The sequence below is a fragment of the Streptomyces tendae genome, from assembly GCF_008632955.1.
Taxonomy (GTDB): domain Bacteria; phylum Actinomycetota; class Actinomycetes; order Streptomycetales; family Streptomycetaceae; genus Streptomyces.
This window is the reverse complement of the sequence record NZ_CP043959.1, coordinates 4,159,776-4,613,229: the sequence shown is the minus strand read 5'-3', so window position 1 is coordinate 4,613,229 and position 453,454 is coordinate 4,159,776. Positions and strand designations below refer to the sequence as shown.

Sequence of the window (453,454 nt, the reverse complement as noted above, 5' to 3'; positions counted from 1 at the left end):
CAAGGGGGTGCCGATGGACGACTCCGTCGTCTGCCTGGCCGCACGACGCGGGACCTCGACCGGCTCTGACCCGGGTGGATGAGTGCGCGGAGGTTCCAGGGAGCGGCGCCGAGCCGATACGCGTGCCGAAGGAGAACGTGCGCCCGCTGCCCGACGCGGCCGGGAAGGCCCCGGCGCGCTGGACGGCGCTCGGCGTGTCCGTGATCCCCTACGGGGGATGCCGGCGGGCGGCCTGGAGGCGCGCGCCTGGTGAGCGGGGCCGCCGGCACGGGGCGGCGGCGCGGTGGCCGTGGCGCCGGTGATGGGGCGGGGACGCGTCGGGGCACCGGGCCGTGATCGCGCCGAGCCCGCGCTGATAGGCAACTCGGTGACGGTGCTCGGGCAGTGGATGTGTCCGCGCTCCGCCGACGTCGGCGTCATCCGGCTCGCCGCGTCCCGAGCGCCGGACCTGTCCGGTGACCAGGTGCGGACGTCCGGTCTGCACCATGTCGACGAGACCGTCGGGTGCGCCGCCGCACACCCGGGTCCCTTGGACCGCACGGTTCTCCTGCCGCGCTGACACCCGGCCGCGCGCAGTTCCCGGTTTCCCGCAGGACGCACCCCGTCCGGCGGGGCTCGTGCGGCTCAAGTGGCCTGCGGTTGCTGAGATTTCCGGAAGAAGTCGTGAGCCGGTTGAACACAGTGCGCTCCGCCTGCGTATGGGGCGTGGGAATCGAATGCCCCACCCCCCGCGACAGAAGCGTAGGAGTACTGCCTTGGCACGCAACACACGCAGACGCCCCAAACAGCGCGCGACACTCGCCGCTTTCGCCTTGATCCTCGGCGGCGGCGGCATGATGGCGGCCAACGTCTACGCTTCCGCGACGGACGGCGGGACGGGTGACGCGCAGGTCCTGTCGGGCGCCGCCACCATCGACTGCCCCGACGTGGCGACCCGGCTGACCGCGGTGCCGGACCAGGCCCGCGGCGAGGTCGACAAGGAACTCGCCAACCTCGACGGGCAGATCGCCGAGGCCTACAAGCGGCTCGGCGAGTCGGCCGACGCCATCCGTCAGGACCCCGGCTTCGCCGAGAACGCCATCGCCGGCCCGCTGAAGGACAAGCGCGCCGCGGTGCTCGCCCGCATCGGCACCGCCATCGAGCGGGTGGGCGGTGAACGGCCGCAGGGCCTGGACGAACTCGCCGGCTGCGCCGTGCGCGACTCCGGCAACGCCCCCGCCGGCAACGGCCAGGACGACGGTGGCAACGGCGAGCAGGCCGGTGACGGCCAGGACCAGCAGGGCGGTGACGGCCAGGACGGCCAGGACCAGGGTGGTCAGGGCCAGGACGGCCAGGAGGGCCAGGACGGCGGCGACCAGCAGGGCGGCGGCGACCAGGGCGGCGGCAACGGCGGCCAGGCCGGCAACGGACCGGTGCCCGGCGACTACGTCTCCATCGAGAGTGTCCAGCCCAACGTCTCCACCCCGCAGCCGTCGGGGAACGCCTCCACCGGCACCTTCACCAGCGAGTGCGGTGTCAACGAGAACGGCGTGTTCAACTCGGACAACGTCATCGCGGCGCCCGGCGTGAGCAACGGCGCCCACCACTTCCACGACTACATCGGCAACCAGGCCACCAACGCCTTCGTCAGCGACGACGACCTGGCGCGGGCGGACACCAGCTGCCAGGACCAGCGCGACAGGTCCTCGTACTACTGGCCGGTGCTGCGCCTGCAGAACGGCACCGAGGAGCGGGACGCCAACTCCCCGGGCGGCGGCATCGAGGGCAACGCCGGTGAGATCGTCACCCCCAAGGACGTCACGCTGACCTTCGTCGGCAACCCGCAGGGCAAGGTCACGGCCATGCCCCGGCTGCTGCGCATCATCACCGGCGACGCCAAGTCCTTCGTCAACGGCCCCGCCAACGCCAACGCCTCCTGGAGCTGCACCGGCTTCGAGGACCGGCAGCTGAAGGACAAGTACCCGCTGTGCCCGCAGGGCAGTGACGTGGTCCGCACCTTCGCGTTCCAGAGCTGCTGGGACGGCCGCAACATCGACAGCGCCAACCACCGCACGCACATGGCGTTCGCGGACGCCGAGGGCAACTGTCCGGCCGAATTCCAGCCCATCCCGCAGCTGGTGCAGCGGATCGTCTACGACGTGGACGCGCCGAGCCTGAACGACGGCGGCAAGACCGTCCCGCTGTTCGCCGTGGACTCCTTCCCCGAGCAGCTGCACAAGCCGATCACCGACCACGGTGACTTCATCAACGTCTTCGAAGAGGACCTGATGAACGAGATGGTCGCCTGCATCAACGAGGGCCGCACCTGCGGCGCCGGCGCCGACGGCGGCAACGGTGGAGGTGACACCGGTAACGGCGGCGACAACGGCAACGGCGGCGACAACGGCAACGGCAACGGTGGAGGTGACACCGGTAACGGCGGCGACAACGGCAACGGCAACGGTGGCGGCGAGGAGCCGACCGCGACGCCCACCGAGCCGGGCCAGGGCGGCGACGGCGACCAGGACGACGGCAACCAGGGAGGCGACCAGGGCGGCGACCAGCAGGGCGGCAAGGACGACCAGGGCAACGGCCAGGAGCAGCCCCCGGTGACCGAGAAGCCCGCGGACGACAAGGGCACGGCCCAGCCGCAGCAGCCCGACGTGAAGGTCTCGACCCCGGCCGTCGGCGGCGACGCCGGCGACCAGGGCGGTGCGGACGACGGGAACCAGGACGGCGGCGGCCAGGAGGCGCAGGCCGCCCAGGTGCCCGGCAGCCTTCCCGAACTGGACGACCGGACCCAGGCTCAGGCCCAGGGCGGGAGCGGAAGCCTCGCCGAGACCGGCGCCCAGCTCTGGCCGGCCGCCATCGGCGGAGTGCTGGTGATCTTCGGCTTCTTCGTCCTGCGCAGCGTGCGGCGCGGCGCCTGACCCTCGGCACCCTCGGTACATGAGGGCGGCAGGACCCCGAGGGGTCCTGCCGCCCTCATGCGTTGCGGGCGGGCGCGGCACTCAACGGTGCGCCGCGCCGCGTGCCTCTTCGCCCTCGGCGTCGATGTGCGGCAGGACGCGGTCCAGCCAGTGCGGGGTCCACCAGGCGTGCGGGCCCAGCAAGGTCAGCACGGCCGGCACCAGCAGCAGCCGTACCACCGTGGCGTCGATCAGCACGCTGACCGCCAGACCCCGGCCCAGCATCTTCACCACCACGTCGTCGCTCACCACGAACGCCGCGAACACGCTCACCATGATCAGCGCGGCGCAGGTGATGACCCGCGCGGTGATCTCCAGGGCGTGCGCGACCGAAGCCCGGGCGTCCCCGGTCCGCCGCCACGCCTCGTGGACCCGGGAGAGCAGGAAGATCTCGTAGTCCATGCTCAGCCCGAAGACGATCGCGAACATCATCATCGGCACGTAGCTCTCGATCGGCACTGTCCCCGAGACCCCCAGCGCGGGCCCGCCCCACCCCCACTGGAACACCGCGACGACCACCCCGTACGAGGCCGCGATGGACAGGACGTTCAGCACGGCCGCCTTCACGGCGACGAGCAGCCCGCGGAACACCGCGAGGATGATCAGGTACGCACCGCGTCTCGACGGCATCGGCGCGTTCTCCTCCGCCCGGCCGGGCGGATCCCGGCGCCTGCCGCCCATGAGAGGGCGGGCGGATCACCCCGGCATCCCCGTGCGGCGGGGCGGGGGAGGGGGCTCACCTGCTCGGCGGGCGGTCGTCCTCCCCGGCCGCCGGGGCGGCGAACACCCCTGCTGCGTTCGGCCGTCGGTGTGTGACACTGGTCGCAGGTGGCCGCGGTGCTGTCCGAGGGGGGAGCGCCGTCCGGCCGGAGAGGGGAAGTCGCCGTGAGCCGGGACCTTGTTCGCGCACATCAGGACGACGACGTGGCCGCGGAGGCCCGCCACGCCCGTTTCGGACGCCTGCCGGAACCCGTCCGGGTGGAAGACCTGATCGAGGAACGACCCGCAGCCGCCCCCGACCCGGCCCGCTTCGCCTACAACTCCGACGAGTGGCTGGTCCGCTACTGCGCCTGACCGGCCGCCGGGCCCGGCTCCGTGATGCCGCACTCCGGTGTGGCGGTACGCGGACCGAGGGGGACCGCGTCGTGTGCGGTCAGTCGTAGGCCGTCAGCAGGAGTGCCACGTCGTCGGGGCGGTCCTCCGCCCGGCGGGCCGCCCCCAGCAGCCGGTCGGCCAGTTCCTCCACCGAGCCCGTCCGGTTGTCGGCCAGACAGCGGCGGACCGTGTCGATGCCTGTCGCGATGTCGCTGCCGGGCACCTCGACCAGCCCGTCCGTGTACAGCGCGAGGACGCTGCCGGGCTCCAGGGTGAGCGTCGTGACCGGGTACTCCGCGTCGGGCTGGACCCCCAGCAGCACCCCGCCCGCCAGTTCCACGGTCTCCGTGGTCCCGTCCGGGCGCCGCAGCAGCGGCGGGGGATGACCCGCCCGCACGGCCTCGGCGCGTCCGGTCGCCGGGTTCAGCTCGATGTAGCAGCAGGTCGCGAAGACGTCCGTCTCCAGCTCGGCCAGCAACTGGTTGGTGTGGGTGATGACCTCCTGGGGCGGCCGCCCGCTCGAGGCGAAGGCGTGCACGGCGCTGCGCAGCTGCCCCATGACGGCCGCCGCGCCGACGCTGTGCCCCTCCACGTCGCCGATGACCAGCGCCACCCCGTGTCCCGTCCGGATCACGTCGTACCAGTCGCCGCCGATGTCCATGCCCTTGGTGCCGGGCAGATAGCGGCCGGTGGTGCGCAGCCGTTCGATGGCGGGCAGCCGGTGCGGCAGCAGACCCTCCTGCAGCCCGCGCGCCACGGCCGACTCGGCGTCGTAGAGCCGCGCCCGTTCCATCGCCTGCGCGGCCAGACCGGCCAGCGCGGTCAGCGCGCTGCGCTCCTCCGTGGTGAAGCGGTGCGGCGCGCTCCAGCCGAGGATGCAGGAACCGATCGGATGGCCGGAGGCGATCAGCGGCAGGAACGCCCAGGAGGACATCGGGTCCAGCGTCAGCCGCGGGTAGGCGCTCACCAGGTCCTCGGGCGACTCGAAGAACAGCGGCAGACGCGTGGTCAGCGCGTGCACACCGGGCAGCTCCGCCTCCAGTGGCACCCCCTCGAAGGGATCGAGGAAGTGCTGCGGGTAGCCGTCCTCCCACAGCAGGTACATCCGCCCGTCGCGCACCGTGTACAGGGCGACCTCCGTGGCCCCGAACGCAGGCAGCAACTGTTCGGAGACGGCCCGGCACACGTCCCGCACGGTGACGGACTCGGTCAGCACGCTGGCCATCTGCACCACGTGGTACAGCGCTCCCGCCCGGGTGGTCGTGACCAGCCCCGTGGGCGGTGCCGCCGACGGGGCGGCGGACGGCGGCAGGGCCCGGCCCGGCTCCGCCCCGGCCGGCGCGGACGTCCGGAACACCCGGCCGGTCAGCCCGTGCACCCCGGGGTACAGCACGAACCCCAGCCAGACCCCGTCCGGGGCGTGCACCAGGTACGACACCGGTTCCTGCGTCAGCATCGCCGCCCGGTAGCGGTCCTCGTAGGCGGGGTCCCGCAGCCAGGTGAGCACCCGCCACGGATGGTTCCCGAGCAGCTCCTCCAGATCGCAGCCGAGCAGGTCCTGGCAGCGGCGGTTGGCGTAGATGACCCTGCCGTCCTGGTCCAGCGAGAACAGGCCGTCGGGCAGCCGCTCGGCGGCCTCCGCGGCGGTGACCCCGCCGGCCACGTCCACCAGGGCGCCGACCAGCAGCCGGGCCGTCCTCTCCGCCCGCACGACGTGCCCCCACAGCTCGACGGGCCGGTAGTGGACCGCTTCGACGTCGTCCTGCGACTCGCCCCGCACCCGGAAGTGCCGGCCCCGGATCTGCCCGGTGTCCTCGGCCTCCCGCCGCGCCGCCCGCAGTTCGTACAGGTCGTCCGGGGACACCCGCTGCTCGACCGCGGTCATGGTGCCGCCGAACTCCTCCCGGGACACGCCCAGAAGGGCCAGCGCGTCGTCGTCACCCGACCAGCGGTCGCTGTCCAGGTCCCACTCGACCATGCCGACCGACACCTCGTGGGCGGGCGGTGTGGGCAGCCGCACGCTGACCGGCTGGTCGTCGTACTCGATGCCGTACGCCACGGCGTCCGCGTCCGTCCGGCCGGGCACGCCGCGGGCGAACTCGGTGAGGCGCTCCTCCATGTCGTGGCCGGCCCGCAGCAGTCCCGTGCGCACGGCCTCCTCCCGGGCCGGCCGCCGGGCGGAGGAGTGCAGGACCGCCAGGACGCCCACCGTCTCGCCGCCGACCCGCACCGGCTGGTGGGCGTGCGCGAACGAGTACGGCAGGGCGGCGGTGAACTGCGGGAAGCGCAGCATCGTCGCCCGGTCGTCGGGCAGGTACTGGGTCTCCCCGCTGCGGTACGCCTCGCACATCGGCAGCGCGCCGCTCACCGGGATCCGCCACCACGGCTTCAGCAGCGAGCGGGGGACGCCGGACATCACGCACAGCACCAGCGACCTGCGGTCGCGTGAACGCAGGTACACCGCGCCGCCGTAGCCTTCGGTGGCCCGCACCGCCGCCACGAGGGCGCCCGCGAGCGCGTCCTCGACGCGCTCCCCGGGACGCCGGGGCCGGCTGTTCTCCGCGTCGGGTACGGGCAGGCCCGCCGGCCGCTTCCCGCGCGGTGCGGCGGCTGCACCACCCATGTAGCGCCCTCCCGGTGCACTGGGGAACGGGACGTTCGTCCGCTCCCCACCAGGATGTGCCATGCCGGCCGGTACGGCGACCGGCCGGAAAGCACCGCAACCATCGGGGCATCCCGGTCGTCTCACCCGATATCAGAACGTTGGCGTCCCAGGGGGCCGAAAATGCTTCAACCAAGAACAATCTGCGCGACAGTGGTGCTCCTCGGCGCCACGCTGGTGACGGCGGCGGCTCCGGCCGTGGCCGCCCCGGCGACGGCGACGGCCGCCACCACGGCCTGCCCCTCCGGCTGGGGCAGTGGCGGCAAGTCGGCGACCGCCGCCACGACCGCGTCCGTGAAGGACGTCAGGACCGGCCGGCACGACTGCTACGACCGCATGGTCGTCGACGTGCCCGGCGCGGCGCGCGCCGACCTCGGCTACGCGGTGCGCTACGTCGACCGGCTGTACCAGGACGGATCCGGCCGGCACATCCCCGTCGCCGGCGGCGCCGTCCTAGAGGTGCGGGTCACCGCCCCCGCGTACGACCCCGAGACCGGCGCGGCCACCTACCCCGCGCGCGCCGGGGCCGCCCTGCCCGGCGTCGACCTGACCGGGTACCGCACCTTCCGTGACGCGCGGTTCGCCGGCAGCTTCGAGGGTGAGACCCAGCTCGGCCTCGGCGTGCGCGGCCGGCTGCCGTTCCGTGTGCTGCAGCTGGACGGCCGCCTCGTGATCGACGTCGCCCACACCTGGACCGCCGCCCGCTGAGCACCGGGGCGGGCGGCGCGGTCAGCTCTTCGCGCCTCCCGCCTCGCAGATCTGCCGCGCCACGTCCCGCAGCTTGGTGTTGGTGCGCTGCGACCGGGTGCGCAGCAGGTCGAAGGCCTGGTCCTCGGTGACGTGGTGCCGGCCCATCAGGATGCCCATCGCCTCGCCGATCAGATGCCGGGTGGCGACGGCCTCCCGCATCTGCTCGTCGGTGCGGGCGGTGGCGAAGGCGACCGCGGCGTGGGAGGCCAGCAGCCAGCCCGCCGTCTCGCTGTCCTCGGTGAACACTCCCGGCTTGCGCGAGTACATGTTGAGGGCGCCCAGTTCCTCGTCCCGCGTGTACAGCAGGAACCCCATCATGCTGCCCACCCCCAGCTCCCGGCAGCGGGGCACGAACCGCGTCCACCGCTCGGGGGACGCCGTCAGGTCGGGGATGCGGAAGACCCGCTCGGGACGGTCGGGCCGCGCCGCGTCGAAACACGGCCCCTCCCGCAGCTCCCCCTGAAGGTGGTCGCTGTCGGTCACGAACTGGTCCGTGGGGGCCAGCGACGTCACCCGGTCCCCGCGCAGCACGAGAATGCCGGCGGCGTCGCAGCCTTCGACCAGGTCCACGGCCGAGCGCGAGATCTGCTCCAGCGTCGCGTCGAGCGTGTGCTCCGCGAGCAGATCCCGGGCCATCGACGCCATGCGCCGTGCGAAGCCTTGCCAGTCCACCGTCCGCCTCCTCAGTGCGGCCATACCCGCCCCCGGCCATCCTTGCATGCCGCCCGGGCCGCCTCTCCCCCTCTCCGTCCGCGAAGCACGCCGGCCGCATCGCCCCCGGTGAGAGCGCCGATCCCGGGCACACGGCGTACGTGATCTTCGGCGCCCCCGGCCACCGGGGGCGCCGGTGTCCGGCTCGCGACAGAGAGGAATCACCACGGTGACCATGCCCGAGCGTCGTACCCGTCCGGTGCGCCCCGGCCGGCGCTTCGATCTGCGTTCCACCGCCATGTTCTTCGGCCTGCTCGCCGCGGCACTGGTCATCGGGGGGCTGGCGGTGCGCGCGCTGGCCGGGGTGGTGCAGCGGCGCCCGGTGTGGGCGGTCGTCCTGCTCTGTGTGGCCCTCGCCGTCGTCCTGGCCCGCGGCCGCAGGAAGCGGCGGCTCTCGGCGGCACGGCTCGCCCGGCAGGCCGGGCACGCGCTGGCCCGCGGTACCTCCACCGCGCTCGACGCCCTGGACACCCCGGCGCCGGCAGCACTCACCATCCCCGCCCAGGCCGGTCCGTGCGAGGACGACGCGCGGTACCCGGGCGAGCTGCCGCCCGGCGAGGTCACCTCACCGCTGCCCGTCTCCCAGGGCATCGACCACGAGGCCATCACGCCCGACGAGTTCGAGGCCGCCACCGCGGAGCTGTGCGCCCGGGACGGCTGCACCCAGGTCCAGGTCGTGGGCGGCGCGGGGGACCTGGGCGCCGACGTGACGGCGCTGACCCCCGACGGCCGCCGCCTCGTCGTCCAGTGCAAGCGCTACGGCGAGGACAACAAGGTCGGCTCGCAGGACCTCCAGCGCTTCGGCGGCACCTGCTTCACCGTCCACGAGGCGGACGTCGCCGTCGTCGTCACCACCGGTGAGTACACCACCCCGGCACTGGAGTACGCCGAGCAGTGCGGCATCGTCTGCGTCGACGGCGACGGCCTGCTCGCCTGGAGCCAGGGCCGGGCGCTCGCGCCGTGGGCGGCGGTGCCGCGGGAGGAGCCGGCGTAGCGGGCCGGTCCGCCGGTTCGTGTCCGCGGGAGCGTCGTGGCTGCGGCGCGGTTCCCCGCGCTTACGAAGAGACGCCGGGAGCCCGCGTGGCGGGTCGTTGTCAGTGCCGGATGCCACCCTGCCGGTATGGACGAGCTGGAGTTCATGCGCGGCAGGGTGTATGGAGCGGACCACGACGACCCCGGTCCGCGCGACGGACGGGTGTACGCGGAGCTGTCCGGCGGCCCGCTGGACGGCCTGCTGCTGGACGTCACCGACCACGGCCCGGCGGAGCGGCGGCACGGCGTGGGCCTGCCCACCGAGATAGGCCGCTACGGTCCGGGCGGCCGCGCGGTGTACGGACCCCGCGCGGCCGGCGACCGGGTGTACGAGTGGCGGGGCGACGTCCCCTGACCCGTCCCCTCGCGGGTACGGAGGGGGTCACCGGGGCAGACGTAGCGGTAGGACACCGGCCGTCCTCGCCGCCGACGAGAGGGAGGTGCGGCAGGCCATGAAACCGCTCACGGACAGCGGCTCGGCGCTGCGCGGCCGGATCGGCCAGGCGATCTTCTCCCGGGTGGCCGGACCGGACGGCCCCGACAACCGCGCCCGCATACACGGCACACCGGGCCCCCGCTGGTTCGGCCCCGAGCGGCCGGTCCGCCGGGTGCACGGCGACGCGTCGATGTTCATCGGCGGACTGTCCGCGCTGCTGCTCCAGTCCCTCCACCCGCTGGCCATGGCCGCCGTCGCCGGACACTCCGGCTTCCGCGGCGACCCCTGGGGCCGGCTCCAGCGCACCAGCACCTTCCTCGCTGTCACCACCTACGGCACCGCCGACAGCGCCCAGCGGGCCGTCGACCGGGTGCGCGCCGTCCACGACACGGTCCGCGGCACCGCCGCCGACGGCCGCGCCTACGTGGCCTCCGACCCGCACCTGCTGTGCTGGGTGCACGTTGCCGAGGTCGACATGTTCCTGCGCGCCCACCAGCGCTACGGCGCCCGCCCGCTGGACGACGCCGGCTGCGACGCCTACGTCGCCGACATGGCGCGCATCGCCTCCGCCCTCGGCGTTCCCGACCCGCCCGTGGACCGCGCCCAGCTCGCCGAACGGCTGGCCGCCTACCGCGACGAGCTGCACGCCACCCCGGAGGCCCTGTCCACCGCGCGGTTCCTGCTGCTCGACCCGCCCGTGCCGCTGCTCGCCCGGCTGCCCTACGGCGTCCTCGCCGCGAACGCCGTGTCCCTGCTGCCGCCCTGGGCGTCCCGCGCGCTGCGGGTGCCCCGCGTGCCCGCCGAGGGCCTGTGCGTCCGCCCCCTCGGCACGGCCGTCACCGCCGGCATCCGATGGGCGCTGGCGCCCACCCGCCCCGCCGCGTGACCCGTCCGGCGGGCACTTCCGGTTGACGCCGGGCAGACGGGGCACTCAGTGCTGACCGGCGGCGCTCAGGGACACGGCCGTGCCGACCGGTGGCGTTCAGGACACGGGAGGCAACAGTGGCGGTTCGTCATCGTCTGATCCGTACCGACCCACGGTCCGTGTGGGCCGTGCTGGAGGACGGCACCCGCTACGCGGACTGGGTGGTGGGCACGTCCGAGTCGAAGCCGGTGCGCGGACACTGGCCGCAGCTCGGGTCCGCGATCGGCTACGAGGTGCGCATCGGCCCGCTGAGGCTGCACAACGAGACCGTCGTCCGGCGCTGCATTCCCGGCGAGGTGCTGGAACTGGAGGCGAAGGCCGGGCCGATGGGCACCGCCCGCATCGCCATCGAGGTGCAGCCCTGGGGCGACCAGTGCCTCGTCAAGGTGGACGAACATCCCCTGCGCGGGGCGGGCGGCCTCGTGCACAACGTGGCCGTCGAGGCGATGATCCAGATCCGCCACCGCGCCATGCTCGCCCGGCTGGCGCACCTCGTCGAGGCGGAGGCCGCCGAGGCGGAGGAGCACCGGCCGCTCGGCCAGGTCGTGCCGGAGCCCGAGACGGGAGGCGCCCGTGGCTGACGCCGTCGTCATCGGCGCCGGGCCCAACGGCCTCGTCGCGGCGAATCTGCTGGCCGACGCCGGCTGGAGCGTGCAGGTACTGGAGGAACAGCCCGAACCCGGCGGCGCCGTCCGCCACGACCACGGCGTCCACCCCGACTTCGCCAGCGACCTGTTCAGCTCCTTCTACCCGCTCGCCGCCGCCTCCCCGGTGGTGTCCGGACTGCACCTGGAGCGGTACGGGCTGCGCTGGAGCCACGCCCCGCACGTCGTCGCCCACCCGCTGACCGACGGCCGCTGCGCCGTCCTGGACCGGAGCGTCGGCGTCACCGCCGCCTCCCTGGACGCCTTCGCGCCCGGCGACGGCGACGCCTGGCGCCGGCTGCACGCCGTGTGGGAGAGCCTGCGCCCCGACCTGCTGGACGCCTTGTTCACCCCCTTCCCGCCGGTCCGCTCCGGACTGCGGCTCGCCGTACGGCTGCGCGGCACCGGCGGGCTGCGCATGGCCCGCACCCTGGTGCTGCCGGTGCGCCGCATGGCGGAGGAGGAGTTCCGCGGCGAAGGCGGAGGGCTGCTGCTCGCGGGCAACGCCCTCCACGCCGACCTGGCGCCGGAGGCCGCCGGCAGCGGCGGCTTCGGCTGGCTGATGTCCATGCTCGGACAGACGTACGGCTTCCCCGTGCCGGTGGGCGGCGCGGGAGCCCTGACCGACGCCCTGGTGCGCCGCCTGGAGGCACGCGGCGGCGTGCTGCGCTGTGGGCGGCGCGTGGAGCGTGTCGTCGTGCGCGACGGACGGGCGGTCGCCGTGCGCCTCGCCGACGGCGAGACCGTCGCCGCCCGGCGCGCCGTCCTCGCCGACGTGGCCGTGCCCGCCCTCTACGGCGACCTCGTCGCCCCCGAGGACCTGCCGCACCAGCTGCTGTCCGACCTGGAGAACTTCCAGTGGGACTTCGCCACCTTCAAGGTCGACTGGGCCCTCGACGGTCCCGTCCCCTGGCAGTGTGAGCAGGCCGCGGGCGCCGGCACCGTCCATCTCGCCGACGGACTCGACGAGCTCACCCGCTTCGCCGCGCAGCTCGCCACGCGCCGCGTCCCGGACCGCCCGTTCTCCCTGTTCGGCCAGATGACCACCTCCGACCCGACCCGCTCCCCGCAGGGCACCGAGTCCGCCTGGGCGTACACCCACGTTCCGCACCGCGTCGTCGGTGACGCGGGCGACGACGGACTCACCGGCTCCTGGGACACGGACGAGCAGGAACGCATGGCCGACCGGGTGGAACGGCAGGTGGAGCGCTTCGCACCCGGTTTCCGCGACCGCGTCAGGGCCCGGCGGATCCTCGCCCCGCCGACGCTCCAGTCCCTGGACCGCAACCTGTACGGGGGCGCCATCAACGGCGGCACCGCCGCCATGCACCAGCAGCTGTTCTTCCGCCCGGCCCCCGGCACCGGGCGGCCCGAGACCCCCGTCAAGGGGCTGTACCTGGCGTCCGCCGGCGCCCACCCGGGCGGCGGTGTGCACGGCGCTCCGGGCGCCAACGCGGCCCGCAGCGCGCTGCGCCGGTCCTTCGCCCCCGGCCTTGCCGGGGCCCAGCGGCTGCTGGCCCACCGCGACCGCACCGGAAGCCGCCAGCCGGACCGGGGCGGGCGGCGGCCCTGACAGCGCCGTACGACCATCGACCACAGAAGGAGGCGAGACGATGAGCGGACACGACGACGGACGGCGCGACGGACCCGACCAGGAGCACCTGCGCCCCGAGGGCGTCAGCGACGAGACGGTGGAGGCGCTCGGATCCCTGTCGAAGGCCCTGGAGACCACCGAGCGGGCCCGGGGCCACCTCTACAGCTTCCACCAGCTCACCGGCACCGCCGACCTGGAACTGGACCGGGCGGTGGACCTGCTGCACAAGGCCGGGCACGGGGACTGGGCGGAGACCGTACGGACCCAGGTGCTGGGACGCAACGTGATCCCCGGCCACTGGACGTTCCAGATCGTCGAGGCCTACGACCGCACGTACTACCAGCCGTTCCGGGAGCTGGAACAGGCAGCCGTGGAGGAACTGGCCGACGGCCGCGACCACCTCTTCGAGGCGGAGATGAAGGAGGCCCGCAGGACCGCCGGGCACCCCCACCACACCGCCCGCCCGGACACCGACCCGCAGGTGACCGGCGGGAAGGGCGGGGACGACGGATGAACGGCGGCCCGCTGCGCGGACGTACCGCCGTGGTCACCGGGGCCGCGCGCGGGATCGGCGCCGCGCTGGCCCGCGACCTCTCCGGCCGCGGCATGCGCGTGGCGCTGCTCGGCCACGAGGGCGAGCGGCTGCGGGACCTCGCGGACGCGCTGCCCGGTCCGGCCCTCGCCTGCGAGGTCGACGTCACCGACGACGCGGCGCTGGCGGGTGCGGCGGAGGCGGTCCGCGCGGGGCTCGGGACGCCGTCCGTCGTCGTCGCCAACGCCGCCGTGGCGGACGGCGGGCTGTTCGCCGACTCCGACCCGGCCCGGTGGCGGCGGATCATCGACGTCAACCTCACCGGCAGCGCGGCGACCGCCCGCACCTTCCTGCCGGACCTGACGGCGACCAAGGGCTACCACCTCCAGATAGCCTCCCTGGCCGCGATCGGCGCCGCCCCGATGATGAGCGCGTACTGCGCCTCCAAGGCGGGGGTCGAGGCGTTCGCCCACTCCCTGCGCGCGGAGGTCGCCCACCAGGGTGTGGCCGTGGGCCTCGGCTACCTGACGTGGATCGGCACCGACCTGATCCACGACGCCGACCGCCACACCGTGATGCGGGAACTGCGCGGGCACATGCCGTGGCCGGTGCGGAACGTGTACCCGGTGGACCGGGCCGCCGCCCGCCTAGCCTCGGCCGTCGAACGGCGCCGCACGGCCGTCTACTTCCCCCGCTGGCTGCGGCTGGGCCAGCCGCTCCGGCCCGCGATGCCGTCCGTGGTCACCAGGGCGACCCGCTACTACCTGCCCCGCCTGCAGTCCCGCGAGCCGCTGCCCCCCACGGACCTTCTGGGTGGGGGAGGCCGCGCGGACGCGAAGGCGACGACGCGACCGCCCACGTGACGCCGTCCACCACACCGCTCTCCCGCCCCGCACACGGTCCCCAATGGCCCGCGGCACCGACATCCCGTCGAGCACTGGCGCGGTCGGTCCGCCGTCGGCCGTGAGTGGCGTCGGACGCGCGGTACGTGCCCGAAGTCGTCGGCGCCTCCCACCTTACGCGGCCGCCGTCGGCCCGAAGGCCCCGCGCGGCCGGAACGCACCGGTGGTCCGGACGGCGTGCGACGCGGGGCGCGGGGGAAGGCGTCACCACGACCGGCGTCAGGCCAGGTGCCCGGAGCTGGTCTCCCCGGCCTTCGACGCGTGCGGCGTCGACGAGTTCACCGCCCCGCCGTACGCGGCCGTGCGCCAGGCGATTTTGTACGCGGGCGGCGCCGAGTACGGCTTCCAGGAACCGCAGGAGTACCTGCACCGCTGGGCAGGGGGCTTGAGCCCGGTGCCCTCCGGATGGCCGGGGGTACCCGGTGGGCTTGCTGCGGGCTCGGTGCCCGACCGGATCGGCTCCGCCGGTGACACGGCCGGGCCGCACGGGCTCTGTCCGGCCGTAGTCCAAACCCGTTGCGGACCCGCGCGGCACAGGCGCCCTTCGGCCGGCTCCAGCAGTGCGGTGCCGTCGGACGGGGTCCCGTCCGGCGAGGGGTGCCGTCCGACGGCGTGCGCCTCGACCGGGGCGGCGCCCCGCCCGGTGGCGCCCCCCGGTGGCGCACCGGGCGCGGGCTCTCATGCGCCCGGGAAGCGGCCCGTGGAGCGGAGGGTCCAGCGGCGTTCCGCGTAGGCGAGGTCGTCTCGCCAGAGGCGGGCCGAGGCGGTCCGCACGAGGGGGCGCAGGAGCGGGGCGGCGGCGCGGGCCAGGGCGAAGCCGCGACGGTCCGAGGCCGCCACCACCGCCTCGACCACCGCGGTGCGCGGCCTGCCCGACGCGTCCGGCCCCAGCGGGGTGGCGTGCGTCTCGACGACCGACCCGACCCCCTCGCCCTCGGTGATGTGCATGACCACCGTGCGCGGCTCCGGAGCGGTGAACACCGCCCGCACCGGTACCACCAGACGGCCCGCCACCTTGAAGGACACGTCCACGGCGAACGCGTCCTCGTCCGGATCCCCGGATCCGTCCGGGCCGTCCGGCGCGTCGGCCACCGTGAGGTCGACGAACGAGTACGGGTGGAACCAGGCCCCGTGCCAGGGGTCGAGCCGGTTCGCCACGACGTCCTCCGGCTCGCAGACGCCCACCCCCGCGTACACCGCCGTCAGGGCACGCGCCGGTACCGGCCGGCGCGGCACCACCGGCGCGTCGAGCGGCTCCTCACCGCCCACCGCGTCCAGCCGCACCCACACCAGCACCCCGTCGTCGTATGCCGGGAACGGGTCCCAGCCCGCGAACGGGCCGCCGTCCAGGGAGAGTCCGTGCCAGTGGCACACGAGGGTCCCGCACCGCACCGGGCTGTCCCGCAGCGGCGCCCCCAGGTGCGGGCAGATGCCCGGCCCGGCGACCACACCGCCGCCGCCGTCCCGCCAGACCACCACCTCCTGCCCGGCGACGGTCCGGCCCAGCGGGCGGTCGCCGCCGACGTCACGGGAGGCGCCCACGACGTACCAGTTGCCCGAGGGGCGCGCCTGCGCCCGCTTCAGCGCCCCGGCGATGACGGCGGGTCTGGCGTCCCGCCAGGTGGGGTGCTGCCGCTCCCAGGCCACCGCGCCGCGGCGCAGCGACAGCGGCAGCCGCCCGCGGCGACGTCCGTTCCCGGCCATCAGGCGACCTCCTCCACCATCCGCGGGGCCGCCGTCTCCGCCGCCGTCAGCGGAGGACGGCCGGGCTCCCCGGCGGCGGCACCGCGCGCCTTCAGCCGGGCGGCGGCCACCCGTGCCAGCCCGTCCGCGGCGACCACGGCGCGCCGCCGGCGAGGCACCACGGCCCGCCGGTGCAGCACCGCGTACCCGTCCTCGGCCACCGCGTCCAGGATCCCGCCGTACAGCACGAAGGCGGTGCGGATGCAGGGCCGGGACACCGGTTCGAGCATCGCGAGGCCCGGTGCCGCCTGCCGGTACACGCCCCGCGTCAGCGCCTCGAACGCGCGCAGCGCGGAGGTGATGCGCCGGTCGCGGCGGCCGGTGTCCCGGCTCCACCGCAGCAGCTCCCGGTCGGTGCCGTGCGCGGCGAGCAGGTCGGCGGGCAGGTACACCCGGCCCCGGTCCAGGTCCTCGCCCACGTCCCGCAGGAAGTTGGTCAGCTGGAAGGCGACACCGAGCGCCGCCGCGTGGGGCGCCGCCGTCACGCGGTCGGTGACCGTGCCGAGGACCGGCAGCATCTGCAGCCCGATCACCGCGGCCGAGCCGTGCATGTACCGGCGCAGGGCCGCGTAGTCGGCGTAGTCGGTGACCACCAGGTCGGAGCGCATGGCGGTCATGAAGTCGGCGAAGTGACCGTGGTCGATGCGGTACCGCCGCGCCGTGTCGGCGAGCGCCCGCACCACCGGTTCGGCGCTCCCGCCGTCCCGCAGCCCCTTCTCCAGCTCCGCCTCCAGCAGGGCCAGTTCGGCGTCGCGGCGGGTGGTGTCCGCGCCCGTGCCCAGCGCGTCGACGATGTCGTCCGCCCAGCGGGCGAAGCCGTACAGGGCGTGCACGGCGGGCCGCCGCTCCACCGGCAGCAGCCGGGTGGCCAGGAAGTACGTCCTGCCGTGCCGGGCGTTTAGCCGGCGGCAGTGGCGGTACGCCTCGCGCAGCGCCGGATCGGTGACGCCGGCCGCGTCCAGTTCACGGTCGGTCATACGGGCCTCCTGTGCGGAAGTGAGGGGAGACGCGTCCGGCGGAGCCGCCGGCGCCGGTGATGCGCGCCGCGGCCAGCTTCCCGGACAGCAGCACGGTGGGCACGCCGACGCCGGGCGTGGTGCCGCAGCCGGCGAGCACCGCGTTCTCGGCGGAGCGCACCAGGTTGCGGGGCCGGAACGGACCCGTCTGGGCGAAGGTGTGCGCGGTGGCGAACGGCGTACCCGCCGCGTGCCCCTGCGCGGTCCAGTCGGCGGGCGTGACCACGCACTCCGTCTCGATCGCGGAGGCCAGCCCGGTCAGGCCGCGCTCCTCCAGCGTCCGCAGCACCGCATCGCGGTAGCGCGGCGTCAGGTCCGCCCAGTCGGCCGCGCAGGGCCCGATGTCGGTGTTCGGGCACGGCGCCAGGACGTAGTGCAGATGGCGTCCCGGCGGCGCGAGCGTGGGGTCGGTGGCGGTGGGCCGGGTGATCAGCAGCGACGGGTCGCTCATCAGCCGGCCCGCGCGGGTCAGCTCGTCGAACGTGCCGCGCCACGCCTGCCCGAAGGAGATGGTGTGGTGGGCCAGTTCGGGCCACGTCCGGTCGGTGCCGAGGTGCAGCACCACCGCCGACGGCGAGTGCCGCAGCCGCACCGGCCGCCGGGGCGCCCCGCCCAGCAGCCGGTAGGTGACGGGCAGGTCGGGGGTGAGGACCACCGCGTCGCAGGGGATCCGCTCGTCGCCCGCGACCACCGCCGTGACCCGGCCGCCGGAGCGCTCCAGCCGGGTCACCTCCCGGCCGAACCGCAGGTCGGCGCCCGCGTCGGCGGCGGCGTCCGCCATCGCCCGGGGCAGCGCGTGCATGCCCCCGCGCGGGAAGTACACGCCGGCGACCGTGTCCATGTAGGCGATCACCGCGTACGCGGCCAGCGCCCGCGCCGGGGGGACGCCCGCGTACAGGGCCTGGAAGGAGAACACCCGGCGCAGCCGCTCGTCCTTCAGGAAGCCCCCGATGCGCGCGTCCAGCCGGCCGAAACCGCCGAGCGCCGCCAGCCGGAGAAGGTCCGGGTGAAGCAGACCCGCCGGCGAGTCGAAGTTGGCGTCGATGAAGCGGCGCATCTGCGCCCGGTACAGCCGCTCCAGCCACTCCCGCATCCGCAGGTAGCCAGCCGCCTCCCGCGCCCCGGCGAACCGCTCCACCTCCGCGGCCATCGGCTCCGCCCGGGTGAGCACGTCGAGGCTGCTGCCGTCGGCGAACCGGGCCCGGTAGGCCGGGTGCAGCGGCACCAGCTCCACCCGCTTGCGCAGGCTGTCGCCGACCGCGGCGAACGGCTCGTCCGCCAGGTCCGGCATGGTCAGCACGGTGGGCCCGGTGTCGATGCGGTACCCGTCGAGGTCCAGGCGCCCGGCGCGCCCGCCCGGCAGCTCGTCCCGCTCGACGACGGTGACGCGCCGGCCCGCGCCCAGCAGGTGCAGTGCCGCCGACAGACCGGCGAGCCCGGCCCCCACGACGACGACGTGGTCCGTGCGCCCGGGAACGGTACGGGTCACCGCCAGGCCCCCGCTCCGGTCGCGCGCCCGCACGGCTCGCCGCACGCCGCCGTACGCCCGTACGGCGGCCGCGCCGTCACGCGACCGGACCGCACCCGGACGGTGTATCCCGGCGGGTGAGCCGGGCGCGGCGCACGCGGCCCGTCCGTCGCACGGTGTCTCTTGGCCCCTGTGGGGAGCATCCGGTGTCTTCCTCTCATCGGCACGCACATCGCTCCGGTACGCCGGACGACCGGCGCATGCCTTCCCGATCGCGCCCGTCGTCTCACGCCCGAGTGACCCGGATCCGACCGGGCACACGGACGGAACAACTGGTCGAACGCAGGAGGGAGGTGACGCCGTGCTGCAGGCGGACGTCGCGATCGTCGGGGCGGGTGCGGCGGGGCTGTCCCTCGCCCACCGGCTGGCCGGCCCCGGCAGCGGCGGCACGGTGCCGTCCGTCGCCCTGGTGGACGCACCGCCCGGCCCGCTCCGGCCGCCGCGCCGCACCTGGTGCTTCTGGGAGGCGGGACCCGGCCGCTTCGACGCCGCCGTCACCGCGTCCTGGCGGCATTTGCGGGTCCGCGACCCCTCGGACACGGTCATCGACGGGGACATCGCGCCGCTGCGCTACAAGATGATCCGCTCCGACGACTTCGAGCACCTCGTCGCGCGCGACCTGGCGGACCGTGAGGACGTACGGCGTGTGGAGGGGACCGTCGACACGGTCGAGGACGTGCCCGGCGGAGCGGTGGTCCGGCTGCGGGACGGTGCCGGCCACGCCCGCGCCGTACGGGCCCGCTGGGTGTTCGACTCACGCCCGCCGGGCAGCCTGCCGGCCGCCCGCACCACGCTGCTGCAGCACTTCCACGGCTGGTTCGTGCGCACCGCCCGGCCCGCCTTCGACCCCGGTACCGCCGAACTGATGGACTTCCGCACCCCGCAGCCCGCCGACGGCCTGTCGTTCGGCTACGTCCTGCCCCTCGGCCGGCACGACGCCCTGGTGGAGTACACCGAGTTCTCCCCCCGCCCCCTCACCCCCACCGCCTACCACGCGGCCGTACGGCACTACACCGACGACGTCCTGCGCCTCGGCGACCTGGAGGTGCTGTCCACCGAGACGGGCGTCATCCCGATGACCGACGCGGTGATGCCCCGGCAGACCGGCCAGTCCGTGTTCCGCATCGGCGCCGCCGGCGGTGCCACCCGCCCGTCCACCGGCTACACCTTCGCCGGACTGCAGCGCCAGACCCGGGCCGTCGCCGCCGCCCTGCGCGCGGGCCGCCGCCCGATGCCGCCGCCCGCCCACTCGGCCCGCTCCCGCGCCATGGACGCCGTCCTGCTGCGCGCCCTGGCCGGCGGCCGGGCCGACGGGCCCGCCCTGTTCTGCCGCCTGTTCGACCGCGTGCCCATGCGCCGGCTGCTGCGGTTCCTCGACGGCCGCACCCGGCTGCACGAGGACCTGGCCGTCGGCCTGCACGCGCCGGTCGGGCCGATGCTCCGCTCCGCGCTGGAACTGCCCCGCCTGCCCCGCCGCCCCTACGAAGGCCCCTGACCACCCGCCACCCCCTACGACGGCCCCGACCCGCCCGCCCCCGCCACCCCGGAGAACCCATGACCCTGCTGCGCGACGAGCACCTCGCCGCCGCCTTCGACCACGCCGCCCGCAGGTACGACACCCTGGTTGCCGCCAACCCCGGCTACCACGCCCACCTGCGCCGCTCCGCACGGCGGCTCGGACTGCCCCGCGGCGGCGACGGCCTGCGCGTGCTCGACCTCGGCTGCGGCACCGGCGCCTCCACCGCAGCGCTCGCCGAGGTGCTGCCGGGCGCGGACATCACCGCCGTCGACGCCTCCGCGGGCATGCTGGAGCGGGCCGCCGCCAAGACCTGGCCGCCGAACGTCACGTTCACCCACGTACCCGCCGAGCGGCTCGCGGAGGCCGGCGTGACCGGCCCCTTCGACGCGGTTCTTGCCGCCTACCTCTTCCGCAACGTCACCGACCCCGACGCCGTGCTGCGCACCGTGCGCGGGCTGCTCGCGCCCGGCGGACGGCTGGCGGTGCACGAGTACACCCTCGGCGGGCGCCGGAGCGACCGCGCCGTGTGGACCCTGGTGTGCCGGGGCGTCGTCCAGCCCGTGGCCACCCTGCTCGGCGACGGCGACCTGTACCGTCATCTGTGGCGCAGCGTCGTCGACTTCGACACCGCCGACCGCTTCGCGGACCGGATGCGGACGGCGGGGTTCGACAACGTGCGCCGTCTGCCGCTGCCCGGCTGGCAGACCGGCATCACCCACACCTTCACCGGGCGCCGTCCCCGCACCGCGGAGGCCGCGCGATGACCCGGCCGTCCCGTCCCGCCGCCGCCCGCCGAGGACGCGACCGCCGCGCCCGGGTGCTCGTGGCACCGCCCGGCGCGCCACGCGTCGACGGCGACCGCCGGCCCAGCACCGCCGTCGTCGGCGGCGGCATCGCCGGACTGGCCGCCGCCACCGCCCTCGCCGAACGGGGCGTCGCCGTCACCCTGTACGAGAGCCGCCCCTACCTGGGCGGGCGCGTCGGCGGCTGGCCGGTCGACCTCGAGGACGGCACGCCCGCGACGATGAGCCGCGGCTTCCACGCCTTCTTCCGCCAGTACTACAACCTGCGCGGACTGTTGCGCCGTACCGACCCCGCCCTGGAACGCCTCACGCCGCTGCCGGACTACCCGCTGCGGCACAGCGACGGCATGCACGACAGCTTCCGGCACGTGCCGCGCACCCCGCCGTGGAGCGCGCTCGGATTCGCCGCGCTCAGCCCGTCCTTCCCGCTGCGCGAGCTGCCCCGGATGAACGCGGCGGCCGCGCTGCCCCTGCTCGACGTCCGTGTGCCCGACGTGTACGACCGTCTGGACCCGGTCAGCGCGCACGACCTCCTCGACGCGGTGCGCTTTCCGCGCGGCGCGCGGCATCTTGCGTTCGAGGTGTTCTCGCGCAGCTTCTTCGCGGACCCGAAGCTGCTGTCGGCGGCCGAGATGGCGCTGATGTTCCACATCTACTTCCTCGGCTCCTCCGAGGGCCTGCTGTTCGACGTGCCCGGCGCGCCCTTCCCCGCCGCCCTGTGGGAACCCCTCGCCGCGCTCCTCGGACGGCACGGCGCCGAGCTGCGGACCGCCACCCCCGTCGAACACGTCGAGCCCCTCGCGGACGGCGGACACGTCGTCACCACCGCCCGGGACGAGCGGCGCCACGACACGGTGGTGCTCGCTTTGGACGCCGCGGGGCTGCGCGGCCTCGTGGAGCGTTCCGAGCGGCTCGGCGACGCGCCGTGGCGGGAGCGCGTCGCCCGCCTGCGCAACGCCCCGCCCTTCCTGGTCTCCCGGCTCTGGCTGGACCGGCCGGTCGCCTCCGACCGCCCCGGCTTCCTCGGCACCAGCGGCTACGGCACCCTCGACAACGTCACCGTCCTGGAGCGCTACGAGGACGAGGCGGCCCGGTGGGCGTCCCGCACCGGCGGCTCCGTGGTCGAGCTGCACGCCTACGCCCTGCCCGCCGGCTCCGCCCCGGAGGTCGAACAGAAGCGGCTGCTGGACCAGTTGCACCGGGTCTACCCCGAGACCCGCCGGGCCGGCATCGTCGACGCCCGCCACGAATGGGCCGCCGACTGCCCGCTGTTCCCGGTGGGCGGCTACGAGGACCGGCCGACGGTCCGCACCCCCGACCCGGGGGTGGTGATGGCCGGCGACCTGATCCGCACCTCGCTGCCCGTCGCCCTCATGGAACGCGCGGCGACCACCGGATTCCTGGCGGCGAACGCCTTGCTGGAACGCTGGGGCGTACGCGGCCAGACCCTCTGGACGGTCCCCGACCGCGGCCGCAGCGCACCCCTACGGGGCCTGGCGGCGGCGCTGGGACGCCGCAGCGCGCCGCACGGAGCCTGACCAGGCGACGGCCCCGGCCACGCGCACCCCGTGACCGGGCCGCCCGTGCGGCGAGGGCGTGCGTGCCCGTGGCCGGGCGAGGGTCCTGCCGCGGTCACGGCGCGCCCCGGCCACCTGGCGGCGCCGAGGTCGGGTGTGCCCCGTGGCCGGGTCCGGCGCTTCGGCCGTCACCGCGGTCGTGGCGCGGCCCGGCGAAGGGCCGGCCGCTGTGGTGGCGGGCCGGGGAACGGTGTGCGCGCACCGTCGCGGGTGTGCGGCCCGGCCGGGGAGACGCGGCGGGCCCGGTGGGCGAGGCGTGCGTGCCCGTGGGGCCGGTGTGCGAGGGGTCACCGTGAGGCTGCCGCGGTCGTAGCGCCGTATCCGGGCGCGGTGGCCGCGTGGGCGGGACGTCGGAGCGTGGCGGACGGTGGTGTGCCGGACCCTGCCACCGCCCCTGCGGGTCGGGCCCGGCGGCCCGGTGCTCCGCCTCGGGCCGGTCCGGGGCCGGCCAGGCTCGCTCAGACCACCGTGTCGGTGACCGCCGGGTCCGTTCTGCCGGTGAGGTGCGCCGCACCGGCGCGGACGATGGACAGCGCGCGCGGGAAGTCGTGCAGGTGCTCGCCGATGATGTCCAGGCCGGTCACCAGCGAGTGGGGCGGGACGCTGCGGGCCGACAGCACGTCCGCCGTCCAGCCGAGGAAGTCGGTGAACACCTCCACGTCGTCCACGTAGAGGGCGGTGGCCAGGAAGTCGACGACGTGCGCCAGGTCCTCCGCCGTCCGCTCCCGCTGGGTCTCGTCGTACTCCCGCATCGGGGGGAACCGGCGCTCCAGCTCGGTCAGCGTCTCCTTGACCAGCCGGCCGCGCGACTGGGCGACCATGCTGTACTCCTGGTCGGCCAGGTGCGGCAGGTCGTCGATGGCCTGCCGGGCCCCCGTCGGCCGTGCCAGGCCCGCCTCCAGCACCGCCGCCGCGCCCCGCGCGTCCGGGGCCCACGCGTCGGCGCCCAGGGCACGTGCGTACCGCCCGTCCACGCCGAACGCCCGGCCCCCGGCGACCACCGGCACGCCGACGGACCGGCAGGCGGTGATCGCGGTGTGCGCCCGCGGCAGGTGGGTCGGGATGGACCCGGAGAGCAGCACGGCGTCGGAGTTGGTGTGGTGCTGGTGCGCGACCAGATGGGGCGTCGGCGTCTGGGCGCCGAGGTAGTCGACCTGCCAGCCCCGCAGCCGCAGCGTCTCGGCGACCAGCCGGGCGGGGAACGCGTGCCACTCGCCGTCCACGCAGCTGACCGTCACCCGGCCCCGCCGCACGGTGGGGCGGGTGCTCGCCGGATGGTGCGCCAGCGCGGTGATCACCCGCTCGTTGATCGCCGTGGCCGCGTGCTCCTGCGCGACGGTGATCCGGTCGGCGGCCCACTCGACGCCGATCCTCGCCTGCACGGCCGCGACCACGTCGAGCAGCAGGTCCTCCTCGTGCCAGCCGTCGGCCAGGGCGGCGCGCACCACGTCGACGGCGTCGTACTCGTCGCCGTCGATCACCGCCCGCCACAGCGCCTCGGCCGGCTCGGTGGCCGAGGCCCGCGGGCCGCTCATCCGTTCCTCCCCGTTCGTGCGTCCGCAGCGGTCGCGTCGTCGTCCGTGGCGCGACCCGTGCGCGGGGCGCCGATGGCGACGACGGCCATGTCGTCGTGGCGGCTTCCCGGCTCCAGCCACTGCGCCGCCAGCATCTGTACGTGTTCCACCATGGCCTCGCCCGGCATGCCTCCGCACCCCGCGAGGGCCTGCCGCAGGCGCTCCTCACCGAACAGCTCGCCGCCCAGCGGTCCGCCGCGGGCCTCGGTGATGCCGTCGGTGTAGAGCAGGCAGATGTCGCCCGGCGCGAGGACGGTCTCCACGGTCCGGGCGGTCACCTCGGGCAGCGCGCCCACGAGGGTGCCCTGTGTGGGTACCTCCTCGACCCGGCCGTCGGTGCGCACCACGAGCGGCGGGAGGTGCCCGGCGCCGGTCAGCCGCAGCCGTACGGAGCCCTCCTGGCGCTGCACGGAGGCCAGCACCAGCGTGGCGAACCGGGCGTGGTGGGAGGTGAGCAGGGCGCCGTTGAGCATGCGCAGCACCCGGAGGTGGTCGGAGGCGAGCGGCTGCAGCGCGTGCAGCGTGTTGCGGATCTTCCCGGTGAGCACCGCCGCGTCCAGTCCCTTGCCGGCCACGTCACCGAGCGCCACGAAGGTCTCGGCGGAGGCGTCGGGCCCTGGGTGGACGTCGTAGAAGTCGCCGCCGACCCGTTCGTGGTCCATGGCGGTGCGGTAGCGGCCCGCGTAGTCGACGCCGTGCACGCGGCTCAGCGGCGGCGGCAGCAGCTCCCGCATGAGGGTGCCGGTGATGGCGGTCTGCTCGCCGTACAGGCGGGCGGCCGACAGGGCGGTGCCCGCGCGTGAGGCGAACAGCCGGGCGAACGCCTCCTCCTCGGTCGTGAACCCCTTCTCGGTGTGCGACCGCAGCAGGACCAGCGCGCCGGCGGGGACCCCGTGCCCGGGCAGCGGGGTGACGAGCACGGAACCGAGCGGTCCGGAGAAGCCGTCGGGGACCGCCCAGTCCGGTATGGCGGCCGGGTTGATCCAGCGGGCCGGCACCGGCGGGAAACCGCGCAGGGCCTCGTCCAGGCCGGGGACGGAGAGTGGGTCGATCTGCCGGGTCTCCTGCACCACCCGCCGCCCGCGCAGGGCGTGGGTGACGGCGTACCGGTGGCCGGTCGGCGGGGTGATCAGTACGGCGGCCTCGGCGAGGTGGTCGGCCGCCATGCGGGCGGCGACCTCCGCGCAGCGCGGCACGTTCAGGGAGGACAGGAGGGTGCTGAAGAGGTCGGAGGTGGCGTCGGCCCGCCTACGGGTCTCCCGCGCGGCGGTCTCGGCCCGTACGAGGTCGGTGCGGTCGAACAGCCACCAGGCCACCGCACCGTCGTCGGTGGGGGAGGGCCGGGCCTCGTAGGCGCGGTCGCCGAAGGTCCCGGTCGGCGTGGCCGCCGCCGGGTCCGAGGTGCCGGCGACATGGCGCCGGTGCGCGTCCGCCAGCCACGACGGCGGGAGACCGGTGGTGGGGGAGGCCGCGGTGAGGCGGCGCGCGGCGCGGTTGCGGCCGACGAGCCGGCCGCGTGTGTCCAGCACCAGAACAGGGCAGGGCGCGTCGTCCCACGTCGGAGTGGACCCGTCGCGCGGTATGCCGCACGGATCGGCGCTGGAACCGGGGGAGGAAATCACGAACGAGGTGCGCGCCGCGCACCCACCCCCTCTCTCGTCGGCGTGAGCAGGTACGGCGGCAACGGTTCCCCATCCGTACGCGCGAGGCAACCTGCCTGGTCGGCGAGGAAGTCCATGGGACGCGGGGTACCCCCGAACAGGTGTTTCATGCCTGGCCACGGACGGTGGGGCCGTCCCGGCCGGCGGTGAGCACGGCCTGCCGCACGGCCCGGTGCACGGCGCGCGCCAGCCGCGCCCCCCACAGCGACCGGGGCCCCGCGAAGGCGTATGCCTCCCGGTGCGGGCCCGGGGCGTCGGCGACCACGCACACCGCGTCGGTGGGCGTGCCGGAGCAGTCGTACCCGCTCTCCACCAGCGCCTGGACCTTGGCCTCCGTGGCGGTGGCCACCGCGTTCACCAGGGCCGCGTCGGTCAGCGCGGCCGGTACGGCCACCACCACGTTGATCGTGCCCGGGTCCTGCACGCCCGCGGCACCCTCCCCGGGCCGGGCGGCCCAGCCGCGCACGTCCACCCCCGCTGTGACGAACGCCCCCACGCCGCCGTCGTCCGCGTGCGCGTACGCGGACACGTCGGCCGCCGTCATCAGCCCCACCCCGTCACCCCGCACCCCCGCCGTGGCGGCGAGGCAGGCCAGGTGCCGTTCGGGGTCGGTGCGCCGGTAACCGTGCGCGACCTGGGCGTTGAGGATCCAGTCCCGCTCGCCGATGCCGCCGCCCAGCACCGCGCTGCTGATCGTGCGCCGCCCGGGCCCCGCGGTCCACAGCAGCGCGTGCAGCAGCTCACCGTCCTCGGTGCGGGTCAGGAGGCGCGGGGCCGGCAGAGCGGGGGTCGTGGCGTGCGGGGGCAGTACGGCGGTCACCGGGCGGGGCTCCTTGCGGGGGTCGGCCCGACCGATCGTAGGCCGGGCCGGCTCCGCTCCCCGCGGCGGGGTTGATCACACGGCGGTGGCGTCCTGCGGAGCGCGGAAGCAGGCGGTGACCGTCTTCCCGTGCGGGCAGGGGCGGGCCTCCCACGTGTCGGCGAGGACGTCGACGAGGAACATGCCGCGTCCGCCGACCCGTTCGTCATCCGGTTCCCGGGGCGTCGGCAGCGCGGTGGAGCCGTCGTGCACCGAGATGTGCAGGCAACGGGTGTCCCACGACATGACCAACTGCGCGTCCGTACGGGCGTGCACATGCGCGTTGGTGACCAGTTCCGACACGGTGAGCAGCACGGCGTGGGCCGTGTCGGGCGCGGTCTCGTCCCATCCCAGGGAATTGAGGTGTTCCTGCGCCCAGTCACGGGCCGCCTTCACCCCCTGGCCCATCGGCAGGGAGCGGGCCCAGCCCACGGTGCGCACCGACTGTTCGTTCATGGAGTCCTCTCGGATCTACGGCCGGCGGTCCGGACGGGTGTGTCCCGGACCGCTCGGGCAGGGGGACGGCTCAGCGCCGGCCGCCGCGCAGCCGTCCCAGCAGCCGCTGGGCCTGCGCCCGCCGGCGGGGGTCGGACGCGGCCCGCCGCACCTGCTCGGCCGTGCGGCGTCCCTGGGGGCTTCGGGCGAACTGTTTGATGCGCTCCACCATGCCGGGCATGGTTGCTCCTCTCGCTGGGCGTCGGCGGTGTACTCGCCGCTCTCCACCTACCCGCTGGGGGCGGGTACAGCCCTGGGCCGGGGCGGTGATTCGCTGCCGGCTGCCGGACGCGACGGCACCAGGGCGACGGAGGTTGCGCCGGGTGCGCGTGGGGCCGGGCGGGGGAGAGGCGGAGCGGGGCGCGCTGCTGGGGGCGCTGGACGGCGCGGGCAGGACCCGGCGGGGAGGGGCGCTGGGGGGGGCGCTGCTGAGGGGCAGGGGTGTCGGCAGGCGGACGGGGGATCCTCGGGAGCGGGTCGGGGCCGGCCGGCTGCGGGAGGCGGGTTCGTCGCCCGCCGAGGCGAACCGGCTCGGAGCTCCGCCGCAAGCGGCCGTCGCGGGACCGGAGTTCGGCCCGGCGGGGCGGTCGGCCGCTCCAGCCGTCCCGGCGTCGCGTGGTCCGGCACGCGCATCTGCGGCGTTGTCGTCGGTTGCCGACGCTCCGCGTCGACGCCCTCCTCCGCCGCCGGCGGCGCGCCCGGCGACGTGCCCCACGGCGTGTCCGACGACACGCCCGGCGGCGCCCCGGAGGTCCCGCCGCGTACGGCGCCGTCGTGCACGCCGGCGGTGCCCTCCGGTCCGCGCGGGCAAGGGGGGCGTCGGAACACGGCGCGCGTGCGGCAGGCCCCGGGGCCCACGGTGGGTGGCGGCGGGCGTGCCGGGGCCTCACGGCGGGAGGCGCCCGGCGCGCGCGGGAGCTCGGTCCCGGGCGCGTGAGAGGGTGCCGGGCGTGGCCGGACGCGGACCGGCGGGCGGGGCACCCGACGCCGGGCGTCCCCGTCGACACGCCCGGAGTCCGACGGCGCTCGTCGCCAAGCCCCGCTCCGGTCCCCTCCGTTGACGCAACCGCGCTCGCGGACCCCGCTGTGTCACGGATGTGTTTGCCGGAGGAGTCAGCGGCAAACCGGTGTCCATGACCGAACAGAACAAGAATGCCAACCGGAAGACCTCGACCGCCGCGTCCACGGCGTCCAAGGCCAAGTCGGCCACCGACAAGGCGACCGAGCCCGCGAAGAGCACCGCCAACGGCGTGGCGAACAAGGCGGGTGACGCCGCGTCGGCGGCCGCATCCGGCACCGAGCGCGCGGCTCGGGTGGCGAACGGCGCCGCACAGTCCGCCGCCAAGGGCGTGGAGGCCGGCCGCCGCGCCGTCGTCAGCGCCACCGGACAGGTCGCCGCGGGCGCCAAGACCGCCTGGACGGTCGTCGCCAACCGCCGCCTCGTCGCCGCCGGCGCGGCCGCCGGACTGACCGCGCTGACCGCCGCCTCCTACGCGGTGGGCCGCCGTGCGGAACGTCACACCCACGGTCCGCTGACCCGGATGACCGGCGGCCGTATCTGACACCACGGGGGCCGGAGCGGACCGAGCCCACTCGCGCGGCGACGCTCCGGCGGGGAAAGATGTCTCCGCAAGCGTAAGAACCGACCTTTGCGGAGGAGTGGGCACATGCAGCACGAGCGAGCGGGCGGTCCGGCCGGCCCCGAGGACCTCGTCGACGTCGCTCGGCTGGTCACGGCGTACTACGCGCTCCACCCCGACCTGGACGACCCGGGGCAGCGCGTCACGTTCGGAACCTCGGGGCACCGCGGCTCGTCGCTGGCGGCCGCGTTCAACGAGGACCACATCGCCGCGACCAGCCAGGCCATCTGCGAGTACCGCGCCGAACAGGGCACCGACGGGCCGCTCTTCCTCGGCGCGGACACCCACGCCCTGTCCGAACCGGCCCGGGTCACCGCCCTGGAGGTGTTCGCGGCCAACGGGGTGACGGTGCTGATCGACGACGCCGACGGCTACACGCCCACCCCGGCCGTCTCGCACGCCGTACTCAGCCACAACCGGGGCCGCGGCACGGGACTCGCCGACGGCGTCGTCGTCACCCCCTCCCACAACCCGCCCGCCGACGGGGGCTTCAAGTACAACCCGCCCAGCGGCGGCCCCGCGGGCTCGGACGCGACCGGCTGGATCCAGGAGCGGGCCAACGAGATCATCCGGGGCGGCCTCAAGGACGTCCGCCGCATCCCGTACGCCCGCGCCCTCGCCGCGCCCGGGACCGGCCGGTACGACTTCCTCGGCACCTACGTCGCGGACCTGCCGAACGTGCTGGACCTGGACGCGATCCGCGCCGCCGGCGTCCGCATCGGCGCCGACCCGCTGGGCGGGGCGTCCGTCGCCTACTGGGGCCGGATCGCCGAGCAGCACCGCCTGGACCTCACGGTGGTGAACCCGCTCACCGACCCCACCTGGCGGTTCATGACGCTGGACTGGGACGGCAAGATCCGCATGGACTGCTCCTCGCCGTACGCCATGGCGTCCCTCATCGGGCAGCGCGACCGCTTCGACATCGCGACCGGCAACGACGCCGACGCCGACCGGCACGGCATCGTCACCCCGGACGCCGGCCTGATGAACCCCAACCACTACCTGGCCGTCGCCATCGGCTACCTGTACGCGCACCGCGAGCGGTGGCCGTCCGGCGCCGGCGTCGGCAAGACCCTGGTGTCCTCCGCGATGATCGACCGGGTCGCCGCCGACCTGAAGCGCGACCTGGTCGAAGTGCCGGTCGGCTTCAAGTGGTTCGTGGACGGTCTGGTCGACGGCACCCTCGGCTTCGGCGGCGAGGAGTCGGCCGGGGCGTCCTTCCTGCGCCGCGACGGCTCGGTGTGGACCACCGACAAGGACGGCATCATCCTGGCGCTGCTCGCCTCCGAGATCACCGCGGTCACCGGGAAGACGCCCTCCCAGCACTACGCCGCACTGACCGCACGCTTCGGCGAGCCCGCCTACGAGCGCATCGACGCCCCGGCGACCCGCGAGGAGAAGGCGCGCCTCGCGAAGCTCTCGCCGGCCCAGGTCACCGCGGACACCCTGGCGGGGGAGGCGGTCACCGGCGTGCTCACCGAGGCACCGGGCAACGGCGCGTCCATCGGCGGCATCAAGGTGAGCACGGAGAACGCCTGGTTCGCCGCCCGGCCGTCGGGCACCGAGGACGTGTACAAGATCTACGCGGAGTCGTTCCGGGGCGCCGACCACCTCCGCCAGGTGCAGGAGGAGGCCAAGTCGGTGGTCCTCACCGCGCTGGGAGGCTGAACCGGCGCACCCCGGCCCCGTCGCCGTGCCCCTGGTGGCCGGCCCGGGGCCGGCGGTGTGTCAGCCCGCCTGGATCCCGGAGGCGGACGGGCTGGTGAGACCCGCCGGCCGGGACGTCACCGCGGGCAGGGTCGCCGGGGCGTCCTCCGACTGCTGCAGCACGGTGTCGCCGGGCCCCTCGGCCGGGGTGCCCGCGCCGGTGGACAGCTGGGACCAGGCGCCCAAGGCCAGGGCGATCGCGGCGGCCGTGCCCACGACACGGCCGACCCGGCGTATCCGGGCGCGCCCGTCCAGGTCCCGCCAGGACGGGCCCTCCCCCGGGTCGTCCGGATGCCACAGGTCACCTACCGCGTCCGCCGCGTCGTACCGCTGCCCCGTGCCGTCGTCGGTGCGGGCCGGCTGCGGCAGGCGCCCGAAAGCCCGCTGCCGCGCGGAAGGTTCCTTCGGGGCGGAGGCCCGGATGGCGTGCTCGTCGTCCATGAGGAACCGCTGCCAGACGTCCTCGGGCAGCGACGGCACGCCGTCGTCCCCGCCCTGCGGTGCCCCGCCGTCGTCCGGTCTCTGCGCGGTCACGTCCGTCCGTTTCCTCTCGTGTGCCGGAGCCGGCCGGCGGCACCGCGGCTCACGCGCACCCGGCCCGCCAGGATCATTGCACAGCGCAGGAACACCGGAACAGCGGACCGCCGCCCCGCCGTGTCCCGGCGCGTCCCACCTCGCCCCGATGCCCCGGCCGCTCCGGCGACCGCGCATGCGGAACGGTGCCGGCCCCCCTCGTCACGAGGAGGGCCGGCACCGTGATGTGCGGTGGGGTCAGCCGATGGTGACCAGGGTGCCGGCACCGTTCGGGTAGGCGATGTAGGCGGTGGCGGGCCGGTCGGACGGGACCCCCTGCCACGAGGCGGTCAACGTCAGCGGAACACCCGGCTTCGTGGTGGCGTGCTGCGGGGTCACGGTGAAGGTGCCGCCCGCCGGGGTGGCGGCCGGGCCGACCAGGTTCGACTGGAGGGAGAACGTCATGTCCCCCAGCTGCGGCTTACTGCCCAGCGTCATCACCACGACCTGGTACGTGCCGGGTTTCATGGTCGGCACGCTCACCACCGGACGCGTCATGTCCAGTGCCAAGTCCCCGACGATGGACGGGTTGTGCCCGTCGCCGGGGTCGTGGATGACGACCATGCTGAGCTTCGCCTCCGGGTTGTCGGGCGTCACGAAGAACTGCCCGGCCTCCGTGCCCTCCGGCACGGTGAGCTCGAAGTACTTCTCGGGGTCGTCCGTGGACACCGTGCCGCGGACCGGAGCGCCCGTCACCGGGCCGCGGGCGGTCGGGGTGAGCGAGGTGGAGCCGGGCGTCACTTCGAAGGAGACGCTGCCGCTCCCCGCGGGACCGGACACCTTGTCGGGAGCGATCAGGCTCCACGGCGTCAGCACGATCGGGCTGCGCACCTCGGTACGGCCGTGCCGCCAGGTGAGGTCACCGGTGACGGTGTCGCCGGAGCGCCCGGTCGTCAGCTGGAAGGTCACCGTGAACGTGGCCTTCTGGCCGGCCTTGCCGAAGTGCAGCACGGACGGGCTGACGGTGGCCTTCACCCCGGGCACGGAGACCGAGGCCCGGTAGGTGCCGGGAGCCACGGCGGTGACGGTGCGGGTCACGGTCTGCGAGCCGACCATCCGGCCGATCGCGATGGACGGGTAGTTGAGGTCGCTGGGGTCGACCGCCTGCACGTCCGTGCCGGTGTCGACGCCGAGCCCCGCGAGGTAGGCCAGCCACTCCTTCTCGGTGGAGTCGTAGACCAGGCCCGGTTCGAACATGTCGGCCGGCTGCACCTGGCCGGCGCCCTGGGCGAAGGCGTCGGTGCTCTCGCCGCCGCTCGCCGTCCTGGTGGCGGAGGCGGTCGTCATCATCGCGGACTTCACGGCCATCGGCGACCACGCGGGATGCTCGGCCAGGTACAGCGCGGCGAGGCCGGCGATGTGCGGGGTCGCCATCGAGGTGCCGGACTCGAAGTCGAAGTCGTGGCCGTGGTGGGAGGCGGGTGCCACCGCGGCGAGGATGCCCACGCCGGGGGCGGCGATGTCGGGCTTCAGCAGGTCACCGTTGTTCTGCGTCGACGGCCCCCGCGAGGAGAACGGCGCGATCTGCGGGTACGGCAGCCCGCTGCTCCCGCCCGGCTCCAGACCGGCCTGCGCTCCGGCGGTGGCGGCGTAGGCCCGTACGGCGGTGGCGTCGGGCGTGTTGAGGTGCACCGTGGGCACCGCGTGCAGGTCGCCGCTGGTGTCGAGGTCACTGGTGTTCACCAGGATCATGCCGACGCCGCCGGCCCGCTCGACCTCCTGGGACTTGTCCACCCGCGGGTTGACACCCCGGTCGCAGACGACGATCGTGCCGGCGGCCTTCGCCGGGTCGAGCGTGCCGTCCTTGCACAGGGCCGCGTCGCTCGTGGCGGTGGCGGCGTTCCTCACCTTCTCCGCCAGCACCAGCGGCTTCGGGCCGAGCGCGGACCGGACGGTGGTGCTGCCGCCGACGTAGGTGGCGCCGTTGCCCAGGCGCGCGGTCGCCTCGTACGGCGCCAGGGTGCTGGCGGCGACCGTGGTCGTCCACGGGGCAACGTTGTCAAGAGAGGCGGTGTCCGGACCGGCGTTGCCGGCCGCGGCGGCGACGAAGACGCCCGCGGCCGCCGCTGTGCGGAAGGCACCCTGGACGGGGGAGTCGGGGCCGGTCTCGATGATCGAGCCGGCCGAGTAGTTGATGACGTCGACGCCGTCGGCGACCGCCTGGTCGATCGCGGCGACGATGTCGGAGGTCATGGCTCCGGAGTCCGAGGGCGACTTGCCCGTCCAGAACGCCTTGTAGACCGCGACGGCGGCGCCGGGCGCGACGCCGGAGACCTTCCCGAGGCGCTGTCCCTCGACGGTGACGTCGACACCGCTGTCGCCGGCCGCGGTGGACGCCGTGTGGGTGCCGTGGCCCTCGCCGTCCCGGGGGGAGACGTAGTCGGCGCGGCGTTCCGGCGGCACCATGTCCAGCCAGGCGTCACCGAAGTAGCGGGCGCCGACCAGCTTGCTGTTGCAGGCGCGGGCGGTGAACTCCTCGCCGGTCTGGCACGTCCCGGTGAAGGTGCCGCCGTCCGCCTTCCGCATGACGACGTCGTCACCCTTGCGGTAGGGACGGTAGGGATCCTTGGCGGTGGGCGGCGCGGCGCCGAGCGGAGCGGCCGCGAAGGAGCGGCTCTCCGGCCAGACGCCGGTGTCGATGTCGCCGATCACGACGCCTCGGCCGGCCGCCTTGGTGCCGCCGAGGGCCTCCCACAGGCCGTGTCGCCCCGTCAGGCCGAGGAAGTCCTGGGAGTTCGTGTCGTCGGCGACCTTGTTGAGGGTGTCCGGCGTGACCGAGAGCACCCTCGGGCTCTTGGCGAGCAGGGCCGCCTGCGTGGCGGACAGGTCGGCGGAGAAGCCGTTGGTGACCACCGCGTAGTGGCGCTCGATCCGCGCGCCCACCGACGCGGCGACGGCGCGGTGTTCGCCGGTGAGGTGCGTGCGGTAGCGCACGGCGTCGGCGTCGGCAAGGTCGACCTTGCCGCCGGGCGCGGGGGCGGTGCCGGGTATGCCGTCGACCCCTCCCCGGTAGGCGGCTATCGGTTGGTCGGCGAGGGTGACGACGTAACGGCCCGCGGGCAGGTCCTTCACCGGCACCGGAGTGGGACCGGACGGCGGAGCCGCGTGGGCGGGAGCGACGGACGACAGGGACAGGGCGAAGAGGGAGGCCGCTACGAGGGCGGCCGGTCTCACGCGTGACTTCGGGGCCAAGATCGGTCCTCCAAAAGGGGAAAGGCCGGACAGCACGGGACACGTGGGCGTGACGGGGTGCGGGTGGAGGCCACGTCCGGGGCGCTGCGGGGGATCCAACGGTTCAGAAGTGAACGGCTTCCGAAGGGCCGGTGTCCAGATAATCTTGTGGCGTCTTCGGACATCTGGCGGATCACGCCATCGCGAGGAGCGCACACGTGTTGGAGCCACTGGGCATCTGCGAGTTCGACGAGGGCGTCTACCGCGCGTTCCTCACCAGGGCGGACCTCCGCCCGCAGGAGTACGCCAGGACGGCCGGCGTGTCCCCGGACCGTGTCCGCCGGGCCGTGAACCGGCTCGTCGGTATGGGGCTGTTGCGCCCTGACGGCAGCGGAGGCCACCGGCCCGTCGGGCCGGGCACCGCACTGACCGCCCTGCTCAACCAGCGGCGGCTGGCGGCGGAGGCGGCGTTCGCCGCGGTGGGGACGGTCGTCGAGGACCTCGAGGAGGAGTACCGGGCGGGCCGGCTGCGTACCGATCCCGGCAGCCTGGTGGAGGTCCTGTCGGGACGCGACGTCGTCGCACAGCGGATCGACGAGCTCAACCAGTCGGTCAGTTCGCACCTATGGATCCTCGACCGGCCGCCGTACCACGACCGTGCCGACGGTCTCCCGCACACCAACGAGGCGGAGAAGGCGACGACCGCCGCCTGGGCGCGCCGCGGCGTGGACCTCCGCTCGGTCTACTGCCCGGACTCCATGGGGCGTCCGGGCCGCTTCGAGACGGTGCTGGAGATGGTCGAACTGGGCGAGCAGGCCCGGATGCTGCCCAGCCTGCCCTTCAAGCTGCACATCATCGACCGCCGCGTGGCCCTCGTCCCCTTGGTCGGCGGCGCCTACGACAACCTCGCCGTCGTACACCCCTCGGGACTCCTGGACGCCCTGATCGAACTCTACGAAACGTACTGGGACAAGGCGTTGCCCATCGGTACACCCGGCCCGGACACGGACAGGAGCAAACCCACCAGCGAGGAGGTCGCCTTGCTGACGATGCTCCGCGCCGGGCTCAAGGACCAGGCCATCGCCCGCCAGTTGGGGCTCAGCACCCGCACGGCGACGCGCCGCATCGCCGCGCTGATGGCGCGTCTCGACGCGACGACACGCTTCCAGGCCGGCGTGGAGGCCTGCGCCCGCGGCTGGATCTGACGGCGGAATCCTGCGGGCGAACGCGGCGGCCTTCGGCGACCGACGGCGGGCAGGGCCGGCGCCGTCGCGGCCGGCGCCGGACGGCGGGCGTTTTGCGGAACCGGCAACATCGCTCGCCGTCCCTCCGCCGAGGGGACCATGCTCGGAAACGTCCTCGGGGCCGCACCGGCCCCGAGCCCGCGCACCCGGAACGACCCTGGAGCAGCCGTGCCCGAGCCCACGTCCTCCCGCCCCGTGGCACCCCCCGTCCACCGTCTGGTCCCCTCGCCCGCGGGCCGGCTGCACCTGGTGGAACAGGGCAGCGGACCGCTGGTGCTGCTCGTCCACGGCTTCCCGGAGGGCTGGTACTCCTGGCGCCACCAGCTGCCGGCCCTGGCCGCCGCCGGCTACCGGGCGGTCGCCGTCGACGTCCGCGGCTACGGCCGGTCCTCCCGGCCCGCCGCCACGGACGCGTTCCGCATGCGGGAACTGGTCGCGGACGCCGTCGCCGTGGTCGACGCCCTGGGGGAGCGGACCGCCGTCGTCGTCGGCCACGACTGGGGCTCGGCCGTCGCCGCGAACGCCGCCCTGATCCGGCCCGACGTCTTCCGCGCGGTGGCCATGCTCAGCGTGCCGTACGCCCCGCGCGGCGGTCCGAAGCCCAGCACGGTCTTCGCCTCGGTGGGCGGCGACGAGGAGTTCTACGTCTCGTACTTCCAGGAGCCGGGGCGCGCCGAGGCCGAGATCGAGCCCGACGTACGCGGCTGGCTCGCCGGCTTCTACGCCGCCCTGTCCGGCGACACCATGCCGGGGCCCGGCGCGCCCCCGCCGTACTTCGTGGGGCCGGGCGGGACCCTCCGCGAACGTTTCCCCACGGGCCGGCTGCCCGCCTGGCTCGACGAGACCGATCTCGACGTGTTCGCCGGGGAGTTCGAGCGCACCAGGACGAGGGGGGCGCTGGCCCGCTACCGCAACCTGGACCGGGACTGGGAGGACCTCGCGGAGTACGACGGCGTTCCGCTCACCCAGCCGTCCCTGTTCATCGGCGGTGGCCTCGACGCGTCCACCACGTGGATGGCCGACGCCATCGCGGCCTTCCCCCTCACGTTGCCCGGCCTGGTGTCGTCCCACATCCTCGACGGCTGCGGCCACTGGCTGCAGCAGGAGCGGCCCGAGGAGACCAACCGCCTCCTGACGGACTGGCTCGCGGCCCTGCCCCCGGCCGCGTGCTAGGTTCCGGCACGACAGCGAGCGCGTGACACCCGGCGCGGCCGGGACGCGGGGACGGACGGCGGCGGACCATGACGTCGGAGCACACCGGCACACCTGACGGCGGGACACCCCTGCCGCGCATCCTCTGCGACACGGCCGCGCTGGCGGCCGTCGACGACGCGGCGGCCGGCGCGCTGTGGCGGCTGGCGGAGTCCGGCCGGCAGCTCGACGCCAACGTCGTCCGTCTGCCGCCCGGCCACCGGGTGGACACCCACCGCGAGCCCGACCTCGACGTCCTGCTGCTGGTCCTGTCCGGTCACGGCACCCTCACCGCCCCGGACGGCGAACACCCGCTGCCCGCCGGCACCCTGACCTGGCTGCCCCACGGTTCGACCCGCTCCCTGGCCGCGGGCGACGACGGCCTCACCTACCTCACCGTCCACCGCCGGCGCCCGGGCATGACCATCCGCACCCGCGACGCCTGACGCCCGCCGCCACGGCCCCACCGCCCCGCTGCGCACGGGACCGGGACGCCCGTCGGAGCGATCGTTATGATGCCCGCATCGCTCAAACGAACATTCCGTCGCGGGGAGGGCCTCATGCGGGAGCCGGCCGAGGTCAGAAGGCAGCGGATCCTGGCTGCCGTGGAGTCCCGGGGCTCGGCGCGGGTGACCGACCTCGCCGCCGAGCTCGAGGTGTCGGTGGTGACCGTGCGGCGGGACGTGGAGGAACTGGCCCGCGAGGGCCGGCTGCGCCGCGGTCACGGTGTCGTACGCTCCACGCTCGCCGTCCGGGACCTGCCCGCGCCCCGGCCGCCGGACGGCGACACGGTGGCCGTCGTCGTCCCGGAGCGCCACAGCTACCTGTACGAGTCGCTGCACGGCGCCCGCTCGGTGCTGGAGGCGGCGGGCAAGCGCATCGCCCTGCACATCGCGCCGCAGGCATCCGGTGCCGAACGGCCGCTGGTGGAGCGGGCGCTGGAGGACGGCGCAGCGGGCCTGCTGCTGGCCCCGCGCTGGCGCACCCTGGCAGACGAGGAGGCCGACCACCCGTGGCTCGCGGCGCTGGAGGTGCCCGCGGTGCTCATGGAGCGGCGCCCCGGTCCGGGCACCCCGCTGCACGCCATGGACTCGGTCTGCTCCGACCACGCCTACGGCGCCCACCTGGCCGTGGAGCACCTGGTGGGCCTCGGCCACCGGCGGATCGTGTTCGCCACGCGCGACGACAGCCCCACCGCGCGCACCCTGCGCTCGGCGTGCGCGCGGATCGCGGAGGCGCATCCGCTGGTGGAGGCGTGGGCGTGGGCGCTGAGCGCGCCCGAGGCCGGCCGGGAGGGCCCGTACGCCCCCCAGGAGACGGCCGAACCGCACGAGGTGCTGCGGAGGACGGGCGCCACGGCGGCCGTGCTGCACGGTGACGTCGACGCGCTGATGCTGGTGCAGCGGCTGGCGGACCAGGGGGTGCGGGTGCCGGAGGACTGCTCCGTCGTGGCCTACGACGACGTGGTGGCCGGCCTGGGCACCACACCGCTGACGGCCGTCGCCCCGCCGAAGGCGGAGGTCGGCAGGGCCGCCGCCGAACTGCTGCTGGAGCGGCTGGAGTCGGAGGCGGGCGCGCGGGCCCCGGTGCGCAGGACGGAACTGCTGCCCTCCCTGTCCGTGCGCGGCTCCACGCGCGCCCTCTGACCACCCGCTCCCGCAGATGAGCGTTTGAACGATTCATTTTCTTCTGATCGCTCTATTGACCGTTTCCCGGTCGAGCCCCGACGATTCCCGTGTCCCGAACAGCCGTGTCCCCGACACGCCAGGAGCCGCGGGAGGCGCCATGCCCGGTCGACACCGCCGTCGATCCGTGCTCGCCGCGATGGCCGCCGCGCCGCTTGCAGGAGCCCTCGGCGCCTGCAGCGGGGGCGCGGACGACGCCCCATCAGGCAGCAGCACCGGCAGCAGGAGGGCCGTACGCGTCACCTTCTGGTCCGCCCTGCGCGGCAGCCAGGAAGTGGTCGACGCCTTCAACCGCACCCACGACCGCGTCCAGGTCGACTTCCAGCAGATCCCCTCCGGAGGGCAGGGCGGCTACGCCAAGCTCAGCAACGCCGCCCGGGCGGGCAACGCCCCGGACGTCGCCACCATCGAATACCCGCAGGTGCCGGGGTTCGCCATCGACGGCGTCGCCCGCGACATCACCGACCTGGTCGACGACCGGCTGCGGGCGCGGCTGCTGCCCCAGGCGTTCGGCCTGACCACCTTCCAGGGACGCGTGTTCAGCGTCCCGCTCGACGTCGAGCCCATGGTGATGCACTACCGGGCCGACCTGTTCGACCGCTACGGCCTCCGGGTCCCGCGCACCTGGGACGAGTTCGCCGACCTCGCCCGCGTGGTGCGGCGCACGGCGCCCGAGCAGCGGCTCGTGCTGTTCCCCACTGACGGCGCCACCCAGTTCGCCGCCTACTCCTGGCAGGCGGGCGCCCAGTGGTTCGACACCCGCGACGGCGCCTGGAACGTCTCCCTCGCCGACGCCCCGACCCGGCGGGTCGCCGCGTACTGGCAGGACCTCATCGACCGCGACGAGGTCTTCGTCAACGCTGTCGAGAGCCGGCAGTCCGACGCCCAGATCGGCGGCGGACTCGTCCTCACCCGGCTCAGCGGCGCGTGGGACGCCGGCGCCCAGATGAACGCCCGACCCGGCCAGAAGGGGCAGTGGCGCATCGCACCACTGCCCCAGTGGGACACCGGCCGCCCCGCCGTCGGCACCCACGGCGGCTCGACGTTCGCCGTCACCAAGGACAGCAAGCACCCCGAGGCGGCGATGGAGTTCATCGCCTGGCAGGTTTCCCACCCCGACGCCCTGCGTGCCCGCCTGTCCAGCGGCACCAGCAGCCAGTACCCGGCGGCCTCCGCCCTCGTCGCGGTCGGCCGGGACGCCTTCGACCGCTCCTACTACGGCGGCCAGGACATCTACACCCTCTTCGAACAGGAGGCGGACAAGATCCGCGACGGCTGGGTCTGGGGCCCGCGGATGACCGCCACCGGCAGGGTCATGCAGGACTCCTTCGCTCGGGTCGGAGCGGGCCGTGGCTCGCTGGCCGACGCGGTGCGCGCCGCCCAGGACGGCACCATGCCCGACCTCAGGGCCCTCGGCCTGTCGACCACCCAGCACAGCACCTGAGCCGCCCGAAAGGCAGGTGACCCCCTCATGACCGCGACGACCGGGCACACCGTGCGGGCCCCCGTCCCGCGCGCCGCCGCCCCCTCCGCCCGCGCCCGCGGGACCGCCCGGCGCCGCCGGCTGGGCGCCGCCGGCGTGCTGATGGCCCCCTTCTTCCTGCTGCTGGTCACCGTCTTCCTGATCCCCGTCGGCACCGCCGCCTACCTCAGCTTCTACAGCGACGACCAGCCCGGACTCGGCTTCGGCCCCGAGCGCACCGTCTTCGTCGGCCTGCGCAGCTACGCCGCCGTCCTCACCGACCCCACCTTCCTCGGCGGACTCGGCACGGTCGCCCTCTACTGCCTGATCTACATCCCGCTGATGGTCGTCGGCGCGCTCCTGCTCGCCCTGCTGCTCGACTCGGGCGTGGTGCGCCTGCGCGGCTTCGCCCAGCTCGGCCTGTTCCTGCCGCACGCGGTGCCCGGCATCATCGCCGCCCTCATCTGGCTGTACCTCTACACCCCCGGCATCAGCCCGGTCGTCGACCTGTTCGCCCGCGCCGACGTCACGATCGACTTCCTCGGCGTGCACACCGTCCTGCCGTCCATCGTCAACATCGCCCTGTGGAGCAACCTCGGCTACAACATGGTGGTCTTCTACGCCGCTCTCCAGGCCGTGCCCCGTGAGGTGATCGAGGCCGCCGTCGTCGACGGGGCGGGACCCGTGCGCACCGCCCTGCGGGTGAAGACCCCGCTGGTGCGCGCCTCCATCGTGATGGTCGCCATGTTCACCCTGATCTGGGCGCTGCAGCTGTTCACCGAGCCGATGCTGCTCAGCCAGTCCTCCCCGATGATCAACTCCCGCTTCTCGCCCAGCATGTACATCTACGACGCGGCCTTCACCCGCACCAACTACAGCCTCGCCGCGGCCGCCTCCGTCGTCCTGCTGCTGTGCACCATCGCCCTGTCCTACGGCGTCACCCGTTTCACCAGCCGCGACTCCACCGCCGAGGAGGCCCGATGAGCGCCACCGGCTCCACCCTGCTGCGTCCCCGTCTGCTGGGCCGGGCCACCGTCAACGCCGTCGTCGGCCTGTCCGTGCTCTACACCCTGCTGCCCGTGCTGTGGCTGGTGCTCGCCGCCACCAAGAGCCGGGACGCCCTGTTCGGCAGCGACCTGCTCTCGCCCGGAGACTTCTCCTTCGGACAGAACCTCACCGACCTGTTCGCCATGGACGGCGGCCAGTACGGACGCTGGTACGTCAACAGCCTGCTGTACGCGGTGCTCGGCGCCGCCGTCGGCGCCCTGGTGAGCGTCGCCTGCGGCTACGCCTTCGACAAGTACCGGTTCCGGCACAAGGAGAAGCTGTTCGGGCTGGTCCTCGCGGCCGTCATGGTGCCGCAGACCGTCCTCGCCCTGCCGCTGTACCTGATGGCCTCCGAGGCCGGACTCGTCAACACCTTCTGGGCGGTGTTCATCCCGGTCCTGTTCAACCCGTTCGGCGTCTACCTCGGCCGCATTTTCAGCCAGGGCTACGTCCCCGACGAGGTGCTGGAGGCCGCCCGCATCGACGGAGCGGGCGAACTGACCCTGTACGCGCGGGTCGCGCTGCGCATGCTCGGACCCGGCCTGGTGACCGTCTTCCTGTTCCAGCTCACCGCCATCTGGAACAACTTCTTCCTGCCCATGGTGATGCTCTCCGACCAGGACCTGTACCCGGTCAGCCTCGGGCTGTACGCGTGGAACAGCTCCGCGTCGGTCTCACCGGAGTACTACCCCGTGGTCATCATGGGATCGCTGCTCGCCGTGGTGCCGCTGATCCTCGCCTTCGCCCTGCTCCAGCGCTTCTGGCGGAGCGGCCTGACCGCCGGCGCCGTGAAGTGACCCCGTACGCAAGGAGTTTCCGCACCACATGACCGAGCCCCTGCCCGGCCTCCGCCCCCGCGCCGCCCTGGCCATGTCCCCGGACGTCGCCTCCGCCGTCCTCGACCCCGAGTCCCGCGCCGCCCTCGGCGCCCTGTGCGACCTGGCCCCGACGGTGCTGGAGGACCTCACCGCACCCGCCGCCCGCGCCGTGCTCGCCGACGTCGACCTGCTCGTCACCGGCTGGGGCTGCCCGCCCCTGGACGACGACGTCCTGCGGGCGGCGCCCCGGCTGCGGGCCGTCGTGCACACCGCCGGCAGCGTCCGCGGCCATGTCACCGACGCCTGCTGGGAACGCGGCATCGAGGTGTCGTCCGCCGCCGCGGCCAACGCCCTGCCGGTCGCCGAGTACACCCTCGCCATGATCCTGCTCACCGGCAAACGGGCGCTGGAGAGCGCCCGCGACTACCGCACCGCCCGCGCCCGCACCGACTGGCTGCGCACCCCCCGCACCGTCGGCAACCACCGCCGCACCGTCGGCGTCCTGTCCGCGTCCCTCATCGGCCGCCGGGTGATCGACCTGCTCCGCCCGCACGACGTCGAGGTGCTGCTGCACGACCCCTACGTCGACGACGCCGAGGCCGCACGGCTCGGCGTGCGGCGCGTGGACCTCGCGGAGCTGTTCCGGCGCAGCGACACGGTCAGTGTGCACACCCCGCTGCTGCCCGAGACGCGCGGACTGGTCTCCCGGGAACTCATCGGCTCCATGGGCCCCGACGCCGTACTCATCAACACGGCACGCGGCGCGGTCGTCGACCAGGACGCACTCACCGACGCCGCCGTGGCCGGGCGCATCCGGGCCGTACTCGACGTGACGGACCCCGAAGTCCTGCCGCCCGAGCACCCGTTGTGGGACTGCGAGCACGTGCTCCTCACCCCCCACCTCGCCGGCTCGCAGGGCAACGAGTGGCGCCGGCTCGCCGACACGGCCGTCTCCGAGATCGCGCGCTGGGCCCGCGGAGAGGGCTTCCTGCATCCCGTCCGACGCGAAAGGCTGGCCTTCCAGGCATGAGTATCCCGTTCGAACTGCCCGCCGACGACCGCGACATCAGTCCCCGCACCGGCTACACCCGCGCCCACTGGGAGGCGGTGGCGGACGGACTGCTCACGGCCGCCTGGCGCCGGAGCACCCCCGGCGGCGCCCTGCTGCACCTGCCGGGCCGCCCCTCCCGGTCGGGTGTGCGCTCCGACGGTCTGGAGGGCTACGCCAGGACGTTCCTCGCCGCCGCGTTCCGGGTCGCGGGCGCGGGCGGCGACGATCCGCACCACCTGCTGGAGCGGTACGCCGACGGGCTCGCCGCCGGCACCCGGACCCCCGGTCGGGACGACACCGAGTCCTGGCCGGTGATCCTCGACTTCGACGTCCAGGGCCAGCCGATGGTCGAGTCCGCGTCCGTCGCGCTCGGCCTGCGGCTCACCAGGCCCTGGCTGTGGGACAAGCTCGACCCCGGGGTGCGGGACCGGGCGGAGGAGTGGCTGAGGGGCGCCCTGCGGCACACCCCCGCACCCAACAACTGGTACCTGTTCCCGTACACCGTCGCCGGGTTCCTGGAGTCCGTCGGCCGGGGCGACGCCGAGACCGCCGCCGCACGGCAACGCGCGCTGGAACTGCTGGAGGGCTGGTACCGGGGCGACGGCTGGTACGCCGACGGCGACGGACGCGCCTTCGACCACTACAACGGCTGGGCCCTGCACCTGTACCCGGTCCTGGACGCCCACCTCTCCGGCGACGGCGAGGCCCTCGCCCACCACGGCGGACGCCTGCGCGCCCACCTGGACGGCCTCTCCCTGATGTTCGGCGCGGACGGGGCCCCGCTGCACTACGGCCGCTCCCTGACCTACCGCTTCGCCGCCTCCGCGGCCGTCTCCCTGGGCGCCGTCACCGGCCACACCCCGCTGACCCCGGGCGCCTCGCGCCGGATCGCGAGCGGCAGCCTGCGCCACTTCCTCGACCGGGGCGCGCTCACCGCCGACGGCCTGCTGTCCCTCGGCTGGTACGGCCCGCACGAGGCGAGCCTCCAGGAGTACTCCGGTCCCGCGTCGCCGTACTGGGCGTCGAAGGCGTTCGTCGCGCTGCTCGCCCCCGCCGGCCACGCCCTGTGGACGGACACCGAGGAACCCGCCCCGGTGGAGGAGGCCGACCGGGTGCTGTCCCTGCCCGGCCCCGGCCTGCTCCTCCAGGCCACCCGCGCCGACGGGATCGTACGGCTGCACAACCACGGCAGCGACCATGTGCGGCCGCACGAGGGGGAGTCCGCGGCCGGGGACGACCCGCACTACGGCCGCCAGGCCTACTCCACCCGCACGGGACCCACCGCACGCGGCAACGTCGCCGACAACCACCTGTCCGTGGAGGTGGGCGGACGGCGAAGTGTGCGGCGGCGCGTCCACCCCCTGGGCGCCGGGCACGGCGACGGCTGGGGCTGGGCCGCCTCCTGGCACCGGCCGGTCTTCGCCGAGGGGCCGCCGATGGTGCCGGGCCTCCGGGTCGAGAGCGTCGTCGTCGCGCACGGCCCCCTGGAACTGCGCGTGCACCGCGTGGTGGGGGCGCCGCCCGGATCACGGGTCGCCCTCACCGGCTGGGCCACCGGCCCCGAGGAGCCGTCGACGTCCGCCCTGCACGGCCTGTACGGCTGGGACGCCCCGGCTCCGGAGCTGCTGCCCGCCCCGCAGGGCACCGCCCGGACCCCGTGGGCGCGCGTCCCCCGCCTCACCGGCGGATGCGGGGGCACCTCGGTGCACGTCGGCCTGGCGGCCCTCACCGCCGCCGGCTCCGACGCCCCGCGGCTGTCGCGGGTGGTGACCGACGTGCTGGTGGACGACGGGACGGTGGAGGTCGTCTGGGCGCGGGACGCCTCCCGCACCCGTGTCTCGTTCGAGCCGCTGGAGGTCCGGCACACGCGTCCCTGAACGCGGCCGGCCGGCCTCAGGCGCGTGCGTCCCCCGCGCGCTCCGGGGCAGGCCCGGTGCCGTCGGGCGTGGTGTAGAACACCGACGAGCCCTGCTTGGAGCGCTGGGCCTGGTTGCGGGCCACCAGACCCTCCAGGGTGCTGCGCACGACCGTGGTCTTGATGCCGCGTCCGGGATGCGCCTCACCCAGCGCCGCGGCGACCTCCGCCGCCGAGCGCGGTTCCTTCTGCTCGCCCAGGTGCCGGCGGACGAGGTCGACCAGCTTCGGCGCGTCGCCCTTGGCCGGGCGCGCCTCGGCGGGCTTCGCCTTGGCCGCCTTCGCCGGCGCGGTACGGGTGGCCTTCGCCGCCGACGGCTTGCCCGCGGGCTTGGCGGTGGACGGCTTGCGCGCCGTCTTCGCCGATCCCACGGGGGCGGACGTGGCCGCACCGGCCTTCTTCCTCGTCCGCTTCGGCTTCTCCGCGCCGGACGTGACGCTGTTGCGGCTGCGCGGGGCGGGCACGGTCGCACCGCCGGACACGGCCGGTTCCTCGGCGGGCTGCGCGGGCTCGGCCGCCTCCGGGGACTCGGTGAGCGCGGCGGGCTCGGTGACCGCGGCGGCGGACGCGACGGGTTCCGCGGGCGTGACGGGCTCGGCCTCGACGGCTGCCGCGGCCTCGGCGGGCGCCGTGGCGACCTCCAGTGCCTGCTGCATCTTCACCAGCAGGGCGTGGTCCCGCTGGAGCACGGCCAACTGCTGCTGCAGGTCGGCGATCTCGGTACCGACCCGCTCCTGCTCCTTGACGTTGCGCTCCAGGTCGCTGGTGACCTGGGCGACGTACTGCGACGTGAGATCGGTGGCGACGGTCGATTGGTCGGACATTTCGGAGCCCCTTCGTCGGGTGGTCTGCCGGTGGCCAGCCATGGTACGGCCGGGCGGGGTTGACCGTTTCTCCTTCGTCCCTCCCCCGTGCGGTGCGCTGTTGACGTCCCCCGCGTCGCGAGGCCCCGTGATCCGCTGCGGATGCTGTGTTCATGCCATTGACAAGCCGGGCCCGAGCCGGAAACTTCAATGCGAGAGCCGCAAGAAGCGAACGAACGCCTGCAAAAGTCGAATCGGGCGATGGCAATCCATGGCAGAGGCTTCGCGCTGCCCGGGTGGCCGCGCGCCCCAGCACCCGCCGCGGAACGAGGACTTCATGAGACGCACGCGTTTCGGCCTGTGCACGATCACCGGCCTGCTCCTGGCCGGACTGATCGCCGTCGGCCTCTCACCCGGTACGGCCGGCGCCGCCGCCCAGGCGGTCCGCGGACCCGATCTGGCGCTCGGCAGAAGCGCCACGGCCACCGGGTCCCACCCCGAGCACCCCGCCCCACATGTCACCGACGGCAGTCAACTCACCTACTGGGAAGGCCCGTCGGGGCTGTTCCCGCAGTCCGTCCGCATCGACCTCGGTGCCACGGTGAGCGTGGACGAGGTCGTCCTGAAGCTGCCGGCCGCCTGGGAGGCCCGCACTCAGACCCTCGCAGTGGAGGGCAGCACCGACGGCAGCTCCTTCACCACGCTGTCCGCCTCCGCCGCCCACCGCTTCGATCCCGGGCAGGGCAACAGCGTCACCCTCGCCTTCCCGGCGCACGACGTACGCCACCTCAGGGTGCGGGTCACCGCCAACACCGGCTGGAACGCCGCCCAGCTCTCCGAGATCGAGGCGTACGGCGAGGACGCGGGGGGCGGACCCGGTCAGCCACCGGCCGACGGGACCAATCTGGCGCTGGGCAAACCGATCGAGGCGTCCTCCGTGATTCACTCCTTCGTGGCAGCCAACGCCAACGACGGGCAGACCGGCACCTACTGGGAGTCCGGCGGCCACCCCGCCACCCTCACCGTCCGTCTCGGCGCCGAGGCCGACCTCACCGGCGTGGTCGTCAGGCTCAGCCCGGACGCCGTGTGGGAACGGCGCACCCAAAGCATCGAAGTCCTCGGCCGCGACCGGTCGTCGAGCACGTTCACCACGCTCAAGGCCCGCGCCGACTACACCTTCGACCCGGCCGGCAACGGCAACGGCGTCACCATCCCGGTGAGCGGCCGGCACGCCGACGTCCAGCTGCGGTTCACCCACAACTCCGCCGGATATGGCGCCCAGGTCGCCGAACTGGAGCTCCGGGGCACCGCCGCGGCCAACCCCGACCTGCTCGTCACCGGCCTGGACTGGACGCCGGCCGCCCCCTCCGAGACGGACCCCGTCACCGTCCGCGCGACCGTGCGCAACGCCGGTACCGCCCCTTCCGCCGCCGCCACCGTGGACGTCACCCTGGAAGGCACCGTCGTGGGCAGCGCCCCCGTCGGCGCGCTCGCCCCCGGTGACTCCACCACCGTGTCGGTGAACGCGGGCACCCGCGCCCGGGGCAGCTACACCGTGTCCGCAGTGGTCGACCCCACGGACACCGTCCCCGAGCTGGACGAGACCAACAACAGCCGCACCGCCGCTGACAGGCTGACCGTCGCTCAGAGCCCCGGACCCGACCTGGAGGTCACCGCGATCCGGACCACCCCGGCCACCCCCGCCGCCGGAACACCGGTGTCCTTCACCGTGTCCGTGCACAACCGGGGCACCTCACCGGCCCCCGCCGGCTCGGTCACCCGGCTCACCGTGGCCGGCCGCACCCTCGACGGCACCACCGGGGCGATCGCCGCGGGCGCCACCGCCGAGGTCGCGACCGGCGGCACCTGGACCGCCGCCGCGGGCCCCGCCGTCCTCACCGCCACCGCGGACGCCACGAACACGGTCACCGAGACCGACGAGACCAACAACGTCCTCAGCCGCTCCCTCGTCGTCGGCCGCGGCGCCGCCGTCCCGTACACCGAGTACGAGGCGGAGGACGGCACCTACCGGGGCACACTCCTGACCGCCGACGCCAAGCGGACCTTCGGACACACCAACTTCGCCACCGAGTCCTCCGGCCGCGCGTCCGTCCGGCTCGACTCCACCGGCCAGTACGTCGAGTTCACCTCCACCGGAGCCTCCAACTCGGTCGTCGTGCGCAACTCCATCCCCGACGCCCCGGGCGGTGGCGGCACCGAGGCCACCCTCAGCCTCTACGCCGACGGGAAGTTCGTCCGCAAGCTCGGTCTCAGCTCCAAGCACAGCTGGCTGTACGGCAGGACCGACGACCCCGAGGGACTCACCAACACCCCACAGGCGGACGCCCGCCGCCTCTTCGACGAGTCCCACGCGCTGCTCGACGGCACCTACCCCGCGGGCACCGTGTTCCGGCTCCAGCGCGACGCCGACGACAGCGCCGCCTACTACGTCGTCGACCTGATCGACCTGGAGCAGGTGGCCCCGCCCGCCGGGAAACCGGCAGGGTGCGTGTCCATCACCGAGTACGGCGCCGTCCCCAACGACGGCATCGACGACACCGCCGCCATCCAGCGCGCCGTCACCGCCGACCAGCGGGGCGAGATCGACTGCGTGTGGATCCCCGCCGGACAGTGGCGCCAGGAGCGGAAGATCCTGACCGACGACCCGCTCGACCGGGGGCAGTTCAACCAGGTCGGCATCCGTGACGTCACCATCCGGGGCGCCGGCATGTGGCACTCCCAGCTGTACACCCTGACGCCCCCGCACCAGGCGGGCGGCATCAACCACCCGCACGAAGGCAACTTCGGCTTCGACATCGACGACAACACGAGGATCTCCGACATCGCGATCTTCGGCTCGGGCACCATCCGGGGCGGCGACGGCGGAGCCGAGGGCGGCGTCGGTCTCAACGGACGCTTCGGCAAGAACACGAAAATCAGCAACGTGTGGATCGAGCACGCCAACGTCGGCGTCTGGGTGGGCCGCGACTACTCCAACATCCCCGAGCTGTGGAACCCCGCCGACGGACTGGAGTTCACCGGCATGCGGATCCGCAACACCTACGCGGACGGCATCAACCTCACCAACGGCAGTCACGACTCCACGGTGCAGAACTCCTCGTTCCGCAACACCGGCGACGACGCGCTGGCCGTCTGGTCGAGCAAGTACGTCAAGAACCCGGCGACCGACACCGGCCACGACAACCACTTCCGCAACAACACCGTCCAACTGCCCTGGCGCGCCAACGGCATCGCCGTCTACGGCGGACACGGCAACACCGTCGAGAACAACCTCGTGTACGACACGATGAACTATCCCGGCATCATGCTGGCCACCGACCACGACCCGACGCCGTTCTCCGGCCGGACCCTGATCGCCGGCAACGGGCTGTACCGCACCGGCGGCGCCTTCTGGAACGAGGACCAGGAGTTCGGGGCCATCACCCTGTTCGCGCAGGGCTCCGACATCCCCGGCGTGGTGATCCGCGACACCGACATCCACGACTCCACGTACGACGGCATCCAGTTCAAGACCGGCGGCGGCGCCATGCCGGACGTGCGGATCTCGGACGTCACCATCAGCGAGTCCCGCAACGGCTCCGGCATCCTCGCCATGAGCGGGGCCCGGGGCAGCGCCACCCTGTCGAACGTCACCATCACCGGTTCGGCGGAAGGTGACGTGCTGATCGAACCCGGCTCGACCTTCGTGATCAACCGGTAGGCGTTCACACGCCGATTGCTCCGTCCGGCGGGCCCGCACCCCACGCCCGGGTGCGGGCCCGTCACCCGTACGGTCCCTTGCCGGAAGCCCCGCCGGTGCCGGCGGCACCCGTTCCGGTCGGCGCAGACGGGGGACTTCGCCCGGACGCGCGCGGGGAGCCGAGGCGTACAGGGGAGGACGAAGTCACGCTGAGGGCATGGCTTCATCGATCGACTGCCCGGACCGCCCGCGCCGCGCCGTGTCCGGCGCCGCCCGGCGGCCGGCTCCCGCCCCCGTCCGCGCCCGCACCCGGGCGTGGTGGCCGGCCGTCGTCCTCGTCGTCCTCACCGTCCTCGCCGGGTGCGGGACGGGCGACGGCACCGGCGCGCGGGAGGACCCCGCCGCCACCGGACACACCGCACGCGAGGCGCCGTCCCGGGCCGCCCCGGCGGACGGCGTCCCCGGAGCCGCCGGCACCGCACAAGGCCGCCCGGCCACCGAGGCGCCCGCCGTCATCCCCGGACTCGGACCGCGGACCCGCGCCTGGATCCCGGCCGGCGCCCGCCAGGTGGTGGTGGTCACCGGACGCGACCGGGACGCCAACCACTCGCAGGCGGTGCTGTACCGGCACACCGGAACCGGCTGGGCGGCCGGTGCGGCCTGGCCCGCCCGCAACGCGCTGAGGGGCTGGACCGACGACCACTGGGCGGGCGACCTGCGCTCACCCATCGGGGTCTACACCCTCTCCGACGCGGGCGGACGGCTGCCCGACCCCGGCACCCGGCTGCCGTACGACCGGTCCGAGGGCTTCACCGTCAGCGGCACCGGCTTCGAGGGCGAGCCCCTGGAGGGGTCCTTCGACTACGTCGTCGCCATCGACTACAACCGCGAACCGGGCACCTCCCCGCTGGACCTGACCCGGCCGCTGGGCGGCGACCGGGGCGGCGGGATCTGGCTGCACGTCGACCACGACGGCCCCACCCAGGGGTGCGTGAGCCTGAAGAAGGAGCACATGCGGGACCTGCTCCTCGCGCTCGACCCCGAGGCACACCCCGTGGTCGTCATGGGCGACGCCGCCTCCCTGCGCCAGTGACCGCACGGGTCCGCTGATCAGGGGGCGATACCGACCCCCGGGACCCGGCTCCAGGCCTTCTCCCGCGCGGCCGTCATCGCCGGCCAGGTGGTGCCGCCCGGGCGGGGCCGCACCCGCGAGGCGTAAGACGCGGGCCGGTACCCGACGTCGTAGAAGCACCCGGTGGCATACGCCCGGTCGAACGCGGCGCAGGACGCGGCGACCGAACGGGGCGTGGGCCGCTGACCGGTGCGCACCCAGCGGTCCAGCGCCGCGAGCGAGCCGGCGTACTCGGAGGTGCTGAGCCCGGAGTGCTCGTGCTCGTCGGTGAACGTCTGCACCAGGTACCGGTCCCGGTGGGCGCCCCGCAGCGTGTCGCGGTAGGCCGCCTCGTGCTCGACGAACGCGGTGGGGTCGTCCTTGGCGTGCAGCGTGAGCACCGGGATGGCCACCCGGCCGGTGAGGTCGCTGTCGTAACTCAGGTCGCGCACGGCCGCGGGATCGGCGGTGAACCGCTCCACGCCCGCGTTGAGCGCCTTGTCGTCGTGCGAACCGGAGTAGCGCACAGAGCGGTTGGAGAACGGGTTACGGCCGCCCAGCCGCCCGTGCACGATGTCCCGGAAGGTGAACACCGAGAAGCGCAGGTGCGACTCCAGCGTCCGCTCCGGGATGCCCGTGACGTTGAGGATGTCGTCCAGGTTGCGCTGCTGGAGAGCGGTGCGCTCCCCGGGCGGGGAGGCGAGGCCGGTGCACTCCTGGAGGCGGGCGCGCAGCCCGGCCGTGGTCAGCGTCGAGTCTCGGCGCAGGCCCTGCCACAGCGGGTACCGCGGCTCCTCGGGCCGGGGCAGGTTGGCGCAGTAGTACTGGTAGACCACGCGCAGGTCGACCCGGTAGTCGTACCCGCGCGAACCGCCGGCCAGCACGCCGTTGGTGAGCAGCGCGCCGTCGTACGGGCCGTGCGGCCCCGCGTAGGTCTCGACGACCTTCGCGGCCACGTCGCCGCCCCAGGACTGGCCGTGGACGTAGGTGCGCAGCGGCCGGCCGAACTCCTCCACGAACAGCCGCCGCACGCTCTCGGTGTCGGCGGCGGCCATCCGGGTGCCGTACCCGCCCCTGCGGTACGACGACCCGGCCCAGGCGTACCCCTGGTCCACCACGACCTGCCAGCGCTCCAGGTCCTCGACGCTGCGCGCGGGGTCCGAGGCGTCCCCGAGGTCCGGGCCGCCGTGGGCGTGGACGACGAGACTCCCGTTCCACCGCTTCGGTACCGCGATCGCGTAGTGGGCGCCGTTCGCGTCCGTGCCGGTGTAACACGTGGCGTTGTCCGCCAGACCGGCGGGACAGGGGGCGGGCTCGGGCGGCGCGCTGCGGGCCTGAGCGGCGGGCGCCTGCGCGAGGGTGCCGGCGAGCACCCCGGCGAGGCACAGGCCCAGGGCCCGCCGGCGGGCACGCGGCGGGCGGAGGGACCGGGGGAGACGGAGGGCAGGGCGGAATCTGTTCACGGTGCGGCTCCTGGTTCGGCGGCGCGTTGCTGCGCACGCGCGGCGATGCTAGGAACGCCGGCCTCCGGAAACCATGGACAGAACGGTTGCGTTCATACTGTTCGGCCGCAACGGCTCCGCGCACGCGACCGGTTCACCTCCGTCGCTCAGCCCGCGCCGGGTCCTTCCTCCCGCGACACCCGCCCCGGCGGGGGCGCCTCGCCCGCCGTCAGGTGCTCCAGCACCTCCACCAGTTCCTGGCAGGCCCGCTCCACCGAGCGCCGGGTGTTGTGCTGCTCGGTGATGACCGCGGACAGCAGCAGGGAGGTCAGGGCCGCCGCCGCGTTGAAGGCATGCAGATTGATCATCACCTGCACGTTCGACAGGTGCTCGAAGGGGCCCGTCCGTTCGGTCGCCGCGCGGGTGGCCAGCACGGAGGCGAACAGGGCGCACAGAATGCTGCCGGGCAGCTCGAAGCGCAACGCCGCCCAGATCAGCAGCGGGTAGACGGAGAACAGCAGACTGGCCGGGCTGTGTGTGGCGAAGGGCACCAGGGCGGCCGCGATCACCACCAGGCCCAGGGCCTCCTTCCAGCGGGACCAGTGGACCGGGGAGCGCACCCGGGGCAGGAGCAGCAGCACGGGCGTGATGAGCAGCACCCCCATCGCGTCGCCCACCCACCAGGCCAGCCACACCGACCAGAAGTGCCCCGGCGGCAGGTCGCCCGTGCCGACGAGCAGCGCGGTGCCGATGGACGAGCTGACCAGCATGGCGGTGAAGGCGCCGAGGAACACCAGGCCGAGGCAGTCCCGTAATCGGGTGAGGTCGGTACGGAAACCCATTCTGCGCAGCAGCAGGTAGGCGCACACCGGTGCCGCGGTGTTGCCGAACAGCACCCCCAGCGACGACCACTGCAGCGTGCCGGTGAGGTGGACGAGCACCAGCAACGCCCCCAGGGTGATCCCCGGCCAGCAGCGTGGTCCGAGGAGCAGCAGCGAGGCGACGGCGATCCCGGTCGGCGGCCAGATGGGGGAGACCACCGAGCCGTCGAGGGTCAGGTCGTACAGCAGCCCGAGCCGCGCCCCGGCGTAGTAGACGGCGGCGACGGCCGGCGTCCCGAGCACGAGCACGAGGACGGCCGGTGTACGGAGATCCTGGCGAGCCACCACACGTGCCATCAGACACCGAGGCGGCCGCGTCGGCGAGGTGGGAGGCACAGCGCTGTCGGCCCTATGGCTGACCGTCCAGCCGGTCGTGCCCGATCACCAGGACCGCCGCGTCGTCGTCGTGCCCCACCTCCTCCGCCCCCTTGATCACGGCGGCGGCCAGCGCGTCCGCGTCCATGCGTGCGACCGCCGCGACGCCCGCGAGCCGCGCGACCTGGTCCAGCCCCTCGTCGAGGTGCATCGACGGGCCCTCCACGACCCCGTCGGTGACCATCACGAACACCCCGCCGGAGTCGAGCCGGTGCCGGGTCACCGGGAAGACCGCCCCGGACTGGACGCCCAGCGGCGGGCCGCCCTCGTCCTCGGTGACGCCGGAGCGCCCGTCCGCGGTGGCCCACACACAGGGCAGGTGACCGGCGCGGGCGCTCTCCAGCAGCCGCGTCGCCGGGTCGAGCCGCAGGAAGGTGCAGGTGGCGAAGAGGTCCGAGCTGAGGGTCAGCAGCAGTTCGTTGGTCCGGGCGAGCAGCTCACCCGGATCGCTGTCGACGGAGGCGAGCGCCCGCAGTCCGACCCGGATCTGCCCCATGAAGGCCGCCGCCTCGATGTTGTGCCCCTGGACGTCGCCGATGGACAGGCCGATCCGCCCGTCGGGCATGGTGAAGGCGTCGTACCAGTCGCCGCCCACGTTGAGCCCCTGGTTGGCGGGTACGTACCGCACCGCGAGGCGCACCCCGTCGGCGGTGGGCAGCCCCCTCGGCAGCATCCCGCGCTGGAGCGCGACGGCCAGCTCGACCCGGGAGCGCTGCACCTCCGCCTGCGCCCGTGCCTGGGCCGTCAGCGTGCTGAGCCTGGTCAGCAGCTCGTCACCGTCGTCCTTGGAGCCGGTGCGGGACATGGATCACTCACTCGGGCGAGGACTTCCCCACTCGGGGTTCGCCCCCGGGAGGGACAAACCGCAGGAAAGGCGCATTCACCAGGATGATAGGCAGAACGCGTTTGGCCGGGCCAGTCCGTGTCAAGGCTGGCGGCATGGAGCAGCGCGAGATCATGCAGCGGGGCGTCGGCATTCTCACCGAGGCCCTGGAGATGCGGCGCCGGCTGCGGGCCGACCCGACCGCCGACGTGACCGCCGGCAGTGCCGTCGCCGGGCTGCTGGAGGAGATGCTGCCGCGGATCCAGCTCCCTTCCGACGCCACCGCGCGCGAGGTGGCGGAGATCGTCACCGCGAAGCTCGGACCCGCCATCGTGCAGATCACCTCCGCGCTCACCTTCGCCTTCGTCCAGCTCGCCGAGGTCCACGACGAGGGCCGCACCGACGTGTCCTCCGCCGACGTCCTGCGCTCCATCTCGCTGCACTACGAGGGCGGCGGAGAGTCCTGAGCCGCCCGACCCCGTCGTGAGGGACGCCAACCTCCCTGTGGCGCACGGTGGTTGAGAAGCCGGTGAGCGGGAAGGGATGACCCGGAACCAAGAACGACAACGATGTCACCTCTTGGACGGAGGCCCCCGTGCCCAGATCGTCGCGCATGTCGCCAGGCGGCCCGCGCCGGACGCTCCTCCCCGCTCTCCTCACCCTGCTCCTGTCCGCCGCGCTCGCCCTGACCACCCTCACCGCGCCGGCCCGCGCCGCCGGACCGGGCGGCAGCTGGACCGTGCGCGAGCCCGGCGGGCCCCGGGACGCCGTCACGGCCGTCGTCCGCCTCCACCCCGCGGACGGCACCCTCACCCTGACCGCCCGCAAGGGCGCCACCACGGTGCTCGAACCGTCCCCGCTCGGTGTCGTCACCTCCGCCGCCGACCTCACCGCCGGTCTGCGGCCGCTCTCCCGGCACACCCGCCAGGTGACCGAGCGGTACTCCATGACCACCGGCAAGCAGCTGCGCCGCACCGCGCGCATGACGGAGACCCGGTTCACCTTCGCCGGACGCGACGGCGCCCTCCTGGGCCTGGTGGTCCGGGTCGCCGACGACGGCGTCGCCTACCGCTACGTCCTGCCCGGCAGCGGCACGGTCACCGTCGAGCGGGAGACTTCGGCGTTCCGGGTGCCCGGCTCCGCGCGGGCCTGGCTCACTCCGTACTCGCCCAACTACGAGCGCCTCTACGCCCCGGCCACGGCGGCGGACGCGGACTCCGGCGCCTACGCCTACCCGGCGCTGTTCCGGGTCGGGGACACCTACGCCCTGCTCACCGAGTCGGACGTCGACGGGCGGTACGACGCGAGCCGCCTGGCCCACACACAGGGCGACGGCACGTACGAGGTGCGGCTGGCCGACCCCGCCGTGACCGCCGCAGGACCGCTGGCCACCCCCTGGCGCACGGCCGTCGTCGGCGACCTCGCCACCGTCACCGAGTCCACCCTGGTCGACGACCTCGCCCCGCCCTCGCGCATCACGGACACCTCCTGGATCCGGCCGGGCGCGGTCGCCTGGTCCTGGCTGGACGGCTTCGGCGCCGCCCAGCGCAGCCTCGCCGCCCAGCAGCGCTTCGTCGACCTCAGCGCGGCCCGCGGCTGGCCGTACACCCTGGTGGACGACGGCTGGAAGACCACCGACTGGATGCCCGAACTCATCGCCTACGCACGCCAGCGGGGCGTCCAGGTCCTGCTCTGGGTGCACTACGGCGACCTGGACACGGCCGCCGAGCGCGCGGAGTTCCTGCCCCGGGTGAAGAAGTGGGGCGCGGCCGGACTGAAGATCGACTTCATGGACTCCGACTCCCAGGAGCGCTTCCGCTGGTACGACGACATCCTCCGGGACACCGCCCGGCACCGGCTGCTCGTCAACTTCCACGGCGCGACGCTGCCCAAGGGCATCCAGCGGACCTGGCCGCATGTGATGACCCTGGAGGCGGTTTACGGCGCCGAGCAGGGCACCGTCCCCGCCGCGGGGCTGACGGCGTTGCCGTACACCCGTAACACGGTCGGCTCGATGGACTACACCCCCATGGGGTTCCAGTTCGGCACCCGCACCGTCTCCGACGCCGCCGAACTCGCCCTGTCGGTGGTCTTCGAGTCCGGGTTCCAGAACTTCGCCGGGTCGGTGACCGCCTACCGGGACCGCCCGGAGCTCACCCGGTTCCTGGAACAGGTGCCGACGGTCTGGGACGAGACGCGCCTGCTGTCCGGGCGGCCCGGTGAGAGCGCGGCGTTCGCCCGGCGGCACGGCGACCGCTGGTTCCTGGGCGCCGTCCACGCCGGAGCGGCCGGCACGGACCGGGTGCCGCTGGACTTCCTCGGCGGCGGACGCTGGCTGGCGGAGGTCGTCCGGGACGGCGAGGACGGCGGACTGCTGCGCGAACGGCACGTCGTCACCCGCCGGGACACCCTGGACGTGCCCAGGGCCGAGCACGGCGGCTTCGCCGGACAGGTCTGCCGGTACGTGCCCGGCCGCGACACCTGCGACCGTGCGGTGACCCGGCTTCCGATGACGGCGCTCACCGCGGGCCCGGCCCGCACCGAGGCGGAACCGGGCGGGGCCGCCGGCGTCACCGGGCGCTTCGGGGTGGAGGAGACCGGTCCGGCCACGGACGTACGGCTGTCGCTGCGCGCCCCCGAGGGCTGGACCGTCGACGGCGCCGACCCCACGGCCGCCGAACTGGCCACGGGGGAGGGGCTGTCGGCCGACTGGACCGTGCGGGTGCCGCGGGACGTGCGCCCCGGCGGGTACGACCTCGCCGTGCGCGTGGAGTACCGCGCGCCGGACCGGCCCGGCTCCGGTGTGCTGCGGGTGGAGCGCCCGGTCCGGGTGTTCGTGCCGGAGCCGGGGGCCGTCTACGTGAGCGACCTGCCGTTCGCCGCCGAGCGCAACGGCTGGGGGCCGGTCGAGCGGGACATGTCCAACGGTGAGCGGGACCCGGGCGACGGGGGACCGCTGCGGCTCGGGGGCACGGTCCACGACAAGGGGATCGGGATGCACGCGGCCGGGGAGGTCGTCGTCGAACTCGACGGCGGGTACCGGCGGTTCACGGCCGACGTGGGGGTCGACGACGAGGTCGGCGGCAAGGGCACCGTCGCCTTCGAGGTGGTCGGCGACGGCACGACCCTGCTGGCCACCGAGGTGCTCGGCGGAGCCGACCCGGCCCGCCGTGTCGACGTGGACGTCACCGGCGTACGGCGGCTGACCCTGCGCGTCCTGGACGGCGGGGACGGCGTCGACTCCGACCACGCCGACTGGGCGGACGCGCGGCTCACGCCGTAACGGAGACGGGGGCCGGTGCGGCGGGGCGGGGTCCAGGGACGGACGGTCCGTGGACCCCGCCCGCTCATGAACTGCTCCGCCGCCGCGCGGGGTTCCGCGGATGAGGTGTGCGCGGGTACTTGACGGCTTACGCGCCGGTAGCGATTCTCGCCGAGGGGGAATTGCACAGGTCATGACAACTCCGTCGACGGAGGGACCCGCCGGTGACCACCTCTCGTACAGGACGACACCTCGGGGTCGTGACGCTGCTCCTTCTCGTCCTGGCCGCCGCCCTCACCCCCACGGCAGGCGCCGCCGCCGACGGCGCCTGGTGGGACCCGGTCGCCCGGCCCGCGCCGGACTCGGAGATCGGCGTTACCGGCGAGCCGTTCAAGGGGACCGACTCCGCCGGACGGGTGCGCGGCTTCGTCGACGCGCACAACCACATCATGTCCAACGAGGCCTTCGGCGGCCGCCTCATCTGCGGCAAGGCGTTCTCCGAGAAGGGCATCGCCGACGCCCTGAAGGACTGTCCCGAGCACTACCCCGACGGCTCGCTCGCCGTCTTCGACTTCATCACGGGCGGCGGCGACGGCCGGCACGACCCGGACGGCTGGCCCACCTTCGCCGACTGGCCCGCCCACGACTCGCTGACCCACCAGCAGAACTACTACGCCTGGATCGAGCGCGCCTGGCGCGGCGGCCAGCGCGTGCTGGTGAACGACCTCGTCACCAACGGCGTGATCTGCTCCGTCTACTTCTTCAAGGACCGCAGCTGCGACGAGATGACGTCCATCCGGCTCCAGGCGCAACTCACCTACCGGATGCAGGATTACGTCGACGCCCTGTACGGCGGGCCGGGCAAGGGCTGGTTCCGGATAGTCACCGGCAGCGCGCAGGCCCGCGAGGTGATCGAGCAGGGCAAGCTCGCCGTCGTCCTCGGCGTCGAGACGTCCGAACCCTTCGGCTGCAAGCAGGTCCTGGACGTCGCGCAGTGCGACAGGGCCGACATCGACGCCGGACTGGACGAGCTGTACGCCCTCGGCGTGCGCAGCATGTTCCTGTGCCACAAGTTCGACAACGCGCTGTGCGGCGTCCGCTTCGACTCCGGCGCGCTCGGCACGGCCATCAACGTCGGGCAGTTCCTGTCCACCGGCACCTTCTGGCGCACCGAACCGTGCACGGGCCCGCAGCACGACAACCCCATCGGCCTCGCCTCCGCCCCCGGCGCCGAGCAGCGCCTCCCGGCGGGCGTGGAGGTGCCCTCGTACGACGCCGACGCGCGGTGCAACGCGCGGGGGCTGACCGAGCTCGGCGAATACGCCGTGCGGGGCATGATGCAGCGCAACATGATGCTCGAGATCGACCACATGAGCGTCAAGGCCGCCGGCCGGGCGCTGGACCTCTTCGAGGCCGAGGCGTACCCCGGTGTCCTCTCCTCGCACAGCTGGATGGACCTGAACTGGACCGAACGGGTCTACCGGCTGGGCGGGTTCACCGCGCAGTACATGAACGGCTCCGAGCAGTTCGTCGCCGAGGCCGGCCGCACCGAACACCTCCGGGACACCTACGGGGTCGGTTACGGCTACGGCACGGACATGAACGGTGTCGGCGGCTGGCCCGCCCCGCGCGGCGCGGACGCCCCGAACAAGGTCATCTACCCCTTCCGCAGCGCCGACGGCGGCTCGGTCCTCGACCGGCAGACCACCGGACGGCGCACCTGGGACCTCAACACCGACGGAGCCGCGCACCACGGGCTCGTCCCCGACTGGATCGAGGACATCCGGCGCGTCGGCGGACAGGACGTGGTGGACGACCTCTTCCGAGGTGCCGAGTCCTACCTCGGCACCTGGGGCGCCACCGAACGGCACCGCCCGGCGGAGAATCTGGCCCGGGGCGCGCACGCCACGGCGTCCTCCGCCGAGTGGAACCCGTTCACCAGCTACGCGCCCGCCCGGGCCGTGGACGGCGACCGGGGCACCCGCTGGGCCGCCGACTGGAGCGACGATCAGTGGCTCCGTCTCGACCTCGGCGCCACGCGGCGGGTCGGCCGCGTCACGCTGGACTGGGAACGCGCCTACGCGACCGCGTACCGGGTCGAGTTGTCGTCCGACGGCACGAACTGGCGCACCGCCTGGTCCACGACCGCGGGCGACGGCGGACTGGACACGGCCGTGTTCACGCCCGTCGACGCCCGCCACGTCCGCGTCGTCGGCACGCAACGCGGAACGCGGTGGGGCTACTCCCTGTACGAGGTCACCGTCCACGCGCGCTGACGCGCCGCTGCCGCCCTGGCGTCACCCCTGTCGTGCCGCCGTCCCGTCAAGCAGCGTGCGCACCGCGTCCCGAGCGGCGGCCCGGTCGGCGGGGACGAGGCCGATGCGGGTGCGGCGGTCCAGGACGTCCTCCTCGTCGAGGGCTCCCTCGTGCCGTACGGCCCAGAGGAGTTCGGCGCCGGTGACCGGATACCCGGGCAGCACCGGCTCGGCCAGCCGGGGGTCGCGCGCGGCGAGCGCCCGCACGGCCGGTGCCTCGGCGCCGTAGAGGCGGACGAGCCGGCGGGGCGTGGGCAGGGCCGCGAGGACGTGTGGTGCGGCGGCGCCCACCAGGGGCAGGGACGCCGTGGGGGACGGGCCCGCGTCCAGCCCGCGGAGGCGGACGGCCACGTCGACGGCGTCCTCGGCCATGCGCCGGTAGGTCGTCAGCTTGCCGCCCACGACGGTGACGACGCCCTCCGAGGAGGTGAGCACCGCGTGCCTGCGGGACAGGTCCGCCGTCCTCGCCCCGGCGCCCGGGCGGTCCCCGGCGGTGTCCAGCAGGGGACGCAGCCCGGCGAAGGCGCCCACCACGTCGGCACGGTGGACCGGGACGTGCAGCACGGAGCACAGGACGTCGAGGAGGAATCCGATGTCGGTCTCCGGGCCTCGGCGACGTCGGGGACGTCACCGGCCACGGGCTCGTCGGTGAGCCCCACGTAGACCCGGCCGTCGTCCTGGGGGAGGACGAGCACGAAGCGGTTGGTCTCCCCGGGGATCGGGATGTGCAGGCCCGCGGTGAGGGTACCCAGGCTGTCGGGCCGCAGGACGAGATGGGTGCCGCGGGAGGGCCGGATCCGTACGCCGTCGACGAGGCCGCCCGCCCACACCCCGGCGGCGTTGACCACCGCCCGGGCACGGATCTCGCCCTCCTCGCCGGTCAGTTCGTCCCGGACCCTGGCTCCCGTCGAGGTCAGCTCCAGTGCCCGGACCGGGTGAGGACGCGGGCGCCGCGCGCGGCGGCCGTGCGGGCCAGGGCGGTCACCAGCCGGGCGTCGTCGGTGAGCCGTCCGTCCCACGACAGCAGCCCGCCGCGCAGTCCGTCCGCCGCAGTGCGGGCGCGAGGTGCCGGGTCTCCACCGCGCTGAGGCGGCGCGGCGCGGGAAGTGTGGCCCGGGCCGTGCGGGCGGCCAGGCGCAGCGTGTCACCGGCGTGGAACCCGGCCCGTGCCAGGGCCGCCTGGCCGCGCGAGACCAGCGGGGTCAGGGGCAGTACGAACGGCTGGGGGTGCACGAGGTGGGGCGCGGTGCGCTCCATCAGCACCCCGCGCTCCACCGCGCTCTCGTGGGCCACGTCGAGCCGGCCGGAGGCCAGGTAGCGCAGCCCGCGTGACCAGCTTGCTGCTGAAGCGGGAGGTGCCGAAGGCCAGGTCGTGGGCGTCGATCGCGACCACCCGCAGACCGCGCGCCGCGGCGTCCAGGGCGGCGCCGCGCCCGTGACGCCGAGGCCGACGACCAGCATGTCCACCGGCGCACCCCCCACGGAGTCGGTCAGTTCACGGGCGCGGCGGGCGGCGGACAGGGACGAACCGCTGAGGGGGGTCATGGCGTGAGGGTCCTCTCCAGGACGGAGCGCAGCTCGCCGAGGAACGCCTCGGCCGAGAGCTCGGGGTCGTCCTCGTCGGTCATGGTCCGCAGGGACAGGGTGAAGGACTGCACGATCAACAGCACCGCACGGGCCTGGCGTTCGACGTGCGCGATGCGCACCGAGCCGTCGGCGTGCCCCTCGCGCAGCACCCCGGCCAGCAGCTCCAGCAGCGCCTCCTGGCTCGCCCCGCGGCGGTCCAGCACGTAGGGGAGGAGCAGTTCGGGGTCGACGTCGAGGATCTTCCGGAACAGCGGGTGGGCCACGAAGTCCCGCACCGCGTCCACGAGCCCCTCGGTGAGCAGCTCCCGCGCGGACGCGTCCGGTCTGCGCTCGGGCATGGCCCCGGTGGCCACCGCGATCCACTCCCGGGTCATCAGGTCGCCGACCAGGGAACGCACGTCGGGCCAGCGCCGGTAGAGCGTCATGCGGGAGACACCGGCGCGGCGGGCCACGTCGGTGAGCGTGGTGCGGCGGACCCCGACGGCCAGTACGCAGTCGCGTACCGCGTCCAGCACCGCGTCGTTGTCCGAACCTGCCGAGCCGTTGTGACGAATAGGCGTCATGTGTCACAGTGTAACGCCACGTGAGGCCGTCGGTCGACGGCACCGCACAACCCGACCGGTGAGGACGACAGTCATGGACATGCTGTGGAGCGGCTGGGGTGACCCGGCGCAGGCGGCCCCGCTGCCCGACTCCGTGATCGGGCTGCTGCGCGATCTGCTCGGCGTCAAGCCGCACGAGGCGGCACCCGTCGCCCTCGACGACCTGACCGTCCCCGCGAGCCCCCTCGCACCCGCCGCGCACCGCGCACTGGCCGCCGCCCTGGGTGACGAGGACCACGTCCGCACCGACGCCGAGACCCGCGTCCGCCACACCCGCGGCAAGTCCACACCCGATCTGCTGCGCATCCGCGGCGGCGACCTCGCAGCCGCCCTCCCCGCCGCCGTCCTGCTGCCCGCCACGCACGAGGAGGTGCTGGCCGTGCTCCGCCTGTGCGCCGAACACGGCCTGATCGCCGTCCCGTTCGGTGGCGGCACGTCCGTCGTCGGCGGCCTCGCCCCGCAGGCGCACGGCGCGTTCGTCGCCCTCGACCTGCGCCGCATGAACCGGCTGCTCGACCTCGACCCGGTCTCCCGCACCGCCACCCTGCAGCCCGGCCTGAAGGGCCCCGAGGCGGAGGCGCTGCTCGCCGAACACGGCTACACCCTGGGCCACTTCCCGCAGTCCTACGAGTGGGCCACCGTCGGCGGCTTCGCCGCCACCCGCTCCAGCGGCCAGGCCTCCGCCGGCTACGGCCGCTTCGACGAGATGGTGCTGTCCCTCACCCTGGCCACCCCCGAGGGCACCCTCGACACCGGCCGCGCCCCCCGCTCGGCCGCGGGACCCGACCTGCGCCAGCTCGTCCTCGGCTCGGAGGGCGCCTTCGGCGTCATCACCTCCGTGACCGTACGCGTCCGCCCCGCGCCGCGGACCCGCGTCCACGAGGGCTGGAGCTTCCCCACCTTCGACGCGGGCGCCGCCGCCCTGCGCCGGCTCGCCCAGGACGGACCCCGGCCCACCGTGCTGCGCCTGTCCGACGAGACCGAGACCCTCGTCGGCCTCGCCCACCCCGAGGCGATCGGCTCCGGCGACCCGCGGGCCACCGGCTGCACCGCCGTCGCCGGCTACGAGGGCACCGAGCAGGACACGGCCCACCGGCGCGAGGGGGCCGCCGCCGTCCTGCGGGAGTGCGGCGGCACACCCCTCGGCGAGGAGCCCGGCCGACGCTGGGCCCACGGCCGCTACGCGGCGCCGTACCTGCGGGACGCCCTCCTCGACGCCGGAGCCTTCGCGGAGACGCTGGAGACGGCGACCTTCTGGTCCCGGGTCCCCGAGCTGTACGCCGCCGTGCGCGACGCGCTCACCGTCACCCTCACCGAGGCCGGCACCCCGCCGCTGGTCATGTGCCACATCTCCCACGTCTACGAGAACGGCGCCTCGCTGTACTTCACCGTGGTGTCCGCACAGGGCGAGGACCCGGTGGCGCACTGGACCCGCGCCAAGCACGCCGCGAACGAGGCGATCCTCGCCGCCGGCGGCACCATCAGCCACCACCACGGCGTCGGCACCGACCACCGCGACTGGTACCTCCGCGAGGCCGGTCCGCTGGGCGTCGAGGCGCTGCGCGCCGTGAAGCGCCGGCTGGACCCGGACGGCGTGCTCAACCCCGGCGTCCTGCTGCCCGCCGACTGACCGGCGCCGTCCCTCCCGGGCCGCCGTGGCGGTCACCGCGCCCCCTGAGGTCCCCGTACGTCCCCCGTACGTCCCCGTCCCGTCGGCCGCCCCGGAGGCACCCCGATGCGCCAGTTCACCGCCGTCGTCAACCCCACCGCGGGCGCGGCCGGCTCCGCGGCCGCGCTGCTCGCCCTCGCCCGGCACCTGCGCGAGGCGGGCGCGGAGCTGGTGACCGAGTACAGCCGCAGCCTGGCCCACGCCCGCGAACTCGCCCTCGCCGCCGGGCGGGAGGGGCGCGTCGTCCTGGCCGTCGGCGGGGACGGCATGGCGGGCGGCGTCGGCGGCGCCCTCAGCGGGACCGGGGCGACCCTCGGCCTGGTCCCGGCGGGCCGGGGCAACGACTTCGCCCGGGCGCTGGGCCTGCCCGGGGACCCGGAGGCGCTGGCCCACGTCCTGCTGCACGCCGAGCCCCGCCCGGTCGACACCGTCGAGGTCCGCTCGGCCGTGCACGACCGCACCGTCGTGCTCGGCAGCGTCTACGCCGGGGTCGACGCGCTCGCCAACCGCCACGCCAACCGCTCCCGGCTGCTGCGGGGTTCGGCGTCCTACTACGCGGGCGGCCTGCGGGCCGTCACCACCTGGCGCCCGGCCCGCTACCGGGTCACCGTCGACGGCGAGGAGCACGCGCACACCGGCTACACGGTGGTCGCCGCCAACTCCGGCACCTACGGCTCCGGCCGTCTCATCGCCCCGGACGCCCGCGTGGACGACGGCCTGCTGGACGTCGTCATGATCCGGGAGGCACCCCGGTGGCTGTTCTTCACCCTGATGAACGAGCTGCGGACCGGAGCCCACGTCCACCGGCCCCAGGTGCGCATCCTGCGCGGCCGGGAGATCCGCATAGAGGCCGACCGGGCCGTCCCCTACGGCACGGACGGAGAGGTCGACGCCGTCCTGCCGGTCACGGCGAAGGTCCTGCCGGGCGCGCTGAACGTTCTGTACTGATCCGCGCCGGGACGTCTTCGGGCAGGTGAGAGGCGCCGCCGGCGGTGATCGGTGCGCAACCCGGGAGCCACCGCCCGTTACCGGACACGCCCCAAGAATGGATCCGTTCGTTCTCTGGAATTGTTCGCGTCTTCAGCGGTAGGTTCGGCGCATGACCGCATCCCGGCCGTCGACCACCGCCGAGGAGTTGCGCAGTGCGGGGCTCCGCGTGACGGCCGCCCGCGTGGCGCTCCTCGACACCGTCCGCCAGGGCGGTCATCTCGGCGTCGAGACCGTCGCCACCGAGGTGCGCCGGCGCATAGGGCATGTGTCCCTGCAGGCGGTGTACGAGGGGCTGAACGCGCTGAGCGCCGCGGGCCTGGTGCGGCGCATCGCACCGGCGGGCGGCGCCGCCCTCTACGAGGGACGCGTCGGGGACAATCACCACCACCTGGTGTGCCGTACCTGTGGCGCCGTGGCCGACGTCGACTGTGCGGTCGGCGAGGCACCCTGCCTGACCGCGTCCGACGGTCACGGCTTCGCGATCGACGAGGCCGAAGTCGTCTACTGGGGCCTGTGCCCCGGATGTTCCACCTCCCGCAGTGCCTGAACTGCGCGAACCTTTTTCGCCCGGAAGGACTCCCATGACCGAGAACCATGACGCGATCGTCACCGAACCCAAGGCGGAGGGGACCGGCGGCTGCCCGGTCGCGCACGGTCGCGCCCCGCACCCCACCCAGGGCGGCGGCAACCGTCAGTGGTGGCCGGACCGCCTCAACCTGAAGATCCTCGCGAAGAACCCGGCGGTGGCGAACCCGCTCGGTGAGGACTTCGACTACGCGGCGGCGTTCCAGTCCCTGGACCTGCCGGCGGTGAAGCGGGACATCGCCGAGGTCCTCACCACCTCGCAGGACTGGTGGCCCGCCGACTTCGGCCACTACGGCCCGCTCATCGTCCGCATGGCCTGGCACAGCGCCGGCACCTACCGCATCAGCGACGGTCGCGGCGGCGCCGGAGCCGGCCAGCAGCGGTTCGCCCCGCTCAACAGCTGGCCGGACAACGCCAACCTGGACAAGGCCCGCCGCCTGCTGTGGCCGGTCAAGAAGAAGTACGGCCAGAGCCTGTCCTGGGCCGACCTGATGATCCTCGCGGGCAACGTCGCCCTGGAGACGATGGGCTTCGAGACCTTCGGCTTCGCCGGTGGCCGCGAGGACGTCTGGGAGCCGGAGGAGGACGTCTACTGGGGTCCCGAGACCACCTGGCTGGGCGACGAGCGCTACACCGGCGACCGTGAGCTGGAGAACCCGCTCGGCGCCGTCCAGATGGGCCTCATCTACGTCAACCCCGAGGGTCCCAACGGCAACCCGGACCCGATCGCCGCGGCCCGCGACATCCGTGAGACGTTCCGCCGGATGGCGATGAACGACGAGGAGACGGTCGCCCTGATCGCCGGCGGCCACACCTTCGGCAAGACCCACGGCGCCGGCCCCGCCGACCACGTCGGCGACGACCCCGAGGCCGCCTCGTTCGAGGAGCAGGGCCTGGGCTGGAAGAACACCTTCGGCACCGGCAAGGGCGGTGACACCATCACCAGCGGTCTCGAGGTGACCTGGACGCCCACGCCGACCCGGTGGGACAACAGCTTCTTCGAGATCCTCTTCGGCTACGAGTGGGAGCTCTTCAAGAGCCCGGCCGGCGCCAACCAGTGGCGGCCGAAGGACAACGGCGGTGCCGGCACCGTCCCGGACGCGCACGACCCGTCCAGGAAGCACCAGCCGACGATGCTGACGACGGACCTGTCGCTGCGCTTCGACCCCGTCTACGGCGAGATCTCGCGGCGCTTCCTGGAGAACCCTGACCAGTTCGCGGACGCCTTCGCCCGCGCCTGGTACAAGCTCACCCACCGTGACATGGGCCCGAAGTCCCTCTACCTGGGCCCCGAGGTCCCGGAGGAGACGCTGCTGTGGCAGGACCCGCTGCCGGAGCGGACGTACGAGCTGATCGACGCCGCCGACGTCGCCGTCCTCAAGGAGCGCGTCCTCGCCTCCGGTCTGTCGGTGTCCGACCTGGTGTCGGCGGCGTGGGCGTCGGCCTCCTCCTTCCGCGGCAGCGACAAGCGCGGCGGTGCCAACGGCGGCCGCATCCGCCTGGAGCCGCAGCGCGGCTGGGAGGCCAACGACCCCGACCGCCTCGCCGGTGTGATCCGCACCCTGGAGGGCGTCCAGGAGGCCTTCAACGCCGAGCAGACCGGCGGCAAGCAGGTCTCGTTCGCCGACCTGGTCGTGCTCGGCGGTGTCGCCGCCGTGGAGAAGGCCGCCAAGGACGCGGGCCACGACGTCCAGGTGCCCTTCACGCCGGGCCGCGTGGACGCGACGCAGGAGCAGACGGACGTCGAGTCGTTCGCCGCGCTCGAGCCGACCGCCGACGGCTTCCGCAACTACCAGGGCAAGGGCAACCGGCTGCCGGCCGAGTACCTGCTGCTCGACAAGGCCAACCTGCTCGGCCTGAGCGCCCCCGAGACGACGGTGCTCGTCGGTGGCCTGCGGGCCCTCGGCGCCACGTACCAGCAGTCCGTCCAGGGTGTGCTCACCGCGACGCCGGGCGTCCTCACCAACGACTTCTTCGTCAACCTGCTCGACATGGGCACGGCCTGGAAGTCGACGTCGGAGGACCAGTCCGCCTTCGAGGGCAGCGACGCGGTCACCGGCGAGGTGAAGTGGACCGGCTCCCGCGCCGACCTGGTGTTCGGCTCGAACTCCGAGCTGCGCGCCCTCGCCGAGGTCTACGCGAGCGACGACGCCAGGGCGAAGTTCGTCCAGGACTTCGTCAAGGCGTGGGACAAGGTCATGAACCTCGACCGGTTCGACCTCGTCTGATCCGTACGGCCCGTCCGGTCCCTCCGGCGCGCCGATCCACCGTCCGGGCCGGACCCCTCGTGGGGCCGGCCCGGACGGCTGTTCGTCCCGAGATGCGCGCGGGCGCCGCTGCGACCAGGGTGGGAAGCGGCCCACGGTCGACACGGAGGAGGCGTCGGGCATGGCGAAGGACGGCAGGAAGTCCGGGAAGGACCTGCACGAGGGCGACCACGTCGCCTGGAGCAGCCACGGCAGCGAGACGACGGGCGAGGTCGAGAAGAAGATCACCGAGCGGACCGAGGCGGCGGGACGCACCGTCGCGGCCTCCGAGGAGGAGCCGCAGTACGAGGTGCGCAGCGACAAGTCCGGGAAGTCCGCCGTGCACAAGCCGTCCGCGCTCAAGAAGAAGAAGTGAGCGCCGTGGCAGCGGACGACGAGGAGACCTGGAAAGAGTTCCGGGAACTGGTCAACATGAAGCCGGCCGACCTGGAGAAGTGGCTGGGGACGGACGACTCGCGCGCCGCCGGCCAGCACAAGGACGGCGGTGAGTCGACCGGGCACGCCTCCGGCCGGCGCATCGTGGAGATCCTCCGCGCCAAGCGGGGTGACCTCTCCGAGGACGACTACGCCCATATGCGCAAGGTCGTCGGCTACATCCACCGCCATCTCGCCCAGCGGCCGTCCGGTGACGTCACCGGCACGCGCTGGCGCCATTCGCTGATGAACTGGGGCCACGACCCGCTTGTCGACACCTGATCGCATCGGCATGTCGACAAAACGACGGGGAACGACTGAAAAGCTTCGCGCGTTGTCGGTGTGAGGCTGCACAATGATCAGAAAAGGAGATCAACTCCGGCTCGGTGCTGGGTAGACGGTCTCGTGTCCGGCTCCGGAAAGGTCCTGTTGATGCTTGCCACCGTCGACCGCTCGAACTCCCTCGTCGACCTGCCGACCGTCCGCCGACGGCGCGCCCGGGCGGCCGCCGCCCCGGCCGCGGCCGGGGTGCCCTCGTCGTCGGGTACGACGGCCGACGTGCTGCGCGTCATCGCCGACCCGCGCACCCCGACGTACGTCACGGTGTTCGCGGGCGGCCGCCGCCGGTACAGCTATTGGCGCCCGATCGACCCGGCCACCGGCATGGGCGGCTGCTACGCCGCGCTGCCCACCGCCGAGTGCGACGAACTGCAGGCGGCCGGCCGCATCACGCTCGGCGAGCCGGTCGTGGACCCCAACCGCACGACGTACCGGGTCCGTGCCGCCACCCGCGTCCCGCAGGCGCCCGCCCGCGCCGCGGCGCCGGAGCGGCGCCGGGCGCCCGAGCGCCGCCGCGTGGCCTGACGGCCCGCCGGCCGGACGGGGTGCGCGACGCCGGCGAGACGGGGCTCGCGCACCCTTGACGTGCCGTCAGGCTATGGACGCCGAAATGACGGCCGAGACCGCGATGTTGCAGGACGCGGTCACCCAGACCGCCGGATGCGGCTCGACCTCCACCAGCGTGGCGCCCAGTCGCCCCGGGGTGATCAGGTCCACCACGAAGAAGGCCACCGCCATCATCAGCAGCCCCAGCACGCCGAACACCGCCGTGGACACCAGGCCCTTGCCGAAGTCGTCGTAAGTGGTCCAGATCGAGGTGAACACGATCATGCCGATGCCGAACAGTGAGGAGCTGAGCACCACGGCCGCGTTGCGGTTGCGCTCCTGCCAGATCTGCCGGCCGAGCTTGCCGGGCAGCAGCAGGTCCACCAGGAAGATGCCGAGGACCAGCAGGACCAGGCCGAGTGCGCCGTAGGCGGTGGCCCGGCCGAGTCCGTTGACGATGTCGCTCATGGGTGTGCCGGCTCCGTAGCGTGAGGGATCGTGAATGATCGCGGTCAAGGGCGTGCAAAATCTAGCGCACCCGCCCGCCCCGCCGGAGGGCCCCGCCCGTCGTCCGACGCCCCTCGACGGAACTTCGCAATGTGTGAGGTCCCGTTTCCGGTCCACTGTCATGCGCGGCCGTTTACGGGGCATCAGATGTCCGTCGGACAGGCCGTGAAGGAGCGTCGCCATGACCAGGGGCAGTCGGGTTCTCACCGTGATGTACGTCGCCGTCGCCCTCTGGCTCGCCTTCTGCACCGTGCGCACCTGGGGGACCGTGCCCGCCTGGACCAGTGTCGCCATGGCCGCCGCCTCCCTCGCCCCCGTCCTGGGTGTGGTGCGGGAGACCGTCATCGCCGACGAACGCCGGGCCGTCGCCGTGCTGCGCGAGCGGGAGGGCCGCCGGGCCGCCTGGCGCGACGCCGCCGCCGCGGCCCTCGCCCGGGCCGAGGTCGAGATGGCGTGCTGCGAGCGCTGGTGGACGTCGTGCGCCACCGAGCACGACCCCGCCTGCGCCCACCGCACCTCGTGGGGCACCACGGCCTGACGGCCCCCGCCGCTTCCGCCGCCCGCCCCACGGCTCACTCCCGCCCCGCGCGGATCACCACACCCACGCTGTGAATTCCTGGTCCGTACCAAGGGGTTGACGGCTGCTTATCTCACATCTTGAATCAAGTGGTTGAACCTTCACCCCCCACCACCACGTCCGGCGCACCCGACCCCACGGGCCGCCGTACGGAAGGGAGAGTCATGTCCTCTCCGCGCACGCGCCGCAGATGGCTGGTCGCCGCTCTGTCCGCCGCACTCCTCGCCTCGGGCGTCGCCGGTACGACCGCGCAGGCGGAACCGGCCCGGACGGTCGCCGCCGCCGACGTCTCCGCGGCGGCCGTCACCTTCTCCGACACCTTCGACGGGCCCGCCGGCGCCGCGGTCGACTCCTCGAAGTGGCAGATCGAGACGGGCGACAACGTCAACAACCACGAACGGCAGTACTACACGTCCGGCAACAAGAACGCGGCGCTGGACGGCCAGGGCCACCTGGTCATCACCGCCCGCAAGGAGAACCCGGCCAACTACCAGTGCTGGTACGGCACCTGCCAGTACACCTCGGCCCGGCTCAACACCTCCGGCAAGTTCACCGCGCAGTACGGGCACGTCGAGGCACGCATGAAGGTCCCGCGCGGGCAGGGCATGTGGCCCGCGTTCTGGATGCTCGGCACCCCGGTCAACTGGCCCGACTCGGGCGAGATCGACATCATGGAGAACGTCGGCTTCGAGCCGTCCACGGTGCACGGCACCCTCCACGGCCCTGGCTACTCCGGGTCCGGCGGCATCGGCGCCGGCTACACGCTGCCGGGCGGACGGGCCTTCGCCGACGACTTCCACACCTTCGCCGTCGACTGGGCGCCGGACCGCATCACCTGGTCCGTGGACGGCAACGTCTACCAGACCCGCACGCCCGCCGATCTCGGCGGCCGGCAGTGGGTGTTCAACAGGCCGTACTTCCTGATCCTCAACCTGGCGGTCGGCGGCTACTGGCCCGGCGACCCGGACGGCTCCACCGTCTTCCCGCAGCAACTGGTCGTCGACCACGTCACGGTGACGACGAGCGACACGTCGACCGGCGGCGCGATCCGGGGCCTCGCCGGCAAGTGCGTGGACGTCGCCGGGGCCGCCACCGCCAACGGCACCCCCGTCCAGCTCTACGACTGCAACGGCACCTCCGCGCAGCGCTGGACGGTCGGTTCCGACGGGACGATCCGCGCCCTCGGCAAGTGCCTGGACGTCGCCTCGGGCGGCACGGCCGACGGCACACCCGTCCAGCTGTGGGACTGCAACGGCACCGCGGCCCAGCGGTGGGTGGTCACCGCAGCCCGCGACATCGTCAACCCCCAGGCCGACAAGTGCCTGGACGTGACCGGCAACAACTCCGCCAACGGCACCCGACTGCAGATCTGGACCTGCACCGGCACCGCCAACCAGAAGTGGACCGTGGGCTGACGGCGTAGGGCTTCACGAAGGCGGAGGGGGTCTCGACGGCCGGCGTCGGGACCCCTTCGGCGTTTCCCCGCGTGCGCGTGGACCTCAGATGCCGCAGGTCGGGGCCGACCAGTAGCGGCTGCCGCGGTGGTCGACGTGCGTGTGGTCGTCGTGGCCCGGGTAGCCGGGGCCGAGGATGCCGTTGAAGCCGTGGTTGCGGGCCTGTTTGGCCAGGGTGCACAGGGAGTGCGATCCCGCGCCGAGGTCGGCCGCGTCGCCGTACAGATGGCGGCTGTTGCTCGCGCCGCCCACGGCGCTGTTGCAGGACTGGGAGCGGAAGCCGCTGGTGACCCGGATCGGCTGGTCGCCGAGCGCGTGCCGCAGCGCCTCCAGCTTCCACATGGTGCGCAGGGCGTTCGCCTTGGCGGTCGCCGCGCCGACCGCGCCGCCCGACCAGGTCGAGTTGCAGCGGTTCAGCTCCGCGTAGTCGAAGTGGACAGGGGTGCAGTCGTCGTCCTGGAGGGCGTACAGCTTGCTGAAGGTGTTGGGGCCGGCCACACCGTCGGAGGTCAGGTCGTAGGCGGACTGGAAGCGCTTGAGCGCGGCGGTGGTCGCGGGGCCGAACTCGCCGTCGACGGCCAGCACGGCGCCGTAGCCGGGATAGCCGCTCAGCCGGATCTGCAGCTGGGTGACGTCGGCGCCCGAGGCGCCCTGGGACAGGGTGCGGTTCCAGGTGTAGCAGCCGTCGGCGTGCGCGGTCCCGGCCGTGGCCAGGGAACCCGCCGCCAGGCCAGCCATGAGCATGACAATCGAGAGTACGAGTCTCAGCGCGCGTGTGAACATGCGGTCTCCGCTTCCGGTACGAGAGATCGGGTGTGGGCCACGAGCCGTGTGACGCGCGTCAACCATGGGGCAAACACCCGGCCGGGCGCAAGGCCACCCTGGCCGGAGCACACGGCCGACGCGTGAGCCCTGTACGCGCCCCCGGTCCGCTGCGGAGAATGCGGTGCCGGCCCTCCTCTCCCGCGAAGTGCCGTACTGCCCGCTCCCGTCGCACCCTTTCCCGAGGAAAGCAGGTCGATCGCCGTGCTGTTACGTCTGCCCACGTCCCTGTCCGAAGCCCGGCGGTGTCTGGCCGAGGGAGCGGTGCCCGTCGGCGGGGCCACCCTCGTGTGGGCCCAATGGCAGCGCGACGGTTTTCCCGAGCAGGCGCTGTCCCTGCGCCGGCTGCCCGAGGCCAACGCGGTGGACGGTGAGGCCCTCGGCGCGGCCGTGCTGCTGCACCAGGTGGACGACCGGGTGCCGGAGACGCTGCGTCGGGCAGCCGCCTCCATAGGCACCGGGGCGGTGCGCCGGACGGCCACCGTCGGCGGCAACATCGCGGGCAGCACACTGCGCTGCCTGCTGCCCCCGGCGCTCGTCCTGGACGCGCGCGCGACCGTCCTGGACCACGACGGCGCGTACGAGGCCGACCTCGCGGAGGTCGTGGCGAAGCGCCCCCTGATGCTGGGCATCCGCTGGCGCCGCCCGCTGACCAGCGCCTACTACAAGGCGCCCGGTGACGTGGGCGGACCGCCGCCGCTCGTCGTCGCCACGGCCGTGCATGCCGAACCGGACGGCGGACGGCGGCTGTTCGTCGCGGTGCGGGACGGCGGCGAGGTCGTCGGCGAGAGCATGCCCGCCGGGACGGACGTCGCTCGGACGCTGGACGCCCTGGACGGGACGGCCCTCGGCGGCCTTCCCCCTACGGCCCGGGAGGCGGTGCGCCGGGAGGTGACGGGCGTCCTGGAGCGCCCCGCCGCCGGCTGACGGGACCGCCGCTCCCACGGGTCACTCCACGGGCCAGGTGTGGACCGGGGCGTTGAGATGCATGTAGTCGATGTACTGCTGCGTCATGCGGCGCAGCGCCTCGTGCCGCCCGCAGTGCGACGTCGCGTCGATGTGGTGGAACATCTCCTTCTGCCACACCGCCCCGTTGCGCCCCGTCACACACCGCTGCTCGATGATGCCGAGCAGCGGCTCCCGCCACGCGTCGTCCATGCCGGACAGCTCCAGCCCCCGGTGCGCCAGCGGCAGCAGACGCCGCAGCACCAGCTCGGCCGCCGGGACCTCGCCCATCCCGGGCCAGTACAGCCGCGCGTCGATGCCGTACCGCGCCGCCGTCCGCAGGTTGTCCTCCGCCGCCGTGAAGGACATCCGCGACCACACCGGCCGCTCCTCCTCCACCAGACCCCGCGTGAGGCCGTAGTAGAACGCGCCGTTGGCGAGTGTGTCGGCGACGGTCGGGCCCGCCGGCAGCACCCGGTTCTCCACCCGCACGTGCGGCTTGTCGCGGGTGACGGCGTAGACCGGCCGGTTCCAGCGGTAGATGGTGCCGTTGTGCAGCGTCAGCTCGCCGAGGTCGGGAATGTCGCCGCGCAGCAGGGTCTCGGCGGGGTCCTGGTCGTCGCACAGGGGGAGCAGGGCCGGGAAGTAGCGCAGGTTCTCCTCGAAGAGGTCGAAGACACTGGTGATCCACCGCTCCCCGAACACACCCGGGCCGCACCCCCTGCACCTTGATCTCCTCGGGGCGGGTGTCCGTGGCCTGCTCGAACAGCGGGATGCGGGTCTCGTGCCACAGCTCCTTGCCGAACAGGAAGGGGGAGTTCGCCGCGAGCGCCACCTGCACCCCGGCGATCGCCTGCGCCGCGTTCCAGTGGTCGGCGAACTGGTCCGGGTCGACCTGGAGGTGGAACTGCGTGCTGGTGCAGGCGGCCTCCGGCGTGATCGTGTCCGCGTAGGTGCGCAGCCGGTCGACGCCGGTCACCTCGATGTGCAGGTCCTCCCCGCGCGCCGCGAAGATCTGGTCGTTCAGCAGCCGGTAGCGCGGGTTCTCCGACAGCGCCCCCTCGCCGACGTCCTCGTGGCGCAAGGTGGGGAGGATGCCCGTCATGATCAGATGCGTGCCGATCGACCGGGCACGCTGCTCCGCGTGGTTCAGGGCGGAGCGGATCTCCCCCTCCCAGGCGTCGGGACCGCCCTCGGTGAGCCGGCGGGGCGCGATGTTGATCTCGAGGTTGAACCGCCCCAGCTCCGTGTCCCAGGCGGGGTCCGCGATGGCTTCGAGCGCGTCGGTGTTGCGCATCGCGGGTTCGGCGCGGTCGTCGACCAGGTTCAGCTCGATCTCCAGTCCCACCTGGGGCCGCTCGGCCTCGAAACGCGACTCGCGCAGCATCTGCGCCAGCGCGTCGAGGCACTGCTGCATCTTGATCCGGTAGCGGCGGCGGTCCTCGCGGGTGAAGGTGAGCGCCGGGACGTCCCGTCCCATCGGTCTCCCTCCAGGATGCTCGTCCTCGGAACCTGACCACCCCAGCGTCGCACCGGTGCGCGCCCGCGACCACGCGAGTCGCTCAGCGCGCGGGTCCTTCGGACAGGAAGCGCGTCAGGCTGTCCAGCAGCATGGTGCTGCCCTGCTCGGCCGCGTCGCGCTCCTCCACGGTGTCGCAGGTCTGCCGGATCTCGATGCGGGTCCGCGGTCCGTCCTCGCCGAGTTCCATGGCCATCGTCGCGGGCTCGTCCCTGCCGGGGACGTCCATGCCGAGGACCAGCAGGCGGTTGACGTCGACCTCCAGGTAGGACCCGGTGAGCGGCACCCGGGTGCCGTCGGGCGTGACCACGGTGGCCTTCCATCCGCCTCCCGGCCGTACGTCCATCTCGACCGAGCCCGGGGCCGCGTACGCCCACCGGGCGTAGTGGTCCGGCGTGGTCCACGCCTCCCACACGGCGCCGACGGGGGCGTCCAGGGTGCGGGTCAGGGCGTAGGAGTGGCCGTTTCCGTCGCTCATGGTGTCGTCCTTCGTGATGTGTGCGGCTGCCCCGTCGGGGCCTGTCGGGAAGATGGACGGGGGCGGGCGCGAAAACTCATCGGCCGCACCCGGGCCAGGTCGCGGAGCCACCCGCCTGACCCGCCCCGCACTCGGCCGGACCTGCGAGGACGGGTGAATCGGCTCCCGGAGCGGGGGGTACCCGCCAGGTCCTCGCGCGGACCCGCCGCGCCGCTTCGTCAAGGGAGGCTGTCATGGCCGACCTCAGCCCGATCGACCTGCAGAAGGCACTGAAGGGCGCCGACTACCCCGCCGCCATGGACGACCTCGTCTCGGTGGCGAAGAGCAACGGTGCCGACGACAACCTCGTCAAGAAGCTGTCGCAGACCGGGACCAAGCAGTTCGACGGCCCAACGAGGTGCAGAAGGCCGTCTTCGGCAACGAATGACCACGCGTGCCGGGTCCGCCCGCCGCCGCGGCCGGCCCTGGACCGCCCGTGACCGACCGAGGACGGTGTACCGATGACCGAGTACGAGCGCTCCCACACCATGCCGGCCCCGCCCGAGCAGGTCTTCGACCAGGCGGCCAACATCGGCCAGATGGGTGACTGGCTGCCCGAGGAGCTGCATGTGCGCGCCGAGCGGCTGCCCGCCGTGACCGTGCACGAGGACCGCACCGACGAGGACACCTCGGCGCTGCTGCGCCCCGAGCGGGACCAGATGCGGATCGAATGGGGGACGCGCGAGCAGGGCGGCTACGCCGGCTGGCTCCAGGTCGCCGGCATCGACAGCGGGGCCAGCGAGGTGACCGTGCACCTCTCCTTCTTCGAGGAGGGCCACGACCCGGGCGAACGGCAGGTGACCGACGCGCTCGAATCCAGCCTGCGGCGGCTGGAGCGGCAGGTCCGGCTACGCGTCGACAACGCCGCCGGCTGACTCCCAGTGGGCGGGGCGGGACAGGGACGGCGGCAGCGTCGTCGCGGTGTCGCCCCGCGCCGCGTTCACCTGCGCCTGGGTGAGGAACAGGGCGCCCGTGAGGTCGGCGCCCGCCAGGTCCGCGCCGCGCAGGTCGGCACCGATCAGGTCGGCGTCGCGCAGGTCCGCGTCCGAGAGGTCGGCGCCGATCAGCAGCGCGCCCCGCAGACTCGCTCCTCGCAGAGCGGCGCCGGACAGCCGCGCGCCCGTCAGGTCGGCGCCGCGGTGCTCCCGCCTGCGGCCCGGCACCCGGGCCCGGGTCAGCTCACTGGCCCGCAGCAGCAGGGGATTGACCTCGCCGCGCAGCGCGTTCACGTCGAGCGCGACCACCGACTCGGCCGTGCCCCGGGTCAGCCCGTCGATCCGCTCCAGCGCCCGGCGCAGCTCAGCGTGGAGGGGGCGGGCCGCCGGGAGCGCCAGGGCCTCGGCGGTGTACGCGAGCAGTTCGTGCAGCTGCCGCATGACGGGGAACACCGCGAACATCGCGGACGCCGAGCCGGGGTCCCGCCGCCAGTCGGTGCCGCCGAAGGTGACCTGGGAGACCTTCTGCCCGGCGCCGAAGCAGTCGAAGACGGTGCAGCCCGGATAGCCCTCGTCGCGCAGCCGGGCGTGGATGCCGCAGCCGAAGTCGGACCGCAGATGACCGCAGGGGCGCCCGGCGGGTTTGTCCTCGGCGAAGTCGGAGGAGCGGGCGAACGGCAGGGCCACGCAGCACAGGCCGAAGCAGGCGGAGCAGTCGGCGCGCAGCGCCTCACGGTCCACGGCGACGGGTCCCGGTTCCGCACCGGGTTCCGGTTCGCGTTCCGATGCGGCCGTGGCGGTGGGCCGGACCGGTCCGGGAACGCGGTGCGTGCGCCGACGGGGCCGTCCGCCCCCGTGCGCGGACGAGCGGGCTCCGTGCTGTGGCGACACCGTGAACGCTCCTGGACGACGACGGGCACCCCACGCCGGGGCGCCCCGAGAACGCCGCCCATTCTCGCAGACGGCTCGGTCGACCATCCGGCTGCCGGAACCCGGGACTCACGTTCTGCCTCCCTCTCCTGCCCCGGGGCCGAGTCGAGCGGCGGACGGCGGCCGGCTCAGGTCGAACGCAGGCAGAACGAACGCAGACAGAAGGGGTGTCCGGCCGGGCCGGCGTGGACGCGGCTGCCGGTGCGGGCTCCCGGGACGACCTCGTCGGTGGGACGCAGTCGGGTGGCGCCGGCGTCGGTGGCCGTGCGGTCCGCGATGGCGAGGTCGTCGACGCCGGAGGGGGCGTCCTGCCCGTCACCCGGTCCCGGCCGCCCGCTGCTTGCGGCGGGCGCGTGACGCGCGCAGGTTCGCGGCGTTCCCGCACCGGCGTACGTCGTGCCAGACCCCGCTGTTGTTGCGCGAGCGGTCGTAGAACGCGGACCGGCAGGCGGGCTTGCGGCACAGCTTGAGCCGTTGCCAGGTGCCTTCCGCCTGGGCGAGCAGCACCTGGGCCCAGACGGCGGCCTCCAGCCACTCACCGGGGCCGCCGACGGGCACCAGGGCGACCCGGCCCTCCTCGTCGAGGCCGGGCCGCAGGGAGACGTCGGTGGGTGCCCGGACCGGTTCCGCCTCACCGGTGACCAGGCCGGCGAGCCGGTCCCGCAGTTCCCGCACCCGCCGCAGATCCTCCGTCCCCGGCAGGCCCGAGGGGCCGGGCCACCCCTGGGCCTCGGCCCACGCGGCGGTGACGTCGGACAGCCACCGGCCTCCCGTGGCGTCGTCGGCGAGCACGTCGTCGCCGTACGGAGGGATGGCCAGGGTGTTGAGGAGTTCCTGCACCAGAGCCAGGCCGCCCGGGGCGGGGCTGATCCGGTAGCGCTCGGTCGATGTCCAGGACATAGGTCAATCCTACTTGACTCTGTCGCGCAGGGTGTGCACGCTAGCGACACAATCAAAACGCTTTTGACTATGTCGCCCCGGTGGCGCAAAGCAACGCAAGGAGTGTGGAGCGGTCATGACCGAGATCAAGGGAGCCCGTGTACTGGTCACCGGCGGCCAGCGAGGGCTGGGCAAGGCCTTCGCGGCGGCGCTGCTGGAGGCCGGCGCGGCCACGGTGTACGTCACGGCACGCCGGCCCGTGCCGGAGACCGACCCGCGGCTGGTGCCGCTGGCCCTGGAGGTCACCGACGAGGCGTCCGTCGCCCGACTGGTGGAGCAGGTTCCGGCCGTCGACATCGTGGTGAACAACGCGGGCGCGACGATCCCCGGGGGCCTGCTGGGCAACGACACCGACCAGGTGGCGCACCTGTTCGACATCAACGTCCTGGGCCCGCTGCGTATCGCGCAGGCCTTCGCCCCGGTGCTCGCCCGCAGGGGCGGGGGAGCCCTGGTCAATGTGCACTCCGTGCTGTCGTGGGCGGCGGGCACCGGGGCGTACGGCGTCAGCAAGGCCGCGCTGTGGTCGCTCACCAACTCGCTGCGCTCGGAGCTCGCCGCACAGGGCACCCAGGTCGTCGGCGTCCACCTCGGCTACACCGACACCGACATGGTGCGGGCGCTCGACGTGCCGAAGAACGATCCGCGTGACGTGGCGGACCAGGTGGTTCAGGCGCTGCTGAAGGGCGAGAGCGAGGTGCTCGCCGACGAGGTGACCCGCCACTTCAAGGCCGCGCTGTCGGGCCCGGTCGAGGGACTCGCGGTGGCCTGACACGTCCGCCGGGACCCACTCGCGAAGCACGGGACGGCGCCGCCCACCGGCTCGGTGGGTGGCGCCGCCCCGTGGGTGACGCGGTGGCGGCCGCCGGGTCAGCGGGCGGCGCGCTGCTGGGTGAGGACCGCCGACAGCAGCTCGGGGTCGAACAGCGAGACGTCGGCCAGCCGGGTCGGCGCGGCGAGGGAGTTGAGCATCGCCTTGGTGACCCGCACCGCCGGCGCCGGCCGCCGTACGACGGGCCTGGCCCACGCCATGACGGCGGCGTCGAGCTCCTCCGCCGGCACCACCTTGTGCAGGACGGACAGCGCGAGGGCCTCCTGGGCGTCGAAGACCCGGGCGGTGAGGATCAGCTCCCGCACCCGGGCCACGCCCACCTCGCTGATCAGCCGGGGGAGCAGCCCGCCCCACGCGGGCGGCACCCCCAGCGCGAGCTCGGGCAGCCGGAAGGTGGCGGTGTCCACGCCCACCCGCAGATCGCAGGCGAGCAGGAGTCCCACGCCCGCGCCGACCGCCCGGCCCTGGACCCGGGCGACGGTGACGGCGGGATGGGTGGTCAGGGCCTCGCACACCCGCAGCGCCTTCGTGCCGGAGACGCGTATGCCGCCGCCGGTGGGGTCGTCGTCCAGGTGCCGGGGGAACTCCCGCCGGTCGCCGCCGAGGCAGAACTCCTCCCCGGCCGCCGCCAGTACCAGGACCCGTACGTCGGGATCCTGGTCGTCGAGGACGGTGAGGAGGTCGTCCAGCATGGCGTCGCCGACCGCGTTCCCCTCCTCCGGGACGTTCAACTCGACGGTGAGGACTGGCCCCTGTCTGTACGTGCGCACGGTCTTGAGCACCCGGTCGGCGGGGAGTTCGGTGAAGGGCTGGGCGGTCATACGGTCACCTTCAGGGACGTGATGCGGCGGAAGACGAGACGGGAGTTGTCGTAGGCGGGCGGTCCGGCGGGCCGCAGCGTGGGGAAACGTTCCAGTACCTGGGCGACCGCCTCGCGTGCCTCGAACCGGGCGAGGGGAGCCCCGAGGCAGTAGTGCGGGCCGCTGCCGAAGGTGATGTGGCCGCCGTCGCGCAGGATGTCGAAGACGTGCGGGTCCGGGTTGCGCCGGGGGTCGTGGGCCGCCGCGCCGTACAGGATGTGCACGGTGGTGTCCTTGGCGAGCGGGGTGCCCGCGAGGATCGTGTCCTCCGCGGCCACATGGGAGTTGAGCCACACCGGCGGGTCGTAGCGCAGCGTCTCCTCGATCAGGTCGTCGATGTGCTCCGGATGCGCCCGGAGCCACTCCGCCCGGGCGGGCTCCTGGGTGGCGTACCGCACCGCGTTGGTCAGCAGCACCGCGCTGGTCTCCAGCGAGGCGATGGTGATGAACATGGTCAGGTGGTAGATGACCCGTGCCGCCGCCTCCGGGTCGTCCGGGAACTGCGCGTCCCAGTGGTGGATCCAGCCGGTGAGGACATCGTTGCCAGGGCGCGCCCGCCGGTCGGCGATCAGCTCCCCGAAGAAGGCCCTCATCTCCATCGTGGCCTGGCCCGCGAGCGCCAACTGCTCCTTGGTGGGGAACAGTTCCTGCGCGTACGCCTGCCGGTGGGCGAAGTCCAGGACGTACGCGTGGTGCCCCTCGGGGATGCCCAGCCACTCACCGACCGTGCGGACCGGGAGGAGTTCGGCGACCGTCTGGACGAAGTCGGCCTCCCCGTCCTCGCGCAGGCGCCGCTCCAGGTCGTCCAGCAGGCCGGAGACGAGCCGGGCGATCGTCGGACGCATGCCCTCCAGGGTGCTGCGGTCGAAGGGGTTGCCCAGCGCCCGGCGCTGGCAGGTGTGCGACGGGGCGTTGATGCGGGACAGGGTGCCGGTCAGCTCCTGGGTGGCGAGCTCCTGCCAGCGGCGCGGGTCGGGCTGGCGCTCCTGCCAGGCGAAGTCCGGCACCAGCCAGTTCCTGGCGCGCAGCACCTGGCTGCATGCCTCGAACGAGGTGACGAAGTAGGCGCCCCAGGGGGCGCGTACCACGTCCCCCAGAGAACGCAGCCCTTCCCAGACGGGCAGGGGGTCGGCCTGCCCCTCCGGCGAACGAAGGTGACGGAGAAGGGAAATGACGGCTCGGCGGTCACTGGTGGTGCCGCTTATGTCGCCAACGGCGGTCACGTGGTGCTCCTTTGGCTGGACGCTACCGTTACCGCCGGAACCTACCCCTCCACCTGCGTGGGTCATGTGTCGTTGAGTGTTGCACCTGTCACATGACCGTCAAACGCGGAAGACGTCCAGGAAGCTGCTCCAGAACCCCTTCCTGCGCGTGGAGGCCTGCCGGGACGGCTCGGACGGCGCCGCGGGCCCGGGCAGCACATCCGGGGCGGCGTCGGCCCGCTCGCGCAGCGCCGCGGCCGTACGGGTGGCCGGGGTGGGGCTGAAGGTCACCGGCAGCGACACCAGGGCGCGGTGGAACGGCCCCGGCCGCCATTCCAGTTCCTTCTCCGCCACCGCCAGGGTGAGGTCGGGCAGCGCGTTGAGCAGCCGCTCCACCGCGGTGCTCGCGATGACCTGCGCCGGGTCCTTGGCCGGACAGGCGTGCGGGCCCGCGCCCCACGCCAGGTGGGCACCCTTGCTGTGCGCGCGGCGGGCCTCCGCCAGCGCGGGGTCGGCGTTGGCGCCGGCGAAGGAGATGACGACCGGGGTGTCGGCCTCGGCCACATGACCGCCCAGATCGACGTCCCGCACCGGATAGTGGGTGGCGTAGTTGGCGATCGGCGTCTGGTTCCACAGCACGTGGTCCATCGCCTCCTCGATCAGCATGCCGCTCTGCCGGCCGCCCGCCCCGGACAGCAGCAGCATCAGCGAACTGCTGATGAGGCTGCGCTCCGGCTCGATGCCGGCCCCCATCAACAGCACCAGCTGGTCCTTGAGTTCCTCGTCGGTCAGCCCGGCGGGGTGCTGGATCAGCCAGGAGGTGACGTCGTCACCCGGCTGCCGGCGCTTCAGCGCGATCAACTGCATGAGCGACGCGGTGAGTTCCTCGTTCGCCCGCAGCGCGTCCTTGCCGTCGAAGATCGCCGACACAGCGGAGGTGACGGTGTCGCCGATGTCCGCGGGGCAGCCGAACAGCTTGTTGAACAGCAGCAGCGGCAGCAGCTTGGCGTAGTCGCCTATCAGGTCGGCCCGGCCCAGCTCGCTGAACCGGTCGATCAGGTAGTCGGCGATCGGTTCGACGTCACGCCGGATCCGCGTGGTGTTGAGCCGGGCCAGGCTGTCCACCACGGCCTTGCGCAGCCGCAGATGCACGGCGCCGTCGGTGAACAGACAGCTCGGCCGGTACGCCATCATCGGCAGCACCGGGCTGTCCAGGGGGACACCGCCCTCGTTCAGGGCCTTCCAGCGGCGGGCGTCACGGGCGAACAGCTCCGTGTTCTGCAGCACCCGCAGCGCCATCTCGTGCCCGACCACCAGGGTGGCGTCCACACCGGGGGCGAGCTCGACCGGACCGGCCGGGGCGTGCTCACGCAGCCCGTCGTACACCCGGTGCGGGTCGGTGGCGAAGGCCGCGTCGTGCATGGGGCATCTGCCGCCACCCGACGCGGACGTGGAGTGAGGTTCCATGAAGTCTTCCTTAGTGATCCGAAGGACCGGTGCCCCCGGCCCGGGCGGACGCGAGGAGGTCAGGCCGTGCGTTCGAGCAGGTGCCGCACCAGGGAGATCAGCGCCGTGGCGGACGACCGCTGGTCGCGCGCGTCGCAGTAGACGACCGGTGTGTCCGGCAGCAGGTCCAGCGCCTCGCGCACCTCCGCCTCCGCGTACGTGGTGGCGGGGTCGAAGCAGTTGACGGCGATGGCGTACTCCAGGCCGTACCCTTCGACCAGGTCGATGACCGGGAAGGTCTCCTCCAGCCGCGCCGGGTCGACCAGCAGCAGCGCCCCCAGTGCCCCGCGCGCCATGTCCTCCCACAGCTGCATGAAGCGCTGCTGGCCCGGCGTGCCGAAGAGGTACAGCACCAGGTCGTCGCTGAGGGTGAGACGGCCGAAGTCCAGGGCGACCGTGGTGGTGGTCTTGTCGGTGACCCCCCTGAGGTCGTCGACGTGGACGGACGCCTGGGTCATCTTCTCCTCGGTGCGCAGCGGAGTGATCTCCGACAGCGAGCCGATGAAGGTCGTCTTGCCCACGGCGAAGTGCCCGACGACGAGGATCTTTGCGGCGTTGGTCACCGCGCTGGAGACGTAGATGGACTTCTGGGCCGTCTCAGCCGATGAGGGATTGGAGTCCATTCAGAACCTTCTCGAGGGTCGCTCTGTCAACGTTCTGGGCCCGGGGCGGCTCGGCCCGGCGGAGCAGGTGCCCCTGTTCTGCTAAATCCGTGAGCAGCAGCCGGGCCACCCCGACCGGCAGGCCGAGGTGGCCCGCCACCTCGGCGACCGACAGGTAGCCACCCGAGCACAACTCCCAGATCGCCCTCACCTCGGGGCCGGCACCGAGCGGCATCGTCCGCTCGGGGGCCAGCGTGACCAGCGTGTGCAGCGCCAGTTCGTCCGAGGAGGGCAGGCTCCGGCCGCCGGTGATGACGTAGGAGCGGACGAAGTCACTGGTGACGGGTGATTCCTCGCCGGGTGCCGTCATCAGCCGACACCGTTGTCGGAGCGAGGCGCGATGCTCATCGCCTTGTTCAGCGCCGTCACCGTCTTCTGCATACGGAACGACATGGCCTCCATGTCGACGTCCACCGCCGCCGAGACCGCCAGGTAGGAGCCCTGTCCGGCCGCGATGAGGAAGATCCAGCCGCCGTCGTACTCCAGCAGCGTCTGCTTCCAGATCCCGTGCCCCGCACCGACGAAGCCCGCGACCGCACGGCTGAGGGACTGCATCGAGCTCATCGCGGCGGCGTTGGTCTCGGCGTCGTCGCGTGAGATGTCGTCCGAACGCTGGAGCAGCAGGCCGTCACCCGACACGAGGATCGCGTGCCGGGCGCCGCGCACCTCGAGGACGTCGTTCAGCACCCACGACAGGTCGGTGTTCACTGGTGGTCAGGTCCTTCCGTGGTGTTCGTGGTCCGTCCGAGCTGGGTGCCGCGTGCGAACGCCCCCAGGCGCGACGCGGTCACCTCGCCCGACGACTCGGTGGTCTCCTCGTCGAGGTCGGTGGTTTCCGGCGGGGCCGGCACCACCGCGATGGGGCCCTGGCGGCGGCGCCGCTTGGGCAGCCCGCCGGACGTCGTGCCCACCACGCGTGACGGGCCCACGGGGACCGGCGTCAGGCGCTGGGGGGTGCTCTCCTGCTCCTGCTCGGCGGGCTCCTGCTCCGGCTCGGCAGGCGCGACGACATCGGCGGACAGCAGCTCGTCGGGGACCCGGATCACCGCGCGCACACCGCCGTACGGGGACACCGAGCCGACGGAGACGGCGAAGCCGTAGCGGTTGGCGAGCATGCCGCACACCGCGAAACCGAACCGGGGCGGGTCGCCGAGACCGGTGATGTCGACCGGGCCGTCGGCGGACAGCAGCGTCGCCGCCCGGTCCTTGGTCTCCTGGTCCATGCCCAGACCGGCGTCGTCGACGATGAAGCACACACCCGTCGGCACGGCCTGGATGTTGACCTCCACCGGGGTGCCGGGGGCGCTGTACGTCGTGGCGTTGTCCAGCAGTTCGGCCAGCACCACGGCCACCGGTTCGACCGCCTTGCCGGCCACGGCGACGCTCACCTGGGCGTGGATGCTCACCCGGTTGAAGTCCCTGATGCGGCCCTGGGCGCTGCGGGCCACGTCGTAGACGGTCGCCGCGCCGTCGCGCCGGCCCAGCCAGCCGCCGCACAGCACCGAGATGCCCTTGGCGCGGCGGCTGAACTGGCTGCCGGTGTGGTCGACCGACATCAGGTCGGCCAGCACCTCGCTGTCGTTGCCGTACTTCTTCAGCAGTCCGTCGAGGAGCAGTTGCTGTTCCTCGGCCAGCGACTGCAGGGTGCCCATGGCCGACTTGAGCACGGCCTTGGTCGACGACTCGGCGTCCGCCCGCACCTCGGCGAGCTCACCCCGGTGACGTGTGTCCAGCGAGGTGATGTGGGTCTGCAGTTGCTCGATCCGGCCCTGGGCCTGGCCCAGACCCGATTCCAGGTCCTTCCTCGTTCTTCGGAGAGCCAGATTGGTCCTCCGGGCGCGCAGCACTGCGAGGACCGCAGCGGCGAGCACCACCAGCAGGATCCACAGCAGTGGATCCTCGATCAATGACGTCATGAGACTCTCTTCAAGTCGCATCGCGTCGGCAGCATGACAGGTCCGCACACACGGGAATCCGGTCCGGGCCGTCGAGCGGCGCGGACCCACGGCGGGACAAGCCTCAACTCCTCAGCGATGGGGCCTTAGAGACTGTCCCCCGTACGCGTTCATGACGCGTCGCCAGCCTGCTGAAAGTCCGATGATCGTATCAGGATCGGGGTGGCAACACGCCTGGTCCCGATGCTACTTGACAACCCTTACGAGACGTTCACACAGAGGGCTTGCGCCGCGCCGTGGACGAACCTCCTGACCGGGCCCGCGAGTTCGCCGGCCGACATGTCGCCGTTGCGACATGTCCCACCTGTGCCACGGCGAAACGGTGACACCGCCTCCGTCCGCGGCGGACTCTGTGCAGCACCGACGGCACCGCGGGCCGCGTGAACAGCAGGAGAACGCGACGTAGGACACGCCGCGTACGACGGAGGGCACAGAAGTGAAAAGACGGATGCGTATCGCGGCGGCCGTCGCGGCGGGGCTGACCCTGTCCGCCGGCGCCGTGACACCGGTCGCGGCCGACCCGGGGGGCGGCCCGGCGGCCGCCACCGACCGGACGGCCGCCACCCGGGGCACGGCCGCCACGGCAGCGGACACCGGCGCCACCGTGCGCCTGATCACCGGTGACCGGGTCACCGTCCGCACGGACGCGAACGGCCGGCACACCGCCTCGGTGGTGCCGGGGGAGGGACGGCGGCACATCCTCTTCCGCACGATCGAGGAGGACGGACAGCTCACCGTCCTGCCGTCCGACGCGGCCGGGCTCGTCACGGCCGGGCGCCTGGACCGCGGCCTGTTCGACGTCACTTCGCTGATCGCCCAGCGCTACGACGAGGCGCACAGCGACACCCTGCCGCTGATCGTCGGCGACGGCGCGGGCGTGCCGGACTCCTCGCTGCGGCGCCTCACGGGCCTGGCCGCCGAGGGGACACCGGTCCGCCGCCTGGAGACCATCGACGCCGACGCCGTACGGGTCCCGGCCGAGGACCTCGGCGCGTTCTGGAAGCGTCTCGCCCCCGCCGGCGACGGCTTCTCCCGCGCCGCCGCCGTGCCCCGCGTGTGGCTGGACGGCCGGGTGCGCGCCGCCCTGGACCGCAGCACCGCGCAGATCGGCGCCCCCGAGGTGTGGAAGTCCGGTCACCGCGGCGAGGACGTCAAGGTCGCCGTCCTGGACACCGGCGTCGACGCCACCCACCCCGACCTGACCGGACGCGTCAGCGAGGCGCAGGACTTCTCGGGCAGCTCCGGCACCGGCGACGCCTTCGGTCACGGCACCCACGTCGCTTCCATCGTCGGCGGTTCCGGCGCCGCCTCCGGAGGCTCCCGCAAGGCTCCCGCAAGGGCGTCGCCCCGGCGCCGACTGCTGATCGGCAAGGTCCTCGGCGACGACGGCTTCGGCACCGAGTCCCAGGTCATCGACGGCATGGAGTGGCCGTCGCCCGGGCGCCGACGTGGTCAACATGTCCCTCGGCTCGGACGCGCCAGCGACGGCACCGACCCGATGAGCCAAACCCTCAACGAACTCTCCGCGCCTCCGGCGCGTTGTTCGTCGTCGCCGCGGGCAACGCCGGCCCGGCCCAGGGACGATCGGATCCCCCGCCGCCGCGGACGCCGCCTCACGGTCGGCGCGGTGGACCGGGACGACTCCCTCGCGGACTTCTCCAGCGCGGCCCCCGGACCGGTGACGACGCGGTCAAGCCCGACGTGACCGCGCCCGGCGTCGGCATCGTGGCCGCACGCGCGGCCGGCACCACCATGGGCCAGGTCGTGGACGCCTCGTACGTGGCCGCCTCCGGCACCTCGATGGCGGCCCCGCACGTGCGGGCGCCGCCGCGCTGCTGGCCCAGCAGCACCCCGACTGGACCGCGAGCCGCATCAAGGACGCGCTCACCAGCACCGCCCGCCCAATCGAGGGGCAGCTGGTCACCGAACAGGGCGGCGGCCGTATCGACGTCGCCCGGCGGCCCGCACACCGGTCGTCGCCACCGCGACCCTGGCCCTCGGCACGTACGGGACCGACGACACCGGCACCCGCACGCACACCGTGCGCTACACCAACGTCTCCGGCTCGGACGTCACCCTGGGCCTGCGCGCCGCCCTCGCCACCAGCACCGGACGGCAGATCGCCGACGGCGTGCTGACCCCCGGCTCCCGCACCGTCACCGTCCCGGCCGGCGGCACCGCCGAGGTGCCGCTCACCGTGGACCCGGCGCGCGCCGCCAAGGGCGACTACTACGGCCACCTCACGGCCACCGCCGCCGACGGCTCGGTCAGCGTGCACACCACGCTCAGCCTCGTCGTGCGCGGCCCGGTGCACCGGCTCAAGGTCGTCTCGTACGACAACGACGGCAACCGCGTCGACGCCCTGCCGATGATCTGGGGCGCCGAGGGCTTCGTCGGCTACACCGACCGGGACAACGCCGTCGCCGAGGTGGAGGAGGGCACCTACCAGCTGACCTCCGGCAGCATCGAGCGGGTGGACGGCGAGGAGGTCCTGCGGCAGGTCGTCCTGCCGGACATCAAGGTCACCAAGGACACCACCGTCGTGGTCGACCCGCGCAGGACGGTCAAGGTCGAGATCCGCACCCCGAGGCCCGCCGAGCAGCGCGGTGTCCTCAGCTACCAGACGTACCGCAAGATCGACGGACACGCCTGGATCGACGGCACGATGTACTTCGACATCGCCACCGCGCTCTACGTCAGCCCCACCCCCGAAGTCACCGACGGCACCTTCGAGTTCGCCTCCCGCTGGCAGCTCGTCGCCCCGCTGCTCGAAGCCGGCGTGGCCGGCGGGGCCGGTCTCGACGCCTACTACATGCCCCAGTCGCCCCTGTTCGACCAGCGGGGCGAGCGGCTTCGGGCGGTGGACGCGGGCACCGTGGAGTCACCCGACTTCCGCCGGGCTCGCGGTCTGCTCGCCGTCGTCACCGACGAGCGGGGAGAGGCCGGCCCGCAGCTGGCGCAGCGGGCGGCCGCGGCCGGCGTCCGCGCCGTGCTGGTCGTGAACTTCTCCACCACCGGCTGGACGCGCTGGACGCCGCACGGGGAGCGCTGGGAGGTGCCCGTCGTCCGCATCGGCTCCGACGCCGGTGCCGACCTGCTGAAGCGCATCCAGCGGCGCACCACCACCGTCGCCTTCGGCGGCACCGCGCGCAGCCCCTACCTGTACGACGTCATGCAGATCAGCGAGGGGCGCATCCCCGAGCGCGTGGTCCACTCCGTGTCCGGACGTAACAGCGCCGTGGTGCGCTCCGAATACCCGGACAACGGCGGGGTGGAGTGGGCCGCCGAGCAGCGGTTCGCCCGTCGGCCGTACCAGGAGTTCACCTGGTTGCAGTACACCCGCCACGTGCCGACCGCGTTCACCCGCACCGAGTACGTCAGCTCCGGCACCACCGAGTGGGAGCACCTGGTGCACCACCGGACCGTCGGCGACGTCGACTCGCCGCTGAACGCCGGACTCAGGGACACGCCCCGCACCTACCGCGCCGGTGAGCAGGTGCGCGAACGGTGGCAGGGGGCCGTGGTCCGGCCCTCCGTCCCGCGCGCGGGCGTCCCCGCCACCGTCCGGGACGGGAACGTGATGCGGCTGCGCGTCCCGGAGTTCACCGACTCCGCCTCCGGCCACTGGTCGCGGCTGACCCCCGGCGACGGCACGGGCATCGGCGTACGGGCGCCCGCGCCGGAGACCGCCTCGGCCGAGCTCACCCGCGACGGCAGGAAGCTGGCCGACCTCGCCGACGCCTGGCAGGAGGTCGAGGTGCCCGCCGGCGACGCCGAGTACCGGCTGCGCCTGCGCACCACCCGCGACTCGGCGGAGTGGACGTACGGCACCGCGACCGACACCACCTGGACGTTCCCGTCCGGCCCGACCGCCGCCGCGGCCGCGCTGCCACTGCTCCAGGTCGACTACGACGTCCCGGTCGACGAGCACAACGCCGTCGGGCGCGGCAGGTCCCACACCCTGCTGCTGACGGTCCGCCACCAGGACGGTCTTGCCGCGCCGCGCGGGGTGCGCACGACGGTCGAGGTCTCCTACGACGACGGCCGGCGCTTCACCGAGGTGCCGGTGCGGGCCGGCAAGGAGGGCACCTTCGCGGCCACCGTCACCCGGCCGGCCGGCGTCCGGGGTGACGCGTTCGTGACCCTGCGCGTCACGGCGCGGGACGCGGCCGGTGCCTCGGTCCGGCAGACCGTGACCCGGGCGTACGGGCACCGCGGCTGACCCACGGGAGTCGCCTGAGGTCCCGGGTGCGGCGGGGGAGCGGACGTCACGGTCCGTCCCTCCGCCGCACACCGCGATGTTGTACGGTATTCAACGGTTCAAGCGATTGAATACCGCCGTCCGGGGAGGGCGCCGTGACGTTGGAGGCCGCCGGAGTCACCGGGCCCGAAGAGACCGTCTACCGTCTGCTGGTGACGATGGGCAGGGCCACGGCCCAGGAGGTCGCCGACCGGTCCGGCCTCGACCTCGCCCACACCCGGCACGTGCTGGACGCGCTGGCCGCCAAGAACATGGCCAGCCAGAGCGACGGACTGCCCCGGCACTACCGCGCCACCCCTCCCGACGTGGCGCTGCTGCCCCGCCTCAAGCGCCGGGCCGACGCGCTCGACGTCGCCAGGGCCGAGGCGACCGGCCTGCTGGAGTCCTACCGCGAGACCATGCGCCGTCAGGACCACGGCCAGCTCATCGAGGTCATCACCGGCGCCGAGGCACTGCGCCAGCACCTGCGGCAGATCCAGGACGGCGCCCGCGACGAGATGCTGTGGTTCTGCAAGGCCCAGTACGTGGCGATGCCGTCGGGCAGCAACCGCTCCGAGTACGAGGCACTGGGCCGGGGCGTGCGCTACCGCGTGCTGTACGAGAAGGCGTTCTTCGACGACGAGGGCGCCGTGGATAACGTTGTCGAGGGCGTCCGCGCAGGGGAACTGGCCCGTGCCGTGCCCCATCTGCCGCTGCGGCTGGCCGTGGCGGACCGCGCCATCGCGATCTGCCCGCTGGTCCCGGGCGGCCCCTACGGCAGCCCCGAGGAACCCACGTCCGCGCTGGTCCGGGACAGCAATCTGCTCGCCGCCTTGATCGCCCTCTTCGAACGCTACTGGGAGGACGCCGTCCCCCTGGTCGTCGACGACACCGGCGCCGTCGCGGGCACCGACGGAGCCGGCGGCCCCGACCCGCTCGGCGCCACCGACCGGCGGCTGCTCGCGCTGCTGGTCGCCGGGGTGGCGGACAAGGCGGTCGCCACCCAGATGGGGCTCAGCCGGCGTACCGTGCAGCGCCGCATCCAGCGCATGATGGAACTGGCCGGGGCCACCACCCGGATGCAGCTCGCCTGGCAGGCAGCCCGGCGGGGCTGGCTCTGACCCGGAGCGAGGCGGGCGCCGACAGACGCCTCCGGGCGGGTGGAGACGGCAGGGAATCGGCGGAACAGGGCCGAACGGCCCTGGCCGTCCGGCCCTGGACCGGCGAGGATCCTGACGGAACACGCCACGCGCAGAGCAAGGAGCACTTGATGGCGGACGGCGAGCAGCCTGGACCCGACCACCCGATCAGGGTCTTCCTCCTGGACGACCACGAGGTGGTCCGGCGCGGGGTGCACGACCTGCTGAACGACGAACCCGACATCACGGTGGTCGGCGAGGCCGCCACCGTCGAACAGGCCCTGGTCCGCGTCCCCGCCCTGCGTCCGCGGGTCGCCGTCCTCGACGTCCGGCTGCCCGACGGGGACGGCGTCACCGTGTGCCGCGAACTGCGCTCCCGGATGCCCGACCTGGCCTGTCTGATGCTCACCTCCTTCGACGACGAGGAGGCCCTGCTGGACTCGATCATGGCCGGCGCCTCCGGCTACGTCCTGAAGCAGATCCGCGGTTCCGACCTCGTGGAGGCGGTCCGCACGGTCGCTCGCGGCCAGTCGCTGCTCGACCCGAGCGCCACCACCAAGCTGATGGCCCGGCTGCGCGGCGGCCCGCAGCAGGAGCCGGCGGAGCCGGACGCCCTGCCGGGGCTCACCGACCGGGAACGGGAGATCCTCGCGCTGATCGGCGAGGGGCTCACCAACCGCCAGATCGGCCAGCGCCTCTACCTCGCGGAGAAGACCGTGAAGAACCACATCTCGCGGCTGCTGGCCAAGCTCGGGGTGGAGCGGCGCATCCAGGCCGCCGTGATCGCCACCGAGGCCCGTGACCGCCTGCGGCACGGAAACGGCCACTGACCGACGGGCGCGGCGACGGCCACCGAACGCCGTGGGCCCCGGCCGGACGGATGTCCGGCCGGGGCCCACGGCAACACGGTCCCGACGCGTCAGTCGCGGGCGATCTGCGGGGCGATGTCCTCGGTGAACCGGCCGGTGGACGCGGCGGCGCGCCGGACGGCCGCGGCCGGGTCGGTGCCGCAGAACGAGGCGTCCAGCGTGGCGCCCAGCGTGGTGTTCACCGTGCCGTTGTTGGACGTGTTGGCCAGCGAGGCCATGCTGCGGCGGCCGTCGCTCGTGGTGAAGGCGTACGTGTAGTAGCCCTGCACGGTGCCCGTGTGCCCGTAGACGGTGGTGCCGCAGGACAGCGTCCGGCCGCGCAGCCCCAGCCCGTAGGACTGCTTGCCGTCCGCGGTGACCGGGACCATGGCGGTCATCTCGTCCAACTGCTCGGCGGGCAGCAGCTTTCCGGACAGCAGCGCGGAGAAGAACCGGTTGAGGTCCCTGGCGTCGGAGATGACCGCGCCCGCGGACTGCGCCCAGGAGACGGTCTGCTCGGTGGAGTCGACCAGCGGCAGCGTGGTGTCGTCCTGACGGAGGTAACCACGGGCGTACGTACCGGAGATGGTCGTCCGCGGGTGGACGTACGACGTGTTCCTCAGCCCCAGCGGCTTGAAGATGCGCTTCTGGTAGTGGGTGGCGATCGGCGTCCCCGTGACGTGCTCGACGAGCGCGCCGATGACGACGAAGTTCGTGTTGGAGTAGCTGTAGGCGGCGCCCGGCGTGTTGTTCAGCGGCCGCTCGGTCGACAGGTCGATGAGTTCCTGGTAGCTGAAGACCTTGGTGCGCACCGCCTCGAAGCCCGGCACAGTGTTGTAGAACATGTCGTTCGTGTAGTCGTACAACCCGCTGCGGTGGCTGAGCAGATGACGCACCGTGATGCGGTCGTCGGGCAGCGGCTGCGGCAGGTAGCGGTTGGCGGGGGCGTCCAGGTCGACCCGTCCCTCGGCCGCCAGCTGGAGCAGCACCACCGTGGTGAAGGTCTTGCTGACACTGCCCACGCGGAACCGCCGCCCCGTGTCCATCGGCGTGTGGGCGGCGGTGTCGGCCTCACCGGTGGCGACGTGGTAGCTCTTGCGGCCCTCGTCGATCCGGGTCAGGGCACCGGGAGCGCCCTGGGCCAGCGCCTTCTCGTGCACCGCGGCCACGGCGGCGAGGTCGGGCGCGGGCAGGGACGTGCTGTCGGCGAGGGCGGGGGAGGCCGCCAGTGTGACGATCAGTGTGGAGCCGGCGAGCGCGACGCTCACGTCTTTGATCCGCATCCGCATCTTTCCTGGGTGTGGGGGACGGACAGGCACCTGCGGCCGGAACACCGATTCAACTTCCCTTGGTCGCAGGGAAGTTGACTGAGTCACAGAAGGCCACGGCGGCAACGTCTGCATCGTAGTCCACCCGCGCCACGGTGATCCGGGGAACGACGCACCGCCGCGCCGGATGGCCGGTTCTCGCGGGTGAGCCCCGGACCTGGGAAAAGCGGCACCGATGTGTTCCCCGCTTCGTGCCGGGACGGCCGTTCACGCGCGCTCGGGCGTCCCCCCGTCGATCCGGTAGTGACGCGTTCCGGCCGCCCCGCGGGGAGCCGGAGCCGGCCACACGCAGTCCAGCACCGAGGCCGACGGGCCGAACAGCGCGGACGGCACCTCGTCGCGCGGGAACCACTCCCAGCGCACGATCTTGTCCGGCTCGGTGACCACGGGCGTGCCCGCCGCTCCCTCGGCGACCGCCGCGGCCGTGACCCGGGTCAGTCCCTGGAGGCCGTCCACCACGAGCGCCAGGACCCGTACGGCCGTCACCGGCACGGACAGCGCGGTCTCCTCCGCCAGTTCCCGCGCCGCGGCGGTCTCGAAGTCCTCGCCCGGGTCCACCTTGCCGCCCGGCAGCTCCCACCGGCCGTCGTGCCCGAGTCCGAGCAGGACGCGCCCGGTGTCGTCGAGGACGGCGACGCCGACCCCCGTCATGCTGTGGGGCGCGGGGCGGGCGCGCTCGGGGCGCTCGGCGGCGTGTTCACTCCTGTTCACCGGTCCCTTCTACACCCCCGCGTGGGGGAGGGGAGCCGCGACCCCCACGATGTCCGTGGGGGTCGGGAGCCGGGGACGGGGGCCAGGGGGTCAGCCGAACTGGCCGGGCTGGTAGTCGCCTGCGGGCTGCTGGTTGATGACGTTGATGCGGTTGTAGGCGTTGATGATCGCGATCAGGGAGATCAGCGCGGCGAGCTGTTCCTCGTCGTAGTGCTTGGCGGCGTCGGCCCAGACCTCGTCGCTCACTCCGCCGGCGGTGTCGGCGATGCGGGTGCCTTCCTCGGCGAGTGCGAGGGCGGCGCGCTCGGCGTCGGTGAAGACCGTGGCCTCGCGCCAGGCGGCGACCAGGTTGAGGCGCTGCTGGGTCTCGCCCGCGGCGGTGGCGTCCTTGGTGTGCATGTCGGTGCAGAAGCCGCAGCCGTTGATCTGGCTGGCGCGGATCTTCACCAGCTCCTGGGTCGCGACGGGCAGCGGCGAGTCGTGCACCGCCTTGTTCGCCGAGTTGATGTGCCGCAGCACCTTCCCCGCGAGCGCGTTGCCGAAGAAGTCGATTCGAGCGTCCATGGTCTGTTTCACCCTCCAAGATGCGGTTGCACTCCGTTGACCGCGCAGGCACCGGACCTGTGACCGCCCTGCGGTGTGACGCACGTCACTGATCCGGGCTTGTGCAGGTGGGAGACGCGGTGGCGAGGCTGGTGAGGGGGCGCCGCCGCCGGGGACACCCCCCGCGAGGGTGTCCAGGTGGCCGCCGGAGTCGTGATCGGACCTTTGCCTCCCGACCCTTGACGCGCGCCATGGCTGAAAATATCTTTCAGGCTCAAGTGAGCTACCGAAAGTAAATTTCGACATCGAGGAGTGTGACCGTCGTGCCCGCCGCAGACGCCGTGGAGAACGGCCGGTTGCGTGAGCAACTCGCCACCATGACCACGGAGGCCCACCGCCCCGAGCTGGCGGACATCGACCGCCTGCCCACCCTCGACATCGCCCGCTTCATGAACGCGGAGGACGCCACCGTCACCACGGCGGTCGCCGCCCGGCTGCCGCAGATCGCCGCCGCGATCGACGGCGTCGCCGAGCGGATGGCCCGGGGCGGCCGGCTCGTCTACGCCGGCGCGGGCACGGCCGGCCGGCTCGGCATCCTCGACGCCTCCGAGTGCCCGCCCACCTTCAACACCGACCCCGCGCAGGTCGTGGGGCTGATCGCGGGCGGTCCGACCGCCGTGGTCAACGCCGTCGAGGGCGCCGAAGACCGTGAGGACGCCGCCCGCGAGGACCTGGACGCCCTGGCCCTGACCGCCGACGACGTGGTCGTCGGCATCTCCGCCTCCGGCCGCACGCCGTACGCCGTCGCGGCGGTCCGGCACGCCCGCGCCCTCGGCGCGCTCACCGTCGGCCTGTCCTGCAACGAGGACAGCGCGCTCGCCGCCGCCGCCGACCACGGCATCGAGGTGGTGGTCGGCCCCGAGACGCTGACGGGCTCGACCCGGCTCAAGGCGGGCACGGCGCAGAAGCTCGTGCTCAACATGATCTCGACCATCACCATGATCAAGCTGGGCAAGACCTACGGGAACCTCATGGTCGACGTCCGGGCCTCCAACGAGAAGCTCAGGGCGCGCGCCCACCGCATCGTCTCCCTCGCCACCGGTGCCCGCGACGAGTCCGTCGAGACCGCGCTCGCCGACAACGAGGGAGAGGTGAAGAACTCCATCCTCACCCTCCTGGCGTCCGTGGACGCCCCGACCGCAGCCCGCCTGCTGCAGGACGCCCACGGGCACCTGCGCAAGGCCCTGGAAGCCGCAGCCGCCTGACGCGGCCTGCCCCACCTCACAGCAAGGCATGACCGCACCATGAGCGAAGAGAACAAGCATCGCGCCACTGCTGCCGCCATCCTTCCCCTCGTCGGAGGCGCGGGGAACGTGACGTCGGTGGCCCATTGCATGACCCGGCTGCGGCTCGGGCTGCGCGACCGGTCCCTGGTACAGGAGGAGGCACTCAAGGCACTGCCCGCGGTCATGGGGGTCGTCGAGGACGACACCTACCAGATCGTGCTGGGCCCGGGCACCGTCGCCCGTGTCACCCCGGAGTTCGAGGCCCTGGTCGAGGAGGGGCGCGCCGGCGCCCCCGAGGAGCCCGCCGCTCCCTCGGGCGGGGCCGACCCGGTGACCGCCGAGGAGCTGGCGGCGCAGGGCGCGGCGCTCCGGGCGGAGCGGAAGGCGAAGAACGCCACGCCGTTCAAGCTGTTCCTGCGGCGCATCGCGAACATCTTCGTGCCGCTGATCCCCGCGCTCATCGGCTGCGGCATCATCGCCGGCCTCAACGGCCTGCTCGTCAACCTGGAGTGGCTGCCCGCCGTCACCCCGGCCCTGGCCGCCATCGCCTCCGGCTTCATGGCGCTGATCGCCGTCTTCGTCGGCTACAACACGGCCAAGGAGTTCGGCGGCACCCCGATCCTCGGCGGCGCCGTCGCGTCGATCATCGTCTACGCCAAGGTGGCCGACGTCGAGGCGTTCGGCCAGCACCTGTCCCCGGGCCAGGGCGGTGTGCTCGGCGCGCTGGGCGCGGCCTGCCTCGGCGTGTACGTCGAGAAGCGGTGCCGGCGCTGGGTCCCCGAGTCCGTCGACGTACTGGTCACCCCCACCGTCACGGTGCTGGTCTCCGGTCTCGCCACGCTGTTCGGGCTGATGTTCCTGGCCGGTGAGGTGTCGACCTGGATCGGTGACGCCGCCGACTGGCTGCTGGCCCACGGCGGCGCGGGCGCCGGGTTCCTCCTCGGCGGTCTGTTCCTGCCGCTGGTCATGCTGGGCCTGCACCAGGCGCTGATCCCCATCCACACGACGCTGATCGAAGGGGACGGCTTCACCGTCCTGCTGCCGATCCTCGCCATGGCGGGTGCGGGACAGGTCGGCGCGGCCGTCGCGATCTACTTCCGGCTGCCCCGCAACACGTCGATCCGCACGACCATCAAGTCCGCGCTGTGGCCGGGCTTCCTCGGTGTCGGCGAGCCGCTGATCTACGGTGTCTCCCTGCCCCTCGGCCGGCCGTTCGTCACCGCCTGCGCGGGCGGCGCGTTCGGCGGTGCCTTCGTCGGCCTGTTCAACCAGTTGGGCACGGACGTGGGCTCCACCGCGATCGGCCCGTCCGGCTGGGCGCTCTTCCCGCTCCTCGACGGCAACCACGGTCTCGGACAGACCATCGCCGTCTACGCGGCCGGCCTGGTCGTCGGCTACGTGGCGGGCTTCGTCGCGACGTACTGGTTCGGCTTCACCAAGACCATGCTCGCCGAACTGAACGTGGCCCCCGACGCGCCGACGCAGGAGCGGCCCGCGCCGGCTCCGGCGCCGGCTCCCGCGGGCGAGCGGGTCGCCGAGAAGGTCTGACCCCCGGCCGGGACCCCGGCCGACCGCACGCCACTGGGCCGTCCCCGGCAAGGGGGGGGCGGCCCGGTGCCGTTCGCGCGGCGGGCCGGGACCGCGGGGCCGCTCAGCGGGAGACGAGCGAGGTCTCGGACTCGACCCGCGTGAGCTTCTCCGGGTTGCGCACGTAGTAGAGGCGCGTGACCCGGCCGTCCTCCACCCGGGCGGTCAGCACGCCGTCGATCCCGCCGTCCAGGCGCAGGACGAGTCCCGGGTTGCCGTTGACCGTGGTGGCCTCACCGGTGAGGACGCCGCCGGCCTTGCCGAGGCTGCCCGCCATGTAGCGGAGCACCTTGCCCGCGCCGACGACCGGCCGCAGGGCCGCGAGCCTGAGCCCGCCGCCGTCGCTGACGAAGACGACGTCAGGGGCGAGCACGTCGAGCAGCCCCCGCAGATCGCCGGTTTCCAGAGCCGACCGGAACGAGGCCAGCGCCGCCCGGGTCTCCTCCGCGGACGCCGTGGTGCGCGGGCGGCGGGCGTTCACGTGCTGCCGCGCGCGGTAGGCGATCTGACGTGCCGCCGCGGGGCTCCTGCCGATCGCGGCCGCGATGTCGTCGTGCTCGAAGGCGAAGACCTCGCGCAGGACGAAGACGGCACGTTCCACCGGGGACAGGGATTCCAGGACGTACAGCAGCGCCAGGGACAGGTTCTCGGACAGCTCGGCGTCCTCCGCCACGTCCGGCGCGGTGAGCAGGGGCTCCGGCAGCCAGGGGCCGACGTACGTCTCCTTGCGCCGTTTCAGGGTGCGGAGCCGGTTGAGCGCCTGCCGGGTGGTGATCCGGACCAGATAGGCGCGTCGGTCCCGCACCTGGTCCAGGTCGGTCCCGACCCACCGCAGCCAGGTCTCCTGGAGGACGTCCTCGGCGTCCGCCGCGGATCCGAGCATCTCGTACGCGACGGTGAACAGCAGGTTCCGGTGGGCGAGGAAGGCCTCGGTCGCGGGGTCGGTGACGTGGTCGTTCATGGGGTGTGCCGCTCTCTCGTGGCCGGCCCCGCGACGGAGGCCGCCGGTGTTCAGGCCGAAGCGTCGCGGAGGTCGGGTCCGCCGCGGGGCGTCCGCGGACCGGCCTTGCGCGCGCCGGACGCCAGCTGGCGCAGGGGGAACCGGCAGGCGATCTCCTTGACGCGGGCAGCGGGCCGCCCGCTGAGGTGCAGCGCGTTCACCCGGTCGTCCAGGGAGGAGAACTGGGTGACGCCCTCCGCCCGTCCGAGGCTCAGGCACTGCCCGGCGAACAGCGGCCGCACGGGCGTCGGCGTCTTCCCCGCGATCCGGCGTAGGACGGTGTCGGCGGCCCCCGTGCCCAGCTGCACGGCGGCCTGGCAGCTCATCCGCACCGGCCGGCCGAGGATCGTCCCGGCGTCCCCGGCGGCGACGATGCGGACGTCGTCCACGCTGGTCAGCGTCGCGTCGGTCACCAGACGGCCGTCCGCGTCCGTGGTCAGCCCGCTGCGTGCGGCCAGGTCCGGAACCCGGAAACCGGCGGTCCAGACGGTCACCGCGCCGGGCACGTCGCGGCCGTCGTCGAGCCGGACACCGTCGCGGGTCACCTCCGTCACCCGCGTCCCGGCCCCTTCCAGCACGGCCACCCCCAGCGCCGCCAGACGGCGGGCCACCCGGCGCCGGCTCCCGGCGTGCAGCGAGGGAGCGAGCACACCCCCGCAGACCAGGGTCACGAAGCGTCCCGCCTCCGCCAGTTCGGCCGCGGTCTCCACGCCGGTCAGGCCCGCCCCGACCACGGTCACCGGAGCGGTCGCCGGCACCTCGGCCAGCGTCGACCGCAGCCGTCGCGCGCCGTCGAGGTCCGCGACCGCATGGGCGAACTCCGCCGCTCCGGGCACGCCGGGGACGGAAGCGCCGCTGCCCACGGCGTGGACCAGGTAGTCGTACGACAGGGTGGCACCGCCGGCCAGGGACACGCGCCGCTCCTCGGCGGCGATCCGGGTCGCGGCGTCGACGACCAGGCGGACGTCGCCGCCCAGCACCTCCCCGAAGCTCTCGACGGCGTCGTCGGAGCCGGTGACCACCTGGTGCAGGCGGATCCGCTCGACGAAGTGGGGCCGCGGATTGACCAGCGTCACCGACACGCCCGCCCGCCGCGCCAGGCGGTTGGCCGCCTTGACGCCGCCGTACCCGCCGCCCAGGACGACCACTTCGATGTTCTTGCTCACGTTGTCTCCTGTCGTGAAATCGGACCTCGGCCTGGAGACACCGGCCGGGCCTCCGGTGTCACACCCGCTGAGGTATGGCGTGGCTCACGCCGGTCCGGCCGCCGGGGGAGGGCGGTGGCCGTCACGGGCGCCCGGGATTGAAGGAGCGGAGCTTGTCGGGGTTGAGGACCACCCAGACCTGGACCACGTGGCGGTCGGCGACGTCCAGGCTGATGACCGCCGCCACCTGCTGCTCGTAGCGGACCACCAGACCGGTGCGCCCGTTGACGGAGTGCGTGTCGAGGGTGGTGCGCGGATGCCGGGCCAGCAGCCGCAGCACGCTGCGGGCGACCTGGGCGTCGCCGTGCACCGGTCCCACCAGTGCCCGCACCTTGCCGCCGCCGTCGAAGACGGCTGTCGCGTCCGGAGCCAGCAGCGACGCGAGCAGTGCCTCGTCCTCCTCGGCACAGGCCCGCCGCACCGCGTGCGCCATCACCTCGTGCTGCCGGGCCGACGAGGACCGCACCGGGCGCTCCGGCACGACACGCTCCGCTTCGTCGGCCGGGGTGGTGGGGCCGGTGTCCGGGAGCCGTCGTACCTCGGCGACCGTCTCCCGCGTCGTTCCGAGGACGTCGTCGAGGACCAGGCCGGCCCGTTCGGCGGGTGTCAGGGAGTCGAGGGCCGACAGGCGGAGGCCGGCGGGCCGCTCTTCCGGCCCGCTCTCCGCCCCGGGCAGGCCGCCGTCCCGGTCGGGGAGCGCCAGGCGGGACAGACAGAGATCACCCACGACACCGGCCAGCCAGGAGCGAGGCGTCCCGATACGCTCCCGCTCGTCGTCGGACAGCCCGTACCAGCGGCGGTAGCACTCGTCGACGGCGCTCTCCGCTTCACGGCCGCTGCCGAGGAGCCAGCGCGCCATGGCCACGAGCTGCCGCCGCTCGTCGAGGAGGTCGGCGATCGGCAGGCCGTCGTCGATGCGGCTCATGCCCACCTCCCTCGCGCGCCCGCACAGCGGCGGAAACCGCTGGACCAGGGAGACCGGACAGGCGCCCGTCCTGTGACACCCGGGGCGCGGCGATCCGCCCCGGACCCACCGGATGTCACACGAAAAGCCGCGTTCCGGACAACGGGTCGAAAGGTGACGACGTTCCGCCGGCCTCGGCGGGCCGCCTTCGACGAGAGGTCTCCCATGACCAGCCGTTCCCCTTCCCGCAAGCCCACCGTGGTGCTCGTCCACGGCGCCTTCGCCGACTCCACCAGCTGGAACGGTGTGGTGCGGACCCTGCGGCACGAGGGCCACCCGGTGGTGGCCGCCGCCAACCCGCTGCGCGGACTGCGCAGCGACGCCGCCTACGTCGGGGAGGTCCTGGCGGGTGTCGACGGTCCCGTCGTCCTCGTCGGCCACTCCTACGGAGGGTCGGTCGTCACCGCCGCCGCACGGGCCGCCGACCACGTGCAGGCGCTCGTCTACGTCGCCGCGTTCATCCCCGACATGGGCGAGAGTGCGCTCGACCTGGCGGCCCGGTTCCCCGGCAGCAGCCTCGGGGAGGCGCTGCACCCCATGCCGGTCACCCTGCCGGACGGCTCGCCGGGAGTGGACTTCACCATCGAACAGGACCTGTTTCCGCACCAGTTCGCCGCAGACGTCCCGGAGGACGTGGCCCGGCTCATGGCCGTCACCCAGCGGCCCGTGACCGGCGCCGCGCTGGAGGAGGCCGCACCCGAACCCGCCTGGCGGACGCTGCCGTCCTGGGCGGTGGTGGCCACCGAGGACCTCAACATCCCGCCGGCCGCCCAGAGGTTCATGGCCGAGCGGGCCGGCGCCCACGTGGTGGAGGTCCGGGCCTCACACGCCGTGAGCGTCTCCCGCCCGGAGGACGTCGCCAGGACGGTGACGGAGGCGTCGTCCGCGACCACCTGACCGCCCCCGCCCCGGAGGGCGGGCCGGGACACGCACCGGCCCGCCCTCCTCGGCCGCAACCCGCCACGCGGGAGCTTCGGACCTCTGCTCGAAATGGTTTCGTTTCGTCCATGAAACCTGCACCCCCACCGCCTACCTTTGGGAGCGCTCCCATCACGTTTCACCCACAGGATTGGAGTCATCCCCCCATGCACAACTCGCATTTATCCGCCGGTATCCACCGGCCGGCACGCCGTCGCCTCTTCCAGGCGTTCCTGATGCTGTTCGCCGTGGTGGCCGGCGCACTGTCGTGGTCGGGCACCGCCCAGGCCCACGGTTCGGTCGTCGGTCCCGCCTCCCGCGCGTACCACTGCTGGGAGGCATGGGGCAACGACCACATGAACCCCGCGATGGCGGAGCAGGACCCCATGTGCTGGCAGGCCTACCAGGCCAACCCCAACACGATGTGGAATTGGATGAGCATGCTCCAGGACGGGCTCGGCGGCCAGTTCGAGGCGCGGATCCCCGACGGCAAGCTCTGCAGCAACAACCTCTCGAACTTCGAGAGCCTGAACCGGCCCGGTGCGTGGAAGACCACCACCGTCGGTGACAACTTCTCGGTCCACCTGCACGACCAGGCGTCCCACGGTGCGGACTACTTCAAGGTCTACGTGAGCAAGCAGGGCTTCGACCCCAAGACCCAGACGCTGGGCTGGGACGACCTGGACTTCATCACGCAGACGGGCCGCTTCGCCCCGGCGCAGGACATCACGTTCCCCGTCCAGACCTCCGGGTACTCCGGACACCACATCGTCTTCACGATCTGGCAGGCCTCGCACCTCGACCAGGCCTACCTGATGTGCAGCGACGTGAACTTCGGCTGAGCCGCCCGGCGCACGACGGCCCGGTCCGGTGAACAGTTCACCGGACCGGGCCGCTCCGCGCACGGCTCCGGGTCAGGCCGGGAGGAACGCCGGCCACCAGGACGGGACGTTGCCCGGACAGTACGGCGCGGGATAGTCCGGCATGCCGAGCCACGTCACCACGAACCAGGTGAACGACAGGGTGAAAAGCACCCCCGCCGTCAGGGCCGCCCCGCGACTGCGCCTCACGAGAGCGCCGTACAGGATCGCGCACGGTATGGCGGCCGCCACCCATACAAGAGGCACGAGGAACAGCAACGTCATGCCGTTGGCCGCCGAGCCCGAACCGACGTCACACGCGGCCCACGCCCTCCCGACGACGGCAACGGACACCACACAGGTCAGTCCCCCGAAGAGCACACCAGGACCGACGCCGCGAGCCCAGAAGCCCGACGAACTGGCCGCGCGCACACCCACGTTCCCCCCCCCGTTCAGCTGTGCGGGTCGTCAGCCGACAGTAACCCGACAGGAGACCTGTCCCGTGGTGATCAGGGTCCGGCCGGACGTCTTCCCGTGCCCGTGGGCCCCCGCCCGGTGGCGGGGGCCCACGGGAACCGGCGGGCGCTACTGCTGTGTCGCCAGCCAGTCCGCGTACGTCGTGGTGGAGAGTTCGGCGTCGGGGCCCGGGAGGAGGGTGGACTCCTCCACGGGGGCACCCGAGTAGCCGGCCTCGGGGTCCGTCACGATCGGGCGGGGATCGCCCGCGGCCGTGAGTGCCGTGCGCAGCGGCTCCTCCAGCGGCACCGCCTCCGGGCCGCCGATCTCCACCATCCCGTCGACGGGCGTGGCGACAGCCGCGCGGGCCACCGCCGCGGCCACGTCGTCGGAGGCCATCGGCTGGAACTTCGCCGGAGGCACCCGCACCGTGCCGTCGACCGTCGACAGGTCCGCGAGCCCCTTCATGAACTCGAAGAACTGCGTGGCGTGGACGATCGTGTACGGCATGCCGGAAGCGGTGATCAGGTCCTCCTGCGCCTGCTTGGCACGGAAGTACCCGCTCGCCTGCAACCGGTCCGTGCCCACCACGGACAGGGCGACATGGTGGGCCACGCCGGCCTCCTCCTCGGCCTTCAGCAGATTGCCGGTGGAGGTGCGGAAGAACTCCATGACGGCGTCGTCCGCGAAGGAGGGCGAGTTCGACACGTCCACGACGACCGAGGCGCCTTCCAGGACCTCGGCCAGGCCCTCACCGGTGAGTGTGTTCACCCCGGTGTTGGGCGCGGCCGGGACCGCCTGGTGACCCTGTGCGTCGAGCTGGGCGACGACCTTGGAGCCGATGAGCCCGGTACCGCCGATCACTACGACCTTCATGACGGAATCCTTTCGATGGTGATGGTGATGGTGAGGAAGTGGAGCTGTTCGAAGGGGAGTCGCATCGCCTACTCCGCGAGCTTGCCGTCCGTCGGCACCTCCTCCATCAGGGAGGCGATCTCCGGCGGAACGGGCGGAATGCTCTCCCGGGTGATGCCGCTGACCGGCGACCACACGAGGTTCACCCGCAGCCCCGGATCCATGTCCGGGTAGTCGCTGCGGTTGTGACAGCCGCGCGTCTCACGGCGCTCCAGCGCCGCCTCGAGGGTGGCCCGCGCGGCCAGCGCCGCCGCCTTGAGGTCGAAGGCGTGCGCGAGATCCTGGAAGCCGGCGATGTCCGGATGCACCCCGACGTCCTCCATCCGCTTCTCGATCGCGGCGAGTTCGTCCAGCCCGGCCCGCAGCCCCTCCTCGTCGCGTACGACGCCCGCATGCTCGGTCATGGTGTTGCGGAGGGCGCGCTGCAGCGCGCGGACGTTCTCCGGACCGTCCGCGGCCAGCAGACCGTCGACCTCCGCCCGCGCCTCGGCGACGGCCGCCGCCGAACGGGGCTGCGCGGTCAGTGACTCCGAGTACGCGGCGGCCGCCTGCCCGGTGATACGGCCGTAGACCAGCAGCTCGATCAGGCTGTTGCCGCCGAGCCGGTTGGCGCCGTGCAGACCGCTGGACGCCTCGCCGATGGCGTACAGCCCGCGGACGTCGGTGCTGTGGTCCTCCGGCCGGACCCACACGCCGCCCATCGAGTAGTGCGCCGTGGGGGCGACCTCGATCGGGTCGCGGGTGATGTCCCGCATCTGCAGGTCCAGCAGCGTCTGGTAGACCCGCGGCAGCCGCTTCATGATCGTCTGCCGGGGCAGGTGGGAGACGTCGAGCCACACACCGCCCTTCGCCGTGCCACGGCCCTCCTTGATCTCCGTGTACGACGCCAGGGCGACCCGGTCGCGGGTGGACAGCTCCATGCGCTCGGGGTCGTAGCGGCTCATGTACCGCTCGCCGAGCGCGTTGCGCAGGATGCCGCCCTCGCCGCGCGCGGCCTCGCTGACCAGGGTGCCCGCCGCGTTCTCCGGCTCGATGATCCCGGACGGGTGGAACTGCACCAGTTCCGGGTCACGCAGCCGGGCCCCCGCCTCCACGGCGAGCCGGAAGGAGTCCCCGGTGTTCTCGTCGCGCCGTGACGAGGTGCGCCGCCAGATCCGGGTGTGCCCGCCCGCCGCGAGGACGACCGCGTCGGCGTGGACGAGGTAGCGGGTGCCGTCCGTCAGGTCGAAGCCGTACGCACCGAACACGGCGCCCTCATGCGTCAGGATCCGGGTGATGTACACACCCTCCAGCACCGGTATCCGCAACTGCTCGGCCCGCCGGACGAGGGTGCGCTGGATCTCCAGGCCCGTGTAGTCACCGGCGAAGGCGGTACGGCGGAACTTGTGCGCGCCGAAGAAGCGCTGGGAGATGCGGCCGTCCTCCTCCCGGGCGAAGGCCATGCCGTAGCGCTCCAGGTCGTCGATGCCCCGCGCGGCGCCCCGGGTGACGATCTCGGTGGTGCGGGGGTCGCCCAGCAGGTAGCTCTCCTTCAGCGTGTCCGCCGCGTGCTGCTGCCAGCTGTCCTCGGGGTCCATCGTGGCCAGGGCCGCGTTGATGCCGCCGGCGGCGAGGGAGGTGTGCGCGTCGTCCTTGGGGCGCTTGCCGACGGCCAGGACGTCGACACCGGCCTCGGCCAGTTCGATGGACGTCCGCAGGCCGGCCCCGCCGGTGCCGATGACCAGCACCGTGGTGGCAAGACGTTGTTCGGTGGCAGCCACGATTGCTCCGATCGTTGAGGTGTTTCACCGACTACGACCGGACGGCCGCACGGGTTGTGACACCTCGGCGCCGCGCACACGCTCCCAGGATGCGCCCGCCGGGAGCCTGGAGCGACTCGTGCACGGACGCGCACCCGCCGTCCGGCGCGGGCCGGCGGGTGCGCGGGCCGGCTGCCCCGGCCCCCTCCGGGCACGGGGACGGCCGGACCCGCCGGGCACGGAGACCGCCCGGACCCGTCCTCCGGGTCGCACCCGCACGCCCGCCTGGCCCCGGGCCCCGCCCCGCGCGGGCGTCGCCCGGCGCCGAGCGCCGGGGCGGAGCACTCGCGGCCGGCTCCGCCCCGCTCACGGCAGGAGCGGTACGCGCCGCGAACCTGCTGCCCGCAGTCCGCCCCGGCGTCACTCGGGCAGCGGCCTCGGCGCCGCGATCCGGCGCACCGTCGTGACCACCGTGGGTACGGTGGCCACCGACACGTCCCCCGTGATCAGGCGCTGCACCGGGCAGCGGCCGGCCACCTTCAGCAGCCGCTCCACCTGGGAGGGCTCCAGTTCACCGGTCAGCCTGACGTGCTTGACGATCTGGCCGCGCGACCCGAACCGCACGTCCACGCCGACGTGGTCGAGCCGCCAGCCCTGCCGTCCGGCGTACGCGCGGACGGCCATCGAGGTGCACGACCCGAGGGCGGCCAGAAGCAGTTCCCCGGGGGTGGGGCCGGTGTCCGAGCTCAGCGGTTCGGGCTCGTCCGCGGTCAGCAGATGCGGTCCGACCGTGATGGAACGGGCCAGGCGCCCGCCCTCACGGACGGACACGGTGCGTCCGGTCATGATCCTGCCTCTCGGTGGTCCTGCGGGTCACCCACCAGACAGAAAGGATCACGCGCTTGTGACATGCCGCCCGCGAGCGCGGGCGCGGGACGGGACCGCATGCACGGAAGAGAGCCATGTGACGCGGCACGGGACCGTCCGCACGCGGGGACGACGCGCCGAACGGAACGGCCCACCCGCGCGCCGGGAGGGTCAGGCGCCGAGCGACTCCACGTACGGCGCCAGCTTCTCCGGGTTCATCACCCACATGATCCGGTCGATGCCGTCCGCGGACGCGTCGACGGACAGCAGCGCCACCGGGCCGCCGCCGGCGGTGACGAGGACGGCCGGGCGGCCGTTGGCCTCCACCCAGCGGGTCTCGGCCGGCGGCCAGAAGCGCGGTGCGAAGGCGGCCAGGTACTTGGACACGTGCGGCCGTCCGACCACCGGGATGCGCGAGGCGCCGCGGATGCCGCCGCCGTCGGCGTAGCTGACGACGTCGGCGGCCAGGACGTCCTCCAGCACCCGCAGGTCGCCCGTCTGGGCCGCCGCGAGGAACACCTCGAGCAGCCGCCGGTGATCGGCGGGACTGACCGGCTCCTTGCGCTCGGCCGCCAGGTGCTTGCGCGCGCGGCTCACCAGCTGCCGGGTGTTGGCCTCACTGGTCTCCAGGATCTCCGCGACCTGCCGGTACGGGTAGTCGAACGCCTCCCGGAGCACATAGGCGGCACGCTCCACCGGGTTCAGCTTCTCCAGCAGGAGCAGCACCGCCATCTCCAGCGCCTCGGCCCGCTCCGCGCCCAGCTGCGGGTCGTGCCGGGTGTCGACCGGCTCGGGCAGCCACGGACCGACGTACGACTCGCGCCGCACCCGCGCGGACTGTGCCACGTTGATGGCGAGCCGCGCGGTGATCGTGGTCAGGAAGGCGGTCGGTTCCTTGACGCCGGACCGGTCGGTGTTCTGCCACCGCACCCAGGTCTCCTGGAGGACGTCCTCCGCCTCCGCGGAACTGCCGAGCACCCGGTACGCGATCCCGAACAGCTGCGGGCGGGCCGTGAGGAAATCCTTCGTCGCCCGCTCAAGGGAGTCCGCCTCGTCCCGAGCGTCCATGGTCGTCCTTCCGGCTCCGGGATCACCATGCTACGCGCCGCCTCCACCAGGTGCGTCCGGGGCCCGGGCGTCCCGCACGGCACCCCGACGCGCACAACACACCGTGTCACCCGCTGGTTCCGGGCACCGGCTCGCCCGGGTCCTGCCACCCGTGAAGGGCCCGGGCCCGGACGGCCGTCGCGGGGGAGACCTCCCCGGCGCGCGCCAGCCGGTCCAGGGCCGCCACGACGATCGAGCCCGGGTCGACGCGGAAGTGGCGCCGCACCGCCTCCCGGGTGTCGCTCAGGCCGAAACCGTCCGTGCCCAGGGACGCGTAGTCCTGCTCGACCCACTGGCTGATCTGGTCCGGCACCTGCCGCATCCAGTCACTGACGGCCAGCACCGGACCCGGCGCCCCCGCGAGCGCGCGTGCCACGTACGGGACACGCTCCTCCCCGCGCAGCCGCGCCTCGTCGGCGAGCAGCGCGTCCCGGCGCAGCTCCGTCCAGGAGGTCACCGACCACACGTCGGCCCGCACCCCCCACTCCGACGCCAGCAACTCCTGCGCCTGAAGCGCCCAGTGGATCGCCGTCCCCGACGACAGCAGCTGGATCCGCGGCCCTGCCTCCGGCGACGGCGCCTCCCGGTAGCGGTAGATGCCCCGCAGGATGCCCTCCTCCACCGAGGGGCCGGACGGCATGGGCGGCTGCCGCTTCGACTCGTTGTAGACGGTGAGGTAGTAGAAGACGTCCTCGGGCCGCTCGCCGTACATCCGGCGCAGCCCCTCCCGGACGATCACCGCGATCTCGTAGGCGAAGGCCGGGTCGTAGCTGACCGCCGCCGGGTTGGTGGACGCCAGCAGGTGCGAGTGCCCGTCGGCGTGCTGCAGGCCCTCGCCCGTCATCGTGGTGCGCCCGGCCGTCGCGCCGACGACGAAGCCGCGCCCCAACTGGTCGGCCAGCGCCCAGAACTGGTCGCCGGTGCGCTGGAAGCCGAACATGGCGTAGAAGATGTACAGCGGGATCATCGGCTCGCCGTGCGTGGCGTACGAGGTCGCCGCCGCCGTGAACTCGGCCAGCGAACCCGCCTCGGTGATGCCCTCGTCGATGAGCTGTCCGTCCTTCGCCTCCCGGTACCGCAGCAACTGGCCGGCGTCGACCGGTTCGTAGGACTGCCCCTCGGGGGCGTAGATGCCCGCCGTCGGGAACAGGGACTCCATGCCGAAGGTGCGGGCCTCGTCCGGGACGATCGGCACCCAGCGGTGCCCCGTTCCCTTGTCCCGCATCAGGTCCTTGACCAGCCGGACCAGCGCCATGGTGGTCGCCACCTCCTGCTTGCCGAAGCCCTTCCGCAGCGCCTCGAAGGCGCCCGGCGGCGGCTCCGGCAGGGGCCGCGCCACGACCCTGCGCTCGGGGACCGGTCCGCCCAGGGCGGCGCGCCGCTCGCGCAGGTAGCGCACCTCGGGGGCGTCCTCGCCCGGGTGCCACAGCGGCACCTCGCCGCCGTCCAGCGCACGGTCGGGGATCGGCAGGTCCAGCCGGTCGCGCAGCTCGCGGAAGTGCGCCGTGGTCAGCTTCTTCATCTGGTGGTTGGCGTTGCGCGAGGCGAAGTCCGGGCCCAGCGTGTGCCCCTTCACCGTCTCACCGTCTGCGCGAGGACCACGGAGGGGGCTCCCCGGTGCTCGACGGCCCTGCGGTAGGCGGCGTACACCTTGAGTGGTTCGTGGCCGCCGCGCGAGGCGCCGAACAGGTCGGCCAGCCGGTCGTCGTCGAGCCCGGCCGCGACGCCGGAGAGGGTGTCGCCGGTGAAGAAGTGCTCGCGGACGTAGGCGGCGTCCCGCGCCGCGTACGTCTGCAGCTGGGCGTCCGGCACCTCGCCGAGCCGGCGCACCAGGGAGCCGTCGGTGTCCTGCCGGAACAACGGGTCCCAGGCCTCGCCCCACAGCGACTTGACCACGTTCCAGCCCGCCCCGCGGAACCGCGCCTCCAGTTCCCGCACGATCTGCGTGCCGGGCCGCACCGGGCCGTCCAGCTTCTGCAGGTTGCAGTTGACGACGAAGGTGAGGTTGTCCAGCCCCTCTCGGGCCGCGAGCGCCAGCGCCGCGGTCGACTCGGGCTCGTCCATCTCGCCGTCGCCGAGGAACGCCCACACCCGGGAGGCGGAGGTGTCCTTGATGCCCCGGTGGTGCAGATAGCGGTTGAACCTGGCCTGGTGGATCGCGGCGAGGGGGCCGAGGCCCATGGACACGGTCGGGAACTCCCACAGCCACGGCAGCCGCCGGGGGTGGGGGTAGGACGGCAGCCCGTGGCCGTCGGCCTCACGCCGGAAGCCCGCCAGGTGCCGTTCGTCGAGGCGTCCTTCGAGGAAGACGCGGGCGTAGACGCCGGGCGACGCGTGTCCCTGCAGGAACAGCTGGTCGCCGGAGCCGTCGCCGTCCTTGCCGCGGAAGAAGTGGTTGAACCCGATCTCGTACAGCCAGGCGGCGGAGGCGTACGTGGAGATGTGGCCGCCGAGGCCAAGCGCCGAGCCGCGGCTCACCATCGCCGCCGCGTTCCACCGGTTCCACGCGGTGATCCGGGACTCCGTCGCGAGGTCGCCGGGGAAGTCCGGCTGCGCCCACGCCGGGACGGTGTTGATGTGGTCCGTGGTCAGCAGGCCGGGCACGGTCAGCCCCGACCGGGCGGCGTGCTCGTGCACCCGGCGCAGCAGGTACACGGCCCGGTCGGGACCCGCGTTCCGCACGACCGCGTCGAGGGACGCCCGCCACTCGGCGGTCTCCTCGGCGTCACGGTCGGGCAGTTGGTCGAGCTCGCTCGCCGCGGAAAGCTCCGGGAGCCGGAACGGGTCACTCATGGCGCATTTCCTTCGAGTCGCACAGGCGGGCGCGGGGACACGCCCGGGCGGCCCGTTGCCCCGCCGGCTGTCCGGCGGCGGCGCCCGCGGCCGCTCACCCGTACGACCGGCCCGCGTCCCGCGCTGTGACAGCGCGGGACGTGACGCCCGACACGTCCCCCGGCCCCCGCACGGTGCCACCCCGGCACGCGCTGTCACAGACGGGACGGCTGTCCGGTCCATCAGGAGAACGCGAACGCGTCGACCGAGTGAGGAGAGAGGACGAAACGATGAGTGGCTCGGGTCTTCGAGACCTTCCCCGGCCCGCGACACCTCCGCCCGGGGGCGTGACCGGCTGCGGGCGTGCCGGTGCCGGGTATCCGCCGGACCGGCGCGGTCGCGGCGGCCGGCACGGCTACGGTGCGGGGGCCGCACGGTGAGCACCATCGCGTTCTTGAACGTCCCGCTGCGCGGTCACATCAACCCCACACTGCCGGTCGTGGCCGAGCTGGTGCGCCGCGGCCACACCGTCACCTACCACACCACCGCCGCGTTCGCGGAGGAGACGGCCGCCGCCGGCGCCGTCGTGCACCTCTACCCGGGGGACGGCCCGCCGCTCGCCGGTCCGCCGACGCCCGTCACGCTGCTGGAGCAACTCGCCCGCACGGCCGTCGAACTGCTGCCGTCCGTGCTCCGCGACCTGCGGCACATCCGGCCCGACCTGATCGTCCACGGCGCCGCCTGCCCCTGGGGCCACGTCGCGGCGAGCGAACTCGACGTACCCGCGGTGTCGGTGTTCACCACCATGGCGTTCGGCCCCGGCGCCCCCAGCCCGACGCGCCCCTCGGCCGAACTGCTGGCCAAGGCCCTGGCCCGGCCCCGCAGCCTCCTGGGCTACGCCCGGGCACGAGCGCTGCTCGCCCGCCGCCACCGCACCCGCGGGCTGCCGCTGGTCGACCTGGTGAACGTACGGCAACCGCTCAACCTGGTCTTCACCTCGCGCGCCTTCCAGCCCGGCGCCGGCTCCTTCGCCCGCACCTACCGCTTCGTGGGCCCCAGCGTCGGCGCCCGCCCGCACGATCCCGCCTTCCCCCTCGACGGCCTGCGGGCCCCGGTCCTGTACGCCTCCCTGGGCACGGTCTTCGACGCCGGACCGCGGGCACTTCGGGGGTTCGCCACCGCACTCGCGCCGCTCGGCGGCACCGTGGTCCTCGCCACCGGACGCACCGACCCCGCGGCCCTCGGCGCGCTCCCGGACAACGTGCTCGCCCGCCGCTTCGTTCCGCAGCCCGACATCCTCGGACAGGCCGCGCTGTTCGTCACCCACGGGGGCATGAACAGCGTCAACGAGGCCCTGTACGCGGGCGTCCCCGTGCTGGTGGTCCCGCAGGGCGCGGACCAGCCGCAGGTGGCCCGCCGGGTCGTGGAACTCGGCGCGGGGCTGTCCGTCCGCCCCGGGGACGCCACCGACGCGACGGTGCGCGCCCTGGCCCGCCGCCTGCTCACCGAGCCGCGCTTCCGGCAGCGGGCCGCCGCCCTGCGCACCGCCCAGCGACAGGCCGGCGGACACCGTCGCGCCGCCGACGAGATCGAGTCCCGTCTGCGCACGCCGGCCCCGGCGGACGAACCCCGGACAAAACCCTCACAGGAGCGGGAGCACTGAACCATGTCACCCCTCGTCCTCACCCTGGTGGTGCTCGCCGGGCTCTCCGAGGCGGCCGGGCGGATCCTGCCCCTGGTGGCCCGCCGCCGGACGGTGTCGCCCCCGGTCGTGGCCGGACTGCTGCTCACCGGCACCGCGGTGGAGAGCGCCATGATAGCGCTGTGGCCGCTCACCGCCTGGACCCTCGCCGAGATGCTGCCGCACGCCACCGAAACGGCCGCCGCGCCCGGCTGGACGGCCGCACAGGTCGCGCCGATGCTGCTCGGTGCCGTCATCGCGTTCCCGCTGCTGGGCCCATTGCTGCACCTGATGCTGCTGACCGGGGTGGGCGCGGGACTGGTCGGCCCGGTCGCCGCGGCGAGCGGCGTGGGCGGCTGGGCCGCCGCGGGCTGCGTGGCCGTCGCGGGAGTCGGACTGGCCGCGGCCGTCGAGGCGGTACGGCGCCTCGTCGGCCGGATCGGCACGAACGCGACGCGGGAGCTGCCGGCATGACCTGGTTCCCGCTCGTCGCCCTGGTGCTGGGGCCGCTCCTGCTCGTCGAGGCGCTGCTCGCCCGCTACGAGGTGATGCTGTACACCGCCGGCTGGCGCACCCCCGTCACCGACCTCCCGCCCGGCCTGCCCTACGCCCGGGGCGCCGGCCCCGACCGACCGCCCGCCGCCTACCTGGTCTACCTCGACGGCATCGGCAAACGGCGCTTCACCGACACGCGCGACGGCGGCCAACTGGTCAAGGCACTGATCGCCGCCGCCCCGGAACTGCGGGTGCTGGGACAGGTGCAGCCGTACTCGCCGCTGGCCGCACCCCTCGCCGACCGGCCGGTGTGGGTGCGGATCCGCAGACACGCCGGACTGCTGCTGTTCCTGCACAACGTCATGCAGATCTTCGTGGCCGCCGACCGCCGCTACCGTCCCCTCTACAACCGCGCCGTGGGCGCCCAGATCGCCGGCCAGCTGCGGCGGGCCGGATACCGGCCGCACAGCGGCGTCCCCGTCGTGCTGCTCAGTTACAGCGGCGGCGCCCAGGTCGCCACCGGCGCCGTACCCGAACTCCACGCCCAACTGCGCTCCCCGCTGCTGCTGATCACCCTCGGAGGTTTCCACAACGGCGCCAACGACCTCTCCGACGCCCTGCACCTGCACCGGCTCACCAGCGCCCACGACCGGATCGAACGGGTCGGCACCTGGCTGTTCCCGCAGCGCTGGCCCCTGCTGCGGGGCAGCGGCTGGAACCGAGCCCGGCGCGCCGGACGAGTCACGGTGCACCGCATGGACCCGGCCACCCACCTGGGCAGCCGCAGTTACATCAGCCCTCGCTCCCACCGCCCCGACGGCCGCAGTCACCTGGAGCACACGACCGACACCGTGCTGGCGCTCATCCGCACGGTCACCGCAAGCGACCGGCCGTCAGAACCGGGGTGAGGAACGGCGTTCCGGGGACCACGGGGCCCACGCGCAGGGAAAGGATCGGCCAAGGCACCCGGCCGCCGACCCCGCCTGTGCTTCCATGCGAGGACGCACCGACCCGTCAACAGCGCGTCCGCGCACAGGAGAAGGCATGCAGCCCGGTTCCAGACCTCCCGCCCGCCCCGCCCGCGCCGTCGCCGTGCTCCTCGCCGCCGTCCTGTCGCTCGCCGCGGCGCCGGCCGCCGCTGCGGAGGAGGCATCCGCGTCCGGTTCCGTGCCACTCCGCGTCGCGACGTACAACATCCACGCGGGGGCGGGGGAGGACCAGGTCTTTGACCTCGACCGCACCGCCGCCGCCCTGCGTGGCCTGCGCGCCGACGTCATCGGGCTCCAGGAGGTCGACGTGCACTGGGGCGACCGCAGCGCGTTCGCCGACGAGGCCCGCGCGCTCGCCGGGAGGCTGCGCATGCGGGTGTTCTTCGCGCCGATCTACGACCTCGACCCGGCCGTCGAGGACGGTGAGCGCCGGCAGTACGGGGTGGCCGTACTGAGCCGCCACCCGGTGCTGTACGCCGAGAACCACGAGATCACCCGTCTGTCCACCCAGACACCCGACCCGGTGCCCGCCCCGGCGCCGGGCTTCGCCGAAGTGGTGATCCGGGTGAAGGGCGTACCCACGCACGTCTACACCACGCACCTCGACTACCGGGCCGACCCGTCGATCCGCGCCGCCCAGGTGGACGACATGCTGGAGGTGCTGGCCGCCGACCGGGGACCGCGGATTCTGGTCGGTGACTTCAACGCCGAGGCGTCGGCACCCGAGTTGGCGCCGCTGTGGCACACCCTGCGGGACGCCGCCCCCGACGCCGGCCCCACCTACCCGGCGATCGAACCGGAGAAGCGCATCGACCTGATCACCGTCTCGCACGGCGTCGCCGTGACCGGTGCCCGCGTCCCGGAGACCGACGCGTCGGACCACCGACCGGTCGTCGCCGACCTGCGTCTGCCCCGCAAGGGGCGCTGACCGCGCGACGAGAACCGCTCGCCGGGCGCGTCACACCGACCGACGGCGTGGCCTCACCCCGGCGGGGCGCCCGCCCCGCCGCCCTGGAGGCGTTCCAGGTCCGAGGGACGGACCTGGATCGCCACCACCGCGACCAGCGCGGCCAGGCCGGCGAAGACCGCCGCCGTGACGAACGCGGCGGAGACCCCGGAGGTGAGCACCTCGGCGCCCCACGGCGCGGGCAGTTCACCCGTGCGCTGGAACTGCAGCCGCTCGGCCGGGGTCGCCTGTTCCAGGAAACGCGGGACCTGTTTCTCCGCCTCGTTCCGGCTGGCGGTGCCGTACATCGTCACCAGGATGGACAGCCCCAGGGAACCGCCGACCTGCTGGGTGGCGTTGAGCAGACCCGAGGCGGCGCCGGTCTCCTGCACGGGCACGTTGGACAGCGCCATCAGGGTCAGCGACACGAACTCCATGCCCATGCCGAGGCTGAAGACCAGCATCGGACCGAGCACACTGCCGGCGTACGTGGAGTGCACGTCCGTGAGGGTCAGCCAGCCCAGGCCCGCCGCCGCCAGGAGGCCGCCGCCCACCATGAACGGCTTGGGCCCGTACACCGGCAGGAACCGCGAGGCCAGCCCGGCCCCGATCGCGATGACCGCGCTCACCGGGAGGAAGGCGAGACCGGCCCGCAGGGGGCTGAACCCCAGCACGTTCTGCACGAACAGCGTCAGGAAGAAGAACATGCCGAACAGCGCCGCCGCCAGGAACAGCATGATCCCGTAGGTGCCCGCGCGATTGCGGTCCGCGAACATGTGCAACGGCGTGATCGGCTGCCGTGATCTCCGCTCGACCATGACGAACCCCACCAGGACCACGACCGCCACCGCGAACGAGGCCAGGGTGAGCGGGTCCCGCCAGCCGTCCTGCCCGGCCCTGATGAACCCGTACACCAGCAGCACCATGCCCGCGGTGGACATCAGCGCGCCGGTGAAGTCGAAGCGGCCCGGGTGGCGTTCGGACTCCTTGATCCAGCGCGGGGTGGCGAAGGCGATGAGCAGACCGATCGGGACGTTGACGAACAGCACCCACCGCCAGTTCAGCCACTCGACGAGGACGCCGCCCGCCAGCAGGCCGATCGCGCCGCCGCCCGCCGAGACCGCGGCGAACACGCCGAAGGCGCGGTTGCGTTCCGGCCCCTCACGGAAGGTCGTGCTGATCAGTGCGAGGGAGGTCGGGGAGGCGATGGCGCCGCCCACACCCTGCAGCGCCCGGGCCGCCAGCAACTGACCCGAGTTCTGCGCCAGCCCGCCCAGCAGCGACGCCAGCACGAAGAGCAGCACACCGAAGATGAACACCCGCCGTCTGCCGAGGATGTCACCGGCCCGGCCGCCCAGCAGCAACAGGCCGCCGAACGTGAGGGTGTAGGCGTTGACCACCCACGACAGACCGGTGGTCGAGAAGTCGAGGTCGCGCTGGATGTGCGGCAGCGCGATGTTCACGATGGTGATGTCGAGCACCACCATCAGCTGACACGAGGCGATGACGAACAGGGCCATCGCGTTGCCGCCGCCGCGGCCGCCCTGGGCGGTGTCCTGCGCGGAGGCCGCCGGTCGCGGACTTTCGGTCATATCGGGTCGCCCTTCCGGGAGTCCACCGTACGACCGTACGCGCGCCCCCCGGAGGCCACCACTCGATCACCAAGGCCCCGGACGGTAGCGCCTGCACCACCTGAAGCCGGTCGCCGGCTGCATGGGCGGCGGGCCGCCGCCCCTCTAGCGTCGGTGGGGTCCCGCACAGCTTCACCCGGAAGGCCCACCATGGCACTGACCCCGGACGGCGTCGCCGTCGGCCTCGAGCGCGTGCGCAAGACCTACGGCGGTGAACAGCCGGTCGTGGCGCTCGACGACGTGAGCGCCGTGTTCCCGCGCGGCACCGCGACCGCCGTGATGGGGCCCTCCGGATCAGGCAAGAGCACGCTGCTGCACTGCGCGGCCGGGCTGGACCGGCCGGACTCCGGGCGGGTGCGGATCGGGGACACCGACCTGTCGTCGATGTCGGAGAAGCGGCTCACCGAACTGCGGCGCGCCCGGGTCGGGTTCGTGTTCCAGGCGTTCAACCTGGTGGGCGCGCTGAACGTGGAGCAGAACATCCTGCTGCCGTCCCGGCTGTCGGGCCGGCGGCCGGACCCCGCCTGGGTCGACGAGGTGATCCGGCGGGTCGGCCTGGGCGAGCGGCTCGGGCACCGGCCCGCACAGCTCTCCGGCGGCCAGCAGCAGCGCGCCGCGATCGCCCGGGCCCTGGTCACCCGGCCGGAGGTGATCTTCTGCGACGAGCCCACCGGGGCCCTCGACACCCGCTCCGCCGCCGCCGTCCTCGACCTGCTGCGGTCCGCCGTCGACCAGTACGGGCAGACCGTCGTGATGGTCACCCACGACCCGGTCGCGGCATCCTACGCCGACCGCGTGCTGATCCTGGCCGACGGGCGGATCGTCCGGGACCTGGAGCGGTCCGGGCCCGAGCGGATCGCCGAACAGCTCGCGATGCCGGGCCTCCGCCGGCCCGCGGCGAGCCGGGAGGGCTGACGCGTGCTCCGACTGGCCGCGCAGACACTGCGGTACCGCAAGAGCGGCTTCCTCGCCACGTTCGTCGCCCTCTCCGTGGGGGTCGCCGTCCTGATGACGTGCGCCCTGCTCATGGAGTCCGGGTGGCGGTACAAGGGCGATCCGCGGGGCTACGGGGCGGCGGTCGCCGTGGTGGCCGACCGGGACCTGACCGTCGACGGGCCGACGCTGTTCGGCGAGACCGAGCGGACCACCCTGGTCCTGCCCGAACGGGGCAGCGTCCCCGGGGCACTGGCCGCCGAGCTGGCCGAGGTGCCCGGCGTGGCCCGCGCGGTGGGCGACCGCCGGCTCGTGGTGGCCACGACGGCCGCCCCGGAGCTGCCGACCACCGGTCACGGCTGGTCGAGCGCCGCACCGGCCCCTTACCGGCTGGTGGCCGGCGGCCCGCCGCGCTCGGACCGGGACGTCGCCGTCGACGCCCGCATCGCCGACGGCACCGGGCTCGCCCCCGGCGGGACCACACAGGTGATCACCGGCGGAGTGAGCCGCACCTACCGGGTCAGCGGTGTCGTCGACGCGGGCGGGACGGCGAGCGGCCCCGCGGCGCTGTTCTTCACCGACGCCCACGCCGCCGCACTGGACCCGCACCCGGGCCGCTTCGACGCCATCGGCGTCCTCACCGCACCGGACGCCGACCGGGACACCGTCCTCGCCGCCGTACGCCGGATCGCCGACGCCGCGGGCGCCACCACGTACACCGGTGACGCGCGCGGACTGGCCGCCGAGCCCGAGGCCGCCACCGCGCGGGCCCCCACGCTCGGCGCCGGTGGCGCGTTCGCCGGTTACGCGGCGGCGATCGTCGGCTTCGTGGTCGCCGGGACCGTCGGCCTGTCCGTACGGCACCGGCGGCGTGACCTCGCCCTGCTGCGGGCCGTCGCCGCCACCCCGGGCCAGGTACGGCTGATGCTGCTCGCGGAGGTCGGCCTGCTCGGTCTGCTCGCCGCCGTCGTCGGTGTCCCGGCCGGGCTGTTCGCCACGGGCCTGGTCCGCGGCGAACTCGTCTCCCGGGGCTTCGTGCCGGAGAACTTCGCCGTCCAGGGCGGAGCGCTGTCCGCCGCGGCCGTCACCGTGGCCGTCGCCGCCGTGGCGCTGCTGTCCGCCTGGACCGCCGCGCTGCGCGTGACCCGGATCCGCCCCACCGAGGCGCTCGGGGAGGCCGCCGTGGAACCCGGCTCCGGCAGCAGGGCGCGCCTGGTGAGCGGGCTGGCGTGCCTCGCCGGGGCGGCCTCCCTGACCGTCCTCACCGGCGCCGCCGACGGGCAGAGCGCGCTGGGCGCCGCGATGGGCATGCTCTACACGTTCGTACTGGGTGTCGCCCTGCTCGCGCCCTGGATCAACCAGGGGGCGGCCCGGCTGCTCGGGCCCGTGCTGCGCGCCGTGTGGGGGAACAGCGGGTACCTCGCCGCCGCCAACCTGCGCGCCAATGCCCGCGGCATGGTCGCCGTGCTCACCGCGCTGGTGCTGTCCGTCGGCCTCGGCGGCACCGTCTGGTTCCTCCAGGACAACCTCGAACGGCAGACGGTCACCCAGAGCCGTGACGGCACCCTCGCCCAGTACGCGCTGACCGCCGGCGCCGGACTGCCCGCGTCCGCCGCGGCCGAGGCCCGCCGGATCCCCGGGGTGCTCGCCGCGACCGGCGTGCGCCGCACCTCGGTCGTCGTGCCCGACCGGCTGGAGCCGCAGACCGTGCCCGCGCTGGGCATCGACCCTCGGGGCGCGGAACGGACCCTGGACCTGCGGGTGCGGTCCGGCAGCCTCGGAGACCTGCGCGAGAACACCGTCGCCGTGTCCACCACCCGGGCGGACGCCGCCGGCTGGCGGCTGGGGGACCGGGCCCGGCTGTGGCTCGGCGACGGCACCCCCGTCACCCTGCGCGTCGTCGCCCTGTACGAGCGCGGCTGGGGCTTCGGCGACGTCACCCTGCACCGGGACACCCTCGCCGGGCACACCGTCACCGGCCTCGACGACCAGGTCCTCGTCCGCACCGCCCCGGACCCCGGGGCCGAGCGGGACCTGGCCGGGCTGGCCCGCCGCCACCCGGGCGGCGCGCTGGTGGACGCCGGCGCTCTGACCGGCGCACTCGCCGAGGACGTCGCCGTCAGCGGCTGGCTCAACAAGATGCTCGTCGCCGTGCTGGTCGGCTACGCGGTCCTGGCCGCCGCCAACACCCTCGTCATGGCGGCGCTGGCCCGCACCCGGGAGCTGTCCCTGCTGCGCCTGGCCGGCGTCACCCGCGGCCAGGTCAGGCGGATGGTGCACGCCGAACAGGCGGGTCTGCTGGGCGTGGCGCTGCTGATAGGGGCCGGGATCGCCGCCGTCACCCTCACCTCGGTCGTCCGTGCCGTGACCGGGGCGGGCGTACCCCATGTGCCCGCCGCCGGCTGGGCGGTCCTGCTGGGCGGGACGGCCGTGCTGGCGCTGCTGGCCACGGTGCTCCCGGTCGGCCGGATCCTGCGCACCGCCCCCGTCGAAGGCATCGGCGTCCGCGAGTGAGCGCACGTGCCCGGGCCCGCACCCGCCCCGCGCCCCCCGGCCGTGGGCGCCCGTCGGCCGGACGCGTCGGCGGGCCGCGGCCCGGGCGTTCTATCCTCCGTGCCTGGGAGGTGCGGATGGTGGTGACCCACGACCGCCCGGCGGACGTACGGCCGGGGCGGCGCCGGGCCGGGTCCGCCCGCGCCCGGGCGGCGCTGGACGCGCTGGAGCACCTCGTCGGGGGCCTGGGCACCGGACTGCTCGCCCTGCTCGCGACGCTGTGGCTGGCCCTGACCGCGGCGGCCTGCCTCGTCGGGGTGGGCCTGTGGCTGCTGCCGTCCGCCCTGCACGCGGTCCGTGCCGTCGCCGACCGGGAACGCGGCAGGCTCTCCCGCTGGGGTCCGGAGATCGTCGGCCCGGCGCCGCCGCCGTCCGGGCTGCGGGCGATGCTCGCCGACCGCGCCCTGCGCCGCGAGGTCCGCTGGGTGGCCACGCACACGGTGCTCGGCCTGTTCCTCGGGCTGATCGGGGCGACGCTGCCGCTCAGCGCGGCCCACGACATCAGCTTCCCGCTGTACTGGCGCTTCCTGCCGGAGAGCGAGGCCACCTCCGCCGTCGGCTGGTGGACCGTGCGGGACTGGCCCGGCGCCCTGGCCATCAGCCTGGTCGGCGCCGCGCTGGTCGGCGTCGTCCTGGTGTGCGCCCCCGCCCTCGCCCGCCTCCAGGCCTGGCCCGGACGGCGGCTGCTGCGCCCCGACGCGGGCACCGACCTCGTCCTGCGGGTCGCCGAGCTCACCGCCACGCGGGCGGCCGCGCTGGACGCCCACGTCACCGAACTGCGCCGCGTGGAAAGGGCGTTGCACGACTGCACACAGAATCGCGTCGTCGCCGTCACCGTGCTGCTCGGGGCCGCCCGGCGCGCCCTCGCCCGGAACCCGGAGGAGGCCGCGGCCCTGCTGGACCGCGCCCAGGACGCCGCCGAGCAGGCACTCACCGAACTGCGCGCGGTCGTCCGCAGCATCCTCCCGCCGGTCCTCGCCGACCGGAGCCTGCCCGACGCCCTCACCGCGCTGGCGGCCGGCTGCCCGGTGCCGTGCCGGGTCGACGCGGACGTCCCCGCGCGGTGCCCGGCGGCGGTGGAGGCGACGGCGTACTTCGTGGTCGCCGAGGCCCTGACCAACATCGCCCGGCACAGCGGCGCGGGCGAGGCGTGGGTCGCCGTCCGCACGGCGGGCGGCCTGCTGCGCGTCGAGGTCCGCGACGACGGCCACGGCGGCGCCGACGAGCGGGGCGGGTCCGGGCTCACCGGCATCCGCCGCCGGGTCGAGGCGCACGACGGAACACTGGAGCTGGCCAGCCCCCGGGGCGGCCCCACCACCCTGAAGGTGACCCTGCCATGCGGATCGTGATCGCCGAGGACGACGCCCTGCTGCGCGAAGGGCTGGCGCTGCTGCTGCGCGCGGAGTCCCTGGACGTGGTGGCCACGGCCGAGGACCCCGGCGGCTTCCTGGACGCCGTGGACGCGCAGCGGCCGGACGTCGCCATCGTCGACGTGCGGATGCCGCCCACCCACACCGACGAGGGGATCACCGCGGCGGTGGAGGCCCGGCGGCGCCTGCCCGGCCTCGCGGTGCTCGTGCTGTCCGCCTACGTCGAGCAGGCGTTCGCCGGCGACCTGCTCGCGCAGGGCAGTGCCAGGCTCGGCTATCTGCTCAAGGAGCGGGTGGGGCGGGTCGAGGAGTTCCTCGAGGCGCTGTACCGGGTGGCGGACGGCGGCACCGCCATCGACCCGGAGGTGGTCGCCCAGCTGCTGACCCGTGGCAGGCCCGACACCCGGCTGGAGCGGCTCAGTCCCCGGGAGCGGGACGTGCTCGCGCTGATGGCGGAGGGACTGGGCAACGCGGCCATCGCCGAACGGCTCGTCGTCAGCGACGGCGCCGTGCACAAGCACATCCGCAACATCTTCGCCAAGCTCGACCTGCCCCCCACCGACCGCACCGACCGCCGGGTCGCGGCCGTCCTGCACTTCCTGGAGGACACCCGCCGCCGCGGCTGACCCGGCACGGCCACCTGGCGGGTTCCGCCGCACCTTCGCGGCGCACCCGGTGAGGTGTGTCAGGCCGCCTGCCGGTGCCCGAGGGCCCGGGCGCGGGCGGTCGCGTCCTGGTGGGCGCGCTCGCGGGAGCTCTCGAACAGCGGGACCAGGTCCGCCATCGCCGGCACCCGCGGAGCCATGGTCAGCTCGGGGACGATGAAGTCGACGTCGAGCCCCATCATGTCCCCGAGCACCGCGCGCAGGTAGTTCTGCACGTACTCGTAGCCCTCGCGGGGCGTGCCGGGGGCGTAGGAGCCGCCGCGGCTGGCGACCACGGTGACGGGGGTGCCCTTGGCGGACGGCGCGTCACCCGCGGTGCGGCCCACCAGGATCACGTTGTCCAGCCAGGCCTTGAGCGTGGACGGGATCGTGAAGTTGTACATCGGCGCGCCGATCAGCAGCGCGTCCGCCCGCTCGATCTCCTCGATCAGCAGCAGCCGCCGGGCGAGTGCGGCGGCCTGCTCCGGGGTGTGCTCCGCGGGGTCGGTCACGGCCGCCAGGTGGGACTCCGCGGTCAGGTGCGGCACGGGGTCCGTGGCGAGGTCGCGGTGGATCACCGTGCCCTCGGGGTGCTGCTCCTCCCACGCCTGGCGGAAGGTCCGCGCCACGGCCCGCGACGCGGAGGCGGAGGCCGGGAAGACGGAGGAGTCGATGTGCAGAAGCGTGGCCATCTGGGGTTTCTCCCATGGTCGGAGGAGCGGAGACGTGTGTCACGTAACCGCTGCGGATTCGTACTGGACTATGAATAACACAGGTACTTACCTTTTTTCACCTCCTGTGGACGGCGGTACCCTGAGGGCATGGCGGCGGAGCAGGTACACGGGACAGAGGCGTGCAAGAAGGTCGACGGCGGTATCACGCGTGTGTTCCAGCTGCTCGGCAAGCGGTGGACCGGCCCGATCGTGGCCGTGCTGGTGGAGCAGCCCGCCTACTTCGCCGAGCTCCGCAGGGCCATCCCCGGCATCAGCGAGCGCATGCTCTCCGACCGGCTGGCCGAACTGGGCGCGGCGGGACTGCTGGTCCGTGAGGTCGACGAGGGTCCGCCGCTGCGGGTCGCGTACCGCCTCACGGAGTCGGGGGCCGCGCTGGAACCGGCGTTGAAGGAACTGGGCAGGTGGGCGGAGACCCACCTGCCGGAGGACACTTCCTGCTGAGGAGGCGCCGCGTACGGCGGCGGGCGGCGGGACGGCCGCGGGGGTCACGCCCCCATGGGCGGCCCGTGGAGGTCACGCCGCCACGGGCCGACCGCGGGTGTTCACGCGCCCAGTGACCGCTCGGTGATGCGGTCGAGGTGGCGGGCGAAGACGTCCCGCGCCTCCGGGGTGAGGGTGCGCAGCGCCACCAGGGCCGTGACGGCGACGTCGCACAGCTCGGCCCGCACGTCGTCCCAGCTGTGCGTGACGCCCTTGCGGGGGTTCTGGCCGGTCACGCCGACCAGCGCCTGCGCGACCTCGCCGACCTCCTCGGACAGCTTCAGGACGCGCATCAGCAGACGCTCGGGGCCGTCGACGGGACTGTTCGCGTCCAGCCAGCCGCACAGTCCGTCGATGGACTCCCACAGACCCGCGGCGGAGGCCGGCGGGGAAGACAGGTGCTCGCTCATGGGCGCAGAGCCTGGCACAGGCCACCGACAGTGCCCGCCCCGCCGTGACGCGCTACTCGAACAGCACGCCCTGCTGACCCTCCCGGGCCTTCCGCAGCCGCCGGCTGCGCGCCCCCACCGCCACCGCCGTGGCCGCCGCCGTCGCCGCGAGGGCCGCCGGGACCATCCAGCTCCGGTCGGCCGTGTGCCCGAGCAGGTGGTCGAGGGAGAGCCGGCCCGGTCCCGTCACCGCGAGACCCGCCGCCGTCAGGCCCAGGGACGCGGCGTACTCGAAGCCGCCCTCCTGGTTGAAGAAGCCGTTCGGCGCGTGCACGGCGGAGGCGCCCGCCATCGCCCCGGCCGCCGCCGCACCCGCCGCCGGCGTGGCCAGCCCCAGCGCGAGCAGCAACCCGCCGCCGGTCTCCGCGAGGCCCGCCGCCGTGGCGCTGACCTTGCCGGGCGCGTACCCGATGGAGTCCATGAACTGGCCGGTGCCCGCGATGCCGCCACCGCCGAACCAGCCGAACAGCTTCTGCGAACCGTGCGCGGCGAGCACCCCGCCGGTTCCCAGCCGGAGCAGCAGCAGTCCCAGGTCACGTCGGTCGTAACAGGTCACGTCGTCTCCCCGTGCACGGTGGTCTGGCCCCGACCACCGTCCCACCGGAGCCGTGGGCCCGGCCCGCCACCGGCGCCGATCGGGTGACGCGGGTGGCGGGGGCCGGGCATCGGTACGAATCTGACGGCATGACCATTCAGATCACCCGCCTCAGCGACCCGGCCGTCCGCGCCTTCGTCGCGGCCGTCAACAACCATGACCGGGAGGCGTTCATGGCCCTCCTGGCGCCGGGCGCCACCATGGCGGACGACGGCACCGAGCGCGACCTCGCCGAGTGGACCGACCGGGAGATCTTCTCCTCGCACGGCCACATGGAGGTCGACAACGAGTCCGACGGCGGCCGGCGCCTCGTCGCCCGCTACAGCAACGACACCTGGGGCGAGATGCGCACCAGCTGGTCCTTCACCGTCGACGACGACGGCCGCATCTCCCGCTTCGAGACCGGCCAGGCCTGACCGCCCGGCAGACGGCTCACCGCGGCGGACAGTGCGGCGCCGGAGAGTCGCCCGTAGGCGTGCAGGGCCCACAGCACCGGAGTCGTCCAGCGGCTGAACACGATGTCCACCACCGGGCTGACGGTGCAGGTGTTCATGTTCATGGTGGCCGGGGCGACGGGGAACGTCGGCCGGGAACTGGTCCGTTCCCTCGCGGCGGACGGCGAGCGGGTGACCGCGGCGTCGAGGGGGACCACGGCCGCGCGGGTACCGGACGGCGCGCGGCCGGTGCGCGCGGACCTGACCGACGAGGCGGGTCTGCGCGAGGTGCTCGAGGGCACCGACGCGCTGTTCCCGGGGAACGAGGGCGCCTCCGCCCACCTGATCGACCCGCACGCCGTCGTCGAGACCACCCTCGGCATCCTGGGCGAGCCCGCCGATGCCGAACTGCGTCCCGGGCTCGGCGTCCAGGACGTCCTCGGCCGCCCGCCGCGCGCCTTCGCGACTGGGCCCGGCGTCACGCGGACCTGTTCCGCTGACCTCCGGCGACGCCCCGGAACGCGAGAGTCCGAAACACCGGCCGGGTGAGGGTTGGGTGAGGGGATGGTCACGAATCTCGCCCAGGCGCTGGTTGGCGCGTTCAAGCACCCCGCTCAGCTCGGCTTTTGCCGAGCGGTTGGCTCCGGCATGGGCGGACGTTGTGGAGATGTGCCCTCGCACGGCGTCCGCCGCCACCGGCCGCCATTGATCTGACCGCGACAACTGGTCAGTCTTCTCGTCAGCCTCCCCGTGACGTCGCGCCGGAGGTCAACCCCCCACACCTGACGAGGAGATCCCTCTTCATGACGCATCGGATGCGCACCGTCGCACTGAAGGTCACCGCCGCCGCCTGCGCGGTGACCGCCGCGAGCACGGCAGCCCTCTTCGGGGCGGCCTCCGCCCAGGCGGCCCCACCCGCCGAGGGCACCGTCCTCGGCCTCGGCGCCGCGAACGCCGTCGCCGGCAGCTACATCGTCCTGCTGGACGGGAGCACCACGTCCGCGGACCGCGAGGAACTGGCGCAGGAGTACGGCGGCGAGCTCAGCCGGTCGTACACGGCGGCCCTGAACGGGTTCGCCGCGGACGGCCTCAACGCGACGGAGGCCAAACGGCTCGCCGCCGACCCGGCCGTCGGCGCCGTGGTCGCCAACCGCACCTACCGCACCACCGCCACCCAGGAGAACCCGCCGTCCTGGGGCCTGGACCGCATCGACCAGGCGGACACCGCGGGCGACAGCGCGTACACCTACCCCGACCAGGCCGGCGAGGGCGTCACCGCCTACGTCATCGACACCGGCGTGCGCATCACGCACCAGGACTTCGAGGGCCGGGCCCGCCACGGCTACGACGCCGTCGACAACGACGACAGCGCCGACGACGGCAACGGCCACGGCACGCACGTCGCCGCCACCATCGCAGGGGCGGAGCACGGCGTCGCCAAGAAGGCGAACGTGGTCGCCGTCAGAGTGCTGGACGACAACGGTTCCGGCACCACCGAGCAGGTCGTCGCCGGCATCGACTGGGTGACCGAGAACCACAAGGGCCCCTCCGTCGCCAACATGAGCCTGGGCGGCGCCGCCGACCCCGCGCTCGACGCGGCCGTGCGGAAGGCCATAGCCTCCGGCGTCACCTTCGCGGTCGCCGCCGGCAACGAGTCCGCCGACGCGAGCCAGGGATCGCCCGCCCGGGTGCCCGAGGCCCTCACCGTCGCCTCCAGCACCGAGGACGACGCCCAGTCCGGCTTCTCGAACTTCGGCGAGTCGGTCGACCTGTACGCGCCGGGCTCCGACATCACCTCGGCCTGGAACGACAGCGACACCGGCACCAAGACCATCTCCGGCACCTCGATGGCCTCCCCGCACGTGGCCGGCGCCGCCGCCGTCTACCTGACCGGCCACCCCGACGCCGACCCGGCCGCCGTCGCCCAGGCGCTGACCGAGGGCGCCACCGCCGACGCGATCGGCAACCCGAGCACCGGCACGCCCAACAAGCTGCTCAAGGTCACCGAGTAGCACCGCACCGCACGGGCGCACACCGGCGCCCGGCACCGGGGCCACAGGGGAAACGTTCCTCTGTGGCCCCTTTCGCGTCATGACGTGCCGGGGCGAGTGGCCCGGCTCACATGGCGTACCGGACCGGCCGCAGACACGATGGTCATCGTCACCGGCAGGCTGAAGGGATCGACCATGTTCCGCAAGGTGCTCGTCGCCAACCGCGGCGAGATCGCGATCCGGGCGTTCCGCGCGGGCTACGAACTGGGTGCGAGGACCGTCGCGGTCTTCCCGCACGAGGACCGCAACTCGCTGCACCGTCTCAAGGCCGACGAGGCCTACGAGATCGGCGAACCGGGGCATCCGGTCCGGGCCTATCTCTCCGTCGAGGAGATCGTCCGCGCGGCGCGCCGGGCGGGCGCCGACGCCGTCTACCCGGGCTACGGCTTCCTGTCGGAGAACCCCGAACTGGCCAAGGCCTGCGAGGACGCGGGCATCACCTTCGTCGGTCCCGACGCCCGCATCCTGGAGCTGACCGGCAACAAGGCCCGCGCGGTGGCCGCCGCCCGGGAGGCGGGCGTCCCCGTCCTCGGCTCCTCGGCGCCCTCCACCGACATCGACGAACTGGTCCGCGCCGCCGAGGAGATCGGCTTCCCCGTGTTCGTCAAGGCGGTCGCGGGCGGCGGCGGGCGCGGCATGCGCCGTGTGCAGGACCCCGCCCAGCTGAGGGAGTCCATCGAGGCGGCCTCCCGGGAGGCCGCCTCCGCCTTCGGCGACCCCACGGTGTTCCTGGAGAAGGCCGTCGTCGAACCCCGCCACATCGAGGTGCAGATCCTCGCCGACGGTCAGGGCGACGTCATCCACCTCTTCGAGCGGGACTGTTCGGTGCAGCGCCGCCACCAGAAGGTGATCGAACTCGCGCCCGCGCCCAACCTCGACCCGGAGCTGCGCGACCGCATCTGCGCCGACGCCGTACGGTTCGCCCGGCAGATCGGCTACCGCAACGCCGGCACCGTGGAGTTCCTCCTCGACCGCGACGGCAACCACGTCTTCATCGAGATGAACCCGCGCATCCAGGTGGAGCACACGGTGACCGAGGAGGTCACCGACGTCGACCTGGTGCAGGCTCAGCTGCGCATCGCCGCCGGCGAGACACTCGCCGGTCTCGGGCTGTCGCAGGAGACCGTCACCCTGCGCGGCGCGGCCCTGCAGTGCCGCATCACCACCGAGGATCCGGCCAACGGCTTCCGCCCGGACACCGGCCGCATCAGCGCCTACCGCTCGCCCGGCGGTTCCGGCATCCGCCTCGACGGCGGAACCACCCACGCGGGTACGGAGATCAGCGCCCACTTCGACTCGATGCTGGTCAAACTGACCTGCCGGGGCCGCGACTTCGGCGCCGCGGTGGGCCGCGCCCGGCGCGCGGTTGCCGAGTTCCGCATCCGCGGCGTGGCCACCAACATCCCCTTCCTGCAGGCCGTTCTGGACGACCCCGACTTCCAGGCCGGGCGGGTCACCACCTCGTTCATCGAGCAGCGCCCGCAGCTGCTCACCGCCCGCCACTCCGCCGACCGCGGCACCAAGCTGCTCACCTACCTCGCCGACGTCACCGTCAACAAGCCGCACGGCGAGCGGCCCGAGCTGGTCGACCCGATGACCAAACTGCCCGAGGTGCCGGCGGGGGAGCCGCCGGCCGGCTCCCGGCAGCGGCTCACCGAGCTCGGCCCGGAGGGCTTCGCCCGCCGGCTGCGCGAGTCACCGACCATCGGCGTCACCGACACCACGTTCCGCGACGCCCACCAGTCGCTGCTGGCCACCCGGGTCCGCACCAAGGACCTGCTCGCCGTGGCGCCCGTGGTCGCGCACAGCCTGCCCGAGCTGCTCTCCCTGGAGTGCTGGGGCGGCGCCACCTACGACGTCGCCCTGCGCTTCCTCGCCGAGGACCCCTGGGAGCGGCTGGCCGCGCTGCGCGAGGCGGTGCCGAACATCTGTCTGCAGATGCTGCTGCGCGGCCGCAACACCGTCGGCTACACGCCGTACCCGACGGAGGTGACCGACGCCTTCGTGCAGGAGGCCGCGGCGACCGGTATCGACATCTTCCGCATCTTCGACGCGCTCAACGACGTCTCCCAGATGCGGCCCGCCATCGAAGCGGTGCGGGAGACCGGCACGTCCGTGGCGGAGGTGGCTCTCTGCTACACCGCCGACCTGTCCGACCCCTCCGAGCGGCTCTACACGCTTGACTACTACCTGCGCCTCGCCGAGCAGATCGTCGAGGCCGGCGCCCACGTCCTGGCCGTGAAGGACATGGCGGGCCTGCTGCGGGCACCCGCGGCGGCGAAGCTGGTGTCGGCGCTGCGCCGGGAGTTCGACCTGCCCGTCCACCTGCACACCCACGACACCGCGGGCGGGCAGCTCGCCACCTACCTCGCCGCGATACAGGCGGGCGCGGACGCGGTGGACGGGGCGGTGGCCTCCATGGCCGGCACCACCTCGCAGCCCTCGCTGTCGGCGCTGGTCGCGGCCACCGACCACTCCGAGCGGCCCACCGGCCTGGACCTCCAGGCGGTCGGCGACCTGGAGCCGTACTGGGAGAGCGTCCGCAAGGTCTACGCGCCGTTCGAGGCGGGCCTGGCCTCGCCGACCGGCCGCGTCTACCACCACGAGATCCCCGGCGGCCAGCTGTCCAACCTGCGCACCCAGGCGATCGCGCTGGGCCTCGGCCACCGCTTCGAGGACATCGAGGCGATGTACGCCGCCGCCGACCGCATGCTGGGCCGCCTGGTGAAGGTCACCCCGTCGTCCAAGGTGGTCGGCGACCTGGCCCTGCACCTGGTCGGCGCGGGCGTCGACCCGCGGGACTTCGAGGACGACCCGGACCGCTACGACATCCCCGACTCCGTGATCGGCTTCCTGCGCGGCGAACTGGGCACCCCGCCCGGCGGCTGGCCCGAGCCCTTCCGCAGCAAGGCCCTGCGCGGCCGTGCGGAACCCAGGCCGGTGGCGGAACTGTCCGCCGAGGACCGCGACGGCCTGGCCAAGGACCGGCGCCCCACCCTGAACCGGCTGCTGTTCCCCGCCCCGACCCGTGAGTTCGACGCGCACCGGCAGTCGTTCGGCGACACCAGCGTGCTGGACAGCAAGGACTTCTTCTACGGCCTGCGTCCCGGCAAGGAGTACAGCGTCGACCTCGACCCCGGGGTCCGGCTGCTGATCGAGCTCCAGGCGGTGGGTGACGCCGACGAGCGCGGCATGCGCACCGTGATGGCCACGCTGAACGGCCAGTTGCGGCCCATCCAGGTCCGTGACCGGGCCGCGGCGTCGGACGTTCCGGTCACCGAGAAGGCCGACCGTGCCAACCAGGGCCATGTCGCGGCCCCCTTCGCCGGTGTGGTGACCCTCGCGGTCGCCGAGGGTGACGCGGTGGAGGCCGGCGCGACGGTCGCGACCATCGAGGCGATGAAGATGGAGGCGGCCATCACCGCGCCGAAGTCCGGCACGGTGTCCCGTCTGGCGATCAACCGCATCCAGCAGGTGGAGGGCGGCGACCTGCTCGTCGAACTCGCCTGAGCAACGGGCCTGACCATGCCTGGGGCATATGCCCCCGCCGGGGCCCCCGTCACCGTGACGGCGGCCCCGTACGAACGTCCGGCGCACCTTCGAACAAGCCTGCGCCGATGAGCTGTGGGACCGTAGATTGAGCGGCGACAACAGCTCTCGGATCATCACGGACGGTACCCATGACCGACCCTGCGACGGCACCCGGATCAGCACAGCAGAAGATCGACACCTCGGTGCCGCACTCGGCCCGCATCTGGAACTACTGGCTGGGAGGGAAGGACAACTACCCCGTCGACGAGGAGGCCGGCGACGCCTACACCGGCGTCTTCCCCGGCATCGTCACCATCGCCCGCAGCAGCCGCGCCTTCCTGCGCCGCAACATCACCTACCTGGCCGGCGAGCAGGGCATACGCCAGTTCCTGGACATCGGCACCGGCCTCCCGACGGCCGACAACACCCACCAGGTCGCCCAGCGGATCGCACCGGACGCCCGGATCGTCTACGTCGACAACGACCCGATGGTCCTCGCCCACGCCCGCGCGCTGCTCTACTCCACGCCCGAGGGTGCGACGGCGTACGTCGACGCGAACGTGCTGGAGCCGGAGCGCATCCTGGAGGCCGCGGGCAGGACCCTGGATTTCACCCGGCCCACCGCGCTGATCCTCAGTAACATCCTGGGGCACATCGCCGACTACGACGAGGCGCGGTCCGTCGTCGACCGGCTGATGTCCGCCCTGCCGTCCGGCAGTTACCTCTCGATCAACGACGGTTCGCGTGGCATCGACCCGGAGTTCGAGCGCGCCCAGGACGGCTACAACTCCAGCGGCGCGGTGCCGTACAACCTGCGCACCGTCGAGCAGATCACCTCGTTCTTCGACGGGCTGGAGCTGGTCGAGCCCGGCGTGGTCTCGGTGCAGCAGTGGCGTCCGGAGGCCGACGCGCCGGCCCCGAAGGTCATCGCCGAGCACGGCGGTCTCGCCCGTAAGCCCTGAGCCGTCCGGCGTTCCACGAAAGGCGGGTCCCGTACGTGCCGGGGCCCGCCTCTTCGTTGCCCGTCCGGCGAACTTTGAACTCATCGATGACAAAGTATGGACGGACTGAGCAGAAGTCTCCTACCGTGTCGGCGCAACCGTTGGCGTAATCACGTACTCGCCCATTCGGCACCGGAGTTGATCCGGCCCTCCGGTCGACCCAGCAGGAGGAAGCATGGACGCACGGCTATACCGGCATGTCCGAAGATCCCTCACAGGTCTGATCGTCGGCGCCTTCCTGGCGGGCGGGGTGTGGGGGTCGCCCCTGGCCTCCGCCCGGCCGGGCGCCGCGCCGCGGGCCGAGGTGCCGCCCCAGGAACCCGGCGTCACACTCCGCGTGTTCGACGTGCAGGTCCCGCTCGAGGAGATCTGCACGCTCAAGCCCGGCCAGACGCCCAACGTCGACCGGCTGGCACCGGTCGTCGACTTCAGCTCCACGGACGACTTCGGCGGGTTCGCGGACAACTTCGTCAGCCAGGTCACCGGCAACGTCCAGGTGCCGGCCGACGGTTCGTACACCTTCCGGCTGATCAGCGACGACGGCTCGCGACTGCTGATCGACGACCGGGTGGTCGTCGACCACGACGGACTGCACGGCGCGGAGCCCAAGGACGGCACCGTCGAACTCACCGCGGGCCTGCACGCGTTGCGCATCGACCACTTCGAGCGCGGCGGCGGCCAGCAGCTCACCCTGGCCTGGCGGCCGCCGGGCGCCGACGGCTTCACGACCGTGCCGAACGAGGCGCTGAGCACCGACGCCGGGGTGGTCCGGGTGACCGCGCCGGGCCGCAAGGAGTGCGAGGGCGTCCTCGACTCGCCCGGCGACGGCCTGCCGCTGAACGCCGTACGCCCCGACCACACGCTCACCGACCTGCGCCCCGATGGCTTCGAGCCGCAGGTCACCGGCATGGACTGGCTGCCCGACGGGCGGCTGGTGGTGAGTACCTGGGGCGGCACCGACAACACGGCCGGCGAGGTCTACGTCCTCGACCACGCGACCGGCTCCACCGGCCCCGACCAGGTGCGGGCCACGAAGATCGCCGACGGGCTCAAGGAGCCGATGGGCCTGAAGGTCGTCGACGGCACGGTCTACGTCTCGCAGAAGCACGAGCTGACCGAGCTGCGCGACAGCGACGGGGACGGCTTCCTGGACCGGTCCCGGACCGTCGCCACCTGGCCGTACGGAGGCAACTTCCACGAGTTCGCCTTCGGCCTGCTCTACGACAAGGGCTACTTCTACCTGAACCTGTCCGTCGCCATCGACTACGGCGGAGCCACCACCGACCCGCAGCCCGCACCCGGCCGGGGCGTCACCGTCAAGGTGAACAAGAAGACGGGCAAGGTCAGTTACCTGGCCGGCGGCCTCCGCACGCCCAACGGCATCGGCTGGGGACCCGGCGGCGGCATGTTCGTCACCGACAACCAGGGCGGCTGGCTGCCCGCGTCGAAGCTGGTCCACGTCCGGCAGGACCGCTTCTTCAACCACTACACCAACCCCGTGGGCCCCTTCGACAAGGAGCCGGTGACGCAGCCGGTGCTGTGGCTGCCGCAGAACGAGATCGCCAACTCGCCCAGCACGCCGCTGTACCTGACCAAGGGACGCTTCAAGGGGCAGATGCTGTTCGGTGACGTCACCTACGGCGGCCTCCAGCGCGCCTACCTGGAGAAGGTCGACGGCCAGTACCAGGGCGCCGTCTTCCGCTTCACCCAGGGACTCGAGGCGGGCGTGAACCGCATCAGCATGGGCCCCGACGGCGCGATCTACGTCGGCGGCCTCGGCGCCGACGGCAACTGGGGCCAGGAGGGGAAGCTCAAGTTCGGCCTGCAGAAGCTGACGCCCAACGGCGGCAACACCTTCGACATCCAGGCCATGCGAGTGCGCAAGGGCGGCTTCGAGCTGGAGTACACCCAGCCGCTGTCGCAGGAGACCGCCGAGGACCTGGTGAGCCACTACCGGGCCGAGCAGTGGCGCTACACCCCGACCCGCGACTACGGCGGCCCGAAGATCGCCGAGGAGACCCTGGAGGTGACCTCGGCGAAGCTGTCCGCCGACCGCAAGAAGGTCACCCTGGCGATCGACGGCCTCAAACCGGGCCGCGTGGTGCACGTCCGCTCCCCGCGCCCGTTCAGCTCCGCGTCCGGCGAGACCCTGTGGAGCACTGAGGCCTGGTACACCCTCAACGCCCTGCCCGGCCCGCAGCCCGCACCCGGCCCGGTGTACGAAGCGGAGGAGGCGTCCCTCACCGGCGCGGCCGGCATCAACACCGACCACCGCGGATATTCCGGCAGCGGCTTCGTCGACCGGTACGGCACCCAGGGCGCCACGACCACCTTCGACGTCACGGCCGGCAAGACCGGCAGCTACGACGTGGGCCTGCGCTACTCCAACGGCCCGAACCCCTTCCAGGGCGCCAAGTCCCTCTCCCTGTACGTCAACGGACAGAAGGTGAGGCAGACACAGCTGCGCAGCACCGGTGACTGGGACACCTGGTCCACCCAGCGGGAGACGGTGCGCCTGCGCGCCGGGCACAACACCGTCGCCTACCGGGTCGACGAGGGCGACACGGGGCACGTCAACCTCGACCTGATCACCGTCGACCGGCACGGCGCACCGGTCACCCTGTTCGACGGCCGGGGCCTGGACCGGTGGCAGCACACCGACGGACGCCCGGTGCAGTGGCCGGTCGCCGACGGGGCGGCGGAGGTCTGCTGCGGCGACATCCGGACCAAGGACAGCTACGACGACTTCCGGCTGCACGTCGAGTACTGGCTGCCGAAGCTGCCCCCGGACGTCACCGGCCAGGACCGCGCCAACAGCGGGGTCTACCTCCAGGACCGCTACGAGATCCAGATCCTGGACTCCTACGGTGACACCACCCCCGCCACCGACGAGGCTGGCGCCGTCTACCAGAAGAAGGCGCCCGACGTGAACGCCGCCCGCCCGCCGGAGACCTGGCAGTCGTACGACATCGTCTTCCGCGCCGCGCGCTACGACGCCGAGGGCCACAAGACGTCCGACGCCCGGATCACGGTGGTGTGGAACGGCAAGAAGATCCACGACGACGTGGCCGTCGACGGTCCCACGGGCGGCGGCGCCCCCGAGGGACCGGCGGCCGCGGCGATCCGGCTCCAGGACCACGGCAACACGGTGCGGTACCGCAACATCAGTATCGAACCGCTGAGTTGACGTCATTGAGGTGAGAAACGAGGGTGTGGCCGGGGACACGGGTGACCCGGCCACACCCTTGTGAGGGGCTACCTCGCCGCGGGGCTGCGGTGCGGAGGCCCGGCCGGACGGCACCATGTCGAGCGAGTCCGCCTCGGCGGAGCCGCCGCGGGCGCGGAAGCCGAGCATGCCGACGGCGGTGAGCATCGCGGCGACCGCCGCCGCGATGCCGCACACCAGGTAGGCGGCGGAGAAGCCGCCGCCCAGCGCCTCGGCGAACGCCGACCCGGGGCACAGCTCCCGTCGCAATCGGCGCTACCTGCGAAGACGCCGCCTACGTTGTCCACGGCACAGTCACGGCCACGCACCACTTCGGCCAGTTGATCGACCGTGATGTTGTCCGGCCGGATCCAGGGGCGCTTCGTCGGGTCGAACACCCCGGGCAGCCCAGCACGTCTTCTCAGTCACTGACCTGGCTTCGGGACTGGTACAGCAGGTCCTGGTACTCGGGGTGCCGGGCGATCCAGCCCGCGAAGAAGGGGCAGGTGGCGAGCACCCGCAGCTCCGCCGCGCGTGCCTCGTCCAGGGCGGTGCGGGCCAGCGCGGATCCGACTCCCCTGCCCTCGTACCGCGGCTCGACCTCGGTGTGCACGAACGCGATGAGTTCCGCCGTACGGATGTACTGCGCGATGCCCGCAGGCTTGGACTCCCCGTCGACGCGGGCCTCGTAGCGGTTTGCCTCGGGAGCGTCGCTGACCTCGACTGTCATGTGCCCTCCATGTGAGCCTGCTACCAGGCCTGCTACGACTCGGCTCGACGGCTTTCCGTCGGCCAGATCTTCACCCTAACCTCGTTCGGTTGATGCGTATCCTTCGGCTCGCGTTGCTGCACGCGGTCGCGGAACTGGGCGGCCTCGGTGGTGCGGTGCACCTCGCCGATCTCCGTCCAGGTTGCAGCTGGTGGCCACGTAGGGGCTGCCGCCTGCCGATGCCCGGGCCTGGGAGGCGCTCGGCGAGGGTCCGCCGGACTCGGGCTCGCGGTCGTCACCGTCCTGAACGGAGACCGCCCCGACCGTCGTGACGACAGGCGCTGACGACAGGCGCTCGCCCGACCCCAGGGCACTGAGACTCCCTCTGTGCCGTGTTGCCGCCACTGACTTCACGAACGACCTGGCTGGGCGCCCGCGATTCGGCTGACCGCGACGCTGTCAGGCCACTTTGACCGGATGACCACTCATGATCGACGCGGCCGAACGCGTTGATGCTGATCGCGACCCGCAGGACGGCCGAGATCTGCTCGTCGGTGAGGCCGGCGCGTGCGGCTGCTGCTGCGGCCCCTCGCCTGACTTCGTCGGCGTGAGTCGACACGGTCGCGCTCTTGGCGAGATCGCGCTGCTCGAGCAGCCGGTTCTTGTGCGGACTGCGATGCCGCGCGACGTCACGCGACGTTTCCCCGTCGGCGGTCCGGCAGCAGTGTGCCTGTGCCGAGGGCGTGCCGGAGCCGTGCCGGCATGATCATGTCCGCTGCGCGGGTGCGGGATTCGGGCGGTGATGCCGCACCCGCCATCAGACTGCCGACGCGTCCTCTTCAGGCCTTCGCCGTCGACATGGCGGCGGCCCGCCTCACACCTCGTCGGCCGACAGGACAGCGGCCCACTGGCGGCCTCGATCACGAACCCCACCTACTCACAGCACGAGATCTGTTGTCGGTCTAGAAGACGTCGCGCAGGGTATCCAGGAGGCACGCTATGTTCTCTTCGTCGCGGCGGTAGTAGGTCCACTTGCCTCGCCGGGTGGCGACCACCAGCCCTGCCTGCCGCAGCGTCGTGAGGTACTGAGAGGTGGTCGGCTGACTCAGGCCGGCGCGCCGCTGGATGTCACTCACGCAGACGCCGATCTCGACGTCCTCGGGCTTCTGGCCGGGGAAGCTCATCGGCTCCTTGAGCCACACCAACATCTGGCGGCGGGCTGGATTGGACAGAGCCCGGAACACAGCTAGCAACTCCGTCTCCGAGAACACGCGCTCATCGTAACGCAGTAATGTATTGACGATTTGCAATGTGTCGATTTATGGTTGTCGCATGTCCTCTTCGATGCGAGTGATCGAACTTGTCCGCTTCGGTGACCCCAAGGCCGCGTTCGCCGCCCGAGAGGTGCCGCTGCCTTCTCCGGGGCCGGGCCAGGTGCTGGTGCGGGTGATGGCCACATCCGTGAACCCCCTCGATCTGCAGACCCGGCGCGGCGACTACCAGGACCAGGTCGCGTTGCCCGCGGTGATCGGCAACGATGTGTCCGGCGTGGTGGTCGAGACCGGTCCCGGGGCAGATGGTTTCGAGCCGGGTGACGAGGTCTGGTACCTGGCACCGATGTTCGCCGGGCAGGGCACCTATGCCGAGTTCCATGTGGTCGACGAGGCACTGGTCGCCCGCAAACCCGCAGGGTTGTCGCACATCGAGGCCGCCGGTCTCGTGCTCGTCGGCATGACGGTGTGGGAGGCGCTCGTCGAACGCGCCGGGGTGCGGCCCGGGGAACGGGTCCTGGTGCACGGCGGAGCGGGCGGGGTCGGTTCGGTCGCCGTCCAGATCGCCGGCGCGCTCGGAGCCGAGGTGATCACCACCGCGCGGACCAGGGATCACGAGTTCGTCACCGAACTCGGCGCCGACACCGCGATCGACTTCTCGGCAGGTGACTACGCGCCGCAGATCCGCGCGATGGGCGGGGCGCACGTCGTCCTGGACACCGTGGGCCGGGACACCCTCAGCCGCAGCCCGGATGTCCTCGCCGACCGGGGCCGCGTGGTGTCCATCGTGGACACCCCCGAACCCCAGAACCTGCTCGCCGCGTGGGGCGTGAACGCGACCTACCATTTCGTCTTCGTCAGTCCCGGCCGGGCGAAGCTCGACGCCCTCGGCCGACTGGTCGACCAGGGGCGACTCCGACCGGTGATCGGCGCCGTGCTGCCACTGGCCGAGATCACGCAGGCACACGTACTGCTGGAAGGCGGCTCCGTCGGGGAGGGCCGTAGCCGCCCTCGCGGCAAGATCGCCATCGCCGTGCATCCCCCGGACCAGCCGACGCACGGGACGGGGGCCGCGGGCCGAGGGGAGTAGCGGAACCCCTTGCCCCCTCCCGGCTTCTCCTGTCGTTCACCACGGGTCCGTCGAAGCCGGAGGCGTGGGAGCACCGTCGTTCTCGCCGTCCGGGACGCCCGGACGGCGAGGCCGGAGGGCGCGTACCGGCGCCCGGTGGCAGGCTGAGGCCATTGGCAAGCTCCGAAAGGACCTCGCGGTGATCACCACTGACTTCGCCCCCGGCTCGCCCTGCATGCTCGACCTCGGCGTCCCCGACGTCCCGGCCGCCGCCGCCTTCTACGGCGCGGTCCTCGGCTGGGACTACGAACCGATGGACGAGGATATCGAGGGCGGCATGTTCCGCAAGGACGGCAAGATGGTCGCCGGCCTCGGCAAGCTCACCGAGGAGGGCGCCCGGCCGGCCTGGATGATCTACTACACCGTCACCGACGCGGACGCCACGACCCGGGCCGTGGAGAGCGGCGGGGGCACCGTCCGCGTCGCGCCGATGGACATCGAGCAGTGGGGCCGGATGGCGCAGTACAGCGACCCGCTGGGCGGCCAGTTCGCCGTGTGGCAGCCCAGGGAGAGCGCCGGCGTCGACCTGGTCGACGAGCCCGGCTCGCTGTGCTGGACCGAGCTGTACACGAGCGACGCGACCGCGTCCCGGCAGTTCTACGGCGACGTCCTCGGGTGGCGGTTCAGCGACATGCCGATGCCGGGCGGCGAGGGCACCTACACCCTGATCACGCCGTCCGGGCTGCCCGAGGAGCGGATGCACGGCGGCCTGCTCCAGGTCGGCGAGGACGCCCTGTCGCTGGCCGGCGGGCGGCCGTACTGGCACCCGGTGTTCGCGGTCGCCGACTGCGACGCGGCCGTCGCCCAGGTCAACGGGAAGGGCGGCAGCGTGCAGATGGGCCCCGTGGACGCGGAGGGGGTCGGCCGGATGGCCCTGTGCCTCGATCCCTTCCAGGCCGACTTCGTCCTGCTCACCCCGTCGGAGAGCTGACGGACCGGGCGGTCACCCGGCGGGGTCGGCCCGCCGGGCCTCCACCTCGATCTCGATCTTCATCCGTGGATCGGCGAGTCCGCAGACCATCATGGTCGCGGCCGGCCGCACCTGCCCGAAACAGCGACGCAGTACCGGCCAGCACGGCTCGAAGTCCCCGCGGTCCGGCAGCAGATAGCGCACCCGCACCACGTCGGCGAAACCGCACCCCGCCTCCGCCAGCGCGGCTCCGACGTTGCGCAGGCACTGTTCGGCCTGCTCCACGACGTCGTCGGAGATCGTCATGGTGGCGTAGTCGAACCCCGTCGTGCCGGACACGTGCACGCGGTCCCCGTCGACCACGGCACGGGCGTAACCGATCTGCTCCTCGAACGTCGAACCGCTGAGAATCGCACGTCGCCGCGTCATGGGCGGCACGCCGGGGCAGGTCGTCGCGGATCATCCGAATGGCGGATCATGTCGGCATCGTAGGTCGTCGGCAACCAACCGTGCCATGATGGGGGAACAAGAGACTGGTCGGCGTCACGGTGCCGGCTCGGGGCTCCGGTCGTCGCCCCCTTCCAGGGCAGTCGGATCCCTCCATCGTCGGCTTGCCCCCCACCGGGGCGCATCGCCTTTGGGCTCACCACCCCCTTGAAGGGGGCTGCCCACCATGCACTTCACCACACGGATCGACGGCTCCACCGCGCGGATCACCGTGCACGGAGACATCGACTACGACACACTGCCCACGCTCCGGGCCGCCGCCGCAACGCTGCCGCCGAGCGTGACCGAACTGGTCTGGGACCTGGAACACGCCCGCTTCATGGACGTCGCAGGTCTTCACCTGCTGTTCGAGCAGCAGGCACCGGAGTATCCGCCCCGCAGGACGACGGTGACCAACCTCGCCCCCCAGCCGCTGCGGCTGCTGCTCCTCGCCGCCGAGCTCAAGCCCGACCTGGAACTCACCCGGCTCTTCCCCGACACGCCGACGGCCCTGCTCGACGACTGACACGGAGCAGGCCGCCCGCCCCGTCCACCGCGGCACCGATGACGCGGTACGCACGGACGTGCGGGGGTACACGGCAGCCCTGGCGGCCCCCGAGGGGCCGCCGGCGTGTCCGTGAGACGAGGGAAGCCGGAAGCGGGGAACCGCCATGGAGCCTGACGAGCAGATCATGCAGGGCCCGGGGGAGCGGCGCGTCGCCGAGGCCGCGGAACGGATGGTGGCGGAGGGGCGCCCACGTCTGCACCGCACCTGGCTCGCGCTGGTGGCCACCTCGCTGCTGGGCGGCATCGACGTGGGCGTGGGCGTCATGACGCTGCTGTTCGTGCAGCACGAGACGGGCAGTGACCTCCTGGCCGGCCTGGCCTTCTCCGTGGGGCTGATCGCCCTGCTGCTCGGGCACAGCGAACTGTTCACGGAAGGCTTCCTGGTCCCCGTCGCCACCGTGATTGCCGGCGCGGCCACCTGGCTCGGCCTGCTGCGGATGTGGGCGACGGTCCTGGTGATGAACCTGGTCGGCGGATGGGCGTTCGTCTGGATCGTGATGCGGGCCTTCCCGGATCTGCACGGCACGGCGGCCGAGACAGGCGCGAAGTTCGTCGACGGCGGGTACTCCCTGAGCACCTTCTGCCTGGCCGTGCTGGGCGGCGGCGTCATCACGCTCATGACCCGCATGCACCAGGGGACCGAATCCATGACCGGGAAGATCGTCGCATCGGTGTCGGCGGCGTTCGTGCTCGCCGGGCTCGGACTCTGGCACTCCGTCCTGGACTCCCTGATCGCGTTCGCAGGCCTGCACGCCGGCGGCACGTCCTACGGGTACGGCGACTGGGTGGTATGGCTGGGCTGGGCGGTCCTCGGCAACGTCGTGGGCGGCCTGCTGCTGACGACGGCATTGCGCCTCGTACGCAGTGCGCCGGTGCTGAGCGAGGACAAACCCTCGACGAAGGCCGGCGGCGCCTGAGCCCTGGCGGTCGCCGGCCCTTCCCGCTGGGGGTTTCAGCGGTCCTGCGACAAGTGCAGCAGGTCGGCGAAGGTGCCCCCGGCGTGGACCAGATCGTCGTAGGTGCCGTGCTCGGTGATGCGGCCCTGCTCCATGACGACGATGTGATCGGCGATCCTCGTGTTCTCCAGGCGGTGGGTCACCACGATGGTGATGCGGTCGCCCGCGATCGCCTTGATCCGCTCGAAGATGCCGTGCTCCCCGCGCGGGTCCATCTGCGACGTCGGCTCGTCGAGGATGAGCAGCGGCGGACGCCGGAACAGGGCCCGGGAACAGGCGAGCCGCTGCCACTGGCCGCCGGACAGTTCGGCGCCACCGAAGATCTCCCGGGCCAGGAGCGTGTCGAGACCGCGGGACAGGCCCTCCACCGCGTCGCGCATCCCGACCGCGTCGACCGCCTCCCACACCTCGTCGTCGCCCGCGCCGCGCGGCTGCCCGAGCGTCACGTTCTCCCGGACCCGCAGCGGCCACTGGGCGAAGATCTGCGGCACCAGACCGGTGCGGCGCCACACCCACGCGGGGTCGGTCTCCGCGAGGTCGACGCCGTTCCAGGTGACCCGGCCCTTGTCCGCGAGGTGGATGCCGGTGATCAGCCGGGTCAGGGTGCTCTTGCCGGACCCGTTGACGCCGACGACCGCGAGGATCTCGCCGCGTCGCAGCGTCAGCGACACGCCGTCCACGGCGGGCTTCTCCTTGCCCGGGTAGCGGTAGGTGACCTCCTCGAGGCGGATCTCCTCCACCGGGGTCCCCAGCTCTTTTCGACCCCGCCGCGGGGCCCGCGCCGCGGCGTCGTCGAGGAACGCCTGCATGTCGCTGAGGTACAGGCTGGTGTGGAACACCGCCGCGCCGTTCATGACGACCTGGGACAGCGCGGCCAGCGTCGTCTGCACGGCGATCACCGCCGTGGCGGCGACGGCCGGGGCGATGCGCCCGGTGGCCGCGAGCCAGGCGAGCATCCCCCAGGTCAGCACCAGGAACCCGCCGCCCGCGAGGGACGACAGCAGGGTGATCCGCAGGGTGCGCGGGGCGGCGGACAGCGACCGCCGGTCCACCCGCTCGGACAGGGCGCGGTACCAGTGGAGGATGTAGTCCGTCATGCCGTTGGCGCGGACCTCGTCGGCGTACTTCGGGGTGGTCGCCCACCAGCGGGTCATGCCCCGCACGGTGCGGTCGGCGACGTTCGCGTAGTGGATCTCGTAGTCGACGCGGGCGGTGAGGACGGCTCCCGCGCCCGCCGGGGCGACGGCCAGCAGGAGCAGCGGCAGCATCAGCGGGTTCAGCACCGACAGGACGCCGCCGGCGGTGACCATCTTGATCAGCGCGGCCATGAAGCGCTGGGCGTCCGTCACCATGACGTGCGTGCGCATCACGCCCATCTCGGCGGCCTCCTGACGGTCGGCGAAACCGTCCACGGCGTACGCCTCGGCCTCCACCCGGCACACGGCCTCGACCAGCGCGCAGTCGGTCTCCGTGGTCAGCCGCGGGGTGATCCGCCGCTCGGCGTACGTGGCCAGCGCGACCGACGCCCGGGCGACGGCGCTCGCCGCCGCGACGACGACCAGCGCCGGCAGCGCACCGCGCAGCCGGTCCTCGACCGCCCCCGGGCCGAGCAGCGGGCCCATCGCCCTGGCCGTCGCGGTCAGCAGGAGGGCCGCGGACACGCCGGTCACCAACTGGCAGGCGAGGAGCAGCAGCACGGCCCGGCGGTCGGTCCGCCACGCCATGGCGCAGATCCGCCGCAGCACCGAGGGGAGCTGGGAGCACAGGGCGCGGAAGCCGACCTGGCCGAGCGGGTTCACGGAGTGGTGTCCCGAGAAGGTGATCTCGGCGGGCGGCGGGGGCGGAACGGCCTGGGCGGTCGGTCGGGTCACGGCACTTCTCCCTGCTGGTCCGAGGGGTGAGGGCGACGGCACCCGGCTCAACGAGGAGGCCGCCGGTATCGAACACACGTGTTTCGGACGACGTCCTGCCCGTGCGGGACGCGGTGGCGCGGGTACGAGTGCCTGGATCACGCGGCCTCCCGAGGCGCGGCGGGTGGCCGAAACGCCGATCGCCGATGGGTGGGGGACCAGAGGGTTCCCCCGCACTGCGTGTGAGCGGCTTCACCGGTACGGGTTTTGCCTAAAACCTTTAGGTAGGGACATACTCGCTATAGCCGAAGGAAAGGATGGCTATGGTTCCGCGCGCAGGACTGACCACCGAACGCCTGACGAGAGCGGGGGCGGAACTCGCCGATGAGGTGGGGTTCGACCAGGTGACCGTCTCGGAGCTCGCCCGGCGTTTCGACGTCAAGGTGGCGAGCCTGTACTCGCACCTGAAGAACTCGCACGACCTCAAGACCCGCATCGCGCTCCTCGCCCTGGAGGAGCTGGCCGACCGCGCCGCCGACGCGCTGGCCGGACGGGCCGGCAAGGACGCCCTGGTCGCCCTGGCGAACGTCTACCGCGACTACGCCCGGGAGCACCCCGGCCGCTATGCGGCGGCCCAGTTCCGGCTGGACCCGGAGACCGCCGCGGCCAGCGCGGGAGTGCGGCACGCCCGGATGACCCGGGCCCTGCTGCGCGGCTACGACCTGGACGAACCGGACCAGACCCACGCCGTCCGCCTGCTGGGCAGCGTCTTCCACGGCTACGTCAGCATCGAGATGGGCGGCGGCTTCAGCCACAGCGCCCCCGACACCGAGGAGACATGGTCCCGCGTCCTCGACGCGCTGGACGCCCTCCTGCGCACCTGGCCGCCCGCGTCCTGACCCCGCGGTGCCCCCTCTCACCCATCCACCCCCACCACGGACGGACCGAGACATGCCCTCCGCACCCCTTGCCCACACCACTCCCGTCACCGCGGACCTCGTGCGCGGCGCCCTCGATCTGGAGCAGACACCCGACGGTCTGCTGCCGCACCGCCTGCCCGCCTGGGCGCGCGCGCAGAACACCGACGGACAGCTCGCCATGGCCGAGTCCCAGCCCTCCGGTGTCCGCCTGGTCTTCCGCAGCCGGGCCACGGTCGTCGAACTCGACACGGTCCCCACCAAGCGCGTCTACGTGGGTGCCCCGCCCCGCCCGGACGGCCGGTACGACCTGGTCGTCGACGGCGAGCACGCGGGACAGACGTCCGCGACCGGCGGCAACACCGTCACCATCGACATGTCCACCGGGAACGCCGAGATGAACTCCGGGCCCGCGGGCGGCGTGCGCTTCGACGGCCTGGCCGACCGCGACAAGACGGTGGAGATCTGGCTGCCGTACAACGAGATCACCGCGCTCGTCGCCCTGCGCACCGACGCCCCGGTGGAGCCGGCACCGCCCTCGAACCGACGGACCTGGCTGCACTACGGCAGCTCCATCAGCCACGGCTCCGACGCCGCGAGCCCCACCACCATCTGGCCCGCGCTCGCCGCAGCGGCCGGCGGGGTGGAACTGGTCAACCTGGGCTTCGGCGGCAGCGCCGTGCTCGACCCGTTCGTCGCCCGGACCATACGCGACACACCGGCCGACCTGATCAGTCTGAAGATCGGCATCAACCTCGTCAACGGCGACGTGATGAGGCTGCGCGCGTTCGGTCCCGCCGTGCACGGCTTCCTTGACACGGTCCGGGAGGGTCACCCCGACACCCCGCTGCTGGTCGTCTCACCGATCCTGTGCCCCATCCACGAGGACACCCCCGGCCCCACGGCCTTCGACTTCAGCCGGCTCGCCGAGGGGAAGCTGTCGTTCACCGCGTCCGGCGACCCGGAGGAGCGGGCCGAGGGCAAGCTGACGCTGAACGTGGTGCGCGAGGAGCTGGCACGCATCGTGGAGGAGCGCGCGAAGGACGACCCGCACCTCCACCATGTCGACGGCCGCGTGCTGTACGGCGAGGCGGACCACGCCGAACTGCCGCTGCCGGACCGGCTGCACCCCGACGCCGCCGCCCACCGCCGCATCGGCGAGCGCTTCGCCGCCCACGCCTTCGCGGACGGCGGCCCCTTCGCCGACGCCGCGAGCTGACCTGGCCCGGCCGCCCTTGGGGCCCGGCCGCCCCTCCCCGCGCCCGGCCGTCCATGGAACCTGGCCCTCCTCGCCACCGGCCGCCCTCTCCTGGGGGGCGGCCGGTGGCGTTCGCTTCACCATCCGCAAGCCCGGCCGCTGTTGACGCACAGTCACCTCTGCGCAAAGCCTGGACAGCCGCCGCACCTCGTGTTGTCATTCCGCTGCACACCGGATTTCCAACGTTGGAATAACTCCCGGCGGAGCTGACGGCCACCCCCGTTCCGCCGTGGCCCCATGCCCCCAGCGCGAGGAAAGGTTCGATGACCAGACAACACCCCCGCCCGCGGTCCAGATGGTGGGCCGTGCTGACCGTGACAGCCCTGGCCCTGTCCACGGGCGCCCTGGCACCCGCGGCGACGGCCGCGGCACCGGCAGCCGACGGCGCGTCCGCCGCCCGGGCCGCCGACAGCGACGTGACGGTGCACGGGCTGAAGGGCGAGTACTTCCGCATGTCGGCGCCCGGCGCCCGGGACTTCGCCGAACTCGGTGGCACCCAGCTCGAGCCGCAGATCAACCTCGCCGGCCTGACCGGCACGTTCGAGGAGCTCACCGGGCGGACGGAGCACACCACCGCCCGGTGGACCGGCCAGATCGAGGTGCCGAAGACCGACGACTACACCTTCTACGCCATCGGCGACAACGGCTTCCGTCTCTTCATCGACGGCGAGCCGGTCATCGACCACTGGGAGCCCGACTGGGACCGCGAGCAGACCAGCGCCCCGGTCACCTTGACGGCCGGCAAGAAGTACGACTTCCGTATGGAGATGTTCCAGGACGTCGGCGGGGCGAACATGTTCCTGCGCTGGTCGACGCCGACGCTCCCCAAACAGCTCGTCCCCATGACGGCGTTCACCCCGCCCGCCGACTTCGAGGTCTACCCCGTCGAACTGACCGTGGGTCAGGACGGACGCACGCTGCGCGCCCGCTTCGGCGGCCGGGTGAGCGACCTCGCGCGGGCGGCCGAGCACCTCAAGGTCGAGGCCGACACCACGGCCATGCCGATCACGTCGGTGAAGACCGTCCCCGGTGACCGCAACTCCCTCCAGGTCACCCTCTCCGAGGCGATCCAGAAGAACCAGACGGTCCGCGTCGTCTACGACGGCGAGGGCGGCCTCAAGGCCGGCGGCGAGACCGTGCCCCGTGTGGCCCGCTACGCCGAGAACGTCTCCACCCACCGCCTCACCACCCCGTGGGGCGACAAGGTGGACAAGAACAACCCGCTGCCCGAATACCCGCGCCCCCAGCAGGTCCGCAAGCAGTGGAAGAACCTCAACGGCCCGTGGCAGTTCGGCGCCGCGAAGGCGGGGGAGCAGCCCGTCTTCGGCAAGAACCTCGACGAGAGGATCGTCGTGCCGTTCCCGGTGGAGTCGCAGCTCTCCGGGATCGAGCGGCACGAGGACCACATGTTCTACCGCAAGCTCGTGGACGTGCCGAAGAACTGGAAGGTCGGCAGGAGCGGCAAGGAACGACTCAAGCTGAACTTCGGCGCCGTCGACTACCAGGCCCGCGTCTGGGTCAACGGCAAGAAGGTCGCCGAACACCGCGGCGGATACAACGCGTTCAGCGCCGACATCACCGACGCGCTCACGAACAAGGGCCCCCAGGAGATCGTCGTCGCCGTCACCGACACCGGCGGCGCCGACCAGCCGCTCGGCAAGCAGTCCACGAGCCCCGGCGGCATCTGGTACACCCAGTCCTCCGGCATCTGGCAGACCGTGTGGATGGAACCCGTCGCCGAGACGTCCATCGACAACGTCGTCACGACGCCGGACATCGACACCAGGTCGCTCGCCGTGACCGTCGAGTCCGCCGGCGCGTCCGCCACGGCACGCGTCGAGGCCGTCGCCCGCGACCACCGCGGCAAGGTCGTCGGCAAGGTGTCCGGCCCCGCCAACAAGAAGCTCCGCCTGCCGGTCGCCCGTCAGCACCTGTGGAGCCCGGACGACCCCTACCTCTACGACCTCGACGTCACGCTGAAGGACGGCCGCTCCACCGACACCGTCGACAGCTACTTCGGGATGCGGAAGATCGGCATCGAGGACGTGGGCGGTTACAGGAAGCTCGTCCTCAACGGCAAGCCCGTCTTCTCCCTCGCCACCCTGGACCAGGGCTTCTGGCCCGACGGGCTCTACACCGCACCCAGCGACGACGCCCTGGCGTTCGACCTGAAGGCGCACAAGCAACTCGGCTTCAACGCCGTCCGCAAGCACATCAAGGTGGAGTCGCCGCGCTGGTTCTACCACGCGGACCGGCTCGGCCTGCTGGTCTGGCAGGACTTCGTCTCCGGCAACATCACCAACGCCACCGGTCAGAAGGCGTTCGTCGACCAGGGCCGCGAGATGATGCGCCAGCACCACAACTCGCCCTCCGTCATCGGCTGGATCGTCTTCAACGAGGGCTGGGGCGAGTGGAACCGCGAGGAGACCGGCAAGCTCACCGACGCCGTCAAGGCCGCCGACCCCTCCCGCGTCGTCAACGCCCACAGCGGGGTCAACTGCTGCAACAGCAAGGGTGACTCCGGCCGGGGCGACATCATCGACCACCACGACTACACCAACGAGGACCCGCCCTTCCCGGACCACCGCGCGGCGATGGACGGCGAGCACGGCGGCTTCACCCTGCGCTCCCCGGGGCACATGTGGCCCGGCCCGCCCACCGTCATCTACAGCGGCGTGGACAGCAAGGAGGCGCTGACCCGCAAGTACGTGGAGAACACCGAGAGGTTCTACCTCGACCAGGCCGGCGCGGAACTGTCCGGATCCGTGTACACCCAGATCACCGACCTGGAGAACGAGCTCAACGGCCTCTACACGTACGACCGCCGGGAGATCAAGGTCGACCCGAAGCAGGTGCGGGAGATCAACCTCAAGGTGATCGCCGCCGGCGCCTCCGCCGGTCAGAGGGAGCAGCTCAAGGGCGGCGGCCACTGGTCCCTCGACGAGGGCACCGGCTCCACCGCCGAGGACGACGGTCCGAACGGCAAGGCGCTGAAGCTCACCCCGGGCACCACCTGGACCACCGGGGTCGACGGCGGCGCGCTGAAGTTCGACGGCAGCGGGCAGTTCGCCCAGACCGACGGGCCGGTGCTCGACACCACCGGAAGTTACACGGTCTCCGCCTGGGTCACCCTCGACGCGCTGCCGGGCAACTACGCCACCGCCGTCAGCCAGGACGGCCGGCGCCAGGCAAGCCCGTTCTACCTCCAGTACGGTCAGGGCGCGTTCGCCTTCAGCGCCCCCGACGGCAAGCGGGCACGCCTGGAGACCCGGCCCGAACTCGGCCGCTGGTACCACCTGGTGGGTGTCCGGGACGGCGCCACCAACCAGATCACGCTGTACGTCGACGGACAGAAGGCGGCGACGGTCACGGGCGGTCCCCACTACGTCGGCTCCGGTCCCCTCGCGGTGGGCCGCGCCAAGTGGAACGGTGACGACACCGACTTCTGGAACGGCTCCGTGGACGAGGTCCACGCCTACGACAAGGCGCTCAGCGCCGAGGAGGTGACCGCCCTCCACCAGGCGGAGAGGCCGTAACACCGGCAACGACGAGGGGGCGGACGCCACGGCGTCCGCCCCCTCTCGCGTGCCCGTCACTCCGGGGCCGGCGTACGGATCAGGGAGTCCAGGGCGCCTCCACCGCCCACGTCGTGTCCTCGGTGAACAGGACGGGGGAGTCGTAGGCACGCGTCCCGCCCGGGACCGCCAGCCACAACTCGGCGTCGTAGTGGCGCAGATACTGTCCGGGGAAGTTGTACGCGGACAGCCGGAACCCGCCGTCGGCCCCGCGCACGGGGCAGAACGTGGCGTCCGCGCGGAACAGGTCACCGCTGCCGCCCTCCTTGTACACACGCGAGTTGCGGTGCCGCAGGTACTCGCCCGGGTAGTTGCGCGACTCGAACGAGTAGCAGGAGGTGTCCGCCAGGCCGGGAACGATCCGCCAGGTGGCGTCGGCCTTCAGCAGCGCACCGCTGCCGCCGCTCACCACCTCGGTGAAGGCGGCACCGTCCCTGTGGCGCAGGTAGCGGTCCGTGTAGCCGGGTGTGGTGACGCGCAGGGACCTGAACTGGCCGGCGGGCAGGGTCACCGGGGCGGCCGGTGAGCGTGAGGCGTCGATCAGGGCCCGGTTGGCCGCCCGGACCCGTGCCTCGTCCACCTTGACCACCTGGCGGTCGTAGGTGAGCAGGCCGTTCGCCTCGTTCTCCACGTCGGTGATCTCGGTGTAGACCGCGGCGGACAGGCCACGGGGCAGGCGCACCTCGCGGATGCCGTCGAGGAGCCCGACGAACCGGTTGTTCAGATGGGTGAGGTCCGGCTGGTCCTCGTAGCTGAAGCCGCCGCCCGGGTACCACTCGTGACCCGTGACCTCGAAGCCGAGCCCGCCGTACTCGCCGAGCACCGCGGCCCGGGTGGAGCTGGGCACCGTCGTGCCGGGTCCGACGTAGACGTGGTGGTCGACGACGTCGCCGTTCCCGCCGTCGACGGCACCGCAGCAGTTGACCCCGCTCATGTTGTCCACCAGGCGCGACGGGTCGTACGCCTTCACCTCGTTCGCGATGCGCGCCTGGTCGTACTGGCCCCAGCCCTCGTTCTGGTTGACCCACATGACCAGCGCGGGGGAGCTGCGGTGCTGGTCGATGACGCGGTCGTACTCGGTCTCCCACTGCGCGCGCGCCGCGGCGTCCGGAGTGCGCTCCATGGACGGCATGTCCTGCCAGACGAGGAGCCCGAGCCGGTCGGCCCAGTGGAACCAGCGCTGCGGCTCCACCTTGATGTGCTTGCGCACCATGTTGAAGCCCAGGTCCTTGTGCTTCTGCAGGTCGAACCGCAGGGCCGCGTCCGTCGGAGCGGTGTAGATGCCGTCCGGCCAGTAGCCCTGGTCGAGTGTGCCGGTCTGGAACACGAACCGGCCGTTGAGCACGGGCCGCAGGACGCCGTCCACCCGGGCGAGACCGACGGTGCGCATGCCGGTGTAGCTGCCGACCGTGTCGACCGTCGCCGAGCCGGACAGCAGGTCGGCGCGCACGTCGTAGAGGAAGGGATCGTCGGGTGTCCACCGGTGGGCGTTCGGCACCGGGACGGTGAACTCCGTGCCGACGGGACCGGTGGCCGTGCCGACCGTGGTGCCGCCGGAGGACACGGTCACGCGGGCCTGGTGTCCGCTCGTCCCGGCGCCCCGCACGGTCACCTTGAGCCGGCTGTTGGTGAGGTCGGGCACCATGTCGAGCCGGGTGATGTGCGCCGCCGACGTGGGCTCCAGCCACACCGTCTGCCAGATGCCGGAGGCGGCCGTGTAGAAGATGCCACCACCCGGGTGCGGGGTGACGTCGTTCAGCCGCTGCTTGCCGACCGCCTGGGTGCCGTTCTGGGTGGGGTCCCACACGGAGACGACGATCGTGTTGGAGCCGCCCCGGTTCAGCAGGTCGGTGATGTCGTACGAGAAGGCGTCGTAGCCTCCGTCGTGCACGGCTCCCGCCTGCCGGTCGTTGACCCACACGGTGGTGCGCCAGTCACTGGCGCCGAAGTGCAGCTGGACGCGCCGGCCGTCCCAGCCGGCCGGGACGGTGAACGTGCGTTTGTACCAGAGCTTGTCGTTCTGGGTGATACGGCGCTGGATGCCGGACAGCGCCGACTCGGCGACGAACGGCACCCGGATCTGCTCCGGGAACGCGGCGGGCCGGCCGGCGTTCGCCGCGGTGACGGCGAAGTCCCAGACGCCGTTGAGGTTCGCCCAGTCGGGGCGGGTGAGCTGTGGGCGCGGATACTCCGGCAGCGGGGTGTCGACGGGGACCTGGTTCGTCCAGGGCGTGGTCATCGGCGCGGGCTTCGGCGTCCACGCCGCGGGTGCCGCGGTCGCGGCCCCGGGGACGGTGAGGGCGGTGCCGGCCAGCAGGGCCAGCACCGCCAGAACGGTCGCCGTCCACCGCGGTCTCGGGCGGGCGGCGGGTGGGACGGGTGCGGGTGTCCTACGCATCGTCACTCCTCGGGAAGTGGGGGTGGGAGACGTGCGCGTGCGAGAAGCGGCCGGCCGCGCGAGGAGCGTGACCGGCCGCCGTACCGGACGCGGCGGCGGGAGCCGGAGGCAACCCGCCACCGCGTCCGGGGTCTACAGCAGTTGCCGTCGGCGCCCCAGCCATGTCTGGGCGACGACCACCACGGCCAGGAAGGCACCGCTGACGACCTGCTGGTAGGAGGAGTCCAGCGAGCCGATCTGGTTGATGACGTTCTGGATCACCTTCAGCAGCAGCACCCCGACCAGCGACCCGCTGACGTAGCCGAGCCCTCCGGTGAGCAGCGTGCCGCCGATGACGACGGCGGAGATGGCCTCCAGCTCCATGCCGTTGCCGAGGATGGTCACCCCGGAGGCGAGCCAGGCGGCGTTCAGCGCCCCGGCGAGGCCCGCCAGCACCCCGGACAGCGCGTAGACGAGGATCTTGGTGCGTGCCACCGGGGCGCCCATCAGCGCCGCCGCGTCCTCGTTGCCGCCGACCGCGTAGACGTGCTGTCCGAACCGCGTCCGGCGCAGCACGACCGCCCCGGCGACGAACAGTGCCAGCATGATCCACACCGGGTTGCCCAGGCCGAGCGTGCTGCCCTGCCCCAGCTCGGCCAGGAACGAGCCCTTGCCGATGAGATAGGTGTCGGCGCCCTCGTCGGTAATCGCCAGCATCAGCCCCCGGGCGCCGAGCATGGCCGCCAGGGTGACGATGAACGGCGCCAGGCGGGAGCGGGCCACCAGCAGGCCGTTGACCACGCCGATCGCGCCGCACACCACCAGCGGCAGCAGCAGCGCCACCAGCGTCCCGTGCCGGGAACCCCAGGCCGCGAGAACGCCGCCGAGCGCGAACAGCGAGCCGACCGACAGGTCGATGCCCCCGGTGATGATCACGAACGTCATGCCGAGCGCGACGATCGCCAGGAACGCCGAACTCGTGGCCATGTTACTGACGTTGTCGCCCGTGGCGAACGAGTTGAAGCTGAACGTCGCCACCAGGGAGACGATCACCAGCACCGCCAGCGCGCCGTGCTGCTGGACCAGGGCGGTCAGCCGCTCGGACCGCGCCGGCCCCACGGGCCCGTCGCCCGCAGGCCGGCTGCCGTCGTCCACGCTCACCGGCGCCTGCGTCTTCGTGACGGTCATCGCTTCCCCCGTCCCCGCGCCGCGTAGACCGCGGCCACGATCACTACGGCCTGCGCGATCTGCGTCCACGAGGGCGGCAGATCGTGCTTGATCAGGGTGGCGGTGAGCAGCTGGATGAGGACCGCGCCCGCCACCGTCCCGGCGATGTTGACCCGGCCGCCGGTGAGCGGCGTCCCGCCGACCACGACGGCGGTGATGGCGGACAGCTCCATCAGGTTGCCCAGCGACGTCGGGTCACTGGCCTGCAGCCGCGCCGTGGCGAGCACCCCCGCCACGGCGGCGAGCAGCGCGCAGATCACGTACACGAGGATCAGCACGCGGCGCACCGGCAGCCCGGCGAGCTGCGCGGCCGGACGGCTGTCGCCGATGGCGAGTAGCTGCCGTCCGAAGGTGGTGCGGCGCACCACGAACGCCACCAGCAGCGCCAGCGCGGCGGCGATCAGGATGAGGTACGGGATCCCCAGCACGTCACCGGAACCCAGCGACGCCAGCTGCGGGTTGCGCAGGTCCTCGAGCTGTGGCAGCAGCACCAGGGCCACGCCACGCCCGCCCACCATCAGGGCGAGTGTCGCCACGATGGGCTGCACCCCGACCAGCGCCACCAGCGCCCCGTTCGCCAGCCCGACCGCGGCGGCGAACACCGCCACCACGAGCAGCGCGGGCACCAGGCCGTAGCCCAGGTAGAGGGCGGTTACGGAGGCCGCCAGCGCCATCACGGCACCCACCGACAGGTCGACGCCCTCGGTGCCGATGACCAGGGCCATCCCCAGCGCGACGATGATGACGGGCGCCACCTGCACGGCCTGGGTGCGGAAGTTCTCCGCGGACAGGAAGTGCGGCGTGATGGCGATGTTGACGACCAGCAGCAGCGCCACGCCGGCGTACACGCCGTACTTCTGCAGCCACTGCAGGGCGCGGGCCTTGTCCAGCGGGACGGTCTTGAGTGCGGCTTCAGCCATCGGTGGCCGCCTCCTCGACCGCGTCCCCGTCCGGGGAGTGTCCGGCGATGGTCCGCATCAGCTTGTCCTCGGTGACCTCGTCGCCGGTCAGCTCGCCGACGACGGCACCGTCCTTCAGTACGACCACGCGGTCGGACCCTTCGATCAGTTCCTCCAGGTCGGAGGAGATGAGCAGGACGCCCAGGCCGTCGGCGGCCAGTTCGTCCACGAGCTTCTGCACCTCGGCCTTGGCGCCGACGTCGATGCCCCGGGTGGGCTCGTCCAGGAGCAGCACCTTCGGGTTCATCGCCAGCCAGCGGGCGAGCAGCACCTTCTGCTGGTTGCCGCCGGAGAGTTCACCGACCTTCTGCTGCGGCGATGACGCCTTGATGCGCAGCCGCTCGACGAAGGTGTTCACAATGCTGTCGACGCGGGCCTCGGAGACCAGTCCGAAGCGGGAGAGCCGGGGGAGCACGGCCAGTGAGATGTTCTCGCGGACCGACAGCCCGGGCACGATGCCCTCGCTCTTCCTGTCCTCCGGCAGCAGACTGACGCCCGCCCGGATCGCGGCCGGTGTGGAACCCCCGCGCAGGGGCACCCCGGCCACCGTCACCCGGCCCGAACTCGTCGCCAGCGCACCGGAGATGGCCTTCGCGGTCTCGGTGCGCCCGGAGCCGAGCAGCCCGCCGAGGCCCACGACCTCGCCCGGCCGGATACTGACCGACACGCCGTGCAGCTGGTGGGGGACCGTCAGGTCCGTCGCCTCCAGCACCGGCCGGGTGTCGGTGGCGTGGTGGTCACCGGTGAACTTCGTCAGTCCCTGCGACCGCACCTCGCCCAGCTCCCGGCCCAGCATCGTGGACACCAGGGAGAGCCGGTCCAGGTCGGCCAGGCGGCCGTGGTGGACGCGCCGGCCGTCGCGCAGCACGGTGACCGTGTCGCACACGGCGTACAGCTCGTCGAGCCGGTGGCTGACGTAGACGACGGCGATGCCCTCGTCGCGCAGCCGGCGGATGACCGAGAACAGCGTCTCGACCTCCCGCGGTTCGAGGGACGAGGTCGGCTCGTCCATGATGACGATGCGCGCCTCGCTCGCCACGGCCCGGGCCAGCGCGACCATCTGCTGGGCCCCGACGCCGAGGCTGCGCAGCGGCCGCCGTACGTCGACCCGGACGCCGTAGGCGCTCAGGGTCTCCTCGGCCTCGCGGTGCATACGGGCGAAGTCCAGCAGGCCGAAACGGTTCCGCGGCTCGCGGCCCAGGAACAGGTTGCGGGCCACGCTCAGCAGCGGGATGAGGTTGACCTCTTGGTAGATCGTCGAGATGCCGGCCTTCTGCGCCTCCAGCGGGGTCGCGAAGGAGACCTCGCGCCCCTGGAAAACGATGTCACCGGCGTCGGGCCGGTACACCCCGGTGAGGAGCTTGATGAGGGTCGACTTGCCGGCGCCGTTCTCGCCGATCAGGGCGTGGACCTCACCGGCGTGCAGGGTCAGGTCCACGTCGTCCAGGGCCCGGACGCCGGGAAACGTCTTGCTCAGTCCGCGGACGGCGAGGACTTCGGCGGGGGGAGCCACCTGTGCCTCCAGGATGAAAAAGGGGTGACGGACGGACGGGGGCCCGGGGGCCGGGCCCCCGGCCGACAGGCTCAGTAGGCCTTGCCGAGGTCCTGCTCGGCGTTGTCCGGGCCGTAGGCGCCGTCCTGGATGATGATGTCCTGGTGGACTTCCTTGCCCTGGGTGAAGTCGTCGAGGGTCTGGAAGGCCAGCGGACCGAACCGCGGGTTGGACTCGACGACGCCGCTGATCCAGCCGTCCACGACGCCCTGGACGGCGTTGCGGGTGCCGTCCACCGTGACGATCTTGACGTCGCCCGCCTTCTTGCCGGCGCCCTTCAGCGCGGCCACCGCGCCCAGGCCCATCTCGTCGTTCTCCGCGTAGATGCCCTTGATGCCGGGCTTGGACTGGATGAGCTGCTCGGTGACCTGCTGGCCCTTCTCCCGGGCGAAGTCGCCGGTCTGCTCGAAGACCACCTTCAGGCCGGGGGCCTTCTCGGCGACCCGCTCCTTGAAGCCCTTGGTGCGCTCGGTGGTGACGTTGTTGCCGGCCGAGCCGAGCAGGATGGCGACCTCGCCCCTGCCACCGGTGGCCTCGATCATCTGGTCGGCGGCGCGGCGGCCCTGCTCGACGAAGTCCGAGGCGATGAAGGAGACGTAGTCCTTGCAGGGGGTGGCGTTGATCTTGCGGTCGATGGTGACGATCGGGACCTTCTTGGCGGCGGCGGCCTGCAGCACCGGGTCCCAGCCGTCGGAGTTCAGCGGGGCGATGACGAGGAGGTCGGCACCCTTGGCGAGCAGGTCCTGCACGTCGCTGATCTGCTTGGAGAACTGCGACTGGGCGTTGGCCGTGAGTAGCTTGACGCCTCTCTTGGCCGCCTCGTCCTTGATGGACTGCGTCTCGGCGATGCGGAAGGGGTTGGCCTCCTTCTCCGACTGGGAGAAGCCGACCGTGGCGCCCTTCAGGTCGATCTTCTTGCCGCCGTAGGCGTCGACGGTGCAGGTCTTGCTGCCCGGCTTCGGCTCGGCCACCTTCTGGCCGGCGTCGGCCGCGGCCGTGGGCTTCTTGCCGTCCGCCGCGTCGTCCTCCGACTTGGCGCAGGAGGTCGCGGTGAGGGCCACGGAGGCGGCCAGGGCCACGACCACGGGACGGGCGAGGAGGAGGGAACGGTGAGTGGTGCGCTGCATGGTGACCCCGATCCGGGTGACGCTGAAAGGGAACTGGGGAGCCGAAGGACGCGGGCGGTGGAGCTGCTCCCCCTGTGCACAACGGCGTCCGGTGCGCCGCCAAGGAGGTTTTACATCGTTGGAAGGAAGCTGTAAACCCCTCGTGCACAAGGTCCGGACGGGCGGAGCGGAAGGGGCGTCACGGGGGTTTCGCGCCCACGCCGAAGGCGCGCCTCACGGTAAGCGCGTGCGGTGACGGTGCGTGAAGTACGCCGCGAGTGCGGCGGGTTGAAGGGACCGGGACTCCGGGTGCCCGGCCATACGTGTCCCGCACGTGAGAGCGAAGCCGGCGGCGCGGGGGAGGAAGTCGAGCGGGCGCGTACGGCAGGTCAGTCCGGCCGTACGCCCGCCGCCGGGCGGCCCAAGGTGCTTTCTCGTTCGACCAGTTGGTAGTCCGCCCAGATGCGCCGCGGCTCCGGGGCCCGGTCGCCCAGGCGGGCCAGCACCGACTCCACCGCGAGGCGGCCGATGGCGGCCTTGTCCGGTGACACCGAGGTGAGGGTGACCGCGCCGAAACGGCCCTCGATCACGTCGTCGAAGCCCACCACCGCGATGTCGTCGGGCACTCTCAGTCCCCGTTCGTGCAGCACCCTCATCGCGCCGATCGCCATCGGGTCGTTGTAGGCGAACACCGCGTCCGGCCGGCGGCCGCTGTCCAGGATGTGCCGCATCGCCCGCGCGCCGTCGGCGTGCCCCCAGCCGTCGACGGCCGCGACCAGCCCCTCGTCCGCGGGCAGCCCCTCCGCCGTCAGCTCCTCGCGCCAGCCGCGGACGCGGAGCTGGGCCGGCTCGCTGCGATCACGCCGCGCCCCGATGAACGCCACCTCCCGGCGCCCGAGGCCGATCAGGTGCCGTACGGCGTCACGGGCGGCGGCCACGTTGTCGATCGCGATGTGGTCGTACGGCAGGTCGTAGTCCCGCTCGCCGAGCAGCACCAGCGGCACGTCCTGGTCGCGGTCGCGCAGGTCCTCGGTCCGCAGCTCGATGGGACTGAGGATCAGTCCGTCGATGACCCGGGCCCGGAAGCCCTGGCTCACCAGCAGCTCCTGGTCGCGGGATCCGCCGGTGTGGTCGAGCAGCACGATGTAGTCGTGCTGGGCCGCCGCGTCGATGACGGAGGCGGTCAGCTCGGCGAAGTACGGGTTGCCGAGCTCGGGCAGGGCGAGCGCGATGATGCCCGTACGGCCCTTCCGCAGGTGGCGGGCGGCGAGGTTGGGCTGGTAGCCGAGCGCGTCGATGGACCGCTGGACCCGCTCGCGCATGGCCGGCGTGACGTGCTGGTAGTTGTTCACCACGTTCGAGACGGTCTTGATGGAGACCCCCGCGTGCGCGGCGACGTCCTTGAGGCTGACCCGCACGGCATTCCCTTCGTGAGCGGCCCGACTCGGTTGGCCGGTGCGGATGCGGTGCCGTCACCATGAGTCGTGTGCCGAGCCGCTGGGCTCAAGTTTTACAACGTTATACACGCCGTCACCGGACGCTGACAAGGCGTGGGACGACGGCGCGGGAGGCGTCGTGCGGGCGCTACCGACCGCCCCGCTTCCGCCTCCGGCGCGGGACGGAACCGGTCCCGTGAGCGACCGACCACACCGCCGTTTCTCTCACCTCCCCCATGACCGCGGGCCCTCGCCGGTGGCGGCCGGGCCCGGCTGCCCGGGGCGTCGCGCCGGACGGGGCCGCCCACCCCGTGGGCGGCCCCGTCACCCGCCCGAGCTCTCCCGCACGATCAGCCGGTGACCCGCCGTCTCGTCGACTGCCGGGCCGCCGGGGCCGGCCGCCTCGATGCGGGCCCGCAGCAGTTCCACCGCCCGGCGGGCGATGCCCGGCTTGTCGGGGGCGACCGTGGTGAGCGTCGGGATGCTGTACCGGGTGGCCTCGATGTCGTCGAAGCCGACCACGTCCACGTCGCCCGGCACCGACCAGCCGTCCTCGTGCAGGGCGCGCACCGCGCCGAGGGCCAGGTGGTCGTTGAGGCAGAGCAGCGCGTCCGGCGGCTCCGGCAGCCGCATGAGGGTGCGCGCGGCGGCGGCGCCGTCGGCCCAGCGGAACGCGGGCACCGGCAGGATCAGCTCCTCGGACACGGCCAGGCCGGCCTCGGTCAGTGCCTGGCGGTGGCCGACCGTGCGCAGCCGCCCGGTGTTGTGCGTGCCCCGCAGATCGCCGCCGACCACCGCGATGCGGCGCCGGCCCCGCGCCAGCAGGTGCGCGGTCGCCTCACGGGCCGCCGCCACGTTGTCGATCGCCACGTGGTCCGCGCTGCCGGGCAGGTTGCACTCGCCGAGCAGCACCAGCGGCAGCCGGGTGTCCCGGCCCTCCAGGTCGCGCGGCAGCAGGGCGAGCGGCGAGAGGATGACCCCGTCCGTGAACTGGGCGTCGAAGCCCTGCACGGCGGCGAGTTCCTTCTCGCGCCGGCCGCCGGTCTCCAGCAGCAGCGTGGTGCTTCCCTGCCGTTCGGCCTCGGCCATGACGTGCTTGGCCAGCTCGGCGAAGTAGGCGATGTCCAGGTCCGGCACGGCCAGCGCGATCACCCCCGTCCGGCCCCGGCGCAGCTGACGTCCCGCGATGTTGACCCGGTAGCCGAGAGCGTCGATGGCCTCGCGCACCGCGGTCCGGGTCCGTTCGGAGACGTGCTCGTAGTCGTTGAGGACGTTGGACACCGTCTTCGCCGAGACGCCCGCGTACTCCGCGACGTCCTTGATCCTGGGCCTGCCCATGCTTCCCTTCTCGCCCTCCCTGCCGCCTCCGGGATCGTAACGGCAGCCCCTCGGGGCGGGACCGTCGGCGGGGGAGGGCCGTGCCGAAAACTTCCCGCCATCGCCATTTACATCGATGTAATCGTATGGTCGCATGGCCCCTGTACGCAGCGCACCCGCAGTGACGAGGAGCAGCATGAGCACGCCCCTGCCCCTGGACCCCCCGCGTCCGGAGTACCCCCGGCCCCAGTTCGCCCGCGAGGCGTGGCTGAACCTCAACGGCCGCTGGCAGTTCGAGACCGACCGCGGGGACAGCGGACTGGAGCGGGGCCTGCTCGGCCGTGACCTCTCCGGTGAGATCGTCGTGCCCTTCTGCCCGGAGTCCGAGCTGTCCGGGATCGGCGACACGGACTTCATGGAGGCCGTCTGGTACCGCCGCACGGTGACCGTCCCGGCCGAGTGGGCCGGCAACGAGGTGCTGCTGCACTTCGGGGCCGTGGACCACGACGCCACCGTCTGGGTCAACGGCACCGAGGTGGCCCGCCACCGCGGCGGCTTCACCCCCTTCACCGCCGACCTGCGCGGCGTGGCCGGACCCGGCGACGAGGCCGTGATCGTGGTCCGCGCCCGCGACTCCCGCCACGGCCCCCAGGCCCGCGGCAAGCAGGCCACCTGGTACGCCAACACGCACTGCCACTACACCCGCACCACCGGGATCTGGCAGACGGTGTGGCTGGAGCCCGTCCCGGCCGCCGCCCGCCTCAAGCGCCCGCGCATCACCCCCGACCTCGGCTCGGGCTCCTTCCACCTCGACCTCCCGGTCACCGGCAACCTCCCCGGCCACGAGGTGCGCGCGGTGCTCGGCGACAGCGAGGGCGAGGTGGTCACCGCCTCCGCCCGCGCCGACCTCGACCTGTGCCCCCGCCTGGTCCTGGCCGTCCCCGAGGACCGGCTGCGCACCTGGTCGACGGCCGACCCGCACCTGTACGACCTGCGCCTGCAACTCCTCGACGCCGACGGCGCGGTGGTCGACGAGGCCACGTCGTACGCGGGCATGAGGTCGGTCGCCCTGCACGGCAAGCGGGTCCTGATCAACGGCGAACCGGTGTTCCAGCGGCTCGTCCTCGACCAGGGCTACTACCCCGACGGCCTGATGACCGCGCCCACCGACGCCGACCTGGTCCGCGACATCGAACTCGGGCTGCGGGCCGGCTTCAACGGCGCCCGGCTGCACCAGAAGGTGTTCGAGGAGCGCTACCTCTACCACGCCGACCGGCTCGGCTACCTGGTGTGGGGCGAGTTCGGCGACTGGGGCTGCGAGACCGGCGTGCGCGACGACAACCAGCGCCCCGACGCCAGTTACGTCGCCCAGTGGCTGGAGGCCCTGGAACGCGACCACTCGCACCCGTCGATCATCGGCTGGTGCCCGCTGAACGAGACCTACCAGCACCTGCACGACCGCATCACCCAGCTCGACGACGTCACCCGGGCGATGTTCCTGGCCACCAAGCAGGCCGACCCCAGCCGTCCGGTGATCGACGCCTCCGGCTACGCCCACCGCGTGGCGGAGACCGACGTCTACGACTCCCACTGCTACGAGCAGGACCCGCAGGCGTTCGCCAGGACCATGGCGGGCCTCGCCGAGGACCGCCCCTACGTCAACACCGGCCCCGACGGCCGCCCCTGGTCGGTTCCGTACCGCGGACAGCCGTACTTCTGCAGCGAGTTCGGCGGCATCTGGTGGGACGCGGAAGCCGCCGCCACCGCAGCCGGAGACGAGACCGAGTCGTCCTGGGGCTACGGCGAACGCCCGCGCAGCGCCGAGGAGTTCCTCGCCCGCTTCACCGGTCTGGTCGACGTCCTGCTCGACGACCCGGACATGTTCGGCTACTGCTACACCCAGCTCACCGACGTCTTCCAGGAACGCAACGGCGTCTACGGCTTCGACCGCGCCGAGAAGTTCGACACCGCCGTGCTGCGCCGCGCCCAGCAGCGCCCCGCGGCCGCCGAGTCCACCCGCTGACGACGTCCCGCCCGGCCGGAGGAACCCGCCGACCGGCTTCCCGCACCACGCGCCGGTGCCGGCGTACCCGGTGATGTACATCGATGGAGAAAGAAAGGTAGCGTCATGGACGACCTGCCAGGCCCACGAGCCGCCTCCGCCCGGCCGGAGAGCGGACGCGCCGCACCGTCCCGGCGCGGTGTGCTCCGCGCGTCGCTGGCCTCCGCCGCCGCCCTCCTCGGCGGCGGCGCCCTGGCCGGCTGCGGGGCCGCCGCGGCCTCGGACCCCGACACCGTGCGCATGTGGGACCTGTTCAGCGGGGCCGACGGTGCGCTGCTCGACGAGCTGATCGACATCGCGGCGCCCGACATGGGCGGCACCGGAGTCGACCGGACCGTCCTGGAATGGGGCACGCCGTACTACACCAAGCTCGCCATGGCCTCGGCCGGCGGGCGCGGACCGGACGTCGCCGTCTGTCACATGTCACGCCTGGCCGGCTACGCCCCGCTGGGCCTGCTCGACCCCTGGGACACGAGCCTGCTCGCCGAGTTCGGCATCCGCGAGGAGGACTTCGCCGACGCGGTGTGGCAGCGCACCCTGTACCGCGACCGGACGTACGCCGTGCCCCTGGACACCCACCCGTTCATCGTGTTCTTCCACCCGGGACCCGTCCGCGAGGCCGGACTGCTCACCGCCGACGGCGACCTGGACCAGGACGCCTTCTCCAGCCCGGAGCGCTTCCTGGAGGCGGGCCGCGAACTGGCCCGCGCCACCGGCGAACAGGGCATCGCCTTCGGCTACGTCAACGACACCGCGCAGTGCTGGCGGCTGTTCTACGGTCTCTACCGGCAGACCGGCAACGACCTCGAGCTGCCCGTCGGCGGCACCGTCACCGCCGACGTCGACGCCATGACCGAGGTCATCGCCTTCATGCGCAAGCTCGTCGACGGCCGCGCCAACCCCCACCGCCTCGACTACCCGGCCGCGCTGGCCAACTTCACCAACCGGCAGACCGGCATGATCCTCTCCGGCGAGTGGGAACTCGGCACCTTCCGCGGCGCCGACCCCGACATCGGAGCCGCCTCCTTCCCCACGGTGTTCGGCACCCCCGCGGTCTACGCCGACTCCCACTCCTTCGTCCTGCCGCGCCGCCCCGACCCGGACGAGGCGCACCGCAGGCGCACCCACCGGGCGGTGGCCGCCATCCTCAAGGCCGGCCAGACCTGGGCGAAGGCCGGCCACATCCCGGCGTACCGGCCGGTGACCCGCACCCGTCAATACGCCCGTCTGGAACCGCAGGCCCGGTACGTCGTGGCAGCCGACCACGTGGTGCTCGACCCGCCCGTGTGGTTCGCCGGCGCGGGCTCCGACTTCCAGAACGCCATGTCCCAGGTGCTCCAGCAGGCCCTGCTCGACGGCCTCGCGCCCGACCGCGCGGCCCGGGCCATGGTCGAGCGCGTCAACACCGCCCTGTCCCAGCCCAGTCCGGCCTGAACCGCCGCGAAGGAGGCAGCAGATGTCCACCCCACTCGCATCGCCGGACCGGGCGCCCGCCGGCGACAGGGCCCAGGGCCTCGGCGCGGCCGCGCGCCGGCTCGTCCCGCCGGGCCTGCTCTTCGCCCTGCCGTTCCTCGTCCTGTTCGCCCTGTTCATGGTCTGGCCCCTGGTCCAGGGCGCGTGGATGAGCCTCACCGACACCTCCCTGTCCGCGCACGACCCGTCCTTCGTCGGACTGGACAACTACGCGGAGGCCCTCGGCGACGCCGGGATGTGGCAGGCGGTCGGCAACACCGTGTGGTTCACCGTGGTCTCCACGGTGCCCCTGGTGGCCGTCGCCCTCGGCATGGCGCTCCTGGTGCACACCGGGCTGCCCGGCCAGTGGGTGTGGCGCCTGGCCTTCTTCGCCCCCTACCTGCTGCCGGTCGGTGTCATCGGCCTGCTGTGGGGCTGGCTGTACCAGCCGGACCTCGGACTCTACAACCATCTGCTCCAGGCGATGGGCCTGGACGGGTTCGCGTGGCTGAGCGACAAGGACGTCGCCCTGTACGCCGTCGTCATCGCCACCCTGTGGTGGACCGTCGGCTTCAACTTCCTGCTGTTCCTGGCGGCGCTCCAGGCCGTGCCCGACCACCTCTACGAGGCGGCGGCACTGGACGGGGCGGGTGCCTGGCGCCGGCTGTGGCACGTCACGCTGCCCCAGCTGCGCCGCATGACCGGCGTGGTCACGGTGCTCCAGATCCTCGCCTCGCTGAAGGTCTTCGACCAGGTGTACCTGCTGACCAAGGGCGGGCCCGACGGCTCCACCCGCCCCGTCGTCGAATACCTCTACGACATGGGCTTCACCGGTTACCGGCTCGGCTACGCCTCGGCCATCAGCTATGTCTTCTTCGCCCTCGTCGTCCTCGTCTCCGCCGCGCAGTTCGCCGCCTTCCGCCGCAGGGAGAAGTGACATGACCTCCGTAGACCTCGGGACACGGCCCGCGCGCCGCACGGTCTCCCCGCTCCCCGCCTCCCGCCGCGCCCGGCCGGCCGGCGGGCGGGGCCCGAACCTCACCCTCGGCGCCGGCCGGACGGCCCGCGTCCTGGCCCTGGCGGTCCTCGCGGTGCTGGCCCTGACCTGGCTGCTGCCGATGGCGTGGGCGGTGCTCACGGCGTTCAAGTCCGAACAGGACGCCAGCGACCCCCTGCACTGGTTCTGGCCGCAGGGCGGCTTCACCCTCGACGGCTTCCGCACCGTCGTCGAGCGCGGCGACCTGCCGCTGTGGATGTGGAACAGCTTCTTCGTCGCCGCGGCCGTCACGATCGTCACGGTCGCCGTGTCGGCGGCGGCGGGCTACGCCTTCTCCCGCACCCTGTTCAAGGGGCGCCGCGGGCTGTTCGCGCTGACGGTCGCGTCGATGCTCGTCCCGCCGCAGATGCTGATCGTCCCGTGGTTCCAGCAGATGCTGACGCTGAACCTGGTGGACACCTACGCTGCGGTGATCCTGCCGCAGACCGTCGCCCCGGTGATGGTGTTCATCCTGAAGAAGCACTTCGACACCATCCCCCGCGAACTGGAGGAGGCGGCCCGGCTCGACGGCGCCGGGCACGCGCGGATCTTCTGGTCGGTGATGCTGCCGTTGTCCCGCCCGATGCTCGCCGCGGTGTCGATCTTCGTGTTCATCGGGGCGTGGAACAACTTCCTGTGGCCGTTCGTGTCGACCTCCGACCCGGCGCTGATGACCCTGCCGGTCGGCATCACCGCGGTGAAGGACGCCTACGGCGTCAACTACGCCCAGACGATGGCGTCGTCGGTGCTGGCCGCACTGCCCCTGGTGCTGGTGTTCGTCTTCTTCCAGCGCCACATCGTGAAGTCGGTGGCGACGACGGGCCTCGGCGGCCAGTGACCCGCCCCGTTCCGCGGACAGAAGGGAGCGCCCCCCGGCCGTGCGGGCCGCGGGGCGCTCGCTTCTCGTGCGCTACGGGATTCAGCTCCCGACGACGGTCTTGTCGCCCGCCTCCTCGGCGAGGCGCTCCATGCCGCTGGTCGTCTTCAGCGGCTTCTCCTTGATGAAGACCACGGTGATCAGGGCCAGCAGCGCGCAGGGCGTGGCGATGAGGAACAGGTCGGCCGTGGCGACGCCGTAGGCGTGCTCGACGATCTGCCGCACCGGCTCGGGCAGGGTGCTCATGTCCGGCACGCTGCTCTCACCGCCGCCGTCGCCGGAGGGGATGCCCGCGGCGTCCAGGCCCTTGGTCATCTCGGAGGCGACCCGGTTGGCGAGGATGGCGCCGAGGACGCTGGTGCCGATGGTGCCGCCCATGCTGCGGAAGAACGACAGCACGGACGTCGCGGCGCCCAGCTCACTGGCCGGCACGTCGTTCTGGGCGGCCAGCACCAGGTTCTGCATCAGCATGCCGACGCCGACGCCGAGCACCGCCATGTAGGCGCTGAGCAGGGTGAAGGAGGTGTCCGCGTCGATGGTCGCGAGCAGCCCGAGGCCGACGGTCATGATGACCGCGCCGGCCACCAGGTAGCGCTTCCACACGCCGGTCTTGCTGATGATCTGGCCGGCGACGGTCGAGGAGACCAGCAGGCCGAGGATCATCGGCAGGCTCATCAGGCCGGCCACGGTGGGGGACTTGCCCAGGGAGACCTGGAAGTACTGCGAGAGGAACACCGTGCCGCCGAACATGGCGACACCGACCAGCAGGCTGGCGACGGTGGTGAGGGTGACGGTGCGGTTGCGGAAGATGCCCAGCGGGATGACCGGCTCGGCCGTCCGCGCCTCGACGAACACCGCGGCGGCCAGCAGCAGCACGCCGGCGCCGGTGAGGGCGGCGGTCTGCCAGGAGACCCAGTCGAACTCGTTGCCCGCCAGGGTCACCCAGATCAGCAGCGCGCAGACACCCGCCACGATGAGGAAGGCGCCCAGGAAGTCGATCTTCGCCTCGCGGCGGGCCACCACGGGCAGCCGCAGGGTGCGCTGCAGCAGCGCGATGGCGAGCAGCGCGAACGGCACGCCGATGAAGAAGCACCAGCGCCAGCCGAGCCAGGAGGTGTCCACCAGCAGGCCGCCGACCAGCGGTCCGGCGACGGTGCCGATGGCGAACACGGCGCCGAAGATGCCGGCGTACTTGCCGAGCCGGCGGGGCGGGATGATCGCCGCCATGACGACCTGGGCCAGTGCGGTCAGACCGCCCGCGCCGATACCCTGCACGACGCGGCTGAAGATGAGCAGATCGACGCCGTGGGAGAAGCCCGCCAGCAGCGAGCCCACGACGAACATGCCCAGCGACAGCTGGAGCAGCAGCTTCTTGTTGAACAGGTCGGACAGCTTGCCCCAGAGCGGCACGGTCGCCGTCATGGCCAGCAGCTCGGCGGTGACGACCCAGGTGTAGGAGGACTGGCTCGCCCCCAGGTCGGCGATGATGGTGGGCAGTGCGTTGGCCACGACGGTGCCCGCCAGGATCGCCACGAACATGCCGGCCATCAGCCCGGACATGGCCTGGAGTATCTGCCGGTTGGTCATGGCGGCGGGTGGCGCCGCGTCGGGCGCCTGTGTTGCGGTCACGGTCGTCTCTCTCACGGGATCGGTGGTGAAAGCGGGATCGCGCCCCGGGCGGGGCGGGAGTGGGGGAGGGCCGGGGCCGCCGCGAGGGGCCCGGCCGGCGAAGGGTCCGGCGCCTACCGGGCCGGGGTCGGCAGTCCGGCGGCGAGCAGCGCGAACACCTCGTGGAACACGTCGGCGAAGGCGGCGTCGTCGGGCCGTTCGCACCAGTGCTGCACGCTCACCCGCACCGCCGCGCCGGCCACCGCGGCGAGCAGCCGTGGGTAGAGGCCCGGGGCGGCACGGTCCACGCCGTCCTCGGGCGGGGCGGGGGTCTCACCGGCCCGGCCGCCGGCCCGGATGCGCGCGGCGATCGCCTCGGCGAGGCCCGTCTCGTCGGCCATCTGGGCGCCGAGGTTGCGCACCAGGAGGTGCGGGGAGGCCCGCAGCACCCGGGCGTGCAGGCTCCACAGTTCGTGCTGCCGTTCCGCCTCGCGCAGTTCGGTGGCGAGCGCCTCGCGCAGCGCCTCCAGCGACGAGAGGCCGGGCGGCGCGGCGAGGAGCGACCGGCGCACCCGCTCGCTCGCGTCGGCGTCCACGACGACGAAGGCGTCGTCGCGTGAGTCGAAGTAGTTGAAGAAGGTCCGCACGGACACGCCGGCCGCGGCGCTGATCGCCTCGACCGTGACCTGGTCCGCCCCCTGCTCGGCGGCCAGTCGCACCGCCGCCTCCGTGAGCGCGGCACGCGTGGCGCGCTTCTTACGCTCCCGCAGTCCGCCACCCGCGGTGTCCTTCCCCGTCATGAAATGCATGCTATGCAAAAATGCACGGCATGCAAAATTGCGTTCGGGTGCTCACGCCGGTGGCGTGGTGAGGGGGGCCTCCGGCCGGTGCGCGGCTAGCGTCATGGCATGACCGGTGACCGGCTCGGATGGCGCGCGTGCCTGCTCGGCGGCGCGGTGTTCGCGGTGTGCATGGCCGGGACCACGCTCCCGACCCCGCTGTACCCCCTGTACCAGGACAAGTTCGGCTTCTCCGAGCTGACGGTCACCGTGGTGTACGCGGTCTACGCCTTCGCGGTCATCGGCGTCCTGCTGCTCGCGGGCAACGCCTCGGACGCCGTGGGCAGACGCCCGGTCCTGCTGTGGGGACTGGCCTGCTCGGCCGCGAGCGCGGTCTGCTTCCTCCTCGCCACCGGCCTGGGCTGGCTGTACGCCGGGCGGCTGCTGTCGGGCCTGTCGGCCGGACTGTTCACCGGCGCCGCCACCGCCTACGTCATGGAGGCGGCCCCGCCCGGCCGCGCCTCCCGGGCGACGTTCGTCGCCACCGCCGTCAACATGGGCGGGCTCGGCTGCGGCCCGCTGCTCGCCGGGGTGCTCGCCGAGTACGCCGCCGGGCCGCTGTACCTGCCGTTCGCCGTCCATCTGGCCCTGGTGGTCTGCTCGGTGGCGGTGCTGCTGCGGCTGCCGGAGACCGTACGGGACCTGCGCCCGCTGAGGACGGTACGGCCGCAGCGGCCGGGGGTGCCCGCACAGGTGCGCCCGGTGTTCGGAGCGGCGGCGACGGCCTCGTTCGTGGGCTTCGCCCTCTTCGGCGTGTTCACCTCCGTCAGCCCCGCCTTCCTCGCGGAGTCCCTGGGTGTGACCGACCACGCGGTGAGCGGCACGGTCGTGGCGGCGGCGTTCTTCGCGTCGATCGCCGGACAGACGGCCGTCGGCCGGGTGGGCGTGAGCCGGTCGCTGCCGCTGGGCTGCGCCGTTCTGCTCACCGGCCTCGCGCTGCTCGCGGGGGCCCTCTACTGGGACCAGTTGGCGCTGGTGGTACTGAGCGCGCTGGTCGGCGGCTTCGGGCAGGGTCTGGCGTTCCGCGGGGCACTGTCCGCGGTGGGCGCGGCGTCCCCGGCGGACCGGCGGGCGGCGGTGATCTCGTCGCTGTTCGTCGTGGCGTACACCGGCATCTCGGTCCCGGTCATCGGCGTGGGCCTGCTGTCGGAACCCCTGGGGCTGGAGAACGCGGGGCTGGTGTTCATCGCCTGCATGGCCGTCCTGATCGTCATGGCGGCCGGCTACCTGCTGCGCAGGCCGGTGCGGGCCGGGTCGTGAGGGGTCCCGGGCGCCCGGGAGATCCTGTTCCGCGAGCGATTTCCCGGGCGACGGCCTATAGTCGTCCATGAATGTTGAATATCGAACTTCTTTTCACTCTCGAACGTCCTCGGTGGGAGGCACGCGGCATGAGCAACACGGAGACACGCCCCGCGGAGGTCAGGTGCGGCGGCGGGACGGACGCGGACTTCCCGGGGGAGGTCGAGATCCTCACGGCACGTGACGTGCCGCTCGGCGGACCGCGTGCCATGCGCGTGCGGCGCACCCTTCCGCAGCGGGCGCGCTCGCTCGTCGGTGCCTGGTGCTTCGCCGACCACTACGGCCCCGAGGACGTCGCCGCCACCGGCGGGATGGACGTCGCCCCGCACCCGCACACCGGTCTGCAGACGGTCAGCTGGCTGTTCAGCGGGGAGATCGAACACCGCGACAGTCTGGGCAGTCACGCCTACGTCCGGCCCGGCGAGCTGAACCTGATGACCGGCGGTCACGGCATCAGCCACTCGGAGGTGTCGACGCCGGACACCACGACCCTGCACGGTGTCCAGCTGTGGGTTGCTCTCCCCGACGAACACCGGGACACCGCACGGGACTTCCAGCACCATGTCCCCGAACCGGTCGCGCTGGGCGGCGGCGAGGCACGCGTCTTCCTCGGCTCGCTCGCGGGCGTCACCTCACCGGTACGCACCTTCACCCCACTGCTGGGCGCCGAACTGACCGTCTCCCCGGGTGCCCGGCTGGTGCTCGACGTCGACCCCGCCTTCGAGCACGGCGTCCTCGTCGACGCCGGCGACGTCCTTGTCGAGGGCACCGCGGTGGACCGCGCCGAACTCGGCTACACCGCCCCGGGCCGCTCCGCCCTCACCCTCACCAACCGGGGAGCCGGCACGGCCCGCCTGATCCTCCTGGGCGGTCCGCCCTTCGGGGAGGAGATCATCATGTGGTGGAACTTCATCGGCCGCACCCACGAGGACATCGTCCGCGCCCGTGAGGACTGGACGACGGGGACGCGTTTCGGCGAGGTCCACGGCTACGACGGCGATCCGCTGCCGGCACCGCAGCTGCCGACCACGCCCTTGAAGCCCCGGAGGAGCCCGCGCTGACCCGCGCAGCGAGGGCGGCGAGCCGGACGGGCGCATGAGGACCTTCTCCGTACCGGGGGCGAGGCGAGTCCTGCGCGTCCTCGTGGGGCGGTGCCCGGAGGGCGCGGTTCAACCCCCGTCCGCCGGCGGCTTCGTGCCGGGCGACGGGAGCGCGGCGTGCTCGAGGGCCGATCGAAGCGCCGTCAGTCTCCGGTGCAGGTCGGGGTCGTGAGCCGGGGACGGCGTCCGGGGGGAGTGGGAGAGCGCGGAGCCGATGCGGGCGGAACCGGGCAGGTCCGTGCGTGCCGCCTCGGCCAGGGCGTGGAGGAAGCCGCCGACCCGTGCGCCGTCGTCGGGAGCGGGAGCCGCGGGTCCGGCGAGAAGGTTCCAGGCCAGGAGGCGGCGGACCGCCAGCAGTGCCGGCCAGAGCCGGTCGGCCGTATCGGTCGAACGGATCTCCTCGGCGGGCACCGAGGCGTGCATGGTCCACAGGTCGCCCGTCCGCCGCCAGGCGGTCCCTCCGGACGCGGCATGGGGCGTTCCCGTCCGCAGACGTATCGCGAGGGCCGGGCCGGTCGCCCCCACGGCGGCCGAGACGGCGGCGCACACCCGGCGTCGCGGCACACCGCGTACCAGCAGGGCCGCCGCCATGCCGAGACACATGCCGAGGGTGAGGTCGAGCAGCCGGTAGGCGGCGAGCGGTCCCAGACCGGGCCCCGGGAAGACTGCGTTGACGAGCAGCAGGGCGACCGGGGTGTTGAGCAGGGTGCGCAGGAGGAGGGCGCTGGGGGGCAGGGCCCGCGAGACGCCGTGAAAGACCGTGACCATGATCACGGTGGCCCATTCACCGGGCTGGTAGACCTGCGCCAGCAGGACCGTGACGGCCACCCCCGCGACCGTCCCGACGAACCGGGCGCCGGCGCGCTGCGAGGGCTGCCGGCCGGGCCCGCCCTGGAGCGACGCGGCCGCTCCGACGGCCACCCACGCCGGGTGCAGGAGCGGGAGCGCCCAGCCCAGGACGGTGGCGACCGCGACGGCGAGCCCGACCCGCAGGGCGATGGTCGGGGCGGGTGAGGTCGACGACAGCGCCTGCCGCAGTTCGGCGCCGATGCTGCGGCGCGGGGGCAGCGGCGCCGGCCGGGGCGCGTGCGAGGGCCGCGGGCGTGGCCGTGAGGACGACGGTGGGGAGGGTGGTGAACAGTCGGCGGTGCCGCCCGGCGAGGGGGCGCCTTCCTCACCCGGGCCGGCGGGCCAGGAGCCCGGCGTCCGGCCCGCTCGCACCTCGGCCGCCGCCTGCCGGAGTCCGGGGGCCCACGCGGCCGGTACCGGGGGGCCGCCCCGCTCCGCCGCGTTCTGCACCGCGTCCAGCACGGTCTCCAGGCGGACCATGAGGGCGTCCAGTTCCTGCCGCCGAAGGGCCGGTGCGGCGCGGCCTCGGGTGTCGTCGAGCGCCGCCCACGCGGCGTGCACCGCCGTGCAGGCGCTCCGTTGTGCGGCGGAGGTGTCGCCCCGCGGCTGCCCGACGGCGGCCGTGAACGCCGCGACCGACCTCAGTGCGGCCGAGACCGAGCGCTCCTCGGGGGCGTACGGCCGTACGAGCCGGCCCGACATGGCGGACAGCCAGGACACGGACGCGCCGACGGCGACGAACCCGGCCCGGGCCGCCGTCTCCGTGAGGCTCACCGGAGGCAGGAAGGCGGCCAGGGCCGAGACCAGGACGACGAAGTAGCTGCCGGGTCCGCTCAGGCGGAGCGTGTGGACGAACAGGGTGGCCGCCGCCGCGACGACGGCGAGCACCGCCGTCATCGCCCACACGTCTCCGGCGGCCAGCGAGCCCGCCGCGAACGCCAGGACGAGACCCGCGCAGAGCAGCGCGAGGACGGGGCCGCGTCGAGGATAGGGGTCCCGGGTGCCGTAGGCGTCGACGTAGCAGCCGATCGCGGCGAACACCCCGTAGTGGATCCCGGCGACCGCCGTGACGACGGTGAGGCAGGCGCCGAAGGCCAGCGTCGAGCGGACGGCACGCCACCGGTCGAGCGCGGGCAGCGCGGTGCGCCGCCGCCGGGCGGCCCGGGTGACCGCAGTGATCACCACAGGGCCTGGGCGAGCGCACCGCCCGCGAAGGACAGGGCGAGCCCGAGGGCGACCGTCACCAGCAGGTAACCGGCGGCCTGGGCCGTCCGTCGGGCGTCTGCCATCGCCAGGAGCTCGTTGGAGAACGTGGACCAGGTCGACAGTGCGCCGCAGAATCCCACGGAGAGCAGCGCCTGCCCGTCGGCGCCGAGCGCGCCGTCGGTGCCGGCCTCGACCAGGAAGCCCAGGAGCAGGGATGCCGCCATGTTGGCGAGGAAGGTCCCCCAGTGGAAGGCGGACGGCAGAGACCTGCGGGCCGATTCGCCGATCAGGTAACGGGCCGGGGCGCCGATCGCCCCGCCGGCGAGGACCAGGAGCCACTCACCCATCAGGAGGTCCCCCCGGGGCCGGTCCCCGCGTGCCGCGCACGCATGAGGGCGGCGCGGGTCAGGGCCACGCCGAGGGCCACACCGGCCAGCGCACCGGCCACGGTCAGGACGAGGTAACCGAGGGCGGTGGCCGGCTGGTCGTTCTCGAACAGCCGGCGGGTGTCGTCCGTGTAGGACGAGAACGTGGTGAAACCACCGAGGACTCCGGTGCCCAGGAAGGGGTTGACCAGCCGGGAGGCATGGGTGAACCGCTCCTTCAGTGCGACGGTCAGTACTCCCATGAGGAAACAGCCGACGGCGTTGACCACCAGGGTCGTCCAGGGGAAGGCCGCCTCACCGGTCCGCCAGATCGCATGGGCGTCGCTGCCGTTGCGCCACAGGCGGGAAGCGACATAGCGCAGCAGGGCACCCACCGCCCCGCCTGCCGCAACGACCGCGACGACGGGCCACCTTGAGCCAGGCGTGTGGTCCGGGTGGGGGTGGAGATGTGTGTCTCCCATAAGGTGCATATCGTCACATTAGTTCTTGCCTGACGATGTGGCGCCGGACGGATCACCCGTCCCGCCCGGTGAAGGAGTGCGCGTGGCTTCCCACGTGAACGAGGCTGCCACCGCCTCCATGCGGGGATCCCTCAAGGACACCGCCCTCGGTGCCCTGCGGGGGGTGGGCCAGGTCGACTTCCAGGCCGCTGTCCCGACCTCGCTGGTCATCCTGGCCGCCCTGTGGGTGGAGAGCTGGGAGATGGGGCTCTTCGCCGTCATCGGCGCGGTGGTGTCGACCGTCACCGCACGCCTCCTGGCGGTCCCCCGCGACACCCTGAGCCAGGGCCTGATGACCTACTGCGGAGTGCTGGGTGCCATCGCGATGGTGGTCTACCTCGGCAACCACCCGTCGACGTACGTCATGGCGGTGGCCGCCGCCGTCGCGTGCACTCTCGTCACCGCGACCCTCAACCACCTGCTCAACCCGTTCGGACTACGGGCGTTCACCGGGCCGTTCTGCCTCGTCGCCCTCGTGATGGTTCTGGGAGCCCCTTCGTTCGAACGCGTCTGGCACGGGACGCCGGCGACGGCCGTCACCCCGGCGACTCCCAGGAGCCCGGTCGTCAGCTGGACCGACCTGTGGCAGGGCTTCTTCGCGAACGTGTCCCAGATCTTCTTCGCCGGGACCTGGTACGTGGGCCTGATCATGCTGGTCGGCCTCTTCCTGGCCGGCTGGAAGGTCGGTGTGTTCACCGTGGTGGGCAGCGTCGTGGGCCTGCTCACGGCGTGGGCGCTCGGCGCACCCGCCGCACTGATCGGTGAAGGGATCTACGGCTACAACGCCGTCCTGACGAGCCTGGCGTTCGGTGTCGTCCTGTTGCGTCCCACCGCCTGGAACCACGGCTTCACCGTGCTGGCGGCCGCCGCCAGCACCGCGCTCACCGCCTCTCTGTCGGTCCTCTTCGAGACGTTCGGCAGCCACACCTTCACCTGGCCGTTCAACATCACGACCTGGGTGCTGCTGGCGGCCGTGCCGCTCCTGCCGCGCATCACCCGACTGACCGACGACTCATGAGGCCCGCCCGGCTCTCGAGAGCCGGGCCCGCATCCGCATCCAGACCGAGGAAGGCGCCACCACCGTGAACCTTGCCCCCCGAGAGATCGACAAACTGCTGGTGTACGTCGTGGCCGACCTGGCCCGCAAACGCCGTGAGCGCGGACTCAAGCTCAACTACAGCGAGTCGGTCGCGCTCATCACCGAGGCCATCCTCGAGGCGGCCAGGGACGGGAAGACCGTCGCCGACTGCATGGAGCTGGGCCGCACCGTGCTCGGCGAGGACGACACCATGCCCGGCGTGCGGGAGATGCTGCCGCTGCTCCAGGTGGAGGCGACCTTCGACGACGGCAACAAGCTCGTCTCCTGCCACGACCCGGTCGGCGGCTGAGCCGTGACTCCGGACGAGGTGGTCGCGGTCGGCGGACACGAGAGCGACGGCGGACGGGCCCTGCGCGGCCTCCTGGACCCCCGGGTTCCCTGTGTGTCCGGCGGGCGCGAACTGCTGCGGTGCGTCCGCGCGTCGCGCGCCCGGGGCGCGTCCGTCTGCGTCGTGCCGATGACCCTGGGAAGAGACCCCGAACTGGTGGCCGACACCGCCCGCACCCTGCTGGCCCTCTCCGCGGAGGACCGCGCCGGAACCGTCCTGGCCGCGCCCTTCGGCACCGCGGACCACCTGGTCGGCTGGCTCCGCGCCGCGGCCGCCCGGGTGGCCGACGACAAGGCGCTGCTGGTCACCGCGCCGTCGGGCGACCCGTTCGTTGACGCGGACCTCTTCCGGATCGCGCGCCTGGTACGGCAGTACGGCCGGCACCGCACGGTCGAGACCGCCCTGATCGGCGGCGATCCGGACCCGGCCGAGGGCGTGCGGCGCTGCCGCGCCCTCGGCGCGGGGCACGTCGTCCTGCTCCCCGCCGCGTGGGTGACACCGGAGGTACCCGGCTGCGGGCACTGCGAGCGGGGCGGGCCGCTGCTTCCCGCGCCCGCCGTGGCCGGCGTCGTCGAGGCGCGCGTACGCGACGCGTGGGAGCGGCACCACCGATTCGGGGACGACGGCCTGACCCGGGCGCTCACGGCGGCCCACGACCACGGTCACGCCCACAGCCACGGACCGGGCGGCCACACACACGAGCCCCCCGGCACCGTCGGGCCGCACGGCGTGCACTCCCACGACCACGAGACGCCCCCGCACGGCCACGGCCCTCACCCCCACGCGGCGGGCGCCGCGGCGGTCCCGCGCAACGGCCACCGTCCTGCGGACGGCGCCCCGGCCATGCCCCGCCGGACTGACGCCGTCCCGCACCGGGGTGCCGATCATGTCCTCCCCTTCCACAGGAGCCTTCGATGACCCTTCCCCCGCGCTACCAGTACGGTGACGGCCCGATCGAGATCAACGCCGGCCGGCGGACCGTCAAGGTCACCGTCCGCAACACCGGCGACCGGGCGGTCCAGGTCGGTTCGGACTACCACTTCTTCGAGGTGAACTCGGCGCTCGAGTTCGACCGCGACGCCACGCTCGGCATGCACCTCAACATCGCTGCCGGAACCGCAGTCCGCTTCGAGCCCGGCGGCACCCACGAGGTGGAGCTGTGCACCTACGCGGGCACCGGGCGCCTCCACGGCTTCAGCGGCCTCCTGAACGGCAGCGTGAGGTCGCACCCCGCCCGGGTCGAGGCCGTCGGGCGGGCGATGCGACAGGGGTTCCGCGGGGCGGGGCAGGAAGGTCCGGGGGGCGACTCCGGCGGTGAGGCAGGCAAGGCGGCACCGGGCAAGTCCGGCGCCGGGAAGAAGACGAAGAAGGGATCCCACTGACATGCCGACCCTCTCCCGCAAGCAGTACGCCGACCTGTTCGGCCCCACCGTGGGCGACCGGTTCCGGCTGGCCGACACCAATCTCGTCGTCGAGGTCGAGAAGGACTTCCGCGAGGGTTCGTACGGTGACGAGGTGGTCTACGGCGGTGGCAAGACCATGCGCGACGGCATGGCCTCAGACCCGCAGGCCACCGCAGCACAGGGCGCGCTGGATCTGGTGATCACCAACGTCGTGGTCATGGACCCGGTGGTCGGTGTGGTCAAGTGCGACATCGGCGTCAAGGACGGTTTCATCGCGGGCATCGGCAAGGCCGGCAACCCGCAGACCCAGGACGCCGTCGATCCCCGTCTCGTCATCGGCGCCGGTACGGAGGTGATCGCCGGCGAGCACCTCATCGCGACCGCCGGGGCCATGGACTCCCACGTCCACCTCATCACCCCCCAGCAGTGCGAACAGGCCCTCAGCAACGGCATCACCACCCTGTTCGGCGGCGGCACCGGGCCGACGGACGGCACCAACGGCACGACCTGCACCCCCGGCCCCTTCAACCTCGCCCGCATGCTGCAGGCCGCCGAGGACCTGCCGGTCAACCTCGGCATCATGGGCAAGGGCAACTGCAGCCTGCCCGGAGCCCTGGACGAGCAGCTCGAGGCCGGAGCCGCCGCCCTCAAGGTCCACGAGGACTGGGGATCCACGCCCGCCGTCATCGACAACTCCCTGGCCGTCGCCGACCGGCACGACGTCCAGATCGCGATCCACACCGACACGCTCAACGAGGGCGGCTTCTTCGAGGACACCCGTTCCGCGATCGACGGCCGCACGATCCACACCTTCCACAGCGAGGGCGCGGGCGGCGGCCACGCCCCCGACATCCTGCGGGTCACCGGCGAGCCCAACGTCCTGCCGTCCTCGACCAACCCCACGCTGCCGTACACCAAGAACTCCGTGGACGAACTGCTGGACATGGTGATGGTGTGCCACCACCTCAGCCACGACATCCCCGAGGACGTGGCCTTCGCGGACAGCCGGGTGCGGGCGGAGACCATCGCGGCCGAGACGGTCCTGCACGACCGCGGCATCATCAGCATGATCTCGTCCGACTCCCAGGCCATGGGCCGCATCGGCGAGTCCGTCACGCGCGCCTTCCAGATCGCGCACGTGTGCAAGGAGGCGTTCGGGCCGCTGCCCGAGGACTCCGAGCGCAACGACAACCAGCGCGTCCTGCGCTACCTGGCCAAGGTCACCGTCAACCCCGCCATCGCCAGCGGTGTCTCGGACTACGTGGGCACGATCGAGCCGGGCAAGCTCGCCGACATCGTCCTGTGGCCGATGCACTCCTTCGGCGCCAAGCCGAAGATGGTCATCAAGGGCGGCATCATCTCCTGGGCCCAGATGGGCGATCCCAACGCCTCGCTGCCCACACCGCAACCCGTCTACTACCGGCCGTCGTTCGGCCACTACGGACGCGCCATGCAGGCGACGCACGTCACCTTCATGTCGCAGGCCGGCATCGCGGCCGGTGTGCCCGGAAAGCTCGGCCTGGAGCGGAAGGTGCTTCCGGTGCGCAAGACCCGCACCATCGGCAAGCACAACATGGTCCGCAACGACGCCGTGCCGCGCATCGAGGTCGACCCGGAGACGTACAAGGTCACCGTCGACGGGGAGGTCGTCACCATCGACCCCGCCCAGAAACTCCCGCTCAACCAGCTGTTCTTCCTGGCCTAGCCCATGTACCACGACGAGAGCGCCGAGACGGCCGCAGCGGGCGGGGCCGCCGGGGGCACAGAGGAGCCCGACCAAGGGCTGGGGCACCTCCTGGTCAGCCTGCAGCTGACCGACTCGGCGTTCCCCAGTGGGTTCTACACCCTGTCCCACGGCCTCGAGGGCTTCCTCCAGGAGAGCGCCGTCGACCGCGAGTCCCTGCCCGTACTGCTCCACGACCTCCTCCGGCACGGCGTGGGCCCCTCCGACGCCACCGCGCTGGCGCTGGCCCACCGGGCCGCCACGGCGGGGGACTGGGAGGCGGTGGCGGCGACGGACCGGCGGCTGCACGCCACGAAGCTCAACCGTGAGATGCGGCAGGCCGCCACCCGGACCGGACGCCAGCTGCTGGACCTCGCCGCCGAGGTGTTCGGCGCGGCCGGCGTCGCCGCGTACCACCGGGAGGTGACGGCCCGTCGGGCACCGGGCACGCAGGCCGTCGCCGCGGGGGTCGTGTACGCGGAGGCCGGGGTACCGGTGCGCCAGGCCGTCGCCGCCGACCTGTACGCGTTCTGCGCGAGCTTCGCCGGCGCGGCGCTGAGACTGCGGCTGACCGACCACCGCCTGGCCCAGGTCCTGCTGCGGCGGACGGCCCCGGTCATCGAGGAGACCACACGACGGGCACTGGCCCGCGGCCCGGAGGACCTCGGAGCGACCACCTTCGCCGCGGACGTCATGTCCGCACGTCACGAGCGGGCCGAGGCCCGCCTGTTCGCCAGCTGAACCCCCTGGACCGGAGGAGAACACCATGCGAGACAACGTCCTGCGCGTCGGCGTCGGCGGCCCCGTCGGATCGGGGAAGACCGCCCTCGTCGAGGCGCTCGTCCCGATCATGATCGGACAGGGCCACCGTCCCGGAGTGATCACCAACGACATCTACACCCAGGAGGACGCCCAGCACATCCGCCGCACACTCGACGGGGTACTGGCGGGCGACCGTGTCGTGGGCGTGGAGACGGGAGCCTGCCCGCACACCGCCGTGCGGGACGACCCGACGATGAACCTGGCGGCCGGCGCCGAGATGCTCGAACGTCACCCCGACATCGACGTCCTCCTCTACGAGAGCGGGGGCGACAACCTGACCCTCACCTTCAGTCCGGCCCTGGTGGACGTGTTCGTCTTCGTCCTGGACACCGCCGAGGGCGAGAAGATGCCGCGCAAGCGGGGGCCGGGCATCACCGACTCCGACCTGCTGGTGATCAACAAGATCGACATCGCCCGGTACGTGCGCACCGACATCGGCGTGATGGAGTCCGACGCCCACCGGGTGCGCGGCGACGGGCCGGTGGTGCTGACCGACTGCCTGACCGGCAAGGGGGTCGACGAGGTCGCCGCCTTCCTCGAGTCCCGGCGCAGGGTGCTGGTCTGACGTGCGGGCCGTCCGAGACCGGCTCGCGCCGGAGTACTACGAGCCCGTCCGGCTCCCGCCGGAACTGTCCGCGTTCTCGGCGATGCCCGAGACACTCGGGCCGGGCTCCGCTGCCAAGGTCGGCATCCTCGACCTCGGATACGCCCTGCGCGGTGACCGGACGGAGCTGGTCGAGCGGTACCAGAAGTCACCTCTGGAGATCATGCGTCCGCTGTACGTCGACCCGGAGCTGCCCGGCATGGCGTTCACCTACGTGATGGCCACCGGCGGCGGCATCGCGCAGGCGGACCGGTACCGCCAGGACCTGCGTTGCGGCCCGGGCACCCAAGCCCTGTTCACCACCCAGGCCGCCACGAAGGTCTACCGGATGGAGCAGGACTACGCGACCCAGCGCGTCCACCTGACCGCGGACGACGGCGCCTATGTCGAGTACCTGCCCGATCCGCTGATCCCCTTCGCGGGGGCGCGCTTCCACCAGAGCGTGGTCCTGAGCGTCGACGAGAACGCCACGGTGGTCTACGGCGAGACCGTCACAGCGGGCCGGATCGCCCGGGGGGAGCGGCACGAGTACGCCGTGCTCAGCAACGACCTGGAGATCCGGCGGCCCGACGGGACGCTGCTGGCGGTGGACACCTTGCGACTGCGGCCGGAAGGGCCCGGCGGGGTGACCGGGCCGGGCGTCTTCGCCGGTTACGACCATGTCGCCTCGCTGTTCGTGGTGAGCGGCCAGCGCCCCGCCGACGAGATCGCCGACACCCTGCACCGGGCCCTGACGGAGAGCCAGGTGCTGCACGGGGCGAGTGTGCTGCCGGACGACTGCGGGGCGTGGGTGCGGATCCTCGCCCGTGAACAGCCCCGTGCCGCGGCGGCCGTCCGCACCGCGTGGGACGCGGTGCGGCGGCTGCTCATCGGTCATCCCGCCCCCGACCTGCGCAAGCAGTAGCACGCCCGACGCGACCAGGAGGACCGTGCCCGTGATCACCGCGCCCGCCCCCATGCCGCCCGCCTACGACTCCGGCGACACCGCCTGGATGCTCGCCGCGGCCGCCATGGTGCTGCTGATGACCCCCGCCCTCGCCTTCTTCTACGGCGGCATGGTCCGCACCAAGCACATCCTGGTGATGCTCAAGATGAGCTTCGCCTCCCTGTGCTTCGTGAGCATCGTGTGGTACATGATCGGTTACTCGCTGGCCTTCGGCCCGGATGTCGGGGGCGTCGGGCTCATCGGCAACCTGGACCACGCCTTCCTGCGCGGCATCGAGCCGAACACCCTGACCGGAACCATCCCCACGTACGTGTTCGCGACGTTCCAGATGGGCTTCGCCATCATCACGGTGGCGCTGATCAGCGGATCCATCGCCGGCCGGGCGACGATGCGGGGGTGGCTGGTCTTCTCGGTGCTGTGGCTGCTGATCGTGTACGTGCCGACCGCGCACTGGGTGTTCGACACGGAGGACGGCTGGATCACGAGACACCTGGGCGCGCTGGACTTCGCCGGCGGGTTGCCGGTGGAACTCAGCTCGGGCATCGCCGGACTGGCCACGGCCCTGGTCGTCAGGAGCTCGGGGGACTTCCGGCGCAAGGAGCCGACGCCCAACAACATCCCCCTGGTCATGATCGGTGTGGCCCTGCTGTGGTTCGGCTGGCTCGGCTTCAACGCCGGATCGGCGATCCGTGACACCGGCACCGCCGCCACGGCCTTCATCAACACTCAGCTCGGCGCGGCCGGCGCCATGGTCACCTGGCCGCTCGTGGAGTACTGGCGCACCCGCAAGGTCACCATGATGGGGGTGGGCTCGGGCGCGGTGGCCGGCATGGTGGCCATCACCCCCGCGTGCGGTGAGATCGACCCCACCGGCGCGCTGGTGACCGGTCTCGTCGCGGGCGCGGTCTGCGCGTACGCCGTCATGCTCAAGTACCGCTTGAACGTGGACGACACGCTCGACGTGGTCGGTGTCCACGGCGCGGGCGGCCTGACCGGACTGCTCATGGTCGGCCTGTTCGCCACGGCCCAGGTCAGCGGCAAGGAGGGCCTCTTCTACGGCGGCGGCCTCTCCCTGCTCTGGCGGCAGATCGTCGCCATCCTCGCCGTCGCGGCGTTCTCCTTCGTCCTGACGTGGCTCATCGCCAAGGCCGTCGACAGCGTCATCGGCTTCACGGAGAAGGAGGAGTACTCCGCCGTGCCGGGCCAGGACGAGGAACGCGCCTACGATCTGCGCACCGCCGAACGCCTGGACGCCCTGACGAGCGGGGACAAGGACCGGGTGGCCGAGATCCAGCGGCTTCTGCGCGACCAGCGGGACGGGTGACGGAGCCCGGCGGGCCGAAGCGCGGTCCGACGTACGGCGCTGCCTTTCCGGAGCCGCCGGACGTCGGCGGAGGTACGCCGGAGGGCTTCGGCGATCGAACACCACACGGGTTTGACGGGCCGTGCGGCTGTCCACGACCGGCCGTGGCCGGCCCGCGTGGCCGGGGTCCCTGGCCGCCGGCCGCCGCTGGGCGTGTCATGTCGCCGCCCGACACCCGGGGGCCCGCTGTCTTCCCCGGGCCGCCGGGCGTCGGCGGAGGTACGCCGGGAGGCTTCCCGATCGAACACGACACGGGTTTGACGGACCGTGACTCGCCACGACCGGCTCTCCCCGGCCCGGCCCGGCCCCGCGCGGCCGCGGTGCCTCGCGGCGCCCGGCCCGCCACGGAGGCGCGGCACGGTGACGTGCCTCCGCGGCGGGCCGGGAAGCCGCCGTGCGCCGCCGGTCAGGCGGCGGGCGGTGCGAGGGCCTCGCTGATGTCCTGATGCAGATGCGCCATGAGATCGCCCATCTCCTCGATGTCGGGAGCCGGTGCGGCCGTGCGCCGGACGGCGTCGCGCAGCCAGCCCGTCGTCGCCAGGGCGAGTCGTGCCGCCTCCTGCGTGTTCCGGTCGAAGAGGAGTTCGTCGATGCGGTAGGAGATGTCGCTGAGCGTCTCGTCGTCGGTCTCCGGCGGCAGGATGCCCCTCAGTTCCTCGGGAGCGGCTCTTCCGCTCGGGACGAGCGCAGAATCTCGACGACCGCGGTGTCCTCGCTGTACCGGTCGAGGCTGCCCGTCAGCACCTGCAGCCGTGCGGTCAGGCGCGGAAGACCGGGGTGACGGTCCAGCCAGTCCAGCAGGCCGGCCTCGCCGCCGAGGTGTTCGCTGACCGTGTGCAGCTGCTCCTTGGCCTTCGTCGTGAGCGACCAGCCCAGAGGCAGGATCTCGGCGACCTCCTCCGCGAGCCGTGCCTCCTCGGCGGGGTCCACCCGGTCGTCGGCGAACCGGAGGGCCAACCCGTCATCCAGACCGACCGTGTCCGGTCCGACCGGTCCCGGGCGGGACGTGAGGCGCCCGCCCGCCGGTGCAGGAGATGACCGGCGATCTTGCTGAGCGACTTGTCGTGCATGGGGCCCTCCCGACGGACTCCTGTGTCGACGTCTTCCGGCCGATGAGTCCCCGCCGGGGACAGGCGCTGACGGCCCTGCTCGTCGACGGTTGCACCCACTGTGCCTGGCCGTGTGTGCGGGCGCGCGCCCGGTGGCCCGGTCGGGTGAGGCGGCTGTCCACGGCGCCCCCGTTGATCGGCCGCCGCCGGGGAGTCGGCCTGGTGATCGTCGCCCCACACACCGTTCTCCCTGGTGATGCCCAACAGCCCCAGGGCGACGGCCGGCACCGGGGGCGCCGGCACGACGACGGCCGGGGCCGGACCCGACGACGGCCGGAGGGCGGGGGCGGACGGGGGACCGTACGGACCTCGACGGGCGCAGGTTCACCAAAGACCATGTGCCCGGACCCCGTTGGGGCCTGCTGATCCAACCTGACCGGCCGGTCAGGGAAGTGGGCCGGAGCCGTGCGAGGCTGCACCGCATGCGGATACTGGTGGTCGAAGACGAGGTGGACCTCGCCCGCACCCTGCGCGCCGGCCTGACCGCGGAGGGCTACGGCGTCGACCTGGCGCACGACGGCCGGCAGGGGCTGTGGATGGCCCGGACCGGCGAATACGCGCTGATCGTCCTGGACTTGATGCTGCCCGGGCTCAACGGCTACAAGGTGTGCGCCCAGTTGCGCCGGGAGGGCAACGCGACCCCCATTCTGGTGCTCACCGCCAAGGACGGGGAGTGGGACCAGGCGGAGGCCCTGGACACGGGGGCCGACGACTACCTCGCCAAGCCCTTCTCCTATCCGGTGCTCGTCGCACGGCTGCGGGCGCTGGTCCGGCGCTCCGCCACGGTCGCGCCGCCCGTCCTCGCCGTCGGCGACCTGTCACTGGACGTCGCCGGCCGGGTCTGCCGCCGGGCCGGAATCCGGGTGGACCTCACCCCCCGGGAGTTCGCCGTGCTGGAACTGCTGGCCCGCCGCGCGGGTGAGGCCGTGCCCAAGTGGGACCTGCTCCACCACGCGTGGCCCGACGAGGCCCTGGACCCCAACCTCGTCGAGGCGCGCGTCAGTTCCCTCCGCAAGAAGATCGATGCCGCCTTCGAGCGGCGGTCCCTGCAGACGGTACGAGGTACCGGATACCGATTGGTGGACGACCGTGAACGCGACTGAGCCCCGACGCCGCCGCTGGTGGCCCCGTTCGGTACGGGTCCGAGCGGCCCTGGCCGCCGCCCTGACCGCCGCGGTCGTCCTGACCGGCATCGGCTGGTGGGTGCACGAGGAGGTGTACGACGAGAGCATGGTCACCGTCCACGGACAGGCGGCGCAGCACCTCGCCGCGCTCGTCCATCAGGTGGAGGACGGCTCGGTTCCCAGCCGCCGGAGCGCCGCGCCCTACGAGGTCGTCGCGACCGGCAGGAGCGGCGCCGTGGCCGCCGGCGGAGGCATGGACGCCTTCGACTCCGGTGCCCGCCACGTCCTGCCCGCCCCCTCCGACCCCGCGGGCCTGGTGCTGAACGACGACGCCTGGGGGTACGCCTATCGGCCCCTGCGCATACCGAACCGCTCCGACTACGACCACGGGGGCGGCGACGCCCCCTACCTGGCCGGCCGGACCTATACGATCCTCTACCTCGACGTCCGGGCCGCCGACCTGGGCCGCGACAAGGCCGCCGCCCTGGGCGTCGCCGCCGACGCCGCCCTGCGGGTCTACGTGGTGGTCCTCCCGGACACGGCCGAGGCGATGGCCGCGGCCACCGACGGCACGTTGCTGCGCGCCGGCCTCCTCGGCGTCGTCCTGATCGCCGGCGTCGCCTACGTCACCGTCCGCATCGCGCTGCGGCCGGTCGAGGCGATCCGCACCCTCACCGCCTCGGTCGACGCCAAGGACCCACGCGAACGCGTCACCGTCCCCGCCTCCGGTCACGAGATCGCCGCTCTCGCCACCACCATCAACACCACCCTGCAACGCCTCGACACCGCCGCCGCCCAGCAGCGCCGCTTCGTCGCCGACGCGGCCCACGAGCTGCGCAGCCCCCTCACCACCCTGCTGACCAGCCTGGAGGTCGCCCTCGCCTACCCGGAACGCGCCGACTGGCCCGCCACCGCCGCCACCGCCGCACGGCAGACCCGCCGCCTCCAGGCACTCGCCGAGGACCTGCTGCTGCTCGCCCGCCTCGACACCCGCGCCCCCGAGGCCGACAGCGGGACCGTCGACCTGAGCGCCCTCGCCTCCCGGCTGACCGAGCAGTACCCGCTCGACGACCGGCCGTCGACGCTCACCTGCGACGGCAGCGCCGCCGTGCACGTCCGCGGCGACCACGACGGGTTCGAACGGCTGCTGCGCAACCTCCTCGACAACGCCGTCCGCCACGCCGGGAACCGGATCGAGGTCACCGTGCGCGGTGAGGGTGACCGGGCCGTCCTGACGGTGCGGGACGACGGACCGGGCGTGCCCCCCGAGGACGCCGAGCGCATCTTCGAACGCTTCGTCCGGCTCGACGACGCCCGCTCCCCTGACCAGGGCGGCGCCGGCCTGGGCCTCGCCATCGCCCGCGATCTGGCCCAGCGCCACGGAGGCACCCTCACCCTCGCCCCGGAGACGCCCGGAGCGTGCTTCGAGCTGAACCTTCCGGCGGCCCCCGCCCCGAAGGAGGAATGAAGCGGCGGGCGTCGGCACATCCCCGACCGGAGCCCTCTCCGCGCTCAGTCGTGCGGCGGGGGCTCCTCGCGCGGCGGTGCCGTCGAGGCGCGGACCACGAGTTCGGTGGCAAGTTCGACGTGATGGGACTCGAGCTTCTCGCCGTTGGCCAGCCGGAGCGCGGTGCGCAGGGCGGCGGCGCCCATCTCCCGCAGCGGCTGGCGCACGGTGGTCAGCGGCGGGGAGGCCATCTGGGCGAGGCTCGTGTCGTCGAAGCCGACCACGCTCAGGTCCTCGGGCACGCGCAGACCCCGGACGCGGGCGGTCTCGACGACGCCGAGGGCGATCTCGTCGTTGCCCGCGAAGACCGCCGTCGGCGGCGCCTCCAGGTCCAGGAGCGCCGAGGCACCGGTGAGGCCCGTCTCGTAGGTGAACTCACCGGGCCGGACGTACGCCTCCGGTACCCGCTGCCCCTCGGCTTCCATGGCGGCGCGGTAACCGTGCATACGGGCCTGGTTGCAGACGGCCATGGCCGGTCCGCCGAGGTAGGCGATACGACGGTGTCCCAGCGACAGCAGGTGCCGGGTCGCGGCCAGACCGCCGCCGAAGTTGGTCGCCCCGACGCTGTTGACCCTGCTGTCCGGCAGGTGCAGCGGGTCGAGCACCACCAACGGCAGCCCGGAGCGAGCGAGTTCGTTCAAGTGGGCCGCGGTGTAGACGCTGGTGACCGCGATGACGGCGCGCCGCCCGGCCGAGACCAGGTCCCGCGCCCAGTGGGGGGCGCTGGACGCCTTGCTGACCACCACCGAGGCTCCCGACTCGGCCGCCGCGTCGACGATGCCCTCCAGGGTCTCCGCCACGTACGACTTGAGACCGCCCTTGAACTGCACCTCGATGGTCGGGGTCTCGACGGCCTCGGTGTGGCGGAACACCGGTGCCAGGTAGTCGTGCTGATGCAGCAGCTCCTGCACCCGGACGCGGGTGTGGGGCGCCACGTCACCGCGGCCGTTGACCACTTTGGACACGGTCGCGACGGAGACCCCGGCCGCTTGGGCGATGTCCGCCAACGTGGTGCGCCTGGCGTTCGGTCGCATCGGTTCCTCTCAGCTGTGGGCGCCCGAGGAGGGCGTCGACGGGGTCCGGCGCGGGCGGCACCGGGCCCCGACGGCCCGGCATGACCTGCACCGACAGTTTGTCAGCCCGCGGTCACCACGTCACCACCGCCTCCGACCGACCGTTTTCGAAAACCTTTCGCTCTCTCCTGGCGCTTCGACGGGTGGCTCCCATGCCGGTGCAGACCTGAAGCTGCCCGTCTTTCAAGGCCCCGTGCACACGTATTGACAGGGCATCAGCGCGAAACCTAGCTTGCACGGACAGAGCAAGAAGAAGTGATTTTCGAAAACCTTTCACCATGACTCACGAGAAGCCGACGGCTCTCGAGTGCGGAGAAAATCATGGCGCTCTCTCGACGTACCCTCCTCGGCCTGGCCGCCGCCGTGCCCGTCTCCGCGGCGCTGACGGCCTGCGGCGGCTCGTCCGGACCCGGCAAGAGCAGCGGTGCCACGTACTGGTACCTCAACGGACAGCCGCAGGAAGGGGTCAGGGCCGGAGCCGTGGACGCCTTCAACAAGGCCCACCCCGACACCCAGATCGACGACACGACCTACCAGAACGACGCGTACAAGACGAAGATCAAGACCGCCATCGGCGCAGGCAAGGCGCCCACCATCATCTGGGGCTGGGGCGGCGGGACGCTGCGCGCCTACGCGGAGGCCGGCCAGGTCGAGGATCTCACCCCGTGGTTCGACGAGCACCCCGACGTCAAGAAGGGGCTGTTCCCGTCCTCCTTCGGCGCGGCGACCGTCGACGGCAGGATCTACGCGATGCCGAGCGAGACCGTCCAGCCGATCATCCTCTACTACAACCGCAAGGTCTTCGACCAGATCGGGGTGGAGCCGCCCGAGACCTGGGACGACATCATGGCGCTGGTGCCGAGGTTCAACGCCAAGGGCATCGCGCCCTTCGCCCTCGGCGGCCAGTCACGGTGGACGAACATGATGTGGCTGGAGTTCCTGTTCGACCGCATCGGCGGTCCCGAGGTCTTCCAGGCCGCCATCGAGGGCGAGAAGAACGCCTGGTCCCACCCGGACGCCATCAAGGCGCTGACCGCGCTGCAGGACCTGGTCAAGGCCGACGGGTTCGTCAAGGGCTTCTCGTCGATCACCGCGGACTCCAACGCCGACCAGGCGCTGCTGTACACCGGCCGGGCCGCGATGATGCTGCACGGCGCCTGGTCGTACGGGATCCAGCAGGCCGACGGCGGGGACTTCGTCCCCAGCGGCTCGCTGGGCTTCATGAACTTCCCGGCCGTCGACGGCGGCAAGGGCGACCTCAGCAACACGGTCGGCAACCCCGCCCAGTACCTGTCCATCTCCTCGAAGGCGAGTGCGGAGGAGAAGAAGGTCGCCAAGGAGTTCTTCGCCACGGGCCTCCTCCAGGAGGAGGAGGTGAAGAGCTGGATCGGCAACGGCTCGGTCCCGATCCGGCTCGGCACGGAGAAGCTGCTGGCCGCCTCCGACAACGCCGAATTCCTCCAGTTCACCTACGACCTCGCCAGCAAGGCCAAGGTGTTCGTCCAGTCCTGGGACCAGGCACTCAGCCCGACGGCCGCCGAGACGCTGCTGGACAACATCGTCAAGTTGTTCCAACTGTCGATCTCACCGCAGCAGTTCGCGAGCAACCTCAACGCGGTCACCGGCGCATGAGCGCGGCCACCGGCGCGACACGGCGTCGCGAGCCACGCAGCGTCCTGCCGTGGCTCGCGACGCCGGCGCTGCTGCTCTTCGTCGGTTTCGCCGTGGTCCCGCTCGTCGGCGTCTTCGCGCTGAGCTTCACCACCTGGGACGGCATCGGCTCCATCCGCGTGACCGGACTGACCAGTTGGCGTGCGGTGCTCACCGACCCCGGGCTGCCGCACGCCCTCTGGGTGACGTTCCTGGTGATGGCCGTGTCCTGGATCGTGCAGACACCGCTGAGCATCCTCCTCGGCACATTCCTCGCGGGCCGCCAGCGCTACCGCGCGGTGCTGGGCGTGGTGTACTTCGTCCCGCTGATGCTCAGCTCCGCGGCGATCGCCATCGCCTACGAGGCGCTGCTGGACCCCAACTTCGGGCTCGGCGCCGGACTCAAGATCCAGGCGCTCAGCCAGGACTGGCTCGGCCGGCCCTGGCTGGCGTTCGGGGTCGTCGTCTTCGTCGTCTCCTGGCAGTTCGTCCCGTTCCACTCCCTGATCTACCAGGGCGGCGTCCAGCAGATCCCGACGTCCCTCTACGAGGCGGCACAGTTGGACGGCGCCGGACGGATCCGGCAGTTCTTCAGCATCACGCTGCCCCAGCTGAAGTACACCGTCATCACCTCGTCCACACTGATGGTCGTCGGGTCGCTGACCTTCTTCGACCTCATCTTCGTCCTGACCGAGGGCGGCCCCGGCGACGCCACCCGGGTCCTCGCACTCGACATGTACAAGCGGGGATTCCAGGCCAGCCTGATGGGACCGGCCAGCGCCATCGCGGTCATCCTGGTCCTTGTGGGCCTCGCCCTCGCCCTGCTGCTGCGCCGCCTCGGAGGCCGGGACGCCGGTGCGAGCCAACTCGAGGGGGCCTCCTGACGTGACCACCACGCTGACCAAGACGCGACGGCCCGAGAAGACCACCCCGCGCGCGCAGCCACGCCGCTCCCGGTCGGCGACCGCCCGGCGCAACTGGGCCGGAGGGCTGGCGGGGTGGCTGTGGCTCGCCGTCGTCGCCGTGCCTCTGTACTGGACCCTCATCACCAGCCTCAAGGACCGCAGCCGCTACTACGCGAGCAACCCCCTGGTGCCGACGGGCGACCCGACACTGGAGAACTACCGGCTGGTCGTCGAGTCCGACTTCCTGCAGTACTTCGTGAACAGCGTCGTGGTGACCGTGGGCGCGGTGGTGCCCGCGGTCGTCGTGTCCTTCATGGCGGCCTACGCGATCGTCCGCGGCTGGCGTATGCGGGTCCTGCGCGCCATGAACGGGCTGTTCCTCATGGGACTCGCGATCCCGCTGCAGGCGACGGTGATCCCCGTCTACCTGATCATCATCAAGCTGCACCTGTACGACAGCCTCGCGGCGCTGATCCTCCCGTCGATCGCCTTCGCCATCCCGTTGTCCGTGCTGGTGCTCGCCAACTTCATCCGTGACGTGCCCAAGGAGCTGTTCGACTCCATGCGGGTCGACGGCGCCACCGAATGGACGACGCTGTGGCGGCTGGCGGCGCCCCTCACCCGGCCGGCCATCCTCACCGTGAGCATCTTCAACGCCCTGACCATCTGGAACGGATTCCTGCTGCCGCTGGTCCTCACCCAGAGCCCCGACCGCCGGACCCTGCCGCTGGCCCTGTGGACCTTCCAGGGCCAGTACGGGGTCAACGTCCCCGCCGTGCTGGCCGCCGTCGTCCTCACCACGCTGCCCGTCCTGGTGCTGTACGCCTTCGGCCGCCGCCAGCTGCTGAGCGGACTGACCGCGGGGTTCGGCCGGTGACCGGCGCAGGCACCCACCCATCCGTCCACCGGCTCGCCCGTACCGTCCCTGTCACGGGGCGGACGGGCGGAGGAGGAAAGTGAACGCCGACGTGGCCGCGGAGAACACCTCCGCACTCCCGCTCTGGAACGACCCCACCGCCTCCGTCACCGCCCGCGTCGACGCGCTGATCGACGCGATGACCCTGGAGGAGAAGACCGCCCAGCTCTACGGAGTGTGGGTGGGCGCCTCCGACGAGGGCGGCGAGGTCGCCCCGCACCAGCACGAGATGGAGGAGCCCGTCGATCTCGAGGCGCTCCTGCCCACCGGACTGGGCCAGCTCACCCGCCCCTTCGGCACGGTCCCCGTCGACCCCGCCCTGGGCGCGCTCTCCCTGGCCCGCACACAGGCCCGGATCGCCGCCTCCAACCGCTTCGGCATCCCGGCACTCGCGCACGACGAGTGCCTGGCCGGCTTCGCCGCCTGGGGCGCCACCGCCTACCCCGTCCCGCTGTCCTGGGGAGCCGCCTTCGACCCGGACACGGTGCGGCGCATGGCCGCCGCCATCGGCCGCGACATGCGCGCCGTCGGTGTCCACCAGGGTCTCGCCCCCGTGCTGGACGTCGTCCGCGACGCCCGCTGGGGACGTGTGGAGGAGACCATCGGCGAGGACCCGTACCTCGTCGCCACCATCGGCACCGCCTACGTCCAGGGCCTGGAGTCCGCCGGGATCGTCGCCACCCTCAAGCACTTCGCCGGCTACTCCGCCTCCCGCGCCGGCCGCAACCTCGCCCCCTCGTCCCTGGGTCCGCGCGAACGCGCCGACGTGCTGCTGCCGCCCTTCGAGATGGCGATCGGCGAGGGCGGCGCCCGGTCGGTGATGAACGCCTACACCGACACCGACGGCATGCCGTCCGCCGCCGACGAGGACCTGCTCACCGGCCTGCTGCGCGACACCTGGGGCTTCGACGGCACGGTGGTGGCCGACTACTTCGCCATCGCCTTCCTCAGGACCCTGCACGGCATCGCCGGCGACTGGGCGGAGGCCGCCGGAACGGCGCTGCACGCGGGCATCGATGTCGAACTGCCCAACGTCAAGACCTACGGGGCGCCCCTGACCGCGGCCGTCGCCGACGGCCGCGTCCCGGAGAAGCTGGTCGACCGCGCCGTACGCCGGGTGCTCACCCAGAAGATCGCCCTCGGACTGCTCGACCCGGACTGGAACCCCGTCCCCGCCGCCCTCGGCGCGACGGACCAGGACGACCCGGAGGCCCTGCGCGGCCGGATCGACCTGGACGGCCCGGAGAACCGCGCGCTGGCCCGCACGCTCGCCGAGGAAGCGGTCGTCCTGCTCGGCAACGACGGCACGCTGCCGCTTCAACGGCCCCGCCGCATCGCCCTGATCGGCCCCAACGCCGACGAGGCCGCCGCCGTCCTCGGCTGCTACTCCTTCCCCCAGCACATCGGCGTCCGCCACCCCGGCACCCCCCTCGGCATCGAGCTGCCCACCCTGCGCGACACGCTCGCCGCCGAGTTCCCCGACGCCGAGATCACCCACGCCCGCGGCACCGGCGTCGACGACGGGGACCTCTCCGGTCTCGACGAGGCGGCGCGGCTGGCGCGCGAGGCCGACATCGCCCTGGTGGTGCTCGGCGACCGCGCGGGACTCTTCGGGCGGGGTACCAGCGGCGAGGGCTGCGACGTCGAGACGCTGGCGCTGCCCGGCGCGCAGCAGCACCTGCTCGACACCCTGCTCGACCTGGACACGCCCGTGGTGACCGTACTGCTGGCGGGGCGCCCGTACGCCCTCGGCCGCGCGGCCCGGGAGTCCGCGGCGATCGTGCAGTCCTTCTTCCCGGGCGAGGAGGGCACGCGCGCGATCGCCGGGGTGATCAGCGGCCGGGTCAACCCCTCCGGACGCCTCCCGGTCGGCATACCACGGGGTCCGGGCACCCAGCCGGGCACCTACCTCGGGGCGCGGCTCGCGCACGCCAGCAAGGTGTCCAGCATGGACCCGACCCCCGCGTTCCCCTTCGGCCACGGACTGTCCTACACGCGGTTCGACTGGACCGACCTGACCGTGGAGGTGCGGGAAGCCACCACCGAGGGCGAGTTCGCCCTCTCGTTCACCGTCCGGAACACCGGGGGGCGGTCCGGGACCGAGGTCGTGCAGCTGTATCTGCACGACCCGGTCGCCTCCGTCGTCCAGCCCGTGCAGCGCCTCATCGGCTACACCCGGGTCGCCCTGGAGGTGGGGGAGGCCCGGCGTCTGGGCGTCACGGTCCCGGCCGACCTCGCCTCCTTCACCGGGCGCGACGGCCGGCGCGTCGTCGAACCGGGCGAACTGGAACTACGGCTGGCCGCGTCCAGCGCCGACCCGCGCCTGACCGCCCGGGTCACGCTGACCGGGGCGGAGCGCCAGGTGGACCACACGCGGCGGCTCCACGCCACGATCGTCCAGGAGCCGCTCGCCGGCTGACCCCGGGGTGCGCGGCGCACGTCAGGGGCCCGCGCACCCCGGCCCGCCGGGAGAGTCCCGCAGCAGGCCGCGCCGGGCGAGGCTGCGCATCAGCGCGCCCACGCCGAACGTCCACGGCGCGGCCTCCTCGCTCGGGACGACGGTGTTCACCAGGGCGCCGAGCCGCGGGCTGGAGATCCGTACGACGTCGCCGTAGGCGTGGGTGAAGCCCGCGCCGGGCGCGTGCCGGTCCTCGGTCGGCGCGAACAGCGTGCCGGTGAACAGCACGAAACCGTCCGGATACTGATGGTGTGCGCCGTGCGTGGCGGCCACCAGGTCCAGGACGTCACGGCTGATCTCGCGCAGGGAACTGCTGCCCCGCAGGACGTAACCGTTCGCACCCTCGACCCGCAGGTCGATGTCGAGCCCGCGGACGGCGTCGAGGCCGAAGTCCCCGTCGAGCACCCGGACGAACGGGCCGATGGCGCAGGAGGCGTTGTTGTCCTTCGCGCGGGACAGCAGCAGCGCGCTGCGCCCCTCGATGTCGCGGAGATTGACGTCGTTGCCCAGCGTCACGCCGCGCACCCGGCCGTGCGCGTCCACGACGAGGACCGCCTCCGGTTCGGGGTTGTTCCACACGGAGGCCCGCAGTACGCCGATGTCGGCGCCGGTGCCGACCGCGGACAGCACGGGGGCCTTGGTGAACACCTCCGGGTCCGGACCGATCCCGACCTCCAGGTACTGCGACCACAGCCCCTCGGCGACGAGCAGCTCCTTGACCTTGACCGCCTCCGGTGATCCGGGACGGATGCCGTCCAGCCTGCCGCCCACCACCTGCCCGAGGTGCGCGCGCACCCTCGCGGCCTGCGCCGGGTCACCTCCCGTCCGCTCCTCGATGACCCGCTCCAGCAGGCTCCGGGCGAAGGTGACGCCCGCCGCCTTGATCACCTGGAGGTCGACGGGGGCGAGCAGATGCGGCACGTCCCGGCGGCCCGGCGGCGCGCCGAGCAGGTCGTCCAGACGCCAGACGCGTCCCCCGTCGGCCTCGCGGACGACCCGCGCCGCGTCCTCGCGCTCCATGAGGTCGGAGACGGTGGGGGCGAGGGACGTCAGGTCGACGACGTGCTCGCCGCGCACCGCGGCCACGCACGGTCCGTCCCCGTCCGGGTCGTGGACGCGTGCGACGAGGGCGGCCCGGCCGGCGTCCTCGGGAAGGACGGAGCCGGCGGTGAGGTGCGGACGGGGGCGCGCGGGTGTGGATTCCACGGTCGATGCACTCCTGGAAGACGAGAGGGCCGGCTCAGTGGGAGTCGCGGGGGACCTCGTGTCCGCGGCTGCCGCGCAGGAACCCGAAGTCGGCGCCCCGGTCGGCCTGTTCGACGTGCTGGGTGTACAGCCAGGTGTAGCCGCCGGCGTACCGCTCGGCGGGCGGCGTCCACTCCTGCCGGCGTCGGGCGAGTTCCGCGTCGTCCACGTCCAGGCGCAGGGTGCGGCGGGGGACGTCGAGGACGACGGGGTCCCCGTCGCGCACCAGGGCGAGCGGTCCGCCGACGGCGGCCTCCGGCGCCACGTGCAGGACCACCGTCCCGTAGCCGGTGCCGCTCATCCGCCCGTCGCAGACGCGCACCATGTCGGTGACGCCGGCCTTCAGCAGCTTGGCGGGCAGCGGCACGTTGGAGACCTCGGGCATGCCGGGGTAGCCCTTGGGACCGGCGTTGCGGATGACGACGACGGTGTTCTCGTCGACGTCGAGGTCCGGGTCGTCGGCGACCGCGTGGTACGCCTCGGGGGAGTCGAAGACACGGGCGGGGCCGCGGTGGGTGAGCAGATGCGGTGACGCGGCCGACTGCTTGATCACGGCCCCGTCGGGGCACAGGTTGCCGCGCAGGACGGCGATGCCGGTGCCGGCCGGCTGGAAGGGGGCGTCGAGGGGGGTGATGACGTCGGAGTCGACGCGCTCGGCGCCGTCGGTGTTCTCGGCGACCGTGCGTCCGGTGACGGTGACCGGCTCCCCGTGCAGCAGCCCGCCGCCGAGGAGTTCGGCCATGACGGCGGGCAGTCCGCCCGCGTAACAGAAGTCCTCCATGAGGTACGTGCCGCTCGGCATCAGGTTCACCAGGGTCGGCACCGCGCGGACCAGCTCGTCGAAGTCCCCCAGGTCCAGCTTCACTCCGACGCGCCCGGCGAGGGCGGTGAGGTGGATGACGGCGTTGGTGGAGCCGCCGATGGCCGCGTTCACGCGGACGGCGTTCTCGAAGGCCTCACGGGTCAGGATCCGCGAGGGCCGCAACTCCTCCTCCACCATGGCCACGATGCGCCGGCCGGCCGCCTGCGCGGTCTCCATCCGGCGCGAGTCGACGGCCGGCCAGGCCGCCGAGCCCGGCAGCTGCATGCCGAGCGCCTCGGCCACACAGGCCATCGTCGAGGCGGTGCCCATCGTCATGCAGTGCCCGTTGGAGCGCGCCATGCATCCCTCGGCGAAGAAGCACTCCTCCTCGGTCATCCGACCGGTCTTCAGGTCCTCCTCGAACTTCCACACATGCGTGCCCGAACCCACGTCCTGGCCCCGGTACTTGCCGTTCAGCATCGGCCCGCCGGTGACCATGACCGCGGGCAGGTCGACACTCGCGGCGCCCATGAGCATGGCGGGAGTCGTCTTGTCGCAGCCGGACAGCAGGACGACACCGTCGAGCGGGTTGGCCCGGATCAGCTCCTCGACCTCCATGGCCATGAGGTTGCGGTACAGCATGGCGGTGGGGCGCATCAGCGTCTCGCCGGTGGCCATGGTGGGGAACTGCAGCGGAAAGCCGCCCGCCTGCCACACCCCGCGCTTGACCGCCTCGGCGACGCGGGTCAGATGGGCGTTGCACGGGGCGAGTTCGGAGGCGCTGGTCGCGATGCCGATGACGGGACGCCCGTCGAACACCTCGTGTCCGAAGCCCTGGTTGCGCATCCAGGAGCGGTACAGCATCCCGCTGCGCCCCGTGGCGCCGAACCATGCCTGACTGCGGCGGTCCGTGCTCCGGTCGTCGGTCATGTACTCACTCCCGTGGCTCCGGCGTCGTCGGTCGTCCGCTGTGCGAGGGGGCGTCGCGGGGCGCGGCCCCGCTACCCTGGCGCTCAATCATTAAATGATTCGATGAATGGCGTCCAGAGGGCGAGCGGAGATCATGACGAAGTTCCCGACCATGCATCAGCGCGTGGTGGACGAGCTCGGCCGGCGCATCGTGGGCGGCGCGTGGGGGCCGGGCGACCCGCTGCCGGTGGAGGACGCCCTCGCGGCCGCTATCGGTGTCAGCCGGGGGGTGCTGCGGGAGGCGGTCAAGTCGCTGGTGGCCAAGGGGATGCTGCACGTACGTCCGCGCACCGGCACGCGCGTGCTGCCCCCGGAGCACTGGAACCACCTGGATCCCGACGTCCTGCGCTGGAAGCAGGCCGAGGACGCGGCGGCCCTGCTGCGTGACACGGGCGAACTGCGGCGGATCGTCGAGCCCGAGGCGGCCCGCCTCGCCGCCGAGCGGGCGGGCCCCGAGGACGTGCGCGTCCTGTACGACGCGCTCGCCGCCATGGAGGCCGCTGCGGCGTCCCCCGGCCGCGCCGGTTACGTCGAGGCGGACATCGTCTTCCACCGGGCCCTGCTCGACGCGGGCGGCAACCGTCTGCTCGGCTCGCTGGGCCGTGCCGTGGAGATCGCGCTGCAGCACAGCTTCGTGATCAGCACCCAGACACCGGGCGCGGTGGAGGGCTCGCTGCCGGGCCACCGCGCCGTCGTGGAGGCCGTCGAGGCCCGCGACCCCGACGCGGCGGCGGCCGCCGTGCTGGCCGTCATCGAGGCCGCCGGCCAGGAGATCGCCCGGTCGCCCGGCCTGCCGGACGACGACGGCTGAGTGTCCCGCTCACCCGTTCCGAGGGCCGTTCGGCCCGGCACGGGGGACGGTCGTCCCGGGGCAGGGGGACCGGTCGGATCTCTCGCGGCGGCGGCGTGCGCGAGATGGTGTTGTGTGACGGAGCGGCGCCGATCCCTCGCGGCGCCGCTTCCCTTGCTCCCCGCGCTGCTCAAGGCACGCGCGCCCCGCCGACGTGCGCCGGCACCTGCCGTCGCGGACAGTGGAAGACAGGAAGGGAGCGTTGCGCGAGCCGCCGGCTCGGACGGACCCCGCCGCCCCAAGCCCGCCGACCGTGACGGTGGCGTACCGCGGCCCGAGCCGGCCACCACCACGGCGACCGATCCGTACGAGATCACGGAAAGGGCGATCGATCATGGCAGCACCCGTCATGCAACTGCCCGTCATCAGCGAATGCGCCGCCGAGAGCTGCGCCTACAACCACGACCACGCCTGCCGCGCCGCGGCGATCACCGTGGGGGACCTCGACAGCCCCGTCTGTGACACCTTCATGGGCGCCGACCTGGAGGGCGGCGAACCGTCGACCACCGGCCGGGTCGGCGCGTGCAAGATGGCCGACTGCCGCCACAACTCGGGGCTGGAATGCCACGCACCGGCCATCTCCGTCGGGTACGAGCAGGAGCAGGTCGACTGCCTCACCTACGCGCGGCAGTGAGGGCGCCTACTCGGGCCAGGCCGAGTTCTGGATGACCTCCACGAAGTCGGTGCGGCGGAAGCCCGGCACGAAGTGCTCCAGCACGTCCGCGTTCACCGTGCCGAAGGTGGTGTCCGGGCGGTGCTTGAAGCCGTCGGTGAACGCCTGGAGGATCTGGCGCTTGAAGTCCGGGCGCGGGTGGGCCGCGGTGACCTCGTCGATCTGGGCGGCCGTGACGTTGTCCAGGTGCAGGCCCAGCACGTCCGTCTCCACACCCGCCGTCGTGGCCGCGATCTCCGGCGCCAGCTTGTAGGGCACCTCCGGGGTCGTGTGCAGCGCGACGGCCGTCCACACCTTCTCGGCGTCCCCCTCGGACAGCCCGTGGCTCAGCAGGAACGCGCGTGCCTGGTCCGCGCCGTCCATCTCGAACCGCTGGTCGTCGCTGCGGTACGGCGCCACCAGACCGGTGTCGTGGAACATGGCCGCCACGTAGAGCAGTTCCGGGTCGGGCCGCAGTCCGCGCGCCGCCGCCTGCAGACTGCCGAAGAGGAACACCCGGCGGGAGTGGTGGAAGATCAGCGGCGGCGTGGTGTCGCGGATCAGATCGGTGGCGGCCTGCGCCAGCTTGCTGTCGGGGACCGTGATTCCGGCGATCGTCTCACTCATGACTGCCTCCTGGGGCTGGTGGTGACCTCTGCACCTCCACCCTGCGGCCCCCGGGCCTCCGCGTCCGCTCGGGGACGGCCGACAACCCCTCGGAAACGGACACCCGGAAGGCCTGGGCCGTCACGTACGCGGGCCGCGCGGCCCGTCCGCTCCGGTGGTCGAGAAGCGCTGCCGGTACCGGGTCGGGGACAGGCCGAGATGGCGTGCGAAGGCGCGGCGCAGGCTCTCGTAGCTGGGGAATCCCGACAGGGCCGCCGCCTCCGTGGCGTTGCGGCCCGCGTCCAGCAGGGCCTTCGCCAGGTCGAAGCGGATCAGTTCCACGTACTTCATCGGGGTGGTGTCCAGTTCCGCCCGGAACATCCGGGTCAGATGCCGGGGACTCACCCGGACGCGCGCCGCGAGCGCCTTCAGGCTGTGGTCGGCCGTCGGATCCGCCTGCACCGCGTCCTGCACGAGCCGGAGCACCGGGGTCTGCGGTGCCGGACCCTGGAGCGAGGCGGAGAACTGCGACTGTCCGCCCGCCCGCTGCATGTACACCACCAGTGACCGGGCGACGTCGCGCGTCAGGTCGGGCCCGTGGTCGTCCTCCACCAGGGCCAGCGCCAGGTCGATGCCCGCGGTGACCCCGGCAGAGGTGTACGTGGTGCCGTCCCTGACGAAGATCGCGTCGGGTTCCACACGGGCCTCCGGGTGGCGCCGTGCGAGCAGCGCGGTGTGCTGCCAGTGCGTGGTGGCCCGTCTGCCGTCGAGCAGACCGGCCGCTCCGAGCACGAACGCGCCGGTGCAGATCGAGGCGACCCGGCCCGCCCGCGGGGCCAGGTCCGCCGCGGCCGCGCCGAGACCGGGGTCGACGGGGAAGGTGGGCAGCGCGTCACCGCCGACCACCAGCAGGGTGTCGAAGGCGGGGGCGTCCGAGGCGTCCGCGTCGACGGGCACCTGGACACCGATCGAGGAGCGCACGGACTTCCCGCCGACCGAGACGAGACTCAGCCGGTAGCCGGCACCGAAGCGGTTGGCCTCGCTGAAGACCTCCGCGGGACCGGACAGGTCCAGCATCTTCATCCCGTCGAAGACCAGAATGCCGACGCGGTGCTCCCGCCGTTCCATCCGCCTCACTCCACCCGCTCACGGCCGCCGCTCCCACGGCGGCCTTCTCACCCGCATTCTCCTCCCGCCGGGGTGCGCCGTCCGGTCACGCCGACGCGGCCGCCTCCGCGGCACGCCGTGAGACCTCCTTGGCCGCCCGCGCGGCACGCCCCGTCACCTTCCAGCCGGCCAGGCGCAGCGCCACGCCCGGGGTGGGCGGGAAGACGCCCAGCTGCTGCAGCATCGTCACGTCGTCGCGCACCGCCTCGTGCCGCAGGACCAGACCGTCGCGCAGGTCGAGCACATGGATCTGCTCGAAGTCGACGTCCCGGCCGGTCGGCGGCACCGCCTGGTCGAGCGCGCCGTCACGGAACCGGACGAACGGACCGGTGTGACGTCCCTGCATCCGCAGGCGTACCCACACCCGGTCGCCGTCGTGACCGATGTCGTCGATCGGGAAGCGCAGTCCGTCGAAGGCGCCGCGCAGCCACGCCGAGGAGGCGAGGACGCCGGCGCGCCCCCTGAGCGAGCACGCCGCCGGGGCGACGTCCGCCTCGCGGTTGCCGAACCGGTCGTGGACGACGTCCGCGGCGAGTGCGGCGTCACCGGTCTCCAGGACTCGGAAGAGTCCGCGTGCCAGTTCTCCGGGGTCCATGCCCATGAGTCGTGCCTTCCCTGAGGTGCGAGTATTTTGAGGTTACAACGAACCTAATCAATACCCTAAGCGCCCCCTGAAGGTGACGTCGCAGGCTAGAGTGACGCCATGGCAACCAAGCGCGCCTATGCCTCTCCGCTGCGTCAGCAGGCGGCGGCCCGGACCCGGGAGCAGGTCCTGCGGTGCGCGGCCGGCCTGTTCGCCGGCCGCGGCTACGGGCGGGTCACCGTGGCGGACATCGCCGCGGCGGCAGGCGTCTCCCCGAAGACCGTCTTCGCGAGCGTCGGCAGCAAGAGCGACATCCTGGACCGGATCGTCGACCAGGGCGTGACGGCGTCCGGCCACGAGGAGGCCGTGGGCCGCCTGCTCGGGCTCTCCGATCCCCGGGACCTGCTGCGGGAGCTCGCGGCGGCCACCCGACTGGGGAACGAGGGGCAGTTCGTCGTCCACGAGGCCATCCGCAAGGCGCTCCCGGCGCACGAGCAGGCCGAGGAGCTGTGGGAACGCGCCACCGGGGAGTACCGCCGCGCGCTGGGTGCCGTGGCCCGCCACCTGGACACCCTCACACCGCGCCCGCCGACCTCCGTGGAGGAGACGGCCGACCTGCTGTGGTTCTGGTTCGGCCCGTCCGGCTGGCGCACCCTGGTCGTCGAGAACGGCTGGTCGTGGGAGCGCGCGGAGCGGTTCCTGTGCCGTACCGCCACCGCCACACTCTGCTGACGGCCGCCGGGCGGCAAGGCCCGACGGACCTCAACTCACGGCGCCCAGGCGCTCGTCGACCAGGGAGAACACCTCCGCCTGAGCGGCGGGAGCGAGCGCCGTCGCCAGCCACAGCAGGTGGAAGGCGCCCCGCAGCCGCCGCACCCGTACGTCCACCCCGGCGGCGGCCATGTCCCGGGCGTACCGCTCGCCCTCGTCGTGCAGGGGGTCGAGACCTCCGGTGATCACGGTGGCGGGCGGCAGCCCGCGCAGGTCCGTCGCCAGCCCCGGCGCCGCCCGGGGGTCGCCCCGGTCGGCGGCGTCGGGCACATAGCACTCGGTGTACCAGTCCAGCAGCTCGCGGGTGAGGTAGTACCCCTGCGCCAGTTCCCGCCTGCTGGCGGTGTCGACGTACGGCGGGAACGCGGTGAGCGGGGTGATGAGCACCTGGTGCGCGAGGTACGACGCGCCGCGCGTGCGCGACGACTGGGCCACCACCGCGGCCAGCGTGGCCCCCGCGCTGTCACCGGCCACCGACAGGCGGCCCGCGTCGATCCCGAAGTCCTGCGCGTGCGCGGCGACCTGACGCGTCGCCGCCTCGGCGTCCTCCACGGCGGCCGGGAACGGGTGCTCCGGCGCCAGCCGGTAGTCCACGGCGACGACCACGTGCTCCGTGGTGTCTGCCAGGGCGCACAGCGCGCCGTGGTGGCTGTCCGGTCCGCCGACCACGAACCCGCCGCCGTGCAGGTACACGAGGCCGGCGCCCGGCGTGCGGGCGTGACCGGGGCGGTACACGCGCAGGGCGAGCGGGCCGGCCGGGCCGGGGACGGTCGCGGGGGTCACCGTGACCGTGTCCGGCGCCGGCCCCGCCAGCGCGGGCACGGTGCGGTCGGCACGCGCCTGCGCCGCGTCGGCGGGCCGGCGGCCGCTCCCGCCGCCGGCCGCCATCGCCGCGAGGACGGCGTGCGTCCGCTCCGTGTAGTCGGCGGCGGACAGTTCCACGTCCGCCGCCGAGGGGTCGCCCCCGCCGTCTACGACGTGAGCCATTCCAGGATGTCCCCGTTGAGGACGTCGGGGTGCACCGACAGCATGCCGTGGGGGTAGCCCTCGTAGCTCTTGAGGGTGCCGTTCTTCAGCAGCTTCACCGACAAGGGGGCCGCGTCGTCGTAGGGGACGACCTGGTCGTCGGTGCCGTGCATGACGAGCACCGGGACGTCGATCTGCTTCAGGTCCTCGGTGAAGTCGGTCTCCGAAAAGGCCTTGATGCACTCGTAGTGGGCGTTGGCCGCGCCCGTCATGCCCTGCCGCCACCAGTTGTCGATCAGCCCCTGGGAGACCTTGGCGCCCGGCCGGTTGAAGCCGTAGAACGGGCCCGAGGCCACCTCGATGTAGAACTGGGAGCGGTTGGCCGCGAGGGAGGAGCGGAACCCGTCGAAGACGTCGATCGGCGTGCCGCCCGGGTTGCTGTCCGACTTGACCATGACCGGCGGCACCGCGCTCACGAGCACGGCCCGGCCCACACGGTCCTGCTCCGCGCGCGCCACGTAGCGCGCCACCTCGCCGCCGCCGGTGGAGTGCCCGATGTGCACGGCGTCCCGCAGGTCCAGGGCCTCGGTCAGCGCCGCGACATCGGCGGCGTAGGTGTCCATCTCGTGACCGTCCGCCGTCTGGTCGGAGCGGCCGTGGCCGCGGCGGTCGTGGGCGATCACCCGGTAGCCCTGCCCCAGGAAGAACAGCATCTGGGCGTCCCAGTCGTCGGCGCTGAGCGGCCAGCCGTGGTGGAAGACGATGGGCCGGCCGTCGCGTGGGCCCCAGTCCTTGTAGAAGATGGTCGTCCCGTCAGATGTCGTCACCGTGCCCATCGTGGGTCCTCCGCGTGGTGGTGCTGAGGTGGCCGGGTCGTACGGAATCCCGACGCACGGCAGGCATGCGGGCGGACTCCGGCGACCGGAGGGACTGCATCCGGGGCCCGGGGGCCGCGGCCGAATGCACGGCCATCACCTTACGCCGAAGTCGCGAACCGCTCATGTCGGAGCATTTCCGGTGTGTGACCTCAAGGTCGTTAGGTGCCATTTCGTTCCGTATTCTGGTCCAATGCTGCTTGTTCCGAGGTGGGTTCTGCTCTCGTCGGGGTTCGCGCCGTTGCTGCTGATCGCGGGATGGGTGATCGCGGCGGTGCTGGAGGGATCCGCCTACGACCCCGTGACCCAGACGATCAGCGTCCTGGCCGCCTACGGCGCCTCGGGTTCCTGGGTGATGACGGGGGCGTTCATCGCCCTGGGCGTGTGTCATCTGCTGACCGCGTGGGGGCTGCGCGCGGCCGCGGCGGCGGGGCGGGCGGCGCTGGCCGGCGGGGAGTGGCCGCGCTGGCCGTCGCCCTGGGCCCCGCCGAGCAGCGGGGGTTCGCTGGGCCACGGATCGGTGGCCGCCGTCGGCTTCGTGCTGCTGGCCCTGTGGCCGGTCCTGGCCGCCGACGGCCGCCGCACCGCCCCGTGGGCACTGCGGCCCACCCCCTCGCTCGCGGCGACGGCGCTGATGGTCGCCGGCGCGGCGTGGTTCCTGATCGAGATGCACCGGCACGGCATGGCGGGCGTCGCCGAACGTGTGGTGACCGCCGTCCAGTCGCTCTGGCCCTTCGTGGTCGTCACCTCGTGCCTCCGCCACCGCACGGACCGCGAGCGGTCGACGGCGTGACGGGCGGCCTGCGGGCACCTCCCGGCGAGGCGGCGGCGTCCGGGCGCCGCCGACCGGGAGCCCGACGGCCGGCTCGCCCGTCCGTCACACGAACCGCGAACTCCGCACCGGACCGCTCGACCGCACCCCGTCCCGGTCACCCCGCAGCCACGTGTCCCGCACGGCCGAGACGAAGCAGGTGAGCCGTTCGGCCGGGTCCGCGGGGGTCGCCCCGTCACCCTCGTCGGGCTCCGGACCGGCACCCACGACGTTCGCGGCGATCTCCTCCTCCGGGCCCATGGCCGCCTGGCCGCACGGCCCGTGTGGCCCATGTGGCCGGTCACCGTCCGCCGTGGTCCGCCGTCCCTGTGGGGAACTCCTCGCTGCCGAGCACCCGCAGCAGTTCCATCCGCTCGCGGGTCTCGGCGTCCGCAGGGGTGAGCACCAGCAGCTGCTGCCTCTGGTCGGGGGTGACCAGGGTCTCGCAGTCCAGCCGCAGCGGGCCCACGCGGGGGTGCAGCAGGGTCTTGCGGTCCGCGCGCCGGACCGCGACCTCGTGCTCCTCCCAGAGCGCGCGGAAGTCCGCGCTGGCGGCCCGCAGCCGTTCGACGAGCCCGGCGACCGTGGGGTCGCCCGCCCGGCGTCCGGCGGCCGCGCGCAGGTCGGCCACCATGCCGCGGGCGGCGTGCTCCTGGTCCTCCGGGGGGCAGACGGCTCGGACGTCCGGGTCGGTGAACCAGCGGTAGATCATGTACCGGCGGTCGTCGCGGAAGCCGGTGAGGTGCCCGATCAGCGCGGACGCGCGGTTCTGCGCGAGCACCTCGCCGAGGTCGGACAGCACCAGGGCCGGCGTGTCGCCGAGCAGGTCGAGCATGCGCACCAGACCGGCCCGGGCGAGCCGCGCCGTGCCGTCGGCGGGCGGGGGCCGGTGACCGGCCAGATGGAACAGGTGGTCGCGTTCGTCGTCGGACAGGCGCAGCGTGCGGGCCAGCGCGACGAGCAGCTGGGCCGACGGCTGGCTGCTGCGCCCCTGCTCCAGCCGGACCACGTAGTCCACCGACATCCCGGTGAGCATCGCCACCTCCTCCCGGCGCAGTCCGCGCGTGCGGCGCCGGGTGCCCTCGGCGATGCCCACCTCGGCCGGGCGGATCGCCTCACGACGGCGGCGCAGGAAGTCGGCGAGCTGCTCACGTTGCATGACTCCATGCTCCCGCGCGGCACGACGCCCAGCCAGGGAGCGGCGCTCCCACGATGAACGCTCCGCTCCCGCCGGCCGCGCCACCGGCACACAGTGGGTGGCGGACGACGACACGACGACAAGGGAGCACACGATGCGTACACGAATCCTGGGCAGCACCGGACCGGAGGTCTCCGCGCTCGGCCTCGGCGCGATGAGCATGTCGGGGGCGTACGGCGAGGCCGACCGCGCGGAGAGCATCGCCACCGTGCACGCCGCGCTGGACGCCGGCGTCACGCTGATCGACACCGCCGACTTCTACGGCATGGGCCACAACGAACTGCTGCTCGCCGAGGCCCTGCGCGGCCGTGACCGGGACAGCTACCGGCTCAGCGTGAAGTTCGGCATGCTGCGCGGGCCGTCCGCCACCGACTTCGGCGGGGCCGACGGCCGGCCGAAGGCGGTCAAGAACTTCCTCGCCCACACCCTGACCAGGCTCGGCACCGACCACGTCGACATCTACCGCCCCGCCCGTCGGGACCCCGACGTGCCGATCGAGGAGACCGTGGGCGCGGTCAAGGAGCTGATCGACGCCGGTCACGTACGGCACCTCGGCCTCTCCGAGGTCGACGCCGCGACCGTCCGGCGGGCGCACGCCGTGCATCCCGTCGCCGACCTGCAGATCGAGTACTCGCTGATCTCGCGCGCGGTCGAGGAGGAGGTCCTGCCCACGCTGCGGGAGCTCGGCATCGGCCTGACCGCGTACGGCGTCCTCGGCCGCGGGCTCATCTCCGGGCACTGGTCGGCGGACCGCGTCGGCCGGGACGGTGACCACAGGGCGGCGAGCCCCCGGTTCTCGGCCGGCAACGTGGAGCACAACCTCGCCCTCGTCGAATCCCTGCGCCGGGTAGCCGAGGCGAAGGGGTGCACCGTCGCCCAGCTGGTCATCGCTTGGGTGGCGGCGCAGGGGGAGGACATCGTGCCGCTCGTCGGCGCCCGTACCCGCGAGCGGCTCGCGGAGGCGCTGCCCGCGCTCGGCCTGGACCTCACGGCGGACGATCTGACGGAGATCGAGAAGGCGGTGCCGCCCGGCGCGGCACGCGGCGACCGCTACCCGGCGGCGCTCATGTCCGGTCTGGGGGTGGGGAATTGAACCGGTGCCGGTGCCGGTGGTGAGGGTCCTCGGGGGCCGGTCGCCGGCAGGGCCGGACGGCGGCCCCCGCCACGCTCCTGGGCGTACGACACACGGGCCCCCGCCCCTGGGCGTACGACACACAGGCCCCCGCCCCTGGGCGTACCAAACGGCCGGCCCCTACCCCGCCTCCAGGCGCAGAACGCGGCGGGCCGCCTCGGCCTCGGCGGCCGGCGGGGAGAGCTCGTCCAGCGTGTCGAGTTCGGTGTCGTCCGCCAACTCCCGTTCCCAGGCGTCCGCGAGCCGCTGCTGCTCCTCGCGCGGTTTCGTGCCGACGGCCTCCCGGTGCTCCGGGTCCAGGGCCGTGAGGAAACGCTCGACCGAGTCCGTGGGCATGCCGTACTCCTTGTCCATCGGGAAGGCGCCGCTCGGTCCAGGGAGGGCCGGCGCCGCCCGGAACGGCCGCCCGACACGGCCTGCCACCACCATGATGGCCCCTCGCGCCACGGGACCGCCACTTGCCGCGTCTATCGAAATTCGATAGCTTCCCATCGTCATTCGATCGGTGTGCAGTCGCCGTCCCTGGAGTGTCCGATGCCCTCAGCCGTCCCCGCCTCCCGCCCGTCCCTCACCGGCACGGCCCGTACCGACGTCCTGGTCGTCGGGGCCGGGCTGGCCGGGCTGCACCTCGCCACGCTGCTCGCCCGGCGGGGCCACGAGGTGCTCCTGGTGGACCGGCGCACCACCCTGGCCGGCGCGATCCGCACCACCGGGATCTTCGTGCGCAAGACCCTCGAGGACTTCCCGTTGCCCGAGGAGCACCTCGGACCGCCGATCCGGCGCATGCTGCTCTACCCGCCCGGCATGCGCCGCCCCGTCGACCTGGTCAGCGACCGGGACGAGTTCCGGGTGGGCGACATGGCCGGGCTCTACCAGGCCTCCGCCGAGGCCGCCGTCCGCGCCGGCGTGCGCCTCGCGCTGGGCACCCGCTACGGCGGACGGCGGGACGGCGTCTGCCACCTGAGCGGCCGCGAGGGGCCGCTCCAGGTCCGCGCGCGCCACGTCGTCGGCGCCGACGGCGCCCGGTCGAGCGTCGCCCGCGACCTCGGCCTCGACCGCAACCGCCACCTGCTGATCGGGGCCGAGGAGGTCTTCCCGGTGTCCCCGAACGGCGAACCGCCCGCGTTCCACTGCGTGCTCGACCCCCGGTTCGCCCCCGGATACCTGGCGTGGGTGGTCAACGACGGGCAGCACGCCCACGTCGGCGTCGCCGGCTACGCCGACCGCTTTCCCGACGGGATGCGCCGGGCCATGCAGCGCTTCGTCGCCCGCGCGCCCGGGCTGGACGGCGTGCGGCGGACCGGCCCGGTCGAGCGGCGCGGCGGACCGATCCCCGTCGGGGGTGTGTTGCGCCGCATCGGCTGCGCGGAGGGACTGCTGGTGGGGGACGCGGCGGGCGCGGTCTCCCCGCTCACCGCAGGCGGCCTCGACCCCTGCCTGCGGCTGTCGGAGCTGGCCGCCGAGGTCCTCGACGACGCCCTGCGCACCGGGACCCCGCACGCGCTGACCCACTACAGCGGAGCCGCGCTGCGCTCCCGTTTCCGCGGACGGCTGGCGCTGCGCACCGGGCTCGCCCACATACGGACCCCGGCCGCCACCACCGCGGCGTTCACCCTGTTGCGCACACCCCCGGGCCGGGCCGCCGCCCGCCGGATCCTCTTCGGAGACGGTTCCTTCCCAGGTCAGCCCGCCCCGCGGCCGAGCCTGGCGAGCGGCTGACCGCGTCCCGCCCGGCCGGCCGTGCCGCATGCGGGCCCCTGACGCCCCGGGCACGCTGGACCCATGGCGAGCGACCTGCCCATCGTGATCTATCCGCCCGCTGACGACGGCGGCCGCCGTGTCCGCGCGGGCCCGCACTTCCTGGGCATGGCCTACGGGCTCCTGGACGTCGTGGAGTTCCTGCGCCTGGCCGGGATGGAGGAGGTCGACGACGCCTACATGCGGCAGTCCCCGCATGTCGAATGGCGCGGCGGCGGCCCCGACGCCTGGCACTACGAATGACGGGCGCCGTCGACCTGCCCGGGGGCCGGCCGGGTGACGGTCCCGGTGTCGCACGCCTCCGGCACGATGGCGCCATGGCGGAGATGGTCGAACGGGTGGACGAGGACGATCGGGCCGTCGGCCTCGTCAGCAGAAGCGAGGCGATACGCCGGCGGTGGCTGCACCGCGTGGCGACGGTCGTCTGCCGGGACACGCGGGGGCGCGTCCTCGCGCACCGCAGGCCGGACGACAGGGCGCGGTTCCCGGGTGGCCTCAACTGGATGCTCGGGGGCGCGGCGGAGCCCGGCGAGACCTACGAGGAGGCCGCGGCCCGGGAACTGGCGGAGGAACTCGGCGTGCGGGCGCGCCCGGCCCTCGTTCTCACGTTCCGGTGCGCGGGCGTGATCAGCCCGTACCGGCTCGGGCTGACGAGGTCGCGGTGACCGGTTCCGTCACCCCCGACCCCCGGGAGATCGCCTGGTACGACTGGCTGACGGAGCCCCGGCTCGCCGAGCTGGTGCGTGACGAGAGGTTCGTCCCCGACGCCCGCGAGCCCTACGCCCGCTGGACGGACCTCCGCCGGAGCGGCCCGGCCCCCGCCGGCTGAGACCACCGGAACGGGCGCCCCTCACCCGGGGCGCACGGCCCCTCCACGCCACGTCCGCGTTCGCGTGCCGTCGGCCGGGCGGTCACCATGGCAGGGACCGTCTCGTCGTCGCGGAGGGTGGACATGTTGGTGCCGGTCCTGTTCGCACTGGGCGCCGCGCTCAGCAACGCCTTCGCGACCGTGCTCCAGCGGAAGGCCGCGCTGACCGTGCCACGGTCCGACACGCTCCGGGTCGGACTGATCCTCGACCTGTTGCGCCGCCCCGTGTGGCTTCTCGGCATCGCCGCCGTCGTCATCGCCGGCGTCTGCCAGGCCGTCGCACTCGGCACCGGACCGATCACGGTCGTCCAGCCTCTCTTCGTCCTGGAACTGCCGCTCGCTCTCGTCATCGCCACCGTGGTGCTGCGCGGAAGCCTGTCCCGGACCGGCTGGGCGGCCGTCTGCACGGTCGTGGCGGGCCTCGCGGTCCTGCTGTTCGCGGCCTCGCCCGAGGGAAACCGCACCCAGGTGCCGATGACCCACTGGGTTCCCGCCCTGGCTGTGAGCGCCGCCGCCATGGCCGCGCTCGTGCTCGCCGCGCTTCGCCGCCCCGAGGGCCGCGGTCGCGCCGCCTGCTTCGGGCTGGCCGCCGCGATCGGATACGCCATGACGGCCGCGCTGATGAAGGCCTCGGTGCACACCCTCGACGAAGGGGGCGCGAGCGCTTTCTTCACCGCCTGGCAGACGTACGGGTTCGCCCTGTTCGGTGTGTGCGCGCTGTTCCTCCTCGAGAACGCGATGCAGTCCGGCCCCCTCGTCGCCTCACAGCCGGCCCTCACCCTCGGCGACGCCGGCGTGAGCCTCGCGCTCGGCATCACCGTCTTCGCCGAGTCCGTCCGCACCGGCTGGTGGCTGGTGCCGCAGATCCTCGGCGCCGCCCTGATCGCGGCCGGCGTACTGGCCCTGTCCCGCCTCCCCATGGCCCGCGCCCTGACCACCGAGAACCCCGCACCGGCCGACACGGAAACGGCACGCTGACCCGAACGCCGGTGCGCCCCGGCGCGACAGGGCTGTGTAGCGTCCGGCGCATGGAACCCGTGTCCCGGCCCTCGTCACCTCCCGGCGGCCGCCCCCGTGCCCGTGACCTCGGCATCGTCGTCGGGGGCGTTCCGCCCGGGCCGTTCGGCGCGATCACCGACGTGCCCGGGGTCCGGGTCGGGCACACCACGGTGCGGAACCCTCCCGACGTGCACAGCGGTGTCACCGCCGTCGTACCCGACGGGGTGGGTCCCGGGGCGCCCCTGCCGGCGGGCGTCTTCACCGGGAACGGGTACGGCAAACTCATCGGGACGACCCAGCTCGCCGAACTCGGCACGCTGGAGACTCCCGTGCTGCTCACCTCCACGCTGTCCGCGTTCCGGGTCGCCGACGCCCTCGTCGGCTGGATGCTCGAACAGCCCGGCTGCGCCGAGGTACGGAGCCTCAATCCCGTCGTGGGGGAGTGCAACGACGGCCACCTGTCCGACATCCGCTCCCGGCCCGTCCGCGAGGAGCACGTCCGGGCAGCCCTCGCCGGGGCGTCGGCGGGTCCGGTGGCCGAGGGCTGCGTCGGCGCGGGCACCGGCACCGTCGCCCTCGGGTTCAAGGCCGGCATCGGCACCTCCTCACGCACACCCGAGCTGGCCGGCCGCCGGGTCACGGTGGGCGCGCTCGTGCAGGCGAACTTCGGCGGCACCCTGCGCGTGCACGGCCGTACCGTCTCGCCCCGTTCCCTGGGGCTCCAGGACACCGGCCCGTCCGCGGAGACCGGCTCCTGCATGATCGTCGTGGCGACGGACGCCCCGCTCGACGCCCGGCAGCTCACCCGTGTCGCGCGGCGCGCGGTGTTCGCCCTCGCCCGGACGGGCGCCGCCTACAGCCACGGCAGCGGCGACTACGCGATCGCCTTCGCCACCCGCCCCGGCGCGGCGCCCCCGGTCGCCGACGACGGCCTGAGTCCGCTGTTCGAAGCGGTCCTCGACGCCGTCGAGGAGGCCGTGCTCAACTCCCTGCTCGCCGCCACGACCACCACCGGCCACGGCGGCCGCATCGTGCCCGCCCTCCCCGCCGACCGCCTGCTCACCGCCCTCGCCGGCGCGCCCGACGCCGACGCCCACTGATCACGGGCGGCGCCCCCAGACCGTGGCCATCCCCGGGCCCAGCTCGGCCAGGTCCGGCGACTCCAGGTACGCCAGCGCCCGCTCCACCACCCGGGCGTCGACCAGGCCGGACGTCTCCAGCTCCGGCCGGATCCGGCGCCAGGTCCCGGACCAGAACCGGGCCGCCGGGCCGCCCGGGACCAGCGGCGGACAGAACACCTCCGCGCCGACCTCGCGCAGCCCTTCCTCGCGCAGATAACGGGGATACGCCGGCACCTCCGTGAGGTCGGTGCCGATCGTCGTGCGCAGCGCCGCCCACATGGCGTCCATGGTGCGCCGGTAGGCGGAGGACCGGTCGCGGGTGTCCGGCAGCTCCACCGCGTCACCGATCACCAGCACCCCGCCCGGGTTGAGCAGGCCGGCCAGCCGGGAGACGAGCCGGCGCCGCCCCGGCAGGTGCATCAGTACGAACCGCGCGTGGACCAGGTCGAAGGTGCCCGGGTCCAGGTCCTCGTCGGTGACGTCCGCCGTGAGCACCCGCAGCCCCGGCAGGCCGAGCGCGGCCAGGGCACGGGTGTCTTGGTCGAGGGCGACCACCTCGGTGACGCCGGCCCCCTCCAGCAGCCACCGCGCGACGGTCCCCGTGCCCGCCCCCACCTCCAGACACCGCAGGCCCGGCCCCGCGCCCAGCTCCCTCAGCAGGCGCGTGGTGACCGGGTCGTACACCAGCGCGGCGTCGTCGATGCGCTCCGGCTCCCGCGGGTCCTCCGGCGTGAACACCTCGCGCCCGTACCGGCCCGCGGCCCCGCCGCCCGGGGAACCCGCCGGATCCGTCACCGGACGCCCCGGTCAGTTGATGCCGCTGGGCGTGGGCGACGGGGTGCGGCCCGCGAGGACCTCCTGGAGCCGCTCGGTGCCCTGCTCCACGGCGGCCGAGGTGGTGTCGTGGTCGGCGCCGTCGAGACCGCCGTTGGTGACCGTGATCGCGTCCGCGCCGATCTGCACGGCGGCGACGTCCAGGCTCAGCGTGACGGGGTTGCCCCCGCTCTCGCCCTTCACGGTCACCGTCAGTCCCTGCCGCTTGTCGCCGACCTTGGGCATGGACGTCTCGATGACCTGGACGGTCCGCTCGCCGGCGTCGCCGCCGGTCAGCGTGAACTGGTCACAGGTGTCGGGGAGCGAGCTCAGCCACTGCATGGAGTCGTCCAGGTCGGCCCTGTCGTACGCGGCAACCTGGTACAGCAGCCGGGAGTCGCCCTGCTCGAACCCGGTGAGCGCCGAGGCGCCGGAAGGACGGCCCAGCAGGGTCTCGTCGAACAGCGCGTCGACCAGGCGCTGGCAGTCGGGCGTGTCACCCTTGCCGTCGACGAACGCGGCCACGTCGACGCTGCCCAGCAGCAGTGAGTCCCGCCACTCCTGCGGGTTGCGCACCTGTGTCCAGTCGTCCTCGATGTCCGCCGGGGTGATCAGCGCGTTCCGGGCGCCGGCCTCGCTGAGGTCCGACGCGGGCGAGGAGGTGGCGGGCGACGACGAGGCCGGGGGCGAGGTGGTCTGCGCGGCGAGGCCCCGCTCGGCGATCGTGGACGAGGTGTCCGCCTCGGACGACGCGCTGCTGTCCGACCCGGAACAGGCCGCCGTCGCGAACAGCGTGCCGACTGCCAGGGCGGCGGCCAGGACGCGGGCCGGCCGGGCGAGCGGGCGAGGGATGGTCACGTGTGCCTCCTGAGGAACGGGACGGACGCCCGGCGCCGGAGGGGCACCGGGCACGCTTTCCCCCCGGCCTCCCACCGCACCACCGCTCCGCCCGGGTGACCAGCGCAGCGGAGGCATACAGGTGACGGCGCAGGGAAGGCGGGCCCGTGGCCCCGCAGGCGGCGCCCCCGACCGGGGCGGCGACCACCCCGACGGGCGCCCGCCCACGGCGTTCGGCCATGAACGCTGATAAGTTCCCAAAGCAACGTTTTGTCCTGGAAAGGAACGTAGTCACGTCCTCCACCGACAACGGCCTGACGCCGTCCGCAGAGGCGGCCAGGCGCCATCCGACCCTGTTCCGCGCCGTCCGCCGCCGGCAGAATCCGCCGCTGCGCCGGTCGGACATCACAGTGACGGACGAACGTGCGGTCAAGCGCGCGGTCAAGGCCGCCTCGCTCGGCAACGCCATGGAATGGTTCGACTTCGGCATCTACGCCTACCTGGCCGGCACCATCGGCCGGGTCTTCTTCCCCTCCGGGAGCGAGACGGCGCAGCTGCTGTCGTCCTTCGCCACCTTCGCCGTCGCCTTCCTGGTGCGGCCGCTCGGCGGCATGGTCTTCGGGCCGATGGGGGACAAGGTCGGCCGCAAGAAGGTCCTCGCGCTGACGATGATCCTCATGGCGATCGGCACCGCGGCGATCGGCATGCTCCCGACGTACGCGGCGGTCGGCTTCTGGGCACCGCTGCTGCTGATCCTCTTCCGGCTGCTCCAGGGCTTCTCCACCGGCGGCGAGTACGGCGGCGCCTCCACCTTCATCGCGGAGTACGCCCCGGACCGGCGGCGCGGCTACTTCGGCAGCTTCCTCGAACTGGGCACGCTGGCGGGCTACACCGGCGCGGCCACCCTCGTCGTGGCGCTCACCGCCTGGCTCGGTTCCGACACCATGGACGCGTGGGGCTGGCGCATCCCGTTCCTGGTCGCCGGACCGCTGGGTGTCGTCGGCATCTACCTGCGGCTGAAGCTGGACGACACCCCCGCCTACCTCAAGCTGGGGGAGAGCAACGTCCGCGCCTCCGAGGCGGCGAACCAGGTCGAGACCACGGCCCGCGGCGACCTCGCCAAGATCTTCCAGCGGCACTGGCGGCCCCTGGTGCTGTGCATCGCCCTCGTCGGCGCGTACAACATCACCGACTACATGCTGCTGTCGTACATGCCGACGTACCTGTCCGACGAGCTGCACTACAAGGAGTCGCACGGGCTGCTGATCCTGGTCGGCACCATGGTGGTGCTGATGCTGATCATCAACCAGGTCGGCCGGCTCAACGACCGCTACGGGCGCAAGCCGCTGCTGATGACCGGCATGCTGGGCTTCCTCGTGCTGTCCGCGCCGGCGTTCCTGCTGGTGCGGCAGGGCAGTCTGCTCGCGGTGTCGGCCGGCATGCTGATGCTCGGCCTGTCCCTGGTCTGTCTGCTCGGCACCATGTCGGCCGCGCTGCCCGCCATGTTCCCGACGTCCGTGCGCTACGGCTCCCTGTCGGTCGGCTACAACCTGTCGGCGTCGCTGTTCGGCGGCACCACCCCGCTGGTCATCACCGCGCTGATCGGCGTGACCGGCTCCGACATGATGCCCGCGTACTACGCGATGGCGGCCGCCCTGGTCGGTGTGATCGCGGTGGCCTGCATGAAGGAGACGGCCCGGCAGCCGCTGGAGGGGTCGCCCCCGTCGGTGCAGAGCGAGGCGGAGGCCGCGGAGATCGTGGAGGCGCAGGCGCCGACACCGAGGTTCTGACGGCCGCACCGGCACACACGTGAGGGGCGGGCGCCATGCGCCCGCCCCTCATCGATGTCCTCCTCCGCCCGTCAGAGCCCGGCGAGCAGCTTGTAGGAGGGGGCGGGGCTGCTGCCGGGGCGGCGGGCCACGCTGGGCGGGCTGCCGCGGGAAGGTCCTCGGGGCGCGCAACTCGCCCTGCTCCCGCACGGGCTCGCTCACCCGCTCCGCGCCGAGGACGCCGATCAGCTCGTCCTCCAGGTCCGCCGCGCAGACGAAGACGCCGTGGCTTCCGGCGCCGCCCCCCGGCGTGCAGTGGCCGAGTTCGCGCTCGTCGCAGAGCCCCTCAGGCGCAGGCCCGGGCCGCGCGGGCCCAGCAGTGCGGAGAACCGGCCGACGTTCGTCGCGCCGCCCGTCGGCAGCACACGGACACCCTCCGCCGCCAGGTCCCGGCTGTGACGCGCGGCCGGCGCGCCGACCGCGGCGGCGGCACCAAGCTCCTCCACCAGGACGACGGTACGGACGGACAGCCGCGCGGCCGGCTCGCGCGCCGGGTCACCGGGCCCGCCCGCCGCCACGCGCTCGCCGCGTCCCGGAACGCGTTCATGTCGCTCATGAGGACGAGTCTTCGCCGACGCCGGCGACCGCGGTGGTGATGTACGGCTCGCGGCCACGACCCCGCGGCCCGTCAGGCACAGCGAGCGGCCGTGCGCACGCACGGCGGTGAGGGGAGCAGCCGGTGGCGTCGGCGTTGGCGGGAACCCGTCGGAGACTGGCACGCGCCCCCATGGGAGCCCGCCCGACGGCTCGTTAGCTTCGGTGACGTCCGCCGAGTACGGACATCCCCACCGAAGGAAGACACCGTATGCACGCGCAGATCGTCCTGTTCGACGGCTTCGACCCGCTCGACGTCGTCGCACCCTACGAGGTCCTGTACGCGGGCGGCACCGCGTCCGACGGCGCGCTCACGGTCGAGCTGGTCACCGCGGAGGGCCCGCGCGAGGTGGTCAGCGGCACCGGCACCCTCACCCTGCGGGCCACCGGCACGCTCGATCCCCGCACCGCCGACCTGATCGTGGTCCCGGGCGCCTCGGGCCGGGTCGGTGAGCCCGGCGAGGTGCCCGACGTCGAGGCGGGGGAGGGGGAGTGGCGGCAGGACGAGTTCGTCCCCGTCCTGCTGGGCCGCGCCCTCACCACCAGCCTGCCCGCGTTGCTCAAGGAGGCGCTGGACGACCCGACCGTGACCGTCGCCACGGTGTGCGGCGGCTCGCTCGTCCCGGCCATGGCCGGCTTGCTGGAGGGCCGCCACGCCACCACCCACCACCTCGGCATCGACATGCTCGACGCGACCGGCGTCCACGCGGTGCGCGCCCGCGTCGTCGACGACGGCGACCTGGTCAGCGGCGCCGGCGTCACCTCGGGCCTCGACCTGGGCCTCTACCTGCTCGAACGGGAACTGGGCCCGCGCATCGCCCACGCCGTCGAGACGCTCTTCGCCCACGAGCGCCGCGGCACCGTCTGGCGCGCCACGGGCCCCGCCCCGGCCGCGCTGTGACGTATCCCGCCTCACCCGTCATCCCGCCCGCCCGCCTGTCAGGAGCACCTCGCACATGACCGCCGACCCCGCCCGCACCGCCACGATCGAAGGTGTCTGGGACCTGACCATCGCCACCCCCGTCGGCCGCATCAGGGCCGCCGTCGCGTTCGGGAGGGAGGACGACACCCTGGTCGGCGTCGCGTCCGGGGCCGGCGAGGACGTACCGCTCCGGGACATCGCCGTCGACGGCGCCCAGGTCACCTGGAAGCAGTCCGTCACCAAGCCCCTCCGGCTGAACCTGGCCTTCGCGGTCCAGATCGAAGGCGACACCCTGGAGGGCACGTCCCGGGCCGGCCGTCTGCCCGCCTCGAAGGTGACGGGGACGCGCCGGACGACGCCGGCGCGGGTCGCGGAATAGGGCACCGGGGGTTGCTGTTACACCTGCTGCCTGACATGCGCGAGTCACTCGACTCGGGCGGTGACGGCGGAAGGAGCACCTCATGGCACGCAGCACGGCACGCCCGATCGTCAAGCTGAAGTCCACGGCCGGCACGGGCGTCACCTACGTGACGCGGAAGAACCGTCTGAACGACCCCGACCGTCTGGTCCTGCGCAAGTACGACGCGGTCGCCGGCGAGCACGTCCTCTTCCGCGAGGAACGCTGACCCACCTTGTCTCCGCCGCTCCCCGCGGCGGAGGCCGCGAGAAAGGACACGCCATGAGGCACGGCATCCACCCCGTCTCCCGCCCGGTCGTCTTCCGTGACCGCGCGGCAGGGTTCCAGTTCCTGAGCCGCTCCACCCTCGACTCGGACAAGACGGTCGAGTGGGAGGACGGCGCGACGTACCCGGTCGTCGACGTGGAGATCTCGTCGGCGAGCCACCCGTTCCACACCGGCACCGCACGCGTCCTCGACACCGCGGGACGCGTGGAGCGCTTCGAGCGGCGCTACGGCACCGCCTCCGCCCGCCGCTGACCGGTTCCCGGCCCTGTCCGGGGTCCCCCACCAGGAGTTCGTGATGAAGGTACGCAAGTCCCTGCGCTCGTTGAAGGCCAAGCCCGGCGCCCAGGTGGTGCGCCGCCGGGGCGTGACCTTCGTGATCAACAAGAAGGACCCGCGGTTCAAGGCCCGCCAGGGCTGACGCGCCGCAGGCACCACGACGTCCCGACGGCCCGGCATCGCCTCGCGCGGTGCCGGGCCGTCCCGCGTGAGTGAGGCCCTCCCGCCGCACGGCGATCGCCTCCCGGTGCGGTACTCCCGCCGCACGGCCAGGATGGAGGGACGTCGCGCACGGGCCCGAGGAGTGCCGACGGCGACCGGGACCACCGGCCTCGGGCGAGGGCGCCCCGGCAGGCGCTGCCGCCGGCCGGGGGCGAACGGCAGCCTGGAGGCGGAGATGACGGTGAACCGGGTCGGCATGGTCGTGCACGGCGGACGCCCCGAGCGGTGGAGGCGGCCGGCACCGTCCGGGCGTGGTGCCTGGAACACGGCATCGCCTGCAAGGACATCGACGTCTGGGACGACGGCGGACGGCACAGCGCCCACGAGGAGGTGGCGGCGCGGCGATCCGGACCTGGTCGTCACCTCGCGGCGACGGCACCTTCCTGCGCGGCGCCCGCCTGGCCGCCGCCGCGGCGCCTTGGTGCTCGGGTCGACCTGGGCAGGGTGGGCTTCCTGACGGAGGTGCCCACGACCGAGGTGCGCACCGCGCTGGACGCCGTGCACGAGGGCCGGATGGAGATCGAGCAGCGCCTGCTGCTGACCATGCGTGCCTCGCGGCGCCTGGAGGTCCCCGCCGACATAGAGGCACTCATGCGGTACGGGCGGGCCCGCTGCCCGCCGACCAGCGTGCGGCCCGACTGCGAGACGGCGGCGAGTGGGGCGTCCCGCTGGACGTGGCGGCCCTCAACGACGTGGTCTGGAGAAGCTCGCCGGGACCGCCAGATCTCGGTCGGCGTCTACATCTCGGGCAGGCTGCTCGCCTCGTACTCGGCGGACGCGCTGCTGGTGGCGACCCCGACCGGTCGACGGCGTACAGCTTCGCCGCCGGGGGTCGGTCGTCTCCCCGCGCGCGGAGGTGCTGGTGTTCACGCCGGTCGCGCCGCACATGACGTTCAACCGCTCGGTGGTGGCCGCGCCGGACGAGCCGGTCGGGCTGCGGGTGCTGGAACGCTCCGGGCGGGCCGCGGTCAGCGTCGACGGGCAGGTCCGTGGAGTCATCGGCCCCGGAGACTGGATCGGCGTCTACGCGGCTCCTCGCAGACTGCGCGCGGTACGCCTCGGCCCGATGGACTTCTACGGCCGGCTGCGCGAACGCATGAACCTCACCGACGCACCCGCCGCGGTGGCCGACGGCACGCCCGCGCCCCTGTGGCCGTGAGCACCCCGCCTCCCGGGGACCTGGCCCACCTGGCCATGCCCCAGAGCCCGGTCGCCCAGCCGTGACCGGGCGCGGGCCGGGGACTCAGTGGACGAGCGCCTTGACGGCTGTGAGGTCCTCGCCGGTCAGCTCCGCGATCCGGTGCGCCGGCACTCCGGCCGCCACGGCACGGGCGAGCAGTGCCTCGCGGCCCTCCGCGCACGAGCGGTAGGCAAGGAGCTCCTCCTCCATCCGGGCGACGTCGCGGGGGGCGTTGAGCTGCCGCACCCGGCTCAGCTCCTCGTCGCCGAGGGGCACGGGCAGCCGCTCGGCGCCCTCCGGGACGGCCGAGGTCTCCTCCGGCGGCAGGAGCCGCAGCCCGGGCGTGGTCACGGTGACGCCCTGAGCCCCCAGCCACGCCCGCACGGCCGGCGTGTCCAGGAAGGCGGCGTCCTCCACGGCGGCGAGCGGCACCCCCAGCGACACGGCGGGGTCGTCGAACAGCACGAGATAGGCGTCGTCGGTCATCGTCGTTTCCTCCTGCGGGGACATGTGATCCCACTCCGGTGTCCGGTGGACCTCCACTACCCCCCGACGGCCGATCCACGACAGGCCGTCACCCGGAAGGCGGCGGGCACGCGCAGGGCCGGGCCGGGCCCGGATCCGGCCGATGACCGAAGGGGGTGCCCACGCCCTACGCCCTTCCTGCGTGTACGGGACGCTCCAGTTGCTCATCGGCCGCCTCACGAGGCGCCAACCACGGGGACCGGGTGCTGTGTTGACCGGCGTGGACCACTGCCCCTCAGTCATGTCACGTGCCTCCGTCGTGCGACGATTCCCCGGCATGGCGGAGCTACGGACGAGGACAGGCTGATGGAGTACGTCGATCTCGACGCACGGACAGGGGAGTTGTCCGGCTTCCTGGACCCGGCCCGCTACCTGAGCTCCCTGCCCTCGATCGCCGGTGATCTGCCCCCAGGTGCCCGTGCCTTCGCCACCGACCCGGACCACTACGACTTCCGCAGCCGGCGTTGTGTGAAGGACCTGACGGTTCAGGCCGTCCGGGGCGCGGGCACCGAGGAGGTGGAGGTCGAGCTCCGGCACAACTGCTGGAAGCACGACCGAGATCTGATCGTCCGCTACACCGGGGTGTCGAGCTTCCTCATCGATTCCGTCGACGGGGACCACGTCCGAGGGACAGGACTCGGCGCCGTGATGCTCGACGAGATCCTCCCGCACGAAGACGGCTGCGTTCACGAGATCGCCTGCTGGGACGGAACGCTCACCGTCGTCTGCCGCGACCTCCGGGCGACCTGGACGGAAGCCGTCTGTTCGCAAGCCTGAGCCCGGGACGCGCTCGACCTGCCGTGTACACACCTGGAATCAGACGCTGTGCCACCGCGCCCCGCAGGACGGTCAGGCGACTGCCCCGCCCGCGCCGCCGTACGACCGCCACGGACAGGGGTGGGGCGCGGCACCCTCGCCGCGCCCCACCCCCAGCCTCGGTCACTGCTACCCGTTGTCGACCTCCTGGTCGAAGTCCCGCGCGCAGTCCTGCCGGTCGCTCTGGCTGTTCGCGTGTTCGATGCAGTCCTGGTAGTTCTTGAACTCGTCGCTGTTGATCACGGCCACACCCATGGCCAGGAGCACCGACGACACCACCAGGGCGAGCGCGCCGAGCACCGCGCCGATGACGGACATGGTCCCGTTCGTGGCCACACCTCGTCTGCTGCGCCGGAAGCCCAGCACACCGAAGATCAGGGCCAGCACACCCAGCACGATGCCGCCGATCGCGGTCCAGAACAGCAGGGCACCCACGATGCCCAGCACCAGCGCCGCGATACCGAAGCCGTTGCGTCGCTCACCCGAACCGACCGCCTGCTGAGGCCCCGCCCCGTGGTGTCCTTGTGTCGAAGTCATCCGTGCGTCCTCCGATATGAGGGGTCATCAGTTGGTCTCGCCCGGTCCGTGTGCCCTGACGGCCCGCTCGCATTCCGCCCGGCGCCCCGAGAACCCTGTCCAGGGGGCGGCGACCACCGCGTCGATGATCCAGGCCACGACCGTGCCGAATGACCCGACGGTCCGCCCACCCCCACCCCGCTCGCCGCTCCCTCACATTCGCCCCTTGTGCCCTGACCTGCGCACCCCTACGATGAATGCGCTTTCATCAGCATCACGCACGCCCACTCCGCGCGCACTGACCTAGGGATGACGCCCGATGAGTACCGCCCCCACGGTGTACGACGTGGCCGAACGCTCCGGCGTGTCCATCGCCACCGTGTCCCGCGTCTACCGCAACCCCGACTCGGTGCGGGCGCAGACCCGTGAGCGGGTCCTCGCCGCCGCGCGCGACCTCGGCTACGTACCCAGCGGCAACGCGCGCGGACTCGCCAGCCGCTCCACGGGCGTCCTCGGCCTCTGTTTCCCCGACTACGCGGACCCGGACACCGACGCCGAGGACGACGACGCGGCGATGCTCTACTCCGACCAGATCATCCGCGGCATGGAGCGCGCGGCCCGCAGGCACGGCTACGCCCTTCTCATCGCCGCCTCCCTCAAGGGGGGCCCGGAGAGCCTCGTGGCGAAGGTCGCCGGGCGGGTCGACGGGTTCGCCGTGCTGGCCCGCACCGTACCCACGGAGGAACTGGAGGGCATCTCCCGGCGCCGACCCGTCGTCATGCTCGCCGGGCCCCGTGAGGAGGGCGACCACCTGGACCACCTCGACCACATCGAGGTCGCCAACTTCGACGGTCAGCGTGAGCTGACCCGCCACCTCATCGAGGACCACGGCCTGCGCCGCCTCGCCTTCGTCGGCTCCGCCGAGGAGTCACCGGACGTCGGGGCCCGCTTCCAGGGCTTCCTCGCGGCCTGCCGTGCCGCCGGCGTCGACGCCCCCGAGGAGCCTGCCGTGCGCGCCGCCATGATGACCCAGGCCGAGGGCGCCCGCGCCGCCGACGCCCTGTGCGACCGCGCCGGCGGACCGCCGCAGGCCCTCGTCTGCGCCAACGACCAGATGGCCGTCGGCGCCCTGCACGCACTGGAACGCCGGGGCGTGGCCGTGCCCGGCGACGTGGCGGTCACCGGCTTCGACGGCATTCCGCTCGGCCGGCTCGTCCGCCCGACCCTCACCACCGTCCGCCAGCCCATGCTGCGCATGGGGGAGGAGGCGGTCGAACTGCTCGTACGACGCCTCGGCGGTGCGTCCGCCGCCGACCCGGTGTCCCTCATGCTCCCCGTCACCGTCGCCCGCCGCGCCAGTTGCGGCTGCGGCCCCGAGGAGCGGACCGTCGCCATCGGGGCCTGAGATCCGCCGTGCCCGCAGCCGCCCGTTCCGGAGTGGGCGCGGGTTGCTCACGTGCGCGCGGTGCGGTCGCCCACCCGCACGCCACGTGGCCCGAACCGTTTCACCACACGCCCCTCACCGCACCCCCACGGGACGTATCTCACACCCGCTTCCGTACACCTCGCCCCCGGCCTAGGTTGCCGACAGGGCCTGTGCCCGTCACCGGGGGTGTCCGCCTGCCGCGAGGTACGCGCGCAGGTGAACGCCCCTTCTTCGCGTCCGGCGGGGCGCGCCGCAGCCGTTACCGGAGTGTGACCGAGCTCCCCCTTGTCACGGCGGAGCCCCTCCCGCAGAGTCATGTATGCGCTTACAGAATGCGCATACATCAGGAACGCTCGAGGAGGAGCAGTCCATGCACCGCGCCACACCTGCCGCGCTCGCCCTCACCGTGGCGTCCGCGCTCACCCTCACCGCCTGTGGCGGCTCCGGTGGCGCGGACGTGGACGCCGATGCCGAGCAGACGCTCACCGTCTGGGCCATGGGCACCGAGGGTGAGAAGCTCGCCGAGGTCGCCGAGGCCTACGAGAAGTCCCACCCGAACATCACCGTCAAGGTGACCCCGGTGGGCTGGGACGTGGCGCACCAGAAGCTCGTCGCCGCGGCCGCCGCGGGAAAGCTGCCCGACGTCATGCAGATGGGCGGCACCTACCTCGGTGAGTTCGCCGACATGGGCGTCCTGGAACCGGTCGACACCACGACCGTCAAGGAGGGTGACTTCTTCCCCGCCGCCTGGCAGCAGGCCTCGTACGACGGCGAGACGTACGGCGTGCCCTGGTACGTCGACACCCGCGTCCTCTTCTACCGCACCGACCTCGCCGCCAAGGCGGGTCTCGCGAAGCCGCCCGCCACCACGGACGAACTGCGCCGGGCCGCCCAGGCGTATCAGGACCGGGCGAAGACCAAGTGGGGCTTGTCCGTCCAGCCCGGCGGACTCGACACCGTGCAGAGCTTCTACCCGTTCCTGTACTCCGCCGGCGGCGAGATCCTCACCGAGGACGGCAAGGCGGTCGTCAACAGCCCCGAGGCGGTCAGGGCGCTGGAGACCTACGGCGACTTCTTCGCCAAGGGCCTCAGCGAGAAGTCGGTCCGCCCCGGCTACGACGTGACCAAGGACTTCAACACCGGCGACGTGCCGATGTTCCTCGGCGGACCGTGGATCATGTCGCTGCTCGACGAGAACTACCCCGACATCAAGGGCAAGTGGGCCGTCGCTCCCGTGCCCGCCGACAAGGAGTCGGTCTCCATGGCCGGCGGCTCCAGCCTCGCCGTCTCCGCGGACAGCGAGCACAAGGCAGCCGCGAAGGAGTTCATCTCCTCCCTGACCGGTGCCCGGGGCCAGTCCGACTGGTACGGGCGCACCCGCGACCTGCCCGCCAACAAGCAGGCCTGGGAGTCCGGCGACCTCGCCACCGACCCCAAGCTGAAGATCTGGCGCGAGCAGATGGAGACCGCCAGGACCACGCCGTCCCACCCCCGGCTGACCGAGATCACCTCCAAGGTGGACGCCGCCATCGAGTCGGTCACCCAGGGCAAGTCCGACGCGAAGGCCGCTCTGGACAAGGCGCAGTCCGAGATCGAAGGACTCGTGGAGTAACCGGCATGCCCCTGCTGACCAAAGCGGCCGCCGACCCGGCGGCCGCGGTGACCAAGACCGGCCCGCAAGGGCCCCCGGGAGACGGCCGGCGCGCCCGCCGCCCGCTCGGCCGGCACAACCTCTACGGCTGGCTGTTCTCCACGCCGTTCCTGGTGCTGTTCGCCGTCTTCATGGCGTTCCCGATCGTCGCGACGCTCCTGATGAGCCTCACCGACTTCGGGGCCCGCCATGTCACCCGCCCTCTGGAGGCGGAGTTCGTCGGCCTCGACAACTACACCAAGCTGTTCGAGGACGACCGGTTCCGCACCGCCCTGTTCAACACGGCGTACTTCGTGGTCGTCGGTGTCCCGCTGACCGTCCTGCTCGGACTGCTCGTCGCGATCTTGCTGAACAACGGCATCGACCGCGCCCGCACCTTCTTCCGGGTCGGCTTCTACGCCCCGGTGGTCACCGCCATCGTCGCGGTCGCCGTCGTCTGGCGGTTCGTCCTCGACCCGTCCGACGGCCTGATCGCCGGCCTCGCGGCCGAAGTGGGCATGACCGCACCGGACTTCCTCGGCTCCGAGACCTGGGCCATGCCCTCGCTCATCGCCATGGCGGTGTGGCGCAACCTCGGCACCGTCATGGTGCTGTTCATCGCCGGCCTCCAGGCGATCCCCGCCGACGTACGGGAGGCGGCGCGGCTCGACGGCGCCGGCGCCTGGCAGGAGATGCGCCGCATCACCGTGCCATTGCTGCGGCCCACCATGCTCTACGCCACCGTCATCACCACCATCGGCTACCTCAACGTCTTCGAGGAGCCGTTCGTGATGACCCAGGGCGGCCCGTCCGACGCGACACTCACCGTCTCCCTGGACATGTACCGCGAGGGCTTCAACTTCTTCCACATGGGCTATGCGAGCGCCATGGCGTACGTGCTGTTCGTGGTCGTCATGGGCATCACGGTGCTCCAGCTCCGACTGCTGAAGGACAACACCCGATGAGCGCCCCCACGGCATCCCCGCGCCCGGTGCCCGTACCGGCCCGCCCCCGCGGACGGGGCCGCGTCCGCACCCCCCTGCTGTACGTCGTCGCCTCGCTCGGCCTGCTGGTGACGGCCGCCCCGTTCCTGTGGATGGCGCTGTCGGCCTTCAAGACCCGGCGGGACCTGACCGCGAGCCCGCCGGTGTGGCTCCCCTCCGAGTGGACGCTGAGCAACTTCACCGCCCTGCTCGACCAGCTCGACATGCCCCGCTATTTCCTCAACTCCCTGGTCGTGGCGGTCCTGGTCACCCTGTGCAACCTGCTGTTCTGCTCCATGCTCGGCTACGCGCTGGCCAAGCTGGAGTTCACCGGCCGGTCCAAGGTGTTCGGTGTCGTGCTGGCCGCCCTCATGGTGCCCGGCAACCTGCTGATCCTGCCGCTGTACGTGCTGATGACGAAGTTCGGCCTGATCGACACCTACGCCGGTCTCGTCCTGCCCTTCGCGGCGGGGGCGTTCGGCGTGTTCCTGATGCGCCAGTTCATGCAGTCCATCCCCGACGAGCTGCTGGAGGCGGCCAGGATCGACGGCGCCGGCGAGTGGTACATCTTCTGGCGCATCGTGATGCCGCTGGTGAAGCCCGCCCTCGCGACGCTGACGATCTTCACCTTCCTCGGCTCGTGGAACAACTTCGTCTGGCCGCTCATCGCGACCAACGACCCCGACAAGTACACCCTGCCGGTCGCCCTGGCCACCTTCGCCAACGATCCCAACCGGACCGTCGGCGGCGGCAACGGCATGCTGATGGCGGGCTCGCTGCTCGTCGTGCTGCCGGTCCTGCTGGTCTTCGTGGTCCTCCAGCGCCACTTCACCCAGGGCATCGCGACCGCCGGACTCAAGTGACCCGTTCCCCGGCCCGCTCCACCGGTCCGCCCCACCCCCACCAGAGAGAAAAGGACGATGACGCGTACCTCCCTGCCCTTCCCCGACGGCTTCCTGTGGGGGGCGTCCACCGCCGCCCACCAGATCGAGGGGAACAACGTCAACAGCGACTGGTGGCGGAAGGAACACGACCCGGCGGCGAACATCGCGGAACCCAGCCTCGACGCCTGCGACAGCTACCACCGCTGGGAGCAGGACATGGACCTGCTCGCGCAACTCGGCTTCACCGACTACCGGTTCAGCGTGGAGTGGGCCCGTGTCGAGCCGGTGCCCGGTACCTTCTCGCACGCCGAGATCGCGCACTACCGCCGGATGGTCGAGGGCGCCGTGGCGCGCGGCCTGCGGCCCATGGTCACCCTGCACCACTTCACCGTCCCGCAGTGGTTCGAGGACCTCGGCGGCTGGACCGCCGACGGCGCGGCGGACCTGTTCGCCCGCTACGTCGAGCACTGCGCGCCGGTCTTCTCCGAGGGCGTCAGGCATGTCTGCACCATCAACGAGCCCAACATGATCGCCGTCATGGCGGGCGCGGCGAAGGCCGGTGGCCAGGGCTTCCCGCCCGCCGGACTGCCCACCCCCGACGAGGACACCACCCACGCCGTCATCGCCGCCCACCACGCCGCCGTCAAGGCCGTACGGGCGATCGACCCCGCCGTCCAGGTCGGCTGGACGATCGCCAACCAGGTCTACCAGGCCCTCCCCGGCGCCGAGGACGTCACCGCCGCCTACCGGTACCCCCGCGAGGACGTCTTCATCGAGGCGGCACGCGGCGACGACTGGATCGGCGTGCAGTCCTACACCCGCACCAAGATCGGCACCGACGGCCCCGTCCCCGCCCCCGAGGACGCCGAGCGCACCCTCACCCAGTGGGAGTACTACCCGGCCGCCGTCGGCCACGCCCTGCGCCACACCGCCGGCCTCGCCGGCCCCGGCATGCCGCTGATCGTCACCGAGAACGGCATCGCCACGGCGGACGACACCCGCCGCGTCGACTACTACACCGGCGCCCTGGAGGCGGTCACCGCCGCGATCGAGGACGGCGTCAACGTCCAGGGCTACCTGGCCTGGAGCGCCCTCGACAACTACGAGTGGGGCTCCTACAAGCCGACCTTCGGCCTGATCGCGGTCGACCCGGTCACCTTCGAGCGCACCCCCAAGCCCTCCGCCGCCTGGCTCGGCGGACTGGGCCGTACCCGGCAGCTGCCGCGCGCCGAGCGCTGACCCCGGCGCACCGAGCGCCGAACCCTGGCGCACCGCAGCGCGCCGGCCCCGGTCCGGGAGCCGGTGGGCCCCTGACACCCACCGGCTCCCGCACACCCCCTGACGCGCACCCCGCACCGCACGACGCCCCGCAGGCCGGCGCCCCACCGCCCGTCGCACCCGCCCTTCACTGGAGGCTGGAGCCGCATGAACCGTCGTACGTTCCTCACCACCGCCACCCTCACCGCCGCGGCCTCCGCGACCGCCCTCGCCGCACCCGCCGCGGCAACCGGCGGCGCCGGCGCCGGGCGCGCCCCGTTCCGCGCCTGGTTCGAGGCGACCCACCGCTCCCTGGAGGCGATGACCACCGACCTCGGCCTGACCGCCGACAAGATCGACGTCAGCGGCACGGGCACTCCCGTCCCGTCCGCGCAGACCTCGCCCACCAACATCGGCTGCGGCCTGTGGACCACCGTCGCCGCCGCCGGACTCGGCGTCGTCGACGCCGACACCCTGCACCGCCGCCTGTCCCGCACCCTCACCGCCGTCGAAGGGCTGGAGCGCGCCCACGGCTTCTGGCTCAACTGGTACGACGCGCACGACGGTTCCACGCTGACGACCTGGCCGGAGACCGGCGACCCGGTGCGGCCCTTCCTCTCCAGCGTCGACAACGCCTGGCTGGTCACCGGCCTGATGATCGCCGCCGACGCCGATCCGTCACTCCGCCCCCGCGTCGCCCGCCTGCTGGAGGACGCGGACTGGTCCTACTTCTACACGCCCTACGACCCCGCCGACCCGGTCGCCGGCCCCGGCCAGCTCCGCGGCGGCTACTGGCCCGACAAGCCGGGCAGGGGCGAACCGACCGGCCACCACTACGGCGCCCTCAACACCGAGCCGCGCATGGCGAGTTATCTGGGCATCGCCGACGGCTCCCTGCCGCCGGAGCACTACTGGCACGTCTTCCGCACCCTCCTGCCCGGCATGGGCCAGGAACAGGAACCCGGGGGCGCCTGGGTCACGATCGACGGCGTCCGCGTGTGGCAGGGCCACTACACCCACCGCGGCCGGAAGCTCGTCCCCACCTGGGGCGGGTCCATGTTCGAGGCGCTGATGGTGCCCCTGTTCGTCCCGGAACCCGACTGGTCCCCGCATTCCTGGGGCACCTCGCACCGGCGCTACGTCCGCGGCCAGATCGACCACGGCCTGAAGGAGGCCGGCTACGGCTACTGGGGTTTCTCGCCCGCCAACATCCCCGCGGGCGGGTACAGCGAGTACGGCGTCGACGCCCTCGGCATGCAGGAGGAGGGCTACAACTCGAAGGGCGTGGTCACCCCGCACGCCTCCTTCCTCGCCCTGCCCTACGAGCCCGCCGCGGCCGTCGCCAACCTCACCGCCCTGGACCGGGACTTCGGCGCGTACGACGACCGCTACGGCTTCCGTGACTCGGTGGACACCGCGACCGGCCGGGTGAGCGACTACGTCCTCGCCCTCGACCAGGGCATGGTCGCCGCCTCCCTGGCCCAGCGGTTGCGGCCCGGCCTGCTGCAACGGCCGTTCCGCACGGGCGGGTTCCGCTCCCGTGTCCGGCCCCTGCTGGCGAAGGAGGGGTTCAGCATCTGAGCCGCGCCGCCCCGCAGGGGCACAGGGCGGCCGGCAGGGGTCAGGCGGACGTGCCGGCACCGCCGGGGTCGTTGGGATGCGGCTCCAGCTCCGTGACGACCGCGGTCATCCACGGCCACAGGGGCAGCGTGCCGAGCACCTCCTCGTGCAGCGCCGCCTCGTCCGCGGCACGCCACAGGCCGATGCTGCGCTTCTCCCCGACGGGCCGCCACAGCCGCGCCAGATTCCCGGTGGCCGTGAGCTCACGGGCGCGTACCGCCTCCCGCGCACGGACCCGGTCCACCTCGGCCGGGTCCGTGTCCTCCGGGGACGGTGGTGGTGAGCTCCACGAGAAATTCCCGCATGTCGTTCTCCGATCCTGTGGTGAGGGCCCCGGAGTCCGGGCGCCCGTGCGATGGGGGTCCCCGATGCCGTCTCAGTCGCCGGCGGCGATCCGGGAGACGTGGTACTGGCGGATCCTCCAGCCGTCGTCACGCCGAAGGACCAGCGACATGTGGACCTTCGCCTCCCATCCCGACGGCGCGCTGAAGGTGACGTCCGCGAAGCCGCCGGCGACCTGCTCACCGATCGTGTAGGTGTGCAGGACCGTGACGTCGGCACGCCGGTCCTCGGCCACCGCCTCGTAGTACGCCCGTACCGCGTCGCGGCCGGCGACCACCTCGGGGCCGAACCCCTGGAACAGGGCGTCCGGGGTGAACAGCTCCGCCATCGTGTCCGGCCGGTGGGAGTCGAAGGCGGTCTTCCAGCGGTCGAGGACGTCGTGCATGGGGTGGGTCATGGCCGTGCTCCTTGGGGTGTGCGCCGGGCGCGTCGTGGCCGGTGCTTGAGGTGTGTTCCCGCCCGGGCCGCGCGTGTCCCTCCGCCATCGGGGCGGACACCCGCGCGGGCCGGTGCGGCCGGGCCGGCGGGCCCGGGCGGAGGTCCGGGGCCGGTTCAGCCACCGGCGTGGCGACGCCGCGGTGGCCGACTCCCGTGCCGCCGCCCGCTCCGTGGTGGCGCAGCTGGAGGGGCAGGTGCTGTTCGCGAAGCTCTACAACAACACCGCCCCGCTCGAGGCGCTGTGGCAGAACTGCCTGGCCCTGCTGGGGGCCCGGCTCCCCGAGACGGGACCGGTGACCGTCTGAGCGGTCGGCGGCCCCGTCGCCCGGCGCACTACTGTCGACGCATGAGCCAAGATACCCAGCGTTCCGTCGTCGTCGAGCGGACGAGCGGCGGCCACTACGTCGCCACCAACCCGCGAGGCGGGACGATCACGTTCAGCACCGACGGGGGCACCGAGTTCACCCCGGTCGAACTGCTGCTCGCCGCCATCGGCGGCTGCTCGGCGGCCGACGTCGACGTCGCCACCAGTCGGCATGCCGAGCCAACCGAGTTCTCCGTCGCGGTGACCGGCGACAAGATCAGCGACGAGCAGGGCAACCGCATGACGAACCTGCGGGTCACCTTCAGCGTCGCCTTCCCCGACGAGGAGGGCGCGGACCGCGCCCGCGCGATCCTCCCGCGCGCCGTGAAGACGTCCCACGACCGTCTCTGCACGGTCAGCCGCACGGTCGAGCTCGGCACCCCCGTCGCCACGGAGGTCAAGGAGAGCTGACCCGGCCTGGGCGTTGCCGGACCGCCGGACGGGCACACGGGCCGCGCCGCACGCCGGGGCGGCCCGTGCGGCGGAGGCCGTCCGCTCCCGTCATCGACACCCGGTCCGGCCGGGTACCGGGGAGCTCCGCGCGCCGGCCGTGGCGCTCGCCGCCCCGGGAACCGTGGCGCGCACCGCCGCCGTGCCGTGCTCGGACAGCGTCCCCACGCTCAGACCGGCTGCGCGCCAGCCGGCCACCAGCTCGGGCAGCGCGCCCAGCGCGGCCCGCCAGCAGCCCGGCGCCGCCGTCCGGTCCGTGTCGTGCAGCAGGACGGTGCCGCCGCCACGGACATCGGCCTCCACCGTCCGGCGCACCGAGGCGGGAGTGGCCCGCGCCGTCCAGTCCCGCCCCCAGGCGCTCCACAGGACCGGCCGCAGCCCCGCCGCACGGGCGGCGGCCCAGCGGCCGGAGGTCAGGATCCCGTACGGCGGCCGGTACCACAGCGGACCGCTCCCCGTGACGTCCTGCACGGCGTCCACCGCCCGGCGCAGCGCCAGGACGTCACCGGCCGGGGTGGGCAGCCAAGGACGGTCGTGGCTCCAGCCGTGCACGGCCACCTCGTGCCCCCGGCGCACCGTCTCCCGGACCACCGCCGGATGGCGTACGACCGCGTCGCCCAGCACGAAGAAGGTCGCCCGCGCCCCGAGGGCGTCCAGCGCGTCGAGGAAGCGGGGCGTGGACACGGGGTCGGGCCCGTCGTCGAAGGTCAGGGCGATGTGGCGGGGGTGACCGGTCCCGTCCAGGCCGGGGAACAGGCGCCGGCGTACGGCGGGCAGCCAGGTGACCGCCGGACCGATGTGCGCCGCGGCGACGGCGGCCAGGGGAAGCCCCACGGCCGCGGCCCGCCGCCCGGCGGACGGGGGGAGAGGACCGGACATCGCAGTGCCTCCTGGTCGTGCGGCGGCTTCCGCGCCGCTCACGGTGGGTGGGACGCCGTTCGCGCCTCGGAGTCCGGGCCGTCCCGTACCCGGGCCCCGTCCCAGCCGCCGCCGACCGAGGGAGCGCGCGCCAGGCCGACGCTGCCCGCGCCCATGAGCGCGATGCCGATCACCTCCGGCGCCACCCGCGCGCCGAGCGAGATCTGCTCCCCGAACAGGGCCCAGCCCAGGGCCACGCTGGTCAGCGCGTCCCCGAGCGTCAGGGCCGGCTGGGACGCCGCCAGCGTCCCCGCCCGGAACGCGGCCTGCAACAGCAGGAACGCGATCACCCCCACCACGGCGGTGGCGTACAGCGGCCACGCCGTCAGGACGGCGCCCGGCCCGTCCGGGATCAGACCGGTGACGTCCTTGAGCAGCGCGGCGGTCGCGGAGAACGACACCGCTGACGCCAGCCCCAGCAGAGCGGCGCGCGGCGCGCCCCGCACGCTCCGGGACACCACCACCAGCAGCACCACCGCGGCCAGCAGGGCCGCCCCGACGGGCCACCAGTGCCCCGGTACGGACGTGGACCGGCCGGCCGTGGGCGCCGCAGCGGTCAGGAAGAGGGACAGGCCCGACGCCAGCGCGACGAACGCCAGCCAGGTTCTCAGGTCGGGGCGACGGTGGAAGACCAGACTCCCGACCGCCAGGGTGAACAGCAGCTCGGCGGCCATCAGCGGCTGCACCAGCGCCAGACTGCCCACGCCGAGAGCCGCCGCCTGCAGCACCGTGGACAGGGCGAGCATCCCCGCGCCCACCACCCAGTGCGGCCGCCGCAGCACGTGGACCAGCCAGCGCACGGCCTGCCGCAGCCCCGCACCCCCCTCCGGCTCGTCCGCCGCGGCCCGCCGCTGCAGCACGGAGGCCGCGGCGTTGGCCAGCGCCGCGAGGAGAGCCAGGACGACCGTGAGCACGCCGGGGTGCCCTCAGCCGAACGTGGCGGCCAGCCGCCGGTACAGGCCGGGCGCCGCGCCGCGCACCCTGGCCGGCAGGCGCAGCCACCCGGGGACGTAGATCTCGTCCCGGCCGCGGGAGACGGCGCGCCACACGGCGTCCGCGACCCGTTCGGGCGGCACCGGCCGGGGCCGGTTCCGCGGATACGGCGTGCCCCTGTGTTCGAAGAAAGGCGTGTCGACCACCCCCGGCACGACCAGGCTCACCCCCACGCCGGTGCCGCGCAGTTCGTACCGCAGGGCGTCGGCGAACGCGGCGACCGCCGCCTTGGACGCCGAGTAGACGGCCTCCCCCCGCACCCCGACGGAGCCCGCCAGGGAACCGACGAGCACCATCCGGCCGGAACCCGCCTCCACCATGTGGGGGAGCACCTGCCGGACCAGGCGCAGCGTGGTCACCAGATTGACGTCGATCACCTCGTCGAAGGAACGGCGGGTCATGGCGGTGAAGTCACCGGCCCAGCCGACCCCGGCGCACGCGACCAGCAGATCCAGCCGGCCCACCCGCTCCAGCGCGAAACCGGTCAGCCGCCGCTCGGCGGCCGGCCGGGTGAGGTCCTCGGGAAAGACGGCCGCGGAGGCCCCCGCCGCGACCTCGCCCAGGCGACGGGCGTCCCGGCCGTTGAGCACCAGGCGCCATCCCTCGGCGGACAGCCGGCGCGCCACGGCGGCGCCGATGCCGGAGGAGGCGCCGGTCACCAGCGCCGTCCCGGGGCGTCGAGCCGGCGTGCCGGGCCGGGCCCGCGCGTCGTCGGGGAGGGCGGCCGGTGTCCGGGTGTCGGAGGCGCCGGCCGTACCGGCGTGGGAGGGTGCGTGGGGCATGGGCTGACCTCGGCTGCTGGGCGGACACCGGAAGCGGCCGACTGTGACCACTCCCGTCGTCCGGGAGGGCGTGAGCCCCGGAGTATCCAGGTCAGGGACCGCCGAAACGCGCGCCGGGCGTTTCACCGGCACCTGGGCCGGGCGTTTCGGCGGCGCGGGAAAGGGTGACTCACCAGACGTGCTTTCGTCCTTCCCGGTCCCGCACCGAGGCGCCGCACGGGCGGGTGACGCCCGCCGGGTGCTGCTGATCAGCGCCAGCATGGGCGCCGGCCACGACACGGTGGCCCGGGAACTCGCCCGCCGCGCCCGCGAGCAGGGCCACGAGGCGGAGACCGTCGACCTGATGCGGCTCCTGCCGTACGGGATGGGCTCCGGGCTGCGGACCTTCTACCGGACGTCGGTGCGGCACGCGCCCTGGGTGTACGACGGCCTCTACCGGGCGTTCCTGCGCCCCGGCGACGGTGCCCGCCCCAGTGGCGTCCCGCTCGCCCGGTTTGCGGGCGAGGGGCTGGTCCGGCTCGTGGCGGACACCGGCGCGGACGTCGTCGTCCCCGTCTTCCACCTGGCCGCCCAGCTGACCGGCCACCTCAGGACGCAGGGGCGGCTGCGCGTCCCGAGCGGTGTCTTCGTCCTCGACTTCGCCGTCCACCGGCAGTGGCTCCACCCGGGCAACGACGCCTACTTCTGCCTCACCGACCAGGCCGCGGACGACGTCCGCCGCTCCGTCCCGGCGCACGTCGAGACGACGGGTCCGGTGGTGGCGCCCGAGTTCTTCGCCCCGGCCCCCGGGGCCGCCGACTGGCGGGACCGCTTCGAGCGGTACGCCCCGGGCCGGCCGCCCGTGCTGCTGTCCGCAGGCGCCTGGGGCGCCGCGGCGGGCCTCGGCGAGACCGCCCGGCTGCTGACCGGGGCCGGCTATCTGCCCGTCGTGCTGTGCGGCCGCAACCAGGCCCTCAGGTCCCGCACGGCCCGCGTCCCGGGCGCGCTCGCGCTGGACTGGGTCGACGACATGCCCGGCCTGCTGCACGCCGTCCGCGCGCTCGTGGACAACGCCGCCGGCCAGACCGCCGTACAGGCCCTCGCGGCGGGACTGCCGGTGGTCGGCCACCGCCCGCTGCCCGGTCACGGCGCCGACGGTGTGCGCCGGATGGCGGAACTCGGCCTCTCCGAGGCCGCCGCCGACGGCCCCTCGCTCCTGCGCATCCTGCACCGGCTCACCACCGAGACCCCCGCGGAACGGCCGGGGGCCGGACCCTCGCTCTTCCGGGCCGACGTCCTGGCGCGCGCGGCGGCCCTGGCCCACCGGCCCGCGTGACCCTCCCCGCGCGGAACATGATCACCCGTCGGCGCGGGGTCACTCGGTGTCGGCCTGCTCCCGGCCGGAATCCCGCATCCGGTGCCGGTGCAGACGCCCCGGGTGCCAGTGGCCGTGGTGGCTGAGCAGCCAGTGCCCGAACAGGGCGCCGCCGTACACGACGAACCCCACGCCGATCAGCCAGGACTCCACCACGAGGACCACGCCGACCGTGCCGTAGCTGATCGCGTTCTCCACGATCAGCGGTGTGAAGACGTAGTACGAGAAGATGCGCAGGCCGACCAGCCCCACCATGGTGGCGACGGCGCCCGGCAGCAGGTCCCGCCATCTGACCTGGCCGCCGAGCAGGAAGCGCTGGCCCCACCAGAAGAACAGCACGCCGGTCGACGTCGTCAGTGCGATCCGCTCGGGCCCGTACAGCGTCGTACGCGTCTGCACCTCCTGGTAGAGGTACGCGGTCAGCGCGGCCAGCCACAGCGCCTGGCGCCACACCCGGTGCCAGGGGCCCGGAGGCAGCTGCCACACCCGTTCGTAGCCGTTCTGGACGCTGCCGCCCAGGGCGACACCGAACACGGCGAGGGCCAGTCCGCCCCAGACGCTCGTGGTGCCGACCACCTTGCGCGGAGGGCTGATGATCTCCGTGAGCACCCGGGCGGACTCCCCGGTGACGCCCATGCCGTCCGCGAGCCACGCCGCGAAGCCGCCCTTCGCCAGCGGGTCCGCGGCGGCGACCACGATCAGCAGCGGCGCCAGGGTCACCAGCGCCATGGTGGCGAAGCCGGTGGCCCGGTGCATCAGCTCCAGCTCGCGGCCCCGCGCCATCAGGGTGTGGGCACCCAGCCACCTGTAGACGTTCCGGAGCACGCCGAGGAACCGCCTCACGGTGCCCCTCCTTCGCCTGCTCGGGCACACGCCGCCAAGTCACCGCCGGCGCGATCGGACCGTCCCGCCCCGCACCGGGGGCGGACCGGGGCGCCGCACGGCACCCGTTCCGCTCTCCGCGCCCATCATCCGGTGCGCGCGACGGGGCCCGCCACTTCGCCCGCCCGGCGGCCCCCGCCCGTGGCGGTCCCGCATCCCCCGCCGTGCGCCCGTCCGGAGGCGTGTCCGGGCCGTTCGGGTGACGTCCGGCTCAGCGGCGGGTGTCCCCGCCGACCGTCACCCGCTCGCCCGGGGCGCAGCGCAGGATCCGCCGGCCGTGCCCGCGCCGGCCGGCCTCGGCGAGGAAGTCGGACAGCGGCGAGCGGAAGACGCCGTAGTCGTCGTAGTGGACGGGGAGCGCCCGGTGCGGACGGATCATGTCCAGCAGGTCGGCGCCCTGCTCGGCGTCCATCGTGACGACCATGCCGCCGGGCAGGGTGGTTCCGCCCAGGTGCAGCACCGCCAGATGGATGTCGGGGTGGCGGCGGGCGATCTCCCGCAGGCCGTCGAACATCAGGGTGTCGCCGGAGACGTACAGGATCAGGCGGATCTCCCCCGAGCGGTCGCCGAACTCCAGCAGGCTCCCCATCACCGGCGGCAGCAGCCGGCGGGCCGGACCCGGCGCGTGGCGTCCGGGCAGCGCGGTGACGCGGACCAGCGAGTCACCGCGCAGCAGGGTGTGGCTCTGCCAGGTGCGCAGGCCCACGGCGCGGTGGAAGCCGAACAGCCCCTGCAGGACACGGGAGGCGTGCGGGGTGGTCACGAAGGGCAGCCCCCGGTCCAGGTGGCGCCGGGCCACCCGGTCGAAGTGGTCGCCGTGCAGGTGGGACAGCACCACCGCGTCCAGGTCCGCGTGCGGCAGGTCGGCGACGTCGACGGCCGGTTCGGTCAGCCGGCGCGACACGAGCCCGTAGCCGAGGTGCGCCCGCTGCCCGCGGTGCAGGAAGTTCGGGTCGGTCAGCAGAGTGAGGCCGCCGTACCGGATCAGCAGGGTGGCGTTGCCGATGAACTGCACCTCCACGGTGCCCACGGGCGGTGTGCGCTGCACGAGGAACTCCCTCCGCCGCCTACGGCGTCCTGAACACGACCCGGGTGATCCGGCCGGGGCGTCCTACACCCGCCGGCGCCGTGCGGGTGCCGTACCGGCGTTTCGCGGGTACCCGCGCCCCGGTTCGAGTTCCCGCCCTCCCGGACGCGCGCCCGCCGCGTGTGACGGCCAGCGGGCCGTCACGCCGGGGCGTGACCGTGGCGCCCGCGTTGCCCCGCCTCGGGGACGAGGCGGCCGCCGGCATCCCCGCGACGCAGGGCGTCGCCGAACGCGCCGTCCTGAGCATGCCGCGCACCGGAGCCCGCCTGAGGAGCTCGCCACGCCCGTGCCGGAGGGGGCGTGAAGCGCGGGCCATGGGCGGGTGGCCCGCCGCGTGGGGGCGTGAAGCGCCGGGCGCGGACCTGGACCCCGGGGCCGGGGGAGTGAGCCGTGGGGCGTGGTGGCCCGGGGTCAGGCCAGGTCCGTACCGTGCAGCAGCAGGCGGGACACCGCCATGCCGGCCACCACCATCGCCGCCCGGAACGGCCACCGGCTGTGCCGTCCCGCCGCCAGAGCCGTACCCGCCACGGCCACGGCCCCGGCCACGACGGCCAGGAGCAGCCCCCCGCGGCACGCCGCCCCGGGCGGCCCCGCGACGACCACCCAGACGGCCGAGAGCATCACCAGCGGCGCCAGCCACCGGCAGGCCGTTCGGCCCAGCCGCTGCGGCAGCCCCCGCACCCCCGTCGCCAGATCGTCCTCGATGTCCGGCAGGACGTTCGCCAGGTGTGCCCCCACCCCCAGCAGCGCCCCTGCCGCCACGGCCCACCAGGCGGGCCAGGCGGGCGACGGCAGTCCGAGGGTGACGAACACCGGCAGGGACGCGAAGCCCACGGCGTAGGGCAGCGGCGACAGCACCGAATGCTTGAGCCGCAGGTTGTAGCACCAGCCCGCTGCCACACCCGTCAGATGCGCCAGCCCCGCGGCCACCCCGCTGAGCAGCGACAACGGCACACACAGCCCCAGGGCCGTCCAGGCCGCCACGGCCACCGTCCGGGCCGGCAGCCGGCCCGCCGCCACGGGTTTGTCCCGGCGTCCGCACGCCGTGTCGCGCCGCGCGTCCACCGCGTCGTTGCTCCACCCCACCGACAGCTGACCGGCCAGCACCGCCGCGGCCACCGCCGCCGAACCCGCGACCCCCCGGCCCGCCGTCACCCCCAACGCGGTCACGAACAGCGTGACGGCCAGCGCCGGCTCGGGATGACAGGCGCGCAGCAGCGCCGGGACACGGCGCGGCGTCGTACGCGGGAGAACCCCAGACGGGTGGTGGGACACGGATGCAAGGTAGCCGGGCGCCGTCGGTGAGGAAGTCATTACCGACATGCGTGTCCCTCTCATCGCCGACCCACCGTCCTCCCCGCAGCCCGCCGCGACACCTCACCCGGGTGTCCCGGCGGTCACGACGATCGCGGCCGCGCACACCGCGCTGCCGCCCCACCGGTACCGCCAGGAAGACCTCACCGAGCCCATCGGTGACCTGTGCATGGTCCCGGCGGCCGACCGTGCCGTGCTCCGCCGGCTGCACGCGTCCGCCGGTGTACGCACCCGTCACCTCGCCCTGCCCATCGAGCGGTACGCCGGGCTCCGGGACTTCCGCGAGAGCAACGAGGCGTGGCTGACCGCCGGCCTCGGGCTGGCCGAGCGGGCGCTCACCGGCGCGCTGGCACGCGCGGGCCTCGCCCCGGCCGACGTCGACCTGCTGGTGTGCGCGTCCATCACCGGTGTGGCCGCCCCCTCGCTCGACGCCCGGCTCGCCGGGCGGGTCGGCCTGCGGCCCGACGTGAAGCGGCTGCCGGTGTTCGGCCTGGGCTGCGTCGCCGGCGCCGCCGGTCTCGCCCGGGTCCACGACTACCTGCGCGGCCACCCCGGCGGCACCGCCGTCCTGCTCTGCGTGGAACTGTGCTCGCTGACGCTCCAGAAGGGCGACGCCTCCCGCGCCAACCTGGTCGCCGGCGCCCTGTTCGGCGACGGCGCGGCAGCACTCGTCGCCGGCGGCGTCCGCCCCGACGGCGGCGACAACGGTGCGGGGCCGGCGCCGGCCGGGCCCGCGGTGATCGCCACCCGCAGCCACCTGTACCCGGGCACCGAGCACCTCCTGGGCTGGGACGTCGGCGCCGGCGGCTTCCGCGTCGTGATCGACCCCGCCGTCCCCGCCCTGGTCCGCCGCGACCTGGGCGGCCAGGTGCGCGGCTTCCTCGCGGAACACGGCCTGGACACCGGGGACATCGGCACCTGGGTGTGCCACCCGGGAGGCCCCAAGGTGCTGGACGCCGTGACCGACGCGCTCCACCTGCCCGACGACGCCCTCGATCCGGCGCGGCACTCGCTCGCCGCGGTGGGCAACATGTCCTCCGCCTCGGTCCTGCACATCCTCCAGGGCGTCACCGAGACCCGGCGCCCCGAACCGGGCAGCTGGGGGCTGCTCATGGCGATGGGCCCCGGTTTCTGTTCCGAACTCGTCCTGCTGCGCTGGTGAGGTGTCCGCCGTGCCCTGGTACACGCTTCTCGTCCTGGCCGTGGCCGTCGAACGCCTCGCCGAACTCGTCGTGGCCCGCCGCAACGCGGCCTGGACCCGTGCCCGGGCGGGGGTCGAGCACGGTCGCGGCCACTATCCCGTCATGGTCGTCCTGCACACCGGCCTGCTGGCGGGCTGCCTGCTCGAACCGCTGCTCGCGGACCGCCCGTTCCTGCCCGCCCTGGGCTGGCCCGCGCTGGCGCTCGCCCTCCTCGCCCAGGCCCTGCGCTGGTGGTGCATCACCTCCCTGGGCCCCTACTGGAACACCCGCGTCATCGTCGTCCCCGGCGCCCGCCTGGTAGGCCGCGGTCCCTACCGGTTCCTCCGCCACCCCAACTACGTCGCCGTCGTCGTCGAGGGCGTCGCCCTGCCCCTGGTGCACTCGGCGTGGATCACGGCGACCCTGTTCACCCTGGCCAACGCGGCGCTGCTCACGGTGCGCATCCGCTGCGAGAACGCCGCCCTCACCCGGGCGGTGCCCGCGTGACCCACCCCGACCTCCTTGTCGTCGGGGGCGGTCCCGCGGGCCTCGCCACCGCCCTCCACGCCGCCCGCGCCGGGCTCGACACCGTCGTCGCGGAACCGCGCCCCGCGCCCGTCGACAAGGCGTGCGGCGAAGGCCTGATGCCCGGCGCGGTCCGCGCCCTGACCGCCCTCGGCCTGCACGTCCCCGGCCACCCCCTCACCGGCATCCGCTACGTCCAGGGGCACCGCAGGGTCCAGGCGGAGTTCCGGCACGAACAGGGCCTCGGCGTCCGCCGCACCGACCTGCACCGGACACTGCACCGGGCGGTGCTGGACGCGGGCGTGCCGGTCCTCCCGCTGCGCGTGGACGGCGTACGGCAGGACGCGACCGGGGTGACGGTGCCCGGCGCGGGACTGCGCGCCCGCTGGCTGGTCGCCGCCGACGGACTGCACTCACCCGTGCGCCGCGCCCTCGGCCTGGGCCGCGAAACCCGGACGGCGCCCCGCTACGGGCTGCGCCGCCACTACGCCGTGCCGCCCTGGTCGGCACACGTCGAGGTGCACTGGGGACCGGACGCCGAGGCCTACGTCACCCCGCTCGGCCCCGAGCTGGTCGGCGTGGCCCTGCTGACCACCAGGCGGGCTCCGTACGACACCCAGTTGGTGGACTTCCCCGGCCTGGCCGCCCGCCTCCCGCCGCACGCGGCCGTCACTCCGGTGCGCGGCGCCGGACCGCTGCGCCAGCGCTCCCGCACCCGCGTCCACGGCCGGATCCTGTTCGTCGGTGACGCCGCCGGGTACGTCGACGCGCTCACCGGTGAGGGCGTCTGCCTGGCCCTCACCGGGGCCCGCGCCCTGGTCGCCAACCTGTGCCGGGGCACGCCCGGCCGCTACGACGCCGACTGGAGCCGGGCGACCCGCCGCTACCGGATCCTGACGGACCTGCTGGTCAGGGCGCGCCAGCAGCCCGCTCTCGGCCCGCACATCGTGCCGGTGGCCGCGCGCCTTCCGCGCCTGTTCGGCGCGGTCGTCAACGCCCTCGGGTGACCGGGGACCGTCAGCGCGCCTCCGGATCGGGGCTGAGCAGCAGCAGCGCGATGTCGTCGCCGGGGGAGGGGGCGTGCTGGACGAGCGTGTCGGCCATGGCGTCCAGGTCGCGCGGATCGCCCTGCTCCACCAGGCCGGCCAGGGCGGCGGTCGCGTCGTCGAGGTCCACACCCGGCGCCTCGACCAGCCCGTCGGTGTAGAGCACGAGCACACAGCCGGGCGGCAGGGCGCATTCCAGCGAGGGGTAACGGGCCGTGGGGTCGATCCCGAGGAGCAGGCCGGGCGGGATGTCCAGCAGCTCGGTGCGCCCGTCGCAGTGGCGCATCAGAGGCGGCGGATGCCCCGCGGTGGCCAGGCACGCCCGTCCCCGGCCGAGGTCGAGGTGCGCGTACAGGCAGCTGCTGAACAGACCGGGGTCCAGGTCGGTGAGCAGGCGGTTGGTGCCGGTCAGGACGTGGTCCGGGGGCGCTCCGACGGTGGCGTGGGCGTGGACGGCGGTGCGGACCTGCCCCATGAGGGCGGCGGCGTCCACGTTGTGCCCCTGGACGTCCCCGATGGTGGCCGCCGCCGTGCGCTCGTCCAGGCGGATCAGGTCGTAGAAGTCGCCGCCGATGCCCAGACCGCGGGCGGCCGGCAGGTAGCGGGCGGCGACCCGCAGACCGGGGATGCGGGGCAGGCTGTGGGGCAGCAGGGCGGACTGCAGCCGGTGGGCGAGGTGGTCCTTGCTGTCGTAGAGGCGCGCCCGGTCCAGTGCCTGTCCGACGAGCCCGGCCAGGGAGGTGAGGATCGCGCGTTCGCTCGGCGGGAAGACGTGCGGCCGGTCGTAGGAGATCAGGAGGGAACCGATGGGCCGGCCGGACGCGATGAGCGGCAGGACCGCCCACGCGGCCATCCCGTCCTCGTGCGTCATGGCCGGGTAGGAGCGCACCATGTGCGCGAAGGAGGGGAAGAAGCCCGGCTCCCCGGTGGCCAGCACCGCCGCTCCGGGGATCTCCCGGCTCAGCGGCACGCCGTCGAAGCGTTCCATCAGCTCGCTCCTGTACCCGCGCTGGCCCAGGATCCTGAGCCGGCCGTCCTGCGCGGTCATCAGCACCATGCCCTGGGCCCCGAGGGCGGGCAGCAGCTGGTCGGCGGTCTGGTCGACCACGTCCTGCACCCCGACGGCCTCGGTCAGCGTGGTCGCCAGGTGCATCAGGTGGTAGAGCACGGTCGCGCGACCGGGACCCTGCGCGGTCGCCGCGATCGCGCGGGTGTCCTCGTCCTCGTCGGCGCGGTCGATACGGACGCTGATGCCGGAGCGGTCCGGATACAGCTCGAAGGACAGCCAGGTGCCGGGCGGGCGCAGCACCCGGAAGGCCTGCGGCCGCCGGCTGATCAGGGCCGCGCGGTACCTGTCCTCGACATGGGGGACGTCCATCCAGGGCAGGGCCTCCCAGGGGAGGGAACCCATCAGACGGTCCGGGTCGGCACCGACGAGGTCGGCGGCGGCCGGGGTGACGAGGGTGATGCGGCCGTTCAGGTCCATGGCCACGTACCCGCCGGGGAGCCGGTCGAGGAGTGCCGTGCCGGCCGACGCCTCCGCGGGTGTCGGGGCACGCCCCGGCTCCGACGGCAGGATGCGCGGCCGTCCGGCGGGCAGGAGCTCCTCGCCCCGCTCGGCGGCCTGGCGCAGCCCGTCACCGAGCCGGCGGCAGCCCGCCCGTACGGCCTCCTCCTCGGCGGCGCTGAGCTGCGGCGCATGCCCGCTGGGCCACAGCAGCACCAGCCCGCCCCGCACCCCGGTGTCCGACGGCACCGGCGCGGCCGCCAGGGCGAAGTCGTAGGGGAGCACCACCGCCGGCCGGGGGTACCGGCGGGCCATCGCCACCTGCCCGTTCACCCACACCAGGCGCTCTTCGCGGACGGCGTCGGCCACCGGCATCGGGTCGCTCACCGCCACCCTGCTCCACGGGGCGACGACCTCGTGCGGGGCGCCCGACACCAGGATCAGCCGCAGGGCCTTGCGGTCGGAGGTGAGGGCGTAGAGCAGCGCACCGGAGGCCCGGGTCTCCCGCACCACGTCGGCCATCGCGGTGTCCATCAGCCACCCGCCCGTCCCGGCGGGGGCGGGATCTGCCCCTCGGCCACCTCCGCCCGAACATCACCCATATCCGGACACTACGCCGAATCCATACCGGGGGCATCCAAGAGCGGTTCGGCAGGCGTCAGGTGACCGTGTCCCCGCCGAACGGCTCACGGGACGGTGCGCGCAGCACCGGCATCATCGTCTCGACCTCGCCACCGGCGAGGTGTTCGAGGATCAACCGGTTGACCTCGTCGGGCTTCTCCAGCGGCACCAGGTGCGACGCACCGGGGACGACCGCGAGCCGGGCGTCGGGCAGCGCACGGTACAGGGCCGCGGTGTGTTCCAGCGTCACCAGGTCGTCGTCGCCCGAGACCACGAGCGTGGCGGAGCGGACCCCGGCCAGGTCCTGGGGTTCGAGCGCCGGCTGGGTCCGCCACATGTCGATCACCCGTGTCGCCACGGCCGGCCAGTGGGCGGGTCCGTCCGGGCTGACGGCCTCGTACAGCTCGCGGAAGAAGGCGAGTTCGACGCCGTCGGGCGTCATCGCGTCGAGCATCTCCGGCACGACGAAGGACTCGGGCGCCGGACGGAAGTTGGCGCCGATCACCACCGTCCGGCGCACCAGGTCGGGCCGCGCCAGGGCGACGAGCAGGGCGACGACGCCGCCGTCGCTCCATCCCACCAGGTGCGCCGGGCCGCCCACCACGGCCTCCAGGAACGCCACCGTGTCGTGCGCCATGTCGGAGTAGGTCAGCGGTCCCTCGACGTCGGGGGTGTGCCCGTGCGCCCGTCGCTCGGGGAGGTACAGACGGTGGGCCGCGGCGAGGTCGGTGCGCTGGGCGCCCCAGGTGTCGTTGGTGCAGAAACCGCCGTGCAGCAGGACCAGCGGGTCACCGGACCCCTCGGTCTCGTACCACGTCCTGACCCCAGGCAGGTCCGCGTAGTCGCCCATGCATCCGGCCCTCTCCGGGACGGCCACCGCCCCCGGCCAGTCTCCGGCACCCCCCTGACCCCCGCAACGCGACACCGGCCCGCACACGGCGGGGTGCCCGGCGCATCCGTGGCTCCGGCACTTTGTCCCATCGGAGGAAGAAGAAGCGGGACGGTGTGCGAAAGGGGTTACGCGTTCGCGTCCGGCCCGCTAACTTCCTTGAAACCGGCCGGACATGAGGCCCGCGGGTCGACCCGGCCGGCGCTCCGCGGCGCGACGGCGCGCGCCTGTGCTCCTTCACGGCAGACCCCTGCCCGGGGCCTGCCGCTCCACCCCCCACCTGCCTGGAGAACTCCGTGCGCACGAATCCGCTCGGACACAGACGTGTCCGCACGCTGCTGACCGCCCTGGCCTGTGCCACGGCCCTGGCCCTGCCGATCGGGCCCGCCGCGGCCACCACCGCCCCCGCCGGACCGGGCACCGCCCCGGCCGTGTCCGCCGTCGCGGCCCGCGCCGCCGCGGCCGGGGACTTCCAGCAGGTCACCCTGGCCAAAGGCGTGGCCGAGACCGGCGAGCCCATGACCCTGGCCGTGCTCCCCGACCGCTCGGTGCTGCACACCTCACGCGACGGCGCCCTGCGCCGCACCGACGCGGCCGGCACCACCACCGTGGCCGGCAGGCTCGACGTCTACAGCCATGACGAGGAGGGCCTGCAGGGCGTCGCGGTCGACCCCGGCTTCGCCACCAACCGGTTCGTCTACCTGTACTACGCCCCGAAGCTGAACACCCCGAACGGGGACGCCCCGAGCGACGGATCGCCCTCCGACTTCACCCCCTTCGACGGCGTCAACCGGTTGTCCCGCTTCGTGCTGCGGCCCGACGGCACTCTGGACACGGGAAGCGAGAAGGCGATCCTCGACGTGCCCGCCTCCCGCGGCCTGTGCTGCCACGTCGGCGGTGACATCGACTTCGACGCGGCCGGCAACCTCTACCTGTCGACCGGTGACGACACCAACCCCTTCGCCTCCGACGGCTACACCCCCATCGACGAGCGCGCCTCCCGCAACCCCGCCTACGACGCCCAGCGTTCGTCCGGCAACACCAACGACCTGCGCGGCAAGATCCTGCGCATCAAGGTCAACGCCGACGGCACGTACGGCATCCCGTCCGGCAATCTCTTCGCACCCGGCACCGCCCGTACCCGCCCCGAGATCTACGCGATGGGCTTCCGCAACCCGTTCCGCATGAGCGTCGACAAGGCCACCGGAACGGTCTACGTCGGCGACTACGGACCGGACGCCGGGACCGCCAGTCCCTCCCGGGGTCCCGCCGGACAGGTCGAGTTCAACCGGATCACCAAGGCGGGCAACTACGGCTGGCCCTACTGCACCGGCAGGAACGACGCCTACGTCGACCACGACTTCGCCTCCGGCTCCTCCGGCGCGCGCTTCGACTGCGCCGCGCCGAAGAACACCTCGCCACGCAACACCGGACTGACCGACCTGCCCCCGGCCCAGCCTGCCTGGATCCCCTACGACGGCGGCTCCGTCCCGGAGTTCGGCACCGGCTCGGAATCCCCCATGGGCGGACCCGTCTACCGTTACGACGCCGCCTCCACCTCCGACGTGAAGTTCCCCGAGGAGTACGACGGCGACTTCTTCGCCGGCGAGTTCGGACGCCGCTGGATCAAACGCGTCGAGACCGCCGGTGACGGCACCGTGCAGTCGATCAACCCCTTCCCCTGGAGCGGCACCCAGGTGATGGACATGGCCTTCGGTCCGGACGGTGCCCTCTACGTCCTCGACTACGGCACCGGCTACTTCAACGGCGACCAGAACTCCGCTCTCTACCGCATCGAGCACGTCACCGGCGGACGCGCCCCGGTCGCCCAGGCCGCCGCGAACACCACCTCTGGCGCCGCACCCCTCGCCGTCACCTTCTCCTCGGCCGGCACCTCCGACCCCGACGGCGACCCGCTCACCTACTCCTGGACCTTCGGCGACGGCGCCACCTCCACCGCCGCCCACCCGTCCCACACCTACACGGCCAACGGCCAGTACACCGCGACACTGAAGGTCACCGACCCGTCCGGCAAGTCCGCCACGGCGTCCGTGCCGATCACCGTCGGCAACACCGCGCCGACCGTGCGCATCGACACCCCCGCCGACGGCCGGATCTACGACTTCGGCGCCGCCATTCCCTTCAAGGTGACCGTCACCGACCCGGAGGACGGCACCGTCGACTGCACCCGGGTCAAGGTCACCTTCGTCATCGGCCACGACAGCCACGGCCATCCGCAGACCTCCACCACCGGCTGCACCGGCACACTGCAGACCCTGGCCGACGGCGAACACGACCCCAACGCCAACATCTTCGGCGTCATCGACGCCGAGTACACCGACAAGGGCGCGAACGGTCAGCCCTCGCTGACCACCCATGACCAGCACGTCACCCAGCCCAGCCACCGGCAGGCCGAGCACCACGGCGACTCCGCCGGCGTACAGATCATCGACAAGCCGGCGGCGCACGGCGGGAAGACCGTCGGCGAGATCCACAACGGCGACTGGATCTCCTTCACCCCCTACAGCCTCGACAACGTCTCCCGCTTCACCGCACGCGTCTCCTCGGCGGGCAGCGGCGGCACGGTCGAGGTGCGCGCCGGTTCCCCGACCGGCACCCTCCTCGGCACGGTCACCGTGCCGGTCACCGGAGGCTGGGACGTCTTCCAGGACGTCACGACCGGCCTGAGCGGCCAGCCCGCCGCCTCCACCACCCTTCACCTCGTGTTCAAGGGCGGCGCCGGAGCCCTGTTCGACATCGACGAGTTCTCCTTCGACACCACGGCGGGCAACACCCGTGCCGGTGAGGTGAGGGGCGTGAACGCCAAGTGTCTGGACGTGGACAACGCGGGGACGGCGGACGGGACGCAGGTGCAGATCTACGCCTGCAACGGGTCGGCGGCGCAGCGGTGGACGGTGCCGGCTGACGGGACGTTGCGGGCGTTGGGGAAGTGTCTGGACGTGTCCGGCGGGGGGAGTGCGGACGGGACGAGGGTGCAGTTGTGGACGTGCAACGGGACTGCTGCGCAGGTGTGGTCGGCGCAGTCGGACGGCACGGTCCGTAATCCTCGGTCGGGCAAGTGCCTGGACGCCTCGGGCGGTACGTGGAACGACCGCACACCGGTCCACCTGTGGACCTGCCACACCGGCCCCAACCAGAAGTGGACCCTGCCGTAGAAAGGAGGCGACCCACGATGCGTACCCCTTGAAAGCAGCACTCGGCCTGATCGCCGGCGCCGCGCTCTGCCTGGCGCCCCAGGCCGCCGCGGCCCCCGCCACCGCGCCCCTCGCCCCCGCGCCCGCTGCGCGGCAAGCGGCGGCCCCGGCGGCCGACCCCGCGTACAAGATCCTCGTCTTCTCCCGGACGGCGGGCTTCCGCCACGACTCCATCGACGAGGGCGTCACGGCGCTGCGCGACCTGGGCGCGGCGAACAACTTCACCGTGACGGCCACCGAGGACCCGGCCGCCTTCACCACCGTCAACCTGGCGCAGTACCGGGCCGTGGTGTTCCTGTCCACCACGGGCGACGTCCTCGGTCCCGCCCAGGAGTCCGCGTTCGAGCAGTACCTGGGCTCCGGCGGCGGTTACGTCGGCATCCACGCCGCGCCGACACCGAGTACGACTGGCCGTTCTACGAAGGCCTGGCCGGCGCCCTGTTCCAGTCGCATCCCGCGATCCAGCCCGCCACCGTCAAGGTCGAGGACCGGGCGCACGACGCCACCCGCGCACCTCGGCCGCACCTGGCAGCGCACCGACGAGTGGTACAACTACCGGACCAACCCGCGCACCACCGCCCACGTCCTGGCCTCCCTGGACGAGTCCAGCTACTCGGGCGGCACGATGCCCGCGGACCACCCGATCGCCTGGTGCAAGGACTACGCGGGAGGCCGCGCCTTCTACACCGGCGGCGGACACACGGCGGAGTCCTACGCGGACCCGGCCTTCCGCCGGCATCTGCTCGGCGGCATCCGCTGGGCCGCGGCACCACCCAGGCCGACTGCCGCCCGAGACCGGCTACACCCCCTGTTCGACGGCGCCGGCACCACGGGCTGGAAGCAGGCGGGCCGGGTGGCTTCACCCTGAACGACGGCACCCTCACCTCCACGGCGGCATGGGCCTGTTCTGGTTCGACAGGGAGATCACCGGCGACTACTCGCTCAAGCTCGACTGGAAGCTCCACGGCGACGACAACTCGGGTGTCTTCCTGGGCTTCCCGGCGTCCGACGACCCGTGGTCCGCCGTCGACAACGGCTACGAGATTCAGATCGACGCACCGACGCGCCGACCGCACCACACCGGTGCCGTCTACGGTTTCCGATCCGCCGACGTGGCCGCGCGTGACGCCGCTCTCAACCGCCGGGGGAGTGGAACACCTACGAACTCCGTGTCACCGCGAGCGCCTGGAGATCTTCCTCAACGGCCGGAAGATCAACGACTTCACCACACCGACCCGGCGCGCAGCCTGCGTCAGGGCCACATCGGCCTGCAGAACCACGGCGACGGCGACGAGGCGTCCTTCCGCAACGTGCGCCTCCAGCGCGACGGCGCCACCCCGGCCCCCGTGCCGGTGAGGTGAGGGGCGTGAACGCCAAGTGTCTGGACGTGGACAACGCGGGACGGCGGACGGGACGCAGGTGCAGATCTACGCCTGCAACGGGTCGGCGGCGCAGCGGTGGACGGTGCCGGCTGACGGGACGTTGCGGGCGTTGGGGAAGTGTCTGGACGTGTCCGGCGGGGGAGTGCGGACGGGACGAGGTGCAGTTGTGGACGTGCAACGGGACTGCTGCGCAGGTGTGGTCGGCGCAGTCGGACGGCACGGTCCGTAATCCTCGGTCGGGCAAGTGCCTGGACGCCTCGGCGGTACGTGGAACGACCGCACACCGGTCCACCTGTGACCTGCCACACCGGCCCCAACCAGAAGTGGACCCTGCCCTGACGGCCGGCACCACTGCGGGGGACGCTCCCTGCCGGACCGAGCGGGCAGGGAGCGCCCCTTGCCCGCTCGGTGCTCGACCGTGAGGGACGGCGTCAGGTGCGGCGGCGGGCGAGGACGACGAGGCCCGTGCCGGTGGCCAGGGCGAGGACGGCGGCGCCGCCGAGGAACGTGAGCTGCTCGGCGCTGCCCGTGTGGGCGAGGGCAGGCCGGGAAGAGTCGTGCGCCGCCTGCAGGATCAGGTCCGTGATCGCGTCAGGAGCGGTCTCCATGACGGCGTGCGGCCCGTCGACCTCGACGGTGGTGGACCCGGCCCGCTCCGCCATGAAGCGCAGGTTGGCGGTGCCGATGGTGCGGTCGTCCGTGGGCACGAGGAACCAGGACGGGATGTCCTTCCACGCGGTCGCCCCGGTCGGTTCGTTGCCGCTGGCGACGGTTCCGGGCCGCTGGGCGGCGGCCAGGGCTGCGGCCCGGTTCACCTCCAGCCGGTCGCTGAGGAAGACGTCGCTGAACTTCTCGGGCTTGAGGTACAGGTCCACGTCGGTGGGGCCGCCGCCGAGCGGCACGGCGTTCAGCGCGGTGGGCACGGGAGCCGTGGGGTCGTCCGTGATGCGGCTGCCGGGGTACTTGGCCGCCAGCTCGAACGCGGACTCGCCCTTGTCCGGGGCGAACCCGGCGATGTAGACGAGGGATTCGACGTTCGGGTTGCCTGCCGCGGCGTTGGTGATGACGGCGCCGCCGTAGGAGTGGCCGACCAGGACGATCGGACCCTCGATCGTCTTGAGCAGGGTGGCCAGGTAGTCCGCGTCGCCGGAGAGGCTGCGCAGCGGGTTCGCGGGGCGATCACCCGGTAGTCCTCGGCCTGGAGGTTCTCGATCACCTGGGTCCAGCCCGAGCTGTCCGCCCAGTAGCCGTGCACCAGGACGACGGTCGGCTTGGCGTCCTGGTGCTGCCTGGTGTCACCCCGCTCTCCGATGCCGCGGACGGGCCGGCCGTCATCAGGGCCAGGGCCGGAAGGAGGACCGCGAGGGTGAGTGTCCGCCGCGCGGCGCAGTGCCGTATGTGCTTCATGACCGCTCTTTCTGCGAGGGCGAAGTCTGCTGAGACGACACTGCACGCGCGGCGGGGGCACGGCACCGCCCGGTGGTCCGTGCGGGTGACAACGCGCGGACGACGCACGGGTGAAGATCACGGCGGTCAGGTTTCGGCACGTCCCCCTGCGGGCCACGCCGGGGAGGCCGCGTGTCAGTCACCCGGTGCCGCTGTTCCCGCCAGGGGTCCCCGTAGTTGTGGTAGCCGCCGCCCTCCCAGAAGCCCGGCCGGTCCTCGGCCGTGAGGCGCAGTCCGCGCACCCATTTCGCCGACTTCCAGAAGTACAGGTGCGCACCAGGAGCCGGGCGGACCTCCGTGCTCGGGCGACAGGGCGAAGCCGTCGTAGGCGTGGACCACCCAGGCCTTGCCGCCGCGCAGATCGGCGAGCGGGAGATTGGTCGTGTAGCCGCCGTAACTGTGCGCCACGGCGAAGGCGGCGTCGGTGTCGACACCCTCCAGGAACGTGTCCAGGGAGACCCCGCGCCAGCGGGTGTCGAACTTCGACCAGCGGGTCACGCAGTGGATGTCGCGGACCGGCTCCTCCTGCGGCAGCGCCATCATCTGGTCCCACGTCCAGCGGTGCTCCGCGCCGCGCTCCGTGGTGACCGTGAACGTCCACGTGTCGGTGGACACCTCGGGCGTGGACCCGCCGACAGCACGGGAAAGGACTCGGTCGGATACTGCCCCGGCGGAAGGCGGTCGACGAAGGACCTGCCGCGTCCGCGGAAGCCTGGTGAAAAGGAACTCACGGCTCACTCCGTCCCGGGGAAGAGCGAGGGTCGGTGTGCTTCTTCTCTCCTCGAATCGTCGCCGGATCGACATGTCTGCCGAATGGCCAGCCTACGTCAGCAGTGCGCCTCGGGCAGGGGCGACCGGGCGGCGCGGACCGCCTCGTCGACATCGGCGTGGAACGTGAAGACCTCGTCCAGCCCGACCATCTGCAGCACCCGCATCTGGGAAGGAGAGACCCCGGCCAGACCGAGCGACGACCCCGCCGCCTGCGACCGCCGGTGTGCCGTCACGAACACCGTGATGCCCGTCGAGTCGCAGAAGGTCAGACCGGACAGGTCGAGCACCACCCCCAGCGGTCCGAAAGGGGCCTCGTTGACGGCCTCCGACAGCACCGGGGCCGAGTGGTGGTCGAGCTCCCCGACCACCTCGAGGACGTACGGGCCCGAGGCGCTGGGGCGGGGGGTGACGGCGAACGTCTTGTCCGGTTCGGACACGAAATCTCCTCGGCGGGGTCCTCGGCGCAAGCGGCCGACCTGGCCTCGCCCATCCAGTGGTGCATTGCTGGCCGGATCATCCTACGAACTCGACGCGGGCGGATCGTACATCCCCTGTACCCGATCGCTCGCGTACGTACCTCGTCCCGTTCTGCGCGAGGGAGCGCGGATCGGGGCGGGAGAACCGCGTGCCCGCCGGACGTGTGATGATCTGGAGAGGGGTCGCGTCGTGCTTCCCGGTTTCCCGCCACGGTCCGGCCGAGCGCTCGGAGCCGTGGGGTCCCGTGACCGTTCTTTGACCGACAGGTGGCGAGGAGGGGAAATGAAGACGGCGGGAGGGTCGTGGCCCCGGCGGCGCACACACCGGAGCGGGCCCCGACAAGACGGTCGGCGACATGCTCGCCCGGCTGCGCACGGGCGCGTACGTCGTGGACGTACGCGGCTCCATCGTGGCCGTCAACGCCCTCGCCGAGCAGCTCCTGAACCGTCCCGCCGCGCAGCTCGTCGGTGCGGACGCCCACGACCTGCTGCACCGCAACGCCCGCGGGGAGTCCATGCCGACGTCCCGGTGCCGCATGCGGCCCGCCTTCCTCGCGGGCCGCCCCGCCCAGGACGACAAGGAGTGGTTCGAGCGGGGGGACGGCACCCTGCTCCCCGTCTCCTGGAACATCGTCCCGTGCGGCGCGGACCGGACGACACCCTCATGCTCGTCCTCTTCCACCGCCGTGAGACCATCACCGGCCTCCCCGGGCACGAGGAGGCCGGGGGCGGGACGCTCGACGAGCTGGAACGGCTCGCCCTGCTGGCGGAGATGACCACCCAGCTGACGTCCACCCTCTCCGTCGACGAGGCGCTGAGCCGTCTCGTCTCCCTCGTGCTGCCGCGGCTCGCGGACTGGGCGGTCGTCGACCTGATCAGCGAACGCGACGAGGTGTGGCGCACCAAGGTGGTCCACATGGAGAACGGCACGACGGTCGTCCGCCGGGATCTCGAAGGGCCCATGGCCCCCGTCCCCGCCGAGTCCCCGATGCCGTTGTCACGGGCCCTGCGGGGCGTCTCCTCGACGATCGCCGAGCCGCAGACGTACGAGCGGTCCCCCGACTCGGGCATCGCCGTGGAACAGCGCCGGCTGTTCGAGGCCACCGGCATGCACTCGGCGGCCATCGCCCCGATACGCGGTCTGCGCGAGGTGCTCGGCGCCCTGACCCTCGGCCGGTCCGAACGCGCCGACAAGTTCACCGCCGCCGACCTCTCCCTGCTCGAGGACATCACCCGGCGCGCCGGACTGGCCCTGGACAACGCCCGCCTCTACCAGCGGCAGCGCAAGGTCGCCGAGACCATGCAGCGCTACCTGCTGCCCCAGCTGCCGCGGATCACCGGCCTGGAGATGACCTCCCGGTACCTGCCGGCGCCGGACGCCTCCCACGTCGGCGGCGACTGGTACGACGCCTTCACCCTCGGCGACGGCGACACCGCCCTGGTGATCGGCGACGTCTCCGGGCACGACCTGGACGCCGCCGCGGGCATGGCCCAGCTGCGCAACGTCCTGCGCTCCTACGCCTGGTCGCAGAAGGAACCGCCGAGCCGCATCGTCGAGCGGGTGGACCGCGCGGTGCTGCGCATCACCGACGTCTCCATGGCCACCCTGGTGCTCGGCACACTGACCACGGACGACGAGGGACGGTGGACCCTGCGCTGGACCAACGCCGGCCACCCGCCCCCGCTGCTGGTCACCCGGGACGGCGTCACCGAGTACCTCACGGACGGCGGCGGCATGCTGCTGGGCACCGGCACCGACCGGCCGCGCGTGGACGGAACGACGGCCCTGCCGCCGGGCTCCACCCTCGTGCTCTACACGGACGGACTCGTCGAGTCGCCCACCCACTCCATCGACGACGGGCTGGACCGGCTGCGCCGGAACGCCGCCGCGCTCGCCCACCGTCCGGTGGAGGCGTTCACCGACGAACTCCTGCGCCGGGCACGGCCCGCCGACAACGACGACGACGTCGCCCTGCTGGCCGTGCGGATCGGCACCCGCTCCGGCTGACACGCGTCCCCGCGCCCGGCGAGGCGTCCCCGTCAGCGCAGGCTGTCGCGGAGCCGGGTGACGGCGGCCTGCAGGGCGGCGAAGGCGTGCTCCTCCTGCCGCGGACCGGTGCGTGCCGCCGGCAGCAGGCTGTCACGGGCCGCCCGGGCCCGGGCGTACGCCTCGAAGCGCGTGACGACGTCGGCCACGGCGTCGGGCGGCGGTGCGCCCTGGTGGGGTCGCTCGCGGGACGGCATGGAGCGTCCTTCCTCCCCGAGTCGGTCCGTCCGGTCATGCCCCGCATCCTTACCGGGCACCCTTGCCCTCCACACTGCCCGCCGCCGGACACGGACCGCGGGCCGACCTTGCCGGAACCGGGCAACGAGCCGCCGTACGCCCGTCGTCCCCGCGCACCACCGCCACTCGCACGGGTGAAAGTCACCGTCCGGTCGGGGAGTGTCAGAAGCGGACCCGGGACACCTGACATAGCGTCGACCCGACCCACCCGTGCCGTTTGCACCTTTTGCGGCATGAGTGGATGCCCTTCCCGCTCCGGATCCCCGCGTTGTGAACCGAAGGACCTCGATGGCGACACACACGACTGAACCGCTTTCTCCGGTACCCGCGGCGGAGGGACGACGAGGGAAAGGGCGTGTGGTCGTCTCGTGGCTGACGACGACCGACCACAAGAAGATCGGGCACCTGTACCTGATCACCTCGTTCGCCTTCTTCCTCGTGGGCGGTCTGCTCGCCATGGTGATCCGGGCCGAACTGGCGCGCCCCGGGCTGCAGATCGTGTCGCAGGAGCAGTACAACCAGTCGTTCACCATGCACGGCACGATCATGCTGCTGCTGTTCGCGACGCCGACCTTCGCGGGTTTCGCCAACGCGATCATGCCGCTGCAGATCGGCTCCCCGGACGTGGCGTTCCCCCGGCTGAACATGCTGTCGTACTGGCTGTTCGCCCTGGGCGGTCTCATCGTCCTGGGCAGTTTCCTCACCCCCGAGGGTGCCGCCGACTTCGGATGGACGGCGTACACCCCGCTCAGCGGCGGTGAACGCACCACCCAACTGGGCGGTGACCTGTGGATCATGGGGCTGGCGCTGTCCGGTTTCGGCACGATCCTCGGTGCCGTGAACTTCATGACCACGATCATCTGCATGCGCGCGCCGGGCATGACGATGTTCCGGATGCCGATCTTCACGTGGAACGTCCTGCTCACCTCGGTGCTGGTGCTGCTGGCGTTCCCGGTGCTCGCGGCGGCGCTGCTCGCCCTGGAGGCGGACCGCAGGTTCGGGGCGCGGATCTTCGACCCGTCCAACGGCGGCGCACTGCTGTGGCAGCACCTGTTCTGGTTCTTCGGCCACCCCGAGGTCTACATCCTGGCGCTGCCGTTCTTCGGTGTGGTCACCGAGATCCTGCCGGTGTTCTCCCGCAAGCCGATCTTCGGATACATGGGCCTCGTGGGAGCGACGATCACCATCACGGGCCTCTCGGCGACGGTGTGGGCGCACCACATGTTCGCCACCGGCGCGGTGCTGCTGCCGTTCTTCTCCTTCATGAGCTTCCTCATCGCGGTACCGACGGGTGTGAAGTTCTTCAACTGGATCGGCACCATGTGGAAGGGATCACTGTCCTTCGAACCCCCGATGCTGTGGGCGGTCGGGTTCCTGGTGACCTTCCTCTTCGGCGGTCTGACGGGTGTTCTGCTCGCCTCACCCCCGATGGACTTCCACGTCCACGACAGCTACTTCGTCGTCGCCCACTTCCACTACGTGGTGTTCGGCACCGTGGTGTTCGCCATGTTCGCCGGATTCAGCTTCTGGTGGCCGAAGATGACCGGCACCATGCTCGATCCCCGGCTGGAGAAGGTGCACTTCTGGACCCTGTTCGTCGGCTTCCACACCACCTTCCTGATCCAGCACTGGCTCGGCGCGGAGGGCATGCCCCGGCGCTACGCCGACTATCTCGCCGCCGACGGGTTCACCGCGCTGAACACGGTCTCCACCATCGGCTCCTTCCTGCTCGGTCTGTCGACCCTGCCGTTCCTGTACAACGTGTGGAAGACGGCGCAGAAGGGCGAGAAGGTCGAGGTCGACGACCCCTGGGGCTACGGCCGTTCGCTGGAGTGGGCCACCTCCTGCCCGCCTCCCCGGCACAACTTCGTCACCCTGCCGCGGATCCGCTCCGAGTCCCCGGCCTTCGACCTGCGCCACCCGACCCTGGCAGGCTTCGACCAGGCGGAGAACACCGGTCAGCGTGACGTTCTCGACCCCGGCGGCCACAAGGGCGACCGCTGATGGCCCGGGCCTCCCGGTCCCGTCGCGCCCTCGCCCGCGACGCCTCGGCCGTCACGGCCGAGGCGGAGGGCATCGTGATGGCGCGGTCCCATCTCGCCGAGGCGCGGCTGGAGGCGGAGGCGCTGTGCGGGGACATGCCGTGGCTGACCACCGCCCAGGCCGAGGACGTCGCCCGGCACTACGTCGACCGGCGCATCGACCTCACCCGTCGGATGCTCCAGACGACGGTCCGCCGCGCCGACGAACTGCGCGGTGAGTACGAGGCCCGGTACGCCGAACTGCGCGGCGCGCTGCTGCGACGTCACGTGGCCTGCGCGTCCGGCCTGCTGGCCTGCGCCACCGGGATCAACGCGGCGCTCTGGGTGTTCACACGCTAGGACGTGTCGTCACCTTCCCGTCGTCGGCCTGCCGCAGCACACGGGCCAGCCAGTCGGTACGGGTCCGGCGCGCCGCGACCGACAGCTCCGCCTCGGGAAACAGCGCGTCGAACCCGTGGTGCCCGCCCGCCCACACATGCAGTTCCGCCTGACCGCCGGCCGCCCAGAGGCCGGCGGCGTAGGCCACGTCCTCGTCGCGGAACACCTCGGCGGAGCCGGTGTCGACGTAGGCGGTGGGCAGGCCGGACAGGTCGCCGGCCCGCGCGGGGGAGACGTACGGGGGCACCTCGCCCTCGGTGAGGTCGCCGAGGACCGCGCGCCAGGCGAACGCGTTGGTCTCCCGGGTCCAGACACCTGGCTCCCCGGCGTACTGCCGGCTGGAGGGGGTCGCGTTGCGGTGGTCGAGCATGGGGCAGATCAGCAGCTGCGCGGCGATCGGGGAGTCCCGAGGTCACGGGCCAGCAGGCAGACCCCGGCGGCGAGGCCGCCGCCCGCGCTGGTACCGGCGACCACGATGCGGGCGGGGTCGATGCCCAGCTCCTCACCGTGCCCGGACACCCACGTCAGCCCCTGGTGGCAGTCCTCGACGGCGGTGGTGCCGGTGGCCTCCGGCGCCAGCCGGTACTCCACGGTGACGACGACCGCGCCGAACCGCTCCAGCCACTCCAGCGGGATGTCGATCTGCGAGAAGCGGTCGCCCATGACCATGCCGCCGCCGTGGATCCAGTACACGCACGGCGCGGGGACCGCCGGGTCACGGTCCGCGGGGCTCAGGACCGACAGCCGGACGACGGCACCGTCCTCGGCGGGTACGTCGACCTCGCGCCGGACGGCGCGGTGGCGGCGAGAAGGAGCCGACGGGCGTGGGGGCAGCTGCCGCAGCTGGGCGAGGATCTCGTCGTCGAGCCGTGCCACGAGGGGCATGTCGGCCAGAAGGGTGCGCAGCTCGGGATCGAGGGCGGGACGCGGGACGGTCATGAGGCTGCCTTTCGGGGGAGGGTGGGACGGGTCAGGAGTGCCGGGGTGACGGCCGGGCGTGCGGGGCCGGGCGGGCGCGGTGCGGTTCAGACGGCGGCCGGGAACGCGGCCTTGCCGTGCACCGGGACGTGGTCGGTGTACACGGGCTCACCGGCCAGCAGCCCGGAGATCCGGGCCACGACGGCCTGGGCGGCCGCACCGGCGAAGACCCGGTGGTGGTCCTCCTCGCCGGTCCAGCCCTCCATGACGTGGACGACGTCCGGGGCGGCGGCGGACCGCGAGACGAGGTAGACGACGCAGTGCTCGCTCGCCGCCGGGCCGCCTTCGTCCAGCCCGGTCAGGAGCACGTCGACCAGCGCCTCGCCCATGCCGTGCCGGGCGGACAGGGTGGCCTGGAAGCCGTAGTGCGCGATCATGTCGGCCTTCTTTCGTCCGATGGAGTGCGGTGATTCCATTGAAGGCCGCTGAACTGCGAAAACGTTAGAACGATGCTCTCCGCTGTATGCACGATCCTGCCGCCGCGGGGACTCAGACCCGCTACGGGTGTGCTCCAATGGGGGTATGGGCCTGGACGAGCTGCGCACACTGCTGGAGCGGCACGCCCGCCCCGACGCGACCACCGCCATCGACGGCGTCCTCGCATCGAGGATCGACCGCCAGGACCCCCCGGGGCCCTCCATGTCCGGCACGGTCCTCGCCGTCATCGCCCAGGGCGCCAAACGACTCGCCCTCGGCGAGAGGGTCTACGAGTACGGGCCCGGACAGTATCTGGTCGCCTCCGTGGACCTGCCCGTCACCGGACAGTTCCTCCAGGTCGACGCCGAGCACCCGGCACTGGGCTTCGGGCTCGTACTGGAACCGTCCGCCATCGCCGAACTGCTGCTGCAGGCCGGGCCGGGGGACCTGCCGCGGGCCGGCGGCGTTCCGTCCGCGATCGCCGTCAGCGACGCCCCGGCGGCGCTCCTCGACGCGATCGTCCGACTGCTGCGGCTGCTCGACGAACCGCGCGACCGCGCGGTGCTCGCCCCCCTGCTCAAACGGGAGATCCTCTGGCGCCTGATGACCGGCGAGCAGGGCGCGACGGTCCGTCACCTGGGTCTGACCGACAGCGGACTGAGCCATGTCTCGCGGGCGGTGCGCTGGATCCGCGAACACTACGCGCAGGCCTTCCGGGTGGAGGACGTCGCGCGCATGACCGGCATGAGCGTGTCCGCGTTCCACCGCAACTTCCAGGCGGTGACCGCGATGAGTCCCATCCAGTTCCAGAAGCAGATCCGGTTGCAGGAGGCCCGCCTGCTGCTGGCCACCCGCCCGGGTGACGTCACCGCCGTCGGCCGCCGGGTCGGCTACGACAACCCGTCCCAGTTCAGCCGGGAGTACCGGCGCCAGTTCGGCGCGCCTCCCAGCCGCGACGCGGCCCGCCTGCGCGATACGGGAGGCGTCCCCGCGGCGGTCGCGCCCTGACCGGTCAGCCGATGTCCGGAAGCTTCATCCACTCGTCCCAGGTCAGGTCACGGCCGATGAACCGCGGCCGCCGGAACGGCCAGTCCTCGGCGATCCACCGCGGCACGAACGCGTCCAGCGCCCGCTCCAGCGCGCCGCCCACCTCCTCGTCCACCACCCACCAGGAGATCTCGGCGTCCGCGCCCTCCTTCTCCGGCGGATCGATGTACACGCAGCCCTTCAGCGCGGTGCGCTCGGCGTTCTCGACGGTGTAGTTGAACGACTCGTGCGCCTCGATCTCCGCGGCGTGCCGCTCCAGATCGGCGAGATTCGCCTCGTACGACATCGTGGCCGACGGCCAGCCCCACGCGGGCCCGAAGATCGAGAACAGCCGCTCGCGCGACCCCATCACCGTCGGGTAGTCGAGCGGCGCGTCCGCGCCACTGATCGGGCGCAGCCGATGCCCCCCGCCGTCGGGAATGCCGACGTGCAGAGGATGGACGAAGTCACGCGGAAGCCAGCTCATGACCGCGAAGCCAACCACGCACCGCCCACCGGGGCAAAGGGATAATCACCCCGGGCAGTTCCGCACGGCGCTAGTCTGCTGCCGGCCCCGCGCTCGTGGCCGACGAGGAGGACCGGATGGGGCTCATGCTGTTCCCCGGAGACAGCGACCTGACCAGCCCGGACGTGGCCCGGTCGTACGGCGGCTTCACCATGTTCCGCCGGTGGTCGGCGCGGGCCGAGGGGTGCGAGCTCGACGAGATGGACGGCTTCGGCGGAGAACGTCCCTGGGGCGACGTCCCGACCACGCTCGAGCCGCTTCTCGACCACCCCGACGACGCCGGCCCCGACTTCCCGCCGTCCCGGTGCGCCGCGATGCTGCCCCGCCTCCAGGAGATCGCGGCGCAGGAGCACGACGGTTCCGGCGGACCGGACGTCGCACGTCATCTCGACGACGTGCGCCGGCTGGTGGTTGTGCTGCGGCTCTGTGTGGAGAGGGACGTCGAGTGCGTCTTCGGATGAGCCGCCGGCCGGCGGCGCGGGCTGCTCCAGATCGGTGAGATGCGGGGGGTCCGGCAGTGGGGAGCGGGGGAATCGCCCGATGACCCGCTTATCTGGATGTCCGAGCATCGGACCATCGCAAGGAGTTACACCGTGCCGTCACAGCCCAGCGACCCCTCGTACACCGTGCCGGGCCTGCGCACCCAGGACAGCGGACGGATCATCGAGCTGCTGCAGATGCGACTCCACTCGCTGAACGACCTCCACCTGACCTTGAAGCACATCCACTGGAACGTCGTCGGACCCCACTTCATCGCCGTGCACGAGATGATCGACCCGCAGGTCGACAAGGTGCGGGACATGACCGACGACCTCGCCGAGCGGATCTCCACCCTCGGCGGCGAGCCCAACGGCACCCCCGGCGCCCTGGTGCACGCGCGGACCTGGAACGACTACTCCATCGGCCGGGCCGAGGCGATGGAGCACCTGGGCGCGCTGGACCTGGTGTACACGTCCGTCATCGAGGACCACCGGGAGGCGATGCGGGAGACCGAGGAGGCCGACCCCGTCACCCAGGACATGCTCATCGAGCAGCTGCGCGGGCTGGAGCTCTTCCAGTGGTTCGTCCGCGCCCACCTCGAGTCCGGCGGCGGCCGGCTCAGCACCCGCGGCGCCACCACCGAGACCGGCGCCGCGGGGCAGGCCGCCGAGCAGGCCCGCCACCAGCCCTGAGCCCTGCCTGCCCGTCGTCACGGCCCGCGCCCGCCGCACCGCCGTGCCCGCCTCGGTCCAGTCGGCCGGACCGAGGCGGGCACGGACCTCACACCGCTTCCCGCACGCACCCCGTGGTGATCCCCGACGCGCGGGCGACCAGCGCCGCGAACTCCCGCCGCACCGCGGGCGGCGCGCCGGTCTCGTCGAAGTGCCGCAGCGCCGAGTCCGCCAGCTCCGCGATCTTCGACTCCACCTCGTCCCGGGCACCGGTCCGCTCCAGCGCCGCCCGTACGCCCTCCACGGCACGGTCCGGCAGGGTGGCGGAGCCGGGGGAGAGGAGCGCCACGGCCTCCTCGTCCCCGTTGGCCCGGCCCAGCTCCAGGGCGACGGCCAGCAGATACGTCAGCTTGCGCGCGCGCAGGTCGTCACCCACCGGCTTGCCCGTCAGCGCGGGGTCGCCGAAGGCGCCGAGCAGGTCGTCCCGCAGCTGGAAGGCCAGCCCGGTGCAGCGGCCGGCCGCCCGCAGCGCCGTCATGACCGGCTCGTCCGCCCCGGCCAGCGACGCGCCGAGCGCCAGCGGCCGCTCCACCGTGTACAGGGCGCTCTTGAGCGTCGCGATCGTCAGTGCCTCGTCGACACCGGACGCGCCGGCCGCCTGCGCCTGGAGGTCGCGGTACTGCCCGGCCACCATCTCGCCCCGCATCGCCCGCCACTCCCGGTACACCCGGGGCCCGTGCGGCGAGTCGAGAACGATGTCCGTCATCAGGTCGTCGGCCCAGGCCAGCGCCAGGTCACCGGCCAGCACCGCCGCCGAGTGCCCGAACGTCTCCGCGCTGCCCGCCATGTCCTCCGCCCGGTGCAACCGCGCCAGGTCCACGTGCACCGCGGGCGCCCCTCGGCGCAGATGCGACCCGTCCATCACGTCGTCGTGCACCAGCGCACACGTCTGCACCAGTTCCAGCGCGGCGCCCGTCCGCAGCAGAGGCACCGGGTCGCCCGAGCCGCCGCCGGCCCGCCACCCGCACCAGGCGAACGCCGTACGCAGCCGCTTCCCGCCGCGCCGGGCGAACGCGGAGACCCGGCCCGCGACCTCCCGGGCGAACACCGCGTCGACGTCGTACGCCTCGGACATCCGCGCGTCCAGCACCTCGCCCAGGATCCGCACCACGGCCCGGGTGGCGGCGTCGGCGGTGAGCGGTCCACCGGCCCGTTCCGCCGGTTCCTCCGTCGCCGACCGCAGTTCACGCATGCACAGCCTCTTCTCGTTGTCCGTCGCCCGCCCGCCCGCACCGTCCGCCGCCGAGTACCCGGGAAAAGGCGCGGTGACCTTCTCCCGGCGGCGCGGAGGCCCGGGGCGCCGGTCAGGTACGCCCGCGGGGGCGGTCCGGCGCTAGTTCGGGACGCCCGCCCGTCGTCGGCGGGTCCTCCGCACGCGTCCGGCACCCGTCGCGCCGCCCGGTGCGTTCCCGCCCGCCGCGGCCCGGGTGATGTTGCGGGCCATGCCGCCGAACACCACGGCGTGGAAAGGTGAGACGGACCACCAGTAGGCGTGGCCCAGCAGGCCCCGCGGGTGGAACAGGGCGCGCTGCCGGTAGGCGGTGCGCCCCGCGCCGTCCGTCTCCACGCGCATCTCCAGCCACGCCAGGCCCGGCAGCCGCATCTCGGCCCGCAGCCGCAGCAGCCGTCCCGGCTCGATCTCCTCCACCCGCCAGAAGTCCAGCGAGTCGCCGGCCCGCAGCCGCTGCGGGTCACGCCGTCCGCGCCGCAGCCCCACCCCGCCGACGATCCGGTCCAGCCAGCCGCGGACCGCCCACGCCAGGGGGAAGGAGTACCAGCCGTTCTCGCCGCCGATGCCCTCGATCACCTTCCACAGCGCCTCCGGCGACGCGGACACCGCCCGGTGCCGTTCGTCCCGGTAGAGGCTGCCGCCGGCCCAGTCCGGGTCGGTGGGCAGGGGGTCGCTGGGGGCGCCCGGCACGGCGGCCGACGACCAGCGGGTGGCGACCTGCGCCTCCCGCACCCGCCGCAGGGCCAGCTCCAGCGCCTCGTCGAAGGGCAGCGGCCGGCCGGGAGCGTCGGGCACGTACGCGGCGATGTCGTGCTCACGGCACACCACCTCGTGGCGCAGCGACTCCGTCAGGGGCCGCGCGATGCCCGCCGGAACGGGGGTCACCAGCCCCACCCAGTGGCTCGACAGGCGGGGCGTGAGCACCGGTACGGGCACGATGACGCGCCGCCGCAGGCCCGCCACCGCGGCGTAGCGGCGCATCATGTCACGGTACGTCAGGACGTCGGGGCCGCCGATGTCGAAGGCCCGGTCGACGTCGGCCGGCATGGTGGCCGACGCGACGAGGTAGCGCAACACGTCGCGGACCGCGACGGGCTGCGTGCGGGTGTGCACCCAACTGGGGGTGACCATGACCGGCAGCCGCTCGGTCAGGTAGCGCAGCATCTCGAACGACGCCGACCCCGAGCCGATGACGACGGCGGCCCGCAGCACGGTGGCGGGGACGGGGGAGTCGAGGAAGATGCGGCCGACCTCTGCCCGGGACCGCAGATGCGGGGACAGCGTGTGCTCCGGCACGCCCTGCGGGGTGAGCCCGCCGAGGTAGACGATGCGGCGCACCCCGGCCGCGTGCGCCTGCTCGGCGAAGGTGCGGGCCGCGCGGCGGTCGGTCTCCTCGAAGTCGCCGCCCGTGCCGAGCGCGTGGACCAGGTAGTACGCCACGTCGACGCCGTCCATGGCCGCGGCGACGGAGGCGGCGTCGGTGACGTCGCCGCGTACCGTCTCGACGTCCGGCGCCCAGGGGTGGTCGCGGAGCTTGTCGGGGGAGCGGGCCAGGCACCGGACCCGGTGGCCGGTCTCGAGGAGATCGGGGACCAGCCGCCCGCCGATGTACCCCGACGCCCCGGTGACGAGGCAGTGCGCTCCCGCGCTGCTTCCTCCTTGGCCGTGCCTGTCCACGGTCATCCCTCCGCACGGTCGTCGTGACACCGGCTCCTGCTCCCGATCCTCGCCGCACGCGCCGGGTCCCGCGCGTCGACCGGGCCACGCGGCGTCACCGGTGACCGTCCCGGCCCTCGTCGCCCGGCCCGACGGCCTGCTCCAGGTCGGAGGCGAGGGCGTGCAGCCACACCTCCACGTCGACCAGGTGGGAGACGGACGGTGCCGGGATCCGCCCCAGGATTCCCTTCGGCAGGGGTGCCGGTCGCACGGTCACACCGCCGGCCGGGAAGTCCGCCGCCCGCAGCGCGGCCGACACCACCTCGTCCGCCGCCGCCCGGGCCCAGGCCGCCGCGTCGGGAGGCCACGGCGTCCCCGGAGACCAGGGCACCCAGTAGGTGCCGGTCAGAACGCGGGAGCCGAAGTTGAGCGCGGCGAGCCAGTCGGACCCGCCGTCCGCCGGGCGGCGGGGCGGGGGCTCGGTCCGCAGCTGCGCGTACGAGGCGTGGGCGATGCGCCATCGCAGCAGCGCGCGCCGCAGCGTCGGGGCCGCGTCCGCGCGGCTCGTGGGGGCGGCGTGGCCGGCCGCCGTCCGCTCGACGGTGACCCGTACCAACGGGGCGGTGGTGCGGAACAGGGCGGCCGCGCTGCGCCGCATCTCGGCCCGCGCACCGGCGGGCCAGGCCAGTACCCCGCACACCAGTCCGATCACGCTGCCGGTGAGCACGTCGACGATCCTGGCCTCCGCCAGCTGCCACGTGACCGGCGCGATCTGTGCGAACGCCATGGACACCACCAGGGTGAAGAGCCCCTGCCCCCAGGCGGGCCCGCCCACCGGCCCAGCCCAGAAGGCCACCAGCATCGTGGGCACCAGCAGGGCGGCGTACACCTCGGTCGCGTCGCCCGCCGAGGCCAGCAGCGCACCCGCCGCGAGCGATCCGACCAGCGTCCCCATCGCGGCTCCGCGCACCGCGGACCAGGTGGCGCCCGCCGTGGTGCGGCCCAGGGTCAGCATGCCCAGCAGGACCCAGAAGCCGTGCGACAGGTCCAGCGACCCCGCCACCAGCCGGGCGAGCGCCAGCCCGCAGGCGGTGCGGACGGCGTTCTGGAAGACGACGGAGCGCGGCGTGACATGGTCGGCGATCCGCACCCACCACAGCCGGGCCGTGGAGGCGCCGGCGTACCAGAACTGCTCGCGCGGCAGTCCGGGCAGCGGCCCCCGTCGTCCGGTCGCCAGGGCCACCGCCGCGCTCACCGTCACCGTGGACACCGCGACGGCGAGAAGCGTCGACTGGCGGCTCAGCAGCGGGTGCGGGTCCCCGCGCAGGTCCGACGGCACGCCCCTGGTGGCCGCGTACTGCGCGGTCATCTCCTCGATCCCCGCGGGGTCGGGGCGCGGGCGCGTCCCGCGCAACGCGCCGGCCGTGTCGGCGCAGGCGGCCGCGAGACCGCGCAGCAGGGTGGCCGAGGGCAGGTCCACCGGTGGCCGCAGCAGTGGCGCGAGGACGGCGAGCAGGTCGAGGCAGCGGCGGGTCGCGTATCCCGCCTGGGCCAGCGCGCGGTCCCGCGCGCCGGCTCCGGTGGGGCGGCCGCCGGCCGGTGTCCTCGAGAAGCGCAGGTCCCGGCCTGCCGTCCGCAGTGCCTCGGCCGTCTCCCGGCCGTCGGCGACGCCTCGCAGCAGCTCCCGTACGGCGTGCGCGGCGAGGTCGAGGCTCCCGGCGATCCGGTCGCGGTACGACGGCTGCCGGGTTCCGGCAGCAACAGCCACTCGCACAGGACGGTAAGGGCCGCGCCGACGGCGAGCCCGGCCAGCCGGTCCGGCAGGGTGCCGGGGGCGTAGGGCGGGAAGCTGGCCAGGATGTAACTGAGCTGGAGCGCGGGGACGACGCCGGCCGCCCGGGAGCCGATCGAGGCGCCGAGCACGAGCACGAACCCCACGAGAAGCATCCCGAGCGCCGCGGCCCAGCTCGCTGCCGCCAGGTAGGTGCCGAGCACGATCAGCGCGGCGGCGGCCGGCACGGCGCGCAGCACGGTGCCGGCGCGCCGGCGTCCACAGCCGGGGAGCGGGGAGAGCAGCCCGAACGCGACGGGGATGAACAGCGTGTACAGCGCGAGCACGGGCCGGTCCAGCAGATCGACCGCGGGGTAGAACCCGGCGACGGCGGCGACCGTGACGCGGACCGCGCGCCGGGCGGCACCCACGGATTCGCCCCGTGACGGCGGTTTCGGCAGCGGCGTCCGCCAGGTACGCGCGTGCCCCTCGGAGCGCCCCCGGTGCCACATGGCGCACCATCCTGCCGGGACGCGGCCGAGGCGCGGGCAGGCCGCACCGTCATGGGCGGCGCTACCGCCCGTCCGGCGCACCGTGGCGCAGGCCCCCTTGCCGGAATGTCATGTCAGCGTCATCATCTCTACTCGCGGGTATCTACCCGCATAGACACCCGCACGGTCACGCTCACGAGCTCCATACGCAGTGCCCCCACCCTTCACTCGTCCCAGGAGGCTCGATCCACGTGAGACCCCGTCATCTCCGTCGCCGCGGCGCCCTCGCCGTCGCGGCGACGACCCTGGCCGTCCTGTGCGCCGGCCAGTCCCTCGGCGCCCCGCAGGCCGCCGCAGCCCCGGCCACCGCCGTCCCCGCGCCGGCCTCTCCCGCGTCCGAGGTCCACGCGGCGGAGGACCTCGCCGCGCGGGCGATCGCCGGCGCGCTCTCCGACCCCGTCTGGAACACCCGCGTCCGCCGGGCCGCGCTCGCCTCGGACGAGGTCGCCGTCACCGCCCTGGCCGACGGCACGCTGAGGTCCACCCTCGCCGCGGCCGACCGCAGGATCGCCGCCGCCAAGGGCCTCGACGCCGGCGTCGGCCCGCTGCTGCGGCTGCGGCTCGGCGACCCCTCGATGCGCGGCGCGCTCACCGCCGGCACGCCACCCTGGGTGGCCGCCGCCACCTCCGACGACGGCCCCGTCACCGCGTACGACAGCGAGGGCCGGATCCACACGCTGGACGCGCGCGAGGCGCCCGCGCACCCGGTGTACGTCGTCGACCTCGACGGCTCCCGGGCGCTGGCCGCCGGCCTGGACGTCCTGAACGAGGAGCTGGCCCGCCGCGGTGTGCGGTCCACCGCCCCGACGGCCCGGCGCACCCCGCTGCGGGACGCGTCGGCCACCGCTGCCGCCGCCGGCTTCTGGACCACCCGCGTCGCCGCGGTCTCGCTCTCCGACGACCAGGAGCCCTGGATCAAGGGCGACGCCGAGATCTACACCCTCGTCACCGGCTTCGGCCACGACGGCAAGGTGCGGGTCGACCCGGTCGACATGCCGTACCTCGACAGCGACGGCGTCGTCTACCGGCCCCAGCAGATCCTGGTCAACTGGTCGTCGTACAAGTACGACCTGGCCGACGCCGTGATGATGGAGGACGACGGCGGCACCAACTACCGCGACCTCGCCAAGGCCATCGCCGCCGTCCTGCTCACCGTCACCGACCAGGGCGCGTACATCCCGCTGGTGAACGCGGTCCTGGACGCGGTCCCGGACGACTGGTGGACCGACGACCCTGACTACGTCGACTCCTGGTACACCCTGGCCCGCACCGACAACGGCACCCGTCACGGCGCCCGCGGCAACGGCTGGATGACCCTGGAACCGTACTTCGTGCAGGAACTCTGAGGCACCGGCGCACGAGCGGCACCGCGGCGGGGGGAGACCTGCCGCGGTGCCGCCGTCCGCGCCCGAGGTCACCTCCCCGCTGCCCCTTCCGGACCCGCTGGGCTCGGCAACCGCCGCCGCGGGCCGGAGGCTGGGAACCGGGTGTGACGCGGGCGGTCCGGAGCCGGCCGGCCGCCCGGGCTCAGGTGAGGAGAGACCGTGGACGATCAGCACGGGGCGGCGGACCGCGTCGTGGTCGGGGTGGACGGCTCGCCGTCCTCGCGGCAGGCGCTGCGCTGGGCGGTGCGCCAGGCCACGCTCACCGGGGGGACCGTGCGGGCCCTGACCGCCTGGGACTACCCGCAGTACCACGGCGCGCTGGGCTGGCTGCCCCCGTCGAGCGGGGACGAGGACGCGCTGGAGGCGCGGGCGCGCGAGGACCTGACCCGGTGCGTCGAGGAGACCCTGGGCGCACGGCCGCCGGCGGAGGTCCGCACCGAGGTGCAGTACGGAACCCCGGCCAGCGTGCTGCTGCGCGCGGCCCGTGACGCGTCCCTGCTGGTGGTCGGCAGCCGGGGCCTGGGCGGGTTCGCCGGGCTGCTCCTCGGCTCCGTCGCGCAGCACTGTGCGCAGCACGCGGCCTGCCCGGTCGTCGTGGTCCGGGAGGACACCGCGACCGGCATCGGCGACGCCGACTGACGAGCCGCCTCAGTCGCGTGCGCGGACTGCGGCGCGGACCAGGTCGCGGGCCAGGTCCGTGGCCGTCGTGAGCGTGCCGAGGCCGAGAGGCCGGGTGGCGAGCGCGCCCTCGTGCAGGACGAGCAGGCGGGCGGCGAGGGTGGCCGGGTCCGGGCAGCCCGCCGCGTCGGCCAGTTCCTCGAAGAGGCGCAGCAGCCAGCGCTTCTGGTCCGTGGCGACCCGGTGCGCGGGATGCTCCGGATCGGGCAGCTCGGCCAGGGCGTTGATGAACGCGCACCCCCGGGTGTCGGTCGCGCTCCATGCGCGCAGCGTCTCGAAGGGCGCGGTGACGGCCTCCTCCTCGCTGCCGCTCACCTCGACCGCCGCGCGGACCGCCGACCGCCAGCGCCGGTCGCGCTCGGTGAGGTAGGCGGCGACGAGGTTCTCCTTCGAGCCGAAGCGGTTGTACAGGGTCCGCTTGGTCACGCCCGAGTGCTCGGCGATCAGGTCCACGCCGACCGCCGTGATGCCCCGTTCGTAGAACAGTTCCTCGGCCGCCGCCACGATGCGGCGCCCGGCCGGGGTCAGGGGAGGGGTGTCGGTGCCGTGATCCATTCGCGCAGACCTTCACTGATCGGTGTACGGTGGTGGAGAAGTATACAGATCAGTATACCTGTGAGGTGAGGATCATGTCCGAGTACATGCGCGCGGTACGCATCACACGGCACGGCGGACCGGAGGTGCTGGAAGCGGCGCAGGTGCCCGTGCCCGTGCCGCGGGCCGGTGAGGCGCTGGTGCGCGTCACGTCGGTGGCCCTGAACAACACCGACCTGTGGACCCGCGAGGGCGCCTACGGACGGCCCGGTGACCCGGAGGCCCGGTCGGGCTGGCGGGGGCCGGTCGACTTTCCCCGCGTCCAGGGCGCCGACGTCGCGGGCCGGGTGGCGGCGGTGGGGTCCGGCGGTGACGAGGGTCTGGTCGGCCGCCGCGTGGTGGTCGACCCGGCCGTCTACGACGGTGACGGTCCGGACGCCCACCCGGTGGGCCTCATGGGCAGCGAACGCGACGGCGGATACGCCGAGTACGTCACCGCCCCGCTCGACCAGCTCCACGACGTCACCGGCTCCCCGCTCACGGACGACCAGCTCGCCTCCCTGCCGACCGCGTACGGCACGGCGCTGGGCATGATCGAGCGCGGGCGCATGCGCGAGGGCGAGACCGTGCTGGTCTCGGGCGCCTCCGGCGGGGTCGGGCTCGCGCTGGTTCAGATCGCCCGCGCCCGGGGTGCCCAGGTGGTCGCCGTCAGCAGCGGCACCAAGATCGACGCGGTGCGCGAGGCAGGGGCGCACGCCGTGGTCGACCGGGCCGGGGACGTCATCGGGCAGATCCGTGCCGCCGCCCCGCAAGGCATCGACGTCGGGCTCGACGTCGTCGCCGGGGACTTGGTGAGTGAGGGCGTGCCGCTGCTGCGGGAAGGCGGACGGTGGGTGATCGCCGGGGCGCTCGGCGGCTACGGGGTGCACCTCGACGTACGCCGCCTCTATCTGCACAACGCCCAGGTGATCGGCTCGGCGATGCACACGCGGGCCCACTTCGGGCTGCTGATGGAGATGGCCCGGCAGGCCGCCGTCGAGCCGGTCGTCGCGGCGGCGTACCCGCTGGACCAGGCCGCGCGGGCGCAGGAGGAACTGGCCCGCAGGAACCACGTCGGAAAGATCGTCCTGCACCCGGGGGCCGCGTGCGGCCGCTGACGGGGCCGCCCCCGCCGTCCGCCGGGCCGCTCAGGCTGGTGATCAGCAACGCCTCCGCCGTCCGTCCGGCCGTTCAGGCGGGAGACCGGCGACGCCCCCGCCGTCCGCCGGGCCGCTCACGCCGGTGACCGGGACGCCCCGCCCCCCGCCGTGCCCCCCTCAGGTCTGCCGGGCGTGCACCGGGCTGTTCGCGACCTCCTCCGGGCACTCCCCGTGTGCCTGGCGCATCCGCCGGTCGCGCAGCCAGTCGTACGCCGCCAGGGCGAGCGAGGTCAGCATCGCCGTGAGGGCGGCACCCAGCGCGATGAACAGGGAGGATCGGAAGTCGTCGTTGCGGGCGAGCATCAGGTAGAAGAGGCCCGGCAATGCCGCCGTGCCCACCGCGGCGCCGAGCCGCTGCCCCGTCTGCAGTGCGCCGCCGGCCGCGCCCGCCATCCGCACGGGCACGTCCCGCAGCGTCATGGTGATGTTGGGGGAGACGACGAAGCCCCCGCCGATGCCGCCGACGAACAGTGCCGGGGCGGCGAGCCAGGGGGCGATGTCCAGGGGCGCGAACCGCAGCAGCAGGGCGGTACCGCCGAGCCCCACGATCACCCCCGCGAGCCCCCACACGGTGAGCAGACGCCCGAACCGGTCGACGAGACGCCCGGAGATGACGGCGGCCCCGGCCGAACCGATGGCGAAGGGCGTCACGGCGAGCCCGGACTCCAGCGGGGAGTAGTGCAGGCCGTGCTGGTAGAAGAGCGCGAAGACCAGCCAGACGCCGCTGAAGCCGATGAAGTACAGCGTGCCCACGCCCGCGCCGATGGCGTAACCGCGCACCGTGGTGAACAGCCGCGGATCGAGCAGGGGCGTGGCCCCCCGGGCGAGCAGACGGCGCTGCCTGCGGACGAAGACGGCGAGGATCGCGGCGCCGACGAGGAACAGCCACCACATGCGGCTCAGCCCGCCCGACTCCGCCTGCACCAGCGGGAACATGAACGACAGCACGCCGAGCCCGAGCAGCAGCACGCCCGGCACGTCCACATGGCCCCGCCCCGACTTCCGGGTCCGCGGCAGCAGGCGGCGCCCCAGCAGCACGGCGAGGACACCGATGGGCACGTTGACGTAGAAGATCCACCGCCATCCCTGCATGCCGTCGGCCAGCGCGAGAATCGCACCGCCGACGATCGGTCCGGACGCCGAGGAGATGCCGACGGTGGCGCCGAAGTAGCCGAAGGCGCGGCCCCGTTCGGCGCCCCGGAACATCTGCTGGATGAGGGCGGAGTTCTGCGGCGCCATGAACCCGGCCGCCAGGCCCTGGGCGAGGCGGGCCACGACCAGCAGGGTGATGCCGGGCGCCGCGCCGCAGGCCGCGCTGAACAGCACGAAGCCGCACAGGGCGATCAGGAAGATCTTCCGCCGGTCCAGGGCGTCACCCAGCCGTCCCGCCGTGACGAGGGCCAGCGCGAAGGTGAGGGCGTAGCCGGACACGACCCACTGGACCTGTGCGGGGGAGGCCCCCAGGTCGGTCTGGATGGTGGGCAGCGCGACCGCCACGATCGTGACGTCGAGCAGGCTCATGAAACCGGCGACCAGCGTCACCCACAGGGCACGCCACCGGTGCGGATCCGGCTGGTAGTCGTCATCCCGGGCACCGGGCCGGCGGTCGCCCGCCCCTGACGCCGACGCAGTCACATGGAATCCTCTCGCACGCCCGAACAGGGCGAACATGTTCCCCGGCCGGGCCACGCGCACACCCGGTGGCGCACAAAACCAGCCCACCGCCCGTCCCGGACGCCATGGCACCGCGCCACCCGGAGACCTCGGCACCGGGCCATGCCCGGCGGGCCCTAGGCGGCCGAAGCCACCGTGCTCCCGCGGACGGCCAGCCGGTGCGGGACCGTGAGGTCGGCGGCGGGCACGTCGTTGAGCGGGCTGTAGATGCGGTCGGCGAGGCACTGCAGCGCCCGCGCGGCGATCTGCCTCTTGTCGGGGGAGACGGTGGTGAGCGTCGGCCGGCCGAACCGGCCGTCCTCGATGTCGTCGAACCCGACGACCGCCAGGTCCTCCGGCACCCGCAGCCCTCGGGCGTACGCCGTGTGCAGCGCCCCCAGCGCCAGTTCGTCGCTGAACGCGAACACCGCGTCGGGCGCGTCGCCGGAGTCGAGAAGGTGGGCCATCGCCCGGGCGCCGTCGCCCCGGTGCAACGCCGTCACCGGGCGCTCCCACGCGGGGCACGGGGTGATCCCGGCACGCCGCAGCGCCGTACGGTAGCCCTCGGCACGCAGCTCGGCCGTGCCGTTGCCCAGATGGGGCTGGAGGCCGATGGCGGCGACGCGGCGGCGGCCCAGCGACAGCAGGTGCGTGGTGGCCTCGTCCGCCGCGGCCACGTTGTCCACGGCCACCCGGTCCGCCAGGCCCTGCGGGTCGCGCTCGCCGAGCAGCACCACGGGCAGGGGACGTGCGGCGGCCGTGATGTCCTCGGCCGGCAGTGCCCAGGGACTGATGATCAGACCGTCCATCACCCGGCCGCCGTCACCGGTGAGCAGCCGCCGTTCCGCCTCGGCGTCACCGTGCGTCTGGTCGATGACCACCGTCCACGACCGGCGGCGCGCCTCGTCCACGAGCAGCCCGGCCAGCTCGGCGAAGTAGGGCGAGTGCAGCTCCGGGATCGCCAGGCCGATGATGCCGGTCCGTCCCGCCCTCAGGCTCCGGGCCGCGAGGTTGGGGCGGTAGCCCAGCTCGTCGATCGCCTCCTGCACCCGTCGGCGGGTCTCGGGCGCCACCCGGGCGGAACCGTTGACCACGTTCGACACCGTGCGCGCGGAGACCCCCGCGCGCGCCGCCACGTCTTTCAGGCTGCTGCTCACCCGCACATCGTGGCATGCGCCCCAGTGCGTGGACCATGAGCGGGCACGGGCTATTGCCACGTTGAAATCAACGATGCAACATAGGACCCGGAGGGGGTACCCGGCCCGGTACCCCCACACGTCCCGCTGCAAGGAGGCACGCATGAGCCCGTACACCCACCCCGGCATCGCCCCGGCCGAGCTGGACGCCGACGTCACGGCCGACGTCCAGGCCCTCTACGAGGACGGCATCACCGCCCGCAAGGGCGCCTTCACCCCCGAGTGGGCCGACCGGCTGCGCGAGGACATCGAGACCGCCTTCGAGGAGGCCCGTAGCCGCCCCGGCGGCGCGGTCGGCCGCGGACCCCACCGCTACTACGTGGAGATCCACCCCGAACGGCTGCGCGGCTTCGTCGACCTCGTCGACCACCCGTGGGTGCGCTCCGTCTGCACGGCGGTCCTCGGCCCCGACTACCGCATCGTCGAGGTCGGCTTCGACGTCCCGCTGGAAGGCGCTGTCGACCAGCCGTGGCACCGCGACTTCCCCATGCCCGAGGAGACCCGCGCCGAGCGCCGGCTGACCTCCCTCGCCTTCAACGTTACCGCGGTCGACACGGAGGAGGACATGGGCCCCTTCGAGATCGCCCCCGGCACCCAGTGGGACGACAGCCCGGAGTTCGGCCACGGCATGTTCCCGCCCCGGACGCACTACCCGCGCTACGAGGAGCGGGCGGTGCGCAAGTACCCGCGGCGCGGCGACATCTCCGCGCGCAGCGCGCTGACCATCCACCGCGGCACCAGGAACCACTCCGCCAAGGCGCGCCCCGTCCTCGTGCTGGGCGTCGACGGCCCCGACGCGACCAACGGCGAACGGCACGACACCGCCGTCACCCGCGCCTACTGGGAGGCGCTGCCCGAGCGGGTCCGGCGCCACCTGGACTGCCCCGTCGTGGACGTCCTGGTGCCGGTGACGCAGAAGCACACCATCGAGGGCCTGGTCATGGGCGACGCCTGACCGGGCGGCCCGCCGGGGACAGGCGGACAATCACCACCATGGGCATCTGGGGCAAGCGGGACGACATGGTGGTCCACCAACAGGAGCCGTTCAACGCGGAACCTCCCGGCGGCGCCCTGGCCGGCGCGCGCATCACCGACGTCGACACCTTCTACAGCCGCAGCCACGGACCCGTGCCCCGGCTCGACCCGACGGACTGGCGGCTGACCGTCGACGGCCTGGTCGCGCACCCGCTGCGGCTGTCCCTGGCCGAGCTGCGGGACCGTTTCGAGGAGGCCGGGGCGACGGTCACCCTGCAGTGCGCGGGCAACCGGCGCGCCGGCCTGATGACCGTCCGCGACATCCCCGGCGAGACACCCTGGGGGCCGGGCGCCGCGTCCACCGCCCGGTTCCACGGCGTGCGCCTCGCCGACGTCCTCGCCCACGCCGGTGTCGCGCCGGAGGCGGCCCACATCGCCTTCCACGCCCCCGACGTCTCCCCGTCCGCCGACCCGCCCCAGCCGTACGACGTGTCCGTCCCGCGCGAGAGGGCGACGGAGCCGGACGTGCTGCTGGCCTGGGCGATGAACGGCGCGCCGCTGCCCGACGTCCACGGCGCACCCCTGCGCGTGGTCGTGCCGGGCTGGATCGGTGCCCGCAGCGTCAAGTGGCTGACCCGCGTCACCGCGCGCACCACGCCCTCCGACGGCTACTTCCAGACCACCGCCTACCGCCTTCCCGGGGGCGAGGCCGGCGCCGAGGGCGTCGCCCTCGGGCCGTTCCCGCTCAACTGCGCCGTCCTGACCCCGCAGGACGGCGCCCTCGTGGCACCCGGCCCGGTCGAGGTCACCGGCTACGCGCTCGCCGGCCAGGGGCGCACCGTCGCCCGGGTCGAGGTGTCCACGGACGGCGGCCGCGCCTGGTTCCGGGCGGCACTCGACGAGCCCGCCGGACCGGGGGTCTGGCAGCAGTGGCACATCACCCTCGACCTGCCGTCCGGTGACGCGGACGTCCTGGCCCGGGCGTGGGACACCACCGGTGCGGGCATGCCCGCGTCCCCGGCCTCTCTGTGGAACCCCAAGGGCTACGTCAACACCTCATGGCCCCGTGTGCGCCTGCGGGTCCGCTGACCGGCCCGGACGGCACGCCGTCGTTCCCGCTGTTTGCGCGCCGCGCGTGGGGAAACTCAGCGCGCATGAGCAAGAAGCCTGGGCGCCCCCTCATGGGTCAGAACCGAATGCTGTGGCTGCTGGACGCGCTGGAGCGCGATCCCGGCCGCGACAAACTGATCGACGCGCTCGGCGCAGGCGTGCGCGCGCTGCCGCTCGGACGCGTCCGGGACGTACTCCACGGGAAGTGGCTCGGCCACCCCCTGCACCCGATGTCCATCCATCTGCCCATCGGCAGCTGGATGTCGGCCGCCGTCCTGGACCTCACCCCCGGCCGGTCCCGGCAGGCGGACCTCCTGGTGGCCGTCGGCCTGGCCGGGGCCGCCCCCGCCGCGGTGACGGGCCTGACCGACTGGGCGGAACTCCACCGCGAGCAGCAGCGCGTGGGCCTGGTGCACGCCGTGGCCAACACGACGGCCGTGGGGCTCTACGGCGCCTCCCTCGTCCTGCGCCTGACCGGCCGCGGCACGGCCGGGCGCGCCCTCGGGTTCCTCGGGCTGACCGCCGTCGGCGTCGGCGGCCTGCTCGGCGGCCACATGGCGTACCGGCAGGCGGCGGGCGTCAACCACGCCGAGGAGGTGCCGCACGTCGTCAGCGACGGCTGGCACCGCGTCGGCGGCGTGGACGAGTTCCCGGTGGGCGAGCCCGTACGGCGCGTCGTGGACGACGTGCCGGTCCTGGTGGTGCGGGAGGCCGGCGGGGAGGTGCACGCACTCGCCGAACGGTGCAGCCACCTGGCCGGACCGCTGTCCGAGGGCACGGTCGCCGACGGCTGCGTCCGCTGCCCCTGGCACGGCAGCGTGTTCCGGCTCTCCGACGGCTGGAACGTCGAGGGCCCCGCCACCGCGCCCCAGCCCGCCTTCGACACCCGCGTGACCGACGGGCACGTCGAGATCCGCCTGCCCGGCGACGGCGTACCGGACACCGTGGACGGCCCGGCGACGGCCGGGGCGACGCCGGGGACGGACGGAGGACGGACGTCGTGACCAGGACGTCCGAGGGCGGTGCCGTGTCCCGGGTGAAGGGGGTGCTGCGCCGCGTCGAGCACACGTACGCGGAGGACGGCGGGCGTCCGATCCGCGGGTACCTCGTCGCCATGTCGGCGTTCGCCGCCTACACCACGGGCTGGGCCCTGGTGGTGCGGCGGCGTGGCCGGCCGGCGCCGTGGGACGTGGCACTGACCGCCGTCGCCACGTTCCGGCTGAGCCGGCTGCTGAGCAAAGGCTCGGTGACCAGCCCGCTGCGCGCCCCCTTCACCACCTTCGTCGGCCCGCAGGGACCCGCGGAACTGCACGAGGAGGCGCGGTCCGACGACCACAGGGCCACGGTCGGCGAACTGGTGACCTGCCCCTTCTGCGTCAGCGTCTGGGTCGCCTCCAGCCTCACGGCGGGGCAGCTCCTGTGGCCGCGCGCCACCCGCACCGCCATGGGGGCCGTGACCGCGCTGGCGGGCGCGGACGCGCTGCAACTGACGTACGGAGCCCTGGTGGACAGGACGACCGGTGACTGATCCCGGCCGTGCGTGCGCAGGGCCTCCGGCCCGCCCCGTGACCGCCGCCGGCGCCGGCCCGGCGCCGTTGCGCCTCACCCGCCGCGGAAACCCGGCGCCCACGATGAGGCCCGTCCGAGCAGGAGGCAGTACATGAAGAGGGCGTTGTGGATGGTTCCCGTCGCCGCCGTCGGCGTCGCGGCGGCCCGGAAGGCCGGCGCGGCCGCACGCGGCGGGGACGACCGGGCGGGCGACCGCTGGCTGACGGTGACGGTCAACCGTCCGACGGAGGACGTGCGGCAGGACGGAAAACTGCCGGACGCCCTCGAACGGCTCTCCGACCGCATCGACGTACGGCTGCGGCCGGCGCCCGGCGACCGCGGCACCGAACTCGCCGCCCGGCTCAAGGAGCCGACGCCTCCCGCCCCGGTGTCCCTGCCCGCCCGCCTCGCCGGGCAGGACCCGCGCCAGGAGGTACGGCTGGCGCTGCGCGAGGCCAAGGCCGTACTGGAGACCGGGGAGGTCATGCTCCCCGACACACCGCCGACGATTCGGCCCACCCCGGGCGGCCGGCTCGTCGGACTGTTCGGCCGCCGGTCCGGCGGGGAGGGAGTGCTGTGAAGGCCCTGTGCTGGGAAGGCGTCAACAAGCTGTCGGTCGAGCAGGTCCCCGACCCGGAACTGCGCAACGACCAGGACATCGTCGTACGGCTGATCGCCGGTACCACCTGCGGTTCCGACCTGCACCTCATCGGCGGGTACATCCCGGCGATGCGCGCCGGAGACGTCATCGGCCACGAGTTCGTCGGCGAGGTCGTCGAGACCGGGTCCGCGGTGCGGAAGCACAAGGTGGGCGACCGGGTCGTCGTCTGCTCGTTCATCGGCTGCGGCCGCTGCTGGTACTGCGCCAACGACCTGTGGTCCCTGTGCGACAACAGCAACACCAACCCGGGCATCGGGCAGGCCCTGTTCGGCTACGAGACCGCCGGCATCTTCGGCTACTCGCACGCCATGGGCGGCCTGCGCGGCAGCCACGCCGAGTACGTGCGGGTCCCGTTCGCCGACTACGGCGCCTTCACCGTCCCAGAGGGCATCGACGACACCAGCGTCCTCTTCCTGTCGGACTCGGTGCCCACCGGATGGATGGGAGCGGACCTGGCCGGCGTCAAGCCCGGCGACGTGGTGGCCGTCTGGGGCTGTGGCGCCGTGGGACAGATGGCGGCACGGGCAGCGATCCTGCTCGGGGCGGAACGCGTCATCTCCATCGACCGCATCCCCGAGCGGCTGGAGATGACCGAGCGGTACGTCGGCGCGGAGACCATCGACTACACCACCACCGACGTCGCCGCGGAACTGCGCGAACGCACCGGCGGGCGGGGCCCCGACGTGTGCATCGAGGCGGTCGGCATGGAGGCCCACAGCGACGGCCCCATGCACCTGTACGACCAGGCCAAGCAGCAGCTCCGACTGCAGACGGACCGCCCCACCGCCGTACGCCAGGCCATTCACGCCTGTCGCAAGGCAGGAACGGTGTTCATCCTGGGCGTCTTCGCGGGCGTCGTCGACAAGTTCCCGCTCGGCGCCGTGATCAACAAGGGGCTCACCGTGCGCGGCGCCCAGATGCACGGGCAGCGCTACATCCCGATGCTGCTCGACCGGCTCGCCGCCGGTGAGATCTCCACCGCCCACCTGGCCACCCACTCGTTGTCCCTCGACGACGCCCCCACGGCGTACGACATGTTCAAGCACAAGACCGACGGCTGCGTCCGCGCGGTCATCCGCCCCGGGACCTGAACCGCCCGTGGGCACCGTGCACGACACCGCCCACCGGGCCGCCGAACGGGTGGCCCGGTGGCGGGGCGCACCCGCCGTGCACTCCACCGGGGTGCTGTGCTCCGGGACCCTGCACGTGTCCGGCCGCGGCGACGCCGTCTGGGGTGTGCCGTGGCTGGACCGGCACGCCTCCTACCCGGCGACCGTGCGCTGGTCCCGCGCCCTGGGCACGCCCCGGCGACTGCCGGACGCGCTGGGCCTGGCCGTCCGCGTCGAGGACGCCGGCGGCCCCGGCCGGCCGCTCGACCTGCTGTTCACGTCCAGCGGCGCGGGACGGCTCGGCCGGCATCTGCCGCTGCTCCGGCCCGATGCCCTGACCGGGGCGTACTCCACCCTGCTGGCGTACCGGACCGGAGGATGCGAACGCGTCCTCGCCGCCTTCCCGGTGCACGGCCCGCCGCACACCCCGCAGCCGACCCTGTGGCGGGAACTCGCCCGCCGGCCCGTCCGCTTCCGCCTGTGCGCGGCCGCCCCCGGCGAACCCTGGCGGCCGTTCGCCTCGCTCATCCTCGACGCGGTGTACGCCGCCCCCGGGGAGACCACGCTGTCCTACGACCCCAACGCGCACAGCCTGCCCGGACTGCACCCCGCGGGACGCCTCAACCGCCTGCGCGACGCGGCCTACGCGGGCTCCCGCGAGGGACGCGGCGCCGAACCCCCCGGGTGAACCCGGCCAGAACGAACAGCGGAGAACGAACGGCGGCGCCCGGCGGACGCCGCCGACGTCTGCTCAGCTCCGCGTACGGCGGGCGAACCGCACCGCCAGGACGACGGCACCACCCGCCGCCGCCACCGCTCCGGCCGCCACGAGGGAGGCGCGCCGGGCGGCCGGACCGCTGCCCGGCGCCAGGTCGCGCAGCCGGTCGAAGACGCTGAGCGGCACACCGCGCAGCGCGTTCCCGGGCGGGCGCCGTGGCACACCGGGGTGCGGCCGGGTCGGGGCGGTCGCCCGCACGGCCTCCCACGCGGCGCCGATGCGTCGCAGCTTGCGGTCGTCGAACGCCACGCGCAGATGCGGCAGCAGCTCGTCCTCCTCGTCGCGGATGTCCTGCCGGACGAGGGCGAACGCCTGCTGGAGCCACTCCGCGCGCCGGGGGTCGTCCGGGGACCGCTCGATCCGTGCGATCAGCTCGTTGATCTCCTGGTGCTCCTCCTCGACCTGACGCGTGAGCGCCTCGCCGTCCGGTGCCACGCGCCGCAGCAGCGGCCACAGCACGGTCTCCTCGGCGAAGGCGTGGCTGAACACCAGCTGCACGATGTCGAGCCAGAGCGCGTCCAGCTCGTCGGCCGGGAGGTCCTCGGACTGGCAGCGGCTGATCATCGCGTCGAGCCGTGCGTGGTCCCGGCGTTGACGCATCAGGATGCTCTCGTCACCGCCGAGCGAGTCGGCGTCCTGGAGGGAGAACGAGGCGGCGCCCACGGTCATGGTCACCCTCCGGACGTGTCGTCGCCGGAGCCGTCGGCGTCCGGTGCGTCGGTGCCTCCGGACGCCTTCCGGTCCTGGCGCCTCTCCTCCTCGGGAGTGACGTCCTTCTCGCCGGTCACCTGCTCCAGCGGATGGGTCAGATCCTTGTCGTCAGGGGTGCTCATGGTCGCTCCTCGGGTCGGTTCCGACCACCGGGTTCCCCGGACCGGCGGAACCGCTCGGCCGATCCCAGACTTTGTACGAGATATCCGGAACCCCGCAGCGGGACGGCGGGCCGCGAGCGGTGGTCAGCCGACGGGCCAGCCGGCCACCCTGCTCCGCGGCGGCTCCGCCTCCAGAGGCTGCACCTGCCCGTTGCGGATGACCCCGCGCCAGGCGCCGCTCTCCTGCCCCAGCCCTTCGATGAACCACTTGAAGCGGCCCAGCTCGGCCCGCACCACGCGCGCCGTCACCGGGATCCGGTGCAGCAGGTGCCGTTTCGCGGGGTGCGGCAGGGACCCCATGCGCACGACGATCTCGGTGTGTTCCGTCCCCACGGAGCGGAACGCCACCTCGCCCCGGTGTCCGGCCCAGCGGCCGAGCCCCCGCCACGCGATCAGCTCGTCGGGCCGCTGCTCCACGATCTCGGCCGTGTACTCGTAGCTCACCCAGCCGGCGCCGATCACCCACCGGGTGAGGTTCGGCCGGAGCTGCTCGACGCCCTTCACCCAGCGCATGAAGCGGGGGAAGGTCTTGTACTGGGTCCACTGGTTGTACGCGGTGTGCACCGGAACGGCGACCTCGATCGCCTCTTCGACGGACTGCGTGGCTGCTGCGGGCATGGCCCCACCTGTCGCTCGGGGTAGTCCACCTCAGTGTCACGCCCCGTCCGTCACCCCGCCACCACGCGGGCTCCGCGCGGGCGCCCCGGCCGCCCCCCGCCGTCAGCCGATGCGAGTTCCCGTGCCGCTGACCCGCACGCGCGGGTCGCCGGCGCACAGCGTCACCGTGAGTTCACCCGGACGGCCCAGGTCCTCTCCCTGGCGCAGCGTGAGGACGGCGTCCTCGGGGACCAGACCCAGCTCACGGGCGTACCCGCCGAAGGCTGCGGCCGCGGCGCCGGTGGCCGGATCCTCGACGACCCCGCCCACGGGGAACGGGTCACGCACATGGAACAGGGCGGGCGACTCCCGCCACACCAGCTGCACGGTGGTCAGGTCCAGGCGGTGCATCAGGGCTTCGAGGCGCTCGAAGTCGTAGGCCAGGTCCGCCAGACGGGCGCGGGTGGCCGCCGCCAGGACGAGATGGCGGGCGCCGGCGAACGCGATGCGGGGCGGGAACGCCGGGTCGAGGTCGGTGGCGGGCCAGTCCAGCGCGGCCAGCGCCTCCGCCAGATCGGCGTCGGTGACGTCCTCGAGGTGCGGTTCGACGCTCGTGAGCGTGGCCCGCAGCGTCTCGCCCTGCCGCGTCACGTCCACCGGCACGGTGCCGGCCGGTGTCGCGAAGACCAGCGGGCCGGGGCCCAGCCGCTCGGCGAGCGCGAGGGCCGCCGCAACCGTCGCGTGTCCGCAGAACGGCACCTCGGCCCTGGGGCTGAAGAAGCGGATGGTGTACGCCCGTCCCGCCTCCCCGCCGAGACCCTCCGGGGGCACGGTGAGGAAGGCGGACTCCGAGTAGCCGAGTTCGGCCGCGACGGCCAGCATGTCCCGGTCCTCCAGGGCACTGGCGTCGAGCACGACACCGGCGGGATTGCCGCCCGCGGGGTCGCTGGAGAAGGCGGTGTAGCGCAGCACTTCGGGCCGTGACGTCGTCGTGGTCATACGCGCGACAACTGCCCGGGGAGCCGGTGTGTTCCCTGGGCCGTCCGGCCGGGGCCCGGGACGCCCCCGGGCCGGTGACAAGTGGCGCAACGCCCCACCCGCGAAGTGGCCCACACGGAGGGATCGGCTGGTGCATACGGTCGAGAGCACGGCACGGCACGTGCCTCGCGGACCCGCGAGGGGATGGTGCTGATGCCCGACCACCCCGCAACCTCCGAGGACTTCCATGCGCGCCATCACCGTCCACGACCCCGACACGGGTGTCCAGGGACTCACGCTCACCGAACTGCCCTATCCGCACGCCGCCGAGAACGACGTCGTCGTACGGGTGCACGCCGCCGGCTTCACGCGGGGCGAACTCGACTGGCCGTCGACCTGGGCCGACCGCGCCGGCCGCGCGCGGACCCCCAGCGTGCCCGGACACGAGCTGTCGGGGGTGGTGGAGCAGCTGGGCTACGGCACGACCGGACTGACGGTCGGCCAGCACGTCTTCGGCATGGCGGACTGGGCCCGTGACGGATCCCTGGCCGAGTACACCGCCGTCGAGGCCCGCAACCTGGCCCCGCTGCCCGCCGACGTCGACCACGTCGTCGCCGCCGCGCTGCCCATCTCCGGACTGACCGCGTGGCAGGGCCTGTTCGACCACGGGCGGCTCACCGCCGGACAGACGGTGGTGATCCACGGCGCCGCCGGAAGCGTGGGTTCGGTCGCGGTGCAGCTGGCGTGCGAGGCCGGCGTGCGGGTGATCGCCACCGGACGGGCCGCCGACCGGCACACCGCGCTCGGCCTGGGCGCCCACGTCTTCCTCGACCTGGAGTCGGAGCGGCTGGAGGCGGTCGGAGAGGTCGACCTGGTGCTCGACGTCATCGGCGGGACCGTCCTCGACCGCTCGACGGCGCTGGTGCGCGCCGGGGGCACCCTCGTCACGATCGCCGCGCCGCCCACGGTGCGGCCCGCGGACGGCAGGGCCGTCTTCTTCGTCGTCGAACCCGACCGCGCCCGGCTCGCCGACCTGGTGCGGCGGGTGCGGGAGGGACGGCTCAAGCCCGCCGTCGGCGAGGTGCGTCCGCTCGAGGACGTTCCCGAGGCGTTCGCGCCCGGCCGCGGCAGGCACGGCAGGACGATCGTCCGCGTGGTGCAGGAAGGCCCCACCGAGGGGGACGCACGATGACCCGTACGACGCTCGACGCGCTGCCCGTGCCGGACGGCGCGACGGCCGCCGCCGCCCTGGAGGTGGCGGCCGCCCACTACTCACCCGCGATGCTCCAGCACGCGCAGCGGTCCTACCTGTGGGCAGCGGCGCGCGGCACGGCGGACGGCATCCCCTTCGACCCGGAACTCCTCTACGTCGCCGCCCTGTTCCACGACATCGCCCTGGTGCCGGTGTTCGACAGCCACACGGTCGCGTTCGAGGAGGCCGGCGGCCAGGTCGCCGCGGTCTTCGCGGCGGGCGCCGGATGGCCGGCCGCCCGCCGCACCCGTCTGGCGGAGGTGATCGTCCGGCACATGTGGCCGGAGGTGGAGGTGTCGGCGGACCCGGAGGGGCACCTGCTGGCGCGCGCGACGGCGACGGAGATCGTCGGCCGGGAGGCGGACTCCTACCCGGCCGCGTTCCGGGCCGAGGTCCTGGAGCGCCATCCGCGACTCGGCCTCGCCGGGGAGTTCCTGCCGTGCTTCGAGGCCCAGGCCGCCCGCAAACCGGAGAGCAGCGCCGCCGGGGCGGTGCGGTCGGGCCTCGCCGTCCGGGTGGCCGCCAACCCGCTCGACTCCCTCACCTGACGCGCCGGACCGGCTCGGGACCTGTCCCCGCCGGCCGGGCGACGGCCACGGAACCCCATCGGCGGAAGATCATGTGGCCGTCCCCGGCCGGTGACGTGAGACTGAGGACGTCCGCGTGTCCGGTGAAGGAGAGTCCGATGTCCGAGCGGTCCGACGACGGTTCCCAGGAACAGCTCACCGTGACACCGCCCAAGACGTGGGCGACGGGAGCCCCGGCGGTGATGCACGCGCTGGAGTACTCCCTGGCGCAGACCTCCCCGCTGCGCGCGGGGCAGACGCTGCTGACGATGAACCAGGTGGACGGCATCGACTGCCCCGGCTGCGCCTGGGCCGACCCCGCGCCGGGGCACCGGCACCGCAACGAGTACTGCGAGAACGGCGCCAAGCACATCAACGACGAGGCGACCACGCGGCGCATCACCCGCGGCTTCTTCCGCGAGCACTCGGTGTCCGACCTCGCCGGGCGGTCCGACAAGTGGCTCAACGACCAGGGACGGCTCACCGAGCCGATGGTCAAGCGGCCCGGCTCCGACTTCTACGAGCCGATCAGCTGGCACGACGCCTTCGGACTGCTCGCCGGGGAGCTCACCTCCCTCGACTCGCCCGACGAGGCCGTGTTCTACACCTCCGGCCGGGCCAGCAACGAGGCCGCCTTCGTGCTCCAGCTGTTCGCCCGCGCCCTCGGCACCAACAACCTGCCCGACTGCAGCAACCTGTGCCACGAGTCCAGCGGCTACGCCCTGCACGAGACCCTCGGCACCGGCAAGGGCACGGTCAGCCTGGAGGACATGCACCACGCCGACCTGATCTTCGTGGTCGGCCAGAACCCCGGCTCGAACCACCCCCGCCAGTTGTCCGCGCTGGAACAGGCCAAGCGCAACGGCGCCCGCATCGTCGCGGTGAACCCGCTGCCCGAGGCCGGACTGCTGCGCTTCAGGAACCCGCAGACGGCGCGCGGGCTGATCGGCCACGGCACCGCGATCGCCGACCGGTTCCTGCACATCCGCGTCGGCGGTGACCTGGCGCTGTTCCAGGGCCTGAACCGGCTGCTCCTGGAGGCCGAGGACGCCCGCCCGGGCACGGTGCTGGACCACGACTTCATCGACACGAACACCGAAGGGTTCGCCGACTTCGCCCGGCACGTCCGCTCCGTCGACTGGGACGACATCCTCACGGCGACCGGACTGACCCGCGAGGAGATCGAAGAGGTCCGCGACGACGTCCTGCGGTCCGAACGCGTCATCGTCTGCTGGGCGATGGGCATCACCCAGCACAAGCACGCGGTGCCCACCATCCGCGAGTTCGTCAACTTCCTGATGCTGCGCGGCAATCTGGGCCGGGCGGGCGCCGGTGCGTGCCCGGTGCGCGGGCACAGCAACGTGCAGGGCGACCGGACGATGGGGATCTGGGAGCAGATGCCGGACTCGTTCCTGGACGCACTGCGGGAGGAGTTCGGCTTCGACCCGCCGCGCGCCCACGGCATGGACTCGGTGAAGGCGATCCGCGCGATGCGCGAGGGCCGCGTCAAGTTCTTCCTCTCCCTGGCCGGCAACTTCGTGCGCGCCGCACCCGACAGCGCGGTCACCGAGGAGGCCGTGCGCGCCTGCCGGACGACCGCCCACATCTCCACCAAGCTCAACCGCACGCACACCGTCTGCGGCGACACCGCGCTCATCCTGCCCACCCTCGGCCGCACCGAACGGGACGTTCAGTCCGGCGGCGAGCAGTTCGTCACGGTGGAGAACTCGATGAGTGAGGTGCACACCTCGCGTGGACGCCTGCAGCCGGCCTCCCCGCTGCTGCTCAGCGAGGTCGCCATCCTCTGCCGCCTGGCCCGCCGCACCCTCGCGGGCAAGGGCCCCGACATCCCGTGGCCCAAGTTCGAGTCGGACTACGGCGAGATCCGGGACCGCATCGCCCGCATCGTGCCGGGACTGCACGACTTCAACCGGCGCGTGGTGCGTCCCGGCGGGATCCGGCTGCCCAACGCGGTGAACGAGGGGGTGTTCCACACCCCGGTCGGCAAGGCCCGGTTCACCCGCAACACCTACGAGCTGCCGCGCGTCCCCGAGGGGCACCTGCTGCTGCAGACGCTGCGCTCGCACGACCAGTGGAACACCGTGCCGTACACGGACAACGACCGTTACCGGGGCATCCACGGCAGCAGGCGGGTCGTCCTCGTCAGCCCCGCCGACCTCACCGCGCTGGGGCTCGCCGACGGGGACCACGTCGACCTGGTGGGCGTGTGGACGGACGGCACGGAACGGCGCGCCGACGACTTCACGATCGTCGCGTACCCGACCAAGGCCGGTACGGCGGCGGCCTACTACCCGGAGACCAACGTGCTGGTTCCGCTCGACAGCGTCGCCGACCACAGCAACCAGCCCGCCTCCAAGAGCGTCGTCGTCCGCCTGGAGCCCGCCCGCCGCCCGGCGGCGGCCCCCGTCCCCGGGTGACCGGAGCGGCGGACGGACGGCGCGGGGCCTGGGCCCGAGGTGCGCGGGCGCCCGCGCGCAGGACTGCCCCGGTGCGCGGGGGTCAGGACGCCGGCGCGGTCAGGTAGTCGCCGTGCTCCAGGTCCTCCAGCAGGGTCTGGTGGCTGGGGGACCAGCCGAGCAGATCCCGCGTCGACGACCTGCGCGCGCTGTTCGGAGCGACCCCGGCGGCGTATCCGCCGTCTCCGGCAGGGGACCGCCGCCGCCGTTCTGCCCGCGCATCGATCCGCCGCCCGCAGCAAGATGGAACGAGGGGGCCGGCGACCGGGAGGTGCGGTGATGGGCGACAGTGCCGAGAACGACGCGGCGGCGATCGAGGAGGGCGAGCCGTACGACACGGAGGAACCCGACGTGGAGCCGGACGCGTACGACGTCGAGCCGGACGCCTACGACGCCGAGCCCGAGGCGCACGACGTGGAGGACGAGCCCGCGGCCCCCGTGCCCGCCGACCGCACGGACACGGACGTCTACCTGGACGTGCCGTTGCTCAAGGTGGACGAGATCGACCTGGACGTGGAGGACCTGCGCGCCCATGTGTCCCTCCAGGCCGAGGTGCTCGACCTGCTGCGGCTGAACGTCGGCGCGGACGTGTCCCTCGGCCGGGTGCATCTGGGTATCTCCGGGGTGGAGGCACAGGCCCAGCTCAAGGTGCGCCTCGACAACGTCGCCCTGATCATCAACCGCGTGCTGACCACGCTGGACCGCAATCCGGAACTCCTGCGCGACCTGACCCGCGGGGTGGGCTCCGCCGTGCGGGACGTCGGCGGTGGGGCACGTGAAGCCGTCGGGGCCGTGGGCGCGGGTGCCGGGCAGGCCGTCCAGGACGTCGGCCGCGGTGCCGGCGGTGCGGTGCGGGACGTGGGACGCGGCGCGGGAGGTGCCGTGGAGGAGGTGGGTCGAGGGGCCGGTGGTGCGGTGCGGGACGTGGGACGCGGCGCGGGAGGTGCCGTGGAGGAGGTCGGCCAGGGGGCCGGCGGTGCCGTACGGGACGTCGGGCGTGGTGCGGGAGATGCCGTGCAGGAGGTCGGCCAGGGGGCCGGCGGTGCCGTGCGGGACGTCGGCCAGGGCGCCGGGGAGGTGGTCCAGGACGTCGGCCAGGGCGCCGGGGAGGTCGTCGAGGGCGTAGGAGATGACGTCGGCGCGGTCGCGCGGGACGCCGGTCAGGGTGCCGGAGAGGTCGTGCGGGAGGCGGGAGGCGAGGTCGGACGTACGGTCGGGGGCGCCGGCGCCGAAGCGGGGCAGGCCGTCACGGGTGCGGCGGGCCAGGAAGCCGCCGAAGCGCCCCCACGCAGGCCGACCAGGTCGGCCGCGAAGAAACGGACCGCGGCCGAGAGCGGCACCCGCAAGCGCAGGGTGCGCGGCGAGGACGGCAAGCTGCCGCCGAGGCCCGCCCGTCGCCGTGCAGTCGAGGAGGCCGAAGAGCCGCCCTGAACGGCCGACGCGCAGCCACGGAAACAGGGGAGCGGGCGCACGGCGCGCACCGCCCCCGACATCGCTTTCGGGGCGACGGTCCGATCCGGCCGTCTCCGCTTCGAGGAAGCCCCCCGCACCGCCGTACGCTTCCCGGGCTCCGGCGCACGCGAGTCGGTCAGCCGCAGCGTGCGTACCCACCTGCCGGAGACGGTCGAACCCGGTGTGGACTACCGCGACGTCACCGTGCGCTACCGGCTGGAGACCGGCCTGAAGGAGCCGCCGTCGGCCAAGGACGGCGAGGGGCCGGCCGAGGGCGGAACCGCGCCCGCCCCCGACCACGTCCCCTGAGGTGCAGGAGCGCCGACGCACCAGGGGGGACATCGAGATGACGACCGGCACGGCCGCCCGCCACCTCTACCTGGTCCGGCACGGCGAGGCCCTGCCGGACGGCAGCGGGCTGACGGAGCGTGGCCGCCGGCAGGCCACGCTGCTCGGCCGGCGCCTCCGTGACGTCCCCCTCGCCGCCGTGCACCACGGTCCGTCGGCCCGCGCGCAGCAGACGGCCCAGTTGATCGCCGGCCAGTCGGACAACCTGCCCCTGCACGTCTCGGAAGCCGCGGGCGACCACGTGCCGTACGTGCCTGGCAGGGAGGAACTGCCCGCCGACGCGGCCGGTCACTACCTCCAGTTCCTCGACGGCGCCACCGCCGAGGAGCGGGAGCGGGGGCCGGTGCTCGCCCGTGAGGCGGTGGACCGGTTCACGGGGCCGGTGGGCGGTGGCGAGGACCGCCACGAGTTGGTCGTCACCCACAACTTCCTGGTCGCCTGGCTGGTCCGGGACGCCATGCGGGCGCCGAAGTGGCGCTGGCTCGGCCTCAACCACTGCAACGCCGCACTGACGGTGATCCGGTACGCACCCGGCCGGGCTCCGTCCGTGCTCGTCGCCAACGACATGAGCCATCTGCCCGCCGAACTGCGCTGGACGGGCGTCCCGGCCGAGTCGCGAGTCTGACCGCGTCCGCGTGAGCGGGGCGGCCCGGCGTCAGACGGGCGGCCAGGTGTGCAGCGCCGCGTCGGCCATGGCCTGCAGTTCGTCCCGGTCGACGCCGCTCGCCGCCTGCACGGCGATGCCGAAGGCCAGCGTGGTGACGTAGCGGGCCAGCAGGGCCGGGTCCGTCCCGGGCGGCAGGTCGCCCTCGTCGACGGCCCGTCGGAACCGGTCGCCCACCTTGCCGCAGCCGTCGTTCCGCCAGGTGGCGAGCAGGTCACGCACACCCTGCCCGGCGTCGCTGGTACTCAGGGCGCCCTGCACGCCCAGGCAGCCCTGCGGAGCGGAGGGGCGGGCGGTGGTGCGCACGGTGCCGGCCAGGATCGCGGTGGCGACCTCCAGGGCGGTCGGCTCGTCGAGGGCCCGGGTCAGATAGCCGCCGGGGCCCTCGGTGTAGCGCTCCAGTGCCTTGCGGAACAGCTCCTCCTTGTTGCCGAAGGCCGCGTACATGCTGGTGGCGGAGATGCCCATCGCGCCGGTCAGGGTGGCCAGACTGGCGCCTTCGTAGCCGTGCTCCCAGAAGACGAGCATGGCGCGCTCGAGTGCCTCGTCGGCGTCGAATCCCCGTGGCCGGCCGGTCGGGCCACCGCTCTGTTTGGTTCGCACCCCCGCACCCTACCTCTTCCGCATCGATCGATGCGGAAGTGCTACGGTGCGACTTCTGTATCGCTCGATACGGAAGTCGCAAAGGATTCCTCGCATGGGACTGCTCCAGGACAGAACGGCGCTCGTGACCGGTGGCGCCAGTGGCATCGGGCTGGCCACCGCGCAGCGGATGGCCGCCGAGGGCGCGCACGTCTTCATCACCGGCCGGCGCAAGGCCGAACTCGACGCGGCGGTCGGGACGATCGGCTCCGCGGCCACCGGGGTCGTCGGTGACATCGCGAACCCGGCGGACCTCGATCGCCTCTTCGAGGCCGTCGGCGGCCGGGGGCACGGCCTGGACGTGCTGTTCGCCAACGCCTCGGTCGCCGAGTTCGTGCCGCTCGGCCAGATCACCGAGGAACACTTCGACACCCTCTTCAACATCAACGTTCGCGGGACGATGTTCACCGTGCAGAAGGCGCTGCCCCTGCTCAACGAGGGCGCCTCGGTCATCCTCAACGGCTCCACCAACGCGGACGTCGGCGCCGAGGCGTTCGGGGTCTACGCGGCCACCAAGGCAGCCACCCGGTCCTTCGCCCGGACCTGGGCCAACGAGCTGCGGGGGCGTGGCATCCGCGTCAACACCGTCATGCCCGGCCCGACCGACACACCGGGCCTGTCGGGGCTGGCCGCCGACGAGGAGCAGGCCGCGGAGTTCCGCCGGAACTTGGCGTCCCAGGTGCCGCTGGGCAGGATCGCGGACCCGGCGGAAATAGCCGCCGCGGTGGTCTTCCTGGCCTCCGGCGAAAGCAGCTTCGTCACCGGTTCGAGCCTGTACGTCGACGGCGGGCTCAACCAGGTCTGAACCCCGGGCCGCCGTCCCGAAGCGCGCGCGTGGGGCGGGTCCGCCGGCCGGCGGACCCGCCCCGTCCCGGTGCGGATCAGGTGGCGGGGTGGTCCGTCGCGGGCGCGGTGGCGGCGGTGGCGTCCACGTTGGCCGTCAGCGCCCGCACCTTGGCGGTGGCGTAGGCGTGCGCGTCGCTGCCCAGCAGCTGCCGCAGCGGGCCCTCGCCGGTGACGACGCGGTCGATGACGGCGGCGGCGCCCTTCACCGGGTCACCGAGCTGCTTGCCCTGCAACTCCAGGTGCTGGGCGACCATCTCGCGGACGGCGGGGTAGTGCTCGGTGGTGGTCTCGGGCAGGGCCAGGGAGTCGCGGGTGAGGAAATCCGTGCGGAAGTAACCCGGTTCGACGACGGTGACGTCGATGCCGAAGTCGGCCACCTCCGCGGCGAGGGCCTCGCTGAGCCCCTCAAGGGCGAACTTGCCCGCGCAGTACAGGGCCCAGCCGGGCACGGCCGTCAGGCCCAGGACGGACGAGACGTTGACGACGTGGCCCGACCGCTGGGCGCGGAGCCCCGGCAGGGCCGCGCGCAGCACGTTCCACACGCCGACGACCTGCACGTCCAGCATGTCGCGCACGTCCCGGTCGCCGGTCTCCTCGACGGCGGCGAGATAGCCGTAGCCGGCGTTGTTGACGACGACGTCCAGGCCGCCGAAGTGCTCGGTGGTCTTCCGCACGGCGGCCGCCACCTGCTCCTCGTCCCGCAGGTCGACGCTGAGGGGCAGCAGCCGGGCGGTGTCCACGCCGTCGCCGAGGGCCGCCAGCAGCCGGCCGGTGGACCGGGTCGTCGCCGTGACCGCGTCGCCGCGCTCCAGCAGTTGCCTGACCAGGTCGAGTCCCAGGCCGCGGGAGGTGCCGGTGACGAACCAGACGGCGGGTCGGTCGGTCGGGTAGGTCATGATTCTCATTCCTCGCATCGGTGTGCCGGGGGGCGCCGTCCCGAGAACCTCTTCGGGACCGGTGCTTACAGCGTGGTGCGCGACAGCACGCCGTGGGGGCCCACAGCGGGCCCAGCGAAACCGCGGACGCGGCAACCTGGGACTCGGAGGGCCAGGTGGCGGCGTCCGGGCTGCGCCACACTGGAGGACGTGGCTGAGACGAACCGTGAACTGGCCGACTTCCTGCGACGGGCTCGGGCGCAGGTCGATCCCTCGCGGGCCGGTCTCCCCCCGGACAACCGGGTCCGCCGGGTGCCGGGGCTGCGCCGGGAGGAGGTCGCCCTGCTCGCCGGGGTGTCCACCGACTACTACACCCGCCTGGAGCAGGGCCGGCGCATCACCCCCTCGCCCGCCGTGGTCGAGGCCCTGGGGCGGGCCCTCGGCCTCGACGCGGCCGGTAAGGCCCACCTCCAGGACCTCTTCGGCATCACCGCGGCCGCCACGCGCGGTCCCCGGCGCCCGGCCGCCGTGCAGCGCCTGCGTCCGGGCCTGCACCAGCTGATCGACGCGTTCGACGGCGAGCCCGCTCTGGTCCTGGGCCGGCGGACGGACATCCTGGCCGCCAACCGCATGGCCCGCGTCCTCTTCGCGGACTTCGACCGCAAGCCCCGGCCCGAGCGGAACTACGCGCGCTGGATGTTCCTCGACGAGGCGGCCCGGGAGCTGTTCGTCGACTGGGAGGACCAGGCCCGCACCGCCGTGGAGAGCCTGCGCCTCGAAGTGGGCCGCGACCCGCAGGACCGGGCGACCACCGAGCTGATCGGGGAACTGCGCGAGCGGAGTGCCGAGTTCGACCGGTGGTGGGAGCAGCACCGGGTGCACCAGCGCACCCACGGCTCCAAGCGGCTGCGGCACCCGCTCGTCGGTGAGCTGACCGTCCAGTACGAGACCCTCGCCCTGCCGGGCGACCCCGACACCACCCTCTTCGTCTACACCTGTGAGGAGGGCTCGCCGTCGAAGCGGGCCCTCGACCTGCTCGCGAGCTGGACCCTCACGTGCCCGACCGCCGACACGGACGCCGAGGGCGAGGGACGCGCCGGCCGGTCCTGAACCGGCCGGTCCTGAACCGGCCTTCGTCCTGAACCGGCCTTCGGTCCTGAACCGGCCTTCGGCGGCCCGTGGACCGGCCCCTGGCCGCCGTCGACGGGGTGGTGCTGGGTACACCACGGATTCGGGCGCAGGCGGGACTGACCTCCGGCACCGGCACCGGCATCGTTTCCGGTGTCGATCCACGCCAGAAGGAGTGCCGGTGCGAAGGAACATGACGTCAACCCTGCGCAGGAGTCTGCTCGTCGTCGCGGCGGCGGGCCTGCTGAGCACCACGGTCACCGGTGCGGCGGTCGCCGGGCCGCCCACCCGCTCGCCCCTCCAGCAGAGCCTCAACACGCTGGTCACGGAGGAGCATTACCCGGCCGCGCTCGCCTGGACGAGCAAGAACGGCCGCACCACATCGCTCGTCGCAGGCTCGTCACGGCGGGACCGCCAGGTGCCGGTCCCGCACGACGGGCAGGTCCGCGCGGGCAGCAACACCAAGACCTTCACGGCGGTCGTTGTCCTGCAACTGGTGGCGGAGGGGAAGGTCCGACTCGACGCCTCCGTCGAGCGGTACCTCCCCGGACTCGTGCGCGGCGAGGGCATCGACGCCGAGGCGATCACCGTGCGGCACCTGCTGCAGCACACCAGCGGGCTCCCCAACTACACCGAGCACATAGGCCTGGAGAACTTCGAGAACATCCAGCACCGGTTCTTCCAGCCGCACGACCTGCTCGCCGCGGCCCTCGCCCACCCCGCGACGTTCGAGCCCGGCACCGACTGGGAGTACAGCAACACCAACTACCTGCTCGCGGGGCTGCTGATCGAGCGGGTGACCGGGCGCCCCGTGCAGGAGGAGATCAGGGAACGGGTGATCAGGAAGGCGGGCCTGCGCCACACCTACTGGCCTGGGCCGGGCGAGCAGACCATCCGCGGACCGCACCCGCACGGATACGCCCTTGCCCGCCTCGACGACGACCGGGTCGTCGACGCGACCGTCATGGACCCGTCCTGGGGCGGCGCGGCCGGACAGCTGATCTCGACCCCCGGCGATCTGGCCCGGTTCTCCCGCGCCCTGCTCGACGGCCGGCTGCTCCCGCCCGCACTGCTGGCGGAGATGCGCAAGACGGTCGACGCCCCGGTGCTGCCGGGGTGGCGCTACGGACTCGGTGTGTTCAGTGTCCCGTTGAGCTGCGGCGGCGTGTACTGGGGTCACGGCGGCGACATCGACGGCTACGAGACGCGGGGCGGCGCCACCGACGACGGCCGTTCCGTCGGGCTGGCGGTGACCGCGCTGCCGGGAACGTTCGGCGGCGACCCGGAGGAGTCGGCCCTGGCGGTGATGTCCGCCGTCGACACGGCCTTCTGCACGTGACCGGCAACGTGTGCCCGTGAGGGGCCACTTCCGCATCGTCCGGCCCCCGTCACGGGCCGCCGCCGGATGGACGGCGGCGGCCGCTCGTCCGCCGGCCTCCAGCTCGCGCACGGCAGTCGCCGGGTGCTCGGGATCGTGCCGGTCCCGCGGGCGGTGGGCCCGCCCCCGGCCGAGCGCCCCCGAGCAGGCCGCCCACCTGACGGAGCAGGGAACACGCGTCGCACCGACCCCGGACCGCGCCGCCCGGGGCACCGACCTGAGCACCGCGAGCCTCCTCGAAGCGCGCCTGACCGGAGCGCCGACCAGTGAGCGCACCCGCTGGCCCGCCGATTTCGACCCCACGCGCGCCGGAGTCGTTCACACCGACGACCCCGGCCCGGAGCCCTCGCCGTTGCTCCAGCCACCCGGGATGACGTGGCAGGCACCGCCGCTGAGGTCCACCCCGCGACCGGGACGCGCCGTCGGACGCGGCGCCCGCCACCGGCCTGACAAGGTTGCGCTCCTCCTCGGCCGAAACGCGGTCGCCACGAGGCCTCCGGTTCGGCACACTCGTGCCGATGGACGAGATCTCCCGCATCGCGCACCGGTTGCAGGCCGTCGACGGCGTCGTCGCGGTCGCCCTCGGAGGCAGTCGCGCCCGCGGCACGCACCGCCCCGACTCGGACGTCGACCTCGGTCTCTACTACCGCGCCTCACTGGACACGACGGCGCTGCGCGGGCTGGCCGCCGAGCTCACCGGGGCCCCGGTGCAGGTGACCGAACCGGGCGGCTGGGGGCCGTGGGTGGACGGCGGCGGGTGGCTGACCGTCGACGGCACACACGTCGACTGGATCTACCGCGACCTCGACCGCGTGCACCGGGTCTGGCAGCAGTGCGGGGACGGACACGTCGAGGCGGGTGTCCAGGCCGGCCACCCGTTCGGCTTCTCCTCCCACACGTACGCCGGCGAGGTGGCCCTCGGCCGCGTCCTCACCGACCCCACCGGCGAACTGACCGCCCTGCGCGCCCGGATCCGCTCCTCGTACCCCCGGCCGCTGCGTGACACGCTGATCGGTCAGGCACGCTGGGAGGTGCCGTTCATCCTGGCCGCCGCCCGCAAGGGCGTGCCCCGGGGCGACGCCTTCCACGTCGCCGGCTGCCTCTACCGCGCGGTCGGACTCCTCGTCCATGCCCTGCACGCCGGGGCAGGGACCTGGGTGCTCAACGAGAAGGACGCCGTCCGCGCCGCGGGTGGGCTTCCCGCCGCCCCGGCCGGTTTCTCCGCCCGCGCCCACGGCCTGTTCGGCACGCTCGACGCGGCCCCGGACCGTCTGGCGGCGGCGGTCGACGACGCGGAACGGCTGGCCGCCGAGGTCCTGGACAACCTCTCCGAGCGGTGAAACGGCTCCACAGGCAAGGGCGTTGACGCGCATCCGCAAGCCCGCCGCGATCGGGGATCTTTGAGGTCGCGTCTGCCGGGTACCCGCCGTCCCGGACGATCCGAACAGGAGGCCGACGTGCCCGGCACGCCGGCCCTTCGCCAGAGAATCCAGGAGGGACCCATGAGCACGGTCAAGGAGACGGTCGACGTCAACGTCCCCGTCCGCCGGGCCTACGACCAGTGGACGCAGTTCGAGGACTTCCCGCGCTTCATGGAGGGCGTCGAGGAGGTGACGCAGCTCGACGACCGCCACAACCACTGGACCACGAAGATCGGTGGCGTGAAGCGCGAGTTCGACACGGAGATCGTGGACCAGCTCGTCGACGACCGGGTCACCTGGCGGACCATCGGGGGCGAGACGCAGCAGCGCGGCTCCGTCCGCTTCGAGCCGCTGGACGACACCCGCACCCGGGTGGAGCTCACCATGGACGTCGAGCCCACCGGCATGGCGGAGAAGGGCGCGGACGCCCTCGGGCTGATCGACCGGCGGGTCAAGGGGGATCTGCACCGCTTCAAGGACTACGTCGAGGGCGGGGGCAGCTCCGGCGGCTGGCACGGCCGCATCCGTCCGCAGGACCCGGCCGCCGGCCACTGACGCCGGCGAACGGCAACACACCGAAAGGCCGGCCCCCGTTCCCGGGGGGCCGGCCTTTTCGCGCGCCGTGGGGCAGGCCGCGGGTCAGGACTCGACGATCTTGCGGACGTTGTCGACGGAGCCGCAGCCCGACTTCAGCAGGCGCTCCCGCTCCTCCCGGAACGCCGCGCCCAGCTCCTCACGCCGCTCCATCGGCACGTTCTCCCGGGCGCCGTTGAGGATCGTGCGCTCCTCCTCGTCGGCGTGGTGCGTGACGGCCTCGACGAGCTCCTCGAGCTTCTCGTCCCACTCGTCGCTGCCGATCTCCTCCACCTGGAGCAGCTCCAGCAGAGCCTGGTTGCCCTCGTCGTGCTCGTCCTCGCCGTGCTCGACCTCGTCGTCGTCGATGTTCTTGTACCGCTTCAGCGCGGGGTACACCTTGGACTCCTCGGCCAGCGCGTGCGCGATCAGCAGATCCGAGAACTCACGCAGCGCGGCGCCCCGGTCGTCCTCGACGCTGCGCATCAGGCGGAACAGGTCCTCCATGCGCCGGTGGTCTCGAAGGATCAGCTCGACGACGTCCGATGTCTCGGGCATGGGACTGCACTCCTCACATGTGAGCGGATTCGGCGACTACCGAATGCCCAGTTCCGCGGCGATGAGTACTCCCGATTTCCCGGACCGGCGGAGTCCGCCGCGGCCACCGGCCTGCCGGCCGCCCAAAGGTCCCGGCCCTGTCACACGGCGGCCGTCCGGACGGTCATCCCTCTGCAAAGGGGCGGACACCAACCTTCCACGACCGAAGCCGGACCGACCATGGTGACTCTCGACAAGCCGATGAGCAGTGCCGACATCTCCGACACCGCGCTGGCCCTGCTCGACGACGACGGGACGGTGATCGGATGGACCCGGGAGGCCCGCCGGCTCACCGGACTCGCCCCGGGTGACGCCGTCGGCCGGGCCGCCGGCCTGGTCTTTCCCGGCCTCGCGAGCGGGCGGGAGACGCCCGGCGACGCGGACGCGTGCGGGTCGGGCGACAGCGGGCCGGGGAGGGCGGAAGCGCGCCACCTCGACGGCCGTCTCCTCGACGTCACCCTGCGTGTCTCCCCGGTGCGCGGGCTGCGGGGAGCGGGGAGCCGGCTGGTGTCCCTGGCCGGCACCGCCGCGCTGCCCGACGGCCCGAGGGGTGCGGCCGTGGGGCCGGCCCGTCTCGCCGGAGACCCCGTCGGCGTCGTCGTCCGGGACACGGAACTCCGCTGCCTCTGGGCGAACGACACGGTGGAGGACCACGACGGCATCCCGGTCGGCCGGCGGCTCGGGCGGCGGGTGAGCGACGTGCGGCCGGGGCCCGAGGCCGACGTGCTCGAAGCCGTGATGCGGCAGGCGCTGCACAGCAACACGACCAAGGTCCACGAGTACCGCACCTGGCTGCCGACGGGCTCCGGCAGGGAACACACCTTCGCCGTGTCGTTCCAGTGCCTGCAGGGCGCCGACGGGCGGGCGCTCGGCGTGTGCGTCCTCAGCACGGACGTCCTACGGCACCGGCGGACGCGGGAGCGCCTCGCCGTTCTCGGGCGGATCGGCGCGCGGCTGGGCAGCACCCTCGACGTGATGCAGACCGGCCAGGAACTCGCCGACGTCGCCGTGCCGTTGCTCGCCGACTACGTGGCCGTGGACCTGGAGCAGTCGCTGTCCTTCGGCCAGGGGCCGCCGGTCCGCGTCGGCGCGACCGGCCGCAACCTCCCCGGCCTGCGCCGCGCGGGCCTCGCCTCGATCCACCGGGGTGTGCCCGAGTCACCGTGGATGCGCGGCGAGCTGGTGCACGTACCGCCGGTCTCACCGCTGGCCGGGGTGCTGCGCGGTGGGCGCCCGCAGCTCGAACAGGTCCGCGACAGCGCGTCGAGCCCGTGGGTCGACGAGGTGCCCGCGCTGGCGCGCAGGGTCCGCGAGCACGGCATGCACTCGATCATGGCCGTGCCCATCCGGGCCCGGCGCGCCCTGCTGGGCGTGGCCCTGTTCGTACGCACGCGCCAGTCCGAGCCGTTCGACGAGACCGACCTGCTGCTGGCCGAGGAACTCGTCGGCCGCGCGGCGCAGTCCCTGGACAACGCCCGCCGGTACACGCGCAAGCACAACGCCGCCCTCGCCCTGCAGCGCACCCTGCTCCCCAGGCGCCCGACCGGCGGCACGGCCGTCGACGTGGCGTCGCGCTACCTGCCCGCGGACGTGGACCACTCCGTCGGCGGCGACTGGTTCGACGTGATCCCGCTGTCCGGTGCGCGGGTGGCGCTCGTCGTCGGCGACGTGGTCGGGCACGGCCTGCACGCCGCCGCCACCATGGGCCGCCTCCGCACCGCCGTCCGCACCCTCGCCGGCCTGGAACTGCCCCCCGACGAGCTGCTGGCCCACCTCGACGACACGGTGCAGCGGCTGGGCGAGGAGGACTGCGACCTGCCGGAACAGGTCCCCGCGGTGGCCGGCGCCACCTGCCTGTACGCCGTCTACGACCCCGCCACCCTGCGGTGCACCCTCGCCTCCGCCGGACACCCCCCGCCCGCGGTCGTCGACCCCCAGGGGCACGTCGACTACCTCGACCTCCCCACCGGAACACCCCTCGGCGTCGGCCTCGGCGACCCCTTCGAGGCCGTCGAGGTGGACCTGCCCGAGGGCAGCGTCCTCGCCCTGTACACCGACGGCCTGATCGAGACCCGCGCGCACGACCTCGACGCGGGCATGGACCGGCTGGCCGGCTCCCTCGCCCGGCCCGGCCGCTCCCTGGAGGACCTGTGCGACGCGGCGACCCGGCCCCTGGCGGAACGCGACCCCTGCGACGACGTCACCCTTCTCCTCGCCCGTACGCGCGCCCTCGGTCCATGCCGGGAGGCCACCTGGACCCTGGACGGCGACCCGCGGGCCGTCCGTACCGCCCGGGGCCTCGCGGCACGGCAGCTGGGGAGTGGGGTCTGGACGGCCTCGTCGACGCCACGCTACTGCTCGTCAGCGAACTGGTCACCAACGCCCTCCGCCACGGCGACGGGCCGGGGCCGGTCGGTTTGCGGCTCCTGCGCGACAAGGTGCTGACCGTCGAGGTCGCCGACGGCGGCAGCACGCTCACCCCGCACCCGCGCCGCGCGCGCACCACGGACGAGGGGGGCCGTGGCCTGTTCCTCGTCGCCAAGCTGTCCCGCAGGTGGGGGTCGCGGCCGGCTCCGGACGGCAAGGTCGTCTGGGCCGAACTGGACTACCCCCGCTCCGCTGCCCGGACGGGACCGGTGACGGCCGCTCCCCGCGACGTACCCGCCGAGGTTGCCTCGGCCCCGCGCCGCTTGAGGCGGCCTGACACGGTCCTGCCCGGCCTGACGGACGGCCGGCCGCGGACGAGCGGTGTGACGCGGCCCATCCCCGCCCCGGCGGGTCGACGGGCGTGCAATCGCCGGCACGGGGGATACGTGGCGTCATGGCAAGACGAGTCGGTGACCAGGCAGGGACGCGCACGCACACACAGGGAACGGCACAGGAGCCGACGGCCCTCAAACGCGCGCTGACGACCCCGCTGCTGTACTTCTTCATCCTGGGCGACGTGCTGGGCGCCGGTGTGTACGTCCTGGTCGGGCAGGTCGCGGCCGACTCCGGGGAGCGGTGTGGGTGCCGTTGGTCGTCGCGCTGCTGCTCGCGATGCTCACCGCCGCCTCCTACGCCGAGCTGGCGACGAAGTATCCCCGGGCGGGCGGCCTCCATTACGCGACCCGCGCCTTCGGGCCGTTCGCCGGTTTCGTCGCGGGGTTCTGCATGCTGGCCGCCGGGATCGTCTCCGTGGCGGCCCTCGCGCGCGGCTTCGGCGGCGACTACCTGTCGGCCTTCGTGACCCTGCCCGTGGCGCTCGTCGCCGTCGTCTTCCTGGGCCTGCTCGCGCTGGTCAACGCGCGCGGCATCAAGGAGTCGACCCGCGCCAACGTCGTCGCCACCGTCGTCGAGGTGGGCGGACTGGTCGTCATCGTCGGCCTCGGCGCATGGGCTGCTGCGCGGCGACGGGCGACCCGGGCCGGCTCACCAGCTCGGCGCCGGAGAAGGGCGCGGCGGCCGCCGTGCTGAGCGGCTCCGTGCTGGCGTACTACTCCTTCGTCGGCTTCGAGACCTCGGTGAACGTCGCCGAGGAGACCCGCAACCCCCGGCGCTCCTACCGCGCGCCCTGTTCGGCGCTCTGGCCACCGCCGGGGCCGTGTACGTGCTGGTCGGCCTGGCCGCGTCCGCGCCGTACCGACCGACCGGCTGGCCGCCTCCAGCGGGCCGCTGCTGGAGGTCGTGCGGGAGGCGGGCGGCGTACCGACCCGCCTGTTCAGCGCGATCGCGCTCGTCGCCGTCGCCAACGGCGCGCTGCTCACCGGCATCATGTCCTCCCGCCTGGCCTACGGCATGGCGAAGGACGGGCTGCTGCCCGGCGCGCTGACCAAGGTGCTGCCGGGCCGCCGCACGCCGTGGGCCGCCATCGCGGTCACCACCGTCCTGGCGATGCTCCTCGCCCTCACCGGCAGCGTCGCCACCCTCGCGTCCCCTGGTCCTGCTGCTGCTCATCGTCTTCCTCATGGTCAACACCGCGGTGCTGGTGCTGCGCCGTGACCCGGGGAGACCGACCACTTCCGGACCCGGTGGTGCTGCCGGTCCTGGGCATCGCGTCCTGCGTCGTGCTTGCCACGCAGATCGAGGCCGCGGTGTGGCTGCGCGGTCTGGCGATCGTGGCGGTCGGCACGGTGCTCGCCGCGATCAGCGCCGCGCGCCGCTCCAAGCGGGCGGCCGAGGAGGCGGCGCCGGACGCCGGCTGACACGATCGCCGGCCTACGGGCCTACGGGCCTACGGGCCTACGGGCCTACGGGCCTACGGGCCTACCGGCGCGCCGGCCCCACCGGTCCACCGGCCCGGGGGCGCCGCACGGCCCGACGGCAGGAGTCACGCGCCCACGGTCCCGTCGACCCCCTCGCGCAGGAAGTCGGCGTGACCGTTGTGGCGGCCGTACTCCAGCAGGACGTGCAGCATCACCATGCGCAGCGACACGTCCTCGCCCCACCGCGGCTGATGTCCGGTCTCTTCCAGGGAGGGCGCCTCCCGCTCCACGCGGCGGGAGTTCTCCACCTCCGCCTCCCACGCCGTGAACGCCTCCTCCCGGGTCGAGGCGTCGGCGTCGTAGGCGGCCTGGAAGTCGATCGTGTCCGACCAGACCATGGGCGCGTCGTTGTCCTGGAAGACCCGGCGGAACCACGCCCGCTCCACCTCCGCCATGTGCCGCACGAGACCGAGCAGCGACAACGTGGACGGCGGCATCGACCGCTGCCGCAGCTCCTCGTCGGTGAGTCCCTCGCACTTCATGGCGAGGGTGGCCCGATGGTGGTCGAGGTAGGCGCGCAGCATCTCGCGTTCGCTTCCGGAAGTGGGCGGTCTCGGGCGGCTGTCGCTCGTCACTGCCTGCGCTCCTCGTACATGTCGGTGGGCCGGTGGGGTACCAGTATGGCCGCCCGCGTCCCCCCCTCCCCGGGGCGGGTGCCGGCGGTCAGAGGTTGTGACCGCCGGAGACCTCGATGTTCTGCCCGGTGATCCAGCGCCCGTCCTCCGAGACCAGCATCGCGACGACCCCGCCGATGTCGTCGGGCTCGCCGATGCGCCCGAGCGCGAACGACTTCGCCATCTCGTCGACGATCTCCGGGTGCCGGGCGAAGGCGTCGTCGGCGAAACGGGTGCGGGTGGCGCCGGGGGCGACGGAGTTGACGCGGATGCCGCGTGAGCTGAACTCCTTGGCCATGTACCGGGTGAGGACCACCACGGCGCCCTTGAGGGACGCGTAGACCGAGTAGCCCGGCGCGGTCACGTGGGGGAGGGCGGAGTTGCTGGTCACGTTGACGACGGCACCGCCGTCGGCCAGCAGCGGCAGCAGGGTCTGGGTGAGGAAGAACGGGCCCTTGAACAGGCCGTCGGTGAGCCGGTCGAACGCCTGCTCCGTGGTCTCCTCGATCATCGCCATGCCCGCGAAGCCCGCGTTGTTGACCAACTGGTCGAACGAGTCCCGCCGGAACGTCTCCCGCAGGACGTCGGCCACGGCGTCCCGGAACGCGGGAAAGCCTGCCGTGTCGGCGACGTCCAGGCGCAGCGCCACCGCTGTGCCGCCCGCCTGCTCGATCTCCCGGACGGCCTCCTTGGCGCCCTGCTCGTTGGCGCTGTAGGTCAGGACGACGCCGGACCCGCGACCGGCGATGTGAGCGGCCGCGCTCCGGCCGATTCCGGAACTGGCGCCGGTGACGACGGCTACCTTCATGGTGTGCTCCCTGGGTGTGCCCCGGAGCCCGATGGCCCCGTGCGGAATGTGACACCTCTAGGCAATCGCGTCGCCGGCCCGGCGGAAACAACGATCCTCCCGGCCTCTTGCCCGATCCTGCCGTTCTCCCGGCCACCGGGTCCGAACACCGCCGCACCAGGGCGGTCACCCCCGTCGACGGGGGCGGTCGCCCGTCGACAGGGGGCGGCGGCCGCTCGCCTCGTTGATCCGGGCGGAACCGCCTAGGGTTTTCAGTAGCGAGCGCTGCGGAGAGGTGCGGTGATGGCGCGGCTGCTGTCGGTGAACGTCGGTCTGCCCCGGGACGTGCCCTGGCGGGGTGAGGCGGTGCACACCGGTGTCTACAAGAGCCCGGTCTCCGGCCGCCGGCGGGTCCGGCGCCTCAACATCGACGGCGACGGGCAGGGCGACCTGCGCGGCCACGGCGGCGAGATGCGGGCCGTGCTGGTCTACCAGGCCGACTCCTACCGGCACTGGGCCGCGCACTTCGGCCGCGACGACCTCGTCCACGGCAACTTCGGCGAGAACTTCACCGTCGAAGGACTCCCCGACGACGAGGTGTGCGTGGGGGACCGCTACCGGATCGGGACGGCGGTCTTCGAGGTCACCCAGCCGAGGGTGACCTGCTACCGCGTGGGGCTGCGCATGGGGGAGCCCCGCCTGCCCGCGCTGCTGGTCTCGCACGGGCGACCCGGCTTCTACCTGCGCGTGATCGACGAAGGTGAGGTGGAGGCGGGCCAGGAGATCGTCAAGGTCGCCGACGGGCCGGAACGCATGACCGTCGCGGAGATCGACGCCCTGCTCTACCGGCCGCCCCACCCCGCCGACCGCCTCGAACGAGCCCTGCGGGTGAACGCCCTCAGCCCCGGCTGGCAGGCGTCGTTCCGTGCCCTCCTGGACCAGGCGCGCGGCGACGGCGCCCGGCCGGCCGGCAACGCGGGACTCAGCCCGGCATCACTCACCCCGCCCGCGTGGGACGGCTTCCGGCCGCTCCGCGTCCAGCGCGTCGTCGACGAGACGCCGTCCATCCGTTCGCTCTGGCTCACCGATCCCGACGGGACGCCGCTGCCCGCCGCCCGACCGGGCCAGTACCTCACGCTGCGGGCCGGAGAGGCACCGGGGACGGTGCGTTCCTATTCCCTGTCCGGGCGGCCCGGCGCCCCCGGCTACCGGATCAGCGTGAAGCGCGAGGAACACGGGCGGGCCAGCACCTGGCTGCACACCGGCGTCCGGGCCGGCGACGACCTCCAGGCAGCGGCGCCCCGCGGCGCCTTCGTCCTCCAGGACCTCCGGGAGGACACCCTCCCCGTGGTGTTCGTCTCCGCCGGGGTGGGCGTCACGCCGCTCCTCGCCATGCTGCACTCCCTCGCCGACGACGCCGAGGCGCCGCGGCACCCGGTCTGGTGGCTCCACGCGACGCGGAACGAGCACACCCACGCCTTCGCCGGCGAGGTCCGCCGGCTGCTGGCTCGGCTGCCCGGCGCCCGGCTCCGCGTGTTCTACAGCAGGCCCGAGCCGGCCGCCTGCCTCACCGCCGGGACGACGGCCGGCCGGCTGACCGCCGACACCGTCGCGCGTCTCGGCCTCCCCGGCGACGCGCAGGCCTACGTGTGCGGACCGGAGCCCTTCATGCGGGACGTCACGGCAGCCCTCCGGCACCAGGGCACGCGCCACATCCACACGGAGATCTTCGGGGCGGGTCCCGGTTCCACGCCCGGGATCGCGGACACGAAGCGTCCGAGCCCGCACTCCCTGCCGTCCTCGGGCCCGGGCCCCCGGGTCGAGTTCGCCCGCAGCCAGGTGAGCGCGACGTGGAACGGCGACCACGACAGCTTGCTGGAACTCGCCGAGGCCTGCGACGTGCCGACCAGGTGGTCCTGCCGCACGGGAGTGTGCCGCACCTGCGAAACGGCGCTGATGTCCGGCGCGGTCGACTACACCACGGAACCGGTGGAGCAGCCCCCGCCCAGCTCGGCCCTCATCTGCTGCTCACGGCCCGCGCGGGACGTCATCCTCGACCTCTGAGCCACCCACCCGGCGTGTCACCCGTCCCGCCCGGCCGACCCGCCGACGCACCCGGTCGGACACAGCCCGTTTTCGGCCGTTTCCGGCGAGCCGCTTCCCACGGCGCCGTTTTCCGGCCCCGGGGCGTCCTATGCTTCTACGCGTCTGTAGAAGACTGAGGCGCCCGCGTCGGCCGCTCCGGCCGGGTGGCGCGCCTCCGGTGCCGCGGTGCACCGGCGGCTTCCCGGCCGCACGGCACCGCACCCACAGGAAACACACGCACGCAAAAGGAGTGGACGCCACCATGGTGTTCAAACGACTGCTCGGATCACTCGGCGTGGGCGGTCCCACGGTCGACACGGTCCTCGATCCGGGAGCGGCCCGCCCCGGTGGCGCGCTGACCGGTCAGGTCCATCTCGAGGGCGGCCAGACCGACTTCGACATCGAGCACATCACCCTGGAACTGGTGGCCCGGGTCGAGGCCGAACACGCCGAGGGTGAGAGCGAAGGCGTCGTCACCTTCGAGCGGTTCACCGTCGGCGGCGGCTTCCGGCTCGCCGCGGGCCTGCGGCACAGCGTCCCCTTCACGGTGGCCCTGCCGTGGGAGACGCCGATCACCGAGCTGTACGGCCAGCACCTCGGCATCGTCCTCGGCGTGCGCACCGAACTGGCGGTGGCCGGCGCCAAGGACAAGGGCGACCTGGACCAGCTGAGCATCGCCCCGCTGCCCGTCCAGGAGGCGGTCCTCGAGGCGTTCGGACAGCTCGGCTTCGGCTTCAGGTCTGCCGACCTGGAGTACGGGCACATCGCGGGCACCGGCCAGCGGCTGCCCTTCTACCAGGAGATCGAGCTCACCCCCGCGCCCCAGTACGCCCACCAGGTCAACGAGATCGAGGTGACCTTCCTGGCCGGTCCGGGCGGCGTCGAGGTCGTCCTGGAGGCGGACAAGCGCGGCGGCCTCTTCTCCGGCGGCCACGACGCGGTGACCCGCTTCGCCGTCGGGCACCACGACGCACGCGACTGGAACGCGGAAGTCGACGCCTGGGTACGCCAGTTGGTCGAGCACCGGGCGGCGTCCGGACATCACGGGCAGCACGGGGCGTACGCCCACGGGGGCTACGGCCACGGTGTCCCGTACGCGGGCCACGACTCCCACGGTCACGGTGACCACCACCGCGGCGGTCCCGGCGTGGGAACGGCCGTCGCCGCGGGCGCCGCCGGCCTCGCGGTCGGTGTCGTGGGCGGGATGGTGGCGGCCGAAGTGGTGGACGAGGCCGGTGACTTCTTCGAGGGCGGCGAGGAGGACGAGGGCTGACGACGGCCCGGGTGCTCCCTCAAGGGGGCACCGGCGGCGGGGCGGACGACCGCACCTCTCCGCCCCTGCTGGTAACTTCTACACCAATGTAGAAAGTGAGGGGCCCGGACCCCCCCGTCCGGGCCCCCGCCCGACACGTACGGAGTTCGCATGGCCCTCTGGGACCGCCTCAAGGAGTCCGCATCCACGATGCAGACCCAGCTCATGGCGAAGAAGAACGATCTGAAGAGCGGCGCCTTCCGGGACGCCGGCATGGCGATGTGCGCCCTGGTCGCCGCCGCCGACGGCAGCGTCGATCCCTCCGAGCGCCGGCGGGTCGCCCAGCTCATCGCCACCAACGAGGTGCTGCAGAACTTCCCCGCCGACGATCTGCGCCGCCGCTTCGAGGACAACCTCAACAAGCTCACCGCCGACTTCGCCTTCGGCAAGGTGAGCGTCATGCAGGAGATCGCCAAGGCGAAGAAGAAGCCCGCCGAGGCGCGGGCCGTCATCCAGATCGGCATCGTCATCGGCGGCGCCGACGGCGACTTCGACAAGGACGAGCAGGCCGTCGTCCGCGAGGCGTGCTACGCCCTGGACCTGCCGCCCCACGAGTTCGACCTCTGACCGGCCGGAGCGGCGTACGGGCCGGCACCCCCGCGGTGCCGGCCCGTCTCGTGTCCGTGGCTCACCGGGTGCGGCTCACAGCGGCGTGGCCGCGTGCAGGATGAGCACCATCGTCACCGCGGAGTTGGCGGACGACATCGCCGACACGACGGCCCCCGTGGCCGCGCCCCACGCGGCCACTCCCACCGCCGTGAACAACGAGGGCCACGTGCGCACCGCGGGCGCGGGCCCGAGCAGGGCCGCCACCCGGCGCGGCACCGGCCCCGCCGCGGCCAGACCGGCCAGGGTGGCGGACGGGGTGCCCCGGGACACCAGCGCGGCCTTGCCGATCGCGCGGGCCACCGTACGGCGGCTGCCGACCGTCCGGGCCGCGTCCTCGTCCGCCCACCGCTCCGTCGTGTACGACACCGCCGTACGCAACGGCCACAAGAACGGGTTGGCCTGCGCGGCCAGGCGCACCGTGAGCAGGAAGCGGTGGTGGCGGGCGGACAGATGGGCCCGCTCATGGGCGAACAGCGCCCGCCGCTCGGCCGGTTCGAGACAGTCCAGCATGGCCGTCGTCACCACCACCCGGTCCCGCCGGCCTCCCGGCAGCGCGTACGCGTACGGGGCGGCGTCGGGAAGCACGGCCACCTCCGTGTCCCGTAGCCCCGCCAGCGCCCGATGGGCACGGCGGCGCACCCGCGTGTGCCGCCACCACGTCCGGCCGCACGCGACCAGCACCGCGACCAGCGCGGGGATCGCCGCCTTGCCGACGACCTCGTCGTACGGGACCGCCGCCCGCACCTCGGGATCCGACCAGCCGTCGGGCAGCGGGTTGCCGGGGAGCTGGGCGGTGCCGACCACCATCACCAGCGCCAGGCAGAGCGTGCTGCACGCCGCCATCACCGCGGCCACCCCGGTCAGCAGCCGCGTCGCGGTCCGCGGATGCAGATGCTGCTCGGCCAGGCGCGCGATCGGCCACGCGGTGAGCGGCAGCACCAGCGGCAGAAAGACGAAGACCCCCATGAGGCTTCAGTCTTCCCCGTCGTGCCCCGCCGGACGCAGCAGCTCCCGGAGCAGCCGCTCGTCGTCCGGCCCCAGGCCGGTCACGAAGCTGGCCAGCACGGCCTCACGGTCGTTCTCGGAGTCCAGCACCTTGCGCATCCGCCGGGCGGCCAGCCCTGCCTGGTCCAGCGCGCACGTCCAGGCGAACGACCGGCCCGCCCGCTCCCGCGTGACGGCTCCCTTGGCCAGCAGCCGGGTCAGGATCGTGATCACCGTCGTGTACGCCAGGTCGCCGCCCAGCCGTTCCTGTACCCACCCGGCGGTCGCCGGACCGTCCGCCTCCCGGAGCGCCGACAGGACCAGCGCCTCCAGCTCACCCTGCCCCCGCCGCCGGGGACGCTGCCGCTGCTCGCCCACGTCCTGTCTCCTCCCTGCCGTCGTGCGTTCGCCGCGCGGCCATCGTATAGACGCCCGCACCCCCATCCGTCCGCGCGCGCCCGGCGCGAGGCTCGGGGCCGAGGGCTCGGGCGAGCTGACGGAGGGGCGCGGCCGGCCTCACGATGCGAACCGGGTCCGCACTTACGGTCGCACGCCCTGCCCCACCCTCTCTACAGTGATGTAGATTCGTGAGTCCGGACCCGAGCCGCGGGCCCGAACGCACCGGTCGAGAAGGAGCACACCGTGGGAGTTTCCCTGTCCAAGGGCGGCAACGTCTCGCTCAGCAAGGAGGCGCCGGGCCTGACCGCCGTCCTGGTCGGTCTCGGCTGGGACGTCCGCACGACCACCGGCACCGACTACGACCTCGACGCGTCCGCCCTGCTCCTCGACGCCTCCGGCAAGGTGCTGTCGGACCAGCACTTCGTCTTCTACAACAACCTCAAGAGCCCCGACGGTTCCGTGGAGCACACCGGTGACAACCTCACCGGTGAGGGCGAGGGCGACGACGAGAGCGTGAAGGTGAACCTCGCGGCCGTGCCCGCCGAGGTCGACCGGATCGTGTTCCCGGTGTCCATCCACGACGCGGAGAACCGCGGCCAGAGCTTCGGCCAGGTCCGCAACGCGTTCATCCGGATCGTCAACCAGGCCGGCGGCGCCGAGATCGCCCGCTACGACCTGTCCGAGGACGCCTCCACCGAGACCGCGATGGTCTTCGGCGAGCTCTACCGCAACGGCGCCGAGTGGAAGTTCCGCGCGGTCGGCCAGGGGTACGCCTCGGGCCTCGCCGGGATCGCCGCCGACTTCGGCGTGAACGTCTGACCCGCCGCTCCCCGCGCACCGTCAGTGCACTCGTGCCGCCCACGGCCCGGGTCCGGAGACAGAAAGAGCAGGACACCATGTTCGGACTGAGCGAACTGGCCGTCATCCTGATCGTCGTCATCGCGCTGATCCTGGCCAGGAAGGGACCCGAACTCGCCCGCAACGCGGGCAAGTCGGCCCGCATCCTCAAGGCCGAGGCACAGGCCATGAAGAGGGCGGAGCAGGAGGAGGCACAGGCACGGGGCGCGGACGCCTCCCCCCGGATCATCCAGGGGGAGGCCGTTGCGGGCCCGGGAGCGCCCGCAACCGGCCCGGAACGGCCGTCCGCCGACACGGACGGCATCCCGCCGCAGGGCAGCAGGGCGTAGGCCCGCCTACAGAGCCTCCGGCAGCCCGAGCGAGGGGAACCGGTCGTCGTGGAACGTGACGATCTCGGCGACCGCCCCGCCGACGACCCGTAGGACGTCGACCGTCAGGGGCAGGTGGGCGCCCGTCCGCTCCCGCCGGAGGTAGAAGGCGACGGCCGGCTGCCGGTTCACCGACGTGACGACGGCCCGCAGGCCCTCGAGGTCCTGGAAGCCGCTCTCCACCCAGTCGGCGACCACCGCGTCACGCCCCACGTGCAGTCCGGGCGTGGGCGGCATCGAGCAGCGGACGTCGTCCCGCAGCAGGGCGGCGATCCCGTCGACGTCCGTGGCCACGACGGCGTCGGTGTAGCGGCGCACCAGCTCGCGCGTCCCCGCGTCCTGGCCGCCGCCGGACCAGTCCCGCCGCTCGGCGGGCAGATGCTCCCGCATGCCGGCGCGGGCCCGCTGCAGCGCGCTGTTCACCGAGTTGACCGAGTGACCCAGGAGCCGCGCGACGTCCTTGGCCGGCCAGCCGAGCACGTCCCGCAGCAGCAGCACGGCCCGCGGGCGCGGCGCCAGGTGCTGCACGGCGACGACGTACGCCAGCTCGATCGTCTCCCGCGCCACCGCGGCGCTCTCCGGCTCGTCCCCTTCCCCCGCGGGCAGCTCGTCGAGCAGCCGGTCCGGGTACGGCTGGAGCCACAGCACCTCGCCGCCGGTCGCCGGCTCGGGCCTGCACTTGGCGAGCAGGTCGAGACACGCGTTGGTGGCGATCCGGTACAGCCAGGCCCGGAACGTCGACCGCCCCTCGAACGTCTCCCGCCGCCGCCACGCCCGCAGGAACGTCTCCTGCACGGTGTCCTCGGCGTCCTCGAACGACCCGAGCATCCGGTAGCAGTGCACTTGCAGCTCCCGCCGGTGCCGCTCCGCCATCCGGGAGAACGCCGTCTCACCGACCGCGTCCAGCGTCCCGTCCACACTCATCACGCCACCCGTCCGTCCGCCTCGTGGAACCCTGTCGTACGTATGACGGGCGGCCCGGCGAAAACTCATCACCGAGCACACGACGCCGTGGGCGCACGGGGGTCACGGAACGATCAGCCCCGCGGCCGTTCCCCCGGAAGCCGCGGGCGCCGAGGTGGAACGGCCGCAGGCGCTCCTCGAAGGCGACGTGCAGCCACCCCCACCCCCCGCACGGGCCCCGACAGCCGCCGCCCCGACCAACACGGAGCCACGCCGTTCGAACGGCAACCAGTCCCGGGCCACCACCGGGGCGCCGTATGCCGCCGGCCGTCAGCCTTCGGCCGGGTGGAGCACAGCCGTGGCGATCTCCCGTACCCGGTCCACGGTGATCCCCGTTCGCTGTTCCACGGCCAGGGCGTGGTTCGTGGGTTCGAGCTCGACGTAGGGACGCTCACCGACCGGGCGGGTGTGTACGAGCGTCTTCAGGTTGAGGGTCGTTTCCGGGTAGACCAGCAGTTCGGTGGTGAGCCAGCCGAAGTACGGCTTCTCGTCCTCACGGCCGGCTGGTCCCAAAGGTCCGCGCGCGGGCGAAGTTCTCGCGGCTCAGCGACACCCAGACGCCCCAGGAGAACACGTCGTCCGTGTCGACGACCGGTACCTCGATCAGGCCCTTGACGAAGTAGTGCGCGCCCTGGATGACGCACTGGTCCGAGGAGAGCAGGCAGTCCTCGGCACCGGCGAAGGCCGCGTTCCATACGGCCGGAGCGTCGGCCGAGTAGTGCATCGGCAGCTCGGCGTGGTGGGAGCCGCAGCCCGTGCAGGTGAATCCGGGATCACTGACCATGGCGCGGGAGTCTAACCCCGCATGTGCAGCTGGTGATCTTCACAGCACTCCGTGCGGGGTGCGGGTTCCCGCAGGGTGGGGGGTGCGGGAAACCGCAGCGGGTCGGGCGGAGATCCGCATACCCGCGCTGACCTGCGCTTTCTAGCGTGGTGGGAGTCGGTGTCCGCCCGGGTGCCGGCCCCGCCGACTGGGAGACCGTATGCGTTTCACCTCCTCACCCCTGCCCGCCGCACCCGCCGACGGCATCGCGGGCTGGGCCGCCGATCTCGTCGGGACCCTGGGCGGTCCGGGCGCCGGCCTGGCCATCGCGCTGGAGAACCTCTTTCCGCCGCTGCCCAGCGAGGTGATCCTCCCGCTCACCGGGTTCGCCGCAGGGCAGGGCGTGATCACCCTGGTGTCGGCCCTGTTCTGGACGACGCTCGGCTCGGTCACCGGAGCAGTGGTCCTCTACGGCATCGGCGCGCTGTTCGGCCGGGACCGCATACACGCCCTGTGGGCCAAGCTGCCGCTGGTCAAGGCATCCGACCTGCGGCGCACCGAGGCATGGTTCGCGAAGCACGGCACCAAGGCGGTCCTCCTCGGCCGCATGGTGCCGATCTTCCGCAGTCTCATCTCCGTCCCCGCGGGCGTGGAACGCATGCCGCTGCCCGTGTTCGTCACGCTGACCACCCTCGGCAGTCTGATCTGGAACGCGGCCCTGGTGATGTCCGGTTACTGGCTGGGCGACCAGTGGGCGACCGTCGGGACCTACGTCGGCGCCGTCTCCAAGGCCGTACTCGCTCTCGTCGTCGTCGCGCTCGTCTCGTACGTGGCTCTGCGACTGCGCGGCAGCAGCCGGGCCGCCCGCCACCGTCGTGCGTCATGACGCGCCACTCCCGAACGTCCGCGGGAGCGCCGCCCGCCGAACAGAACCGATCTTGCTCCCTCCGACCGGCCGCACTACGCTCAACTCCCGTGCAGGGAAACTCCGCAGGCATCACCGCCGCCCACCCCCTGCCCAACCCCCGAGGACAGGACGTCCACGGGGACGACGACACCACCGTCACGGCGCCCGCCTCCCGGGTGCGCCGCTGCGCCGGCACACTCCTCGGCTGCGCCACGGCCTTCCTCGGTCTCCTCTACCTGCTCGTCGTCGGAACCGTCCTCGGTCCGTTCCTCCTGTGGCCCACGACCCGTACCACCGCGCTGGCGGCCCTCACCGCGGGAGCCCGCCGGCTGACGGCCCTGGAGCGGGCCCGACGGGCCGTCCTGTTCGGCGACCGCTTCCCCGAGCACTACGAGGCGTCCGCACAGCAGACCCTCCGCTACCTGGCCGCACGCACCTACGCGGGCCTGCTGAGCAGCGTGGTGGTCGCGCTGCTCGGCTTCGGCATGGTCCTGGCCGGCCTGCTGGCCGTGGGACTGGCCCGGGGTTCCCTCGGCTGGGACGAACTGCTCCTGCAGACGTCCCTCGGCGGCGTGCTGCTCTTCCTCGACGTCCAGGGTCTCCGCACGCTCGGCGCCCTGGACGCGCGCCTCGCCCGCGAATGCTTCGGCCCCTCCGAACGGGACATGCTGCGGCAGCGTATCGACGACCTGGCCGCCAGCCGGGCAGCGGTCGTCCAGGCGGTGGACACGGAACGCCGGCGGATCGAACGGGACCTCCACGACGGTATCCAGCAGCGCCTCGTGGCCCTCGGCATGCTCCTCGGCCGGGCCCGCCGGGCACGCGGCCCGGAGCAGCCGGACACACTCCTGCGCCAGGCCCACCAGGAGACCCAGGACCTCCTGGCGGAACTGCGCGAGGTGACCTGGCGCATCTACCCCTCCGCGCTGGACAGCCTGGGCCTCGAGGAGGCACTGAGCGGCGTGTCCGAACGGGCTGCCCTCCCCGTCCGGACGGAGTTCGACGTCACGGTTGAGCTGCCGCGCGCCGTGGAGACGGCGGCCTACTTCGTGGTGTCGGAGTCCGTGACGAACGCGGCCAAGCACTCCGGTGCGACGGACGTCTCCGTACGCGTGGGCCTCCACGACCGGCTGCTCACCGTACGGATCAGCGACAACGGCCGCGGCGGCGCCGATCCCACCGGCAGCGGGCTGAGCGGACTGAGCAGCAGGGTCGCCGCCCTCGACGGCGTCCTGCACGTCGACAGCCCCGACGGGGGACCCACCACCATCACCGCGGAACTGCCATGCGCCTGATGATCGCCGAGGACTCGACCCTGCTGCGAGAAGGGCTGGTGCGGCTGCTCGTCGAGGAAGGACACGACGTCCTGGGCGCGTACGGCGACGCCGACGCACTCCTCGCGCAACTGCCCTCGCGACGCCCCGACGTCGTCGTCCTCGACATCCGCATGCCCCCGACCCACACCGACGAGGGCCTGCGCGCGGCGCTGACCGTCCGCGAACGGTGGCCGGACGTCGGCGTGCTGGTGCTGTCCCAGCACATCGAGCGGAACTACGCGGCCAAGCTGCTGGCGAGCAACGTGGAACGGGTGGGCTACCTCCTCAAGGACCGCGTCGCCCAGGTCGAGGAGTTCCTGGACGCGCTGGACCGCGTCCACGCCGGCGGTGCCGCCATCGACCCCGAGGTCGTACGGCAGCTGGTCGTCCGCACGACCCACACCGACCCCCTGACCCGCCTCACCCCCCGCGAACGTACCGTCCTCGAAACCCTGGCCCAGGGACACACCAACGCGGCGATCGCGCAGAAGCTGCACATCTCCCAGAGCTCCGTCGAGAAGAACCTCAACGCGATCTTCGACAAACTGGACCTGACCCACACCACCGGCTACAGCCGCCGCATCCTGGCAGTCCTCCGATACCTGGAGTCATGAGACTCACCGGCCGGTCACCCATGAGGAGCGACGACATGCGGCCAGTGCTGCTGCTGGATGTGGACGGCCCGCTGAACCCGTACGCCGCCCAGCCACAACGCCGACCGGCCGGCTACGGGACGCACCGCCTGCTGACCCCTCGCTGGGAAGCCTTGGAACGCCGTCGGCTGGAGGAGTGGGGGACACCGGACAGACCGGTGAAGCCGCTGCGGGTGTGGCTCAACCCCCACCACGGCCCGCAATTGCTGTCCCTGCCCTTCGACCTCGTGTGGGCGACGACGTGGGAGGAAGAGGCCAACACCTTCATCGCGCCGGTCCTGGGCCTGCCCGAACTTCCCTACCTCACCTGGCCGTCACCACGGCCGGAGCCCGAGGACGGCGTGTTCTGGAAGACCCCCCTGATCACCACATGGGCGAAGGGCCGCCCGTTCGCCTGGGTCGACGACGACATCACCGACGCGGACCGCACCTGGGTCCGGACCCACCACCAAGGCCCCGCCCTCCTCCACCGGATCGACCCCCGCCGCGGCCTGACCCCCGCCGACTTCACCATCCTGGCGTCCTGGGCCACCGGTACGGGTGAGCGCGGTCGCGCTTGACCCTTACGTGGCGTCAGGGCGCATAGTCGGGGCCGTGGAGGATCACTGGACCGTGGGGCAGGTGGCCGAACTGGCCGATGTGACCGTGCGGACGCTGCATCACTACGACGCCGTCGGGCTGGTCCGGCCGTCGGCGCGTACCCCGGCCGGGTACCGGGCCTACGCGGCGGGTGACGTGGAGCGGCTGCGGCAGGTGCTGGCCTACCGGCGGCTGGGCTTCGGACTGCGGGAGATCGCCGAACTGGTCGCTGATCCGCACACCGACGCGGTCGCGCACCTGCGCCGGCTGCGTGGCCTGCTGCTGGAACGGCGGGACCGCGCCGACGCCATGGTGGCGGCCATCGACAGGGAACTCACAGCACGCGCGAGGGGAGTGACGGTGTCACCGGAGGAGCAGCTGGAGATGGTCGGACCACGCCTGTACGACGCGATCGGCGGGGCGTACACCGCGACCCGCCGCACGGAGCCGCGGATCGCGGCGCGGATCTGGGACGCGCTGGGGGACGCGCGCACGGTGCTGAACGTCGGGGCCGGCACCGGTTCCTACGAGCCCACCCACCTTGACGTGACCGCCGTGGAGCCGTCCGCGGTCATGCGGGGGCAGCGGCCCGCCGGTGCGGCGCCGTGCGTGGCCGCCGCCGCGGAGAGACTGCCGTTCGGCGACGGCGTCTTCGACGCCGCGATGGCCGTCTCCACCGTTCACCACTGGGGCGACCCGATCGCGGGCCTGCGGGAGATGCGGCGCGTCGCCCGCCGCGTCGTGGTGCTCACGTTCGACACCGACCAGCCCGGCTGGCAAGGCCGCTTCTGGCTCACCCGCGACTACCTCCCCGAGTTCGCCGACGTCCTCTCGGGCTTCCCCTCCCTCGCCGGGATGGCCGACGCGCTCGGTGCACGCGCCGAACCGGTGCCGGTCCCGTGGGACTGCGCCGACGGCCTGTTCGAGGCGTACTGGCGCCGTCCGACGGCGTATCTGGAAAAGCGCGTGCGTCGCGCGATGTCGGTGTGGACGAGGGTGGGGGAGGAGGCCGAGCAGCGGGCGGTGCGCGGCCTCAGGGACGACCTCGACTCAGGCCGGTGGGCCGAGCGCAACGGCGAACTGACCACCCTCGACACCGCGGACCTCGGCCTCCGCCTGCTCATCACGTGACGGAAGTCAGGGAGTGTGCGAGCCATCGGCTGCCCGGGACGAAGCAAACGATCGCCGCGGCCATGCCCTTGCTCACCGGCGAGTTCACCGGCCGCGGGACGGCGGTCGCCGGCGGCCTCGGCGCGTGACCCGCGCGGGGTGCGCCCGTGCGCCCGCCGGGAGGCGCTCGCCGGGAGGCGCGCGCACCCCGCCCGCCCACGTCCGAAGGCGCTCGGCACACGGGCGAGGTGCGGCCTCACGACGTGACGGGCCCGCTCAGCAGGTGGCGTCGAGCCCCGCCCAGTCGGCGCGGTCGTTGTAGCCGCCGTCGCCGCCGTCCCCGACCACCAGGTCGAGCATACGGACACCGGTGAGGTCGACGTCGGCCTCGCGGACGTCGTCACGGCTCAGGACCCCGCTGTCGAACAGCACCCGTCCGTCCCCGATCACCTGGAAGTCCGACGTGCCGCCCTCCGGGCCGACGTTGCGGACGGCGTCGTCGATGCCGACGGTCGCCCGCAGCCGGGTGCACCGGTCACCGAGGTAGTAGCGAACGCTGGAGGGCGAGGCGACCCCGAGGCCGGTCGGGTGGACCTGACCGAGCATGCTGATCGGCGACCCGCCGCCGACACTCCGGTCGACCGTCGGGCTCATCCACCCGCTGGTGGCACTGATCCAGCCGTGGTGCGACAGGACGACGTCACCGTCGGGGGCGATCGGTGCCACGGTCAGCGCCGCACTCGTCTCCTGTTCGACACGGCCCTTGCCGGTGACCTCGTACGACGTCGTCGCTGTCAGCGCGGTGCCGCCCGGCGTGGCGTCGGGCGGCAGCGTCACCGCGAAGGCGAGCGTGACGGAACGCCTGGGCGTCAGCACCCCGGGTGCCGTGCCGAGCGGGCGTACGGTCCAGCCGTCGGGCACGTCCAGCCGCACCCGGGGTGAACCGACCGACCGGGCGCCGTCGTTGCGCACGGTGACCTCGACCCGGGCACGGTCGCCGCCGGCGGCCACCGGAGCGATCCCGGCCGGGACGGCGTCGCCGCCGACGGCGGTCACCTGCGGCAGGCCGGCCACGACATGCGGAACACCGGGCCTGCCCGTGGCCCGCCCGACCCGGAACAGGGCCGCACCGTGGGCGGGGACGGCGGCACTGATGGTGCCCGCGCTCTCGGTGACCCGGTCGGTCCACACGTCCTTGACGGTGAAGCGGCCACCGGACAGCCCCACCGAGCGGGCCGTCGTGGTGAGCGTCGCGGGACTGTCGCCGCGGTTGAGCAGCACCACGGCACGGTCACCGTCGGCCAGCCGCTTCACCCACGTCTCCGTCGTGCCGGCGGGGCCGACGCGGACGGCCTGGACGGCGGCCGTGTCCTGGTTGACGGCGAGGACGTCGGGGTCCGTGAGGATGCCGAGCGAGGCCGTACTGAGCTGCCGGACGTCGCTGCCGATCACCAGCGGCGCGGCCGCCACCGACCACAGCGTCATCTGCGTACGGAACTCCTCGTCGCTCATGCCCAGTTCGGGTCCGAGGTAGTCGGGGTCGTTGAAGTGTCCGGGCCCGGCGACCTCCGGGTGCCGCGCGTTCGCGTCGTAGTTGCGCAGCACGTCCTTGAACTTGATCTCGCCCACGAAGCCCACGTCCGTGTACGTCCGCCAGGACTGCGCGATCGCCGGTGCGTACGACCAGGAGTGCGTCGACTGCTGTTCCTCCGGATAGGTGCCCCAGTCCGGGGAGGTCACCGGGTTGCACAGGTTGAAGAGCATGGGGCGGCCGGCGGCGTTGTTCCGCAGGGCCTGCGCGAACTCGGTGTAGACGGTCTTCGGGTCGAGGTCCGCGGCGATCCCGCAGAGGTAGTCGACCTTGACGGCGTCGAACTCCCAGGCCGCGAACTGGTCCGCGTCGTGCTGGTAGTGGCCGTGGCTGCCCAGCCCGCACTTGCCGGGGATGTAGGGCCCGGCGTCGGTGTAGATGCCTGCCTTGAGGCCCTTGGAGTGGATGTAATCGACCAGCGGGGCGAGCCCGTCGGGGAACTGGGCGGGGTTGGCCACCAGGTCGCCGGCCTCGTCGCGTGGCGTCGGCGCCGCCCAGTTGCCGTCGATCCAGACGTACTCGTAGCCGGCGTCGCGCAGACCGCTGCTGACGAGGAAGTCGGCCGTCGACCTGATCTCCGCGTCGGTCGGGTCGCCCCCCAGGGCGTAGTAGGTGTTCCAGCCCATGTACGGCGTAGGGCTGAGCACCTGCGTGGGTGCAGCCGGTGCCGTTCGGGCGGCCTCACCGGTCTCAGGGGCCGCGTGGGCGGGGGCCTGCGCGACCAGCAAGGCGGTCAGGAGGGCCGGCAGGACGGTGAGATGTCGTTTCACATCGGATCCTTCGCTGTCCGATCAGGCGGGCGACCCGTCCCGGACGTGCGTCCGGCCGCCGCCTCACGGGGGATGCGGCGGGTCGCCTCGGGGTCCGTCAACGGACGTAGGCCTGCGGGATGTTGGCCAGGATCCTGACGGTCGTCCCCGCGCCCGTCAAGAATATTTCCTAAATTAACAGTTACTCCTCCTCGCCGTGGGGATGGCGCGTGGCCGCCACCGGCCGCCGCTCAAATTAATTAGGAATAATTGTTGACATGGCCTCCGTGCGGCGCCACAGTCTTCGCCGTGGCACCGGTCGGCATCCTCGGCCGGCTCCGGCCGCTCCGGCGGCGCCGACCGACCGTGCCGCCCACCCCGCTCTCGCCCGCGGGGTACATGAATCTCCATTAATTAGTAATTAACCTTGACGTGGCTCGCTCGCCACGCGAACCTGTATGCGCCGCGAGCAGCGCCCGGCCCGCACCGGGGGCCGGCTCCCGCCGCGCGGATCCCCCAGGGAGTGCTCCATGATCAACCAACAGCCCAGCCGACGACGCTTCCTCGCCGGGCTCGGCGCCGCCGGCACGGCCGCCCTGCTCAGCGGCTGCGTCACCTCCGGCTCGTCCGGCAAGAGCTCCTCCGGGGGAGCGGTGACCCTCCAGTCCAACCTGTCCGCCCCGCAGGCCAAGGCCGCGATGGAGGACCTGGTGGCCGCGTACGGCAAGAAGGGGACCGGCGAGGTCAGCCTGAACACGGTCGCCGCCGAGACCTTCCGCACCCAGCTGCCGACGTACCTCACCTCGGCCAACCCGCCGGACGTCTACACCTGGTACCCGGGGTCCGTCGCCGACGCCTACGCCCGCAAGGACCTGCTGCTCGACCTCGGCGAGGTCTGGTCGTCACCCGAACTGCGCGGCTACTCCAAGGCGTTGAGCGGCCTCTGCACGGCGACCTCGGGCAAGAAGGTCTTCGTGCCCACGACCTACTACTGGTGGGGCATGTTCTACCGGAAGTCGAACTTCGCCAAGTGGGGCGTCAGCGAACCGAAGACCTGGGACGACTTCCTCGACCTGTGCGACAAGCTCAAGAGCAAGGGCGTCACCCCCATCGGCCTCGGCGCGGGCGGCAACACCGCATGGGTCGCCTCGGCCTGGTTCGACTACCTGAACATCCGCATCAACGGCGCCCGGTACCACCGCGAACTCCTCGCCGGCACGCACCGTTTCGACGACCCCGAGGTGCGCAGGGTCTTCGACCGCTGGCAGGAGGTGCTGCCGTACTTCGACCCGGACGGCACCGCCGTCGCCTTCCAGGACGCCTCCACCTCCATGCTCAACGGCCGCAGCGCCATGATGCTGATCGGCACCTTCTTCGCCGACGCCGCGCCCAAGGACGCCCTCGACGACATCGACTTCTTCCGCTTCCCCGTCATCGACCCGAAGGTCCCGCTCGCCGAAGAGGCGCCCACCGACGGCTACTTCGCCGGGGCCCGCACCGGCCGCCGCGACGAGGTGATCGACCTGATGCGCTTCCTCGGCACCGCCGAGGCCCAGGAGATCTACATCAAGGGCTCCTCGGGCACCGTCCTGCCCTGCCACCCGGACGCCAAGGACGCCGGCACCCCGCTGGTCGTCAAGGGACGCAAGCACATCGAGGAGGCGGCCGAGATCACCCAGTTCTTCAACCGTGACTCCAGCGACGCCCTCCAGCCCACCGCCGACAACGCGCTGACCCGCTTCATCGCCGAGCCCAAGTCCATCGGCTCCGTCCTCACCACGTGGCAGCGCGACGCCGAGAAGATCTGGAACGTCTGACGTGGCCGTGCTGACCCCGACCAAGAGCACCTCCCCGGCCCCCGCGCCGCCCCGCGGCAAGCGGGGCCGGGGGGCCGCCCGCCGCACACCCCCGCTGGTGCTCGCCTTCGTCCTGATCCCGCTGCTCGCCGAGGCCCTGTGGGTGTTCTGGCCCGCGCTCCAGGGCTTCTACCTGGCCCTGACCGACTGGGACGGCGTGTCCGCGCCCACCTTCGTCGGCCTGGACAACTTCCGGGAGATGGCGGGCGACGACACCTTCCGCAGCGCGACCTGGCACACCGTGCTCTGGCTGGTCCTCTTCGGCGGACTGTCCGCGGTCCTGGGCCTGGCCACCGCGCTGCTGCTCCAGCAGGAGCGCCGCGGCATCGGCTTCTACCGGGCCGCCCTGTTCCTGCCCGTGGTCTTCTCCCTGGTCGCCACCGCCCTCGTCTGGCAGGCGATCTACCAGCCCGACGGCGTCCTCAACCAGGTCCTCTCGTCGGTGGGACTGGACAGTCTGCGCCACGCCTGGCTCGCCGACCAGGACACCGCCCTCTACGCGGTGATCGTGCCCGCCCTCTGGCGCCAGATCGGTTACGTGATGGTGCTGTACCTGGCCGGTCTCAAGGGCATCGACCCCGCCCTGTACGAGGCCGCCAAGGTCGACGGCGCCGGCCCCTGGCAGCGCTTCCGGCACGTCACCCTGCCCCAGCTGCGCAGCGTCAACGCCGTCGTCCTGTCCGTCATCGTCATCGACTCGCTGCGTTCCTTCGACGTCGTGTGGTCGCTGACCCGCGGCGGCCCCTACCACTCGTCCGAGCTGCTGAGCACCTACATGTACTCCACCGCCTTCCAGTCCCTGCGCCTCGGCTACGGATCCGCCCTGGCCGTCGTCATCTTCGTCCTCGCCTTCGGCGTCATCGCCTCCTATCTCGTCCGCGCCTTCCGGGAGGCCGACTGATGGCGACCCCACCCACCCCGTCGGCGCCGCTGCGCCGGCGTGCCGCCACCGCCGGGTTCCACCTCGGCGCGGGAACACTGGCCGTGCTGTGGCTGCTGCCCATCGCCCTGGTCCTGGTGACCAGCGCGCGCACCTTCGACGACATCGCCGCCCACGGCTTGGGCAGTTGGCCGCACTCCTTCACCCTCGACAACTTCACCCAGGCCTGGGTCGACGGCGGCCAGCAGCGCGCGCTGATCAACAGCCTGCTGGTCACGATCCCGGCCGTGCTGGCGACCCTGGCACTCGCCGCCATGGCCGCCTTCGCCCTCAGCCGTTACGAACTGCCCTTCAGGCGATCGGTGTTGCTGCTCATGCTCGGCGGCAACCTGCTCCCGCCGCAGATCCTGCTCATCCCGGTGTCCAAGCTCAGCGAAATGATGGGCGTCTACGACACCCTGCCCGCCCTGATCGGCGTGCAGATCGGCTTCGGTGTCGGCTTCTACGTCTTCGTCCTGCACGGTTTCATGCGTGCCATACCCGCAGAGATCCAGCAGGCGGCCGTCGTCGACGGCGCCGGGCCCTGGCAGATCTTCTGGCGGATCATCCTGCCGCTCACCCGCCCCGCCCTGGCCGCCCTCAGCGCCCTGTCCTTCACCTGGATCTTCAACGACCTGCTGTGGGCCATCACGGTGCTGCGCAGCGACACCAAGATGCCCATCACCGCCGCCCTCATCGGACTCCAGGGCCAGTACGTCTCCATGTGGAACGTCATCGCCGCCGGATCCGTCATCGCCGCCGCGCCCACCGTCGCCGTGTTCCTGCGCTTCCAGCGGCACTTCGTGGCCGGCCTCAACCTCGGAGCGGTCAAGTGACCGAACAACGCTGGACCTTGCGCACCGACCGTACGAGCTACACCGTCCGGCTCTCCCCGGACGGCCCGTGGGCCGAACTCGACGCCTGGGGCCCGCACGGCTGCGAGGACGGCCCGTCCGCCCTCGACTGGTCCCGGCGCACCCACTTCCTCACCCCCGCCGACGCGGCACCGGCCGAGTATCTGCCGTACGGGATGCGCCCGTTCACCGGGTCCGACCTCGTGGCCTCCCGCCCCGGCGGTGAGCGCGGGGTGTGGTGGGAGTTCTCCGGCGCCGAAGAGGGGGAGGGCTCGCTGCGGCTGGCCTTCACCGACAACGTCCTCGGACTGCGCACGGTCCTGTGCTACGCCACCGTCCCGGGCACCGACGTCGTACTGCGCTGGACCGAGCACACGTGCACCGGTGACGAGCCGCTGCGCCTGGAGCGCTTCGACTCGGCCGCCGTCAACGTCCCCGCGGCCGACGGGGTGCGACTGACCTACCTCACCGGCCAGTGGTCGCAGGAGTTCCAGCTCACTCAGCTCGACCTGACCCGGGGCACGTTCACCATGGGCAGCGTCCAGGGAGTGCCCGGACACGCCTACGCGCCCTGGCTCGCCGTGCAGGACCGCACCGCACCGCAGGACGGCCCGGCACCCGCGTACGGCGTGGCCCTTGAGTGGCCGGGCAACTGGCACATCACCGCCGAGGCCGAACCGGGCGGAGCCGTCCGCGTCCGCGCCGGACGCGTCCCGCACGAGGGGGCGGTGCCGCTCGCCCCCGGCGACACCCTCACCACCCCCCGGCTGGCGTGCGCGTTCAGCCCCGAGGGACTCGACGGACTGTCCCGCGTCCAGCACCGCTACGAACGCCGGCTCAGCGGTGAACGCCTCCACCGCACCCGCAAGGTGCTCTACAACTCCTGGGAGGCCACCGGCTTCGACGTCGACGCCGCCGGACAGCTCGAACTGGCGGAGGCCGCCGCCGGCATCGGCGCGGAACTCTTCGTCGTCGACGACGGCTGGTTCACCGGACGCGACGACGACACCGGCGGCCTCGGCGACTGGTACCCGGACCCGAAGGCGTTCCCGGAGGGCTTCGACCGGTTCGTGGCGGACGTGCGCGCCCTCGGACTGGACTTCGGCCTGTGGGTGGAGCCCGAGGCGGTCAGCCCGGGCAGCCGCCTGCACGCCGAACACCCCGAGTGGGTGTACCGCATCGAGGACCGCCCCGCCCGCCTGGTCCGCAACCAGCTCCTGCTGGACCTCGGCCGCGCGGACGTGCAGGAATTCGTCACCGGCACCCTCGACCGGCTGCTGACGGCCTACGACATCAGCTACCTCAAGTGGGACATGAACCGCCCGCCCACCGAACGCGGCCGCCCCGGCTCCGGCCCCGCCGACCGGCTCGACCTGGACGCCGCGCACGTCACCGGATACCTCCGCGTCCTCGATCACCTCCGCACGGCTCACCCGCACGTCACCGTCGAGGGCTGCGCGGGCGGCGGCGGACGCGTCGACCACGCCACCCTCGCCCGCACCGACGTCGTCTGGCCCAGCGACAACACCGCCCCCCTGGACCGGCTGCGGATCCAGTTCGGCTTCCTGCACGCCCACGCCCCGCACGTCATGAGCTCCTGGGTCACCGACGCGCCCGGTCTGTTCGACCCGCGCCCGCGCAGCCTCGCCTTCCGCTTCGTCACCGCCCTGTGCGGCGTGCTCGGCATCGGCGCGGACCTGCGCACCTGGGGCCCGGAGCAACGCGCGGAAGCGGCCCGGTGGATCGCCCGCTACAAGGAGGTGCGGGACGTCGTCCACCACGGGGAGGCCCGCCTCCTGGCCACGCCGGACGACCCTGCCTGCGGCATCCAGTACGACGCCCCGGACGGGGACCGCACCGTCGTCGCCGCGTTCGGCACCGGACGGCTCGACGGCGCCCCGCTCGTCCCCGGCCGCCCGGCCAGGCTGCGGCTGCGCGCCCTCGATCCCCACGCCCGCTACCGCGACACACGCACCGGCACCACGTACGGCGGAGCCCATCTGCTCCACTACGGTCTGCCGTTCGCGTGGAGCGCCGGCCACGACGCCGAACTGGTGGTCCTGACACGGCACTAGGCCGGTCCGCCACGTACGTTGCCAGCACACCCCCCGACACCCACCGCCCGAATCCGCGAAGGAGCCCGACCCCACGATGGACCAGCCAGCACGACGTCACGGCACCCGCTACCACGGCCGCACCGCCGTGGTGACCGGAGCCGCCTCCGGCATCGGAGCCGCCACGGCCGAACGCCTGGCGCGGGAAGGAGCCGCCGTCGTGCTCGCCGACGTCGCCGCACCGGCCGGTGAGGCCGTCGCCGCCCGCATCACGGAGGCAGGCGGCCGGGCGGCGTTCGTACGCGCCGACGTCTCCGCCGAGGCCGACTGGGAGCGTGTGCTGGACGTCGCGCACGCCTTCGGCCCGGTCGACCTCCTGGTCGGCAACGCCTACACCGTCGACGTCGCCCCCGCGCACGAACTCACCCTCGACTCCTGGCAGCGGCAGCTGTCCGTCAACGTCACCGGCAGCTTCCTGGGCTTCCGAGCCGTCCTGCCCGACCTGCGGGAACGGCAGGGCGCGGTGGTGCTGACCTCCTCCGTCCACGCCCACGCCGGCATCCCCGGCCACCCCGCCTACGCCGCCTCGAAGGGCGCGCTGCTCTCCCTGTGCGGGCAGCTCGCCGTGGAGTACGGACCCGAGGTGCGTGTCAACGCAGTACTGCCCGGACCGATCCTCACGGCGGCGTGGGACAGGGTCCCCGCCGAGGAGCGCGAACGGAGCGTCGCCGGGACCGCCGCACGCCGCTTCGGCACCCCCGGGGAGGTCGCCGCCGCCATCGCGTTCCTCGGCAGCGACGACGCCTCCTTCATCACCGGCTCGCACCTCCTGGTCGACGGCGGGTGGAGCGTCGTCAAGGCCTCCGCATGACCACCACCGACCGTTCCCCGCAGCAGAAAGGCTCTCCGACATGACGCCCTACGCCCGTCGTGGTGTGCACGGCCAGACCGTGGAAGCCCTGGCCCGCCGTATCCTGGGTGGGGAGATCCCCGAAGGCGCCACGCTCGACCTGGTGGCACTGCAGAGCGAACTCGACGTCAGCCTCACCGCGTTGCGTGAGTCGCTGAAGGTCCTCGCCGCCAAGGGAATGGTCGACGCCCGCCAGAAGCGCGGCACCTTCGTGCGGGCGCGCGGCGACTGGAACCTTCTCGACGCCGACGTGCTGCGCTGGCAGTTCGAGGGCGGCCGGACCACGGAGGCCGACCGCGCGCTGCTGCGCAACCTCGCCGAGGTGCGCGCCATCATCGAACCGGCCGCCGTCCGGCTCGCCGCCGAGCGGCGCACCGCCGACGACCTCGCCGCCCTGGACGACGCCCTGGGGGCGATGGGGGAGGACGACAGCGACGCCGGCCACGCCGTGGAGGCCGACCTCGCCTTCCACCGGGCCCTGCTGAAGTCCACCCACAACGAACTGCTCGAACGCATGGAGATGGTCATCGAGTCGGGCCTCGCCCACCGCGACCGGATCGTGCACAGCTCCCCGCACGGCGAGAACCCCGTGCCGGCCCACCGGGCCGTCCTGGACGCCGTGCGCGAGCAGGACCCCGACGCCGCCGAGGCCGCCATGCGGGCCCTGCTCGACCAGGCCGGCCGCGACCTGGAACGCGTCGACGGCGACGACGAGACGAAAGGCCCCGGCCCGCAGTGAAGATCGCCCGCATAGAAACGTTCCTGGTCCCGCCGCGCTGGCTGTTCTGCCGGGTGGAGACCGACGACGGACTCGTCGGCTGGGGCGAGCCCGTCGTCGAGGGCCGCGCCGAGGTGGTGCGCAGCGCCGTCGACGTCCTGTCCGAACACCTCCTCGGCCAGGATCCGCTGCGCATCCAGGACCACTGGCAGGTGCTGACCAAGGGCGGCTTCTACCGCGGCGGTCCGGTGCTCTCCAGCGCCGTAGCCGGACTCGACCAGGCCCTGTGGGACATCGCCGGCCAGGCCTACGGCGCCCCCGTGCACGCCCTGCTGGGCGGCCCCGTCCGGGACACCGTCCGGGTCTACGCCTGGGTGGGCGGCGACGAACCGGCCGGGCTGCGTGAGCAGATCAGCGCCCAGGTCGAGGCCGGTTTCACGGCGGTGAAGATGAACGCCGCAGGCGCCACCTCCCCGCTCACGACCGCCGCCGAGACCGCGGCCGTGGTCGCCCGGGTGGCCGCCGCCCGCGAGGTCCTGGGTCCGGACCGCGATGTCGCCGTCGACTTCCACGGCCGCTTCACCGCGGCGGCGGCCCGCCGCGTCCTCACCGAACTCGCAGCCCTGCACCCGCTGTTCGTCGAGGAGCCCGTCGTCCCCGAACAGAGCCACCTGCTGCCCGGCCTGGTCGCCGCGAGCCCGGTGCCGCTGGCCACCGGCGAACGTCTCTACTCCCGCGGGGAGTTCCTGCCCGTCCTGAACGCCGGGGTCGCCGTCGCCCAGCCCGACCTCTCCCACGCGGGCGGCATATCCGAGGTGCACCGCATCGCGACCCTCGCGGAAACCTACGGCGCCCTGCTCGCCCCGCACTGTCCGCTCGGCCCGATCGCCCTGGCCGCAAGTCTCCAGGTCGCCTTCGCCACACCGAACTTCCTCATCCAGGAGCAGAGCCGGGGCATCCACTACAACAAGGACGCCGACCTCCTGTCGTACGTCGTCGACCCCGAGCCCTTCCGTTTCGTCGCCGGGAACGCCCTGCGCGGCGACCGCCCCGGCCTCGGCGTGAGCGTCGACGAGGCCGCCGTACGCGCCGCCGACCGCGCCGGACACGCCTGGCGCAACCCCGTGTGGCGTCACGCGGACGGCTCCTTCGCGGAGTGGTGAGCATGCCACGGCCGAGCACGCCACCGAGCATCACCACCGACCTGGAGCGGGGCGGACGCTGGACGTCCCTGAAGGCGGGCGGCCGGGAATGGCTGTGGCGCCGCGAGACACCCGCACGCGCGGCCGTCACCCCGGGAGACGCGTTCGTGGACGCGGGCGGCCTCGAGGAGTGCGTCCCCACCGTCCGCGGCACCCCCGACCACGGGGACGCCTGGACCCGCCGCTGGCACCGGGACGGGGACACCGACCGGGTGGACTGCGAACGCTTCACCCTGACCCGCCGTATCCGGGTCACCGGTGACGTCGCCGAGGCCAACTACACCCTGGCCGCCGACGCCGGCTTCCGGTTCGTCTGGGCGGCCCACGCCCTGCTCGCCCTGTCGGACGGGGCGGTCCTGCACATGACCCCCGGCGCGCCCACCCGCCTCCACCCCGAGGCGGCACCGCTGCTGGCAGAGCCGTGGCCCGCCGGCGCGCCCTGGCGGGAAGGCCCCTGGCCCGCTCCCCACGGACTGCGCCTCGACCGGTTCGGACCGGACGACGGTACGGCGGTCGGCGCGGTCGTGGACACCGACCGCGTCTGCGTCCACGACGGCCCCGCCGACCGGCTCGCCCTGTCCCTCCAGGCCGACGGACAGCCGGCGTCCGTCGCCCTGTGGCGCAATCTCGGCGGCTTCCCCGAGGAACACCCCTACCGCAGCACGGGTGTCGAACCGATGCTGGGGCGGGTCTTCGACCTCGCAGACGCACGCGAGGGCGACGCCGCGCACGTACCGGCGTCGGGCGAGGTCCGCTGGCGCCTCACGCTGACCGCCGACTGCCGCTGCCCCTGAGCCGGGGCGCCCGCCGTCCGCACCCGAGGAACCATTCCCGTACCCCCGACAAGAAGGAATCCCGTCGTGGAACTCCAGGCCGCACTGGCCACCCACCGTCTGGTCGCCATCGTGCGCGGCAGTGACGCCGACGCGGCGCTGGACACGGTCCTGACGCTGGCGGAGGAAGGCGTCGAACTGATCGAGGTGTCACTCACCGGGGCCGACGCCCTGACCGTGATAGCGCGCGCCCGCGCCGCACTGGGCGCCGCCCGCCCCCTGGGTGCCGGCACCGTTCTCACCGCCGCCGACGCCCGCGCCGCCCGTGACGCGGGCGCCGACTTCCTCGTCACCCCCGCCCTCGGTGAGGCGGTCGGCACCGCTCGCGAACTTGAACTGCCCGTACTCGCAGGTGTGTTCACCCCGACCGAGATCGTCGCCGCCCGTTCGCTCGGCGCTACGGCGCTGAAGATCTTCCCCGCGGCCCAGGCCGGGGGACCGGCCTACCTCGCGGCACTGCGCGGTCCCTTCCCGCACGAGCCGCTCGTCCCGGTGGGCGGCGTCGACGAGGAGGCCGCGCGCGCCTACCTGGCCGCCGGTGCCACCGCCGTCGGCGTCGGCTCACCCCTGGTCGGCGACGCGGCCGACGGCGGAAGCCTCACGGCCCTGCGCACCCGCGCCCGCGCGTTCACCGCCGCCGTACGGGAGGCCACCCGGTGACCGGCGTCCTGCGGCCCTCCCGCCCCGACCGGCTGGAACTCGGCGAGGGCATCCGGCACGCCGACGGCCGCATCGTCCTGGTCGACCTCCTCGCCGGCCGCCTGCTCACCGCCCCGGCCGACGACCCCGCGGCCCCGCTGCGCACCCTGGCCGAACTGCCCCACCCGGTGGGTGCCGTGGCCCCCGTGGCCGGCCGCCCGGGCCACTGGATCGCCGCGGCGGGCACCGGCATCTGCCTGCTCGACCCCGACGGCTCGGCCCGCTGGCTGGCACACCCGGAGGGCGAGGGCATGCGCATGAACGACGCCGTCGCCGACCCGGCCGGCCGCTTCTGGGCAGGCAGCATGTCCTACGGCGCCGACCCGGACGCGGGCTCCCTCCACCGCGTGGACCACGACGGCACGGTGCACCGGGTGCTGGACGGCATCACCGTCCCCAACGGACCCGCCTTCACGGCCGACGGCCGCCACATGTACCTGGCCGACAGCGCCCGCGGCGTCGTCCGGCGCCACCCGGTCGACCCCGTGACCGGCACGCTCGGCACTCCGGAGGAGTTCGTGCGGATCGAGGACGGCAGCCCGGACGGCATGACGGTCGACGCCGAGGGCGGGGTCTGGATCGCGGTCTGGGGCACCGGCACCGTCCGCCGCCACCTCCCGGACGGACGCCTCGACACCACGCTGCGCCTGCCGGCCCGCCGGCCCGCCGGAGTGTGCCTCGAAGGCCACACCCTCCACATCACCTCGGCGCGCCTGGGCCTCGACGACCCGGGCCCGCACGACGGAGCCCTGTTCAGCACCCGTGTCGCCGTCCCCGGCACACCGGCCGCCCCCTACCGGCCCACGCCCTCCCTCCTCGCGGAGCCGGCATGACCGACACCCCGCTGCCCGCCGAGGGCCGAGTGGTCTGCGTGGGCGAGACCATGGCCGCCCTGACCCCCGACCCGCCCGAGCCCCTGGAACACGCCGACCGGCTGAGGCTCGCCGTGGCCGGAGCGGAGTCCAACGTCGCCATGTACCTCGCCGGCCACGGCATTCCGGCCGTATGGCTCTCCGCGGTCGGCGACGACCCCCTGGGCCGCCGCGTCCTCGCCGCCGTGGCCTCCGCGGGCGTCGACGTCTCGTACGTACGGACCGACCCCCGGCGCCCGACCGGTCTGATGGTGAAGGACCCCGGCCCCGACGGCACCCGCGTCCACTACTACCGGTCCCGCTCGGCCGCCTCGGCCCTCGGCCCCGACCTGCTCGACCGGGAACCGGTGAGCACCGCCCGGCTGCTGCACTTCACCGGCATCACCCCCGCCCTCTCCGCGTCCTGCCGCGCCCTCATGGCCCGGGCCCTCGACACGCCCTCCGACGCCCGCCCCTACGCCATCAGCTTCGACGTCAACCACCGCGCCGCCCTGTGGCCGGACGGCACGGCCGCACCCGTCCTCCAGCGCCTGGCGAACCGGGCGGACATCGTCTTCGTCGGCCTGGACGAGGCACAGACACTGTGGGGCGCGGACCTCACCACCGAGGACGTACGGACCCTGCTGCCCGGCCCGGGGACCGTCGTAATCAAGGACGGCGCCAGGTCCGCCACGGCCTTCACGGCCGACGGCCCGGCCACGGTCCCCGCACTCCGCACGACGGTGGTGGAACCCGTGGGCGCCGGCGACGCGTTCGCGGCCGGCTTCCTGGCGGGCCTCCTGCGCGGCGAGCCGCTGACGCGCGCCCTGCGCCGCGGCCACATCACCGCGGTCTCGGCCCTCAAGGTCACCGGCGACCACGGACCACTGCCACCCCCGGTGGAGACGGAACACCTGCTCACCCTGCCGGACACGGCGTGGAGGTCACTCACCCGCTGACACGAACAGGCCTCAGCGGGGGACGGTGTCCCTCACGGCGCGCCACAGCGCCAGGGTGCTGTCCGATGACGGCCGGGCGGGGACGAACGAAGTTGTCGTCGACGTCGCGGGCGTGTATGCCGAACATGGTCAACCGGACGCCGTGAGGGACCTGCGGGATATCCTCACGGCCTGCCGGGAGGCCGAGGACGGATCCACGACCGGGTGAAAGGTCGCGGCGCATGACGCGCACGCGCCGGGCCGCCCGCACCCACGGAGGAGAGGCACACCGGTGCCCGACGACATTGCCCGCTGGCTGACCGAGCACGCCCACCCCCTGGGGTCGCTGACGCCCGGCGCGCCGACCCAGGACCTGAAGCCGCTGGGCGAGGCCCTGCACCGGACACGCGTCGTCGGCCTCGGTGAATCCACCCACGGCACCGCCGAGTTCTTCCGGCTCAAGCACCGCATCGTGGATTTCCTGGTGCGCGAGGAGGGATTCACCACGCTCGCCCTGGAGGCCAGCCAGTCCGCCGGCCGTGCCCTCGACGCCTACGTACGGCACGGCATCGGCGATCCCGAACACCTCGTCGGAAAGCTGGGCTTCTGGACCTGGCGCACCCGGGAAATGGTCGACCTGATCGAGTGGCTGCGCGCCCACAACCGCGACCTGCCCGAGGAACGCCGGGTCCGCTTCGTCGGAACGGACCCCCAGCGCTGCGCCGACTCCGTCGAGGCGGTCACCGCCTTCCTGCGACGGGCGGCACCCGAGCGCGTCGGGGACGCCCACGCCCTCGACGTGCTCGCCCACGCCCGCCCCTCCTCGCTGCCCGACCCGCGGCAGGCGTTGATGCGCCAGGCCGAGGAGATCGTCCGCCTCGTCGAGCACCACCGCGAGCGCTCCGGGCCCGGCGAGGGAGCCGACGACGCTCTGGAGCACGCGCGCGTGCTGGTGCGCGCCGCCGACCTGGTGACCCACCCCTTCGACCCCTTCGCCGGCGAGGACAGCGTCTTCGCCGCACGGGATCGCTACCTGGCCGACGCCGTCACGCGCCTCCTGGACGACGACCCAGGAGCGCGGGTCATGATCTGGGCGCACAACGGCCATATCGCCAAGAGCACCTACGGGGAGGGCATTCCGGCCCTCGGCAGCCGACTCCGCGAACGGTACGGCGACGCCTACTACGCCCTGGCACTCTTCTTCGGCAAGGGGGCTTTCCTCGCCCGGCGCGGCGACGACCTCCATGGCTCGCCAGTGCGGCACCGGGTCGGCACCGGCATCCGCAGCATCGAGGCGCGACTCGCGGACGCCGTACGCGGTGACTACTACGCCGACCTGAGGACCGGGCCGGCACCGTGGCTCGACAGTCCGCAGGCGCAGCGCAGTTTCGGCGCGAACGTCCCCCGCTTCGTGTACCGCTTCCACACGGCGCCGCTCGTTCCGGCCCGGGACTACGACGGCTTCGCGTTCGTCGCGCGCTCCACCTGCCCCCACCCGCTGCCCGGCACGGAGGACTGACCGGCCGTCCGCGTCAGGGCCACATCTCCAGTGCGGCGTTGAGGGTCAGCTTCCACATCGGCTCGGCGCCGGTGCCGAAGGCGGTGGCCAGGGCGTAGCCCACGGACGCGTCGTAGGGCTCCGGGGCAGTCCCGGAGCCCGGCCCCTTCTCCTCCCAGTCGGCAGAGACCTTGCGGTCACCGGTGGAGGTGAAGACGCCGAGCCGCCGTCCGTCCCGCAGCAGGCGGCTGGTGCCGAGGGAGTCCGGCACCAGCACGTACCCGCACCGCCGCGCTCCGGACGTGACCTCGACCCGGTACGACCTCGGGGTCAGGAACCCCTTGGCCGGCCGCAGCACCTCCTCGACGCCGTCCACGAACAGGGTGAGCCGAACGGGGTCACGTGTCCCGATCGGCACATGCGTCTCCAGTGGAGTGTCCGGGGCCCGTCGAAGCTCTGCCAGTGGCACCCCACCCCCGCTCACGCTCAAGGTGCCGCGCTCGTGGTCGAGTTCGATGTCGATCACGCCGAAGAAGGGATCCTCCGCGGGCGCGTGCACGAGTGGATCCGTCGGCATCCCTGACTCCCTGCCTCTTCCGGTGGTCACAGGGCCTCAGTGTCCGACGGACACCGACGGGCGATCCTGTTTTCGGCCACGAGAGGTACGGCGCTCAGGCAGGTCGGACGTTGTGGTTGTGGCGGAACAGGTTGGCGGGGTCGTGGCGCCGCTTCACCTCGGCGAGCCTGTCGTACCGCTCCGGCCCGTACACGGCCCGTACGCCGTCGGTGTCCGCGGCCTCGTCCGGCGAGAGGAAGTTCACCATGCCCCGGTCCGCCGCCCACGGCGCCAGCCCGTCCACGACCTTCGCCAGATCCCTCCTCAGGTCGTCCGCCCGGTCGTCACCGCCGACCGCGAAGCCGAAGACGACGAACGGAATGCCCCGCATCGACACCGCGTTGGCGATCCGCGGCTCCCGGTCCAGCGCACCACCGAGCGCCCGGATCTCGAAGTTCGCCAACCGGCAGCCGGAGCCGGGCCCGACGAGCTCCACCAGGGCCTGCGCCGCCTTCTCGGGGAACTCCCGCAGGGCCAGGCTCCGGTCGTAGTACGGCATCGGCTCCACCGGGTCCATGTGGATCTCCCCGACGGCGGTGACGGGCTTCTCTCCGACCGCGTCGAGGAGGACCGGCGCCGCCGCGCGGAGCGGGGCCACGAGCCTCTCGCCGTCGGCGGCGGACCCCAGGTAGCCGATCCGCACGTGCACGACGAACGCGCCTCGCAGGGGCGGGGGCAGCGCCGGCAGGTCGGGAAGCCGCTGGACACCGAGGGACGTCGTCATCTCCTCCGGCACGGTCGGCAGCCACGACCGCCAGGCCTCCAGCACCGCGGCCAGGTCCTCGCCGGCGAAGTAGATGCCGCCGCCGTAGAAGCGGGTCACGGGGAAGACGTCGAACTCGATCTCGGTCACGACACCGAAGTTGCCCTTCCCTCCGAGCAGCGCCCAGAACAGGTCCGGCTCGTTGTCCGGTGCCACCGTGCGCAGTTCGCCGTCCGCCGTCACCACGTTCATGCGGCGCACATGGTCGGCCGCGTATCCGTGGGTCCGGCCGAGCAGCGGACTCTGGCCTCCTCCGAGGGTGTACCCCACCACCCCGACCTCGGGGGCGGAACCCGCGACGGGAGTGAGGCCGGCGTCCGCCGTGCGCGGCAGTACCTCGCTCCAGCGCAGACCGGCCTCGGCACTGACGGTGCGCCGGTCCCCGTTGACCGTCAGACGCTTCATCCGTTCCGTCGTGATGAGCACCGCGTCCTCCGCCGGCGACACGAACTGGTGCCCCGAGGACTTCACCGCGATCGGCATGCCCCGGCCGGCGGCGAACCGCACCGCCGCCCGGACGTCGTCCTCACAGGCGGCCCCCACGACGAGGGCCGGCCGGAAGGAGAGGTTGAGGTTGAACGTGGCGCACTCGGCGGCGTACTCGTCCGTGCCGGGCATGAGCACCGGGCCGGAGAGTCCCCGCAGTTCCTCAGGTACGGCGTCCCCGGTACGGGGCTCCGCATCCGTCCGCGTGGACTCAACGAAGCCGCGCACGGCCCGCGCGAACGCCTCGGGTTCCTCGACGTGGCCGAGGTGCCCGCTGTCCTCCAGCACGGCCAGCCGGGACCCGGGTATCAGCGTGTGGAGTTCCTCGGCCCATCGCGGCCCGCAGATCACGTCGTGGCGGCCGACCAGGACCAGCGTGGGAACGGTGAGGTTGGGCAGGGCGTCCCTGTCGTCGATGACGTCGGGTTCTCCCGTCTCGTGCTGCGTCGAGACGTAGGTGCAGGTGACCGTGGAGCGGAACGCGCGGAACTCGTCCTCGCGGTCCCAGTACCGAGCGAAGTAGACCGGCAGCAGACCGCGCAGGGCCGCGGTGACGGAGGCGTCGTCGGTGCTGGATCCGACGGCCTGCAGGGCGGCGAGCGCCGAGGGAAGCTCCGGTCGGCCTTGGTTCCGCCGGACGAACGCGTCCACTCTGGCGGCGGCCTCCGCCATGTGCTCGGGACCCGTCACGGGAGCGCTTTCGTACAGCACCAGGCCGTGCAGCCGGTCGGGGTGGTGCAGCGCGAAGTGCTGCGCGACGAAACCGCCGTGGGAGTGGCCGAGCAGGAAGACGCGGGGGAGTGCCAGCCGGTCGAGCAGCCCGGTCAGGCTGCGGGTGTAGCGCTCGCGGGTGTAGCCGTGCGGGTGCGAGGCGAGGCGCTGCGAGTCGCCGGTGCCCAGCGGTTCCACGTAGACCATGGTCAGGAACTCCTCGAGTTCCGGTGTCCGCAGGGATGCCCAGTCGACACCCGGGCCACCGGGCACGGCCAGGCAGACCGGGCCCGATCCGTGGACGTGGTAGCGCTGGGTGAGGCCGTCCACGTCCACTTGGTGAGGGCCCGGGGTCAGGTGACCGGCCGTCGCGTTGCTCACAGATTGCTCCAGGGGTGACTGTTCGGTCCCTTGAGGAGACGCGACCGATGTCGGCGGGCCACTCGAGGGAGATCGGAATGCTCGGTTTCCAAGGGCTGGCGGTGCGCGCCGAGTCCGCGTGTGGCGGTCACGGCCGCGCGGACGGCACGCGGCGGCGGATGTGCACGGATCGAGTGAACGATGCTGGTGGGATCGCCCGCGTCCGGCAGCCTCCGGTCGGGCACCGCGAGGCGCTCGCGCTCTCATTGTGTGGCCTCGGCCACCCCCGTGTCCATGTGATAGATGTCATATATAATCTATACGGTCGCTTGCCGGCCGCGGGCAGAGGTGCCCTCCGGCAGGCGGCTGTTCCCGGTCGCCGACGCGGTGTCAGGTAGGCGCGGGGAGGTCAGGGCTGGGCGTGCAGGGGGGCGTGGTTGGCCTTGAAGAGACGCTCACCGGCCCGGCGGAGGGTGAGGTTGCGCAGCGGCGTCGGCAGATTGCGTGCCTTGTCGCGGCGGTGGTTCTGCGCCACGACCCAGGCGACCCGGCCGGCCCGCCGGGCCTGGAAGGAGGTGAGGGCCGCCGTGACATCAGGCGCGTCGGCCAGTGTGCCGGCGAGGACCACGGCATCTTCGAGTGCCATCGCGCCGCCCTGGGCCATGCTCGGGGAGAAGGCGTGAGCGGCATCGCCTACGAGGACGGCGCCGGGGCGCGTCCACACCGTGTTCTCGCTCTCCTGCAGCGCGGCGAAGTACGCGTCCTCACCCTGCTCCAGGAGACGGGACACCGGTCCGCCGAAGTCGGCGAAGAGCGTGCGCCAGTCGCCGGCCGGGGCCGCGGCGACGGGGCTGTTGATGTCGGCGTAGCAGTAGACGCGGCCGCCGCCGAGCTGCACCGTCAGGAACGTACGGCCCTTGCTGCCCAGGCGTGCCGTCCAGTCGGTGATCCCGGGTATCCCGGCGTCGTCGGCGATGAACCGCCAGCACAGCTGGCCGAGGAAACGTGGAGCCGGACCGCCGAAGAGGGAGCGCCGCACGGCGGAGTTGACGCCGTCCGCACCCACCACCAGGTCGTACTTCCCTGTGTCGCCGTCCGCGAAGGTCACGGTGCCGTCGTCGTCGACGGAGGTCACCGCGGTGCCGTAGCGGACGACATCGTTGTCAACGGCTCCGCGTAGCACCTCGTGCAGGTCGCTGCGGGTGATCGCCAGGCAGGGGCCGACCTCACCCCAGATGCTGCCCACCTCGAAATCGGCCAGCAGGCGCCCGCGATGGTCCTGGAGCCGCTGCCGGGCCACCGGCTCCGCGCGCTTGGCCACTTCGTCCCCCACGCCGATGCTCCGGAGGGCGCGGACGGCGTTCGCCGGCAGGTAGAGGCCCGCACCGAGGGCCTGTCCGTCGTCGGCGCGCCGCTCGGCGACCTCGACCTGGAGTCCACGGTCCAGCAGGGACTTGGCCAGGGCCAGACCGGAGATTCCGGCGCCGACGATCAACGTACGGGGGTTGCTCACAAGATTTCCTTACCGGTACGGACGGTGTGGTGAGTGCCTCGGCCCCGGTCGGGGGCACGCGGACGCATGGGCGGGAACGCGTGTCGCGCGGACTCCTTCGTCGCAGCGCGCGCGTGGCCACTCACTTGATGGACTGACAGGGCACTAGGGGAGTTGGACCGACGGAGGGCCGAAGGGGGCCTCTTGCGGACGGCAGCCGGCGCACCGCACCCCGTCCCGGAGTCACACTCGCGCGATGCAGGTTCCGGCGTTCCACCCTGTGTGGCTGCTGAGCCGTACGGACGCACAACTCCGCCTGGTGATACTCCCGGAAGAGCGAATCACGCTCCTGGTGTGAGGGGCAACAGGTCGAGGCGTGCACGCACCGGACACATGCCGTCTTCTTACCTTCGGATTGCCCCTCTGTTAGATGACAACAGTAATCTAAATGGCGTGCCGAAGCGCGCCGAGTGGGCGGACGACGGAAACTTGTCCTCCGGGGCGCTGCGCGCATCAGTGATCACCTCCACCGACTCAGGAGAGAACCCATGACAGACCTGAGGTACGACACGCTGCTGGCCCGCCGGGAGGGAGTCGTCCGAGACCTTCCGCAGAGCGCCGAGGAGGGGTCTGATCTGCGCTGGGTGATGAACACGGCGACCTTGATCCTCGGTGAACGGGATGCCGTCCTCGTGGACACCTTCACGACGATCGAGCAGAACGACGAACTGATCGAGTGGATCAAGGGGCACGGACGCACTCTGACGCACATCTACGTCACGCACGGCCACGGCGACCACTTCTACGGCATCGGGCAACTGCTCGACGCGTTCCCCGGGGCGCGGGCGGTGGCCACGGCGGGGACCGTCGCGGGTGCGCGCGTCCAGGCCGGGGACGACTACCGCGACGGCTTCTGGGGCCGCCTCTTCCCCGGGCAGATCCCCCGCCCGGTCGTCCCGGACGAGCTGGAAGGCGACCACATCCTCCTGGAAGGGCACGAGCTGAGGGTGGTCGAGGCGGGTCACACCGACACCAAGGGGAGTACCGTCCTGTGGGCCCCGGACGCCCGGCTCGTGGTCGGCGGCGACGTCGTCTACAACCACACCCACATGTACCTCGCCGAGACCGACGCGGCCTCACGGGTCGAGTGGGTCGCCGCCCTGCGGGCCGTCCAGGACCTCGGCGCCCGGCATGTCGTCGCCGCGCACAAGCACCCCGACCGCGACGACGACCCGGTGATCGTGCAGCAGTCGATCGACTACCTCGCCGACGTCGAGGACACCTTGGCGACCACGTCGAACGCCCTGGAGTTCTACGAGGCGATGCTCGCCCGCCACCCGCACCGCGCCAACCCCGGCTCCCTCTGGGGTGCGGCGAAGGTGTTCAGGCCGTAGGCGAACGCGCGCCGGCGGGCCGGGTGGGGACGTTCAGGTGCGCGGCAGCACACCCAGCAGGGACGAGGTGAAGGAAAGCCGCAGGGCGTCCCGCAGCTCCATGTGGAGCACGCCGAGGTCAGGCTCTTCCGCGTACGCGGCGAGGACGCCGGGCGGCGGCGGGACGTACGTGGACAGGGCGCCCGCCGACGCCAGGCACATCAGGCAGAAGACCTGCGTGTCGTCGCCGAGCTCGGGCACATGGCGGCGCAGCAGCTCGGACATGGTCGCCAGCCTCGCGAGGGAGGCCCGCTTGTGCCGCTTGACCACCTCGACCGAGACGTTGCGCTCGAGAACCCCGCCCTGCGCGCCGAAGAGGTCGCACAATGTCACGCGGTTCGCCAGCGACCGGCTGAGCACCTCGGCCAACTGGCGTGCCCGCACCTCCGGCGCCGCGTCCGCCTCGATGCCCGAGGCCAGCTCGTCCGCCAGCTCCTCGAGCCAGCTCCCCAGGAAGTCGTCCAGCAGTTCGAGCAGGACGGCCTCGCGCGACTCGAAGTACCGCAGGACGTTCGACTTGGCCAGGCCCACCCGTCGGCTCAGCTCGTTGAGGCTGACCTCGGCCACGGGCATCTCGGCGAGCATCGCCGCCGCCGTGTCCAGGATCGCCCGACGGCGAATCGCCCGTTGCTCCTCACTGCGCGCCCGCTGGAAAGTCATGCCCGCAGCCTAACTTAAAGACCGGCGGTCCCTTGACATCGGACCGGTGGTCTCTTACCTTCGCGGGTAACAGACCGATGGTTCTTTAGGGGTGCGTCATGAGTGGCAAGTGGAACGAACAGCACATTCCCGATCAGCGCGGCCGGGTGGCGGTCGTGACCGGGGCCAACACCGGGCTCGGCTTCGAGACCGCCCGGATGCTCGCCGAGCGCGGCGCCCGGGTGATCCTGGCCGTACGGGACGTCGAGAAGGGCAAGCAGGCCGCCGCACGCATCACCGGCGACGTCGCCGTGCAGGCCCTCGACCTGGCCTCCCTGGACTCGGTCCGGTCCGCGGCGGCCGACCTGCGCACGGCCCATCCGCGCATCGACCTGTTGATCAACAACGCCGGCGTGATGTACACGCCGAAGCAGACCACCGCCGACGGCTTCGAGCTGCAGTTCGGCACGAACCACCTCGGCCACTTCGCCCTCACCGGCCTGCTGCTGGACCGCCTCCTCGACGTCCCGGGTTCCCGCGTCGTCACGGTCAGCAGCGCCGGCCACCGCATCCGGGCCGCCATCCACTTCGACGACCTGAACTGGGAGCGCTCGTACAGTCGCATGGGCGCGTACGGACAGGCCAAGCTCGCCAACCTCATGTTCACCTACGAGCTGCAGCGCCGGCTCGCGCCGCACGGCACCACGGTCGCGGTGGCCGCCCATCCCGGCGTGTCCAACACCGAGCTCATCCGCAACTCGCCCGCCGTGCTCCGCGCGCCCGTCGCCCGGCTCGCGCCGCTGCTCACCCAGAAGGCCGCGATGGGAGCCCTGCCCACCCTGCGGGCCGCCACCGACCCGGCGGTGCGGGGCGGCCAGTACTACGGCCCCGGCGGCCGTCTCGAAGTCCGCGGTTACCCGGAGCTGGTCGAGTCCAGCGCGGCCTCCCACGACCGGGACGTCCAGCAGCGTCTGTGGACCGTCTCCGAGGAACTCACCGGTGTGACCTTCCCCGTGCGGTGACGCGAGCGGGCGCGCTACGCCCCGTCCCGGGTCCCGGCACGGCCACCGGCCTGTCCGGTGCCGTGACGGTCCTCGGCGGCGTCCACGGTCATGCGGGCGGCGATGTCGTGGAAGGCCCGGCGCAGGGCGGTGATGCCCTCACCCGTCCTGGCCGGGTGCACGCGGTTGGTGAGGAGCACGGCGTAGCGCCGTGCGGCGGGATCGACCCACAGACTGGTGCCGGTGAAGCCCGTGTGGCCGTAGGAGTCCGGGCCGAACACCTCTCCCGCGGGGGAGTCGACCGGGTCGCGGCCCTGCCAGGCCAGGGCGCGCCGCAGCGCCAGGCCGTCCGTGTGCGGGGCCGTCATCAGGGCGAGCGTCCCGGGGCGCAGCAGGTCCCGGCCGCCGGCGGCGAGGGCGGCGCCGAGGCGCTCCATGTCCGCCAGCGTCGAGAACAGGCCCGCGTGAGCGCCGACCCCGCCGAGCACGACCGCGTTCTCGTCGTGGACCTCGCCCACGACCAGGCGGCGGCGCCAGGGGCAGTCCTCGGTGGCCACCGCCCGGGCCCGGCGGCCGGCGTCCGGCCGGAAGACGGTGTCACGCATGCCGAGCGGGGCGCACACAAGCCGTTCCACCAGCTCGTCCAGCGGTTGCCCGGTGGCCGCCTCGGCGACGAGACCGAGGATGATGAACCCCTGCGAGGAGTACTGGACACGGGTGCCGGGGGCAGCGGTCAGCGGCAACAGACGCACCGCGTCCAGCAGCGCCGCACGGGTGGGATGGTCCCGGTACAGCGGCACCTGCCCGGGGATCCCCGAGGTGTGCGTGAGGAGTTGACGTACGGTCAGATCCGCTTTGTCACCGCCCCGGTAGCCGGGAAGGTACGTGCCCACGGTGTCGTCCAGCCCGAGGGCGCCACGCTCGGCGAGGGCCATGACCGCGAGTCCGGCGATCGGCTTGGTCACCGAGGCGAGGTCCCACACGTCGTCGCCGTCCAGAGGCGGCCCGTCCCAGCTGCGGCTGCCGGTCCAGCCCCGGTCCAGCGGGCCGTGCGCGTGCCCGACGGACCAGGCGGCACCGGAGTAGACCCGCTCCCGCCGTCCCTCCGCGAGCAGTTCGGTCAGGGTGCTCATGCCCCCTCGCCTCCGGTTGTCGGGTCCACGACGCCGAGTGCGGGGGTTCGGGCGCCGAGCCCGGCGGACACCGTGCGCGCGGCGGCCCGCACCATGGGGCCGAAGACCTCCACACTGCCGGGGTCGAGGGTGAAGGACAGTCCGGCGACGCCGATCGCGCCCACGGGCCGGCCCTCGGCGTCCAGCACGGGGGCCGCCACCGACCGCACGTCCGGCTCGTCGTACTCGTCGTCCACCGCGTAACCACGCAGCGCGGCCCGGGCCAGCTCCGCCCGGAGCGCGGCCGGGTCGGTGAGGGTGTTGTGGGTGCGCGCCTCCAGATCCGGTGCGTCGACGACCGCCGCGCTCTCCCCGGCCGGCATCACGGAGAGGATGGCGAGCCCGACACCGCAGGCGTGCAGGGGTGAGCGGTGACCGGGCCGGGTGCTCATCCGGTACTCGCGGGCCGGCTCCGACAGCTCCAGGTACACGGCGTCGCTCCCGTGTCGCGCCGCGTAGAACGCGACATGGCCGGTGCGCAGGCGCAGATCGGCGAGGACGGGCCTGGTGAGTTCCAGGACCCGGCTGTCGCTCAGGGCCGCCGCCGCCAGGCCCAGCAGCCGGGGGCCCGGGCGGTAACTGCCGCCCTCGGCGGGCTCCGCGAAGCCGTGCTCGGCCATCGTCCGCAGATGCCGGTGGACGGTGGGCTTCGTCAGCCCGGTGCGGCGCGCGATCTCCCCCAACCGGTGGGGACCGCCGGGCTGGACGAGCGCTTCGAGCACCTCCATCGCCTTGTCGACGGGGCCCTTCACGAGTTCCTGGTCGCCCGACCGGGTGTTGACCGCTTTCACCATGTCGCTTAGCTTAACCCAACCGCATTCCATCTGACGGAACGGAGGTGTTGTTCAATGGAACGAATTCTTCAGGGGCGCACGATGGACCGCAGCCGTCCCAGCCGACGCCACGTCCTGCGGACCGGTGGTCTGCTGCTCGGGGCCCTCAGCGCCCCGGCGCTCCTGAGCGCGTGCGGCACGACGGCCGCCGCGGACCGGGCCGGCAACGTCCTGCGGGTCTCCCAGCCGGGCGATCCGAAGACGCTGGACCCGCACAAGCAGGGCGACATGGTGTCGATGAACGTCCTGATCAACATGTTCGACACCCTCACCACCCGCGGCCCCGACAACCGGCTGCACCCGAGGCTCGCCCTCTCCTGGAAGGCCACCGACGCCCGGACCTGGCGCTTCGTCCTCCGCCCCGGGGTGACCTTCCACAACGGTGAGGTGTGCGACGCGCGTGCCGTGGCCTCCAGCATCGAGCGCCTGCTCGACCCCGCGACCAAGTCACCGATCGTCGAACTGCGCTTCGTCGAGGGCGTCACCGTCGTCGACCGGCTCACCGTCGACATCCACACCACCGTGCACGACCCCATCCTGCCCGCCAAACTCTCGCTGTTCGGGGGCGTCGTGGTGCCGCCCCGGCACCTCGCCGAGGTGGGCGACGCCGCCTTCGCCGACCACCCCGTCGGCACCGGTCCCTTCACCTTCACGAGCTGGCAGCGCGACCACGAACTGCGGATGCGCGCCCACGCCGGCCACTGGAACGGCCGCCCGGCCGTCGACGGCCTCGTCTTCAGCCCGGCACCCAACGCCTCGTCCTCCCTGGCCGCGCTGCAGAGCGGCGGCGTCGACCTCGTGGCCGGACTCACCCCGGACGCCGCCCAGCAGCTCGACGGCTACGGAGGCATCACCATCGACGGACACACGGGCATCCGCACCGCCTACCTGTCCCTGAACACCCTCGAACGCGGCCCCCTCCAGGACCGCCGGGTACGCCAGGCACTCAACCACGCGATCGATGTCCCGCTGCTCATCAAGGCCGTACTCGGCGGCAAGGCCACGGAGACCCCCGCACTCGTCCCCCGCGGATCCTTCGGCTTCGACCCCACCGTCAAGCCCTTCACACGCTCGGTCGACACCGCACGCAGGCTCCTCGCCGAAGCCGGTCACCCCCACGGCTTCTCCACCACGCTCACCGCCTCCAACGTGGACGCCAACGTCGCCGAGGCCCTGTCCGGACTGCTCGCCAGGGCCGGAGTGGACGCCCGCGTCAACCTGCTCGACCCCGGCACCTACTCCGCGCGGCTCACCTCCGACAACCGGGGGGCGCTCGGCCCCGTCTACCTCGCCGCCAGCACCGTGTGGACGATGGACGGCGCGTCCATCGTCCAGTCCAACGTGCGCAGCGACCGGCGGCAGAGCCGCTGGCACTCGGCGGAGGCCGACCGCCTCATCGACGTCGAGGAACTCTCCGAGGACCCGGCGCGGCGCAAGGCGGCCTTCTCGGACCTGCAACGGCTCATGCGCAGGGAAGCACCCTTCGTCTTCCTCTACCAGACCGACAACATCTTCGCCCGCAACGACCGGCCCCGCTGGACCCCGGGAGCCGCCGGCGTCCTCGCCATGGAGAGCGCGGAGGTGACCCGGTGAGCACCCTCACCCTCGACACACCACCCACACCGGCGGCCACCACCGCCCACCGCCCGGACCGGACGGGACTGCTGCGGGCGGTGCTCAAACGTCTGGCCACCGCCCTGTTCGTGCTGCTGTGCACGGCGACCGTCGCGTTCTTCCTCGTCCGCCTGTCCGGCGACCCCGTGAAGATCCTGCTGCCGCCCGACGCCACGGCCGAACAGGAGCAGGTGCTGCGCCACTCCCTGGGCCTGGACCAGTCCCTGCTCACCCAGTACCTCGACTACCTCTGGGGACTGCTGCACCTCGACTTCGGTGACTCCCTCGTGTACGGGCAGCCGGTGAGCGAGATACTCGCCGACCGGCTGCCGGCCACCGTCGAACTGGCCGCCGCCGCCCTCGCGTTGACCCTCGTCATCGCCGTCCCGGCGGGCATCCTCGCCGCCATGCGCCGCGGCCGGGGAACCGACCACACCGTGATGACCGGCGTCCTGCTCGGCCAGTCCACCCCGCCGTTCTGGGTGGGCATCCTGCTCATCCTGGTCTTCGCCGTCTGGCTGCGCGCCCTGCCCGCCTCCGGATACGGCACGTTCGCCCACCTGATCCTGCCCGCCGTCACCCTCGCCGTGTACTCCGTCGCCGTCGTGGCCCGCCTCCTGCGCTCCTCACTGATCGACGTCCTGTCCTCCGACCACATCCGCAGCGCCCGCGCCAAGGGATTCGGGCCGCTGCAGGTGGTGCTCCGGCACGGAGTACGCAACGCCTCACTGCCGGTGGTGACCGTCGTCGGCCTGGAGGTCGGCAACCTGCTCGGCGGAGCCATCCTCACCGAACGGGTCTTCTCCTGGCCCGGAGTGGGCCAGCTGACCGTCGAGGCGATCTCCAACCGCGACTTCCCGCTCGTCCAGGCCACCGTCCTGTTCTTCGCCGCCACCTTCGTCGTGGTGAACCTGCTCGTCGACCTCTCCTACAGCTTCCTCGACCCGAGGGTGAGGACGTCACGATGACCGTCATGACCCCCGCCGCGCCCGACCGGGCCACGGCGAAGACTCCGTCCGGCCGGTCCGGCTCCCGGGCCGTCGCCCTGCGGGCACTGCTGCGCGACAAACGGGCCGTCGTGGCCCTCGCCGTACTGCTCCTGCTGATCGTCGCCGCCCTGTTCGCGCCGCTGATCGCCCCCTACGACCCCAGCACGCAGAACCTCCTCCTGCGACTGCGGCCCCCCGCCTGGCAGGACGGCGGCAGCAGCGCCCACCTCCTGGGCACCGACCAGCTCGGCCGCGACATGCTCTCGCGCGTCGTCCACGGCGCCCGTGTCTCCCTGCTCGTCGGCGCCGGAGCGGCCTTGCTCGCCGGCGTCGTGGGTACGGCCGTGGGCCTCGCCTCCGGCTACTTCGGCGGCTGGGCGGACCGCACCCTCATGCGGCTCGCCGACGTCCAACTCGCCTTCCCCTCCCTCCTGCTGGCGCTCGCCGTCGTAGGCTTCCTCGGCTCGGGACTGTGGATGGTGATCCTGGTCCTCGGCTTCACCGGCTGGGTCTCCTACGCCCGCGTCGTGCGCTCCGAGGTGATGTCGCTGCGCACCCGCGACTTCGTCACCGAGGCCCGCGCGATCGGCGTCACCGACGTCACCATCATGCGCCGCCACCTGCTGCCCAACGTCATGGCACCGCTGGCCACCATCGGCACACTGCACGTCGCCGCCGCCATCGTCGCCGAGGCCTCCCTCAGCTACCTCGGCCTGGGCGTCCCCAAGGAGACCGTCACCTGGGGCGGCATGCTCGCCGACGGCCAGCTCTACCTCGGCACCTCCTGGTGGGTCGCCGTCTTCCCCGGCATCGCACTGATGCTGACCTCCCTCACCATCAACATCACCGGCGACGCCCTGCGGGACGTCGCGGACCCGAAGGCCTACCGCCGATGACCAACGACCGCACCCCGACCGACCCGTCCCGGCGTCCGGCCAAGGACGAGCCGCTGCTGGAGATCGACGGACTCAGCGTCGACTTCCGGCTGGAGACGTCCGTCGTCCACGCCGTCCAGGACGTCTCCCTGCACGTCCGCGCCGGCGAAACCCTCGCCGTCGTGGGCGAGTCCGGCAGCGGCAAGAGCGCCACCGCGCTGTCCGTCCTGCGTCTCAACCCGAGCCCGCCGTGCGTCTACCCGAGCGGCGAGATCCGCTTCGACGGACGGGACCTGCTGAAACTCTCCGAGAAGGAACTCGGCAAGGTCCGCGGCCGCGACATCGCCATGGTCTTCCAGGACCCGATGACCTGCCTCGACCCGCTCCAGCGCGTCGGCGCCCAGGTGGCCGAGGTTCTCCGGCACCACACCGGCATCTCCCGCGCCGAGGCCAAGGGGGCCGCACTGGCGGCACTCGACGAGGTCGGCATCCCCGACCCGGCCCTGCGCTACCGCCAGTACCCGCACGAACTCTCCGGCGGCCTGCGCCAGCGCGTGATGATCGCGACGGCGCTGGTGGCCCGCCCCCGCGTCCTCATCGCCGACGAGCCCACCACCGCGCTGGACGTCACCGTGCAGCGCCAGATCCTCGACCTCCTCGTCACCCTCCAGCACAAGCACGACATGGCCGTCGTGCTGATCACCCACGATCTCGCGGTCGTCGCCGAGACCGCCGACCGCGTCGTGGTCATGAACCAGGGCAAGGCCGTCGAGACCGGCGACGTCCTCGACGTCTTCGACCGTCCGGCCGACCCCTACACCCGCGGACTTCTGGCGGCCACCCCACGACTGGAGGCGGCATGAGCACCGACACGGCCGACACCACCGGCCCCGCATCCCCGGCCGGGCGGCCACTCCTCGAACTGCGAGGCTTGCGCAAGGAGTTCGGCGGCAGGCGCACCAACGTCGCCGTCGACGACGTGTCACTCGACGTGCACGAGGGCGAGACCCTGGCCCTGGTCGGTGAGTCCGGCTGCGGCAAGACCACCCTCACCCGGCTGCTCCTCGGCCTCCTCGAACCCACCGCCGGGAGCGTGAGCTTCGGCGGGCAGGACCTCGCCACCCTCACCGCGGCCGAACTGCGCGGCACACGGCGGCAGATGCAGGTCGTCCTCCAGGACCCCTACTCCAGCATGAACCCGCGCATGCGCATCACCGACATCGTCGCCGAACCGCTGGTCACCCACGACCCCGAGGCACGTGGCCGGCGCGCCCGCGCCCGGACCAGGCAGCGGGTCGGGGAGCTCCTCGAAGCCGTCGGCCTCGATGCCGGCATCCAGGACCGTTACCCGCACGAGTTCTCCGGCGGCCAGCGCCAGCGCATCTCGATCGCACGGGCCCTGGCACTCCACCCCCGGATGCTCGTCCTCGACGAGCCGACCAGCGCCCTGGACGTCTCCGTGCAGGCGACCGTCCTCGACCTCCTGGCGGACCTGCAACAGCGGCTGGGCCTCACCTACGTCTTCGTCTCGCACAACCTCGCCGTGGTGGCGCAGGTGGCCGACCGGGTCGCGGTGATGAGCCGCGGACGTCTGGTCGAGGTGGGCGAGACGGCAGCGGTACTGCGCACTCCGCGGCACCCCTACACCCGGCAGCTGTTCGACGCCGTACCGGTCCTCGACCCGCGCCGGGGCCGGCGCGCCGCCGCCCGCGCGTCCTCCCCGACGGGCGAAGCGGGCCGATGACCCGCCACCCGCCACCGGCACGACAGCCGCTAGAGGTGCGACAGCACCAGACCCGCCCCGCCCAGAAGGGCCACGTCGTCGACCGCGGCGGCACCGACCAGCACCCGGGGCAGCTCGGCCCCCGCGAAGGCGACCGCGTCCCGCAGCCGCTCCTCCACCACGGTACGGAAGCGCTCACCGCCCTCACGCGCCTCACCGTGCAGGATGAACAGGCCCGGCGCGAACAGCTGCTGCACGTTCACCAGCCCCAGCGCCAGGTTGTGCGCGTACTCCTCCACCACCTGCCCGGCGAGCGCGTCATCCCGGCGCACCAGCGCGGCCAGCGACGTCTCCTCCCCGAGCCCCGCAGCACGCGCCCTGGCCCGCAGCCATCCGGTCGTGGCCAGGGTCTTCCAGCAGCCCCGGTTCCCGCACGTGCACCGCTCGCCGCTGGCCGACACGGTCATGTGCGCGCCGCTGCGCCCACCGGGCGGAGCCAGCACGTCCCCGTCGTAGAGGACACCCACCCCGAGCACCTCGCCGGTCGACACCGAGGCGAACGTGCGCCGTCCGCGGCCCGCGCCGAACCAGCGGTCGCCGAGCACCTGCAGCCGCGCCCGGTGCTCCACCCGCACCCCGGTCCCGGTGAGGGCGGCGAGCCGTTCCGTCACCGGGTAGCCGTGCAGCGCCGGTACGTCGTTGACCTCAAGGATCAACCCGGCGAGGGGGTCCACCAGCCCCGCGGCGGCGACGCCGATCCCCTGGACCTCGTGGCCGGCGAAGACACCGGCCACCTGGGCCAGCGCCCTGTCGATGTCCGCGGGCGTCGCGCCGGCCGCGTCGTAGCGCGACTCGGTGCGGTCGAGCACCTGCCCCGCCGTGGACAGCACGGCCGCCCCGATCCGGCCGGGCACCAGTTCGACGGCACCCAGGCGCCGCGGCGCCGGGGGAGTGGGGGGTCGCTGCGCGGCCTCGGGGACCAGCCGCAACGGAGAACGTTCGTGGACCATGCGCCGACTGTGCCATGGCCGTGTTTCGGAGAGGTAGCACTGTGAGCCAATCGAAACTGAGTGAACTCACCTGGCAGGAGGTGCGCCGGGCCGGCGAGAACGGCCTGGCCCTGCTGCCCGTGGGCTCGCAGGAGCAGCACGCCGGGCACCTGCCCATGGGGACCGACACCCTCCTGGTCGAGGAGGTCGTGGACCGGGCGCTGGACCTCCTCGACCAGGAGGCCTCCGCGTCCTCCGCACCCTCGGCGGCCCCCGTTCCGAACGTCGTGCGGCTGCCCGCGCTGCCGTTCGGACACAGCCCGCACCACCTGTTCGCGGCGGCCGTCTCGCTCTCCGCGTCGACCCTGGGCGCCGTGTTCGACGACATCCTCGACTCGCTCGTGACCAGCGGCCACCACCGGATCATGGTGGTCAACGGGCACGGCGGCAACGACGAGATCATGCGGCTCGCCGTGAAGCGGTTCGCGCTGCGCGCCCAGGTCACGGTCGCGGCCTGCTCGTACTGGACCGTCACCGCCGGTGACGACGAGGCCGAACGGCCGGACGTCACCCCGGGGCACGCCGGATGGTTCGAGACGTCCCTCATGCTCGCGGCCCACCCCGCCCTGGTGCGCACCCCCGTGCCCGCCCGTACCCCCGTCGAACCGCCCCCGCTGTTCGACCACCCGCCGCACCCCGGCCTGACCGTCGAGCGGCACGGCGAATGGCAACGCGTCGCCGGCTCCACCGACGACGCCTCCGGCGCCGACGCCGACCGCGGCGACCGGCTGCTGCACGAACGGGCGCTGGGACTGGCCCGGGCGATCCGCGCCTTCGACGCGGCGAGCCGATGACCCCCATGATGCGAGGAGAAGCAATGAAGATCACCGACGTCGACGTGTGGGTCGTCAACCTCCCACTCGTCAATCCCTTCACGAGTTCCTTCGAGACCAAGACCGGCGAGACTCGCACCGTCGTCCGCGTGCGCACCGACGCGGGCGTCGAGGGCTGGGGCGAGACGATGTGGGGCGCGCCCGTCGCCGCCGTCGTCCGGCAGATGATCCCCGACCTGATCGGTACCAGCCCGTTCGCGCTGGAGGGCTTCCACCGCAAGCAGCACATGGTGCCCTTCTTCTACGGCTACCTCGGCTACGCGGCGATCGCCGCCGTCGACGTCGCCTGCTGGGACGCGATGGGCAAGGCCACCGGCCAGTCCGTCACCGACCTGCTGGGCGGCGCGGTGCGCGACGAGGTGCCGATCACCGCGCTGATCACCCGCGCCGACGCGCCGGGCGCGGCACCCGCCGACCTGCCCAGGGCCATGGCGGAGCACGCGGCACGCGTCGTCGCCGAGGGCGGATTCGAGGCGGTCAAGCTCAAGGGCACCAAGGACTGCGCGGGCGACGTCGCCATCCTGCGCGCCGTCCGCGAGGCGCTGCCCGACGTGAACCTGCGCGTGGACCCGAACGCGGCCTGGTCCGTCCCCGACTCCGTCCGCGCCGGCATCGCCCTGGAGGAACTGGACCTCGAGTATCTGGAGGACCCCTGCGCCGGCATCGAGGGCATGGCACAGGTGAAGGCCAAGATACGCATCCCGCTGTGCACCAACATGTGCGTCGTCCGCTTCGAGGAGTTCGCCCCCGCCATGCGGCTGAACGCGGTCGACGTCATCCACGGCGACGTCTACAAGTGGGGCGGCATCGCCGCGACCAAGGCGCTCGCCGCGCACTGCGAGACCTTCGGCCTGGGCATGAACCTGCACAGCGGCGGCGAACTGGGCATCGCCACGGCCGCCCACCTGGCCGTCGTGTCGAGCACGCCCGTCCTCTCGCGGGCCATCGACAGCATGTACTACCTGCACGCCGACGACATCACCGAGCCCCTGCACCTGGAGAACGGCCGGCTGCGGGTGCCGTCGGGGCCGGGCCTGGGCGTGAGCGTCGACGAGGACAAGCTCCGCCACTACGCGGGCGTCAACGAGAGGGACGGTGACCTGACCGGATGAGCGAGCCGCTCGGTATGCGAGCCGTGGACACGCCCGCGGCTCCCCGTCCCGCGGGCGCCTACTCCCAGGGCGTGGTGGCCGGCGGTTTCCTGTTCACGGCCGGATTCGGCCCGCAGGACCCCGCCACCGGCGCCGTGCCGGAGGGCGTGGGCGCGCAGACCGCTCAGGTCCTGCGCACCATCGGCGCGGTCCTCGCCACCCACGGCCTGTCCCTGCGGGACGTCGTGAAGGTCACGGCGCACCTGCAGCACCTCAGGAGGGACTTCGCCGCGTACGACGCGGCCTACCGGGAGTTCTTCGAGGAACCCTGCCCGGTGCGCACCACGGTCGGGTCCGACCTGATGGACATCCTCGTGGAGATCGACGTGGTGGCCGTGCTGCCCGACCGGGAACCGCCCGGGTGAAGCCTCCGCCCGCCATGTGACGCTCGGCCCGCCGGTCCGACGGGACCGGCGCGACCGGGCGGAATACGCCGCCGTACGCTGAACAGCACCGACCGACATCGTGTGGGAGTCGAACGTCATGCCCTTGCTGGAACCCAAGCCGGAAGCCCTCCGTCCCGGCACGGCCCGTGCCGCGGCCGCCGACCGGGTGCCCGACGAGGGGGCCACGGGCACCCCCGAGGCGCTCCGCGCCGGCCTGACCGCCCTGCTGGGGCCCGACAAGGTCCTGTGGAAGATCTCCGACCTGGTGAAGTACGCCTCCGACGCCAGCCCCTACCGGTTCGTCCCGCAGGTCGTCGTCCTCCCGGAGAACACCGACGACGTCTCGGCGGTGATGGCGTACGCCCGTGACCACGGCCGCCAGGTCGTCTTCCGGGCCGCCGGCACCAGTCTCAACGGCCAGGCGCAGGGCGAGGACATCCTCGTCGACGTGCGCCGGCACTTCACCGGCATCGAGGTCCTGGACGACGGCGCCCGCGCCCGGATCCGGCCCGGCACCACGGTCATGCGGGCCAACGCGACCCTCGCCCGGCACGGCAGGATCCTGGGGCCGGACCCGGCCAGCGCCATCGCGTGCACGGTCGGAGGCGTCGTCGCCAACAACGCCTCCGGCATGACCGCCGGCACCACACGCAACTCCTACCGCACCCTCGCCTCACTGACCTTCGTCCTGCCGAGCGGCACGGTCGTCGACACCGCCGACCCGCACGCCGACGAGACACTGGCGCGCACCGAACCCGGCCTGTGCGAAGGGCTGCTGGCACTCAAGGCGGAGATCGAGGCGGACGCCGAACTGACCGCCCGCATCCGCGCCAAGTACGAGATCAAGAACACCAACGGCTACCGGCTGGACGCCTTCCTCGACGGCGCCACGCCCGTCCAGATCCTGCGCGGGCTCATGGTCGGCTCCGAGGGCACCTTCGGCTTCATCTCCGCGGTGGTCTTCGACACCCTGCCGCTGGAGCGCAGGACCACCAGCGGTCTGCTCTTCTTCCCGTCACTGACCTCCGCCGCGGCAGCCGTCCCCCTGTTCAACGAGGCCGGGGCCATCGCCGTCGAGCTGATGGACGGCAACACGCTGCGCGCCTCGGTGAGCGTGCGGGGTGTGCCGGCCGACTGGGCCGGCCTGCCGCGGGAGACCGCGGCGCTGCTCGTCGAGTTCCGCGCCCCCGACGAGGCGGGCCAGGAGGCCTTCGAGCGGGCGGCGGCCCAGGTCGTCGACCGCCTCGACCTGGTCGCCCCCGTCGCCTCGGTGACCAACGCGTTCACCCGCGACCCCAAGGTGATCTCCGGCTACTGGAAGGCCCGCAAGGCCTTCGTCACCGCCGTCGGCGGCTCCCGCCCCGCGGGCACCACCCTGATCACGGAGGACTTCGCGGTGCCGCCGTCCCGGCTGGCCGAAGCCTGCCAGGACCTGCTCGGACTCCAGGCGGAGCACGGCTTCGACGCCGCCGTCGCCGGTCACGCCGCCCACGGCAACCTGCACTTCCTGCTCGCCTTCGACGCGTCGAAGACCTCCGACGTCGACCGGTACGCCGCGTTCATGGACGACTTCTGCCGGATGACCGTGGAACGCTTCGACGGGTCGCTCAAGGCCGAGCACGCCACCGGACGCAACATCGCCCCCTTCCTGGAGATGGAATGGGGGCCCCGGGCCACCGAGCTGATGTGGCGGATCAAGCAACTGATCGATCCCCGGGGCGTCCTGGCACCCCGGGTCGTCCTCGACCGTGACCCCAGGGCCCACCTGCGCGGACTGAAGACGATCCCCGGCATCGAGCCCGTCGCCGACCCTTGCATCGAGTGCGGCTTCTGCGAACCCACCTGCCCCAGCCACGACCTGACCACCACCCCACGCCAACGCATCGTGCTGCGACGGGAGATGCTGCGCCAGCCGGACGGATCACCCGTGGAGGAACAACTCCTCGCCTCCTACGGCTACGACGCGGTCGACACCTGCGCGGGCGACTCCACCTGCGCGATCGCCTGCCCGGTCGGCATCGACACCGGCGCGATGATGAAGGACTTCCGTCACCGGCGGCACTCACCGCGCGAGGAGCGCATCGCCGCACTCACCGCCAGGCACTTCAAGACCGTGGAGGCGTCGGCACGCCTCGCGGTCGGCGCGGCGGAGAAGATCAGCGACCGGCTGCTGGGGGCCGCGACCGGCCTCGCCCGCAAGGCCGTACGTCCCGACCTGATGCCCGAGTGGCTGCCCGAGATCCCGGGCGCGGCCGCCCGCACCGCACCGCCCACCTCCCGCACGGGTGCGAGCGCCGTTTACTACCCGGCCTGCGTCAACCGTATCTTCGCCGGACCCGAGGACGACCGCAGCCCCTCGCTCCAGCAGGCCGTGGTCGACGTGTCGGCCCGCGCCGGCCGGCCGGTGTGGATCCCCGAGGACGTCGCCGGAACCTGCTGCTCGACGATCTGGCACTCCAAGGGCTACGAGGACGGCAACACGCTGATGGCCAACCGTGTCGTCGAGGCCGCCTGGGCGTGGACCGACGGCGGACGGCTCCCGCTGGTCGTCGACGCCTCCTCCTGCACGCTCGGCATCCAGCACGAGGTCGTCCCCTACCTCACCGACGCCAACCGGGAGCTGCACGGGCGCCTGGACGTGGTCGACTCCGTCGTGTGGGCCGCCGAGGAACTCCTGCCACGGCTGACCGTCCGCCGGACGGCCGGTTCGGCGGTGCTCCACCCGACCTGCTCGATGCAGCACCTGGGCGACGTGGACCAACTCCGCGCGGTCGCGGACGCGATCGCCGACGAGGTCGTCGTCCCGGACGACGCGGGCTGCTGCGCCTTCGCCGGCGACCGGGGCATGCTGCACAAGGAGCTGACGGCGTCGGCGACGGCGAAGGAGGCCGCGGAAGTCACCTCCCGCGCCTACGACGCCCACCTGTCCGCCAACCGCATGTGCGAGATCGGCATGGACCGTGCGACGGGCCGCGCGTACTACTCGATCCTGATCGAACTGGACCGCGCCACCCGCCCCTGAACCGCCTCGCACCGGCCACTGTCACGGTGTTCCCCTTACGGAGTCACACCTCTGCGTCGCGATGCGTCGCCACTGGGTGCGCCGCGCCGCCGTCGGGCAGTGACGCGGCGGCTCGTTCCCGGTTGGCGCGGAAACGGCGCAGGTACGAGCGTGCCATGGGGCCCGGCGGGATGCCGCGGGCGAAGGCGCGCATGTTGCGTTCGCCGGTGTTGTAGCCGAGGGCCAGGAGTTCGTCGCGGGTGTAGCGGCGTACGTGCCGCCGGGGGAGGCTCCGGTCGAGGTCCCGCAGGTGGAGGGCCGCCGTGCGGATGGCGAAGGCAGGGTCGTCGCGCAGGTCCTGCCACCGTCCTTGCAGGCCGTGCGACCGCCGAACCCGCTCGAACGTCGCCCGGTGCATGTTGGCCACGCCGAAGGACGCCCCGGGCTTCCACCATTGCCACAACCGCTCCAGCAAGGGGTGGTGGGGCTTGTACGCCTCGTTGTGCAGCACGGTCATCACGAGGACGGGGGACACACCGGCCTCCCGGGCGCTGTGCACCACGGCATCGGCGTAGTCGGCCGGCGTGTAGTCGTGGGGACGGAGTGGCGGCGTTCGGACGTCCTCACGGTCCGCGGGCGGCTGGACTTCCGGTTCCGCCGTCGGCACCCGTCGTCGGGCCATGGCAGTCACCCCTTCTCCGTCGTCGGTCGTCGTGGGACTGCACGTGCCCCCGAGTCCTTTCCGCAATCCGGACGCGCGCGGCGGACAGGAGGAGCCGAGGCCGCCGCCCCGCCACCACCTCGACACGCCGATCGAGACCGGGGCGAGGGGACCGCGCACATCGCGGGAGCAGTGGGGCGCGCGAGCTGGAGTGCGTCGTCCGGGGCCCGCACGCGCGCGGGCGTCCAATGCGGAACTGGAGGCGGTGGAGCGCGTGCGCGACGCCCTGGTGGCAGCCGGCGCGGAATCCGTGACGGTCTCCGCCCGCATCGACGCTCCGACGGTCGGAACGGATCGGTCGACGGCGGTAGCGCGAGATGCCGTCAGCTCAGGCCGAGAACGCTCATGGTGTGCTCGGCCATGCGCCGCTCTCCTAGGGCGTTGGGGTGGACGGGCACCACGCTGGTGCCGAAGAGCAGCGGCTCGATCCACCGGGTCCCGCCGGCCTTGCACGCGTCGTGGCCGTCGGACACCTGGGAGAAGTCCACGTAGGTGGCGCCGGTCTCCTCGCTGGCCCGCTCGACCGCCGCGTTCAGACGGGCCTGTATGTCGCGCAGGTACGGCACGTCACCTTCGGCGACCGGCAGCTTCACGAAGCACGACCGGTCGGCCTGGGCCGGTGTGATCCACGGGTAACCCAGCACGGCCACGCGGGCGTTGGGCGCCTTGGCGCGTACGGCCCGCAGGGCGCTCCTCAGCGCGGGGTAGGTGTTCTTCTCGATCTCGTCGGTGAAGGAGGAGCCGTGCCGGTCCTTGCAGGGGCTGCCCTTGCCGAGGGTGAGGAGACCCGCGCTGCCGCACGCCGTGATGGCATTGATGAAGGTGCCGTTGTCGTTGCCGCCGATCGTCAGTGTCACCAGGTCGGTGTCCGCGTCGAGCGCGTTCACCTGCGGCGCCACCCCGGGGTACTGCGACGAGGTGAAGTCCTTCGTCTGGGCCGCCCCGCAGGTCACGTCCTTCAGGTGAGCGCCCGTTCGGGACGCGATCACATGGGGATAGTTCACGGTGGAGCGCAGACACAGAAGGTTGGTCGGGTCGACCGGCAGCACGCCCGAACCGGCGCTGTAGCTGTCGCCGAGGGCGACGTACTCCAGCGAGTCGGACGCGTGGGCGGTGCCGCCCGTGAGGCTCAGGGCGAGCGCCCCGACGAGCGCGAATGATGTGGCCATGACATTGCGCGGGGCGTGCTTCGGCATATGATCCCTCTCTTGGGGGCGGAGCTGCGGGTGCGGCGGCCGACAGGGCAGGCCGGCAGCGAGGAACGGAGCGGTGCGGACGGGGAGAAGCGCCTGGCCGAACGGTTACCGGAGGTTCTACCGTCAAGTAATGTGCAGTGCTCCTGAGGAGGAGTCAACAATGTTGACCGAACTTCTTGAAACGCTCACGTGATCCCAAGCCGGCCCCGGTGATTGTGTGAACGCGCAGTTGCGAAGCGCGGGGCCGCCTATCCTGACCCGCATGCTGCAGACCGGCTCCGGCACTTCGACCCGTGACTCCATCCACGCGGCCGCCGCCGAACTCTTCCGGGCCAGGGGCTTCTCCAGGACGACCGTCCGTCAGATCGCGGCCGCCGCCGACACGGACCCCGCACTGGTGATCCGTCATTTCAAGAGCAAGGAGCAGCTGTTCCTGGAGACCATGCATCTGACGCTCGACGACGCACCACTGCTCGACGTGCCCCAGGAGCAGCTGGGGCAACGGCTCGTCGAACTCCTCGTCGATCTCAACGGCTCCGCACGGGGTGTCTTCCTCGCCCTCGTGCACGGCGGCAACGAACCGCACATCCACGACCGTCTGCGTGACACACACGAGCACCTCTTCGTCGCGCCCCTGCGTCGCCGCCTGTCCGGCCCCGACGCCGACCTCCGTGCGCGCATGGCGGCCGCCCTGGCGGGAGGACTGCTGTACGCACTGTGGGTGGCGGACGACCGGACCCTGCTCCGCATGGACCGCGCGGACCTGGTCTCGCGATACGGAGCGCTGCTCCAGGAGGTGCTGACGCCGCGCACCCCGTGACGCGGCCTCGCGGCCGCGACCGTGCCCCCCCGCTGCCTCAGGTGTCCGCAGCCGTCGGGCACCCAGTGCCGTCAGGGGTCCGCAGCCGTCCGGCATCCTGTGCCCTCAGGCGGCGTACGAAATCGTCGAACGACCCGTGCCGTCAGGCGTACGGCGTTCACTCCATCGGCCTCCGGCACCCGGCCCCGCGGCCCGGCCGGGGCGCCGATCGGCGCGGGCCGGTGGAGCATGCAGATGCCGGGACCATCGGACGCACGACGCACGACGCACGACGCACGACGCACGACGCACGACGCACGACGCACGACGCACGACGGCCGTGACCGCCGGCGCCGTCCTTCCTCCCTCACGGAGCCGCCATGACCACCGCCCATGATCTGGCGGCCCTCGCTGCCGCTCCCGAAACCGGCCCGGCCCCCGACCAGGGGGACCTGTCCTTGGTCCTCGCGGGAGCCGAGCTGCTCGACCTCGCCGACGTGCGGGCGGTCGTTCTCGGGGCCGACAGGATCACGCCGGTCGTCCCGCCGCACGACGTGGACCCGATGCTGACGGAAGCCGCGTCCGAACTCACTCGGGAACCCCCGTACGAGACCGTGGAGAGCTGGCTCTGGCGCCGGGGAGCCGGGCTGGCCGCACGCTACGCCGTCGCGATGGAAGCGGCCGAACCGTACGGGCCGCAGCGGTCGCACCGCCGCCCCTTCCGCCGCCCCCGTCCCGTGGTCAGCCCTCTCGCGGTGCGCCACGGGGTCGACCGCCTGCGTGCGGGCGACCCCGTCTTCGTCGGTCTCGCTGCCGCGGCGGGCATGGCGGAGGCGCCCGCGGACGTGTTCGGGGGCCTCGCCGACGACGAGACCGCCGTCCTCGCCGCGATCCATCAGGCCATCACCCAGTTGGCCGCGGAACGGCAGCGCAGATCGGCGCAACAAGGAGCCTTCGACACCATCTGGCAGACACCGTGACCGCGGCCCCGCCACGCGCCGCGCGGGACCGGCCTCGCCGGACACGTCCGTAGCTCTCCCAGAGCCGCAGGACCTGCCGGTCCGGGCCGGTTCGTGCAGCATGGGTCCGAGGAGCCGGGGACCGGCGCCCGCCGGTCCCGCGCGTCGGACCGACGGCGGACGCGGCGAACCACACGCCTCACCCGAGCCACTGGCCCCGCTGCCGGCCCGCACTGAAGGAAGCCTCGTGCTGAACGCATTCAAGCGTGTGTTCCAAACGCCCGATCTGCGTAAGAAGCTGGCCTTCACACTCGGCATCATCGTGCTCTTCCGGATCGGGTCGCATGTGCCCATCCCCGGAGTGGATTACAGGGCGGTCCAGAGCTGCGTGGATTCCGTCTCCGATTCGAGCGGCATCCTCGGGCTGGTCAATCTGTTCAGCGGCGGGGCACTTCTGCAGATCACGGTGTTCGCCCTGGGAATCCTGCCCTACATCACGGCGAGCATCATCCTCCAGTTGCTGACGGTGGTCATCCCGCGTCTCGACGCGCTGAAGAAGGAAGGGCCGTCCGGTCAGGCGAAGATCACCCAGTACAGCCGCTACCTCACCCTGGCGCTTGCCATCCTGCAGGCAACCGGACTCGTCGCGACCGCCCGCAGCGGGTCCCTCTTCCCGAACTGTCCGCAGGCCGCGCAGATCGTCCCGGACGATTCCGTCTTCCGCACCGCGGTCATGATCCTCACCATCACGGCCGGCACGGCGTGCGTCATGTGGTTCGGTGAACTCATCACCGAGCGCGGGGTCGGCAACGGCATGTCCATGCTGATCTTCTTGTCGATCGCCTCCACGCTCCCGAGCGCGCTGTGGGCCGTGAAGGAGGAGAGCTCACTCGCCGGAGGATGGCTCGCCTTCGGTGTCGTCGTGCTGGTGGGACTCGTCATGGTGGGCCTGGTCGTCTTCGTGGAGCAGGCCCAGCGCCGCATTCCGGTGCAGTACGCGAAGCGCATGATCGGCCGTAAGTCGTACGGGGGTACGGCCACCTACATCCCGTTGAAGGTGAATCAGGCCGGCGTCGTCCCGGTCATTTTCGCGTCGTCGCTCCTCTACCTCCCCGCGCTGGTCGCACAGTTCGCCGGCTCGGGCACCGGGTGGGCCGACTGGATCAACAACAACCTCACCAAGGGGAACCACCCCGTCTACGTGGCGGTCTACTTCGTCCTCATCGTCTTCTTCGCCTTCTTCTACGTGGCGATCACGTTCAATCCGGACGAGGTGGCCGGGAACATCAAACAGGCCGGGGGATTCGTGCCGGGCATTCGTGCGGGAAAGGCCACGGCACAGTATCTCGGCTATGTTCTCAACCGGCTCACCTGGCCCGGATCGCTCTACCTCGGACTGATCGCCCTCGTTCCGACGGTGGCGCTCGGCAATTTCGGCAGTGCCAATCAGCTGACGGGCACCAGCATTCTGATCATCGTGAGCGTGGGCCTGGAAACCGTCAAACAGATCAGCAGCCAGATCGAACAGCACCGCTACGAGGGTTTCCTGCGCTGAGGACCGAAGGACGCCGAGGCCACCGTGGCCGGTCCTGGCCAGGCCGAGGAGCAGTCGAGCCCCGCGAGGTCGACGGCGTCGGCCATGGCCCGCATGCCCTTGTCGTTGGGATGCAGGTGGTCGCCGTTGTCGAGGAAGGGGAGCATGCGCCCGGGATCGTAGGGGCTGCGCAGCGCCCGGTCGAAGTCGGCCACGCCGTCGAACTCGCCGCTGCCGCGGATGAACGCGTTGACCTCCTGCCGTACGGCTTCTCCAGCCTCGTCCCACTCGGACCAGCCCTTGTAGGGCCCGACGGTGGCGCCGACCACGCACAGGCCGGCGTCACGGGACCTCTTGATGATCTCCCGGTACCCGTTGATCAGGTCCTGTGCGGTGACCCCGGTGTGCGCCTTGATGTCGTTGATGCCCTCGAAGAGGAACACGGTACGGACACCCGGGTGGGACAGGACATCGCGATCCAGCCGGTCGATGGCGCTCTGTCCGGCACCGTCGGCCAGCACCTTGTTGCCTGAGATGCCCTCGTTGGCGACGCCTTTGATGGTGGTGACGGAGGAGGTGCTCAGTCGGCGGGACAGGTAGTCGGGCCAGCGGCGGTTCAGATCGGTCGAGGACTGCCACCCGTCCGTGATGGAGTCACCCAACGCGACCACCGCGCCGACGGTGGCACCGGTCCGTACGGTGACGGCGTCGACGTAGAACCAGGAGCCGGTCCGGGTGGTCCAGTCGGAGGCGCTCTCGTCGGCGGTGTGATCGCCCTGGGTGACGTAGGACGTCGCCATGGCCATTCCGTGGCCGGTGGCGGGGCCCGCGGCGTCCGGGCTGTGCACGCTGATGACCAGGTCGGACCCGGCGGCCAGCCGGCCGGGCAGCGGATCGGTGTGGACGGTCTGTCCCGCGGGCACGGTGACCGAGCGGGCACCGTCGAAGGTGAGCCGCTTGTTGCTGCCGCGTACCAGCTCGGCCCCCGACTTCTGGCGGCCCGCGTAGACGCTGTCGAAGGTCACCGGCCGGTCGCCGAAGGCGTTGGACAGGCGGATCCGCACGCTGTCGCCGCCGACGCTCGTGTGCACGACCAGACGGTAGCCCCGCCCGGCAACTCCTTCCCCCAGACGGTCGGCACTGGCACCCCACGTGACGACGTCGTGCCGGCGAGTCGCCGTCCCGGAGTCGGAGGCCGGCGCCTGTCCGGAGAGGACGGTCACGGTCAGCGTCATGGCGAGTGCTCCGCCCAGGGACGCGATCCGCCGGCTCACCGGCCGAGACCCTTCAGTGTGACGGAATCACCGGGTTCGAGCTTGACGGTGCGGGAGCGGCTCCCGAACACGACCGTCGTCGTGCGTCCGCCGACACTGCGGATCCGCACCCGCGTGGGTCGGCCGTTGCGCCACGTCAGGTCCACGACGAAGCCGCCCCGCGCGGGAAGCCCGGTGATGTGACCGGACGCGGCCCAGGCATCCGGCAGAGCCGGAAGCAGTTCGAGACGGCCTGGCCGTGAATACAGCAGCATCTCGGTCATCGCGGCCGGGGTGCCGAAGTTGGCGTCGATCTGGAAGATGCCACGGCCGCTCTCCACCTCGTAGATGTCGAAGAGGTTGAAGGCGGTGCCGTTGCTGCCGCCGCTGGACGGGCGCAGGTTGTTGATCACGAGCTGATAGGCGTTCTCGGCGTTCTTGAGGCGTGCCCAGCACAGGCTGCGCCAGGCGTTGGCCCAGCCGAAGCTGTTCATGCCGCGCGCGGTCAGCTGGGCAGTTGCTCCCTCGACGATCTCCGCGGGAGTGGAGCCGTCCGGGCGGATACGGTCGCCGGGGAAGAGACCGACCAGCCCGGACAGGTGCCGGTGCGTGGTCTCGCCGAGGTTCTCGGGCGACATCCACTCCTCCAGCCAGCCCGTCTTCGGACTCACCCGCGGCAGGTGGAGGCGCTTGCGCAGGCCGGAAACGGTGTCGGCGTAGGCGGCGTCCTTCTTCAGCAGGGCTGCCGCGGCGGCGAAATTGCCGAACAGTGTCCACACCAGTTCCTGGGCGTAGGTGATGCCCTTGGCGTCGAGTGGGCCGTGCTCCGGGGACCAGTCGCTGTCCGCGATCAGCACTTCCTCGGCGGTGCCGGGGAGGGTGTGGGTGAGCAGTCGTGCCTCCCAGAACTCACAGGCACCCTTGAGGAGCGGGTAGATCTTCGCGAGGTAGGCGGGCGACTGGGTGTACTCGTAGTGCTCGTACAGGCTGTTGCACAGCCAGGCGTTGCCTGCCGGGTGCCACCACCAGCCTCCTCCGCCGTAGGGGTTGGTGGAGATGGCAACGGTCCACCCTGCGATCCGGCCGGTGGAGTTGCGGTAGCGGTTGCGGGGGTCGTTGAACAGCTGCCGGGTGAGCTCGGTCCAGGACGGGAGCTGGGCGAGGCAGTAGTCGGTGAGGGCGTCGAAGCACCGCGACAGGCCGGTCCGGTCGGCCATCCAGTAGTTCATCTGGAGGTTGATGTCCGTGTGGTAGTCGCCCATCCAGTCCGGGTCGTTGCCGTCCAGCCACAGTCCCTGGAGGTTCAGGGGCAGGCTGCCGCGTGAACCGGAGATCATGAGGTAGCGGCCGAACTGCAGGTAGGCCGCCTCCAGTTCGGGGTCGGGGGTGCGGTCCCGTGCGCGGGCGTGGAGACGTTCCCAGGTGTCGAGTTCGCGCTGCTCGGTCGAGGAGTCGCCGAGCGAGAGGTCGAGCTGGCCGTAGAGTTCGCGGTAGTCGGCGACATGGGTGCGCCGTAGGGCGTCCGCGGATTCCGAGGCGGCGTCGCGGACCTTGGTGCGGGCCAGGCGCGTGGGGTCGAGCGCGGGGTCGCGGAAGCCGGCGGCGGCGTCGGGCGCGTAGTTGGTGCCCGCACTCACCACGATGGTCAGGTCCGTGCAGTCGGAGAAGATGATCTCGGTGCCGTTGACGGTGACGTCACCGCCTCTGCTGCGGGCCTTGACCGCTGCGCCGTAGCGCAGTCCGTTCGCGAGGGTTGCCCCGAACGAGCCGGCGGAGGTCGTCTTCTCACCGTGGGTGCCGGTCAAGGTGATCGTTCCGGTGTAGCGTCCGCCGCCACTCTGGGTGAAGTGCAGGACGATGACGTCGTCGGGGTGGCTGGCGTACATCTCGCGCCGGTAGGTGACGCCGGAGCGGACGTAGGAGCTGGTGACCACGCCCTGGGAGAGGTCGAGGTTCCGGCGGTAGCCATGGACGGAGCCGAGGTCGTGGCCGGGGAGGTCGACGGTGAGCCGGGCGAGCAGGGTGAAGGAGCCGAAGTCGGTGCGCGCGTAGGGGAACTGGCCGTCCTGGTCCAGGGTGTCGTTGAGGCCGCCGGTCCACATCGTGGCGTCGGTGATCAGCAGCAGCTCACGGCCGGGGTCGTTGCTCGCGAGCGCTCCGATACGGCCGTTGCCGATGGGCAGGCCCTGCTCGATGAGTGAGCCCTCGTCGCCGGGGGCCTGCCACCACAGCTGGTGGCGGGCGGCGTCGGCGGGCAGGGCGGTTCCGGCGGGGCGTGCGGGGGTGGCGGAGACGGAGAAGGTGGGCAGCGTGCCGAGGGCGGTGGTGAGGCCTGCCGTGGTGGCGAGGGAGAGAAGGGTGCGTCTGCTCGGCTGGTTCGGGCCGGGGGTCATGGCGGCTCCGGTGGCGTGAGGAGAGGGGCCCGGCGCGGGCCGGGCCCCTGGGGACGGGGCGCGGGGCTACTTCTGCACGTCGATCCGGTCGATGTCCGGCGCGTAGCCGTCGCTGCCGCTGTCGATGGTGATCGTGTTCGCTCCGGCCTTCAGCTTCACCGGCACATGGACGCTGTTCACCGTGGACCAGTCACCCGTGGAGGCGAAGGTGTGGGAGGTGGCGCCGCCGCCGTTGGCGGAGACCAGGGCGGACCGGGCGTCACCGCTGATGTAGGAGATCCGGACCTGGTAGGTGCCGGCCTTGCGTACGACGACGTCGCCGATCGTGAGCTTGCCGCCGCCGTAGAGGTTGCCCACCTTGCGGCCGTCGGAGCAGGCGGAGCAGTCGGCCGTGGAGGCGTTGCCGCTCAGGCTCCCCGCCTCGGCCTCGTAGCCGGTCCACTCGAGGCTGCTGCCGTGCGGGGTGACGGTGAACAGCCGGGAACCGTGCGCGGGCAGCGCCTGGGTGATCTTGTCCCGGTAGATGCCGAGGTTCTCCCTGTTCCACACGTCACGCACCGAGGCCTTGCCCGTGAAGCCGAGGGCAGACCAGTTGGCCGTGACCGAGGCGGGTGCGTCCGCCAGGTTGAACAGCGCCACGGTGTAGGTGCCGTCGGGGTTCCTCGCGGCCCACACCTGCTGCGGGTCGGACGCGGTGACGGGTGCGGCGGGCGGCGCGCCGGCCTGGTTGATCGCGATGACCTCGCGGTTGGTGAGCAGCGACAGCCCGTAGGAGTCCAGCTTGGTGAGGTCGTCGCCGGTGTACAGCGGGGACTTGGCGATCGCCCACAGGGTCGCGTAGCTCTGCCGCTCGGCCTTGGTGAGGCCGTCCATCTCACCGTTGCCGACGTTGAGGGAGTCCAGGTCGTTCCAGCCGCCGGGTCCGGCGTGGGCGGTCCAGGCCGGGGCGTCGGCCCACCGGTCGTCGACCGAGCTCTCCCAGCTGACCAGGGTGTTGCAGTAGCACTCGACGTCGGTGTCGATGCGCCAGCCGTTGGAGTACTTCTTCCAGTCCTCCACGTGTCCGTGGTCGAGGGACCAGGACAGCTCCAGGTGGATCGGGCGGCCGGCGGTGGCGATGGCCTTCTGCCAGGCGGCCACGTCGGCGACGTTGTCGTAGTTGTCGCCGCTCTTGAAGGAGCCGGGGCCGACGCCGTCGAGCTTCAGGAAGTCGTAGCCCCAGTCGGCGAACATCCGCGCCTGGGAGTCGATGTACTTCTGCGCGCAGGGGTCGGAGAAGTCGATCTTGTACGAGCTGTCCCAGCCGTTGGTGGTGCGCAGGTCGTCGTACACGATGTCGGCGGTGGTGCAGCCCTCGGCGTTCCAGATCGGCGTGGTGCCGTCGCCGTAGGCCGCCTTCTCCAGGCCGACGGGGAGGTAGATACCTGCCTTCAGGCCCTTGGAGTGGATGCGGTCGGCGACGGCCTTCATACCGCTGGGGAAGCGCTCGGGATCGGCCTTCTGCCGGCCGTACGCGTCGTACTGCGGCGTCCACGACCAGTCCATCCACCAGCCGGCGTCGATGTTGACGTACTCGTAGCCGTACGGCTTGAGTTTGGCCGCCATGGCGTCGGCCTGCTTGAGGACGTTCGCCTCGGTGAGATAGCTGTAGTCGCCCTTGGGGTTGAGCCCCGGGTACTTGGACGACTGCATGGTCCAACTGGTCCAGCCCATGTAGGGCTTGGCGGCCAGGGGAGCGGTCGTCGCCAACGGGGCCGTGAAGGTCTCCGGCGTGGCCTGCGCGGCCGGTACGGCGGTGGCCACCGCGGCGGTGAGGGCCAGCACGACGGCGGCTCTCGCAGCGCGTGCGGGCAAGGGAGTGTTCGGGGATGACGGCATGGGCCGTGCCTCCTGTGGTCTCGGTGCGGCGAGGGGTGCGAGGGCGGCTCAGCCCTTGCTCGAGCCGATGGTGAGCCCGCTGATGAACTGGCGCTGGAGCGCGAAGTAGACCAGCAGCGTGGGGATCGCGGTCATCAGGGCGCCGGCCGCGATCAGGTTGGGGTTGGTGAAGTAGGCGCCCTGGAGGTTGGCGAGCGCGGAGGTGATGGGCCGCTTGTCGCCGGTGTCGACGAGGACGAGGGGCCAGAAGAAGTCGTTGTAGATCCAGATGGACTCCAGCGTGGCCAGTGCGGCGAACGCCGGACGGCACAGCGGAAGGACGATCTGGAAGAACTGCCGCCACACGGGGGCGCCGTCGACCTGAGCGGCCTCGGTGATCTCCTTGGGAATCGTCTTCATGTAGTTGCTGAGGACGAAGGTGCAGAACCCGCACTGGTACGCGATGTGGATCGCGATGATGCCCCAGACCGAGTCGTACAGCAGCAGGGAGTCGCTCATCCACCACGGCAGCGGGATCAGCAGGTACAGCCGGTACAGCGGGGTGATGAGCACCTGGGCCGGCAGCAGGTTGCCCGCGGTGAACAGCATCAGCAGGGCCAGGTTGAAGCGGAAGCCGAAACGGGAGACGAAGAACGCGACGGCCGCCGAGAACAGCAGCGTGCCGAGCACGGCGGGGACGGTGATGAGGACGGAGTTCCAGAAGAAGTGCGGCATGCCGGACTGGGTCCAGGCGTCCGTGAAGTTGTCCAGGCCGAAGCTGTGGGGCAGGGAGAAGTAGCCGTTGCTCGCGGTGTCCTCGTAGGACCGGAGCGAGGTGTACACGGCCACAGCAGCGGAACGAGCCACAGCAGGGCGATCCCGCCCAGCATCAGGTGCCGGCCGACGGCGCGGGCGGGCGCCCGGGGCCCTCCTGCGGTGGCCGGCGGGGTCCGGTCCGGGTGGGGGAGGAACGCTGTTCGACGGTGGTGGTCACCGGTCCTCCTTCCGGAAGGACTGCACGAGGAAGGTCCCGATCGCCGCGAGCGAGACGAGCAGGAGGATCACGGCGAGCGCGGAGCCGTAGCCGATGTGTCCGGCCTCGCCGACGATGTTGTCGGTGATCAGCAGGGAGAGCAGTTCCATGCCCGGTTTGCTGCCGGTGCCGCCGCCGAGGACGTAGACGATGTCGAAAGCGCGCAGGGACTCCATCACCGTGACGACGAGGATGATGATGTTGACCGGCTTGAGCGCAGGGAAGACGACCCTCAGGAAGGTCTGGCGTCCGTTGGCGCCGTCCAGGGCGGCGGCCTCCCGCAGAGCGGGGTCGACGCTTTTGAGCCCGGCCAGGTAGAGGATCATGACGTAGCCGGTGTGCCGCCATCCCGAGGCGACCAGGACGGCCCACAGGTTGAGGTCGGGGTCGCCGAGCCAGTCGATGTGGTGAGCGGCCCCGACAGTCCCGAGGACGCTGTTGAGCAGCCCCGTGTCGGGGTTGTAGACGATCTCCCAGATGAAGCCGACCACCGCGAGGGACAACACCATCGGAAGGAAGATCGCGGTCTGGTAGACCCGGGTGAAGCGGATCTTCTTGTCGAGCTGGTAGGCGAGGAAGACGCCGAAGGGGGTCGGGAGCAGCGCCGTGAACAGCAGCCAGATCACGTTGTGCCGCACGGCCGGCCAGAACGGCGGGTAGTTGGTGAAGATCTGCGTGTAGTTCTCGACGCCGGTCCAGTGGACGCCGGACAGGTCGATGCCGTCCCACGTGGTGAACGACAGGGCGATCGAGGCGAAGGCGGGGAACCAGACGAGGACGAGCAGGGCGAGCAGGGGCAGTCCGATGACGAGCGTCAGGAAGAGTCGGTCGCCGCGGCTGAGCCGCCCGGGAGAGGTCACGGAGGACACGGTGCGCAGGCCTTTCCGGTCCCGGTCAGGCGGTGAAGAAGCGTGAGCGCTGGGACTCGATCTTCTTGAGGACGGAGGAGCCGTCGTCGGGGTGGCCGAGCCACTCCACGAGCCCGGGCAGGACGACGGTGCCGATGAAGCCGGGGTCGCTGTCCCGGTCGGCGAACTGACTGATGTGCCTGGCGGAGTTGACGAGCTCGGCCGACTTGGTCTGCAGGGCGTTGTACGCGCTGGTGTCGGCCTGCTCGCCGGCGGCCAGGTTGCTCGGGTCGACGCCCATGTACAGCTCCTCGGCCCGGGCGCCGCCCAGGAACTCGAGGAACTTCTTCGCCGCGTCCTCGTTCTTCGGCTTCCGGCTCAGCATGAAGCCGTCGGTCGGTGCCTCCACGGCGTCCTGGCCGTGGGCGCGGTCGATCTCGGGGAAGGCGAAGAAATCGATGTCGGCGCGTATCGCCTCGTCGGTGATCTGCTGGCCGACGAACAGGCCGATGACCGCCATGCCGGACTTCTTGTCGATGAGCGACTGCGCGGCGTCCTGCCAGGGGCGGCCCGCGCCGCCGGACTGGTAGTACGGCGTCAGCTCGCGCCACAGGTCGAGGACGCGCAGCGCGCGCCTGTCGGTCCAGGAGACCTCGCCGCGCATCAGCTGCATGTGGAAGTCGTAGCCGTTGGCGCGCAGGTCGAGGTAGTCGAAGGCGCCGAGCACGGACCAGCTGTCGCCGCCGCCGTAGCCGGAGGTGACGGGGGAGAGCCCGTCCTTCTTCATCCGCTTGGCCAGCGCGATGAACTCGTCCCAGGTGCGCGGCACTTCGTAGCCGCGCTCCCGGAAGAGGCTCTTACGGTAGAAGACCGCCCAGGGGTAGTTGTAGAGCGGGACGAAGTAGTACTTGCCGTCGTGGCCCCGCGACAGCTGCTTGGCCGCGTCGCTGAAGCCGTCGCCGATGACGTCCCAGACGTCGTCGACCGGGCTCGCGAGGCCCTTCTTGGCGAAGTACTGCATGCGGTAGCCGGCGAACCACGTGAAGACGTCGTCCGGGGTGCCCTGGAGGTAGCTGGTGATGCTGTTCTGGAAGGTGTCGTGGTCGACCGTGTTGGTCTTCACCGTCAGGCCGGAGTCCTGGGTGAACGCCTTGGTGACGGCCTCGTAGGCCTTCTTCGGTGTGGCGTCGGCGCCGTTCGAGCCGAACGTGACCGTCTTGGGGTCGGCCCCCGGGCCGCCGCCGCAGGCGGAGAGGACGGGTACGGCCAGGGCGGCCGCGGACAGGCCGAACAGCCCGCCGACCACTTTGCGCCGGCCGGGTCCCTGCCCGGTCAGGGGGACGCTGCTGTGCTGCGTCATGGGTCGCTCCTCGTGCTCGTGCGTGCTAGGCACGCGCGGCAGCGCCGTGGGAGCGCTGCTGGTGGATGTCGGATCTGATGAAGCTCTGGATGGCGGTGGCCGCCGCTCCGCGCGCCCACTCCTCGAACGGCAGCGCACGGGTCCGCACGTCGCACCGCGCGGCCGAACCGAACGCGTACGCGGCGAAGGTGCCCCGGATCTGGTCGGCGAACAGGTCGTACGCCGCCAGCCCCTCCCCGGAGATGATCACCCGCTGGGGGCCGAACAGGTTGGCCACGGTGGCGATACCGCGGCCGATCGCCTCGCCTGCGGCGGCGTAGACCTCCCGTACTCCCGGAACTCCCCGGCGTGCGAGGTCCACGGCGTGGGCGGCGTCGGTGACCGCGATCCCGGTCGTCCCGGTGATGCGGTCGACGATGGCCCGATCGGCCGCGATCGCCTCCACGCACCCCCGGTTGCCGCACCGGCACACCGGACCGGCCGGATCGATGGCGATGTGCCCGATCTCGCCGGCCACCCCGTGCGCCCCGGCCACCACCTTCCCGTGCACGACGAGTCCGCAGCCGATGCCCGCGCCGACGGTGACCAGCGCGAAGTCGGACAGCCCGACGCCGGCGCCGAACCACTGCTCGGCGACGGTCAGGGCACGCACGTCGTTCTCCACGGTGACCGGCAAGCCGGAGACGGCGTGGGCGAGTTCACCGAGGGCCACGTCGCGCCACCCCAGGAACGGCGAGTAGCGGACGGTGCCTTCGGCACGGTCCACGTCACCGGAGACGGCGAGACCGAGACCGAGCACCGGCACACCGAGACCCTCGGCCTCGGTGCGCAACTCCCGTACGAGCTCGGCGATGCGGGCGAGCACCGACCGCGGGTCCGGGTCCGTCAGCGGCAGATGCCGGGCCACGCGGATCCGGCAGCACAGGTCGGCCAGGACACCGATGAGTTCGTCACCGGTCGCCTTGATCCCGACGAACAACGCCCGCCCCGCGTCCACCCGCACCGGGTTGGCCGGCCGCCCCAGGGCCCGGCGGGCGTCGACGGCGTCCTCCGCGAGATACCCGGCGGCGATCAGCGGGCGTACCGCCTTGGTGACCGCCGCGGCGGACAGACTGGTGCGTTCGGCCACCTCGGAGCGGGTCAGAGGACCGTGCGAGAGCACCGTGGTGAAGATCTCCGCGACGGCCGGAGTCTGTGCCGGGAAGGCCTCTGGAGGAGAGGTCGAAGGCGAAGTCGACTGCATGGCCGGGAACTTAGGGGCATTATTTTCCGCTGTCAATGAAAGAAGCAGGAGCTTGTGAAACCGAGGTGTGCCGCGTCCGACCCGCACGAAGCGAGCGCCGTGCGCGCTCCGTTGTCATCTGATCGCAGGTCACGTGTGCCGCGGGCGGCATCGTTGCCGTCCTGAGGGTTGACAGGCGGCACCCGGCGGACCCAGCCTTTGGCAACGTTGTCATCCGGTCCCGCCGCACGGTGCGGAACCGGTCATCGCGCCCTGCGCTCCTGAGGGGACGTCACACACATGACCGATCGATCGGGTCCGTCGCGCCTGCCGTCGCGACGGGCCGTAGTCACCACGGGACCCGCCCTGCTGGCCGGGTTCGGCCTCGGTGCCGTGCTGCCCGCGTCACCCGCCGCTGCCGCCCCCGCCGACGCGCGGGCCGCCGGTGAGCTGGCCCGCTACCGCCCCGTCACGGCGTCCTCCACCGCCTACGCCGCCACACCCGGTTCGTTCGTCGTCGACCGCCTCACGTCCCCGGGCGTCAAGGGCAGCGGGTGGCGCGCCGAGGGCGGCGATCCGCAGTGGATCGCCGTCGACCTCCAGGCGGCCGGCGAGGTCACGCGGATCCGTCTCACCTTCGAGGCCGACGCCTCCGACCCGGTGTACACGCCGCCCGTCGAAGGCAATGTGCACAGCGGCACCACCGGCGACGAGATCCAGTCGAGCTACTCCCTGGTCTTCGTGGTGGAGACCTCTCTCGACAACAAGTCCTGGACGGCGGTGTACAGCACCACTCAGGGCACCGGCGGCGTGGTGGACATCCAGCTCACGCGCCCCGCCCGCGCCCGCTGGGTGCGCCTGACGTCCCGGAAACGTTCCAGCCCCCTGCCCCTGGGGCTCAACGGCTTCGAGGTGTACGGCACCGCCGAGGGCCGTCGCCCCGCGGTGACCGGCTGGACCGACTGGGGGACCCGCCCGGGCAGGCCGCCCAAGCTGACCGTCACCGACGACGGGACCGTCCCCCTGGAGTCCGGCTGGCGGCTCACCCTGGACGACTGGGCCGGGGCGGACGGCGCCCGCCTGTCGACGACCTCCGTGGACACGGCCGGCTGGCTGCCCGCCACCGTCCCCGGCACCGTGCTCGGCTCCCTCGTGGAGCAGGGCAAGCTGCCCGACCCCGTGGCGGGCCTGAACAACCTGCACATTCCCGAGGCCCTGTCGCGCCACTCCTGGTGGTACAAGCGGGACTTCGCGCTGCCACGGGCTCTGCGCACGGGAGCCGGCCGGCACGTCTGGCTGGAGTTCGACGGCATCAACCACAAGGCCGACGTCTGGCTCAACGGCAACCAGGTCGGCGCTCTGACCCACCCGTTCGCCCGCGCCGCCCTCGATGTCACCGGGCACCTCGCCGAGCACGGCGACAACGCGCTCGCCGTGCGGATCTCACCCATGCCGGTCCCCGGCAGCCCCGGTGACAAGGGCCCCGAGGGTGAGGCATGGGTCGACGCCGGCGCACAGCAGATGAACCTCAGCTCCCCGACGTATCTCGCCTCCTCCGGCTGGGACTGGATGCCCGCGGTGCGTGACCGCGCGGCCGGCATCTGGAACCACGTCCGGCTCCGGTCGACCGGGCACGCCGTCATCGGTGACCCGCGCGTGGACACCACTCTGCCGAACCTGCCGGACCTGTCGGTCGCGGAGGTGACCGTGGTCGTCCCGGTCCGTAACGCGGGCACCGCCGACCTCCGGACCACGGTCACCGCGGCCTTCGACGGGGTGCGCGTCTCCAGGAGCGTCACCGTGAAGGCCGGCCGGAGTGCCGACGTCGTCTTCACCCCCGACGCGTTCGCGCAGTTGAAGCTGCGTGACCCCAAGCTGTGGTGGCCCAACGGGCTGGGCGAACCGCACCTGCACGACCTGACCCTGACGGCGTCCGTCGACGGCCGGGAGAGCGACCGTCGCACCACGAAGTTCGGCATCCGCCAGTTCGGCTACGAGTACGACGTACCGCTGCCGTTCACCGCGTCCGGCGACGCCTGCACGCAGACCGTGACGTTCGAACGGCAGCGGGCCCGCTACGTCCGCGTCAGATGCCTGACCCGGGCCACCTCCTGGGGCAGCTCCCTGTGGTCCCTCTCCGTCGGCGACAGCGCCAGGCCCGGCATCGACCTCGCCCTGCACGCGGCCGTCGAGGCCTCCAGCACCGACCAGGACGACCACGGCCCCGCCAACGCCACCGACGGCGACGACACCACCCGCTGGTCCTCGAAGTTCGAGGACGACCAGTGGATACGCGTCGACCTGGGCTCCGTCCAGTCCTTCGACCGGGTCGACCTCACCTGGGAGCAGGCGTACGCCAAGACCTTCGTGGTCCAGGTGTCGGCGGACGACTCGGACTGGACCGACGTGACGTCCGTCGACAACGGGGCAGTACCACTGCCCTTCACAGGCGGCAACGCCAGTCTCCAGATCAAGGACTTCGAGCGGACGACCGCACGCCACGTCCGCCTGCAGTGCGGTCTGCGCAACACCAGCTGGGGTAACTCCCTGTGGAGCCTGAGTGTCGTCGACACCGACGACCCCGGTACCGATCTCGCACTGCGCCGGACGGCCACCGCCTCCACCGAGGAGCACGACAACCCCGCCTCCCACGCCACCGACGGTGATCCGAACACCCGCTGGTCGTCCGCGTACGAGGACCACCAGTGGATCCAGGTCGACCTCGGATCCCCGCGCGCCTTCGACCGCGTCGCCGTCCTCTGGGAGACCGCCTACCCGAAGACCTACGTCGTCCAGGTGTCCGACGACGGCGACGACTGGACCGACGTCACGTCCGTGTCCAACACCCCCGACCCGCTGAAGATCAGCGTCAACGGCGTGCGGGTGCTGGCCCGCGGCGGCAACTGGGGCTGGGACGAACTGCTGCGCCGCATGCCGGCGGAGCGCATGGACGCGGCCGTGCGCATGCACCGCGACATGAACTTCACCATGATCCGCAACTGGGTCGGCAGCAGCGACCGCGAGGAGTTCTTCGCCGCCTGCGACCGCCACGGCATCCTGGTGTGGAACGACTTCCCCAACGCCTGGGGCATGGACCCGCCGGACCGTGACACGTTCGTCTCGCTCGCCCGCGACACCGTGCTGCGCTACCGGATCCACCCCTGCGTGGCCGTCTGGTGCGGCGCCAACGAAGGCAACCCTCCCGCCGTCATCGACAAGGGCATGCGGGAGGCGGTCCAGGACCAGGCACCCGGCCTGCTCTACCAGAACAACTCGGCCGGAGGAATCGTCACCGGCGGCGGCCCCTACGGCTGGGTGGAGCCGGAGAAGTACTTCGACCCGATGACGTACGGCAGCAAGGACTTCGGTTTCCACACCGAGATCGGCATGCCCGTCGTCTCCACCGCCGCGAGCATCCGCAGCATGACCGGCGACGAACCGGAGTGGCCGATCGGCGGCGCCTGGTACCACCACGACTGGAGCGAGCGCGGGAACCAGGCACCGCAGAACTACAAGGCGGCCGTCGAAGCACGCCTCGGGGAGGCCGGGGACCTCGACGACTTCACCCGCAAGGCCCAGTTCGTCAACTACGAGAACACGCGTGCCATGTTCGAGGCGTGGAACGCCAACCTGTGGGACAACGCCTCCGGACTGATGCTGTGGATGTCCCACCCCGCCTGGCACAGCACCGTCTGGCAGACCTACGACTACGACTTCGACGTCAACGGCACCTACTACGGGGCCCGCACGGCGTGCGAACCCCTGCACGTCCAGGCCGACCCGGTGAAGTGGCAGGTCGTCGCCGTGAACCACACCTCGGCCGACCTGCGCGGCGCCACCGTCACCGCCGAGCTGTTCGACCTGGCCGGCCGGCAGCTCGGCGCGACCCGACGGACCCGGCTCGACATCGCCCGGGCGGCCACCGCCCAGGCCTTCACCGCGGCATGGACGAAGGGTCTCCCCGACCTGCATCTCCTCCGGCTCACGCTGACGGACGCCAGGGGCACGGAGGTGTCGCGGAACACGTACTGGCGCTACCGCGACCCCGCGTCCCTGCGCGACCTGAACAGGACCAGGCAGGTCAAGCTGACCGGCGGGATCACCAAGGTCTCGCGTTCGGGGGAACGCCACGCGCTGACGGCGACTGTCCACAACGCGGGAGCGGCGGTGGCCGCCATGGTCAGGCTGTCCCTGCTCGAGGAGGCAGGGGGCCGCCGGGTGCTGCCGACGCTGTACAGCGACAACTACCTGTGGCTGCTGCCCGGTGAGTCCCGCACCGTCCGTCTGTCCTGGCCGGCGGAGGCGTGCGCGTCGAGGACCCCGGTGCTGACCGCGCAGGCCTACAACAGCCCGGTGGCGACGCTTCGCGGCTGAGCCGCCGGCCCGTGCCGGTCCCGGCGGCCCCGCGCCGGGACCGGCACCTGCTGACAGGGCCGAAACGACTCCGGCCGCCCCGCGGCCACGCACAGGCGGTCCGCGCGGCCCGCAGCCCGTCGATGTGATGTCCATCTTGTCCGGATAAGATCCGTTTGTGATCCGCTCAGGAAGGCCCCGGCGCCGTCATCGTCCTCAGGCTGGCCAGCGGGACGCCGTGCTGCTGTCGCCAGTGATCGTCACGCTCGTCATCACCGCCCTCGCGGCCTCCACGCCGAGGGAGATCGCCTTCAGCCGTCTGCTGACCGCGGCACCCGCCCTCGCCGCCGCTCTGTGGCCCGTGCTCCCGACCGTCCTGCTGGGGGTGTTCTGCCTGCTGGTCATGATCAGCCTCAGCTTTTTCTACCCCGACCTGGGAACGCCGTACACGGCCGCCGCGATCGGTGCGGTCACCGCGGCGGCCGCGTACGCGAGCCATCTGCGGCTTCAGCGGGAGGAGACGCTGTTCCAGGTCCGGCTCGTCGCGGACGCGGCCCAGCAGGTGCTGCTGCGGCCGTTGCCGCACCGGGTCCACAGCATCGAGATCGAGTCGATCTACCTGGCGGCCCAGGAGCAGGCACGGATCGGCGGCGACTTCTACGAGGCCGCGGACACGCCGTACGGCATCCGTCTGCTCATCGGCGACGTGCGGGGCAAGGGCCTGTCCGCCGTCGGAGCGGCCTCCGCGGTGATCAACTGCTTCCGTGAGAACGCCTACGACCAGCCGGACCTCAGGGCACTGGTCCGCCGGCTCCAGACCACCATCTCCCGCTACAGCGCCAGTGTCCCCGCCGACGACCAGGCGGAGCACTTCGCGACGGCTCTGCTCGCCGAGATTCCCTACGACGCCGGTCACGTCAACATCCTGAACTGCGGGCATCCGCCGCCGGTCTTCCTGCGTGGGGGAGGGGAGGTCCAGGTTCTGGAGCCCACGCTGACCTCTACGCCCCTCAACCTCGCGGCTCTCCTCGGGCACCACTACCACGTGGACACCGTCCCCTTCCTTCCGGGCGACCAGATGCTGCTCTGCACCGACGGGGTGACGGAGACCCGCGACGGCGCCGGAAGGTTCTTCCCGTTGGCGGACTGGGCTCGTCTGCACCGCCGGACGCCGCCCCGCCAACTGCTGGACGGGCTGCACAAGGACCTGCTCCACTACGCGCGCGGACCTCTCGACGACGACGTCGCGGCCCTCGCCGTGCGTCGGCGGTACACCCCGCTTCCGGAACGGTGACAGCGTCCTCGTCGGGCCCGGGCGCACCGCCGGGCGGCTCGCGCACGTGCGTCGGCGCGACCCGCCCGGCGAACGGGAGGCCCGTCAGGCGGATGCGGGGCGGGACCCGCCGGAGACCGGTTCGAGACGGACGACGATGCCCTTCGACGTCGGCTGGTTGCTGATGTCGGCGACGCTGTCCAGCGGGACCAGGACGTTCGTCTCCGGGTAGTAGGCCGCGGCCGAGCCCTTCGCGGCCGGATAGGGCACCACCTGGAAGTTCTCCGCCCGGCGCTCGGTGCCGTCCCCCCAGATGCTCACCAGGTCGACGCGGTCGCCCTGGGACAGCCCGAGTTCGTTCAGGTCGGCCGGGTTGACCAGCACCACGTGACGGCTGCCGTGAATCCCGCGGTAGCGGTCGTTGTTCGTGTACGGAACGGTGTTCCACTGGTCGTGCGAGCGCAGCGTCTGCAGCAGCAGGTGACCCTCGGGCGCCCGGGGGACCACGCGCTCGTTGCAGGTGAACAGGGCCTTGCCGACCGCGTTGTTGAAGACCCCCTCGTTGACCGGGTTGGGCAGCTGGAAACCCCCGGGACGGGCCACCCGTGCGTTGAACTCGTGGAAGCCCGGCACGACGCGGGAGATACGGTCACGGATGGTGTTGTAGTCGCCCTCGAAGTTTTCCCAGGGGATGTCCGGCTTGCCGTCCAGGGTGAGGCGGGCGAGCCGGCACAGGATCGCGACCTCGCTGAGCAGCAGCGGGGACGCCGGTTCGAGCCGCCCCTGCGAGGTGTGCACCTCGCTCATGGAGTTCTCGACGGTGACGAACTGTTCGCCGTCGGCCTGGACGTCCCGCTCGGTGCGCCCGAGGGTCGGAAGGATCAGCGCCGTCTCGCCGCACACGGTGTGCGAGCGGTTGAGCTTGGTGGAGATGTGGGCGGTCAGCCGGCACGAACGCATCGCGTCCTCGGTGACCTCGCTGTCCGGGGCGGCGCGGACGAAGTTCCCGGCGAGCGCGAGGAAGACCTTGACCCGGCCCTCACGCATCGCCTTGATCGATTTCACCGAGTCCAGCCCGTGCGCGCGCGGCGGGTCGAAGCCGAACTCCTCCCGCAGGGCGTCGAGGAAGGAGTCCGGCATCTGCTCCCAGATGCCCATCGTCCGGTCGCCCTGCACGTTGCTGTGGCCGCGCACCGGGCACGCGCCGGTGCCGGCGCGCCCCAGGTTCCCGCGCAGCATCAGGAAGTTGACGATCTCCCGGATGGTGGGCACGCCGTGCTTGTGCTGGGTGATGCCCATCGCCCAGCACACGACGACCCGTTCGCTCCGCAGCACCTCGTCGCGGACGGCCTCGATCTCCTCGCGGGTCAGTCCGGTCGCCGCGCGCACGTCGTCCCAGTCGACGGTGCGGGCGTGCCGTGCGAACTCCTCGAAGCCGGTGGTGTGGGCGTCGATGAAGGCGTGGTCCAGCACGGTGCCCGGGCGGGCGTCCTCGGCCTCCAGGAGCAGACGGTTGAGGGCCTGGAACAGGGCGAGGTCGCCGCCGGGCTTGATGTGCAGGAAACGGTCGGCGATCTGGGTGCCGCGGCCGACGACGCCGCTCGGCTTCTGCGGGTTCTTGAAGCGCCGCAGTCCGGCTTCCGGCAGCGGGTTCACTGCCACGATCCGGCCACCGCGCCGCTTGGCCTCCTCCAGCGCGGACAGCTGGCGCGGATGGTTCGTGCCCGGGTTCTGCCCGACCAGGAAGATCAGATCGGCGTGGTGGAGGTCGTCGAGGCTGACGGTGCCCTTGCCGGTGCCGAGGGTCTCGCTCAGGGCGAAGCCGCTCGACTCGTGGCACATGTTGCTGCAGTCCGGCAGGTTGTTGGTGCCGAAGGCACGGGCGAAGAGCTGCAGGATGAACGCGGCCTCGTTGCTGGCGCGGCCGGAGGTGTAGAAGACGGCCTCGTCGGGGGAGGCCAGCGCCTTGAGTTCCTGCGCGAGGACGCCCAGGGCCTCGTTCCAGTCGACGGGCTCGTAGTGGTCGGAGCCGGGCCGTTTGATCATCGGCTCGGTGAGTCGCCCCTGCTGGTTGAGCCACAGGTCGGAGCGGGCGGCGAGGTCGGAGACGCTGTGCTCACGGAAGAAGTCGGGGGTGATCCGGCGGGTGGTCGCCTCGTCGTTGATGTGCTTGGCGCCGTTCTCGCAGTACTCGTTGCGATGACGCCGGCCCGGGGCCGGGTCCGCCCACGCGCAGCCGGGACAGTCGACGCCCCCCACCTGGTTCATCGTCAGCAGGTCCACCCCGGTCCTGCGCGGGGACGTCTGCTCCAGCGAGTACTCCAGGGCGTGCACGACCGCGGGGACACCGGCCGCCCACTTCTTCGGCGGTGTCACGGAGAGGGTGGTCTCCGGCTCCTCGCCGGGCGCGTTCTGCATGGGTTCGCCTTTCTCTTGCCGTGTCCGGTACGCGGGTCAGCCGACGGGCCATTGGGCGACGCGGCTCCTGGGCGGTTCCGGGCGGTCGTGCTGCACACGGCCGTTGCGGATCGTGCCGCGCCAGGCCCCGCCCTCCTGCCCCAGTCCCTCGATGAACCGCTTGAAGCGGACCAGCTCGCCGCGCACCAGCCGGGCGGCCATGTCGGTGACCCGGGACGAGCGGGTGAGGATCCCCGCGGCTCCCCGCGGTTCCAGGAGCATCCGGACGGTGATCGTGGTGCCCCCTGAGCCGTTCGGCCTGAACTCGACCTCGCCCTCGTGCGAGGGGTGCTGTTCGAGTCCGCGCCAGGCCAGGTAGGCGTCAGGGTCCTGCTCCACGATCTCGACCGCGAAACGGTGGCGCAGCGGCCCGCGGCCGAGGGTCCAGGCCGTCACGGTCGGCCTGACCTGCTCGACGCTGCGCACCACGCCCGAGAAGCGCGGGAAGATCTTGAACTGCGTCCACTGGTTGTACGCCGTCCGGACCGGCACCGCGACGTCGACGGTCTCCTCGACGTGCCGCCTGCGCAGGGGCCGGCGGCGCGTGACGCCGTCTCCGTCCGTACGCATCTCCGGCGTGTTCGGTACGGCCCGCTGGGTGTCGTCTTCGTGCGCCATCGTGGAATCTCCTCCGGTGAGGGTGCCGGGCGGGCGGGTACTCGGCGTCACCCCCTGTGTCGTGACTCCTGTTCCGGTTCCCGCATCGCGCGTTTCGAGTCACCCGGAACCGACCGTGTCCCGCGCGGCCTCCGGCACGCCCTGACGACGTGCCTCACCGGGCGCCCGGCTCATGGCCGAAATCGGTCGGGTGGGACGGCGGGCTGTCGGCGACAGCCGTTCTCCGATTGAAACCGTTCAATCACTGCCAGAGCCCTCACGGTGACGGAGTCACCGCCTGCACCCCTTGGGCTCGCGCCTGAAGGAATCACCCGTGACGCCCGTGGGCTCGCGAGTGCGTGCGGCCTCACCCTTCACGCTTTTTTACGCGCGCTTCTCATTGACCCTTCGCGGCCCGCGCCTCTACGGTGGCCACGCTCACCGCATGTGAAACGATTCAATCCTACCGTGCGAGGTGGCGTAGTGATCAGTCGCAGAAACGTCCTGGCGAGCACGGCGGCCGCGGTGGCCGCCGCGGCAGCCGGAGCCGTGCCGGCCCAGGGCGCGCCCGCGCCCCCCACCACCGCCCGAGCGGGCGGCAGATCCGCACCCGTGAAGATCACCGCCCCCACGGTCGAGTACGCCCGGCATCCGCTGGGACTCGACGAACCCCGCCCGCGGTTCAGCTGGCCCATGGCCTCGGACGAGCCGGGGCTCCGGCAGAGCGCCTACCAGCTGCGGGTGGCCACCAGCGCCGCCGCCCTGGCCCACCCGGACATCTGGGACAGCGGCCGGGTGGCGTCGGACGAGTCGGCCCTCGTCCCGTACGCGGGGCCCGAACTACGGCCGAGGACACGGTACTTCTGGACCGTGCGGGTCTGGGACGGCCGGGGCGGGGTCTCCGGGTGGAGCGAACCGGACTGGTGGGAGACCGGCCTGCTCGGTGCCGATCAGTGGTCCGCGCGGTGGATCTCCGCCCCCGCGGAGCTGACCGACGCACCCTCCTTCCAGGGCTGCCACTGGATCTGGTTCCCCGAGGGCGACCCGGCGAGCAGCGCCCCGGCCGAGACCCGCTGGTTCCGCCGCACCGCGGACCTCCCCGAGGCCGTCACCTCGGCCACACTGGTGATCACCGCGGACAACGCCTACTCGGCGTCCGTCAACGGCCGCGAGGTGGCCCGCACCGACCTGGCCACGGACAACCAGGACTGGCGCAAGCCCGCCGTCGTGGACGTCATCGACCAGGTGAGGTCCGGCGGCAACGTGATCGCGGTCGAGGCGGTCAACGGCACCGAAGGACCCGCCGGTCTGCTCGCCGTCCTCGTCGTACGCACGGCATCCGGCGAGCAGCGCATCGTGACGGACGCCGCGTGGAAGGCCACCGACCAGGAGCCTGCCGGGGACTGGCGCGGCGCGGGTTTCGACGACACGGCATGGGCGGCCGCCCGCGAGGCGGCACCGTGGGGAGGCGGCCCGTGGGGGAGGGTCACGCCCGTCACGCACGCCGTCACCCGGCTGCGCCGTGAGTTCTCCCTTCGGCGCGGGAAGGTGCGGCGGGCGCGGCTGTACGTCACCGCGCTCGGGCTCTACGAGGCGCACCTCAACGGGGTCCGGGTCGGCCGCGACCAACTCGCCCCCGGCTGGACGGACTACCGCACCCGCGTGCAGTACCAGACGCACGACGTCACGGAGTTGGTCCGTAGCGGCGGCAACGCCCTCGGGGTCCATCTCGCGCCGGGCTGGTACGCGGGCAACGTCGGCATGTTCGGCCCGCACCAGTACGGCGAACACCCCGCACTGCTGGCCCAGTTGGAGGTCGACTACGCCGACGGGACCACGCAGCGCGTCACCTCCGACACGGACTGGTCCGCGTCGACGGGGCCGATCGTGGCGGCCGACCTGCTGGACGGCGAGACGTACGACGCCCGCAAGGAGACTCCCGGCTGGACCTCACCGGGCTTCGACGACGGGACATGGCCGCGCGCCGGTGCGGCGGACGGCGAACTTCCCGCGCGTGTCGTGGCCCAGGTCGACGCCCCCGTACGGGTCACCGAGGAGCTGACGCCGGCAGGTGTCACCGAGCCCCGGCCCGGCGCGTTCGTCTTCGACCTGGGCCGCAACATGGTCGGTTCCGTACGGCTACGGGTCAAGGGCGAGGCGGGCACCGTGGTGCGCCTGCGGCACGCCGAGGTCCTCAACGCGGACGGCACCGTCTACACGGCGAACCTCCGCGCCGCGAAAGCGACCGACACATACGTCCTCAAGGGCGGCGGCACCGAGACGTACGAACCCCGCTTCACCTTCCACGGCTTCCGCTACGTCGAGGTCACCGGCTTCCCCGGCACCCCGACCGCTCGAGCGGTCACCGGACGCGTCATGCACACCGACGCGCCGGCCACGCTCACCTTCGAGACCGACTCGCCGATGCTCGACCGACTGCACAGCAACATCACCTGGGGGCAGCGGGGGAACTTCCTCTCCGTCCCGACCGACACCCCGGCCCGGGACGAACGTCTCGGCTGGACCGGCGACATCAACGTGTTCGCACCCACCGCCGCCTACACCATGGAGTCGGCGCGCTTCCTGACGAAGTGGCTGACGGACCTGCGCGACGCGCAGACGGCGGAAGGCTCCTTCACGCACGTGGCACCCGACGTCGGGCGCCTCGGCGACGGAGCCGCGGGCTGGGGCGACGCCGGCGTCACCGTCCCGTGGGCCCTCTACCAGGCGTACGGGGACCTGCGCGTCGTCGAGGACGCGTGGCCGTCCGTGGTGGCCTGGCTGGGCTACCTGGAGAAGCACAGCGACGGCCTGCTGCGGCCGGCGGACGGCTTCGGCGACTGGCTGAACGTCGAGGACGAGACACCGAAGGACGTCATCGCCACCGCCTACTTCGCGCACGTCGCGGACCTCGCGGCGAGGATGGCACGCGAGCTGGACCGGGACCCGGCGCCCTACGACGACCTGTTCGGGCGGGTGCGGGAAGCGTTCCAGCGGGCGTACGTCGACGCCGCGGGCAGGGTGAAGGGTGACACGCAGACCGCGTACGTCCTCGCCCTGTCCATGCGGCTGGTGCCGGACGCGCTGCGGGGCGCGGCGGCCGACCGCCTCGTGGCCCTCATCGAGGCACGCGACTGGCACCTGTCGACCGGGTTCCTCGGCACGCCCCGACTGCTGCCCGTTCTCACCGACACCGGACACACCGACATCGCCTACCGGCTGCTCACCCGGCGTACCTTCCCGAGCTGGGGCTACCAGATCGACCAGGGCGCGACCACGATGTGGGAGCGCTGGGACTCCCTCCGGCCCGACGGGACCTTCCAGGACCCGGGCATGAACTCCTTCAACCACTACGCCTACGGCTCGGTGGGGGAGTGGATGTACACCCACATCGCCGGTATCTCCCCGGGCCGGCCGGGCTACCGCGAGATCCTCGTCCGCCCACGTCCCGGCGGCGGCATCGACGAAGCCCGGGCGACGCTGAGGTCGGTGCGCGGCCCGATCTCCACGTGGTGGCGGCGCCGGCGCGGCCGCTTCGAGCTGACGTGCTCCGTGCCCGCGAACACCACGGCGCAGGTGTGGGTCCCGGCGTCGGCCACGGACCGGGTCACGCACACGGGCGCGACACCACTGCGCCACGAGGACGGCTGCCAGGTGTTCCGGGTCGGCTCGGGCACCCACCGGTTCACCGTCTGACCGCCGTCCGGCTGCGCGGGCGGACCGGACGCCCGCGCAGTCAGATGGACCCTCGGTCCCGTTCTGCTGCGATCCACCGGGTGCGGACACCTCAGGCTCTTTCTCGAATTCCGCATGTGCACCGAGGCGATGGCGCACCGCGATCAGCCGGTCGGCCACCGCCTCGGGGCCACACCGGAGCAGCGCACCGGAGGGCGAGGACGTCACCGACCGCAACGGATACGGGCGTGCCCGGCAGGCCTCGCCCCAGCGGCGGCGCGCGGGGTGAGGAGCTTCGTCACAACGCCCGAAATCGATCAAAAACAATCAGGGTCGACCAGGTAAAGATCTGCTCATGATCCAACAGGGCCCTTCGCGACGGCTGTTTCGCCTGTAACGATCACTCCGCTGCAACCCGCACCCGGAGGCATCACGGCCTCCGGCACCGGCATTGGCGGCCGTCACCACTCGAAGACAGCCGAACAGAAGGACCCGCAATTGAATTCCTCCAGCAACAGGGCGGTAGCCCCACAGGGTTCACACCGCCGCAGACGCCGCCTGGCCGCGACCGTGGTGATCACCGCCGCGGCCCTGGCGGTCTCCGCGCTGCCCGCCTCGGCCGGTGCCGCGTCCCCTGACGGCACCTCGGGGAACCCCCGGTCGGTGGGAGCGCTCCCTCAGATTGACGCGACGGCCAGGGCGGGAGCCAGGGCCGTCCCCCTGTCGCCCGCCCGACGCCGGCAGTTGCTCGACCGGGCGGCCGACGCGGCGCCGGACACGGCCCGTTCACTGGGTCTCGGCAGTCACGAGACACTGATCCCGAAGAACGTCGTCGAAGACGCCGACGGGACGGTGCATACCCGCTACGACCGCACGTACGCCGGACTGCCTGTGCTCGGTGGCGACCTGGTGGTTCATCAGCAGGGCGGGTCCCGGACCGTCACCTACGCCGCCCAGGGCGAGTTGACCCTGGGGACGACCACGGCCGAGGTGCCCGCGGCCACGGCGAGGAAGTCGGCCCTGAGCAAGGCGTCGGCGGAGGGCACCCGCAAGGCGGACGCACACGACGCCCCCCGCCGGGTCGTGTGGATGATGGGCGGCCGTCCGACGCTGGCCTGGGAGACGGTGGTCACCGGCGTGCAGCAGGACGGCTCCCCCAGCGAGCGCCACGTCGTGACGGACGCCGCGAGCGGTACCGTCCTGGCGAGCGCCGAACACGTGAAGTCCGCCCAGGGCAACAGCCTCCACGGCGGGCGCGTCACGATCGGCTCCACCCCTCAGGCCGACGGCACCTATGCCCTGATCGACCCCGAGCGCGGTGGCCACCGGACGCTCGACTCGAGCGTCGACTCACGCGGGGTCCTGTTCACCGACGACGACGACGTGTGGGGCGACGGAACACCGTCGGACCCCCAGACCGCGGCGGTCGACGCGGCGTACGGCGCGCGGATGACGTGGGACTTCTTCAAGGACCGCTTCGGCCGCAACGGCATAGCCGACGACGGCCGCGGCAGCACCTCCCGGGTGCACTACGAGCAGTCACGAGGGGTGCCTCTCGCCAACGCCAACTGGCAGGACGGCTGTTTCTGCATGAGCTACGGCGACGGAGCGGACGGGCAGCACCCGGTGACGTCCCTGGACATCGCCGCCCACGAGATGACGCACGGAGTCACCTCCGCCACGGCGGGGCTGGGCGACTTCGGTGAATCGCCGGGCCTCAACGAAGCGATCAGCGACATGATGGCTGCCGCCGTCGAGTTCTACGCCGACAACCCCCATGACGTGCCCGACTACATGGTGGCCGAGCTGGACGACCTGCACGGCGACGGCAAGCCCATCCGCTACATGGACCGTCCCTCGAAGGCCGGTGTCAGCGCCGTCGGTTACGCGCCCCTGGACTACTGGACGCCGGAAGCCAGGTGGAAAGAAGCGCACATGGTGGCCGGGATAGGTGACCACTTCTTCTACCTGCTCGCCGAGGGCAGCGGGCAGAAGACCATCAACGGTGTGGACTACGAGAGCCCGACCTACGACAAGCTGCCCGTCGCGGGCATCGGACGGAGCGACGCCGCCGAGGTGGTGTACCGCGCCCTCACGGTCTACATGACCAGTACCACCGACTACGCGGGCGCCCGCACCGCGACGCTCCAGGCCGCGGCCGACCTGTACGGCTCGCAGAGCGATGCCTACGAGGCCGTCGCCAACGCCTGGGCGGGTGTCAACGTCGGCAACCGGTTCGTCAACCACATCGCCGCGGACCCGCTGCCGACCGAGCCGGTGGCCACCGGCCAGCCGGTCAGCCGCCGGATCAGGGCGTCCAGCACGCGTCCCGGCCCGCTCACCTACTCCGCGCGAAAGCTGCCTCTGGGGCTGTCGGTCGACCGCGCCACCGGCCTGATCACCGGTACGCCCCGCAAGGCCGGTGACTATCCCTCGTCCGTCGTCGTCACGGACGCGGCCGGGGACACCCGGACGTTCTCCTTCACCTGGACCGCTCTCGAGTCCGGAGGCCACTTCTTCGTCAACCCCACCAGGTACGTGATCCCCCAGTGGGGGGTGGCCGAGTCCCCGCTGGTCTACAAGGGGAAGCCGGGCAAGGCGCCGAGCGACCTCAAGGTCACGGTCGACCTCGACCACGGGTTCAGCAACGCCATGCTGATCGACCTGATCGCCCCCGACGGCACCGTCGTCCCGGTCAAGCCCTGGGGACCCTGGGTGCTCACGCCCGAACTGCACGAGACGTACACGGTCGACGCCTCCGCCGTCACGAAGACCGGTACCTGGACGCTTCGGGTCACCGACGCCACCCCGGGGCTGTACGACCTGGACCCGGGTCATCTCCAGCGCTGGAGCCTGACCTTCTGAGTCACCGGACAGTCATCCGTCGTACACACCCGAGATCGCGGAGTGCTCCGCCGAAGCCTGTCCGCTCCGGCTGAGGCCGTCGGCGGCAGGCCGCGGGTCGCGGGTCGGGTGGGTTGCAAGGACCGTGTGTGACGGCGGCCGGCAGCGCCCGTGGGCACTGCCGGCCGGGTTGAGGACCGGAAGCTGGTCACAGGGCAGAACCCGGCATCCGCCGAGGTCCTCGCCGAGCGGCTGTTGAAGATCCTCGGCTGAGCCTTCGGCTGAGCCCTCGGGGGAGCACGGGCGGCGCGGTGGTCGCTCGCCTCGCGACATCGTTGAGGCGATCGTGCGCTGCCGCGGCGCCCGCCGCTGTCTCGAGGAGGTCGTACTGACAGGCCGGCCGAAGTCGCCGCCGGTTCCCGCGCCTCCCTGCGGAGCCGCGCGCCCCACTTCGCGAATGAGCCGAGACGTATCGTCTTGTCAGATCACACGGCATGCCGTAGTGTCCTGCTCATGGGTTCCCTGTGAGTTCACCGGTGCCGACCGCGTAGAGCCCTGCTCCGCGGTCGCCGCGCCTCGCCGCGCAGCTGTCCACCCCGATCCGGCCCGGGCCGAAACCCGTTGCGCCAGGAGGGATCCGCACCTTGCACACCCCACAACTCACGCTTCGCCACGTCACCAAGGGCTACCCCGGCCGCACCGTTCTGGACGACGTCTCCTTCACCCTGAAGCCAGGCGAGAAGGCCGGGCTGATCGGCGACAACGGCGCCGGCAAGTCCACGCTGCTCAGGATCGTCGCAGGCCAGGAGCGCCCGGACAGCGGAGAGGTGACCGTGACCGCCGCCGACGGTGTCGGTCACCTGCCCCAGACCCTCCCCCTGCCCCCGACCGCCACCGTCCAGGACGCCGTCGACCTGGCCCTCGCGGACCTGCGCGCCCTGGAGGCCGAGCTGCACAAGGCCGGGCAGGAACTCCAGGACGTCGAGGACCCGGCGGCACTCGCCGCCTACGACGTGCTCCTCGGCCGTTACGAGGCCCGGGAGGGCTACGACGCCGACCACCGGGTGGACATCGCCCTGCACCACCTCGGCCTGCCGGCACTCCGCCGTGAGCGCCGGCTCGGCACCCTCTCCGGCGGTGAGCGCTCCCGCCTCGCCCTGGCCGGGGTCCTGGCCGGCCGCCCGGAGCTGCTGCTCCTGGACGAGCCGACCAACGACCTGGACGACCGGGCGCTCGAGTGGCTGGAGGCCCAACTGCTGTCGCACCGGGGCACGGTGCTCGCCGTCACCCACGACCGCGTGTTCCTGGAACGCCTGACCACCACGGTCCTGGAGGCCGAGGCGGGGAAGGTCACCCGCTACGGCGACGGCTACACCGGCTACCGGACGGCGAAGGCGGCCGAGCGTCGCCGACGGCTGCAGGAGTACGAGGAATGGCGCTCCGAGCTGGCCCGCAACGAGCGGCTGGCCACCGGTCACGCCGCCCGCCTCGGCGTCATCCCGCGCAAGGCGCCGTTGGCCAACTTCGGCCACGGCGGCTTCCGGGCCCGCGGCCGGGCCCATGGCGCGATGGCCCGCATCCGCAACGCCCGTGAGCGGGTTGAGCGGCTGACCACCCACCCCGTGACCCCACCGCCCGACCCGCTGGCCTTCACACCACGTATGGCACTGCCGGGGGACGGACCGGGAGAGGACGCGGGAAGCGCGCCGGCGGAAGCGCCCGCCGTCCAGCTGTCGGACGTATGCGTGGGTGACCGCCTGCGCCTGGGGTCCCTCACCCTCGGCCGCAGCGGCAGGCTTCTCGTCACCGGCCCCAACGGCGCGGGCAAGACCACCCTGCTGAAGGTGCTCGCCGGTGAGCTGCGACCGGACGAGGGCTCGGTGCGGGTACCCGGCAGGGTGGGCCACCTGCGCCAGGACGAGACCCCCTGGTCGCCGGACCTGACGGTGACCGAGGCGTTCGGGCTGGGACGTGCGGGCACCGCCGACGAACACGCCGACGCCCTGCTCGCCCTCGGCCTCTTCCGTCCCACCGAACTACGGCTGCGCATGGGCGAGTTGTCGTACGGCCAGCGCCGCCGCGTGGAGCTGGCGCGCCTGGTCGCGGAACCCGCCGCTCTCCTGCTGCTCGACGAGCCGACCAATCACCTGTCACCGGCGCTGGTCGAGCAACTGGAGGAGGCACTGACCGGATACCCGGGGGCGATCGTGCTGGTCACCCACGACCGCTCACTCCGGGCACGGTTCCAGGGCGAGCATCTGCGACTGCCGCAGCCAGCGGGGGTCCTGGTGGGGTGACAGCCGATGCCGGGAGGCGCATCACCGCGCCGCCCCCGCACCCGAACTCCCGCGCCGCGATCAAGTGGTCGACGTGCGCCCGCAGGCCGGGGCCACCTGCCTACGAGGCGCCGTCGAGGACCTCCCGCAGCCGGTGCGCGAACTCGTCCGGCTTCCCCGGGTAACCGAACTCCCCGTCGCAGAAGCCACCGTGATGGCTCGGGAACACGGCCGCCTTCTGCCCGAGCAGTCCGGCCATCGCGGCGGAGGTGCGTGCCGTCAGCAGGTTCGCCGACTCCTCACCCACCGCGATCACCACGCGGGTCGGCGCGGCGGTGATCGCGTCGGCGTCCGGCCGGTAGCCGCTGACCGCCCATGACCGGTCGGACAGCAGCGGATCGTCACGGGAGCCGTCGTCCTCGGTGGGCATGCCGAACGCCGCGGGATCGGCCTCGGGCTGCGTGAAGTACGCGCCCGTGAACTCACCCTGCCACGAGGTCATGGCCACGAACGCGGCCATCCCGGCCCCCCACCCCCGCTTCTCGTAAGCGTCCCGGACCGCCGCCCGCGCCCGCACGGCTGCGGGGCCGTCCGGGGTGAGGGTGATGAGCGGCGGCTCGTGCGCGACCAGCGTGGTCACGTCCGAGGGATACCTCTCCACCAGCGCGAGCGCGGTGATCGCCCCGCCGCTGCTGGCGAACACGTCGACCGGCCCGGCCCCGAGTGCCTCGATGACGGCGTGCAGGTCCTCGGCCTGTGTCTCCGGTGTGTGGTCGACCCGCCCGTCCTTGCGGACGCTGCGGCCGAGGCCGCGCGGGTCGTAGGTGACCACGGTCCGCTCGGGGAAGCGCGCTGCGAGCGCGGCGAAGCCCGAGGCGTCCATGGGCTGCCCGACCATCAGCAAGGGCGGCCGTCCGTCACCGGCCGGCAGCGGCCCCCGCACGTCGTAGACGAGGTCGGCGCCGGCCGTCGCAAGTGTGTGAGTCTTCATGCCGGTGCAGACCGAGCCCGCCGCGAAAACTCATCGGTGCGGCATGCGCCGATCCGCCTCACCCGGCGGCGCGGCGCCGGTTCACCCACGCCCTCGTCCGGGCCGTCGCCGCCGCCGCAGCGCGCGGATCACCTTCGGCAGGGCGTTCGCAAGGACGACGGCCGACAGCGGCAGGGCGACGTCGCGCCAGGGAGCGCGGATGGGCTGGTAGCGCGCGGCGCCGTCGCGGATCTCGATGTAGCCGAGGGGCTTGGCGCCCACGGCTCCGCCCCCTCCGCCGCCGTCGGCGGTCTTGGTGGTGCCGACCTCCTGTCCCACGCCACCACCGAAGCCGAAACCGACCGCCGCGACCGGGACGACGGTCACGCCGCCGACGGTGACGGGCTGACCGTAGACGGCGGTCACGGCGGCACGGCCCCCGAGCCGGTCGGCCAGGCGCTCCAGCAGCCTCCCGGAGACAAATGCGGCCGACAGGTCGGACTCCGGCGCGGAACCGGGTGCGTTGTCGCGCTCTCCGTCGGTCATGACGTGACTCCGGGTGTGGGGACGGTTCGGCGGTACCGAGCGTGCGGACGGCGAGGGTGACGAGCGATGACACCCTGCCGCCCTCGGGGGTGACAGGACGCTTCTGACGACACTGCACGCGCCCCCTCGGCGGGGCACCACGGACGGTCCGGACGAGTGAGGACCGGGTCGAAGAGGCGGGCGCGCGTCGAAACGGACCGCGGCGCGGGGCCCGTTCGCTCCGGTGTGCACGGCGCGTTGCGCCCGGCCCTGATCACTCAACGGGCACTCTGTGCGCCCTTTCGGCTGCGAAGGGTGACGTAAATGATGAGTGCGCCAGACAAGGACCAGGCGATCCGCGGTCCCCGTCCACGGACGGTCCCGCGGCGAAGGAGGCCAGGTGTTGCTTCTCATCTCCCCGGACGGTGTCGAGGAAGCGCTCGACTGCGCCAAGGCGGCGGAGCACCTCGACATCGTCGACGTCAAGAAGCCCGACGAGGGCTCCCTCGGCGCGAACTTCCCCTGGGTCATCAGGGAGATCCGCGAAGCGGTCCCGGCGGACAAGCCGGTGTCCGCGACCGTGGGAGATGTCCCGTACAAGCCCGGCACCGTGGCCCAGGCCGCACTCGGCGCGGTCGTCTCCGGAGCCGGCTACATCAAGGTCGGACTCTACGGATGCACGACCCCTGACCAGGGCATCGAGGTCATGCGCGCCGTCGTCCGGGCGGTGAAGGAGCACAACCCGGACGCGCTCGTCGTCGCCTCGGGCTATGCCGACGCCCACCGCATCGGCTGCGTCAATCCCCTCGCGGTGCCCGACATCGCGGCCCGCTCCGGCGCCGACGCGGCCATGCTGGACACCGCCGTGAAGGACGGGACGCGGCTGTTCGACCACGTTCCGCCGGACGTGTGCGCCGAGTTCGTCCGGCTGACCCACGCGTCCGGCCGGCTCGCCGCCCTCGCCGGCAGTGTCCGCCAGGACGACCTCGCCGAACTGACCCGCATCGGCACGGACATCGTGGGCGTACGGGGAGCCGTCTGCGAGGGCGGTGACCGCAACGCCGGCAGGATCCAGCCGCACCTGGTGGCCGCCTTCCGGGCGGAGATGGACCGGCACCACCGGGAGCACACCGTCAGCGTCCCCGCCGCGCGCTGACCGCTGTCATGCCGACCCCCGAGACCGAGCCCGAGCGCGCCCCCGGGCCCGGCGGCGGCCGTTTCGCGGTCGTCGACCCGGCCACCGGAGAAGCGTTCGACGAAGCTCCCGACATGCGGCCGGACGACCTGGACGCCGTGATCGGCCGGGCCCACCGGGCCTGGAGCGGCTGGCGGGCCGACCCCGCCGCGCGCAGCATCGCGTTGCGCGCGGCGGCCGACGCGGTGGAGGAGGCCGGCGACGACCTCACCCGCCTGCTCACCCGGGAACAGGGCAAGCCCCTGTCCGAGTCGTCCACGGAGGTCGCCCGTACGTCGGCCCGCCTCCGCCACTTCGCCGACCTCACCCCCAGAACCCGGACGATCGACGACGGCCGGCCGGTCCACAGCGAGATCCGGTGGCGGTCACTCGGGCCGGTCGCCGCGATCGTGCCCTGGAACTTTCCCCTCCAACTGGCGGCGGCGAAGTTCGCGCCCGCTCTGGCGGCCGGCAACACCGTGGTCGTCAAACCCTCCCCGTACACCCCGCTGGCCACCCGGATGCTCGGTTCCCTCCTCGCCGCCGTCCTGCCCGAGGACGTCCTGACCGTCGTCACCGGCCGCGAACCCCTCGGCGCCCGCCTCGCCTCCCACCCGGGCATCCGCCATGTCACCTTCACCGGTTCGGTGTCCACCGGGCGGGAGGTCGCCCGGGCTGCGTCGGCCTCCCTCGCCCGCGTCACGCTGGAACTGGGCGGCAACGACGCCGCCCTCCTCCTGGACGACGCCGACGTGGAGAAGATCGCCGACCGGCTGTTCTGGGCGGCGTTCCGCAACTGCGGACAGGTCTGTATGGCGGTCAAACGCCTCTACGTCCCCGCCCGGCTGCACGCCGACGTCGTCGAAGCCCTCGCCCAGCGGGCCAAGACCGTCGCCGTCGGCCCCGGCCTCGACCCGGCGACCCAACTGGGCCCGCTCAACAACGCGGCCCAACTGGCCCGCGTCGAACGACTCACCCGGCAGGCACTGGCCGACGGCGCCCGGGCCGCGGCCGGCGGCCACCGGCAGGACGGGCCGGGATACTTCTTCGCACCCACCGTCCTCGCCGACGTGCCGCCCGACAGCCCGGTGGTGACCGGCGAACAGTTCGGGCCGGTCCTGCCGGTGCTGCCGTACCGGAGCCTCGACGCAGCCGTCGACGCGGCCAACGGCACCGGTTTCGGACTGGGCGGCTCCGTGTGGGGCACCGACCTCGACCGGGCCGAGGCGGTGGCCGAGCGGCTCGAATGCGGCACCGCCTGGGTCAACCACCACGCCGAACTGTCCCTGGCCCAGCCCTTCGCAGGCGTCAAGGACAGCGGCGTCGGCGTCGCGGGCGGGCCGTGGGGGCTGTACGGCAATCTCCAGCCGTTCGTCGTCCACCGCCCGCGGGAGGCGTGACGCATGAGGTTCCAGGCAGCCGTACTGCGGTCCTACGACGCCCCGTTCACGATGGAGGAGGTGATGCTGCGCACGGAGCCCGCCGTCGGGGAGCTCCTGGTCGAGATCGCGGGCACCGGGATGTGCCGGACCGATCTCGCCGTCCGGCGATCCGCCGGCCGGAGCCCGGTGCCCGCCGTCCTCGGCCACGAGGGCGCCGGGGTCGTGGTCCGCACGGGGGACGGCCCGAACACGGGGATCGGCGTCGGTGACCACGTGGTGCTGAGCTTCGACTCCTGCGGACACTGCCCGGCCTGCCGCGGCGCGGCCCCCGCCTACTGCGACTCCTTCGCGTCCCTCAACCTATTCGGGGGACGCGAGGAGAAGCCGGCGTGGCTCACCGACGCGTCCGGCAACGCGCTGGCGCCCCGCTGGTTCGGGCAATCCTCGTTCGCCGAGTATGCCCTCGTCCCCGCCCGCAACGCCGTACGGGTCGACCCCGCACTGCCGCTCGAACTGCTCGGCCCCCTCGGCTGCGGCTCCCTCACCGGTGCCGGAGCCGTGCTGAACACCTTCGAGGCGGGACCCGGCGACACCCTCCTCGTCCTCGGCGCGGGAGCCGTGGGCCTGACCGCCGTGATGGCGGCCACCGCCGCGGGCGCCCTGACCGTGGCCGTCGACCGGCACCCCGAGAGACTCGCGGCGGCTGAGCGGTACGGCGCGATCGCACTGCCCGCCGCCTCACCCGACCTGCCCGAGCGGATCCGGCGACTGACCGACGGCGGAGCCCGGTACGCGCTGGACACCACGGCCTCACCCCCGCTCATCAACCAGGCGCTCCACGCACTGCGTCCCACCGGCAGCCTCGGCCTGGTGGCACGCCTCCACACCCCCCTCACCCTCGACACGGGCACGCTCGACCGAGGCCGGAGCGTGCGCCACATCTGCGAAGGGGACGCCGTACCCGCGCTGTTGATCCCTCGGCTGATCGGACTGTGGCGGGCCGGGCGCTTCCCCTTCGACGAGCTGATCCGCACCTACCCCTTGTCCGGCATCAACGAGGCCGAGCGCGACTGCGACGCCGGCCGGGTGGTCAAACCCGTCCTGCTCCCGGACACGGCCGTCGGATGACCGCGGCACTCACTCACACCCGGCCCTCGACCTTCCCACCCCCCACCCCCCGCCGACGGAGGCAGCATGGAAAGCACGGCACCCCAGCACACCGACGTGGAAGGCGTGGACGCAGGAGTGGGCCTGACCGCACTCCTGGTCGCCGCGTCACGGGCCATCGAGACCCGGCGCGACGACAGTCTGGCCCAGGACGCCTACGCCGAACACTTCGTCCGCGCGGCCCCTGCCTGCACGCACTGGCCGGTGCGTATCGAGGAGGTCCCGGACGGGGACGACAACCCGCTGTGGGGGAGGTTCGCCCGTTACTTCGGCCTGCGGACGCGGGTGTTGGACGACTTCGTCCTCGGATCGGTCGGTGCGGGCGCACGCCAAGTGGTGCTGCTCGGCGCGGGGCTGGACACCCGCGCCTTCCGCCTGGACCTGCCGTCGGACTCCGTCGTGTTCGAGATCGACAGGGCGGGCGTGCTGGCGTTCAAGCAACGGGTGCTCACGGGCCTGTCGGCAGCGCCGAAGGCGAAGCGCGTCCCCGTGCCGGTCGACCTGCGGGAGGACTGGGCCGGCGCGCTCACCACGGCCGGGTTCGACCCGGCCGCACCGAGCGTCTGGCTGGCCGAGGGACTCCTCTTCTACCTGCCCGGCCCGGCCGAGACGTACCTCGTCGACACGGTGGACCGGCTGGCCGCCGGAGGCAGTGCGCTGGCCTTCGAGGCCAAGCTGGAGAAGGACCTCCTGGCCTACCGCGACAGCCCGACCTACACGGCGACGCGAGACCTCATCGGCATCGACCTGCTCCACCTCTTCGACAAGGGTCCGCGCCCCGACTCCGCGGGCGCCCTGACGGCGAAGGGCTGGTCCACCTCGACGCACACGCCCTTCGAGTTCACCCGCCGGCACGGACGCGGTCCCCTGCCCGAGCCCAACGACGCGCTGGAGGGCAACCGTTGGGTGTTCGCGCACAAACTCGCGCCATGACGCTCGGTTTCCGGCCGTTGTGGAGGCCGGCCGAGGCAACACGCCGGGAATCGGCTTGAACGGCGGCCCCATGCGGGCGACGCTGGCCGCACCGGGGGCCCGGCCCAGAGGCTCCCGGGACTCGACAGGGGGAATCAGAAGATGCGCAGGACGAGTGCACGCCCGCTGACCATGACCGTGATCGCGGCCGCCATGGGCGTGATGGCCGCCGCGGGTATGGCGGCTCCGGCCTCCGCGGCGGAAGCGGCGCAGACCGACCGGACCAACGTGAGTGCCGAGTTCGAGACGGTCACCACGTGGGTCCAGGGCAATGTGCGGATCGGGCCGTCGACGGGGTACCGCATCGCCTACACCGTCGCGGCGAACCAGAACCTCACCGCTGTCTGCTGGCTCGAGGGCGGCACGGTCTCCGCCAACGGGTACACCCACAACAAGTGGGTGTACCTCTCGGACGACAGGTACATCTGGGGCGGGCTGCTCAAGGGCAACGAGGTGGGCAACGTCAGCTCGCACTGCTGGTGACCCGCCGGCCGCTCCCGCACCCGCCGCGGGAGCGGCCTTCGCCGCGCGGGGCTGCTCCCGGCAGCACCGGCTTCACCACCCGTGTCGTCGGGGGTCAGCGCCCGAGGGCGTCCTCGCGTGGCAGAGGGCCGACGTCCGCGTGCCGGCCGGGGCGGAGGGCGGCGTGCCGCTGTCCGGGGCCGGGGCCGCCACGCGCGGCCAGGGCGTCGGCGACGGCACCGGTGACGAACGCGTAGACGGCCTTGTGCAGGACGTCCACCGCGAGTTCCCGGCGTGGCCAGGTCTGGGGTGGCGCGCCCACACCGGTCGCGTTCTCCAGGATCTGGTCGTTGGTCAGGCGAACGACGGTGAACTTGGCGGAAGCGACCGGTCCGCGCAGCCCGGCCTGGGCCATGACCGACCGCAGCACGCCGAGGAGGGCGGCCTGACCGAAGTGCATGGCCCAGTTGACCTTGAGCGGCTGGGTGCCGGGCCGCTCCGGCAGGCCGGTCAGGCGCTGCAGGACACGGGCCGGCGCATGGGAGTCCGGCCGGCCCGTGACGGCCTGCTCCAGTTTCTCGCCGAGCGTCATCACGACGGCACCGGCGGCACCGGCGACCAGCCCCTGCCACAGTGCGTGCTTCATCATGCCGGGGCGGGTACCCGTTCCGCCGACCAGGTTACGCGCCGGCCGCCGGCCACGAGCTCGGCCCGAGGCCGTGAACGGCGTGGACGCCCATGATCCGGCCCGGTCAGACGGCCCGCGCCGTCACCAGCTGGTCGCCCGCGATTCCCGCCATGTCCGGCGCGTAGTACTCCCTGATGCCGGCGGCCCACGTGGACACGGTGACGCGGTCGTCGGCGTCCGGGCCGAAGGCGTCGAAGAGGGCGTGGATGTTCGCCTCCTCGAAACCGATCGCCCTCATCAGCGACACGAACAGGGGGCGCTCGATCAGACCGTCCCCGTCGGGATCGCCGAGTGCGGAGAGGGCCTCGGCGAACTCGGCGATCGTGGGGCCGAAACGCTCGGGGTCCAGTACGAAGGGACGGAACTCGTCCACCGAGATGACGCCGTCGCCGTTGGCGTCCAGCTCCGTGGACAGCGTCGTCCAGTAGCGGCGGAACGCGGCTCGGATGGCGTCCTTGGCACCGTCGTCCGAAGCGCTCGCCGCTTCCAGGACGCGGCCCGTCATCAGATCGAAGTCGTCGGAGTCGAGCACTCCGTTGCCGTTCGCGTCGAAGAGGGAGAAGACCAGCTCGACCCGCTTGGCGGCCTCATCTCGCATGTGCGTCACCTGTCTTCCACGACCCGACGGTTTCGGGCCTGATCCGTGATCCATGGAACCGTCAGGGACGTGCCGCAGGCTCTCGATCTTCGCTTTTGGTGCCGGTGGAACCGCTGGATGATCATGTGTGACACGTCCGACGCCGCACCTGTGACGACCAGGGTGTGCCGACCGATCCCGTTGATCAGCTCATCGGAATTGTTGCCCCTTCCCGGGCCGGTACGCGGTCGCCTCAGAGGCTCCCGGACCGGTAGACGAGCAGCGCGATCTGCACCCGGTTGTTCAGCCCGAGCTTGGTGAGGATGTGGGAGACGTGTGACTTGACGGTGGGGACGCTCATGTAGAGGTCGGCGGCGATCTGCGCGTTGGTCCGGCCGTCGGCCACGGCGAGGGCGACCTCCCGCTCCCGGTCGCCGAGCAGGCCGAGCTGCCGCCGGGCGTCCTCGCCGCCGGGGTCGTGAGCCTGGGGAGGGGCCGGTGAGTGCTGAGCGGGCGGCTTGTGGGCGACGGCGTCGACGAGGTGCCGCAGGGCCTCCGGGGACATCACCGGCTCCCCGGCCGAGGTGCGGCGCACCGCGTCGATGATCGTCTCCGGCCGGGTGTGCTTCAGCAGGAAACCGGCCGCGCCCGCCCGCAGGGCGCGCAGCACGTAGTCGTCCGTGGTGAACGTCGTCAGCATGAGGACCTCCGGCCGGCCCCCGGGCCTGGCCCGCAACAGGCGGGTGGCCGCCAGACCGTCCACGGTCGGCATGCGGATGTCCATGAGCACGAGGTCGGGGTCGTACCGTTCGACCAGGTCGACGACCTCACCGCCGTCCTGGGCCTCGCCCACCACCTCGATGTCGGCGGCGGAGGCCAGCATCATCCGCAGCCCGGCCCGCACCAGGGCGTCGTCGTCGACGAGCAGCACCCGGATCATGCGGCCGGCCAGGGGAGACGGGCCAGCAGGCGATGGGTCGTGCCGCCGCCGTCGGGGCGCTGTTCGTGACGGAGCTCCCCGCCGGCCAGGGCGGCGCGTTCGGTGAGGCCGACAAGGCCGAGCCCGCTGCCGGGGACGGGGGACGTGGATCCGGGGGTCACGGGGTTGGTCACCTCGATGGTCAGGCCGGAGCCCGGGGCGCCGCGCACGACGAGGCGTACGGGTTGCCCGGGTGCGTGCTTGCGGGCGTTGGTGAGGGCTTCCTGGACGATCCGATAGGCGGTGCGTCCCATGGCGGGCGGGGCGGCGGCCGTGTCGGCGGGCGCGCAGTCGAAGACGAGGTCGATCGCGGTCCCGGCGGTACGCGACTCCTCCACGAGGCGCGTCAGGTCGGCGAGCACCGGCTGCGGCGCGGACGAGCGGGACGCGCCGGCCGGGGGAGCGCGCAGCACGCCGAGCAGTTGCTGCAGCTCCTCCAGCGCCTGGTGGGCGCTGTCACGAATCACCCCCGCGGCCTGCTGGACCTGTTCCGTGGGCGCCCCCGGGTTCACCTGCAGGGCTCCGGCGTGCACGCTCAGCAGGGACAGCCGGTGGGCCAGGGTGTCGTGCATCTCGTGGGCGATGGCCTCGCGTTCGCGCTGCCGGGCGTGCTCGGCGCGCAGGGCGGCCTCGGTCCTGGCCTGCTCGGCGCGCTCGCGCAGTCCGCGCAGGAAGAGTCCATATCCGACGGCCCCGCCCACCAGCACCGCACCGGTCACCACCGTCGACACGGTGCGCGAGCCGGGCGCGTACACGGCGAGGTACAGGACGCAGGGCAGCAGGGCGAGCGCGGTGACGGCGGCGACCGTCCGGACCCGGCGCGTCGCCGCCACGGTGCACAGGGCGACGAGAGCGGCCGGGATCAGCGGCCACACCACCGACAGGAGCACCAGAATCACGGCGGCCGGTACCGGCCAGCGACGCCGCCACCACAGCAGCACGCCGGCCGCCGCCGCGACCAGCAGATCCGACGCCGCACCGGAATAAAAGGAAACAGGAAGCGAAACAAGACGTGCGAATTCTGCGACAAAGGCAGTTGCCGACGGAAATCGCGGAAAAACCGTCAAGTCGTTCGCGTGCGCATAGGACACGGTGACCGAAAGCGCCGCGGCACCGATCACCGTCAGCAGATCGACGAGCCGGTCACGGCCGCTCACGCTCATGCTCCTCCACTTCACCCGGCACAGCGTACGACATCGGTGCGCAGGTCAGATCTGCCGGAGGGCGCGGGAGAGGGCCGCTGAGCCAGATCCCTACTTTGGTATGAGTGCGGCTGAGGATTTCTTGCCGTACTCCTACTTTCGTCACGGGGCGTCGTCGACCAAATGCCGAAGCCGGCGACCGGGGCGCATTTCTAGCGTGGTGGTCACGTAATCACCGGAACGATCACATCCACGTTGGAAGAGAGATTTCCCATGCTTTCGCGTCTGCGTCCCGCGCCGGCCGTCGCCGCCGTCATCGGCGGACTGCTGGTCCTGTCCGGCGCCTGGCGGCTCGCCACCCGCGCCTGGGCCCACCTCGACGGATGGCTGTTCGGCCGCCTGCCCTACGGACCCGGGCTGGGCCATGTCGCGTTGCTGATCCTGGGAGCGGCCGTCCTGGCCCTGGCCCTACGCTCCGCCCGCCGAGCCGGCGACCCGGCCCGCCAGGGACGGTGACGGACACACCGTGAAGTCGACCAAGACCCGCATCCTGACGGCGGCCGCCGCCCTGCTGATCGCCGCCGCCGTGACGGTCTCCCTGACCGGCTGGTCCACCTTGAGCAACGTGATCAGCCCGGCCGAAGCACGCGCACAGGCACCGAAGGACGTCGAGGTCACCGGACCCGTCGACTGCCGCAAGGCCAAGTGCATCGCGCTCACCTTCGACGGCGGTCCCAGCGCGCCCACCCCGAAACTCCTGGACGTCCTCAAGAGCGAGAAGGTGCACGCGACCTTCTTCCTCCAGGGGAAGAAGCACACCGACACCTTTCCGGAGACGGTCCGCCGCATGGCCCGCGAGGGGCACGAGATCGCCAACCACACCTGGACCCACAAGAACCTCAAGGAACTCACCGACGAGGAGGTGCGCGCCCAGATGCTGCCCGTCCAACGGGACATCGAGAAGATCACCGGGCACGCCCCCACCCTGATGCGGCCACCGGGGGGCGCCACCGACGACGACCTCAAGAAGATCATGAAGGACCTGGGGCTCGCCCAGATCCTCTGGAGCGTCACCGCCAAGGACTACGAGACCACGGACACCGCACTGATAGAGAAGCGCGTCCTCGACGGGGCCGAGCGCGACGGCATCATCCTGCTGCACGAACGCTACGCGGGCACCATCCCGGCCGTGCCGGACATCATCCACCGGCTCCGGAAGCGGGGCTACACGTTCGTGACGGTCCCCGAGCTCATGGCACCGGCGAAGCCCCAGCCGGGCGAGGTGTACCGCCCCTGACCGGCCCTGTCCCACACCCCGGTGCCCGAGACGTCCTCGCCCCGCCGCCCGGCCGCAGTCACGCTGTCGCGCAGCGGGCGGGCCGGACGTCCCGGCCGGTGTGCCGTAGCGGGCGGCCACCGTCGTCGCACGGTCGCGCGGCGTCGTGCGGAGCCATTGCGGGGCGAGAATTCCGGCGTCGGGTGCGTGGTGCGGTGGCCTCGGCCGCACGCCGGTCGAGCACCCGGCCCGGCGGAGATCAGCACCAGCTCGGTGGGCTTCCACTCCAGCCGCCCTCGGCGGCGAGGGCTTCGCCGCGGCCCGCTTCACCGGCCTGGTGGTCCGCCGTCTTCGTGCTGTGTGTACCGACAGTGCTGCTGGCCGGCACCCAGACACAGCGCCACGGACACCAGCCGGCCGGCGATCGGCCGCCACGGGTGCCGGGCGCACGGAGCACGGGGTCGGAGGCGGGTTGTCCGTTGCGTCGCGATCGCCACCAGGGTGCCCAAGCGTGAGGCACACGGTCAGCACCGCCGCCATGGGTGACCACCTCCCCCGTGGGCGAGCCTTCGGCAGTCGGCGTGGCTCGGGCGAGTCTCACTTCACATTTTGATGCCAGCCCTGGCTTCATTTTCCATACTCTGCTTTCATGGAGGGCATGGACGCCATGTCGTTGCCGGCCAACCAGCACTGCTCGATCGCCCGGACCCTCAGCGTGCTGGGCCAGAAGTGGAATCTCCTGCTGCTCCGTGAGGCATTCCTCGGCCGCACCCGTTTCGCGGAGTTCCAGCGCATCGGCATCCCCAACGCGACCCTCGGTCAGCGCCTGAACGACCTCGTGTGCGCCGGGCTCCTGGAGCGCGTGACGTATCAGCAAGAGGGCGAGCGCAGCCGCGAGGAGTACGTCCTCACCGACGCCGGCCGTGACGTGCTGCCGATCCTGGCCGCGCTCAGCGCGTGGGGCGACCGGCACCGCCCGCAGGAGACGGGTCAGGGCGTCGTCTACACGGCCGACGGTGAGCGCCCCGTGCGCCTCGAGTTCCGCGGCCCGGACGGCGAGCCGGTCGACCAGGACGCCGTCTCGATCATCCGGGGCCCGGCCTACTACGCCGCCCTCGCAGCCGCCGCCGGCCGGTCGCCCGACCGTGACGGCGCCCACTCAGTCAGTTAGGAAGCACCATGCCCACCAGTGGCCCCCTCGCCTACGAGGTGTTCATCGCCGACCCGATCCCGCAGGACGTCACGGAGCCCGTCCCCAACGGCGACCGCCGGATGTTCTCACCCCTGTCCGTCACCCTGATCCACGGGGAACGGGACGCCGTCCTGGTCGACCCGCCGCTGACCTCCGCCCAGGCGGAAGCCGTGGGCGACCGGGTGGAATCCACCGGCAAGAACCTGACCCACATCTTCGCGACCCATGGTCACGGTGACCACTGGTTCACCGCCGGCCTCCTGGCGGAACGTTTCGGCGCGACAGTCGTCGCCTCCGAGGGCACCATCGCGGAGATGCACCGCAACGTCTCCCTGCGCCCGCACTTCTGGGACCGGCTCTTCCCCGGTCAGATCCCGGACGCCCCCGTCACCGCCGTCACCGTGCCCGGGAACCGGCTCACCCTGGAAGGGCACGAGCTGCGCATGGTCGAGGTCGGTCACAGCGACACGGACGAAACCAGCGTCCTGCACGTGCCCGACCTCGACCTCGTCGTGGCCGGCGACGTCATCTACAACGGTGTCCACCAGTACCTCGCCGAGTCCGGGAACGGCGGCCGCGACGCCTGGCGCAAGGCCATCGCCCTCGTCGAGGACCTCCGCCCCCGCCTGATCGTCACCGGCCACAAGAACAAGGAACTGGACGACGACGCCGACCGTGCGATCGCCGAGACGCGCCGCTACCTCGACGCCGCCGACGAGCTCCTCGCCCGGCACGACGACCCGCTCGGCTTCTTCCACGCCATGCTGGAGCGTTTCCCCGACCGCCTGAACCCGGGCGCCCTCTGGGGCGGCGCGGTCGCCCTGTACCGGTGACCGTTCACCCGCCGCCGATGACTTCGTCCGTCGATGCGGGTCAGTACGGACATGACCCGTATCGTCGCTGACATCTCGATCTCCCTCGACGGCTTCGTGACCGGTCCCGACCCCGGCCCCGACAACGGTCTGGGCGCCGGCGGCGAGGGCCTGCACACGTGGGCCTTCTCCGACGACCCCGACGACCGCCGGGTCCTGCGTGAGGCGACCGACCGTTCAGGCGCCGTCGTCCTCGGCCGTCACCTCTTCGACATCGTCGACGGGCGGGAGGGCTGGGACGACACCACCGGCTACGGCGCCGGCGAGGTCGGCAGGCCCGCCTTCGTCGTCGTGACGAGCGCACCGCCCGGGTCGGTACGGACGTCGCTCCTCGACTGGACGTTCGTGACCACCGGCCTGCACGACGCCGTCTCCGCCGCGCGCGACCGCGCGGAGACGGCGTCGTCCCGCACCGGCAAAGACCTCGACGTCGTCCTCATGGGCGGCGGCGCCACAATCGGCTCGGCACTCGCCGCGGGCCTCGTCGACGCGCTGACGCTGCACCTCGCCCCCATCGTGCTCGGCGCCGGCACCCCCCTGTTCACCGGCGGAGTACCGCGCACGCTGGTACGACGGAGCGTGATCCCGACGACGACGTCGACCCACCTCTTCTACGACGTACCGCGCTGATCCGCGGCGGTGCCGCGCCGCCCGCCCGCCCGGCCGCAGCTCGTTCCGGTCATCCCGTCATGAACCCCCGTACGCGGTCGTCGCTCCCCCGTACCGTCGACGCCATGAGGGTGGGCACGGAACGCACCAGGCTGGTCGTCCTGCGCGGCAACAGCGCCTCGGGCAAGTCGTCCGTCGCGGCCGGCCTGCGCGACCGCTTCGGCCGGGGTCTCGCCCTGGTCGCCCAGGACAACCTCCGCCGCGTCGTGTTGCGCGAGCACGACCGCCCGGGCGCGGCCAACATCGGTCTGATCGATCTCACCGCCCGCTACGCGCTGGACGCCGGCTTCCACGTCGTCGTCGAAGGCATCCTCCACGCCGACCGCTACGGCACCCTGCTCACCCGGTTGTGCGCCGACCACCGCGGCCCGACCCACGCGTATTACCTGGACGTGCCCTTCGACGAGACGCTCGCCCGCCACGCCACCAAGCCGATCGCCGACGAGGTCCATGAGGCCCAGTTGCGCGAGTGGTACCGCCCACGCGATCTGCTGTCCGGCGGCATCGAGACCGTCATCGGCGCCGACAGCACCCTGCGGGAGACCGTCGACCGGATCATGTGCGACACCGGTCTGAACCGCCTGCCGGCCGCGGACTGCTGACGGACCGTCACCGTAGGCGGCAGTCACTCCGGAAGCGCATGCCACAAGAGTTCATATCCTCTTCACATAACCGCTACAGTTCACCCTTCAACAGGTATCCCGGGGGGCGTCATGACCAATCCGTACACACCGGCGGGCCGCACAGCGCCGAAGTGGGCACGCAAGCGCTACGTGCTGCCCGCGCTCGGCTTCGCCTTCGCCCTCGGCGTCATGGGAGCCGGCGCCGACGACCGCGGCGCGGCCGGCGACGCCAAGCCCGCGGTGGCCGAAGCCCGGCCGACGGCGACCGTGACCGCGACGGTGACCGCCGAACCCTCCGCCGATCCGGAACCTGCCCCGACGGTCACCGAGACCGTCACGGAGTCGGTCAAGGTCAAGGTGAAGGTCACCAAGACCGTCACCGCGGAACCCGTCGAGGACGACTACAGCGGCGGCGGAGGAGGCAGCGCCTATTACAAGAACTGCGACGCCGCACGCGCCGCCGGCGCGGCTCCCGTGCACCGCGGCGACCCCGGGTACGGCAGCCACCTGGACCGCGACGGCGACGGCACCGGCTGCGAGTAGCGGCAGACCGCGCCGGCGCGCCCCTTCTCCGCCGGCGCGGTGCGACCCTCGCCGTGGGTCACGGAGCACGGCCGGCCCGCAGGGTATGGGACCGCGGCTCCGTGGCACTCGGCGGATGGGGCAGGCGCCCGCTTTCGCTGGGTGCCGCGCCGCGGGGAGAGACCCGCCGAACGTCAGGACGGTGCCGAAGTGACCGGGAACAACACCACGGAACTCGGGCGCACACGGTGAAGCGCGGCAAGCGCTACGCCGTCGCCGCCTCCGGGCAGTGGACCGACGAGGAGGAGGGCCGCCGCAGGCTGCCCGCGGGAGAGGTCCACGCCTGGGAGCCGGGACGCAACGAAACCGTCTGCGGGCTGTCCCTCAGCCGCTCGCGCCTCGCCCGCTTCTCGCACGTGAGCTGGCCCGACATCATCCCGGAATCGGGCGGCGCGGCCGACCGCGTGCAGAGGGTGTGCCCGCGCTGCGCCTCGGTGGCCGGACGCCGCGGCAGTGACGCACGCCCACGCTGGGTGCGCGTCCGTCCGCGGCCATGAGTTCGGTGCCGAAGCCGCAGGCAGCCTGGTACGGGAACGCACCAGGCTGCCTGCGGCGGACGCCGTACCGCGGCGGTCGCCGCCGGGTCCCTCAGACCTCGGTCAGCAGATCGCCCTCCTCCACGGCTGTCAGCGACAGCGTCTTGTAGCCGACCTGCTCGAAGAGCACGACAACGCGGTCCTCCTCCAGGCGCATCACCGTGCCCGAACCCCAATCCGTGTGCTCCACACGGTCGTTGGGCTCATACGGCCCGTCATGCCCGGCCGGGGGAGTGGCGTCCGCCCGCCCGGTGGCCGTGATGCTGGGAGCCTGGGCCTGGCGGTCGCAGACGTCGCAGCGCGCGCACGGTGTGTCCAACTGGTCGCCGAAGTAGCCGAGGAGGTACTGGCGACGACAGGTCGGCGTCTCCGCGTAGCCGCGCATCATCTCGATGCGCGACCGGTCGATGCGCCGCCGCCGCGCGAACACCTCCTCCGCCGCTCCGGCGGCCTCGTCCGCCGAACGGCCGGGCAGCGCCCGCACCGCGCGGCGCTTCCCCTCGACGGTCACGGCTTCCGCCTCTTCCAGCAGGTTCAGCAGATCGCTGGTCTTCCGCCGGGACAGCCCGCACAACTGAGCCACGCGGCTACGGCTCTGCGGCGCTTCCTGGCCGAACAGCGTGGTCATGATCCGGCGCAGAGCGTCGGTGTCCAGGGCCCGGGCCGTGAGGAACTTCTGCAGTCCCAGGTCCTCGGGACGGTAGAACAGCACCGCGCGGGCCGGTTCCCCGTCCCGGCCGGCACGCCCGACCTCCTGGTAGTAGGAGTCGAGCGACTCGGGGACGGACGCGTGCGCGACGAAGCGTACGTCGGGCTTGTCGATGCCCATGCCGAACGCGGAGGTGGCGACGACCACGGCGGGCGTACCCGTCATGAAGCCGTCCTGGATACGTCGGCGGTCGGCGGCCTTCAGCCCCGCGTGGTACGCCTCGGCGTCGACACCGTCCTGCCGGAGGCGCTCCGCGTACGCCTCGGCGTCCTTGCGGGTGGCGGTGTAGAGGATGCCGGGGGCGGACGCCTCGGCCGCCCAGCGGGAGACGGCCTCACGCTTGGAGGGGTCGTCGGTGAAGGTGTGCACGGACAGGTGGATCTCGGGCCGGTCCGTGCCCGTCGTCACGACATGCGGCTCGCGCATGTGCAGATGCTCGACGATGTCCTCCCGCACCGGGGCGGCGGCTGTCGCCGTCAGGGCGAGGACCGGCGGACGGCCCAGCCGGTCGGCGGCCTCGCCAAGGTTGAGGTAGTCGGGACGGAAGTCGTGGCCCCACGCGGACACGCAGTGGGCCTCGTCGACGACGAACAGCGAGGGGCGCAGTTCCCGTAGCCGCTCCATGACGTCTTTCCTGGCCAGCTGCTCGGGGGAGAGGAACAGGTACTGGGCATCCCCGTCCTCGACCGCCTGCCAGCCCTCGTCCGTCGCCGAGCGCGGCTGCGCGGAGTTCACGGCCACGGCGTCCGGGGCGTCGCTGTCCCGCAGGCCCGTGACCTGGTCGCGCTGCAGGGCGATCAGCGGGGACACGACGACGGTCGGGCCGCCCAGGACGACGGTCGGCACCTGGTAGATCGCCGACTTGCCGGAGCCGGTGGGCATGACGACCAGCACGTCACGGCCGTCCAGCAGCGCCCGCATCGCCTCCGCCTGTTCCGCGCCCAGGTCGTCCCACCCGAACCGCTCACGGGCGACGCGGCGCAGCTCTGCGATCCCCTCGTCCCTGTCCATCGCGTCCGCCCTCTCCACCCTCTGACCTGTACGTTCCCGCCCCGGGTGCCCGCTGTACGGGCGAGGATGCGAGGCGCGACGCAATCGGGACGGCGAGGCTCACCGCGGACGGCCTGCCGGCCCTGGCTCACCAGTCCCGGTTGGCGGTCAACACCTCCACGTCGGCGTCCGCGAACCCGTAGGCCGACGCGACGAACCAGAACTCCTCGCAGATCCACTGGCGCGCGACCGTCTCGATGCCGCTCCCGGCCGCGCCGAACCTCTCGTCCAGCAGGTTGAACTCCTCCGTCGCGGCCTGGGTGAGCTTGTACAGGCTGTCCAGGCCGGACGGCTGCTCGGTCTCCATGCGCAGGCAGAGCCGCAGCAGGATCGCCTTCCCCTCGTCGACCAGGTGGCCGGGGAAATACGGGTCGTCGTGCATCGACCGCAGGAACGCGTGTCCCGCCACCTGCTCATTCATGACCGACATCATGCTTCCTCCCCCTCGCGACGAGATGACGAGCCGATCATGCACGGCACCACTGACAACGACGCCCGACAGGCGGCAGACCCGCCCGGCCAGCGCTTCACCATGCCTTCGAGGTCAGCAGGGCGCGGGGGCGCCGGCGGTCACTGCACCGCGGCCGCCCCCGGCGCGCCGTGTGCCCGCCGGTAGGCAGCCGGAGACAGTCCCACATACGTGTGGAACTGCCTGCGCAGGGCGACCGGGTCGCTGAACCCGCAGGCGCCGGCGATCCGGGCGACGGGCAGATCCGTGGACTCCAACAGCTGGCGCGCGTGGGCCAGTCGGCGCTGGCACAGCCACTTGAGCGGACTGACGCCCGTCTCCTGACGGAAACGCCGGGTGAAGGTACGCACGCTCATGTGGGCGTGCCGTGCCATGTCCTCGAGGGTGATCGGTTCGGCCAGTCGCCGCAGCGCCCATTCCCGGGTCGCCGAGGTGGAGCGGTCGGTGTCCGGCGGCACCACATGCTCGATGAACTGCGCCTGTCCGCCCTCGCGCCAGGGCGCCGCGACGACCCGCCGGGCGGCGGCCGCGGCGACGCTCGCCCCGTGGTCCTGCCGGACCAGATGAAGGCACAGATCGATGCCCGCGGCGCCACCGGCGGACGTAAGGATACGGCCGTTGTCGACGAACAGCACGTTCGGATCGACCTCGACGCCGGGGAACAGCCGCGCGAACGCGTCGCACAGCGTCCAGTGCGTGGTGGCCCGCAGATCGTCGAGGAGCCCGGCCGCCGCGAGCAGAAAGGCCGAGGTGCACAGGCTCACGATGCGGGTGCGCTGCCCGATCGACTTCAGAAGAGTGGAGACGTCCCCGGGAAGCGTCCCTGTCGCGAGCAGCTCGGCAGTGGGTTCCAGGGTGGCGATCACGACCGTGTCGGCGGTCCGCAGCAGTGACTCGTCGTGCTCGACGACGATCTGGAAATCCTCGTGCGTACGAACCGGCCGCCCGCCGATCGAGCAGGTACCGACCGTGTAGAGCCGGCTGCCGTCCGGCGCACGCGCTTCGTTGAACACCCGGGCCGGGATACCCAGATCCAGAGGCAGGACTCCGTCGAGGGCGAGTACTGCGACACGGTGCGTCATGGCCGGAATGGTACGACAGGTGTCCCTCCGGCCACTCACCCGCACCCGTCGCGGCAAGGCAGAGTGGATCTTGCCGGGCCCGCCCGGCGAACGGAACCAGCAACGAACAGGAGCGAGAAACCATGAGCGGCCACACCATGCGTGCCGTCACGATCAAGGGATTCGGCGGCCCGGAGGTCCTGACCTCCGAGGAGGTGCCCCGCCCCGCACCGCTGCCGACCGAGGTGCTGGTACGCGTCCACGCCGCCGGCATCAACCCCGTGGACTGGAAGACCCGCGAGGGACAGGGCATGGCGGGCCTGCAGACGTTCCCGCTCATTCTGGGCTGGGACGTCTCCGGCGTCGTCGAGGAGGTCGGCTTCGGGGTCACCACGCTCAAGCCGGGCGACGAGGTGTACGGCATGCCGTGGTTCCCGCGCGCCGCCGGAGCCTACGCCGAGTACGTCACGGCGCCGGCCCGCCAGTGGGCCCGCAAGCCCGCCACCGTGGACCACGCGCACGCGGCCGCCGTACCGCTGGCGGCACTGACCGCCTGGCAGATCCTGGTCGACACCGCTGAGGTGCGGGCCGGTGGGCGCGTGCTGATCACGGCCGCCGCCGGAGGGGTGGGCCACTTCGCCGTCCAGTTCGCCCGGCACCTGGGCGCGCACGTGATCGCGACCGCCGGCGCCGCCCGCCACGCCTGGCTGAAGGACCTCGGCGCCCACGAGACGATCGACTACACCACGACCCGCTTCGAAGAAGCCGCGGCCGACGTGGACGTCGTCATCGACCTGGTCGGGGACGCGCAGGACCGGACGAGCACCCGCTCCCTGAAGACCCTCTCCCCGGGCGGCCTGCTGATCGCCGTCCCCGGCGGCGTCTCCCCGGACCTGGCGGCGGCCGCCGAGGCGGCGGGCGTACGGACCAGCGGCTTCCTGGTCGAGCCGGACGGTCACGCACTCACGACGATCGCGCGCCTGATCGACGCGGGCGAGGTCACCGTGGAGGTGGAGAAGACGTTCCCCCTCGACCAGGCCGCCGCGGCCCATACGCACGGCGAGTCCGGCCACACCCGAGGCAAGCTGGTCCTGACCGTGACGGACTGACCTCCGTGCGCCCATCGGCGTGACCACCCTCACGAGCCGTGTTCTCCCGGGGCCGTACCGGGCAGGCCGACGGTGTGGACGCACACCAGTCACCGGAGCGGACCCCCGACGGGCACCACATCGTCGTTCGGGGGAGGAAGTGGAGGGCGACGGATCCCTCCGTCCCCGAGGAGATCGCGGCTCGTCTCCGACATCACCTCATGGCGGCGCGCCGTGCGGTGCGCGCAGCGACGGCCGCGGGCGACGAACAGGGCGAGCGGGCAGCGCGTGCACGGGTGAACCGGGCAAAGATCGCGCTGGGGGAGCGCGGCACCCCTTGGTGGGAGCAGCCCGAGGACGAACGCCGGCAACGCTGGGAGGAGGGCCTCGATTCGCTCGACGGTGAGGAGCGGAGCTGAGGGCTGTCCCGTCGTTCCGGCTCCACTCCCAGCCACCCGCCGATGCCGAACACAACCACCAAGTTCCGTTCTCATCGGCACGCGCCAGCCGGTGCCGGCCCTCACGAACGATGGAGAGTTCGAGAGAAGGGGTGCTCGCCGCAGGAAGGAGGAGCACGGGGGCGTGTATCCGTCAGAGGTCCCGCATCCTGGTCCACCACCAGCCGCCCACCGTTGATTCGATGAGGTGGGGATCCGGCAAGGTCCGGCGCTCCAGCTCGGCATCCATGCGTGTGAGGAGTCGCGCCAAGTCCCGTCGCGCTCCCGGAGGAAGGTGCCGCATGGCCCACTCGAGATCATCGCGAGCGTCTCCAACTCCCGGCGAGTCGAAGGCGGAGGCGTCCAGGTAGCGTCCAGGCTGCTGGAAAGCCCACTCGACGCGCGAAAGGGCGTGAGCAACCGCGTTGGGCCACATCTGCTGGTCTTCGACCCGCCGGATCGCTGCACGAGTCCGCGCGGAGACACCGCGCACCTTCAGCACCGGATACTGCCACTGTGGCCGCCACCGTTGCGCACGGACGGCCTTGGGAGGCCTACGCGGCATCGCCCTTTCGCATCAGCATGCGCCCATCTTGCCACGACGTGGCACCAGCGACGCGGATCCAGCTCAGTGATGAACCAGGTTCTCCGCTGAGCTCAACTGTGTTGGGCGGTTAGGGATGCCCCCACCGGAACCGTGCTGCAGAGCTGCACGGTTCCCGTCCGACCTCAACCGTCTGCAACCCGGGGCTGTCCCTCGTCTGGACGAGGGTGCTCGTCCTCCGGGCGGCATCCCTCTAATGTGGGCGCCAGCCGCCGAAGGGAGGCGCCATGTCGGACAATCCGACGAGCCCGTTGGGTATGGCAATGCGGGAGGTCACATTCCCAGACCAGTCCCGCGGGATCATCTTGGTGCGGGCGGGGACACCGCAGGACGAGGCCGAGGCAATGGCCGCCCGTGTGTGGGCCGAGATGTCGAAACGCTGACCTGCTGACGTCCTTCACGCACTGTGTCAGCCGCCGGGGGAACGCGCGGCCGTGTCCATGCGACGAGGTCCAGGCGACTGGGTGGAAATCGCCGCGCGCCGCGTTCCGCAGCCTGGCGAACAGCACGATGATCCGTCGGCGGGCCAGGCGGAGAAGTGCCTGTGGGTGAATCTTTCCCCTGGTGCGCCATTTGCCGTAGCAGGAGCGAGAGACGGGATCGTGCAGCGTGCCGAACGCCCACTGGAACATGGTGCGTTCCGCAGTCTGTGACCGCCGCGAGGGGTGTGTTCGCCGTGGATCGAGGTCCCCACGACTTGGTCGTGGGGCACGATGTCGCGAAGGCGGGGCGCAGGTTAGCGTGTGATCACAAACAGTACGCTGGCGTGGTGGGTGGGAAGCGGCACTGCCTGGTCCGCTCGTTCATGCCTGCCGTACCCCTTCGACTTTGCCCAGGTCGGAACAGCCGCAAGGAAATTCCGAAACAGAGCTCCTGGCGTGTGGTGCCGCGACGTTTCCGGGTAGCCGGGTTGGGTACTGCTCGGCGCTTCGGAAGTGAGGCGGGTTGATGGATGCTGCTGTCCCGAACGAGGGCCAGGAGCCGCTGGGGGACCGTCCGATCGCGGCCTCCGCGGCGTTCGAGGGCAGTGCGGAGATCGCAGAAGCCCGTGACCTGGCCCGCGACTTCCTCACGTCTGTGCAGGTCGAGCATGGGCTGCCGGTGTCGAAGCGGGCGATGGGCATGGCGCAGCTGGTGGTGAGTGAGCTCGTGACCAACGCCCGTAAGTACGCGCCCGGCCCGTGCCTGCTGGATCTGGAGATCATCGACGGGGCTGTCCGGATCAGTGTGTGGGACAGCAGCACCGCGCAGCCGTCGGTCCAGGCGGCCGACCCGGAGCGGGTCGGTCAGCACGGCCTGGAAATCGTGACGGCGGTGTCCGAGACCGTCAGCGTTCACCGGGAGCCGGTGGGCAAGCGGATCACCGCGACCCTCGTGCTCGCCGACGACCCCGGCGAGGCCGCCGCCGGCCGTCAGGCCATGTGACCTTCGGGCTGCGAGGTCCAGGCATGTGGCGGCCAGATGCTCGGCGACCAAGCGCCGCCCCGGGTGCGCAGGCACGGTCCGAGAACACCGCCGCACACCCGAGGTTACCCGGCGGCCCGCCTCCGCCAACTCGGCGCCGGTCCCGCTGCCGGTGGGACCGGCGCCGACCACCGTCACTGGGGCCGCCGCGGGCCTGACGGCGAGGACTGCCCGCAGCCCCTGGGCCTCCCCCAGGCCGGCGAGCGGGTGGGCGGACTCAGCCGCTCCGGGGAACGCCCGGTTCGGTGCCGCCGCTGCCTGCGGCGTAGATCGGGTAGTCGTACGCAGGTCCGCCGGCAGCGATGCCGCGAGTCAGGTGCGGGCGTGCGTCAGAGAGCGGCCCCCGCCCGTACCAGGGCAGGGGCCACACATCGAGCTGAGCGGGGACGGCCCGGTCCGTGCCGATGGCGACAGGAACCGCGCCGACCGTCGGTACCCCGGCGGTGCTTCAGCCCGGCTGCGCCGCATCCGACGCAGTCGTTGGCGAGGTCGGCGGACGTGGCCGGTGTGCGTTCCTCAGCAGTTGCGGATGGACCACACCGGCGTCCAGTCGTACGTGAAGGGCCTGTTCTCCGGCAGGGCGACGTCCAGCACCTGTCCGTTCTGGCCGTAGAAGAAGGCGGCGGCGCCGACCTGGTTGTTCACGGCCTGGCCCACGCCGTTCCAGTACGACAGGGAGTACTGGGCGCACCGGTAGAGGAAGAAGACCTTGTACTTGCCCACGGCGGGGTCCCATACGCCGGCGCACAGGTTGCCAGAGGTGCACTCGACGGGGTTGCCCGACGTCGTGTGGACGTAGTCGGCGGCCGGGGACACCGTGGGGGAGACGGCCGCCACGGCGCGCGAGGAGGAGGCGGTGGTTTCCCGGGGCGCCGGAGGCATGATCATGATGAGGCTGCCGTCTTCGCGGGGCGTGTCCGGGCCTGCGTGGGCCGGAGCCGACGCGAAGGCGGACGCCAGCACCCACAGGAAGGCAGCCACCACACCGAGGGTGGAACGCCTGGTACGCGACATCGTCACTCCTTTTTCCGGGACATCCGGAATCAGTGCTGTTCGGTGCACAGCGGAACGTCGGGCAGCTGGTTGTCCGGATGGCTGATGTAGATGTTGGTGACGTAGCCCCCGTACTGCGGCAGATACGCCCACCAGTCGTTGGTGTACGGCGGGACGGAGACGACCTGGCCCTTCTTCTGGCAGCCCACCAGCACTTCCACGCCGGCCGGGAGCCGGGTCAGCAGGTTGTCCCCGAGTGCCGGGTCCTTGCGGACCGCGACATCCGACCCCCACGTTCCGTACCACGAGCCCGTCGGTGCCGTGCCGCCGGGAACGTTCAAGGAACGGGTCAGCCGGCCGAGGTCGGTATAGGCCTTGCCGTAGGAGGTGCCGTCCGGGTGCAGGGTGAGGACGGCGACGATCGACCGGTCACCGCTTCCGACGGTGCCGGTCGTGTGCAGCGCCGGCCGGGTCAGGTCGACACCCGCGGCCCCAGCGGCGTCAGGGACGGAGCCGGACTGCGTACGGGCCGGGGTGCTGCTGTCCGGGCCGCAGGTGCCCTTCGCGGAATAGGCTGACCAGCCCTGCTTGACGGCCCACGGCCGGTTGAAGGAGGCGGCGATGCCGAAGTGCTGGTCGAAGGAGTCGGAGGCGCACCGGGTCGACTGGCGCAGACGCTGCATGATGAAGTCGCGCACATCGGCGGGGGCGGTTTCCAGGATGTGGCGGTAGATCTTGACCGTGTCGCGGGCGGAGAGGGCCGTGTAGCCCCAGTAGCCCTCGTATCCCGCCGGAGGCCGCGCCGTGTCGACGAGCCCGAGACGCGTGATCATGCGGTCGACGATCGAGGGTCCCCCGTAGGTCGACCAGTAGTGGTTGGCGGCACTGTCCTGGCTGCTGCGGAGCATGGCGTCCAGCCGGGCACGGTCGGCGTCCGGGATGCCGGCGGGACTGCGGTTCCACAGGAAGTCGAGAGCCAGCAGGAGTTTGACGACGGAGGCGGAGCGAAAGGTGGCCGACGCGTTGAGCTGCTCGGTGAAGGTGCCGGCCTGCCGGTCGAACACCGCTACGCCGGCTGTGACGCCGGCGGGCACCTGAGGGCTTCGCGGTGCGGCCGACTGCCTGTCGTCCGCCGTCCTCGGACCCGCCGCTGCCGCACCTGAGTGCGGGAGTGCCGCGCAGATGAACGCGAGGGAGAGGAGAACCGCGGCTGCGGCGAGCGTGCGGTGAGGGGTCCGGCGGGACCGGGTGGGGGAGTGGCGTGAGGTAAGGAGCATGTCGTGACGGGTCCTCGGTGATGAGTGGGAACGCGATGAGGGGTGGGCGCGTCCGGAGCGGGCGTCGCGCTGTCCGGCACGGTGACACCCTGGCGAGGAGTCTTCGTGCCGGACGCGTGCGGTGCCGGGCGGAGTGCCCTGGTGGCGACTGCCGGGCGGCCTACGGGATGTTGCACTCCGTCATGCCGGGCCAGGGGTCGGTCGACGTCCACACGTCCACGGCGGGGACGAATCCCCATGCGTGCTGCACCTCCTGGCCGGGAGCGACGCGGTCCCCCATGGTGTAGTACCAGACATTGTTGCCGCCGTCGTGCCAGGCGCCCCTGCCCCAGCACACGAACCAGCTCGACGAGGTGTCGATCCAGCCGATCACCGGGCACGCCGCTATGAAGCTGGCGCAGCCGTACAGCGGGGCTCCGGCCCGGTTGCCGCACACCCAGTCCCGCGACCAGGTGCGCCCGGTCCACGCGTCGTAGTGGCTGACGTTGCGGGCGGTGCACGATGCCTGGGGCGCGGGATGCGCCGCATTGATCCCGCGGGATGCGCTCGGCGTCGCACGGATCGTGTGGTCGGTCTGCGGCGTCGACGCCTGAACGGCGCCCGCGCTGAACAGTACGGCCAGGAGGGCGGCGAGTATCGCCACCCCTCTTCTCACGGACATGTCTCGGCCCCCGTTGTCGAGAAAGTGATGGTCGCAGCGATGGTCGGAAGGCCCCACGGAACCAGTGGGTTGCACGGGGCGTCGCTTCGGATCGAGCCTTCCACCCTCACTCGGTGCATGTCATTGCTTACGTCCATGCGAGATGAAAACTGATCAATAAAGGATTCATGATGGTTGCTGGCGGAACGGTCTCCGGGGCTGGAGCACCGACGGGTCCCGATCCACGAACACCGAGTGCGCACCAACTGCGGCTGTTCGTCGCTCTGGCGGAGGAACTCCACTTCTCCCGCGCCGCCGCCCGCCTCTTCATCACACAGTCGGCCCTGAGCCAGCAGATCAAAGACCTCGAACGGCGCCTCGGTGTCCAGTTGTTCGACCGCTCCAGCCGGACCGTCACTCTCACGCCGCAGGGGAAGGTGCTGCTGGCGGACGCGCGGGACGTGGTGACGGCCATGGACCGGCTGAGCCACAGCGCCTCGATGCAGGCGCGCCGGCTCACGGGCCGGCTCGTGGTGGGCACGATCGGGGCCGAGGCAGCCATGCCCTACACCCGGGCGGTCCTGGGTCTGCTGCACGAGCGGCACCCGCGGGTCCAGATCGACGTGCGCAGCCTCCATTTCGCCGACCATTTCGACGCCTTGTTCCGCCATGACATCGACGTGGTCTTCCTGCGGCCACCGGTGCCCGACGGCATCGAGGTGCAACAACTCGCCTTGGAGGACCGGTTGGCCTGTCTGCCGGCGAGCGACCCGCTCGCGGGCCGGGCACCCATCACCCTTGCGCAGCTGGCGGACCGTCCGGTGATCGACGTACCGCCCCAGGTGCCGCGGGTGTGGTGGAACTTCTGGGCCGTGGACCCCCGACCCGGCGGCACCCCGGTCCGCTACGGACCGGTCGCCTCGGACGTGGAGGGACTGCTCCATCTCGTCGCCCAGGGCGAAGGCATGTGCTTCCTGCCGGCCGCCGCCCGCGACCTCTTCCCGCGCCCTGGCGTGAGCTACGTCGAGGTCACGGACCTGCCTCCCTCCGCGGCCGGGCTCGCCTGGCTGAGGAGCAACCGTACTGAGCCGCTGATCAAGGCTGTTGCCAGTGCGGCCCGGTACGTGGCATCGGCGTGAGGCCGAACGGACTCCTCATCCGGCTCCGTTCGGCGGAGAGCCCGTCCGCAGCCGGGGCCGGAACCCTTCGGGTTCTGCCGGGCTGAACTCAGTGGCTGGTGAGTTCGCCGGTGAGCTTGCCGTGGAGGTCGGCGCTGGGGTCGTTCAGGCCGATGATCTCCACGCTCTTGCCGCGCTGGGCATATTTGCTTCCGATCGCGTCCAGGGCGGCGACTGAGGAGGCGTCCCAGATGTGGGCGGCACTCAGGTCGATGACGACCTTCTCCGGGTCGTTCGCGTAGTCGAACTGGCCGACGAGGTCGTTGGAGGAGGCGAAGAACAGCTCGCCGGTGACCCGGTAGACGACCGTGGTGTTGTCGGGGTCGATGACAGCGGTGACCTCGGCGAGGTGGGCGACCCGCTTGGCGAAGACGACCATGGCGGTGACAGAGCCGAGGACGACACCGATGGCGAGGTTGTGAGTCGCCACGACGGTTGCGACGGTGATGGCCATGACGCCGATCTCCCCGGCGGGCATCCGCTTGAGGGTCTTGGGGGCGACGGAGTGCCAGTCGAAGGTCGCGAAGGACACCATGATCATGACGGCGACCAGCGCGGCCATGGGGATGTCGGAAACCACCGGGCCGAAGGCGATGCACAGCACCATCAGGAAGGCGCCGGCGAGGAAGGTGGACAAGCGGGTGCGGGCACCGGAGACCTTCACGTTGATCATGGTCTGGCCGATCATGGCGCAGCCGCCCATGCCGCCGAAGAAGCCGGTGACGATGTTGGCGATGCCCTGGCCGACGGACTCACGGGTCTTGTCCGAGTGGGTGTCGGTGATGTCGTCGACGAGCTTGGCCGTCATCAGCGACTCCATCAGCCCGACCAGGGCCATCGCGAAGGCGTACGGGGCGATCGTCGTCAGGGTGTCGAGGGTGAACGGCACGTCCGGCAAGCCGGGAACCGGCAGGGAGGAAGGGAGTTCGCCCTTGTCGCCGACGGTCGGCACGGCGATGGCCGCGCCGACGGTGATGGCAGTGAGGATGACGATGGAGAGCAGCGGAGCCGGGATCACAGTGGTGATCCTGGGGAAGAGCACCATCAGGGCCAGACCGCCGATGATCAGCGGATACACCGCCCAGGGGACGTTCCTCATCTCGGGGACCTGGGCCATGAAGATCAGAATGGCGAGGGCGTTGACGAAGCCGACCATCACCGAGCGGGGAATGAACCGCATGAGCTTTGCCACGCCGAGCACGCCGAGCACGACCTGGATGACACCGGCGAGGATCACGGCGGCGATGAGGTGGCCGAGGCCGTGCTCACGGTTGAGAGGGGCGATGACAAGCGCGACGGCGCCCGTGGCGGCGGAGATCATCGCTCGGCGGCCACCGACGATCGAGATGACCACGGCCATGGTGAAGGAGGCGAACAGCCCCACCGCCGGGTCGACCCCCGCGATGATCGAGAACGAGATCGCCTCCGGGATCAGGGCCAAGGCAACGACCAGGCCGGCCAGGACCTCGGTGCGCCAGACCTTCGGGTTGCTCAGCCAGTCGGGGCGCAGCGCGCGCAGCGGCGCGGCAGGGGGCACAGCGGAAGAGGACAAGGAAATACGTACCTGTCATGCTCGGGCCCACCCCACCGGCCGACAGGGGTGTGCGGGGAAGGATGCGGGAGACTGAGTGGCGCTCCGCAGGCGGCCGCGGACAGCGGGCCGGGGAAGTCGAAGAGGGATGAAGCCGGGGTGCAGTGACGCAGATGGGCGGCTCACATCCGAGGGCGAAGGGTCACGGCGGGCAGGCGGCGGTCGGCGTCATGGGCTCACGCACGCTCTCTCCTGCGAGAATCGGGTCGTCGCCGGGAGCGCCATCGGCCCCGGAACGGCAACGGTAGGGCAGCAAGGCGGCCCCACCGTCACGAACTCTACCCTAACGTTAGGGTAGAGAGTGGTGGGTCGCGGAACCCGGTTCACCGCGGATGAGCCGGTTCACCACGATGCGAAGGGGCAGGCCACGGGCGTGGACGACAAGCACATGCAGATCGGCGAGGTCGCCGCACGGACCGAACTGTCCCTGCGCACCATCCGGCACTACGAGGAGACCGGCCTGGTCGCCCCCTCAGCCCGCTCCCAGGGCGGCTTTCGCCTCTACACCGAGACCGACGTGCAGCGGCTCATGGTTGTCCGCCGCATGAAGCCGCTCGGCTTCACGTTGGAGCAGATGCGCGATCTGCTGGACGCGACCGACCGCCTGGACGGCGACGACGCACTCGACGACGAGCGGGAAGCACTACTGGACAGGGTCCGCGCATACGAGCGGGCCGCCACCGAACAGGTTGAGAAATTGCGCGTCCAGCTGCGCCGCGCGGAGGACTTCGCCGCCACCCTCCGAGCACGCCTGCCGGAGACGGCCCCCTCCGCCGGAGCCTGACGTCCGGCCCGGAACTCACGGCGTTCTCAGGTCCCGTACCTGTGCGGCACCAGAGACGGTGAGCCCGTAGCCGGGTAGCCGGGGTGCGTGCCGAACGACTCTTCTCACCGACCCGCCCACCTCACCGACGCACCCACCTCCCTCCCTCACTCACTCCCGACGCGTCGGTCGCACACCTACGCGCGGAGGCCCACGAAATCCCGGACGAGTCGGATCAGGCCCACAGCGCCTCCGCCACCGCGACGCCGACGAAGGCCGCGCCGAGCCCGGCGACGACGCTGGCGATGACGTTGGCGAAGGCGAAGAACTCCGCCCCCGTCTGCGCCAGTCGCATCGTCTCGTAGGAGAACGTCGAGTAGGTGGTCAGTGCCCCGCAGAACCCGGTGCCGATCAGGAGCTGTACCGAGTCCGAGGCGGCGCCGTAGGTGATGGCGCCGGTGAGCAGGCCCAGGACCAGGCAGCCGGCCACGTTCACGACGAAGGTGCCCCAGGGGAAGACGGTGTCGTGCCGTTTCTGCACCGCCAGGTCGGTCAGGTACCGCAGAGGCGCGCCGACGACGGCGCCGGCGATGACCAGCAGCCAGTTCACTCCGCACGCTCCTCACTCCGGCCGACGTACCGGATGACCTCGCAGTCGTCGAGGATCACCAGGCCCTCGGTGACCAGTTCGTCGAGTTGAGGCAGGAACGCACGGATGCGCTGCTCGTCGTCGACGATGACCACCGCGACGGGCAGGTCCTCGCTCAGTGACAGCAGCCTGGTGGTGTGGATCAGCGACGAGGCACCGAACCCCTCGATGCCGCGGAACACCGACGCCCCCGCGAGCCCGGACCGGTGGGCACGGTGCACGATCTCGGTGTACAGCGCCTTGTGGTGCCAGACGTCGTTCTCCCCGATCAGGATCGTCACGCGCAGCGCGCGACCGGTCAGTCTTGTCATGCTTGCCTCCACGCCACGATCCGGCGCGTTGCCCACGCCGCGCTCCATACCGCCGCCATTGCCACCAGTAGCGTCAGCCCCAGGTAGGCCAGCCCCGCACGGGCCCGGTCGGCGTCGACCAGTCTCTGAATGTCGACCGCATAGGTCGAGAACGTCGTGAACCCGCCCAGCACCCCGGTGCCCAAGAACGGCCGCACCAGCCGATGGGCTGCCCACACGTCGTTGATGACGACCATGAACACGCCGATCACCGCGCAGCCGACAGCGTTCACACCCAGCGTGGTCCACGGGAATGCTCCGTCGGCTGTCGGCCACAGCAGGGACGCGCCGTAGCGGGCCGAGGCGCCTATCGCACCACCCAGCGCCACCACGGCCACTACGGAAACCTGGGACCGCCAGGTACCGGGCCGTTGGACGGGTACGTGCAGGTCGACGTCCGGGTCGGTGGGCTCACCCGCGGCCCGGGAATGCGAGGGCTTCATCAGGTACACGTCTCCCTACTCGCCGGGCACCCTCGTTCTCAGGGTGCGCGTGATCGCAAGCAGGGACCGTTGGCGGCACCGGTGCCGCGGTTCGGGTACGGCGGGCCCCACCGCCGCGCGGCCGCTCCTCACCGGAACCACCGCCGTCGATCAGGATACGGTACCGGCCCGCGGCACAGCCGAGCGTGACTACGCAGACGTCGCGTGATCACCCGTCCTGCGTGACCTGGCTCCCCGCCGCCCCCGCGGCGGCCATCTTCTTGCCCGCCCAGGCGTCCGCCGCGTCGGCCGGGGCGAGGACCAGGCCGATTGGCGGCGCTGGTGGAGTCCCGCGCGAACGGCTGAACCGTGCGACCAAACGCCACCGACGTCGTCCAGGTTCTCCGGAACCCGCCCTCCGCCTCGCTACCGCGTTCCTCGCCGAACACCACGACGAATGGATCGCCTTCCCTCGCCGCTACCCAGCCGACGAGGGCATGGACGGCCTCTATCCCGACGACGCGATCGTTCCGCCGCCCACGGAGGACGACTGATCGTCTGAACCACGACAACGGGTATGACCCCGCCTCGAGTTGCACCTTCCGCAGCGGTATGTGGTCCGGTGTACTCACGTACCGCCCCATCGAGGAAGGCCCATGCTCATGTATTCGTCCTTCATCCCACCGCGCCAGGTCAAGATCGGCAACGCGGCGGCCTTCGTCGGCACCACACCACGGGCGATCCGCCACTACCACGAGATCGGCCTGGTCCCCGAGCCCGTGCGAGGCGGCGACGACCGCCGCCGCTACGGCTACGAAGACATGATCCGTCTGCTGTGGATCCGCAAGATGGCCGACGCCGGGGTCGCCCTGGACGACATCCGCGACGCCTTCGCCGACACGCCTTCCGCCGGCGCAGACAGCGACGACGGTATCGCGGGCATCCTGGAGCGGCTGGAGGAAACCCTTCTCGCTCAGGAGGCAGAACTGCGGAGGCAGCGGACTGCCGTGCAGCGCATGCGTACCGAGGGAAGCAGGATGGGGCTGCTCTCTGGCGTCGTCACCAGCCGCCTCAAAAGCCTGCCCGAGGGCTCCCTGCGCCAGGCGGACCTGGACAGCCTGCTGGTCACCGAGCGGATCTTCGGCCCGCTCGGAGCAGCAGTCCAGGCCACCCGCTTCATCGCCCTGGCGACCCACCCGGCTCTGCGGGAAGCATCTGACCGTGTCGATGCCGCCGAAGAGGCACTCGACGACACGGTCGCCGTCGATGAACCCCGCGTGGCCCGGGTGGCTGCCGAACGCCATGCCTTCGAAATGGCGCTGCAAGCCGCCATCGAGGGTTCCGGTCTGGCGGAGAGCGACGACGCACTTCTCGACTCCTGGGACCTTTCCCACCCCGCCACCGCTGATGAGGGCGCAGCCGGCCAGAGCTCTGGCGGGGAACAACGAACCATGAGCGCATTCGAAGCTATCGGGAAGATGCCCTACGACTTCTCCCCGGCCCGCCTGCGCTGCATGGAGCTGGCCGAAGAACTCGCCGCCCACCAGTCAACCGCTTCCTGAAGCACGGCCTAAGGATCATCCCGGCATGATCTCCGGTGGGTGGGGCTCGGGCTGCCTGCGGCTGTGCTGCCTCAGGCTTGCGCAGGGAAGTCGGCGTGGCTGGTATGAGTACATGCTCAAGATGCTCGAACTACCCGCCAGTGCCTGTGTTTTCGTGGATGACTCCCCGCGCGACCTCCCCCCAGCGGCCGCACTGGGCATGGCTACGGTCCAGGCCCAGGAGCCACGGGCGACGATCACCAGCGTCCAGAACCTGCTCAACCTCAACTTGCTTTCCTGGCGCCCTGCAACATCAGTCCTACTGAATAAGGCTTCGGTCATCTCGTTGCAGTGGGCGCGTAGGGCAGTAGGGCCCTGCCTGATTCCGCAGTCCGGAGACCACCAGTAGTTGACCGTCTGCCGCGAACGACGAACCAAACTGCTGCCTCGCACATCTGCGTACTCAGCCGAGCCCCGAACGAGCGTGGCCGGTGGACACTCCCCTGGGGTGGTCGGCCACTTGCTCGTCCTGCTCGGCCACCGTGGCGACCACGGCGAGGTCGACGAGCCGCTCCTGCTGGCCGGGGGCACCGCAGCGACGTCTCTCGGCTCTTGCCTCTGCTCGATGCGGTCCCGCCAGTCCGCGGCCGCCTTGGCCGACCCCGCCGCAAACCGATTCGCTGCCCGCCGTCAGAAGGTGTAGCGGGTGTGGCTGAATACCTGGCCGTCGTGCCCGAAGCCGTACGCCGTGCCGGGTGTGACCGCAAACAGCAGGTCGTTGCCCTCACGGATACTGTCGCCGAAGCCGTAGAAGGTCCCCTCCGGGGAGGTGATGTGGTCCCCGTACTGCGCCTCGAACGCGGCGATGACCTCGTCCTGCCGCGCGGGATCCGTCACCTGCTCGGCCGTGCCCTCGATCACGATGTCGAGGCCCTCGGAGAGTGAGTTGCGCCCTGTGGTGAGTGCGCAGTGGGGATTGCCGGTCAGGTTCTTGGCCTTCTGCTCTCCCGATCCGGTGCTGAAGTACAGCGCCCCCTCGTGCCAGGCGGCAATGAGCGGCGTGACGTGCAGCCGGCCGTCCGGTCGCACCGTGGTGATCCAGAAGACCTCGGCGGCCCGCAGCTGGCGTTCGGCATCCGCCCAGTCGGTGGCGGTGACGTCCTTTGCGCCCGGGCGCGGGTTGAGCGCGGAGCTGTAGCGAGCGTCGAGCTCGGTCCTTGGCTGTCCTGGAGTCATGCGGAACTCCTTACTAGAACAAACGATCTAGTCCGGGTGTGGACGCACCCGGCTTTCCCGACGACATGGCAGACGCAAGCCACCTGGAACGTCACCCATGATGCTCGCCCCGCCCTCCCCCCGCGATTCCGCCGCGCTGCGACGCCGCCTGCTGCGCCTGTCCGTGCGGCTGTGGTGGCGCCCGTGCCAGGAGACCGCGTCGTTCCCACGGCCGCGGCGCACGTCGACGTTCTGGCACTACCACCGATCCACCCGCTCCCAGACCTTCCCGCGGCTGCACGGGTCCTGGCGGGCAAGGAGGAGCACCTGGTCGCCGACCGCCTCCACGGGCTCGCCGACGACATGGGGTCGCATCGCCGTCGCGGCCCGGGTGAACACCCTGCCCGGCTCCAGCTCGGCGAGCCCTGCTACGGAGGCGGCGTTGACGACCCGGACCGGCGCCGCAGGCGCTCCCCGGAGCCCGTAGGCCGCTGAGGGGAGCGCCTGCGGCGCAGACCCGCCGGAGACGCACGGGCACCAGGCTGGAAAAGCCTGACTGTCTTGCGGGGCCCCTGACACGTGTCGGGCGCTGCGCACGACAGGCCGGGTCGGCGGGCAACCGCCGGTCGCCTTCGGCGGCGTCAGGGGCGCGGCGCCCGGTAGGCCTTGGGCAGCTTCATGCCCCGGTGCGCCATGATCTCGCGGATGTGGTTCGGGTAGTTGGTGATGATGCCGTCGATGCCCATGTTCATGAGCGCCTCGACGGTGGCGTTGTCGTCGGCGGTCCAGGGGATGACCTTCAGCCCGCGCTTGTGGGCGTCGGCCACCATCTTCTCCGTGACGTAGAACGTGAAGTTCGGGTCGGCCACGGTGCCGTTCTGCGGCATGCCGTAGACCGGGGAGAGCGCCTTGACGCCGGGGATGGAGGCAGCGGCCTTGACGAAGTCACCGTCGTAGTCGTCGGCGTCGATGCCGCCGAGCCACGGGGAGGCGCCGGGCTTGCCGACCTGGAGGAAGTCGTAGTTGGTCAGCGCGACCAGGGGGTACTTGGGTGCCAGCCGGTGCATCGTCTTGAGGGCGCCCCAGTCGAAGGACTGCACGGTGACCTGCTTCTCGATGCCGGAGCGGTGGATCTCCTCGTAGACACGGCGAACGAAGATCTCGCGGGGCTGGGTCTGCTCGGGTGCGCCCGCCTCGACCTTGGTCTCGATGTTCAGCTTGATCTTGTCGGCGTGGTACTTCTTGACCAGGTTCAGTACGTCCTTGAGCTCCACCATACGGAAGCCCTTGATCTGCTCCTGCTCGGGGAAGCCGGGGAGCTGCTGGAAGCCGCAGTCCATCGTTTTGATCTGGGCAAGCGTCAGGTCCTTGATGTACTTGCCGACATAGGGGTACATCGGATCGTCCGGGACGGCGGGGGCGGTGTCCGCGCACTTCTGCTTGCTGATCTGCCGGTCGTGGTTGACAACGACCTTCAGGTCCTTGGTGACCTGGGTGTCCAGCTCCAAGGTGGTCACTCCGAGGCGCATGGCCTTGGCGAAGCCCTCCAAGGACTCCTCGGTGGTCATGCCGATGCCGCCGCGGTGGGCCTGCAGGTCGAACTGGGTCCTGCCGGGGTTCGTGTGGTGCTGCCCGTGGTCCTGGTGGACGGAGGCCGCATACGCGGTCGTGGGAAAGGCCAGCGCGGGGAGGACGGCCAGGGCCGTGATGACATGGCGGACGGACATGAGTACCTCATACGGATCGGGCGGGCTGAGTTCCTGACGCTACGTCCCGGCGCGACCCCGGACCCGGCACGCGCGTGAGGAGCCGGTGAACACCCGTGGAACGATCCGGAGTCCATGCTTCCGTTCGCCGCAAGTAGACCGTGTCCTGCCTGGCGAGGCGGATGAGTCGTTCGCTGCAGCAGAGGGCTGCGGCGAGGCCTGCGAAGTGCGCCTGGCCAGCAGGTCGGAACTGGGGACGATCCGCTCGTGGAGGTGCCATTCCACATCGGCCGGGTTGATCACGCCAGCCCCGCCATCACCTTACGGGCGAGCGCCGCGTAGTGCCGCCGGGCGGCCGCGATCTGCTCACGGTCGGACGAACGTAGCCCTTCTCGCTCGCGGGCCAGCCGCTTTTGTGTGGCCCGGGCGGCCTCGATGACGGACTCCCTCGGCAACGCCTTGGCCTCCTCCGCGGCGATGACGGCGCTGTAGGCGCCCACCGCACCGTTGACTGCCTCGATCGCCGCTTCGTACGCCGCCGTCTCCTCGTTGGACCACGCGTGCGCGTCCAGCTGGTCGGTGATGGAGATGCCGTTCGCCATGGAGTTCCCCCTTGTCTCGTGTTGCCAGTGTCGTCTGACAGACGCCGACAGTGCTCCGCAGATCAAGCCGATCTCTGGCACCCAACCGTCCGCGCCGCCCACCTACGCGGAGTCAGGATGGCGGCCGCTCGACACGGCGGACGAAGGACCTGGCCGACGCGCTTGCGGCCCGGTCCTCCGGAGCCAGCCGGCAGCACAAGGGCCGCCGGGCTGCTCGTGATGGCATGGGAGCGGCTTCTGTCGGTCCCATGGAGGCGGGCGCAGTAGGACAGGGAAGCACCGCGTTCCGGCGGGTTACTTCTGGGCGACGTCAGTGCAGTAGACGTCCTTGTCCGGCAGGTGGCCGCTGGCCAGGAAGCCGACGGTGGCCTTGTCGGCGCAGGCGGAGCCGGCGCCGTAGACGTGGTGCCCGCCGTTGTCGACGCCGACGAAGGCGGAGCCGTCACCGAGGGACTTGTGCATCACTGAGGACCAGGTCGCACGGCTGGCCAGCTTCGTCGGCACGCATCCCCGAAACCGCTCCGCTTCAAGGCGAAGCCCGCCGCACGGCTGCAGCCCTGCGCCTGGCCGCGAACAAACAGATCGCGGCGGTGATCTTCCACCGAAACTCTCCGGCTGAGCACTCAGGGGAGACGGCGCTGCATGCAACCGCCTCGTGGAACCTGCTGGTCGTGTTGGCTGGAGTTTGGCACGACCACCCGGACTTACCCGCTGACGCCGCCCTTGAGACTTTCGATGTCGACTGTGAGTCGCCCCTCTCGACGTCAATGCAGTGCGACTCGTGAGGGATCTCATGCCACTGCGGTAGGCCGGGACTCCGGGAAGGTTCCGTCGCGCGGCATTGCGAAGAGGACGTCGGCCCGGCGTCCGGCGAGGCAGAGCGGGGGGCCGGCGAACGCGAAGAGGAAGAAAGCCCGTTCGAGCCGCTTGTTTCCCCTGCAGGACGGTTGTTCGCCGCGGAGCGAGGAGCCCGAGTTGCGGGTCGCCGGGGCGAGTCCGGCGTAGGCGGCGAGGCGGTCGACGGTGGGGGAGGCGCTGCCGTCGCCGACCTCGATCAGGAGCCTGGCTCCGGTCCTGACGCCGATGCCCGGCATCGAGGTCAGGACTGCGGAAAGAGGGTGGGTGTTCCAGCAGTTCCTCGACCCGCGCGGCCTGCAGTCTGCGCCGGTCGAGGTCGGCCGTCAGTGATGCGGTCCCGGGCACCGAGGCGGCCGCGCTGAACGTCCCGAGCTGGCCGCAGCTCGCGGAGTTCGGGTTCGGTGTGGGGCAGGCGCTTGCCGAACGCCATCTTGCCGGTCGGTGTGACGGCGGTGGCGAGGTGTTCGCCCTTACCGACGTCCAGGCCGAGGAAGACGTCGGTAGAGGTCGGCGATCCGCATCGTCAGCCGCGGCAGGTGGGCGACCGGGCAGCTCATGTCCCGCGACAGCCAGCGGCAGGGCGCCGATGGGAGGCCGGCTGGTCGACCACCACCAGCACCGTTCCGTACTTGGCTTGGAGCTTGGCGAACACATGAACAACAAGGCCGACCAACTCAGGCAACGATGGGTGACTGGAGTACTAGGCGGTCTGGTTCTGCCGCTGTGGCCCTGTCGCGCCCCTGCTGCAAGCGCTACGACATCAGGTGGGTCATGGAACGGGCCCGTTCCCACATGCCGGGGATCTGCTCCATCGGCCGCTGCTGTTCGCCGTGCAGGGCGTTGAGCACGACCAGGCATCCGGTCAGGGCCGGCACCGCCCACTGGACGGCGGCCAGCTGCCGCCGTGCTTTGTCGAGGTCGATCGGATGCTTCTCCGCCTGCTCGGCGTCAGCGGGGTCGGTGGAGGCGGCCAGCTCGACCTTCTTGCCCAGGACACGGGCGTAGGCGGTGGCAGCCAGGGCCGCGGCGGTGACGACGGTCTTGGCCGCGGTGGAGGCGCCCACACCCTGCTGGGTGGCTACACGGTGCGCGTTCACGGCGAGCAGCCCGCCACCGCCGAACAGGTGGGCTCCGATCGCGGCGGCGTTGACAGGCGTCCACTTGGCCCAGCCCGAGGAGGAGATCCGGTCTCGGCCCGTCTCCGTGCTTCCTTCGTCCTGGGCCGCGCCGTTGAGGCCCACCGCTCCCATCAGCGAGCCCCCGAACCAGGCGGCCAGACCGACATCATGCAGGCTGCGGATGACGGTGTTGCGTTCAGACATGGCGAAGCTCCCTCGGGATCGGACGGAAGGGCTCTGCCTACGTGAACGGCGAAGCCCACACCCACAGTGGCCGGACGATGCAACCACCGCCATCACGGCAGGCCATCCGGGTGAACACCGCACAGGAGCTGTTTCAGACCCGACGTGGAACCGGCCCGGGGAGCAGGAGCCACGTCTCTACGGCAGACAGATCGGGGGCCATATCTCACCGGGACAACGACGCATGCCGACGTTGGGCACCCCGTTGCGGCAGGCCGATGGGTTGGAGGAGTCGGGTGGGGCTGCCGGTGAGGGTGTACGACTCCTCGGTGTCGGTGTCGGCTACTGGACGGTAATGGCGGCTCTGTCGTGGGGATGGACGGAGACCCCGGTCATGACGCCGACCTTGGCGGTCGTGCCCCCCTGTGCGGGGCGGGCCAGTCGTGCCGGGTGTGCAGCTTCGGCTGAGGTTCCAACCCGGAAGGGAGGGACTCTACGTTCGCCTGACTGACACCCCGCACGACAAGATGCGCGACCACGCCTCGACGGTTGCCGGACAGGCAGATGAGACTCAGCCGCCAAGGAGGAAGACAAGGAGGAAGACACAGCAAGTCAGCGACGTCACGGTGATGCTTGACGCGGTCGTGGCGTCGGTGTGGGCGTGGGTTCGGGGCCGACTGCAGGGCCTTGCGGAGGATGTAGTTGAGGCCGAACTCGGTTTCGCACTCACGGACGTCGGTGTATCCCGGGCCCTCCGCCAAGTCCTTCGTGTCGCGGTTCTCACCGAGGCTCCGTGGCAGGCCGGTCATTTAGATCTTGACGTGGATCTTGCGTTGGTTGAAGGTACTGGTCTGAACAACCGGGGTGGGACATGGACATGGCGCAGCAGTATGCCCAGCAGTGCTCGGAGCTGTACGCGGCTGCCGGATTCGCCGCCGTGCGGCGAACAGCACAGGCAGGGCTCGACGAGGTGGGGCCGACGGCGGTGCTGTACCGATGGCTGGGCCAGGCGCACGCCGCGGAGGACGAGGACGATCACGACGCCGAGGCGGAGCGCGCCTACCGGAGTGGTCTGGCGTTGGCGCCCGACGATTTGGGGCTGCTCGTGTGCTATCTCGAGCTGTGTCTGCGTGCGGACGCCTTCGACTATCCGGCCAGGGCAGGGCGTGTGGGTACGTTGCGGGCGCGCATCGATGAGCTGGCGCCTGCCGGGTCGCCGGCGCGCCAGCGCGTTGACGACGCCCTGGGCTGGGCCGGCCGCGGATATTGGGACGACCTGGTCGCAGCCGCAGGCCGCGTCGAGCTGCAGCAGACGGAGTCGGCCGAACTGAGCGAGCGGGTGGCTGGTGCGCTCCGTGCCGGCACCGCTGACGCAGTCTCTTCGGCGGCCGCGGGAGAAGACGTGCGGGAAGCGGAACTGGCGGCAGCGCTGGAGCTGTTGCAAGGCCGGGCGAACGCACCCCTGCGCTTTTTGCTGACTCACCGCACCGCCGCCTACGTGATCACATGTGTCGGGGCCCTCGGCGTGAACCGCCTGCTCGTCACCACCGGGGTGGTCACCTTCAGCGCCTGGGGCTGGCTGCTGTGGATTCCGTTGTTCGCGGCAGAGGGCAAGCTGCGTGCTGCCCGCAAGCTGGCTCGTGAGCGTGTCGTCGCGCGTATCGAGGAACGGCATGTTCTGGAGACGGCGGCTGTGGCGAACGCGGCAGAGCACTCGGAGGCGAAGCCTCGTACAGGTGGCACGCCGGACGGCAGCGGGCACCACTGAGAAGTGGACATACCCCGCAACACCGCGCAGGCCGAGCGGTCGCTCTTCATGGCGGCTCGCCAAAGGCTGCACCAAGCACCGCTCCGGTCAGTTCCCTGAGACGAGTGTCCGCCTGGTCGCTGCGCTCTTTGACGGCAACTGCCACCGGGGAACCGTTCCCGTACTCTTGGCCTGAGCCCTCATCAGCGGGCACCACTCCGGTCCGTATCCTGCGCCAGTCCGTGGACCGTCCGCTGATGGGAAACCGTCCCACCGTTTTCCAGCAGACCCCCGTCCAGAAGGCCTCGTGGCCGAACGCGGCGATGTCCCCGTCCAGGTCCGCCGGGAAGCGGGAAGCAACTCCTCGCACGCCGTCGCGTGTGCCGGCTCGACGTTCAGCCGCTGCCGGTACTCCTCCTGAATCGCCCGCAGTCGCCGGTCCAGCATGCTGACGTGCAACGGCCCACCATCAGCTCAACCGATGGCCGGGCTGCAGCGTTCGACGGAACCCGGTTCCCTCGCCGAACGACTCGGCCCGAGGTTGTGTCCACCGGAGACGTTGCCGTCCCACTACTTGGTGATACTGTATAGCTGTACTCGGTACCACGTAGTACCGGCAGGGCTGAGGAGTACCCGCGATGGATGACCTGACGGAGATGTTGAAGGGCACGCTCGAAGGGTGCGTGCTCGAAATCGTCGGCAGTGAGGAAACGTACGGGTACGCCATCACTCGCCGGCTGAATGAACTCGGCTTCGCCGACGTCGTCGAGGGGACGGTGTACACGATCTTGCTGCGGCTGGAGAGGAACGGGCTCGTCCAAGTGACGAAACGACCATCCGGGGTCGGTCCGCCGCGCAAGTTCTACGCGCTCAACGACGCTGGGCGCGAGGAACTCGCAAAGTTCTGGGCGAAATGGCAGTACCTCTCATCACGGATCAACAAGCTCAGGGAGGGCGAGAGATGAACTTCTGGGAGAAGGTCACAGGCAGCGATCTCACCAGGGATTGGAAGGCGTTCGGAGCCCGGGTCGAGGCCCTGCCGGACGACTACCGGGAGGCGTGGGATCAGATCGTCGCTCACCTCCTCCCCTACGGGGACTTCACCGGCCGCAACCTGACACCGATCCTCGACTCCGCCCTTGGGCTGCTCGAAGTGTCGGCAGCGGACGGGCAGAGCGTCCACGAGGTGCTCGGCGACGACATCCAGGGCTTCTGCACGGCGCTGGCCGGCGGAGCTGAGGCCCGGACTCATCGCGACCGGTGGCGCGAGCAGTTGAACAGGAACGTCGCACGGAAATTGAGCCGGCTGGGAGGCTGACGTGAGCATCCAGGACATCATCGAAGGCAAGAAACAGTGGCGGGCGCACGTGGCCCGGGTCAAGGCACTCCCGCCGGACTACCAGATCGTCTACACGGAGATGCAGAAGTACCTGTTCAAGGTCGGACCGGTCAGCCTGTCCGACGGCTCTCTCCTCCCCGGAATCGTCGACTTCTTCGAAGAGGGCGTCGCCGCGGGCAAGGGAGTCTTGGAACTCATCGGCACCGACGTCGCCGCGTTCTGCGACGACCTGATCAAGGACTCTCCCACCTACGCGGATGCCTACCAGGAATCCATTGGCGGGGAACCCGGCGCGGCCGGGAAGTGACAGCCGCCGGGCCCGGTACGCGACGCTGCCGGGTAACAGCACGCGGGATTCATGGTGAGGGCGACTTCTGCGTACAGATCCGGTCGTCCTCGTGGCGGTCGGCCGGCGCTTGTCGTCGGGCTCCACCAGCGCCAGCAGCGCTGCGGCCCGGAGGCTGTTACGGAACCTGCCCGACGGGTTGCGGATGTGGACTCGCTGGAGAGCGGGGGACGGCACTGTGGGAAGCCGTCCTGTCCCGCAAGTAGGCCAACGTACGGGCGCTCGCCGCCGCCGGGGCCGATCCCTGGCGGCCATCACTCGGCGGCTGGTCGCCGGGGCGGCTGAGCCTGGCCGGACCGATGCCCGAGCTGTTCCCGGTGCCGGAAGGGGTTCCCCTGAGCAATCCCGAGCGGGCGGCGGCGCAGGCGGCAGCATTCCGCCTCGCGTCCGCGGTCGAGGTCCCGGAGGCGGCGAACGTGCTCTCCGGGGCGGGCGCGGCCACCTGTTTCATGTGAAACGGTATCGGGCGACTCGGCGGCGGTACGATGGCGTCATGGCCGCTCATGCTTCCTCCCGAGACGCCGCGCCGCGCGCGAGCGACCGCCCCGGAGACGCCTCGCCGTTCGCCCTGGGGCTGCTGCTGCGCCGCGCGCATTGGCGCGCGGCGGGGGTGATGTCGGAGGCGCTGCGGCCGCTCGGGATCGAGTTGCGGCACTTCGCGGTACTGATCGTGCTCGTCGATCGCGGCCCCACGGTGCAGCGCGACCTGGCGGCCGAGACGGGGACGGACAAGGCGGGGATCATGCGGGTCGTCGACGACCTGGAGCGCAGGAACCTCGCCGTGCGCAAGCCCGTCCCCGGGGACCGCCGGGCGCGGGCCGTGGAGATCACTCCGGAGGGACTGGAGCTCTTCGACGCGGCCCACGTCGCGGCGGCGCCTCTGGCCGAAGGACTGGTCGCCGACCTGGGCCCCGACGACACCGAACAGCTGATGCGTCTGCTGACCCGCCTCGCGCACCCGGGCGGCCGCGAGGTCTAGGGCGGCGCCCGGGGAACCGCCCCGGTCGGCGGGCGGGCCGGCCGCGCGTCACCTGCCGTTGTCCGCGGTGAGGCGTTCGGTGAGCTCCTTCGCCTTGGTGACCGCCTCACTGTGGGCGCGCTCCCGCGAGCGCTCGAAGAGCGGGGTCAGCTCGGACATGGCCGGACTGCGCGGGGCCATGGTGAGTTCCGGGACGATGAACTCCAGGTCCAGCCCGAGGGTGCGGCGGAGGACGGCCTCCAGGTAGTTCTGGACGAACTCGAAGTTCTCGCGCGGGGTGCCCGGCGCGTAGGAGCCGCCGCGGCTGGCGACCACCACAGTGGGGGTTCCCTGTGCCGAGGGCGACTCGCCGGCCGTGCGGCCGAGCAGGAGCACGCTGTCCAGCCACGCCTTGAGGGTGGAGGGCACCGTGTAGTTGTACATGGGGGCCCCGATCAGGATGACGTCCGCCCGCTCCAGCTCCTCGATGAGCTCCAGACGTGCGGCGAACGCGGCGGATTGGCGCGCGGTGCGCTCGGACGGGTCGGCGTAACCGGCGGACCAGGCGTCCGCGGTGATGTGTGGGACCGGGTTGGCGGCGAGGTCGCGGTAGATCACTGTGCCCTCGGGGTGTTGCTCCTCCCAGGTTCGGCGGAACGCGGCCGTGACGGGCCGCGACGCGGACGCCTCGGCCGGGAACACGGACGAGTCGATGTGCAGAAGCGTGGCCATGAGGGTTCTCCAGGCAGCGGTATGGCGCCCGGAAGCGGCCGGGCGCTGGTCAGGTTCGGCATCTAGTTATACATGAGATGGTCGCGAATGATACTGTCGCAATCGCAGCCATGATCACGAACGACTAGGGAGATGTGTCCTCATGGATGTCTACGAGGCGGTCAAGAGCCGGCGATCGGTCCGCCGCTTCTCCGACCGGCCCGTCCCGCGAGAAGTCCTCAAGCGCGTGCTGTCCGCCGCCGCCTGGGCGCCCTCCGGATCGAACCTCCAGCCCTGGCACGCCTTCGTGCTCAGCGACGGCCCACTGGCCGCACTGAAGAAGCGCGCGGGGGCTCGCCTGGCCGCCGGTGACCCCTTCGACGAGCCGGAGTACGAGCAGTACCCGCAGCATCTGAAGTCGCCGTACCGCGAGCGGAGGTTCGCCTTCGGCGAGCAGCGCTACGGCGCGCTCGGCATTTCGCGCAAGGACACGGAGGCGCGCCAGCGGGCCGCGACCGGCAACTGGGAGTGCTTCGGGGCGCCCACCGCGTTGTTCTGCTACATCGACCGCGACCTGCGGCGCCCTCAATGGTCCGATGTTGGCATGTTCCTGCAAAATGTGATGCTGCTGCTGCGCGAAGAGGGCCTGCACAGTTGCACACAGATGGCCTGGGCGAAGTTCCACCGCACCGTCGCGGAGACCGTCTCCCCGCCGCGCGACCTGATGCTTTTCTGCGGCATGTCGATCGGCTACGAGGACCCCGCGGGGAACCCCGCCCGCACGGGCCGGGCCACCCTGGAGGAGACGGTCACCTTCGTCGACGGCCCGTGAGGCTCCTTCCCTACGAGTTCGTTGCTCCATCGCCTACGCGGACACAGCCACACCGGTCCGCCTACGAGATCGGCTGGCTCCCAGCCGGATGGCGGCCATACATGCGCATGCAGGAGCGGATCGGCATTCTCGGGGATCTCAAGATTGACTCGCAGGAACGCCGGATCCAACTGCGTACAGACGCGTTCGACGGCCTTGCCCAGCGGCGGAGATGTTTGGCCCGCTCGCGCAGACCGGGCCTGTGAGGCGCGAGGGCGGCCGCGCGGGTGCACGCCAGGCTTCTGGGGCGCGCGGGCGGCCGAGAGCAGAAGGGCGGGCGGGATCTCGTTGCGGTGGCGGCGCAGGATCTGCCGCAACGCGCGGGCCAGGTGGGGTACGGGTGGACACCCATGACGGCAGCTTGGCAGACGATCACACGACGTCCGGCCACTCCGTCAGGCGTCGGACCCGTCTCCTCGTCACTTAGCGTGACGCCGACGCCCGTCCGGTCACCACATCAGGAAGGTCCAACCAGCTGGAACCGCAGGCACACCAAGGGGGTTTCCTCAACCACCGGTGTGCCGACGCCCGCCCAAAAGCGGCTGTGACCGGTGCGCCACTCGTCGAGCGAGCGATCGCCCTCCCCTTCGGCGGCGGCGTGTTCCCATGTGACACCACCGAACGGAGCGAGCTCGACGCCGGTGATCTCTATCGTGGCGACATGTTCTCCGTCGTTCCCCAGCAGCGCCAGGCGCTCACCCGCGAACTCCAGACCTTCCGTCTCCTCGACGTACTCGGCCGGCAGCCCGGTCGTCGCGGTTTTCCTGCCCGCCAGGACGAGAGCGTTGAGCCGTTCGCGCATCTCACCGCTCGTGCCGAGTTCCAGCGCCCGCATGCCGTTCACCCGCGGCCACATGCGTCCTCTTCCTCCGGTACGTGTCCGCTCACCCTCCCTGCTCCGCACCGGAGGCCGGGCGATGGGGGCGGATCCGGCGTACGACTCCAGCGCCCTCGCGTCGGCGAACCGTGCCCGGTCGTCGCCCAGCTCGGCGAGCACACGGGCCCCGGGCGTGGGCCCCAGGCCGGGGAAGCTGAGCAGGATCTCGCTGTCGGCGTGCTGGTGAGAGGCGGTTGTGGCCGCCTCCGCGAGATCGTCCGCAGCCTGGCAGGAGGCGTCCAACTGCTGGAGCACGGCCGGAAGCTGCTGGCCGAAGGCGTCCTCGAGCGAGGGGAGCCGCGAGGTGCTGGGCTCACCCGTGGGGTGTGAGCCGGCTGGCCAGATGGACCGACGAGGGCGAGCTGGAACTCCGTTGCTGGTCAGACTTGCTGCTCGAACTCCAAGGCTTCGTACCGGCGCGCGGCGATGTCCTCGCGGGTGCCGACAATGAGGGTCTGGGTGTAGACGTTCAGGTCGATCGACTGTCCGTGTATTTGGGCAAGGAGGACGAGGTCGCCTTCGTCCGGCGGTGACTGCCAGGGGCTGGAGCAGCCGCCGAGTTGGACGGCGACGCCATGTGACGCGCCGCCGGCTGCCGCTTTCCGCACGGCGTCCTCGAAGTCATCCAGGATGTCCTCGCGGTCCCCGCCGACGTCCAGGAACGCGCTGGTTGCCGGGCTGTCACGCCAGTCGGGTGAGACGGTCAGTCCCGGAACCGGATACAGAACATCCGGTCGGTAGACCTTGACTTGCTCTGGCTCCCCGTCGAGCTCGTACGCCGCCGAGCATTGTGTGGTTCGCACGCCGGCGGGAACGTGCAGTACCACCGACGACTCCGGCTGGTACTCGATCGCGATGAAGAACAACAGGGTGCCGTCGGACGGAAGTTCGATGGCCAGGGCTTCACGAGGGAGCGCTGCACAATCGACGGTCAGTACCAGCGGGTTGCGCCCATCGGGCCAGTCGACGCCGTCCGGCAGGCAGGGGAGGCCTCCCGTGCGCGCGGCGGGACGTGCCTTTTGCTGCTGGGCGGGCGTCAGGTCGTGGAAAGGGACCAGGTGGAGACACGGCTGGGATTCGGCTAGCAGTTCTTGCGCCACCGGGCCCGGAACGCCATGTCTCTGGGCCGCCCTCAGAACGAGCTCTTTCACGATCGGACTGGCCATGACCGCGATCATGCCAGGACCGACTGACATCAACTCGTGTACCGGGCGCAGTTGTTGGGCCTGGGACCGTGCCAGGTTGAGCGCCGCAGGCCCTGAGGTTGCGGGCCTGCTCCAGTGTGATGGACAGCGTCGTAGGTGGTGTGAGCATGTTGGCGCGCCTCTCGAGAACTGGCGTACTGATCGGGCTCCGCGTCGGGCCGATGTGGGCGACCTGCATGGGCCAGACACTGCTGGTCCTTGATCGGCTGCGGAATGCGCCGATAACGGGTGATCAGTCACCTCGAGCCCGCCTGACCGCACTTGCGCTGAAGGACGAGAAAGCCCGTGGACACTGGTTGACGCCCCGGCAGGTCTCCTTCGACGGTGTCCGCGAAACCCGCTCGCCGTCGACCGTGTCCACGGCTCCCGTGCTTGTCGGCGGGCTTGCTGTCGGACGAGCCGCGCCGACGGGGGCGGGGGTCAGTCCAGATCGGACATGTCGAGCACGAAGCGGTAGCGGACGTCGTTGCGGGCCAGGCGTTCGAGAGCCTTGTTCACCTGGGACGACGGCAGCAGTTCGATGTCGGCGGTGATGCCGTGTTCGGCGCAGAAGTGCAGCATGGCGGCGGTGGACGGGTGGCCGCCGCTGCCGGCGGAGCTGAGTTTCTTGCGGCCGATGAGCAGGTCCATGGTTCCCACGGTGACGGGCCCGAGGTGGCCGAGGTGGCTGAGGGTGCCGTCCATGGCGGTGACGCGCAGATACGGAGCCAGGTCGTGGGGAGCGGAGATGGTGTCGATGACGACGTCGAAGTGGTCGCGGACCGCTTCCATCTGCTCGGGGTCGGTGGACACGATGAAACCCTCGGCCCCCAGGCCGCGCGCTTCGTGAGCCTTGTCCAGAGACCGGCTGATGACGGAGGTCGTGGCGCCGAGTGCCGTCGCCATCTTGACCGCGAGGTGTCCCAGGCCGCCGAGCCCGGCCACGGCGACGGTGTTGCCTGGGCCCACTCCGAGCGCTTGCAGCGGTTCCCAGACGGTGACGCCGGCGCAGAGAAGGGGGGCTGTGGCGGCTGCGTCGAGGCCCGCAGGGAGAGGGTAGGCGAACCGATTGCTCACAACGTATTCGCGGGAGTATCCGCCCAGGGTGGTCGACCCGTCCTGCCGGTCGGTTCCGCCGTAGGTAAGGGTCGGGAACTCACGGCAGAAGTTCTCCTGGCCGGCCTGGCACATGCGGCACGTGCCGCACGAGTCGACGATGTTGCCGACGGCCACGGGGTCGCCTGGGGAGAAGTCCGGAACCGCGCTGCCGACCTCGGTCACCACCCCGGTGAACTCATGCCCGGGTACGAGCACGCCGTTCGTGTCGCTCTCGAGCGCCTGCAGCGCGTGGAGGTCTGTGTGGCAGACACCGCAGTAGTCGACACGTACCGCGATGTCGTCCGGGCGCAGCTCCCGGCGCTCCAGCGCAGCGCGGCGCAGAGTGCGTGTCGTGCTGTCCGCCTGCCATCCGGTCGTGGAACGCATTTCTGACTCCTAAGACAGACTGTTCGGTCTATTTGACCGTAGAGGGGTGAGGCACGAAAAGCAAACAGACGAGTCTGTCTGTTAAGGTCCGGGTATGCCTGACCAGCCATCGAGCAGTCGCGGAGCCGCGACGTACCAGCGCATCGTCGACGCCGCCACCCAGGAATTCGCCCAGTACGGCATCGCCGGTGCGCGCATCGAGCGGATCATCACCGCCGCGCGCACCAACAAGGCGCAGCTCTATGGCTACTTCGGGAACAAGGAACAGCTCTTCGATGCGATCTTCTTCGCGTCACTGGAGCGCATCACCAACGTCGTCCCCATCGACGCCACGGACCTCGCCGACTGGGCGGTGCGCCTCTACGACGAGTACCTCAGCCGCCCCGACCTGATCCGGCTCGCGACCTGGGCGCGCCTGGAGCGGCGCCCCACCGGGCATCTCGTGGCGGACCACGACCGCTACGACGACCACAAACTCCGCGCGATCGCAGAGGCCCAGGCCGCCGGGCGCATCAGACAGGGAGACCCCTTCGACGTGATGGCCATGGTCATCGCCATGTCCATGGCCTGGTCTCCGGTGAGCAACGTGTACGCCGCCTCGGCCCAGGAACCACAGAGCGTGCACGACCAGCGGCGCACCCTGCTCCGGGACTGCGTCAGCCGCGCCGTCGCCCCGGACCGGGGAGCCTGAGCGCCATGACGGTCAGGTCTCGAGGCACAGTGGCACCGCGCAGCCCCGAAGGCCGGTAACGGCCACTCGGGGCTGCCCCGTTCAGCGCAACCGAACTCCGCAGAGGTGGTTCACTTCCGCGTCGGTCACCACCGCGGCAAGAGGGGTGACACCGCTGGCCGGCCCGTAGCCCGGCCGACTCCTCAGGGTGCCCACCGCTTGAGCATGTCCTTCATCGCGTCCGCCATGGCGAATTGCATCAGCGGGCCGTAGGTGATCCGGCCTACACCGAGACGGCGGAAACGCTCAAGATCGTGCCTGACGGGATGGGCCGTGGCATTCACAGGAACGGTGACGGCGCCGATCACCGCCGTGAGCAAGTCGTCGTCGTCCTGAATACCCACCGGGTAGAGACTGTCGGCGCCGGCCTCTTCCAGGGCCCGCAGTCGCTCGATCGCCTCGTCGAGAACGGCGGAAGCGTCCTGCGCGTGCATGAAGAGATCGGTGCGCCCGTTGACCCAGACCGGAACACCTGCGTCGTCAGCCGCTGTACGCAGCCCGGCGACATAGCTTGCGTGCTCCTGCGTGCTGCGTACGCGGCCACCGTCCGAGTGGACGGTGTCTTCGATGTTGAGACCGACACCGCCGACCTCGATGAGTCCGGCGACGAGGTCTGCGGGCTTCTGCCCGTATCCGGCCTCCAGGTCCACGGAGACGGGTACGTCGACTGCGGCGATGATGGGCTTGACGGCCGCGAGTACCTCCTCGAAGGTCTGCCCCTCGTTGTCGTCGGCTCCCCGGGAGTCGGCGAGGGGATGGCTGCCGACGGTGAGCGCGGGGAAGCCGGAGGCGACTGCCGTGCGTGCGGACCAGACATCCCAGACGGTCGGCAATACGAGCGGCTTGTACTGGGCGTGCAACTGCTTGAGGCGTTGAGCGCGCTCAACGGTGGTGTGAGAGACCATGTCAGGGACGCTACCCCGGGATTGCCGCGGACAATGTGCTGACTGGCCTTGACCGGTGACGGGAGGGCGAACTCCTGGTGGCCGATCGGACCCGGGAGCTCGACGGGCCGTAGGGTCTGCCGGTTGCTCATCCTGTCCGCCACGGCGCGAGCGGTGGCGCGTATCCCTTCGGTCTGCGCAGTCAGCTTCAGCCGCGCCGGCTTGCGCGACGAGTCGCGGGCGTCGGACGCGGACCGATGGCTACCGCGGGCCAGGCCGGGCGGGAGCAGGCCCGTGTACGTGGGCCGACCGGGTGCCGTCACATCATGCGCCCCCCAAGACGTGCGGCGTCACCGCGGTGTGATTGTCGCCGCCGTGGGCGTCGGATTACGGATGAGGGCCCTTCCTTCGGCAGGATGGGGGGCATGACCGAGATCCGCACGCCCCGTCTTCTCCTCCGTAGCTGGCACGACGATGACCTTGCCCCGATGGCGGAAATCAACGCGGACCCACGGGTGATGCGCTGGGTCGACGACGGTTCGGTGCGCGACCTGGATGAGACGGCCGAGGAGATCGAACGCTGGGAGGAGGGATGGGACGAGGAGGGCTTTGGACTCTTCGCCGTCGAACTGTTGGCTTCGGGCGAACTGATCGGCTTCACGGGGTTGTCGGTGCCCGAATTCCTGCCGGAGGTGATGCCCGCCGTGGCGATCAGTTGGCGTCTGGGCTCACAGTTCTGGGGTCAGGGATACGCCTCCGAAGCCGCGCACGCCACATTGGAGTTCGCGCTCCAGGACCGCGGCCTGGACCGCGTCATCAGCATCAGCCGGGTTGAAGACACTGCCTCTGAGAACGTCATCCGCAAGCTCGGCATGGTGCCCGAGCGGGAGACGGCACACCCGATGTACGGCTATCCACTGCGCGTTCACGCTATCGACCTGACCGAGTTCCAGGCGTAACGGAGCATTTCTGTGCCTGCCTCGCGCACCCGCACCCGCCGCCCGTGCCGGCATGGTCCGCTTGGCGGCAGCTCCGCCCGCAACGGGGCATCATGCAATGCTGAGCTGCAGGCCGCCGCCCTGGTGACGCCGGATCGGCCTGGCGCCGGCCCATCGGGAGACAGCCGCCACGAGCACCTTCCCGCTCTACGTGCCGTCGTAGGGCCGAGGTGGGGCCAGCAGGGTCGATGCTGCGGACGAGCGCCCGGGTGTGCCATCGGGCCCCACTTTGGGTCAGGGTTCGAGTGCGGCCGTATCACCGCCGAGAGCGCATCTCCTATGTGCAGCTCGGGCACACCTCGCAGCCGTCACCGCACGGCTCCTCGCTCCGCACGCCACGCCGGGCAGAAGGACTTGGCTCAGCCCTTCGCCGCAAATGGCAGGCGAGTGAGGCTGCGGTCGTGTAGGCGGCTGAGGAGCAGCAGTGAGCAGGTGGCGCCGATCAGCGCGCAGAACATGTCCCACTGGGTGTCCCAGACATCGCCCTGAGTGGCCAGAAACGCGTCGGCGGCCTGTCCGCCGATCACGGCCGCAGCCCACTCCAGCATCTCGAAGACGGCACTGAAGGCGAGGCAGGCGCAGACCGTCAGCGGGGCGAGCCAGCGGCTGCCGCGCAACGGTGAGGTGCGGACCAGGAGTTCCCGGACCAGGATCGCCGGGACGAAGCCCTGCATGAGGTGGCCGAAGCGGTCGTAGGGATTGCGCTCCAGGCCGAACCAATCGCGCACCCAGTCACCGGCCGGGACTTCCGCGTAGGTGTAGTGCCCACCCACGATCAGGACCAGCGCGTGAACGCCGAGCAGACCACACAGCAGGCCGCTCAGCGGGAACCGCCTTCGCAGGAGGATCGCCAGGGGCAGGCCCACCATCACCCAGACAGTCTCCAGCAGCCAGGTGGTCGGGTCCTTGGCACCCCACGCCGACACCATGAGCGCTGCGGCGACGACGGCCACGAGAACGGCGGGCAGGCGGCTACCTGGACCGCCGAGGGCCGGCGGTGCGTCCGACGGCGCCGGGTTGACGGACATGTTGGTGGCGGACATCGTGTGCTCCTCGTGTCTGTGTACTGCCGCCATCCTCGGGGTCGTCGCGAATCCCGGCATGAGTGCGCCTACTCATCTGCCGAGTGGGGGGGCGGGTTGGGACCTCAGCGGGAGGACCGGGGGACGCCCGCCATGCCCACAACTGGGCTCGCCACCCGATCATCACCGATCCGGACCACGCGGCCGCTGCCGCGACCGCTCGCAAGGCGGCCGCCGGCCCGAAGCCGGATCCGCAAGTCCGCTGGAGGCGCGTGACGCGCACCCTGCTCACCGTGTGCCTGGGCAACCTCTTGACGTATCGACGGGCGGACCGAAGAATTCACGCCATTGCCTGACAACGTTGTCTGACCGAGAGGTGCCGCGCGTGCTGCCGAGATCCCCCATGGACCGTCGCCGCTTCATCCAACTCCTCGGCGCCACGAGTGCGCTGGCCTCCCTGCCTCTCGCCATGGGCAGCGGCACAGCTCAGGCCCACGGACAACACCGGAGCGGCACGGCATCCGACCCGGTGGCGGACATCTATCACCGCGTCCTGCTGAACCACACCCGTTGGACGGAAACCCAGTGGGACGCGGCCCGCGGCTACTACACGAACAAGGATTTCAGCTTCGCCGTCGTACTCGGCCATGCGGTCCTGCTCACCCGCGGCAACTACGACGAGGTCCGAGCGGGGACGGAGAAGCAGGTCCTCAAGGCTCGGACGATAGCGACCATCAAGCACTTCGCCGCATCCAACAGACTGACGGGCGGCACCCAGTGGGGCCGGACACTGTTCTTCGACACCACGTTCCAGCTGTACTTCGTTCTCGCCGCGCGGCTGCTGTGGGACGACCTCGACGAGACCACTCGCTCCCGCGTCGACACCATCGCCCGTGAACAGGCCGCCCACACCACCGCGTTGGGCACGGGAAACGACCCCGCCTCGGGCAGCTGGACCCCTCGGGGCCTGCTCGGCGGCCACGAAGGAGACACCAAGCTCGAGGAAATGGGTGTCTACGCGCAGTCCCTGGCCCCGGGCCTGGCCTGGGCCGTGGACGACCCACGGCACGGTGACTGGGCCACAGCCTTCGGTGCGTGGTCGCGCAACGAGGCCGGACTGCCCCAGGCGGACCTGGCGAACCCGGCGCGCGTGGACGGGGCTCCCGTCTCGGACAACACCGCCCGCAACCTGTACGACACCTTCATCGTCGAGAATCACGGCTCGTTCGGCCCCCATTACCAGGAGGAGCTGTGGCGCACCTCGGGCCGTAACGCCGCCCACTTCATCGCCGCGGGCCGGCCGCTGCCCCAGGTGCTCACCAACCAACCGAACGCCGATCAGCTGTGGAGCACCCTCCTCGGCGTCATGAGCGACGCCGGTGAGCCGCTGATGCCGATGGTCAACGACCGGGAGCACCTCTACGGCCGCGACGTCATCCCGCTCGCGTTCCTCGCCCAGGTGGTGGGGGACAGGGCTGCCGCCCGCGCGGAAGTCGCCCTGGCGGAGCGACTGGAGGCGTACCAGAGCTACCCGCCGGAATTCCGGATCGCGAAGTTCTCGGGTGAGCCGAAGTACGAGCCGGAGGCCCGAGCGGAAGTCGCCATCAGCTACCTCCTGCACCTGTGGGCGAACGAACAGGGTCGTACGGTCCGCCCTCTCTCCACGGACGAACTGTTCGAACACGCCGCGGGCGTCACCGACTTCGGCTCCGGGCCCGGCCTGGTGTCGCACCAGACGCCCGGGGCATGGGCGGGTGCCGTGACCAAGCCCGGCTTCGTGAAGTTCGCCTGGCAACCCGGTCACGACGACTGGCTCTTCAAGCTCAGCGGGTCCACGCCGATGTTCCTGCCGACGACATCCCTCAAGGCGACGCAACGCCGGGTGCGGACCTACCGCGGGAGCCGGGACGGCTTCGACGGCAGCGCCACGATGCTCCAGGTGGGGTCCGGGTACGCCGGATTCACCACGCTTCCCACCGGTGCCGTCGTGTATGCGACGTCGGGTGTCGCTGCGGGGGAGGGACACCTGGAGATCCACAATCTGACGATGCCGGGCGTGCCCGGTCTGACCGGGACGCGGACCTACCGCTTCGCCGAGGGAAGCGCCACCGTGGCCTCGGCCGACTCCCGGCCGGCCACGCCGGCCGCGCGCGTCGACGAGGTGACGTTCGCGCGCACCGAGGTGCGGCACCTGCGCATGCTCGGTGTGCGACCCGACCCCGCCTACGGATACTCGCTCTTCGCGTTCGAAGCGCGCGACGGCGCGGACGGCGCCGATCTGGCCCGGACCGGTACGGCCACCGCCTCCTCCCACGACACCGGCAGGGAACCGGCGCTGGCGGTGGACGGCAGCACGACCACCCGCTGGGCGGTGTCACGGGGCGACCGCCCCCGGGCGGACAGCTGGCTGGCTGTCGACCTCGGGGCCCCGCACGAGGTGGACCGGGTCACCCTGCGCTGGGAGGCCGCCGCGGGACGCGCCTACACGGTGCAGGGTTCGGCGGACGGACTCCAGTGGGACGACCTCGCCTTCTGGCCGGTGCCCGACGTCACCAGCCGGGGCGGATGGCTGGACGTCGACGGCCGCGCAGGCCTGGTGGTGCGGGGGGCCGCCTCCAACCTGACGGTCCACCAGGACGAGATCATCCTGGCCGACGGCCCGGCCGCACCCCTCCTGGTCGAGGGACTCCCCGGCGCCTCGTCCCGTAGCCTGCGCGAGCGGGCCGCGACACCCGTGCCACGAACGGAGGCCGAAGCCGTCCGCGCCGCCCTCACCGACGATCACCTCAGCCTGTTCAACCTGTCGGACGAGCCCGTCACGACGCGTGTCGACGTACCGCAGACCGGCCCCGCGAGGCTGCTGTTCGAGGGACTCCAGACCCTCACCGACGGCGGCACCGCCTACGACGCCGAACTCGACGCGGCGGAAGCCCGGCTGCTGCCGCCACGGCTGACCGTACGCCCGCTCAACGGCCGGCTTCTGCCGGCGGGTCTGCGGGCGCGCGTGGTCGACGGCACGACGGTCGAACTCACGGGGCCCGCCTGCCGTGTGCAGGTGACCGCCCAAGGGCGCAGTGAAGTGGCGGTGGTCAAGGCCGGCCGCACCACGGCGGTCACCGTGAAGCGGGCCACCGCCTACCCTCTGCGTAATCTGGCGCTGGGTTGCACGGTGTTCCCGACCAGCCCCTTGCCGCCGGGTATGTCGGACCCGTCCGCCGCTGTCGACGGTGATCCGGCGACGGCGTGGACGCCCGGTCCGAACGGCCGCCTGGTCGTCGACCTCGGCGGCCGGCTCCGTGTCCGCGACATCCGCACGGAATGGACGAACGGACACGTGCCGGGGCTGCGCGTCGAGTTCAGCAGTGACGGCCTCACCTACACCCCGGCCGGTCAGCTCACGGGCCGTGGCCGCGACCGGCACCTCAGCACGGACATCACCGCCCGCTACGTGGCCCTGGCGACCGACGCGGGACACGAGGGCGGTGGCCGCCTGATCCACCTGTCCCTGCAGTGACACCAGGCCCGCTTCAGGCCGATGGTTCACCCACGACGTAGTGCGGCCCTCCCTTCCCCCGACACCCTGCTGTCGGCCGGGAGGGCCCTCGTGCGGGTGGGTCCGCCAGCCGATCACCACCCCAGACGCCTGAGTTGGGCGCCCATTCGCACATGATCGGCACTGCACCTGTTGATGCGTATCAGCCGCGCCCTTCCTCTTGACAGGGCTACCCGCCGACGCAACCGTTGAGAGCGCTCTCACTCATGTCATGTACATACACGAGGAGAACTGATGCGCGCTTCGCGTTGGCTTGCCGGTGCCGTTCCGCTGGGGCTCGTCGGGCTCCTCGCACTCGGGCAGGCCGCGTTCGCTGCCCAGCCGGACGAGCAGCCTACCGACCGGCGCGCCCAGGAGACGGACAGGGACGCGACGAACCGGGCAGTGACCGTGTCGGATCAGCCCTCAACGCTGGGACGCTCCCTGGTGGGCGGGGCGGACCCGACTGTGATCAAGGTGGGCGACCTGTATGTCTCGGCCAAAGCCGTGGACGGCGGGATTGCGGTGCGCACGGCCGCCACCCCGGAGGCCGTGGCCACCGCGCCCAAGCACCAGGTGTGGCGGGACACCGCCGGCCTGGGCGAGGTGTGGGCGCCGGAGATCGTGCACCACGACGGCCAGTACCGGATCTACTTCGCCGCCGGTCGAGGCGCGGCCCACCGGATGTACCACATAGGGTCGGCCAACCCGACGTCCGGCTACTCCGGGGCCGTCAAGGTGTCCCTGCCCGGCGACAAGTGGGCCATCGACGGGGCGCCCTTCACCTACAACGGGCAGCGCTGGTTCGTATGGTCGGGCTGGTCCGACGACACCAACGTCGAACAGAACCTCTACATCGCCCGGATGAGCAGCCCCACCGCGACCACCGGCGGCCGGTACGTCATCTCGCAGCCGCGCGAGCCCTGGGAGCGGGTCGTGGGCAACCCGTACATCAACGAAGCTCCCCAGCCTGTCGTCGACCCCTCCGGGCGGCTGCACGTCGTCTACTCCGCGAACGGCAGCTGGAGTGACAAGTACTGCATCGCCGACCTGCGGCTGCGGGCAGGCGGCGACCCCACGTACGTCTGGGACTGGTACAAGAGCAACGGCTGCCTCTTCGGCTCGCACGCGCCGTCCATGATGTCCGGCTGGACTCCGACCGTGAACGTCGACGGACCCGGCCACCACTCGTTCATCCTGCCCCGGGGCGACGTCAACGCCGCTCCGCCCTCCGGAAACCGCTTCCCCACCCTGTACCACGCGGTCGCCAAGGGCACCCCGTACTCGTGGTCCAACCGCTACTGGTACTCCGGTACGGCGGTCTGGTGGAGCAACACCACCTACCGGCGCGCCAACGTTCCCGGGAGCACGACCGATGCGGGCTACAGCCTGAAGTTCTTCGAGTAGGCAGAAGAAGAATCGGTGGTGTACGAACTGGTCCTTGACGCTCCCGGTGACAGGGCGCCGGCGAACGTGGACGGTTCGGGCGAGGCGCTCCACGCAACACCTTCGCCACCTCCGCGGTCCCCGACAAGACGGTCATCGCTGCGTTGCCCGTCGGGTGCCTGACCACTTCCGCAGCCGGTGCCGGCACGCCGGAATCCCGGCAGGGGTTTCACCACCGCAGTCTGAACACCTGAAGGGCCCTCACCGATTGCCGATCGAAGGGCCTTCGGGTTCGCCTTGGGGGCCGACAGGAAGGTGTGCGCGCCCCACTCGGGCGGGGACCCGGTTGCCGATGGTCACCACGACGGAGTGGTCTTGGCCAGACCGTGCGGTGCTGAGGACGCGGGCGGCGTTCGCGCGGCACAGCAGCGAGCCCGAGCGCTCTGCCCTGCCGCTCCTCAGCTGTAGCCGTACGTGGCGCCGCTTCTGCACGCGGCCGGCGAGGAGAAGCGGGATCGTGCCGGACGGCTTATGGGAGGTCTCTCGGACTCGCGGCAGCCCTGTGCTGCTACAAGCGACTCGTCCGCCTTACCCGGAAGGGCACGGTCTTGGCCGTCCGCGCCTCGGTCACGACCCGGACCCTCGCGGGGAGCGCGCTGCCGCATCCTCCGTACCGGCGACTTTCACACCCCTGTCACGCGCCCCTTCCTTGGCGTTTGGTGCCCCTGAAACACTCCTTCCGCGCAGATTCCGTCACGTTCAGGTCGTCCCGCACCTCACGATGAGAGGTCAGTTCCACATGTCCGAAGTCAACCGGCGCCGCTTTCTCCAACTCGCGGGTGCCACCACGGCCTTCAGTGCCCTGTCCGCCAGCATCCAGCGCGCCGCCGCCCTGCCGGCCAACCACCGCACCGGGTCGATCGAGGACGTCGAGCACATCGTCGTCCTCATGCAGGAGAACCGCTCCTTCGACCACTACTTCGGCACCCTGAGAGGTGTCCGCGGCTTCGGCGACCCCCGCCCGGTCACGCTCGGCAACGGCAAACCGGTCTGGCACCAGGAGAAGGACGGCAAGGAGCTCCTGCCCTTCCACCCGGACGCCGACGACCTCGGCATGCAGTTCCTGGAGGGCCTGCCGCACTCGTGGCCGGACGGCCAGCAGGCCTACAACGGCGGCAAGTACGACCGGTGGGTGCCCGCCAAGGGCACCACGACGATGGCGTACCTGACCCGGGAGGACATCCCCTTCCATTTCGCCCTCGCCGACGCCTTCACCGTCTGCGACGCCTACCACTGCTCGTTCATCGGCTCCACCGACCCGAACCGCTACTACATGTGGTCCGGCTACACGGGCAACGACGGCAGCGGCGGCGGCCCGGTCCTGGACAACGCCGAACTCGGCTACGGCTGGACCACCTACCCCGAGCGTCTGGAGCAGGCCGGCATCTCCTGGAAGATCTACCAGGACATCGGCGACGGCCTGGACGCGGCCGGCTCCTGGGGCTGGATCCAGGACGCCTACCGCGGCAACTACGGCGACAACTCCCTGCTGTACTTCGACAAGTACCGCAACGCCCAGCCCGGCGACCCCTGGTACGACAAGGCACGCACCGGCACCGACGTCAAGAACGGCGACGGCTACTTCGACCACCTGCGCGCCGACGTCAAGGCCGGAAAGCTGCCCCAGATCTCCTGGATCGCCGCCCCCGAGGCCTTCTCCGAGCACTCCAACTGGCCCTCGAACTACGGCGCCTGGTACATCGCCCAGGTCCTGGACGCCCTCACCTCCAACCCCGAGGTCTGGTCGAAGACGGCCCTGTTCATCACCTACGACGAGAACGACGGCTTCTTCGACCACGTCGTGCCGCCGCTGCCGCCGAAGGACGCCTCCCGCGGCCTGTCCACCGTCGACGTCACCCCCGACCTCTTCCCGGGCGACGGCCGCAGGACGGCGGGCCCCTACGGGCTGGGCCCGCGCGTGCCGATGCTGGTCGTCTCGCCCTGGAGCAAGGGCGGCTACGTCTGCTCCGAGACCCTCGACCACACCTCGATCCTGCGCTTCATGGAACGCCGCTTCGGCGTGCGCGAGACGAACATCTCGCCGTGGCGCCGGGCGATCTGCGGTGACCTGACGGCCGCGTTCGACTTCTCCCGCAAGGACGCGCGCCCGGCCCCGCTGCCCGGCACCGACGCGTACGAGCCGCAGGACCGCGAACGCCACCCCGACTACAGGCCCACCCCGCCCGCCGACCCGCGCATGCCCCGCCAGGAGCGCGGACTGCGCCGCTCCCGGCCGCTGAAGTACGCCCCGCACGTCGACGCCTCCGTCGACGCGGCCGCCGGGAAGCTCACCCTCACCTTCGCCTCCGGGCCGCAGGCCGGCGCTGCCTTCCACGTCACCTCCGGCAACCGCGCCGACGGTCCGTGGACGTACACCACCGAGGCCGGCCGGACGCTCCGGGACACCTGGAACTCCGCCTACTCCGCGGGCTCCTACGACCTGACCGTGCACGGCCCGAACGGCTTCGTGCGCGTCTTCAAGGGTTCGAACAGCACAGCCGGCTGCGAGGTCACAGCCCGCCACCGGGGCGACGACCTCGAGCTGACCTTCACCCACAGCGGCACCGGCACGGCACGGCTGCGAATCGCCGACGGCTACGGCGGTAAGCCCTCGGCCGTCACGGTCCGCCCGGGCGCGACCGTGCGGCGGACCGTCGACCTCGCCGGAAGCCGCCGCTGGTACGACCTGACCGTCACCGTCGACGGCGACAAGGCCTTCCTGCGCCGGTTCGCGGGGCACGTCGAGAACGGACAGCCGGGCGTGAGCGACCCGGCGATCATCACCGCGTAGCCGTGGTGAGGTGCCCCGGTCGCGCGGCCGGGGCACCCACGCCGGTCCTCCGGCCGCGGTTCGCGTTCGTACGCCTGAGATGTGAGGCGGCAGGAACGAGGGCGGCCCCCGGCGTGAATATCACGATGGGGGCCGTCCTCGTCTTTCCGCGCTCGGGTCAGTACAGGCCCTTGAACGTGTTCCAGCCGCCCGCGCCGACCAGCACCCGGCTGCTGTACGTGCCGTTTCCCGTGGACGCGTACCGCCACAGCCTCCCGGCGGTGTCGCGGGCCAGCAGGTCGGTGCGGCCGTCGCCGGAGAGGTCGCCGGTGCCGACGAGGGCGGAGTAGGCGTTCCAGCCGCCGCCGACCTTCTCCCGCCTGGTCACGCTGCCGGCGGCGGTGCCGTAATACCGCCACAGGACACCGGCGGAGTCCTGGCCGAGCAGGTCGCCGCGTCCGTCGCCGTTCAGGTCACCGGCGCCGGTGATCCACTTGTACAGCTTCCAGTTCGCCTGGATCCGCACCCGGGTCTTGAGACGGTGGTCCGCCGTGCCCGCGTAGAAGTAGATGTCGCCGGTCGTGGTCTGGCGGGCGATCAGGTCGGTGTGGCCGTCGCCGTTGAGGTCGCCGGGTGACGTCAGCTGGTCGTACTGGCCCCAGCCCTGGCCGATCACCGTGTACGGCGACGAGGCGCCGACGACCTTGCCGCAGCCGGGGCGGTAGGCCCGCAGCTCGTTGCCCAACCGGACCAGAACGTCGGCGCACCGGTCGCCGTCCACGTCGCCGACGGGCACGATCACCGAGCCGGCGGCAAACGCCCCGGCGGTCCCAGCGGTGCGGGAGTTCACTCCGCCGGTCCCGGTACCCCGGTACATCCATACGGCCCCGGCGGAGTCCGTCGCCAGCAGGTCGCCGAAGCCGTCGTCGCCCGCCATGTCCCGCCACACGGCGGCGCCTCCGGTGACCGGCACGGTCCCGGAGACGGACAGGTCGGCGCCGGCGCCGTCGGCGGGCTTCGCGGTCACGGTCCAGGTATAGGTGCCGTTCGGGACGTACCGCCCGGCCGCGTCCTTGCCGTCCCAGGAGGCCGACAGGAGGCCGCGGACCTCGCCGCCGGACAGGGTGCGCACGGTGCTGCCGCTCGCTTTGTTCTTCAAGGTCAGCGTCCAGGAGGCGGCGGGCTTCGACAGCCACCAGCGCGACGTAAAGGTCTTCCCGGCCTTGATGTCCAGGGCGGACGACGTCTCCGCGTCGATGACGGCGATGCGGGAGGCCGGGACGCCCGAGGGGACGATCCGCACCCGGCGGTCCGCACCCGCGTAGGCGATGTGTCCGCCGAAGCGGTCCACTGTCCATCCGGCCCGGGGCACGGTCCGGTCGCCCAGTTCCGCCGCGGTGACGATGACGCGCTGGGGCAGGTCCGCCTCGGTGGCACCGGCCTGGAGACCCCCGTGCAGGTCGACGAGGGTGAGGCCGGTCGTGCCCGACTGGCGGACCAGGTAGCCGTCCCCGAGGAGCGCCTTGTCGGTGCCGACCTTCAGGGAGCGCTTGGCCTGCCGGTCGTAGACGCCGCCGCCACGGTAGTTGGGCCAGGAGTCCTCGCACTGCCAGTACACCCAGCGCCCCACGGCCTGCAGTTCGCGGGGGACGCACCCGGCGTCGAAGGTCTCGCCCGCGGCGCCCGTCGACAGGTTCTTCGCCGTCACCGTGGTCGAGAGGTTCTGACCGGGGTCGTCCCAGCTTCCGGTGGCGCTCCACAGTTGGTTGCCCCACACGGCTGACGCGACGATCTCCCGCTTCTCCAGGACGCTTCCGGCGTCGCCGTTCTCGAAGCGCAGGACGGCCTGCGAGCCGCCCCAGGCCTGATTCACCACGCCGTACCGGCCGGACAGGTCGACGAGTTCGGGGCCGCCGAGTCCGGAGGTCACCCGCGGGCCCCAGGCGGAGTCGCCGTTGCGTTAGAGCATGGTGACGTCCTGCTCGGTACCGGCCTCGCGGCCGTGGTGCCCGGCGCCGGAGGCGAACATGGTCACGCAGTAGCCGTTCTCGCTGTCGCCGCAGTCGCTGTCGCGGCCGCTGACGAGGCCGTCGACGGTCGAGTTCAGCTCCTCGGGGCGGCCGGAGGTCTTCAGCCAGGTGCTGCGGTAGGCGCCGACGTAGGTGCCCGGCATGTAGAGCTTGGAGTCGTCGGCGGTGGTGAGGATGCCGCTGCCCAGTGAGATGCCGAACGGTTCGGCCTCCCGGTCCTCGATGGCCGTGACGCGCTTGCGGGTGACGGTGCCGTCGGCGGCGGGCGTGAGGAGGTAGTACCCCCAGTCGAGCGGGCCGTAGTCGGTGTCCTTCTCGGCGCCGGTCACCAGCAGGGAGCCGTCGGGCGTGCGGTGCACCGAGGGGGAGGCGACGGTCAGCAGGGACTGCCAGTTGCCCTCGGTGTCCTCCAGAGCGAGGTGGTTGCCGCGGTACTGGTTGTCGCCGGGATTGGGCGGGGACACGGTGGCGAAGCCGTCGGCGAAGGGCAGGATCGTGTCGTCGTACGCGCCGACGTCCCGCAGGTCGAGGGTGGTCGGCTCCGCGTCCAGGTCGTCGCGGCGGTACACCTGGGCGGCGTAGGACTGCGGGGCGCCGAGGTGGAAGACGGTGTCCTGGTCGAAGGTGACGCTCTCGCCGTGGGTGGAGAGTGTCTTCACCTTGCCGGCGGCGAGGTCGACGACCCACCACCCCTGGGACATCGTGGTGTCGTCCCACTTGATGGCGCGGACGGCCACGGACCGGGAGTCGCCGGTGCCGACGGTGAGGTTCCAGCCTTCCGGCAGGCCCTCCAGCTTATGGTCCCGAACCTGGCCGTTCTCCGTGCGCAGCAGGTGCAGGCTCGTTTCGGCGTTCTCGGCGCCGGTGCGGGTGATGACGGTGTCGCCGTAGGTGGCGACGTACGACTGGCCCTCCGGGATCGGGACGGTGACCGCCGGTCCGTCGCCCGCCCGCTGCTGGAGCGTCACGTGCGGAGACGGGGACGCCGCGTAGAGGGCGACCGTGTCGGAGCCGTGGCCGAATTCCCCGGGGTACTCGGCGATGCGGAGGTCGTCCACGTCGTAGGCGAGAGGCTTCGGCAGCCGGTGGTCGAGGACGGTCGTCGTGCCGGTGGCGTAGTCGATCCAGCGGAGGCGGTCGTCGCCCTCCTGCGCGGTGAGGAAGCCGGTCTCGCCGGTGTTGAGGACGAGAGTGGCGCGGGGCACGAAGCGGGCGCCGGGGCTGATGACGACAGGTTCGGCGGACGCCGCGGTCGTGTCCGCGGCGGTGGCCGCCCCCGTGGCGGCGCCGATGCCGGCGGTCACGGCGAGCGTGACGGTGAGAGCTGTACGGCCGAGCGCACGCCGACGGCGCACGGCCCGCTTGTCCGGCGGACGATTCACGTGTGAAGTCCCTCCCCAGGGCGCCGCGCAGGGGGGCGTATCACGATGCCGCCGCTCGTCCTGCGCGAGCAGGGGCGACAGTAGCAGGAGGTGATCACGGCGCGGCAGAGGTGGACCCCCGGGGCGACGTGCCCCACATGGCGTCGGGGGCCGCCCCACGCCCGGGCCGCCGCGCCCGTCTCCCCCCGTCGGCCGTCCGGTCCCGCCTCGGCCGCGCCGTGGTGCGCGCCGACACCCAACGCCTGGCGTGCACAGCCCTGTTGTGGGGCTTGGCGTGAGCCGGTTCAGGGTGCGGTCACCGGGCCGGGGGGACAGGAGGAGAGCGGTGACCACCCGCCCGCTGCCCCGGTCGACTCCACTCTCCGGTCCGCCGACTGTCCGAGGGCGTTGCGGGACTGCCCCGCACCCCGTCACGGTGCGGTCCGCCGACCGCAGGGCGGCGACCACCACCCGCCCTCAGCTGGCACGCCGACCCGGCCAATCCGTCTGCACACACCGCGCGTGTGAGGGAGATCCCCCCATGTCCATAGTCACCCCCGCCACCACGACCACCGCCACGACCGGCGAGGCTACGGCCGCCAAGGCCGAGACGTCGTGCAGCACACACCCCGCCACACTCACATTCCCGCCGTGGCGGGCAACGCCAACCTCCGCGCGCTCCTCGGCCAGGGCATCCATGAGGGCCCCGGCCGAGGAGCGCGGCCTGATCGCTCCGGCGCGAGTTCCTGATCTCCGGCGCCTGGTGGACGGCAAGGAAGGCTGGCGGCAGGTCGTAGAGGAGGGACGCGACCGCTTGCACCGTCAGCAGCTCCGCTCGGCGATGAGGCGGAACACGGCCTTCGTCAAGCAGTTCATGCGCGAGGAGAAGAAGCAGGCTTGACTTTGTCGCGTCGCCGTCGGCGAGCGCAGGACGGGTGCTCCTGCGGCGCGCCACGCGCCCAAGTTCCTCCGGGAGGGCTGGCTGGTGAGTGGACAGCGGATGTGGTCGGACCGGTACGACCCGCCGTTGGTCCGTGTCCCGCCTGATCGTGCGGGACGCGGACCGCTGTCGACTTTCGGCGGCGCGCCCAAAGCCAGATCATGGAAATCCGGACTCCTGTCAGAGCGACGGCCCCTTGCGCTTCATGACGGGCTCAGGCGGGCATCGTCTCCGGGTCACAGACGCTGCGCGTCATCGCCTCTCGGGCAGCTTGCCGTACAGCCCTGACGGTGGCTTCACTCCGCCTTGCCCGCAACCAGGCGAGGGCAGACGTGGAGGGCGCAAGGTCGGCCACGTCGACGTACTTGACGCCCGGCCGGGCGAAGTACTCGCGAGCGGCCGCCGGCAGGAAGCACATCGCTTCACCGGCGGCCACGGTGTGCAGCAACGATTCCATGTCGGTGACCACCGGTCCGTAACGGACACGGCTACCGTCGGGGCGCGGGTCGACCGCCCAGAAATCCCACCACAGGCGCGGTACCTGCTGCGGCATGTCGACCACGGGCATTCCGTAGAAGTGGGCCAACGTGAGAGCGGGCAGGGCCGCCAATGGGTGATCGGCGGCGAGACACGCCACGCGCGGCTCCGTGGCCAGGTGGTGCACTTCTATGTCGTCCGTCACCGGCGGGCGGAGGAAGACGACATCGGCCTCCTGCTGTGCCAGCGCGGCAAGATGATCGCCGAAGCCCAAATTGATCAGCTGCACGGTCATACCCGGGTGACGGTTGCGGAGCAGGCCGAGCACGGAGCGTGTGTGCTTCATGGAAGCTTCTGCTCCCATGGTTCCTACGACGAGCCGACCGGATACCTGCCGCACCTGGGCGTCGGCGACGCGCCGCAGCCGGTCGACAGCGCCGACCGCCGCTCGAGCTTCGGGGAGCAGTGCCTGCCCCGCTTCCGTGAGACGAACCGTCCGGCCCGAGCGCTCCACCACAGCTACCCCCAAGCGCTTCTCCAGCTCTCGGATCTGCTGGCTCAGCGCCGGCTGTGTGATGAACGAACGCGCGGCTGCGCGCCCGAAATGGAGTTCCTCATTCAGCGTGAGAAACAGCCGCAGCTGGTGAATGCTCGGCTCCCTCGACCTGGACGCTCCCACGGAGTCCCCCTTCACCCGTCCAACCTGCTGGCATAACGAGTTCGTTATCAATCACAAGACATCATGCACCCTCGGTTCACTGACCTCCTCACGTTGCCCATGTGATAGTCGACGGGGCCGCTACTCAACGGGCCCGAACCCGGTCAACCGCAACGAACGGTTGCCTTGCCCAGCGCGCGCCCACGGACGCCGGCCGGGCATCGACTGTCAGACCATCCCCAGGGGGACAGCACCATGATTCGTTCTGTGAGGACCGCCGCCGCGGCCGTGGCTTCTACGGCTGTCGCCGCCGCCGGCCTCGTCTTCGGCACCGCGAGCTCCGCCCAAGCGACCGGGCACGGCGAGGGCTACTACGGTGTCTGGGCCTCCGGCGTGAACGTCCGTGCCGGTGGCGGAGAGCAGTGCTATCTGTACCCGTCCGCCGCCAACTGCCCCACTGTGCAGACGACGGTGAGCAGTCCCGCGCAGGTGTGGGTGTACTGCCAGCAGGAAGGCGCGCAGAGCGTCGGCGGCAACCCGTACTGGGTATGGGTGCTCACCTCGAGCGGCCATCGCGGCTACATGGCCAGCTACTACACCGACAACGCCACCAACTGGATCGACGGCGTGCCGACCTGCTGACACGACGTCGAGGGGAATCCGGCGTACTGCGCGCGCAGGTCCGGGCGAAGTGCGTGAGCGGTCCGCCTCTGGGGTCGAGAGGCCGGCCCTGCCTGCCCATGACGAAGACCGCCTACTGGGACGGGCATGGAAGGCCGACTTCTTCCTCTGCCAATTGACCACGGCACGATCAGAAACCGGGGATACGAGATGAGACCGAGTGAGCGAGGGAGCGACGGTCGAAGACCACTCGGCCGAACGCACCTGCTGAGAGTGCTGCTCGCAGCGGTGATGGCGGCGGCCTGTCTGGGGCTGCCGGCCACGACGACAGCCGCCGCTGCCGCGCCAACGGCATCACCTACGGCCACCGCCTCGACAGCCGTCGGTAAGGCGGCGGCTGCCTGCGCGCCGCTGAAGCCGGGGGCGAGCGCTACCGCGGTGGACGCGGTGGAGGTCGCCTGCCGCTATGTCGGGTGGAGCTACGCGTGGGGCGGCGGCCACGCCCAGGGGCTTCCCGGCCCGAGCCAGGGCATGATCGACTGGACCGACCCACGGTCCTACGGGGACCCCAACCTCTGGAGCTTCGACTGCATCGGGCTGGTGCGCTGGGCCTGGTACAAGGCGACCCGGCAGGACATCGTCAGCGAGCGCACCACGCAGTCCACCTGGCAGAACCCGGGATACGCCCACACCAAGTTCACCAAGGAGCAGGGCGAGGCCCCGTTGCTGCCCGGGGACATCCTCTACTTCGGCACGGGCATCACGCACGTCGCGCTCTACCTCGGCGACGGCAAGGTGGTGGAGGCGCCCAACTCGGGCGACGTCGTTCGGGTCGCGGACGCCCGGTGGGACCGATACCAGGGGGCGTTCCGGCCGCACACCGCAGGCGTGTTCCCGGTCTGGGAGTACGACGGGCTCGGCCAGCACGTGAAGACGTGGGGCCAGCCCAACCTGCGCGAGAACTCCCACACCGGCAGCCCGGTCAAGTGGCAGAACGGCAACGGCATCTCCGTCGCCGTCAGGGCGCTGTGCCAGCGGGTGGGTGAACGGGTCACCGTCGACGGCATGGTCAACAACGTCTGGACCTATCTGCCGGACTACCGCAGCTGGGTGAGCAACCTGTTCCTGCAAGGCCCCGCGATCATCCCGGGCGTACCGTCGTGCGGGCAGTACGCGGCCATCGGAGGCACGCTGGACGGGGCCGACTCGAACACGTCGTGCGGCGACGGCACCGAGCCGAATTCCGCGGGCGCGTGGACGGCCAAGTCGACCACCGTGTGGGGCCGCACCGTGGAGCTGCGTTACAACGGCACGACCGCGTGCGCCTGGGGGCGCATCATCGGCGGCACGGTCGGTGACGAGATCTGGGTCGACCGCAGCAGCGACAACGGGCAGACCTGGGAACCGATGCTCGGTTACACCACGGTCACCTCGGGCGGCGACGCGTACACCACCCAGTGGAACGACAACGGGCTGGTGATGCGCGCCTGCGGCACCAACGGCAAGGGCGGGACGATTGCCTGCACCGGCTGGTACTGACGCGCCGCTCCGTCGCCCTGGCGATCCCTCGCTCCTGTCGGAGCCGGGTCGCCGGGGCGCAGCCCGCGCGGTCGGCCAAGCGGATCGCGTGGTCGACTCGACGCCGAAAGAGGCTGGTTACGCCGTCGCCCCTGGACTGGGCGGCACACGCGGCCCGCCGACCCTTCCACCAGGCACCCCAGGCGCCTTCACCCCGGCGCGACGTCCGTGGTTACTCGTGCGTTCCGCACATCAAGGTGATGACAGCGGTGACTGTGCGGGACGGTACACACCATGACAGCGTCTTCCCCGTCAGCGACCGGACGGGAGGGAGACGGCGTGAACAAGGGCTATGCCGTGTACTGCGACGCGGACCCGTACTTCTACGACGCTCCGCACCGCACCGTCTCCGCGGCCGGCGCGGGGCGCACCCGGTACGCCGCGGCCTTGTGGCCCGTCCCGGAGGGATGGCAGCGCAACGAGAGCGGGGACTGGCTCGCCCTGCGTCCGACCGACGCCGAACTGCCCGATCAGGGCTGGAAGATCCACGTCTCCGCGTGCCTCGACAACGCCGAGTCCGTGCTGGAACGGGTGTGGCGGCACTGCGTAGCCGGCGGCACCGCCTTCAAGTTCGTCCCCAGCCGCAACCTGCTGCACCAGCGCAACGCCAAGTACGCCGACCGCTCCGGCAGCGGCAAGTTCATCACCGTCTACCCGGCGGACGAGGAGCGGTTCGAACGGCTCGCGGACGAGCTGGGGCGGCTGCTGGACGGCGAACCCGGACCGCACATCCTGAGCGACCTGCGGCTCGGCGACGGCCCCGTGCACGTCCGCTACGGCGGGTTCACCCGGCGCAACTGCTACGACGCGGACGGGGAGTTGCGCCCGGCCGTGACCGGCCCCGACGGCGTGCTCGTGCCCGATCTGCGCGGCCCCGTCTTCCGCGTACCGGACTGGGTGGAACCGCCCGCGTTCCTGCATCCGCACCTGGAGGCACGCGACGCGCTGACCGTGGCCGGTCTGCCCTACGCCATCGAGTCGGCACTGCACTTCTCCAACGGCGGCGGTGTCTACCTCGCCCGCGACTCCCGCACCGGACAGCGGGTCGTCCTCAAGGAGGCCCGTCCGCACGCCGGTCTGGCGGCCGACGGCGCGGACGCCGTCACCCGGCTGTACCGTGAACGCCGCGCGCTGGAGAGCCTGTCCGGTCTCGACTGCACCCCCGAGGTGCTCGACCACTTCACCGTCGGCGAACACCACTTCCTGGTGATGGAGCACATCGACGGCAAGCCGCTCAACACCTTCTTCGCCCGCCGTCACCCGCTCATCGAGGCCGACCCCGGCGAGGAGCGGCTGGCCGAGTACACGGCCTGGGCCCTCGACGTCCACGCCCGGGTGGAACGCGCCGTGGAGGACGTCCACGCCCGCGGCGTGGTCTTCAACGACCTGCACCTGTTCAACATCATGATCCGCGAGGACGACAGCGTCGCCCTGCTGGACTTCGAGGCCGCGCACCAGGTCGGCGAAGCCGGTCGGCAGACCGTCGCCAACCCGGGGTTCGTGGCACCGTCCGACCGCAGGGGCGTCGCGGTGGACCGGTACGCGCTGGCCTGTCTGCGGCTCGCGCTGTTCCTCCCGCTGACCAGTCTGCTGGCCCTGGACCGGCGCAAGGCGGCCCACCTCGCCGACGTGGTGGCCGGACAGTTCCCGGTGGACCGGGCGTTCCTGGACGCGGCGGTCGACGAGATCACCCGCGGCGCCACCGAGCCCGCCGGCACCCCGGCGGCAGTACGGGAGGGCGGACCGGTGGTCCCGGTCCGCCCCGGCGACTGGCCCCGCAGCAGGGACTCGATGGCCGCGGCGATCCGCGCCTCGGCGACACCGTCCCGGACCGACCGCCTCTTCCCAGGCGACATCGCCCAGTTCGGCACGGCCGGCGGCGGACTGGCCTTCGGCCACGGCGCAGCGGGAGTGCTGTACGCGCTGGCCGAGAGCGGCGCGGGCCGGTACGAGGACGGGGAACAGTGGCTCCTGGAGCGGACCAAGCAACCGCCGTCGGGCATGCCGCTCGGTTTCCACGACGGCCTCGCCGGTGTCGCCTGGACGCTGGAATACCTCGGTCACCGCGACCGCGCCCTCGACCTCGCCGAACTGCTCCTCGACCAGCCCTTCGACGACCTGGCCCCGGACCTGCACAGCGGCACCGCCGGACTGGGCCTGGCCCTGGACTCGCTGGCCGCGGCCACGGGGGAGAGCGCCCTGCGCACCGCCGCGCGGCGCTGCGCCGAGCTGACCGCCCGGAGCGGCTCCGCCGGGGACGTGAGCGTCGGCCGGGGCCGCGCGGGCCTGCTGCACGGCGCCGCCGGGCGGGCCCTGCTCTTCCTGCGGCTGTACGAAGCCAACCGGGACCCCGCCCTGCTCGACCTCGCGCGGGACGAACTGCGCCGGGACCTCGCGCGGTGCGTCCGCGGCGCGGGCGGCGCGCTCCAGGTCGACGAGGGCTGGCGCACCATGCCCTACCTGGGCGCGGGCAGCGTGGGCATCGGCATGGTGCTCGACGACTACCTGGCGCACCGCCAGGACGAGGACTTCGCCCGGGCGAGAGGCGAGATCGTGGCCGCGGCGCAGGCCATGTTCTACGCCCAGCCGGGCCTGTACCGGGGGGTGGCCGGGATGGTGCTGCATCTCGGCCGCACGACGGCCGAGATGCCCGGCACCGGTCCCGAGGCCATCCGGCGGCAGCTCGACGCGCTTTCCTGGCACGCGATGTCCTACCGCGGCCGGCTCGCCTTCCCCGGCGAGCAGATGATGCGCCTGTCGATGGACCTCTCCACGGGCACGGCCGGATGCCTGCTCGCCGTCGCCTCCGTCCACGGCACCCGGCCCGCCGGACTGCCGTTCCTCCCGCCGCCCACCCGGCGGCCCCATGACTCGGCCCCTCCCGGGGTCGTGATGAAAGAAGACAACCCGTTGCCGTACGAAGGGAAGACGTCATGAACCTGTTCGACCTGCAGTCGATGGAGACCCCCAAGGAAGAGGCCATGGGGGACGTGGAGACCGGCAGCCGCGCGAGCCTGCTGCTCTGCGGCGACAGCAGCCTGAGCATCACGACCTGTAACTGACACATGGGCCGGCCACCGCGGTGACGCGGTGAGCCCTGCCGCCCGGTACCGGCGCTCCGGGTTTCCGCCGGGGCGCCGGTACCCGCATGCACGGACACCTCGGCCGGCCGGTCGCGCGGCCGGTGTCCCGACACGGTGGACGCACGGAAGGAGGCCGGCTGGTGCCGACGAGCGGGTCCCGGGCACGGCGCGCGGCAAGGCAGGCGGCGCAGCCAGCGGCGCGACACCGGGCCGCGCCCCCGAAGCGCTGGTGCTGCTGTGCTCGGTCGCGTCGGCCGCGGTGACCGTGGCCCAGCCCTACGTCCTCGGCCGCACACTGGATCTGCTCCTGCGCGACGGCGGCACCGCCGGTGCCTTGGGACGCTGGCTGATGCTGAGCGCCGCGCTCCTCGTGGGCGAGCTGCTGCTCGACAGCCTCACCTCCCTGTTCACCGGACGCTGCAACGCCGCCTGGACGGCGTCCGTCCGCTCCCGTGCCCTCGACGGCCTCCTGCGAGCCGTACCGGACCGCGCACGGCCGTACGCGCCGGGGACGTCGGGACCCGGCTGACCCTGAACGCCGCCGACGCCGGAGCCGCCCGGCGGCCCGGGCGGCGCTGGCGGCCTCGATGGCCACGCCCGTGGGCGCGCTGGCGGCGCTGGCCGTAGTCGACCTGTGGGTGGCCGCCTGCGTGCTGGCCGGGCTGCCCGCCCTGGGGTTTGTCCTGCGGGCCTTCGCCCGGGACACCGGCGCCTCGGTCGGCGCCTACCAGAAGACGCAGGCGGAGATCGCCTCCCGGCTGCTGGAGGCCATGGAGGGCGCGGCGACGATCAACGCGGCGGGCACCCGCGCCCGTGAACGGGCCCGTGTGCTGGCGCCGTTGGACCGACTCGCCGCCCAGGGCAGGCACATGTGGGTGCTCCACGGACGCGCCCTGGCCCGCAGCGGGGTCCTGGTCCCTCTGCTCACCCTGGCCGCCACGGCCGTCGGCGGCCTGCGGCTCGCCTCGGGCGCCCTGAGCGTGGGCGAGCTCCTCGCCGTGATCCGCTACGCGCAGCTGACGGCCGGCATCGGTGGCGCGGCGTCCCTGTTGGGCGCGGTGGTGCGCGGCCGCGAGGCACGGAACCGGACCCTGGCGCTGGCCCGTGTCTCCGCGCTGGTCCACGGGACACGCCGGCTGCCGCCGGCCGGGCGGGGCGATCTCGAACTGCGCGGGGTACGCGTGGTGCGTGACGGCAGGCAGGTGCTGCGCGCCGACGGCGTGCGGGTGCCGGGCGGCGCCACGGCGGCGGTGGTCGGCCGCAGCGGAGCGGGCAAGTCCGTCCTGGCCGCCGTGGCGGGGCGGCTGGTCGACCCCGACGAGGGACAGGTGCTGCTGGACGGCGTCCGTCTCGACCGGCTGACCCGGGACGCCCTGCGCACCGAGGTCGGCTACGCCTTCGAGCGCCCCGCCCCGGCCGGGGGCACGGTCGCCGAGATGGTCGCCACCGGACCTCGGCGGGTGTCGCCCGAGCAGGTGCGGGAAGCCTGCCGTGCCGCGGGAGCCGACGGGTTCGTGCGCCGGCTGCCGCACGGGTACGACACCCCGCTGGCCGCGGCGCCGCTCTCGGGCGGCGAGCACCAACGCCTCGGTCTGGCACGGGCGTTCGCGCACGCCGGACGGCTGCTGATCCTGGACGACGCGACGTCCGGCCTGGACACCGCCACCGAGCACGAGGTGGACCGGGCGCTGCGCCGGTCGGTGCGTCCCGGGACCAGGCTGGTCGTCGCGCACCGCCCGTCGGTGGCGGCCCGGGCGGACCTGGTGATCTGGCTGGAGGAGGGGGAAGTGCGGGCCGTCGCGCCGCATGGCGATCTGTGGGAACTGGCCGGCTACCGGGCGGTCTTCGCCGCCGGCCCGGCCGGGGCCGGGCAAGCGCCGCCCGACGGAGCCACCAACCGGCCCGCACCCGAGGGAGCACGGCGGTGACCCGCCGCGCCGCGTCCGCGGACACGCGCGAAACGGACGACGGGTCCGGGGCGGTGCGGCGCCTGGCACCGCACGCCCGCCGGTTCCTCGCCCGCCGCTCCGGGGTCCTGGTGCGGCTCGCCCTCTGGTCGCTGGCCGAGACCGGGCAGGCGTTCCTCGTGGGGTACGGTGTCGCCCGGGCCGTCGACCAGGGGTTCCTCGCCGGTGACACGCGCCGGGGGCTGCTCTGGCTCACGGTCGCGCTGGTGGCCGTGCTGCTCGGGGCCCGGTGATCCAGGGCGTGTTCGTCCAGCTGGCCGGTCTGACGGAGCCGCTGCGCGACGGTCTGGTGCGGCACGCGGTCGACCGGTCCCTGGGGCCCGTCGCGGCGGGCGGTCCCGGCGGGACGGACCGGGCGGCCGTCTCCCGGCTGACGAACCAGGTCGAGATCGCCCGGGACAGCTTCGCCGGTCTCGTCCTGACGCTCCGTTCGTTCGTCTTCACCGCCGCCGGAGCGTTGCTGGGGCTGCTGTCGCTGCATCCCTCCCTGCTCGTGGTGGTGCTTCCCCCGCTGTCGCTCGGTCTGGGGCTGTTCCTGGTGACGCTACGCCCGATGGCGGCGGCGCAGCGACGCGCGCTGGCGGCCGATGAGGCACTGGGCGACCACGCGGCCCGGTCGCGGCGGCGTTGCGGGACCTGACCGCTTGCGGGACCGGCCTGCGGCGGCGAGGCGCGGCGCGGAGCTGATCGAGGGTGCCGCGGCGGCGGCCCGTGTCCTGGCCGGCTGGGCGGCAGTGCGTACGGCGGCGCTCGGGTCGCGGGTCACCTGCCGGTCCTGGCGCTGCTGTTGGCCGTTCCGTGGCTGCGCGGGCGGGGGGTGACGGCGGGCGCGCTGCTCGGTGCCTTCACCTACCTCGTCCAGTCGCTGCTGCCCGCCCTGCACACGCTGATGACCGCGCTCGGGGCGGCCGGGTCCCGGCTGCTGGTCGTCCTCGACCGCATCATCGGCCCGGAGCGGCCGGAGCCGCGGTCGGAGCGGACCCGGGCAGCGGAGACGGAGCGGGCCGGGGGGCCGGGGAGCGTACGGGCGCCGGCGGCCACCCGTCCGGAGCCCGCACTCGCGGCAGCGCCCCGTCCGGTCCCCGGCGCGGGCGGCGGGGCCGTCACCGCCCGGGCGACGGCCGCGATCTCCGGCCCGGCGACGACGCACCGGACCTCGGGGGACGCCCGGCGGACCGCGCCCGGACCGCGGCCGTGGAACTGCGGTCCGTGACGCTGTCCTACGGCGTGCGCGCCGAACCCGTCCTCGACTCGCTCGACCTGTGCGTCGCCCCGGGCGAGCACCTCGCCGTCGTCGGCCCCAGCGGCATCGGCAAGTCGACCCTCGCCCGCCTGGTCGCGGGCACGCTCGCGCCCAGCGGCGGCGAGGTGAGGGTGGACGGCCGGGAGGTGACCGGGCGGCCGCCCGCCGAACTCGCCGCGCTGCGCGTCCTGGTGCCCCAGGAGGCGTACGTCTTCTCCGGCACCCTGAGCGACAACCTCACCTACCTCCGCCCGGGCGCGAGCCGCGCGGACCTCGACGCCGCCGTCGACGCCCTCGGCCTGTGGCCCCTGGTGGAGCGGCTGGGCGGCCTCGACGCACCGGTGCGGCCCGCCGAACTCTCCCACGGCGAGCGGCAACTCGTCGCGCTGACCCGCGCCTGGGTGTCACCCGCCCCCCTGCTGCTGCTCGACGAGGCCACCTGCCATCTCGACCCCGCCGCCGAGGCGCGCGCGGAGGAGGCCCTCGCACGGCGCCCGGGAACGCTCCTGGTGGTGGCGCACCGCCTGTCGTCCGCCGTACGCGCCGACCGGGTGCTGGTCCTGGACGGAACGGACGCCGTGTGCGGCACGCACGACGAGGTGCTGGACCGCTCGCCGCTCTACCGGGACCTGACGGGCCACTGGCAGGGCGGACCGGCCCGCCGGCGCTGACCGCCGCGGGCCGTCCGGAGCCCGGACCGCCGCGCGCCTACGTCCAGCCGCCGCTCTGGAGGATGCGTATCGCGTCGACCCGGTTGCGGGCGCCCATCTTCCGTATGGCGGCGGCCATGTAGTTGCGGACGGTGCCCCGGGAGAGGTGCAGACGGGCCGCTATCTCGGCCATGGGCGCCCCTTGTGAGGCGAGGGACAGCACGCTCAGTTCACGGGTGGTCAGCGGCATCGCCGCGCCCTCCAGCAGGGCGACGGTGAGCGTCTCGTCGAGGAAGCGTTCACCCTTTGCGACCGTGTGCACCGCGGTGATCAGCCGTCGTGCCGGAGCGTTCTTGTCGACCAGCCCGAGAGCACCGCCGTCGAACGCCCGGCGGAGTATCCCCGGACGCCTGGCGGTCGTCAGCACGACGAGCCGGTCCCCGCGCTGCGCCCGGAAGGACGTGTCGTGCGTCTGCCCGGGACCCCACAGACAGTCGCCGTCCACGACCCACACGTCGGTCGGTAATTCGTCACGATCCGGCAGGTCGGCGCCGGGTGCCCGGGACGAGACCTCCAGCGCGGCATCGGATCTCAGCAGTTGCACCAATGCCGATCGCAGCAGTTCCTCGTCGTGCACCACGACAGTACGAACCATGTCCCCCACCTCTGGTCAGCGGCCGCGCCCGGGGCAGTCGGCCCTCGCCCCCCCCGAGCCACGGGCCATGTGCCCTGATCTGACCGGCGGGAACACGACACGTACGCACGAGCGAACCGCACCGGACGCAATGCGCCGCCCCCCCAGGCCCCAGGAAGGGCACGGCGGCTGTGCCCGCCCGGCCGAAAACGACGGATTCGCACGCCCTCGCCCGGATGCCGGCGGTCCCCGCGGCACGCGTCCGCCGCTCCCCGCTCCCGCGTCGGCGGCCACGGCCGCTGGCCACAGGGGTGTGCGGCCGTCCGGGTCCCGCGTTCTCCGCGGAACCGGGCGGCCGGTGCCACGCGGGCACGCCGCTCGCGGTTCGGCCGGAAACAGTCAGCGCGCAATCTGGCGCGAATCCACGGTCGCCCGGCGCCCCGCGCTCATCGAAACGAACCCGTGCCGATACGTTGGTGCACCGATACGCCCGCGTACCGGTGAAGTGGCGCGGCGGCGAACGCCGGACACACCCGAGGACGAGGAGCGCGCACCATGACGTCGCAGGACGTGGACCGGCCCGGACCGGTCGGCACCTCGCGCCGCTCCAGGATCGCCCCGGAGCGCGAGCGGGAGTTCTTCGACGCCGTGCTCCACCAGATCCGGGTCCACGGCTAGGACGCGGTGACCATGGAGGGCATCGCCGCCGGCACCCCGTGCAGCAAGTCGACGCTGTACCGGCAGTGGGGAGGCAAGCCCCGGTTCGTCGCCGCGGCCCTGCGCTGCAGCGGACAGGCGCGGCTCGTACCGCTCTGCTCGCCTTTCGCCACGCAGCATTCTGGACCGGCCACGTCGGAAGGCACAGGCCGATGGCCGCCGCGCTGGGGCGGAAGAGGACGCGCGCAGCTTCCCTTGGGTGGAACGATCATGGGTGTGACTGGTGTGATCACGGCGTCGGAGCGTTCCTGGATAGCCCCGTTTACCGGGCTGAGCCCGCGAGCCTTCGGGAAGCTGGTGACCGTGCTGCGCCGTGAGGGTGCGGACGTGGTCCGCAAGGGCCGACCGTGGAGCCTCCCACTGGAGGACCTGGCCCTGCTGGTCGCCGCGTACCGGCGCACAAACCTGACCATGCGCCAGCTCGCCCCGCTGTTCGGGGTGTCCAAGTCGCGGCGGACCGGATCATCGACCACCTCGGGCCGATGCTTGCGCTCCAGCCCCGTCAGCGTTTCGCCAAGGACGCCGTGCTCATCGTGGACGGCACGCTGGTTCCCACCCGGGACCACACCATCGCCGAGCGGTCGAAGAACTACCGGTACTCCACCAACCGCCAGGTCGTCATCGACGCCGACACCCGGCGCGTCGTCGTGGTCGGTCGACCGCTCGCCGGGAACCGCAACGACTGCAAGGCGTGGGAAGAGTCCGGTGCCAAGGCGGCCGTCGGCCAGGCGACAACGATCGCCGACGGTGGCTACCCGGGCACCGGACTCGTCATCCCACAGTCGCAAGCGCGGCCAGGCCGAACTGCTGCCTGGAAAGAAGAGCGCAACCGGTCCCACAAACGAGTCCGGGCCCGGGTCGAGCATGTCTTTGCCCGCATGAGACCTGGAAGATCCTCCGCGACTGCCGCCTCAAGAGAGACGGTGTCCACCACGCGATGCTCGGCATCGCCCGGCTACACAACCTCGTCCTCGCCGAATAGGCCAACGAACTTCACCGTGATCAGCCATGCCCGAGGTGACCCGAAGATCATTTACGGGACAGCCCTTAGGTTGTGCGCATGGCCACGTTTAAGGACTTCAACTTCAAGCTCGTTGTTGTCGAGCAGCTGATGTACATCGATGAGACGCTCACGCCTCAGTTCTGCCTCGCTGACCTCCTGAAGGAGAAGGGGCTCAGCGACGCCCCTGGGAGTACGCGCAGCAGCGCGGCCTGGCGTACCAGGTTGTGCCCGAGGCACGCAGCTACTTCGCAGCACTGGAGATCAGCGAGGAACTCCTGGCCGACGTCGAGGAGCTGTGCATGGACGGCGGTAACCAGGTGTACCAAGAGTGCGCCCCGGTCTGGGACGGCGAGGACGACTTGTTCGACGTCGCTTCCCTCGACGACCTTGTGCTGCTTCCCAACCTCCGGCGCGTCCTCGGTTCCGAGTTCCTGGGCCCGGAGTTGCGGAGCGTCCTCAGCGCCCGCGGCATAGTCGCCGACTAGCGTCGCGAACGAGCGGCCTCGACCACAGGCGTGAGACCGAGCAGCAGCCAAGAAGGTGACGGGAGAGAGTGCGGCGTGGACACACCCGAGGACATTGCACGGGCCGTCGAGGAGGGCCTCAAAGCCAGTCAGAGAGGGGAGTCGTATCTGACGTGCCAGTACCCGCGGCCGTCCGCGCTGCGTACCGCGTGGATCAGCGGCTATTACGGCACTGCCCCAGGTGCTGCGCGCCAGTCGGCTGGCAGGGGCGAGGAACCCAGGGATCCACAGGAGGTGGCAGAGCGAGCCGCATGAGCGCACGCCACGACTGGTCCACTTCGGTCGCCTGCGGTTCTGGCCGCCGAAGCCGCCTTCCACAGGGCCGTGTTCACGGCCACCGATCTGGCGACGCGATACGGCACGGCTCCCTCGCTGGTGGAACACGACGGCGGGGGCAGCCCCTCATCCTGGACCCTGGCGGGAGCACTCCCGCGCTCGTGCTGATCGACGCCGTGACGGCCGCCCGAAGGCCAGCCGCGCTGCGGTCTGTAGCAGCGCGAGCGGCGGCCGTGCTGTGCTTCCTCGGCCGCCGAGGCAGTCGCCCGCCCGGCTTTGACCGGGGGTTCCACAGGCAGCGAATGCCGTCGAGCGGTGCGTCAACGAGCTCAAGCGGCGGCCCTGGCCAGACAGCGATCAGCTTGCCATCGACTTCGAGGCCGCACCCCAACTCGTTTGGCTGAAGGAACGTTCTCGTACTGCTCTATACTCGCTCACTCGGGCCGTGATGTTGGCTTCAGCCGAGTACCTACTGATGAGTAGTCAGTGAACCTTCCAGCGCTCGCCTCACCGCCCCGTCCGCACCGAGTGCGGCGCCTCGTTCACCGATGAACGGTGGAAGTCAACCGAACGCGTCGGCTGGGCGCTTCCCGGAGCCCCGCCCGTCCCTGTGCGGGGACTGCGGCCAGCGGTTCGTCACCGACGTTCAGCAACCGACGAGTCCTGGCA

Annotated in this window: 395 protein-coding genes and 25 pseudogenes (1 of these 420 running past the window's edge); 249 read left to right on the top strand and 171 right to left on the bottom strand. The window is 72.5% G+C overall.

Annotated features, from left to right (window positions below):
* The 3 genes and pseudogenes from F3L20_RS21180 to F3L20_RS21170 all read left to right on the top strand — a co-directional run.
* A pseudogene (locus F3L20_RS21180) lies at positions 1-69 on the top strand (GNAT family N-acetyltransferase); it begins 562 nt to the left of the window's first position.
* Between the two features lie 232 nt (positions 70-301).
* Positions 302-559, top strand: coding sequence for a hypothetical protein (locus tag F3L20_RS21175; protein ID WP_150155706.1), 258 nt, complete (start codon positions 302-304; stop codon positions 557-559).
* Between the two features lie 277 nt (positions 560-836).
* Positions 837-2,909: a DUF1996 domain-containing protein gene (locus F3L20_RS21170; protein ID WP_167534714.1), complete on the top strand. Its 2,073-nt coding sequence runs from the start codon at positions 837-839 to the stop codon at positions 2,907-2,909.
* 81 nt (positions 2,910-2,990) lie between these two features.
* On the opposite strand, the pseudogene F3L20_RS21165 reads toward F3L20_RS21170, so the two are convergent.
* Positions 2,991-3,560 (bottom strand): annotated as a pseudogene (locus F3L20_RS21165) (MMPL family transporter); the annotation flags it as partial.
* A gap of 273 nt (positions 3,561-3,833) precedes the next feature.
* Between F3L20_RS21165 and F3L20_RS21160 the strand changes: the two are divergent.
* Positions 3,834-4,022, top strand: a complete 189-nt coding sequence (locus F3L20_RS21160) for a hypothetical protein (RefSeq protein ID WP_150155705.1) — start codon at positions 3,834-3,836, stop codon at positions 4,020-4,022.
* A 79-nt stretch (positions 4,023-4,101) separates the two neighbouring features.
* Here the strand turns inward: F3L20_RS21160 and F3L20_RS21155 are convergent, their stop codons facing one another.
* Positions 4,102-6,666 (bottom strand): SpoIIE family protein phosphatase, encoded by a 2,565-nt coding sequence (locus tag F3L20_RS21155; RefSeq protein ID WP_240810731.1) that lies wholly within the window; start codon positions 6,664-6,666, stop codon positions 4,102-4,104.
* A 162-nt stretch (positions 6,667-6,828) separates the two neighbouring features.
* On the opposite strand from F3L20_RS21155, the gene F3L20_RS21150 reads away from it, so the two are divergent.
* On the top strand, positions 6,829-7,413 hold the full coding sequence (locus tag F3L20_RS21150) for an AMIN-like domain-containing (lipo)protein (protein WP_206338810.1): 585 nt from the start codon (positions 6,829-6,831) through the stop codon (positions 7,411-7,413).
* A gap of 21 nt (positions 7,414-7,434) precedes the next feature.
* Here F3L20_RS21150 and F3L20_RS21145 read toward each other — a convergent pair whose 3' ends face one another.
* The gene (locus F3L20_RS21145; protein ID WP_240810730.1) at positions 7,435-8,127 is read right to left on the bottom strand and encodes a GAF and ANTAR domain-containing protein; all 693 of its coding nucleotides are present in this window, start codon (positions 8,125-8,127) and stop codon (positions 7,435-7,437) included.
* A 214-nt stretch (positions 8,128-8,341) separates the two neighbouring features.
* Here F3L20_RS21145 and F3L20_RS21140 point away from each other — a divergent pair, with 214 nt between their 5' ends.
* The 7 genes from F3L20_RS21140 (at position 8,342) to F3L20_RS21110 (ending at position 14,192) form a co-directional block, all read left to right on the top strand.
* Positions 8,342-9,160 (top strand): restriction endonuclease, encoded by an 819-nt coding sequence (locus tag F3L20_RS21140; protein ID WP_150155703.1) that lies wholly within the window; start codon positions 8,342-8,344, stop codon positions 9,158-9,160.
* Positions 9,161-9,286: 126 nt separating this feature from the next.
* The gene (locus F3L20_RS21135) at positions 9,287-9,553 is read left to right on the top strand and encodes a hypothetical protein (RefSeq protein WP_145828423.1); all 267 of its coding nucleotides are present in this window, start codon (positions 9,287-9,289) and stop codon (positions 9,551-9,553) included.
* A 97-nt stretch (positions 9,554-9,650) separates the two neighbouring features.
* A complete protein-coding gene (locus F3L20_RS21130; protein ID WP_150155702.1) occupies positions 9,651-10,520 on the top strand; it encodes an oxygenase MpaB family protein in 870 nt (289 codons plus the stop codon).
* Between the two features lie 116 nt (positions 10,521-10,636).
* Positions 10,637-11,140 (top strand): SRPBCC family protein, encoded by a 504-nt coding sequence (locus tag F3L20_RS21125; protein ID WP_167534575.1) that lies wholly within the window; start codon positions 10,637-10,639, stop codon positions 11,138-11,140.
* On the top strand, positions 11,133-12,776 hold the full coding sequence (locus F3L20_RS21120) for a phytoene desaturase family protein (protein WP_150155701.1): 1,644 nt from the start codon (positions 11,133-11,135) through the stop codon (positions 12,774-12,776). The genes F3L20_RS21125 and F3L20_RS21120 overlap by 8 nt, the downstream gene beginning before the upstream one ends.
* Before the next feature lie 40 nt (positions 12,777-12,816).
* The gene (locus tag F3L20_RS21115) at positions 12,817-13,311 is read left to right on the top strand and encodes a hypothetical protein (RefSeq protein WP_024887623.1); all 495 of its coding nucleotides are present in this window, start codon (positions 12,817-12,819) and stop codon (positions 13,309-13,311) included.
* Entirely contained in the window at positions 13,308-14,192 is an 885-nt protein-coding gene (locus F3L20_RS21110) for an SDR family oxidoreductase (RefSeq protein WP_150155700.1), read from the top strand. Before F3L20_RS21115 ends, F3L20_RS21110 begins: the two co-directional genes overlap by 4 nt.
* Before the next feature lie 717 nt (positions 14,193-14,909).
* On the opposite strand, the gene F3L20_RS21100 is transcribed toward F3L20_RS21110, so the two are convergent.
* From F3L20_RS21100 to F3L20_RS21090, 3 genes are read right to left on the bottom strand one after another with little or no spacing between them, the layout of a single operon-like run.
* Positions 14,910-15,935 (bottom strand): DUF5914 domain-containing protein, encoded by a 1,026-nt coding sequence (locus F3L20_RS21100; protein WP_150155698.1) that lies wholly within the window; start codon positions 15,933-15,935, stop codon positions 14,910-14,912.
* Positions 15,935-16,951, bottom strand: coding sequence for a phytoene/squalene synthase family protein (locus F3L20_RS21095; protein WP_150155697.1), 1,017 nt, complete (start codon positions 16,949-16,951; stop codon positions 15,935-15,937). The genes F3L20_RS21100 and F3L20_RS21095 overlap by 1 nt, the downstream gene beginning before the upstream one ends.
* Positions 16,938-18,479 carry a phytoene desaturase gene (locus F3L20_RS21090; protein ID WP_150155696.1) on the bottom strand — a complete coding sequence of 514 codons (1,542 nt, stop codon included), beginning with the start codon at positions 18,477-18,479 and terminating at the stop codon, positions 16,938-16,940. Before F3L20_RS21090 ends, F3L20_RS21095 begins: the two co-directional genes overlap by 14 nt.
* 340 nt (positions 18,480-18,819) lie before the next feature.
* Here F3L20_RS21090 and F3L20_RS21085 point away from each other — a divergent pair, with 340 nt between their 5' ends.
* The 3 genes from F3L20_RS21085 to F3L20_RS21075 are packed head-to-tail and all read left to right on the top strand — an operon-like array spanning position 18,820 to position 22,378.
* Positions 18,820-20,013 carry a lycopene cyclase family protein gene (locus F3L20_RS21085; RefSeq protein WP_150155695.1) on the top strand — a complete coding sequence of 398 codons (1,194 nt, stop codon included), beginning with the start codon at positions 18,820-18,822 and terminating at the stop codon, positions 20,011-20,013.
* A 59-nt stretch (positions 20,014-20,072) separates the two neighbouring features.
* On the top strand, positions 20,073-20,801 hold the full coding sequence (locus tag F3L20_RS21080) for a class I SAM-dependent methyltransferase (RefSeq protein WP_150155694.1): 729 nt from the start codon (positions 20,073-20,075) through the stop codon (positions 20,799-20,801).
* Positions 20,798-22,378, top strand: a complete 1,581-nt coding sequence (locus F3L20_RS21075) for an FAD-dependent oxidoreductase (RefSeq protein WP_150155693.1) — start codon at positions 20,798-20,800, stop codon at positions 22,376-22,378. Before F3L20_RS21080 ends, F3L20_RS21075 begins: the two co-directional genes overlap by 4 nt.
* 497 nt (positions 22,379-22,875) lie before the next feature.
* Here the strand turns inward: F3L20_RS21075 and F3L20_RS21070 are convergent, their stop codons facing one another.
* The 5 genes from F3L20_RS21070 to F3L20_RS34060 all read right to left on the bottom strand — a co-directional run bounded on the left by F3L20_RS21070 (position 22,876) and on the right by F3L20_RS34060 (position 27,187).
* Positions 22,876-23,952 carry a cobalamin B12-binding domain-containing protein gene (locus F3L20_RS21070; RefSeq protein ID WP_150155692.1) on the bottom strand — a complete coding sequence of 359 codons (1,077 nt, stop codon included), beginning with the start codon at positions 23,950-23,952 and terminating at the stop codon, positions 22,876-22,878.
* A complete protein-coding gene (locus F3L20_RS21065) occupies positions 23,949-25,520 on the bottom strand; it encodes a PP2C family protein-serine/threonine phosphatase (RefSeq protein ID WP_150155691.1) in 1,572 nt (523 codons plus the stop codon). Before F3L20_RS21065 ends, F3L20_RS21070 begins: the two co-directional genes overlap by 4 nt.
* A 238-nt stretch (positions 25,521-25,758) precedes the next feature.
* Complete coding sequence (locus F3L20_RS21060; RefSeq protein WP_150155690.1) at positions 25,759-26,472, bottom strand: adenosylcobinamide amidohydrolase; 714 nt, start codon at positions 26,470-26,472, stop codon at positions 25,759-25,761.
* Between the two features lie 75 nt (positions 26,473-26,547).
* The gene (locus F3L20_RS21055; RefSeq protein ID WP_150155689.1) at positions 26,548-26,967 is read right to left on the bottom strand and encodes an ATP-binding protein; all 420 of its coding nucleotides are present in this window, start codon (positions 26,965-26,967) and stop codon (positions 26,548-26,550) included.
* A 70-nt stretch (positions 26,968-27,037) separates the two neighbouring features.
* Positions 27,038-27,187, bottom strand: a complete 150-nt coding sequence (locus tag F3L20_RS34060; RefSeq protein ID WP_106967106.1) for a hypothetical protein — start codon at positions 27,185-27,187, stop codon at positions 27,038-27,040.
* Between the two features lie 952 nt (positions 27,188-28,139).
* Here F3L20_RS34060 and F3L20_RS21050 point away from each other — a divergent pair.
* Positions 28,140-28,568 (top strand): hypothetical protein, encoded by a 429-nt coding sequence (locus F3L20_RS21050; RefSeq protein ID WP_145828409.1) that lies wholly within the window; start codon positions 28,140-28,142, stop codon positions 28,566-28,568.
* A 105-nt stretch (positions 28,569-28,673) separates the two neighbouring features.
* A complete protein-coding gene (gene pgm / locus F3L20_RS21045; RefSeq protein WP_150155688.1) occupies positions 28,674-30,314 on the top strand; it encodes a phosphoglucomutase (alpha-D-glucose-1,6-bisphosphate-dependent) in 1,641 nt (546 codons plus the stop codon).
* 60 nt (positions 30,315-30,374) lie between these two features.
* Here pgm and F3L20_RS21040 read toward each other — a convergent pair whose 3' ends face one another.
* Entirely contained in the window at positions 30,375-30,887 is a 513-nt protein-coding gene (locus tag F3L20_RS21040; protein WP_150155687.1) for a hypothetical protein, read from the bottom strand.
* Between the two features lie 237 nt (positions 30,888-31,124).
* On the bottom strand, positions 31,125-34,100 hold the full coding sequence (locus F3L20_RS21035) for a S8 family serine peptidase (RefSeq protein ID WP_240810728.1): 2,976 nt from the start codon (positions 34,098-34,100) through the stop codon (positions 31,125-31,127).
* Between the two features lie 215 nt (positions 34,101-34,315).
* Here F3L20_RS21035 and F3L20_RS21030 point away from each other — a divergent pair, with 215 nt between their 5' ends.
* The 9 genes from F3L20_RS21030 (at position 34,316) to F3L20_RS20990 (ending at position 44,472) form a co-directional block, all read left to right on the top strand.
* Positions 34,316-35,302, top strand: coding sequence for a LuxR C-terminal-related transcriptional regulator (locus F3L20_RS21030; protein ID WP_150155685.1), 987 nt, complete (start codon positions 34,316-34,318; stop codon positions 35,300-35,302).
* 207 nt (positions 35,303-35,509) lie between these two features.
* A complete protein-coding gene (locus F3L20_RS21025; protein WP_240810727.1) occupies positions 35,510-36,514 on the top strand; it encodes an alpha/beta fold hydrolase in 1,005 nt (334 codons plus the stop codon).
* Positions 36,515-36,582: 68 nt separating this feature from the next.
* Positions 36,583-36,978, top strand: a complete 396-nt coding sequence (locus F3L20_RS21020; RefSeq protein WP_150155683.1) for an AraC family ligand binding domain-containing protein — start codon at positions 36,583-36,585, stop codon at positions 36,976-36,978.
* Positions 36,979-37,092: 114 nt separating this feature from the next.
* Positions 37,093-38,178: a substrate-binding domain-containing protein gene (locus tag F3L20_RS21015; RefSeq protein ID WP_150155682.1), complete on the top strand. Its 1,086-nt coding sequence runs from the start codon at positions 37,093-37,095 to the stop codon at positions 38,176-38,178.
* Between the two features lie 139 nt (positions 38,179-38,317).
* Entirely contained in the window at positions 38,318-39,661 is a 1,344-nt protein-coding gene (locus F3L20_RS21010; protein ID WP_150155681.1) for an ABC transporter substrate-binding protein, read from the top strand.
* 27 nt (positions 39,662-39,688) lie between these two features.
* Entirely contained in the window at positions 39,689-40,663 is a 975-nt protein-coding gene (locus F3L20_RS21005) for a carbohydrate ABC transporter permease (protein ID WP_150155680.1), read from the top strand.
* A complete protein-coding gene (locus tag F3L20_RS21000) occupies positions 40,660-41,523 on the top strand; it encodes a carbohydrate ABC transporter permease (RefSeq protein ID WP_150155679.1) in 864 nt (287 codons plus the stop codon). The genes F3L20_RS21005 and F3L20_RS21000 overlap by 4 nt, the downstream gene beginning before the upstream one ends.
* 28 nt (positions 41,524-41,551) lie before the next feature.
* A complete protein-coding gene (locus F3L20_RS20995) occupies positions 41,552-42,574 on the top strand; it encodes a hydroxyacid dehydrogenase (RefSeq protein ID WP_150155678.1) in 1,023 nt (340 codons plus the stop codon).
* A complete protein-coding gene (locus F3L20_RS20990; RefSeq protein WP_150155677.1) occupies positions 42,571-44,472 on the top strand; it encodes a DUF2264 domain-containing protein in 1,902 nt (633 codons plus the stop codon). Before F3L20_RS20995 ends, F3L20_RS20990 begins: the two co-directional genes overlap by 4 nt.
* A gap of 16 nt (positions 44,473-44,488) precedes the next feature.
* Here F3L20_RS20990 and F3L20_RS20985 read toward each other — a convergent pair whose 3' ends face one another.
* A complete protein-coding gene (locus F3L20_RS20985) occupies positions 44,489-45,334 on the bottom strand; it encodes a hypothetical protein (RefSeq protein ID WP_150155676.1) in 846 nt (281 codons plus the stop codon).
* 316 nt (positions 45,335-45,650) lie between these two features.
* Here F3L20_RS20985 and F3L20_RS20980 point away from each other — a divergent pair, with 316 nt between their 5' ends.
* Together F3L20_RS20980 and F3L20_RS20975 are read left to right on the top strand one after the other, a co-directional pair.
* Positions 45,651-49,034, top strand: a complete 3,384-nt coding sequence (locus tag F3L20_RS20980; protein WP_150155675.1) for a CARDB domain-containing protein — start codon at positions 45,651-45,653, stop codon at positions 49,032-49,034.
* 196 nt (positions 49,035-49,230) lie between these two features.
* Positions 49,231-50,106, top strand: coding sequence for a L,D-transpeptidase family protein (locus F3L20_RS20975; RefSeq protein ID WP_240810726.1), 876 nt, complete (start codon positions 49,231-49,233; stop codon positions 50,104-50,106).
* A 17-nt stretch (positions 50,107-50,123) separates the two neighbouring features.
* Here the strand turns inward: F3L20_RS20975 and F3L20_RS20970 are convergent, their stop codons facing one another.
* The 3 genes from F3L20_RS20970 to F3L20_RS20960 all read right to left on the bottom strand — a co-directional run bounded on the left by F3L20_RS20970 (position 50,124) and on the right by F3L20_RS20960 (position 53,627).
* On the bottom strand, positions 50,124-51,587 hold the full coding sequence (locus F3L20_RS20970) for a hypothetical protein (RefSeq protein WP_150155674.1): 1,464 nt from the start codon (positions 51,585-51,587) through the stop codon (positions 50,124-50,126).
* 146 nt (positions 51,588-51,733) lie between these two features.
* Positions 51,734-52,735 (bottom strand): MASE1 domain-containing protein, encoded by a 1,002-nt coding sequence (locus F3L20_RS20965; protein ID WP_150155673.1) that lies wholly within the window; start codon positions 52,733-52,735, stop codon positions 51,734-51,736.
* A 61-nt stretch (positions 52,736-52,796) separates the two neighbouring features.
* On the bottom strand, positions 52,797-53,627 hold the full coding sequence (locus F3L20_RS20960; RefSeq protein ID WP_145828392.1) for a PP2C family protein-serine/threonine phosphatase: 831 nt from the start codon (positions 53,625-53,627) through the stop codon (positions 52,797-52,799).
* Between the two features lie 134 nt (positions 53,628-53,761).
* Between F3L20_RS20960 and F3L20_RS20955 the strand changes: the two genes are divergently transcribed.
* The 3 genes from F3L20_RS20955 to F3L20_RS20945 all read left to right on the top strand — a co-directional run bounded on the left by F3L20_RS20955 (position 53,762) and on the right by F3L20_RS20945 (position 59,183).
* Positions 53,762-54,112, top strand: a complete 351-nt coding sequence (locus F3L20_RS20955; protein WP_150155672.1) for a hypothetical protein — start codon at positions 53,762-53,764, stop codon at positions 54,110-54,112.
* Between the two features lie 146 nt (positions 54,113-54,258).
* The gene (locus F3L20_RS20950; RefSeq protein WP_150157439.1) at positions 54,259-56,928 is read left to right on the top strand and encodes a glycoside hydrolase family 97 catalytic domain-containing protein; all 2,670 of its coding nucleotides are present in this window, start codon (positions 54,259-54,261) and stop codon (positions 56,926-56,928) included.
* A 203-nt stretch (positions 56,929-57,131) separates the two neighbouring features.
* A complete protein-coding gene (locus tag F3L20_RS20945) occupies positions 57,132-59,183 on the top strand; it encodes a discoidin domain-containing protein (RefSeq protein ID WP_150155671.1) in 2,052 nt (683 codons plus the stop codon).
* Between the two features lie 21 nt (positions 59,184-59,204).
* Here the strand turns inward: F3L20_RS20945 and F3L20_RS20940 are convergent.
* Together F3L20_RS20940 and F3L20_RS20935 are read right to left on the bottom strand one after the other, a co-directional pair.
* Positions 59,205-60,767 (bottom strand): annotated as a pseudogene (locus F3L20_RS20940) (glycerol-3-phosphate dehydrogenase/oxidase).
* Entirely contained in the window at positions 60,764-61,372 is a 609-nt protein-coding gene (locus tag F3L20_RS20935) for a TetR/AcrR family transcriptional regulator (RefSeq protein WP_167534572.1), read from the bottom strand. Before F3L20_RS20935 ends, F3L20_RS20940 begins: the two are co-directional and overlap by 4 nt.
* Positions 61,373-61,445: 73 nt before the next feature.
* Here F3L20_RS20935 and F3L20_RS20930 point away from each other — a divergent pair, with 73 nt between their 5' ends.
* The 7 genes from F3L20_RS20930 (at position 61,446) to F3L20_RS20900 (ending at position 68,200) form a co-directional block, all read left to right on the top strand.
* Positions 61,446-63,041, top strand: coding sequence for an FAD-binding oxidoreductase (locus F3L20_RS20930; protein ID WP_150155670.1), 1,596 nt, complete (start codon positions 61,446-61,448; stop codon positions 63,039-63,041).
* Positions 63,042-63,146: 105 nt separating this feature from the next.
* Complete coding sequence (locus F3L20_RS20925) at positions 63,147-64,028, top strand: YegS/Rv2252/BmrU family lipid kinase (RefSeq protein WP_150155669.1); 882 nt, start codon at positions 63,147-63,149, stop codon at positions 64,026-64,028.
* Positions 64,029-64,179: 151 nt separating this feature from the next.
* Entirely contained in the window at positions 64,180-64,617 is a 438-nt protein-coding gene (locus tag F3L20_RS20920; protein WP_150155668.1) for a Fur family transcriptional regulator, read from the top strand.
* 34 nt (positions 64,618-64,651) lie between these two features.
* Positions 64,652-66,883: a catalase/peroxidase HPI gene (katG, locus tag F3L20_RS20915; RefSeq protein ID WP_150155667.1), complete on the top strand. Its 2,232-nt coding sequence runs from the start codon at positions 64,652-64,654 to the stop codon at positions 66,881-66,883.
* A 160-nt stretch (positions 66,884-67,043) separates the two neighbouring features.
* Positions 67,044-67,277: a DUF2945 domain-containing protein gene (locus F3L20_RS20910; RefSeq protein ID WP_150155666.1), complete on the top strand. Its 234-nt coding sequence runs from the start codon at positions 67,044-67,046 to the stop codon at positions 67,275-67,277.
* Entirely contained in the window at positions 67,274-67,618 is a 345-nt protein-coding gene (locus tag F3L20_RS20905) for a DUF3140 domain-containing protein (RefSeq protein ID WP_150155665.1), read from the top strand. The genes F3L20_RS20910 and F3L20_RS20905 overlap by 4 nt, the downstream gene beginning before the upstream one ends.
* Before the next feature lie 150 nt (positions 67,619-67,768).
* On the top strand, positions 67,769-68,200 hold the full coding sequence (locus tag F3L20_RS20900) for a hypothetical protein (protein ID WP_150155664.1): 432 nt from the start codon (positions 67,769-67,771) through the stop codon (positions 68,198-68,200).
* Positions 68,201-68,266: 66 nt separating this feature from the next.
* Here F3L20_RS20900 and F3L20_RS20895 read toward each other — a convergent pair whose 3' ends face one another.
* Positions 68,267-68,689 (bottom strand): DUF350 domain-containing protein, encoded by a 423-nt coding sequence (locus F3L20_RS20895; protein ID WP_145828381.1) that lies wholly within the window; start codon positions 68,687-68,689, stop codon positions 68,267-68,269.
* 220 nt (positions 68,690-68,909) lie between these two features.
* Between F3L20_RS20895 and F3L20_RS20890 the strand changes: the two genes are divergently transcribed.
* Together F3L20_RS20890 and F3L20_RS20885 are read left to right on the top strand one after the other, a co-directional pair.
* Positions 68,910-69,266, top strand: coding sequence for a hypothetical protein (locus tag F3L20_RS20890; protein WP_150155663.1), 357 nt, complete (start codon positions 68,910-68,912; stop codon positions 69,264-69,266).
* Positions 69,267-69,469: 203 nt separating this feature from the next.
* Positions 69,470-70,720 (top strand): glycoside hydrolase family 16 protein, encoded by a 1,251-nt coding sequence (locus tag F3L20_RS20885; protein WP_145828379.1) that lies wholly within the window; start codon positions 69,470-69,472, stop codon positions 70,718-70,720.
* 84 nt (positions 70,721-70,804) lie between these two features.
* On the opposite strand, the gene F3L20_RS20880 is transcribed toward F3L20_RS20885, so the two are convergent.
* The gene (locus F3L20_RS20880; RefSeq protein WP_240810725.1) at positions 70,805-71,542 is read right to left on the bottom strand and encodes a D-Ala-D-Ala carboxypeptidase family metallohydrolase; all 738 of its coding nucleotides are present in this window, start codon (positions 71,540-71,542) and stop codon (positions 70,805-70,807) included.
* Between the two features lie 243 nt (positions 71,543-71,785).
* On the opposite strand from F3L20_RS20880, the gene F3L20_RS20875 reads away from it, so the two are divergent.
* Positions 71,786-72,508, top strand: coding sequence for an FAD binding domain-containing protein (locus F3L20_RS20875; protein WP_150155661.1), 723 nt, complete (start codon positions 71,786-71,788; stop codon positions 72,506-72,508).
* A 21-nt stretch (positions 72,509-72,529) separates the two neighbouring features.
* On the opposite strand, the pseudogene F3L20_RS20870 reads toward F3L20_RS20875, so the two are convergent.
* Both F3L20_RS20870 and F3L20_RS20865 read right to left on the bottom strand, forming a co-directional pair.
* Positions 72,530-74,006, bottom strand: a pseudogene (locus F3L20_RS20870) (glutamate-cysteine ligase family protein).
* 82 nt (positions 74,007-74,088) lie between these two features.
* The gene (locus F3L20_RS20865) at positions 74,089-74,523 is read right to left on the bottom strand and encodes an SRPBCC family protein (protein WP_150155660.1); all 435 of its coding nucleotides are present in this window, start codon (positions 74,521-74,523) and stop codon (positions 74,089-74,091) included.
* A gap of 233 nt (positions 74,524-74,756) precedes the next feature.
* Here F3L20_RS20865 and F3L20_RS20860 point away from each other — a divergent pair, with 233 nt between their 5' ends.
* Together F3L20_RS20860 and F3L20_RS20855 are read left to right on the top strand one after the other, a co-directional pair.
* Positions 74,757-75,002, top strand: coding sequence for a DUF2795 domain-containing protein (locus F3L20_RS20860; protein WP_431193172.1), 246 nt, complete (start codon positions 74,757-74,759; stop codon positions 75,000-75,002).
* 21 nt (positions 75,003-75,023) lie between these two features.
* Positions 75,024-75,437 carry an SRPBCC family protein gene (locus F3L20_RS20855; RefSeq protein WP_150155659.1) on the top strand — a complete coding sequence of 138 codons (414 nt, stop codon included), beginning with the start codon at positions 75,024-75,026 and terminating at the stop codon, positions 75,435-75,437.
* On the opposite strand, the gene F3L20_RS20850 is transcribed toward F3L20_RS20855, so the two are convergent.
* Together F3L20_RS20850 and F3L20_RS20845 are read right to left on the bottom strand one after the other, a co-directional pair.
* Entirely contained in the window at positions 75,411-76,388 is a 978-nt protein-coding gene (locus F3L20_RS20850) for a pentapeptide repeat-containing protein (RefSeq protein ID WP_150155658.1), read from the bottom strand. The two genes, F3L20_RS20855 and F3L20_RS20850, sit on opposite strands and share 27 nt — an antisense overlap.
* A gap of 354 nt (positions 76,389-76,742) precedes the next feature.
* Positions 76,743-77,327, bottom strand: a complete 585-nt coding sequence (locus tag F3L20_RS20845; protein WP_150155657.1) for a CGNR zinc finger domain-containing protein — start codon at positions 77,325-77,327, stop codon at positions 76,743-76,745.
* Positions 77,328-77,442: 115 nt separating this feature from the next.
* Here F3L20_RS20845 and F3L20_RS20840 point away from each other — a divergent pair, with 115 nt between their 5' ends.
* A complete protein-coding gene (locus tag F3L20_RS20840) occupies positions 77,443-78,135 on the top strand; it encodes an SDR family oxidoreductase (protein ID WP_150155656.1) in 693 nt (230 codons plus the stop codon).
* A gap of 98 nt (positions 78,136-78,233) precedes the next feature.
* Here F3L20_RS20840 and F3L20_RS20835 read toward each other — a convergent pair whose 3' ends face one another.
* The 7 genes from F3L20_RS20835 to F3L20_RS20805 all read right to left on the bottom strand — a co-directional run bounded on the left by F3L20_RS20835 (position 78,234) and on the right by F3L20_RS20805 (position 84,341).
* Positions 78,234-79,016, bottom strand: a complete 783-nt coding sequence (locus tag F3L20_RS20835) for an enoyl-CoA hydratase/isomerase family protein (protein WP_150155655.1) — start codon at positions 79,014-79,016, stop codon at positions 78,234-78,236.
* Positions 79,013-80,278: a cytochrome P450 gene (locus F3L20_RS20830; RefSeq protein WP_150155654.1), complete on the bottom strand. Its 1,266-nt coding sequence runs from the start codon at positions 80,276-80,278 to the stop codon at positions 79,013-79,015. Before F3L20_RS20830 ends, F3L20_RS20835 begins: the two co-directional genes overlap by 4 nt.
* Positions 80,279-80,377: 99 nt before the next feature.
* Complete coding sequence (locus F3L20_RS20825) at positions 80,378-81,724, bottom strand: cytochrome P450 (RefSeq protein ID WP_240810723.1); 1,347 nt, start codon at positions 81,722-81,724, stop codon at positions 80,378-80,380.
* Between the two features lie 59 nt (positions 81,725-81,783).
* On the bottom strand, positions 81,784-82,386 hold the full coding sequence (locus F3L20_RS20820; protein ID WP_150155653.1) for a GTP-binding protein: 603 nt from the start codon (positions 82,384-82,386) through the stop codon (positions 81,784-81,786).
* The gene (locus tag F3L20_RS20815) at positions 82,361-82,735 is read right to left on the bottom strand and encodes a DUF742 domain-containing protein (RefSeq protein ID WP_024887560.1); all 375 of its coding nucleotides are present in this window, start codon (positions 82,733-82,735) and stop codon (positions 82,361-82,363) included. Before F3L20_RS20815 ends, F3L20_RS20820 begins: the two co-directional genes overlap by 26 nt.
* Complete coding sequence (locus tag F3L20_RS20810; RefSeq protein ID WP_024887559.1) at positions 82,735-83,133, bottom strand: roadblock/LC7 domain-containing protein; 399 nt, start codon at positions 83,131-83,133, stop codon at positions 82,735-82,737. The genes F3L20_RS20815 and F3L20_RS20810 overlap by 1 nt, the downstream gene beginning before the upstream one ends.
* On the bottom strand, positions 83,130-84,341 hold the full coding sequence (locus tag F3L20_RS20805; RefSeq protein ID WP_206338807.1) for an ATP-binding protein: 1,212 nt from the start codon (positions 84,339-84,341) through the stop codon (positions 83,130-83,132). Before F3L20_RS20805 ends, F3L20_RS20810 begins: the two co-directional genes overlap by 4 nt.
* Positions 84,342-84,828: 487 nt before the next feature.
* Between F3L20_RS20805 and F3L20_RS34870 the strand changes: the two genes are divergently transcribed.
* The 5 genes and pseudogenes from F3L20_RS34870 to F3L20_RS20790 all read left to right on the top strand — a co-directional run bounded on the left by F3L20_RS34870 (position 84,829) and on the right by F3L20_RS20790 (position 90,589).
* Positions 84,829-86,085, top strand: coding sequence for a S8 family serine peptidase (locus F3L20_RS34870; RefSeq protein WP_240810722.1), 1,257 nt, complete (start codon positions 84,829-84,831; stop codon positions 86,083-86,085).
* A pseudogene (locus F3L20_RS34865) lies at positions 86,082-86,138 on the top strand (hypothetical protein); the annotation flags it as partial. The gene F3L20_RS34870 and the pseudogene F3L20_RS34865, both read left to right, overlap by 4 nt.
* Positions 86,139-86,421: 283 nt before the next feature.
* The gene (locus tag F3L20_RS34860; protein WP_240810721.1) at positions 86,422-88,602 is read left to right on the top strand and encodes a hypothetical protein; all 2,181 of its coding nucleotides are present in this window, start codon (positions 86,422-86,424) and stop codon (positions 88,600-88,602) included.
* A 134-nt stretch (positions 88,603-88,736) separates the two neighbouring features.
* On the top strand, positions 88,737-89,741 hold the full coding sequence (locus tag F3L20_RS20795) for a helix-turn-helix domain-containing protein (protein WP_150155652.1): 1,005 nt from the start codon (positions 88,737-88,739) through the stop codon (positions 89,739-89,741).
* Between the two features lie 149 nt (positions 89,742-89,890).
* The gene (locus F3L20_RS20790) at positions 89,891-90,589 is read left to right on the top strand and encodes a response regulator (protein ID WP_150155651.1); all 699 of its coding nucleotides are present in this window, start codon (positions 89,891-89,893) and stop codon (positions 90,587-90,589) included.
* A gap of 89 nt (positions 90,590-90,678) precedes the next feature.
* On the opposite strand, the gene F3L20_RS20785 is transcribed toward F3L20_RS20790, so the two are convergent.
* From F3L20_RS20785 to F3L20_RS20775, 3 genes are all read right to left on the bottom strand, one after another.
* On the bottom strand, positions 90,679-91,890 hold the full coding sequence (locus F3L20_RS20785; protein WP_150155650.1) for a serine hydrolase domain-containing protein: 1,212 nt from the start codon (positions 91,888-91,890) through the stop codon (positions 90,679-90,681).
* A gap of 252 nt (positions 91,891-92,142) precedes the next feature.
* Positions 92,143-92,586 (bottom strand): nucleotide triphosphate diphosphatase NUDT15, encoded by a 444-nt coding sequence (locus F3L20_RS20780; RefSeq protein ID WP_150157435.1) that lies wholly within the window; start codon positions 92,584-92,586, stop codon positions 92,143-92,145.
* A 150-nt stretch (positions 92,587-92,736) separates the two neighbouring features.
* Entirely contained in the window at positions 92,737-93,210 is a 474-nt protein-coding gene (locus tag F3L20_RS20775) for a carboxymuconolactone decarboxylase family protein (RefSeq protein WP_150155649.1), read from the bottom strand.
* Positions 93,211-93,503: 293 nt separating this feature from the next.
* Here F3L20_RS20775 and murQ point away from each other — a divergent pair, with 293 nt between their 5' ends.
* Both murQ and F3L20_RS20765 read left to right on the top strand, forming a co-directional pair.
* The gene (gene murQ / locus F3L20_RS20770; protein WP_167534571.1) at positions 93,504-94,454 is read left to right on the top strand and encodes an N-acetylmuramic acid 6-phosphate etherase; all 951 of its coding nucleotides are present in this window, start codon (positions 93,504-93,506) and stop codon (positions 94,452-94,454) included.
* 39 nt (positions 94,455-94,493) lie between these two features.
* Positions 94,494-96,023, top strand: coding sequence for a PTS transporter subunit EIIC (locus F3L20_RS20765; RefSeq protein WP_150155648.1), 1,530 nt, complete (start codon positions 94,494-94,496; stop codon positions 96,021-96,023).
* Positions 96,024-96,126: 103 nt separating this feature from the next.
* Here F3L20_RS20765 and F3L20_RS20760 read toward each other — a convergent pair whose 3' ends face one another.
* The 3 genes from F3L20_RS20760 to F3L20_RS20750 all read right to left on the bottom strand — a co-directional run bounded on the left by F3L20_RS20760 (position 96,127) and on the right by F3L20_RS20750 (position 99,192).
* Positions 96,127-97,023, bottom strand: a complete 897-nt coding sequence (locus F3L20_RS20760; protein WP_150155647.1) for an RNA polymerase sigma-70 factor — start codon at positions 97,021-97,023, stop codon at positions 96,127-96,129.
* Positions 97,024-97,073: 50 nt separating this feature from the next.
* The gene (locus F3L20_RS20755) at positions 97,074-98,228 is read right to left on the bottom strand and encodes an NAD(P)/FAD-dependent oxidoreductase (RefSeq protein ID WP_150155646.1); all 1,155 of its coding nucleotides are present in this window, start codon (positions 98,226-98,228) and stop codon (positions 97,074-97,076) included.
* A 121-nt stretch (positions 98,229-98,349) separates the two neighbouring features.
* On the bottom strand, positions 98,350-99,192 hold the full coding sequence (locus F3L20_RS20750) for an RNA polymerase subunit sigma (protein ID WP_150155645.1): 843 nt from the start codon (positions 99,190-99,192) through the stop codon (positions 98,350-98,352).
* 204 nt (positions 99,193-99,396) lie between these two features.
* Between F3L20_RS20750 and F3L20_RS20745 the strand changes: the two genes are divergently transcribed.
* The gene (locus F3L20_RS20745; protein WP_150155644.1) at positions 99,397-100,128 is read left to right on the top strand and encodes an alpha/beta fold hydrolase; all 732 of its coding nucleotides are present in this window, start codon (positions 99,397-99,399) and stop codon (positions 100,126-100,128) included.
* Between the two features lie 257 nt (positions 100,129-100,385).
* Complete coding sequence (locus tag F3L20_RS20740; protein ID WP_145828491.1) at positions 100,386-100,991, top strand: lytic polysaccharide monooxygenase auxiliary activity family 9 protein; 606 nt, start codon at positions 100,386-100,388, stop codon at positions 100,989-100,991.
* Between the two features lie 72 nt (positions 100,992-101,063).
* Here F3L20_RS20740 and F3L20_RS34855 read toward each other — a convergent pair whose 3' ends face one another.
* From F3L20_RS34855 to aceE, 6 genes and pseudogenes are all read right to left on the bottom strand, one after another.
* Positions 101,064-101,219, bottom strand: coding sequence for a hypothetical protein (locus F3L20_RS34855; RefSeq protein ID WP_240810720.1), 156 nt, complete (start codon positions 101,217-101,219; stop codon positions 101,064-101,066).
* A gap of 375 nt (positions 101,220-101,594) precedes the next feature.
* Entirely contained in the window at positions 101,595-102,341 is a 747-nt protein-coding gene (locus F3L20_RS20730) for an SDR family oxidoreductase (RefSeq protein WP_150155642.1), read from the bottom strand.
* A 68-nt stretch (positions 102,342-102,409) separates the two neighbouring features.
* Entirely contained in the window at positions 102,410-104,140 is a 1,731-nt protein-coding gene (locus F3L20_RS20725; RefSeq protein ID WP_150155641.1) for an L-aspartate oxidase, read from the bottom strand.
* A 399-nt stretch (positions 104,141-104,539) separates the two neighbouring features.
* Positions 104,540-104,965 (bottom strand): OsmC family protein, encoded by a 426-nt coding sequence (locus F3L20_RS20720; protein ID WP_145828359.1) that lies wholly within the window; start codon positions 104,963-104,965, stop codon positions 104,540-104,542.
* A gap of 192 nt (positions 104,966-105,157) precedes the next feature.
* On the bottom strand, positions 105,158-106,054 hold the full coding sequence (locus F3L20_RS20715; protein WP_150155640.1) for an RNA polymerase sigma-70 factor: 897 nt from the start codon (positions 106,052-106,054) through the stop codon (positions 105,158-105,160).
* 106 nt (positions 106,055-106,160) lie between these two features.
* A pseudogene (gene aceE / locus F3L20_RS20710) lies at positions 106,161-108,886 on the bottom strand (pyruvate dehydrogenase (acetyl-transferring), homodimeric type).
* A 415-nt stretch (positions 108,887-109,301) separates the two neighbouring features.
* On the opposite strand from aceE, the gene F3L20_RS20705 reads away from it, so the two are divergent.
* The 4 genes from F3L20_RS20705 to F3L20_RS20690 all read left to right on the top strand — a co-directional run bounded on the left by F3L20_RS20705 (position 109,302) and on the right by F3L20_RS20690 (position 112,958).
* Positions 109,302-110,528 (top strand): macrolide family glycosyltransferase, encoded by a 1,227-nt coding sequence (locus tag F3L20_RS20705; RefSeq protein ID WP_150155639.1) that lies wholly within the window; start codon positions 109,302-109,304, stop codon positions 110,526-110,528.
* Between the two features lie 3 nt (positions 110,529-110,531).
* The gene (locus F3L20_RS20700; RefSeq protein ID WP_150155638.1) at positions 110,532-111,020 is read left to right on the top strand and encodes a hypothetical protein; all 489 of its coding nucleotides are present in this window, start codon (positions 110,532-110,534) and stop codon (positions 111,018-111,020) included.
* Positions 111,017-111,949, top strand: a complete 933-nt coding sequence (locus tag F3L20_RS20695) for a hypothetical protein (protein ID WP_150155637.1) — start codon at positions 111,017-111,019, stop codon at positions 111,947-111,949. Before F3L20_RS20700 ends, F3L20_RS20695 begins: the two co-directional genes overlap by 4 nt.
* Positions 111,950-112,085: 136 nt before the next feature.
* Positions 112,086-112,958, top strand: a complete 873-nt coding sequence (locus F3L20_RS20690; RefSeq protein WP_150155636.1) for an endonuclease/exonuclease/phosphatase family protein — start codon at positions 112,086-112,088, stop codon at positions 112,956-112,958.
* A 53-nt stretch (positions 112,959-113,011) separates the two neighbouring features.
* On the opposite strand, the gene F3L20_RS20685 is transcribed toward F3L20_RS20690, so the two are convergent.
* Positions 113,012-114,496: an MFS transporter gene (locus F3L20_RS20685; protein ID WP_150157434.1), complete on the bottom strand. Its 1,485-nt coding sequence runs from the start codon at positions 114,494-114,496 to the stop codon at positions 113,012-113,014.
* 261 nt (positions 114,497-114,757) lie between these two features.
* On the opposite strand from F3L20_RS20685, the gene F3L20_RS20680 reads away from it, so the two are divergent.
* The 4 genes from F3L20_RS20680 to F3L20_RS20665 all read left to right on the top strand — a co-directional run bounded on the left by F3L20_RS20680 (position 114,758) and on the right by F3L20_RS20665 (position 120,089).
* Entirely contained in the window at positions 114,758-115,522 is a 765-nt protein-coding gene (locus tag F3L20_RS20680; protein WP_150155635.1) for an ABC transporter ATP-binding protein, read from the top strand.
* A 3-nt stretch (positions 115,523-115,525) separates the two neighbouring features.
* The gene (locus F3L20_RS20675) at positions 115,526-118,054 is read left to right on the top strand and encodes an FtsX-like permease family protein (protein WP_150155634.1); all 2,529 of its coding nucleotides are present in this window, start codon (positions 115,526-115,528) and stop codon (positions 118,052-118,054) included.
* Positions 118,055-118,170: 116 nt separating this feature from the next.
* The gene (locus F3L20_RS20670; RefSeq protein ID WP_150155633.1) at positions 118,171-119,442 is read left to right on the top strand and encodes a sensor histidine kinase; all 1,272 of its coding nucleotides are present in this window, start codon (positions 118,171-118,173) and stop codon (positions 119,440-119,442) included.
* A complete protein-coding gene (locus F3L20_RS20665) occupies positions 119,430-120,089 on the top strand; it encodes a response regulator (protein WP_150155632.1) in 660 nt (219 codons plus the stop codon). The genes F3L20_RS20670 and F3L20_RS20665 overlap by 13 nt, the downstream gene beginning before the upstream one ends.
* Positions 120,090-120,148: 59 nt before the next feature.
* On the opposite strand, the gene F3L20_RS20660 is transcribed toward F3L20_RS20665, so the two are convergent.
* Entirely contained in the window at positions 120,149-120,799 is a 651-nt protein-coding gene (locus F3L20_RS20660) for an FMN-dependent NADH-azoreductase (RefSeq protein WP_150155631.1), read from the bottom strand.
* A 129-nt stretch (positions 120,800-120,928) separates the two neighbouring features.
* On the opposite strand from F3L20_RS20660, the gene F3L20_RS20655 reads away from it, so the two are divergent.
* Positions 120,929-121,282, top strand: a complete 354-nt coding sequence (locus tag F3L20_RS20655) for a winged helix-turn-helix transcriptional regulator (RefSeq protein WP_145828347.1) — start codon at positions 120,929-120,931, stop codon at positions 121,280-121,282.
* Positions 121,283-121,383: 101 nt separating this feature from the next.
* Here the strand turns inward: F3L20_RS20655 and F3L20_RS20650 are convergent, their stop codons facing one another.
* Together F3L20_RS20650 and F3L20_RS20645 are read right to left on the bottom strand one after the other, a co-directional pair.
* Positions 121,384-121,731 (bottom strand): MazG-like family protein, encoded by a 348-nt coding sequence (locus F3L20_RS20650; RefSeq protein WP_150155630.1) that lies wholly within the window; start codon positions 121,729-121,731, stop codon positions 121,384-121,386.
* 52 nt (positions 121,732-121,783) lie between these two features.
* Positions 121,784-122,326 carry a DoxX family protein gene (locus F3L20_RS20645; RefSeq protein ID WP_150155629.1) on the bottom strand — a complete coding sequence of 181 codons (543 nt, stop codon included), beginning with the start codon at positions 122,324-122,326 and terminating at the stop codon, positions 121,784-121,786.
* Between the two features lie 128 nt (positions 122,327-122,454).
* Here F3L20_RS20645 and F3L20_RS20640 point away from each other — a divergent pair, with 128 nt between their 5' ends.
* The 6 genes from F3L20_RS20640 (at position 122,455) to F3L20_RS20610 (ending at position 132,569) form a co-directional block, all read left to right on the top strand.
* Positions 122,455-122,781, top strand: coding sequence for a nuclear transport factor 2 family protein (locus F3L20_RS20640; RefSeq protein WP_024887786.1), 327 nt, complete (start codon positions 122,455-122,457; stop codon positions 122,779-122,781).
* A gap of 102 nt (positions 122,782-122,883) precedes the next feature.
* Positions 122,884-123,348 (top strand): SDR family oxidoreductase, encoded by a 465-nt coding sequence (locus tag F3L20_RS20630; RefSeq protein ID WP_240810719.1) that lies wholly within the window; start codon positions 122,884-122,886, stop codon positions 123,346-123,348.
* Positions 123,349-123,602: 254 nt separating this feature from the next.
* The gene (locus F3L20_RS20625) at positions 123,603-124,811 is read left to right on the top strand and encodes a S8 family peptidase (protein WP_150155627.1); all 1,209 of its coding nucleotides are present in this window, start codon (positions 123,603-123,605) and stop codon (positions 124,809-124,811) included.
* Between the two features lie 174 nt (positions 124,812-124,985).
* A complete protein-coding gene (locus F3L20_RS20620; RefSeq protein ID WP_150155626.1) occupies positions 124,986-128,360 on the top strand; it encodes a pyruvate carboxylase in 3,375 nt (1,124 codons plus the stop codon).
* A gap of 170 nt (positions 128,361-128,530) precedes the next feature.
* The gene (locus F3L20_RS20615) at positions 128,531-129,343 is read left to right on the top strand and encodes an SAM-dependent methyltransferase (RefSeq protein WP_150155625.1); all 813 of its coding nucleotides are present in this window, start codon (positions 128,531-128,533) and stop codon (positions 129,341-129,343) included.
* Between the two features lie 214 nt (positions 129,344-129,557).
* Complete coding sequence (locus F3L20_RS20610; protein ID WP_150155624.1) at positions 129,558-132,569, top strand: family 16 glycoside hydrolase; 3,012 nt, start codon at positions 129,558-129,560, stop codon at positions 132,567-132,569.
* Positions 132,570-133,008: 439 nt separating this feature from the next.
* Here F3L20_RS20610 and F3L20_RS20600 read toward each other — a convergent pair whose 3' ends face one another.
* Complete coding sequence (locus tag F3L20_RS20600) at positions 133,009-133,317, bottom strand: GNAT family N-acetyltransferase (RefSeq protein ID WP_150155623.1); 309 nt, start codon at positions 133,315-133,317, stop codon at positions 133,009-133,011.
* A gap of 466 nt (positions 133,318-133,783) precedes the next feature.
* Between F3L20_RS20600 and F3L20_RS34055 the strand changes: the two genes are divergently transcribed.
* The gene (locus tag F3L20_RS34055; protein ID WP_167534570.1) at positions 133,784-134,062 is read left to right on the top strand and encodes a hypothetical protein; all 279 of its coding nucleotides are present in this window, start codon (positions 133,784-133,786) and stop codon (positions 134,060-134,062) included.
* A 196-nt stretch (positions 134,063-134,258) separates the two neighbouring features.
* Here the strand turns inward: F3L20_RS34055 and F3L20_RS20590 are convergent, their stop codons facing one another.
* On the bottom strand, positions 134,259-134,567 hold the full coding sequence (locus F3L20_RS20590) for an ArsR/SmtB family transcription factor (protein ID WP_150155622.1): 309 nt from the start codon (positions 134,565-134,567) through the stop codon (positions 134,259-134,261).
* Positions 134,568-134,628: 61 nt separating this feature from the next.
* On the opposite strand from F3L20_RS20590, the gene F3L20_RS20585 reads away from it, so the two are divergent.
* Together F3L20_RS20585 and F3L20_RS20580 are read left to right on the top strand one after the other, a co-directional pair.
* Positions 134,629-135,657, top strand: coding sequence for a zinc-binding dehydrogenase (locus tag F3L20_RS20585; RefSeq protein ID WP_150155621.1), 1,029 nt, complete (start codon positions 134,629-134,631; stop codon positions 135,655-135,657).
* 178 nt (positions 135,658-135,835) lie between these two features.
* Positions 135,836-136,627 carry a VOC family protein gene (locus F3L20_RS20580; protein ID WP_150155620.1) on the top strand — a complete coding sequence of 264 codons (792 nt, stop codon included), beginning with the start codon at positions 135,836-135,838 and terminating at the stop codon, positions 136,625-136,627.
* A gap of 12 nt (positions 136,628-136,639) precedes the next feature.
* On the opposite strand, the gene F3L20_RS20575 is transcribed toward F3L20_RS20580, so the two are convergent.
* Positions 136,640-137,035 (bottom strand): RidA family protein, encoded by a 396-nt coding sequence (locus F3L20_RS20575; RefSeq protein WP_150155619.1) that lies wholly within the window; start codon positions 137,033-137,035, stop codon positions 136,640-136,642.
* 244 nt (positions 137,036-137,279) lie between these two features.
* Here F3L20_RS20575 and F3L20_RS20570 point away from each other — a divergent pair, with 244 nt between their 5' ends.
* Both F3L20_RS20570 and F3L20_RS20565 read left to right on the top strand, forming a co-directional pair.
* Positions 137,280-137,618: an STAS domain-containing protein gene (locus F3L20_RS20570; RefSeq protein WP_150155618.1), complete on the top strand. Its 339-nt coding sequence runs from the start codon at positions 137,280-137,282 to the stop codon at positions 137,616-137,618.
* 145 nt (positions 137,619-137,763) lie between these two features.
* Positions 137,764-138,576, top strand: a complete 813-nt coding sequence (locus F3L20_RS20565) for a formate/nitrite transporter family protein (protein ID WP_150155617.1) — start codon at positions 137,764-137,766, stop codon at positions 138,574-138,576.
* A gap of 35 nt (positions 138,577-138,611) precedes the next feature.
* Here the strand turns inward: F3L20_RS20565 and F3L20_RS20560 are convergent, their stop codons facing one another.
* Positions 138,612-140,486: an ATP-binding cassette domain-containing protein gene (locus F3L20_RS20560; RefSeq protein ID WP_150155616.1), complete on the bottom strand. Its 1,875-nt coding sequence runs from the start codon at positions 140,484-140,486 to the stop codon at positions 138,612-138,614.
* A 302-nt stretch (positions 140,487-140,788) separates the two neighbouring features.
* Between F3L20_RS20560 and F3L20_RS20555 the strand changes: the two genes are divergently transcribed.
* The 3 genes from F3L20_RS20555 to F3L20_RS20545 all read left to right on the top strand — a co-directional run bounded on the left by F3L20_RS20555 (position 140,789) and on the right by F3L20_RS20545 (position 146,176).
* A complete protein-coding gene (locus F3L20_RS20555; RefSeq protein ID WP_150155615.1) occupies positions 140,789-141,364 on the top strand; it encodes a TetR/AcrR family transcriptional regulator in 576 nt (191 codons plus the stop codon).
* Between the two features lie 52 nt (positions 141,365-141,416).
* Positions 141,417-142,601, top strand: coding sequence for a GDSL-type esterase/lipase family protein (locus tag F3L20_RS20550; protein WP_150155614.1), 1,185 nt, complete (start codon positions 141,417-141,419; stop codon positions 142,599-142,601).
* 302 nt (positions 142,602-142,903) lie between these two features.
* Positions 142,904-146,176 (top strand): LamG-like jellyroll fold domain-containing protein, encoded by a 3,273-nt coding sequence (locus F3L20_RS20545; RefSeq protein ID WP_150155613.1) that lies wholly within the window; start codon positions 142,904-142,906, stop codon positions 146,174-146,176.
* A 79-nt stretch (positions 146,177-146,255) separates the two neighbouring features.
* On the opposite strand, the gene F3L20_RS20540 is transcribed toward F3L20_RS20545, so the two are convergent.
* From F3L20_RS20540 to F3L20_RS20510, 7 genes are all read right to left on the bottom strand, one after another.
* The gene (locus F3L20_RS20540; protein WP_206338805.1) at positions 146,256-148,613 is read right to left on the bottom strand and encodes an AbfB domain-containing protein; all 2,358 of its coding nucleotides are present in this window, start codon (positions 148,611-148,613) and stop codon (positions 146,256-146,258) included.
* Positions 148,614-148,745: 132 nt separating this feature from the next.
* The gene (locus tag F3L20_RS20535; RefSeq protein WP_150155611.1) at positions 148,746-149,780 is read right to left on the bottom strand and encodes an ABC transporter permease; all 1,035 of its coding nucleotides are present in this window, start codon (positions 149,778-149,780) and stop codon (positions 148,746-148,748) included.
* Positions 149,777-150,739, bottom strand: coding sequence for an ABC transporter permease (locus tag F3L20_RS20530; RefSeq protein WP_145828325.1), 963 nt, complete (start codon positions 150,737-150,739; stop codon positions 149,777-149,779). The genes F3L20_RS20535 and F3L20_RS20530 overlap by 4 nt, the downstream gene beginning before the upstream one ends.
* A complete protein-coding gene (locus F3L20_RS20525) occupies positions 150,732-152,291 on the bottom strand; it encodes a sugar ABC transporter ATP-binding protein (RefSeq protein ID WP_150155610.1) in 1,560 nt (519 codons plus the stop codon). The genes F3L20_RS20530 and F3L20_RS20525 overlap by 8 nt, the downstream gene beginning before the upstream one ends.
* 71 nt (positions 152,292-152,362) lie before the next feature.
* Positions 152,363-153,457 carry an ABC transporter substrate-binding protein gene (locus F3L20_RS20520; RefSeq protein ID WP_150155609.1) on the bottom strand — a complete coding sequence of 365 codons (1,095 nt, stop codon included), beginning with the start codon at positions 153,455-153,457 and terminating at the stop codon, positions 152,363-152,365.
* 368 nt (positions 153,458-153,825) lie between these two features.
* Positions 153,826-154,854, bottom strand: coding sequence for a LacI family DNA-binding transcriptional regulator (locus F3L20_RS20515; protein WP_150155608.1), 1,029 nt, complete (start codon positions 154,852-154,854; stop codon positions 153,826-153,828).
* A 342-nt stretch (positions 154,855-155,196) separates the two neighbouring features.
* Positions 155,197-156,210, bottom strand: coding sequence for a LacI family DNA-binding transcriptional regulator (locus F3L20_RS20510; protein ID WP_150155607.1), 1,014 nt, complete (start codon positions 156,208-156,210; stop codon positions 155,197-155,199).
* Positions 156,211-156,385: 175 nt separating this feature from the next.
* Between F3L20_RS20510 and F3L20_RS20505 the strand changes: the two genes are divergently transcribed.
* The 4 genes from F3L20_RS20505 to F3L20_RS20490 all read left to right on the top strand — a co-directional run bounded on the left by F3L20_RS20505 (position 156,386) and on the right by F3L20_RS20490 (position 161,577).
* The gene (locus tag F3L20_RS20505; protein WP_150155606.1) at positions 156,386-158,212 is read left to right on the top strand and encodes a glycoside hydrolase family 2 protein; all 1,827 of its coding nucleotides are present in this window, start codon (positions 156,386-156,388) and stop codon (positions 158,210-158,212) included.
* 105 nt (positions 158,213-158,317) lie between these two features.
* Positions 158,318-159,685 (top strand): extracellular solute-binding protein, encoded by a 1,368-nt coding sequence (locus tag F3L20_RS20500; RefSeq protein WP_167534569.1) that lies wholly within the window; start codon positions 158,318-158,320, stop codon positions 159,683-159,685.
* Positions 159,686-159,707: 22 nt separating this feature from the next.
* The gene (locus F3L20_RS20495) at positions 159,708-160,640 is read left to right on the top strand and encodes a carbohydrate ABC transporter permease (RefSeq protein WP_150155605.1); all 933 of its coding nucleotides are present in this window, start codon (positions 159,708-159,710) and stop codon (positions 160,638-160,640) included.
* Position 160,641: 1 nt separating this feature from the next.
* Positions 160,642-161,577, top strand: coding sequence for a carbohydrate ABC transporter permease (locus tag F3L20_RS20490; RefSeq protein ID WP_150155604.1), 936 nt, complete (start codon positions 160,642-160,644; stop codon positions 161,575-161,577).
* 81 nt (positions 161,578-161,658) lie between these two features.
* Here the strand turns inward: F3L20_RS20490 and F3L20_RS20485 are convergent, their stop codons facing one another.
* Positions 161,659-163,203: an MDR family MFS transporter gene (locus F3L20_RS20485; RefSeq protein ID WP_382681647.1), complete on the bottom strand. Its 1,545-nt coding sequence runs from the start codon at positions 163,201-163,203 to the stop codon at positions 161,659-161,661.
* Between the two features lie 155 nt (positions 163,204-163,358).
* Entirely contained in the window at positions 163,359-164,033 is a 675-nt protein-coding gene (locus tag F3L20_RS20480; RefSeq protein WP_150155602.1) for a TetR/AcrR family transcriptional regulator, read from the bottom strand.
* Positions 164,034-164,132: 99 nt separating this feature from the next.
* Here F3L20_RS20480 and F3L20_RS20475 point away from each other — a divergent pair, with 99 nt between their 5' ends.
* A complete protein-coding gene (locus F3L20_RS20475) occupies positions 164,133-165,323 on the top strand; it encodes an MFS transporter (RefSeq protein WP_150155601.1) in 1,191 nt (396 codons plus the stop codon).
* Positions 165,324-165,451: 128 nt separating this feature from the next.
* Entirely contained in the window at positions 165,452-166,423 is a 972-nt protein-coding gene (locus tag F3L20_RS20470) for a pirin family protein (RefSeq protein WP_150155600.1), read from the top strand.
* A gap of 108 nt (positions 166,424-166,531) precedes the next feature.
* On the opposite strand, the gene F3L20_RS20465 is transcribed toward F3L20_RS20470, so the two are convergent.
* From F3L20_RS20465 to F3L20_RS20455, 3 genes are read right to left on the bottom strand one after another with little or no spacing between them, the layout of a single operon-like run.
* Positions 166,532-168,496: an FUSC family protein gene (locus F3L20_RS20465; protein WP_150155599.1), complete on the bottom strand. Its 1,965-nt coding sequence runs from the start codon at positions 168,494-168,496 to the stop codon at positions 166,532-166,534.
* The gene (locus F3L20_RS20460; RefSeq protein ID WP_145828312.1) at positions 168,490-168,864 is read right to left on the bottom strand and encodes a fluoride efflux transporter FluC; all 375 of its coding nucleotides are present in this window, start codon (positions 168,862-168,864) and stop codon (positions 168,490-168,492) included. Before F3L20_RS20460 ends, F3L20_RS20465 begins: the two co-directional genes overlap by 7 nt.
* Positions 168,864-169,373: a fluoride efflux transporter FluC gene (locus F3L20_RS20455; RefSeq protein WP_150155598.1), complete on the bottom strand. Its 510-nt coding sequence runs from the start codon at positions 169,371-169,373 to the stop codon at positions 168,864-168,866. Before F3L20_RS20455 ends, F3L20_RS20460 begins: the two co-directional genes overlap by 1 nt.
* A 73-nt stretch (positions 169,374-169,446) precedes the next feature.
* Here F3L20_RS20455 and F3L20_RS20450 point away from each other — a divergent pair, with 73 nt between their 5' ends.
* From F3L20_RS20450 to F3L20_RS20410, 9 genes are all read left to right on the top strand, one after another.
* Positions 169,447-170,421 carry an urea transporter gene (locus F3L20_RS20450; protein WP_150155597.1) on the top strand — a complete coding sequence of 325 codons (975 nt, stop codon included), beginning with the start codon at positions 169,447-169,449 and terminating at the stop codon, positions 170,419-170,421.
* A 64-nt stretch (positions 170,422-170,485) separates the two neighbouring features.
* Positions 170,486-170,791 carry an urease subunit gamma gene (locus F3L20_RS20445; RefSeq protein ID WP_150155596.1) on the top strand — a complete coding sequence of 102 codons (306 nt, stop codon included), beginning with the start codon at positions 170,486-170,488 and terminating at the stop codon, positions 170,789-170,791.
* A gap of 3 nt (positions 170,792-170,794) precedes the next feature.
* Positions 170,795-171,748, top strand: a complete 954-nt coding sequence (locus F3L20_RS20440; RefSeq protein WP_150155595.1) for a sirohydrochlorin chelatase — start codon at positions 170,795-170,797, stop codon at positions 171,746-171,748.
* Positions 171,745-172,212: an urease subunit beta gene (locus F3L20_RS20435; RefSeq protein ID WP_150155594.1), complete on the top strand. Its 468-nt coding sequence runs from the start codon at positions 171,745-171,747 to the stop codon at positions 172,210-172,212. Before F3L20_RS20440 ends, F3L20_RS20435 begins: the two co-directional genes overlap by 4 nt.
* A 1-nt stretch (position 172,213) precedes the next feature.
* Positions 172,214-173,938: an urease subunit alpha gene (ureC, locus tag F3L20_RS20430; protein WP_150155593.1), complete on the top strand. Its 1,725-nt coding sequence runs from the start codon at positions 172,214-172,216 to the stop codon at positions 173,936-173,938.
* Positions 173,939-173,941: 3 nt separating this feature from the next.
* Complete coding sequence (locus F3L20_RS20425; RefSeq protein ID WP_150155592.1) at positions 173,942-174,697, top strand: urease accessory protein UreF; 756 nt, start codon at positions 173,942-173,944, stop codon at positions 174,695-174,697.
* Positions 174,698-174,722: 25 nt separating this feature from the next.
* On the top strand, positions 174,723-175,343 hold the full coding sequence (gene ureG, locus F3L20_RS20420) for an urease accessory protein UreG (protein ID WP_150155591.1): 621 nt from the start codon (positions 174,723-174,725) through the stop codon (positions 175,341-175,343).
* 1 nt (position 175,344) lies between these two features.
* Positions 175,345-176,286, top strand: a complete 942-nt coding sequence (locus tag F3L20_RS20415; RefSeq protein WP_150155590.1) for an urease accessory protein UreD — start codon at positions 175,345-175,347, stop codon at positions 176,284-176,286.
* 31 nt (positions 176,287-176,317) lie between these two features.
* Positions 176,318-177,652: an ammonium transporter gene (locus F3L20_RS20410; RefSeq protein ID WP_150155589.1), complete on the top strand. Its 1,335-nt coding sequence runs from the start codon at positions 176,318-176,320 to the stop codon at positions 177,650-177,652.
* 687 nt (positions 177,653-178,339) lie between these two features.
* Here F3L20_RS20410 and F3L20_RS34840 read toward each other — a convergent pair.
* Positions 178,340-178,648, bottom strand: a complete 309-nt coding sequence (locus F3L20_RS34840; RefSeq protein ID WP_240810716.1) for a hypothetical protein — start codon at positions 178,646-178,648, stop codon at positions 178,340-178,342.
* 574 nt (positions 178,649-179,222) lie between these two features.
* On the opposite strand from F3L20_RS34840, the gene F3L20_RS20400 reads away from it, so the two are divergent.
* Positions 179,223-179,903, top strand: coding sequence for a response regulator transcription factor (locus tag F3L20_RS20400; RefSeq protein WP_150155588.1), 681 nt, complete (start codon positions 179,223-179,225; stop codon positions 179,901-179,903).
* A complete protein-coding gene (locus F3L20_RS20395; RefSeq protein ID WP_150155587.1) occupies positions 179,890-181,392 on the top strand; it encodes a sensor histidine kinase in 1,503 nt (500 codons plus the stop codon). The genes F3L20_RS20400 and F3L20_RS20395 overlap by 14 nt, the downstream gene beginning before the upstream one ends.
* A 44-nt stretch (positions 181,393-181,436) precedes the next feature.
* On the opposite strand, the gene F3L20_RS20390 is transcribed toward F3L20_RS20395, so the two are convergent.
* Positions 181,437-182,465 carry a LacI family DNA-binding transcriptional regulator gene (locus tag F3L20_RS20390; RefSeq protein WP_150155586.1) on the bottom strand — a complete coding sequence of 343 codons (1,029 nt, stop codon included), beginning with the start codon at positions 182,463-182,465 and terminating at the stop codon, positions 181,437-181,439.
* Between the two features lie 360 nt (positions 182,466-182,825).
* Between F3L20_RS20390 and F3L20_RS20385 the strand changes: the two genes are divergently transcribed.
* From F3L20_RS20385 to F3L20_RS20370, 4 genes are all read left to right on the top strand, one after another.
* Entirely contained in the window at positions 182,826-184,136 is a 1,311-nt protein-coding gene (locus F3L20_RS20385) for an extracellular solute-binding protein (RefSeq protein ID WP_150155585.1), read from the top strand.
* Entirely contained in the window at positions 184,133-185,038 is a 906-nt protein-coding gene (locus F3L20_RS20380; RefSeq protein WP_150155584.1) for a carbohydrate ABC transporter permease, read from the top strand. Before F3L20_RS20385 ends, F3L20_RS20380 begins: the two co-directional genes overlap by 4 nt.
* A gap of 1 nt (position 185,039) precedes the next feature.
* Positions 185,040-185,936: a carbohydrate ABC transporter permease gene (locus tag F3L20_RS20375; RefSeq protein WP_150155583.1), complete on the top strand. Its 897-nt coding sequence runs from the start codon at positions 185,040-185,042 to the stop codon at positions 185,934-185,936.
* A gap of 79 nt (positions 185,937-186,015) precedes the next feature.
* Positions 186,016-188,394, top strand: a complete 2,379-nt coding sequence (locus F3L20_RS20370) for a beta-glucosidase family protein (protein ID WP_150155582.1) — start codon at positions 186,016-186,018, stop codon at positions 188,392-188,394.
* Positions 188,395-188,415: 21 nt separating this feature from the next.
* Here the strand turns inward: F3L20_RS20370 and F3L20_RS20365 are convergent, their stop codons facing one another.
* Together F3L20_RS20365 and F3L20_RS20360 are read right to left on the bottom strand one after the other, a co-directional pair.
* Positions 188,416-189,639 (bottom strand): fumarylacetoacetate hydrolase family protein, encoded by a 1,224-nt coding sequence (locus F3L20_RS20365; protein ID WP_150155581.1) that lies wholly within the window; start codon positions 189,637-189,639, stop codon positions 188,416-188,418.
* A gap of 34 nt (positions 189,640-189,673) precedes the next feature.
* The gene (locus tag F3L20_RS20360) at positions 189,674-191,410 is read right to left on the bottom strand and encodes an IlvD/Edd family dehydratase (protein ID WP_150155580.1); all 1,737 of its coding nucleotides are present in this window, start codon (positions 191,408-191,410) and stop codon (positions 189,674-189,676) included.
* Between the two features lie 106 nt (positions 191,411-191,516).
* Here F3L20_RS20360 and F3L20_RS20355 point away from each other — a divergent pair, with 106 nt between their 5' ends.
* Positions 191,517-192,260 (top strand): FadR/GntR family transcriptional regulator, encoded by a 744-nt coding sequence (locus F3L20_RS20355; protein WP_150155579.1) that lies wholly within the window; start codon positions 191,517-191,519, stop codon positions 192,258-192,260.
* A 388-nt stretch (positions 192,261-192,648) separates the two neighbouring features.
* Positions 192,649-192,933 (top strand): DUF1540 domain-containing protein, encoded by a 285-nt coding sequence (locus tag F3L20_RS20350; protein WP_145828487.1) that lies wholly within the window; start codon positions 192,649-192,651, stop codon positions 192,931-192,933.
* Between the two features lie 6 nt (positions 192,934-192,939).
* Here F3L20_RS20350 and F3L20_RS20345 read toward each other — a convergent pair whose 3' ends face one another.
* From F3L20_RS20345 to F3L20_RS20335, 3 genes are all read right to left on the bottom strand, one after another.
* Positions 192,940-193,578 (bottom strand): HD domain-containing protein, encoded by a 639-nt coding sequence (locus F3L20_RS20345; RefSeq protein WP_150155578.1) that lies wholly within the window; start codon positions 193,576-193,578, stop codon positions 192,940-192,942.
* A gap of 120 nt (positions 193,579-193,698) precedes the next feature.
* A complete protein-coding gene (locus F3L20_RS20340) occupies positions 193,699-194,685 on the bottom strand; it encodes a GlxA family transcriptional regulator (RefSeq protein ID WP_150155577.1) in 987 nt (328 codons plus the stop codon).
* An 85-nt stretch (positions 194,686-194,770) separates the two neighbouring features.
* Entirely contained in the window at positions 194,771-195,325 is a 555-nt protein-coding gene (locus tag F3L20_RS20335) for an ester cyclase (RefSeq protein ID WP_150155576.1), read from the bottom strand.
* A gap of 102 nt (positions 195,326-195,427) precedes the next feature.
* Between F3L20_RS20335 and F3L20_RS20330 the strand changes: the two genes are divergently transcribed.
* Positions 195,428-196,039, top strand: coding sequence for a TetR/AcrR family transcriptional regulator (locus tag F3L20_RS20330; protein WP_150155575.1), 612 nt, complete (start codon positions 195,428-195,430; stop codon positions 196,037-196,039).
* A 30-nt stretch (positions 196,040-196,069) separates the two neighbouring features.
* On the opposite strand, the gene F3L20_RS20325 is transcribed toward F3L20_RS20330, so the two are convergent.
* Positions 196,070-197,065 (bottom strand): alpha/beta hydrolase, encoded by a 996-nt coding sequence (locus tag F3L20_RS20325; RefSeq protein ID WP_150155574.1) that lies wholly within the window; start codon positions 197,063-197,065, stop codon positions 196,070-196,072.
* A complete protein-coding gene (locus F3L20_RS20320; protein ID WP_150155573.1) occupies positions 197,050-197,880 on the bottom strand; it encodes an alpha/beta fold hydrolase in 831 nt (276 codons plus the stop codon). The genes F3L20_RS20325 and F3L20_RS20320 overlap by 16 nt, the downstream gene beginning before the upstream one ends.
* A gap of 232 nt (positions 197,881-198,112) precedes the next feature.
* Here F3L20_RS20320 and F3L20_RS20315 point away from each other — a divergent pair, with 232 nt between their 5' ends.
* Entirely contained in the window at positions 198,113-198,712 is a 600-nt protein-coding gene (locus F3L20_RS20315) for a DUF998 domain-containing protein (RefSeq protein WP_150155572.1), read from the top strand.
* An 84-nt stretch (positions 198,713-198,796) separates the two neighbouring features.
* Here F3L20_RS20315 and F3L20_RS20310 read toward each other — a convergent pair whose 3' ends face one another.
* Positions 198,797-198,991 carry a hypothetical protein gene (locus F3L20_RS20310; protein WP_206338804.1) on the bottom strand — a complete coding sequence of 65 codons (195 nt, stop codon included), beginning with the start codon at positions 198,989-198,991 and terminating at the stop codon, positions 198,797-198,799.
* A gap of 40 nt (positions 198,992-199,031) precedes the next feature.
* The gene (locus tag F3L20_RS20305; RefSeq protein WP_150155571.1) at positions 199,032-199,889 is read right to left on the bottom strand and encodes a helix-turn-helix transcriptional regulator; all 858 of its coding nucleotides are present in this window, start codon (positions 199,887-199,889) and stop codon (positions 199,032-199,034) included.
* Positions 199,890-200,022: 133 nt separating this feature from the next.
* On the opposite strand from F3L20_RS20305, the gene F3L20_RS20300 reads away from it, so the two are divergent.
* Positions 200,023-201,021 carry an aldo/keto reductase gene (locus F3L20_RS20300; protein ID WP_150155570.1) on the top strand — a complete coding sequence of 333 codons (999 nt, stop codon included), beginning with the start codon at positions 200,023-200,025 and terminating at the stop codon, positions 201,019-201,021.
* 159 nt (positions 201,022-201,180) lie between these two features.
* Here the strand turns inward: F3L20_RS20300 and F3L20_RS20295 are convergent, their stop codons facing one another.
* On the bottom strand, positions 201,181-201,396 hold the full coding sequence (locus F3L20_RS20295) for a hypothetical protein (protein ID WP_145828293.1): 216 nt from the start codon (positions 201,394-201,396) through the stop codon (positions 201,181-201,183).
* Positions 201,397-201,594: 198 nt separating this feature from the next.
* Between F3L20_RS20295 and F3L20_RS20290 the strand changes: the two genes are divergently transcribed.
* The 5 genes and pseudogenes from F3L20_RS20290 (at position 201,595) to F3L20_RS20270 (ending at position 205,785) form a co-directional block, all read left to right on the top strand.
* Positions 201,595-202,779 (top strand): FAD-dependent oxidoreductase, encoded by a 1,185-nt coding sequence (locus F3L20_RS20290; protein WP_150155569.1) that lies wholly within the window; start codon positions 201,595-201,597, stop codon positions 202,777-202,779.
* A gap of 63 nt (positions 202,780-202,842) precedes the next feature.
* Positions 202,843-203,061, top strand: a complete 219-nt coding sequence (locus F3L20_RS20285) for a hypothetical protein (RefSeq protein WP_150155568.1) — start codon at positions 202,843-202,845, stop codon at positions 203,059-203,061.
* 74 nt (positions 203,062-203,135) lie between these two features.
* Positions 203,136-203,647: pseudogene (locus F3L20_RS20280) on the top strand (NUDIX domain-containing protein).
* 123 nt (positions 203,648-203,770) lie between these two features.
* Positions 203,771-204,664, top strand: a complete 894-nt coding sequence (locus F3L20_RS20275) for a DMT family transporter (protein WP_167534566.1) — start codon at positions 203,771-203,773, stop codon at positions 204,662-204,664.
* A gap of 50 nt (positions 204,665-204,714) precedes the next feature.
* Entirely contained in the window at positions 204,715-205,785 is a 1,071-nt protein-coding gene (locus F3L20_RS20270; protein WP_150155567.1) for a P1 family peptidase, read from the top strand.
* Here F3L20_RS20270 and F3L20_RS20265 read toward each other — a convergent pair whose 3' ends face one another.
* Both F3L20_RS20265 and F3L20_RS20260 read right to left on the bottom strand, forming a co-directional pair.
* Complete coding sequence (locus tag F3L20_RS20265) at positions 205,786-206,544, bottom strand: class I SAM-dependent methyltransferase (protein WP_346768034.1); 759 nt, start codon at positions 206,542-206,544, stop codon at positions 205,786-205,788.
* Positions 206,545-206,613: 69 nt separating this feature from the next.
* A complete protein-coding gene (locus F3L20_RS20260) occupies positions 206,614-207,477 on the bottom strand; it encodes a hypothetical protein (protein WP_150155565.1) in 864 nt (287 codons plus the stop codon).
* A 389-nt stretch (positions 207,478-207,866) separates the two neighbouring features.
* Here F3L20_RS20260 and F3L20_RS20255 point away from each other — a divergent pair, with 389 nt between their 5' ends.
* A complete protein-coding gene (locus F3L20_RS20255; RefSeq protein ID WP_167534565.1) occupies positions 207,867-209,246 on the top strand; it encodes an MFS transporter in 1,380 nt (459 codons plus the stop codon).
* A 93-nt stretch (positions 209,247-209,339) separates the two neighbouring features.
* On the opposite strand, the pseudogene F3L20_RS34835 reads toward F3L20_RS20255, so the two are convergent.
* Positions 209,340-209,841, bottom strand: a pseudogene (locus tag F3L20_RS34835) (ATP-dependent endonuclease); the annotation flags it as partial.
* A 249-nt stretch (positions 209,842-210,090) separates the two neighbouring features.
* Between F3L20_RS34835 and F3L20_RS20245 the strand changes: the two are divergent.
* From F3L20_RS20245 to F3L20_RS20220, 6 genes and pseudogenes are all read left to right on the top strand, one after another.
* Positions 210,091-210,780, top strand: a complete 690-nt coding sequence (locus F3L20_RS20245; RefSeq protein ID WP_150155564.1) for a DJ-1/PfpI family protein — start codon at positions 210,091-210,093, stop codon at positions 210,778-210,780.
* A gap of 55 nt (positions 210,781-210,835) precedes the next feature.
* A complete protein-coding gene (locus tag F3L20_RS20240) occupies positions 210,836-211,180 on the top strand; it encodes a hypothetical protein (RefSeq protein ID WP_150155563.1) in 345 nt (114 codons plus the stop codon).
* An 82-nt stretch (positions 211,181-211,262) separates the two neighbouring features.
* Positions 211,263-211,427 carry a 50S ribosomal protein L33 gene (rpmG, locus tag F3L20_RS20235; protein WP_024887720.1) on the top strand — a complete coding sequence of 55 codons (165 nt, stop codon included), beginning with the start codon at positions 211,263-211,265 and terminating at the stop codon, positions 211,425-211,427.
* A gap of 53 nt (positions 211,428-211,480) precedes the next feature.
* Positions 211,481-211,738, top strand: a complete 258-nt coding sequence (locus F3L20_RS20230) for a type B 50S ribosomal protein L31 (RefSeq protein ID WP_150155562.1) — start codon at positions 211,481-211,483, stop codon at positions 211,736-211,738.
* 43 nt (positions 211,739-211,781) lie between these two features.
* Positions 211,782-211,904: a type B 50S ribosomal protein L36 gene (gene ykgO, locus F3L20_RS20225; RefSeq protein WP_006130958.1), complete on the top strand. Its 123-nt coding sequence runs from the start codon at positions 211,782-211,784 to the stop codon at positions 211,902-211,904.
* A 255-nt stretch (positions 211,905-212,159) separates the two neighbouring features.
* Positions 212,160-213,208, top strand: a pseudogene (locus tag F3L20_RS20220) (NAD(+)/NADH kinase).
* A 19-nt stretch (positions 213,209-213,227) separates the two neighbouring features.
* On the opposite strand, the gene F3L20_RS20215 reads toward F3L20_RS20220, so the two are convergent.
* Positions 213,228-213,650 (bottom strand): DUF6003 family protein, encoded by a 423-nt coding sequence (locus tag F3L20_RS20215; RefSeq protein ID WP_150155561.1) that lies wholly within the window; start codon positions 213,648-213,650, stop codon positions 213,228-213,230.
* 345 nt (positions 213,651-213,995) lie between these two features.
* On the opposite strand from F3L20_RS20215, the gene F3L20_RS20210 reads away from it, so the two are divergent.
* Positions 213,996-214,466, top strand: coding sequence for a hypothetical protein (locus tag F3L20_RS20210; protein ID WP_150155560.1), 471 nt, complete (start codon positions 213,996-213,998; stop codon positions 214,464-214,466).
* Positions 214,467-214,634: 168 nt separating this feature from the next.
* Here the strand turns inward: F3L20_RS20210 and F3L20_RS20205 are convergent, their stop codons facing one another.
* Positions 214,635-215,042 (bottom strand): DUF4190 domain-containing protein, encoded by a 408-nt coding sequence (locus F3L20_RS20205; protein ID WP_150155559.1) that lies wholly within the window; start codon positions 215,040-215,042, stop codon positions 214,635-214,637.
* Positions 215,043-215,340: 298 nt separating this feature from the next.
* Between F3L20_RS20205 and F3L20_RS20200 the strand changes: the two genes are divergently transcribed.
* The 6 genes from F3L20_RS20200 (at position 215,341) to F3L20_RS20175 (ending at position 222,782) form a co-directional block, all read left to right on the top strand.
* The gene (locus F3L20_RS20200; RefSeq protein WP_150155558.1) at positions 215,341-216,426 is read left to right on the top strand and encodes a LacI family DNA-binding transcriptional regulator; all 1,086 of its coding nucleotides are present in this window, start codon (positions 215,341-215,343) and stop codon (positions 216,424-216,426) included.
* Between the two features lie 391 nt (positions 216,427-216,817).
* Positions 216,818-218,059 (top strand): sugar ABC transporter substrate-binding protein, encoded by a 1,242-nt coding sequence (locus F3L20_RS20195; RefSeq protein ID WP_150155557.1) that lies wholly within the window; start codon positions 216,818-216,820, stop codon positions 218,057-218,059.
* Positions 218,060-218,064: 5 nt separating this feature from the next.
* On the top strand, positions 218,065-219,042 hold the full coding sequence (locus F3L20_RS20190) for a carbohydrate ABC transporter permease (RefSeq protein WP_150155556.1): 978 nt from the start codon (positions 218,065-218,067) through the stop codon (positions 219,040-219,042).
* On the top strand, positions 219,039-219,923 hold the full coding sequence (locus tag F3L20_RS20185) for a carbohydrate ABC transporter permease (protein ID WP_150155555.1): 885 nt from the start codon (positions 219,039-219,041) through the stop codon (positions 219,921-219,923). The genes F3L20_RS20190 and F3L20_RS20185 overlap by 4 nt, the downstream gene beginning before the upstream one ends.
* A gap of 57 nt (positions 219,924-219,980) precedes the next feature.
* Positions 219,981-221,183 (top strand): glycoside hydrolase family 1 protein, encoded by a 1,203-nt coding sequence (locus tag F3L20_RS20180; RefSeq protein WP_150155554.1) that lies wholly within the window; start codon positions 219,981-219,983, stop codon positions 221,181-221,183.
* Positions 221,184-221,369: 186 nt separating this feature from the next.
* Positions 221,370-222,782 (top strand): glucoamylase family protein, encoded by a 1,413-nt coding sequence (locus F3L20_RS20175; RefSeq protein WP_150155553.1) that lies wholly within the window; start codon positions 221,370-221,372, stop codon positions 222,780-222,782.
* A gap of 40 nt (positions 222,783-222,822) precedes the next feature.
* Here the strand turns inward: F3L20_RS20175 and F3L20_RS20170 are convergent.
* Both F3L20_RS20170 and F3L20_RS20165 read right to left on the bottom strand, forming a co-directional pair.
* Positions 222,823-223,126, bottom strand: a pseudogene (locus F3L20_RS20170) (muconolactone Delta-isomerase family protein).
* Between the two features lie 71 nt (positions 223,127-223,197).
* A complete protein-coding gene (locus F3L20_RS20165) occupies positions 223,198-223,560 on the bottom strand; it encodes an SgcJ/EcaC family oxidoreductase (RefSeq protein ID WP_150155552.1) in 363 nt (120 codons plus the stop codon).
* 166 nt (positions 223,561-223,726) lie between these two features.
* Between F3L20_RS20165 and F3L20_RS20160 the strand changes: the two are divergent.
* Both F3L20_RS20160 and F3L20_RS20155 read left to right on the top strand, forming a co-directional pair.
* Positions 223,727-223,906 (top strand): annotated as a pseudogene (locus F3L20_RS20160) (TetR/AcrR family transcriptional regulator); the annotation flags it as partial.
* Positions 223,907-223,947: 41 nt separating this feature from the next.
* The gene (locus tag F3L20_RS20155; RefSeq protein ID WP_150155551.1) at positions 223,948-224,376 is read left to right on the top strand and encodes an OsmC family protein; all 429 of its coding nucleotides are present in this window, start codon (positions 223,948-223,950) and stop codon (positions 224,374-224,376) included.
* A gap of 90 nt (positions 224,377-224,466) precedes the next feature.
* On the opposite strand, the gene F3L20_RS20150 is transcribed toward F3L20_RS20155, so the two are convergent.
* Genes F3L20_RS20150 through F3L20_RS20140 form a run of 3 tightly spaced genes read right to left on the bottom strand, consistent with a single transcriptional unit; the run spans position 224,467 to position 227,108 of the window.
* Positions 224,467-225,294: a polysaccharide deacetylase family protein gene (locus F3L20_RS20150; RefSeq protein WP_150155550.1), complete on the bottom strand. Its 828-nt coding sequence runs from the start codon at positions 225,292-225,294 to the stop codon at positions 224,467-224,469.
* Between the two features lie 38 nt (positions 225,295-225,332).
* Positions 225,333-226,247 carry a DMT family transporter gene (locus F3L20_RS20145; RefSeq protein WP_150155549.1) on the bottom strand — a complete coding sequence of 305 codons (915 nt, stop codon included), beginning with the start codon at positions 226,245-226,247 and terminating at the stop codon, positions 225,333-225,335.
* Positions 226,248-226,259: 12 nt separating this feature from the next.
* The gene (locus F3L20_RS20140; protein ID WP_150155548.1) at positions 226,260-227,108 is read right to left on the bottom strand and encodes an SDR family NAD(P)-dependent oxidoreductase; all 849 of its coding nucleotides are present in this window, start codon (positions 227,106-227,108) and stop codon (positions 226,260-226,262) included.
* Positions 227,109-227,286: 178 nt separating this feature from the next.
* On the opposite strand from F3L20_RS20140, the gene F3L20_RS20135 reads away from it, so the two are divergent.
* Complete coding sequence (locus F3L20_RS20135; protein ID WP_382681304.1) at positions 227,287-228,423, top strand: MGDG synthase family glycosyltransferase; 1,137 nt, start codon at positions 227,287-227,289, stop codon at positions 228,421-228,423.
* 39 nt (positions 228,424-228,462) lie between these two features.
* Here F3L20_RS20135 and F3L20_RS20130 read toward each other — a convergent pair whose 3' ends face one another.
* The 3 genes from F3L20_RS20130 to F3L20_RS20120 all read right to left on the bottom strand — a co-directional run bounded on the left by F3L20_RS20130 (position 228,463) and on the right by F3L20_RS20120 (position 231,745).
* Positions 228,463-229,245, bottom strand: a complete 783-nt coding sequence (locus F3L20_RS20130) for a ribonuclease BN (RefSeq protein ID WP_240810954.1) — start codon at positions 229,243-229,245, stop codon at positions 228,463-228,465.
* A 310-nt stretch (positions 229,246-229,555) separates the two neighbouring features.
* Positions 229,556-230,392, bottom strand: coding sequence for an MBL fold metallo-hydrolase (locus tag F3L20_RS20125; RefSeq protein WP_145828266.1), 837 nt, complete (start codon positions 230,390-230,392; stop codon positions 229,556-229,558).
* Between the two features lie 450 nt (positions 230,393-230,842).
* Positions 230,843-231,745, bottom strand: coding sequence for a UbiA family prenyltransferase (locus F3L20_RS20120; RefSeq protein WP_150157429.1), 903 nt, complete (start codon positions 231,743-231,745; stop codon positions 230,843-230,845).
* A 7-nt stretch (positions 231,746-231,752) separates the two neighbouring features.
* Between F3L20_RS20120 and F3L20_RS20115 the strand changes: the two genes are divergently transcribed.
* Genes F3L20_RS20115 through F3L20_RS20105 form a run of 3 tightly spaced genes read left to right on the top strand, consistent with a single transcriptional unit; the run spans position 231,753 to position 234,458 of the window.
* Positions 231,753-232,907, top strand: a complete 1,155-nt coding sequence (locus F3L20_RS20115; protein ID WP_150155547.1) for a type III polyketide synthase — start codon at positions 231,753-231,755, stop codon at positions 232,905-232,907.
* 10 nt (positions 232,908-232,917) lie between these two features.
* A complete protein-coding gene (locus F3L20_RS20110) occupies positions 232,918-233,433 on the top strand; it encodes an isoprenylcysteine carboxyl methyltransferase family protein (protein WP_150155546.1) in 516 nt (171 codons plus the stop codon).
* On the top strand, positions 233,430-234,458 hold the full coding sequence (locus F3L20_RS20105) for an NAD(P)/FAD-dependent oxidoreductase (protein ID WP_150155545.1): 1,029 nt from the start codon (positions 233,430-233,432) through the stop codon (positions 234,456-234,458). Before F3L20_RS20110 ends, F3L20_RS20105 begins: the two co-directional genes overlap by 4 nt.
* A gap of 10 nt (positions 234,459-234,468) precedes the next feature.
* Here F3L20_RS20105 and F3L20_RS20100 read toward each other — a convergent pair whose 3' ends face one another.
* Both F3L20_RS20100 and F3L20_RS20095 read right to left on the bottom strand, forming a co-directional pair.
* Positions 234,469-236,538: a SpoIIE family protein phosphatase gene (locus tag F3L20_RS20100; RefSeq protein ID WP_150155544.1), complete on the bottom strand. Its 2,070-nt coding sequence runs from the start codon at positions 236,536-236,538 to the stop codon at positions 234,469-234,471.
* A gap of 124 nt (positions 236,539-236,662) precedes the next feature.
* Complete coding sequence (locus tag F3L20_RS20095; protein ID WP_150155543.1) at positions 236,663-237,475, bottom strand: alpha/beta fold hydrolase; 813 nt, start codon at positions 237,473-237,475, stop codon at positions 236,663-236,665.
* A gap of 335 nt (positions 237,476-237,810) precedes the next feature.
* Between F3L20_RS20095 and F3L20_RS20090 the strand changes: the two genes are divergently transcribed.
* Genes F3L20_RS20090 through F3L20_RS34820 form a run of 4 tightly spaced genes read left to right on the top strand, consistent with a single transcriptional unit; the run spans position 237,811 to position 242,340 of the window.
* A complete protein-coding gene (locus F3L20_RS20090; protein ID WP_150155542.1) occupies positions 237,811-240,690 on the top strand; it encodes a lectin in 2,880 nt (959 codons plus the stop codon).
* Positions 240,691-240,718: 28 nt separating this feature from the next.
* Positions 240,719-241,597: a ThuA domain-containing protein gene (locus F3L20_RS34830; protein WP_240810715.1), complete on the top strand. Its 879-nt coding sequence runs from the start codon at positions 240,719-240,721 to the stop codon at positions 241,595-241,597.
* 28 nt (positions 241,598-241,625) lie between these two features.
* A complete protein-coding gene (locus F3L20_RS34825) occupies positions 241,626-242,090 on the top strand; it encodes a 3-keto-disaccharide hydrolase (RefSeq protein WP_240810714.1) in 465 nt (154 codons plus the stop codon).
* A gap of 16 nt (positions 242,091-242,106) precedes the next feature.
* Positions 242,107-242,340, top strand: a complete 234-nt coding sequence (locus F3L20_RS34820; RefSeq protein ID WP_346768032.1) for a ricin-type beta-trefoil lectin domain protein — start codon at positions 242,107-242,109, stop codon at positions 242,338-242,340.
* A 202-nt stretch (positions 242,341-242,542) separates the two neighbouring features.
* Here F3L20_RS34820 and F3L20_RS20080 read toward each other — a convergent pair whose 3' ends face one another.
* The 3 genes and pseudogenes from F3L20_RS20080 to F3L20_RS20070 form a co-directional block, all read right to left on the bottom strand.
* Positions 242,543-243,274 carry an alpha/beta hydrolase gene (locus F3L20_RS20080; RefSeq protein ID WP_346768121.1) on the bottom strand — a complete coding sequence of 244 codons (732 nt, stop codon included), beginning with the start codon at positions 243,272-243,274 and terminating at the stop codon, positions 242,543-242,545.
* 432 nt (positions 243,275-243,706) lie between these two features.
* Positions 243,707-244,288 (bottom strand): annotated as a pseudogene (locus F3L20_RS20075) (molybdopterin-dependent oxidoreductase); the annotation flags it as partial.
* Positions 244,289-244,384: 96 nt separating this feature from the next.
* The gene (locus F3L20_RS20070; protein WP_150155541.1) at positions 244,385-244,765 is read right to left on the bottom strand and encodes an STAS domain-containing protein; all 381 of its coding nucleotides are present in this window, start codon (positions 244,763-244,765) and stop codon (positions 244,385-244,387) included.
* 395 nt (positions 244,766-245,160) lie between these two features.
* Here F3L20_RS20070 and F3L20_RS20065 point away from each other — a divergent pair.
* Positions 245,161-246,812: pseudogene (locus F3L20_RS20065) on the top strand (SpoIIE family protein phosphatase).
* 32 nt (positions 246,813-246,844) lie between these two features.
* On the opposite strand, the gene F3L20_RS20060 reads toward F3L20_RS20065, so the two are convergent.
* Positions 246,845-247,048 (bottom strand): hypothetical protein, encoded by a 204-nt coding sequence (locus F3L20_RS20060; RefSeq protein ID WP_150155540.1) that lies wholly within the window; start codon positions 247,046-247,048, stop codon positions 246,845-246,847.
* A gap of 328 nt (positions 247,049-247,376) precedes the next feature.
* Between F3L20_RS20060 and ctaD the strand changes: the two genes are divergently transcribed.
* Together ctaD and F3L20_RS20050 are read left to right on the top strand one after the other, a co-directional pair.
* The gene (ctaD, locus tag F3L20_RS20055) at positions 247,377-249,092 is read left to right on the top strand and encodes an aa3-type cytochrome oxidase subunit I (RefSeq protein ID WP_186568312.1); all 1,716 of its coding nucleotides are present in this window, start codon (positions 247,377-247,379) and stop codon (positions 249,090-249,092) included.
* The gene (locus F3L20_RS20050; protein WP_145828254.1) at positions 249,092-249,469 is read left to right on the top strand and encodes a hypothetical protein; all 378 of its coding nucleotides are present in this window, start codon (positions 249,092-249,094) and stop codon (positions 249,467-249,469) included. The genes ctaD and F3L20_RS20050 overlap by 1 nt, the downstream gene beginning before the upstream one ends.
* On the opposite strand, the pseudogene F3L20_RS20045 reads toward F3L20_RS20050, so the two are convergent.
* Positions 249,459-250,447, bottom strand: a pseudogene (locus F3L20_RS20045) (alpha/beta hydrolase). The gene F3L20_RS20050 and the pseudogene F3L20_RS20045 sit on opposite strands and share 11 nt — an antisense overlap.
* 86 nt (positions 250,448-250,533) lie before the next feature.
* Positions 250,534-250,863: an antibiotic biosynthesis monooxygenase gene (locus tag F3L20_RS20040; protein WP_150155539.1), complete on the bottom strand. Its 330-nt coding sequence runs from the start codon at positions 250,861-250,863 to the stop codon at positions 250,534-250,536.
* A gap of 145 nt (positions 250,864-251,008) precedes the next feature.
* Here F3L20_RS20040 and F3L20_RS20035 point away from each other — a divergent pair, with 145 nt between their 5' ends.
* Entirely contained in the window at positions 251,009-251,911 is a 903-nt protein-coding gene (locus F3L20_RS20035; protein ID WP_150155538.1) for an AraC family transcriptional regulator, read from the top strand.
* Between the two features lie 4 nt (positions 251,912-251,915).
* On the opposite strand, the gene F3L20_RS20030 is transcribed toward F3L20_RS20035, so the two are convergent.
* Positions 251,916-252,416, bottom strand: coding sequence for an N-acetyltransferase (locus tag F3L20_RS20030; RefSeq protein WP_150155537.1), 501 nt, complete (start codon positions 252,414-252,416; stop codon positions 251,916-251,918).
* Between the two features lie 116 nt (positions 252,417-252,532).
* Between F3L20_RS20030 and F3L20_RS20025 the strand changes: the two genes are divergently transcribed.
* Together F3L20_RS20025 and F3L20_RS20020 are read left to right on the top strand one after the other, a co-directional pair.
* Positions 252,533-252,916, top strand: a complete 384-nt coding sequence (locus F3L20_RS20025; protein WP_150155536.1) for a hypothetical protein — start codon at positions 252,533-252,535, stop codon at positions 252,914-252,916.
* 132 nt (positions 252,917-253,048) lie between these two features.
* The gene (locus tag F3L20_RS20020; RefSeq protein ID WP_145828249.1) at positions 253,049-253,627 is read left to right on the top strand and encodes a Dps family protein; all 579 of its coding nucleotides are present in this window, start codon (positions 253,049-253,051) and stop codon (positions 253,625-253,627) included.
* A gap of 88 nt (positions 253,628-253,715) precedes the next feature.
* On the opposite strand, the gene F3L20_RS20015 is transcribed toward F3L20_RS20020, so the two are convergent.
* The 3 genes from F3L20_RS20015 to F3L20_RS20005 form a co-directional block, all read right to left on the bottom strand.
* A complete protein-coding gene (locus F3L20_RS20015) occupies positions 253,716-254,858 on the bottom strand; it encodes a polyprenyl synthetase family protein (protein WP_150155535.1) in 1,143 nt (380 codons plus the stop codon).
* 141 nt (positions 254,859-254,999) lie between these two features.
* Positions 255,000-256,580 (bottom strand): SDR family oxidoreductase, encoded by a 1,581-nt coding sequence (locus tag F3L20_RS20010; RefSeq protein WP_150155534.1) that lies wholly within the window; start codon positions 256,578-256,580, stop codon positions 255,000-255,002.
* A gap of 88 nt (positions 256,581-256,668) precedes the next feature.
* Entirely contained in the window at positions 256,669-258,321 is a 1,653-nt protein-coding gene (locus tag F3L20_RS20005) for an FUSC family protein (protein ID WP_240810712.1), read from the bottom strand.
* Positions 258,322-259,066: 745 nt separating this feature from the next.
* Here F3L20_RS20005 and F3L20_RS20000 point away from each other — a divergent pair.
* Together F3L20_RS20000 and F3L20_RS19995 are read left to right on the top strand one after the other, a co-directional pair.
* The gene (locus F3L20_RS20000) at positions 259,067-260,221 is read left to right on the top strand and encodes a DUF3103 family protein (protein ID WP_150155533.1); all 1,155 of its coding nucleotides are present in this window, start codon (positions 259,067-259,069) and stop codon (positions 260,219-260,221) included.
* Between the two features lie 198 nt (positions 260,222-260,419).
* Positions 260,420-260,899, top strand: coding sequence for a universal stress protein (locus tag F3L20_RS19995; RefSeq protein ID WP_150155532.1), 480 nt, complete (start codon positions 260,420-260,422; stop codon positions 260,897-260,899).
* 9 nt (positions 260,900-260,908) lie between these two features.
* On the opposite strand, the gene F3L20_RS19990 is transcribed toward F3L20_RS19995, so the two are convergent.
* On the bottom strand, positions 260,909-261,493 hold the full coding sequence (locus F3L20_RS19990) for a TetR/AcrR family transcriptional regulator (protein ID WP_150155531.1): 585 nt from the start codon (positions 261,491-261,493) through the stop codon (positions 260,909-260,911).
* A gap of 74 nt (positions 261,494-261,567) precedes the next feature.
* Here F3L20_RS19990 and F3L20_RS19985 point away from each other — a divergent pair, with 74 nt between their 5' ends.
* Complete coding sequence (locus tag F3L20_RS19985; RefSeq protein ID WP_150155530.1) at positions 261,568-262,629, top strand: zinc-binding dehydrogenase; 1,062 nt, start codon at positions 261,568-261,570, stop codon at positions 262,627-262,629.
* Positions 262,630-262,788: 159 nt separating this feature from the next.
* Here F3L20_RS19985 and F3L20_RS19980 read toward each other — a convergent pair whose 3' ends face one another.
* Complete coding sequence (locus F3L20_RS19980) at positions 262,789-264,306, bottom strand: MFS transporter (protein ID WP_150155529.1); 1,518 nt, start codon at positions 264,304-264,306, stop codon at positions 262,789-262,791.
* A gap of 155 nt (positions 264,307-264,461) precedes the next feature.
* Positions 264,462-265,481 (bottom strand): LacI family DNA-binding transcriptional regulator, encoded by a 1,020-nt coding sequence (locus F3L20_RS19975; RefSeq protein ID WP_150155528.1) that lies wholly within the window; start codon positions 265,479-265,481, stop codon positions 264,462-264,464.
* A gap of 142 nt (positions 265,482-265,623) precedes the next feature.
* Here F3L20_RS19975 and F3L20_RS19970 point away from each other — a divergent pair, with 142 nt between their 5' ends.
* From F3L20_RS19970 to F3L20_RS19940, 7 genes are all read left to right on the top strand, one after another.
* Entirely contained in the window at positions 265,624-266,475 is an 852-nt protein-coding gene (locus F3L20_RS19970) for a phytanoyl-CoA dioxygenase family protein (RefSeq protein WP_150155527.1), read from the top strand.
* 38 nt (positions 266,476-266,513) lie between these two features.
* Positions 266,514-267,584 (top strand): sulfite oxidase, encoded by a 1,071-nt coding sequence (locus tag F3L20_RS19965; protein WP_150155526.1) that lies wholly within the window; start codon positions 266,514-266,516, stop codon positions 267,582-267,584.
* 92 nt (positions 267,585-267,676) lie between these two features.
* Complete coding sequence (locus F3L20_RS19960; protein WP_150155525.1) at positions 267,677-268,609, top strand: Rieske 2Fe-2S domain-containing protein; 933 nt, start codon at positions 267,677-267,679, stop codon at positions 268,607-268,609.
* Entirely contained in the window at positions 268,606-269,133 is a 528-nt protein-coding gene (locus tag F3L20_RS19955) for a DUF1360 domain-containing protein (protein ID WP_150155524.1), read from the top strand. Before F3L20_RS19960 ends, F3L20_RS19955 begins: the two co-directional genes overlap by 4 nt.
* Positions 269,134-269,265: 132 nt before the next feature.
* Entirely contained in the window at positions 269,266-269,733 is a 468-nt protein-coding gene (locus tag F3L20_RS19950; RefSeq protein ID WP_150155523.1) for a hypothetical protein, read from the top strand.
* Positions 269,730-270,905, top strand: coding sequence for a zinc-dependent alcohol dehydrogenase (locus F3L20_RS19945; RefSeq protein WP_150155522.1), 1,176 nt, complete (start codon positions 269,730-269,732; stop codon positions 270,903-270,905). Before F3L20_RS19950 ends, F3L20_RS19945 begins: the two co-directional genes overlap by 4 nt.
* Before the next feature lie 7 nt (positions 270,906-270,912).
* On the top strand, positions 270,913-271,611 hold the full coding sequence (locus F3L20_RS19940) for a phosphodiesterase (RefSeq protein ID WP_240810711.1): 699 nt from the start codon (positions 270,913-270,915) through the stop codon (positions 271,609-271,611).
* A gap of 63 nt (positions 271,612-271,674) precedes the next feature.
* On the opposite strand, the gene F3L20_RS19935 is transcribed toward F3L20_RS19940, so the two are convergent.
* From F3L20_RS19935 to F3L20_RS19925, 4 genes are all read right to left on the bottom strand, one after another.
* Positions 271,675-272,370: a hemerythrin domain-containing protein gene (locus F3L20_RS19935; protein WP_150155521.1), complete on the bottom strand. Its 696-nt coding sequence runs from the start codon at positions 272,368-272,370 to the stop codon at positions 271,675-271,677.
* A 2-nt stretch (positions 272,371-272,372) separates the two neighbouring features.
* Entirely contained in the window at positions 272,373-272,534 is a 162-nt protein-coding gene (locus F3L20_RS34045) for a hypothetical protein (protein WP_167534564.1), read from the bottom strand.
* Positions 272,535-272,657: 123 nt separating this feature from the next.
* Positions 272,658-273,191 carry an SRPBCC family protein gene (locus tag F3L20_RS19930; protein WP_145828234.1) on the bottom strand — a complete coding sequence of 178 codons (534 nt, stop codon included), beginning with the start codon at positions 273,189-273,191 and terminating at the stop codon, positions 272,658-272,660.
* 102 nt (positions 273,192-273,293) lie between these two features.
* Positions 273,294-274,169, bottom strand: coding sequence for a PhzF family phenazine biosynthesis isomerase (locus F3L20_RS19925; protein WP_150155520.1), 876 nt, complete (start codon positions 274,167-274,169; stop codon positions 273,294-273,296).
* Positions 274,170-274,395: 226 nt separating this feature from the next.
* On the opposite strand from F3L20_RS19925, the gene F3L20_RS19920 reads away from it, so the two are divergent.
* From F3L20_RS19920 to F3L20_RS19885, 6 genes are all read left to right on the top strand, one after another.
* Positions 274,396-275,340 (top strand): NADP-dependent oxidoreductase, encoded by a 945-nt coding sequence (locus F3L20_RS19920; RefSeq protein ID WP_150155519.1) that lies wholly within the window; start codon positions 274,396-274,398, stop codon positions 275,338-275,340.
* Positions 275,337-275,948: an HD domain-containing protein gene (locus tag F3L20_RS19915; protein WP_150155518.1), complete on the top strand. Its 612-nt coding sequence runs from the start codon at positions 275,337-275,339 to the stop codon at positions 275,946-275,948. The genes F3L20_RS19920 and F3L20_RS19915 overlap by 4 nt, the downstream gene beginning before the upstream one ends.
* 137 nt (positions 275,949-276,085) lie before the next feature.
* Positions 276,086-278,404 carry an FdhF/YdeP family oxidoreductase gene (locus F3L20_RS19910; protein WP_150155517.1) on the top strand — a complete coding sequence of 773 codons (2,319 nt, stop codon included), beginning with the start codon at positions 276,086-276,088 and terminating at the stop codon, positions 278,402-278,404.
* A gap of 318 nt (positions 278,405-278,722) precedes the next feature.
* Positions 278,723-279,874 carry a hypothetical protein gene (locus F3L20_RS34040; RefSeq protein ID WP_206338803.1) on the top strand — a complete coding sequence of 384 codons (1,152 nt, stop codon included), beginning with the start codon at positions 278,723-278,725 and terminating at the stop codon, positions 279,872-279,874.
* Positions 279,875-280,042: 168 nt separating this feature from the next.
* A complete protein-coding gene (locus F3L20_RS34300) occupies positions 280,043-280,204 on the top strand; it encodes a hypothetical protein (protein ID WP_206338802.1) in 162 nt (53 codons plus the stop codon).
* A gap of 37 nt (positions 280,205-280,241) precedes the next feature.
* The gene (locus F3L20_RS19885; RefSeq protein WP_150155516.1) at positions 280,242-280,868 is read left to right on the top strand and encodes a histidine phosphatase family protein; all 627 of its coding nucleotides are present in this window, start codon (positions 280,242-280,244) and stop codon (positions 280,866-280,868) included.
* A 30-nt stretch (positions 280,869-280,898) separates the two neighbouring features.
* Here F3L20_RS19885 and F3L20_RS19880 read toward each other — a convergent pair whose 3' ends face one another.
* On the bottom strand, positions 280,899-281,510 hold the full coding sequence (locus tag F3L20_RS19880; RefSeq protein WP_150155515.1) for a TetR/AcrR family transcriptional regulator: 612 nt from the start codon (positions 281,508-281,510) through the stop codon (positions 280,899-280,901).
* Positions 281,511-281,604: 94 nt separating this feature from the next.
* On the opposite strand from F3L20_RS19880, the gene F3L20_RS19875 reads away from it, so the two are divergent.
* The gene (locus F3L20_RS19875; protein WP_150155514.1) at positions 281,605-282,354 is read left to right on the top strand and encodes an SDR family oxidoreductase; all 750 of its coding nucleotides are present in this window, start codon (positions 281,605-281,607) and stop codon (positions 282,352-282,354) included.
* A gap of 76 nt (positions 282,355-282,430) precedes the next feature.
* Here the strand turns inward: F3L20_RS19875 and F3L20_RS19870 are convergent, their stop codons facing one another.
* Positions 282,431-283,291, bottom strand: a complete 861-nt coding sequence (locus F3L20_RS19870) for an SDR family NAD(P)-dependent oxidoreductase (protein WP_150155513.1) — start codon at positions 283,289-283,291, stop codon at positions 282,431-282,433.
* Positions 283,292-283,480: 189 nt separating this feature from the next.
* Between F3L20_RS19870 and F3L20_RS19865 the strand changes: the two genes are divergently transcribed.
* From F3L20_RS19865 to F3L20_RS19845, 4 genes are all read left to right on the top strand, one after another.
* The gene (locus F3L20_RS19865) at positions 283,481-284,380 is read left to right on the top strand and encodes a helix-turn-helix transcriptional regulator (protein ID WP_150155512.1); all 900 of its coding nucleotides are present in this window, start codon (positions 283,481-283,483) and stop codon (positions 284,378-284,380) included.
* A 211-nt stretch (positions 284,381-284,591) separates the two neighbouring features.
* Positions 284,592-285,737 carry a serine hydrolase domain-containing protein gene (locus tag F3L20_RS19860; RefSeq protein WP_150155511.1) on the top strand — a complete coding sequence of 382 codons (1,146 nt, stop codon included), beginning with the start codon at positions 284,592-284,594 and terminating at the stop codon, positions 285,735-285,737.
* A gap of 557 nt (positions 285,738-286,294) precedes the next feature.
* The gene (locus F3L20_RS19850; protein WP_150155510.1) at positions 286,295-287,116 is read left to right on the top strand and encodes a nucleotidyltransferase domain-containing protein; all 822 of its coding nucleotides are present in this window, start codon (positions 286,295-286,297) and stop codon (positions 287,114-287,116) included.
* Positions 287,117-287,278: 162 nt separating this feature from the next.
* A complete protein-coding gene (locus F3L20_RS19845) occupies positions 287,279-287,752 on the top strand; it encodes an SRPBCC family protein (RefSeq protein ID WP_145828219.1) in 474 nt (157 codons plus the stop codon).
* An 84-nt stretch (positions 287,753-287,836) separates the two neighbouring features.
* Here F3L20_RS19845 and F3L20_RS19840 read toward each other — a convergent pair whose 3' ends face one another.
* A complete protein-coding gene (locus F3L20_RS19840) occupies positions 287,837-288,328 on the bottom strand; it encodes a hemerythrin domain-containing protein (RefSeq protein WP_150155509.1) in 492 nt (163 codons plus the stop codon).
* 219 nt (positions 288,329-288,547) lie between these two features.
* On the opposite strand from F3L20_RS19840, the gene F3L20_RS19835 reads away from it, so the two are divergent.
* From F3L20_RS19835 to F3L20_RS35710, 5 genes are all read left to right on the top strand, one after another.
* Positions 288,548-290,812: a SpoIIE family protein phosphatase gene (locus tag F3L20_RS19835; protein WP_346768031.1), complete on the top strand. Its 2,265-nt coding sequence runs from the start codon at positions 288,548-288,550 to the stop codon at positions 290,810-290,812.
* Positions 290,695-291,276 carry an ATP-binding protein gene (locus F3L20_RS35480; RefSeq protein WP_346768120.1) on the top strand — a complete coding sequence of 194 codons (582 nt, stop codon included), beginning with the start codon at positions 290,695-290,697 and terminating at the stop codon, positions 291,274-291,276. Before F3L20_RS19835 ends, F3L20_RS35480 begins: the two co-directional genes overlap by 118 nt.
* Before the next feature lie 100 nt (positions 291,277-291,376).
* The gene (locus F3L20_RS35720; protein ID WP_431193171.1) at positions 291,377-291,823 is read left to right on the top strand and encodes an amino acid permease; all 447 of its coding nucleotides are present in this window, start codon (positions 291,377-291,379) and stop codon (positions 291,821-291,823) included.
* 210 nt (positions 291,824-292,033) lie between these two features.
* Positions 292,034-292,348 (top strand): amino acid permease, encoded by a 315-nt coding sequence (locus F3L20_RS35715; protein ID WP_431193170.1) that lies wholly within the window; start codon positions 292,034-292,036, stop codon positions 292,346-292,348.
* On the top strand, positions 292,345-292,551 hold the full coding sequence (locus tag F3L20_RS35710; protein WP_431193169.1) for a hypothetical protein: 207 nt from the start codon (positions 292,345-292,347) through the stop codon (positions 292,549-292,551). The genes F3L20_RS35715 and F3L20_RS35710 overlap by 4 nt, the downstream gene beginning before the upstream one ends.
* A gap of 125 nt (positions 292,552-292,676) precedes the next feature.
* Here F3L20_RS35710 and F3L20_RS19825 read toward each other — a convergent pair whose 3' ends face one another.
* Positions 292,677-293,186, bottom strand: a complete 510-nt coding sequence (locus F3L20_RS19825; protein ID WP_206338801.1) for a DinB family protein — start codon at positions 293,184-293,186, stop codon at positions 292,677-292,679.
* An 88-nt stretch (positions 293,187-293,274) separates the two neighbouring features.
* Complete coding sequence (locus tag F3L20_RS19820) at positions 293,275-294,033, bottom strand: SDR family NAD(P)-dependent oxidoreductase (RefSeq protein ID WP_150155508.1); 759 nt, start codon at positions 294,031-294,033, stop codon at positions 293,275-293,277.
* A 282-nt stretch (positions 294,034-294,315) separates the two neighbouring features.
* On the opposite strand from F3L20_RS19820, the gene F3L20_RS19815 reads away from it, so the two are divergent.
* From F3L20_RS19815 to F3L20_RS19805, 3 genes are all read left to right on the top strand, one after another.
* Entirely contained in the window at positions 294,316-296,076 is a 1,761-nt protein-coding gene (locus tag F3L20_RS19815; RefSeq protein ID WP_150155507.1) for an MOSC and FAD-binding oxidoreductase domain-containing protein, read from the top strand.
* Positions 296,077-296,359: 283 nt separating this feature from the next.
* Positions 296,360-297,370, top strand: coding sequence for a sporulation protein (locus F3L20_RS19810; RefSeq protein ID WP_167534562.1), 1,011 nt, complete (start codon positions 296,360-296,362; stop codon positions 297,368-297,370).
* Positions 297,371-297,520: 150 nt separating this feature from the next.
* A complete protein-coding gene (locus tag F3L20_RS19805) occupies positions 297,521-297,976 on the top strand; it encodes a tellurite resistance TerB family protein (protein ID WP_150155505.1) in 456 nt (151 codons plus the stop codon).
* A 75-nt stretch (positions 297,977-298,051) separates the two neighbouring features.
* On the opposite strand, the gene F3L20_RS19800 is transcribed toward F3L20_RS19805, so the two are convergent.
* Both F3L20_RS19800 and F3L20_RS19795 read right to left on the bottom strand, forming a co-directional pair.
* Positions 298,052-298,984: a M56 family metallopeptidase gene (locus F3L20_RS19800; RefSeq protein WP_150155504.1), complete on the bottom strand. Its 933-nt coding sequence runs from the start codon at positions 298,982-298,984 to the stop codon at positions 298,052-298,054.
* A 6-nt stretch (positions 298,985-298,990) separates the two neighbouring features.
* A complete protein-coding gene (locus tag F3L20_RS19795) occupies positions 298,991-299,380 on the bottom strand; it encodes a BlaI/MecI/CopY family transcriptional regulator (protein ID WP_145828211.1) in 390 nt (129 codons plus the stop codon).
* A gap of 264 nt (positions 299,381-299,644) precedes the next feature.
* Between F3L20_RS19795 and F3L20_RS19790 the strand changes: the two genes are divergently transcribed.
* Positions 299,645-300,220, top strand: coding sequence for a TerD family protein (locus F3L20_RS19790; protein ID WP_150155502.1), 576 nt, complete (start codon positions 299,645-299,647; stop codon positions 300,218-300,220).
* A 77-nt stretch (positions 300,221-300,297) separates the two neighbouring features.
* On the top strand, positions 300,298-300,588 hold the full coding sequence (locus tag F3L20_RS19785; protein ID WP_150155501.1) for a twin-arginine translocase TatA/TatE family subunit: 291 nt from the start codon (positions 300,298-300,300) through the stop codon (positions 300,586-300,588).
* A gap of 6 nt (positions 300,589-300,594) precedes the next feature.
* Here F3L20_RS19785 and F3L20_RS19780 read toward each other — a convergent pair whose 3' ends face one another.
* Both F3L20_RS19780 and F3L20_RS35705 read right to left on the bottom strand, forming a co-directional pair.
* Positions 300,595-301,551: an RNA polymerase subunit sigma-70 gene (locus tag F3L20_RS19780; protein WP_150155500.1), complete on the bottom strand. Its 957-nt coding sequence runs from the start codon at positions 301,549-301,551 to the stop codon at positions 300,595-300,597.
* 309 nt (positions 301,552-301,860) lie between these two features.
* Positions 301,861-302,314, bottom strand: a pseudogene (locus F3L20_RS35705) (DUF2199 domain-containing protein).
* 259 nt (positions 302,315-302,573) lie between these two features.
* Between F3L20_RS35705 and F3L20_RS19770 the strand changes: the two are divergent.
* From F3L20_RS19770 to F3L20_RS19750, 5 genes are all read left to right on the top strand, one after another.
* Positions 302,574-303,239 carry a DedA family protein gene (locus tag F3L20_RS19770; protein ID WP_150155499.1) on the top strand — a complete coding sequence of 222 codons (666 nt, stop codon included), beginning with the start codon at positions 302,574-302,576 and terminating at the stop codon, positions 303,237-303,239.
* 89 nt (positions 303,240-303,328) lie between these two features.
* A complete protein-coding gene (locus F3L20_RS19765) occupies positions 303,329-304,555 on the top strand; it encodes a sensor histidine kinase (RefSeq protein WP_240810710.1) in 1,227 nt (408 codons plus the stop codon).
* Positions 304,546-305,190, top strand: coding sequence for a response regulator transcription factor (locus tag F3L20_RS19760; RefSeq protein WP_167534561.1), 645 nt, complete (start codon positions 304,546-304,548; stop codon positions 305,188-305,190). Before F3L20_RS19765 ends, F3L20_RS19760 begins: the two co-directional genes overlap by 10 nt.
* A gap of 35 nt (positions 305,191-305,225) precedes the next feature.
* Positions 305,226-305,789 carry a hypothetical protein gene (locus F3L20_RS19755; RefSeq protein ID WP_150155497.1) on the top strand — a complete coding sequence of 188 codons (564 nt, stop codon included), beginning with the start codon at positions 305,226-305,228 and terminating at the stop codon, positions 305,787-305,789.
* 52 nt (positions 305,790-305,841) lie between these two features.
* Positions 305,842-306,939 carry a MerR family transcriptional regulator gene (locus F3L20_RS19750; RefSeq protein ID WP_167534706.1) on the top strand — a complete coding sequence of 366 codons (1,098 nt, stop codon included), beginning with the start codon at positions 305,842-305,844 and terminating at the stop codon, positions 306,937-306,939.
* Between the two features lie 255 nt (positions 306,940-307,194).
* Here the strand turns inward: F3L20_RS19750 and F3L20_RS19740 are convergent, their stop codons facing one another.
* Positions 307,195-309,279, bottom strand: coding sequence for an NPCBM/NEW2 domain-containing protein (locus tag F3L20_RS19740; protein ID WP_150155495.1), 2,085 nt, complete (start codon positions 309,277-309,279; stop codon positions 307,195-307,197).
* A 509-nt stretch (positions 309,280-309,788) separates the two neighbouring features.
* On the opposite strand from F3L20_RS19740, the gene F3L20_RS19735 reads away from it, so the two are divergent.
* The 12 genes from F3L20_RS19735 (at position 309,789) to F3L20_RS19680 (ending at position 322,611) form a co-directional block, all read left to right on the top strand.
* On the top strand, positions 309,789-311,075 hold the full coding sequence (locus F3L20_RS19735; RefSeq protein ID WP_150155494.1) for an ABC transporter substrate-binding protein: 1,287 nt from the start codon (positions 309,789-309,791) through the stop codon (positions 311,073-311,075).
* 1 nt (position 311,076) lies between these two features.
* On the top strand, positions 311,077-312,015 hold the full coding sequence (locus F3L20_RS19730; RefSeq protein WP_150155493.1) for a carbohydrate ABC transporter permease: 939 nt from the start codon (positions 311,077-311,079) through the stop codon (positions 312,013-312,015).
* Positions 312,015-312,869, top strand: a complete 855-nt coding sequence (locus F3L20_RS19725) for a carbohydrate ABC transporter permease (protein ID WP_150155492.1) — start codon at positions 312,015-312,017, stop codon at positions 312,867-312,869. Before F3L20_RS19730 ends, F3L20_RS19725 begins: the two co-directional genes overlap by 1 nt.
* Positions 312,866-314,962: an alpha-galactosidase gene (locus F3L20_RS19720; RefSeq protein WP_150155491.1), complete on the top strand. Its 2,097-nt coding sequence runs from the start codon at positions 312,866-312,868 to the stop codon at positions 314,960-314,962. Before F3L20_RS19725 ends, F3L20_RS19720 begins: the two co-directional genes overlap by 4 nt.
* 76 nt (positions 314,963-315,038) lie before the next feature.
* The gene (locus F3L20_RS19715) at positions 315,039-315,812 is read left to right on the top strand and encodes an SDR family NAD(P)-dependent oxidoreductase (RefSeq protein ID WP_150155490.1); all 774 of its coding nucleotides are present in this window, start codon (positions 315,039-315,041) and stop codon (positions 315,810-315,812) included.
* A 40-nt stretch (positions 315,813-315,852) separates the two neighbouring features.
* Positions 315,853-316,590: a FadR/GntR family transcriptional regulator gene (locus tag F3L20_RS19710; protein WP_145828198.1), complete on the top strand. Its 738-nt coding sequence runs from the start codon at positions 315,853-315,855 to the stop codon at positions 316,588-316,590.
* On the top strand, positions 316,587-317,732 hold the full coding sequence (gene dgoD / locus F3L20_RS19705; RefSeq protein WP_150155489.1) for a galactonate dehydratase: 1,146 nt from the start codon (positions 316,587-316,589) through the stop codon (positions 317,730-317,732). The genes F3L20_RS19710 and dgoD overlap by 4 nt, the downstream gene beginning before the upstream one ends.
* Before the next feature lie 2 nt (positions 317,733-317,734).
* The gene (locus tag F3L20_RS19700; RefSeq protein WP_150155488.1) at positions 317,735-318,565 is read left to right on the top strand and encodes a hypothetical protein; all 831 of its coding nucleotides are present in this window, start codon (positions 317,735-317,737) and stop codon (positions 318,563-318,565) included.
* A 66-nt stretch (positions 318,566-318,631) separates the two neighbouring features.
* Positions 318,632-319,264 (top strand): bifunctional 4-hydroxy-2-oxoglutarate aldolase/2-dehydro-3-deoxy-phosphogluconate aldolase, encoded by a 633-nt coding sequence (locus F3L20_RS19695; RefSeq protein ID WP_150155487.1) that lies wholly within the window; start codon positions 318,632-318,634, stop codon positions 319,262-319,264.
* Positions 319,261-320,136 carry an SMP-30/gluconolactonase/LRE family protein gene (locus F3L20_RS19690; protein ID WP_150155486.1) on the top strand — a complete coding sequence of 292 codons (876 nt, stop codon included), beginning with the start codon at positions 319,261-319,263 and terminating at the stop codon, positions 320,134-320,136. The genes F3L20_RS19695 and F3L20_RS19690 overlap by 4 nt, the downstream gene beginning before the upstream one ends.
* Positions 320,133-321,113 (top strand): sugar kinase, encoded by a 981-nt coding sequence (locus tag F3L20_RS19685; RefSeq protein ID WP_150155485.1) that lies wholly within the window; start codon positions 320,133-320,135, stop codon positions 321,111-321,113. Before F3L20_RS19690 ends, F3L20_RS19685 begins: the two co-directional genes overlap by 4 nt.
* A gap of 271 nt (positions 321,114-321,384) precedes the next feature.
* Entirely contained in the window at positions 321,385-322,611 is a 1,227-nt protein-coding gene (locus tag F3L20_RS19680; RefSeq protein ID WP_150155484.1) for an erythromycin esterase family protein, read from the top strand.
* A 13-nt stretch (positions 322,612-322,624) separates the two neighbouring features.
* Here the strand turns inward: F3L20_RS19680 and F3L20_RS19675 are convergent, their stop codons facing one another.
* The 3 genes from F3L20_RS19675 to F3L20_RS19665 form a co-directional block, all read right to left on the bottom strand.
* A complete protein-coding gene (locus F3L20_RS19675) occupies positions 322,625-323,167 on the bottom strand; it encodes a hypothetical protein (protein ID WP_150155483.1) in 543 nt (180 codons plus the stop codon).
* Positions 323,168-323,261: 94 nt separating this feature from the next.
* Positions 323,262-325,496 carry an alpha/beta fold hydrolase gene (locus F3L20_RS19670; RefSeq protein ID WP_240810709.1) on the bottom strand — a complete coding sequence of 745 codons (2,235 nt, stop codon included), beginning with the start codon at positions 325,494-325,496 and terminating at the stop codon, positions 323,262-323,264.
* Positions 325,497-325,935: 439 nt separating this feature from the next.
* A complete protein-coding gene (locus F3L20_RS19665; protein WP_150155481.1) occupies positions 325,936-327,039 on the bottom strand; it encodes an FAD-dependent monooxygenase in 1,104 nt (367 codons plus the stop codon).
* A 527-nt stretch (positions 327,040-327,566) separates the two neighbouring features.
* Here F3L20_RS19665 and F3L20_RS19660 point away from each other — a divergent pair.
* On the top strand, positions 327,567-328,412 hold the full coding sequence (locus tag F3L20_RS19660; protein WP_150155480.1) for an MBL fold metallo-hydrolase: 846 nt from the start codon (positions 327,567-327,569) through the stop codon (positions 328,410-328,412).
* 33 nt (positions 328,413-328,445) lie between these two features.
* On the opposite strand, the gene F3L20_RS19655 is transcribed toward F3L20_RS19660, so the two are convergent.
* Positions 328,446-329,111: a TetR/AcrR family transcriptional regulator gene (locus F3L20_RS19655; protein ID WP_150155479.1), complete on the bottom strand. Its 666-nt coding sequence runs from the start codon at positions 329,109-329,111 to the stop codon at positions 328,446-328,448.
* A 98-nt stretch (positions 329,112-329,209) separates the two neighbouring features.
* Between F3L20_RS19655 and F3L20_RS19650 the strand changes: the two genes are divergently transcribed.
* Positions 329,210-330,112 carry an SDR family NAD(P)-dependent oxidoreductase gene (locus tag F3L20_RS19650; protein ID WP_150155478.1) on the top strand — a complete coding sequence of 301 codons (903 nt, stop codon included), beginning with the start codon at positions 329,210-329,212 and terminating at the stop codon, positions 330,110-330,112.
* Between the two features lie 14 nt (positions 330,113-330,126).
* Here the strand turns inward: F3L20_RS19650 and F3L20_RS19645 are convergent, their stop codons facing one another.
* Together F3L20_RS19645 and F3L20_RS19640 are read right to left on the bottom strand one after the other, a co-directional pair.
* Positions 330,127-331,224, bottom strand: a complete 1,098-nt coding sequence (locus F3L20_RS19645) for a serine hydrolase domain-containing protein (protein ID WP_150155477.1) — start codon at positions 331,222-331,224, stop codon at positions 330,127-330,129.
* Entirely contained in the window at positions 331,221-332,057 is an 837-nt protein-coding gene (locus F3L20_RS19640) for an IclR family transcriptional regulator (protein WP_150155476.1), read from the bottom strand. Before F3L20_RS19640 ends, F3L20_RS19645 begins: the two co-directional genes overlap by 4 nt.
* 54 nt (positions 332,058-332,111) lie before the next feature.
* Here F3L20_RS19640 and F3L20_RS19635 point away from each other — a divergent pair, with 54 nt between their 5' ends.
* Genes F3L20_RS19635 through F3L20_RS19615 form a run of 5 tightly spaced genes read left to right on the top strand, consistent with a single transcriptional unit; the run spans position 332,112 to position 337,318 of the window.
* A complete protein-coding gene (locus F3L20_RS19635) occupies positions 332,112-333,689 on the top strand; it encodes an ABC transporter substrate-binding protein (protein ID WP_167534560.1) in 1,578 nt (525 codons plus the stop codon).
* Entirely contained in the window at positions 333,686-334,678 is a 993-nt protein-coding gene (locus tag F3L20_RS19630; protein WP_150155475.1) for an ABC transporter permease, read from the top strand. The genes F3L20_RS19635 and F3L20_RS19630 overlap by 4 nt, the downstream gene beginning before the upstream one ends.
* Positions 334,675-335,595, top strand: a complete 921-nt coding sequence (locus F3L20_RS19625) for an ABC transporter permease (RefSeq protein WP_167534559.1) — start codon at positions 334,675-334,677, stop codon at positions 335,593-335,595. The genes F3L20_RS19630 and F3L20_RS19625 overlap by 4 nt, the downstream gene beginning before the upstream one ends.
* Positions 335,592-336,437 carry an ATP-binding cassette domain-containing protein gene (locus tag F3L20_RS19620; protein ID WP_150155474.1) on the top strand — a complete coding sequence of 282 codons (846 nt, stop codon included), beginning with the start codon at positions 335,592-335,594 and terminating at the stop codon, positions 336,435-336,437. Before F3L20_RS19625 ends, F3L20_RS19620 begins: the two co-directional genes overlap by 4 nt.
* On the top strand, positions 336,434-337,318 hold the full coding sequence (locus tag F3L20_RS19615; protein ID WP_150155473.1) for an ATP-binding cassette domain-containing protein: 885 nt from the start codon (positions 336,434-336,436) through the stop codon (positions 337,316-337,318). Before F3L20_RS19620 ends, F3L20_RS19615 begins: the two co-directional genes overlap by 4 nt.
* A 29-nt stretch (positions 337,319-337,347) precedes the next feature.
* On the opposite strand, the gene F3L20_RS19610 is transcribed toward F3L20_RS19615, so the two are convergent.
* Positions 337,348-338,286, bottom strand: a complete 939-nt coding sequence (locus tag F3L20_RS19610; RefSeq protein WP_167534705.1) for an ROK family protein — start codon at positions 338,284-338,286, stop codon at positions 337,348-337,350.
* Between the two features lie 62 nt (positions 338,287-338,348).
* Between F3L20_RS19610 and F3L20_RS19605 the strand changes: the two genes are divergently transcribed.
* The 4 genes from F3L20_RS19605 (at position 338,349) to F3L20_RS19590 (ending at position 343,738) form a co-directional block, all read left to right on the top strand.
* Positions 338,349-339,140: a creatininase family protein gene (locus F3L20_RS19605; protein ID WP_150155471.1), complete on the top strand. Its 792-nt coding sequence runs from the start codon at positions 338,349-338,351 to the stop codon at positions 339,138-339,140.
* Positions 339,141-339,163: 23 nt separating this feature from the next.
* Positions 339,164-340,291 carry a mandelate racemase/muconate lactonizing enzyme family protein gene (locus F3L20_RS19600; protein WP_150155470.1) on the top strand — a complete coding sequence of 376 codons (1,128 nt, stop codon included), beginning with the start codon at positions 339,164-339,166 and terminating at the stop codon, positions 340,289-340,291.
* Entirely contained in the window at positions 340,288-340,695 is a 408-nt protein-coding gene (locus tag F3L20_RS19595; protein WP_150155469.1) for a RidA family protein, read from the top strand. The genes F3L20_RS19600 and F3L20_RS19595 overlap by 4 nt, the downstream gene beginning before the upstream one ends.
* A 118-nt stretch (positions 340,696-340,813) precedes the next feature.
* Entirely contained in the window at positions 340,814-343,738 is a 2,925-nt protein-coding gene (locus F3L20_RS19590; protein ID WP_150155468.1) for an FAD-binding and (Fe-S)-binding domain-containing protein, read from the top strand.
* 43 nt (positions 343,739-343,781) lie between these two features.
* Here the strand turns inward: F3L20_RS19590 and F3L20_RS19585 are convergent, their stop codons facing one another.
* Both F3L20_RS19585 and F3L20_RS19580 read right to left on the bottom strand, forming a co-directional pair.
* Positions 343,782-344,399 (bottom strand): lytic transglycosylase domain-containing protein, encoded by a 618-nt coding sequence (locus F3L20_RS19585; protein WP_150155467.1) that lies wholly within the window; start codon positions 344,397-344,399, stop codon positions 343,782-343,784.
* Positions 344,400-344,761: 362 nt separating this feature from the next.
* Positions 344,762-345,634 (bottom strand): SGNH/GDSL hydrolase family protein, encoded by an 873-nt coding sequence (locus F3L20_RS19580; RefSeq protein WP_150155466.1) that lies wholly within the window; start codon positions 345,632-345,634, stop codon positions 344,762-344,764.
* A gap of 262 nt (positions 345,635-345,896) precedes the next feature.
* Between F3L20_RS19580 and F3L20_RS19575 the strand changes: the two genes are divergently transcribed.
* The 3 genes from F3L20_RS19575 (at position 345,897) to secY (ending at position 348,947) form a co-directional block, all read left to right on the top strand.
* On the top strand, positions 345,897-346,454 hold the full coding sequence (locus F3L20_RS19575; protein WP_150155465.1) for a TetR/AcrR family transcriptional regulator: 558 nt from the start codon (positions 345,897-345,899) through the stop codon (positions 346,452-346,454).
* A gap of 359 nt (positions 346,455-346,813) precedes the next feature.
* A complete protein-coding gene (locus tag F3L20_RS19565; protein WP_150155464.1) occupies positions 346,814-347,413 on the top strand; it encodes a GPP34 family phosphoprotein in 600 nt (199 codons plus the stop codon).
* Between the two features lie 226 nt (positions 347,414-347,639).
* Complete coding sequence (secY, locus tag F3L20_RS19560) at positions 347,640-348,947, top strand: preprotein translocase subunit SecY (protein WP_150155463.1); 1,308 nt, start codon at positions 347,640-347,642, stop codon at positions 348,945-348,947.
* On the opposite strand, the gene F3L20_RS19555 is transcribed toward secY, so the two are convergent.
* From F3L20_RS19555 to F3L20_RS19525, 7 genes and pseudogenes are all read right to left on the bottom strand, one after another.
* The gene (locus F3L20_RS19555) at positions 348,926-350,161 is read right to left on the bottom strand and encodes an SGNH/GDSL hydrolase family protein (protein WP_150155462.1); all 1,236 of its coding nucleotides are present in this window, start codon (positions 350,159-350,161) and stop codon (positions 348,926-348,928) included. The genes secY and F3L20_RS19555 overlap by 22 nt on opposite strands.
* A gap of 35 nt (positions 350,162-350,196) precedes the next feature.
* Positions 350,197-352,572, bottom strand: coding sequence for a glycosyl hydrolase family 95 catalytic domain-containing protein (locus F3L20_RS19550; RefSeq protein ID WP_150155461.1), 2,376 nt, complete (start codon positions 352,570-352,572; stop codon positions 350,197-350,199).
* Between the two features lie 66 nt (positions 352,573-352,638).
* Positions 352,639-354,450, bottom strand: coding sequence for an alpha-galactosidase D (locus F3L20_RS19545; RefSeq protein WP_150155460.1), 1,812 nt, complete (start codon positions 354,448-354,450; stop codon positions 352,639-352,641).
* 48 nt (positions 354,451-354,498) lie between these two features.
* A pseudogene (locus F3L20_RS19540) lies at positions 354,499-355,319 on the bottom strand (carbohydrate ABC transporter permease).
* Between the two features lie 100 nt (positions 355,320-355,419).
* Positions 355,420-356,322 carry a carbohydrate ABC transporter permease gene (locus F3L20_RS19535; RefSeq protein WP_240810708.1) on the bottom strand — a complete coding sequence of 301 codons (903 nt, stop codon included), beginning with the start codon at positions 356,320-356,322 and terminating at the stop codon, positions 355,420-355,422.
* A gap of 34 nt (positions 356,323-356,356) precedes the next feature.
* Positions 356,357-357,670, bottom strand: coding sequence for an ABC transporter substrate-binding protein (locus F3L20_RS19530; RefSeq protein WP_150155458.1), 1,314 nt, complete (start codon positions 357,668-357,670; stop codon positions 356,357-356,359).
* A gap of 25 nt (positions 357,671-357,695) precedes the next feature.
* On the bottom strand, positions 357,696-358,913 hold the full coding sequence (locus tag F3L20_RS19525) for an ROK family transcriptional regulator (protein WP_150155457.1): 1,218 nt from the start codon (positions 358,911-358,913) through the stop codon (positions 357,696-357,698).
* Between the two features lie 279 nt (positions 358,914-359,192).
* Here F3L20_RS19525 and F3L20_RS19520 point away from each other — a divergent pair, with 279 nt between their 5' ends.
* Positions 359,193-363,266, top strand: a complete 4,074-nt coding sequence (locus tag F3L20_RS19520) for a discoidin domain-containing protein (RefSeq protein WP_150155456.1) — start codon at positions 359,193-359,195, stop codon at positions 363,264-363,266.
* 217 nt (positions 363,267-363,483) lie between these two features.
* Positions 363,484-364,539: a PP2C family protein-serine/threonine phosphatase gene (locus tag F3L20_RS19515; protein ID WP_240810707.1), complete on the top strand. Its 1,056-nt coding sequence runs from the start codon at positions 363,484-363,486 to the stop codon at positions 364,537-364,539.
* Positions 364,540-364,623: 84 nt separating this feature from the next.
* On the opposite strand, the gene F3L20_RS19510 is transcribed toward F3L20_RS19515, so the two are convergent.
* Together F3L20_RS19510 and F3L20_RS19505 are read right to left on the bottom strand one after the other, a co-directional pair.
* Entirely contained in the window at positions 364,624-366,936 is a 2,313-nt protein-coding gene (locus F3L20_RS19510) for an FdhF/YdeP family oxidoreductase (RefSeq protein ID WP_150155454.1), read from the bottom strand.
* A gap of 36 nt (positions 366,937-366,972) precedes the next feature.
* Positions 366,973-367,593: an SRPBCC family protein gene (locus tag F3L20_RS19505; protein ID WP_150155453.1), complete on the bottom strand. Its 621-nt coding sequence runs from the start codon at positions 367,591-367,593 to the stop codon at positions 366,973-366,975.
* A gap of 462 nt (positions 367,594-368,055) precedes the next feature.
* Here F3L20_RS19505 and F3L20_RS19500 point away from each other — a divergent pair, with 462 nt between their 5' ends.
* The 3 genes from F3L20_RS19500 to F3L20_RS19490 all read left to right on the top strand — a co-directional run bounded on the left by F3L20_RS19500 (position 368,056) and on the right by F3L20_RS19490 (position 376,388).
* Complete coding sequence (locus F3L20_RS19500) at positions 368,056-371,268, top strand: alpha-L-rhamnosidase (RefSeq protein WP_150155452.1); 3,213 nt, start codon at positions 368,056-368,058, stop codon at positions 371,266-371,268.
* A 549-nt stretch (positions 371,269-371,817) separates the two neighbouring features.
* Complete coding sequence (locus F3L20_RS19495) at positions 371,818-374,112, top strand: M4 family metallopeptidase (RefSeq protein WP_150155451.1); 2,295 nt, start codon at positions 371,818-371,820, stop codon at positions 374,110-374,112.
* A 623-nt stretch (positions 374,113-374,735) separates the two neighbouring features.
* Positions 374,736-376,388: a TlrC/CarA/OleB/SrmB family ABC-F type ribosomal protection protein gene (locus F3L20_RS19490; protein WP_150155450.1), complete on the top strand. Its 1,653-nt coding sequence runs from the start codon at positions 374,736-374,738 to the stop codon at positions 376,386-376,388.
* A 100-nt stretch (positions 376,389-376,488) separates the two neighbouring features.
* On the opposite strand, the gene F3L20_RS19485 is transcribed toward F3L20_RS19490, so the two are convergent.
* Positions 376,489-377,358 carry an alpha/beta fold hydrolase gene (locus F3L20_RS19485; RefSeq protein WP_150155449.1) on the bottom strand — a complete coding sequence of 290 codons (870 nt, stop codon included), beginning with the start codon at positions 377,356-377,358 and terminating at the stop codon, positions 376,489-376,491.
* Positions 377,359-377,439: 81 nt separating this feature from the next.
* Positions 377,440-377,883 carry a spore germination protein GerW family protein gene (locus F3L20_RS19480; RefSeq protein ID WP_150155448.1) on the bottom strand — a complete coding sequence of 148 codons (444 nt, stop codon included), beginning with the start codon at positions 377,881-377,883 and terminating at the stop codon, positions 377,440-377,442.
* A gap of 379 nt (positions 377,884-378,262) precedes the next feature.
* Between F3L20_RS19480 and F3L20_RS19475 the strand changes: the two genes are divergently transcribed.
* The 5 genes from F3L20_RS19475 (at position 378,263) to F3L20_RS19455 (ending at position 383,040) form a co-directional block, all read left to right on the top strand.
* On the top strand, positions 378,263-379,018 hold the full coding sequence (locus tag F3L20_RS19475) for a (5-formylfuran-3-yl)methyl phosphate synthase (protein ID WP_150155447.1): 756 nt from the start codon (positions 378,263-378,265) through the stop codon (positions 379,016-379,018).
* 8 nt (positions 379,019-379,026) lie between these two features.
* Complete coding sequence (locus tag F3L20_RS19470) at positions 379,027-380,436, top strand: aldehyde dehydrogenase family protein (RefSeq protein WP_150155446.1); 1,410 nt, start codon at positions 379,027-379,029, stop codon at positions 380,434-380,436.
* 3 nt (positions 380,437-380,439) lie between these two features.
* Complete coding sequence (locus F3L20_RS19465) at positions 380,440-381,546, top strand: NAD(P)-dependent alcohol dehydrogenase (protein WP_150155445.1); 1,107 nt, start codon at positions 380,440-380,442, stop codon at positions 381,544-381,546.
* Positions 381,547-381,612: 66 nt separating this feature from the next.
* Positions 381,613-382,518, top strand: a complete 906-nt coding sequence (locus F3L20_RS19460; protein ID WP_150155444.1) for a class I SAM-dependent methyltransferase — start codon at positions 381,613-381,615, stop codon at positions 382,516-382,518.
* 141 nt (positions 382,519-382,659) lie between these two features.
* On the top strand, positions 382,660-383,040 hold the full coding sequence (locus tag F3L20_RS19455; protein WP_150155443.1) for a hypothetical protein: 381 nt from the start codon (positions 382,660-382,662) through the stop codon (positions 383,038-383,040).
* Between the two features lie 94 nt (positions 383,041-383,134).
* Here the strand turns inward: F3L20_RS19455 and F3L20_RS19450 are convergent, their stop codons facing one another.
* From F3L20_RS19450 to F3L20_RS19435, 4 genes are all read right to left on the bottom strand, one after another.
* Positions 383,135-383,668 (bottom strand): hypothetical protein, encoded by a 534-nt coding sequence (locus F3L20_RS19450; protein WP_150155442.1) that lies wholly within the window; start codon positions 383,666-383,668, stop codon positions 383,135-383,137.
* Between the two features lie 103 nt (positions 383,669-383,771).
* Positions 383,772-384,305: an EF-hand domain-containing protein gene (locus tag F3L20_RS19445; RefSeq protein WP_150155441.1), complete on the bottom strand. Its 534-nt coding sequence runs from the start codon at positions 384,303-384,305 to the stop codon at positions 383,772-383,774.
* A 232-nt stretch (positions 384,306-384,537) separates the two neighbouring features.
* Positions 384,538-385,224 (bottom strand): response regulator transcription factor, encoded by a 687-nt coding sequence (locus F3L20_RS19440; protein ID WP_150155440.1) that lies wholly within the window; start codon positions 385,222-385,224, stop codon positions 384,538-384,540.
* Positions 385,221-386,162: a sensor histidine kinase gene (locus F3L20_RS19435; RefSeq protein WP_150155439.1), complete on the bottom strand. Its 942-nt coding sequence runs from the start codon at positions 386,160-386,162 to the stop codon at positions 385,221-385,223. Before F3L20_RS19435 ends, F3L20_RS19440 begins: the two co-directional genes overlap by 4 nt.
* Before the next feature lie 516 nt (positions 386,163-386,678).
* Here F3L20_RS19435 and F3L20_RS19430 point away from each other — a divergent pair.
* From F3L20_RS19430 to F3L20_RS19390, 8 genes are all read left to right on the top strand, one after another.
* Positions 386,679-386,921, top strand: coding sequence for a hypothetical protein (locus F3L20_RS19430; protein WP_150155438.1), 243 nt, complete (start codon positions 386,679-386,681; stop codon positions 386,919-386,921).
* A 10-nt stretch (positions 386,922-386,931) separates the two neighbouring features.
* Positions 386,932-387,702, top strand: a complete 771-nt coding sequence (locus F3L20_RS19425; RefSeq protein ID WP_240810706.1) for a polysaccharide deacetylase family protein — start codon at positions 386,932-386,934, stop codon at positions 387,700-387,702.
* A 628-nt stretch (positions 387,703-388,330) separates the two neighbouring features.
* Positions 388,331-388,852 (top strand): winged helix-turn-helix transcriptional regulator, encoded by a 522-nt coding sequence (locus F3L20_RS19415; RefSeq protein ID WP_206338800.1) that lies wholly within the window; start codon positions 388,331-388,333, stop codon positions 388,850-388,852.
* A gap of 8 nt (positions 388,853-388,860) precedes the next feature.
* Positions 388,861-389,706: an MBL fold metallo-hydrolase gene (locus F3L20_RS19410; RefSeq protein WP_150155437.1), complete on the top strand. Its 846-nt coding sequence runs from the start codon at positions 388,861-388,863 to the stop codon at positions 389,704-389,706.
* A gap of 51 nt (positions 389,707-389,757) precedes the next feature.
* Complete coding sequence (locus F3L20_RS19405; protein WP_150155436.1) at positions 389,758-390,375, top strand: dihydrofolate reductase family protein; 618 nt, start codon at positions 389,758-389,760, stop codon at positions 390,373-390,375.
* A gap of 104 nt (positions 390,376-390,479) precedes the next feature.
* Positions 390,480-391,016: an AAA family ATPase gene (locus tag F3L20_RS19400; protein ID WP_240810705.1), complete on the top strand. Its 537-nt coding sequence runs from the start codon at positions 390,480-390,482 to the stop codon at positions 391,014-391,016.
* A 111-nt stretch (positions 391,017-391,127) separates the two neighbouring features.
* Positions 391,128-391,580: an excalibur calcium-binding domain-containing protein gene (locus F3L20_RS19395; RefSeq protein ID WP_150155434.1), complete on the top strand. Its 453-nt coding sequence runs from the start codon at positions 391,128-391,130 to the stop codon at positions 391,578-391,580.
* A 227-nt stretch (positions 391,581-391,807) separates the two neighbouring features.
* Positions 391,808-392,116, top strand: coding sequence for a hypothetical protein (locus F3L20_RS19390; protein ID WP_145830378.1), 309 nt, complete (start codon positions 391,808-391,810; stop codon positions 392,114-392,116).
* Positions 392,117-392,207: 91 nt separating this feature from the next.
* Here F3L20_RS19390 and F3L20_RS19385 read toward each other — a convergent pair whose 3' ends face one another.
* The 3 genes from F3L20_RS19385 to F3L20_RS19375 all read right to left on the bottom strand — a co-directional run bounded on the left by F3L20_RS19385 (position 392,208) and on the right by F3L20_RS19375 (position 395,465).
* Entirely contained in the window at positions 392,208-393,875 is a 1,668-nt protein-coding gene (locus tag F3L20_RS19385; RefSeq protein ID WP_150155433.1) for a RecQ family ATP-dependent DNA helicase, read from the bottom strand.
* A gap of 127 nt (positions 393,876-394,002) precedes the next feature.
* A complete protein-coding gene (locus F3L20_RS19380) occupies positions 394,003-394,344 on the bottom strand; it encodes a DUF5713 family protein (RefSeq protein WP_150155432.1) in 342 nt (113 codons plus the stop codon).
* Between the two features lie 140 nt (positions 394,345-394,484).
* Positions 394,485-395,465, bottom strand: a complete 981-nt coding sequence (locus F3L20_RS19375; protein WP_150155431.1) for a GlxA family transcriptional regulator — start codon at positions 395,463-395,465, stop codon at positions 394,485-394,487.
* A gap of 122 nt (positions 395,466-395,587) precedes the next feature.
* Between F3L20_RS19375 and F3L20_RS19370 the strand changes: the two genes are divergently transcribed.
* Positions 395,588-396,553, top strand: a complete 966-nt coding sequence (locus F3L20_RS19370; protein ID WP_150155430.1) for an NADP-dependent oxidoreductase — start codon at positions 395,588-395,590, stop codon at positions 396,551-396,553.
* 74 nt (positions 396,554-396,627) lie between these two features.
* Positions 396,628-396,951 carry a hypothetical protein gene (locus F3L20_RS19365; RefSeq protein WP_150155429.1) on the top strand — a complete coding sequence of 108 codons (324 nt, stop codon included), beginning with the start codon at positions 396,628-396,630 and terminating at the stop codon, positions 396,949-396,951.
* Between the two features lie 1,107 nt (positions 396,952-398,058).
* Here F3L20_RS19365 and F3L20_RS19355 read toward each other — a convergent pair.
* Positions 398,059-398,287, bottom strand: a pseudogene (locus F3L20_RS19355) (IS110 family transposase); the annotation flags it as partial.
* A gap of 234 nt (positions 398,288-398,521) precedes the next feature.
* Here F3L20_RS19355 and F3L20_RS19350 point away from each other — a divergent pair.
* Positions 398,522-398,998, top strand: coding sequence for an ATP-binding protein (locus F3L20_RS19350; RefSeq protein ID WP_150155428.1), 477 nt, complete (start codon positions 398,522-398,524; stop codon positions 398,996-398,998).
* 555 nt (positions 398,999-399,553) lie between these two features.
* Here F3L20_RS19350 and F3L20_RS19345 read toward each other — a convergent pair.
* The 3 genes from F3L20_RS19345 to F3L20_RS19335 form a co-directional block, all read right to left on the bottom strand.
* Complete coding sequence (locus tag F3L20_RS19345) at positions 399,554-400,051, bottom strand: hypothetical protein (RefSeq protein ID WP_150155427.1); 498 nt, start codon at positions 400,049-400,051, stop codon at positions 399,554-399,556.
* A gap of 29 nt (positions 400,052-400,080) precedes the next feature.
* Complete coding sequence (locus F3L20_RS19340) at positions 400,081-401,307, bottom strand: hypothetical protein (RefSeq protein WP_150155426.1); 1,227 nt, start codon at positions 401,305-401,307, stop codon at positions 400,081-400,083.
* Positions 401,308-401,467: 160 nt separating this feature from the next.
* Positions 401,468-401,968 carry a hypothetical protein gene (locus tag F3L20_RS19335; RefSeq protein WP_150155425.1) on the bottom strand — a complete coding sequence of 167 codons (501 nt, stop codon included), beginning with the start codon at positions 401,966-401,968 and terminating at the stop codon, positions 401,468-401,470.
* A gap of 170 nt (positions 401,969-402,138) precedes the next feature.
* Here F3L20_RS19335 and F3L20_RS19330 point away from each other — a divergent pair, with 170 nt between their 5' ends.
* Entirely contained in the window at positions 402,139-403,086 is a 948-nt protein-coding gene (locus F3L20_RS19330) for a LysR family transcriptional regulator (protein ID WP_150155424.1), read from the top strand.
* An 88-nt stretch (positions 403,087-403,174) separates the two neighbouring features.
* Here F3L20_RS19330 and F3L20_RS19325 read toward each other — a convergent pair whose 3' ends face one another.
* On the bottom strand, positions 403,175-404,677 hold the full coding sequence (locus tag F3L20_RS19325) for a SulP family inorganic anion transporter (protein WP_431193168.1): 1,503 nt from the start codon (positions 404,675-404,677) through the stop codon (positions 403,175-403,177).
* A 412-nt stretch (positions 404,678-405,089) separates the two neighbouring features.
* Here F3L20_RS19325 and F3L20_RS19320 point away from each other — a divergent pair, with 412 nt between their 5' ends.
* Positions 405,090-405,500 carry a MerR family transcriptional regulator gene (locus F3L20_RS19320; RefSeq protein ID WP_206338799.1) on the top strand — a complete coding sequence of 137 codons (411 nt, stop codon included), beginning with the start codon at positions 405,090-405,092 and terminating at the stop codon, positions 405,498-405,500.
* A 214-nt stretch (positions 405,501-405,714) separates the two neighbouring features.
* Here the strand turns inward: F3L20_RS19320 and crcB (F3L20_RS19315) are convergent, their stop codons facing one another.
* Genes crcB (F3L20_RS19315) through crcB (F3L20_RS19305) form a run of 3 tightly spaced genes read right to left on the bottom strand, consistent with a single transcriptional unit; the run spans position 405,715 to position 406,921 of the window.
* Complete coding sequence (gene crcB / locus F3L20_RS19315; RefSeq protein WP_150155423.1) at positions 405,715-406,089, bottom strand: fluoride efflux transporter CrcB; 375 nt, start codon at positions 406,087-406,089, stop codon at positions 405,715-405,717.
* Positions 406,086-406,439, bottom strand: a complete 354-nt coding sequence (locus tag F3L20_RS19310) for a DUF190 domain-containing protein (RefSeq protein ID WP_150155422.1) — start codon at positions 406,437-406,439, stop codon at positions 406,086-406,088. Before F3L20_RS19310 ends, crcB (F3L20_RS19315) begins: the two co-directional genes overlap by 4 nt.
* Entirely contained in the window at positions 406,436-406,921 is a 486-nt protein-coding gene (gene crcB / locus F3L20_RS19305) for a fluoride efflux transporter CrcB (RefSeq protein ID WP_150157418.1), read from the bottom strand. The genes F3L20_RS19310 and crcB (F3L20_RS19305) overlap by 4 nt, the downstream gene beginning before the upstream one ends.
* Positions 406,922-407,562: 641 nt before the next feature.
* On the opposite strand from crcB (F3L20_RS19305), the gene F3L20_RS19295 reads away from it, so the two are divergent.
* Both F3L20_RS19295 and F3L20_RS19290 read left to right on the top strand, forming a co-directional pair.
* On the top strand, positions 407,563-408,462 hold the full coding sequence (locus F3L20_RS19295) for a MerR family transcriptional regulator (protein WP_150157417.1): 900 nt from the start codon (positions 407,563-407,565) through the stop codon (positions 408,460-408,462).
* A gap of 564 nt (positions 408,463-409,026) precedes the next feature.
* Positions 409,027-409,116 (top strand): annotated as a pseudogene (locus F3L20_RS19290) (IS5/IS1182 family transposase); the annotation flags it as partial.
* Between the two features lie 15 nt (positions 409,117-409,131).
* Here the strand turns inward: F3L20_RS19290 and F3L20_RS19285 are convergent.
* The 7 genes and pseudogenes from F3L20_RS19285 to F3L20_RS19250 all read right to left on the bottom strand — a co-directional run bounded on the left by F3L20_RS19285 (position 409,132) and on the right by F3L20_RS19250 (position 414,144).
* Positions 409,132-409,677: a pyridoxamine 5'-phosphate oxidase family protein gene (locus F3L20_RS19285; protein ID WP_150155421.1), complete on the bottom strand. Its 546-nt coding sequence runs from the start codon at positions 409,675-409,677 to the stop codon at positions 409,132-409,134.
* A 620-nt stretch (positions 409,678-410,297) separates the two neighbouring features.
* Positions 410,298-411,383 carry a glycerophosphodiester phosphodiesterase family protein gene (locus F3L20_RS19280; RefSeq protein ID WP_150155420.1) on the bottom strand — a complete coding sequence of 362 codons (1,086 nt, stop codon included), beginning with the start codon at positions 411,381-411,383 and terminating at the stop codon, positions 410,298-410,300.
* A 278-nt stretch (positions 411,384-411,661) separates the two neighbouring features.
* A complete protein-coding gene (locus F3L20_RS19275) occupies positions 411,662-411,964 on the bottom strand; it encodes a hypothetical protein (RefSeq protein ID WP_150155419.1) in 303 nt (100 codons plus the stop codon).
* A gap of 294 nt (positions 411,965-412,258) precedes the next feature.
* On the bottom strand, positions 412,259-412,468 hold the full coding sequence (locus tag F3L20_RS19270) for an alpha/beta hydrolase (protein WP_240810704.1): 210 nt from the start codon (positions 412,466-412,468) through the stop codon (positions 412,259-412,261).
* A gap of 287 nt (positions 412,469-412,755) precedes the next feature.
* Positions 412,756-413,085 (bottom strand): annotated as a pseudogene (locus tag F3L20_RS19265) (IS110 family transposase); the annotation flags it as partial.
* A gap of 237 nt (positions 413,086-413,322) precedes the next feature.
* A pseudogene (locus F3L20_RS19255) lies at positions 413,323-413,474 on the bottom strand (IS110 family transposase); the annotation flags it as partial.
* Between the two features lie 100 nt (positions 413,475-413,574).
* Positions 413,575-414,144 carry a hypothetical protein gene (locus F3L20_RS19250; protein WP_150155418.1) on the bottom strand — a complete coding sequence of 190 codons (570 nt, stop codon included), beginning with the start codon at positions 414,142-414,144 and terminating at the stop codon, positions 413,575-413,577.
* 856 nt (positions 414,145-415,000) lie between these two features.
* Here F3L20_RS19250 and F3L20_RS19245 point away from each other — a divergent pair.
* From F3L20_RS19245 to F3L20_RS19220, 6 genes are all read left to right on the top strand, one after another.
* On the top strand, positions 415,001-415,891 hold the full coding sequence (locus tag F3L20_RS19245; protein WP_240810703.1) for a hypothetical protein: 891 nt from the start codon (positions 415,001-415,003) through the stop codon (positions 415,889-415,891).
* A 617-nt stretch (positions 415,892-416,508) separates the two neighbouring features.
* Complete coding sequence (locus tag F3L20_RS19240; protein WP_150155417.1) at positions 416,509-416,835, top strand: PadR family transcriptional regulator; 327 nt, start codon at positions 416,509-416,511, stop codon at positions 416,833-416,835.
* Positions 416,832-417,188, top strand: a complete 357-nt coding sequence (locus F3L20_RS19235) for a DUF1048 domain-containing protein (RefSeq protein WP_150155416.1) — start codon at positions 416,832-416,834, stop codon at positions 417,186-417,188. The genes F3L20_RS19240 and F3L20_RS19235 overlap by 4 nt, the downstream gene beginning before the upstream one ends.
* Position 417,189: 1 nt before the next feature.
* Positions 417,190-417,516, top strand: a complete 327-nt coding sequence (locus tag F3L20_RS19230; RefSeq protein ID WP_150155415.1) for a DUF1048 domain-containing protein — start codon at positions 417,190-417,192, stop codon at positions 417,514-417,516.
* Between the two features lie 338 nt (positions 417,517-417,854).
* Entirely contained in the window at positions 417,855-418,010 is a 156-nt protein-coding gene (locus F3L20_RS35475; RefSeq protein WP_346768030.1) for a hypothetical protein, read from the top strand.
* A gap of 38 nt (positions 418,011-418,048) precedes the next feature.
* Positions 418,049-418,534 carry a MarR family winged helix-turn-helix transcriptional regulator gene (locus F3L20_RS19220; RefSeq protein WP_150155414.1) on the top strand — a complete coding sequence of 162 codons (486 nt, stop codon included), beginning with the start codon at positions 418,049-418,051 and terminating at the stop codon, positions 418,532-418,534.
* Positions 418,535-418,582: 48 nt separating this feature from the next.
* On the opposite strand, the gene F3L20_RS19215 is transcribed toward F3L20_RS19220, so the two are convergent.
* Positions 418,583-419,245 (bottom strand): FMN-dependent NADH-azoreductase, encoded by a 663-nt coding sequence (locus F3L20_RS19215; RefSeq protein ID WP_150155413.1) that lies wholly within the window; start codon positions 419,243-419,245, stop codon positions 418,583-418,585.
* A 142-nt stretch (positions 419,246-419,387) separates the two neighbouring features.
* On the opposite strand from F3L20_RS19215, the gene F3L20_RS19205 reads away from it, so the two are divergent.
* Positions 419,388-420,056 carry a nitroreductase gene (locus F3L20_RS19205; protein WP_150155412.1) on the top strand — a complete coding sequence of 223 codons (669 nt, stop codon included), beginning with the start codon at positions 419,388-419,390 and terminating at the stop codon, positions 420,054-420,056.
* A gap of 496 nt (positions 420,057-420,552) precedes the next feature.
* Here the strand turns inward: F3L20_RS19205 and F3L20_RS19195 are convergent, their stop codons facing one another.
* From F3L20_RS19195 to F3L20_RS19180, 4 genes and pseudogenes are all read right to left on the bottom strand, one after another.
* Positions 420,553-420,951: an ASCH domain-containing protein gene (locus tag F3L20_RS19195; RefSeq protein ID WP_150157415.1), complete on the bottom strand. Its 399-nt coding sequence runs from the start codon at positions 420,949-420,951 to the stop codon at positions 420,553-420,555.
* Positions 420,952-420,987: 36 nt separating this feature from the next.
* Positions 420,988-421,272, bottom strand: a pseudogene (locus F3L20_RS19190) (transposase); the annotation flags it as partial.
* A gap of 80 nt (positions 421,273-421,352) precedes the next feature.
* Positions 421,353-422,138, bottom strand: coding sequence for a DUF1963 domain-containing protein (locus tag F3L20_RS19185; RefSeq protein WP_150155411.1), 786 nt, complete (start codon positions 422,136-422,138; stop codon positions 421,353-421,355).
* Between the two features lie 459 nt (positions 422,139-422,597).
* Positions 422,598-423,641, bottom strand: coding sequence for an NAD(P)-dependent alcohol dehydrogenase (locus F3L20_RS19180; protein ID WP_150155410.1), 1,044 nt, complete (start codon positions 423,639-423,641; stop codon positions 422,598-422,600).
* A 94-nt stretch (positions 423,642-423,735) separates the two neighbouring features.
* Here F3L20_RS19180 and F3L20_RS19175 point away from each other — a divergent pair, with 94 nt between their 5' ends.
* Positions 423,736-424,332: a TetR/AcrR family transcriptional regulator gene (locus tag F3L20_RS19175; protein WP_150155409.1), complete on the top strand. Its 597-nt coding sequence runs from the start codon at positions 423,736-423,738 to the stop codon at positions 424,330-424,332.
* A 182-nt stretch (positions 424,333-424,514) separates the two neighbouring features.
* On the opposite strand, the gene F3L20_RS19170 is transcribed toward F3L20_RS19175, so the two are convergent.
* Positions 424,515-425,276, bottom strand: coding sequence for an isocitrate lyase/PEP mutase family protein (locus tag F3L20_RS19170; protein WP_145830349.1), 762 nt, complete (start codon positions 425,274-425,276; stop codon positions 424,515-424,517).
* A gap of 404 nt (positions 425,277-425,680) precedes the next feature.
* Here F3L20_RS19170 and F3L20_RS19165 point away from each other — a divergent pair, with 404 nt between their 5' ends.
* A complete protein-coding gene (locus F3L20_RS19165; RefSeq protein WP_150155408.1) occupies positions 425,681-426,214 on the top strand; it encodes a GNAT family N-acetyltransferase in 534 nt (177 codons plus the stop codon).
* A 398-nt stretch (positions 426,215-426,612) separates the two neighbouring features.
* On the opposite strand, the gene F3L20_RS19160 is transcribed toward F3L20_RS19165, so the two are convergent.
* Positions 426,613-427,296: a DUF2238 domain-containing protein gene (locus tag F3L20_RS19160; RefSeq protein WP_206338798.1), complete on the bottom strand. Its 684-nt coding sequence runs from the start codon at positions 427,294-427,296 to the stop codon at positions 426,613-426,615.
* 382 nt (positions 427,297-427,678) lie between these two features.
* Between F3L20_RS19160 and F3L20_RS19150 the strand changes: the two genes are divergently transcribed.
* The 3 genes from F3L20_RS19150 to F3L20_RS19140 all read left to right on the top strand — a co-directional run bounded on the left by F3L20_RS19150 (position 427,679) and on the right by F3L20_RS19140 (position 435,044).
* Positions 427,679-430,789 carry a discoidin domain-containing protein gene (locus tag F3L20_RS19150; protein WP_382681624.1) on the top strand — a complete coding sequence of 1,037 codons (3,111 nt, stop codon included), beginning with the start codon at positions 427,679-427,681 and terminating at the stop codon, positions 430,787-430,789.
* Positions 430,790-431,254: 465 nt separating this feature from the next.
* Positions 431,255-432,214, top strand: coding sequence for a glycoside hydrolase family 43 protein (locus tag F3L20_RS19145; RefSeq protein ID WP_150157413.1), 960 nt, complete (start codon positions 431,255-431,257; stop codon positions 432,212-432,214).
* 778 nt (positions 432,215-432,992) lie between these two features.
* Complete coding sequence (locus F3L20_RS19140) at positions 432,993-435,044, top strand: phosphocholine-specific phospholipase C (protein ID WP_150155405.1); 2,052 nt, start codon at positions 432,993-432,995, stop codon at positions 435,042-435,044.
* Between the two features lie 157 nt (positions 435,045-435,201).
* Here F3L20_RS19140 and F3L20_RS34800 read toward each other — a convergent pair whose 3' ends face one another.
* Both F3L20_RS34800 and F3L20_RS34795 read right to left on the bottom strand, forming a co-directional pair.
* The gene (locus tag F3L20_RS34800) at positions 435,202-436,953 is read right to left on the bottom strand and encodes an FG-GAP-like repeat-containing protein (protein WP_240810701.1); all 1,752 of its coding nucleotides are present in this window, start codon (positions 436,951-436,953) and stop codon (positions 435,202-435,204) included.
* A gap of 30 nt (positions 436,954-436,983) precedes the next feature.
* The gene (locus tag F3L20_RS34795) at positions 436,984-438,435 is read right to left on the bottom strand and encodes a hypothetical protein (RefSeq protein WP_240810700.1); all 1,452 of its coding nucleotides are present in this window, start codon (positions 438,433-438,435) and stop codon (positions 436,984-436,986) included.
* A 676-nt stretch (positions 438,436-439,111) separates the two neighbouring features.
* Here F3L20_RS34795 and F3L20_RS19130 point away from each other — a divergent pair.
* Positions 439,112-439,315: a hypothetical protein gene (locus F3L20_RS19130; protein ID WP_150155404.1), complete on the top strand. Its 204-nt coding sequence runs from the start codon at positions 439,112-439,114 to the stop codon at positions 439,313-439,315.
* 253 nt (positions 439,316-439,568) lie between these two features.
* On the opposite strand, the gene F3L20_RS19125 is transcribed toward F3L20_RS19130, so the two are convergent.
* A complete protein-coding gene (locus tag F3L20_RS19125) occupies positions 439,569-440,510 on the bottom strand; it encodes a LysR family transcriptional regulator (RefSeq protein WP_150155403.1) in 942 nt (313 codons plus the stop codon).
* Between the two features lie 234 nt (positions 440,511-440,744).
* Here F3L20_RS19125 and F3L20_RS19120 point away from each other — a divergent pair, with 234 nt between their 5' ends.
* From F3L20_RS19120 to F3L20_RS19095, 7 genes and pseudogenes are all read left to right on the top strand, one after another.
* Positions 440,745-441,131 carry a hypothetical protein gene (locus F3L20_RS19120; RefSeq protein ID WP_150155402.1) on the top strand — a complete coding sequence of 129 codons (387 nt, stop codon included), beginning with the start codon at positions 440,745-440,747 and terminating at the stop codon, positions 441,129-441,131.
* A 417-nt stretch (positions 441,132-441,548) separates the two neighbouring features.
* Positions 441,549-442,649 carry an NlpC/P60 family protein gene (locus tag F3L20_RS19115; protein ID WP_167534558.1) on the top strand — a complete coding sequence of 367 codons (1,101 nt, stop codon included), beginning with the start codon at positions 441,549-441,551 and terminating at the stop codon, positions 442,647-442,649.
* Positions 442,650-442,967: 318 nt separating this feature from the next.
* Positions 442,968-445,625, top strand: coding sequence for a class III lanthionine synthetase LanKC (gene lanKC, locus F3L20_RS19110; RefSeq protein ID WP_150155400.1), 2,658 nt, complete (start codon positions 442,968-442,970; stop codon positions 445,623-445,625).
* Complete coding sequence (locus F3L20_RS19105; protein ID WP_003972313.1) at positions 445,622-445,750, top strand: SapB/AmfS family lanthipeptide; 129 nt, start codon at positions 445,622-445,624, stop codon at positions 445,748-445,750. The genes lanKC and F3L20_RS19105 overlap by 4 nt, the downstream gene beginning before the upstream one ends.
* A gap of 250 nt (positions 445,751-446,000) precedes the next feature.
* Positions 446,001-446,300 (top strand): ABC transporter transmembrane domain-containing protein, encoded by a 300-nt coding sequence (locus F3L20_RS35700; protein WP_431193167.1) that lies wholly within the window; start codon positions 446,001-446,003, stop codon positions 446,298-446,300.
* Between the two features lie 58 nt (positions 446,301-446,358).
* Complete coding sequence (locus F3L20_RS19100) at positions 446,359-447,699, top strand: ATP-binding cassette domain-containing protein (RefSeq protein WP_431193166.1); 1,341 nt, start codon at positions 446,359-446,361, stop codon at positions 447,697-447,699.
* Positions 447,700-447,752: 53 nt separating this feature from the next.
* Positions 447,753-449,652, top strand: a pseudogene (locus F3L20_RS19095) (ATP-binding cassette domain-containing protein).
* Positions 449,653-449,689: 37 nt separating this feature from the next.
* Here F3L20_RS19095 and F3L20_RS19090 read toward each other — a convergent pair.
* A complete protein-coding gene (locus F3L20_RS19090; protein WP_150155399.1) occupies positions 449,690-450,286 on the bottom strand; it encodes a response regulator transcription factor in 597 nt (198 codons plus the stop codon).
* 534 nt (positions 450,287-450,820) lie between these two features.
* Between F3L20_RS19090 and F3L20_RS19085 the strand changes: the two are divergent.
* From F3L20_RS19085 to F3L20_RS35470, 5 genes and pseudogenes are all read left to right on the top strand, one after another.
* Positions 450,821-451,063 (top strand): annotated as a pseudogene (locus F3L20_RS19085) (TetR/AcrR family transcriptional regulator); the annotation flags it as partial.
* A 135-nt stretch (positions 451,064-451,198) separates the two neighbouring features.
* Positions 451,199-451,964 (top strand): annotated as a pseudogene (locus F3L20_RS19080) (transposase).
* A 78-nt stretch (positions 451,965-452,042) separates the two neighbouring features.
* Positions 452,043-452,102: pseudogene (locus F3L20_RS35695) on the top strand (DUF6892 domain-containing protein); the annotation flags it as partial.
* A gap of 107 nt (positions 452,103-452,209) precedes the next feature.
* On the top strand, positions 452,210-452,470 hold the full coding sequence (locus F3L20_RS34790; RefSeq protein WP_240810699.1) for a DUF6892 domain-containing protein: 261 nt from the start codon (positions 452,210-452,212) through the stop codon (positions 452,468-452,470).
* Between the two features lie 30 nt (positions 452,471-452,500).
* On the top strand, positions 452,501-452,764 hold the full coding sequence (locus F3L20_RS35470; RefSeq protein WP_346768029.1) for an Rmf/CrpP fold protein: 264 nt from the start codon (positions 452,501-452,503) through the stop codon (positions 452,762-452,764).
* Positions 452,765-453,454: the final 690 nt, after the last annotated feature.

What these genes read in the sequence shown, in the direction of transcription:
- F3L20_RS21175 (WP_150155706.1), top strand. Translation starts at nt 302, where the DNA reads ATGGGGCGGGGACGCGTCGGGGCACCGGGCCGTGATCGCGCCGAGCCC.
- F3L20_RS21170 (WP_167534714.1), top strand. Translation starts at nt 837, where the DNA reads ATGGCGGCCAACGTCTACGCTTCCGCGACGGACGGCGGGACGGGTGAC.
- F3L20_RS21155 (WP_240810731.1), bottom strand. Translation starts at nt 6,666, where the DNA reads ATGGGTGGTGCAGCCGCCGCACCGCGCGGGAAGCGGCCGGCGGGCCTG.
- F3L20_RS21150 (WP_206338810.1), top strand. Translation starts at nt 6,829, where the DNA reads ATGCTTCAACCAAGAACAATCTGCGCGACAGTGGTGCTCCTCGGCGCC.
- F3L20_RS21140 (WP_150155703.1), top strand. Translation starts at nt 8,342, where the DNA reads ATGCCCGAGCGTCGTACCCGTCCGGTGCGCCCCGGCCGGCGCTTCGAT.
- F3L20_RS21135 (WP_145828423.1), top strand. Translation starts at nt 9,287, where the DNA reads ATGGACGAGCTGGAGTTCATGCGCGGCAGGGTGTATGGAGCGGACCAC.
- F3L20_RS21130 (WP_150155702.1), top strand. Translation starts at nt 9,651, where the DNA reads ATGAAACCGCTCACGGACAGCGGCTCGGCGCTGCGCGGCCGGATCGGC.
- F3L20_RS21115 (WP_024887623.1), top strand. Translation starts at nt 12,817, where the DNA reads ATGAGCGGACACGACGACGGACGGCGCGACGGACCCGACCAGGAGCAC.
- F3L20_RS21110 (WP_150155700.1), top strand. Translation starts at nt 13,308, where the DNA reads ATGAACGGCGGCCCGCTGCGCGGACGTACCGCCGTGGTCACCGGGGCC.
- F3L20_RS21100 (WP_150155698.1), bottom strand. Translation starts at nt 15,935, where the DNA reads ATGGCCGGGAACGGACGTCGCCGCGGGCGGCTGCCGCTGTCGCTGCGC.
- F3L20_RS21095 (WP_150155697.1), bottom strand. Translation starts at nt 16,951, where the DNA reads ATGACCGACCGTGAACTGGACGCGGCCGGCGTCACCGATCCGGCGCTG.
- F3L20_RS21080 (WP_150155694.1), top strand. Translation starts at nt 20,073, where the DNA reads ATGACCCTGCTGCGCGACGAGCACCTCGCCGCCGCCTTCGACCACGCC.
- F3L20_RS21075 (WP_150155693.1), top strand. Translation starts at nt 20,798, where the DNA reads ATGACCCGGCCGTCCCGTCCCGCCGCCGCCCGCCGAGGACGCGACCGC.
- F3L20_RS21070 (WP_150155692.1), bottom strand. Translation starts at nt 23,952, where the DNA reads ATGAGCGGCCCGCGGGCCTCGGCCACCGAGCCGGCCGAGGCGCTGTGG.
- F3L20_RS21055 (WP_150155689.1), bottom strand. Translation starts at nt 26,967, where the DNA reads ATGAACGAACAGTCGGTGCGCACCGTGGGCTGGGCCCGCTCCCTGCCG.
- F3L20_RS34060 (WP_106967106.1), bottom strand. Translation starts at nt 27,187, where the DNA reads ATGCCCGGCATGGTGGAGCGCATCAAACAGTTCGCCCGAAGCCCCCAG.
- F3L20_RS21050 (WP_145828409.1), top strand. Translation starts at nt 28,140, where the DNA reads ATGACCGAACAGAACAAGAATGCCAACCGGAAGACCTCGACCGCCGCG.
- pgm (WP_150155688.1), top strand. Translation starts at nt 28,674, where the DNA reads ATGCAGCACGAGCGAGCGGGCGGTCCGGCCGGCCCCGAGGACCTCGTC.
- F3L20_RS21020 (WP_150155683.1), top strand. Translation starts at nt 36,583, where the DNA reads ATGACGTCGGAGCACACCGGCACACCTGACGGCGGGACACCCCTGCCG.
- F3L20_RS21015 (WP_150155682.1), top strand. Translation starts at nt 37,093, where the DNA reads ATGCGGGAGCCGGCCGAGGTCAGAAGGCAGCGGATCCTGGCTGCCGTG.
- F3L20_RS21010 (WP_150155681.1), top strand. Translation starts at nt 38,318, where the DNA reads ATGCCCGGTCGACACCGCCGTCGATCCGTGCTCGCCGCGATGGCCGCC.
- F3L20_RS21005 (WP_150155680.1), top strand. Translation starts at nt 39,689, where the DNA reads ATGACCGCGACGACCGGGCACACCGTGCGGGCCCCCGTCCCGCGCGCC.
- F3L20_RS21000 (WP_150155679.1), top strand. Translation starts at nt 40,660, where the DNA reads ATGAGCGCCACCGGCTCCACCCTGCTGCGTCCCCGTCTGCTGGGCCGG.
- F3L20_RS20995 (WP_150155678.1), top strand. Translation starts at nt 41,552, where the DNA reads ATGACCGAGCCCCTGCCCGGCCTCCGCCCCCGCGCCGCCCTGGCCATG.
- F3L20_RS20990 (WP_150155677.1), top strand. Translation starts at nt 42,571, where the DNA reads ATGAGTATCCCGTTCGAACTGCCCGCCGACGACCGCGACATCAGTCCC.
- F3L20_RS20985 (WP_150155676.1), bottom strand. Translation starts at nt 45,334, where the DNA reads ATGTCCGACCAATCGACCGTCGCCACCGATCTCACGTCGCAGTACGTC.
- F3L20_RS20980 (WP_150155675.1), top strand. Translation starts at nt 45,651, where the DNA reads ATGAGACGCACGCGTTTCGGCCTGTGCACGATCACCGGCCTGCTCCTG.
- F3L20_RS20975 (WP_240810726.1), top strand. Translation starts at nt 49,231, where the DNA reads ATGGCTTCATCGATCGACTGCCCGGACCGCCCGCGCCGCGCCGTGTCC.
- F3L20_RS20960 (WP_145828392.1), bottom strand. Translation starts at nt 53,627, where the DNA reads ATGTCCCGCACCGGCTCCAAGGACGACGGTGACGAGCTGCTGACCAGG.
- F3L20_RS20955 (WP_150155672.1), top strand. Translation starts at nt 53,762, where the DNA reads ATGGAGCAGCGCGAGATCATGCAGCGGGGCGTCGGCATTCTCACCGAG.
- F3L20_RS20950 (WP_150157439.1), top strand. Translation starts at nt 54,259, where the DNA reads ATGTCGCCAGGCGGCCCGCGCCGGACGCTCCTCCCCGCTCTCCTCACC.
- F3L20_RS20935 (WP_167534572.1), bottom strand. Translation starts at nt 61,372, where the DNA reads ATGACGCCTATTCGTCACAACGGCTCGGCAGGTTCGGACAACGACGCG.
- F3L20_RS20930 (WP_150155670.1), top strand. Translation starts at nt 61,446, where the DNA reads ATGGACATGCTGTGGAGCGGCTGGGGTGACCCGGCGCAGGCGGCCCCG.
- F3L20_RS20925 (WP_150155669.1), top strand. Translation starts at nt 63,147, where the DNA reads ATGCGCCAGTTCACCGCCGTCGTCAACCCCACCGCGGGCGCGGCCGGC.
- F3L20_RS20920 (WP_150155668.1), top strand. Translation starts at nt 64,180, where the DNA reads ATGACCGCATCCCGGCCGTCGACCACCGCCGAGGAGTTGCGCAGTGCG.
- katG (WP_150155667.1), top strand. Translation starts at nt 64,652, where the DNA reads ATGACCGAGAACCATGACGCGATCGTCACCGAACCCAAGGCGGAGGGG.
- F3L20_RS20910 (WP_150155666.1), top strand. Translation starts at nt 67,044, where the DNA reads ATGGCGAAGGACGGCAGGAAGTCCGGGAAGGACCTGCACGAGGGCGAC.
- F3L20_RS20900 (WP_150155664.1), top strand. Translation starts at nt 67,769, where the DNA reads ATGCTTGCCACCGTCGACCGCTCGAACTCCCTCGTCGACCTGCCGACC.
- F3L20_RS20895 (WP_145828381.1), bottom strand. Translation starts at nt 68,689, where the DNA reads ATGAGCGACATCGTCAACGGACTCGGCCGGGCCACCGCCTACGGCGCA.
- F3L20_RS20890 (WP_150155663.1), top strand. Translation starts at nt 68,910, where the DNA reads ATGACCAGGGGCAGTCGGGTTCTCACCGTGATGTACGTCGCCGTCGCC.
- F3L20_RS20885 (WP_145828379.1), top strand. Translation starts at nt 69,470, where the DNA reads ATGTCCTCTCCGCGCACGCGCCGCAGATGGCTGGTCGCCGCTCTGTCC.
- F3L20_RS20880 (WP_240810725.1), bottom strand. Translation starts at nt 71,542, where the DNA reads ATGTTCACACGCGCGCTGAGACTCGTACTCTCGATTGTCATGCTCATG.
- F3L20_RS20865 (WP_150155660.1), bottom strand. Translation starts at nt 74,523, where the DNA reads ATGAGCGACGGAAACGGCCACTCCTACGCCCTGACCCGCACCCTGGAC.
- F3L20_RS20860 (WP_431193172.1), top strand. Translation starts at nt 74,757, where the DNA reads ATGGCCGACCTCAGCCCGATCGACCTGCAGAAGGCACTGAAGGGCGCC.
- F3L20_RS20855 (WP_150155659.1), top strand. Translation starts at nt 75,024, where the DNA reads ATGACCGAGTACGAGCGCTCCCACACCATGCCGGCCCCGCCCGAGCAG.
- F3L20_RS20845 (WP_150155657.1), bottom strand. Translation starts at nt 77,327, where the DNA reads ATGTCCTGGACATCGACCGAGCGCTACCGGATCAGCCCCGCCCCGGGC.
- F3L20_RS20840 (WP_150155656.1), top strand. Translation starts at nt 77,443, where the DNA reads ATGACCGAGATCAAGGGAGCCCGTGTACTGGTCACCGGCGGCCAGCGA.
- F3L20_RS20835 (WP_150155655.1), bottom strand. Translation starts at nt 79,016, where the DNA reads ATGACCGCCCAGCCCTTCACCGAACTCCCCGCCGACCGGGTGCTCAAG.
- F3L20_RS20825 (WP_240810723.1), bottom strand. Translation starts at nt 81,724, where the DNA reads ATGGAACCTCACTCCACGTCCGCGTCGGGTGGCGGCAGATGCCCCATG.
- F3L20_RS20820 (WP_150155653.1), bottom strand. Translation starts at nt 82,386, where the DNA reads ATGGACTCCAATCCCTCATCGGCTGAGACGGCCCAGAAGTCCATCTAC.
- F3L20_RS20815 (WP_024887560.1), bottom strand. Translation starts at nt 82,735, where the DNA reads ATGACGGCACCCGGCGAGGAATCACCCGTCACCAGTGACTTCGTCCGC.
- F3L20_RS20805 (WP_206338807.1), bottom strand. Translation starts at nt 84,341, where the DNA reads ATGACGTCATTGATCGAGGATCCACTGCTGTGGATCCTGCTGGTGGTG.
- F3L20_RS34870 (WP_240810722.1), top strand. Translation starts at nt 84,829, where the DNA reads ATGCGTATCGCGGCGGCCGTCGCGGCGGGGCTGACCCTGTCCGCCGGC.
- F3L20_RS20790 (WP_150155651.1), top strand. Translation starts at nt 89,891, where the DNA reads ATGGCGGACGGCGAGCAGCCTGGACCCGACCACCCGATCAGGGTCTTC.
- F3L20_RS20785 (WP_150155650.1), bottom strand. Translation starts at nt 91,890, where the DNA reads ATGCGGATCAAAGACGTGAGCGTCGCGCTCGCCGGCTCCACACTGATC.
- F3L20_RS20780 (WP_150157435.1), bottom strand. Translation starts at nt 92,586, where the DNA reads ATGACGGGGGTCGGCGTCGCCGTCCTCGACGACACCGGGCGCGTCCTG.
- F3L20_RS20775 (WP_150155649.1), bottom strand. Translation starts at nt 93,210, where the DNA reads ATGGACGCTCGAATCGACTTCTTCGGCAACGCGCTCGCGGGGAAGGTG.
- F3L20_RS20765 (WP_150155648.1), top strand. Translation starts at nt 94,494, where the DNA reads ATGAGCGAAGAGAACAAGCATCGCGCCACTGCTGCCGCCATCCTTCCC.
- F3L20_RS20760 (WP_150155647.1), bottom strand. Translation starts at nt 97,023, where the DNA reads ATGAACGACCACGTCACCGACCCCGCGACCGAGGCCTTCCTCGCCCAC.
- F3L20_RS20750 (WP_150155645.1), bottom strand. Translation starts at nt 99,192, where the DNA reads ATGAGCCGCATCGACGACGGCCTGCCGATCGCCGACCTCCTCGACGAG.
- F3L20_RS20745 (WP_150155644.1), top strand. Translation starts at nt 99,397, where the DNA reads ATGACCAGCCGTTCCCCTTCCCGCAAGCCCACCGTGGTGCTCGTCCAC.
- F3L20_RS20740 (WP_145828491.1), top strand. Translation starts at nt 100,386, where the DNA reads ATGCTGTTCGCCGTGGTGGCCGGCGCACTGTCGTGGTCGGGCACCGCC.
- F3L20_RS20730 (WP_150155642.1), bottom strand. Translation starts at nt 102,341, where the DNA reads ATGAAGGTCGTAGTGATCGGCGGTACCGGGCTCATCGGCTCCAAGGTC.
- F3L20_RS20720 (WP_145828359.1), bottom strand. Translation starts at nt 104,965, where the DNA reads ATGACCGGACGCACCGTGTCCGTCCGTGAGGGCGGGCGCCTGGCCCGT.
- F3L20_RS20715 (WP_150155640.1), bottom strand. Translation starts at nt 106,054, where the DNA reads ATGGACGCTCGGGACGAGGCGGACTCCCTTGAGCGGGCGACGAAGGAT.
- F3L20_RS20700 (WP_150155638.1), top strand. Translation starts at nt 110,532, where the DNA reads ATGTCACCCCTCGTCCTCACCCTGGTGGTGCTCGCCGGGCTCTCCGAG.
- F3L20_RS20695 (WP_150155637.1), top strand. Translation starts at nt 111,017, where the DNA reads ATGACCTGGTTCCCGCTCGTCGCCCTGGTGCTGGGGCCGCTCCTGCTC.
- F3L20_RS20690 (WP_150155636.1), top strand. Translation starts at nt 112,086, where the DNA reads ATGCAGCCCGGTTCCAGACCTCCCGCCCGCCCCGCCCGCGCCGTCGCC.
- F3L20_RS20685 (WP_150157434.1), bottom strand. Translation starts at nt 114,496, where the DNA reads ATGGCCCTGTTCGTCATCGCCTCGTGTCAGCTGATGGTGGTGCTCGAC.
- F3L20_RS20680 (WP_150155635.1), top strand. Translation starts at nt 114,758, where the DNA reads ATGGCACTGACCCCGGACGGCGTCGCCGTCGGCCTCGAGCGCGTGCGC.
- F3L20_RS20670 (WP_150155633.1), top strand. Translation starts at nt 118,171, where the DNA reads ATGGTGGTGACCCACGACCGCCCGGCGGACGTACGGCCGGGGCGGCGC.
- F3L20_RS20665 (WP_150155632.1), top strand. Translation starts at nt 119,430, where the DNA reads ATGCGGATCGTGATCGCCGAGGACGACGCCCTGCTGCGCGAAGGGCTG.
- F3L20_RS20660 (WP_150155631.1), bottom strand. Translation starts at nt 120,799, where the DNA reads ATGGCCACGCTTCTGCACATCGACTCCTCCGTCTTCCCGGCCTCCGCC.
- F3L20_RS20655 (WP_145828347.1), top strand. Translation starts at nt 120,929, where the DNA reads ATGGCGGCGGAGCAGGTACACGGGACAGAGGCGTGCAAGAAGGTCGAC.
- F3L20_RS20650 (WP_150155630.1), bottom strand. Translation starts at nt 121,731, where the DNA reads ATGAGCGAGCACCTGTCTTCCCCGCCGGCCTCCGCCGCGGGTCTGTGG.
- F3L20_RS20640 (WP_024887786.1), top strand. Translation starts at nt 122,455, where the DNA reads ATGACCATTCAGATCACCCGCCTCAGCGACCCGGCCGTCCGCGCCTTC.
- F3L20_RS20630 (WP_240810719.1), top strand. Translation starts at nt 122,884, where the DNA reads ATGTCCACCACCGGGCTGACGGTGCAGGTGTTCATGTTCATGGTGGCC.
- F3L20_RS20625 (WP_150155627.1), top strand. Translation starts at nt 123,603, where the DNA reads ATGACGCATCGGATGCGCACCGTCGCACTGAAGGTCACCGCCGCCGCC.
- F3L20_RS20620 (WP_150155626.1), top strand. Translation starts at nt 124,986, where the DNA reads ATGTTCCGCAAGGTGCTCGTCGCCAACCGCGGCGAGATCGCGATCCGG.
- F3L20_RS20615 (WP_150155625.1), top strand. Translation starts at nt 128,531, where the DNA reads ATGACCGACCCTGCGACGGCACCCGGATCAGCACAGCAGAAGATCGAC.
- F3L20_RS20610 (WP_150155624.1), top strand. Translation starts at nt 129,558, where the DNA reads ATGGACGCACGGCTATACCGGCATGTCCGAAGATCCCTCACAGGTCTG.
- F3L20_RS20600 (WP_150155623.1), bottom strand. Translation starts at nt 133,317, where the DNA reads ATGACAGTCGAGGTCAGCGACGCTCCCGAGGCAAACCGCTACGAGGCC.
- F3L20_RS34055 (WP_167534570.1), top strand. Translation starts at nt 133,784, where the DNA reads ATGATCGACGCGGCCGAACGCGTTGATGCTGATCGCGACCCGCAGGAC.
- F3L20_RS20585 (WP_150155621.1), top strand. Translation starts at nt 134,629, where the DNA reads ATGTCCTCTTCGATGCGAGTGATCGAACTTGTCCGCTTCGGTGACCCC.
- F3L20_RS20575 (WP_150155619.1), bottom strand. Translation starts at nt 137,035, where the DNA reads ATGACGCGGCGACGTGCGATTCTCAGCGGTTCGACGTTCGAGGAGCAG.
- F3L20_RS20570 (WP_150155618.1), top strand. Translation starts at nt 137,280, where the DNA reads ATGCACTTCACCACACGGATCGACGGCTCCACCGCGCGGATCACCGTG.
- F3L20_RS20565 (WP_150155617.1), top strand. Translation starts at nt 137,764, where the DNA reads ATGGAGCCTGACGAGCAGATCATGCAGGGCCCGGGGGAGCGGCGCGTC.
- F3L20_RS20555 (WP_150155615.1), top strand. Translation starts at nt 140,789, where the DNA reads ATGGTTCCGCGCGCAGGACTGACCACCGAACGCCTGACGAGAGCGGGG.
- F3L20_RS20550 (WP_150155614.1), top strand. Translation starts at nt 141,417, where the DNA reads ATGCCCTCCGCACCCCTTGCCCACACCACTCCCGTCACCGCGGACCTC.
- F3L20_RS20545 (WP_150155613.1), top strand. Translation starts at nt 142,904, where the DNA reads ATGACCAGACAACACCCCCGCCCGCGGTCCAGATGGTGGGCCGTGCTG.
- F3L20_RS20540 (WP_206338805.1), bottom strand. Translation starts at nt 148,613, where the DNA reads ATGCGTAGGACACCCGCACCCGTCCCACCCGCCGCCCGCCCGAGACCG.
- F3L20_RS20535 (WP_150155611.1), bottom strand. Translation starts at nt 149,780, where the DNA reads ATGACCGTCACGAAGACGCAGGCGCCGGTGAGCGTGGACGACGGCAGC.
- F3L20_RS20530 (WP_145828325.1), bottom strand. Translation starts at nt 150,739, where the DNA reads ATGGCTGAAGCCGCACTCAAGACCGTCCCGCTGGACAAGGCCCGCGCC.
- F3L20_RS20520 (WP_150155609.1), bottom strand. Translation starts at nt 153,457, where the DNA reads ATGCAGCGCACCACTCACCGTTCCCTCCTCCTCGCCCGTCCCGTGGTC.
- F3L20_RS20510 (WP_150155607.1), bottom strand. Translation starts at nt 156,210, where the DNA reads ATGGGCAGGCCCAGGATCAAGGACGTCGCGGAGTACGCGGGCGTCTCG.
- F3L20_RS20505 (WP_150155606.1), top strand. Translation starts at nt 156,386, where the DNA reads ATGAGCACGCCCCTGCCCCTGGACCCCCCGCGTCCGGAGTACCCCCGG.
- F3L20_RS20500 (WP_167534569.1), top strand. Translation starts at nt 158,318, where the DNA reads ATGGACGACCTGCCAGGCCCACGAGCCGCCTCCGCCCGGCCGGAGAGC.
- F3L20_RS20495 (WP_150155605.1), top strand. Translation starts at nt 159,708, where the DNA reads ATGTCCACCCCACTCGCATCGCCGGACCGGGCGCCCGCCGGCGACAGG.
- F3L20_RS20490 (WP_150155604.1), top strand. Translation starts at nt 160,642, where the DNA reads ATGACCTCCGTAGACCTCGGGACACGGCCCGCGCGCCGCACGGTCTCC.
- F3L20_RS20485 (WP_382681647.1), bottom strand. Translation starts at nt 163,203, where the DNA reads ATGACCAACCGGCAGATACTCCAGGCCATGTCCGGGCTGATGGCCGGC.
- F3L20_RS20480 (WP_150155602.1), bottom strand. Translation starts at nt 164,033, where the DNA reads ATGCATTTCATGACGGGGAAGGACACCGCGGGTGGCGGACTGCGGGAG.
- F3L20_RS20475 (WP_150155601.1), top strand. Translation starts at nt 164,133, where the DNA reads ATGACCGGTGACCGGCTCGGATGGCGCGCGTGCCTGCTCGGCGGCGCG.
- F3L20_RS20470 (WP_150155600.1), top strand. Translation starts at nt 165,452, where the DNA reads ATGAGCAACACGGAGACACGCCCCGCGGAGGTCAGGTGCGGCGGCGGG.
- F3L20_RS20460 (WP_145828312.1), bottom strand. Translation starts at nt 168,864, where the DNA reads ATGGGTGAGTGGCTCCTGGTCCTCGCCGGCGGGGCGATCGGCGCCCCG.
- F3L20_RS20455 (WP_150155598.1), bottom strand. Translation starts at nt 169,373, where the DNA reads ATGCACCTTATGGGAGACACACATCTCCACCCCCACCCGGACCACACG.
- F3L20_RS20435 (WP_150155594.1), top strand. Translation starts at nt 171,745, where the DNA reads ATGACCCTTCCCCCGCGCTACCAGTACGGTGACGGCCCGATCGAGATC.
- ureC (WP_150155593.1), top strand. Translation starts at nt 172,214, where the DNA reads ATGCCGACCCTCTCCCGCAAGCAGTACGCCGACCTGTTCGGCCCCACC.
- F3L20_RS20425 (WP_150155592.1), top strand. Translation starts at nt 173,942, where the DNA reads ATGTACCACGACGAGAGCGCCGAGACGGCCGCAGCGGGCGGGGCCGCC.
- ureG (WP_150155591.1), top strand. Translation starts at nt 174,723, where the DNA reads ATGCGAGACAACGTCCTGCGCGTCGGCGTCGGCGGCCCCGTCGGATCG.
- F3L20_RS20400 (WP_150155588.1), top strand. Translation starts at nt 179,223, where the DNA reads ATGCGGATACTGGTGGTCGAAGACGAGGTGGACCTCGCCCGCACCCTG.
- F3L20_RS20390 (WP_150155586.1), bottom strand. Translation starts at nt 182,465, where the DNA reads ATGCGACCGAACGCCAGGCGCACCACGTTGGCGGACATCGCCCAAGCG.
- F3L20_RS20385 (WP_150155585.1), top strand. Translation starts at nt 182,826, where the DNA reads ATGGCGCTCTCTCGACGTACCCTCCTCGGCCTGGCCGCCGCCGTGCCC.
- F3L20_RS20380 (WP_150155584.1), top strand. Translation starts at nt 184,133, where the DNA reads ATGAGCGCGGCCACCGGCGCGACACGGCGTCGCGAGCCACGCAGCGTC.
- F3L20_RS20360 (WP_150155580.1), bottom strand. Translation starts at nt 191,410, where the DNA reads ATGACCGACGACCGGAGCACGGACCGCCGCAGTCAGGCATGGTTCGGC.
- F3L20_RS20355 (WP_150155579.1), top strand. Translation starts at nt 191,517, where the DNA reads ATGGCGTCCAGAGGGCGAGCGGAGATCATGACGAAGTTCCCGACCATG.
- F3L20_RS20350 (WP_145828487.1), top strand. Translation starts at nt 192,649, where the DNA reads ATGCAACTGCCCGTCATCAGCGAATGCGCCGCCGAGAGCTGCGCCTAC.
- F3L20_RS20345 (WP_150155578.1), bottom strand. Translation starts at nt 193,578, where the DNA reads ATGAGTGAGACGATCGCCGGAATCACGGTCCCCGACAGCAAGCTGGCG.
- F3L20_RS20340 (WP_150155577.1), bottom strand. Translation starts at nt 194,685, where the DNA reads ATGGAACGGCGGGAGCACCGCGTCGGCATTCTGGTCTTCGACGGGATG.
- F3L20_RS20335 (WP_150155576.1), bottom strand. Translation starts at nt 195,325, where the DNA reads ATGGGCATGGACCCCGGAGAACTGGCACGCGGACTCTTCCGAGTCCTG.
- F3L20_RS20330 (WP_150155575.1), top strand. Translation starts at nt 195,428, where the DNA reads ATGGCAACCAAGCGCGCCTATGCCTCTCCGCTGCGTCAGCAGGCGGCG.
- F3L20_RS20325 (WP_150155574.1), bottom strand. Translation starts at nt 197,065, where the DNA reads ATGGCTCACGTCGTAGACGGCGGGGGCGACCCCTCGGCGGCGGACGTG.
- F3L20_RS20320 (WP_150155573.1), bottom strand. Translation starts at nt 197,880, where the DNA reads ATGGGCACGGTGACGACATCTGACGGGACGACCATCTTCTACAAGGAC.
- F3L20_RS20315 (WP_150155572.1), top strand. Translation starts at nt 198,113, where the DNA reads ATGCTGCTTGTTCCGAGGTGGGTTCTGCTCTCGTCGGGGTTCGCGCCG.
- F3L20_RS20310 (WP_206338804.1), bottom strand. Translation starts at nt 198,991, where the DNA reads ATGGGCCCGGAGGAGGAGATCGCCGCGAACGTCGTGGGTGCCGGTCCG.
- F3L20_RS20305 (WP_150155571.1), bottom strand. Translation starts at nt 199,889, where the DNA reads ATGCAACGTGAGCAGCTCGCCGACTTCCTGCGCCGCCGTCGTGAGGCG.
- F3L20_RS20300 (WP_150155570.1), top strand. Translation starts at nt 200,023, where the DNA reads ATGCGTACACGAATCCTGGGCAGCACCGGACCGGAGGTCTCCGCGCTC.
- F3L20_RS20295 (WP_145828293.1), bottom strand. Translation starts at nt 201,396, where the DNA reads ATGCCCACGGACTCGGTCGAGCGTTTCCTCACGGCCCTGGACCCGGAG.
- F3L20_RS20290 (WP_150155569.1), top strand. Translation starts at nt 201,595, where the DNA reads ATGCCCTCAGCCGTCCCCGCCTCCCGCCCGTCCCTCACCGGCACGGCC.
- F3L20_RS20285 (WP_150155568.1), top strand. Translation starts at nt 202,843, where the DNA reads ATGGCGAGCGACCTGCCCATCGTGATCTATCCGCCCGCTGACGACGGC.
- F3L20_RS20275 (WP_167534566.1), top strand. Translation starts at nt 203,771, where the DNA reads ATGTTGGTGCCGGTCCTGTTCGCACTGGGCGCCGCGCTCAGCAACGCC.
- F3L20_RS20270 (WP_150155567.1), top strand. Translation starts at nt 204,715, where the DNA reads ATGGAACCCGTGTCCCGGCCCTCGTCACCTCCCGGCGGCCGCCCCCGT.
- F3L20_RS20245 (WP_150155564.1), top strand. Translation starts at nt 210,091, where the DNA reads ATGCACGCGCAGATCGTCCTGTTCGACGGCTTCGACCCGCTCGACGTC.
- F3L20_RS20240 (WP_150155563.1), top strand. Translation starts at nt 210,836, where the DNA reads ATGACCGCCGACCCCGCCCGCACCGCCACGATCGAAGGTGTCTGGGAC.
- rpmG (WP_024887720.1), top strand. Translation starts at nt 211,263, where the DNA reads ATGGCACGCAGCACGGCACGCCCGATCGTCAAGCTGAAGTCCACGGCC.
- F3L20_RS20230 (WP_150155562.1), top strand. Translation starts at nt 211,481, where the DNA reads ATGAGGCACGGCATCCACCCCGTCTCCCGCCCGGTCGTCTTCCGTGAC.
- ykgO (WP_006130958.1), top strand. Translation starts at nt 211,782, where the DNA reads ATGAAGGTACGCAAGTCCCTGCGCTCGTTGAAGGCCAAGCCCGGCGCC.
- F3L20_RS20215 (WP_150155561.1), bottom strand. Translation starts at nt 213,650, where the DNA reads ATGACCGACGACGCCTATCTCGTGCTGTTCGACGACCCCGCCGTGTCG.
- F3L20_RS20210 (WP_150155560.1), top strand. Translation starts at nt 213,996, where the DNA reads ATGGAGTACGTCGATCTCGACGCACGGACAGGGGAGTTGTCCGGCTTC.
- F3L20_RS20205 (WP_150155559.1), bottom strand. Translation starts at nt 215,042, where the DNA reads ATGACTTCGACACAAGGACACCACGGGGCGGGGCCTCAGCAGGCGGTC.
- F3L20_RS20200 (WP_150155558.1), top strand. Translation starts at nt 215,341, where the DNA reads ATGAGTACCGCCCCCACGGTGTACGACGTGGCCGAACGCTCCGGCGTG.
- F3L20_RS20195 (WP_150155557.1), top strand. Translation starts at nt 216,818, where the DNA reads ATGCACCGCGCCACACCTGCCGCGCTCGCCCTCACCGTGGCGTCCGCG.
- F3L20_RS20190 (WP_150155556.1), top strand. Translation starts at nt 218,065, where the DNA reads ATGCCCCTGCTGACCAAAGCGGCCGCCGACCCGGCGGCCGCGGTGACC.
- F3L20_RS20185 (WP_150155555.1), top strand. Translation starts at nt 219,039, where the DNA reads ATGAGCGCCCCCACGGCATCCCCGCGCCCGGTGCCCGTACCGGCCCGC.
- F3L20_RS20180 (WP_150155554.1), top strand. Translation starts at nt 219,981, where the DNA reads ATGACGCGTACCTCCCTGCCCTTCCCCGACGGCTTCCTGTGGGGGGCG.
- F3L20_RS20175 (WP_150155553.1), top strand. Translation starts at nt 221,370, where the DNA reads ATGAACCGTCGTACGTTCCTCACCACCGCCACCCTCACCGCCGCGGCC.
- F3L20_RS20165 (WP_150155552.1), bottom strand. Translation starts at nt 223,560, where the DNA reads ATGACCCACCCCATGCACGACGTCCTCGACCGCTGGAAGACCGCCTTC.
- F3L20_RS20155 (WP_150155551.1), top strand. Translation starts at nt 223,948, where the DNA reads ATGAGCCAAGATACCCAGCGTTCCGTCGTCGTCGAGCGGACGAGCGGC.
- F3L20_RS20150 (WP_150155550.1), bottom strand. Translation starts at nt 225,294, where the DNA reads ATGTCCGGTCCTCTCCCCCCGTCCGCCGGGCGGCGGGCCGCGGCCGTG.
- F3L20_RS20140 (WP_150155548.1), bottom strand. Translation starts at nt 227,108, where the DNA reads ATGCCCCACGCACCCTCCCACGCCGGTACGGCCGGCGCCTCCGACACC.
- F3L20_RS20130 (WP_240810954.1), bottom strand. Translation starts at nt 229,245, where the DNA reads ATGGCGCGGGGCCGCGAGCTGGAGCTGATGCACCGGGCCACCGGCTTC.
- F3L20_RS20120 (WP_150157429.1), bottom strand. Translation starts at nt 231,745, where the DNA reads ATGACTTCCTCACCGACGGCGCCCGGCTACCTTGCATCCGTGTCCCAC.
- F3L20_RS20115 (WP_150155547.1), top strand. Translation starts at nt 231,753, where the DNA reads ATGCGTGTCCCTCTCATCGCCGACCCACCGTCCTCCCCGCAGCCCGCC.
- F3L20_RS20100 (WP_150155544.1), bottom strand. Translation starts at nt 236,538, where the DNA reads ATGGACACCGCGATGGCCGACGTGGTGCGGGAGACCCGGGCCTCCGGT.
- F3L20_RS20095 (WP_150155543.1), bottom strand. Translation starts at nt 237,475, where the DNA reads ATGGGCGACTACGCGGACCTGCCTGGGGTCAGGACGTGGTACGAGACC.
- F3L20_RS34825 (WP_240810714.1), top strand. Translation starts at nt 241,626, where the DNA reads ATGGGCCTGTTCTGGTTCGACAGGGAGATCACCGGCGACTACTCGCTC.
- F3L20_RS20060 (WP_150155540.1), bottom strand. Translation starts at nt 247,048, where the DNA reads ATGCCGTCCCGCGAGCGACCCCACCAGGGCGCACCGCCGCCCGACGCC.
- ctaD (WP_186568312.1), top strand. Translation starts at nt 247,377, where the DNA reads ATGGCGACACACACGACTGAACCGCTTTCTCCGGTACCCGCGGCGGAG.
- F3L20_RS20050 (WP_145828254.1), top strand. Translation starts at nt 249,092, where the DNA reads ATGGCCCGGGCCTCCCGGTCCCGTCGCGCCCTCGCCCGCGACGCCTCG.
- F3L20_RS20040 (WP_150155539.1), bottom strand. Translation starts at nt 250,863, where the DNA reads ATGATCGCGCACTACGGCTTCCAGGCCACCCTGTCCGCCCGGCACGGC.
- F3L20_RS20035 (WP_150155538.1), top strand. Translation starts at nt 251,009, where the DNA reads ATGGGCCTGGACGAGCTGCGCACACTGCTGGAGCGGCACGCCCGCCCC.
- F3L20_RS20030 (WP_150155537.1), bottom strand. Translation starts at nt 252,416, where the DNA reads ATGAGCTGGCTTCCGCGTGACTTCGTCCATCCTCTGCACGTCGGCATT.
- F3L20_RS20025 (WP_150155536.1), top strand. Translation starts at nt 252,533, where the DNA reads ATGGGGCTCATGCTGTTCCCCGGAGACAGCGACCTGACCAGCCCGGAC.
- F3L20_RS20015 (WP_150155535.1), bottom strand. Translation starts at nt 254,858, where the DNA reads ATGCGTGAACTGCGGTCGGCGACGGAGGAACCGGCGGAACGGGCCGGT.
- F3L20_RS20010 (WP_150155534.1), bottom strand. Translation starts at nt 256,580, where the DNA reads ATGACCGTGGACAGGCACGGCCAAGGAGGAAGCAGCGCGGGAGCGCAC.
- F3L20_RS19990 (WP_150155531.1), bottom strand. Translation starts at nt 261,493, where the DNA reads ATGGATCACGGCACCGACACCCCTCCCCTGACCCCGGCCGGGCGCCGC.
- F3L20_RS19985 (WP_150155530.1), top strand. Translation starts at nt 261,568, where the DNA reads ATGTCCGAGTACATGCGCGCGGTACGCATCACACGGCACGGCGGACCG.
- F3L20_RS19970 (WP_150155527.1), top strand. Translation starts at nt 265,624, where the DNA reads ATGAGCCCGTACACCCACCCCGGCATCGCCCCGGCCGAGCTGGACGCC.
- F3L20_RS19965 (WP_150155526.1), top strand. Translation starts at nt 266,514, where the DNA reads ATGGGCATCTGGGGCAAGCGGGACGACATGGTGGTCCACCAACAGGAG.
- F3L20_RS19960 (WP_150155525.1), top strand. Translation starts at nt 267,677, where the DNA reads ATGGGTCAGAACCGAATGCTGTGGCTGCTGGACGCGCTGGAGCGCGAT.
- F3L20_RS19950 (WP_150155523.1), top strand. Translation starts at nt 269,266, where the DNA reads ATGAAGAGGGCGTTGTGGATGGTTCCCGTCGCCGCCGTCGGCGTCGCG.
- F3L20_RS19935 (WP_150155521.1), bottom strand. Translation starts at nt 272,370, where the DNA reads ATGACCGTGGGCGCCGCCTCGTTCTCCCTCCAGGACGCCGACTCGCTC.
- F3L20_RS34045 (WP_167534564.1), bottom strand. Translation starts at nt 272,534, where the DNA reads ATGAGCACCCCTGACGACAAGGATCTGACCCATCCGCTGGAGCAGGTG.
- F3L20_RS19930 (WP_145828234.1), bottom strand. Translation starts at nt 273,191, where the DNA reads ATGCCCGCAGCAGCCACGCAGTCCGTCGAAGAGGCGATCGAGGTCGCC.
- F3L20_RS19925 (WP_150155520.1), bottom strand. Translation starts at nt 274,169, where the DNA reads ATGACCACGACGACGTCACGGCCCGAAGTGCTGCGCTACACCGCCTTC.
- F3L20_RS19920 (WP_150155519.1), top strand. Translation starts at nt 274,396, where the DNA reads ATGCGCGCCATCACCGTCCACGACCCCGACACGGGTGTCCAGGGACTC.
- F3L20_RS19915 (WP_150155518.1), top strand. Translation starts at nt 275,337, where the DNA reads ATGACCCGTACGACGCTCGACGCGCTGCCCGTGCCGGACGGCGCGACG.
- F3L20_RS19910 (WP_150155517.1), top strand. Translation starts at nt 276,086, where the DNA reads ATGTCCGAGCGGTCCGACGACGGTTCCCAGGAACAGCTCACCGTGACA.
- F3L20_RS34040 (WP_206338803.1), top strand. Translation starts at nt 278,723, where the DNA reads ATGGGCGACAGTGCCGAGAACGACGCGGCGGCGATCGAGGAGGGCGAG.
- F3L20_RS19885 (WP_150155516.1), top strand. Translation starts at nt 280,242, where the DNA reads ATGACGACCGGCACGGCCGCCCGCCACCTCTACCTGGTCCGGCACGGC.
- F3L20_RS19875 (WP_150155514.1), top strand. Translation starts at nt 281,605, where the DNA reads ATGGGACTGCTCCAGGACAGAACGGCGCTCGTGACCGGTGGCGCCAGT.
- F3L20_RS19870 (WP_150155513.1), bottom strand. Translation starts at nt 283,291, where the DNA reads ATGACCTACCCGACCGACCGACCCGCCGTCTGGTTCGTCACCGGCACC.
- F3L20_RS19860 (WP_150155511.1), top strand. Translation starts at nt 284,592, where the DNA reads ATGACGTCAACCCTGCGCAGGAGTCTGCTCGTCGTCGCGGCGGCGGGC.
- F3L20_RS19850 (WP_150155510.1), top strand. Translation starts at nt 286,295, where the DNA reads ATGGACGAGATCTCCCGCATCGCGCACCGGTTGCAGGCCGTCGACGGC.
- F3L20_RS19845 (WP_145828219.1), top strand. Translation starts at nt 287,279, where the DNA reads ATGAGCACGGTCAAGGAGACGGTCGACGTCAACGTCCCCGTCCGCCGG.
- F3L20_RS19840 (WP_150155509.1), bottom strand. Translation starts at nt 288,328, where the DNA reads ATGCCCGAGACATCGGACGTCGTCGAGCTGATCCTTCGAGACCACCGG.
- F3L20_RS19835 (WP_346768031.1), top strand. Translation starts at nt 288,548, where the DNA reads ATGGTGACTCTCGACAAGCCGATGAGCAGTGCCGACATCTCCGACACC.
- F3L20_RS19820 (WP_150155508.1), bottom strand. Translation starts at nt 294,033, where the DNA reads ATGAAGGTAGCCGTCGTCACCGGCGCCAGTTCCGGAATCGGCCGGAGC.
- F3L20_RS19815 (WP_150155507.1), top strand. Translation starts at nt 294,316, where the DNA reads ATGGCGCGGCTGCTGTCGGTGAACGTCGGTCTGCCCCGGGACGTGCCC.
- F3L20_RS19810 (WP_167534562.1), top strand. Translation starts at nt 296,360, where the DNA reads ATGGTGTTCAAACGACTGCTCGGATCACTCGGCGTGGGCGGTCCCACG.
- F3L20_RS19805 (WP_150155505.1), top strand. Translation starts at nt 297,521, where the DNA reads ATGGCCCTCTGGGACCGCCTCAAGGAGTCCGCATCCACGATGCAGACC.
- F3L20_RS19800 (WP_150155504.1), bottom strand. Translation starts at nt 298,984, where the DNA reads ATGGGGGTCTTCGTCTTTCTGCCGCTGGTGCTGCCGCTCACCGCGTGG.
- F3L20_RS19785 (WP_150155501.1), top strand. Translation starts at nt 300,298, where the DNA reads ATGTTCGGACTGAGCGAACTGGCCGTCATCCTGATCGTCGTCATCGCG.
- F3L20_RS19780 (WP_150155500.1), bottom strand. Translation starts at nt 301,551, where the DNA reads ATGAGTGTGGACGGGACGCTGGACGCGGTCGGTGAGACGGCGTTCTCC.
- F3L20_RS19770 (WP_150155499.1), top strand. Translation starts at nt 302,574, where the DNA reads ATGCGTTTCACCTCCTCACCCCTGCCCGCCGCACCCGCCGACGGCATC.
- F3L20_RS19760 (WP_167534561.1), top strand. Translation starts at nt 304,546, where the DNA reads ATGCGCCTGATGATCGCCGAGGACTCGACCCTGCTGCGAGAAGGGCTG.
- F3L20_RS19755 (WP_150155497.1), top strand. Translation starts at nt 305,226, where the DNA reads ATGCGGCCAGTGCTGCTGCTGGATGTGGACGGCCCGCTGAACCCGTAC.
- F3L20_RS19735 (WP_150155494.1), top strand. Translation starts at nt 309,789, where the DNA reads ATGATCAACCAACAGCCCAGCCGACGACGCTTCCTCGCCGGGCTCGGC.
- F3L20_RS19725 (WP_150155492.1), top strand. Translation starts at nt 312,015, where the DNA reads ATGGCGACCCCACCCACCCCGTCGGCGCCGCTGCGCCGGCGTGCCGCC.
- F3L20_RS19715 (WP_150155490.1), top strand. Translation starts at nt 315,039, where the DNA reads ATGGACCAGCCAGCACGACGTCACGGCACCCGCTACCACGGCCGCACC.
- F3L20_RS19710 (WP_145828198.1), top strand. Translation starts at nt 315,853, where the DNA reads ATGACGCCCTACGCCCGTCGTGGTGTGCACGGCCAGACCGTGGAAGCC.
- F3L20_RS19700 (WP_150155488.1), top strand. Translation starts at nt 317,735, where the DNA reads ATGCCACGGCCGAGCACGCCACCGAGCATCACCACCGACCTGGAGCGG.
- F3L20_RS19685 (WP_150155485.1), top strand. Translation starts at nt 320,133, where the DNA reads ATGACCGACACCCCGCTGCCCGCCGAGGGCCGAGTGGTCTGCGTGGGC.
- F3L20_RS19675 (WP_150155483.1), bottom strand. Translation starts at nt 323,167, where the DNA reads ATGCCGACGGATCCACTCGTGCACGCGCCCGCGGAGGATCCCTTCTTC.
- F3L20_RS19660 (WP_150155480.1), top strand. Translation starts at nt 327,567, where the DNA reads ATGACAGACCTGAGGTACGACACGCTGCTGGCCCGCCGGGAGGGAGTC.
- F3L20_RS19655 (WP_150155479.1), bottom strand. Translation starts at nt 329,111, where the DNA reads ATGACTTTCCAGCGGGCGCGCAGTGAGGAGCAACGGGCGATTCGCCGT.
- F3L20_RS19650 (WP_150155478.1), top strand. Translation starts at nt 329,210, where the DNA reads ATGAGTGGCAAGTGGAACGAACAGCACATTCCCGATCAGCGCGGCCGG.
- F3L20_RS19645 (WP_150155477.1), bottom strand. Translation starts at nt 331,224, where the DNA reads ATGAGCACCCTGACCGAACTGCTCGCGGAGGGACGGCGGGAGCGGGTC.
- F3L20_RS19640 (WP_150155476.1), bottom strand. Translation starts at nt 332,057, where the DNA reads ATGGTGAAAGCGGTCAACACCCGGTCGGGCGACCAGGAACTCGTGAAG.
- F3L20_RS19635 (WP_167534560.1), top strand. Translation starts at nt 332,112, where the DNA reads ATGGAACGAATTCTTCAGGGGCGCACGATGGACCGCAGCCGTCCCAGC.
- F3L20_RS19625 (WP_167534559.1), top strand. Translation starts at nt 334,675, where the DNA reads ATGACCGTCATGACCCCCGCCGCGCCCGACCGGGCCACGGCGAAGACT.
- F3L20_RS19620 (WP_150155474.1), top strand. Translation starts at nt 335,592, where the DNA reads ATGACCAACGACCGCACCCCGACCGACCCGTCCCGGCGTCCGGCCAAG.
- F3L20_RS19615 (WP_150155473.1), top strand. Translation starts at nt 336,434, where the DNA reads ATGAGCACCGACACGGCCGACACCACCGGCCCCGCATCCCCGGCCGGG.
- F3L20_RS19600 (WP_150155470.1), top strand. Translation starts at nt 339,164, where the DNA reads ATGAAGATCACCGACGTCGACGTGTGGGTCGTCAACCTCCCACTCGTC.
- F3L20_RS19595 (WP_150155469.1), top strand. Translation starts at nt 340,288, where the DNA reads ATGAGCGAGCCGCTCGGTATGCGAGCCGTGGACACGCCCGCGGCTCCC.
- F3L20_RS19590 (WP_150155468.1), top strand. Translation starts at nt 340,814, where the DNA reads ATGCCCTTGCTGGAACCCAAGCCGGAAGCCCTCCGTCCCGGCACGGCC.
- F3L20_RS19585 (WP_150155467.1), bottom strand. Translation starts at nt 344,399, where the DNA reads ATGGCCCGACGACGGGTGCCGACGGCGGAACCGGAAGTCCAGCCGCCC.
- F3L20_RS19580 (WP_150155466.1), bottom strand. Translation starts at nt 345,634, where the DNA reads ATGCCGAAGCACGCCCCGCGCAATGTCATGGCCACATCATTCGCGCTC.
- F3L20_RS19575 (WP_150155465.1), top strand. Translation starts at nt 345,897, where the DNA reads ATGCTGCAGACCGGCTCCGGCACTTCGACCCGTGACTCCATCCACGCG.
- F3L20_RS19565 (WP_150155464.1), top strand. Translation starts at nt 346,814, where the DNA reads ATGACCACCGCCCATGATCTGGCGGCCCTCGCTGCCGCTCCCGAAACC.
- F3L20_RS19555 (WP_150155462.1), bottom strand. Translation starts at nt 350,161, where the DNA reads ATGACGCTGACCGTGACCGTCCTCTCCGGACAGGCGCCGGCCTCCGAC.
- F3L20_RS19550 (WP_150155461.1), bottom strand. Translation starts at nt 352,572, where the DNA reads ATGACCCCCGGCCCGAACCAGCCGAGCAGACGCACCCTTCTCTCCCTC.
- F3L20_RS19545 (WP_150155460.1), bottom strand. Translation starts at nt 354,450, where the DNA reads ATGCCGTCATCCCCGAACACTCCCTTGCCCGCACGCGCTGCGAGAGCC.
- F3L20_RS19530 (WP_150155458.1), bottom strand. Translation starts at nt 357,670, where the DNA reads ATGACGCAGCACAGCAGCGTCCCCCTGACCGGGCAGGGACCCGGCCGG.
- F3L20_RS19525 (WP_150155457.1), bottom strand. Translation starts at nt 358,913, where the DNA reads ATGCAGTCGACTTCGCCTTCGACCTCTCCTCCAGAGGCCTTCCCGGCA.
- F3L20_RS19520 (WP_150155456.1), top strand. Translation starts at nt 359,193, where the DNA reads ATGACCGATCGATCGGGTCCGTCGCGCCTGCCGTCGCGACGGGCCGTA.
- F3L20_RS19510 (WP_150155454.1), bottom strand. Translation starts at nt 366,936, where the DNA reads ATGCAGAACGCGCCCGGCGAGGAGCCGGAGACCACCCTCTCCGTGACA.
- F3L20_RS19505 (WP_150155453.1), bottom strand. Translation starts at nt 367,593, where the DNA reads ATGGCGCACGAAGACGACACCCAGCGGGCCGTACCGAACACGCCGGAG.
- F3L20_RS19485 (WP_150155449.1), bottom strand. Translation starts at nt 377,358, where the DNA reads ATGAAGACTCACACACTTGCGACGGCCGGCGCCGACCTCGTCTACGAC.
- F3L20_RS19480 (WP_150155448.1), bottom strand. Translation starts at nt 377,883, where the DNA reads ATGACCGACGGAGAGCGCGACAACGCACCCGGTTCCGCGCCGGAGTCC.
- F3L20_RS19470 (WP_150155446.1), top strand. Translation starts at nt 379,027, where the DNA reads ATGCCGACCCCCGAGACCGAGCCCGAGCGCGCCCCCGGGCCCGGCGGC.
- F3L20_RS19465 (WP_150155445.1), top strand. Translation starts at nt 380,440, where the DNA reads ATGAGGTTCCAGGCAGCCGTACTGCGGTCCTACGACGCCCCGTTCACG.
- F3L20_RS19460 (WP_150155444.1), top strand. Translation starts at nt 381,613, where the DNA reads ATGGAAAGCACGGCACCCCAGCACACCGACGTGGAAGGCGTGGACGCA.
- F3L20_RS19455 (WP_150155443.1), top strand. Translation starts at nt 382,660, where the DNA reads ATGCGCAGGACGAGTGCACGCCCGCTGACCATGACCGTGATCGCGGCC.
- F3L20_RS19450 (WP_150155442.1), bottom strand. Translation starts at nt 383,668, where the DNA reads ATGATGAAGCACGCACTGTGGCAGGGGCTGGTCGCCGGTGCCGCCGGT.
- F3L20_RS19445 (WP_150155441.1), bottom strand. Translation starts at nt 384,305, where the DNA reads ATGCGAGATGAGGCCGCCAAGCGGGTCGAGCTGGTCTTCTCCCTCTTC.
- F3L20_RS19440 (WP_150155440.1), bottom strand. Translation starts at nt 385,224, where the DNA reads ATGATCCGGGTGCTGCTCGTCGACGACGACGCCCTGGTGCGGGCCGGG.
- F3L20_RS19430 (WP_150155438.1), top strand. Translation starts at nt 386,679, where the DNA reads ATGCTTTCGCGTCTGCGTCCCGCGCCGGCCGTCGCCGCCGTCATCGGC.
- F3L20_RS19415 (WP_206338800.1), top strand. Translation starts at nt 388,331, where the DNA reads ATGGAGGGCATGGACGCCATGTCGTTGCCGGCCAACCAGCACTGCTCG.
- F3L20_RS19410 (WP_150155437.1), top strand. Translation starts at nt 388,861, where the DNA reads ATGCCCACCAGTGGCCCCCTCGCCTACGAGGTGTTCATCGCCGACCCG.
- F3L20_RS19405 (WP_150155436.1), top strand. Translation starts at nt 389,758, where the DNA reads ATGACCCGTATCGTCGCTGACATCTCGATCTCCCTCGACGGCTTCGTG.
- F3L20_RS19400 (WP_240810705.1), top strand. Translation starts at nt 390,480, where the DNA reads ATGAGGGTGGGCACGGAACGCACCAGGCTGGTCGTCCTGCGCGGCAAC.
- F3L20_RS19395 (WP_150155434.1), top strand. Translation starts at nt 391,128, where the DNA reads ATGACCAATCCGTACACACCGGCGGGCCGCACAGCGCCGAAGTGGGCA.
- F3L20_RS19385 (WP_150155433.1), bottom strand. Translation starts at nt 393,875, where the DNA reads ATGGACAGGGACGAGGGGATCGCAGAGCTGCGCCGCGTCGCCCGTGAG.
- F3L20_RS19380 (WP_150155432.1), bottom strand. Translation starts at nt 394,344, where the DNA reads ATGTCGGTCATGAATGAGCAGGTGGCGGGACACGCGTTCCTGCGGTCG.
- F3L20_RS19375 (WP_150155431.1), bottom strand. Translation starts at nt 395,465, where the DNA reads ATGACGCACCGTGTCGCAGTACTCGCCCTCGACGGAGTCCTGCCTCTG.
- F3L20_RS19370 (WP_150155430.1), top strand. Translation starts at nt 395,588, where the DNA reads ATGAGCGGCCACACCATGCGTGCCGTCACGATCAAGGGATTCGGCGGC.
- F3L20_RS19350 (WP_150155428.1), top strand. Translation starts at nt 398,522, where the DNA reads ATGGATGCTGCTGTCCCGAACGAGGGCCAGGAGCCGCTGGGGGACCGT.
- F3L20_RS19345 (WP_150155427.1), bottom strand. Translation starts at nt 400,051, where the DNA reads ATGTCGCGTACCAGGCGTTCCACCCTCGGTGTGGTGGCTGCCTTCCTG.
- F3L20_RS19340 (WP_150155426.1), bottom strand. Translation starts at nt 401,307, where the DNA reads ATGCTCCTTACCTCACGCCACTCCCCCACCCGGTCCCGCCGGACCCCT.
- F3L20_RS19335 (WP_150155425.1), bottom strand. Translation starts at nt 401,968, where the DNA reads ATGTCCGTGAGAAGAGGGGTGGCGATACTCGCCGCCCTCCTGGCCGTA.
- F3L20_RS19330 (WP_150155424.1), top strand. Translation starts at nt 402,139, where the DNA reads ATGGTTGCTGGCGGAACGGTCTCCGGGGCTGGAGCACCGACGGGTCCC.
- F3L20_RS19310 (WP_150155422.1), bottom strand. Translation starts at nt 406,439, where the DNA reads ATGACAAGACTGACCGGTCGCGCGCTGCGCGTGACGATCCTGATCGGG.
- crcB (WP_150157418.1), bottom strand. Translation starts at nt 406,921, where the DNA reads ATGAAGCCCTCGCATTCCCGGGCCGCGGGTGAGCCCACCGACCCGGAC.
- F3L20_RS19295 (WP_150157417.1), top strand. Translation starts at nt 407,563, where the DNA reads ATGTATTCGTCCTTCATCCCACCGCGCCAGGTCAAGATCGGCAACGCG.
- F3L20_RS19285 (WP_150155421.1), bottom strand. Translation starts at nt 409,677, where the DNA reads ATGACTCCAGGACAGCCAAGGACCGAGCTCGACGCTCGCTACAGCTCC.
- F3L20_RS19280 (WP_150155420.1), bottom strand. Translation starts at nt 411,383, where the DNA reads ATGTCCGTCCGCCATGTCATCACGGCCCTGGCCGTCCTCCCCGCGCTG.
- F3L20_RS19275 (WP_150155419.1), bottom strand. Translation starts at nt 411,964, where the DNA reads ATGGCGAACGGCATCTCCATCACCGACCAGCTGGACGCGCACGCGTGG.
- F3L20_RS19250 (WP_150155418.1), bottom strand. Translation starts at nt 414,144, where the DNA reads ATGTCTGAACGCAACACCGTCATCCGCAGCCTGCATGATGTCGGTCTG.
- F3L20_RS19245 (WP_240810703.1), top strand. Translation starts at nt 415,001, where the DNA reads ATGGCGCAGCAGTATGCCCAGCAGTGCTCGGAGCTGTACGCGGCTGCC.
- F3L20_RS19240 (WP_150155417.1), top strand. Translation starts at nt 416,509, where the DNA reads ATGGATGACCTGACGGAGATGTTGAAGGGCACGCTCGAAGGGTGCGTG.
- F3L20_RS19235 (WP_150155416.1), top strand. Translation starts at nt 416,832, where the DNA reads ATGAACTTCTGGGAGAAGGTCACAGGCAGCGATCTCACCAGGGATTGG.
- F3L20_RS35475 (WP_346768030.1), top strand. Translation starts at nt 417,855, where the DNA reads ATGCCCGAGCTGTTCCCGGTGCCGGAAGGGGTTCCCCTGAGCAATCCC.
- F3L20_RS19220 (WP_150155414.1), top strand. Translation starts at nt 418,049, where the DNA reads ATGGCCGCTCATGCTTCCTCCCGAGACGCCGCGCCGCGCGCGAGCGAC.
- F3L20_RS19215 (WP_150155413.1), bottom strand. Translation starts at nt 419,245, where the DNA reads ATGGCCACGCTTCTGCACATCGACTCGTCCGTGTTCCCGGCCGAGGCG.
- F3L20_RS19205 (WP_150155412.1), top strand. Translation starts at nt 419,388, where the DNA reads ATGGATGTCTACGAGGCGGTCAAGAGCCGGCGATCGGTCCGCCGCTTC.
- F3L20_RS19195 (WP_150157415.1), bottom strand. Translation starts at nt 420,951, where the DNA reads ATGTGGCCGCGGGTGAACGGCATGCGGGCGCTGGAACTCGGCACGAGC.
- F3L20_RS19185 (WP_150155411.1), bottom strand. Translation starts at nt 422,138, where the DNA reads ATGGCCAGTCCGATCGTGAAAGAGCTCGTTCTGAGGGCGGCCCAGAGA.
- F3L20_RS19180 (WP_150155410.1), bottom strand. Translation starts at nt 423,641, where the DNA reads ATGCGTTCCACGACCGGATGGCAGGCGGACAGCACGACACGCACTCTG.
- F3L20_RS19175 (WP_150155409.1), top strand. Translation starts at nt 423,736, where the DNA reads ATGCCTGACCAGCCATCGAGCAGTCGCGGAGCCGCGACGTACCAGCGC.
- F3L20_RS19170 (WP_145830349.1), bottom strand. Translation starts at nt 425,276, where the DNA reads ATGGTCTCTCACACCACCGTTGAGCGCGCTCAACGCCTCAAGCAGTTG.
- F3L20_RS19165 (WP_150155408.1), top strand. Translation starts at nt 425,681, where the DNA reads ATGACCGAGATCCGCACGCCCCGTCTTCTCCTCCGTAGCTGGCACGAC.
- F3L20_RS19160 (WP_206338798.1), bottom strand. Translation starts at nt 427,296, where the DNA reads ATGTCCGCCACCAACATGTCCGTCAACCCGGCGCCGTCGGACGCACCG.
- F3L20_RS19150 (WP_382681624.1), top strand. Translation starts at nt 427,679, where the DNA reads ATGGACCGTCGCCGCTTCATCCAACTCCTCGGCGCCACGAGTGCGCTG.
- F3L20_RS19140 (WP_150155405.1), top strand. Translation starts at nt 432,993, where the DNA reads ATGTCCGAAGTCAACCGGCGCCGCTTTCTCCAACTCGCGGGTGCCACC.
- F3L20_RS19130 (WP_150155404.1), top strand. Translation starts at nt 439,112, where the DNA reads ATGAGGGCCCCGGCCGAGGAGCGCGGCCTGATCGCTCCGGCGCGAGTT.
- F3L20_RS19120 (WP_150155402.1), top strand. Translation starts at nt 440,745, where the DNA reads ATGATTCGTTCTGTGAGGACCGCCGCCGCGGCCGTGGCTTCTACGGCT.
- F3L20_RS19105 (WP_003972313.1), top strand. Translation starts at nt 445,622, where the DNA reads ATGAACCTGTTCGACCTGCAGTCGATGGAGACCCCCAAGGAAGAGGCC.
- F3L20_RS19100 (WP_431193166.1), top strand. Translation starts at nt 446,359, where the DNA reads ATGGCCACGCCCGTGGGCGCGCTGGCGGCGCTGGCCGTAGTCGACCTG.
- F3L20_RS19090 (WP_150155399.1), bottom strand. Translation starts at nt 450,286, where the DNA reads ATGGTTCGTACTGTCGTGGTGCACGACGAGGAACTGCTGCGATCGGCA.